Genomic DNA, 461,373 nt, shown 5'->3' with positions numbered 1-461,373 from the left:
AATGATTTCAATTTAACTCATCCGCTTGTAATTGCAGGACCTTGTAGTGCTGAAACTGAAGAACAAGTATTGAAAATTGCTCATGAATTAAAAGACTCTGACGTAAGTATATTCAGAGCTGGAATCTGGAAACCAAGAACGCGTCCGGGAGGATTTGAAGGTGTTGGAGAAATTGGTTTGAAATGGTTACAAAAAGCTAAAAAAGAAACTGGTTTATTAATGGGAACTGAAGTTGCGACTGCTGCTCATTGTAAATTGGCTTTGGAACATGATATTGATGTTTTATGGGTTGGTGCTCGTACTACAGCAAATCCGTTTGCAGTTCAGGAAATTGCAGATACTCTTAAAGGAACTGATAAAATCGTTTTGATTAAAAACCCTGTTAACCCAGATTTATCTTTGTGGTTAGGTGGTGTTGAACGTTTACATATGGCAGGAATCGAAAAACTAGGTGTAATACACAGAGGATTTTCGACTTACGAAAAAACTAAATACAGAAACATTCCAGAATGGCAGATTGCTATCGAATTACAAAATAAATTTCCTGATTTACCTTTAATCATTGACCCATCTCATATTACTGGAGATCGTAAAATGATTCTTGAAGTAACGCAAGAAGCTTTGGATTTAAATTATGATGGTATGATTATCGAAACTCATACTGATCCTGATAATGCATGGAGTGATGCTGCACAACAAGTTACACCAGATGCTTTGAAACAAATTTTTAAAGATTTGAGAGTAAGAAAGACTGATGATAAGACTGACGAATACAGCCAGAAAATGTCTAAATTAAGAGCTAATATCGACGTTCTTGATGCTAATTTATTAGACTTATTAGGAAAACGTATGAAGGTTGCTGACGAAATTGGTCAGGTGAAAAAAGATGCAAACGTTGCAATTCTTCAAAACAATCGTTGGAACGAAATTCTAGGTAAAATGATCCTGGAAGGAGAGAAAAAAGGATTGTCGGAAGAATTTGTTCTTAAAATGTTTAAAGCAATTCACCAGGAAAGCATTAGTCACCAAGAAAGAATATTGAACGCATAAGTCGTTTTAAATCATATAAGAGGTATAAGTTCGGATAAGGGTTTGTAAGCATTAAACTTAGATGTACTTATACTGCTTAAATGGTTAATAATTCTCGAAAATAGAATCTTCATCACTTTTAATTAAGAGATGGAGATTTTTTGTTTATAGAGATTTACAAAAAAAATGGACTTTGAACTTTTAACGAAAACAATCATTTATCTTTGCAAAGATTTTGGTTTTGAATCTAAAATCTAAAATCAGAATATCTAAAATTAAAAAATGACAGGAACCGTTTACAAATCTACAGGAAGTTGGTACACCGTAAAATCTGAAAAAGGAGATTTTATAGAGTGTAGAATGAAAGGAAAGTTTAGGATTAAGGGTATTAAAAGTACTAATCCTATTGCTGTAGGAGATGTTGTGGATTATGAACTCGAGGAAAGTTCGGATACTGTAACAGGAACGATTCATAATATTCACGAAAGAAAAAATTATATCGTTCGTAAATCGGTGAATTTATCTCACCAGATGCATATTATTGCGTCTAATATTGATTGTGTTTTTTTATTGGTAACTATCAATAATCCTCCAACGACATTTAATTTTATTGACCGTTTCTTGGTTACAGCCGAAGCATATGGAATTGAAACAATATTAATTTTTAATAAAATTGATACTTTTGATGAAGCTACGCTCGACGAGCAATTGTATATGCAGTATGTATATGAGCAAATAGGATATAAATGTTTGCGTGTTTCATCGACAGAAGGAAAAGGTGTTGAGGAATTAAAAGATATGATGATTGGTAAAGTAACGATGTTCTCAGGACATTCTGGAGTTGGTAAATCGACTCTTGTAAATGCAATGGAACCTAGCTTACATCTTAAAACCAAAATGATTTCGACAGCCAGTAAACAAGGACAACATACAACAACATTTGCAGAAATGTTTGATTTGTCTTTTGGTGCTCGTATTATTGATACGCCAGGAATTAAAGGTTTTGGTATTGTCGATATGGAGAAAGAGGAAGTTAGTGGTTATTTCCCTGAGTTTTTTAAATTAAAAGACCAGTGTAAATTTAACAACTGTTTACATAAAGACGAACCTCATTGTGCTATTAAAGCTGCTCTGGAAAGAGATGAAATTGCTTGGTCACGTTATAATAGTTATCTTAAAATCCTAGAAGGAGAAGACGAACATTACCGTACAGATATTCATAATGAAGATCGCGCGGCAAGCGATGAGACGAGGAAATAATTGTGAATTATTAATTGTGAATTGTGAATTATGGCAGAGAATATAATAAAGACAAAGTCATTTAGCTTTGCCCTAAGAATTATTAAATTATTTCAATTCTTAAATCAAGAAAAGAAAGAGTTTATTTTGAGTAAACAATTACTTCGTAGCGGTACATCAATTGGAGCATTAGTTCGAGAATCGGAACAAGCAGAAAGCAAAAAAGATTTTATTCATAAGCTTGCAATAGCTCAAAAAGAAGCTAATGAAACAGATTATTGGTTAGAATTGTTGTTTCAGTCAGATTATTTAAATGAAACTCAATTTAAATCTATAAAATTTGATATTGTAGAAATAAATAAAATTTTAGCTTCTATAATAATAACTACTAAACAAAAAATAGAAGCGAAATGAATTCACAATTAACCATTTATAATTCACAATTACCTTGAGAGTTGTTCTTCAAAGAGTTTCTTCAGCCTCGGTAGTGGTTGATGGTAATAAAGTAGCTGATATCCAAAAAGGGCTACTTGTTTTTGTTGGTATTGAAGATGCCGATACACAGGAAGATATTGACTGGTTGGCTGGAAAAATAACCAAAATCAGAATTTTTGGCGACGAAAATGATGTCATGAACTGTTCTGTTCAGGATATTAAAGGCGAAATTATAGCCGTAAGCCAGTTTACACTTCATGCTGGGACGAAAAAAGGTAATCGTCCGTCTTACATAAAAGCTTCAAAACCAGATGTTGCAATTCCGCTTTATGAAAGTTTTGTGGCAACGCTGGAAAAGGAATTTGGAAATAAAATTCAGACAGGAATTTTTGGTGCTGATATGAAAATCAGTCTATTAAATGATGGTCCTGTAACAATAATAATTGATAGTAAAAATAGAGAGTAAAAAGAACGAACATTTGTTAAATATTTCTAAAAATGATATATATTTGGCGAAATTACTTATAAAATGAAATCGATTTTCTGTTCTCTATTTTTTATTTTGTTTACTTTTTCTTCAACTGCTCAAAAAGGAGAATATTTAGTAAGTACTATTGCTGATAGTCTCAAAGAAAATGCGAATGCCGTAGTGCGTTTCGATCAAACTGATATTACAATTACTTCACAGAGAAGTATGAATATAAAAACGCAACGCGTTGTTACGATTTTAAACGAAAAAGGTTCTAATGCAATAAATGCAGTCGAAGGTTATAGTAAGAACTCATCAGTTAAAAGTATTGAAGCAATTGTTTACGACGCTTTTGGGAAAGAAATAAAAAAAATCAAACGAAAAGATTTTAAAGATCAAAGTGCGGTAGACGGTGGTATACTTATATCAGATAACCGATACCTTTATTTAGAATACACTCCAATTTCGTATCCATATACTATAATTTATAATAGTGAAATAGAGACATCTACTACAGCTTTTATTCCAAGTTGGATGCCTTTGAGTGGATATCACACTAGTGTTGAAAAGATTATTTTGAATGTTAAGTGTCCCGCAAATTTAGGTTTTAGAAAGAAAGAACTTCAGTTTTCTAATTTTAATATCAAAAAAGGAATTGATAGTGATACTGAGCTTACTTATGTTGCGTCTAATATTTTGGCTCAAAAACGCGAAGACTATAGTCCGCCTTTTAATGATTTATATCCAAAAGTAATGATGGGATTAGAATTCTTTAATTTGGAAGGTATAGATGGGAATGCTAAAACGTGGAAAGAATTTGGTAAATGGTGGGATGATAAAATTCTAGTAGGAACTGATGAAATCACTGATGAAACTAAAGTTAAAATGAGGACTTTGGTAGGAAATGAGCAAGATCCAATAAAAAAAGCAAAATTGATTTATAAGTTTCTCCAACAGAAAGCAAGATATGTTGCTATTGCAGAAGGAATTGGTGGTTGGAAACCTATGTTGGCTAGTGATGTTGATCGTGTAGGATATGGTGATTGTAAAGCTTTGACAAATTATACAAAGGCACTATTGAAATCAGTAGGAGTAGAGTCGTATTATACAAAATTGTATGGTGGCTCTAATAAAAAGGATATTAGGTCAGATTTTGTATCTCAACAAGGGAATCATATAATTTTGGCAATTCCTACTGGAGATAAATATATTTGGCTTGAATGTACAAGTCAAGACGATCCTTTTGGGTATCAAGGTACTTTTACAGACGATAGAGATGTATTAATAATTAAACCAGAGGGAGGAGTAATTGCTAGAACAACTATTTATGATGATAAAAATAATACGCAGATAAGTAAAGGGAATTATGCTTTATCCGATGAAGGTAATTTATCTGGAGCAATAGCAATAGTTTCAGGAGGTTCTCAGTACAGTAAAAAAATGGGAGTTGAGAAGATGCCGCCTACAGATAAAGAGGCACATTATAAAAATTATTGGGACAATATTAATAATTTAAAAATTAATAAAACAGTTTTTCTGAACGACAAAGAGAATGTAAAATTTACTGAAGAAGTCCAAATAAACGCTTCTAATTATGGTGTTATTTCAGGAAGTAAAATGATGTTTGTGGTAGATGCTTTTAATCAATATACAGAAAGTATAAAGAGAATTAGAAATCGAAAAAGTCCATTAGAAATACAAAGAGGTTATTTTGATACTGATGAAATAGAAATTAATTTACCAGCAAGTTTTACAATCGAATTTTTACCAGCAAGTTTTGAACTGAAAGGTAAATTTGGAGAATATAAAACTGAGATAATTAAAAAGGAGAATAATAAGTTGCTCTATAAGCGTTCCATGCTTCTAAATAAAGGAAAATATTCGAGTAAAGAATATGATGAGTATCGTCTTTTTATGGAGCAGATTAATAAAAACGATAATGCCAAAATTATACTAACCAAGAACTAAAACCAATGAAATTTAACCAACTAACAATCGTTTTATTTATTGTGCTTTCCTTTTCAAAAATTACAGCACAAGAATTTAAATTAGGGAAAGTATCCATTCCTGAATTACAGGAAAAAGTACATGCCAAAGATACTTCAGCTTCGGCTGCAATTTTATTCAGAAAAGGAACCTCTTATTTTGAATATGATCCGGTTGATGGTTTTGTAATTATAACTGAGGTTGAAAGCCGAATTAAAATCTATAAAAAAGAAGGTTACGAATGGGCGAATCAAGGGGTAAGGTATTACATAGGTGATTCTAATACAAAGGAAAGTGTTTCGTTTTCTGATGCGGTTACTTATAATCTTGTTGATGGAAAAATAGAGAAAACTAAACTTAAAAGTGATGGGACTTTTGATGAGAATTTTAATAAATATTATAATAAGAAAAAGATAACAATGCCTAATGTAAAAGAAGGTTCTGTTATTGAATATAAATATAGAATAAAAGCTTTGACAATTGGTTCCATGAGGGATTGGTATTTTCAAACTTCTATTCCGGTTAACTATTCTGAATTTATAACCCGAATTCCAGAATATTTTGTTTACAATAATAAGCAAAAAGGGTATATTTTCCCTAAAGTTAATAAAGAAACAAGTACTAAGTATATTGTATTCAACAATAAAGAAAGATCAGGAGGAAGAAATTTAGGAACTACTTTTTCTCAGGATAAACTAGAATATCAGGAAGAGAAAACTACTTATACAGCAGAGAATTTGCCTGCGATGAAAGAAGAGGCGTATGTTAATAATATTAATAATTATACCTCATGTCTGGAGCTTGAATTGTCTATGACAAAATACCCTAATCAGCCAATGAAGTTGTTCTCAACTGATTGGAATTCAGTTGTGAAAACAATATATAATTATGAGAGCTTTGGCCCAGAATTAAATAAAACAGGATATTTTGAAGATGATTTAAAAACATTACTTGCAGGCGTAGATGTGCAAGATGATAGAATTAATCTAATATTAAATTTCGTAAAAGCAAGAGTTAAATGGAATGGTTATACTGATTATGGATGTGATAACGGGGTAAAAAAAGCTTATAAAGAAAAAACAGGGAATGTGGCTGATATAAATCTTATGTTAACAGCTATGTTGAGACATTCAGGATTAACTGCAAATCCTGTTTTAGTAAGTACACGTTCTAACGGAATCTCAATATTTCCTAATAGAACTGCTTTTAATTATGTAATTGCGGCTGTTGAAACTCCTAATGGAATTATTTTACTAGATGCTTCAGATAAGTATTCAACCCCAAATATTTTACCATTTAGAGCTTTAAACTGGATGGGTAGATTAATACGTAAAGATGGGACTTCTGAGGAGATTGATTTAATGCCTAAAATAGTATCTGCCAACAATGTGTCTATGATTTATAATGTAGATGCTAGTGGGAATGTGAGCGGAAAAACAAGAAAGCAGTATACAAATTACAATGCCATGATGTTTAGGGATAATATTGGTGATGTGAAAGAAGATGCATATCTTGAAAAATTAGAAAATGATAATAATAAAATTGAGATAAGCGAGTATTCCAGAACAAATGAAAAAGATTTATTATTGCCTGTAATCGAGACCTTTTCGTTTTCGGGTAATAACCTTTGCGAAATAATTGGTGATAAAATTTATATAGATCCAATGTTGTTTCTTACCGATAAGAAGAATCCTTTTACACAAGAGAATCGTGAATATCCTGTAGATTATGGTTTTCCATCTTCTGATAAGTATAGTATTAATATCACTATTCCAGATGGGTTTGCAGTTGAAACTTTGCCAGCTTCAGGAGGATTTGCTATGGAAAATGATTTAGGTTTATTTAAGTTTATTAGTTCTGTAAATGGAAACATCTTACAAGTGGTAATAACGCACCAGATAAATGAGCCAGTAATACTACCAGATGATTACTCAGTTTTAAAAGAGTATTACAAAGGGATGATTGCTAAAGAGAATGAAAAAATAGTTTTAAAAAGAATATAAAAATGGATTTAAAAAATGCCCAACTAGATGTCGATACCTGGATAAAAGAACATGGAGTTCGTTATTTTAATGAATTGACAAATATGGCACAACTTACAGAGGAAGTAGGGGAAGTTGCCAGAATTATTGCGCGTCGTTATGGAGAGCAATCGGAGAAAGAAAGCGATAAGAATAAAGACCTTGGCGAAGAATTAGCCGATGTGGTTTTTGTGGTTTTATGCTTAGCAAATCAAACAGGAATTGATTTGCAGTCTGCATTTGATAAAAAAATGGATTTGAAATCTGTTCGAGATAAAGACCGTCATAAAAACAACGATAAACTAAAATAATGTGATAAGTTAGGGTAAAGCTTTGGAGTATCCTTTTTTTAAAATAAATTTGCAAAAACGCACAAAACAATTACCCTATAATGAATTTACTATTAAAAACATCTCAAGCTAATTTACAAGGACAAATTGCAGTAACTGGCTCAAAAAGCGAAACCAATCGATTATTATTATTGCAAGCATTGTTTCCGAATATTACTTTGGCAAACACATCAAACTCTGATGATAGCGAAGTAATGCAAAAAGCATTAGTTGGTAATGAAGAAATAGTAGATATTCATCATGCAGGAACAGCAATGCGTTTTTTAACGGCCTATTTTGCGGTTAAGGAAGGTAGAGAAGTTGTAATGACGGGTTCTAGCAGAATGCAAGAGCGTCCGATTAAAATTTTGGTAGAAGCTTTAGCTCAGTTAGGAGTAGAGATTTCATATTTAAAAGAAGAAGGATATCCGCCAATTCGCATTAAAGGGAAAAAAATCGCAGCCTCAAAAGTTACCTTGGCTGCCAATGTAAGTAGCCAGTATATTTCGGCATTATTACTTGTGGCTTCTAAATTAGAAAATGGTTTAGAGTTAACATTAGAAGGAGAAATTACTTCTATTCCATATATCAAAATGACTTTGGCTTTGCTTAATGATTTAGAAATTCAAACTAGCTTTGAAGGAAATGTAATCAAAGTATATCCAAAAGCTGAGGTGGTTGCAAAAGAAATGGTTGTTGAATCTGATTGGAGTTCGGCTTCTTATTTTTTTAGTTTAGCAGCACTTGCAGATACAGCTTCGATAACACTTAGTAGTTACAAAGAAAATAGCCTACAAGGAGATTCAGCTTTAATATCACTTTATGAGAAAATGGGTGTTGAGACTACATTTCAGGGAAATAAAATGACTTTGGTTAAGCAGCCAAATTTTAAATTTGAAACAGTAAATTTTGATCTGAACAACACTCCCGACATTGCACAAACTATTGTAGTTACTTGTCTTGGTTTAGGAATAGGTTGTCATTTAACAGGTTTGCACACTCTAAAAATTAAAGAAACAGATAGATTGGAAGCTTTAAGGATTGAGTTAACTAAATTAGGAGCTAATATTTCGGTTACTAATGATAGTTTAACGCTTGTTGCTACAAATGAAATAAATTCTAATGTAAAAATTGCTACTTATAATGATCACCGTATGGCAATGGCATTTGCTCCATTGGCATTAAAAGTGCCAATAATAATCGAAGATGCAGGAGTAGTTTCTAAATCTTATCCAGATTTTTGGAAAGATTTAACAAATTTAGGTTTTGAGACAACAGAAATAGGTGCATAATAATCAATGTTTACGGCTAAAATCAGGAATAAATTTTGAAGTTTGCAATTTTCTAACTAAATAAAAGCCAAAACACTTGACAACGCCTATCTCACAATCGTATATTTGCACTCTAAATAAATAGACTACATGAAATTATCTCATTTTCAATTTAATTTACCAAAAGAACTTTTAGCTGAATTCCCTGCTGAAAACAGAGATGAGTCTCGTTTGATGGTAATTGATCGTAAAAAACAAACTATAGAGCACAAAATGTTCAAAGATGTAATCAATTACTTTGATGATGGTGATGTTCTGATATTAAATAACACTAAAGTTTTCCCTGCTCGTTTGTACGGAAACAAAGAAAAAACTGGAGCAAGAATTGAAGTTTTCTTATTAAGAGAACTAAATTCAGAGCAACGTCTTTGGGATGTTTTGGTAGATCCAGCTCGTAAAATCCGTATCGGAAATAAATTATATTTTGGTGATGACGATTCGTTAGTTGCTGAGGTTATCGACAATACTACTTCTCGTGGTAGAACATTACGTTTTCTTTACGATGGTTCTTACGAAGAATTCAGAAATAAACTAACAGAACTTGGAGAAACTCCAATTCCTAAATATATCAGCAGAGAGGTAACTCCAGAAGATGCTGAAAGATACCAAACGATTTATGCTAAAGAAGAAGGAGCTGTTGCAGCACCAACTGCTGGATTGCATTTCTCGAAACACCTTTTGAAAAAATTAGAAATTAAAGGAGTAAACTTTGCAGAAGTTACACTTCACGTAGGTTTAGGAACTTTTAATCCAGTTGAGGTTGAAGATTTATCAAAACACAAAATGGATTCAGAAGAGTTAATCATTACTGAAGAAGCTTGTGAAATTGTAAATCATGCAAAACAAAACAAGAAGCGTATCTGTGCTGTAGGAACAACTTCAATGCGTGCTATTGAAAGTTCAGTTTCATCACAAAATACATTAAATCCTTTTGAAGGTTGGACGAATAAATTTATTTTCCCTCCTCATGATTTTAGTATTGCAAACTGTATGATTACAAACTTCCATACACCAAAATCAACATTGTTAATGATGATTTCTGCGTTCTGTGGACATGATTTAATGAAAAGAGCATATGAAGAAGCTATAAAAGAAGGATACAAATTCTACTCTTATGGTGATGCAATGCTTATCATCTAAGAAATATAAAATAAGGTTAATTCAAAAATCTCGCTAGTAATAGCGAGATTTTTTTTTTGAAATCTAGTTAACCTGATATACTAGTTTTACGGTAATATTAGCCGTTTTGTTTTTAGAGGTTGTATTAAATGATCCTCCATAAGAAAAGTCTTCAGATGAATTTTGCCCAGTAATTTGGAAAACTCCCATGTCTGATTTTTTTAATTTCCCTAAAGAAGCGTCTGCATTTTCAGCAATGCTTTTGGCTCTGGAACTAGCATCTTTAGTTGCCTCAGCAATCATTTTTATTTTAAGTTCAGCTAGTTTGGTATAATAATACTCAGGAGGATTAGAATAGAATTCGACTCCGGAATTTATTAATTCGCTAGATTGTCTGGAAATTTCCTCAATTTTATTTACTTCTTTAGATTGAATGGTTACACTTTGGGTTAATGTAAATCCCGTAAAAACTTGTTGTTTTGGTGTTCCATTTTCATTGTATGAAGTGTCAAAATCTTTATTGAAGTTTACTGCAGAGAAAACCATTTCTGAAGCTTTGATTCCTTTGCTAGCCAAATAGTTTTTTATTTTCTCTCTATCGCTGTCTAATGATGCATAAGCTTCTTTTAGCGTAAGACTCTTTTTAGAGAATGAACCACTCCAGACAATTAAATCCGAAACAAAATCTTTTTTCCCCAGACCTGTAACACTAATAGTATCATTGCTTTTATTTCTATTTTGGAATGCATTAGAAAACAAATAGGCAGAGATAATCACTGCTAAAGAAATAATAATAACATTTAAATTGTTTTTGAACATGGCATATAATTTTAAATTCAATCAAATATATCGAATTAATTGTGTTCATTTTTAACACAGGCTTATATTTTTCTCCTTTTGTCTTCGTTGTTTTTTTTCTACATTTACCAAACAAAATTCAAACAATGACTTTCGAAAACACACGTGAATTTGCACAAAAACTTGATTCACAAGATATATTGCATAAATACCAAGACGAATTTATTTTTCCTGAAGTAAATAATAAAAAGGTTATTTATTTTACAGGAAATTCTTTGGGATTACAGCCAAAGCGTACAAAATCCTATGTTGATGAAGTAATGGCAGATTGGGCAAATCTTGCTGTTGAAGGGCATTTTTATGCCGAAAAACCTTGGTGGGATTATCAGGAACGTTTTGCCAAACCACTTAGTAAAATTGTTGGTGCTTTGCCAAGCGAAGTTACCGTGATGAATACATTAACGGTTAACCTTCATTTATTGATGGTGTCTTTTTATAGACCAACTGCAACTAGGTATAAGATTATTTGCGAAGAAAAAGCATTTCCTTCAGATCAATATATGTTTCAGAGCCAAGTACATTTTCATGGTTATAAAACAGAAGACGCTATTGTAGAGATCAAACGTCGCGAAGGAGAACACAATATCCGACTAGAAGATGTTTTGGCCAAAATTGAAGAAGTTGGAGATCAATTGGCTCTGGTGTTAATAGGTGGAGTGAATTATTATACAGGACAAGTTTTTGATATGAAAACCATTACTGCGGCTGGACAAAAAGTAGGAGCCAAAGTAGGTTGGGATTTAGCACACGCTGCCGGAAATATAAAGCTAGAGTTGCACGATTGGAATGTCGATTTTGCTGCTTGGTGTAGTTACAAATACATGAACTCAGGACCAGGAAATGCATCTGGTTGTTTTGTACATGAAAAACATCATAACAACCCCGATTTACCTCGTTTTGCTGGTTGGTGGGGACATAATAAGGAACGCCGTTTTAAGATGGAACCTAATTTTGACCCAGTTCATGGAGCAGATGGTTGGCAAATAAGTAATTTACCTGTGCTTTCTTTAGCACCTTACTTAGCATCGGTAGAAATGTTTGATGAAGTAGGAATGGATGCTTTAATTGCAAAAAGAGATAAAATAACAGCTTATCTGGAGTTTATCTTACATGAAATAGATAAAGAAGTAAAAGGTAATTTTGAAGTTATTACTCCAGCAGATCCTAAGGAAAGAGCTTCGCAATTGTCTGTGTTTTTGCATGGAGAAGGACGTAGCTTATTTGATTATTTAATGAAAAATGGAGTTATTACAGATTGGCGCGAACCTAATGTTATTCGTTTAGCTCCAGTTCCTTTGTATTGTTCTTTTGAAGATATGTTTGAGTTTGGACAAATTTTAAAAAGAGGAATTTTAGAATAGTCTAAACGTAAATAAATAAAAATATTTTAAAGTCAGCTAATTCAGATTGTTATGAATTGGCTGACTTTTTTGCGTAGTTTAATTTTGTAACGATCTCTTAAAATTATGTAATTCCAGACAAAAGTTTAGGCTTTACTTTGTTATGTTATAAATACCTAAATTTTACAATCATGAAAACATTATATTTAGTATTATTTTCTTTTGCGATTATCTCGTGTCAGAATCAAGGGAAAATAGATATTCAAAAAGCCAAGCAAGCGAGTATTGACTCTATGAAAGTTGAAATTAATAAACAAAAAGTTATTGATTCAATGAAAACAGAGATGGCAAAAGTTCAAGAAGAAAAAGAGCAAGTTCAAGCTCAAGCAGAATTAGCACCTCAAAAAGTGGTTGTTGTAAATCAGCAAGCGCCAGCTGCTGCCGCGCCAAAGAAAAAAGGATGGAGTTCGACCGCAAAAGGAGCTGTAATAGGTGCTGGAGTTGGAGCAGTTACAGGAGCAATTATCAGTAAGAAAAAAGGCGAAGGAGCAATAATAGGAGGATTAGCAGGTGCTGGTGTTGGTGCAGGAACGGGAGCAATTATAGATGGAAAAAAGAAAAAAGAATAGAGTAGACCGCTATTCTTCGAATAAATGTTAGTTATATTCAAATTAGAAAAACCACCTCAAATTAATTTTAGAGGTGGTTTTTTGCATAATAAAGAAATGTGGTATTATTGTCTTATGATGGAATAGCTATAGCAATAAGCTTAGTTCTATAATCATTAAATTGATTTTGAATTTCTACTTTATCATTCTTAAAATAAGAAGAAGCTGCAAGCAGATTTTCGTAATATGCAATTCCGCTTAAAAGATTGTCTTTAAAAGCTTGTAATTTTTTAGTTTGTGCAGCTGTTATTTCTGCCGAAATATTCTCGATATCTTTCTTAAAATAATCCAGATACATCTTTAATTCTTTTACGAATAAATTCGGACGATTTTTAACGCGTATAACTGACTTGTTTCCGTAAATGTGCTGCACCATATCGTTCAGAGATACTTCTTGATCAAAATAGGCCATATTTGGACCTGGGCATATAACAACACCTTGCGCTTGTCCTTTTATTTTAATATCGTTCTCTATATAAGATGCATTTGCGAGTCCTACACATAAACATGATTTTTCGGTAATAGCAGCTTTTGATCTTTCAAAAGATTCAGGTGAAACAGTATCTTTTATAGTATCTAATTCGGCTAATTTTAAATCTTGGTATTTTTTTGAAGCCGAACAAGTTCCTTTTGGATCATATTCTTTGCTTAACGCCAAAAATTTCTTCGGGCAAGAACTTCCTGCTTTATTATCGTGAATACGTTTTTGTTTCAGGATTTCGTTAGAGGTTCCTCTTAAGGTATTAAAAGGTACGCCTAAAGGAGAAATATGACTTAAATATAAATCCTCTTCTTGGGCTTTTATTAATAAGTTACGAGTAGGCTGATCTACAGATGTCGCTTCTGGAACTAATAAAAAAGGAGTTCCCCAACCTACAGAATCTACACTGTAATTATCTAATAAAAACTCGTGTTCTTCGGCAGTTCCTACACCACCTTGTACGGTAATTTTAAGAGGTAAAGGATTTTCGGGAACTAGAAATTGTTTTTGCTGTAACGCTTTTACCATTAAATCATGAGCAGATTGAATCAATTGATCTTTTTTCTGCTTAAATTCTTCTAAGATAGGACCTAATAATAAACCTTCGGTAGCAAATGCATGTCCGCCACAGTTTAATCCTGATTCTATACGATATTCAGAAACCCAAAGTCCCTTTTTTGCTAAAAAGTTACCTTGAATCATGGCAGATCTAAAATCACTTACTTTTAGTATAATTTTCTTTTTAAGCTCATTATTACTGTTTGGAAAAAAGTCTGGAAAATTCTCAAAGTAACTATATAATCTAGGATTCATTCCGGCAGAAAGAACTAAAGAAGATTCTAGATTACTGTTTGCAAAACCACGAAGAGCTGCATGAGCATCATTAAATTCAATAGGTAATTGTTCGTCTTTGATAAAGTTATCTTTATCAAGTTTTGTCATAATATTTACATCAATTGCTCCTGCAGAAAGATGTGATTCAATATAATTTTGGATGTTTTCTTTAAACGAAATACCATCTTCCATTAAGTTTAAAAAACCTTTTTTTATCTCAGAACCATTAGGCAGCATCGAGATATAGTTTTCCAGCGCTTGTTTGCTCTCAGATAATTCGGTTTTAAAATTTTCAAATTTTTGTTTTACGATTTTATCTACTAAGTTTAAGTAGGTTGTAATACGTTTGGCTCTGTAATCGTGAATTTTTTGGCTTATTTCCTGATAAGAAGAATTGAATTTTTCAGAATAAAAAGCGGTCATCTTTTCAATTAACTCATCATCTGCAATCGAGATTACCGATGAAATACCATATTTAGCTACTCGAATCGGGCTGTCAATAGTATAAGCGAGTCCCATTACAGGGATATGAAAAGAGTGTATGGGGTTTTTTGTCATTTGAGATTATTATAAGATTTAATAAATGACAAATGTTGTAAAATCATTTTATAAAAAAACTGATATATATCATGTTTATAGCGGATTAAGTTTGTTTTTTGGTGTGATTAAATTAAAATTTTCTTAAAAGATTCAGCTATACTTCTCCATAAAAAATTATAAAAAGACTTTTCCTGAATTCGTTCTAATTCTATTTCAGTTTTTTTAGCTTCATTATCAGAGTCTTTTTTAAGGATTAAATTAGCTAAAGAAGTTTTTAATTTTGCTTCTTTTTCAGGATCTTTCTTTTTGTATAAAGTAACTTTTAAGTCCTTGTATTTTAAGCTTGCATTTCCTGTAGCCTTTTTGTCATTTCCAGTAATATCAAAATGGTAATCATCAAAAGTTCCTTTAAACGAAGTATTAGTATATGGTTTTGTGAAAGCATACATGGCCTGAACATCAAATTTGGCAATACTCCCTTTTATACGGAAACCATCGTTTTTGTCTAGCACATTTAATGTCCAATGTACTTTTAAAGGAGAGTTTTTCATAAAAAGGCAATTGATTTTAATATCTAAATCGGGTGCTTTTTTTAATCCAAAACCACTCTGCAGATTTGTAGCGTTTAAGTTAAAACGACTGAAAGTTAATATCGCAGGTCCTTTCTGGAAATTGATTTCTTCTTCATATACTAATTTTGAATTTCGGATAGAAAGTGTGTCAATTTTTAGTGGAAACGGAATTTTTCGGAGTAATGCATTATACAATGGTTTTTTGCTTAAATCATCTGCGGGTATTTTATTTCGATAGATATTTGCATCTAAATCATCAAAAACAATAGAATTTGCATTAAAGAAAAACACATCATTTTTAAATCCCCAATTCATCGAATTGATATTTATATCTGTTGCCTTTACGGTAAAAAGATCTTTTTCTTTAGCTAATTTTTGTACAAATTGATGGCGAGAATACAAAGGGATATAACTGAAGTTTTTTACTTTTAAAGAATGATTATTAGTTGTTATTTGCGACGCATTAATGGTGTAAAAGGGGTTTGGCTTGTAATATATACTATCACAATTTAGGGCGTATTTTTGATACGAAAAAGGGATTTTCTGTTTAAGAATTTCATCATTAATTACAATTCCTTCTAATACAATAGCGATATTTCGAGTGTATAAAATAGGCTTATTTGTTTTGGTAGACATGATGTCTAAACTTGCTTCATTGAGATAAATATTAGAAACAACAATAATTTTCTGGAAAGGTTCAATTACTTGTGTACGAATACTATTGCTGTTGTCAATTGCATTTTCATCTTTTTTATACAAGATTACTCGTGCATGATCTATGGTGATACTTTTTGCACGTAACGCATCATTAAATACAAGATTCCAGATGCTGAAATCATTTATGGCAACTGTTTTTATTTTAGAATAAATCCCAATTTTAGTAGTATCGTTTTTTGGTGCATTTTTAGGATTAATAACAATATTAGATGCATAAATATCTGCTGCCCAAAGATCGATTTTTATTGTTTCGTATGTAATTTGATACGGCGTTTTATTATTGTCCTGAATGATTTTTGGGAGTTGTTTTTTTACCCAAAAATTTAGCCCAGTATTTATTAAAAACAAAAGGGCTAAAAACGAAATGATTCCTATGATTATTTTTTTATTTAAAGACATTTAGTGCATATTTTATTTTAAATATATAAATTTAAAGACTTAAAAGGAATAACTTTTGGATACAATTGTGATTTTGATAATAATACATTTCATTAAAATATTTATTTATACAATTTAGAAACATGAAAAAAATCAAAAAAATACTGCTTGTTTTGTTCTTGATACTTGTTGTTTTAGGAATCGGTTTATGTACTTATATTTTTCATTTAAAACCGAAATATGAAGGAGAAGTAAAACTGAAAAACATTCAAAAAGAGACAACGGTATATTTTGATGATTTTGGAGTGCCACATATTTATGCAAATTCACAAAAAGAAGCCATGACAGTTTTGGGTTATGTACATGCTCAGGATCGTTTGTGGCAAATGGAGTTGATGCGTCGTATTGCATCTGGGAGATTGTCGGAAATTTTTGGTTCGGTAATGCTAAAGAATGATAAGTTTTTTTCGGGATTAGGAATAGAAGAAGCTTCGGCGAAAGCAATTGCGCAATTGGATAAAAATAGCCCGAGTTATCAATTAACGATGGCTTATCTGGACGGAATTAATCAATATTTGGAAGAAGGTGTTACGCCAATAGAATTTCAGTTGGTTGGAGTGAAAAAAGAAAAATTCACGATAAAAGATGTTTATAATATTTTTGGGTATATGTCTTTCAGTTTTGCAATGGCACAAAAGACAGATCCTTTAATGACTGATATTCGTAATAAATACGGAAATGAATATTTAAAAGATTTTGGTTTAAATGGCGAATTTAATACGACTCAGATAAGAAATGCAAAAGAGAATCCAGAAGAATTTGCAGTGATTTCAAAATCTGTTGCTTCGCTTCTTGAAAAATCTCCAATTCCTCCTTTTATAGGAAGTAATAGTTGGGTAGTTTCACCTAAGAAAACGAAAAACGGAAAGGTTATTTTTGCTAATGATCCGCATATCGGATTTTCGCAACCAGGAACTTGGTATGAGGCACATTTGATAACTCCGGATTTTGAATTATATGGTTGTTATCTTGCTGGAACGCCATATCCTTTATTAGGTCATAATCGTGATTATGCATACGGATTAACAATGTTCGAAAATGATGATATCGATTTTTATCAAGAAGAAAATAAATCGGGAGATGCTAATGAATATAAAACGCCAAATGGTTTTGAAAAATACGAAACCAGAAAGAAGGTTATAAAGGTTAAAGATTCATCGGATGTTATTGTAGATGTAAAAATAAGCCGTCATGGTCCTGTTATGAATGGCTTAATCGAAGATTTAAAGAATAGTAATAAACCTATTGCAATGTCTTGGGTTTATACGCAACAGCCTATAAAAATTCTAGATGCTGTTTATGGACTTTCGCATGCAAAGAATAAAAATGATTTTAAGAAAGCGGTTTCACTTGTTGCTGCTCCGGGCTTAAATGTAATGTATGGTGATGCAAAAGGTAATGTAGGATGGTGGGCAACCGGAACTTTATACAAGCATAATAAAGGAGTAAATCCTAATTTTATTCTGGATGGGTCAAGTGGTAAAGATGATATTGCCGAATATTTGGATTTCTCCAAAAATCCATCGGCAGAAAATCCAAAATGGGGTTATGTATATTCGGCCAATAATCAGCCAGAAGCTATCGATGGGTTTTTATATCCTGGATATTATTTGCCAGAAGATCGTGCTAAAAGAATTACGCAATTGCTTGATGCAAAATCTGATTGGGATAAAGAAGCGATTAGTAAAATGATTTTTGATAATACATCTCCAGTTGCTCCAACGGTGGTTCAGAATTTACTTTTGAATGTGAAAAATGAATCACTTACGGCAAATGAAAAACAAGCATTATCTATTCTTAAGGATTGGAAGGGAACTAATAATCTGGAAGATGTTGCGCCTACGATTTACAATAAATGGGTGTATGCGTATTTAAAAAACACTTTTGAAGATGAATTGAGAGAGGGAAATTTTAAAAATTTATTAGAAACACATCTTGTAAAACAAATTATAGCGAAACAAATACAAAACGAAAATTCGGTTTGGTGGGACAATATATTGACCAAAAATGTAAAAGAAACTAAGAAAGATATTTTAACAAAATCATTTCATGAAGCAATTACGGGACTTGAGAAGCAATTAGGGAATACGGTTCAAGACTGGAAATGGGAGAAAGTACATACTGTAGAGTATCATCATCCTTTAGGGCAAGTGGCTGCTTTAAGAGGAATCTTTAATGCTGGACCTTTTGCGGTTTCTGGCTCAACTGAAGTAATCAATAATCAGTTTTTTGATTTTACTGATAAAGGAGTTTATAATGTAAAAGGCGGACCATCGACAAGAAGGATTATTGACTTCTCGGATATAGAAAATAGTTGGAGTATTTTGCCAACAGGACAATCTGGGAATCCATTTAGTAAACATTATAAGGATCAAGCCGAGCTTTATAATGCAGGAAAGTTCCGAAAAATGAAATTAAATAAGGAGGAGATTGTTAAAACTTCGACTAAACTGGTTTTTAAACCAAGATAGAAAATGGAAGGTTTTATATCTGGATTTATTTCATTATCTAACTGATTGCGTGAAGGATTGAAGTGAAAATCCTTTTTTGAGGAACGAAAAAAAGATTGTAGCGAAAAGCCTGACCCGACCTTTTTGGGAGGGGCACGCCCAAATATTTCTTTGATTTATAGCCTATTCTATAGATTATATACTTATTTTTACGAGCGTATAATCACATTTTTTTTTGATGCAAACTCCACTTAAAATTGCTATTGTAGGTTCTGGATTGGTTGGCTCATTGTTGGCAATTTATCTTAAAAAGGAAGGTCATGAAGTTCATGTTTATGATCGAAGCCCAGATATTCGTAAAATTAATTTTTCGGGACGATCGATAAATTTGGCAATGTCTAATCGTGGCTGGAAAGCACTAGATGGCGTTGGTGTAGGAGATGCTGTTCGAGAAATTGCTATTCCGATGGATAAGCGAGCCATACATTTAGTTGATAAACTTAATTTTCAGAATTACGGACAAGAAGGCGAAAGTATTTATTCGATTTCAAGAGGAACCTTAAACCGTAAAATGATTGATTTGGCAGAAAATGCCGGAGCCGATTTTTTCTTTGAGCAAAAGATATGGGATGTAACTTTAAGCGATGCTACATTACATATTGGTGATACGGAAAGAGGGGAGTGGGAAGAGAAAAAATACGATATGGTTTTTGGAGCCGATGGTGCTTTTTCTAGAATTCGTCATCGTATGCAACGCCAAAGCATGTTTAATTATTCGCAGGAATTCTTGAATATGGGATATAAGGAATTAAATATTCCGGCAAATCCTAATGCGACACATAAACTAGATAAAAACTCATTTCATATTTGGCCACGTGGGGAATATATGCTTATTGCATTGCCTAACTTGGATGGTAGTTTTACGTGTACTTTGTTTATGCCTTTTGAAGGAGAAAACTCTTTTGATTCGCTAACAGATAGAAAACAGGTTGAAGACTTTTTTGAGAAAAACTTCCCGGATTCTATTGAGGTTATACCAAAATTAGCCGAAGATTTCTTTAATAATCCTACAAGTACATTGGTAACTATGAAATGTTTTCCTTGGACTTATAGCGATAAGATTGCTTTAATTGGCGATGCGTGTCATGCTATTGTTCCTTTTTATGGACAAGGGATGAATGCTGGTTTTGAAGATATCACGGTTTTATATGAGATGATTCTTAAATATGGAGATGATTGGAAAAAGATTTTCTCTGAGTATGAAATTTCTCGTAAACCAAATGCGGATGCAATTGCAGAACTTTCGTATCGCAATTTTATGGAAATGAGTACGAAAACGGCAGATGAAAAATTCTTGTTGCAAAAAAAGATAGAAAAAGCTTTTTCGGATAAACATCCAGATAAATGGATTCCGCTTTATAGTCGTGTTACTTTTAGTGATCGCCCTTATGCCGAAGCATTGGCAATAGGAGATTTTCAGAATACGATTATGGAAGAGGTTTTAAGAATGGAAAATATAGAAGCTATTTGGGATAGTCCAGTTGTCGAAAATAAAATCCTTGATTTATTAAAATAAGATATAGTTAGATATATAAATGAAGAAACCCTTTTAATATAACATTAAAAGGGTTTCTTTATTTTTAGAATTTACTTCTTGAACATTTTTGATAAAACGCCAAATACGCCTCTTATAAAGGTAGCGCTGGTTACTACTTTTAGTACTGATTTACCAACTACGCTTGCAGTACTTGGTTCATTACTCGTTTTCTGAGAAGTTTTCTCTTCTTGTCGAGAAGAAGCTTCTTGTTCTGCATCGCTAATTTTTTTGGTTAATATTTCGTAAGCACTTTCTCTGTCGATTACCTCGCTATATTTTTTAACCAATTTTGATTTCTGGTTGATTTCCTGAATTTCACTTTCTGTTAATACATCCATTCTACTCATTGGTGCTCGCATCATAGTGGCTACTAATGGTGTTGGAACTCCTTTTTCATTTAAGGCTGTAACCAGAGCTTCTCCTATACCTAAACTCGTAAGCAGCTCATCTGTCTTGTAATATTTAGATGTAGGGTAGTTGTCGGCAGTTTTCTTGATGGCTTGCCTGTCATTTGCTGTAAAAGCTCTTAAAGCATGCTGAATCTTTAAACCTAACTGTGCTAAAACTCCACTTGGTACATCCATTGGGTTTTGAGTTACAAAATAAACTCCAACACCTTTTGAACGAATAAGCTTTACAATAGTTTCAATTTGCTCTAGCAATACTTTACTAGCTTCGTTGAAAATTAAGTGCGCTTCGTCTATAAAAATGACTAATTCAGGTTGGTCAACATCTCCCTTTTCGGGCATTTGTTGGTATATTTCGGCAAGTAAACTCAACATAAAAGTCGAGAATAATTTAGGTTTATCCTGAATATCCGTTAAACGAATGATATTTACGTATCCTTTACCGTTTTCGTCGATGCGCATTAAGTCATCAATTTCGAATGATAATTCACCAAAAAAGATATCTGCTCCTTGTTGTTCCAGTTCGATTATTTTTCGGAGAATTGTTCCAGTTGTGGCTGTAGATATCTTGCCATAACTGGCTGCGATTTCATCTTTTCCTTCTTCGGTAATATAATTAATGACCTTTTTGATGTCCTTTAAATCTAATAAAGGCATTTTATTATCGTCACAATATTTAAAAATTACCGAAATAACACCCGATTGAGTATCATTTAAACCTAATATTCTAGAGAATAAAACAGGTCCAAATTCTGAAACTGTAGCACGTAATCTAACTCCGCTTTGTTCAGAAAGAGACATTAATTCTACAGGAAATTGGGATATATTATAAGGTATATCGATTTTTGCATGACGTTCGGTAATAAAAGACTTTTCTTCTCCTTCTTTGGCAATACCACTAAAATCTCCCTTAATATCCATCATTAAAACAGGGATTCCTGCTAATGAAAGTTGCTCGGATAGTACCTGAATCGTCTTAGTTTTTCCAGTTCCAGTCGCTCCAGCTATTAATCCGTGACGGTTTAATGTTTTTAATGGGATTTTTACGTGTGCATTTAGAGGTTCCCCATCGAAAATTGCTCCACCAAGAATAATACTTTCCCCTTTGGTTTGATAACCGTCATTTATACTTTGAATAAATTCGTCTTTTTGGCTCATATTTATGTAACATTAATTCAGTTGCAAGGTATAGATTTTTTCTTAAAACGTTTAATTTAGCTATGTTAGCGTAAAAAAAAACTAATTTTGTTAAAAATAATAATAAAAAATATTTTCTTAACACATTATGAAGATTTTGAGAGATTGCATTGCTTTTTACTAAATCGTTGTAAATTTTATCATAAATAATTATTTTTTTACTTCGATTTTATTTAAAATACAATTAATTCAATTAGATATTTTTTGTTTTAAGGTTAAATTAATTGGAATTAAATTGAAAAAAGTTTTTTTATTTAAACTAAAAATATAAATTTGCTGCACTACAAGTTTATTATAACTAAAAAATAAAAATTATTTAAAACTATTAAAATTAAAAAAAATGGCAAACGTTAAAGTTAAAAAGGAAAGTACTTCAAATGGCGGAGGAATGGTGTCAGGATTGATTATTGCAGCATGTATTTTTGTGGGTTGGTGTATTTGGAATTTCCTAATGGGTTCTCCATCGAATTTTGAAGGTGGTACAGTTGAAGGGCACCCGTTGAATATATTAGGTATGGTTTACCATGGAGGTATTATCGTTCCTGTTTTGTTAGGTATGTTATTAATGGTTATCGTATTTTCTATTGAAAGATTTACAGTTATCTCTAAAGCTGCTGGAAAAGCAAACTTAGATAAATTCATGAAAAGTGTACAAGGAAGCATTAAAGAAGGAAACATTGATGCAGCTATCGCTTCTTGTGACAAACAACAAGGTTCAGTTGCAAATGCAATTAAATCAGCTTTAATTAAATATCAAGAAGTTAAAAAAGAAGGTTTCAACAGTGAAGAAGCTTCTGAAACTATCCACAAAGAAATCGAAGAGATTACTTCATTAGAAATGCCAATGTTAGAGAAAAACATGACAATCATTTCTTCATTAGTATCTTTAGGTACATTAGGAGGATTGTTAGGAACAGTATCTGGTATGATTAAAGCATTTAGCGCGTTAGCTTCTACAGGTTCTCCTGACCAAGCTGCACTTGCAAATGGTATTTCTGAGGCACTTGTAAATACTGCAACTGGTATTAGTACTTCTATCTTTGCTATTATTGCTTACAACTTCTTTACATCTAAAATTGATGATTTAACTTATTCTATTGACGAAGCAGGTACTACAATCGTAAATACTTACAGACACTTTAGAGGAAGTTTAAAACAATAAATAATTTTTTAGCATGATTATTGTGCTAAATTTAAAATAAAAGATAATGGCAAAAATAAAAATGAAAAAAAAGTCAACGTCTACGGACATGACTGCCATGTGTGATGTTGCATTTCTTTTGTTGACATTCTTTATTTTGACTGCTACTGCAAAAGTGCCTGAGGCACTTCCTGTAGACACGCCTTCATCTACTGTACAAACTAAATTACCTGAAACGGATTTAGCTACACTTACAATAGGAAAAGGAAAAGTATTTTTTGATTTAAAAGGAAGAGAAGTTCGTAAAAGAACTTTGGAGCTAATGGGTGAGAAATACGGTGTTGCTTTTTCTGACAATGATAAAACTGAATTTGCTCTAATGGAAGGATTTGGAGTTCCAATTACAAGTTTAAAGCAAATCATTGACATGAAAGCGGCTGATAGAAGTAAAGCTGATCAACCTGGTATTCCTAAAGATTCTTTAGATAATCAGTTAAAAGAATGGATTTACAATGCGCGTATTGCAAATATTGAAATTGCTGATAAAGAATTACAATTTGCGATAAAAGGTGATGCTAAAGAAGAGTATCCTGCGATTCATAAAGTAATGGACATCTTGCAAGATCAAAAAATCAATACCTTTAGCTTAGTTACTGGTTTGAGAGGAAAAGACTTTTAATTAAAAAACATACACTAAAATGGCTGAATTAAATACCGACGGCGGTGGAGGCGGAAAAGGTGGTAAAGTAAGAAGTAAAAAGCAAAACTCAAAAGTAGATTTAACTGCGATGGTAGATTTGGCTTTCTTACTAATCACATTCTTTATGCTTACCACAACGTTGTCAAAGCCTCAATCGATGAACTTGGGGTTGCCAGATAAAGAGAAGGATCCTAATGAAAAGAATGATATTAAAGTAGATGAAAATCGTACAATGACTTTATTATTAGGCCCAGATAATAAATTAACTTATTATATGGGATTGTTAGCAACTCCTATCGCTGGACCTAAAGATATTGCTTATGGGAAAGACGGAATCCGTAAAGAATTAGTAAGCAGAAAAAAATCTGTTTTAGAATATTCTGCTGGAATTGGGAAACCAAAAAACGGAATTATCGTAATTATAAAACCTACGAAAAAATCTAGTTACCGTAATTTGGTTGATATCTTGGACGAAATGGCTATTACTGGCGTAGAAACCTATGCAATCGTTAATGAGTTTTCGCCAGAGGAAACAAAATTGGTAGAGAAAAAATAAGAGCAATCTTATCTTTTAACACCCTAATAATCAAGAAAAATGAAATTAGATATTATAAAAAACCAGTGGCTTGATATCGTATTCGAAGGGCGTAATAAGATATATGGTGCATATGAGTTAAGAAAATCTAACACAAAAACTACGGTAAGAGCACTTATCGTTGGGTCAGTTATTTTTTCAATTGCTGTTGCTGCGCCAGTTATTGCAAGCCTTTTGCCAGATTCTAAAGCAGATGAGGCAAGTAAGGATATTAAGATTACCACTGTAAAATTACCACCTAAAAAAGAGGAGGTAAAACCAAACCTTCCGCCTCCACCACCTCCACCTCCAAAAGTGGATCAAGTGAAGTTCGTGAAGCCAGTTGTAGCAAAAGCTGATGAAGTAACTGAAGAGCCACCAAAATTAGTGGAGCTTAAAGAGAAAAAAATTGGTGCTGAAACTATTAAAGGAGATCCTGATGCAGTATTAACTGTTGAGCCAGTAGGTACAGGAACAGCTGCAGTAGTTGAAGAAGATACACAAATTTACAACACAGCAGGTATCGAAGTAAAACCTGAATTCCCTGGAGGGATTGAAAAATTCTACAAATTTGTAGGTAATAACTATAAAACTCCAGAAGAAGAAGGATTGAAAGGTAAAGTATATGTTACTTTCGTAGTTGAAAAAGATGGATCGTTAACAGACATTAAAGTTTTAAGAGATATTGGTTATGGAACAGGAACCGAAGCTATTAGAGTTTTAAAGAAATGTCCAAAATGGAATCCAGGTGAGCAAAATGGTAAAAAAGTTAGGGTATTATACTCTCTTCCTATTACTATTCAATCTGCAGACTAATGTTGAAGAAACTGCTTGATAATATTAAGAAGAAATCGCTAAAAGAGCGATTTCTTCTTGTTTTAGGAATGTTCTTCTTTCTAATGTATTTTGTAATAGGTTTAGTAATTATTTTTTGGAAAGCTTTACCAATTGCAATGGAATTTAAATATAGAGTTGCTTTTGGTATATTATTAATCGTATATTCGTTTATAAGATTTGTGAGGTTTTTTAATTCAAACACTGATTAGTTATGCTAAAGAATAGTAAAGTTTTGTTTTTAGTATTGTTTGGTTTATTGTTTATTACTTGTAATCAGAAAGATAAAAGTAAAGTAGACAAAGAATCAATACTAAAAGGATCTATGGATATTACTGTAGATGAAACGTTGGTTCCTATTGTTGAGGATCAGGTGCTTATTTTTGAAAGCACTTATGATGCAAAAATTGCTATAAAGCCAAAATCAGAAGCGGAACTTATTAATGATTTACTAAATCAAAAAGCTACTGTTGCTTTTACAGCAAGAGATTTGACAAAAGAAGAGAGAGAAGTTTTTAATAAAAAGAAAATTGCCCCTAGAGTAACGCCAGTTGCTACAGATGCAATTGCATTTATTTCAAACAAAGACAATAATGATACTTTAATTGCGTTGAAAACAGTGATTAATTTAATGCAAGGTAAACCCGAAGCAAGTATCAAAGGATTAGTTTTTGATAATCCAAACTCTAGTACAGTGCGCTATTTAAAAACTTTGGCAGGAACTAAAGATATTCCTAAAGAAGGAGTTTTTTCATTTAAAACAAATGAAGAAGTAATTAAATTTGTATCTGAGAATAAAGGAATGGTAGGAGTTGTAGGAGTAAATTGGTTGTCACAACCATCTCCTAAAATGAAAGATTTTGTTGCTAAAGTTAATGTATTGAGCGTAAAAGGTCTTACTAGTGATAAATTTGTTGCTCCAACTCAAAACAATATAGCAGAGGGTACTTATCCTTTGGCACGTGATTTGTATATTATCAATTGTCAAGGATACTCAGGATTAGGTATTGGGTTTGCTTCTTTTGTAGGAGGCGATATTGGACAAAGAATAGTTTTAAAATCTGGATTGTTACCAATACGTGTTCCTGGAAGAAAACTCAATGTTAGAAGTGAAATTATTAACGAAAAAGAATAAATTAATTACAACAGAGATGAATAAATTTAAAATTTTTAGTGTTGCGTTAATGGCTACAGCTGCTGGAACTTATGCACAAGACATAAGTCAAGCTAAAAAAGCTATCGATGCAGAGCAATTTGAAAAAGCAAAATCAGTTTTACAATCAATTATAAAAGCAAAACCAACTGATGGTGAAGCTCCATTTATATTGGGTAATATTTATTTAAGTCAACAAGTTGCTGACTCTGCAAAAATATATTACCTTAATAGTACAGCTGCATCTAGCCGTGCTAATCTTGGTTATATTGGTTTAGGTCAATTAGATTTAGATAATAAAAATACAACTGCAGCTCAGGCTAATTTTGCTTCAGCTATAAAGCCAATGAAAAGAAAAGATGTAGAGGAATTTATCTATATCGGTAAAGCATACATGAATTCTGTTAATCCAGATTACAAAAGTGCTATAACTTCTTTAAATCGTGCGGTAGCAGTAGATCCACAAAATGCTCAAGTACTTTTAGCACTTGGAGATGCATATTATGGAGACAATAATCAAAACGAAGCTTACAAATCATATCGTAATGCATTCCAAGCAGATCCAACATTGTTGAGAGCAAAAATGCAACTAGGAGTATTATTAAAAGGAGCTAAATCTTACGATGAAGCTATTAAATCTTTTAATGAAGTTATTGCATTAGATCCTAATTATGGTCCTGTTTACAGAGAATTAGCTGAAACATATTACAAATGGGGAAGAAACAAGCCTTCTAAGTCAGAAGAGAATATGCAAAAAGCTATTACTAGCTATGAAAAATATTTAACGCTTACGGATTATTCTATACATTCAAGAATGCGTCATGCAGACTTTTTAATTCTTGTAAAAGATTATAAAGCTTTAGAAGTTGAGGCAAACAAAATGATCGAATTGGATAAAGTAAACCCTAGAATCTTCAGATATTTAGGATATGCTGCATATGAAAATGGTAATGTAGATGTTGCTATCAAATCATTAGAGGATTATGTAAAAAATCCTAAAAATAAAATTATTGCAAAAGATTATTTGTATTTAGGTTTTGCTAAAATCAAAAAAGGAACAAATGCTGAAGGTACTTCAGTTGATCCAGCTGCATTCGAAGCAGGTTTGGTAGAGATTAGAAAAGCTATTGCAATGGAGCCTTTAGCGGTTCAGGATTTAGGTGATCTTGGAAAAGTATTGTTTGGTAAAAAATTATACAAAGAATCAGGAGCACTTTTTGAATTTGGTACAAAAGTTCCTGAGTCTGCAACTTATTTAGATGATAATATTTATTATGGTTTGTCTATCTACTATGATAACAACAAAGCTAATACTAAGCCAGATGCAATTGCTTTACAAAAAGCAGATGCTGCATTTGTAAATGTAATTACAGCTTCACCAACTTATCAAGAGGCTTACCTTTATAGAGCAAGAACAAACAGATTGCTTGAGAATGATGAGGCAATGACTAAAAACTACGAAGATTATATTGCAAAATCTACTGAAAAAGGAGCTGAAGAAATTGCTAAACCAGCAGTTAAAGCTAAATTCGTAGAGGCTTACAATAACATCGCAGCAAGTTATGCAAATACAGATAAAGCGAAAGCAATTGAGTATTTCAACAAAACTTTAGCATTGGATCCTACTAATGCTTATGCTACGCAATCTTTGAATACTTTAAAATAATATAAAGATTCTTAATATTTTAAAACCGATAGTTCTTTGAATTATCGGTTTTTTTATTGTTCCATTTTTTATTGACTATCTTTGCACTTTAAAATTTAGTAATGTTATCAAAAGAAATACAATTAGAAGTAAATAAAGGTGCAATGTTACCCTTAATGGAAGAGTTTTACACGATTCAGGGAGAAGGATTTCATACAGGTACAGCAGCTTATTTTATCCGTATTGGAGGGTGTGATGTAGGTTGTCATTGGTGTGATGTTAAAGAAAGTTGGAATGCAGAATTGCATCCGCCTACAAGTGTTGATTTAATTGTAAATAATGCAAGTAAATATGCTGATACAGTTGTTGTTACAGGTGGAGAGCCATTAACATGGGATATGACTGTACTTACGACAGAATTAAAAAATAAAAATCTAAAAGTCCATATCGAAACCTCAGGAGCTTATCCGCTTACAGGAACGTGGGATTGGATTTGTCTTTCTCCAAAAAAGAATAAATTGCCAACGCAAACAGTTTATGATAATGCACATGAATTAAAAGTAATTATTTACAATAAGCATGATTTTATCTTTGCCGAAGAACAAGCAGAACTAGTAAACGGAAAAGCAATATTGTTTCTTCAGCCGGAATGGAGTAAAAAAGAAGAAATGACTCCTCTTATTGTAGAGTATGTCATGAATAATCCGAAATGGAGAGTATCACTTCAAACACATAAATATTTGAATATTCCTTAATCAAGGATATTTATATGTTACAAAAACAAAAGCCTCTTCATGCATGAAGAGGCTTTTGTTTTTATCGCTAATTATGTATGATAACCAATATGTATAAATAGTATACAAGCTGTGTAAAATGTTTTCATTTTGAGTTTAGCTAGGAAAACAAATATAATTACCATCCCTTGCGTTTCTTCAGAGCTGTAATGTGAGCTAAATGATGATTACCGTGCCAGGCATACGTTCCTATCATTTGCTTGATAGAAACTATAGAATTATTTTCGGGGTGAATAAAAGTTTTTTCAAGTTCTGCTTGAGATAAGCTTTTCATGATGTATCCTAAACGAAAATGCAAACCATCCAATAAAGACAAAGTGGGTTGTATAGGCATTGTCAAATTATCAGGTAATTCAGCCCAAAGGTCCTCGTGGTAAGCCTTTATTATTGGTTTGTCCTCAGTCAAAGCCCATTTTATTCGTATAAAACAATTCATATGGCTTTCGGCGCAATGATGAATGAGTTGTCTTACCGTCCAACCTTCCGGTCGATAAGGAGTGTCAAGTTGTTCGTCGGATAAACTAATCACTTCTTTTTTTAGTCTTTCGGGGAAAGAAGAGATTTCTTCAATTTTATTTAAAATATAATCAGGAGAATAATTTTCAGGAGTTATAAATTTTCCGATAGGATATTTTAATTTTTCTAAATCTAAATTTTCCATGTTATGTGTTTTGTTTTTTAAACAGAAAGTTTGGCTAGATAATCATAATGTTCGCCTTCTAGAACAAGTTCACATTTAAAACCATTAGCGACAGCTGCATTTTGGAGTGTATTGTAATCTAAGTATAACCAGTCAAAAGCAGATTCTTTATCGCCTTTATAAGATATATTAAAAACGAGTTCGCCATAATACTCAGTATCCGATGGAATCCATTTCCCTCCATCTTCATCTTCGTCAAACATATATATAATGTCCGAACTATCCAGTAAGATTTGTCCACCAGGATTTAGAAGAGACTTTAGCTTTGATAAAAATTTATTGCAATTTTGAAGTTTTCCAAAAATGCCAACACCATTCATTAATAATATAATTGTATCGTATTTTTCGCCATCTAGAGTTAGTATATCTTGTGTTTTGGCATTTTTTACACCACGGAGATTACAGGTTTCAATGGCTTTTTCTGAAATATCTATAGCGGTTACGTCTAAATTTCTTTCGTTTTGTAAATACAAACTATGACTTCCTGCTCCACAACCTACGTCAAGTATTTTTCCTTTGGCAAGTTCTAATGCTTTTTGCTCCAGTTTAGGCATTTCTTTAAAAGAGCGAAACAAATAAGCAACGCTCATTTCGTCAGCTTCAGAAATAGTGGTTTCGGTAATTAAATCCTCAGGCGAATTGTTGGTCTGGAAATCTAGCATTGCTTTCCCAAAAAGGTCTTTCATTGTATTTTAGTTCAAAGTTTAAGGTTTCGAGTTTAAAGTTGTTTAATTTTGCAAATCAACTTTAAAAATTAAACTTGAAAGAAATTTTAAACAACTTAAATAAGTTAGCCAAAGATAAGCATATCGAAAACAAAAAGTATTTCGATAAGCTTAAAAAGAAACAACCTAAGAATTTAGATTATGTAATGCAAGAATTACATGACGCAGAATTCAAAAAAACAGATTGCCTAAAATGTGCTAACTGTTGTAAAACGACAGGCCCCTTATTTACAGATGCCGATATCGAGCGTATCTCAAAACATTTGCGACAAAAGCCGCAACAGTTCATCGAGCAATACTTGCGTATAGATGAAGATAAAGATTATGTTCTGCAAAGTGTTCCGTGTACATTCCTGGATAATGAAAATTATTGCATGATTTACGATGTACGCCCAAAAGCCTGCCGTGAGTTCCCGCATACAGATCGTAAAAAATTCCAGCAAATTTCTGATTTAACGCTTAAAAACGTCGCAATGTGTCCAGCGGCATTTAATATTGTCGAGGCAATGAAAAAGCGTTTGCCTTTATAAGAGGCTATTTAGGCTTAAATATTTCGTAATTGTTTTTACGAGTAATTTATGTTTGTTTATTAAACCGTATTTTTGAACTTATTATAAGACAACCCTATCAATTTTGAATCTAGAATATTTTATAGCCAAAAGACTTATCACTGCAAAGGATTATAAAAGCAGTATATCAGCACCAATTATAAAAATTGCAATCTCGGCTATTGCAATCGGAATAATAATGATGTTGGTTTCAGTAGCAACCGGAATTGGATTGCAACAAAAAATCCGCGAAAAAGTCTCCGCTTTTAATGGTCAGGTAATTATTTCTAATTACGATAATAACCAATCCGAGGTAACGTTAAGTCCAATTTCCAAAAAGCAAGACTTTTATCCTAAGTTTACTTCTGTTCCAGAGGTAAGTCATATTCAGGCAATAGCCAGTAAAGCAGGAATAATAAGAACTGAAACAGCTTTCGAAGGAATTATATTCAAAGGAGTTGGTGCCGATTATGATTGGAATAATATAAAAGAGTATTTAGTCGACGGCAGGCTTCCGGATTATTCCAAAGCAATTAATCAAGAAGTGTTATTATCGAGATTTCTTGCAGATAGATTAAATCTAAAAGTAGGAGATGAGTTTAATACCTTCTTTATAAAAGAAGATCAGAATAAATTACCAAATGTTCGCCGATTCAAAATTGCAGGAATCTTCAATTCAGGATTTCAGGATTTCGATGCTACCTATATAATAGGAGATATTCGCCATATACAACGTATTAATAAATGGGCTCCAAACGAAGTTGGGGCATTTGAGGTTTTCTTAAAAGACTTTGATAATATAAAAACGACAGGAGACGAAATCTATCAGCAAACATCATCAACGCTAGATACTAAAACCATAATCGAAAAATACAGTTATATATTTGATTGGTTGCAACTCTTCGATTTTAATATTATAGTTATTCTTGCTATCATGATCATTGTAGCAACAATAAATATGGTAGTAGCACTATTGGTGTTAATACTAGAACGCACACAAATGATCGGAATCCTAAAAGCATTAGGAGCTAATAATTGGGTCATTCGTAAAATCTTCCTTTATAATGCACTTTACCTTATATTAAGAGGGTTGTTCTGGGGGAATCTTATTGGGATTTCGCTATTGTTGATACAGCAGCATTTTGGAGTGATTCAGCTTAATCCAGAAAACTACTATGTTAACCAAGCGCCGGTTTATCTCAACTGGGGATATGTATTGTTAGTAAATCTGCTTACGGTATCAGTTTGTTTCTTGGTGTTGTTGATTCCTTCCTATATAATAACGAAGATTTCTCCAGTTAAAGCAATACGATTCGAATAGTTTCAGGAGCTATTTCCTGCTATCCGCTACAATCTTGTCCTTTTTAAAGGAAAAAGGCCAAGGATTTCCGCTACTATCAGGGCTAGGGGCGACAAAACATAACAAAAACCCCATAAGAACGACAATAAAAGAGACTTTGCGCCTTTGCGCGAAACCTAGCGAAATCCAGTAAAAACAAGGAAAACCTAGAGGAAGAGTTCGAAAAAGACAGAGATAAAGAAAAAACAATACCTGTAAACACACTGTTATCAGACTGTTAAAAAATAAACAAAAAATACTCTCTAAAAAGTATTGTTTAACTGAATAAAGGTGGTAGTTTTGCACCCGCAACAACGACAAACGTTCCTTTAAATACTGACAAGCAAGACGAATCAAATTAGAAATAAAATTCTAAAAAAAAGATTTAGAAAAGCTTGTGAGAATGGAAAACGGATGTTACATTTGCACCCCGCAAAACAACGGAAAGTTCCTTGAAAGATTGATAAGAAAGAAGAAAACGGAAACGAAAATTTTCCAAAAAAAACTTCACAAATTTCTTGCCAGTTAGAAAAGACTTTTCTACTTTTGCACCCGCTTTGAGAAACAAGCGATATTAAAAAAGAAGAACACGTTCCTAGACATATTGAATTGACAGCCGTTTTAAGAGAGATCTTAGAACAACAAAATAAGAGTAATAGAATCGATAGATTTGAATAAAACCGATAGAATCATTAGTCGAATATAATATTAAAATATACGATGAAGAGTTTGATCCTGGCTCAGGATGAACGCTAGCGGCAGGCTTAACACATGCAAGTCGAGGGGTATACTTCTTCGGGAGTAGAGACCGGCGCACGGGTGCGTAACGCGTATGCAATCTACCTTTTACAGAGGGATAGCCCAGAGAAATTTGGATTAATACCTCATAGTATAATAGCTCGGCATCGAGCAATTATTAAAGTCACAACGGTAAAAGATGAGCATGCGTCCCATTAGCTAGTTGGTAAGGTAACGGCTTACCAAGGCTACGATGGGTAGGGGTCCTGAGAGGGAGATCCCCCACACTGGTACTGAGACACGGACCAGACTCCTACGGGAGGCAGCAGTGAGGAATATTGGACAATGGGCGCAAGCCTGATCCAGCCATGCCGCGTGCAGGATGACGGTCCTATGGATTGTAAACTGCTTTTGTACAGGAAGAAACAGTTCTACGTGTAGAACCTTGACGGTACTGTAAGAATAAGGATCGGCTAACTCCGTGCCAGCAGCCGCGGTAATACGGAGGATCCAAGCGTTATCCGGAATCATTGGGTTTAAAGGGTCCGTAGGCGGTTTAATAAGTCAGTGGTGAAAGCCCATCGCTCAACGGTGGAACGGCCATTGATACTGTTAAACTTGAATTATTAGGAAGTAACTAGAATATGTAGTGTAGCGGTGAAATGCTTAGAGATTACATGGAATACCAATTGCGAAGGCAGGTTACTACTAATTGATTGACGCTGATGGACGAAAGCGTGGGTAGCGAACAGGATTAGATACCCTGGTAGTCCACGCCGTAAACGATGGATACTAGCTGTTGGGAGCAATTTCAGTGGCTAAGCGAAAGTGATAAGTATCCCACCTGGGGAGTACGTTCGCAAGAATGAAACTCAAAGGAATTGACGGGGGCCCGCACAAGCGGTGGAGCATGTGGTTTAATTCGATGATACGCGAGGAACCTTACCAAGGCTTAAATGTAGATTGACCGGTTTGGAAACAGATCTTTCGCAAGACAATTTACAAGGTGCTGCATGGTTGTCGTCAGCTCGTGCCGTGAGGTGTCAGGTTAAGTCCTATAACGAGCGCAACCCCTGTTGTTAGTTGCCAGCGAGTCATGTCGGGAACTCTAACAAGACTGCCAGTGCAAACTGTGAGGAAGGTGGGGATGACGTCAAATCATCACGGCCCTTACGCCTTGGGCTACACACGTGCTACAATGGCCGGTACAGAGAGCAGCCACTGGGCGACCAGGAGCGAATCTATAAAACCGGTCACAGTTCGGATCGGAGTCTGCAACTCGACTCCGTGAAGCTGGAATCGCTAGTAATCGGATATCAGCCATGATCCGGTGAATACGTTCCCGGGCCTTGTACACACCGCCCGTCAAGCCATGGAAGCTGGGGGTGCCTGAAGTCGGTGACCGCAAGGAGCTGCCTAGGGTAAAACTGGTAACTAGGGCTAAGTCGTAACAAGGTAGCCGTACCGGAAGGTGCGGCTGGAACACCTCCTTTCTAGAGCCCTATATGTTAGCACTTGTGCACGTTAGGGAAAGAAGACGAAATGACCTATAGGTTAAATTGAAGATTATATTACTCTGCTGTTAGTTCAAATAATACAATTAAGTAAAACAGAGTCTCGTAGCTCAGCTGGTTAGAGTACTACACTGATAATGTAGGGGTCGGCAGTTCGAGTCTGCCCGGGACTACTTTTTAAAAAGTAATTGACAATTAATAATTGACAATTTCTAATTAGAAAGACTGTAAACTTAAAAAAAAGGAAATTCTAGAAGTTGGAATTCACCAAAAGAAATTAGATAAGAATTAAGAAGTCTAAAATCTGAATTCTACAATCTAAGATTGAAAAATGGGGGATTAGCTCAGCTGGCTAGAGCGCCTGCCTTGCACGCAGGAGGTCAACGGTTCGACTCCGTTATTCTCCACAAAAAGCTATAAGCCGTAGGCTATAAGCTTAATGCCTAAAGCGTAAAGCCTAAAGCATAATAAAGTTCATTGACATATTGAGATAAGAAAATAATAAAAAGTAGAAAGCATTTTTTATTGAAAGTAGTGATACAGACGATAAAGAAAACGGTCTTGATTTATCAAGACTGGTACAATAAGCAAAATAAGGGCGTATGGGGGATGCCTTGGCTCTCAGAGGCGATGAAAGGCGTGATAAGCTGCGAAAAGTTACGGGGATCGGCACACACGACTTGATCCGTAAATACCTGAATGGGGCAACCCACTATGTTGAAGACATAGTACACCGATAGGTGGGCAAACCCGCTGAACTGAAACATCTAAGTAGGCGGAGGAGAAGAAAACAAAAGTGATTCCGTAAGTAGTGGCGAGCGAACGCGGATTAGCCCAAACCAATGTTGTTACGGCAATGTTGGGGTTGTAGGACCACGACATTTCTTGCACAAAGAATTAGAATCTACTGGAAAGTAGAACCATAGAGGGTGATAGTCCCGTATAGGTAATGAGTGTAAAGGATAGTGGTATCCTGAGTAGGGCGGGGCACGTGAAACCCTGTCTGAATTTGGCGGGACCATCCGCTAAGGCTAAATACTCCTGAGAGACCGATAGTGAACCAGTACCGTGAGGGAAAGGTGAAAAGAACCGTGAATAACGGAGTGAAATAGATCCTGAAACCATACGCTTACAAGCGGTCGGAGCCCTTTCGTGGGGTGACGGCGTGCCTTTTGCATAATGAGCCTACGAGTTAACGTTGCTGGCAAGGATAAGTGGTTAAGCCACGGATCCGTAGCGAAAGCGAGTCTGAATAGGGCGCTTTAGTCAGTAGTGTTAGACGCGAAACCGTGTGATCTACCCATGGGCAGGTTGAAGCTGTGGTAACACACAGTGGAGGACCGAACCGGTTGACGTTGAAAAGTCTTCGGATGACCTGTGGGTAGGGGTGAAAGGCCAATCAAACTCGGAAATAGCTCGTACTCCCCGAAATGCATTTAGGTGCAGCGTTGTGCATAAAGTTATATAGAGGTAGAGCTACTGATTGGATGCGGGGGCTTCACCGCCTACCAATTCCTGACAAACTCCGAATGCTATATAATGTTTCACAACAGTGAGGGCTTGGGTGCTAAGGTCCAAGTCCGAGAGGGAAAGAACCCAGACCATCAGCTAAGGTCCCCAAATATATGTTAAGTTGAAAGAACGAGGTTTGTCTGCCCAGACAGCTAGGATGTTGGCTTGGAAGCAGCCATTCATTTAAAGAGTGCGTAACAGCTCACTAGTCGAGCGGACGAGCATGGATAATAATCGGGCATAAACATATTACCGAAGCTATGGATTTTGACTTAGGTCAAAGTGGTAGGGGAGCATTCTAACAGGGTTGAAGGTGTGTCGTAAGGCATGCTGGACTGGTTAGAAAAGAAAATGTAGGCATAAGTAACGATAATGCGGGCGAGAAACCCGCACACCGAAAGACTAAGGTTTCCACAGCTATGCTAATCAGCTGTGGGTTAGTCGGGACCTAAGGCGAACCCGAAAGGGACAGTCGATGGACCACGGGTTAATATTCCCGTACTACTTATTACTGTGATGGGGTGACGGAGTGATGAAAGCGCCGCGAACTGACGGAATAGTTCGTTGAAGTACCTACCTATAAGCTGCGCAGGCAAATCCACGCGGCTTGGGGAAATACGATAGTACTCGGAGACTTCGGTCAAAGAGATAGTGCGCCTAAGGGCTTCCAAGAAAAACCTCTAAACTTCAGGTAATAAGTACCCGTACCGCAAACCGACACAGGTAGTCGAGGAGAGAATCCTAAGGTGCTCGAGAGATTCATGGCTAAGGAATTAGGCAAAATAGACCTGTAACTTCGGGAGAAAGGTCGCCAGCAGCAATGCTGGCCGCAGTGAAGAGGTCCAGGCGACTGTTTATCAAAAACACAGGGCTCTGCAAAATCGTAAGATGAAGTATAGGGCCTGACACCTGCCCGGTGCTGGAAGGTTAAGAGGAGATGTTATCTTCGGAGAAGCATTGAATTGAAGCCCCAGTAAACGGCGGCCGTAACTATAACGGTCCTAAGGTAGCGAAATTCCTTGTCGGGTAAGTTCCGACCTGCACGAATGGTGTAACGATCTGGACACTGTCTCAGCCATGAGCTCGGTGAAATTGTAGTAGCGGTGAAGATGCCGCTTACCCGCAGTGGGACGAAAAGACCCTGTGCACCTTTACTATAGCTTAGTATTGACCTTGGATAAATGATGTGTAGGATAGGTTGGAGACTGTGAAGTGGCGTCGCTAGGCGTTGTGGAGTCATTGTTGAAATACAACCCTTTGTTTATCTGAGGCCTAACCCCGCGATTGCGGGGGACATTGCTTGGTGGGTAGTTTGACTGGGGTGGTCGCCTCCAAAAGAGTAACGGAGGCTTCTAAAGGTTCCCTCAGTACGCTTGGTAACCGTGCGTAGAGTGCAATGGCATAAGGGAGCTTGACTGAGAGACATACAGGTCGATCAGGTACGAAAGTAGAGCATAGTGATCCGGTGGTTCCGCATGGAAGGGCCATCGCTCAAAGGATAAAAGGTACGCCGGGGATAACAGGCTGATCTCCCCCAAGAGCTCATATCGACGGGGGGGTTTGGCACCTCGATGTCGGCTCGTCACATCCTGGGGCTGGAGAAGGTCCCAAGGGTTGGGCTGTTCGCCCATTAAAGTGGCACGCGAGCTGGGTTCAGAACGTCGTGAGACAGTTCGGTCTCTATCTACTGTGGGCGCAAGAAATTTGAGTGGATCTGATTCTAGTACGAGAGGACCGAATTGGACAAACCTCTAGTGTATCTGTTGTTCCGCCAGGAGCACCGCAGAGTAGCTACGTTTGGAAGGGATAAGCGCTGAAAGCATATAAGCGCGAAACCCACCACAAGATGAGATTTCTTTTAAGGATCGTGGGAGATGACCACGTTGATAGGCTATAGATGTAAAGGCAGTAATGTCATAGTCGAGTAGTACTAATAATCCGTAAGCTTATGTACGCTTTTCCCCACGCTTCGGCGTGGGGGAGAAACTTTCTAAAAATACTTTTTTCTTTATCTCAGTGTGTTAAGATATTGTTTAATTGATAATTAACAATTTATAATTGATAATTAATAATTAAAAGTTACCTCAAGTAACAACGACCTTAAGGTGGTTATTGCGGCGGGGCTCACCTCTTCCCATCCCGAACAGAGTAGTTAAGCCCGCCTGCGCAGATGGTACTGCAGTTATGTGGGAGAGTATGTCGTCGCCTTTCTTTTAAATCCTCATCAAGTAATTGATGGGGATTTTTTTTTGGATTTAATTCAAATAAAATATATACAGAAATGACTGCTTTGTGAAAAGGTTGTTTCGCAAAGTTTCGCAAAAGAAAACACAAAGGTTCGCAAAGTTTAATCAATAGCTTTGCGAACCTTTGTGTTTTTTCTCTTTCCTTCCTCTGCGGTTAAAATGGATCAATTAGTAGCTTGACAATCTAAAAAAGCTTTGTGTTAGTGTCTTGTGGAGATCCTTCGTTCCTCAGGGTGACAAGGCTGTGGTTGTTTTAATAGCAAAATAAGCGCAAAGGTTCGTAAAGTTTAATCAATAGCTTTGTTAACCTTTGTGTTTTTTCTCTTTCCTTACTTTGCGGTTAAAACCTGAAGTATTGTTTATGCTAAAAGAGCTTAGTGTCTAGCACCTTCGCAATAAACTATCTTAAGCTTTTTATAAATAAAAATCTTTGTGATACTCTGTATAAACTTTGTGAAGCTTCGCGGTATAATTTTAGCGCGTTTATGGAGCGGAATCGTTTGTGAATAACATCTAACAGGTCTAAGTGATAAAAGTGTTTTTAAAATGTATATAATGAAGTGTTATTTTGTGTCCAGGCATAAAAAAACCTGCTCGATTGAGCAGGTTTGGTAACATTGATAAAGTTTAGATTAATCTTCGGTATCTTGAGTTTCTTCTAAATCATCCGATTTTCGTCCTATTTTTATTTTAGGATTGTCTTTGTTTCCTGTTATTATTAACGGAACTCCTAAAATTCCTAAAGGAGGTAAGCCTAATCTCATTTTTATGTTTAATTTTCCATCTAAACTAGTTGTTCCTTCTATTCTTGGTCTAAAACCTGCAAATTTAAATTTGAATCGTTCTAGGGTAATTATATTGTTCTTAATACTACTCTTGATATCTACTTTCGAAATTTCAGGATTTTTTATTCCCTCATGACTCGTTGTTTTGCTTACTGCATTAAACATTTTCATACCATATAATTTGATGTCTTTTACAGAGACAACTCCTTCACCTACTAACGAAGGATAAACAGGTTCCATATTAGCATTAAGCCTTCCTTTTAATTTATAATCTAAAGAAACTGTTCCTTGTGCTTTTTCTGCTGCACTAGCCATTTTTCTAAATATCTCAATTTCATTATAAGCCTTTTTAACGTCAAAATCTGTTGCTTTGATAGTATAGTCGAATAGAGCTTTTTTCATCGTTAGAGCTTGGTATGTTGCGTCCATGGTTACTTCGCAGCCTATCAAATTAAAACCTGTATTCTGCATGGTTAAAATGCCCTTATTCATCTTGAGGTTACCTTTGGCATTATTTAAGGCAAGTTTATTAAAGTTTACCTTCTGTGCATTTGCCTGAAATTGTAAATTAAAATTCTTTGGAATTATAATTACACCAGTTTGTACTACTTCAGTTTTTGGAGTTTCAGAACTTGTATTTGATGTTGTTGCCGTACTATTTGTTTCAATAGTAGTTGTCGACATAAATTCATCGGCATTAATGTATCTTGAATTTATGACAAAAGAACCTTTTAAAACACCCGTTTTGGTTGTAGCAAAATTGATAACATTTTGTAAATAACCATTCATTTTAAAATCTGATTGACCGTATGTTGACAAAAAGTTTTTGAAGAACATTTTGTCTTGGTTTATTTTAAAAATACCTTCTTTAATAATGAACTTCTTAGGTAGGTATTCAGAAACTATTCCGATGTTTTTAATTTCTAGAGTTCCTTTATTGTGGAGTTTACTATAATTTCCTTTTTCGGCATCGCTTTGTTTTCCTTTTAAAACTAAATCTGCTTTAATAGAACCATCTAAATCTAGCCCTTTTTGAGAAAACACTCTATATATTTTACTTATGTCTAGCTCACCTTTGGCTTTAACATCATAAGTAAGGTCATCAAAATTATATAAGTCAGCATCTATATAAAAAGGTTTCCCCTCAAATGTTATTTGTGCAGGTGATAATTTTACTTTTAAATCATCAAAAGTTCCTTTCTGATTTTTAATCTCAGAAACAATTGTTATGTCTGTTATTGGGTTTGGATAATATTTTGTTTTTAAATATCCATTTTTGAAATTAATAGTTCCAGAAGTTACGGGAAAGAGTTTGTTTTTTAAATCAAAAATCCCTTTTGCTTTAATATCTCCAATAAGATTTCCTTTTAACTCAATATCAGGTATTCCAAATGCCTGAGTTAGTTTCTCTAAATCTATCTGACTGCTTAAATCTATATTCAAGTCTGGAGTGTCAACTCCTTTTACATAGAATTTAGATTTTAAATAATCTTTATTAATATTCAAAGCTAAATTCTTTCCGTCAACAATTAATAGATCTGGATTTAATGAAGGTAGTTTTGTATTTATATCCAGATTCAAATTTGAAATAGGGAATGAACTTTTATTATAGTTTACATATCCATCATTTATTTTTAAATCTAAGTTTAAATCTGGCGCTATATTTTGAGAAGCAATGTATTTTCCTTTTAGCGTAAGCAATAAATTGGTGTTTCCTTTTAAATCAGTTTTTGATAACCAAGTGATAAATTTTGGAGGAAATGCTGTAAATACATCATGTAATTGGCTATTATTCGATTTTATTACAAAATCAATATTATAACCATCTTTTAAAAAGTCAAATTTCCCTTTAAAATCAACGATTAGCTGATTTATTTTTAAGTTATTTTGTTCGAAAAAGAATGATAAAGAGTTTACATTTACTTTAGTAATTAAATCGGCATCAACCTTTTTATTCATTAAGTATGGTTCATTCTCATATAAAATATTAAGTTTTTCGATTTTAGCTTTTGAATATAAATCGAAAATATCTTTGCTTAAATCTCCTTTTCCAGAATAATTAAAACCAAAAACATCTAGATGTACATTGGTTGATTTATCATCATAAATAATTTTGCTATTTAAGATTTCAATTTTTTCTAACTTTAAAGAAGTATCGCTGCTGTCTGTTGCTTTTTCAGCTTCGACAGATGACGATTTGTAAACGTTATAATTTGCCTCACCATTTTTATTAACTTTTACATTGATAAATGAATCTGATAAGTAAATTTGATCGATACTTACCGTTTTGCCAAATATTAAACTGCTAATATTTATTCCAAAGGAAACCTCTTTTGCCGTAACAAAATTCTCTTTCTGGAATGGAGCAGATCCATTTAATTTTAAATCGTTTAAAGTTAAAGTTAATGATGGGAAATGGTGAAAGAAGGAAATGTTAGCATCTGAATAATTTAATTCAGCATTAAGTTTTTTGTTTGCTGTTTTCTTTATCTCTTCTTTTATCTTGTCCGAAAAAACATAAGGCGTTATAAAAAGTAGCGCTAAAATAACGACTAGCACTATTCCAATATATTTTACTATTCTATATAAAATGGATTTTATATTCCCTTTTGCCATAAGTATAATTATTAGTTGTTTTTATCCGTGTACAGTTTCGCTTTTTCCATAATTGGTAATGATAGAACCTTCATATTCAATCCATTCTTTCCAACGTTTGTCAATGTCTATATTATCTGTATATTTTCGGGCAAATCCTAAAAAAGTAGTATAATGTCCTGCTTCCGAAATCATTAAATCACGATAAAATGTTGCCAATTCTTGGTCTTTTATGTTTTCTGAAAGGACTTTAAAGCGTTCACAACTTCTAGCTTCAATCATAGCCGAAAATAATAAGCGGTCACAAAGAGCATCTTTTCTACTGCCATCTTTTTTCATGAATTTAAAAAGCTCATTTACATAGTGGTCTTTTCTTTCGCGACCAAGTGTCAAACCTCTTTTCTTGATAATGTCATGCACCATTTGTAAATGCTCTAACTCTTCTCTGGCAATAATTAGCATTTCTGTTACTAATTCCTCTAATTCTGAATTGTATGTTACTAAACTAATTGCGTTTGAAGCCGCTTTTTGCTCACACCACGCATGGTCGGTAAGAATTTCTTCGATATTCGATTCGACTATGTTTACCCAACGTGGGTCTGTAGCTAATTTTAATCCTAACATGATATTTGATTTATAACCTACAAAATTAGTGTTTTATTCCCGATTTTTGGGTTTAATGATGATATTGCCGCTTAAATAGTATTATTTTGTAGTAGAAATAAAATAGGATATGAGTGAGCTTAAAAAGCTTTTAATAATTGGTTTTGTATGGCCTGAGCCTAATTCATCGGCTGCAGGGGGAAGAATGATGCAATTGATTTCAATTTTTCAAGAACAAGGATTTGAAATTACATTTGCTAGCCCAGCTTTGGATAGTGACTTCATGATAGATTTGCGGGCATTAGGAATCGAAAAGAAATCGATTGCTTTAAATTGTTCTAGTTTTGACGATTTTATAAAAGAACTGAGTCCATCTATTGTTTTGTTTGATCGGTTTATGATTGAAGAGCAGTTTGGTTGGCGTGTGGCTGAAAATTGTCCTGATACATTACGTATTTTAGATACTGAGGATTTGCACTGTTTGCGCCAAGCTCGTCAAAAAGCATTCAAAGAAAATAGAAATTTTATAGTTAGCGATTTATTTTCAGAAGAAGTAGCAAAGAGGGAAATAGCGAGTATTTTGCGTTGTGATTTGTCGTTGATAATTTCTGAGTTTGAGATAGAATTGTTAGAATCGGTATTTAAAATTGATACCGCTTTATTGTATTATTTGCCCTTTTTATTAAATCCAATTTCTGAAGGTGTATTAAAAGAATTACCTTCTTTTGAAGAAAGGACTGATTTTATTTTTATCGGTAATTTTTTGCATGAACCTAATTGGAACACCGTTCAATATTTGAAAGAAGTAATTTGGCCTTTGGTAAAAAAACAATTACCAGATGCTGTTTTAAATATATATGGAGCATACCCTTCACAAAAAGTTTTACAATTGCATCATCCTAAATCTGGTTTTTATATTATGGGGCGAGCTGTTGATGCTCAGGAAGTAGTGCAGAAATCACGAATAGTATTAGCTCCAATACGTTTTGGTGCAGGTCTAAAAGGGAAACTGGTTGAAGCAATGCAATCCGGAACACCAAGTGTAACCACAACAATAGGAGCGGAAGCGATGAATGGTGATTTACAGTGGAATGGTTTTATTATTGATGAAACAGAAGGTTTTGTAAAAGCAGCTGTCGAATTATATCAAAATAAGAATCTTTGGAACGAGGCTCAAATTAAAGGAGTTGAAATTATTAATACGCGTTATTTGAAAGATAATTTTGCGACCAATTTTATGGAAATGATTTTCTATTTGCAATCTAATTTGCAATCGCATCGTAATAAAAATTTTATAGGGAGTATGTTGCAATTTCATACTATGAGAAGTACAAAATATATGTCTAAATGGATTGAGGCAAAAAGTAAAAATTAAGCCTCCATTTTTCCAAAACCTACTGTCTCTCTATAAATTTGAGGCGAAACATCAGCATTGGTTTTAAAAAATCGACTAAAGTAATGTTCATCTTCATAACCTAATTCATATGCAATTTCTTTGACTGTTTTGTTGGTCATGTACAATTCTCTTTTGGCTTCGATTATTATTCTTTCGGCAATTAAATCGGTTAATGTTTTATTGAAGTAAGTCTTAGATAATTTCGCCAGTGCTTTTGGGGAGATATTAAGTAATTCGGCATAATTTCCTGCTGAATGTTTGGTTTTAAAATTCAGTTCAATGGCATCTTTCAGATTCTGAAGAATAAATGGTTCTTTAGAGTTAGGAACTGATTTCATTTTTTCTAATTGGTCATTTTTTAATCGGGAAGCAGTAATTAAAAATATTTTTAAATAGGAAATCAATAATTCATATTGTGCTAATTCAGCATTTTGAATTTCGGTTTTCATTTGTTCTAAAACCATTGTAAAAGTTGCTGCAGCCTGTTCTGTAATTATTGTAAAAGGTGGTTGATAAACATTGTTGAATAAAATACCATTACAAGAAACTTCTTTTTGGTGCATGTGAATACAATAGAAATCTGGATGAAAATGAATTGCGATTCCTTCAATTGGCTCACTTACGCAGAGCATAAAAGGTTGATAAGGAGAAAAGGCAAGGAGTGAATTTTCTTCAAAATGATGTTCGGCAAAATCAGCTTTTACTTTCCCTTTTCCTTTGGTTACCCAAATTAATGAGAAATAATTATTGCGTTGCAAATGGTCAAAATGACTATTGTTATCAAAAGGGAGTAACTTAAAAGCTAAATTACCATTTTGTGGATTAATTAGAGTGAAGACATTCTGACTGCTCATGATTTCTTTTGTTTTTTGAAAATATAAAGATAGCTATGAAAATAATTCACAACTATCTTTATAAAGTGTTTTTGCTTGAATTGGTTTTATTAATTTAAACTTGATATTGCTGGAAAATCAATTTCTGTATTTGCAGTATTGTTAAAGTAGTTTGTTAAAACATTTAAAGCTACATGTCCAACTGTTTCAGCAATTTCAGCATCAGTAACACCAGCATTTTTTGCTTTGTTTACATCTTCGTCATTAACTAAGCCATTTTTACTAATTAATTTTTTAGCAAATTGTAAAACGGCTTCGATTTTTGCGTCGGTTGAGTTTCCTGTTCTTGCTGCTTGCAAAACAGCTGGATCCGTTTTTACCAGTTTTTCTCCAATAAAGGTATGGGCTGCTAAGCAGTAATCACATGAATTACTTTCGGAAACTGCTAAAGCAATTAATTCTCCTGTTTTTGTTCCTAATTTTCCGTGGCTTAGCGCGCCGCTTAAATTTAAATATCCTTCAAGAACTGCTGGAGAATTTCCCATTGTTCTCATCATATTCGGAACAACTCCTAACTTTGCCTGTACAGCGTTGAATAAATCTTTAGTTTTTCCTGTTACTTCTTCTGGGTTTAATGCTCTTAATCGTGTCATCTTATTTAATTTTTAAGTTATTTATTTGTTGTTGTCTTTAGACATTACAAAGGTGCTACGATTACAGATTTTAGAACATGGAGGATTTACGCTATGTGATGGACAATTTTCCCTGAGGAGTTTTTTTAGGAGCTAATCCCGCTATTCGTTACAATCTTTTGCTTTTTAAAGAAAAAAGCAAAAGGATTTCCACTTCTATCGGGGCTAGGGTAATTGTTTTCATAAGAATGTTTTTCGTTTATTAGGTCAGGAATGACAAATAAGAATAAAAAAATCCCCGATTACAAGGTGTAACTGGGGATTTTTTGCTTTACAGTTTTCAGTCGCAGTCTTCGGTCAGATTGTAAGCTGAAAACTGTGACTGCGACTGTAAACTGAATACTATTTTAAAACACCTTCAACAGCTTGAACGGTTGTTGCGTGATAACCAGATTTAGCTTTGTCAAAAATTTGTTTTGCCCAAACTTTTCCTTCCGGAGTTTTTGCCATTTCTTTATAAAGCATCATTACTGATCCGGTTCTGCTGCTTGAAATCAAAAATTGTTCAATCGCAGGATTAGCAGCCGTGTATTTATAGCGAATCGATGGAATAAACCATTGACGTTTGATAACGAAATTACCCCCTTTTGTAAAGTTGAATTCACTATCAAGCGCTTCCATTTCTTTTGCAGTGATGTCCGTTGGTAGATTATCTATAAAATGCTGTTTTTCTGCAGTTGTTGTAATTTTTTTATTTAATCCTTTAACTCCGGTTTCTCTCCAGCTTTTTTGGATTTTATCAATTGCATCAAAATCAGCAGAACTTACTGGAGTAATATTTGATGGAATTCCAGGTTTGTAAATCCAATCTTCGGCTTTTATTTTATCAGCAAGTGCTTTGTCTCCTTTTATAAGGTTTTCATTGTAGTATTTGATGAAATCATCTGTTGTAATAGATTTAAAAGCGTGTGCATCAAAATAGTTTTTAATGAAAACGTCAAATTTTTCACGTCCAACGGCATTTTCAATAACTCTTAAAAAAGCATATCCTTTTACATAAGGAATCATGCTGATTCCGTCATCAGGATTTCTTCCTGTAAGGCTTACTTTTAATCTTGTATCGGGATTTGTGTCTCCATATTCAGCTACATTATCAACTAATTCTTTACGGATGATAACATTTTGCATCTCAAATTCTTTTTCGCCAAAGATTGCTTCGCCAATTCTATGTTCTACATAAGTGGTGAAACCTTCGTTTAACCAAATGTCATCCCATGTTGCATTGGTAACTAAGTTTCCGCTCCAGCTATGTCCTAATTCATGCGCTAATAAACTAGTTAATGAACGGTCTCCAGCGATAACACCTGGAGTTAGGAAAGTTAAATTAGGATTTTCCATTCCTCCATAAGGGAAACTTGGTGGTAAAACTAATACATCATAACGTCCCCAACGGTAAGGGCCGTAAAGTTTTTCGGCAGCAACTACCATTTTTCCAAGCTCGGCAAATTCCCAAGCTGATTTTTTTAGCATTGATGGTTCTGCGTAAACACCTGTTCTATCATCGATTGATTGAAATTCGATGTCTCCAACTGCAATTGCCATTAAATAAGATGGTATTGCTTTGTCTTGTTTAAAAGTATAAACTCCAGTATCGTTTTTCTTTTGTGGGTTAACAGCGCTCATTACGGCCATTAAGTCTTTAGGAACAGTAACTTTTGCATTATAAGTAAATCGAATTGATGGAGAGTCTTGACACGGAATCCAGGTACGAGACCAAACACTTTCTCCTTGAGAGAATAGGAATGGTTTCTTTTTGTCTGCTGTTTGTGCAGGGGTAAGCCATTGTAAAGCTACAGCATCTTTACTAGTGCTGTAGTAAATATTTACTTTGGTTGTATTTGGTTCAATTGTAATATGAAGAGGTTTTCCGTGGAATTCAACTTCTTTACCTAGCTTAAATTTGGTTTCTTTTTCATCATCACCCAGAGTTACTTTAGTGATGTTAAGGGTGTTTTCATCAAAGATTATTTCGTTGCCTTTGCTAATGTTGTCAATTTTCCAAGATGCTCTTCCTGTAATGGATTGTGTCTCAAAATCAACTTTAATGTCAAGGTCTAAGTGTTTTACAACAGCAAGTTCAGGTTTAGAATAACTGTGTTCATCTGTAACAACAGCTACTTTTTCGGTTTGTTCCTTTTTCTGACAGGCAATTACGGTCAGGAATAAAGTGGCAAGGATTAGTTTTTTCATTTTATGAAGAATTGAATTAGTGAAGGGAAATTAAACAAAAAATCCCGTTTTGAATAAACAAAACGGGATTTTATTATAAATAACCATCTTCCGTCCCGAAGTTTCGGGATTGGGATGCTCAGGCTGACATTAAAATTATGCCAACATTGTAACTGGGCTTTCGATGTATTGTTTTAATGTTTGTAAAAATTGAGCTCCAGTTGCACCGTCAATTGTTCTGTGGTCACACGCTAATGATAACATCATTGTGTTTCCTACTACAATCTGACCGTTTTTAACTACTGGTTTCTCTACAATTGCACCTACAGAAAGGATGGCAGAGTTTGGTTGGTTTATGATAGAATTAAATTCTGTAATACCAAACATTCCAAGGTTTGATACTGTAAAAGTACTTCCTTCCATTTCTTGTGGTCCAAGTTTTTTGTTTTTAGCTCTTCCAGCAAGATCTCTCACGCTAGCGCCAATTTGAGATAAACTCATAGCATCTGTAAATTTCAATACAGGAACTACTAATCCATCTTCAACAGCTACAGCAACACCAATATTTACATGGTGGTTGATGATGATAGCATCTTCTTTCCACTGTGAATTAATTTTTGGGTGTTTTTTCAATGCCAAAGCACAAGCTTTGATCACCATATCGTTAAAAGATACTTTTGTATCTGGAACACTATTTATTGTAGCTCTAGATGTCATTGCTTCATCCATGCTTACTTCGATCACTAAGTTATAGTGAGGAGCTGTAAACAATGATTCGGCTAAACGTTTAGCAATGATTTTTCGCATTTGCGAGTTTTTGATCTCTTCTGTGAAAACTTCACCAGCAGGAACAAAAACTTTTGGTGCAGCAGCAGTAACTTCAGGAGTTTTAGCAGCAGGTGCAGTTGCAGCTGGTTGTGTAGCTGTTGCAGCAGCAGCAGCAGGTGTAAAGTTTTCGATATCGCTTTTTACGATACGTCCGTTTTCACCAGATCCTTTTACTTGAGATAATTGGATTCCTTTATCTGAAGCAATTTTCTTTGCTAAAGGTGAAGCTAAAATTCTTTTTCCGTCGCTAACTACTTCAACAGTTTCTGTTGTTTCTTGCGCAGGAGCTGCTTTAGTTTCTTCTGTTGCTTTTGCAGGAGCACCACCAGCAGTATAGTTTTCGGCAATACCAGAAATATCAGTTCCAGCAGGTCCGATGATAGCTAATAAACTATCAACAGGAGCTGTGTTTCCTTCTTGAATACCAATGTATAATAATGTTCCTTCATTGAAAGACTCAAATTCCATTGTTGCTTTGTCAGTTTCGATTTCAGCAAGAATATCACCTTCAGCAACAGCATCACCAACTTTTTTAAGCCAAGTTGCAACTGTACCTTCAGTCATAGTATCACTTAATCTAGGCATAGTTACTACAACAACACCTTTTGGCAATTCAGTTGCAGCTTTTGCAGGAGCAGGTGCTTCTGTTTTTGCTTCTGGAGTTGCAGCTTCAGCTTTCGGAGCTGCAGCAGGAGCATCTCCTCCAGCGATTAATGCCGTAACATCTTCGCCTTCGTTTCCTATAATTGCTAATAATGAATCAACAGGAGCAGTTTCTCCAGCAGGTATTCCTATATATAAAAGAGTTCCTTCATTGAAGGACTCAAATTCCATTGTTGCTTTGTCAGTTTCAATTTCAGCAAGGATATCTCCTTCGCTAATTTTGTCTCCTACTTTTTTTAGCCAAGTTGCTACCGTTCCTTCCGTCATAGTATCGCTCAAACGAGGCATTGTTACTTTTATCGCCATGATTTATAGTTTATGAGGTGTAAATGGATAGTCTTCTTGTGCGTATACTACATCGTAAAGTTGTTGTAATTCCGGATATGGAGATTCTTCAGCAAATTTCACACACTCTTCAACCAAGTCTTTTACTCTTTGGTCAATTTCTTCAATTTCTTCTTCAGTAGCAAATTTTTGATCTTTTATTACATCAAGAACTTGTGTAATTGGGTCAATCTTTTTGTATTCTTCTACTTCTTCTTTAGAACGATATAATTGTGCATCAGACATTGAGTGTCCTCTGTAACGGTATGTTTTCATTTCTAGGAATGTTGGACCATCACCACGACGAGCTCTTTCAACAGCTTCGTACATAGCCTCGGCAACTTTCACTGGATTCATTCCGTCAACTGGTCCACAAGGCATTTCGTAACCTAAACCAAGTTTCCAGATATCAGTATGATTTGCGGTTCTCTCTACAGAAGTTCCCATTGCATATCCATTATTTTCAACAATAAATACAACCGGAAGTTTCCATAACATAGCCATATTAAAAGCTTCGTGTAAAGAACCTTGTCTTGCTGCACCATCACCAAAATAGGTCATAGTTACACCACCTGTTTCAAAATATTTATCTGCAAAAGCTAAACCAGCTCCTACAGGAATTTGTCCACCTACAATTCCGTGACCTCCGTAAAAACGGTGTTCTTTTGAGAAAATGTGCATAGATCCACCCATTCCTTTAGATGTTCCTGTTGCTTTTCCTAAAAGTTCAGCCATTACACGTTTTGGGTCCACACCCATACCAATTGGTTGTACGTGGTTTCTGTATGCAGTTATCATTTTATCTTTTGTCAAATCCATGACATGCAATGCACCAGCTAGTACAGCTTCTTGACCATTGTATAGGTGAAGAAAACCTCTTACTTTCTGTTGGATGTACAATGCTGCTAGTTTGTCTTCAAACTTTCTCCAAAGTAGCATGTCTTCATACCACTTTAAATATACCTCTTTTGTAACTTCTTTCATCTGAATTCTTTCTTTTGCTAAAGTGTTTCTGTTATCAATTGTTGCCTATAACGCAAAATAGTTTCCTCCCACAAATTTGCGCCCGAAGGGTCGGGATGCAAAAATAAGACATTCCTACTAAGAAGTAAAATTTAAAAGCTAATTTTTGGTTTTTTTTACAAGAACTTTTTATCAAACATGAATGGAAGTAAATTTTTCAGGGATGCCGATTGATAAATTACACCTATTTCTCCCATGAAATAAATTTCGATAGGGGTCTCTTGTTTTATTTCATATTCTGCAATTGATTGTCTGCAAGATCCACAAGGAGGGATTGGAGCTTTTGTTTGATTCGTATCTGAAGCTGCTGTAATGGCAATTTTTAAAATTTTGGCATCAGGATAAATTGCTCCTGCATGAAAAATTGCTACTCGTTCTGCACAAAGTCCCGATGGATAAGCTGCGTTTTCTTGATTAGAACCTAAAACAATTTGGCCATTATCTAAAAGTAATGCAGCTCCAACTCTAAATTTAGAATAAGGGGCGTATGCTTTTTTGCGAATAGCGATTGCTTCGTTCATTAAGTCTTGAGTGTCTTTTGAAAGTTCTTCGATAGATTCAAAAACAGAAAATTGCGTTGTAATAGATATTTCTTTCATTATGTATTTAGGAAAAAAAATCCAAATTTCACGAAAGTGAAATTTGGATTGTTATAATTGTGAATTTTATTTATTAATATACTTCGTATTTGTCGCCAAAGTTAAAGGTTAGTGAGAAACGAAGTGTGTTTTCTAATGGATTTTTTACGTTTGAAGTAGAGAATAAATACGAAACATCTACTTTTACTACATTGTACTTGAAACCTGCTCCTAAAGAAAAGAATTTTCTAGCTCCTTTTTCTGGGCTTTCATGAAAATATCCTAATCGGAATGCAAATGCATCTTGGTACATATATTCGGCACCAATGCTATAAGTAATTTCTTTTAACTCTTCGCTAAAACCACCTGGAGCATCACCAAAAGATTGGAAAATTCCAGATACCCAACCTATTGATCGGTAGTCTTCATTGTTTTGCATTCTTTCTTGCAGAGTAACTGTGCCATCGCCATCTAAATCTGGATCCTGAGGTGTAGGAACTAATAATTTGCTAAATTCTACGCCTACTGCTAGTTTGTTGTAATCGTCTAGGATAAAATCAAATCCTCCACCTACTTTTAAATTAGCTGGTAGGAAGTTAGCATTGAGTTCATCACTATCATATTTCATCTTAGGTCCTAAATTCTGAATATTAAAACCACCTCTCCATCTTCCGTTAAAGCTGTTATAAGCAATTTCTTCAGATTGATAAAAACCAGCTACATCTACTGCAAATGAACTTGCAGGTTTAGCATCTACATCTTCAGTAGCGATTTTTAGGTTAGAACGAATGTATCTTCCAGCTACTGCCATCGAGAATTTTTCGCTTAGCTTTAAAGAGTAAGATCCGTCAAGAGCTAGTTCGTTTGGAGATACTACTACAGGGATTTCTTCTTGTTCGCCGGTTCTTCTTAATTCGATATCACCAAAACCAAAATAACGGAAACTCGCTGCAAATGCATTTCGGTCGTTTATTTTGTTATAATAGGTTATTTGTCCTAAAGAGACATCATTTACCAAATCGGTAAGATACGGAGTGTAACTAACAGAAAACCCTTGTTTGTCTTCGGAGAAGGCGTATTTTGCGGGATTCCATTGTTGAGAGAATGCATCTACAGATGTGGCGACACCTTGGTCGGCCATACCTGCTGCTCTAGCGTCGGCAGCTACTAATAAAAAAGGTACTGCAGTTGTAATAGTTCTTTCTTGTGCCTTTGCTAATGAAACGACAAAAAGGCAAATTAAAATGAGGGTAGGTTTTTTCATCTAGGTTTTAAAATAGTAAACAAATATAATATTTAATTAAAGTATGACAAGTTTTTCAATTTTTTCTGCTTTTTTATTTGTTGTGTTCGACTTTACAGTTAGTTTATAAATATAAACACCTTTGCCAATTCGATCGCCAAAATCGTCTCTTCCATTCCAAGTTATGTCCCGAGATAAAAAACCTTCGGTAGTAATAATTTGATTTTTTGTCCAAACAACCTTTCCGGTAATTGTCATTACTTGTACTTGAACTTCTAAGGGTTCATAAGGTTTGTTGTGTGAAAACCAAAACTCAGTATAGGTTGTGAACGGATTCGGATAATTTAAAACATGCGTTAATGTTATTGAATCATCACCTGAAACAATAAATTGAATTTCGGTTGTAACGGGGTTGTTGTATACATCCCATGCTGTAACCGAAACGGTGTGCAATCCTACTGCTAAATTACGGAATGGAAAACGTAATGTTCCATGCGTGTAATCGTCTAACTTGGTTTGATAATAATCGTTTAATATATAAGGATTACTAACGTCTCCGTCTAAAATTGCAACTATGTCATGTCCTATTCCACTTGCGGTATTTATCCCGTTTTCATCTTCAAGATTTGCAAGTAAAAAAGGAGATTCATTTGTAACCCCTCCTGATACAAATGTTTCATCGTTCATATATAACTGCACTTTTGGACTATTATTGTCTTGAGGTGCATTTTCGTTTATTCCACCTATTTTTATTGTTGTGTCGTAACCCGTTTGGTTCTCAAGAAGTTGTTGTTTTTTGGCGTAAAAGCTAATTCTTCCGTTCCCTACAGGGATTCGGATGTCTCTTGGTACTACAAAACTAAACTCAAATAAACCATTGGTTACTGATGCACTTCCTCTAAAAATAGTTTCTCCCAAAGTGTTAAATTGCATTGAGGGACTAAAGCCATCATTATTGAGTGTCGAAGATATAATTAATTTATCAAATATCGCAGTAGTTAATTCACCATTATAGTTTGTTAATAAATTATTGTTTTCATCTGTTATTTCTCCCGATAATTTAATTTTTGACAGCGATTTTAAATCGTCAATAGGTTGAGAGATAACAACATCATTTACTTTGGTTAGTTTTACTTTTGGTTTTGGGATAGCAAGCATTAAAGCTGGATCACCTATATATACAATAACATTACTAGAAGAGCTTGGATTGCTGTTTTTGGATAGTCGCAATGATTCGGAAATGGTTGTGTATTGGTTGGATCCGTATGACAATAAGTTTTTTGATAAAATGTCATTGAAGTTTTCGGCACTAAATTGTCCGATGGATCTTATGGTTGTAAGCATAGCGATAGCGCCTCCCTTAGGATTCCAATATGTATATTCACCGGCAGTAGGTCTTGTTGGATCATCAAATCTTGAGAACTCGCAGGTTATGGTTATAAATAAAGGATACTTGTATTGATTGTTTAGATTTTGACCATCAGCTTTGCTCCAAATACGTTCACCTGCTAATCCATCTTCACCGCCATGTCCTAGATAGTTAAAAACGAGCGCTCCTTTTTCGAAAGCATCAAATAAGTCAGTTCGTGCTTTGGGATATCTTGATCCTCCTGCCGAGGCTTCTTGTGTATAGGAATCTAGGAGGATTTTATCAATATTGAAAAAAGGTTTTTCGGTGCCTATAACATCGGCTAATTTATTTTGTCGGCTTTGTAATGTAGCATCCGAAGCTTTATCGGAATCATCTGCAACTAGTACGAAGTTATTTTTCCAGTTTCCGTAAGATTTAATGTCATGGTATTCTAGTACTTTATTAACCATTTCGTCAGCTTGTTTAGTGTCATTAACAAGCATTCTTCCTACTGCGAGATCTATTCCTCCAAAAAAAGAAACTACATTGCCTTCGTCATTATCCATTAATCCATAAAAATCATCAGATGCAAATGAAGCTTCTCCTGTACTATTACTTCTTAAGGAGTAATATATAGGTACAATGTTTCCGTTATTATTGATTCTGTTTTTATAATCGAAAGAAGCATCTCCAAAAAGATTAACGTATTTAATTCTTTTATCAGGAGTAGAGGCATTGTCATATATGTATTTAATGCAGTTTCTGATGGCGGCTATATCTTGTTTTCCAGATGAGAATTCCTGGTAGATAGATTCAGTTGAAATTACTTTTACGCTTAAGTTAGAATGAGATCTGTGGAAGGATGCTAGTCTTTCGGCTTGATTCATTAAAAAAGAGGGAGCGATAATTACATAATCAATGTCTTGAAAAGCGCCTTGATTGTTTTTTAAAAGTGTTCCTTTTAAGTTCTGGTTAGGAATTTTGGTTTTGTTATCTTTAAAAGGAATGTAGTAGTCGGAAGGATCGAGGGCTACATATTTTCTTATTTCTCCTAATTGTGCTTTAAAACTTATTGTGTTTTGATTAGAGTTTTCAATAGTGCTTACATTATATATGTCAGTGATGTCCCAAATTTGAGCAATGCTGCTTGAGTTTGTGATATCGTAACTGGCAATTCCGATGCTTGAACTAGCTAAGTCGTATTGAAAAAGAAATTGTTTTCCGTAGCCTTGTAGTTTTCGTTTAGCAATTAATTTAATTTGATCTAAATATCCCTTTGATCCGGGAACACCACTATTATTGTAGTTGAGTTTTATTTTAATGTTTTCGGCTCCTGTAAATGTTTTGTTGGAAGGTAATGAGTCGGTATAAAATTTAATTTCTGAATTGGGTGTTATTGCGGGAAAATTTGTAGTAGCTATATCTTGTCCGTTTGCAGCAACTTTAAAAGACGTGTTTGTGTATGAAGCAGAAGCTGTCTTGACTTGTATTTTTACAGGAACCGAAGTGTCGATATTCGGAAAGCTAAACTCAAACTCTTGTTCGTTGTCGATTTCAAAAGATTCTCCATACCATTCTCTACCAAGATGTGTTATGTTTATCAGGTCTTTTTCATGATATTGATGGTCATCAAATGTTGAGAGGTTTATAGTGCTGCTTCCTGATGGTGGTTGCATTTGGGTGATTCTTTTTCCGTCACCTCCCTGAGTCGTTATATAATAGTATGATCTGTTATCGTATAAGTTACTATAGGTTCTGCTTTCATCGTTCCAAGTGTCGACTCCTTCGGCATAAAATAAGATGTAGTCGTCATTATCAAAACTTCCGTCATTTTCGCCAATGATCTGAATTGCATTTTCTGTTAAGTCATTAGGATAATAAGATGAGTTGGATAAAGGGAGCATTTTACCACCATTTCCGAATATTTTTATCTTTTTTGGGTTGACTTTTGTCAAATCTGAGTTTAAATTTTGCAAGAAGCTTTTGGAGATTTTATATACACCAGATTTTTCAATGTAAAATCGATACCAATCTCCAGATGATAAAACAGAATTGGTGATGTTTGCATTCTTTCTGGTTAATGATGCTCTTGAGGTAGTATTGTTTTGAGAATTGGTTATTATATTATAGGTAAAAGATTTTACTTTTTTGTATCCTGTTCCGTTATTGATTATTGGTGATAGGGTTAGTAAAGCTTGATTGATTCCTCTCGCAGAAGAGATTTTTAACGTTTCATTAATAGTTTTTGGGATGTTTTTTAATGTTAAATCACCCAGCTCATTTTCAGAAATTGTTTCGTAAACAATATTAGATAATTGGACGGTGCTGTTCTCAGAATAATTGAATTGCGTAAGGTTTAAAGCGTAAAAAATTGTCTTTGTGTCGGAGTTTAAGTGGTAGCTATTACCCGAAAACAGGGGGGCATTGACTTTAAACTCTCCAAAATACATGTCTTTTTTATCGAGCCAATTTATAATAACGTCATCTTTCGTCTGCGCGAAAGAGCTGATATATAGTAAGATAAAACAGGTTAATAAGGTCTTTTTCATTGCGCGCTTTAACAAAAATGATATAGTTGTATTATACCAAGTAAAAATATAGTATTTAGTGTTATAGTAAATAATAAAAAGTATATTTTTGCGTTCAAGTTATGTGAGATGATTTTACAAGAATCAGGTACATGAAATTTTTATAATTGTTTTATAATTGATGTTGCGAATTAATTTTAATTATTATATTGCAGCACCTAAATTATTACCTACTAAAGAGTATGAAAGTAAACAAAATTATGGCCTTACAGTTAATGTTATCTATGACATTGGTTCTGGGAATGGCTAGCTGTAGTAAAAAATCTAGTTCGAGTGCATCAAGAGCTACGGGTTGGGACGTTAATAGTATTAATGGAACGGCACAAAATGTTTCTAACAAAAAACAACAAGCAGGACCTGGATTAGTTTTTGTAGAAGGAGGAACGTTTACCATGGGTAAGGTTCAGGATGATGTAATGCATGATTGGAACAATACTCCAACGCAACAACACGTACAGTCTTTTTATATGGATGAGACTGAGGTGACTAACATGATGTACTTAGAATACCTTGAGTGGTTGAAAAAAGTATTTCCACCAACAGAAGAAAATTACAAACATATATATGAAGGAGCTTCGCCAGATACTTTAGTTTGGAGAAATCGTTTAGGTTATAATGAAACTATGACCAATAACTACTTAAGACATCCTGCATATGCTAACTACCCTGTAGTAGGTGTGAACTGGATTCAAGCAGTTGAGTTTAGTAAATGGAGAACTAACCGTGTAAACGAAGCAGTTCTTGAAAAAAATGGATACCTTAAAAAAGGTGCTAAAACAGATGATGTTAATGCTGAAAGCAACTTTAATACTGAAACATATTTAATCGCTCCTACATCTACATTTGGAGGAAACGAAGAAATTGTTTTAAAAGAAGGTAAAAAAGTAAGAAGAACTAAAAAAGGAGATGCTGCTGAAGAGCCTAAAAATGTTTATGCACAGCGTTCTTCTGGAATTATCTTACCAGAATATAGATTACCAACTGAGGCAGAGTGGGAATACGCTGCTGCTGCAGATGTTGGACAAAGAGAATACAACATTTATAAAGGACAAAAGAAATACCCTTGGTCTGGAGATTATACTCGTTCTGGAAAAAGAGCAACAAGAGGTGATCAATTGGCTAACTTTAAACAAGGTAATGGAGATTACGGAGGTATAGCTGGATGGTCTGATGACGGTGCAGATATTACAAATGAAGTGAAAAAATATCCTGCAAACGATTTTGGATTGTATGATATGGCTGGAAACGTAGCCGAATGGGTTGCCGATGTTTACAGACCTCTTATCGATAATGAAGCAAATGACTTTAACTACTTTAGAGGTAACTTGTATGCTAAGAATAAAATTGGTAAAGACGGTAAAGTAGAAATCGTTACTAAAGAAACTATCAAATATGATACTTTAAGCAATGGTAAAATTGTAGCAAGAAATTTCCCTGGAGATATTGCACAAGTTCCTGTTGACGAGCAAGAGACTTATTTGAGACAAAACTTCTCTACAAGTGATAATATCAATTATAGAGATGGAGATAAGCAATCATCTAAATATTATGATTTCGGAGCTTCAGAAGAAGAGCAAACTGCTGCTGATAAAGCAAAACAAGCAATGTACAATTCTCCTAAGCATAATGTTACCACAGATAGTTTAGGTAACATGGTTAGAAAATATGATAAGTCTAGCAAAAGAACAACTTTAGTAAATGATAATGTTAGAGTTTACAAAGGAGGTTCTTGGAGAGATAGAGCATATTGGTTAGATCCAGCTCAAAGAAGATATTTTCCTCAAGATATGGCAACTGATTACATTGGTTTCAGATGTGCAATGTCAAGAGTAGGACCTAAATCTGAAAAAAGAAAATCACCTAGAAATTAAGAAATTTAATAATAGTAATAAAAGCCCTTTGATTAGGGCTTTTATTGTTTTAAATCTGTTTTAAAATGGATATTGCTCACATTCATAATTTGTTTTTACAATGCCAGTCAGTTTCGACAGATACTCGTAAAATTGAATTAAATTCAATGTTTTTTGCTATAAAAGGAGATAATTTTGATGCAAATACATTCGCAGAAGAGGCTTTGCAAAAAGGAGCGTTATTTGTAGTTATCGATAATGCATCTTACTTTATTGATCAAAGAACTATTTTGGTTGAAAACAGTTTGATTGCATTACAAGAATTAGCAAAATTTCACCGTGCTTATTTACAATTGCCTATTATTGCTTTAACAGGAAGTAATGGGAAAACGACAACCAAGGAGCTGATTAATGTTGTGCTTTCTAAAAAGTACAATACTAAAGCAACTGTTGGAAATTTAAACAATCATATTGGTGTTCCTTTAACGCTATTGACGTTTACTAAAGAAACTGAAATAGGAATTGTAGAAATGGGAGCTAATCATAAAAAAGAAATAGAGTTTTTATGCGAATTAGCTCAACCGGATTTTGGATATGTGACGAACTTTGGAAAAGCACATCTTGAAGGTTTTGGAGGAATTTTGGGAGTTATAGAAGGGAAAAGTGAATTGTATACTTATCTTTCTGCTCATGATAAAGTTGCGTTTGTTAATCTGGATGATTCTATTCAGGTAGAAAAAACAAGTGCGATAAAGAAATTTTCATTCGGATATAAAAATACTAGTGGTGATGTTGTTATAAGCACCATTACAGCAAATCCTTTTGTGGTTTTAGGTTTTGGCAATGAAACTATTACTTCGCATTTAATTGGACTGTATAATGCCAATAACATAAGTGCAGCACTGGCAATAGGAAAGTATTTTAAGATAGAAGATTCTGCTATAAAAGAGGCTTTAGAGAGTTATATACCCGAGAATAATCGTTCGCAATTATTAGTAAAGGGAACTAACGAAATTATTTTGGATGCATACAATGCAAACCCAAGTAGTATGGCTGTTGCAATCGAGAATTTCATTCAATTAGAGAAGCAAAATAAAGTCATGATTTTTGGGGATATGTTTGAGCTTGGTTCAGAAAGTGATCAAGAACATAAGTTTATTGTAACATCACTTTTGAATGAGAATAAAACAAATTGTTATTTCATAGGACCTTCTTTCTTTAAGCATAAAGCTGATAAAGAGAATTTCCATTTCTTTGATTCGTTTGATGCTTTTGCTACTTATTTAGGAACTATAGCTTTTAATGAGCAAACAATACTTATTAAAGGGTCTAGAGGTATGGCTCTAGAAAGAGTTTTAAATTTTATTTAAAAAATATCTTTAAACTATAACAAAAAACCATCCGATGTATCGGATGGTTTTTTGTTTAAATACTCATTAAGAATCCTATAAGGTTTTCTTTTTTGTTCAATTCTAGTTTTTTTCTTAATCTATAACGAGCAAGTTCAACTCCTCCATTTGAGATGTTCATGATTTCTGCAATTTCTTTAGTCGACATATTCATCAATAAATAAGTTGCTAAATCTAGTTCTCTAGGCGAAATTTTAGGATATTTTTCTTTTAAGCGTTTCAGGAATTCAAAATGGACATTCTTTATATGCTTTTCTAAATCTTTCCAGCTCTTATCTGTATTTACTTCTTTAACGATACTTTTGTTGAGTTTGTTGAATTGAAATTTAGTAGACTCGTCAAATGTTTCAATGTCAATTTCTTTCAGTTTATGTATAATTCCGTTTAGGATTTTGTTCTTTTTTACTACTTGCAAAGAATTATTAACTAGTTCTTTGTCTTTTGTAAGTATTTTTATTTGTAGTTTGTCATTTTTTAGTTTTTCAATTTCCTTTTCTAATTGATATTGTTCTTGCCTTATTTTAGATTCTTTTTCTAAGTAAAGTCTTCGTTGTTCGATTGTCTCGTAATATTTATTTTTTCTAATCTTCATTTTTATGCGATAGGAGATAGAGTAAATAGCAACCAATACAAGCATAAAATAAAATATATAAGCAAGAATGTGCCTGTACCAAGGTGGTGAAATGGTAAATGGGATGACATCAACCTCAGATTGTATCCCGTAACTATTTCTCACTTTAACTCTCATTTTGTAATTGCCTTCTCTTAAATTGGTATATTCCTTTACTGAAATTGTTGACCAATTGCTCCATTTTTCATCAAAAGGATCTAATTGATAAGAGTATTCTACATTTTCAAGATTCTCATAAGTAGGAGATGAGAAAGTGAATTTTACATGATTTGAAGCATATGGAATTAGATATTTTTCCGAAATTTTCTTCTGATTTCCGAATGTCAAGGTATCATTCGTAAAAGTAAAAGTTCGAATGAATACGTTTGGTTTGGTTACAATGTTATTTATTAATTGAGAATCATAATGTGCCAGACCATCTGTTAATCCGATAAAAATATTTTGAGGATCAATAGTGTTAACCGAAAGATAGTTGGTTACTAAGTTTCCTGTTAAGTTTGAAAATGGGGCAACGACATTTTTGTAATTTCCATCTGGGGATTTAACTAGTTCTCCCAAAGATTCATTAAATACGTACCAAAGATTTCCTTTTGAATCTTCATAAAGAGAATTTATTACGGGTATATCTTTAAAAACGGCAGTCATTTTTTTATCCTTATAGAAAACTTCTTGTTCTTTAGAATATTTATAAAAATGGTTATTTGTTTGGAAATAAACGCTGTTATTTATTTTTTGAATACTTCCAATGCCTTTCTCTTTTGATAAATTGTGAATTATTTTTATTGATTTGAATTTTTTTAAATCATCAGATAATTTCATTTGATATAAAAATTCATCTTTTTTTAACCATAAATAGTCATTGTCTAGCTCGAATAAAATAGAAGATTTATTAAATCCTGCAATTTGATTTCTAAACTGTAAACCATTTGCAGTTTTTTCAAACAATGCAAATCCATTATAGTTTGATCCTACTACAAAATTTGGATGGTTTGGGACTGTTCTAAAACCGAAATAACCATTCTTGTCCAATAGTTTTACAGCCTTATTTCCTTTTATAATTATTGCGCCTCTATTGTTGGCACATATTAATTCATTACCAATAACCTGAATATTCCATGTTTGTGTATTTGTTCCTTCTACAAGCGAGAAAGCCCCTTCTTTAAAAGCAGTATTCCAAGCATGGTAAAAAACACCTTGATTTGTTGCTACATATAAATACCCATCATGAATTACAGAAGCATATACGGTACTAATATCATAACTAAAACCAAAGTATGTAAATGGGGAACTTTCATTGATAAATGCAATACCATTATCCAGCCCAAGCCAAAGATTGTTTTTGCTATCTATAAAGGAAGTAAGTACAGTATTGTTTTGTAAGCCTTTTTTGCGGTCTATGTGCTGAATAATTTTTCCGTTTAGGTCGGATATGATAATTCCATTTAAAACAGAATTTAAGACGATGAATTTATCTTTGATGGAAACACCTCCTAATGAACTATTTTTTTTGATAAAAGCATTGGCTTCAGTGTTCCAAGGAGTCAGTGTTTGATTGCTATAGATAAAAAGTCCATTTTCTAAAGTTGCTACCAAGAGTTCATTGTTAGGCATTTTAAACATTGCCCAGACCTCTGTGTTGTTTAATGTTGTAGTACCTTTTAAAGGATATAGTTTTCCGTCTTTATATATTAGTATTCCTAATGAATTGTCTTGAACATAGATAGTGTTGTCAATTTGAAAAGAAAACTGAAAACGTTTGGGAGCTTCTATTGTTTTAAGTTTATTGTCTTTAAAAATATAAATTCTGGCAAAAGATTGAAAAATTACTTCGTCTTTAACAATATGTATTCTCCATACAAAATCTAATTCTTGAGCACTTTTTGATTTGATGAGTTTTGATAAAGAGGTATATTTTAATTTTCCTTTAGAGTCGGCATCAAAATAGCCGAGTTCTTTATAGCCACCTACATATATTCTGTGAGAATTATCAACTTTTACTGTTCGTACTGATGTTGAGTTGGGTAAGAGGTACTTGGTCCAGGAAGATCCATCAAATTGTATAAGACCACTATTGTTGGCAAAATATAAATTTCCATTCTCATCTTGATCAATACTCCAGTTTTGAGTTGCTCCTTTGTATTCTGCCCGTTTATAGTTTCGGATGTCAGGAACACCGATATTTTTAACTTGTGCTGATAATAGGATCGAAAAGAATAAAAAACAAACGGTTATGATGTTAAATCTTGTAAAATTCATAATTACATTATAATAGGCTCAACGATTTACTTAGCTTTTACGTGGCTTTAAAATCCTTAAAATATTAGACTTAATATTGATTTGGTTTAGAAAATTTACCTTATAAAAGCTAAAATAATCGATTTATATTGAATGTAGTGTTTATTTTAATTTTATATTTTTTTTAAATACCATAATTTAATTTTTAAAATAATGAAAATCAGTTAATTATATTTTTTTTGATGTGTTTTTGACTAGTGTTAATTTTGATTTTGATGTGTTTTTGTAGTGATTATTAATTGCGTATTCTTAAAAAAACTTATTATTATTGTTCCGAATTACTAATTAATTAACCAAAATTTTTAGAAAAATGAAATTAACAAAATTACTTATTTTTTGTTTTTCATCTATTCTATTCTCAGTTTATGCTCAAGCGCAAGACGTTACAGTAAACGGAATAGTTAATGATGAAAGTGGTATGCCAGTACCAGGAGCATCTGTTTTAATAAAAGGAACGGGGAAAGGGACATCTTCTGACTTTGATGGGAAGTTTCAACTTCAGGCACCTTCTAATGGTGTTTTAACAATTACGTTTATAGGTTATGGAACTATTAATGAACCAATAAATGGTAGAAATAAAATAGTTATACAATTACGTCCAGAATCACAAACGTTAAATGAGGTTGTTGTTGTAGGATATGGTACTCAAAAGAAAAGTGTAGTTACAGGAGCAATTTCTAAAGTAAAATCTTCGGATATCGAAAATTTACCGATATCCAGAGTTGAACAAACTTTACAAGGAAGGGTTTCTGGAGTTACTGTTGCTGCGAGTTCTGGACAACCAGGTTCCGCATCTACGATTCGTGTGCGTGGTATAACTACTCTGGGAAACAATGACCCATTATGGGTTGTAGATGGAGTAGTGGTTGATGCTGGTGGTATTGGGTATTTAAACCAGTCAGATATTGCTTCTATCGAGGTATTAAAAGATGCGGCTTCTCAAGCAATTTACGGAGCAAGAGCTGCAGCTGGGGTAATTATTGTTACTACCAAAAAAGGGAAATCAGGAAAAATGAGTGTTAGCTATAATGGCTATACAGGTTTTTCTTCGGCAGCAAGAAAACTAGATCTTTTAAATGCGACTGAATATGCTACTTTAAGAAATGAGAAGTATGCAAACGGATATGCTAAAAAATCTCCAACAGATACTTTTGCATTGCCTTTTCAAGATCCTAATGCATTAGGTGCAGGTACAGATTGGCAATCGGTTATTTTTAATGATAGTGCAGCACGTATTGGTCAAGAGTTAAGTTTATCAGGAGGAAATGATGTATCTACTTTTTATGCCTCTTTTGGTCTTTTGGATCAGGAGGGTATTGTAACAACAGATATTTCTAATTATAACAGAAAAAATATTCGTTTAAACTCTACTCACAAAATATCTAAGTGGGTAACTTTTGGTCAGACATTAGGTTTTTCCAGAGAGAAAACGATGGGGATAGGAAACACAAATAGTGAGTTTGGAGGACCATTAAGTTCTGCAATAAATTTAGATCCGATTACTCCTGCTATCGTAACAGACCCAGGGATGGCTGCATTGCCACCATATTCTGTGGGAATTGATGGTAAAGGTAAAGGAATCTTAAGAGATCCTTACGGAAATCCATACGGTGTTTCGACTATGGTTACACAAGAAATGTCTAATCCATTGGCTTATACTCAAACTAGATTAGGAAATTACAACTGGTCAGATAACTTTGTTGGAAATGCTTACTTAGAAATTGAGCCAATAAAAGGATTAAAATTCAGAACTACATTAGGAGGTAAACTTGCTTATTGGGGTGTTGAAAGCTTTACACCAGTTGCATATTTAAACTCAACTAATATGACACAAGTAAATAACCTTTATAGAGAAACAAATAAAGGTTTTGGATGGAATATCGAGAATACTGCTTCTTATACAAAAAGTATAGGTGATCATAATTTTAGCGTATTAGTAGGTCAGGGAGCTTATGTAGATAACAGAAATAGTGGTACAAAAATTACGTATACTAATTTACCAGTAGATAATCATGATGATGCCTCTTTTAATTTTGACCTTCCAAAAGATCAAATAAATGCTACAGCAACTACAGGAAATGAGCACAGAGTAACTTCTTTATTCTCTAGATTAACTTATGATTTTAAAGAAAAATATTTAGTTACAGGTATCATTCGTAGAGATGGATCTTCAAGATTTGGAGCAAATAATAAATACGGAACTTTCCCTTCATTCTCATTAGGATGGGTTCCATCAAAAGAAGCATTTTGGGTTGAAAACAAAGTAGTAAACCAATTGAAATTTAGAGGTGGTTACGGTGTAACTGGTAATGATAATATTGGAGATTTTAAATATCTGGCAACTGTAGGAGATGGTCGTAACTATACTATAGGGACATCTGGATCTGTAACTATTGGTAACAGCCCGAATGCACCTTCAAATCCAGATTTAAAATGGGAAGAAACGAGCCAGACAAATATTGGTTTAGATGCTACTATTTTTTCTGATTTCAGTTTATCTGTAGACTGGTATATTAAAAAAACTACAGGAATCCTTCAGGAAATTATGTTACCAGGTTATGTTGGTTCAGGAAATCCAACTGGAAACGTTGCTGATATGCAAAATAAAGGTGTCGATTTAGAATTAGGATACCGTAAAAAATTAGGACAGGTTAATATGTCTTTAAGTGCAAACGTATCTTATCTGGAAAATGAAGTAACATATTTAGGACGTGGAGTTGATTTTCTTGCAACAGGAGAGCAATTTAAAGCGATGACTTATGATATTACAAGAACTCAAGTTGGGCAGCCTTATGGATCTTTCTACGGATTTAAGACAGCAGGAATTTTCCAAAACCAAAATGAGATTAATGCTTATAAAAATGCTGCAGGAGGATTAATTCAACCAGATGCTAAACCCGGAGATTTCCGTTGGCAAGACATTAATGGAGATGGTCAAATTAATTCAGATGACAGAACAAATATTGGTAGCCCAATACCAAAATACACTTTTGGATTTACGGTAAATCTAGATTATAAAAATTTCGATTTAATGATTTTTACGCAAGGAGCTGCCGGAAATAAAATTTTCCAGGGATTACGTAGGTTAGATATTGAAAACTCTAATTACCAAACCACTGCTTTAAGTCGTTGGACGGGAGAAGGTACATCTAATACGTACCCAAGATTAACATCTGATGATACCAACAAAAACTTTAATAACCCTTCTGATTTTTATCTTGAAAAAGGAGATTACGTAAGAATAAAAACAATTCAGATAGGATATTCATTGCCAGTTAAGACTATAGGACAAATTGGTTTAGAAAAAACCAGAGTTTATTTAACAGGAGAGAACTTATTGACTTTTACTAAGTATACTGGATATGATCCTGAAATTGGAGCAAATAGCGCTACAGGAAATGTTATGGGTATAGATAGAGGTATTTATCCTCAAGCCAGAACTATAATGTTGGGAGTTAATTTACAATTTTAATAAAAACGAGAATCATGAAACTAAAAAATATAAAATATTCACTTGTTGTTTGCGGAGTACTTTTTACTGTCCTGTCATGCGGTGAGGATTTTTTAACTGTAGAACCAAAAGGAACTGTTCTAGAGGATAAATATTACCAAAATGAAAGCCAGGCTTATGCAGGATTAGTAGCTGTTTATGATATACTTGGTAAGCAGTCTAAAGGATTTGAAAACATGATCTGTATGCTAAATGCAGGTTCAGATGATTTTAATGCAGCTGGTGGTGGTGCTACAGATGGTGCCGGAATACATGCATTTGGAGATTATTCACTTAGCCAATCAACAATCCCAGGTAGTTTTTGGGGAGATTTTTATCAAGGAATTTTTAGAGCAAACGTATTGCTTGAAAAGTTACCAGCGGTACCTATGGATGAAGCTAAAAAAGCAAGATTTGCAGCTGAAACAAAAGCGTTACGTGCTTATTATTATTTTGAATTGGTTCGTACTTTCAGAAATATCCCATTGATATTAGAGCCATTAAAAACACCAGATATTTTTAATGTAGTTCAAGCGACACCAGAAGCGGTATACGCACAGATTGAAAAAGATTTGAAAGAATCACTTCCTGGATTACCTGTTATAATTACAAATAAGGGAGATGAAGCAGGACGTTTATCTCAGGGTGCAGCAAAGGCATTGTTAGGAAAAGTTTATTTATACGAAGGGAAAAATGCATTATCAGCAGCAGAATTTGCTGATGTAAATGGTACTCCGGGTGGTACAAGTATGTACGGATATAAATTGGTAGCTGATTTTGCAGATTTATGGAAGATAAGCAACAAGTTTAATTCAGAAGCAATTATCGAAATTGTACATACTGATAAAAGTAATGCCGATTGGGGCTTTTGGGGTGGAGGAAAAGATGAAGGAAACTCTGTTTGTATTATGGTAGGACCTAGAGGATACAATAGATCAGAAAATTCTACAGCACCAGATTATGTTTCGGGATGGAGTTTTAGTACTGTAAGACAAAGTTTATATGATGTGCTAAAAGGAGATCCTCGTTTTGATGCTACCATTCTTGATATGAAAGCATTGAAAGCTGCTAAACAAGCAGATTGGGCTCCTAATTATGATGATACAGGTTATTTCCTTAAAAAATTCATGCCATTAAATTCCGATACATCTACAGGTAGTGGATCAACAGCTTTAAATTACAAACAAGATGTTTACGCGATTCGTTTAGCAGATACATATTTAATGGAAGCCGAAGCATTAGGTGGTACAGGAACAAGAGCGCAAGCTTTACTAGATGCTGTAAGAGCACGTGTAGGTTTAGGATCAACTCCGGTTTCTTTGGATGCAATTGCGTTAGAAAGAAGAAAAGAATTAGCTGGAGAAGGACATCGTTGGTTCGATTTAGTAAGAACAGGAAAAGCTGCTGTTGCATTGGCATCTAAAGGATTCCAAGCAGGTAAAAATGAAATTTGGCCAATTCCTTTTAAAGAATTAGAGAATACTAAAATTGTTCAGAACCCTAATTATAACGATTAAATAAAGATCATATGAATTTAAATATAATTTTTAAAAAGACTATATACCTAATGTTTGTTTTAGGAACACTAACAAGTTGTGAACCTGATGCACCAGGAGCTGGCAACGGATTAACTGTTGCAAGTGTAGATCCTTCATTTACAATTACCCCAGTAGAAGGAAAGAATAATACATATTTATTAGTATCAGGTACAGACAATGTGCTGAATTCTTACTGGAAAGTAGGCAAGGCAGAGTTTTATGGAAAAATGAATTTGGAGATTTTTTTGCCAGATAAAGGAACGTATAAAGTAGTGCATACTGCTGTAGGCCGTGGAGGAACTACTGATTTTGCTACCAAAGAAATTATTATTGCTGCAAATGATCCTGACAGAGGAAATTTAGTTAAAGGAACCAGTTTCTTAGATGCTGCTGACCAGGCACAATGGACCAACTTGCACCTTAATACTAACGGATTAGCCGCATGGACTTTCACTCCGGGATTTGCAACTATAAACGCAAGTGGAAACACCTCTAATCAGGAAGGAATTTATCAGGAAATAGATGTTGTAGCAGGTAAAGAATATATAATAGATATGCAGGTATCTGCAAAAAGCGGATCTCCAGATTTTTGGTTTGAAGTATATGCTGGAAAAACAGTTCCAACTTCTGGAGTTGTGTATACAGACAACAAAGTTATGGGATTAAGCTCTGAAGACGGTTGCGGGAAAGGAGCATTTGATGGAAAACTATCTGCTGTAGGATGTGTAAAAAATAGTGCTACAGACAAAGTAGGTAATGTTGTAAAGTTTGCAGAAACGGGTAAAGTCTATTTAGTAATAAGAGCTGGTGGTAACGGATTTACTCCAACTGGAATAACAATTACAGAAGTAGAGTTTAGAGGAAAATAATTAAGAATTGAGTTAAATAAGTTTAAGTTAGGTTGTAGAATAGCCCATATTCTTTATGACTATGGGCTATTTTTAAACTACTTAGACACTAAAGGTATGTTTTATTGACATTGAAAATGTTGTTAGAATTTGCACATTAAAAATTAAATAATGAAAAAAAACAGCTATAAGATTCTTTGCTTATTATTTACGTTGACCGCTTTTTCGCAGCAGCAAAAAAACAAGCAAGAGTTTACCACAAATGGAAAAAAAATTGCAGTTTATACAACAGCAGATAATTCAAAATTAAGAATAACACCAACAGATAATCTAGTTTTTTCGGCATCGAAACAACCATTAGAAACTGAAATATCGGTTTTTGTACAACCTAAAAAAACCTTTCAAACCTTTATGGGAATTGGGGGAGCAATTACAGATGCAAGTGCAGAGGTTTTTGCCAAATTATCAAAAGAAAAGCAAGCAGAATTTTTAAAAGCGTACTACGATACCAAAACAGGAATAGGCTATTCATTGCTAAGAACCACAATACACAGTTCTGATTTTAGCAGTGGAAGCTATACTTATATCGAAGAAGGAGATAAAGATTTAAAAACTTTTAATATTGATCATGACAGGCAATATCGCATACCAATGATTAAAGAAGCGATGAAAACCGCTAATAATAATCTGGTATTATATGTCGCTCCCTGGAGTCCGCCAGCATTTATGAAAAGTAATAAAGACATGCTAAAAGGTGGTACACTATTACCAGAATACAATCAGGCTTGGGCAGATTATTATGTAAAATTTATAAAAGCGTACGAAAAAGAAGGAATGCCTATTTGGGGAACATCGGTTCAGAACGAACCAATGGCAACGCAAACATGGGAATCTTGCATTTACTCTGCAGAAGCAGAAAGAGATTTTATAAAAAACTTCCTGGGGCCAACAATGAAAAAAGCAGGCTTGGGAGATAAAAAAATTATTGCTTGGGATCATAATCGTGATTTAATGAACCAAAGAGCCAATGTAATTTATTCTGACCCAGAAGCTTCAAAATATGTTTGGGGAATGGGGTTTCATTGGTACGAAACATGGACAGGTGGAGCGCCTATGTTTGATAATGTAAAACAAGTGTACCAAGCCTATCCAGATAAAAAATTAATGTTTACCGAAGGTTGTATCGAAAAATTTGACGCAGCTAAGTATCAATTTTGGCCAAATGCCGAAAGATATGGAATTTCTATGATTAATGATTTTAATAACGGTACGGTTGCCTGGACAGATTGGAATGTGTTGTTAGATCAAAATGGTGGGCCAAATCATGTGGGGAATTTTTGTTTTTCGCCAATTCATGCCGACACCAATACGGGAGAATTAATCTATACACCATCGTATTATTATATCGGGCATTTCTCAAAATTTATTCGCCCGAATGCAAAAAGAGTAAGTACAGCAGTTAGCAGAAGCTCTTTGTTAAGTACATCATTTCTTAATACCGATGGTAAAATGATTACAGTTGTAATGAACCAAACCGATTTAAGTGTGACTTATAATTTAATTATAGCATCAGAGAAAACGGTTGTTACAATACCAGCTCGCGCCATTCAAACTTTAGTCTATTAATTATAATAAAAGCCAAGAGTTAAATATGTTCAGTCATTTTTAATTCTTGGTTTTATTTAAAACAAACTATTTAGATGAACAACACTATAAAACTGATAAAAAATATTTCACCAATACTGATAACGGTTTTTACATTAAGCTGTTCATCATCAAATGTCATAGACAAAAAATCAAAAAACGAACACAATCAAAATCATCAAAAAATTGAAATCTTTACAACAGCCGAGAATACAAATTTTAAATTATCCAAAACAGCTAATTTAATTCTCGCTTCTGCAAATGAGAATTCAAACAATGCAATCTCAATTACAGTAAATCCTCAAAAAACAGATCAAACCTTTTTAGGGATTGGAGGTGCTATTACAGATGCAAGTGCCGAGGTTTTTGCAAAATTAAGTACTAAGAAACAACAAGAATTTCTTAATGCTTATTATAATAAAGACAAAGGAATAGGCTATTCATTAGTAAGAACAACAATTCATAGTTCCGATTTTAGTAGTGGTAGTTATACTTATATACAAGAAGGAGATAAAGATTTAAAAACCTTTAGCGTTGAGCATGATCGTAAATATCGTATTCCGTTATTAAAAAAAGCTATTGCTACGGCAGGAGGAAAATTAACACTTTTTGCCAGTCCGTGGAGTCCTCCGGCATTTATGAAAAGTAATAATAACATGCTAAGAGGAGGTACATTACTACCAGAATATGCGCAATCATGGGCTAATTATTATGTGAAATTTATTCGGGAATACGAAAAAGAAGGTATTCCTATTTGGGGATTGTCTATTCAAAATGAACCAATGGCAAGCCAGAGTTGGGAATCTTGTATTTATAGTCCAGAAGCCGAAAGAGATTTTTTAAGAGATTATCTAGGACCAACAATGACAAAAGAAGGATTAGAATCTAAAAATATTATAATCTGGGATCATAACCGTGGTGAAATGTTAGAGCAAAGAGCTCGCCTTGTTTTTTCAGATCCCGAAGTTTCTAAATATGCTTGGGGAATAGGATTCCATTGGTATGAAACTTGGGCAGGAGGACCGCCTAAATTTGAATCCGTTGGTGCGGTACATGCTGCTTACCCAAATAAAAACTTATTATTTACCGAAGGTTGCAATGAAAAATTCGACGCTACAAAATATCAGTTTTGGGGAAATGCAGAACGATACGGAATTAATATGATTAATGATTTTAATAACGGAACAGTAGGCTGGACAGATTGGAATATCCTTTTGGATCAAAACGGAGGTCCAAATCACGTAGGTAATTTTTGCTTTGCCCCAATTCATGCTAATACAAATACTGATGAATTAATATACACACCGATGTATTATTATATAGGACACTTTTCAAAATTCATTCGCCCTAATGCCAAAAGAATCATAACTCAAGTAAGTACAGATGCTTTATTGAGTACATCATTTATTAATACAGATGGAAAAATTGCAACCGTAGTAATGAACAAAAGTGATAAAGAGATAACATATAATTTAATACTTGCATCCGAGAAAAAGACAATTACGATTCTGTCACATGCCATGCAAACTTTGGTTTATTAAGAAATTATAAAAAGAAATAAAATGAAACAGTATTTAAGTAAGATTATAAAGGTTGCATTTTTTGCTGCACTAGTCGTATTGCAGGTAAAATGCTCTTCATCTAGCGATACTGTCGATCCAGCTCCAAAACCACCAGTAAAACCAGATCCGCCCACTGCTGTTACTAATGATGTAGATTTTTGGTTAACCAAAGGGGATCAGACAGTATTGCTTACCAAACAAAATGGAGTTCTTGGGTTTAATACCACAGTAAATTCATATACAAATATTGAAGTAAACGAAGCCCAAAAATACCAAACCATCGATGGATTTGGATATACCTTAACAGGCGGAAGTGCACAGGTAATTAACCAATTATCAGTTCAGAAAAAAAATGATTTATTGCAGGGATTATTTGGCTCGACCGAAACTTCTATTTCAATAAATTATATAAGAATAAGTATCGGAGCATCCGATTTAAACGAGAAAGCATTTACTTATAATGATTTACCAAAAGGCGAAACCGATCTTGATTTGGCTAAGTTTAGTTTAGACCTTGATAAAAACGGAGTAATTGCACTTTTAAAAGAAATTCTGGCAATTAATCCAAACATTAAGATATTGGCAACGCCTTGGTCAGCACCACTTTGGATGAAAGATAAAGATAGTTTTGTTGGCGGAAGCTTACAAACTCAATATTATGATGTGTATGCAAAATACTTTGTAAAATACATTCAGCAAATGAAAAATGAAGGAATAATAATAGATGCCATTACTCCTCAAAATGAACCCTTACACGGCGGTAATAATCCGAGTATGGTAATGAGCGCTTTACAACAAACAAATTTTATCAAAAACAATTTAGGGCCAGCATTTAAAGCAGCTAATCTTACAACCAAGATCATTGCTTACGATCACAATTGCGATAATACACAATATGCTATGGCGATTTTAGGAGATCCTATTGCAAGTCCTTTTGTAGATGGATCGGCATTTCATTTATATGCGGGAAATATCAATGCACTTTCGACAGTATATAATGCTTTTCCAAATAAAAATCTGTATTTCACTGAGCAATTTACTTCTTCGACAGGAGATTTTAAAGACGATTTAAAGTGGCATCTTAAAAATGTAATTATTGGTTCAATGCGCAATTGGAGCAAGAATGCATTAGAGTGGAACTTGGCTAATAATGGTTCTTTTGAGCCACATACACAAGGAGGTTGTAATACTTGTAAAGGCGCATTAACTGTAAATTCTAGCAGCAGTTTTAATCGTAACGTAGCGTATTATATTATTGCTCACGCTTCCAAATTTGTTCCTGTAGGTTCCATAAGAATTTCTAGTAATATAAGTGGGAATTTGCAAAATGTAGCTTTTATAACCCCAACAGGTAAAAAAGTATTGATAGTAGAAAATGATGGAGATACAAGCGAGATATTCAATATAAAATTTAATGGTAAGTGGGTTACAACCTCATTAGATGGAGGCTCTGTAGGAACTTATACTTGGAAATAATAAACAAATAAGATTTAATCTAGGACTTATATAATAAAATAGATATATGAGAAAAATAGTTTTGCCATTACTAGTATTGTTTTCATTGACCTCTTTTGGACAAGGTTTTTTGCACCAAAGCGGACAAAATATTGTAGATGGAAAAGGTAAAAATATAGTATTAAGAGGATTAGGATTAGGAGGATGGATGGTTCAGGAAGGATACATGATTCAGACCGAACCATTTGCAAGTCCACAATATGTTATAAAACAAAAAATAACAGATTTAATCGGAACCGAAAAAACCGAAAAGTTTTATGAGGCATATAGAGCCAACGGAATAACCAAAAGAGATGTTGACTCATTGGCAGCTTGGGGATTTAACTCCATTCGTTTACCAATGCATTATAATTTATACACACCGCCAATAGAAGCAGAAAAAAACGGTGAAATTACTTGGATAGAAGAAGGTTTTACAATGACCGACAACTTGCTAAAATGGTGTGCAGAGAATAAAATATATCTTATTTTGGATCTTCATGCTGCGCCAGGAGGACAAGGAAAAGATGCCGCAATCTCTGATTATGATGATACAAAACCATCAGTTTGGGAAAGCGAAACCAATCGTAAAAAAATGACTGAATTATGGAAAAAATTAGCGTTGCGTTATAAAGACAATCCATGGATTGGGGCTTATGATATTATAAATGAACCCAATTGGAATTTTACAGGAACAAATAAAAATGGTTGCGATGAAAATTCGAATGCGCCTTTGCGTGAGCTTTTGGTTTCTATTACAAAAGCAATTCGCGAAGTCGATAAAAACCACATGATTATTATCGAAGGAAATTGTTGGGGAAATAATTACAACGGAATGTTTCCGCTATGGGATGATAATATGGCAATGAGTTTTCATAAATATTGGAATTACAATACCACAGCATCAATCCAGAAAATGCTAGATTATAGAAAACAATATAATGTACCAATTTGGATGGGAGAAGGAGGAGAAAACTCTAATGTTTGGTTTAAAGATGCTATTTCATTATTCGAAACAAATAATATCGGTTGGGCATTTTGGCCAATGAAAAAAATCGAAAATATTGCAGGAATTGCTTCAGTTACCAAAACACCCGAATACGAAAAGTTGCGTTTATACTGGAAAGATGGAGGCGAAAAACCAAGCCCAGATTTTGCAGAAAAAGCATTGATGCAATTAGCCGAGAATTTTAAGTTAGAGAATACCACAATAAAGGCAGACGTACTTGACGCAATGTTTCGTCAAGTACGTACAAATGAAACAAAAAGTTATAAAAAACGAGTTTTGCCTGGTAAAATATTTGCAACCGAATATGATTTAGGAACAAACGGATTCGCATATTCTGATAAAGATTTTGTGAATTATCGTGTAGAAACAGGAACATTCGAAGAATGGAACAAGGGGAAAACAATGCGAAATGACGGAGTTGATATTCTGCCATGCAAAGACGATTCTTCAAATGGATATCAGGTATCATTTATCGAAAATACCGAGTGGTTACAATTTACTGCAACAAGCAAATCGGCAGCAACGTATGATGTAGCCATTAGATACTCAAGCGAAAAAGAAGAAGGAAAATTACATCTGGAAAACGAAACAGGAAAAATCTCAGATACAATTACCCTTCCAGCAACAGGAAATGATACAACTTGGAGAACAATTATACTCTCGGGCGTAAAGCTGAAAAAAGGAGAAAATAAAATTAAAGGCGTTTTTGATAAAGGAGGATTTAATTTGAATTACCTGGATTTTACAACTACAAAGAAGTAAGTTGTTAAAAAAACGTAAAGTAAAACCTATGATAGTGTTTGTAATTAATATTTTGTTAGATTAGTTTTCTCCATTAAAAGCTTCAGATAAAATGGGAGCTTTAATGGATTAAAACCTTTAATTATGAAAAAAATAAACCAACTAATCGCCCTTGTAATGTTTTTGTCTTTTAATGGAATTTATGGACAAAATTTAAAAATCATGACGTATAATATCCGTTTAGATATTGCTTCAGATGGGGAAAATGCATGGCCAAACCGTAAAGATTTTTTTACATCACAAATACAATTTTATGCCCCGGATATTTTTGGCGTACAAGAAGCAATGCCCAATCAAGTTAATGATATTGCAGCGGCATTACCAAGTTATAATCATATAGGTATTGCTCGCGAAGGAGAAGGAAAAGGAGAATCATCTTCTATATTTTATAAAAAAGATAGATTCTCAGTACAACAAGCCAATACTTTCTGGCTCTCACAAACCCCAGATGTAATATCAAAAGGATGGGATGCAGCTTATAATAGAGTTTGTACGTATGCACTTTTTAAGGACCTAAAAACTAAAAAAACATTTTGGGTTTTTAATACACATCTCGACCACATTGGCGAAGAAGCAAGAACCAAAGGACTTGAACTAATTCTTTCTAAAATAGCAGCAGTAAATACCAAAGGATATCCAGTATTCCTTATGGGAGATTTTAATTCGGAACCTAGTGAAGAACGCATCATTTCTTTGAAAAAAATAATGAATGATACTCGTGAAATTTCAGAAGAAAAACCATTTGGCCCATCTGGAACCTTTAATGAATTTAAGCATGACAAACCAGTCACGCTATTACTAGATTATATTTTTATTTCTAAAAACAGCAATCTAAAAATAAAAAAACATGCAGTTTTAAGTGATTCAATAGATTTAAAATACCCATCGGATCATTTTCCTGTTTTAATTGAGATTAACTAAACCATGAAAAAAATAAACAATACAATGCAAATTTTGATTTTGCTACCACTTATTGCAATGCAAATAAAGTGCGGCACAACAAAAAATGCGACTACAACTATAACATCCAAAACAGATAAAGTGGAATATTGGGTTACCAAAAGTGACCAATCGGTAAAGCTTCAAAAACAAACTGAAGCATTAGTTTTTACTACAGCAACAAATACAAACCCAACAATAGAAATAGATGCTTCGAAGAAATTTCAGACTATAGATGGTTTTGGATTTTCATTAACAGGAGGAAGTGCAGAAGCCATTAATAAATTAGAGAAATCAAAAAAAGCAGCATTATTACAAGAACTATTTGGCTCAAAAGATAATTCGGTAGGAATTAGTTACCTCCGTATTAGTATCGGAGCATCAGATCTTAATGCTGAGGTATTCTCTTATGATGATATGCCAGCAGGAAAAACCGATTTAAAGCTAGAACATTTTAATCTAGGTCCAGATGCAACAACGCTAGTTCCGCTTTTAAAAGAAATTATTGCCATAAATCCTAGTATTAAAATCATGGGATCGCCTTGGTCACCACCAGTTTGGATGAAAGATAACGGAAGTACAAAAGGAGGAAGTTTGCAACCACAGTATTACGAAGTATATGCTAATTATTTTGTAAAATACATTCAGAAAATGAAAGAAGAAGGGATTATAATTGACGCTATAACCCCTCAAAATGAACCTTTGCATCCCGGAAATAACCCAAGTTTATTAATGCTTGCAGAACAACAAGCAGCTTTTATCGGGAATCATTTAGGTCCCGCTTTCGCGAAAGCAAAAATCAAAACCAAAATTGTTACTTACGACCATAATTGCAACAAACCCGAATATCCCTTAACAATTTTAAATGATCTAAAAGCATTACCATTTGTAGATGGTTCGGCTTTTCATTTATACGAAGGAGATATTAGTGCACTATCAACAGTTCATGACGCATATCCAAACAAGAATGTTTATTTTACAGAACAATATACAGGATCAGGCAGCAGTTTTGAGACAGATTTAAAATGGAATGTAAAAAATGTTGTAATAGGTTCTATGCGTAATTGGAGCAAGAACGCACTTTCTTGGGGCTTAGCCAATGATGAATTTTATAAACCATTTACACCAGGCGGATGCAGTACCTGCAAAGGCGCTTTGATGATTGATAAAGATGGAGTAATTAAGAGAGAAGTAGGATATTATATTATTGCACACGCATCCAAATTTGTACCCGAAGGTTCTGTACGAATTGCTAGTAATGTAAGTGGTAATATATATAATGTAGCTTTTAAAACTCCAAAAGGGAATATTGTTCTAATAGTTGAAAATGATGGCGAAACAGTCGAAACATTTAACATTAAATACAATCAAAAACAAATAGCAACTTCATTAGACGCAGGTTCGGTGGCAACTTACGTTTGGTAGAAAAATCAATACCAATTTAATATTTATTTCATGAAAAGAATTACCACATTAACTTGTTTGATGATTTCGTTTTTTGCGATAGCACAACAGCAAACAATAGATCAGAAAGTAGATGCGTTGTTAAAAAAAATGACGCTTGAGGAAAAAATAGGACAGCTTAACCAGTATACAGGTAACAATGCTGCAACAGGACCTATTACAATAAACCCAAACAAACAAGCCGAAATTAAAGATGGTTTAGTGGGGTCAATGCTTAATGTAGTTGGAACAAAATACACCCGACAATATCAGGAATTGGCAATGCAATCGCGTCTTAAAATACCATTGTTGTACGGTCAGGATGTAATACATGGTTTTAAAACCACATTTCCGATTCCGTTAGGAGAAGCAGCAAGTTGGGATTTGGCAGCGATAGAACTTTCGGCTAGAGTTGCTGCGACCGAAGCTGCTGCAAGCGGAATTCATTGGACATTTGCCCCAATGGTCGATATTGGTCGTGACCCACGTTGGGGGCGTGTAATGGAAGGAGCAGGAGAAGATACCTATTTAGGTTCAAGAATAGCTTATGCCAGAGTAAAAGGATTTCAAGGAGATAAACTAGGAAATCTAAATTCAGTAATGGCATGCGTAAAACATTTTGCTGCTTATGGAGCTGCAATTGGAGGTAGAGATTATAACTCAGTAGATATGAGCGAAAGAATGTTGTGGGAAACCTATTTGCCACCTTTCAAAGCCGCGCTAGATGCTGGAGCAGCTACATTTATGAATTCATTTAATGACATTAACGGAATTCCAGCAACAGGAAATGCGCATTTACAAAGAGATATTTTAAAAGGAAAATGGAACTTTCAAGGATTTGTAGTTTCAGATTGGGGATCAATAGGAGAAATGGTAGCACATGGCTATTCTAAAGATCTTAAAGAAGCTGCATTAGCTGCAATCACTGCCGGTAGTGATATGGATATGGAAAGTAATGCATACAGATATAACTTGGCAGCATTGATAAAAGAAAACAAAGTTTCGATAGACTTAGTTGATGATGCAGTAAAAAGAATTTTGCGCAAGAAATTTGAGTTAGGATTATTTGAAGATCCATACAAATACTCTAATCCAGATAGAGAGAAAAAAGAATTAAATAATCCGGAACACCGTAAAGCAGCTCGTGAAGTTGCAGCAAAAAGTATCGTTTTATTAAAGAACGATAATGCAATTTTACCACTTTCTAAAAGCACAAAAACAATTGCGTTTATAGGACCAATGGTAAAAGAATACAAAGCCAATATGGGTTTCTGGGCAGTTGAATTACCAGAAGTCGACTATAACAAATGGGTGGTTTCTCAATGGGACGGATTACAAAATAAAATAGGGAAGAATACCAAATTATTATATGCCAAAGGTTGTGAAGTAGAAGGCGATAACAAAGATGGTTTTGCAGAGGCAATCGCAACAGCAAAACAAGCCGATGTAGTAATCTTGAGTATTGGAGAAAGACATGATATGAGCGGTGAGGCCAAAAGCCGAAGCAATATTAACATACCAGGAGTTCAGGAAGAATTAGTAAAAGCGATTCAGGCAACAGGAAAACCAGTTGTAGTTTTGGTTAATGCCGGAAGACCACTTGTTTTTAATTGGACGGCCGATAATGTACCAGCTATTCTTTATACTTGGTGGTTAGGTAGCGAAGCAGGAAATGCTATTGCAGATGTTTTATTTGGAGATTATAATCCGTCAGGAAAATTACCAATGACATTTCCACGAGAAGTGGGACAAATTCCTATTTACTACAACCATTATAGTACAGGAAGACCAGCACAAGATGACAATGCAAAAGGATATGTTTCTGCTTATACAGATCTAAAAACTAGTCCTAAATTCCCTTTTGGATTCGGATTAAGCTATACTAAATTCGATTATTCCGATTTAAAATTATCTACAACTAAAATGAAAAGCAATGAGAAAATTCAAGTTTCTTTTCAGTTAAAAAATGCTGGAAAAGTAGAAGGAGAAGAAGTGGTACAATTGTATTTAAAAGATAAATTTGGATCAGTTGTAAGACCAGTTTTAGAACTTAGAGATTTTCAGAAAGTGAAATTAAATGCAGGAGAAACTAAAACGATTCAGTTTACAATAGATAATGAAAAATTATCTTTCTATAATGACAAGATAGAGTGGGGTTCAGAACCAGGCGATTTTGAATTGATGATAGGATCATCTTCGGCAGATATTCGTGTAAAATCTGATTTTGAATTAGTGAAATAATAACAGCAATTTTAAAATAAAAAAACGGGCAAAATATATATTTTGCCCGTTTTTTTATTTTAAAGTATTCATAAAATCCATAACTCCAATTCCTTTATAGGATTCGTTTATGGCTTGTTCGTAAGCATCTTTTTTTGCTTTTTTGTCTTTTGAATCAACATTACTCAAAAGTTGATCGGAAATTTTTTCCTGCTTAATGCTATATTTTAACGATTCCTCTAAAAGGTCGTTTTTTGATACTAATCCGAAAGAAGAACATATTTTTCTAATAAGCTTCTTGTTCAGTTTTTCTAGAGTTGGGATGCTCATAATACAATTAGTTATGTTTTCAATTAATTATATGACTGCCTTTTTATTTTTTTGTTACAGAACAGTAATTTTTTTAACTGGACATTAATGCCTTATAATTAGCTTATTAATTGTTTTTTTGAAGAAAAATAACAAGCGTAGCATTAAATGTGTTATTATGACGCAATGTACTTATTTTTTTTAAGTCGTTTTATATTTGATTGTAAATTTGACATTAATTTATGATTTTTTAAAGCATAAAAAATCTGTGCTATAGCCTGCTTTAATTGCAAAAACGATGTTAGAAAATAAGATTGATTTTCTTTTATTGAAAATAAGCTAAATTGCACATTTATTTTATGTCGGATAAAATTTGAACAAATAATAAATGCATGATAAATACCACTATATATACTCATGAAGACTATCAGCCAGGACTTTCTATAGATTGTGTGATTTTTGGATTTCATGATAATCAGCTAAAAGTTTTGCTAATTAAAACCCCGTATGAAAATAAATGGTCATTACCCGGCGGATTTGTCCCTATAAATGAAGATATAGATGATGCAGCAGTAAGAGTACTTAAAATCAGGACAGGAGTAGAAGGTATTTTTTTGAGACAATTTGCTACTTTTGGTAAAGTAAAAAGAAACGACAAGCATTTTGGTAATGCAATTTTAGACCATCTAAAAATTCCCAGAGAGGCAGGGAAATGGCTTTCACAACGATTTGTAACCGTAGGATATTATGCCTTGGTCGATTTCTTGCAAACCGTTCCACAACAAAATAAAAAAGAAGAATTAATAGAATGGGTCGATCACAAAGAAGTTCCAGAATTAATCTTGGATCACAAAGAAATTCTAGATAAAGCATTGATTACACTCCGAAATGAGTTAAATTTAATACCAGTAGGATATAATTTGTTGCCTGAAAAATTTACGATTCCGGAGCTTCAAAAATTATATGAAACGATTTTGGATAGAAAACTCGATAGAAGAAACTTTCTCCGAAAAATAACCAATATCGGAATCTTGAATAAGCTCGACGAAAAGAAAAGTAATGTAGCGCACAAAGCTCCAAATTTATATACTTTTGATAAAGATAAATATGATGAGATTCTTAAAAATGGACTAAATCAAGGTTGGTAAAAATTAGAGTTTAACTTTAAAATAAGCTATCATGGTATCGATTGAAACATTTAGAAAGTTAGCTTTATCATTCTCAGAAGTAACCGAAGAGCCACACTTTGAAAAGACTTCTTTTCGGGTGAAGAAGAAAATATTTGCAACACTCGATGTAAATAAAAACCAAGGAGTATTGAAGTTTAATGAAATCGAACAATCTGTTTTTTGCGCTTCAAGTGAAAAATTCTTTTATCCCGTACCTAATAAATGGGGACAACAAGGCTGGACAATTGTAGATCTTGCCAAAGTTCCAGAGCCAATGCTACAAGATGCATTGTCAGTTTCCTATAATAATGTTTTACCCAAGAAGCATTAATAACCAATTATTATATTTGCAAAAAATAGCTATATGATAGGTGCTGAAAATTGGAATATAATTGTCGTTCCGTACAATCCTAATTGGGCGGATGAATTTAAAAAAATCGAAAGAGAATTACTCGTTGTTTTAAAAGATGAGGTATTATCAATTGAACATGTAGGTAGTACATCTGTAGAAGGTTTACACGCAAAACCGATTATAGATATAGATATTGTAATCGAAAACGATAGGTTTCTGATTGTAAAACAGAAACTAAAAGAGATAGGTTATGAACATGTAGGTAATTTAGGTATTGATGGCCGAGATGCCTTTAGCTATAAAAATAAGGAACACCTTATGGAGCATCATTTATATGTATGCAACAAAGAGTCGAATGAGTTAAAACGCCATGTCACTTTTCGGAATTACCTACGCACACATGCAGACGAAAGGGACAGATATAGCCAGATAAAAATAGAAATGGCCGAAAAATTCCCTCACGATATAGATAATTATCTTTTAGGAAAAGAATCAGTAATATTAGATATCTACAAAAAATGTGGGTTATAATTTAGTATCATGAGATTAAGAATTTATGCTTAATACAAAAACCAATCCTTGATTCACATACTTAATGAATCTTAATCTCTTAATGGTTTAAAAAATTACTCGACTATAGTTCTAAAAGTCAGGTTTACTCTAGGTTTAGATGTTGTTTTAGTTGGCGGTAATCGATGTAACCAATGGGTTTGTGTAGTATCTTTCATGACCAATAAACTACCATGTTCTAAGATTAAAGAAACGGTTTCTTTAGTTTCTTTATGTTTAAAGGCAAACTTTCGTTCCGCTCCAAAACTTACCGAAGCAATAGCACCATTCTTTTTCAAATCTTTTTCGGCATCGCTGTGCCACGCCATTCCTTCGTCGCCAGAATGATATAAATTAAGCAAACAAGAATTAAAGGTTTCTCCGGTTTTTTCTTCGATAACCTTTTTTAATTCTAATAATTCATTAGTCCACGGAAGTGCCTTTTTTGTAGTGTTAGAGTAGGTATATTCAAAAGGGGAATCGCCATACCAAGCCACTTTACGTTTTGTAATTATTAATTTCCCAAAGATAATTGCTTCGTCATTTCTCCATTCGATAGTATTGAGTAATATATCTCGATAATGATTTGAATTTTCTCTGGAAAATAGTTTACCATAATAATTTACAGTTCCGTCTTTAGGTAATAAATTGGTCGTTTCGTCTATTTCGGGATTAAATAAGTCCATCTTTCCAGTTTTTATATTCAGCTTTCATACAATGACCACAGGGTCTAAAGCCATTTTGTTGAGCTTCATCTTCGGATAAAAAGAAAACCCGATTTTCATGTTTCATTCTTTTACCAGAAGAACATTTTAAAGTTCCGTAAATTTTTAGCTTTCGGTTTCCACCAAAGCAAATTTCTGCATTTTTAATTTTATTCCGGAGATCTGAATCGGAAATTTCATTGTGTTGAATCATTTCTTTTATACGTTTTTTTTACCGTAGAGACGTACCATAGTGCGTCTAGGCAAAGATTACCCTATTTTTTGCCACAGATTAAAAGGATTAGAATGATTTATAAATCTGCCATATCTGCTAAATCTGCGTGAAAAAATTATGTATTATATTTTACCGCAATTTTTATCCTGTAGAGACGCACCGCAGTGCGTCTAACATCACGTAATTAATCTATGAGGACAATCTTTGTGTAGACGCACTGCGGTGCGTCTCTACAGACATGCTGTATGTTAAAACCTTTGTGCCTCAGTACCTTTGTACCTTAACTCAACGCATCATGAAAAATAATCCCCAGCGTATGTCGTTCGCCAGAATGAATCTCACTAACACCATGTTTCATATTAACGCGGTAATAACCTTTAGAACCTTTTACGGGTCTGAAATTGGTGGTAAAAACTAGAATATCACCTTTTTTTGGTTTCAGAACAATGGCTTTCGATTGTGCCTTGGGAGTCTGTTGTGTTAATACAAATTCGCCACCAGTAAAATCTTCATCGGGTTCGTTTAAGAAAAGCACGATTTGAATCGGAAAATAAACATCGCCATATAAATCCTGATGTAAGGTATTAAAACCGCTTTTGCCATATTTTAAAATTAAAACAGTTGCTTTTAATTGATTATTGGCGTGACATTGTTCGAGTAATTTTTCATGAGATTCAGGAAAAACTGTATTTATATTTAATACTTTCATCCATGAATTTGCAATTGGAGCAAGTTTAGGATAAATAGCTGTTCGAATTGTCTGGATTAAATCTGGCAATGGATAATTAAAATATTTGTATTCGCCTAAACCAAATCGATAACGTTCCATAACGACCGTTTTTCGGTATAAATTAGGATTTGAATAGTCAAATTTTAAATCTTCACATTGATCGTTATTAAGCACATTCGGAATTATTGCAAATCCATTTTCGTGCATAGATTCGGTGATGCTTTCCCAATTAAGAGAAGCAATTTTTGATTGTATATTTTGCATGGTAATTTTAGATGTTATTGAATTTATCATGAAGAATCATTCACATACAGTATATCTGTAGAGACGCACCGCAGTGCGTTTACGCAAAGATTGTCCTATTTTTTACCACAGATTAAAAGATTAAAATGATTTATAAATCTGCCATATCTGCTAAATCTGCGTGAAAAAAAATGTATTATATTTTAGCACAATTTTTATCCAGTAGAGACGCACCGCAGTGCGTCTACGCAAAGATTATCGTCATAGATTGTAAATTGAAATACGGAACGTTAGACGTACTACGGTGCGTCTCTACAGATGTACGTTGTGTAGCTTTATACTGCAGGATTTACCTGTACGCCTTCCCAACCGATAATGGCAGTTTTTCGGGTATTTCCCCACATATATCCGCCAAAAGTTCCAGAAGCTTGAATCACACGATGACAAGGAATAAGAAAAGCTACAGGATTACTGCCAATCGCAGTTCCTACTGCACGCGAAGCATTAGGCTTTTCTATTTGTTGTGCGATAGAGCCGTAGGTGGAGAGTTGTCCCATTGGAATTTTTAGTAGCGTTTCCCAGACTTTCAATTGGAAATCGGTTCCTTTTAAATGCAGTTTTATTTCTGATAATTTACTCCAATCATTCTGAAAAATAAACAACGCATTTTGTTGTACCAAATCTAGTTTTCGGGAGAATGTTGCATTTGGGAATTTGTGTTGTAAATTTTCAAAACCAGTTTCTTCATTTTCGGCGAAAGCCATAAAACAAACGCCTTTACTAGTCGAAGCAACAATAATATTCCCAAACGGACTTTCGGCAAAACTGAAATTAATTTCCAGGTTTTTACCTCCGTTTTTATATTCGGCTGGCGTCATTCCCTCGATGTTTACAAATAAGTCATGAAGGCGACTTGTACCCGAAAGACCAGTATCGAAAGCGGCATCAGATAAAGTTGCCTGATTGTTTTCTTTGAGGATTTTTTTGGCGTGTTCGACACTAATATATTGCAAGAATTTCTTCGGACTTGTTCCTGCCCATTCGGTAAATAAACGCTGAAAGTGAAACGGACTTAAATGCACTTTTTCGGCAACCTCATCTAAGTTGGGTTGTTCCTTAAAGTTAGCTTTGATATGATCTATTGCATCAGCAATGCGATTATAATTAATGTTTTCCTGTGTATTCATTTCGTTCAATTTTATAATACAAATATCGACAGGATTCTTCAGTCATAAAATCCGAAACTTGCTGTGTTTTTTTTAACCGCAAAGTGCGCTAAGGTTTTACGTAAAGAACGCGATGTTTTTTACTTGCAAAGCCGCAAAGTTTTAATTTTAAAATTCGTGTCAATCTTTGTCGATGTACTTTATGGTCCTTCGACTTCGCTCAGGATGACAATATTGCGAAAAGAAACTTTGCGACTTTGCGAGATTATAAAGTTCACGATAAATCTTTTTCCATTTTGTAATTAATCAGTTCTACGCCTAATCTTATATTTCGTTGTTCGGCTTTTACTATAAAGCCTTTCTTTTCGAAGAATGGTTTTGCTGTTATACTTATGTCAGATGTTATGGTTTTTTGTCCCAAAGCGTCAGGATATTTTTTAGCTTCAAGTTCTAATTCAGTTAAGATTCTATCAGCGATTCCTTGTCGTTGATACTCTTTATGAATGTAAAAGAAGTCGATGTAATTTCCATCTTTTAAAGTTCCAAAACCAGTAATTTTATTTTGGATAATAGCTAATAAAACAAATTGTGTATTAATAACTTCAATCCAGCGTTCGGTATTATCAACTCCCGAAATCCAAACATCAATTTGGACTGGATTATAATCGTCTTTGCAAACATGTTTTATAGTTTCGATATACAATTCTTGCAATTCTTGTAAATCGGAAATAGTAGCTTTTCGGAAGTTCATTGTATTTGTAATTATATGATAAAGAAATTCAATTTATAGTAAAATGTACTTTGTTTTATTTTGATTTCCTTCAATTTTAAAAATCTTAAGTTCCACTCCTTTTTTTAAATCCCTACTTGCTGTAGCAGATGATATTTCTTTAAAAACATTCATATAATCTTTTCTTGTAAATTCACGAACTCCTAGCATCGAAAAGTAATCCAGGCGGTCTATATCTCTTATTGTTCTATTGTTGTAGTTTAATAAATTCTCCAACGATGTATTTATGACCCCAAGCATATACTCAATAAAGTGAGTTGATTTTCCAGTATTGTCGCTTGTTTCAAGTGATTTGTAATATTCTTTTTGGGTCTGGCTAATTAAAGTTTCAAAAGGCAAAAATTCAAAAACGGGATATTCATTCATTAAAATTAAGGTTTGCCATAATCTTCCCATTCTACCATTTCCATCTAAAAAAGGATGAATGAACTCCATTTCATAATGAAAAACACAACTTTTTATTAGAGTTAATTCATCTTTATCTTTTAAATAATCAAATAAATCATTCATTAAATGAGGAACATTGCCATGTGGCGGGGCAACATGTGTAACTTTTGAACCTTTTACTATTCCAACACCTTGTTTTCGATATTTTCCAAAATCAGGAATTAAACCTTTCATCAATGCAGAGTGTGCATTTAAAAAGCTTTTAGATGATGTTGATTTGTACTGATCTAATTTTTCATATACCTTAATGGCATTAAGAACTTCAAGGATATCTTTTTCAGGACCAATGACACGTTTGTTTTCTATTAAAGCTGTAATTTGTTCTTCTGTCAAAGAGTTTCCTTCAATTTGTAAAGAAGAATGAATTGTTTTTATTCTGTTTTGTTTTCTTAACTGAGGAGATTGCTTGTCTAAATTGACGGCGTTTAGTGCTCCAATTTTTTCAGAAATAGAACTGATAAGTTTTAATATAATTGGAGTAATGTCATATGGAGGCTTCATGATAGTATCATTTGATACTATCAAAAGTACTATTTTTTAATCTAATGTGTTGTAGTTTTAGAAAAAACATTGATAACAACAACACCTATTATAATTAATGCCAATCCTATTATTGCAGGTAAATCGGGAGTTTGTTTAAAAAATACTGCCCCGATAATAGTAATTAATACAATCCCAACTCCAGACCAAATAGCATAGGCAACACCAACAGGAATTGTTCTTATAGCAAAGCTAAGGAAGTAAAATGCACCCGCATATCCTATAAAAGTTATTATGCTTGGAATAAGTTGAGTAAACTGTTCTGATTTTTTTAATGCTGAAGTTGCAATGATTTCAAATATAATGGCAATTCCTAAAAATAAAAAGTTTTTCATAATTCACGTTTTTACAAAGTTAATCTTTGTGTTTTAGTGAAAAGAAGAATTTGTTGAATATTGTTTTATTTCATTCAAATCTATTTTTTGGATGAGATTTTCAGAAATTGGATCATAATAGCGATAGGGAATACTAGGCCCTAACCCACGAAAAGGTCCATCCTTATGATTTAAAAAAGCCGAATATCTTCCGCAGCACTCTAATGTTATGTAGCTAAAATTTGAATCACAACTATTAACCTGAACATTAATCCATTGTGGGACTTTACCATTTCGCCATAAATAATCAATTACAGTCGATTTTGTAGCAGGATTAATCGAGCTTGATTCATCGATTTTATCATCAGGATAAATTTCTTCATCATTTTCTAATTCATTTCCATCATACGAACAATTAGTTTTAATTATGAATTTACAATCGTGTGGTAATTTGTTTATTACCATTTCCTGTGTAAAATCTATAAGTCCGTCAAGGGCTTTTTCTAAATTGATTTTAAAATCTTCTTTTGTCATAATTTATTTGCTGAGAAGGATGTTGAAAATCCAATAATCTAAAAACTATTTAAGTTTCCCTTAACGTATAGAAACACTTATTAATTGATATCCATTTTCGGTTCTCAGGAAATCAAAATGATCCTGCGTGGAATCTTTTTTATCACGGTGATTAATAATAATACTCTTCATTGGATATTTCCAGTCTTTGGATTCATTACAATTATTAAAATACTGATTGTATTTGTCTGCTTCGTAGATAAATTGATTTAGGCCATCTGTCGTAACAAAGTAATCACAAGTAGGCTTGTTAAGTTCTAGCAATTTATCTTTTATGAGTTTGTAGTTTTTATTAATGAACTTAGTTTTTGGTTCATTTATCCAGCCAACTGGTTCTTTCCAATAGAAAAATTCTTCATAGGAATGTTTTAGTAAATTCTCTTTGGATAAATCTGTGAGTAAATTATTTTTTAGCCACAATTTAAATTCTTTATCATAATTTATAAATGAATAGTATTGTCCATCAACACCAAGGAAATTTTCTCTTATCGGGTCTAAGCTTGGTTCTTTTGATTTTTGCAAAGAATAAAAATTTAGCTCATCATTAGATACAAAATTCTCGATAAGGATTTTGTTATTGGTATCAATAAGATAATCCTTTCCACCAGCCCAACTAAAATGATTGCAACCTCCACCATGATTATCATTTACTTTTTCGGCGCCTTTTAATGCTATAATCATTCCGTTTGTAACTTTGGTTAGGCTGCTATATTCGGCAGGAATTACAATTTTGCCATCACCATTAAACACCCCCATTTTATCAGTTTTTGGGTCTCGAAATCTGATAAAACCTTCGTTTTCGCAATCAGGACCATTGTCGAATATATACAAACTATCTCGACCAACTATTTTTCCAGTCTTTGTTAGATAATAGTTTTTCCAACTTTCATTTTCTTCTTCGGAAACAACAATAATATCATCAAATTTATTGGCAATTGTCATTCCCATAAATTTAGGTTCGATTTTTATAATGCCGTTTTTATCTTTATATCCGGTATGCGTCGTGTCTTTATCCCAGAATGCAGTCCATGTATCATTATTTTGTGCAAATGACATACAGTTTATAAGGAGAAATATATAGAAGAAGAAAATGTGTTTCATTGCTGTTTATCTATTTAAAATCGTATTCGTAATTTATTTCTTTTAAATCTTCTTCTAGTAATTCCCAATCTTCAATTTCGTCTACAATAGACAAAACCATTTCTTTGGTCAGGATTTTACCTTGATAAATTTCGGTTACAATTTTTAATGGAATTCCAGTTTCTTTATAAGATTCATCAAAATACTCGCTTGCCCAATCGATATATGTTTGCGGATTTCCATCAAAAATAGTTAGTAATTCTGCTGAGTTGTCATTATAATCTTCAATCGTTCCAACTTCCCAATTCTCGGTTTCGTTTGTCCACAAACAAAATGTTGTTCCAAAGGATGCAACAGGCTCACCAAAAATAAAGTCATTATAAATCTCAGGAAGGTTTTTAGTCAAATCACTTTTCTCGTTATGCTGATATTCGTGTGCAAAACCATTTATTACGCAATGATTTTCGAGAAAAAGAATATTCATTAAATCTCCAGATCCGTCTCTCATTTCGAAAAATTCTTCGCCTTCTCCCCATTTAGAGTTGTAGGAGTAATATCGATATTCCCATTCTTGGCAAATAATAGCGTCCAGAACTGAAATTGCTTTGCAGATATTCTGGAGTGAATTTTTATTAGGTAATAATTTAAAGTCTTTTGTAGAAATCATGTTTGTTTATATTTTATCAGTTCCGAACTGTATTTCTTTGGCTTCGTCATAACAATCGGAGCATAATATTTTGAAATCGGCTAAATTTTCAAATGCTTCATTCCACTCTTCGCCGTTATCGAGTAGCCATTGCTCACATGATCCACACCAGGCAATTTGCGGAAGATCTTCTTCGGCTTCGGAATAAAAAAAGCCAACTTTTTCTTTTTTGTCTATTGCCATTGCAAGATGAATACAGGCAAAAGACATATCTTTTGAACCATGTAGTTCACATATAACTTTTTCAATCATATTTTTAATCGTAATTAATCTAATCGGGTTTATTTACATTATAGATAGTTGAGGTTTTAAAATATTCAAGATCATTACGTTGATATGATTAACTAATTCTTGATTTGATTTTAAAACATTTTCTTTATCCCAATAATGTTTTATAGCTAATATATAAATATAATCTAGGAGTTACTTCCTGTATGTAAAAAGAATGGTCTTAAATTAATTTGATGATTTTGTTTGCGTGAGGGATAGGAGGTAGCTACTAAAAGCCCTCCCGATAGCTATCCGGAAGCCGACAGCGTTAAAGAAAATACCCAATGAACGTAATGCTTATTGGGTATTTTTTTTAATGGTGGCACGCCCAAATTATAAATTTTAGATTTATGAGTTTAGATTTAAAAAAGAAACCCGATTTTTCTTAAGGATTTAGTGATAATCCGACACTAAAAAACAATCTTACTTTGTCAATATTATTTATCCAGGAAGTATCAAAATGGATTGGACCCAAAATGGATTGATAGGAAATCGCGGCACCTCCAGATATTACAAGGCTAGGGTCGAAGCCATCATCCCATTTTCCTTTTGGACTAAATGCCTTATTAATGTATTTATCAAAAGATTCAAACCCAACAGTTGCGATATTAAAATGGGGTGTTAGATAGATTTTTCCCATAAGATTTATTTGAGAAGCAATTTTTAAGCCCATATATTGTGAAACATTGAGTTCATCTTCATGTAGGCCAGGAAATGAAAAACGATTACTACCAGAACTTGGTATAATTCCTCCTAAGAAATATTTTGAAGCATAACCAAAATCTGAATATGAAATTTGATCGTCTTTAAGTTTATCCTCAAAAATAAAATAAGAATCAAACCCAATGATTCCTGTAATTTTCTTTCTTATAAGAGCTCTCTTTTCAAAGCTGAAACCAAATTTTGTATATCCATTGGTTGCGCCAGATATGCTTGTTTGATCTGGGTCGTTAAAAGAGGTGTAGACATCTGTTAACAATGAGCGGGTTACATTTGCTTTTATAATTGTTCCATTTTCGGCAAAGAAAACTTTATCCATATTATTGTAGGCATAATGCATGTTTAATTCTATACTGTTTAAGGAGTAATCGGTGATGTCGATTGAGTTAGGATTGTATTCTCTGTCGTATTTTGGTTTTAAATTGGCATATTGATAGTGTAAACCATAGCCAAAATAACTTTTTAATGAATTTAAATTTCTGTTAATCTCATTATTAAATTCAAAATAATTATAAAGTACATTATCTGAAGCTTTGCCATCAAAATAAATTTCTTGCCTTAAAAAGGCTCCATAAAGTTCAGATGACCACCACCAGTCTCTGTTTTTTCCGAAATTTTTCTGAAAATTGATTCTTGCTTTTGGCTGCTCTGCAATATCCACTGTTACAAGAAGACGAGATGCTCTGGCAAGAACATTTCTTGCAGTGTAATTAAAAATGATTCCAACGCCTCGGTAAGTATCGTAATGTACGGATGTGTTGAGTTGGTTTTTGGCGCGTTCATGTCCAAATAGAGTAACTCCTAGTTTGTCGCCATCTTTGATGAAATAACTGTATGTAATTTCATCAAAAAGATTGGTACCCATGGCTCTGTTAATGCCTGCTATTAAATCTTTGGTGGTATATTTTGTATTTGTTTTAAGATTTATTCTTCCTAATACCAAAGCAAGGTTTTCGGGACTAATTTTTTTGTAAACAATAGTGTCAAGAACAAATTCTGGAGGCATGTTTGGTAATTCGTGAATTCGTTGTGTGTATCCTTTTAATTTTTCGGATAATGCAATTAAAGCTGGAAGATTTTCTGCTGTTGCTATTTTACCATCTTTGTAGATTTCATCACTATCTGCAAAATCAGCGGTAGAAAAACGTAAGTTTGGTAAATGATCGACTAAGATCGTACAGAGTTTTCGGTTTGCTGGATTCTTAATATTACTCGGGAACATACTGGTTTGTGTCAATATAGTCACAAGATTGTTCAGTTTGTCTATTGGCTCCAATCCACCACCTACATCACTACCAATAATAATATCGGCACCCATTTGTTTGGCAACATCTGTAGGGAAATTATTCATTACACCACCATCAACTAATACTGTTTTTTCATATGCCATAGGCTTAAAAATAGCTGGCAGTGACATACTGGCTCTCATGGCATAAGCAAGATTACCTTTGCTTAGAATAACTTCTTTTCCTTCGGATAAATCGGTAGCCATGGCTCTAAACGGTATTGGCAGACTGTCAAAATTTTTAACATTATATACAGGATAGGTCAATTCAGCAAGGTATTCTCTTAAATTTTGATCATTTAACAGAGAGCCAACGCTGTTTAGTTTTTTATCTTTAATTCCTATTCCAACTAAATAGCGCTGAAATTCTCTTTTTTCCTCTACACTTACAGATCTTAGCGACTGGCCTCCGCCAAGTAATTTATCCCAATTAATGTTTTTGGTTAATTTTTCGATACTATCGCCAGAATATCCCATGGCGTATAAACCTCCTATAACGCTTCCCATACTATTCCCTACAATAAGATCGGGAACGATGTGTAGAGAATCTAGTTTTTGTAAAAGCGGAATATGCGCAATTCCTTTTGCTCCGCCACCACTTAAGACTAAAACGACTTTAGGTTTCTTTTCCTGAGAAAAAATAATTTGCGGGAGAATAAGTAAAAATAAGAAGATGATTAAAAAAGTTGTTTTTTTCAAGTTTGTACTATTTAAGTATTTGAGAAATAGATTCTTATTTTAATTATTAAAAGTAAGTAGATATTTATAAACGTGCAATTTTTTGAGTGAAATGTTTTTTATGCCTGGTTGGGTGAGATTTTGATAAATTGTAGAGATAAATTATTGTAACTTAAAATATTGAAAGTGAGAATTACCGCATATCATCTCAGAAACTCCATTTTCTGTTTCAAAACCAATAAAATAAGCATTTAAAATCCCTGAATTTTCATCAATAGAATATCGCCAAACTTCTTTATTTTTATACACAAATTCTGTAAAGTTAGAATCATAGTCGATGTAAGTTGCAATTTCTGCTTTTTTACAAAAAATCACTGGCTCAGTTTTTATGAAACACCATTCTTTCGATTTTTTGTAAAGCTCAAAAAATAATATTTCATTGGAATTAATTGTTAACATTTCTCCAATCAAACCATTTTCATCGGGCATAACCCAATTTGAATCGGTGCTAATTTTTTTCCAATTTCCAGATATGTTTTTCAACAAATTTTCTCTGACGATTGATTTTAAGGAATCGTATTTTTTATATGCAATTTGTCCTAGTTCGTTGTCGGGAATAATATGATGGGCAAAAAAAAATAATTGGATTGCTTTTTCATTTTGCCCTTTTTGTAAAAAAGATTCTCCTAAATCAAATCTGTCTTTTTGAAATTCATATTTAGAATTGCCTTGGGCGGTTAATTCAATAGACACAATTAAAAAAATAATGATAAAAATATAATTTTTCATGTTTTTTAGATTGTTACAATAATACAAAAACCCTCACATTTCTGCAAGGGTTCTAATATTCAGTTAATTTTAAAAATCTATCCCGAAGCTTCGGGTCTATAATCTTAAATCTAAAATTAATCTAGTATCTGTAGTATTCTGGTTTGAATGGACCTTCAACTGGAACACCAATATAAGCAGCTTGATCGTCACGTAAAGTTTCCAATTCAACTCCTAATTTAGCTAAGTGCAAAGCAGCAACTTTTTCATCTAAATGTTTTGGTAACATGTAAACGTCATTGTTGTAAGCAGCACTGTTTTTCCATAATTCGATTTGTGCCAAAGTTTGGTTTGTAAATGAGTTACTCATTACAAAACTTGGGTGACCTGTAGCACAACCAAGGTTTACTAAACGACCTTCAGCAAGAATGATGATATCTTTTCCAGCGATAGTATATTTGTCAACCTGAGGTTTGATTTCGATTTTAGATGCACCGTGGTTTTTGTTCAACCAAGCCATATCAATTTCGTTATCAAAGTGTCCGATGTTACAAACAACAGTTTTGTCTTTCATTTGCTCGAAGTGCTCTCCAAGAACGATATCTTTATTTCCAGTAGTTGTAATGATGATATCAGCATTAGCAATTACAGTGTTTAGTTTTTTAACTTCATAACCGTCCATTGCAGCTTGTAAAGCACAAATTGGGTCAATTTCAGTAACTGTTACAATAGATCCTGCACCTCTAAAAGAAGCAGCAGTTCCTTTTCCAACATCACCGTATCCACAAACGATAACTCTTTTTCCAGCTAACATTAAGTCAGTTGCACGACGTACAGCATCTACAGCAGATTCTTTACAACCGTATTTGTTATCAAATTTAGATTTAGTAACAGAGTCATTTACGTTAATTGCAGGCATTGGCAAAGTTCCGGCTTTTACTCTTTCGTAAAGTCTGTGTACACCAGTTGTAGTTTCTTCAGACAAACCTTTAATTCCAGCAACCAATTCAGGGTAACGGTCAATAACCATATTAGTTAAATCTCCACCGTCATCAAGAATCATGTTCAATGGTTTTCTGTCTTCACCAAAGAATAAAGTTTGCTCGATACACCAGTCAAAATCCTCTTCGTTAAGACCTTTCCAAGCATAAACCTGAATTCCAGCAGCAGCAATAGCAGCAGCAGCCTGATCTTGAGTAGAGAAAATGTTACAAGAACTCCAAGTAACTTCAGCACCAAGAGCAATTAAAGTTTCGATTAAAACTGCAGTCTGGATAGTCATGTGTAAACATCCTGCAATACGAGAACCTGCAAGAGGTTGTTCGTCTTTATATTCAGCACGAAGCGCCATTAAACCTGGCATTTCAGCTTCAGCTAGTTCAATTTCTTTTCTTCCCCAAGCCGCTAGAGAGATGTCTTTTACTTTGAAAGCCACAAAAGGCATAGTTGTAGTACTCATTTATAGTATATTTGTAATTGTAAAATTTTTTGCAAATTTACGGAATAACTTTATAATTTAACTAATTTCTAAAAGATTTGTGAAATGTTTAATCACTTAATCTTTTGAACATTAGCTGAATAATTTAAATACCCATCAAAGTATAGTAAGAGTGAGAAGCTAATCCCGCTATTCGCTATATCTTTTTCCATGCAAAAAAAGCATGAAAAAAGGATGCCGCTACTATCGGGGCTAAAAACATTAGATATTACGAGTTTATACAAACTCCTAATTTTTTAAAATATAGTAAAAGAGTAAATTATAATGTTTGGTTTCAGGGTATTTTCGACAGAAGCAAAATTTATAATTCATAATTTATAATTCACAATTAAAACAAATGCCTTTACATCAAACAATACAGTTTAACCCAACAACACAAATTTTAATTTGGAAGATAACCGAGTCTTTCGAAGAGTTGCTTGATAAAGTAGTTTTAAAAGAAAAAACACAACTTCGTTTAAACGGAATGAAATCCGATTTGCATAAACGAGGATTCTTAAGTGTACGTATGCTTATGCAAGAAGCAGGTTTTACCGATCTAGATTTGCATTATGACCAATTCGGAAAACCGTATTTAAGTTGCCACAATCATATATCAATTACACATTCGCATAATTTTTCGGCAATAATTATTAGCGAAGAAACCGTAGGAATCGATATCGAACTCCAACGCGAAAAAATCTTAAGAATTGCTGATAAATTTGTAGATAGAGAATTCGATTATTTAAATTCCGATGCATTAGAAGAATACATAAAAAAACTCACCGTGATTTGGGGAGCAAAAGAAGCCATCTTCAAAATCCGAAACGAAAAAGGAATCAGTTTTAAAGATCATATTAGAGTAAATTCCTTTTCGTTAGAAGAAAGTAAAACATTGGCAAGCCTACATTTTGATGATTTGGTAAAAGACTTTGTAGTGTACTATGAAGAAATAGAAAACTTTACTTTAGTCTACGCGTTGGAGAAATAGTGTTCAGTTTTTTAGCAATTAGTATTCAGTGGCAGTTTTAGTTTCAGTGAAAAAAGTCTCAGTAATCAGTAAAGCTCAATACAATAATCAGCCAAAAAATCTGCGTGCTAAAAAAATAGTCACAGTATTTAGTTTCAGTAATAACTCTTAGCGTTTCTTTGTGTTTTTTGCGAACCTTTGTGTAATAATCCTCATAATAACAAGCTAAGCTTTCGAGCGGTTTTCAAACATACTCAAATAAAGAAACGTACTCATTTTTCTAGCTCTTCGTTTAAGAGTATCTACATTTTCCCCTTCGTAGAGTTCATCTAGCGTTTCAAACCACACATTTAGCCAGATTCCGAACTCATGCGATGAAATCTGATGGTTAAAATAATCATCAACTTTATTGTGCGCTTCAATAGGATTGCCTTTATATTTTTTGACAGCGAATAAATTGGTTTCCCAAAAATCAGTTAGTTTCTCCAGGTGTTCATCCCAATCTTTAATCATATCATTAAAATAAAAGCCAATCTCAGTATTGGCTCTTATTTTTGTATAGAAAGTGTTTACCAGAAGCGATATATCTTCTCTGTTTTCTATTTGTTTTTTCATAACTAAATGTTGTTTGTAATAATAAACAAGATACTAAAAAAGATGCTTGTTATAATTAGGTTAAAAACCGTTTTATGGCTCATTTGTGCCAGGATAGAAGTATTAGCAATGATATTAGCAAAAACAATTATTGCAAGCTGAATCATTTGTGTTACCGATGTTCCATTAGCCAGAACAAACATTGCTGCAGCTGCACCAAGACAGCTTTGTCCAATAATTGCCATAGTTGCAGAGCCAATGTAACTTTTATTAAAATTTTCGAATGTTGAGTTATAAAGTGTCATGATATATAATTTTAGAGTAACAAAGTTACGGTCCACATATATCTCACATTTATGACTCAAATCATAAAGCAAAAACTATCGGTACACTTTCCGGTTTATAATTTTTAATTCGCCTTTCTTCTCTAAGGATTTTATAGCACGTATTACGGTTTCAACCCGAAGTCCAGATAAATCACCAATTTGTTGTCGCGTAAAATTGATGAGGTGTCCATTTGCATCTTTCTTAAAATTAAAATTTGCAATAGCATAGTCAATCAATCGTAATACACGATGTTCGGGTTCATGAGTAGATATTTCGGCAGCCATTACCGATTTGTAATACAATCGTTGTGCTAAGTTTTCGATAATTTTAATACTTATTGCAGGGTTTTCATTTAATAATTTCATGAAACTTTCCTTAGGAACACAAAGTATTTCGGCATCTTCTACAATAACAGCACTAGCAGGATACTTTTGATTTAAGAATAAAGGAGGTTCTCCAAATGATTGACCTTTATAGAAAATTCCCTGAATAAATTCCCGACCATCATCATTATAATTATTCATTTTTACTTCGCCCGAAAGAATCTGATAATAGTACGCAGGCAACTTACCTTCTTTAAAAACAACAGTTGTTTTTGTGAATTTTTTCTGTATTGCGTCGTATTTTTCTAGTAATTCAATAGCAATCATAGGTTTGTTCCTTTCGTTAGTTAAAGCGAATACACAAATATAATTGATTCGAAATAGTTCTCTTGCATAAAAAAACTTTTACTTTTACGCTCGCTATGGGACAAAAATTACAAAACATATATAAAGAAATACGTTTGGCCAAAGTTGAGAATCGAAAATTACTTGCGATTCTTTTGGATCCAGATAAAATTACTTGGCAAAACCTTGATAGCTTATTGCAAAAAATTAATCAATCGCCAGCAACACATATTTTTGTAGGAGGTAGTTTGGTCGAAAGTACTGTTTTGGAAGATTTAGTTTTTCAGTTAAAATTAAAAACTAATTTGCCAGTTATGATTTTTCCTGGAGACCCATCGCAAATTTCACCACAAGCAGATGCAATTCTATTTTTATCATTATTGTCGGGTAGAAATCCAGATTATTTAATCGAATATCAGGTTCAGGCAGCGCCAATCTTAAAAAAAATGAATCTGGAGATTATTTCAACAGGATATATTTTAATTGAAAGCGGCAATGAAACTGCGGTTGCACGAGTAAGCAAAACAAAACCATTAGATAGAACAAATCTTGATTTGGCATTAGCAACAGCTCTGGCAGGCGAAATGTTAGGGAATAAATTAATTTACTTAGAAGCAGGAAGTGGGGCAAAGCAAGCTGTTCCGTTAGAAATGATTCAGCTGATTTCTCAAAATGTAAATATTCCAGTAATTGTTGGCGGTGGAATTGTAGCTTTGTCACAAATTCAGAAAGTATATGAAATGGGAGCAGACCTTGTGGTTATAGGAACAGCTTTTGAAAACGATATTCATTTTTTTGAATCCTAAAATTCAATTTAAGTAATAAAACAGACAAGCTCAATGATTGATTTTTTTCTTAATGCGTATAAAAATGTTCCGCTTTGGCATATTGGCTTGGAATTTCTTGTTTTTGTGTTTGGAATTTTAAGTGTTTGGTTTGCCAAAAAAGAAAATATTTGGGTATATCCTACAGGATTAATAGCCACAGTAATTTCGGTTTATTTGCTTTATATAGCAGGTTATTTAGGCGATATGATGATTAATGGATACTTCTCGATTATGAGTATTTACGGTTGGTACAACTGGGCAAAAGGAGCAAATCAAGAAGATACCTTGCCAATTACACGTACAAATATTAAGGAAAAATTAACAGGTATTATCTTGTTTTTTATTACAATTGTTGTAGTTTTCGGCATTTATAAATTTTTCGATTATGAGTTACATAAAGATAATTATATTGATATTCTTGCCTCAGGCATATTCTTTACAGGAATGTGGTATATGGCAAAGAAAAAGATAGAAAATTGGACTCTCTGGATTATCGGTGATATTATTGTAGTGCCTTTATATGCTTATCGTGGGTTAGGAATGTTATCATTCCAATATTTAATTTTTACAATTTTGGCTATTTCAGCTTATTTAGAATGGAAGAAAATCTTAAACAACAAGATACAAGAATATTAAAATTTGCTTTGTTCGGTCCGGAGAGTACTGGTAAAACAACTTTAGCCAAGCAACTTGCCTCGTATTATGAAACGGAGTGGGTTCCTGAGTTTGCACGTGATTATCTTCAGGAAAGATGGGAAGAGAATCAGCATATTTGTGTTGAAGAAGATATGATGCCAATTGCTTATGGACAAACAAAATTAGAAAACGAAAAATTAGCTTTAGCAAATAAGTATTTATTTTGCGATACCAATCTTATGGTAACCAAGGTATTCTCAGAGATGTACTATGGTTTTTGTAATCCATTATTAAATGAAGCTGCACTAGAACACGAATACGATTTGTTTTTCCTTACCGATATAGATGTTCCTTGGGAAAAAGATGATATTCGGGATAGTCCAAAAGAACGAGAAAGTGTTTTCTCCGTTTTTAAAGAAACAGTAATCAATACCCAAAAACCGTATATAACCCTATCAGGAAATAAAAAATCACGCTTGGCCAAAGCAATAGAAATAATTAATGATTTGACGATTGCTAAAGAATTAGGTTTTTCTTCGGCCGATTTTGTACAAATTTACGAGCACGGAATTCCTTTTGAAAAAATTAAAAAGCAATTAACGATTTTTAAAAACGGAATAGGCAAAAGTATTTTAATAAGCCCAGCGACAGTTTTAAACGGGATTTTGAATTTATCAGAGGCTGATTTTGAAACAAAAGCGGCTATGTTTGATGCTAATAAATCGAATTTAAAATTAAAAAAATTCGTTCCGGCTTCTGGGGCAGCAAGCAGAATGTTTAAATTCTTGAATGCATTTCTAAATGATTTTAATATCGAAAAGGAAAGCATTAATGCCTATATCAACAGAAAAAAAGAAAGCCAATTATCTCTTTTTATTATAGGGATGGATAAGTTTCCTTTTTTTGAAGCTGTAGATAAAAAATTAAGGGAAGTATATTCTGATTTTGATTCTTTGAACACAGATTATAAAAATTATTATTTTATAAAAATGTTATTGGCTTCGGATTGTTTTGATTTTGCAAATAAACCAAAAGCGGTCTTGCCTTTTCATCAATATAAAACTCATATTGCAAATCCTATCGAGGAACATTTGCATGAATGTGCTTATTATGCCAGTTCAAATTCTGTTTCTAATTTGCATTTTACAGTTTCAGAAATTCATCAGAGTCAATTTGAAGAGTGTGTTGCTGCTGTTAAAACAAAAATTGAGAAAGAGTCAGGGACAAAAATTGGTATCAGTTATTCTTATCAAAATAAAAGTACCGATTCAATTACAGTCGATTTAGAAAATCAACCAGTAAGAACGGATGATGGACAATTGGTTTTTAGACCAGGCGGACATGGTGCTTTAATAGAAAATTTAAATAATCTGGATGCTGATGTTATTTTTATCAAGAACATCGATAATGTAATCCAGAATCATATAGAGAAAATTGCTTTGTATAAAAAAGCATTAGCAGGTATTTTAATAGAATTGCAAAATAAAGTTTTTGGTTACCTAAATGATATTGAAAATCAACAAATAACTGAAGGAAAAATCGCTGAGGTAGTTTTGTTTTTAAAACAAAATCTAAATATAGAAGTAGCTATTGAAAAACTCACTTTTGAAAATAAAATAAATCGAATAAAAGAAGTTTTGGATAGGCCAATTCGCGTATGCGGAATGGTGAAAAATGAAGGGGAACCAGGAGGAGGGCCATTTTGGGTTCAGGACGAAGAGGGAGTAATTTCGCTTCAGATTGTAGAAGCTTCTCAGGTAGATTTAGCAGACAAAAACCAAGCAGCTATTTTAGCAAATGCAACTCATTTTAATCCAGTTGATCTAGTTTGTGGGATTAAAAATTATAAAAGCGAAAAGTTTGATTTAACAAAATTTATAAATCATAATGCAGGTTTTATAGTCGAAAAAAGTGCTGGCAAAAATACTGTAAAAGGATATGAATTACCAGGATTATGGAATGGTGCAATGGCAAAATGGTTAACCGTTTTTGTTGCAGTACCGATAATTACTTTTAATCCTGTAAAAACGGTAAACGATTTATTAAAACCAGCACATCAACCACAATAATGGAAATAGAAAAGATTGTTACAGAACTAACCTATAAAGCTGTTCGTAGTAGTGGTGCTGGCGGACAGAATGTAAACAAAGTATCCTCGAAGGTTGTTTTGAGCTTTGATTTGCGAAATTCGCAAGCTTTATCTGAAGAAGAGAAAATACTTTTGGAAATAAAATTAGCAACAAGATTGACATTAGATACAATTTTAATCTTGAATTGTGATGAAGATAGAAGTCAGCTAAAAAACAAAAGTATCGTAACAAAACGATTTTTGGAATTGATTAAAAACGCTTTAATAATCCAGAAACCTCGAAAAGCGACTAAGATTCCAAAATCAGTAATTCGTAAACGTATCAAGGATAAAAAGAACATTTCGGAGATTAAGCAATCTCGAAAGAAACCAAATTTAGAATAAAATTCCAAAAATTAAATTCCAAATTCTAATAAAGATGACAGTAAAAACGAGTTTTTGGAATTTGGAATTTAATTTTTGGAATTTGTTTTTTAACACTACATTTGCACTGTCTCAAAGGGGTGCTCTAAATAACGAGCTGAGATCATACCCAAAGAACCTGAGCGAGTAATGTCGCTAAGGGAAAAAACGACAAGTCATAGCGTGCACACTATATTTTGTCGTGAAACATTTATTAATTTAACAAAAAGAATAATTCCCCCTTTTATTCGTAATTTTTTTACGGATGAAAATATTTTTTAAAGGTACTGAGGTACTAAGTTGCAAAGGTTCAAAGTTGAAAAACTATAAGCCATCTCTCTTTTTTCTATTCTCTTTTTTCTATTCTCTTTCTTCTTTTGCGCAAGTACAAGATACTACCAAAGTAAATCAATTAGATAATGTGTTGGTTTCGGCAGTACGTGTTACTACGAAAACCCCTGTAAGTTTTAGTAATTTAACTAAAAAAGACATTAAATTCAGAAATTTAGGTCAGGATATTCCAGTTCTTATGAATTATATGCCATCGGTTGTTACGACTTCGGATGCTGGAAACGGAGTAGGTTATTCAGGAATACGCGTACGAGGTAGTGATGCTACGAGAGTAAATGTTACCATAAACGGAATCCCGTATAATGATGCCGAGAGCCAAGGAACATTTTGGGTAAATATGCCTGATTTTGCTTCTTCTGTAGAGAGTTTGCAGTTGCAAAGAGGTGTTGGTACCTCAACAAACGGTTCGAGCGCTTTTGGAGCAAGTTTAAATTTATTAACCGATAGTTATGCTACAAAGGCTACGGGAGAAATTGCTACTTCATTTGGTTCATTCAATACATTAAAAAACACAGTTAAGTTTAGTACAGGTTTATTAAATGACCATTTTGAAATTGCAGGACGTTTATCGACTATAAAATCAGATGGATATATAGATAGAGCAAGCACAGATTTAAAATCCTATTTCTTGCAAGGAGCGTATGTAGGTAAAACGACTTTAATTAAAGCTTTGGTTTTCGGTGGAACCGAAAAAACGTACCAAGCTTGGAACGGAATTGATGCAGAAACTCTAAATACAGACAGAACCTATAACTCTGCTGGAAAGTTTAAAGATGCATTAGGAAATACTCGTTTTTATGATAATGAAACCGATAATTATAATCAAAACCATTATCAGTTACATTGGAGTGAATTTGTGTCCGAAAAATGGAGTACAAACCTTGCAGCACATTATACAAAAGGAAAAGGGTATTATGAAAATTATAAATATGATGAACCCGTTGAAGGTTATGGTGGGATTGAGCCTACTAAATTAGTATATAATGATTTAGGAGAATTAGTTCCGGGAACAGATTTAATTCGCCAAAAATGGTTGGATAATGATTTTTATGGAACTACATTTTCTGCAAAATATGTTACAGAAAAATTAGATGTAATTTTAGGTGGAGGTTGGAATAGATATGAAGGCGATCATTTTGGTAAAGTCATTTGGGCAAGAAATGCTTCTCAAACAGAACTTGGAGATCATTATTATGATGATCATTCGGTTAAAACAGACGGGAACATTTTTGCGAAAGCAAATTATCAATTAACTGATAAATTTAGTTTTTATGGTGATTTACAATATAGAAGCGTACAGTATAAAGCCAATAGCAAAGAAACTGGTTTGGTTGATGATAATTTTAATTTCTTTAATCCAAAAGCAGGATTGAATTACGAAATCAACTTAAAAAACACCTTGTATTTCTCTTATGCAAGAGCCAATCGTGAGCCAAATAGAACAGATTACGAAGGAGGAAATGTAAAACCAGAGAAACTAAATGATTTCGAATTAGGATGGAGGTATAATTCAGAGAAAGTACAATTGACTTCAAATGTGTATTATATGGCATACAAAGATCAATTGATTTTAACAGGAAGGTTAGATGATGTTGGTGCTTCAATTCGTGCTAATACCGAAAAAAGCTACCGTTTAGGGCTAGAAGTAGATGCTACGATTGCCTTGTCGGAGAAGTTTATAATAAGACCTAATTTTACATTAAGTAGTAACAAAAATGTTGATTTGGCTGTAGATGGGGAGTATTATGGAACTACAAGTATTGCCTATTCTCCAGAAGTAATAGTAGGGAACATTATTGTTTATAAACCAATCGAAGGGTTATATGTTTCGCTATTGCAAAAGTATGTTGGAGAACAATTCATGAATAATATAGAATTGCCAGCTGCAAAACTAGCAGATTATTTTACAAACGATTTGAATATTGCTTACGAGATAAAACCAAAATCTATATTTAAATCGATTACTATAACTGGTTTAGTAAATAATATTCTGGATAAAAAATATGTTTCAAACGGAGCTATGTGGGATATCTATCCGTCTTATTATCCACAAGCAGGAATTAATTTCTTAGCTGGATTAACGCTCAAGTTTTAAATCGACTTAGTTTTATATTTAAAAAGCCTGAAAGTTTAAACTTTCAGGCTTTTTGTTTTTTAGTTATATATACGTAATGTACTTCCGGCTACATCTACACGATATTGTTTCATAGGATACTCTTTATCCCCTAGTCCTGTAAATAAACTATAAACGCTTTTGTCACAAGAACAAACAGCATTTATGCCATCGATAGTCATGGCTACACAACTTGATATCGCTTCATTAGGACAAGCAGCATCAAAAACATTATATGAGGTTTCGCCAACTTTCATTACAATTAAACCTTTTGCTCCATAGTTAGGAATATATACAGGGTTGCTTATAAATTTAAGATTTGAATAGGCAGGCAAATTCGTATCAATGGTAAGATTTACCGAATAATTTGGAATATTAGGATTTTTACTTCTGTCACGACTATCACTACAAGACATGAGCAGAACAACAAACAGGGATAAAAGCCAGAATTTTTTCATTATTATAAAAAGAATTAGTGAAACAAAATTAATTTAATTAGATTTGAAATCTATATGATTAACATATAATTATGTACTATTAAAAATAATAGTATCTTTGTAATAAGAAATCCCGTCCCGATGGGATTTTTTCTATTTATATAAACGATGAAGTTATGAGTAAAGTATCTTATTATACAGCAGAAGGATTAAAAAAATTAAAAGATGAATTGGAGCACTTAAAAAGTGTAATGCGTCCAAAGGCATCTCAAGATATAGCCGAAGCAAGAGATAAAGGTGATTTATCTGAAAACGCCGAATATGATGCAGCCAAAGAAGCACAAGGCCTACTTGAAATGCGAATTTCTAAGATGGAAGAAGTGTATTCGAATGCAAGATTAATAGATGAATCGCAATTAGATGTTTCTAAAGCGTTGGTGCTTTCTAATGTAAAAATTAAAAATCAAAGCAACGGTATGGAAATGAAATATACGCTTGTTGCAGAAAGTGAAGCAGATTTAAAAACCGGAAAAATATCAGTTACTTCTCCAATAGGAAAAGGGTTACTTGGAAAATCAGTTGGTGAAGTTGCAGAAATCACAGTGCCAAACGGAGTTTTGAAATTTGAAATTCTTGAAATTACAAGAGACTAAATTTTTAGTTTAACTGTTTAATCGTTAAATCGGTTAAACGATTAACCAAATAAACGAATAAACAATGTCAATATTTACCAAAATAGTAAACGGAGAAATTCCAAGTTATAAAATTACCGAAGATGATAATTTTTTGGCGTTTCTGGATGTAAATCCAAATGCCAAAGGACACACGCTTTGCATCCCGAAGAAAGAAATCGATAAGATTTTTGATATGGATGATGAATTATATCTAGGATTAATGCAGTTTTCTAAAAAAGTTGCAATTGCTCTGGAGAAAACAGTTCCATGTAAAAGAGTAGGAATGGCAGTAGTAGGACTTGAAGTTCCTCATGCACACGTACACTTGATTCCGCTTAACGAAATGGATGAAATGCGTTTCCATAATAAAGTATCACTTAGTAAAGAAGAATTTGAGGCTTTGGCCAAAAGTATTCAGGCTAATTTATAAGTCTTAAATAAGTATCTTTTAAATAAAATAAAACCACAAATTCAATTCATGAGTTTGTGGTTTTTTATTTTTATGATGGAGAATTTATTTTGTAATTAAGTTGGATGATTGTTCCCTTTCCTATTTCAGATTGTAAAACCCTTATCTTTCCGCTATGATACTCCTCGACAATTCTTTTTGTTAATGAAAGACCTAATCCCCAACCTCTTTTTTTGGTTGTAAAACCAGGTTCGAATATGGTTTTAAATTGTTTTTTAGGAATCCCGATTCCAGTGTCCGAAACATTTATTTTTACTAAGTTTCCGTCTTGCTCAATTTTCAATGACAAATTGCCTTTTCCTTTCATAGCATCAATGGCATTTTTTACCAAATTCTCAATAGTCCAACTATGAAGAATAGGATTAATCATAACCATAATTGGATTCTCAGGCGTCTGGCAAGAAAAATTTACTTGTTTAGAGAAACGAGATTGTAAATAATCATAGGTATTTACTGTTTCCTGTACAATATCTTTATTTTCAAGAACTGGAGTAGATCCTATTTTCGAGAAACGATCAGTAATAGTTTGTAAACGCTCAATATCTTTCTCAATCTCTAAAGTAATTGATTGGTCAATATTTTCAGTCTTTAAAAACTCGACCCAACCAATCAGAGATGATAATGGAGTTCCTATTTGATGAGCTGTTTCTTTTGCCATTCCTGCCCAAAGCTTATTTTGGGTAGCCATTTTGGTACTTCTGTAAAAGTTATAAACCAAGCCTCCAAACAAAAAGATAATCAATAATAAAGCAATTGGATAATACTTAAGTTTATTTAATAATTCGGAGTTACCATAATATAGTTCCTGATGTTTTCCAGGAGCATACTCAATTACAATTGCCTCATTCTCCCGTTTTAGTTTGTTTAAAAAAGAACTAGCCTTTTGTTTATCTTTTATAACGGTTTCATCAATATTTACTGCACTTATAATACTGTCCTTCTCAGTTAAAATAATAGGAATCGAAGTGTTGTTGCTAAATATTTGTAATGGTAATTCGACATCGGTATTTTCATCAGCATTAATCAATGTTTTTTGAGCATTAGCCCAAAGATTCATTTTTAAGCGTTCCTCATTTTTAAAAATCTGAAAAAAGGTATAAGTGTTCCAAAGAATTAAGGAAATAATCAAAAAGGAAGCACAAATAATGATCCATCGGGTTGTATTTCTTCTTTCTGAAAAAAACATAAATTAAATTTTGAGGTATAAATATAACGAAATAAACATAGTATATATTTTGTACGGGTACAAAGATTTTTATTTTTAAAATGAATAGACTTCTTTCGAAACTTAAACGATTTATGTACTTTTGTTGTCTTCTAAAAATGATTAGAAAAATAAAAGTATGATTAGTATTGATCCAAAGGAAATTCCGACCGCAAAAGTGCAAGGTTATTTACAAAGTGCAGTTGGACCAAGGCCTATTGCTTTTGCAAGTACTATAGATAAAGACGGAAATCCGAATTTATCGCCATTTAGTTTCTTCAATGTTTTTAGCGCTAACCCGCCAATTTTAGTTTTTTCACCCTCTCGAAGAGTACGTGACAATTCTATAAAACATACTTTGATAAATGCCGAAGCTACACGTGAAGTTGTTATTAACGTGGTTAATTATGATATTGTACAACAAACATCGCTTGCTAGTACAGAATATGCCGATGGTGTAAACGAATTTATAAAATCGGGATTAACACAAATCCCATCGGATATTGTAAAACCGTATAGAGTAAAAGAGTCGCCAGTACAGTTTGAATGTAAAGTAACTCAAATTATTCCGTTAGGGACAGAAGGAGGAGCAGGGAATCTTATTCTTTGTGAAGTGGTAAAAATTCATATTCACGAAGCAATTTTGGATGAGAATGGAGCAATCGATCAACATAAAATAGACTTGGTTTCCCGCTTAGGAAGTAATTGGTATTCAAGATCGAATCAAGGACTTTTTGAAGTCGAAAAACCACTTACAACTCTAGGAGTAGGAGTAGATGCGATACCTGATTATGTAAAGGAAAGTCCTGTTTTTGACGGGAATGATTTAGGTAAATTAGGGAATATTGAAGCCTTGCCTACAACAGAAGAAGTTAGTATATTTGTGAAAGAAAACTTTTCTGTGAAGGGAGTATTGAGCTCAGATGATGATGTAAAAGTGCATCAAAAAGCTAAAAAGTATCTTGATGAAAACGATGTAATATCGGCTTGGAAAGTACTTTTGGCTAAGAAAATAAAAAAATAAATAACAATTAAATAAAAACGGAGATGGAAGTTACAGGAAAAGTAAAAGTTGTTAATCCAGAACAACAAGTTAGTGCATCATTCAAAAAAAGAGAACTTGTAGTTACTACAGAAGAGCAATATCCTCAACACATCATGATCGAATTTACTCAAGATAAATGCGATTTGTTGAGTAGCTATAAAACAGGAGATCCAGTAAAAGTTTCAATTAACTTAAGAGGAAGAGAATGGGTTAATCCACAAGGAGAAACTAAATACTTTAATAGTATCCAAGGATGGAGAATCGAAAGATTAGATACAGCTGCTCCAGCTCAAACTCCACCAATGCCTGCTGCAGAAGCTTTTGCTCCAGCAACAAACTTAAATGAAGACGAACCAGACGATTTACCATTTTAATCAATAGGTTTTGATTTTATAATAAACAAACCCGGCAATTTTTCAAATTTGTCGGGTTTTATATTTTACTTAAAAATGTATCATTTATCCGAAGTTTTATTTTTTCCGCCAGTTTCAGAAGCCAATTATGATGGTATTTTGGCAATTGGAGGTGATTTATCTCCAGAACGATTACAGCTAGCTTATCGAAGCGGAATTTTTCCATGGTTTAATGAAGGAGAACCAATATTATGGTGGTCGCCAAATCCTAGAATGGTTTTGTTTTTAGATGAATTGATTGTGACTAAAAGCATGCGCAATATTCTTAATCGAAACATCTTTAAAGTTACTTTCAACCAGAATTTTAGAGATGTAATTTCAAATTGCCAAAAGATAAAACGTGATGGACAAAATGGAACATGGATTTCTAATAACATGATTGAATCCTATTGTAAACTTCATGAGATGGGTTTTGCAAAATCGGTTGAGGTATGGGAGAATGATGTATTGGTAGGCGGTTTATATGGGGTAGATTTAGGACATGTTTTTTGTGGAGAAAGTATGTTCTCTAAAGTGTCTAATGCATCCAAAGTTGCTTTTATAGCTTTAGTAAATAAATTAAAAAATGAGAATTATAAACTCTTAGATTGTCAGGTTTATAATCCACACCTGGAAAGTTTAGGATGTCGGGAAATTGAACGTGATGTTTTTATGCAAATTTTAAATAATGATGAGTACTAGTTACATTGTAAAAGAACTTTATATCTATCCTATCAAAAGTTTGGCAGGAATTAGTTGTAAAAGCGCTAGGGCAGAAGAAATGGGGTTTGAAAATGACCGCAGATGGATGCTTGTTGATGAATTTAATCAATTTATTACTCAAAGAGAATATCCTTTTTTAAGTCAGTTCTATCCACAAATTTCGGATGGAAAAATGACAATAACATATCTAGATAAAAAACATGAGTTTTTTATTGATGAAAATTTAGGAACACCTATTTCTTCGATGGTATGGGATGATAAAAGCGAAGTTGTTGAGGTAAATAAAACAACTTCTGAATGGTTTACTGCTCAGTTAGGATTTACTTGTAAACTAGTCAGAATTATTAATAGCGGAGATAGAAAACATACAAATTCAAAACTAGATACCACATTTAATGTTAGTCTTGCCGATGGTTATCCGTACTTATTAATCGGAAGCGAAAGTCTAGATAATTTAAATGAAAAACTCCAAGAGAAAATAACTGTTTTAAGGTTCAGACCCAATATTGTAATTAGTACAGCAGTTGCACACGAAGAAGATACTTTTGAAGCTTTTCAGATTGGAAATGGCAAATTCAAAAATATAAAACCTTGCGGAAGATGTATTATGGTAAATAATGATCCTAGTAAAGGTGTTGTGAAAAAAGAACCGTTAAAAACATTAAGTAAGTACCGTAAAGTTGATAATTCAGTTTTCTTTGGTACAAATTTAGTGTGTCTGGAAAATGCTATTATTAATGTTGGTGATGCTATTGTTTTCTAAAAATTCAGTTTAGTAAAGTTCCAGTTTATCGTGTCAAAAAGAACCAATTCATTTTTTAATGTAGGTAAATCCAGAATTAGTTTTAATGTTTCGTGTGCCATCATTGTGCCGATTATTCCAGGTAATGTTCCAAGGACACCGTTGAGGTTACAATTAGGCACATCTTTAGGATCGGGCATTTCAGGGAATAAATCGTGTAAGTTTTTACTACCATTATGATTAAAAACAGCTACTTGTCCTTCAAATTTTAGAATACTTCCGTATACTAATGTTTTGTTTAAATTCACACAAGTGTCATTAACGAGATATCGTGTTTTAAAATTATCCGAACCATCTACCACAATATCAAAATCCTGAATAATTTGAGATGCATTTTCTGGAGTTAATTTTTCTTCAAAAGCGATAACAGTAATTAATGGATTTAGTTTTTCGACTACAGTTTTAGCAGTCAGAGTTTTGGCTTGACCAACAGTTTCTTCGGTATATAAAATCTGACGATGTAGATTATGAATTTCTATAATGTCAAAATCTATGATACCAATAGTTCCCACTCCGGCAGTTGCTAGATATTGCAAAATAGGGCAACCCAAGCCACCTGCACCGATAACCAATACTTTTGCTTGTTTTATTTTTTCTTGCCCAATATCACCAATTTCAGGCAACATCATTTGGCGGTTATAACGTAAAAAATCTTGGATAATGCTCATTTTTTGTGTTTAAAGTGAAGAGGTGAAATGTGAAATGAAATTAAGATTCGAGAGTATCTGGTTTAATGACTTTAAGATATTTGACTATATGTTCTATCCCAATCTTTCCAAACTGGCTCATAACCTGATTCTTTGATGATTTTAGCGATTTCCTGAGCCGAACGTTCATCGCTAATCTCGAATTGCTCTAATGATTGTGGATCAACGACATATCCGCCCGGGTTTGTTTTTGAACCTGCACTCATACTCGTCGTTCCAATCGGAATAATATTATTTCTGAATTTTTCATTTTCACGTGTCGATATAGAAATTTCCAAATCTTCATTCCATAATCGATACGCACAAATAAGTTGCGTTAAATCTTTATCATCCATAATAAAATTGGGTTCGATAATTTCTTCGGCAGGACGTAATCTGGGAAAAGAAACGGAATACTTAGTTTGCCAATATTTTTTCTGGAGATAATCGATATGCAAAGCATTAAAAAAACTATCGGTGCGCCAATCTTCCAATCCTAAAAGAACTCCTAATCCGATTTTGTGAATGCCTGCTGTTCCAATTCTGTCAGGAGTTTCAAGTCTAAAATCGAAATTTGATTTTTTGCCTTTTGTATGGTACTTTTTATAAACTTCCTGATGATACGTTTCTTGATAGACCAAAACGGAGTAAACTCCAGCTTCATGAAGTTTTTCATATTCTTCAGTAGAAAGCGGTTGAACTTCAACCGAAATAACCGAAAAATGCTCTCTTATTTGAGTAATTGCATTCAGGAAATAATTAATATTTACAGTATAATTTGCTTCGCCAGTTACCAATAAAATATGATCGAATCCAACATTTTTTAAAGCTTCAACTTCCAGTTTAATCTCAGGGTCTGAAAGTGTTTTTCGTTTGATTTTATTGTCCAAGCTAAAACCACAATAGGTACAAATGTTCTGGCATTCGTTACTTAAATAAAGTGGCGCGTACATTTGGATTGTTTTCCCAAAACGTTTCTTAGTAAGTTCATGGCATTCTTGCGCCATTTGCTCTAAATAAGGCAAAGCTGCTGGTGAGATAAGTGCCAGAAAATCATCAAGATTTCGTTTGTTTTTGGTCAATGCACGTTCTACTTCCTGTGGGGAGGTTTGGTATATTTTGGATTGGATGGTATTCCAATCGTATTGATTAAAAACAGATTTGAATGTGTTCATTTGAATTTTGTTTGTTTCACGCAGATTTTATAGATTTAAGCAGATTAAATTTTGTTTACTACTCGATGTATATTATCTAGAATATTTTCACAATTAAAATTGACTAATAATCCCAGTTTTTTATTGGTTAATTTTAGATAAGTGTTTAATTGTTTAAAATGAATGGATTTCAATTCTTCAACAGATTTTAATTCAATAATTACTTTGTCTTCAACTAATAAATCCAATCGAAAAGTGATGTCTAATTCTGTATTATCATATTTAACGGGTAAATTAATTTGTTTAGCGATTTTTAATCCATCTTTATTTAATTGATAATATAAAGCACTTTCGTAAATAGATTCTAATAATCCCGGACCTAGAGTGTTGTATACTGTAAAAATAGCTCCTCTTACTTTGTATGAAATTTCATTTTCTGACATAATATTAATTTTATTTTTAAATCAAATTTAATGAAAAATCTTACTTTTTTGGTAAAATGTTTTTCTCGCAGATTTGGCAGATTGAGCAGATTATTTTTTGGACTTTTTAATTCAAATGCATCTGCTTAATCTGCCAAATCTGCGAGAGATTAAAAATTAATCATATAAAAAAGAAGTCAATGGGCTCGAAGCTACAGCTTGATTATATTGTTTTCCTAGTTTAGCCTCAAATGCTTTTCGACCAGCAATTACAGCTTCTCTAAAAGCTTCGGCCATTAACTCTGGATTTCCGGCTACAGCAATCGCAGTATTAACTAAAACAGCATCAGCACCTAATTCCATTGCTTTTGCAGCGTCTGATGGGGCTCCGATTCCAGCATCTATAATTACAGGAACGTTGCTTTGCTCGATAATAATTTCTAGAAAATCGATAGTTTTTAATCCTTTATTACTGCCAATAGGAGAGCCCAGAGGCATTACTGCGGCTGTCCCTGCATCTTCCAATCGCTTGCATAAAACGGGGTCTGCATGTATATAAGGCAGAATAATAAAACCTAGTTTAGCCAATTCTTCGGTAGCTTTTAAAGTTTCGATAGCATCGGGCATTAAGTATTTTGGATCAGGATGAATTTCGAGTTTTAGCCAATTGGTTTCAAGTGCTTCACGTGCTAATTGCGCTGCAAATATTGCTTCTTTTGCATTTCTTGCTCCCGATGTATTAGGTAATAAATTTATTCTCGGATGTTTTAAGTGTGATAAAATAGCATCGGTTTCAGTCTCTAAGTCGATACGTTTTAAAGCAACCGTAACCAATTCGCTCCCCGAAGACAAAATGGCTTTTTCCATTTCCAGATTCGAACCAAATTTTCCTGTTCCCAAAAACAAGCGGGATTCAAGTAATTTATCGCCTATTTTAAATGATGACGTTTGCATATAATTTTTCGTTAAGTTGTGTAATGAGTTTTCCTTTTTCGGGACTTTTGGTAATTATTCCAGAAACAGCAATTCCATGAACTCCAGTTTCTATTAATTGATCAACGTTTTCTAATGTGATTCCGCCAATAGCATAAATAGGAATTTTGAGATTGTTGGATTTGATTTTTTGTATGATTTCATGATATCCATCTAAGCCTAGAATCGGACTTAACTTTTCTTTGGTTTCTGTGAACTGAAATGGACCAAGACCAATATAATCACAACCATTTTTTATGTGATTGGTGATATCTTCGAATGTATTGGCTGTTCCGCCAATAATTTTTGTATTGCCTAATATGGCTCGTGCTTCGTCTATTTTTGTGTCCGAAAGTCCTAGATGTACACCATCGGCAGCAATTTGTTGAGCCAGATAAACATTGTCATTGATGATGAAATTGGCTAGATATTCTTCACATAAAAACTTTACAGCTTCTGCTAAAGCGAAAGAATTCTTTGCTGTTTGATTTTTAAATCGCATTTGTACCCAATCACAGCCATTATCTAACGCCTGATGAATATTGTACAATTGTGCCTCGATTGTATTTCCTTGTGAGATGTATTGTAGTTTATTATACATAGTGATAGCCGATTAAGGTTGAAGTTGAATTCAAGTATTTTTCAATATAATTTTTGGCATTTATACAGGCTGATTTTAAATCTTGACCTAAAGCTAAATTAGCAGCAATAGCTGATGATAATACACAACCTGAACCATGTTTTGCGTAACATTTGGTGTTATTTGGCGAAAGCACGAAAACTTCATTTTGAGTATATAAATAATCAGTTCCAATTGCTTTGTTATTATGTCCGCCTTTTAATAAAATAGTCGTTGGAATTTGTTTGTTTAATTGACTTGCGTCAAAATTGAAATCAGGAAATAGCTTTTTTACTTCATTATAATTTGGTGTAATCAAATCAATTTTAGAAAGTATCTCGATTAAATCTGATTTGTTTTCGATGGTAATAAAATCAAATTCGGTTGTAGATTTTAAAACTGTATCCCAGACTATTTGAGTTTTAGGAGAAAGTTCTTTTATATTAAAAACAATTTCTTTTAGGTAATGAAGAGAAGGCACAATCCCGATTTTCACCACCTTTATGTCATAATTTTCAAAAAGTGTTTTTATGGAACGTAACACAAAATCAAGAGATGTCCATTCTATTTGAAAGAATTCTTTTTCTGTCTGAATTGTATTTCCTGTATTTATGGCAAGTCCAGATACATGATGTTGTTCAAAAGTTTTGCAATCTGCCAAAACTCCAGCACCACCAGATGGGTCAAAACCAGCTATTGTAAGGACGAAAGGACGATTTTCTGACATGATTTAAAATTTTTAATTGGATTTTCTGCATTCCAAATACTACCTAATAAAGCAACATTATCAAAACCAGTTGCGAGTGTTTGTTCTATGTTTTCTGAATTAATTCCTCCCAAAGCAATTAGTTTAGTTTTGATATTAGTTCTGTTTTTTATGGCTTCAAACAAATCTGTTTTAGGGAGATAATTCTCCTTAGAAATACTTGGGTAAACCGGACTCAAAAAAGCATATTCAAATTCTGGAGCTAATGAATTAAAATCTGAAATTGAATGTGTTGATGTTGATAAAATTAGATTTGTAAACTTTGGAAGGAACTCCAGATTCTTTTTTCTTTTTTCTTCTGTAAAATGAATTCGGTTAATCTTAAAGTTTTCTATCGATTCATGATGACTATGTAATACCAATCGAGATCGGAATTCGGGACTTATCTGTTCGACAAACGAAATCATTTCCTTTAGCGAATAATCTGGTTTTCGTACATGAAACAATTGTAATCCTTCCTCAAAAAGAGAATGGATTACATTGATTTCATTTGCTATAGTAGTTGGATTTGATAGAACTATCATAATCTTTCTTCTTTCCTCTATTTCTTGACTTTCTTTTCTCTTGCTTCTTTATTCTGAAATTAAATATAAATCTCTTTCCCTTGCTCAATAAACTCTTCTGATTTCTCTTGCATTCCTTTTTCGGCTGCAGCCACATCACGTATCTCCTGTGATATTTTCATGGAGCAGAATTTTGGACCGCACATCGAACAGAAATGAGCGATTTTGGCACCTTCGGCAGGAAGTGTTTCATCGTGGAATTCTCTTGCTGTGTCTGGATCTAGTGATAAATTAAATTGATCTTCCCAACGGAATTCGAAACGGGCTTTGCTTAATGCATTGTCACGATATTGTGCTCCGGGATGTCCTTTGGCTAAATCGGCAGCATGAGCTGAGATTTTATAAGTGATAACTCCATCTTTTACATCTTTTTTATTAGGTAAACCAAGATGCTCTTTTGGGGTAACATAACAAAGCATTGCGCAACCGTACCAACCAATCATTGCAGCTCCAATTGCGGATGTAATGTGGTCGTAACCCGGTGCAATATCTGTAGTTAATGGTCCAAGAGTATAAAACGGAGCTTCGTTACAATGCTCTAATTGCTTGTCCATGTTTTCTTTTATCATGTGCATTGGCACGTGACCAGGACCTTCTATAAATACTTGAACATCGTGTTTCCAAGCAATTTTGGCTAATTCTCCAAGAGTTTCCAGTTCGGCAAATTGTGCAGCATCATTGGCATCGGCAATAGAACCTGGGCGTAAACCATCGCCTAGAGAAAATGCTATATCATATTGTTTCATGATTTCGCAGATTTCTTCAAAATGAGTATATAAGAAGTTTTCCTTATGATGAAACAAACACCACTTTGCCATTATAGATCCACCACGAGATACAATTCCTGTAACACGTTCGGCAGTAAGATGAATGTAACGCAATAAAACACCAGCATGAATAGTGAAATAAGAAACTCCTTGTTCGGCTTGCTCGATAAGTGTATCGCGGAAAACTTCCCAAGTTAAATCTTCGGCGATTCCTTTTACTTTTTCTAAAGCCTGATAAATAGGTACTGTCCCGATTGGCACTGGCGAATTACGAATAATCCATTCTCTGGTTTCGTGAATATTTTTTCCTGTAGATAAATCCATTATGGTATCTGCTCCCCAGCGACAAGCCCAAACAGCTTTTTCAACTTCTTCTTCGATGGTCGATGTTACAGCGCTATTACCAATATTAGCATTTATTTTTACTAAGAAATTGCGTCCTACAATCATAGGCTCACTTTCGGGATGGTTAATGTTGTTCGGAATAATGGCACGACCAATTGCTACTTCACTACGCACAAATTCTGGGGTTATCTTACTTTTTGGAGTATTAGCACCAAAACTATGTCCAGCATGTTGACATTGCATGGCTTTAGTTTGCTCATTTAATAACTCAATACGTTGGTTTTCACGAATCGCAATATATTCCATTTCGGGAGTAATAATTCCTTGTTTCGCGTAATAAAGTTGTGTTACGTTTGCGCCTTTTTTTGCACGCTTTGGTTGATGTAAATATTCGAAACGTAAATGATTTAAATTCTCGTCGTTTAATCGCATTTGTCCGTAATCAGAACTTATTTCGTCAAGGATTTCTACATCATTTCGACCTAAAATCCATTCTTCTCTTAAACGAGGCAATCCTTTTCGGATGTCTATTTCGATATTTGGATCTGTATATGGACCCGATGTGTCGTAAATAGTTACGGAAGGATTTTTTTCGATACCACCATTAGAAAGTCTGGTGTCGCTAAGTATTACCTCGCGCATGGCTACTTTTATAGGATGTATTTCTCCGTTAACATATACTTTATTAGAGTTAGGGAAAGGAGTTCTGGATATTTTTTCTTCGTTAGTCATATTTTTTTTATTGAAAGATTGAAATATTGAAGGATTAAAAAATCAAGAGCAAAACTTTTGAAATAAGTTTGTAGCTGCAATTTTTAAATCTTTAAATTTTTGAATAATTAAATTAATTTATCCTCCCTGCGTAGCAGAAATAATTAAAATATCGTCGGTTTCGTTTAGGATATGAGTATTCCAGATAGGTTTTGGAATAACGGTGTTGTTTATGGCAACGGCAATGCCATTTTGTTTGTTGGGAATTTCGAGATCGAGCAATGCCTGAACGCTAAGAGATTCAGCATTGAATTGTTTGGTTTGTTGGTTGATTTTTAGTTCCATTCCTCTAGAATTTAGTATATAGTTATACTTTAGGAATGGCTACAATGGCATATAGATATGCACGGAAGTCATCTTACTTTTCCCTACGCTAGTATGAACTAGATCAGGTTCAGAGGGTAAAATCTCAGCCTACTTTATTGTAGACACCCCTAAAGTGTGAAGCAAATGTAATAATTTTTTGTTTAAACGTTTAATGTTTAACGTTTAAAGTTGAAGAACAGTTTTTGTAGTTTAAAAAAAGCTACAAAAATATTTTTTGAACCATTAAGAAATATAAGAGGAATTAAGTTTTTCTGAAACTGAAAACTGTGACTGCAAACTGTAACTATGACTGCAAACTATTTTTTTCTTGTCCAGCAATCTTCAATATGATCATTGACCATTCCTGTGGCTTGCATTTGGGCGTAAATAACGGTTGAGCCAACAAATTTAAATCCTCTCTTTTTTAAATCTTTACTAATAGCGTCAGAAAGTGGAGTAGTGGCGGGGACATCTTTTAAGGTTTTTGGATTGTTAATGATGGGTTTTCCATCAGTAAATTTCCAGATGTAATCGGAAAAACTTCCAAATTCCTCTTGTATTTTTATAAATGCCTGTGCGTTGCTAACTGCCGAACGTATTTTTAATTTGTTTCGGATTATTCCTGTGTCTTGCAGTAGTGATTCGATTTTATCTTCGGAATATTGTGCGATTTTTTTGTAATCAAAATTGTCAAAAGCAGTTCTAAAATTTTCTCTTTTGTTTAAAATAGTAATCCAACTTAATCCTGCCTGAAAGGTTTCGAGAGTTAAAAATTCAAATAATGACGCATCGTCGTAAACAGGAATACCCCATTCTTCGTCATGGTATTTTTTATATAAATCACTTGCCGAACACCAGCCACATCTTATTGGTTCCATTTTTTAATTATATTTTTTTAAATATTGAAATTTGTGAAACTGTTTCCTTTTCAGTTTTAGTTAAAATTCTAATTTTTAATGTGCTTTTGTTTAGTACTATAATTTCTGAGTTTGCAGGTTCTGATTCTATGATATGCTCAGAGTCTTGTATATATTTTATAAGAGAAAGAGTGGATTCATTTTTTATGTATTTTCCATTGTTTTCGATAGTATAGCATTCTTCTTTGTGTTTACTAAACAGTATGATTTTATATGTTCCGTCAGATAGGAATTCTATATAATCTTTACCGCATTCTGTTACATTGACACGGTCTGTAAAAATCTCGTGATCAATGGGGCCAATTCCGTATTGTAAAATTTCCCATTTACCGACAATTGAAGCGTTGTCATCGTTATCACTATCGCTACTACATGATGAAATTGATAATCCCAGTACTGTTACAAATAAGAATAGAATGTAGTTTTTTTTCATTTTAGTTTTGGTTTTAAAGAATAAATTAACAAGCAGTTTTTGTATGTTAATATTGATTGTAATAAAGTTGAGTTATATAATTACTTTCCAATTTTCCAATGGTAACCTTTTACTGAAGGAATATAGGCAGAGGTTCCAATGATGATTAAGTCGTTATAAATTCGCTTATTGTATTTTATCCCGATAGCTTTCCCTGAAGTATACATTTTGTTTGCTTCAAATTTAATTTTCATTCGAGCATCAGCAAATTTAGCATCCGAAATTTTCTCAATAAACCAAGTAGAATTCCATTTGATATCGATTTCATCTTCAGCAGTTTTAGTTATGCTTTTTATTAGTTTAACTCCTTCTTTTGGGATATTATGGTCTTCAATTAATTCTTTTTGGGTTAGTGTTTCTCCTGTTTTACATACAGAAAGTAATTTTTTAAAATAGGTAAAACCTTTAAGTTTTTCAGTTTCTAAGTTTTCTATCCTTATGCTATCTTTTATAACAGAACCTTCTTCAGTAATAGTTTCATTATTTTTTGTTTTGTTAGGCGTGAATATAGTTTTTGTAATGGAATCTTTAGCCGAAGCTATGGTTTCTATTGTACTTTTTGAGATGTCTTTTATTTTTTCGGAAACAGTTGTTGTTGACTCTAATAATTGATCTCTGTCATTTTTATTACAACTAGACAAGCAGCATAAAATTAAAATCAATAAAAATATATTGTGATGTTTCATGCGGTATGGTTGTTTTTCTTTTCTTCGGAATTATCTTCTTCCAGATATTTTTTAATCAAATGATGACCAGCATATATCAGTGGAGTTAATACTATTGCCAAAGTAAGTTTGAATGTATAGCCAGTTAATGCTGATGATATAAAAGTATCGAAATTTATTTTTCCAGGTAACCAAAAAGCAATTCCTAAAACAATAAAAGAGTCAAATAGTTGAGAAATTACTGTTGAACCTGTTGTTCTAAGCCATATTTTATTTTCTCCTGTTCTTCTTTTAAAAAACCAAAACATCCATACATCTATCAGTTGAGATGCCATAAATGCAATAATGCTACCTACAATAATCCACATACTTTGTCCGAAAACAGCTTGAAATTGTTCGTCATTTACAGGGCTAATGCCTTTTGCTGCAGGAATTACGATTGACATAAATAATATTAGAAAAGCATAAGCGATTAAACATGCTGTTATAAAAGAAAGTTTTTTAACTCCTTTTTCTCCAAAATACTCATTAATCAAGTCGGTTGTTAAAAAAACAATAGGCCAAGGTAGGATTCCGATACTCATTACAAATGGACCAATTTGGATTAATTTTCCCCCAATTAGCTCTGCTACAACTGCATTGGTAATAAAAATTCCGGCGAGGATAACAAAAACAATTTCTTTCTTGGTTTTAAACATAGATAAATTTTAATATGCCAAATTTAAGATATTATTCGGAGTATTTATTTTTATAAAAAAACATTGTTGAGATGTATTTAAGATGTGGCTTTTTTCTTCGTTAGCTATTCTAATTATTGGCTATATTTGGGAATTGCATTTATTTTATAAAATATTAAATAACGTACATGAAAAAAATTGTCACTATTCTAATTATGGCCACATCTTTAACTTCTGTTCAGGCACAAACAAATTCACAAAATCCATTATTGCAAAAATGGACTGGTCCTTATGGTGGTGTACCTGCTTTTACAGAGTATAAAATAGCCGATTTTAAGCCCGCTTTTGATGTTGCTATCAAACAAAAAAGTAATGAGATTGATGCTATTGCTAATAATACAAAACCTGCTACTTTTGATAATACAATTGCCGAATTGGAACGTTCTGGTAAAACGTTGTCGAGAATTATGACGGCTTATGGAATTTATTCTTCAAATATTAGTACTCCTGAATTTGCATTGATACAAAAAGATATTGAGCCATTACTTGCTGCTCAATCTACTGAGTTTTATCAAAACAGAAAACTATTTGGCAGAATAGAAAAGTTATATAATTCTCCAGATAAAAAGAAACTAACAGGAGAACAACAAAGACTTATTTGGGTTTATTATATGGAGTTTAATAAACAAGGGGCAAATTTAAGTGATGCCGATAAAGCTAAAGTTGGAGAAATCAATAAGCAATTATCAACGTTATTTTCTAAGTTTAGCCAGAATTTATTAGCAGAAGAGAATAACCAATATGTTGCTTTGGTAACCGATGCAGATTTTGATGGTTTGCCTGACGGAATAAAAAAAGCTGCTATGGCCGATGCTAAAGAAAGAAAACTTTCGGCATTGGGTTGTATTGCTAATACACGTTCTTTTGTAGAGCCTTTTTTAACTTTTTCTACCAATAGAGCGTTGAGAGAAAAAGTTTGGAGAATGTTTATTAATAGAGGAGATAACGGAGATGAATATGATAATAAATCGACTTTGGTTGAAATTTTACAGCTTCGTGCTGCTAAAGCAAAACTTTTAGGTTATCCTACTTTTGCTCATTGGAATTTAACTAACAGAATGGCTAAAACTCCTGAAAGAGCGATGGCTTTAATGGAAGCTGTTTGGGAGCCAGCTGTAAATCAGGTTCATAAAGATGTTGCTGATATGCAAAAGATCGTTGTTGCCGAAGGAGGGAAGTTTCAGATTGAACCTTGGGATTATCGTTATTATGCTGAAAAAGTTAGAAAAGCAAAATATGACTTAGATCAAAATGTAGTTAAGGAATATCTTCAATTAGAAAAATTACGCGAAGGAATGTTTTGGGTTGCAGGAGAATTATTTGATTTAAAATTTAAACAAATAACTGATGTTCCTGTATATCATCCAGATGTTAGAGTTTGGGAAGTTTCTAATATAAAGACTGGTAAAGTAGTAGGCTTATGGTATTTTGATCCTTACGCCCGTAAAGGAAAACGTTCTGGAGCTTGGATGAATGCATATAGAAAACAACAAAAACTAGACGGAAATGTTCTCACGATAGTTTCTAATAATAGTAATTTTATAAAAGGAAATGACAATGAGTCAGTTTTGATTTCATGGTCAGATGCAACTACTCTATTTCATGAATTCGGACATGCATTACATGGTTTATGTTCAGATGTTACCTATCCTACATTATCAGGAACTGCTGTTGCAAGAGATTATGTAGAGTTTCCATCTCAGATCTTAGAGCGTTGGTTAGAAACTCCTGAGGTATTGAATAAATTTGCTTTAAATTATAAAACAGGAAAGCCTATTCCTAAAGATTTGGTTGAGCGTATTGCAAAAGCAGCAACATTCAACGAAGGATTTTCTACTGTTGAAACAATTTCAAGCTCACTTATCGATATGAAATTACATTTAGCAGGAGATTCTGTTATTGATCCTACAGTTTTTGAGAAAGAAACATTGGCTAAGCTTAATATGCCTAAAGAAATTGTAATGCGTCATCGTATTCCTCAATTTGGGCACATTTTTTCTAGTGATGGATATGCGAGCGGATATTATAGTTATTTATGGGCAGATGTTATCTGTGCCGATGCTTACGAGGCATTTACAGAGGGAAAAGGACCTTATGATAAAGATGTTGCTAAAAGATTACACGATAAGATATTTAGTGTAGGTAATACAACGGATCAGGAGGAAGCTTATAAATCTTTTAGAGGACATAATCCTGAGATTAATGCTTTAATGAAAGCTAGAGGTTTTGAAACTCCAGTTACAAAATCAAACAAATAGTTATAATAAAAAAGAGAGACCGTTAAGTCTCTCTTTTTTTTATATGCGAATCTAGAATATAGATTATCCTAAAGTAACTCTTTTGAAACCTGTAATTTCAACGTTGAATCCTTTAACATAATCACCAACTTTTTTACTATCATCTTTGATGAAGTTTTGATCCAATAAAGCTTTTTCTTGATCTAAAGTAGTGTTGTCAGAGATGAAACGTTGAACTTTTCCTGGAATAATTTTATCCCAAATTTGTTCTGGTTTACCTTCAGCTTTTAATTCAGCTTTAGCATCTTCTTCAGCTTGTTTAATAACTTCTTCAGTTAATTGAGAGAAAGAGATATATTTAGGAACATTTTTTAAAGTTTTTCCTAAACGTTTTGCTTCTTCATTTTCTTTTTCGATTACAGCAATACGAGCAGCAAGTTCAGAAGCAACGAAAGCAGGATCAAAATCTTTGTAAGATAATGTATCAGCTCCCATAGATGCTACTTGCATAGAGATGTCTTTAGTTAAAACTTCAGCATTATCAATTGGTGCAGAAATTGCAGTTAATGCAGCAATTTTGTTAACGTGAACATAAGATCCAACGAAAGCTCCTTCTAAAATTTCAAAACCACCGATTTCGATTTTTTCACCAATAACACCAGTTTGCTCGATTAACTTTTCAGCAACAGTCATTCCGTTGAAATCTGAAGCTAAGAATTCTTCTTTAGAAGAGAAGTTTATTGCTTTTTCAACTAATTCTTTAGCTAAATTTACGAAGTTTTCATTTTTACCTACGAAATCTGTTTCGCAGTTTAAAGTGATGATAGCTCCTTTAGTTTTGTCAGCATTAATAAAAGAAACAGCAGCTCCTTCAGAAGACTCACGGTCAGAACGATTAGCAGCAACTTTTTGACCTTTTTCTCTAAGGTTTTGTATAGCTTTATCGAAATCTCCTTCAGCTTCAACTAAAGCTTTTTTACAGTCCATCATTCCGGCACCTGTAGTTTGTCTTAATTTATTTACGTCTGCAGCAGTAATTGTTGCCATATTGTATGATTTTTTATGAGTTAAAAGTAAAAATTCCAATCTTTAAATCTCAAATTCCAGTTTTATCAAATTATCAACTTAACGTTTCTAATTTTTTATGGGATTTGGAATTTAAAAATTGGAATTTAAATGTTTATTTATTCTTTTGTTTCAGCAGGAGCTTCAACAGCCTCAGCAGCTGGAGTTGCTTCTTCTGTAGCAGGTAACAATGATTCAGCCTCTTTGTCAGAACCTCTGTCAGAAAGACCTTCAACGATTGCAGCTGTAACTAAAGATAAAATTTTATCAATTGATTTAGAAGCATCATCATTTGATGGGATAACATACTCTACTTCTCTAGGATCAGAGTTAGTATCTACCATTGCAAAAACTGGAATGTTTAATTTTTGTGCTTCTTTTATTGCGATATGTTCAGCTTTGATATCTACTACGAACAATGCTGCAGGTAGTCTAGACATGTCTGCGATTGAACCTAAGTTTTTCTCTAATTTAGCACGAAGACGATCTACTTGTAAACGCTCTTTCTTAGAAAGTGTCATGAAAGTACCGTCTTTCTTCATTTTATCAATAGTAGCCATTTTTTTAACAGCTTTACGGATAGTTACGAAGTTAGTTAGCATTCCACCAGGCCATCTTTCAGTGATATAAGGCATGTTTGCAGCTTTTGCTTTATCAGCAACGATGTCTTTAGCTTGTTTTTTGGTAGCAACGAATAATATTTTTCTACCTGATGCAGCGATTTTTTTCAAAGCTTCATTAGCCTCTTCAATTTTTGCTGCAGTTTTATATAGATTGATAATGTGAATACCATTACGCTCCATATAAATGTAAGGAGCCATGTTTGGATCCCATTTTCTAGTCATGTGTCCAAAGTGAACACCTGCTTCTAGTAATTCTTTTACTTCTACTTTGTTTGCCATTTTTGTACTAGTTTACGTTCTGTTGATTAGCAATGCATAAATGGCGATTTTGTCGGCTTTATACATTTAGATGCTAAACTATTTCCTACCTCGATAGGAGAGCAACAACAACTGTGTTTTTTAAATTCAATAATAATTGATATGCCTTGTTCCAAATGAACAAGACAGGTAATATTAACGTTTAGAGAATTGGAATCTCTTACGAGCTTTCTTCTGACCGAATTTCTTACGTTCAACCATTCTTGGATCTCTTGTTAATAAACCTTCTGGTTTCAAGATAGCTCTGTTTTCAGCATTTACTTCACACATAACACGTGCTAATGCCATTCTTACAGCTTCTGCTTGACCAGTTGAACCACCTCCGTAAACGTTTACTTTTACATCAAAGTTGTTTACATTTTCTGTCATAGACATTGGTTGTAAAACTTTGTACTGTAAAGTTGCAGTTGGGAAATAGGTTGCGAATTCTTTTTTGTTTACAGTGATTTTTCCTGTTCCTTCTGAAACATAAACACGTGCAACAGCGGTTTTTCTTCTACCGATTTTGTGAATAACTCCCATTACTTAAGATCGTTTAGGTTAACAGTTCTAGGTTTTTGAGCTCCTTGTTTGTGCTCAGATCCTACAACAACATTTAAATTTCTGAAAAGTTCAGCTCCTAATTTGTTCTTAGGTAACATTCCTTTTACTGCTTTCTCTACTAATAATGCAGGGTTTTTTGCTTGCAATACTTTAGCAGTTAAAGTTCTTTGACCTCCTGGGTAACCTGTATGACGCATGTAAATTTTGTCATCCATTTTTGTACCTGTAAGGTTAATTTTTTCTGAGTTGATAACAATTACGTTATCTCCACAGTCAACGTGCGGTGTGTAACTTGGTTTGTACTTACCTCTTAAGATCATTGCAACCTTTGAAGCAAGACGTCCTAAGTTATGACCTTCAGCGTCAACAACAATCCACTCTTTAGTTACAGTGGCTTTGCTAGCTGAAACTGTTTTGTAGCTTAATGCGTCCATAATATTATTTTAATTAAACATTCCATCCCCAATAAAGGGGTTGCAAAAGTACAATTAATTATTTTAAAACCAAATACCTTAAAAGATTATTTTAACTACTGAAAATCAGGAGATATCTTTTTATTTAAAAGAATAAAAAAACCACCTTTACAATTAAGTAGAGATGGTTTGGATTTTTGCGACTATATTTTGTTACACAATAAACAAATTTGCTATGTCTACAACCTGTTGCGTAGTAAGTGGTTCATCATAGGCTTCTGAGCCTGCAGCGGCTCCAAATAAAGTTGCAGTATTGTATCCTGCCTGTACAGTTAATTCTTCTCCATTATATACTGCTTGAGTCGCAGATGGCATTCCTGCGCCTCTTTCATTTCCGCTTATCCATCCTTTAAGGCCGCGTAATCGTCGTACTTCGGATGCGTGACGTGCTTCTACCGAATGTATTTGCAGTGCAGCTGTTAGTAAATCTGGCGTAGAAATTAAATTTCCTGCCTGACCTTTATAGGCTCTTACTCCTGTATCTTCAAAGGCTTGTGCCAAAGCTAAAAACGTTGGATAATCACCAAATGGGTCAAAAGCGCCACCAACAGTAAAGTCAAAAGTAGGTTTAGGAACAAAGTTTGCACTTGCTGTTCCTCCCAATCCTGCAATTAAAAAATTTACATGGCTTGATTCGTGAGCAGCAATTTGTTGAAAAACTTTTAAATCGCGTCCGCCATTTTCAGATGCTGGAATAACTCCTGAATCTAATGCCATAGCATAAAATTCATTTTCAAGATATTCTAGGGTTAATGCAAATTGTAACGCTCCAATTGGTGTTGCTGGAGTTGCGGTTATATCTTTGGCTAAAGCTTTATTGGCCAATGAAGATAATCCGAATGGAATTGAGGCTATTGCCAAAGTCTTTCCGATATTTCCAAATTGTGTAAAGCTATCTCTTCTTGAGCCCGTGCTTCTCATTGCGCTTTCGTCGGCAAAGGTTTCTATAAATTTTAATATATTCATAATTTCTAGATTTTATGGGTTGTGGTTATGGTAAATATTTTGCTGTGAATGGAGTTGTTATAAATCCTCCTGCAACAGCTAAGATTTTAGATGGATCTTTTGCTACATCTAAACCAGTTGTGGCATTTACCACATCATCGCCCGCAAAATCTTTAGAATTTGGGTTTATTAAACTTCTAATTGCCGCAGCATGCCTTGCTTCTACAGAAACAATTTTCCCTGCCAATACCAAGTAATCTGCACTTTTAATTAGTTTTCCTGCACCATTATATGCAGCAACTCCTGTGTCTTCAAGAGCTTTAGCAGTTGCAAGTACTTCGGAACGACTGTTAAAATTCATAGATCCGTAATTAAATGCCAAGCTAGGAAGTAATTGTGTGCTTGGATTAGGAAGTGCTCCGCTTAAAGCTGCCTTAAAAAAATCTCTGTGAATCACTTCGTGATGATATAAATCAGTAAGAACCTGACGTTCGATATCACTAAAAACACTATTAAAGTTTGATGCATTTACAACCTTAGTGTAAAAGTCGGCTTCTAGTTGTTCTAGGGCATATGCATAGGTTAATACACCGAAATCTCCAGAGCCTAAATCGAAGACACCATTTCTGATTCCAGGTAGTGAAGTGTCGTCAACAGGCATATTTTCATCATCGTCATCGTGATTACATCCTGCCAAAAGTAAGCCAGTGCCAACAATGGTTAAGCCACTGATCTTAAGAAAACTCCTTCTGTTGTTAAGTAAGGGGTTAACTTCATGGATTTTAACTTCGTTTTTCATAATTCAATTTCTTTAAGTGGTTGTTAATAGCAAATTATAATTATATGTAAATAGGTATAAACGAAATTTTTGGATGGGCGGTTTTAGATTTTGGCTTTTTTTTAATTTTTTGTTTAAATTATTTTAAGAAGGAGATGTAATTACTTGAAAATTTAAAGCATGTTTTGACTTGTTTTTGTTTTAATTTCCTTAATTCTACTATATTTGTATTAATTCAATAAAATTATCTTAAATGAAAGCTAAAGCAACTTTAAAACAAATCGCAAAAGAACTTAACGTTTCTGTGTCTACAGTTTCTAAGGCACTTAATGATAGTCCTGAAATTAGTGAGCAAACTAAAATTAAAATTAAAGAGTATGCTAAACTAAAAAACTATAAGCCGAATGTTATTGGTTTGAATTTAAAGAACCGTAAAACAAAAACTATTGGAGTTATTATACCTAATATATTAAACTCATTTTTTGCTAAAGTTTTTAGTGGTATCGAGAAAGTAGCTGATAAAAAGGGATATAATGTTATTACATGTATTTCTAATGAATCTTTGGAGAAAGAAATTCATACGCTTGAAATGTTGAGTAATGGAACTATTGATGGTTTTATATTATCGGTTTCTGAAGAAGCTCAGAAATTACAAGAATACAATCACTTTAAAGAAATTATAAACGACGGAACACCAATTGTAATGTTTGATAGGATTGCAGAAGGTGTAGAGTGTGATAAAGTGGTAGTAGATGATTTTGATTCAGCATTAAATTCAACACAACATTTAATTAATTTAGGATGTAAAAATATAGCCTTGATTTCTTCTGTAGATAATTTAAGTGTTGGAAAATTGAGAGCAGATGGATATCTAAAAGCTTTAAATGACAATAATATTCCTGTAAACGAAAATATCATTCTTCGTACAGATTCTGAAGAGGATATGAAAAGTAAAATAGATGCCATTTTTGATCATAAAATAGATGCTATTTTTGCTTTAGACGAAAATGATTCAGTTGCGGCTTTAAGAGTTAGTTTGAAAAAAGGATATAAAGTTCCAGAAGATATATCGATAATAGGTTTTGCAGACGGGATTTTGGCTTCGAGACGTTTATCACCAAGTTTAACCACAATAAGCCAACACGGAATAGAAATTGGTGAAGTTGCTGCCAAAAGATTAATCTCAAGATTAGAAGAAAAAGAAGGGGAGAGCAGCGATTACGAAACCATAGTAATCAAAACCAAACTGAAAGAAAGAGAATCATCAAGAAAATCTGTCTCGTCCTAAAAAAGCGATACGGATTATTACATAAAAATAATTAATTAAACAGTTGCAAGAACGTTCTTGCAACTGTTTTTTGTTTTATAAGTTCTCATTTGGATTTTATTTTGAGTATGCATTTGATTTGGTGTTAACATGTGATTAGAATAATGTGGTCTTAATTCATTATAAATATTGATAGATTCCTTTATTATTAGGTTTGTGATTTTTCTTTTTTGATGATACTTATCAATCATAAATTCTTGTTTTAAAATTCCATTGATTCTTTCTGCTATTGCATTTTCATAGGGATCCGAGTTTTGAGTCATGCTACATAGTACTTTGTTTTTGATAAGCTCTTTTTGATATTCATTAGCACAATATTGCAAACCTCTATCAGAATGATGGATTAGAGTTAGCGTATTATGCGTTCTTTGTTTAAGAGCCATTTTTAGAGCTTTTAAACTACTTTGAGTATTGAGATTCTCAGCAACATAATATCCCATTATCTTCTTTGAATAAGCATCAGTGATTAAGCTTAAATAACATGGATTGTCTCTTTTTCCGATATAGGTAATATCGGAGACCCAAACTTGTTCAGGACGATTTATTTCAAGATCTAAAATTCGATTTTCATGCTTTCTAAAACGATGATGTGAGTTTGTGGTTATATGATAGCTACGTTTAGGTTGTATTAATAAATGATTAGCTCTAAGTATATCAAAGAATTTATCTCTTCCAATCTTCATTAAATGGAGTTTATCCAATAAAAGATAATATAGTTTTCTAGTACCTATTCTAGGCATTAATCTTCTAAGATCATTAACCATTAAAACAACTTCTTTAGCCTTGTTTTGTTTGATTACTGTTCTTTTAATTTTTCGATAATAAACCTGTCTGTCTATCCCGAACAAATAACAGGTAAATGCTATTGTTTGTGGTTCTCTTTGTCTGAAATGGGCGATTGTTCGGGTACAGAGTTTTTTCGGATATCAATATGATATTCTTTTTCGGCTAAATCAATCATCATATCAAAGAGGATCGCTTTTTTGTCAGCAACAAAAGCCTGTCTTTCTAAGAATGCTTTTTGTTTCTCTAAAAGTTTGACTTGAGCTTCAAGCTCCATAATTTTTTGTTCAGGTGTTTTTGCCATTTTGATTGAGGTTTGGTTCTCCCAATCAAAGTTACCAAATTTCCGAAGCCATTGAACAACTGTCCTTCTACATTGAATACTGTATTTCTTTGTAGCTTCGGTTGCCGTAAGCTTTCCGTGTTCAATTTCTTGAACAACTTGTAATTTAAAAGACATTGAATAGTCTTTTTGTGTTCGCTTTACATAGCGTGATTCTTGAGATGATTCCATAACGATACTTTTTGTGTATCGCTATTTCAGGACTAGACAATCTAAATAATAAAAAAATCCATTAGCCGCAGCTAATGGATTTTTTTTAGTTTATGTTTTTATTAAATGAACGCTCATTATAATTGGCAAAAATTGGTTTAAATTCAATGTATTTTTTTATAATTACATTGTAAATTTCATTTAAGAATTTTTTCCAATTATAATTAATCCCAATATAAAAGGGAGAGCATAAAAAGCTAATATGACATAATTAGTATTTCTCAGATATATTTTATTCTTCTTATTAAGGTTAGAAGCCTCAATTAAAAGTGCAACAATTATTAAAAAAAGGATAAAAAGGGAGATAAAAAAAACTATATATGCTATTCCTATGTTGCCTGAATAATCTACAATCGAGTATAATAGAAAAAATACAAAAAGTGGAATAACTATTCTGATCACGAAGTGAACAATTATGTTGAATAGATCTGAGTCTGTATCTTCTTCTGGTTGAGTATTTTTAATCTCAAAAAGTTTATTTAATTCTTCATTCATGATGATTTTTATTTATTGTTTTTTGTATAATGCTACAAAAAAAGGCAATAATCCGGCATACGCTATAAGCTCTAGAAACCCTATGATTTGTGATAACCGATAGTGTACTTCTGGATCTATTGATATTGATGCAGTAGATTGTATAAACCAAAATAAATTTACTGTTACAAGTATGCAAATTGATATTATTGCTAATAAGGTATTTTTTTTCATTTTTATTTTAGAGAAGGTTAGTCTTATTATTTTATATTTTTTTGCAATGTATGAATTTTCTTGTTCATTATTTTGGTTTTTTAATGAAGAGACTCAATTGAGAAATAAATGTAATAAACATTTTTTTGTTTTTTAATGTGCCTCTAACCAATCTTTACCTAAACCTAATTCTACTTCTAATGGAACAGCCATTATAAATGCATTTTCCATTTCGTGTTTAATCATGGGTTGGATTTTTTCAAGTTCAGAGTTGTGTACATCAAACACAAGCTCATCATGTACTTGAAGCAACATTTTAGATTTCCAATTTTCAGATGTTAGTTTCTTATGAATATTAATCATCGCAATCTTAATAACATCGGCAGCACTTCCTTGTATTGGTGCGTTTACGGCATTTCTTTCGGCTCCACCACGAACAACTGCGTTTTGAGAATTAATATCTTTTAAATAACGACGACGCCCCAGAATAGTTTGTACATAACCATTTTCTCTCGCAAATTCTATTTGTTCCTGAATGTATGATTTTAATCTTGGGTAAGTTTTGTAGTATGCTTCAATCAATGTTGCGCTTTCGCTTCTTGATAATGAAGTTTGGTTGCTTAATCCAAAAGCCGAAACACCATAGATAATACCAAAGTTTACTGTTTTGGCATGGCTACGTTGTTCGCGAGTTACTTCTTCTAATGCTACATTAAATACTTTAGAAGCGGTAGATTTATGAATGTCTTCATGATTCTGGAATGCTTTTATCATATTCTCTTCACCACTTAAAGCAGCAATGATTCGTAATTCTATTTGAGAATAATCGGCAGATATTAAGGTATAATTTTCGTCGCGAGCAATAAAAGCTTTACGTATTTGTCTTCCTCTTTCGGTACGAATTGGGATATTCTGTAAGTTAGGATTGTTTGAACTTAAACGACCAGTTGCAGCTACAGTTTGCATATAATCGGTATGAACCCTTTTAGAAACCGGATCTACTTGTAATGGTAAAGCTTCTACATAAGTATTTTGCAATTTTACAAGAGAACGCCAATCTAGAATTGCAGCAACAATCTCATTGTCTTTGGCTAAATAGCTTAAGATTTCTTCGCCAGTTGCGTATTGACCAGTTTTAGTTTTCTTTTGCTTTGCTCCACCAATTTTTAATTTATCAAATAAGATGTCTCCTAATTGTTTAGGTGATGCAAGGTTGAATTGTTCTCCTGCGATTTCGTAAATTTTAGCTTCTAATGTTTTAATATCCTTACCTAGTTCTTCTGATAATGATTTTAAAAAGTCAACATCAAGCCTGATTCCTTCAGTTTCCATGGCAGCCAAAACACTAACTAACGGAATTTCGATTTCGTCGAATAATTTTTTAGTTCCGGTTTTGTCTAATTCTGTGGTGAATATCTCTTTAAGTTGCAACGTTACATCGGCATCTTCAGCAGCGTATTCCTTTATATCTTCGAGTGCAACATCGCGCATAGATTTTTGATTCTTTCCTTTTTTACCAATTAAATCTTCAATTGATTTTGGAGAATATTTTAAATAAGTTTCTGATAAAATATCCATATTATGACGCATGTCTGGATTAATCAGGTAATGCGCAATCATAGTGTCAAATAATTTTCCTTTTACAGAAACACCATAATTCAATAATATTTTTAAATCATATTTTAAATTCTGCCCAATTTTTTCGATTGCTTCATTCTCAAAAAACGGAATAAATTTTTCAATCAATGCTTTAGCTTCTTCTTGGTTTTCTGGAAACGGAACATAGAATCCTTTTCCTTTTTCGTAAGAAAATGAAATTCCAACCAATTCGGCGTGTAAAGCATCTAATCCTGTAGTTTCGGTATCAAAACAAACCGAAGTTTGGTTTTGTAAATTTTGTAAAAGCAATTTTAAACCTAAATCTCCTTGAATAATTTGATAAGAGTGAGGCGTGTTTTCTAGATTATTGTAAAAAGAAGTTCTTTGCGCTTCTGGATTTTCTTCATCAGTAGTAGCACTTCCAAAAAGATCAAATTGATCATCGTTTTTCGGTTGTGGTTTTTTGTATAGTTTAGCATCAGGAGCAGCTGCAGTAGCTGTTAATCCGCTTCCATCTGCTTTAAAAAGATTGTCAAATTGTTCCGCCATTCTTCTAAATTCCAATTCTTGGAAAATAGCATCCGTTTTTTCGATATCAGGACGAGTTAATTCGTAATCAGATTCGTTAAAAGTTACAGGACAATCTAGTAGGATAGTTGCCAGTGTTTTAGATAGTAAGCCTTTCTCAGCGTTAGCTTCGATATTCTCTTTCATTTTTCCTTTTAGCTTGTCAGTATTTGCTAGAAGGTTTTCCATTGAGCCATATTCTTTCAATAGTTTTTTGGCAGTAACTTCTCCAACTCCTGGAAGCCCCGGGATATTATCGGCAGCATCGCCCATCATACCAAGAAAATCAATTACTTGTTCCGGACGTTCGATTTCAAATTTTGCCAATACTTCTGGAACACCCCAAATTTCTATTCCATTACCCATTCGGGCTGGTTTGTACATAAATATATTCTCAGATACTAATTGTGCAAAATCCTTATCTGGTGTTACCATAAAAACTTTATAGTTTTCTTTTTCGGCTTGCTTTGCAATAGTTCCAATTAAATCATCGGCTTCAAAACCCGCAACTTCTATAATCGGGATATGCATTGCTTTTAATAATTCATGTATATAAGGTACAGCAATTTTTATAGCTTCGGGAGTTACATCACGATTGGCTTTGTACTCAGGGAATATCTCATTACGTAAAGCACTTCCTCCTTTATCAAAAGCTACTGCTAAATGATCTGGTTTTTCTCTTTTTATCACATCCAAAAGTGAGTTCATGAACCCCATAATTGCAGAGGTATCCATTCCTTTGGAGTTAATTCGCGGGTTTTTTATAAAAGCATAATAGCCACGAAAAATTAAAGCGTAAGCATCAAGAAGAAAAAGGCGTTTTTGAGTTGACATAAAAAAAATATTAGTCTGTAAAAATAAACAATTGGGTTTTAAAAACGATTCGGTTCTTGAAAATTTAATCTGGATAAACTCAAATTAGAATTGAAATGTTTTATAGAGATGCTTTTTTTACTATCTGTAGAATCGTACAGCAGTGCGTCTATGGTAATGCTATTGTATTACTTTGTTCGTAAAAGCCCTGTAAGATTGAATATTAAGTATAAATAGTTAATGTCAAGTTAAAATTTTCAGATGACTGTTTTCTTCATTTTGTCTTCATATTACAGATGTAAATTTGGTGTATAAAATAAGAGATAATTAACTTTTAAATATTAGAAATCATGAAATCACAGATTCACGAAAACAAAAAAAACAAACTGCAAAACTTGAGTAAAAATTTAGTAATGTTATTAGTAGCAGTTTTAGGAACAAGTGCAATGGTTAGCGCAGCTACAACTCCGGTTAAAGCAACTCCAACAAAAGAAGTTAAAGCAACCAAACACCCAAAAGCAAAAACAGATAAAAAAACAAAATCTGAGAAAAAAGCAGCTCCAAAAGCAGAACCAATGAAAGCTAAAAAATAGATGTCGTTTTTGTTTTGCTTTAAATGAAGGTTGATAGCGGTAGGCAAAACAAAAAGGATAATTATTGATAAGGCTGATAAAGAAATTTATCAGCCTTTTTTGTTCGTACAGGCGTTAAATTTTTAATAATTAAAAAATTACGTTTTCATTATTTGCTTACTTTTAATTTATAAAATACAGTTTATGAATATTCTTATTGTCGAAGATAATAAAGAGCTTGCCATCGAGGTTAAAGATTTTTTGAGTGATGGTGGTTATGTATGTAAAATTGCTAATACGTGTAATGAAGCATTAGATGAAATTGGCGGAAATGATTACGATGCCATGCTGCTTGATTTAGGTTTGCCAGATGGAGATGGTTTTGATGTTTTAAAAGCAGTTCGAAAAACCAAATCCAAAATTGCAGTAATTGTTATTACCGCTCGTGGAGAATTAGATGACAGGATTGATGGATTGCATCTTGGTGCCGATGATTATCTTACCAAGCCATTTGCGCTAACAGAGTTAAGTGCACGTTTGTTTGCTGTTATTCGTAGAATGCATGGGTATACTTTAAATGATTTAATAATACATGGATTTTCGTTGCAATTACAAGATTACAAAGTAAGTTATGATGGAACGCCGATTAATTTGACCAAGAAAGAATTTGATATTTTTCAATATTTAGTATTGAATAAAAATCGTGTAATTACCAGATTACAATTAACAGAACATATTTGGGGAGATATTCTGGAGATAAATTCAGATTCAAATTTTATTGATGTTCACGTTCGTAACCTTCGAAAAAAATTAGACAAGCACACTACTATTGATTGGTTTGAAACAGTAAGAAATGTTGGATATCGAATTAATACCTAGATAAAGTAATATGAAAATAAAGCATCAATTAGCCATTTTTAATGCACTAACACGATTGTTAGTGATTTTGATTTTGTGGTTAATGCTGCCTATTTTAGTTCAGAATGTGGTTTATAGACACATTAATAATGGACTTATCGAAAAAAAGAAAAAGTTTATTGAGCATTTAAATCAAAATGAAATTGATGATTTTATCGAAAATGCAGATGATTCTACTGAAACTTATTCGCAATTTTCGACTTTACATAGTGAGTTTTTGGTACTATCAAGATTGCCGAAATTACCAAATCTAGAAAAGACCACTTTTGTTAATGAGAATAGGATTATCGAAGGTGAAGAAAATGAGTATAGGATATTACGATATTATTTTACTTACGAAAATATAGGATATCAGTTAGAGATAGGAAGCAGTTTGGCGGAAATAAAAGATCTTACTTTTATTATTAAGCTCTTTATTATTATTGTCTTAGTTGTAATTGTTTTGATAACATTCTTGGCAGATACTTTTTATATAGAGTATTTACTCAAGCCTTTTTATAAAATAATAGATACTAAAATACGTAGAGTAAATGAACCCGAAGCTTTTGATCACACTCCGATTAAAGCGCATTCGGCAGATTTTAGAGAATTAGATTCGGTTTTAAACCAAATGATGGATAGGATAGGAGAGCTATTTAAAAAAGAAAAGCAATTTATATCCAATGTTTCTCATGAACTTTTAACCCCGATTGCGTTATTAAAAAATAAATTCGAGAACTTATTACAAAATGAATCTTTGAATGATAATGCAGTTGATAAAATTGCAGGCTCACTCAGGACATTGGATATGCTGAAGAAAATAATAAATAACTTATTGCTAATTTCCAGAATCGAGAATAATCAATATGCCGCCAATGAAGCTATTGATTTTTATGAAATCGTAAACGGATTGTACGATGATTTACAAGATAGGATTGATGACAAAGGATTGCAGTTCTCTAATAAAATGGAGTATGATTTTAATTTTATGGGTAACAATACACTCATGCATATCCTATTGTATAATCTAGTTACCAATGCAATAAAATATAATAAAGAGAACGGAAGTATTACTATTAGTGATGGGTTTTTAAATCAACATTACTATTTGTCTATTTCTGATTCGGGAATAGGAATGAATGAAACCCAAGTCGAAAAGATATTTAATCGATTTACCCGAATTAGTTCTGATCAGGATGGGCAAGGTTTAGGCTTGGCTATAGCCGATAGTATAGCTTCTTTTCATCATATAGAGATTAAGGTAACCTCGACTCCTAATGAGGGTACTACGTTTTTGTTATTGTTTCCAAATAGCGTCAAAGCCTAATTAAAAGTTAAAATTTTTAGGCAAGGTAAATCTTCATTTAATCTTCATTTAGCAGATATATCTTTGACCTATAAATAATGAAATAATAATAATCATAAAACTAACAATCATGAAAAAAGTATTAATGCTAGCTATAGCAGTTTTAGGAACAACAGCAATGGTAAATGCTCAAACAACTCCAGCTCAAACGACTCCAACAAAAGAAGTGAAAGCTACTAAACATGCTAAAAAGAAAGCAGATAAAAAAGCTGAAGCTACAAAAACTGAAGTAGCTAAACCAGAGGCTGCAAAAGCTAAAAAATAAGGGTTTGATTAATATTCTACTTACTATAAATTAGGGTTAATAATTTATATAAGGGGGTAGGTAGGATAATAGTTTTAGTAGGTGGAAAGCTGGTGAGTAAAATCACCAGCTTTTTTTGTTATTGTTTGCGTTAAAATTTTGATAACAAAAAGTTTTCACATATTCATTCTTTGTTACTTTGCCTAAAAATTTTTTCCAATGGTCATTCGTTTTATAATTATTTGTGCTCTTTTTTTATTTATAGAGTTTTATTCTTTTCAGGCTGTTAGAACATTAATTAAGCTAAGATGGCTCCTGATAAGTTACCAAATAATAAGTTTACTACTTTTTATATTTATAATATATTCCTTTACGCAATTTGACCGTTCTATTGGGCAAACTAAGCAAACCATGTTTACAATGGGGTTGATGTTGGTCGTTTATGTACCAAAAATTGTAATAACATTAGTGCTTTTGGGTGAAGATATTTTTCGTGTAGGAGCTGGATTAGTTAATTATTTTATCGAGAATCCTAACTTAACGAAAGATAGTGTAATTCCTAGCCGAAGAAAATTTGTGAGTCAATTGGCAGTTGGTTTGGCAGCAGTTCCTTTTCTGTCCTTGATTTATGGAATTTTTGAAGGAAAATATAATTTTAAAGTAATCAGGCAAACTGTATTTTTTCCAGATTTACCAGATGCTTTTGATGGATTTACGATTACACAAATATCTGATGTGCATTCGGGAAGCTTTGATAATCCAGAGAAAATAAGCTATGCCGTTGATTTAGTAAATGAACAAAATTCGGATATGATTTTGTTTACAGGAGATATTGTTAATACGCATGCTACCGAAATGCATCCTTGGTTAGAGACTTTTAATAAAATAAAAGATCCTAAATTTGGTAAATATGCGGTTTTAGGAAATCATGATTATGGCGAATATGTTACTTGGCCATCAGAACAAAAGAAAGACGAAAACTTTGAAGCTATAAAAAGCTTATACGGACAAATTGGTTTTCAATTATTATTGAATGAACATACTTACATTCAAAAAGGAGAGGATAAAATCGCTTTGGTAGGTGTTGAAAATTGGGGACATAATTTTAAAAAAGCGGGTGATTTAAATAAAGCTTCGCAAGGTGTTCAACAAGATGATTTTAAGGTGTTAATGAGTCATGATCCTAGTCATTGGGAGTATGAAATAAAAAATCATCCTAAGAATTTTCACCTTACTTTGTCAGGACACACACATGGAATGCAGTTTGGGATTGAAATTCCGGGCTATTTTAAATGGAGCTTGGCACAATATGTGTATAAACAATGGGCTGGCTTGTATGAAAACGCAGGTCGCTATGTATATGTAAATCGTGGTTTTGGATTTCATGCTTATCCAGGACGTGTAGGGATTATGCCCGAAATAACCGTGATTGAACTAAAAAAAGGGAAGGATGTGGCATAATTCGTTAAAAATGCTACATTTGTATATAATAATCTCTTTTTAGTAGATTTAAAAAGATTAAATAGTTGATTTTATGTCAAAATTTGGAGAACTTATAAATGCTCAAGTTCCAGTGTTAATTGATTTTTACACCGATTGGAACGAATCATCTGTGTCAATGCATCCTGTAATAAAAGATGTTGCAGCTGCGCTAGGCGATAAAGCCAAAGTCATTAAAATTGATGTGGATAAAAATCAGGAATTGGCTGATGCACTAAGAATAAAAGGACTACCTACTTTAATGATTTATAAAGAAGGTCAAATGATTTGGAGGCAATCCGGCGAATTGGATGCAAATACTATTATAGGGATTGTACAAGAACAATTCTAATTTCTTCTGGATACTAAACTTGTAGTATTCTTTATATGTTTTATTAAATGACCGTATGTTTAATAAATAACATCAAATATAAAATTGTTTTCCTTTAAATAATCTAATGTTTTTGGTAATGCAAATTTAAGGTTTTGCGATGCTTTAATGCTATCGTGAAAAACAATTACGCTTCCTGATTTTACATTTTTTATTACATTCTGTAAGCACTTTTCTGGAGATATGCTTCGGTCAAAATCTGCGCTTAAAACATCCCACATTATTATTTTATACCCCAATTGGCGTAATTGTGTCGATTGTGATTTGGTGATTTTGCCATAAGGAGGACGAAAAATCTTAGGCTGAAGATTTTCAGTAGAAGATTTCTGGATTTGTTTACCACATAAAAGACTATTGTCTAAATACGTTTTTGTGGTCGTTTTCCAGCCTTTTAAGTGATCATAAGTATGATTTCCTATCGAATGACCTTCGGTGATTACTTTTTTGAAAATTTCGGGGTGTTTTTCGATGTTATTGCCAATGCAAAAGAAAGTGGCTCTGGCATCGCGTTTTTTTAGTTCAGATAAAACCCATTCTGTGATTTCGGGAGTTGGACCGTCATCAAAAGTTAAATAAACCTTATTCTCCTTATTAGGGATGTCCCAATAATAGTTAGAGAAGAATCGTTTTATCAGCTTGTTCGTCTTAATCCAGTAAAAACTCATTTTCTGAAATTTTAGTTTATGTAAAAATAAAAAATGTAGCGGTATTTTTCAATAGCGCTACATTTTTTAATTATTATATTTTTAGAATATTATTTATTCTTTTTCACGACCAAATCGCTCGAAAACATTTACATAAGTATTGAAAATTGCTTTTTGCTTGTTGTAAAAAGGTAAATCTTTGCTTTCTTTCATTACTTGCAATAAGCTTCTGTATCTTTCGATATCAGTAATTATATCAATAGCAAGACTTGTTTGTTCAGATGGGTCTAAATGGCTGTAATAATCTAGATTTTCTTTGTATTTATTTATTAATTTTTCTAGTAAATCATGTGCTTTTGCTTTTTCGCCAACATCATAATATCCTTTAGCAAAAGGCTCAACTAATGAGTAATAACCAAATTTATCTAATGGCATTTTTGTCATAGCTAAATTGATAATATTTTTGGCTTTGTCAATTTTACCTTCAGTAATTAATTGTTTCATTAATCTGGAAAGATTAGTACGATACGTGATACTGTTACGTCTTGTTTCTGGATCATGATAAATTTTATCGCTTTCGCTATTACCCCAATCCCATTTCATTACGATATCATACATTTTATCGGCATCAATTTGCCCCATGTCCATTGGTCCGCCATCTTTATTAGGAACGGTTTTAATTGGTACAAGTTTATACACCATTCCGTCTAATTGTAGATAGTTTTTTAGCCATAAATAATCTTCATCATCAAAAGCACCACCACTAAAATAAATTGGTCTTTTCCAATCGTTATTAGCTAATATATCAAGCATCATCAAACGATTTTTGTATAAAGCACTTCCTTTAATATCAATGTCGATATAAGGAACAATAGAGTCATAATACTTAGGAGCAACTACTTTATTCTTGATAATATTATCCTTGTTTATAGTAAGACGGAGTTTATTAGTTGGGTAAAAGTGAATCGTTTGTCCGTTTTGCATTTCAACTGTTGACTTAGGGTTTTTTATAAAATCAATAAAACCTTTAATGTCCCAACGACTATCTATTTTAGGAATATGCGCTACGTAGTCTAATTTATCACCTACATATTCTTCATGAACAAAAGATATTGGTAATGCATTTGATTCGTATGTTTTTGTTTTCATCTGATCGATATACCAATCGGTCATGAATAGACTTGTATTTACGATTTTAACATCGGTTCTTATTTTCTCTATTTCCTGAGCGTACCATAACGGGAAGGTATCATTATCTCCAATGGTATATAAAATCGCATTAGGATCACATGAGTTTAAATACGCTTTAGCCATTGCTACAGCAGTATATTTATTAGATCTATCATGATCATCCCAGTTTTGAGAAGCCATAAGTATCGGAGCAGCAAGTAAGCTTCCGGCAATAACTATAGGCCCGGCAATTCTTGGTGCTATATATTTCTGCAGGGTTTCATAGAGTGCGTAGACCCCAAATCCTATCCAGATTGCAAATACATAAAAGGATCCTACTAATGCATAATCTCGCTCTCGAGGTTCAAAAGGTCTTTCGTTTAGGTAAATTTTTAATGCTAAACCAGTAAATAAGAATAAAGCTAATAGGACATAGAAACTTTTTAAATCTTTATTTGCATGGTACATTAAACCGATTAAACCAAGGATGAAAGGCAAGAAGAAGTAAACATTTCTTCCTTTATTATTTAATACATCCGATGGTAAATTGTCTTGAGAACCTAAATGAATTGAATCCATAAATTTGATTCCGCTAATCCAGTTTCCATCTAAATTATCATATTTCCCTTGAGTGTCACTTTGGCGACCTACAAAGTTCCACATTAAATATCTCCAGTACATATATCCGAATTGGTATTCGAACATAAAGCTAAAGTTGTCTACAGTTGTTGGTTTTTCAACAATTAAATAATCACCATAACTTCTTAAGAATTTCACATAACCCTCATTATCAATTTGTTTTTGAGCGTATGCTTTTCTGAATTCTGTGATTGTTTTTTCAACCTCATGTCTTAGCTGAGCTGTTGCTTTGTTAAACTCATCTTCAGATAATTGACTTGGGTCGATACCGTATTTTTGCAAATCATCTTCATAAGGATAATTTGGGTTTATCTTAAATGCAGGAGGATTAGTAAAGTTAATGTAGTTTTCTACATGCTCAGTACTCCACATTCTTGGTAAAAAAGCTTTTTGTGCATCGTCAGTATTTTGTACTGCATTTTTATAATTATTGGTAATAATATATTTACCAGTTTTATAGTCTCTTTCGTAATTCGGTTTTTTGTCTAGATAAGGAGTGTTTTTATCTAATCCTGCAAAAACTTCCGTGTATTGAGGTCCGTAAAATAATGGGTTTACACCATATTGCTCACGGTTGTAATACGCTAGTACCTCGGTTGCATCCGAAGGTTTGTTCTCGTTAATTACAGTATTAGCATTTGCTCTGATAGGTAGCATTAACCAAGTAGAGAATCCAATTAAAATGAATAAGATACAAAGAATTATAGTGTTGTAAAAAACAAGTCCTTTTTGTTTTGTGTAACGTAATCCAAAATAAAAGAAAGCGATAAAAGCTAAGGCAACAAATATAGTTCCTGAGTTAAAAGGTAATCCCATTTCGTTAACCATGAAAATCTCGGTTTTACCAAAGAAAGCCATCGTTAAAGGAAGTAATAATATAAAGATAAATAATAAGACAGCTACAACTACTATATTGGCAACAATGAAGTTTTTGATAGTAACTTTTTCGTAGTTTTTAAAGAAATAAAGAAATCCAATTGCCGGAATTGTAAGCAAAGCCATGAAGTGTACTCCAAATGAAAGACCTACAACTAATGAAATAATTAGTAACCATTTATTTCCTCTTGGAGTATTCATGTCTTGTTCCCAACGTAATCCCAGCCAAAAAAGTAAAGCGATTAATAAGGATGCCATAGCATAAACCTCTGCTTCGACAGCATTAAACCAGAAACTATCAGAAAAAGTATAGGCTAGAGCCCCTACAAAAGAACTTCCTAAAATTACAATAGCGTTATTTTGATTTACTTCGGCAAAACGACCAACTAATTTTTTAAGGATAATAGAGGACGACCAGAACATGAATAATATTGTAAAGGCACTTGAAAAAACAGACATCATATTAACCATTAATGCCACATGCTGGTTATCTATTGCAAACATTGCAAAGAAAGCACCCATCATTTGGTATAAAGGGGCACCAGGAGGGTGACCAACTTCAAGCTTAGCTGCTGTAGCGATGTACTCGCCACAATCCCAAAAACTCATGGTAGGTTCGACAGTTAGGGTGTAAGTTATTAAAGCGATTGAAAATGTTAACCAACCAATAATTGTATTCCATTTATTAAAGTTGAATTGTGCCATATTTAGGTATTAAAAATTTGTCCTTATTTTATCTTACAAAGAAAATGTTTTTTTATGTAATCAAACTAGCATTAACAAATTTTTCTAAAAAAGTAATTACAAAAACTAACATGTTGTTTATGAGTAGGTTTTGAGAAACGGCGGAGCTTTGTTCGAAAAAAAATCAATTTTTTTTCAAATTTTTGTTCAAAAAGTTTGCGCAAACTAAAAAAAGCTTTAAATTTGCACTCGCTTAACAGCACTGCTGGTCTATGGTGTAATGGTAACACAACTGTTTTTGGTGCAGTCTTTCAAGGTTCGAGTCCTTGTAGACCAACATAAGAAGCCTCTCAAGCGAGAGGCTTTTTTTATGCAATAAAGTCAGATGTCTTAGGAGATTTTAAAAAAAAAACTTCATGGGGAGATGATGATAAGTTTAAAAAGAGAGATTGCTGTTTGGTAATCTCTCTTTTTGTTTAATTTTTTTTCAATTTGATTTTTTTGTAAAAAGGTTTTGTTGTATGGTGCGATATAAAAAATTTGCACAAACTAAAAAAAGCTTTAAATTTGCACTCGCTTAGCAGCATTGCTGGTCTATGGTGTAATGGTAACACAACTGTTTTTGGTGCAGTCTTTCAAGGTTCGAGTCCTTGTAGACCAACATAAAAAGCCTCTCAATTGAGAGGCTTTTTTTATGGAATAAAGTAAAAGAAAGAAAATCTAATTTTTGAAATTCCAATTCTGGATCATATGCAAAAGCTGGGGATATAAATAAAGCGAATCATAGACTCTACTCTGAAGTTAAAATATGCTTTACTTGTAAATAAAATTGATGAATTGGTCAATATACAAAAGCTTGGCTTTTGATTATACGTCGGATCAACAAGAATTTTTCGCCCTTTTTTACTCGTGTTTTCTAAACGACATAATTTTATTTTGAAAAAAACAGGGATTTATAAAACCGTAAGTTGGTGTTTTACGTATATCAATTATGGCAAAAAAGAAATCAATCCTAAAACCTGAGGGATTACAAAAATAAAGCAGACAATATTCTATACGCTGAAGATAAGAATACGTGTTTTTAAACAAAATTGATTAGAATAAATCAATATGCTAAAATTTCTTCTATGTAATCAACTTCAGATCAATAAGAATTTTTTTTATACTTTTTTAATCGTGTTTCATGACTAATTAATATAGTTTTTATCCCAAATAAATATTTTTTTACATTTAAATAATTGATTGTCAATATTTTATGCATATTTGATCTGATAAAAAATACTGCAGTTCATTTTTGTTTAACTAAATAATAATTATAAAAATTAAAATTATGGACAATTTAAAAAAATTTGAGTTTGAGAAGTTAGATTCTTCTGAAATGAAACAAGTACAAGGGGGAGGTTTGCTGGATGAAGTTGGAAAGCTAATAGTCGTTTTAGAGCCTATTATTGCTCCAATACTAAATGCAGTAGCATAAAGGAACGCATTGAAATTCTTTAAGTCTAAAATTATTAACACAAAAGCTTCTCAATTGAGAAGCTTTTGTGTTAATGGTGATTGTGTTCTTAAATTTTAAAAGTTATTACTGGGCGGATCGCATGATTTACTAAATCTTCGCTAATGCTTCCGTTAAAGAAGTGTGCGAATCCAGTTCTTCCATGTGTGCACATTCCGATTAAATCAGCGTCAACACTATTAGAGAAATTTATAATGCCGTTTTCTATATTGGTGTCGTTGTAAATGTTGGTTGAATAATTATTAAGATTGAATGGCGCGATAAAATCATTCATTATTTTTTCGGCAACATGAGTCGGTTTGAAACTATTTGGAGTGCAAATCATGACTAAATGTAATTTAGAATCGAAGAATTTGGTAAATTCAATCAATTTTTTAAAAGGTTTTTCAGTTTCTTTTGAGAAATCTGAAGCAAAAACAAAATTTGTAGTTTTGAAAGTTTCCATGTGTTTTTTAATGACCAAAACTGGAATTTCAGAATGGCGAACTACTTTTTCAGTATTCGATCCTATAAGTAATTCTTCAAATCCAGAAGAGCCATGTGAGCCCATAACGATTAAGTCGATTTCATGTTCATTACTTACTTTTGCAATTCCTTCAGCTGGTCTGTCGAGTTTTACCATCTCAGTTATTGTAAGTCCGTCTAGGTAGGGTCTCTCGGTGATTTTAGAAAGCATTTCGTTGGCTTTTTTCATAAATAACATGGTCTCAGGGATGCTGATTCCGCCAGTAATTGCATCATTCATTTGGCTAGGTAATTCTAGTGTATGAAGTATGATTATCTCAGAGTTATTTTTTTTAGCGATTTGTGCAGCGGCTTTTAAAGCGTCTTCTGCATGCTCAGAAAAATCGGTAGGAACTAAAATGCGTTTCATAACTTTGTGGTGTTAAATTATGTGAAAAATCATTTATTTTAATGCTTTAATAAAGATAAGAAATATTTTTACAGCAATCAATTTATTTTGATTTATAAAAAAACACTATATTTGCACCGTTATTTATTAAAATCTAAATAATGAGGGGACTAAATGTCCCCTCTTTTTATAAAAGTATGACATTTAAAGAAAAAGTAAACGTATTAATAGCTGAAGGTCTCTTAGAAAAACCATCAATTTTTTTAATAGACTTAACCATTACCGATGCTTTCAAGATAATTGTATCTTTGGATGGAGATAATGGTGTGCTCTTGCAAGACTGTATTGATGTTAGCCGTGCTATTGAGAATAATTTGGACAGAGAAGAACAAGATTTTTCTTTGGAAGTGGCTTCGGTAGGAGTTGGTTCACCATTAAAAATGGTTAGACAATACAAGAAGAACATTGGTAGGACATTGATTGTGAATACTAATGGTGAAAAAATTGAGGCTGAATTAGTTGATGCTAATGAAGATTTCATAATTTTGTCTTGGGAAGCAAGAGAACCTAAGAAAATAGGAAAAGGAAAAGAAACAGTTCAAAAAGAGCAGCAAATACCTTATACAGAAATTAAAGAGGCAATTGTTACAGTAACATTTTAATTAAAGAATTCGCATGGAAAATTTAGCATTAATCGATTCATTCTCAGAGTTTAAAGATGATAAACTTATTGATCGTGTAACGCTTATGGCAATTTTAGAAGATGTATTTAGAAATGCATTGAAGAAAAAATACGGTTCAGATGATAACTTCGATATTATCATAAATCCTGATAAGGGAGATATGGAAATTTGGAGAAGAAGAGTAATCGTTGCCGACGAAGATCTAGATTTTGAAAATGAAGAAATTACTTTGACTGAAGCAAGAAGAATTGAAGCGGATTTTGAAATTGGTGAAGAAGTTTCTGAAGAAGTAAAATTAATTGATTTAGGTAGAAGAGCTATTTTAGCTTTGCGTCAAAACCTTATTTCTAAAATACATGAACACGATAATACAAATCTTTACAAGCAATTTAAAGATATTATTGGAGATATTTATACTGCCGAAGTGCATCATGTTCGCCCAAGAGTTGTAATTTTGGTCGATGATGAAGGAAATGAAATTGTTTTACCAAAAGAAAAACAAATCCCATCTGACTTTTTCCGTAAGGGAGATAACGTTCGTGGTATTATTGAAAGTGTTGAATTAAAAGGGAATAAACCTCAAATTATTATGTCTAGAACTTCTGAGAAGTTTTTAGAGAAATTGTTTGAACAAGAAATTCCTGAAGTTTTTGACGGTTTAATTACAGTTAAAAATGTAGTTAGGATTCCTGGTGAAAAAGCAAAAGTAGCGGTAGATTCTTATGATGACAGAATTGACCCGGTTGGAGCTTGTGTAGGTATGAAGGGATCTCGTATTCACGGAATTGTACGTGAGTTAGGAAACGAAAATATAGATGTTATTAATTATACTAGTAACATTCAATTATATATTACTAGGGCTTTAAGTCCTGCAAAAGTATCTTCAATTAAGATTAATGAAGAAACAAAAAGAGCCGAAGTTTTCTTGAAATTAGAAGAAGTTTCTAAAGCTATCGGTAGAGGTGGTCATAACATTAAACTAGCTGGCCAATTAACAGGTTATGAGCTTGATGTTATTAGAGAAGGTGATGTAGCAAGCGGTGAAGACGATGACGTAGAATTAACTGAGTTCTCTGATGAAATCGAAGATTGGGTTATCGAAGAGTTTGCTAAAATAGGATTAGATACTGCAAAAAGTATTTTAAAACAAGAAGTAGAAGATTTAGTAAGAAGAACAGACCTAGAAGAGGAAACGATTTTAGATGTAATGCGAATACTAAAAGAAGAGTTTGATAGTTAGTCTATCTTTCTCACAACACAACGAATAGGTAATAATAAAAAGGTTTTATGTCTGAAGAGAGAGTAATAAGAATAAACAAGGTTTTAAGGGAATTAAATATTTCATTAGAAAGAGCTGTGGATTATCTAAAAGATAAGGGAATTGCTATTGATGCAAATCCAAACGCAAAAATTTCTAATCAGGAATTTAATATCCTACAAAGCCAATTTGCGGGCGATAAGGGAAATAAGGAGGCTTCTAAAGAAGTTGGTGAGGAAAAGAGAAAAGAGAAAGAAGCATTGCGTGTAGAACGCGAAAAAGAAATTGAAGACAAACGCAAACAAGACGAAGAGCGCCAAAAACAACAAGAGGTTATAAAAGCGAGAGCTGTTGTAACTGGTCCAGTTCAAGTTGGTAAAATTGATTTAAATCCGAAAAAGCCTGCAATTATTCCAAACACTCCTTCAGTAGCAGAGCCAGAAAAAGTTGAAATACCTAAGGAAGTTGTAAAGCAAGAAAAACCTGTTCAAAAAGAGGTAGTTCAACCTGTACAACCACCAGTTCCTGTTGCTGAGAAAAAAGAAGAAAAACCTGTTGTTGAGAAAGTTATTGAGAAAAAAGAGTCTAAGCCAGTTGTAGTTGCTCCAGTAAAGGAACCTGTTGTAAAAGCAGAACCTGTTGCTCCAGTTACGCCTCCTGTTGAAGAATCGATAACAACACAATATCAAAAATTATCTGGTACTACTCTTACTGGTCAAACAATTGATTTATCTCAATTTAATAAGCCTAAAAAGAAGAAAGAAGATCCAAAGATAACTCCTAATAAACCAGGAGCTCCAGGAGCAGCTGCAAATAACGCTAATAAAAATAAGCGTAAAAGAATTGCTCCTAAACCAGGTGCGCCTAGACCGGCAACGCCACCAGGAACACCAAATCCTAATAAGATTACTCCAAATACAGGGGGAGCTGGAGGAGGATTTAATGCTAACAGAAGTGCAAGACCAGGTTTTGTAAAAGGAAACCGTCCTGCAATTGTTGCAAAAGTAGAGCCTACTGAAGAGGAAGTAAAAAACCAAATTAGAGAAACGCTTGAAAAACTACAAGGTAAAGGTGGAAAATCAAAAGCTGCTAAATACCGTAGAGATAAGAGAGACACACACCGTCAGAAATCTGATGATGAGCAAAGAGCTTTAGACGAAGGAAGTAAAACTATTAAAGTTACTGAGTTTGTTACTGTAGGTGAAATTGCAATTATGATGGATGTGCCAATTACTAAAGTTATTGGTACTTGTATGTCACTTGGTATCATGGTTACCATGAACCAGCGTCTTGATGCAGAAACATTAACTATTGTAGCCGATGAATTTGGTTATGAAGTTGAGTTTATTACTGTAGATATCGAAGAAGCTATCGAAGTAGTTGCAGATAAAGAAGAAGATTTAGTTGTAAGAGCGCCAATTGTTACTGTAATGGGTCACGTCGATCACGGTAAAACATCTTTACTGGATTATATCCGTAAAGAAAATGTTATCGCTGGTGAGTCTGGAGGAATTACACAACACATTGGAGCATACGGTGTAACATTGGATAATGGTCAAAAAATCGCATTTTTAGATACACCAGGTCACGAGGCGTTTACCGCGATGCGTGCACGTGGAGCTCAAGTTACCGATATTGCTATTATTGTAATTGCGGCGGATGATGATATCATGCCACAAACAAAAGAGGCGATTTCTCACGCACAAGCTGCAGGGGTACCAATTATATTTGCTATAAATAAAGTTGATAAGCCAAATGCTAACCCTGAGAAAATTAAAGAAAGATTGGCAAGTATGAATTTACTTGTAGAAGATTGGGGAGGAAAAATCCAATCGCATGATATTTCTGCAAAAACAGGATTAGGTGTTAAAGACTTATTAGAAAAAGTATTATTAGAGGCTGAGATTTTAGATTTAAAATCAAACCCTAATAAAGCAGCACAGGGAACTGTTGTTGAGGCTTTCTTAGATAAAGGAAAAGGATATGTTTCGACTATCTTAGTACAACACGGAACGCTTAAAATTGGAGATTATATGCTAGCTGGAAAACATCATGGTAAAATTAAAGCCATGCATGATGAAAGAGGGCATACAGTTCTAGAAGCTGGTCCGTCAACTCCAGTATCTGTTTTAGGTTTAGATGGTGCGGCAACTGCAGGTGATAAGTTTAATGTATTTGAAGATGAAAAAGAAGCAAAACAAATTGCGTCTAAACGTTCTCAATTAATGCGTGAACAATCTGTACGTACACAAAGACATATTACATTAGACGAAATTGGTCGTCGTATTGCCCTTGGTCAATTTAAAGAATTGAACGTGATTCTTAAAGGTGACGTGGATGGTTCTGTTGAAGCATTATCTGATTCGTTCTCTAAATTGTCTACTGAAGAAATTCAAATTAATATTATCCATAAAGGAGTTGGAGCGATTACTGAAACTGACGTTATGTTGGCTTCTGCATCAGATGCGATTATTATCGGATTTAATGTTCGTCCAGCAGGAAATGCAAGACAGTTAGCAGATAAAGAAGAAATCGATATCCGTTACTACTCTATTATTTATGCTGCTATCGATGACTTAAAAGATGCAATGGAAGGAATGTTAGCTCCTGAAATGAAAGAGGAAATTCTTGGAACTGCAGAAATTAGAGAGATATTCAAAATTTCTAAAGTTGGATCTATTGCAGGATGTATGGTGATGGATGGTAAAATTGCAAGAAACTCTAAAATCAGAATTATTAGAGAAGGTGTTGTAGTATTTACTGGAGAGTTATTGGCATTGAAGCGTTTCAAAGACGATGTTAAAGAAGTTTCTAAAGGATACGATTGTGGTATTCAAATTAAGAACTTCAATGATATCGAAGAGCGTGATGTGATCGAGGCTTACCATGAAGTAGCAATCAAAAAGAAATTGAAATAGAATTTTATATTTTCAAAAAAAAATCCCGACTTGTCGGGATTTTTTTGTTATGTGCTAGAATTTCTTTTTACCAAAAGAATAAGATACGGTTAAAGAAGGTCCGTTATATCCCCATTTTAAATAACCTTGTGCTCTGTTTTTTTCTGCATCTACAGTGAAGTTTAGTCCTGTATAACCTAAAGCGAGATCTAAGTTCTTTACGACTTCATACATGAGGGAGAAATTGTAACTAATGATTTTTCCGTCTATGTTATCTATTTTTACTGAAAGATAACTAAGATTACCATTGAGAGCCAATCTGTCTGTAAAAGCATATCCACCCCATATTCCTATATCTGGTAAAGGAGCAGTAAACCCAAAGCTATCTTCATAGCCAATACTTGCGGTATTTCCTTCGAAGTTGATACCGACATCACTTTTTAGAACGTGTACTCCAAGCATTAAGCCTAATTCATATTTCGGACTAGTAAGAAATGCATAGCCATATGAAATCATATAGATATTCGTATCAAAAAAGGCTGTAATGTCTGAATTAACGGTATAGGTATGATCTTTAAATTCGATATCTCTTTGTAGTGTATGATGAGAATCACGATTTAGGTTAAAGTAACTGAGGTCTAATCTTGATCTACGAGATATTCGCCATTGTAAATTAGCTAAGAAAGTAGTTGTTGATTCGCGGAAGCCTAAATCATCTTCAAAATCTATTGTTGTTCCAAAAGTATGATTTTGATTTCCTACTTCAACCTTAGTGTTGTTTATGGGAAAAAAAATACCAGCAGTGACCTTAAAGCGCTTAACAAACCATGGCGGAGTAGGTTTTTGTTTTTTGAAGGAATTGAAATCATTAATGGATCCTTCTTCTATTGTTAAATCTTGAGGGTCTAGACTATAAAGAGAGCTGTTAAAAGGCTCATTTGGCAGACTAGCGACTTCTTCTTGTGAACATGCTAGAATTGGCAGTAATAACATTCCAAATAACAGTGCGCTTGTTGAAAAAACTTTTGATTTCATGATTATGTTTTTTTAAGATGTTGGCTTAGTTGTATTAGGTAAAAGTTAATTATGTGAATGTGACTACAAAATTCAGTAGTTTATTGATATAAAACGTAAATATTAAGAATGGATAGGTTGCAAATTAGAATATGAAACAGAAAGATGAAATATGTTTAGATGCGACAAAAGTATTATTCCGTCCTTTATATAAGTGTTACTTGTTATTTGTACTCTAAATTACAAGAGTATTGGTAATCTAATGTGTTTTGTTTTATATGGTATAAATTAAAAAGGGTTAAGGAATTTTTATCATGAAAATGCTTTTGTTGTGTTAAAGGAGCTTTCCTGGTGTAAATGTTTTTAATCAAGTTTTTTATGAGGTTTAAAATATTTCATATTATTAAGGGATTAACGTCTTTTAAAGTTAATCCAAAAAATGTTGCTTACAATTTTACAAATGTTGAGCAGCTAAGAGAAGTTATGCCAGGTTTGTTACAGGGGTATTTGTCTGAGGAAGAAATGCCAAATAGTTTAATGTTGTTACCGCCACCTCCAGAATATACTTCTGCGTCTTTTTCTATTGATTTAGAATATGCAAAAAGAGCAGCTGAATCTTATGATGATATGCGATTCATGCAAGCTAAAAAGGATGCTAATCTCTCTTTTCCCGCAGCGGCAAAATCTTTTGAATCAACTTTAGGGATTGAAATTAGTGAAGAAAAGACGCCTAAGCTTTATATACTTATGCGTAGAATAATGACAGATGCAGGTTTGTCAACCTATGCGGCTAAAAATCATTATAACAGAGAGCGTCCATTTGTGATGAATAATGTCAAAACTTGTACTCCGGAGCAAGAGGAAGTTCTCCGTAAAGTTGGTTCATTTCCTTCTGGTCATACTGCTGTGGGGTGGGCGTGGGCATTAGTATTTAGAGAAATTTTCCCTGAGAATGAAAAAATGATTTTGGAACGAGGGTATGATTTTGGCGAAAGCCGTATTATTTGTCATGCGCATTGGTATAGCGATGTAGAAATGGGTAGGGTGATGGGTAAGGTAACTGTTGATAGGCTTAGAGATAATGCAGATTTTCAAAAAGATTTGGCTGCGGCTAAAAAAGAAGTGAGGCAATACAAGAGTAATATACTTTAAGAATGGAGTTTGTTTTTAATGGGAGAAAATAATAATTGTACCTAAGAATTGGGGGAGAATGAGGATGGTTGGTATTTGGAAATAATGAGCTTAAAGTAAAGGTTGTATTGATTAAGAATTTTATATTTTTAAGTTTATCTATTTGAATATGTGTGATTTGGGTAGTTTTTTAGAGCTATTTGGTAAAATAAAACCGCCTTTAGTTAAGGCTAATAAAAAAGACAAAATCCATTCAAGTTGAATGGATTTTGTCTTTTTCTTATGTGTTAAAATGATGATTTTATTTGCCTGGTTTGATAAGAAATACATTTTTATATCTCTTTTTTATGTCGGCTAAATTTCTCTCAGCTTCAATTTTACTTTTAAAATTTCCAACCATAACTTTATAGTTTGGGGTGTTGAAAATTATTGTTCCATCGATGTTTTTGAACTCTTGTTTGAAGTCAATCAGTGTTTTTTTTGCTTCTTCACTCTTGCCGCTAAAAATCTGGATTTTGTAACTGTCGTTAACGCTAATTGACGGGTTAATTTTACGTTTTTCATTCAATAATTGCTCGAATTTGGGGTCTTGGTTTAGTGCAATGTTTTGATCTTGTGCGTTAATGTTATATGCCAAAACTAGTAGTAATGATGTGTAAAGTGTTTTCCTTCTAGGGGTTAAAATTCTCATAATGTGATGGTTTTTATGCAAAAATAGTATTTAATATATAAATGGATATTAGAAAAATTATTTAGAATTGATATAAATTGGTATTTAAGACTATTTTAAGGTTTTGAGAATAGTTCTTAAATTGTATTTTTGTGCAAGTTTTAAAAGAAGGTATTCTTTTTTGTGTAATTCGTATACAGAAAAAACCGTACCAAATTTTAGTAGATAATCATTATACAATATGGAAAAGGTGGGTAACCATAATTCGATCTCAAGGAAATTATTTTTAAGCTTAGGGCTAACGTTAATTTTCTCGCTAACTTCATTTGCACAAGATGCTGCTGCTCCAGCAGCGCCTGATGCTGCTGCTACTGTAGCAACTCAGGGAGGTGATCCGGTAAAGGGTAAAGAACTTTTTAATGCAAATTGTGCTGCATGTCATAAACTAGATGGGAAATCGACAGGTCCTGAATTAAGAGGCGTGTCGGCAAAACATGATAAAGCTTGGTTGTACAAGTGGATTCATAATAGCTCTGATTTGATTAAATCAGGTGACCCAGTTGCTGTGAAACTTTTCGCAGATCACAACAAAGCAGTGATGACTCCATTTCCTCAATTATCAACAGGAGATATAGATAACATTATTGCTTATACTTCGGAGCCTAAGGCTGAGCCTAAAACTCCAACAGCAACTGCTGCTGTTCCTGGTACAGGAGGTGAAAGTGGGGCTATTTCTAACAGCGTAATCCTAGGGGCACTTGCTCTGGTAATGGGTATGTTAGTAGTGATGCTTTACTTAGTAAATAATGTATTAAGAAAAGTTGCGAAAGCAAATGGAATCGATGTTGCTCCAAAAGAGCCAAGAGTTTCATTATGGAAAGCGTTTGCTAGAAATCAATTTTTGGTTTTAGTTGCTTCTATATTCTTGTTATTGGCAAGTGGTTATTTTGTGTATGCTTACTTAATGCAAGTAGGTGTAGATCAGAATTATGAGCCAATTCAGCCAATTCACTATTCTCACAAAATTCACGCAGGAGATAACGAGATCAATTGTAAGTATTGTCACTCTGCTGCTCGTGTAAGTAAAACTGCAGGTATTCCTTCTTTGAATGTTTGTATGAACTGTCATAAAAACATATCAGAGGTTGCTGAATCTACTGCTACTCCTGAGTACAGTAAAGCATTCTATGATGAGCAAATCCAAAAATTGTATAATGCAGTTGGATGGGATAAAGCTACTCAAACATATACAGGAAAAACACAACCAGTAAAATGGGTTCGTATTCATAATTTACCTGATTTTGTATACTTTAATCACTCACAACACGTTTCGGTTGCTGGTATCGAATGTCAAACTTGTCACGGTCCAGTACAAGAGTATGAAATCATGAAACAGTATTCTAAATTAACAATGGGATGGTGTATTGATTGCCATAGAAAAACTGATGTTAAGATGGAAGGAAACGAGTATTATGCTAAAATACATGAAGAACTTTCTAAAAAATACGGTGTAGAGAAATTAACTGCAGCGCAAATGGGAGGTTTAGAGTGTGGTAAATGCCACTATTAATCAAATTATTAAGATTTTAATATTTATATACAATGTCATCAAACAAAAAATACTGGAAAAGTGTTGAAGAGCTAGACGAAAATAGTTCTATTGTTGAGGCGCTTAGAAATAACGAATTTGTTGAAGAAATTCCTACTGATGAATTTTTAGGAAATGCAGATGCATTAGCATCGTCTTCAACTTCACGTCGTGACTTTTTAAAGTACGTTGGGTTTAGTACTGCAGCAGTTACGCTTGCAGCTTGCGAAGGCCCTGTTCACAAATCGATACCTTATGTACTGCAACCAGAACAAATCATACCAGGTGTAGCTGATTATTATGCAACAACTGTTTTTGATGGTTTCGATTTTGCTAATCTTTTAGTAAAAACACGTGAAGGGCGTCCTATTAAAATTGACAATAACACAATTTCAGGAGCGAAATTTTCAGCCAATGCTAGAATCCATGCGTCTATATTATCATTATATGATAGTATGCGTTTGAAAGAACCTAAATTGGAAGGAAAAAATTCAACTTGGTCTGCTGTTGATTTAAAAATTAAATCTAGTATTGCTGAGGCGAATGCTAAAGGTGGTCAAATTGTATTATTAACAAATACTTTGGCAAGTCCATCTACTGAAAAATTAATTGCTGAGTTTATAGCTAAAAACCCTAATGCAAAACATGTTGTTTATGATGCGGTATCGTCATCATCTGCTCTGGATGCATTTGAAACGGTTTATGGTGAAAGAGCTTTAGTTAATTACGATTTCTCAAAAGCTTCACTTATCGTTTCGGTAGGAGCTGACTTCTTGGGAGATTGGCAAGGAGGAGGGTATGACTCAGGTTATGCACAAGGACGTATTCCTAGAAATGGAAAAATGTCTCGTCACTTCCAATTAGAAGCAAATATGACTTTGTCTGGTGCTGCTGCTGATAAGCGTTTACCTATGTCGACTGCAAATCAAAAACAAGCATTAGTTCATATATATAATGTTGTAACAGGTTCTTCTGTAGCTGTTAATTTAGACAGTCAGTTTAAAGCAGAAGTAACTAAAGCGGCTCAACAATTAAAAGCTGCTGGTTCAAAGGGAGTATTAGTATCAGGAATTCAAGATAAAAATGCTCAGTTATTAGTTTTAGCTATCAACCAAGCGTTGATAAGTGAAGCTTTTACAACTTCTGAAACAAGACAAATCAGAAAAGGATCTGATGCTAAAGTAGCACAATTAATTAATGATATGAAAGCAGGTAGCGTTCATACATTACTTATGAGTGGAGTTAATCCAATTTATACATTAGCAGATAGCGAATCTTTCGCTGCAGGACTGAAAAAAGTAAAAACATCTGTTGCTTTCTCTTTAAAACAAGATGAAACTGCTGAGCTTGCAACAATTGCTGCTCCAGTTCCTCATTACTTAGAGGCTTGGAACGATGTATCTATTACAAAAGGAACTTATGGTCTTACTCAACCGACTATTCGTCCTATATTTGATACAAAACAATTTCAAGATGTTTTGTTATCTCTAACAGGAAATTCTGGAACATTCTACGATTATATCAAAGCAAATGCTTCTGGAATAATTGTAGGTTCTACTTGGAATAAAGTTTTACACGATGGTATTTTTATTGGAACAGCTTCGGCACTTTCTGCAGGTTCTGTTGATTATAGTGCTGCTGCAAATGCAGTATCACAATCTAAAGCTTCTGGTGATTTCGAATTAGTATTATATACTAAAACAGGAATGGGAGATGGACAACAAGCAAACAACCCTTGGTTGCAAGAGTTTCCAGATCCAATCACTAGAGTTTCTTGGGATAATTATGTAACTGTTTCTAATGCTGATGCTAAGAAGTTACAAATGTCTAATGAAATTGTTGCTAATGGAGGTTTAAACGGAAGTTATGCTACTATTACAACAGCTGATGGAGTAAAATTAGAAAACGTACCAGTAATTGTTCAACCAGGACAAGCGGTAGGTACTATTGGTTTAGCTTTAGGTTATGGACGTAAAGCTGCTCTAAAAGAAGAAATGATTGTAGGTTTAAATGCTTACTCTTTATATAAAGGTTTTAATGATGTACAATCTGTTAAGCTTGCAAAAGCTAGTGGAGAGCATGAGTTTGCTTGTGTTCAAGGTCAAAAAACTTTAATGGGAAGAGGAGATATTATAAAAGAAACTTCTCTTGAGATATTTAATACTAAAGATGCTGAATTTTGGAATGAACAACCAAAAGTATCTTTAGATCACAATGAAGTAGCAGCTACATCTGTCGATTTATGGGATTCATTTGATCGTTCTACAGGACATCACTTTAATCTTTCAATTGATTTAAATGCTTGTACAGGATGTGGGGCTTGTGTTATTGCTTGTCACGCTGAAAATAATGTACCAGTTGTAGGTAAAGACGAGGTAAGAAGAAGTCGTGATATGCACTGGTTGCGTATCGATAGATATTACTCTTCTGAAAGTACTTTTGCTGGAGACAACGAAAGAAAAGAAAATATAGCAGGATTGTCAAGTTCATTGTCTACATTTAACGAAATGGAAAAAGCTGGAGATAATCCACAAGTTTCTTTCCAGCCGGTTATGTGTCAACATTGTAATCATGCACCTTGTGAAACTGTTTGTCCAGTTGCTGCAACTTCACATGGTCGTCAAGGACAAAACCAAATGGCTTATAACAGATGTGTTGGTACTCGTTACTGTGCAAACAACTGTCCATATAAAGTACGTCGTTTTAACTGGTTCTTGTATAACAAAAACAGTGAATTCGATTATCACATGAATGATGATTTAGGTCGTATGGTATTGAATCCAGACGTAAACGTTCGTTCTCGTGGAGTTATGGAAAAATGTTCTATGTGTATTCAAATGACACAAGCTACAATATTAAATGCTAAGAAAGAGGGTAGAGCTATCGTTGATGGAGAATTCCAAACAGCTTGTTCTAATGCTTGTTCTTCTGGTGCTATGGTATTTGGAGATGTAAATGATACAGAAAGCAAAGTTACTAAACTAGCTGCTGATGATAGAATGTATCACTTATTAGAGCATGTAGGAACAAAACCTAATGTGATTTATCACGTTAAAGTTAGAAATACTTAGTACAAAAAATTATTAATTAAGAAACAATATAAAGGATTATGTCGTCTCACTACGAAGCACCCATTAGAAAACCTTTAGTTATAGGTGATAAATCTTATCACGATGTAACTGTAGATGTAGCTGCACCTGTTGAAGGTAAAGCAAATAAACATTGGTGGATTGTATTTACAATCGCATTAACAGCTTTCCTTTGGGGATTAGGCTGTATAATTTACACCGTATCTACAGGTATCGGAACATGGGGATTAAATAAAACAGTTGGTTGGGCTTGGGATATCACAAACTTTGTTTGGTGGGTAGGTATTGGTCACGCCGGAACTTTGATTTCTGCAGTATTATTACTTTTCCGTCAACGTTGGAGAATGGCGATTAACCGTTCTGCCGAAGCAATGACAATTTTCTCTGTTGTACAAGCAGGTTTATTTCCAATTATTCACATGGGACGTCCATGGTTAGCATACTGGGTATTACCTATACCGAATCAATTTGGTTCATTATGGGTAAACTTTAACTCACCATTACTTTGGGACGTTTTTGCAATCTCTACGTATCTTTCAGTATCATTAGTTTTCTGGTGGACTGGTTTACTACCTGATTTTGCGATGCTACGTGATAGAGCAATTACTCCTTTTAATAAAAGAGTTTATTCTATCTTGAGTTTTGGATGGAGCGGTAGAGCAAAAGACTGGCAACGTTTTGAAGAAGTATCTTTAGTACTTGCAGGTTTAGCTACTCCACTTGTACTTTCTGTACATACAATTGTATCTATGGACTTTGCTACATCTGTAATTCCAGGATGGCATACTACAATTTTCCCTCCTTACTTCGTTGCAGGAGCGGTTTTCTCTGGATTCGCAATGGTAAACACCTTGTTGATCATTATGAGAAAAGTTTCTAATCTTGAAGCTTATATTACAGTTCAACATATCGAATTAATGAATATCGTAATCATGATTACGGGTTCTATTGTAGGTGTTGCTTATATTACTGAGTTATTTGTAGCTTGGTATTCAGGAGTAGAATACGAACAATATGCATTCTTAAACAGAGCTACTGGACCTTACTGGTGGGCATATTGGTCAATGATGACATGTAACGTTTTTTCTCCACAGTTCATGTGGTTCAAAAAATTAAGAACGAGTATCATGTTCTCATTTATAATTTCAATTGTTGTAAACATTGGAATGTGGTTTGAAAGATTCGTAATTATTGTTACTTCTTTACATAGAGATTACCTTCCATCTTCTTGGACAATGTTCTCACCAACATTTGTTGATATTGGAATTTTCATCGGAACAATTGGATTCTTCTTCGTATTGTTTTTACTTTACTCTAGAACATTCCCAGTTATTGCTCAGGCAGAGGTGAAAACTATTTTGAAAGGAACAGGAGATAATTACATTAGAGAAAGAGCAAATAAAGATTCACACCATGAGTAATAAAGTAATATACGCCATTTATAATGACGATGATATTTTGATGGATGCTGTAAAGAAAACTAGAGCTGCACATCATCATATTGAAGAAGTATTTACTCCATTTCCGGTACACGGATTGGATAAAGCAATGGGCTTAGCGCCAACAAGATTAGCAATATGTTCTTTTATATACGGATGTATTGGTATAACAGTTGCGACTACGATGATGAGTTATATTATGATTCACGACTGGCCTCAAGATATTGGTGGAAAACCAAGTTTCAGTTTCATTCAAAACATGCCTGCATTCGTGCCGATTATGTTTGAAATGACTGTGTTTTTCGCAGCTCACTTAATGGTAATCACTTTTTATATGAGAAGTAGATTATGGCCATTCAAAGAAGCAGAAAATCCTGATGTAAGAACAACAGATGATCATTTCCTAATGGAAATCGCTGTTAATGATAATGAAGAGGAATTAGTTTCTTTTTTCCAAAACACGGGAGCTGTAGAAGTTAAAGTAATAGAAAAGAATTAATTGTAGCTATGAAAAGTATATATAAAATAACACTTTTAGTTGGTATAACTATTTTAGTTTCATCTTGCCACAATAATTCGGCACCAAACTATCAGTACTTCCCTAATATGTATGAATCTTTAGCGTATGAACCATATGCAGAGGCTAATATTTTTAAAGGAGGAAAGGAAGGACAACTTCCAGTAAAAGGAACTATTAACAGAGGTTTTGAACCTTATGAATATGAGAATTCTACAGCAGGTTATGAATTAGCAAAAGCTAATTTGAAATCACCTTTAGATTCTTTAGATAGAAATTCAGAAAAAGGAAAAGAACTTTTTGAAATCTATTGTATGAGTTGTCATGGTGCAACTGGAAATGGAAAAGGTAAATTGGTAGAAAGAGAAAAATTTCTTGGAGTTCCTAGTTATAAAGACAGGGTAATTACTGAAGGAAGTATTTTTCATGTTGAGACTTACGGATTAAATGCAATGGGTTCTCATGCAAATCAATTAAGTACTCACGAACGTTGGTTAGTTGCTGACTATGTTCTAAAACTAAAAAGCCAATTATAATAATTGTTGAACAAACTGATCGTATTAGATATGTATACATTTTCAAGTAAATTAAAAACTTTTTCTTTCATCTTAATGGCTGTAGGTCTTTTGGGTATTGGGTACGGTTTTTTAAATGCACCTAAAGATATTCAAGAAGTTGAAAAAATACTAGCTGCTGAGTCTCATGGTGGTCATGGAGAAGCGACTCATGAAACTGCTGAGCCAGCTCATGATGCACATGATGAAGGAAAAAAAGAACACGCTCAAGTTGGTGCTGCAGATGAGCATACAAAACATTTAAACCATGTTTTACACCAATTGCAAAATAAACCATGGTCAGCATTATATGTTGCTTGTATTTTCTTTTTGCTACTTTCTATGGGAGTTCTTGCATTTTACGCTATTCAACAAGTTGCGCAAGCAGGATGGTCTCCGGTATTGTTTAGAGTTATGCAAGGTATAACTGCTTACTTACCTGTAGGTTCTGTAATATTTTTTATAATTTTAGTATTTTGTGGACTGCACTTCAACCATATGTTTGTATGGTTAGGAGATGGAGTAACAGATCCTAAAAGCCCAAATTACGATGCAATCATTGCTAATAAAGCAGGATATTTAAATTTTCCTTTTTGGATTATTAGAGCTGCAATATTCTTGATTGGATGGAATTTGTATAACTACTATACTAGACAAAGATGTCTTGCACAAGACGAAGCTAAAGATGATTTGAATTACAAAAAGAATTTCAAAATGACTGCTGGATTCTTAGTATTCTTCATCGTTTCTGAGTCTATTATGTCTTGGGATTGGATTATGTCTATCGATCCACACTGGTACAGTACATTGTTTGGATGGTATGTGTTTGCTAGTTTCTTTGTAAGTGGTATCACTACAATTGCATTAGTGACTGTATACTTGAAATCTAAAGGATATTTAGAGCATGTAAATACAAGCCATATTCATGACCTTGCTAAATTTATGTTTGGTATTAGTGTTTTCTGGACTTATTTATGGTTCTCACAATTCATGTTGATTTGGTATGCAAATATCCCTGAAGAGGTAACTTATTTTGTTACAAGAATTCAACTTTATAACCTTCCTTTCTTTGGAGCTGTTGTTATGAATTTTCTTTTCCCATTGTTGATTTTAATCAATACTGATTTCAAGAGAATTAGCTGGGTAATTGTTATGGCTGGAATTGTAATTTTATTAGGACATTATCTTGATTTCTTCAATATGATTATGCCTGGTACAGTAGGTGATAGATGGTTTATTGGTGTTTCAGAAATTGCATCAGTACTTTTCTTCTTAGGTTTATTTATTTTTGTAGTTTTCACTGCATTAACTAAAGCTCCTTTGTTACCAAAAAGAAATCCATTTATAGAAGAAAGTAAACATTTTCATTATTAATATTTAAAGAAATAAACAGATGACAAGTTTGTTGGTAATTATAGTTTTAGTTTTATTAGCTGTAGCATTATGGCAATTGACCAAGATATTTGATCTTACTCAGGTAGGAGCAAAATCGGACGATTCTCAGGTTGCATCTGATAATGATAATAATGTTCAAGGGTATTTAATGTTCGGATTTTTAGCATTCATTTATATTTTTACAATATATGGATTGTTAAAATGGGGACCATTAGTATTACACACACCAGCTTCTGAGCATGGTAGTTTGGTTGATAGCCTTATGAACATTACTTGGGTTTTGATTTTTGTAGTTCAATTTATAACTCAAGGATTACTTTATTATTTTTCTTTTAAATATAAAGGAGAAAAAGATAAGAAAGCATTATATTTTGCTGATAATAATAGATTAGAGGCACTTTGGAGTGTTATTCCAGCAGTTGTTTTGGCAGGATTAATTCTTTATGGATTATATGCTTGGAATAATATTATGTTTGTTGACAAAGATGAAGATACAGTTGTTATCGAATTATATGCTCAACAATTTAAATGGACTGCAAGATATGCTGGACCTGATAATGTTTTAGGTAAAGCTAACGTAAGATTAATCGAAGGTGTAAATACTTTAGGAGTTGATATGTCTGATCCATATGCACAAGATGATATTGTGGTTTCAGAATTACATATACCAAAAGGAAAGAAAGTACATTTCAAGATGCGTTCTCAAGACGTATTACACTCAGCTTACATGCCTCACTTCAGAGCGCAAATGAACTGTGTTCCTGGTATGGTTACAGAATTTGCTTTCACGCCAGTTTACACAACTGCAGAATATAGAGACTTAGAATACATGGTAAAGAAAGTTGCTCATATTAATGAACTGCGTTCTAAGAAAAGTGTTGAACTAGTTGCAAAAGGAGAAACAGCTCTTGACCCTTATACTTTTGATTATTTATTACTTTGTAATAAAATTTGTGGAACATCTCACTACAACATGCAAATGAAAATAGTTGTTGATACACCAGAAGAGTATAAAAAATGGTTAAGCGAAAAAGCTACATTAGCTCAGGATATTAAAGCAGCAGTTGCTCCAGCTCCAGCAGAAGGTGCAGCAGGAAGCACTGATACTACCAAAGTTGATACTACTGCTAAAGTAGAAGCTCCTAAAGTAGCTATGAAATAATATTTATTTAAGAAATTTAAAGTATACATATATGTCAGCAGAAGGTCACGATCACGGACAAGATCACGAACACGAACACCACCATAAAGAGACATTCATTACTAAATATATCTTTAGTATTGATCACAAAATGATTGCCAAACAATACCTTATAACAGGTATTATTATGGGGGTAATTGGTATTGCAATGTCCTTGCTTTTTAGAATGCAATTAGCATGGCCTGAAGAGTCTTTTAAAATATTTAATGTTTTATTAGGAGATAAATTTGCACCAGATGGAGTAATGACTAATGATGTTTATCTTGCATTAGTTACCATACACGGAACCATCATGGTATTTTTTGTATTAACGGCTGGTTTGAGTGGTACTTTTAGTAACTTATTGATTCCGCTTCAAATTGGTGCAAGAGATATGGCCTCTGGATTCATGAATATGATTTCATACTGGTTATTTTTCTTATCAGCAGTTATAATGTTAAGTTCTTTATTTGTTGAAGCTGGACCTGCTTCATCTGGTTGGACAATTTATCCTCCATTAAGTGCTTTACCACAAGCGATTCCTGGTTCAGGAACAGGTATGACATTATGGTTAGTTTCTATGGCAATCTTTATTGCTTCATCATTGATGGGTTCATTAAACTACATCGTAACTGTTATTAATTTAAGAACAAAAGGTATGTCTATGACAAGATTACCTTTAACTATATGGACATTCTTCGTAACTGCTGTTATTGGAGTTATTTCATTCCCAGTATTATTATCTGCTGCATTATTATTGATTTTTGACAGAAGTTTTGGTACTTCTTTCTTCTTATCTGATATTTATATTGCTGGAGAAGTTTTACATTACCAAGGAGGTTCACCAGTTTTATTCGAACACTTATTTTGGTTCTTAGGACACCCTGAAGTTTACATTGTAATCTTACCAGCGATGGGACTTGTTTCAGAAATTATGGCTACGAATTCTCGTAAACCAATTTTCGGATACAGAGCGATGATTATGTCAGTTTTAGCAATTGCATTCCTTTCAACAATCGTTTGGGGACACCACATGTTCGTTTCTGGAATGAATCCATTTTTAGGATCTGTATTTACATTTACAACATTATTGATTGCAATTCCTTCTGCTGTAAAAGCATTTAACTGGATTACAACTTTATGGAAAGGTAACTTACAATTTAATCCTGCAATGTTGTTCTCTATAGGAATGGTTTCTACTTTCATCACTGGAGGTTTAACAGGGATCATCTTAGGAGATAGTACTTTAGACATTAACGTTCACGATACATACTTTGTAATTGCTCACTTTCACTTAGTAATGGGTATCTCTGCACTTTACGGAATGTTTGCTGGTATTTACCACTGGTTCCCTAAAATGTATGGTAGAATGTTAAACAAAAACTTAGGATATATTCACTTTTGGGTAACTGCAGTTTGTGCTTACGGAGTATTCTTCCCAATGCACTTTATCGGATTAGCAGGTTTACCAAGACGTTACTATACTAATACAAACTTCCCGTTATTTGATGACTTACAAAACGTAAACGTTTTAATAACTGTGTTTGCTTTAGTTGGAGGAGCTTTCCAATTAGTGTTCTTGTACAATTTCTTTAGTAGTATTTTCTACGGTAAGAAAGCAGTACAAAACCCATGGAAATCTACAACATTAGAGTGGACTACACCAGTTGAGCATATTCACGGTAACTGGCCAGGAGAAATTCCTCACGTTTACCGTTGGCCATATGACTATAGTAATCCAAACTATGACGTTGATTTTGTACCTCAAAACGTACCAATGAAAGAAGGAGAAGAAGTTCTTCATCACTAAAAATATTTAAAACCTCTACTCATAGTAGAGGTTTTTTTTTGACTTCCTTTTTCTTTCTCTATCTTTGCTAAATGAATGAAAATTTAGATCCAACAACGAACCGCTATAACTCTGAAGAGTTTGATCTTGAAAAAAAATTAAGACCGCTTTCTTTTGATGATTTCGCGGGTCAAGATCAGGTTTTAGAAAACCTGAAAGTCTTTGTTGCGGCAGCTAATCAGCGTAACGAAGCATTAGATCATACGCTTTTTCATGGACCTCCCGGACTTGGAAAAACTACTTTGGCAAACATACTTGCTAATGAATTAGAGGTTGGTATAAAGATTACATCAGGGCCAGTTCTGGATAAACCTGGTGACTTAGCTGGATTACTTACTAATCTCGAAGAAAGAGATGTACTATTTATAGATGAAATCCATCGTTTGAGTCCTATTGTCGAAGAGTACTTATATTCGGCAATGGAAGATTTTAAGATAGATATCATGATAGAGTCTGGGCCTAATGCAAGAACAGTTCAGATTAATTTAAATCCATTTACCTTAATCGGAGCAACAACACGTTCAGGTTTGTTAACAGCACCTATGCGTGCTCGTTTTGGTATCTCGTCACGATTACAATATTATACTACAGAGCTTTTAACTTCAATTGTAGAAAGAAGTGCTTCGATATTAAAAATGCCAATTTCTTTAGATGCTGCAATCGAGATTGCAGGCCGTAGTCGTGGAACGCCTCGTATCGCAAATGCATTATTGCGTCGTGTTCGTGACTTTGCACAAATTAAAGGAAACGGAACTATCGATTTGGCTATTGCACAATATGCACTAAAGGCATTAAATGTCGATGCACATGGTTTGGATGAGATGGATAACAAAATCCTTCTTACCATTATTAGTAAATTTAAAGGAGGGCCAGTTGGATTGTCTACATTGGCAACAGCAGTTTCCGAAAGTAGCGAAACCATCGAAGAAGTATATGAGCCATTCCTAATTCAGGAAGGTTTTATTATGAGAACTCCACGAGGACGTGAAGTTACCGACAAAGCATACAAACATTTAGGTAGAATAAATACCAATATTCAAGGCGGATTATTTTAATTTTTTTGAAGCTATTTCCTGCTGTCCGCTATATCTTTTTCTGGCTAAAAAGCCAAAAAAAGGATGTCGCTCCCATCAGGGCTAAAACCGTTTCATATTAAATTTACATTGATAAATTCAAAAAGCACATATTCACAATTTATTAAATCCGAAGCCAAAAGGCTTGGGTTCTTATCTTGTGGAATTTCTAAAGCAGGATTCTTGGAACAAGAAGCCCCAAGGTTAGAAAATTGGCTTAATAAAAACCATAATGGTCAAATGGCCTATATGGAAAATCATTTTGATAAGCGGTTAGATCCTACTTTATTAGTTGATGATGCCAAAAGTGTAGTGTCGTTATTACTTAATTATTACCCTTCCGAAACTCAGGAAAATGATAGCTTTAAGATATCGAAGTACGCATATGGACAAGATTATCATTTTGTAATTAAAGAAAAACTCAAAGAATTACTTTTTTCCATTCAAGAGCAAATAGGCGATGTTTCTGGTCGCGTATTTGTTGACTCTGCTCCAGTTTTGGATAAAGCTTGGGCTGCCAAAAGTGGTTTAGGCTGGATAGGTAAAAACAGCAATTTAATTACACAAAAAGTAGGCTCTTTTTACTTCATTGCCGAACTTATTCTTGATTTAGACTTAGAATATGATTATGCCACTACAGATCATTGTGGTTCATGTACTGCTTGTATCGATGCTTGTCCAACACAGGCAATTGTTGCTCCTTATGTAGTTGATGGGAGTAAGTGTATTTCCTATTTTACAATTGAACTCAAAGAAAATATTCCACAAGAAATGAAAGGGAAATTTGATGATTGGGCATTTGGTTGCGATACCTGTCAAGATGTTTGTCCTTGGAATCGATTTTCTAAAGCACATTCAGAACCACTGTTTAATCCTAACCCAGATGTTATGTCAATGTCGAAAAAAGAGTGGTTAGAGATTACTGAAGAAACCTTTCGAGTGATATTTAAAAACTCCCCTTTAAAAAGAACAAAATTTGATGGTTTAAAACGAAATATCAATTTCTTGAAATAGCCTTTTTATTTTGGATAATTTGTTAATTAGGGGTAGATGTTCTGTTTTAATTGTTAATAAAATTATTTTTTAAAGTAAAATTTGCAATAAAATTGAGTATAAGTTACTCGTAAAAGTATAAAATACGCAACCCTACGTTGCGTATTTTTTTATTCTATTATTTGAACTTTAATAAGTTATGAATTTTTGCGTTGAAGTTAGTGCGCGAAATGACTTTTATTGTTGTTATAAAAACTTTTAGTTGCTAAATTGTTAATTTTTTTCTCGATAAAATCTACATTTATTCGAAAAAAAGAGTACTTCAACGATAAAACAGGTAGTTCGACGAGTTATCTAGTTATTATTTTACCCTTTATATACTTTCGCCCCACCAAACTACCTATTTCTATAATCTTAAAGACGAATTTGAGTCGAAGCTAATTTATTTATGGCCCTTATTTTATTTTTCTTTTATAAAATTTTGAAAGATCTTTTCCTTAGATCTTCGGTACAACAATCCCTCTTATTTAATTTATTTTTTTCGAATTCCTTCATTGGGTTTTCGAACAATTATAGTATTACCCAAAACAAAACTGTTTATGCAAAATTGTACTCTTAAAATGCTTAATTTTTTTAGGCTAACTTCTTTTATTGTATTTTTTTTATTCTCAACTAGTCTGTTTTCACAAATTTGTGGAACACCTGGTGGAGATGGTCCTGTTACAGTATCAAGTTCTGTAAATACGTATTATCCTGTTGATGGTAATATCACCTTGAATAAAGGAGCTCAATCTATATTATTAGGAGCCGTACCAACAATGGATGCTCATAAAAATAATTTTGGAACAACTCAAATTTCTGCAGGGGATTTGATTTTGATTATCCAAATGCAGGATGCTATTATTGATTTTAGGAATGATGCTAATTATGGTTCAGGAACTTCAAGTAGTGGCCCGGATAAATTAGGAGGTACAGGATTCACAGCTATTGGTAATACAGGTATTTTCGAATATGTTATTGCAACAAATGATGTTTCATTAAAGGGAGGAAATCTTACGTTTAAAGGTACCGGTCCAAATGGAGGTACTTTTAATAGTTTTTTTAATGCGGATGCAACACCTACGAGAGGGAAGAGAACATTTCAAATTGTTAGAGTACCACAATACTCTAATTTAAAGCTAACTTCTAAGATAACGACACCACCATTTAATGGTATTGCAGGTGGAGTTATTGCTTTTAATGTTTCTGGAACATTTGATTTTAATGGATTTTCTATTGATGGAACAGCAAGAGGGTTTAGAGGAGGATATAGTCCTATAGCTTTTTCAGGTGTAAATGATGCGACTTCTTATGTTGGTGATGCTTCAAAAACTTATATTTCAGGGAAAGGAGAAGGAATCGCAGGAACGCCTAGATATATGTGGGATGGTTATAACCAGGTAGATAATAAAGTTGAAGGTATGCCAGCAGGTTCTTCAGGTAGAGGAGCTCCTGCCAATGCTGGTGGTGGTGGTAATGACCACAACACCGGTGGCGGTGGCGGTGGTAATGGTGGTTTTGGTGGTTTAGGTGGTTACGGTTGGCAAGGAATTGGAGGACAAACTTGGCCAACTTATACTGGGGGAGGAAGACCTGGTTTTAGATCCTACCTAGATGCTACACCAGAATTAACAAGACTTATAATGGGAGGTGGCGGTGGCGCTGGAGATGCTAATAATGCTATCGATGGTGTAAAAGGAGGTGTCGGAGGAGCTATTGTACTTATTAATGCAGGAACAGTTCAAGGTAATGGGTTAATTGAAGTTAATGGAGGAAATGGTGCTCCGGGTGCATATGGTGGTACACCAGATGGAGCTGGAGGAGCTGGAGCTGGAGGGACAGTATTGTTGAATATTTCTAATACCAGTACTGGAGATATTACAATTAATGCAAAAGGAGGAAATGGAGGGAATACAGAAAATGATACTAAAAACGAGCACGGACCAGGTGGTGGTGGTGGTGGTGGAATCATTAGACATAATCTTGAGGGGACTGTAAAAATTACTACCAATGTAACTGGTGGTTTGGCAGGTAAAACTAATAAAGGAAGTGGAACTGGTTCTAATGTCCATGGTGCTAATGAGGGAGTAAATGGACATGTATCGACTTTTATCTCTAAAGATCTACCGCCAAATTTACAAGTTAACTCAAATTGTTTTCCTATTCTGGATACCAAAGTAAAATCGTTACCTAAAGCATCAGCTTGTAATTCGATTGGAGAGAAGGTTTCTTATGAAATACAAATAAAAAATACAGGGGTAGGAAATGCTGCCGGGGTCGATTTAGACTTTTATTTTCCAACAGGTATCGAATTTGATTCTGCTACGGCAACATATTCAGCAGATACTACTGGTCCTTCTGGTGCTTTAAGTAATACAGTTACATCTAAGAATAATCCTGTGTTTGGAGGGTTTAATATTGCTCAAAATGGAGTGGTTACGATAATCTTGGTTGGGAAAGTTATAGCGCCTATTGCTGCTGGTACATATAGTTCTAATGCACAAGCTTTATACTTTGATCCTACACGTACAACTGCCAATCCTACTAGAAAAATTACGGCAGCTGTAAACGCGTATGGTACAACTATAAATAAAAAATATGAAGGAGTTAACCAAATCGATGTGCCGGGAACGAACTTTAAAGGCGATGGCGCAACTGTAACAGAAGATGATATAAAAATATTTGCTTTGCCAGATGTTCCTACAGCTGAAGTGGTACAATCAACTTGTGATACACCAACAGGAACAATAACGGTAAAAACTCCTGCAAATGGTGAAGGAATAAGTTATACATTAAAAGGAACTAATCCTGTAACAGCACCAGTAATTAATACAACAGGAATCTTTTCGGGCTTAGTACCAAATAACTATGTAGTAACAACTACAAACGAAAATGGATGTACTTCGCTTCCTACTAATAGCATAACTATTAATGCAGTTGCTGGAGCACCAACAACTACAGGAGTATCTACTTGTCAAGGTACAAGTGGAATATTAAAAGCTACTTCTACATGTTCTGGTACAATACAATGGTATACATCGGCTTCGGGTGGGACTGCAGTAGGCTCAGGAGCATCTTTCGATCCAAATACAGTTAAAGGCTTAATAGATATAAATAAGGCAGGAACTACAGTTTTTTATGCAGCTTGTGGTAGTGGCACAGGTTGTCGAACTGCTACTAATTTTGTTATTAATGCAATACCAACAATTACAGGAACAACACCTGCTGGACGATGTGATACTGGAGAAGTGATTTTAGGAGCTACTGCCTCTTCAGGAACAATTAATTGGTATGCTGCAGCAACTGGTGGTGCGTCATTAGGAACAGGTACAAGTTTTACAACACCAAGCTTAACAACTACTACAACTTATTATGTTGATGCAACCGATAACGGATGTGCTACAGCAACAAGGACTGCAGTTAAAGCATCGATAAATACTAGGCCAACAATAAATTCAACTACAGAAGCCTCTAGCTGTGGTATGGCAGCATTAATACTAAAGGCAACTGCATCAACAGGAGCTGATACTATCAGATGGTATGCGGATCCGGTAAGTGAACAGGTATTAGGAACAGGAGCAGAATTTATTACTCCAAACTTATCAACTACGACTACTTATTATGTAGGTGCTACTACAACCGAAGGTTGTACTACAACATCGAGAATTGCGGTTGCAGCAGTTATAAATGATGCCTCAACAATTGTGCTTACCAGCGGTACACAAAATCCGGTAGTTTGTACAGGAACAGCAATTCCAACTACGGTTTATACTTTTGGAGGAAGCGCAAAAAATGCCATAGTAACAAATTTGCCAACAGAGTTAAAGTCCGTTGTCGATTTAACAGCAAGAACAGTAACTATTTCAGGAACTCCAGCGGCAAATGCTAATTATACGATAACAACAGTTGGACATACAATGCCATGTCCAGCAGCTACAATAAATGGAGTAGTAACGATGAATGCATCGATTCCAAAACCAACATTAACTACATTAACACAACCAACTTGTACGACTGCTACGGGAAGTTTTGAGATTACTAATTATAATCCAACGTATACTTATACGGTATCGCCGTCAACAGGAGTTAACCGAAATGGAGCTACAGTAACAGCACCAGTAGGAAGTTATACTGTAAAAGCTACCTCTGGAACTTGCGCATCTGTAGAATCGGTTGCTGCAGTAATTAATGCACAACCAGCTACACCGGATATGCCAGCAGTAAGCGCTGTAACACAACCAACGTGTGCAACAGCTACAGGAAGTTTTACAATTACGAATTACGACCCAACTTATACTTATACAATCACACCGTCAACAGGAGTTAACCGAAATGGAGCTATAGTAACAGTACCAGCAGGAAGTTATACTGTAAAAGCAACATTAGGGACTTGCATATCAGCTGAATCAGTTGCTGCAGTAATTAATGCACAACCAGCTACACCGGATATACCAGCAGTTAGCGCTGTAACACAACCAACGTGTGCAACAGCTACAGGAAGTTTTACAATTACGAATTATGACTCGACTTATACCTATACAATCACGCCGTCGGCAAATGTTGTTCGAAATGGAGCTGCAATAACAGCGCCAGCAGGAAGTTATACTGTAAAAGCGACATTAGGGACTTGCATATCAGCTGAATCAGTTGCTGCAGTAATTAATGCACAACCAGCTACGCCAGCTATGCCAACGGCTACAGAGCAAAATTTTTGCTTTGTAGATGCTAAAAAAATTAAAGATTTAATTGCTACAGGATCAGGTATTCAATGGTATAATGCTCTGACGGGTGGTATTTTGTATAAAGAGACTGACTTATTGGAATCAAATACATATTATGCTAGTCAAACAACTAATGGATGTGAGAGTGAAAGAATCGCAGTAAAAGTTATTGTAACAGAAACTCCTATTGCAGGAACGTTATCAGGAAATCAAAATATTTGTATAACAGAAAATACTGCTTTTTCATTATCAGGAGGTACTGCTGGAGGAAGATGGAGTAGTAGTAATACGGCAGTAGCTACAGTAAATGCATCAACAGGAGCAATTGCTGGAGTTGGAACTGGGGTAGCAACAATTAAGTATACAGTAACTGGAACTGGAGGTTGTGATGATGCTACTGCAGAAAGAGTTGTAACTGTTAGCTCTTTGCCTACAGCGACAATAACAGGAACATTAGAAGCTTGTTTAACTACTACACTAACAGCGGTTACCAATGCGGTTTCTCCTAGTTATGTTTGGTACAAAGATAATTCAGTTATTAATGGGGAGACAGCTTCGACATTAGTTGTAACCTCAAATGGAGATTATAAAGTAAAAATCATAAGTGGTTCTACTTTTTGTGAAGAAACTTCTACTGCTTCGACAATAGTTGTAGCTGATACAGAAAAACCAGTTATCACATGTCCAGCAACTATTAGCCAAGTTGCAGATGCTAACAAATGTGGAGCAACCGTTTCTATTGTAAATCCAACAGCAACTGATAATTGTTCGACAACATTCACTTTTGCAGGAGTTCGTTCAGACAGTAAATCATTGACAGATTTATATCCTGTGGGAACAACAAAAATAGTTTGGACAGCTACCGATGCTTCAGGAAATACCTCATTATCATGTGAGCAAACAGTTACTATTACTGATGCAGAAAAACCAGAAAAACCAGTTTTAGCAGATGTTGTAGCACAATGTTCAGCAATTGTACCAGTTCCAACCACAACAGATAATTGTAAAGGAACAATAACAGGAACAACAGCAGATCCACTTACTTATACAACGCAAGGGACTTATACAATTACTTGGAGTTTTGCTGACGGAAATGGAAACATAGAAAGCGCAATTCAGAACGTAATAATAAAAGACACCCAAGAACCAGTTATCACGTGTCCAGCAACTATTAACCAAGTTGCAGATGCTAACAAATGTGGCGCAACTGTTTCTATTGTAGATCCAACGGCAACCGATAATTGTTCAACAACATTCACCTTTGCAGGAGTTCGTTCAGACAGTAAATCATTGACAGATTTATATCCTGTGGGAACAACAAAAATAGTTTGGACAGCGACCGATGCTTCAGGAAATACCTCATTATCATGTGAGCAAACGATCACTATTGCCGATGCAGAAAAGCCAGTTAAACCAGTTTTAGCAGATGTTGTAGCACAATGTTCAGCAACAGTACCAGTTCCAAGCACAACAGATAATTGTAAAGGAACAATAACAGGAACAACAGCAGATCCGCTTACTTATACAGCGCAAGGGACTTATATAATTACTTGGAGTTTTGATGACGGAAATGGAAACATAGAAAGTGCAATTCAGAACGTAATAATAAAAGATACAGAAAAACCAGTTGTCACGTGTCCAGCAACTATTAACCAAGTTGCCGATACCAACAAATGTGGCGCAACTGTTTCTATTGTAAATCCAACAGCAACCGATAATTGTTCGACAACATTCACCTTTGCAGGAGTTCGTTCAGACAGTAAATCATTGACAGATTTATATCCTGTGGGAACAACAAAAATAGTTTGGACAGCTACCGATGCTTCAGGAAATACCTCATTATCATGTGAGCAAACGATCACTATTGCCGATGCAGAAAAGCCAGTTAAACCAGTTTTAGCAGATGTTATAGCACAATGTTCAGCAACAGTACCAGTTCCAAGCACAACAGATAATTGTAAAGGAACAATAACAGGAACAACAGCAGATCCGCTTACTTATACAGCACAAGGGACTTATACAATTACTTGGAGTTTTGATGACGGAAATGGAAACATAGAAAGTGCAATTCAGAACGTAATAATAAAAGATACAGAAAAGCCAGTTATCACATGTCCAACAGCTATTAACAAAAACGCTGATACAGGACAATGTGGAGCAACTGTTTCTATTGTAAATCCAACAGCTACCGATAATTGTTCGACAACATTCACCTTTGCAGGAGTTCGTTCAGACAGTAAATCATTGACAGATTTATATCCGGTAGGCACAACAAAAATAGTTTGGACAGCTACCGATGCTTCAGGAAATACCTCATTATCATGTGAGCAAACAGTTACTATTACTGATGCAGAAAAGCCAGTTAAACCAGTTTTAGCAGATGTTATAGCACAATGTTCAGCAACAGTACCAGTTCCAAGCACAACAGATAATTGTAAAGGAACAATAACAGGAACAACAGCAGATCCGCTTACTTATACAGCACAAGGGACTTATACAATTACTTGGAGTTTTGATGACGGAAATGGAAACATAGAAAGTGCAATTCAGAACGTAATAATAAAAGATACAGAAAAGCCAGTTATCACATGTCCAACAGCTATTAACAAAAACGCTGATACAGGACAATGTGGAGCAACTGTTTCTATTGTAAATCCAACAGCTACCGATAATTGTTCGACAACATTCACCTTTGCAGGAGTTCGTTCAGACAGTAAATCATTGACAGATTTATATCCGGTAGGCACAACAAAAATAGTTTGGACAGCTACCGATGCTTCAGGAAATACCTCATTATCATGTGAGCAAACAGTTACTATTACTGATGCAGAAAAGCCAGTTAAACCAGTTTTAGCAGATGTTATAGCACAATGTTCAGCAACAGTACCAGTTCCAAGCACAACAGATAATTGTAAAGGAACAATAACAGGAACAACAGCAGATCCGCTTACTTATACAGCACAAGGGACTTATACAATTACTTGGAGTTTTGATGACGGAAATGGAAACATAGAAAGTGCAATTCAGAACGTAATAATAAAAGATACAGAAAAACCAGTTATCACGTGTCCAACAGCCATTAGCCAAGTTGCTGATGCTAACAAATGTGGCGCAACCGTTTCTATTGTAAATCCAACAGCAACCGATAATTGTTCAACAACATTCACCTTTTCAGGAGTTCGTTCAGACAGTAAATCATTAACAGATTTATATCCGGTAGGAACAACAAAAATAGTTTGGACAGCGACCGATGCTTCAGGAAATACCTCATTATCATGTGAGCAAACGATCACTATTGCCGATGCAGAAAAACCAGAAAAACCAGTTTTAGCAGATGTTATAGCACAATGTTCAGCAACAGTACCAGTTCCAAGCACAACAGATAATTGTAAAGGAACAATAATAGGAACAACACCAGATCCACTTACTTATACAGCACAAGGGACTTATACAATTACTTGGAGTTTTGATGACGGAAATGGAAACATAGAAAGCACAATTCAGAACGTAATAATAAAAGATGCAGAAAAACCAGTTAAACCAGTTTTAGCAGATGTTGTAGCACAATGTTCAGCAATTGTACCAGTTCCAACCACAACAGATAATTGTAAAGGAACAATAACAGGAACAACAGCAGATCCACTTACTTATACAACGCAAGGGACTTATACAATTACTTGGAGTTTTGATGACGGAAATGGAAACATAGAAAGTGCAATTCAGAACGTAATAATAAAAGATACAGAAAAGCCAGTTATCACGTGTCCAGCAACTATTAACCAAGTTGCCGATACCAACAAATGTGGCGCAACTGTTTCTATTGTAAATCCAACAGCAACCGATAATTGTTCAACAACATTCACCTTTACAGGAGTTCGTTCAGACAGTAAATCATTGACAGATTTATATCCAGTAGGAGCGACAACAATAGTATGGACAGCTACTGATGCTTCAGGTAATATCTCGGCATCATGTGAGCAAATCATCACTATTACCGATATTGAAAAACCAGTTATCACATGTCCAGCAGCTATTAATCAAGTTGCCGATGCTAACAAATGTGGTGCAACAGTATCTATTGTAAATCCAACAGCAACCGATAATTGCTCAACAACCTTCACCTTCACAGGAGTTCGTTCAGACAGTAAATTAGTAACAGATTTATATCCAGTAGGAGCGACAACAATAGTATGGACAGCTACTGATGCTTCAGGTAATATCTCGGCATCATGTGAGCAAATCATCACTATTACCGATACCGAAAAGCCAGTTATCACTTGTCCAGCAGCCATCAGTCAAGTTGCCGATGCAGGAGTATGTGGCGCAATAGTATCTATTGTAAATCCAACAGCAACCGATAATTGCTCAACAACCTTCACCTTCACAGGAGTTCGTTCAGACAGTAAATTAGTAACAGATTTATATCCTGTGGGAACAACAAAAATAGTTTGGACAGCTACCGATGCTTCAGGAAATATCTCAGCATCATGTGAGCAAACGATCACTATTACCGATACCGAAAAACCAGTTATCACTTGTCCAGCAGCCATCAGTCAAGTTGCCGATGCAGGAGTATGTGGCGCAATAGTAGCTATTGTAAACCCAACAGCAACTGATAATTGTTCCACAACCTTCACCTTTACAGGAGTTCGTTCAGACAGTAAATTAGTAACAGATTTATATCCGGTAGGAGCAACAACAATAGTATGGACAGCAACGGACGCTTCAGGTAATATCTCGGTATCATGTGAGCAAATCATCACTATTACCGATACTGAAAAACCAGTTATTAGTTGCTCAACAGCGGTTATAGCTAATACAGACACAGGTTCATGTACAGCAACAATTGTTCTAAGTTTACCAACTGTTTCTGATAATTGTGGAATTGCTTCAGTAACGAATGACGCTCCTGTGGTATTCCCAATCGGAATTACAACTGTAACTTGGACAGTTACTGATAATAATGGTAATATTTCTACTTGTACACAAATGGTCACTGTGTTTGGTCCGATTAAATCTAACGATGATTTAGGGGTTTCAATAAATAGTTATGTAGGAGGTATTGCAGTTTCAAACGTTTTGAATAATGATTTATTGAATTGTGTTAGTGTGGTATCAAATCAAGTAAAAATTACTTTAGCAAGTACGTTACCATCTGGAGTAAATTTTGATACAACTACTGGTGAAGTAAGTGTAAATCCACATACGCCATCTGGAACTTATACATTTGATTATACTATTTGTGATCTTTCAAATATTACAAATTGTAGTACATCTACAGTTAAAATAACTATAGATAATCCATTAATCGAAGCTATCACAGAAACTACGTCTCCAATTAATGGAAACACAGGAGGCAAAACTCCACCATTAACATCAAACGATAAATTAAACGGAGTAGATGTAGTTATCGGAACCAACCCAGGCGAAGTAAAACTAACGCCAGTAACAGTACCAACAGGACTCACACTAAATCCTGACGGAACGGTAACCGTATCTCCAAATACACCAGCAGGAAACTACGATGTAACCTACAAAATATGCGAAGTAACCAATCCTGCAAATTGTGCAGAAGTAACCTCAGTAATTGTAGTAGGAGCAGCGATTATAGACGCAGCAGATGACAACGTACTCTTTGCAGACGGAATAAACGGAACACTAGAAGCAATCAATGTATTAGACAATGATAAATTAAACGGAAGCAGAATAAACAACCCAGCCGTTGTAACCATAAAAAGCCTAACCGTATTATCAGGAATCACATTAAACGAAGACGGAACAATAGATGTAGCGCCAAATACACCAGGAGGTACCTATACACTAAACTACCAAATTTGTGATGCCATAAACAAAACAAATTGCGTAAGTGCCAAAGTGACCATTTTTGTAGCCGTACCATCGATAGCCGTAATAAAAACAGCCACATTCAATGACGAAAACAAAAGCGGTTATGCCAATGCGGGAGAAACGATCACCTATACCTTCAAGATAACCAATACCGGAAACACCCCGCTGACAAACGTAACAGTTAGCGACCCACTTCCAGGACTAGTTATGACAGGAAGCCCAATCACATTAGGCGTAAATGAAACCGACGAACACACCTTTATAGGCGTATATGTAATCAAACAATCCGACATCAATGCCGGAAAAATAAGCAACCAGGCCACCGCATTTGGAACCAGTGCCAACGGAATCACAGTAGAAGACAAATCCGATTACACCAGCAATGTAGATGACAATCCAACAGTATCCCCAATAGAAGGCTGCGTAATAAAAGTCTTCAATGCCATCTCACCAAACGGAGATTCTATGAACGAGAGATTCTACATCCAAGGGCTAGAATGTTATCCAGAGAATACCGTAGAGATATACAACCGATGGGGAGTTTTAGTATTCGAACGCGAACACTACAACAACGAAGAGCGCGCCTTTAGAGGAATGTCCGAAGGACGCACCACCGTAAAACAATCCGATGGACTGCCAGTAGGAACATACTACTACGTACTAAAATACAAAGACAGCGAGTCCAATGCCCACCAGGAAGCAGGATATTTATACATCAATAAATAAAAGTAAAAAACAAATAGAAACGGCTTAGCCCTAAAAAGCTAAGCCATTCTTAAAAGAAAAATAAATGAGAAAATTAGTAATCGTTTTTATGTTTTTTTCCGCAGTAAGCCATGCACAACAAGATGCCCAGTTTACACAATACATGTACAATACCATCAATATAAACCCAGCCTATGCCGGCTCCAGAGGAGCCATGAGCATCTTTGGACTATACCGTACCCAATGGGTAGGACTCGATGGAGCACCCGAAACCAGTAGTTTCTCCCTAAACACCCCGTTAAACAATAGCAACCTGGGACTCGGAGTATCCCTGGTAAACGATAAAATAGGACCAACAAACGAAAACACATTCTCGGCCGATTTATCCTATACCATACCCACATCCGAAACCTTCAAGCTATCCTTCGGGATCAAAGCCACCGCCAACCTGTTCAATTTAGACATCGGTAAACTAAACCCAGAACAACAAGGCGACCCACAATTTCAAGACCTAAACAGCAAATTCACCCCCAATATAGGAGCAGGAGTATACTGGCATTCCGATAAAGCCTACATCGGATTATCCGTACCCAATTTTATCGAAACTAACAGATACAACGATAATGATATCGCCATCTTCAAAGACAAAATCAACTACTACCTAATAGCCGGATACGTATTCGATCTAGACCCCTATATCAAATTCAAACCAGCCGTACTGACCAAAATGGTCGAAGGTTCCCCACTACAAGTCGACCTGTCAGCCAACTTCATGTTCAATGACAAATTTGTAGCAGGAGTAGCCTACAGATGGAGTGCAGCCCTAAGCGCCATGGTAGGATTCCAGGTAAGCGACGGATTATATCTAGGCTACGCCTACGACCGCGAAACCACCCGCCTGAACAACTACAACTCAGGTTCCCACGAGATATTCCTGCGATTCGAATTCTTTAATAATTACAGCCGAATAACCTCACCAAGATTCTTCTAAAACCATCAAAGATGAAAAAAAACTATATAGCCATCACCTTCACCCTCCTTTTAATACTGATAACACTAAACGGAAGAGCACAAAGCGCAAGCCAGCACAAAGCCGATAAAGACTATAACCAATACGCCTATATCGATGCCATTGCCACCTACGAAAGAGTAGCCGAAAAAGGATACAAAGACCAGGAAATGTTCCAAAGACTAGGTAACGCCTACTACTTTAATGGCGAACTAACCAAAGCCGCCAAATGGTATCAGGCCCTTTTTGAAATGAACCCAGAACAAGAACCCGAGTACTACTACCGCTACGCACAAACCCTAAAAGCCACAGGAGATTATGCCAAAGCAGATAAAACCCTCGATACCTTCAACAAAAAAAAGGCAGCCGACAAAAGAGGAGAACTATTCGAAAACAATAAAAACTACCTCGAGCAAATAAAAGCCAACTCAGGGCGATACGAAATAGCCGACGCAAAAATCAACTCCACCCAAACCGATTACGGAAGCGCCTATTACGACAACAAACTCGTATTTGCATCCGCCAGAGATACCGGAGGCATAGCCAAAAAAACATTCAAATGGACCAATAAATCCTTTACCAACCTATACACCGCCGAAATAAAAGCCGATGGAACACTAGGAACACCAGAACGATTTCAAAAGAACATCAATTCCAAATTCAATGAATCCACCCCCGTTTTCACCAAAGACGGAAAAACAATGTACTTTACAAGAAACAACTACCTGGAAGGAAAAAGAGGCAAAGACAACCAAAAAATCACCCTGTTAAAACTCTATAAAGCAGAACAAATCGATGGTAAATGGACCAACGTAAGCGAACTACCATTTAATAGCGACCAGTACAGCACCGCACATCCCGCACTAAGCAATGACGAAAAAAAACTATACTTCGCCTCCGATATGCCAGGAACCCTGGGCCAATCCGATTTGTATAGCGTAACAATAAACAGCGACAAAAGCTTTGGAAAACCAGAAAACCTAGGAAAGACAATCAATACCGAAGGCAGAGAAACCTTCCCATTTATAGCAAACGACAACCAGCTATATTTTGCCAGCGACGGACGACCAGGACTAGGCGGACTCGATGTATACGTTACCAAAATCAATGATAACAACAACGATAACACCTTTACAACAGTACAAAACGTAGGCGCACCAATAAATAGCAAGCAAGACGACTTTGCATTTATCATCGATAGTGAAACCCAAAAAGGATACTTTACCTCCAATCGAGAAGGAGGAAACGGCAACGATGATATTTACAAACTAACCCAAACCAGAAAACTAAACTGCGAGCAAACCCTAAAAGGAATAGTAAGCGACAAAGAAACCAACGCCATACTAGAGAACGCCAAAGTAACCCTGCTCGACGAGCAATTTAAAACAATAGGCGAGGTTACAACAGTAGCAAACGGAACATACAGCTTTAAGGTAGATTGCAACAAAACCTATCATGTAAGAGTAGCCAAAGAAGATTATGAAACGATAGAAACTCCAGTAATCATAAAAGAACAATCAGGAGAAACAAACCTAAATATAAAATTAGAAAAACGCATCAAGCCAATCACAGTAGGAACCGATTTAGCCAAAACGCTAAACATACCTATCATCTATTTTGATTTAGATAAATCCATCATCCGCAAAGATGCCGCCTTCGAACTAGAGAAAATCCTGGCGGTAATGCAGCAATACCCAAAGATGAAAATCGATATCCGCTCCCATACCGATAGTCGTCAAACAGCAAAATACAACCTGGCATTATCAGACAGAAGAGCCAAATCAACCCAACAATGGTTGATAAAAAACGGCATTAAATCTAATCGATTAACCGCCAAAGGATATGGCGAGAGTCAGTTAGTAAACCACTGTTCCGATGGAGTTCCTTGCACCGAAGCAGAACACCAATTGAACAGAAGAAGTGAATTTATCATCATCTCGATGGAATAATATTCAGTACATCTAAATAATAAATACCATATTTAAAAGCAATGCTCTTTTTGAAATTTCAGAAAGGGCATTGTTTGTTTTGTATTCAGATGGTTGGTGTTGAGTAAATATTTACTAAATGTGTTATAAAAATAAATAAAACTCTTTGTTTTTCTGGTTTTGACAGCTAATTGAATAATTTTTTAAGTTAAAAAGATAAAATAATGTTATTCGTAACTTGTTTTTTTTTAAATTTATAGTTCTTAAAAATATCAGATATGACTGTTAATCAAATACTAAGCACGAAAGGAAAAGAAGTTTATTCAGTACTTTCATCGACTACCGTTTACGAGGCTTTAAAAGTAATGGGAGAAAAAAACATTGGTGCCATCTTAGTAATAGATGGAACAGAGCTAAAAGGTATATTGTCAGAAAGAGATTATGCACGAAAAATTGTCTTAAAGGATAAATCTTCAAAAGAGACATTTGTTCATGAAATCATGGAAAGCAATGTGATTACAATAAGTTTGTCTGATAATTTAGACTCCTGTATGGAGTTAATGAGTAGTAAAAGAATTAGACATTTGCCTGTTGTAGATAATGGTATTGTGGTAGGAATTATTTCTATAAGTGACGTTGTGAAATCAATAATAGAAATTCAAAAGGACACTATTAATCACTTAAATTCCTATATATCACAATAGAATATGGTGTGAAAGAATAGCAAAAAATAGCCTAATTAATTTCAGGTTATTTTTTTTGGATTAAAAATAAAGCTGGTTTTTTGAAAAAAGAGTAATATAAAAGAATAAAAGAATAATATAAAAGCTTCCTTTTTAAGCCAAGTCTTATATCTTTGTAAGCTAGAATAAAATCTAAAAACAATGAATAAAGATAGTAAAAGAAGCGAGGCGTTATTGTACCATTCAAAGCCTACTCCAGGTAAGATTCAAGTAGTTCCAACCAAAAAATATGCAACCCAAAGAGATTTATCTTTGGCATATTCACCAGGTGTTGCCGAACCATGTTTAGAAATTGCAAGAGATGTAAACGAAGTATATAAATACACTGCAAAAGGGAATCTTGTTGCTGTAATCACTAATGGAACCGCGGTTTTAGGCTTAGGAGATATTGGTCCTGAAGCATCAAAACCAGTAATGGAAGGGAAAGGATTGTTATTTAAAATATTTTCTGATATCGATGTTTTTGATATTGAAATTGGAACAAAAGATATTGAAGAATTCATTCAAACCGTAAAGAATATTGCTCCAACTTTTGGAGGTATTAACTTAGAAGATATTAAGGCACCAGAATCTTTTGAAATAGAAAGAAGATTGGTAGAAGAGCTTAATATTCCGGTAATGCATGATGATCAACACGGAACTGCAATTATATCTTCGGCAGCTTTGATAAATGCTTTAGAGTTAGCAGATAAAAAAGCAGAAGATGTAAAAATGGTAGTTTCAGGCGCAGGATCTGCTGCTTTGGCTTGTGCTGATTTGTATGTTTTATTAGGAGTAAAAATTGAGAATATCTTAATGTATAACAGTAAAGGGCTTTTAACTAAAAATAACCCTGCATTATCTGCTTTACAATTAAAATATGCTAAAGATATTGAACCAATTGGTTTAGAAGAAGCTTTAAAAGGAGCGGATATATTTTTAGGATTATCATCAGGAGATATCATGACAGCTGATATGTTATTGGGAATGGCTGAAAATCCAATCGTTTTTGCAATGGCAAATCCTGATCCGGAAATCAATTATAACCTAGCTATTACAACTCGTAAGGATGTTATTATGGCTACGGGGCGTTCTGATTATCCTAACCAAGTAAATAATGTATTAGGATTTCCTTATATTTTTAGAGGAGCTCTTGATGTAAGAGCGACTAAAATTAACGAAGCAATGAAAATGGCTGCTGTTAGAGCGTTAGCTTCATTAGCAAAAGAGTCAGTTCCAGAGCAAGTAAATGTTGCTTACGGAGCGACTAAATTAGGATTCGGAAGAGAATATATAATTCCAAAACCTTTCGACCCAAGATTAATTACTGTAGTTGCACCGGCAGTAGCCAAAGCAGCAATGGAGTCTGGAGTAGCTTTAAATCCAATAACTGATTGGGAAAAGTATGAAGAAGAACTTTTGGCTCGTTTAGGAAATGACAATAAAATGGTTCGTTTGATTACAAACAGAGCAAAAATGGATCCAAAAAGAATCGTTTTTGCCGAAGCAGACCATTTAAATGTATTAAAAGCGGCCCAAATTGTATATGAAGAAGGTATTGGTTTTCCAATCTTATTAGGAAATAAAGAAATCATTCTAGAGCTTAAAGCTGAATTAGGATTTGATGCAGATGTTGAGATTATTGATCCTAAAACGAAAGATCAAGAAGAAAGAAGAAACCAATTTGCATCTTCTTACTGGTCAACAAGAGAGAGACGTGGAATATCTTTGCTAGATGCTCAAAAATTAATGCGCGAAAGAAACTATTTTGCTGCAATGATGGTTAATGAAGGAGAGGCAGATGCATTGGTAACAGGTCATTCTAGAAGTTATCCATCGGTTGTAAAACCAATGTTACAGCTTATAGAGAAAGCACCTGGTGCTTCACTTGTAGCTACGGCAAACATGATGATGACGAATCGTGGGCCAATGTTCTTATCAGATACTGCGATTAATATCAATCCATCAGCAGATGATTTGGCTAAAATAGCTGTTATGACAGCTAAAACAGCTAAAATGTTTGGAGTAGAGCCTGTAATTGCAATGGTTTCATATTCTAATTTTGGTTCTTCGACAAATCCAGGAGCTGCCAAAGTGAGAGAAGCAGTAGCTTACTTGCATAAAAATCATCCTGAATTAGTTATTGACGGAGAAATTCAAGCTGATTTTGCTTTGAACCCAGAAATGCTACAAGAAAAATTTCCTTTTTCTAAATTAGCAGGAAAGAAAGTTAATACACTTATTTTCCCTAACTTAGAATCGGCAAATATTACTTATAAATTATTGAAAGAATTGAATAAAGTAGATTCAATAGGACCAATAATGTTAGGTATGGGTAAACCAGTACATATTTTCCAATTAGGGGCAAGTGTAGAAGAAATGGTTAATATGGCAGCTATTGCTGTTATTGATGCTCAGGAAAAAGAAATTAAAAAGAATAATTTGATTAAATAATTTCAGGTAAAAAAGTATTGTTTAAAAATTGTGGTATTTTTACTTCAAATTTTACTATATTTGGCGCTGTTAACATTATATTATGATTGCACATTTGCAAGGAAAATTAGTTGAAAAGACGCCTACCGAAGTTGTTATCGATTGTGGTGGAGTAGGATATCATGTAAATATATCTTTACACACTTATTCGTTAATACCAAATAGTGATTTTATAAAATTGTATACGCATCTTCAAATAAAAGAAGATGCGCATACATTATTTGGTTTTATAGAAAAATCCGAAAGAGAAATCTTCAGGATGTTGTTATCGGTATCTGGAATTGGAGCTAATATTGCCAGAACAATGTTATCTTCATTAGATCCGAAACAAATTATTAATGCAATAGCATCGGGAGATGTGGGTGTAATTCAGTCAATAAAAGGAATTGGGAACAAAACTGCCCAACGAGTTATCCTTGATTTGAAAGAAAAAATTGTTAAATTGTACGATTTAGATGAAGTTTCAATGCTTCAAAACAATACAAACAGAGATGAAGCGTTATCTGCTTTAGAAGTTTTAGGATTTGTCAGAAAAACATCTGAAAAAGTGGTTGAAAAAATCATAAAAGAAGATCCTGAGGCGACTGTTGAGTCAATAATTAAGAAGGCTTTAAAAAGTTTATAAAAAAAAACGTACTTTAAAACACACGGACTATATGCATAAAATTTGTATTTTTTTGCTGGTTTTATTTTGTGGGTTTGTATCGGAAGCTCAGGTAAAACAGGAAGCTCAAGATACAACTAAAACAGGGTATTCTGTTGGTAAAATACAAATAAAAGATCCACAAAGTATTCTTTCCGCATATACTTACGACCCTATTACAGATCGCTATATCTATACTAATAGCGTAGATGATTTTTCGATTAATTATCCTATTATTTTAACGCCAGAAGAATACGAAGCTTTAATATTAAAAGAGTCTAGAAGAGATTATTTTAAGAAAAAAGCAGATGCTATTGATGGTAAAAAAGACGGAAGTGAATTAGCCAAAAAAGATTTACTACCTAGATATTATATTAGATCTGGACTTTTCGAATCTATTTTTGGAAGTAATACCATCGATGTAAAACCAACTGGTTCTGTCGAAATAGATTTAGGAGTTCGTTATACCAAACAAGACAATCCTTCCTTTTCTCCTAGAAACAGATCAAATCTTTCTTTTGATTTTGATCAGCGTATCAGTATGAGTTTACAAGGGAAAGTAGGTACTCGATTAAATGTAAATGCTAATTATGATACACAATCAACATTTGCATTCCAAAATTTAATAAAATTAGAATACACACCATCAGAAGACGATATCATTCAGAAAATTGAGGTTGGTAACGTAAGTATGCCGCTTAATAGTACTTTAATAAGAGGAGCACAAAGTTTATTTGGGGTAAAAGCTCAATTACAATTTGGTAAAACTACAATTACGGGAGTTTTCTCAGAGCAAAAATCTCAAAGTAAAAGTGTAGTAGCCGAAGGTGGAGGTACAGTTCAGGATTTTGATTTGTATGCTTTAAATTATGATAATGACAGGCACTTCTTTTTATCTCAATACTTTAGAGGTAAATATGATTCCTCTTTAAGAAAATACCCTTTTATAGATAGTAGAGTTCAAATAACAAGATTAGAAGTTTGGATTACTAATAAACAAAATAGAGTAAGTACTACAAATAACAATTTAAGAAACGTTATAGCACTTCAGGATTTAGGTGAGGCACAATTATCAGGAGTTCCAGATAGTGAAGTTGTGGTGCTTAATCCTTCAGCGGGAATGTTTCTTAATCCAATAAATTCACCAGCGAATAATAGTAATAATAAATATGATCCAAAATTAATAGCAGGTGGAACAGGTTATTTGAATAGTAATATTCGTGAAATTGTTACTTCAAGCTCAGGATTTAATGGTATTACAGTAAGTGAAGGACAGGATTATTCGAAATTAGAAAATGCAAGAAAATTAAATTCTAATGAATATACTTTTAATCCACAATTAGGATATTTATCGTTACAACAACGATTGGCAAATGACGAGGTTCTGGCAGTTGCCTACGAATATACAATGGGAGATCAGGTATTCCAAGTAGGGGAATTTGGTAATGATGGTGTAGATGGTACAGTAGTAACAGGTAACAATCCTTCAAATCAAGCAATCATAACGCAAAGTTTGATTTTGAAAATGCTTAAAAGCAATTTAACAAATGTTAAGAATCCGGTTTGGAATTTGATGATGAAAAATATCTATCAAATCCCTGGAGCATATCAAATAAAACAAGAAGACTTCAGGTTTAATATTTTATATACAGATCCGTCTCCTATAAATTATATCACGCCAGTTTCAGGGACACCATTTCCTCCAAATCCTACACCAGATAATAAAGTAGAAGAAACACCTTTGCTTAAAGTGTTTAATTTGGATAAATTAAACTACAATAATGACCCACAAACGGGTGGTGATGGTTTTTTTGATTTCTTACCGGGATTAACAATGGATGCTCAAAATGGTAGAATTATATTTACAACTAAAGAGCCTTTTGGAGAATTGTTATTCTCTAAATTATCAAATAGTACAGGAGAAGACTATCGTAATACAAGTACTTATAATGCAAATCAAAGCAAGTATGTATTCCGTAATATGTATGCTAGTACACAATCTGCAGCTTTACAGGATAGTGATAAAAATAAATTCTTATTAAGAGGTAAATATAAATCAACAGGAGGTGACGGAATTCCTATTGGAGCTTTTAACGTTCCTCAAGGTTCTGTAGTTGTTACTGCTGGAGGACGTGTTTTGGTTGAGGGAATTGATTATAGTGTAAACTATCAATTAGGAAGAGTTCAGATTTTGGATCCTTCGCTTCAGGCATCAAATACACCAATAGAGATTTCATTAGAGAATAATTCTATTTTCGGACAACAAACCCGAAGATTTATGGGAATAGATGTACAACATAAAATTTCTGAGAATTTTACTGTTGGAGGTACTTTTTTACAAATGACAGAGAAACCGTTTACACAAAAATCGAGTTATGGACAGGAATCTGTAAATAATATGATTTATGGTTTTAATACAAATTTCTCTACCGAGATTCCTTTCTTTACCCGATTAGTAAATAAATTACCATTTATAGATACGGATGTTCCTTCTAATCTTTCGTTAAGAGGAGAAATAGCCTTCTTAAAACCTGGTACTCCAAAAGCAGATAATTTTGAAGGAGAATCAACTATTTACGTAGATGATTTTGAAGGGTCGCAATCAACAATAGATATGCGTTCGGCATATGCATGGAGTCTTGCATCTACGCCAGAGGAGAATGCTGTAAGTACCTATAATTTTAATGCCAAAGCCAATGATATGAGTTATGGTTTTAAAAGAGCAAAACTAGCATGGTACACAATTGATCCAGTTTTTTATTCTTCTAAACCATCAGGGATAAGTAATGATGATTTATCATTAAACTCGACCCGTAGAATTTATAGTGATGAGTTGTATCCATTAACTGATATTGCACAAGGACAATCGCAAGTAGTAAACACATTGGATTTAACTTACTACCCATCAGAAAGAGGACCTTATAATAATAATTTAAATTATGCCACAAACCCAAAAGATAATTTTGGAGGGATAATGCGTGCTTTGAGCTCAACCGATTTTGAACAAGGAAATGTCGAATATATTCAGTTTTGGGTATTAGATCCATTTGTGGGAGCAGGAGAAACGGATCAAACCAATACAGGTAAGGTTTACTTTAACTTAGGAGAGATTTCAGAAGATATTTTGAAAGATGGAAGAAAACAATATGAAAATGGTTTAGGACCAGGTCAGATTGTGGTTAATCCTCAGCCTATGTGGGGAGATGTTCCAGCATCGCAATCTTTAATTTACGCATTTGACAACGATAGTGGTAATAGAGCCAATCAGGATGTAGGTCTTGATGGTTTACCAGATGCTAGAGAAGGGGCAGTTTATAATAATTTTGCCTCAACAAATGACCCAGCTGCAGATAATTATACCTATTACTTAAATGCTGATGGTGGTGTTTTAGATCGTTACAAGAATTATAACGGTGTTGAAGGAAACTCGAATGTAAATATAAACGATGCAAATAGAGCTTCGACAACACTTCCTGATGTTGAGGATATCAACAGAGATAATACCATGAATACGATTAATGCTTATTATGAGTATAGCATCGATATTAAGCCAAATATGGAAATAGGGCAAAATTATATTACAGATATAAAAAATACCCAAGTGACTATGGTAAATGGAGTAGTAACTGCTGCTAGATGGATTCAGTTTAAAATTCCAGTTTCGCAACCTCAAAATACAATTGGTAATATATCAGATTTTAGATCAATCCGTTTCATGAGAATGTTTATGACAGGATTTGAAAGTGATGTTACAGTTCGTTTTGGAGCATTAGATTTGGTAAGAGGAGAGTGGAGAAGATATACAAATACATTAGATCCTGCTGATGTTAATGTAGAAGATGATAATACGACTTTCGATGTTTCTGCTGTAAATATTGAAGAAAATAGTACTAGATGTCCAGTAAATTATGTTTCTCCTCCAGGAGTAGCGCGTGAGCAATTATATAATAATAATACAATTATTAATCAAAACGAACAGGCATTAGCATTACGAGTTGCTGGAAATGGATTGCAACCAAAAGATTCCAGAGCTGTATTTAAAAACGTAAGTGTTGATATGCGTCAATACAACAGATTAAAAATGTTTTTGCATGCTGAATCATTACCAAATGAACAGGTGTTGCAAAATGGACAAATGGTAGGTTTTATCCGTTTTGGAAATGACTTTACTCAGAATTTCTATCAAATAGAAATTCCTTTAAAAGTTACTATTCCAGTTTCTACGTCAGGTTCAGATTGTTCTCCTTTAAGCCCAGAAGTTGTTTGGCCAGAAGAAAATAATATTGATTTGGCATTGTCATTATTGACACAAATGAAAATTGAGGCGATGAAAATTGACCCAAATACACTTCCTCTTGATGGAATTTATTATCCGGATGATGATATAACCAAGCCAGATGGTGATGGAGATAGTACTTTGCGATTAGGGATAAAAGGAAATCCGAACTTTGGATTGGTTAGGAATTTAATGGTTGGTGTGAAGAATACAGAAACACATCAGGATATTAAAGGAGAAGTTTGGTTTAATGAATTGCGTCTTGCCGAGATGGACAATAAAGGAGGTATGGCCGCAATCTTAAATTTAGATACTAATTTTGCCGATTTTGCTACGGTTTCTGCAACAGGTAGAAAAAGTACTATAGGATTTGGATCTCTGGAACAAGGACCGAATGAAAGAAGTAGAGAAGATATACAGCAATACAATATCGTAACTAATTTGAATTTAGGTAAGTTATTACCGCCTAAATGGGGAATTAATTTACCATTTAATTACGCTGTTGGGGAAGAAGTAATTACGCCAGAATATGATCCGTTTAATGAAGATATTAAATTGAAACAGTTATTGGATGTAACGACAGATGCTGCCGAAAGAGATAATATAAAAAACCGTGCAATTGATTATACAAAGCGTAGAAGCATCAACTTTATTGGAGTTAGAAAAGATAGAGCGCCAGAGCAAAAACAACACGTTTATGACCCTGAAAACTTTACATTCTCGCAATCATATAATGAAGTGCAACGTCATGATTATGAAATTGCGAGTTACCGAGATCAACAGTCTAGTACAACTGTAAATTATGCATACAGCTTTCAGCCAAAGACAATTGAACCGCTTAAGAAAAATAAATTCTTTAAGAAGAGTGACTATTGGAAATTGTTAAGCGATTTTAATTTTAATTATTTGCCATCTAATATCTCGTTTAATACTAATATTATAAGACAATATAATCGTCAGGAATTTAGACAAGTAGAAAATGTTGAAGGTATTGGATTGGATCCAATGTATAGAAGAAACTTTGCTTTTAATTATCAGTATGGTTTTAATTTTAATCTTACGAAATCATTAAAAATAAATTATACAGCATCATCTAATAATATAGTTAAAAATTATATGAATGCAGATAATGAGCCAATTGAGAACTTTAGTATTTGGGATAGCTATTGGGACATGGGTACGCCAAATCAGCATATGCAACAATTGATTTTAAATTACGAAATTCCATTATATAAGATTCCTGTATTAGGATTCTTAAAAGCAAATTATTCTTATACGGGTGATTATAGCTGGCAACGTACTTCAGAGGCATTGTCTAGTTATGAGGATGGAAGTGGTAATTTTTATGATTTAGGGAATACAGTTCAGAATGCAAATTCGAATACATTTACGGCGACCATGAATATGAATACGCTTTATAAGTATTTGGGGCTTAATAATAAGGGAGGTGCAAAAGTTCCTAAGGCTAAACCAACTGTACCAAAACCAGGAGAGAAAGTAGTAAATACAAACCAACCATTGGTTGTAAATAGTGCATTTCATGATGGTTTAATGGGGGTACTAACAAGTATAAAAAATATTCAGGTAAACTATACTATTAACAGTGGAACTGTTTTGCCAGGGTATACACCAAGCGTTGGATTCTTAGGTTCATCTCGACCATCTTTAGGTTTTATTTTTGGAAGTCAGGATGATGTACGTTATGAAGCAGCTAAAAATGGTTGGTTAACAAACTATCAGGATTTTAACCAGAACTTCTCGCAAGTAACAAACAAGATGTTTAAAGCTACTGCGAATATCGATTTATTACCAGATTTAAAAATTGATTTGAGTGCAGATCGTGCTTATTCAGCAAATTTCTCTGAACAATATGATGTTGATGAAACTGGATTGTATCATGCGAGATCGCCATACAATTATGGTATTTTTTCAATCTCGACGATTTTAATAAAAACGTCATTTGCTACAAGCGATGAAAATTCATCATCGGCATTTGATGATTTTAGAAGTAATCGTTTAATAATTGCAAATCGTTTGGCAGAGGGCTACTATGGTTCAGGAGTTGAAATTCCAAGATATGGAGATGCAAATAATCCTATTCCAACTAACCCAACAGATCCTAAATATCCTTTGAGGAATATTTATATGTCAAATGAGGGATATCCAATAGGATATACAAAAAGTAATCAGGCAGTTTTACTTCCTTCGTTTTTGGCAGCCTATTCAGGAGGTGATGCATCAAAAAGCTCGACGGGTATTTTTAGAAACTTTCCACTTCCAAACTGGAGTATAAAGTACAATGGATTGATGCGTTATAAGTACTTTAAAGATAAATTTAAGCGTTTCTCTTTACAGCATAATTATAGAGCATCTTATACGATTAACCAATATCGTTCTAATTTTAAATATGATCAACATCCAGGAGAAAAAGATCCAGATACTGAGAATTTCTATAATTCGACAATTATGTCTAATGTCAATTTAGTAGAGCAATTTAGTCCGCTTATTAGAATGGATTTTGAGTTGAAAAGTTCGTTGAAAGTACTTACTGAAATTAAAAAAGACAGAGCATTGTCGATGAGTTTTGATAACAATCTATTGACCGAAGTTAAAGGGATGGAGTATATAATAGGTTTAGGATATCGTATTAAAGATGTGATTTTTTCATCGACATTGGCTGATAGTCCTACAGGAGTTATAAAAAGTGATATTAATATAAAAGGAGATTTGTCATATCGAAATAACAAGACCATGGTGCGTTATCTAGATTATGATAATAACCAACTTGCTGCAGGACAGAATATTTGGTCTGTAAAAATTACCGCAGATTATTCATTTAGCAAGAATCTAACGGCAATTTTTTATTATGATCATTCATTTTCTAAAGCAGTTATTTCGACCACGTATCCTTTAACGAATATTCGATCAGGATTTACAATTAGATATAATTTTGGAAATTAAATTTCAGATTCTAAAGTGGATTTGATTAGAAGATTGTTACATTTGCCCTATTAAAATTCAATTATCAATTATCAATAAGTATTTATTATGAATATACCAACAAGTTTAAAGTACACAAAGGATCACGAATGGGTTAGCATTGAAGGTGACGTTGCAACAGTAGGAATTACTCATTTTGCTCAAAAAGAATTAGGAGACATTGTTTATGTTGAAGTAGAAACTTTAGATCAAACGCTTGATAAAGACGAAGTTTTTGGAACAGTTGAAGCTGTAAAAACAGTTTCGGATTTATTTTTGCCATTATCAGGAGAGATTATTGCTTTTAATGACAGTTTAGAAAGTGCTCCAGAAACAGTAAATTCAGATCCTTACGGAGCTGGATGGATGATTAAAATTAAAATTTCTAACACATCAGAATTAGATTCTCTATTATCTGATGAAGCTTATAAAGAATTAATAGGTGCTTAAACAAATATTTTTTTTATGTTTGGCTTTATTGTGGACAGGGATTATCGTTTTTCTTTGTTTAACAGAGTCAAGTAATATCCCAACAATAAAAATTCCTTACATAGATAAATTAGTTCATTTTTGTTTTCATTTTGGTTTTACAATACTATGGTTTTTGTTTTTTAAAAAACAATTTAATAGCATAGATAATTATAAGCCGTTACTTGTTTCTTTTGTTTTTTCGATTTTTTTCGGACTTGCAATAGAGATTTTGCAAAGTAGATATACTTTAACAAGAAGTGCCGACATGATGGATTTTTTAGCGAATGCAATAGGAGCAACATCAGCAATAATAGCGGTGCTACTATTTAATAAGCTAATCTCTAAAATAGTAAATTAATAAATCCCACTTCGGTGGGATTTTTTGTTTTTAATATTTTTGGTAATGTAATATTTATGTTAGTGATTGTACTTTGTTTAAGCTTAATTAAAAGTAACGGTTTATACCAAACTTATCTCAATATAAAATGTATTTTTGCCAACCAGGATTTAATACAATTAATTTATTATACCCATGAATATTAGACAATACTTAGATTCAACATATTTAAAAACTGCTGAGCAAGCTAATTTGACTGAAGCAGAAAATACACAGATAGTTAAAGATGCAATTGAAGAGGCTATAACTGAGCGTTTCAAATTGATAATGATTCGTCCGGATAAAGTTAGTTTGGCGAAAGAAATGATCTCGAAGGCAGAATCAAATCTCTTGATAGGTACTGTGATCGATTTTCCTGAAGGGAAATCAAATTTAGAAGCAAAGCTTGCGGAAGCAAATGTAGCAATACAAAACGGAGCTGATGATTTAGATTTTGTATGTAATTATGAAGCTTTTAAAAATGGGGAAATTGATTTAGTAAAAAATGAGATTTTGCAATGTACACGTTTGGGATTGACCAATAAAAAAGTTGTGAAATGGATTATAGAAGTCGCAGCACTTAACGATACCGAAATTATACAGCTGTCGGCATTAATAAAAAACATAATCATTCAAAATTTTGATGAAAATGATTATTTTTCTGTTTTTGTAAAATCATCAACTGGCTTTTATAAAACAGAAAATAATTTGCCAAATGGAGCAACAGTTCCAACAATTATAATGATGCTTGAAAATGCTTCGCCGCTTCCTATAAAAGCTGCTGGTGGGGTAAGGTCATATAATGAGGCTGTCGAAATGATTAATCTTGGAGTGAAGCGTATAGGAACTTCAAATGCCAAAGCAATTGCAAACGGAGAAACTTCACAAAACCAGTATTAAATTCACAACCAAAACCACCGTATGAACAAAGGTTTTTTGACTTTTATTATAGCATTTTACTCTTTAATGGCTGCTTCTCAAGAAGCAAATAATTTAACTGTTAAGTCTAGTTTTACTTCTGAAGAATTTCCAATTTTTCCAACTTGTGAGAATTTAAAATCAAAAGCTTTAGAAAATTGTTTCTATAGCGAGGTTCAGGATTTTGTATTTAAAAATTTTCAGATTCCTTCAAATTTAAAACAGAACAATTATAAAGGTGATGTAAAAGTCCTTTTTGAAGTGGACAGAAATGGAGAATTTAAGGTTATATATGTTAATGCTAATAATGATGAATTAGTTCAGGAAACAAAACGTGTTTTTGCTACATTTCCTAAAATTAAGCCGTCTACTTATGATGGAAAGCCAACGTATTCTAAATATACGATAGTAATTAATATACCATTAAAAACGACAGGGCAAATTTCTGAGGAAGCGATAGCAGCGTCAAAGATCATTAAACCTGATACTGCACCTATGACAGAATTGGATAGTATTGTTTATAAAAAATATACAAATCCAGAGTTTGAAAGTAATTTAAATATTCCTTTTTCTCATAGTTATTACGCCCAATTTGATGGGGCTTTAAATAAAGTGGGGAGTAATAATCACACAGCTTCAAAGCCATATACGTATGCAGAAGTTTCAAAATATTATAATCTTAAAGCGGTGAATGAATCGCTTAAAAAGAATGTTTCTGGTTGGTGGGGGCGTAAACTTTGGAATGAAAGTTTAGTCGAAATAGAAGGAGAGGGATATTGGTTTACATTAAACGCTATTGTAGATTTACAAGTAGGTAAGGATACAAAAAGTGATATTTCTTATACTTATGTAAATACAAGAGCACTTAATTTTAGAGGTGGTCTAGGTAAGCATCTTAATTTTACTACGACAGTTTTTGAAAGTCAGGGAAGATTTGCAGATTATTATAATAGTTATGCTGAATCGATAAAGCCTTCGGGTGGAAATCCTGCTGTAATTCCTGGAATTGGAATTGCTAAAGCTTTTAAAACTGATGGCTATGATTTTCCTTCTGCGGAAGCAAATTTGACTTATAAGCCAGGTAAAATTTTTGATTTTCAATTGGGTTACGGAAGAAATTTTATAGGAGATGGATATCGTTCTTTATTAGAGAGTGATGGAGCAAGTCCGTATCCGTATTTTAAAATGAATACTACTTTTTGGAAAATAAAGTATACCAATACTTATATGTTTCTTAAAGATGTTAGACCCGATGCAACAGTCGATAAAACTTATGCCAGTAAATATATGGCAAACCATTATTTAAGTTTAAATGTTACAAATAGATTAAACTTAGGTTTCTTTGAGTCAGTAATCTGGACCAATAGTAATGACCGAGGTTTTGATATGGCTTTTGCTAATCCGATTATTTTTTACAGATCGGTTGAGTTTGCTTCTTCTTCTAGAAGCGGTAATGCTTTACTTGGTTTAACTGCAAAGTATAAATGGAATAATCAAATTAATTTGTATGGACAATTTCTTCTGGATGAATTTTCAGTCGGTGATATGGGAAGTGGAGAAAAAAGCTGGAAGAATAAATTTGGATATCAGTTAGGAGCTAAGTATTATAATGCATTTCATGTGCCTAATTTATTGATGCAATTAGAGTATAATCATGTGCGCCCGTATGTGTATTCTCATAGCGCTGTTATAACAAATTATGGTCATAATAATCAAAGTATTGGGCATCAATGGGGAGGTAATTTTAGCGAATTTATAGCTATTGCTCGTTATCATAAAGGAAGGTATTTTGCAGATGCAAAAATTACGGTTGGAACCAGAGGTTTGGATTTTGATACTGCGGAAGATTCATTTAATTATGGATCGGATATTTATAAGAGTTATGATGTAAAAAGACCTTATAATACAGGTGTAGAAGTTGGGCAAGGGAATAAAACATCGGTTTTTATTACCGACATTCAGGCGGGTTATTTAGTTAATCCAGCTACAAACTTAAAATTCTTTGGGAGTTTAATTTATAGAAACTTTGATCCGACTAAAGATACTGCGGCAAATTTTAAGCAAAGTACAACATGGTTTACTTTAGGATTAAGAGCAGATGTCTTTAATTGGTATTTTGATTATTAAAATATTTAGTAAGATTTTTTGCAGATGATTCGGTTTTATCGTGAAATTGAAGCATGTTTAGTGCTTTCTATTGAAAAAATGTAATTTTATCGTCCTAAATTCTGCAATCTAATTTGTACATTTGCACCAGTTTTGAAAAAACCAAAATAACAACGCATTGGACGCAACACAAAATACACTTTCACTCAAATCTATTTTTAATGATTTCAAAGAAATCACAAAAGCAGGACTCGCCGTAAGTGTTTTGTTCTCTTCGATAGCTGGTTACCTACTTGGTTTTGATGATCAACATCCATTTCAATGGTCGGTACTTTTAGTTTTAGCAATTGGAGGATATTGTATGGTAGGAGCTTCAAATGCTTATAACCAAGTTATCGAGAAAGACCTTGATGCTTTAATGGACAGAACAAAGAATCGTCCAGTTCCTTCAGGAAGAATGTCGCCTAAAGTTGCTTTGCTTGTAGCGTCTTTACTTACAATTATTGGATTAACTTTACTTTATACAATCAATCCTAAAACAGCAATGTTTGGTGCGATTTCAATTTTTTTATATACCAGTGTTTATACACCATTAAAAACAGTGACTTCTTTGTCTGTTTTTGTAGGTGCTTTTCCAGGAGCGATACCATTTATGTTAGGGTGGGTTGCAGCTACAGGAGATTTTGGTATTGAAGCAGGAACATTATTTCTAATTCAGTTTTTTTGGCAATTTCCTCATTTTTGGGCTATTGGTTGGTTCTTGTATGAGGATTACGAAAAAGCAGGGTTTTTTATGCTTCCAACAGGAAAGAAAGACAAAGGAACTGCATTACAGGTTATATTATATACGATTTGGCTTATTATAGCATCGCTTTTGCCATCTTTAGGATATACAGGTAAATTGTTTATTACGCCAATAGCGGCAATTTTAGTGTTCTTATTAGGGCTTTGGATGTTGTTTTATGCAGTTCGTCTGTATAAATTAAGAACGGCTAAAGCAGCTAGAACATTGATGCTGGTAAGTGTTTCTTATATTACCTTGTTGCAGTTGATTTTTGTATTTGATAAATTTTTAAGATAGTTATGGAAATGACAATGACAAAAGATGAAGATAGAGCAAGAAGCGCTAAGTCATCTAAATTGATTTTATTGTTCGCAATGGTTAGTATGACCATGATGTTTGCTGGGCTTACCAGTGCCTTTGTGGTTAGTAAGTCAAGAACCGACTGGTTGAAGGACTTTCAGCTGCCTTCAGCGTTTTATTATAGTACTTTAGTGATTATTGGTTGTAGTGTTACTTTTTATTTAGCTAAAAGAGCTATTCAAAAAGACAATAGAAAAGCGACAACTAACTTACTTTTGACTACTTTAGCATTAGGAATTTTATTTGTGGTTTTACAGTTTGCAGGATTTGAACAAATCGTTGCAGATGGCTATTATTTTACAGGAGCGGAGAGTTCTATAACGACTACTTTTCTTTATGTTGTAACGGTTACACACTTGTTTCACCTAGCTGGAGGGATTATTTCTCTTTTAGTTATTATTTATAATCATTTTAAACAGAAATACAATTCGACTCAAACTCTTGGAATAGAACTAGGTGCAATGTACTGGCACTTTCTTGATTTCTTGTGGGTCTATTTATTTTTATTTTTATATTTCTTTAAATAAGAAAAAAACGTAAATTTGGGAACTTTTTAACGAATATCTTTTATGGAAGCGACAGTTACTACTGCAAATAACGAAGAAAAAACTTGGGGAGGCGGCAATGAGCCATTAGGAGCAAGTTATGGTAAAATGATGATGTGGTTTTTTATCGTATCGGATGCCTTAACGTTCTCTGGATTTCTTGCGGCTTATGGTTTTTCTAGATTTAAATTTATTGAAACTTGGCCATTGGCTGATGAAGTGTTTACTCACTTCCCTTTTATGCATGGTGTTCCTGCACCTATGTATTATGTCGCATTAATGACATTTATTTTGATTTTTTCATCTGTAACAATGGTTTTGGCTGTTGATGCAGGACATCAAATGAAAAAAAGCAAAGTTGCAGTATATATGTTTTTAACTATTATTGGAGGTTTGATTTTCGTTGGGTCACAAGCTTGGGAATGGAAAAATTTTATCAAAGGTGAATACGGAGCTGTTGAAACAAAAGGAGGAAGTTTACTTCAGTTTGTTGATAAAGACGGGAAACGTGTTGCTCTTGCAGATTTTGCAGTAAAATTACCAGAAGGTAGAGAAGCATTAACTAGAGACAAAGGAAAATGGTTTATGAGCGATGCAGAAACATTGCCAACATATTCTGTTGCCGAAGTTCAAGCTGGTTTTAAAGCACATCCTGAATTGTTAGTAAGAACAGAAGTCCTTACTAAGGAAAAGAAAAAAACTGTTCTTTCTAGAGAAGAGTCTGAATTGAGATTAAGTCAGGCACATTACGTTGTAGAAGGTGCTAATTTGGTTAGAAACGAATACGGAAATAAATTATTTGCTGATTTCTTTTTCTTTATTACAGGTTTCCACGGATTTCACGTAATCTCTGGGATTATCATCAATATCATTATCTTTTTTAATGTATTGTTAGGTACTTACGAAAAAAGAAAGAGCTACGAAATGGTAGAGAAAGTTGGTTTATACTGGCACTTTGTCGATTTAGTTTGGGTATTTGTATTCACGGTTTTCTACTTAGTTTAATTTTAGATCTATATTATTATGTCACACGAATATGTATCACATACAAAAAGAATCTGGTTCGTTTTTGCACTACTATCAGCTGTAACAACAGTAGAGGTTATTTTAGGAATCTACAAGCCAGGAGTATTAGAGTTTAATCATTTTATAGGTTTAAATTTATTGAATTGGATATTTTATATCTTAACAATATATAAAGCTTATTATATAGTATGGGCATTTATGCACATGGAAGGTGAAAAAAGCAGCCTAAGATGGTCTGTAGTTTCAACGGTTATTTTCCTAGTTTTATATTTATTGTTTATTCTTTTAACTGAAGGACATTATATTTATGGGGTTTTTAAAGATTCTACTATTAAATGGAATTTTTAACATGATATTAATTCAAAAAGAGGGTACGCATTGCGTACCTTTTTTTATTTTTGTACTTTAAATTTTTCCCTTCTATAATGAAAAAAAATATAGTCCTTTTCGTTCTCTTCGTTCTGCCTATAGTTGCTTATCTCTTTTTTGCTTCTGGCGTGAATGGTTTTACTACTTTGCCTGTTATAACACCTAAAGTTGCCGACTTAGGAAACTGGGAATCCTTGAGAGGTGAAAAAGTAAGTCTGGATAACAAAATAACAATACTCGGTTTTTCTGGAACTGAGATTTTAAAAAATCGTGGAAATTATTTTAATTTAAACGAAAAAATTTACCAACGCTATCACACTTTTCAAGATTTACAATTTGTTGTAATTTGTCCTTTGGGAACTGAAGAAGATACTCGTAAAGTAGTAGATGCTTTAGCTGCTTTTACAGACGTATCACAATGGCATTTTGTTTTTGCTTCACCAGACGAAATCAATACGTATTATAATCAATTGCATTTAGTTGGAAAACTAGATCAGCATCTAGGTACGCCTAATGTCTTTATTGTTGATAAGGGACGTAATTTAAGAGGTAGAAAAGAAAAGAAAGATTACAAGGAAGGATATAATACTTTTCATCCATCTGAACTAAGTAACGAAATGCTCGATGATTTTAAGATAATCCTTTACGAGTATCGTGCGGCCCTTAAGAAGAATCATAATGCAACCAAACAACTTTAAAATTATATTGCCATGTTTAAAAACAAATCATATATCGGAATCTCATTTATAATATTGATTTTTGGTATTTATGCTATTCCTAAAATTATCGATAGAGTAAAAAATGATACTGTTGTAAAAGGGAGTCGTTTGGATAGTGTTAATTCAAAAGATGCCAAGGATGATGGGAAATTAGTAAAAATTGGACCAGCTCCTAAATTTGAATTAACAAATCAGGATAACGTTAAAATTTCAAATGAAACGTATAAAGGAAAAGTATATGTTTTAGAGTTTTTCTTTACAACGTGTCCTTCTATTTGTCCTAAGATGAATTTGAGTATGTTAGAAATTGAGAAAAAGTTTTTTGGGAATCCTAACTTCGGAATTGTATCTATAACTATTGACCCTGCTCATGATACGCCTCAAGTATTAAAAGATCATGCTAAAATGCTTGGAGTTAAATCTTCTAATTGGAATTTTTTGACAGGAGATAAAAATGTTATCATGGATTTATCTAATAAAGGATTTAATCTATATGCTGGTGCAAATAGTAAAGTAAGCGGAGGATTTGAACATTCTGGTTTATTTGCTTTGATTGATAAAAATGGTAATATTCGTTGTCGTAAAGATGATTTTGGAAATCCAATTCTTTATTATGACGGATTAAATAAAAAAGGAGTTAGAGATATACAACAAGATATAAATATATTATTAGAAGAGTAAGATGGAGGATAATTCATTAGAAAAAAAATACAATAAGTACATCATACTTGTTTCAATCGTAATTCCAGTTGTAGTTGCTATTTTATTTGGAGTTAAACTTAAAGATTTTGGATATAATGTTGAGCCGCTTTCTTTCTTGCCGCCTATTTATGCTACAATAAATGGTATTACAGCATTAGTTTTGATTATTGCTGTAATGGCTATCAAAAAAGGAAATCGCAAGCTTCACGAACGCTTAATGACTACGGCAATTGCACTTTCGTTAGCGTTTCTGGTAATGTATATTGCATATCATATGACATCAGATTCTACCAAATTCGGCGGAGAAGGTGCAATTCGATATGTATATTTCTTTATTCTGATCTCACATATTTTATTATCTATTGCAATTGTTCCATTGGTTTTAATAACGTATGTTCGTGCAATCGCAAATACATTTGACAAGCACAGAAAAATTGCAAGAATCACATACCCGCTTTGGTTATATGTTGCTATTACCGGAGTAATTGTTTATTTAATGATTTCCCCTTATTATGTTTAATATAAATACAAACAACAAGAAACAAGGTGTTTCTAGACTAGCAAAGATTAGTTTCTTGTTGGTTATTTTTTTCTTTAATTTATCTGTCAATGCACAATGCGCAATGTGTCGCGCTGCTCTGGGCGGAGATGAAAATACTAAGCAAGCCGAAGCAGTAAATGATGGAATTGTTTACCTTATGGTAGTTCCGTATTTGCTTGTTGCAGTAATTGGTTACTTGATCTATAGAATGTATCAGTCTAAAAAGAAGAACGCGTAAACTAGGATTTATTTCAAACCATTTACAGAAACATTCACAGTTCCGTTAACTTTTATAAAAGCAATAATGGCTTGATTTGTTAATTCTACTTTTTGGAATTCTATGTCTTCCATTTTTCCATTTACATAAACACCAGGCATAGGCGAATAGTTCTTAAGATAATTAAGCATACTTTGTTTTCCTTCTTCTAAATTAGGTTGAATAGAATAACGACAACTTTCTTTCATTTTGTTTAAAATAAAGCCTTGTAATAGCCAGTTGGCAGTACGAGTTAGTCTGCTTTTTGTATCAAGAACATAGTCTAGTTGGTCAAAATAAAGTTCCTTAGTTTGCGGGTTGTATTTAGGGAAACCATTTAGATATAAAGTTCCATTTACGGCTCCTAGGACATCTAAGGCAATAATCATCTTTCCGTCTTTGTGCCAGATTTCAACATTCTTAACAGTTATTTTTTTGCTTCCAGTACCAAACTCTTGCCCTGCAAAATTTTTAGTCATAATTTTAGATGCATCTTTGTAACTAGAAACTGCAGCGATATTAGCTGTAATTTGTTTTGGGATTTTAGATACTGGTTTTAAAACTATTTTAGAAGCACTAAATTTGGTTTCAGGTTGTTTACCAATTATAGTCTCCATATTACATTTCATTCCCATTTCTAGTAAAAAAGAATCATTTTTTAGCTTAGCGTCAGAAGAATATATTTCGATAGGTACAATTCTTAGCCAGCTGTCATATTCTTGATTCATCTGGAATGGAGTACATATTTTTTCTAAGGCAGCCAAAACATTTGGTTTAAAGTCCATTGACTTTTCTATTGCAGCATCGATACTTTTTTCTAATTTTGATTTGAAAATAGAAATGGCTGGATTTATAAGATAAGTTACAGGCATATTCTTTCCAAAAACACTCATAGTTGGGCTCTCATTCCAATCTAATGATTTTAATTCGGTTTTAGTGTTCAATTTCCAATTGGTCAGCCCCACTGAGCTAACTAATGTAATTACTCCATTTAAATTAAATTCTCTGGTATCGTATAGCTCTACGCCTAATTGTTTGGTTCCTATTCTATATTTTACAAGTGCTTTTAAAGGTAGAATAGTTTTGATTTTCTTATCAGGATTGGCTGGATCATTCTCAATTCTTATAGGAGCCAATTTCCATATTTTGATTTCGATATCGTCATCTTCAATATTATTGTCTTCGTAAATTAAACCAGTAAGTAAAGTATTAGTTTGGTTTTCAATGTCTTTTAGTTTTACGGTAATAGGCAAGTTTATGAATGAAGGAGTGTTGTCGTATATCAATGGGCTAGCATCATCGGGCTCAGGCTTTAATGTTGCTAATTTTTGAGAAGAAGAACAGCTAGTTATAAAAGTGATAACTATTGAGAGGGCTAGAAACGATATTAATTTCTTCATTATATTTTTTTTAAGATGCAAAATTAAGAAAACAAATATATTTTAAGATTAAAGTGTAACATTTTGATAGAGATTTAGTCTTATTAGTGTAATAGGTTAAAACTATTAACATTTCGTTATATTGAATTACTTGGCAAAATAAGTATTATTGTTTTAAAATTAACAAACCATGATTGAAATTAAAGACTTACATAAATCCTATAAAATGGGAAAATCTGAATTACATGTGTTGAAAGGAATTAATTTCAATATTAAAGAAGGAGAGTTGGTTGCTATAATGGGGTCATCTGGTTCGGGAAAATCAACATTGCTAAATATTTTAGGAATATTAGATGAAGCCGATTCGGGAGAATATATTCTGGATAATGTGCCAATTAAAAATCTTAATGAAACAATTGCATCTAGATACAGAAATAAATTTTTAGGTTTTGTTTTTCAATCCTTTAATTTAATTAATTATAAAACGGCATTAGATAATGTTGCTATGCCACTATATTATCAGGGTATAAAAAGAAAAGAACGTTATGAAATTGCCTTGGCTTATTTAAAAAAAGTTGGTTTGGATTCGCATTCACACCATTTACCAAGCGAACTTTCGGGAGGGCAAAAACAGCGTGTGGCAATAGCCAGAGCATTGGCTTCAAACCCAAAAGTATTATTGGCAGATGAGCCAACCGGAGCTTTGGATACAAAAACATCATATGAAGTAATGGAACTGATTCAGGGAATCAATGATGAAGGAAAAACAATTTTGATTGTAACACACGAGCCAGATATTGCAGCAATGTGTAAAAGGAATGTAGTCTTGAAAGATGGACTAATTATCGATGATAAATACGTAGAACAAGTAAGAGCATCAGCTTATGTTTAATATTGAGCGTTGGCAGGAAATATTTGAAGCAATTTCCAAAAACAAATTAAGAACCTTTCTTACAGGGATTTCTGTTGCTTCAGGAATTTTTATATTGGTTATTCTTCTAGGTGCAGGTAAAGGACTTCAGAACGGAATCGAAAAACAATTCGAACGTGATGCTGCAGGTATTATAGAGGTTTGGACAGGTGTTACTACAAAACAATATAAAGGACTAAACCCAGGAAGACAAATTCAGTTTAGAAATAGCGATTATTCACAATCAGTTCAAAAATTTGAAAATCAGTTGGATAAACGAGCTTCAACATATAATTTTTGGGGTGCGAGTGTAACTTATGGGAAAGAATCTTCAAGTTATCAGTTTAGAGGTGTAGATCCTGATTATTTAGGAATCGAAAATGCTACCATTGTAATGGGAAGATTTATAAATAGCAAAGATTTGGCTAATTATGAAAAAGTCGCAGTAATTGGGATGAAAATAAAAACAGACTTATTTAAGGATAAAAACCCGCTTGGAGAACAAATTTCTATAAATAAAATCAATTTTAAAGTTGTTGGAGTTTTTACTGATCCGGCTGGAGAAAGAGAGGAAACCAGAGTTTATTTGCCAATGACTACAACTCAAAGAGCTTATGGAATTGGTGACAAAGTAAGTAATTTGTTTTTTACATTAAACAAAAAAGCTTCATATGAAGAAGCATTGGCAGAATCTGAAAAATTTACTGCGGATTTAAAGCAACTTTTAAAGACTAAAAATGTTGTAGCTCCAGATGATGATAATGGTATTGGGGTTTACAACTCGGTTAAAGATGCAAAACAAGTTTATGACTTGAATCTTTATATCAGACTGTTTTTTTGGTGGGTAGGGATTTGTACTATAATAGCAGGTGTTGTGGGAGTTAGTAATATTATGTTAATTATAGTAAAAGAAAGAACGAAAGAAATTGGGATAAGAAAAGCACTTGGAGCTTCGCCAATATCGATAGTTGGAATGATATTACATGAGTCTATTTTTATCACTACAATTGCAGGTTTTATTGGTTTATTGGCAAGTTTATTATTACTGGAAGTAGTAGGGCCAATGATAAAAAGTGAATTCTTTTTAAATCCAGAAGTTGATTTTAATGTGGCGTTGACCACTTTAGTTTTGCTCGTATTTGCGGGAGCAATGGCTGGTTTTTTTCCAGCATACAGAGCAGCAAAAATAAGACCTATTGTAGCACTTAGAGACGAATAATTATGTTTGATAGAGATAATTGGGAAGAGATTTTAGAAGCTTTAACGGCTAATGTGTTTAGAACAGTGCTTACCGCTTTTGGTGTGTTTTGGGGAATATTCATTTTAGTAATCTTACTCGCAGCAGGAAATGGTTTAGAGAATGGTGTTAAAAAAGGATTTGATGGTATTGCAACAAATACCATGTTTATGTGGAGTCAAACTACATCAAAACCCTACAAGGGATTGCCTAAAACACGACGTTATGATTTTAAAAATAGTGATGTCGCAGCTTTAAAAGAAGCTTTGCCAGACTTATTATATGTGTCTCCTCGTAACCAATTAGGAGATTCTAATGATGGTGTTAATAATGTTGTTCGAGGTACTAAAACTTCGGCTTTTACTATTTTTGGTGATTATCCGGAGCTTATTAAACAACAGCCTATGGATATTATAAAAGGGCGTTTTATAAACCAACAAGATATTAAAGAAAATAGAAAAATTGCCGTTATCGGAAAAGGAGTTATAAGCGGACTTTATGGAAAAGCCGAAGAAGTTATAGGAACATACATTAAGGTGAATGGTGTAAATTTTATGGTTGTAGGAGTTTATCATTCTAAAAATCAAAATAATGGAAACGCTGAAGCGGAACAAAAAAATATATTTGTGCCATTTACTACCTTTCAGCAAGCCTTTAATTACGGAGATAAAGTAGGATGGATGGCGCTTACCGCAAATGATAAAGCTTCTATAACTGATTTAAAGCCAAAGATCATAGAAATAATAAAAGAAAGGCATTCTATTAATCCTATTGATGATAGAGCAGTTGGGAATTTCGATTTGTTTGAACGATTTAATCAAGTGCAAGGATTGTTTACAATCTTAACATTCATTGCTTATTTTGTAGGTACCTTAGTTTTAATTTCTGGAGTTATCGGAATTTCTAATATTATGCTTATAGTGGTAAAAGAGAGAACCAAAGAAATAGGAATTCGTAGAGCATTGGGGGCAACACCTGGAGCTATTCGCAGACAAATACTTTCGGAATCTATATTCTTAACTATTATATCTGGAATGTTAGGTATTGCTGTTGCAACTGGGGTTATTGCAATTCTTAATATGGTATTGGCTTCGATGCCTCAAGAAGGAGAAACGATGTTTGCGAATCCAACGGTAGATTTAAGAGTTGTTTTTGTGGCATTATTAATATTAGTAGGGTCAGGTTTGCTGGCAGGATTTATTCCGGCACAAACTGCAATAAATGTAAAGCCAGTAGATGCTTTGCGAGCAGAATAAATTATCAATCAATAAAATAATCGATTAAACAAAAAACAAAATGAAAAAAGGAGTAACCATAACCGTTTTAATTTTTATCGCAGTAGTTTTCTTCGGGGCTTTGTATTACTTGTATGCAAAAAATCAAGAGTCGCCAATTGTTTATCAAACAGAAAAAGCTGAGATAAAAACGATAGTTAAAAATACAATTGCGACAGGGAATATTCAGCCTGATGAAGAGGTACTTATCAAACCTAATATTTCGGGAATTATCGAAGCTGTTTATATAAAAGCAGGAGAGACTATAAAAGCAGGAGACATGATTGCTAAGATTAAAGTTGTTGCAAATGTTTCGAATGTAAGTAACACTCAAAATCAAGTTCAGACAGCTAAGATTGCATTAGATAATCAAGAAAAATTATATCAAAGACAAAAAACATTGTTTGATAAAGGGGTAATTTCTGCAAATGATTTTGATGCTGCACAAGTGGCTTACAAACAAGCAAAACAAACTTATTTATCTTCTAAACAAAGTTTTGATATTGTAAAAACAGGAACTACATCTGGATTAGGAAATTATGCTAATACTTTAATTCGTTCAACAGTAACGGGAATGGTACTAGATGTACCTGTAAAAGTAGGTAATCAGGTTATCGAAAGTAATAACTTTAACGAAGGAACTACAATTGCGAGTGTGGCAGATGTGGGAAGAATGATTTTTGTTGGAAAAATTGATGAATCTGAAGTTGGAAAAATCAAAGAAAAAATGCCAATTGAAATTACCGTTGGAGCGATAGAAAACAAAAAATTTGATGCAATTTTACGTTATATTGCGCCAAAAGGAGTGGTAGAAAATGGAGCAATTCAGTTTCAAATAAAAGGGTCACTTGAAAATAGAGATGATACATTTATTAGAGCAGGTTTAAGTGCAAATGCATCGATTATACTAGATAAAGCAGAAAAAGTTTTGGCTATAAAAGAATCATTGGTACAATTTGATAAAAAAACTCAAAAGCCATATGTTGAAGTAGAAACTGCACCACAAAAATTCCAAAGAAAAGACCTTGTTTTAGGTGTTAGTGATGGAATTTATGTTCAGGTGAAAAGTGGTATTACAGCTACAGATAAAATAAAAATTTGGAATCAAGGCTTGATAAAAGAAGAAGAGAAAAAATAAGTAGCAGTTAGAAAAAAAGAATTTTTGGTTTTTAAAGAATGTTAAATTTGTATAGTATCTTTGCTATGCTTTGATTCAAAGTTTATGAAAAATAATAAATATATTTATTTTGTTTTTGTCTTGCTATTTGGAGCGTCAATTCAGGCGCAATCTAAAAAATGGACGTTAGAAGAATGCGTAAAGTATGCATTGGATAACAATATTTCGATTAAACAATCGGAATTAGATACCAGAAGTGCTACTATTGATAAAAAATCTGCCATAGGAAATTATTTGCCTACGGTAAATGCCAATGCTTCACACTCCTGGAACGTTGGTTTAAATCAGAATATTACAACGGGATTACTTGAAAATCAAACCACACAATACTCTTCTGTTGGAGCAAGTGTAGGAGTTGATATTTATAAAGGATTACAAAATCAGAATACATTACGAAAAGCTAATTTATCTATTGTAGCATCAAAATATCAATTGCAAAAAATGCAAGAAGATATTTCGCTTAATGTAGCAAATGCATTTTTGCAAGTACTTTTTAATAAAGAAAATTTAAAAGTACAACAAGAACAACTTGCAATTAGTGAGAAACAATATACACGTTCAGACGAATTGGTAAAAGCAGGAACAATCCCAAGAGGAGATTTATTAGATATTAAAGCTACTGTTGCAACTGGTAAACAAAATGTTATCATTGCAGAGAATACGTTGCTAATTTCTAAATTAAGTTTGGCACAGTTGTTACAACTAAAACAATTTGAAGATTTTGATGTTGTTGACGATACCAATATAAATGATGGAAATTCTATTTTGTCACAGTCGGCAAGTACAATTTATGAAAAAGCAAAAGAAGAAAGAACAGATTTAAAAATTGCTAAAACGAATCTGGAAATTGCAGAGAAAAATGTATCTATTGCCAGAGGTGCTTATCAGCCTACTTTAAGTGCATTTTATAACTTTAATACCAGAGCAAGTTACTCAGATATTGTTACAGGGGCAGTTCCAGATGCAAATAATCCTACCAAGCAAATTGGTTTTGTACAAGGGACAAATCAAAGTGTATTGCAAAATAATTTTTCGCCAGTTTTAGGAAATGCAGCGCCAATTTTGGATCAGTTTAAAGATAATAAAGGACAGTCATTTGGTTTCCAGCTATCAGTGCCAGTTTTTAATGGTTTCTCTGCAAGAAATAACGTAGAACGTTCAAAAGTAAGTTTAGAGAAATCTAAGATCGAATTAGAACAAAAAAACTTAGATTTACAACGTAATGTTTATACTGCTTTTACAGATGCAAAAGGAGCGTTAAATGCACATGAAGCATCGGTTGTAGCATTAGAGTCAAGACAAGGAGCTTATGATTATGCTAAAGAAAAATTTGCAGTAGGATTAATGAATGCATTTGATTTTAATCAATCACAAACATTACTTACTAATGCACAGTCGGAAGTTATTAGAACGAAGTACGACTATATATTTAAAATTAAAATATTAGAATTCTATTTTGGAATTCCGATTGTTAAAAACTAGTTCATTATGTCAAAAAAAACAATTTATTTCTTATTAGGCGGCGTAATAGTTGTCATTGCAGCATTAGTTTGGTTTAAGAAAGAAGGTGTAATAGGAAATAAAGATGCTGGTACAGAAATAGAAGTTGCAAAAGTAATGGCATCGACTATTGTAGAAACTGTTTCGGCAACAGGAAAAATTCAGCCAGAAATTGAAGTGAAAATTTCATCAGAGGTTTCAGGAGAAATTATTGCGCTAAATGTAAAAGAAGGGCAAGTTGTTAAAAAAGGAGATTTATTGGTAAAAATAAATCCGGATTTATATACATCAAGTTATGATCGTACCGTTTCTAATTTGTCTGGAGCCAAAGCTGGTTTAAGTCAATCAGATGCTTCTTTTAAAGAGGCAAAGGCTAGTTATGAAAGAAATAAAAAGTTATTTGAAAAAGGAATTATTTCCAAGTCAGATTGGGATAAAGCAATAGCTTCTTTTGAAGTTGCCAAAGCAACCAAGCAAAATTCTTATTTTGCTGTACAAAGTGCTTCAGCATCTGTAAATGAAGCTAAAGATAATTTAAGACGTACTACTATTTATGCTCCTGCAGATGGAACAATTTCTGTGCTTAATGTAGAGCTTGGAGAGCGTGTTTTAGGAACCCAACAAATGGCTGGAACTGAAATTTTAAGAGTTGCCAACTTAAACAATATGGAAGTTGAAGTTGATGTAAACGAAAATGATATTGTAAAAATAAAAGTTGGAGACGAAGCAAATGTTGAAGTAGATGCTTATTTAAAAAAGCAATTTAAAGGTATCGTAACAAGTATCTCTAATTCAGCGAGCAGTACATTAACATCTGATCAGGTAACAAACTTTAAAGTTAAAGTAAGAATTTTAAAAGAATCGTATCAGGATTTATTGGAAGGGAAGCCAGAAGTATATTCGCCTTTTAGACCAGGAATGACAGCAACAGTTGATATTATAACAAACACAAAAAAGAATGTGTTGGCGGTGCCAATAAGTGCCGTAGTTGTAAAATCTGATACTACAGCAGTAAAAGAAATTAAAGTTGAAGACCCAAATGATAAAAAAGTAGCTCCTAAAAATGACAAAAAATTCGAATGTGTTTTTGTGAAAGAGGGAGATAAAGCTAAAATTAGAATTATCAAGACAGGAATTCAAGACGATACAAACATCGAAGTAATGTCTGGACTGAAACCAGGAGACGTGGTAATTACAGGACCATACACAACAGTTTCGAAAGATTTGAATTCAGGAGATAAGGTTAGCCTTAAATCCGATAAAGAGAAAAAATAATAATGACAAGACAATCTAGTTCTATAGTAGAATTAGATTGTTTTTTGTTTCCATAAAATATAAAATTAGTTTGGCTTACATTCTTAATATTGAAACCGCTACAAAGAACTGTTCTGTTGCTTTAGCAAAAGAAGGAAAAATTATTCTGCACAAAGAAATCTCTGAAGAAGGCTATTCTCACGCCGAAAGATTACATGTTTTTATCGAAGAATGTATTCAGGAAGCAGGAATTACTTATAAGGATTTATCTGCAATTGCAGTTAGTCAGGGACCTGGATCTTACACAGGATTACGTATAGGTGTTTCGGCTGCAAAAGGGTTATGTTTTGCATTGAATATCCCATTAATAGCTGTAGATACATTACAAACATTAGCTTCTCAGGCAAATGTTACAAATGGCTTAATTGTTCCGATGCTAGATGCTAGACGAATGGAAGTGTATAGTGCTGTGTTTAACTCAAAGTTAGAAAAGCAAAGAGAAATTTTGGCTGAAATTATTACCGAAAACTCTTTTGAAGAATATACCGAAACGATTTATTTTGTTGGAGATTGTGCCGAAAAATGTAAACCAGTTTTAACAAAAGAAAATTTCATTTTTCTAGAAGATGTTAAGTACCCATCGGCAAAAGAAATGAGTACCATAAGTTTTGATAAATTCAAAATAAACGACATTGTAGATGTCGCTTATTTTGAACCTTACTATTTGAAAGATTTTATGGTTACAACTCCCAAAAAGCAATAAAAACTATTTTATTTTTGAAGTGTATAAGGCTGAACAGAAATTCCTGCTTCGTCTAAAGCAATTTTGCAATTCTCTAAAGTTTGAGAAATAACAGTTCCGAAATTTTCATTTTTTGCCCAAGGGCGCACTGCAAATTCTACAGAACTAGTTGTTAAGTTTTTTACGAAAACTTCTGGCGCAGGATTCTTAAGCACATTAGGATTGTCTACTAATATTTTTTCAAGAATATCTTTAGCCTTTTTAATATCAGCATCATAAGCAATTGCAAATGTTAAGTCGGCTCTGCGTTGTCCTTGCATAGAATAATTAATAATTGTGCCATTAGATAAAGCTCCATTTGGTACAAATACAGTTTGATTGTTTGCGGTAAGCAACTTAGTTACAAAAATTTGTATTTCAGAAACGGTTGCGATAACACCTTGTGCTTCAATTGTATCACCAACTTTAAAAGGTTTAAAAACAATAATAAGCATGCCTCCTGCGAAATTAGAAAGAGAACCTTGTAGTGACAAACCTACTGCAAGACCCATGGCACCAAGAATAGCAACAAATGAAGATGTTTCAATCCCTAGTTTAGAGATAAATGATACAAATAGTAATATTCGTAATGCCCACAATAAAATATCCGCAAGGAATTTAGATAAGGTAGGGTCGAGGTTACGTTTTACCATTATTCGACGCATTACTCTATTTACAACACGAATAATGTAGAGTCCTACAAATAAAATAAGAAAAGCTGAAATTAGTTTTGGAGAATAATCAACTAATATTTTTATAAATTGATTAACGTACTCACTAATTTGTTCTGGATTTAGATTCATTTTTTTTAATATAAAAAAACCTTCTCATAGAGAAGGTTTGAATTAGTTTGACAAAGATAAAAATTAATTATTTTATTAATTAAAAATCGAGATCATCTTTAACTATTTATTTAATGCTTTATCCGAAGCTTCATCGGCTGCGTCAGTTGCATCGGCAGCAAGTGATTTTGTTTCTTCTGTAACAGTTTCAGCTGTTGTTGAAGCAGTTTCTTTAACAGAATCAACTGCTTTTTCGATAGCATCCGAAGCTTTTCCAGCATATTCGCTCACGGTATCTTTTGCTTGATTTACATAATCTTCAGCGCTGTCTAGTATTGGGGCAGAAACTTCTTTAACCTTTTCGAAAGTTTCTCCAGCAAATGTTTCCGCTTTTTCAAGATATGGAGCCGATGCTTCTTTAACCTTGCCTATGGTTTCTTCGGCAAATGTTTCGGCTTTTTCAAGATAAGGAGCAGCAGCTTCTTTTGCTTGTTCAAATGTACTTTCGGCTTGGTCTGCTAATTCTGTAGCAGACTCCTTGGCAGTGCCGAACAAATTCTTAAAAAATGTTGATAATCCCATAATAGTTCTTGTTGATTAATTTAGATTACAATATTAATCTTTTTTTTAAGAAATATATTATTTGCGGAGTAATAATTTATTGATAATAAGTAGTTTGTGTTTTTGGTTTCGTTTTTTTACGACAATAAAAAAGCGCTCCGATTGAAGCGCTTTTTTTAAATTTTTTATAGAAATGAGGGTTATGCATTTACAGCTTCTACTTTTATGTTATCGTCATTTAGCATACTTTTTAGCATATTTTCGATACCACTTTTAAGTGTAAACGTTGATGACGGACAACCGCTACAAGCTCCTTGTAAAATCACTTTTACAGTTTTATCCGTTTCATTATAAGAATCAAAAGCAATATTTCCACCATCGGCAGCTACCGCAGGTTTTACATACTCTTCTAATATATTGATAATTTGTTGTGATGTTGTATCCAGTTTATCAAAAGCTTCATCTTTAGTAACATCATTTTTAGTTGCTACTTCTATTAGACTTTCGTCTAAAACTGTTCCTCCGTTTTCAATATATTGTTTAATGAAAGTTCTTAGCTCAAGAGTAATTTCTTGCCAATCATTAATCTCATATTTAGTTACCGAAATATAATTTTCATCTATAAAAATCTCTTTTACATAAGGAAATTTAAATAATTCTTGTGCTAATGGAGAAGATGCAGTTTGGTCAATATTTTTGTATTCTATTGCATTTTTAGTCAACATTCTGCTTACTACAAATTTTAGGGCTGCAGGATTAGGAGTCGATTCACCATAAACAGTTATTGGCTGCTTTTTAGGTTTATTTTCGTCAATACTTATTATTACTCCACCATCGTTTACAAAAGCTTCGATTTGTTCAGCTACAGCATCTTTTACATCATCCCATTCAACAATGCTATATCTTTCGATAGCAATAAAATTACCTGAGATATATACAGTTTTTACAAATGGTAAATGAAAAAGTTTTTGAGCTAATGGAGAGTTTTTAGCTTCATCAATATTTTTAAATTCAAAGCTCTCATTCTTAGTTATAAAGTCAGGAAATTCGAATTTTAGTATAGTAGGATTTTGTGTTTCTTTTATAGTGAGTTTTGTCATGATTTAGTAATTTTTTACAAATTTACTAAAGTTATTTTCTACTAATAGTTATATTTGATATTTAATATGAAAATAGCGTATTATTTCCTCAATCTTAGGAATTTTTACCATATTTTAATACTAAAATAAAATTTTAACACCTACTTTAATAAACCTGCCCCCAATGTATAGTAAAATTAAATATTCAGTTTTTCTATTATTTATATTTTCTTATTCATACTCTCAAGAAGGGATTCCTGTTTATTCAGATTATTTATCGGATAATTATTATTTGATACATCCTTCGATGGCTGGTGCGGCAAATTGTGCAAAACTTAGATTAACAGCGCGTAAGCAATGGTTTGGTCAAGATGATGCGCCAACATTGCAAACATTAAGTTTTAATGGTCGAATTGGAGATAGTAGGTCAGGAGCTGGAATTATAGTTTTTAATGATAAAAATGGTTATCATTCTCAAAAAGGAGTTAAACTTACTTATGCATATCATATTCTTTTTTCTAGAGATGAGATTGATTTAAATCAGCTTTCATTTGGTATGAATGTAGGTGTAATTCAGAATCAATTAGACGAAACAGCTTTTGAAGCATTTGATCCAATTGTTGTTGGAGATATTCAAAAGGATACTTATTTTAATGTAGATTTTGGAGCATCATATAACTATCTTAACTTTTATGCCCATGCTACAGTTCAAGGAGCTGTTGAATCCAGACGAGAAATATATACAGAATTTGAAAGTGATAATCTGAGAAAATATCTTTTGAGTGCAGGATATGTCTTTGGAAATAAAAAGAAATTATTGTGGGAACCTTCAGTTCTTTTTCAATTATTTGATAAAACAAAAGAGAAGTTAGTCGATTTTAATCTGAAAGCATATAAGAATATGGATTTTGGTAGTCTTTGGGCTGGATTATCATATAGAAGAAGTTTTGATGGAGCTCAATATTATAATGGTTCCGGAATATCTACTCAAAAATTACAATACATAACTCCTATCTTAGGGGTTAATTATAAAAACTTCATGTTTGCTTATACATATTCGCAAGTTACGGGTAATGTAAAGTTTGATAACGGCGCATACCATCAAATTACTTTGGGACTTAACTTATTCTGTAAGCGTGAACGATATGATTGCGATTGTCCAGCAATAAACTAATTATAATTCATTTTAAAAATAAATTTCATGTTGATAAAATCTGTAAACGGAAAAACACCTAATATTCCAGAGGATTGTTATGTAGCCGAAAATGCAACGATTGTAGGAGATGTTTCTTTTGGAGATTCATGCAGCGTTTGGTTTAATGCTGTGATTAGAGGTGATGTAAATTTTATTAAAATCGGGAATAAAGTAAATATTCAGGATGGTGCTGTTATTCATTGTACGTATCAAAAGCATCCAACGATTATAGGAAATAATGTTTCTATAGGGCATAATGCAATTGTACATGGTTGTACGATACATGATAATGTATTAATAGGAATGGGAGCAATCGTAATGGATAATTGCGTTGTCGAGAGCAATGCTATTGTGGCTGCTGGCGCTGTAGTAACACAAAATACAGTTGTAACCTCTGGTAGTATTTATGCTGGAGTTCCTGCAAAGAAAGTAAAAGATATAGACCAATCTGATTTTGCTGGCGAAATAGAACGTATTTCTAATAATTACGTAATGTATTCCAGCTGGTTTAAAGAAGAGTAGAGGTAGTTACAAATTTATTTTTTCGAAGAAAGCATTTTTATAGCTTTCGCTGATAGGAATTCTTTTATCTCCAATCAAAGCTTTATTTTTTTGAATTGATTTTACGTGTTTGATATTAATAATGTACGATCGGTGAATTCTGGAAAAACCTTTATTCGAAAGTAAATTTTCAAGCTTTATAAGGCTTATTAATGTTAAGGTGTACTTATTGTCTGTAGTATAAATTTTTACATAATCTTTTAATCCTTCGATAAATAAAATATCCGAAAAGTTTAGTTTTACATTCTCATATTCGGCTCTTACAAACATGAAATCATGGTTAATTTCGGGAGCCGAAATAGGATTTACACTTGCAGGAATATGCAACGGATTAAATAATTGTTGTGCTCTTACAACCGATTTTAAAAAACGATGAAACGGAATTGGTTTTACTAAATAATCTACAGCACCAAGATTAAATCCTTCAACAGCATAATCAGAATAAGCTGTTGTAAAAATGACTAAAGGTTTCTTTTCGATGGCATTTAAAAAATCTATTCCTGAAAAATGAGGCATTTCAATATCCAGAAATATCAAATCAATACTCGTTTGATTTATAATAGAAATAGCATCAATTGCGTTATTGAAAGTACTTACTAACTCTAAAGAATCGACTTTACTCACAAAATCCTTAAGTAACTCGACTGCCAGAGGTTCATCATCTATAATTACACATTTCATTTGTCGTCTTTTTTAGATAAATTTATGATGCGAAAATATAACTTGACCACTAAAGACAAGTTAAAATTAGATTTTCAATAGTTAATTTCCTGTTATAGTTTATTGCTATCTAGACCATTATTAACTTAATCTTAAGTGATAGCAGTTTGTATTTCGTCTAGTTTTAAGTTGAGATGTACGTTATAAAATTTCTTTGTTTCGGTTATTTTAAGTTCGTGTGCATCTGGATAAAGAAGGTTTAGGCGACTTTGAATATTAGTTAATCCAATTCCAGAATTTTCAGGGTCTTTTTTATAGTTTTCTACTTTGTTTTCTACCCGAAAATCCAAGCTGTTTTGTCCGATAACTATTCTAATTTTTACAAAAGCAGCTCCTTTATAATCTGTTCCATATTTAAAAGCATTCTCTACAAATGAGATTAACAATAATGGTTCTATAAATTTGTTTTTGGGTTCACCATGTACATTAATAGTAATGTTCTCGATGTTGTTTAGTCTTAATTTTTGTAACTCAATGTAATTCTGAATGTAGTTTATCTCTTTCTCGAGAGCTACCGTTTTATTGTCAGTCTCATACAACATATAGCGCATCAATTCAGACAATGTTACGATTGCATCTGGAACTAAATCTGATTTTTTATGTGCTAGAGAATAAATACTATTTAATGAATTGAACAAAAAATGAGGATTTGTCTGTTTTCGCAAATAAATCAACTCAGTAGTTGTACGATGTGTCTCGGCTATTAATTTATTTTGTTGGTTATTATAAAACTCTGATAATGTCTTAATAATGGCACTTATAGTTACTATTAAAATATAAAAAAACGAAGGAGCTATTTTAAAAAACAAGGGCTGAGTAACCATTGTAGTTCTAAATTTAATATTTTTAAAATGCACAGGAGGTCCTTCACTAGGAACTGTTTTCATCGGAGGCATTCTTCTAGCCAGTTGTATATCGGGTATGAAATAACTATCCCGAATGATTATAAAAGTGACAATTAGAGCTATAATAAATACGGAATAGAGCCAGTACTTTTTTTGTAAAAGCAACGCTGGAACTAAATAGAAATAGTTTAGATAAAATAATATAATTCCAGTAATCCATTGTACATAAAAATCAGGCGTTATCTGGAACGGGCTTTCGTAAAATTGAATCAATGAGGTTAGGATAAAGAAAGTCCATATAACACTATGAAATAGTATTTTGTTAGAACTAGTATTCTTGATTATTTCGACGTTCATTTAGATAGTTATATCTAATAAAATTAAATCTTTTTTTGTTACCGTTGGTGATAAATTAGCTTCAAGCTTTTTCACTACCAAATTCCCAGTTTTTAAGGCTTCTTTTTCGGTAGTAAAGCTCTTGTTATTATCAATAACAGGAATTATGGTTTGCTTGATTATGATTTTTTCATCATTAGCAATTGTGTATCCCCAACCAGTAGCGGTTTTTATAGATTCTACATGATATTTCTCTTTTTTATTGCAAGCTACAAGTAATAAAATAGTAATTACTGCAATGATTTTTGAGACCGAAGAATAAGAATTCTTCTGGATTTTTGCCCAGAAGAATCGATTTTTGATATTAATTGTCATCATCATTTTGTTCTTCCAGAGGTTTAAATTCCCATGCATCATCATAATAAGACGAACCAGATCTTCCTAATAAAACAAACCCTCTATCATTAATAGCGAAACCAACTGCGTCAGTTCTTGAAGCGCCTTCTAGCGAGGTTCTTTCTTGCCATAAATCAGTAATTGGGTTGTATTCCCAGATTGTTTTTGAGCCTTCTCCACAAACAATATATCCTAAACCATTCATAGTAAAACTAGAGGAATTTGAGCGCATTATTGAGTATGTTTCATGGTCATCTTCGCTATCGTCGAGATTTCTTTTTTTAGTCCAAAGATCAGTGCTTGGATCAAACTGCCAGAAATCATTTTGATTCGAACCGCTATTTACTCCAGTTCCTAAATATGCTTTGTTATTAATTACAAAAACGGTTGCATTTCTTCTTTTGTTTCCACTAAAACCATTTACTTGAGTCCAGGTATTAGAGTTTTGATTGTACTGGTAAAAATCTTTTAGATAATTACCATCGTAACCTGTGCCGAAATAGGCCTTTCCGCCAACTTGAAATCCTACTGCCGAATAACGTGCCGTACCTGTAAATTCTGCTTTTTGTTCCCAAACATTCGTTGCGGGGTTGTATTCATAAAAGTCTTTTAATTTATTAGTACCATCATAACCAAGACCAATGTAGCCTTTTCCGTTTAACTCAAAAGCAGATGCAGAGCTTCTTGCAACTCCTGGAAATTGTGCTTTTTGCTCCCAATAATCTCCTATAGAATTGTACACCCAAAGATCTTTTAGATACTCATCTCCAGTATATCCTGTTGCCACATAGGCATATGCTCCAATTACAAAACTTGCAGCACTAGATCTTGCAGGGCCATCAAAAGCAGATTTTTTGATCCAGTTTCCCATTAATTCGTCATCGGAATTATCATTACTACAGCCTACAAAAGAGAGACTCGTAATAAATGTTGCGAATAATATTCCTTTTTTTAAACTATTCATAATGTATTATATTTATTAGTGTTTGTATTTTATACCAATGTTAAGAATGTAGCTGTTGCCGATATTAAAATCATAAACGTTATCGTTATCATGATTTGATAATTGGTATTTTTTATTAAAATCATACCCGGCTTTAAAATTCACAAACCAATTTCCATCCATGTTTCTCTCATACTCTAATGCAGTAGTAATTTGAGATAAACTCGCTTTTGTGGCTGTATTACCATCTAAATATTTAGTGTTATCCAGATTAAAAAAATCTCCATTAAAACTATTTGTCAGCCTAAATACATTTCGCTCATTGTTAGAATATGTTATTGCTGAATTAGGAAAACCAATAGTCATTGTAGCAGCTTCATTTATTTTATGATAAAAAGAAAATGTTGGAGTTATTTTGGGTAATCCTAAGGCATTAGTTCTTTTTACTCCAATATTTATAGTGTTGTTTTTATCAATAATCTTATTAATCTCTAATCCTCCTAAAACCGATAAATCTGAAAAATTAAGGTTTTCCTGAAAATTTAATATTGGTTCTATTTCTAGGTTTAACGTTGTTTTTTGTGTTAATAGATGAGTAACTACTAATGTGTTTTTAATACTGTTATATGGATTATAATTGTACTTAAAATCATAGTTTTCTATGTCATACTTAACTCCGATATTTTTGTATTGTAATGTATTTGTAATCTTGTTTTTGGTATCAATGTTTTTATAAGCCGAAATTCCGATGCTTGTTTCGTTTAATGTGATTTTATCTGCAGGTTCTGTCTTTATGTTCAAATCCACGCTATAGCCATTTTGAGCATAAATTGTAAACATCGGAACCATAATAAGTAAGGATAGTAAAGTTTTTATTTTCATTATTTATTTATTGGTTCAAAAGTAGTTATGATATTATTTTTAAAAAAAGAAGATATATATATCGGCACTTCCAATAGACTAAATGGCAAATTTTGGTGTCGAATGATGTATTTGTTAGCGCTTAGTGCTTATAGATTGTTTTGTTCTATTTATAGATACAAAAGTCTAGACTGTATATGTTATGATGTTCTCTAGAAAAGTGCATTTTATATTTGTTCAAAAAATATTTATGTACAAGTTATTGTTACCGTTGTTTCTGGGAGTTTTTATGACTTCCTGTAATTCGGATAGAGATGCCGGAGAATTTGTAGTTGGGTCGGATTATTTATCGATAGGGAATAAAGTAATTTTAATCGATACCTTGACTGTTGATATGTCTACTATCAATTTTGATTCATTGGTTACATCTAGTCAAAAAAGGATTTTGGTAGGGAACTATGTAGATCCTATTTTTGGGAAGGTAAAATCGGATAGTTACCTCCAATTAATTGCAAATAATTATAACTTAAATACAGGGGGTTCAGATACGAATTTGCCAAATTATGTATTTGATTCCATTGCAATGGTTCTGAGATATGATAACTATTTTTTTGGAGATACAACCCAAACTCAGACATTCGATATTCATCGATTAACTCAAAAAGTAAAGCCAAATAAGGAGGATAAAAATTTCTACAATAATTCGACTCTAACTTATGCTCCTGAAAGTTTGGGGATGATTTCATATAAACCTCGACCAACTGAAAAAGACTCTATTAATATAAGAATGAGTGATGTTTTTGGTTCAGAGCTCTTTCAGAAATTAAAGAAAAAGGAAGTTACCAATTTTGATGAATTTACAGAATACTTAAAAGGAATGGTTCTTACATCATCTACTGCAAATTCATCGAGTGTCATCGGGTTTAATCAAGCAACAAGTTTAGTGCGGCTTTATTACTCAATATATCAAGGGCAATCTGAAACTTCTCTAATAAAAGATTTCTCTATTCTGGATGCTTCCAAGCAGTTTAATAATATCTCATTAGACAGGACAGGTACACTTATTGAAAACTTGCCAGTTTCTTCAAGTAAATTGCCAAGTTCCCAAACGGAGAATAAGGGCTTTATTCAGTCAGGAACAGGAATTGCTTGTAGAATTGATTTTCCAGGTATAAAGAAACTTAAATATATAGCCGAAAAAGGAGCAATTGTAGACGCTCAATTGATAATAAAACCAGTTGCCAATTCTTATTCTAAGATATATCCACTGGCTGATTCATTACGTGTGTATGTAGGAGATAATTTAAACAGAATTAGTGGTACGCTTAATAATTCGTCGGGCGCGGCCATGTATGCCTTATTAAATAAAGCTAGTGATGAGTTTAATGAAAATGTAGCATACAAAATTGCGATAGGAGGTTTTTTACAAAAAGAAATGTTGAAACAGTCTGATCTGAAATCCTCATTAATCATTACACTGCCTAATATAAATAAAGCAGTTAATCGACTTGTTTTGGGAAATCAGAAATTACAAAGCAATAAAATGGAATTGAAAATTTATTACATCACTTATTAAATGAAAAATAAAATAGCGTTTGCAAGTTTACTAGTTTTAATGTCGTTGACATCGTTTTCTCAAAGTATTTCTAGTTCTCCATATTCACTTTACGGATTGGGTAGTTTATATGATTCAGATTTTGGGTCAATTCCTTCTATTGGCTCTTCGGGAATTGCATTACCATCTAATGAATTTATTAATAATCTTAATCCAGCTTCATTAGGATTTATGTATCAAAACCATTTTTTGTTTGATGTTGGAGGTAAATTTATCGAAACCACATATCAAAATAATTCAAAATCCGAGAATCGTAATAATGCTCAGTTTTCTCATATTGCATTTGCTTTTCCAGTTACACAAAAGTCGGCCTTTAGTGTAGCTCTACGACCTTATTCGAGTGGAGCATTTAAAATTTCAAATTTAAAAATTCCGATAGAAAATAGTCAGGATAAGTATAATTTAGATGTAACAGGAACTGGAGGTTTAAATGATTTTGATTTCTCGTATGCCTACAAAATCAATAAAAAACTGTCTTTGGGACTTTCTGCGGCTGTACTTTTTGGTAGCACTACAGATGATAGGTATTATACGGTAATGAACTCTATTACTAACATTAACAAAAAAACTAATTACAACGGACTAAGACCAACTCTTGGAGTTCAATATCAAATAGATTCTACATTAACAATTGGCTCAACTTTTAAATCACCATCAAGAATAAAAGCTTCTAAAGTACAAAGTGTAACAATAGTAGGAGATTCGGGCACGATAGCCACAGATTCTGATACGGCTTCAGACGTTGATGATTTTTATTTGCCTACAGAAATTGGAGTAGGGCTTAGCAAGGTTTTTAAAAATAATTTGACCATGTCTTTTGATTATGAAAAGAGCCTTTGGAATGACACTAAGCAATCAGAATTGTATGGAGATTTTGTAAATCAAGACCGATTTGCATTCGGAGTTTCTTATAAGAGTAAAAAGAATGCTCGTAAATACGTAGATCGTATTGGGTATGGAACGGGAATAAATTATGATACTGGTTATCTGGAAGTCGACAATCAGAGGGTTAAAAACGTGTCTTTTTCGCTTGGATTAACGCTTCCTTTAGAGAGCAACTCTTTTTCTACTTTAAATATTTCGTACTCTTACGGACAAAAAGGGAAAATTGGCGATGGGCTTATAAAAGAAAATTACCATAAAATATCTCTCAATTTATCATTGGATGGTTTATGGTTTGTTAAGAGAAAAATTGATTAATAGTTAAAAATCTTTCTCATCAACTTTGTATTTATTCTCTAGGATATCCGATAAAACTTTTGGATTACCATTAGTATAAAATATTGGTTCATCTACAGAGCCATTATTAAATCCTGTTTTTTCGCGTAATATATTTTGCGTTTGTTTTGCAACAGCTTCTCCTGAATCTATAATATGAATGTGTTCGGGTAATATTTTTTTTATCTGAGGTATTAAATATGGATAATGACTACATCCTAATACCAAATAATCAATATTCGCCTCAATCATTGGTCTGAGGTAAGATTCAAGAAGTTGAGCCATCTCAGGAGAATTTAAATCTCCATTTTCAATTAATTGTACTAAACCATGACCTACTTGTTCAATAATTTTGGTGTCTTGATACATTTCGGTTGCCTTATTAAAAAGCTCACTGTTTAAAGTACCTTGAGTAGCCAGGATTCCAATAGTCTGCGTTTTTGAATTTGTCGCAGCTGGTTTTATAGCAGGTTCTATTCCTATAAATGGAACAGTGTATTGTTCTCTTAATTCTTTAATAGCATTTGTAGTTGCGGTATTGCATGCAACAACAATTAGTTTACATCCCATATCTAGTAAAAAATCTACATTTTTTTTACTTAAGTCCACTATTTCCTGTTTGGTCTTTTGACCATAAGGAGCATTTTTAGTATCTGCTAAATAGATTGTTTTTTCGTTAGGAAGTAACTGATGAATTGCAGTCCAAATAGAAGTGCCACCAATGCCTGAATCGAAAACGCCTATGGGATTATTGTTTGTCATGAAAACAAAGTTAAGTATTTTTTGGAATCAAAAAAAAGCCTTTAACTAGGATTTTTGAGTGGAATAAAATTAATTTTTATGTATAAAAAAAAACTGCTCGAACCATTTTATTGGCGAGCAGTTTTTTATTTTTTATAAGACAGTTTTTTAGAAACCTAAGTCTTTTTTTACATCAGCAGTTACGTTTGGACCGTCAGCTAACAAAAGAGTAGAACCATCTAAAACATATTGGTATCCTTTTGCTTTTCCAACTTTTTGGATAGAAGCTCTCACTTTTTCCATTAATGGTTTAACGATATCAGATTCTTTTTGTTGTAATTCTTTTTGAGCGTTATCTCTAAAGTCTACAATTCTTTTTTGCATGTCTTGAACTTCTTTAGAACGTTCTCCGTTAACTGCATCAGTAACTGTAGCTGATTCAGCTTCGTATTTTTTTAATTTTGCTTGGTATTCTTCTACCATTTTTTTGTAATCTGCATCATATGTACCGCTTAATTTCTCAAGTTGTTTTTGTGCGTCTATCATTGCTGGCATTTTAGACATAATTTCGCTTACATCAACGTGAGCTACTTTTGCTTGAGCATTCATTTGGTTTGCTCCTAAAACTAGTATTGCAGCAATTAGTAAAGTTTTGATTTGTTTCATCATCATTTTAAAATATTAATTAATTATTGGTCGTATTTCCTTGTTTTTCTTTGTCCTCTTTAGCCTTTTGCTCTCTTGCTTTTTTGGCAGCTTCTCTTTCTTCTAAAATCTTATTTCTTCTTTCTTCTAAAGCTTTTTTGCGTTCGTCATACAGTTTTTGTCTGTCATCAACCATTTTCTGTTTGTCTTCGGCTAATCTTTGTTTGTCTTTAGCTTCATCTGTTGCAGCTGTTTTTGCTGCTTCTGTTGTAGGAGTCGCAGTTGTTGAAACACCTTCTTTTTTTACTGTTTCAGAAACCGTGCCATTTTTTTTAGCTTCTCTTGCGTCTCTAATTGCTTTTTTATTCTCTTCGTATACTCTTATTTTTTCTTCCTGAGCTGCTTTCCTGTCTTCCAGTATTTTATCTCTTGCAGCTTTTCTTTCATCTAAGACTTTTTGTCTTTCTTGTAAAGCTGGACTTTCATCGATTGCAGCTTCTTTATTCTCTTTCGCTTCTTCTATAGCGAGTTGTTTTTTCGTAAGCTGTTCTCTTTTGTCCGTTCTGGTAATAACTCGTAAAACCTGATCGCTAACATCGTATCGCTTTGCTGCAAAAAGCATCGTTAAATCAGATGATCTATCAAAGATAAAATCATATTTTTTAGCTTCAGCAATATCTTGAACGGCAGTAAAAACTTGATCTTGTATTGGTTTTGCCAACGACGATTTTTGTCTAATTAAATCACCATTAACACCAAATCGTTGTTGTTGATAATTTAACATTTCAGTTTCAAGAAACTTAATCTCTGTTTCTCTTTCGTCAATTAGCTCATTCGTTAATAAAGCTTTTTCGGCTTTCAAAGCATCTTTAAGTTTATTGATATCTAATTTCTTAGTCTCAATTTCTTGCTTCCACTTTTCTGCTTTTTGCTCTAGTTGTGTTTGAGCCTCTTTATAGTCAGGGACATTTTGTAAAATATACTCCATGTCGATGTACCCTATTTTTGTCGATTTGGTTTGTGCCTGACTTGTAATTCCTACAATCAGGGCCAAAAATATAAATAAAAATTGTTTTCTCATAACATTAATTTATTTGAAATTTTTAACCAATACGATTAAAATTGTTGTCCAATAATAAAGTGTGTGCGTAAACCGCTTGGTTTTGTTTGTCCTGGCAATGCATCAAATCCGTAACCAAAGTCAATTCCTAATAATCCAAATGCAGGCATAAATACACGTAAACCAGCACCAGCAGAACGGTATAAATCAAATGGATTATAATCTCTAAAGGTTGGATAAGATGAACCCGCTTCTGCAAATGTAAGCACATAAATTGATGCCGATTGCTTCAGTGTTATTGGGTAACGTAATTCCATAGAGAATTTATTATATATCGTTGCTCCAATTTGTTCACCATATCTAGGATTGGTTCTGTCTTCAATTATAGGTGTTAATGAGTTATTTTCGTAACCTCTTAACGCTACTGTTTCTCTACCATCCATAGAGTAATTAGCCATTCCATCACCTCCCATATAGAATCTTTCAAAAGGAACTACACCTCTAGCTTGGTCATAAGCTCCTAAGAAACCAAATTCAGTTAGCGTTCGGAGTACTAATTTACCATAAATTTTCGTGTACCAGTCAGCTTTGAACTTAATTTTGTAGTATTCTAGCCAATTAAATTTCTTTTGATCCACTTTTCCTTGGTCTGTAGCGGCAAGAGTATAGTCGCTAACCTTGTTTCCGTTTGCATCAATATAGTCACCTATTTGTACAATGTTATTGTTTGCATCAGGAACATTTGATCTATCAACAGTGTTTTGTAATTTGTATTCTTTTTCGTTTCCTAAGTTAGCATAGTCTATTCCGTTGAACAAAGAGTAAGGCGGAGTTACTTTTGCCGAAATACTAAATTCAGAACCGTATGTTGGGAATATTGGGTTAACCCCTTTATTACTTCTTGTTAGTCCAATAGTATATGCTAAGTTTCTTGATGTTCCATTACCGAAAGTAAATAATCCAGTGTTGTAATTATGTAAATCGTAATGTTGGTAACTAATCGATTGTGATAGTACAAAGAAATCATCTGGTACAGATAATCTTTTGGCTTTACCAACAGATAACGTCAAGATGTTAAAACTCTTACTCTTATCTACTTTTTGTGTAACATAGTTATTTAAAAACTGTGTACTGTAAGATATCGATGTACTAAATTGTACTGGTTTTTTTCCTCCAAACCAAGGCTCAGAAAACGATACACTATAAGTCTGGAAATAAGTACTTCCTTGTAAACGAAGGGCTACTTTTTGTCCATCACCCATTGGTAGTGGTTTGTAAGCGCTTTTGTTAAATAAATTTCTAGCAGAGAAGTTGTTAAATGAAAGTCCTAAGGTTCCAATAAAACCTCCGCCACCGTAACCTCCTTGAAGTTCTATCTGGCTAGATCCTTTTTCTACTAGATGATATTCAATATCTACAGTTCCTGCAGCAGCATCAACATTTTTGAATTTTGGGTCGATTGCTTCAGGATCAAAGAATCCTAATTGTCCAATCTCACGAATAGTTCTTACTAATAAGTCTTTGCTGTATTTTTCACCTGGCTTAGTTCTTAGTTCACGGTAAATTACTTTATCGTTTGTTTTGTCGTTACCTACAACTGAGATTTTATTAAAATATGCAATTGGACCTTCAGTAACTCTAATTTCAAAATCAATGGTATCATTTACGGTTTTTACCTCTACAGCATTAATGTTAGAAAATAAATACCCATTGTTTTGGTATAAATTGGTGATGTCTTCTGCATCAGGTTTCGTCTTATCGGCAATCCTTTTTTCTAAAAGTACGCCATTATAAGTTTCTCCTTTTTTAATACCTAAATAACGATTTAATTGTTGGTCAGAGTAAACGGTATTTCCTAAGAATTTGATATCACCAAAGTAGTATTTGTTACCTTCTTCAATATCTACTTTTATTGCTAATGTATTTTTCTTTTTATCGTACGTAATAGAGTCATGCAATATCCTTGCATCTCTATATCCTTTTTCTTTGTAGTTAGCGATAACTTTATCTAAATCAGCTTTGTATTTGTCTTTAATGAATTTTGAAGCTTTAAAAATACGGATAGGATTTTTTTGCTTGGTGTCTTTCATTGCACCGCGTAAAGACGCATCAGATAATGCTTTATTGCCTTCAAATTCGATTTTGCTAATTTTTACCTTATCACCTTTATCTACACGCACCAGCATGTTCACTTGGTTTGTTGAGGTTGTATCGGCAGTAGTAGTAATAGTTACTTTTGTATTAAAGTAACCTTCTTTTTTGTATTTATTTTCAATATAATTCTTGGTTGTCGTAATTAAATTTTCGTTTACAATTTTGTTTTTTGTTAAACTGTTGTCTTTAATTAATGCTTCGACTTTACCTTTCTTAATACCAACAAATTTTACTTCGTTTAATTTAGGAAGCTCTACAATGTCTAAGTCTAGATATATACTATCGTTTTCTATCCTATTTACATAGAATGAAATTTCATCGAAAAGACCAAGCTTTCCCAGTTTTTTGATGGCTCCACTTATTTCTTCTCCAGGAACTGTTATTTCCTGCCCTTTCTGTAGGCCAGAAAAGGTAACAACTGTTTGTTCATTGAAACTTATTTTACCAATTACAGATACGTCGGCAAGAATATATTTTTTCCCTTGGTCAAAAGGAATTCTTTCTTGCGCTTTTATTTGTGAAAAACTACCAAAAACCAATAGGGTAAGTACTATTTTTATTCTTTTTTGTAACACTAAAAAATCATTTAATTTGTTCACTTGTTTTTCCAAATCTACGTTCTCTTTTTTGATAACTAATGATAGCCTCATATAAATCCTTTTCTTTAAAGTCTGGCCATAAGACATTAGTAAAATATAATTCTGCATAGGCAATTTGCCACAACAAAAAGTTACTTATTCTATGTTCTCCACTTGTTCGTATTAATAAATCTACATCTGGTAAATTTTGCGTGTAAAGATGCTCATTTATAATTGAATCGTCAATAGCGTCTATTGAAATTATATTATTTTTAACTTTATTACTGATGATTCTAACAGCGTTTACAAGTTCTTCTCTAGAACCGTAACTCAAAGCTAATGTGAGCGTAAGCCTTGTGTTATTTTTTGTTTTATCAATAACATCCAAAAGTTCTTTTTGAGCAGATTGAGGTAACTTTTCTAAGTTTCCAATTGCATTAAGTTTGATGTCGTTTTTTTGTAATGTACCAAGTTCTTTCTTTAATGAGTTTATAAGTATCTTCATTAAAGTTTCGATCTCTAACTTAGGTCTGTTCCAGTTTTCTGTAGAAAAGGCGTATAAAGTTAAATATTCGATTCCTAGCTTGGCGCAAGATTCAATGGTTTCTTTTACTGATTTTGTTCCGTTTTCATGACCAAAAGCTCTTAGGAAACCTTGTTGTTTTGCCCAGCGTCCATTTCCATCCATAATAATGGCTAAATGTCGTGGTAAGTTTGTTTTATCTAATGTGTCTAAATTCATTTTTTTTAATAAGGGCAATAGCAAGGTTTGTTTCCAAAGGTATACGTTAAAGTTACTCCCGAGAAAACATACCAGTCATTATTATTTAAGTTTCCAAAACGTAATGATTTTAAATTATCATTATCTGGATTACTACCATCAAGGTTGTCTGTAAAGGTATATCGCGCTCCAACCTCTAATCCTAAGATAAAATTAGTGGTTAAATTTGTTTTTACACCTAATATCATAGGAATTGCAAATGAACCTGAATTCTTTTCTTTTTCTGTTTCCCCCGATTGAATGTATAACTGTTCGTATCTAAAATAGTTAATTCCTGAAAACACATACGGAGTAACCTTTCTTTTGGAATCATGTAAATTGAAGTCAAAAAAATTGAATTCAAGTCCCGCAGAAAGTTCTCGGATTGTGTTATCAAAACGATATCCTCTTTGTTTTCGACCACCTTCTTTTGAATCTGAATCATTTCCAGTGATTGTTGATTGTGTGTACGAAAAGCGATATGCATGTCTCGGACTTTGATTCCATCGGTACAATACGCCAAAGGCAAGCTTTTCTGGCGCAATATACGTCGTGCTTCCCACATCTCCAACATAGTTACTACCTCCTAAAAAAACACCTACCTCATGTATCTGAGCGTTCATGCTTACAAAGGAGAAGAAACATAACAATAAATTAAAAATTTTGTTCATTTAATTAAAAATTGCGTGCAAATATAATAATTATCAATACGAATCAATGCTGATTAAGTTAAATCTGTCTTTTTTTGAATTAAAGATGAAATATCTCAACAATTACTGGATATTCGATACTTGCAAAACGAGAAAAAAACTACAAAAGTATGTCGTATGTTTAAAAAGAACTTAATTTCTTTTGTCTTCGCCCCAAAGTAGTTTGTTACGTAAGGTCTTCAAAAAGGTTTCTCCAGGGATTTCGACCATATTTATTTTAAAATCTGTTTTCTTTATGGTTAAAATAGACTCGTTTTTAACCGATGCTATTCTTGAATCTAAAGAAATAAGATAATGATCCTCTCTTCCTGATACTCGAAGTTTAATTTCGGTATTATCTGGAATTATAAGCGGTCTGGCTGTTAAATTATGGGGTGCAATAGGCGTAATTACAAGACTGTTTACATCTGGAGTTAATATTGGGCCACCACAACTTAGTGAATATCCTGTTGAACCTGTTGGTGTTGATATAATTAATCCGTCTGCCCAATAAGAATTTAAGTATTCACCATTTAAATAAGTGTCTACTGTTATCATCGAAGTAGTGTCTTTTCTGCTTACTGTTACCTCATTCATTGCAAAATTAAGTTCTTCGATAGCTTCATTTCTTGGCTCAGTTGTTAAACTTAATAAAGTTCTTTCGGATACAGTGTATTTTTTGTCAATTACAAATTGCATAAAAGCAGCTATGTTTTCTTTTTGTACAGTAGCAAGAAATCCTAATCGTCCTGCATTAATTCCTAAAATAGGAACTCCAGAATTACGAATTAAGGTTGCTGCTCTTAAAATAGTTCCATCACCACCAATGCTTATAAGCATTTCAAAGCTACTGTCTAATTCTGTATGAGATGAAAAAGTTTTGTATTCTTTTTCGATTATCTTTTTTTCGTGAAGCATCTTCAGGAAATTGGCTTCGATAACCATTTCGACATTATTAGAAGTAAAAAAAACAAATATGTCTTTAATAATTGGGTCTGTACTATTTAGATAGTATTGTCCGTAGATAGCTACTTTCATTTGTTGCGTGGTCTTTATTGTCTTATCGTAAACGATTTTAGGTCTAATTTCTTTGTGCAAATTTCTATTAAGTGATCTTGATTAGGGTCTAAATAAAAATTTAAATTATTGTAGACTAAGATATAGCTGTCAATCGCATAGTCAAAACCTCCATGAGATAAATCATCAATTAATTCGTAATCCGGTTTTCCGTGATACTTAATTATATTTTCTCGATTAAAATTAATTATTGGCTCAATATATTTTTTTGTTAATGTAAAATTCGAAATTTTTTGATCTTTAACACTGCAAGAAAGTCCGCCAGCAAAATGTATGTATCCGTTTAGTGTTTTGAGTTTTTCTAGTCTTTCTTTAAATGTAAGATTTGAATTTTCAAAATTATAACCTTCAATGCTAGGGTCATTAATGTAAATTTCGATGATTTCAAAAATGTCAATAGTACTGTAATGATTTCCTAGTTTTATAAAGTCAATTTCTAATTCTTCAACCGAAATTTCATTTTGCACTAGTTTTGTTAGTTGGCTATTGTCAAATGCTATCATCCCGCTTTTTTCTATAGCTATATATTAAGGTACTTGTCTAAATAATCAGAGCGTTCCTTTAAATTATTGATATATGTGTCTTCTTGGTGTTCTGATATAATTTCGTAATTGTATCTTCGGAAGGTTTGAATAATTTCATTCATCGCTCCTAAACTAATTTTAATGGTTATCTGAACACTATCTGCACTAGCATCAGAAACAAATATACCTAAAAGCCTGCCGTTGTTACTTTCTACAATTTGAGTAATCTCACTCATAGAGTAATCCAGAAGCCCTTTTTTTACAATTATAATTCCTCCTGGTTCTTTTAAAAAAGGGGTTTCGTGAAAAAACTTAATGATATCGGTTATTTCATAAAAACCAAGATAGGTGTTGTTTTCGTCTAAAACAGGAATTAAATTGGTGTGGTTTTTAGCAAAAACTTCCAATACATCTAGCCAGATCATATTACTTCGAGCAAAAAAATGTTCGAGAGTATATTTATAATCAATTACTTTCTTGTCGCTATCAAAGGTTTCAATATCGTCGGATGCGATACTACCAATGTAAACACCATCTTCCAGAACTGGAAAATGAGAGAAACTCAAATCGGCAAAGAAATCCTGAACCGAAGCTATGGTTTCCTGACTATTGATTGCTCTAAAGTCATTGGTAATATAATTTGTAATGTCTGTCATAAATTAATCAGCAATATTTGATGCAAAATAATCAAAAAATAGCAAAAACTCCTAAGTTTTACTTTGTATTTTTGTCGTAACAAATATAGTGTTACTAGAATTAATATCCATTTATATGACAAAGTTAAGTGTAAATATCAATAAAATTGCAACGTTGCGTAACGCGCGAGGAGGAAATGTACCTGATTTATTAAAAGTTGCTACCGATATTCAGAAGTTTGGAGGAGAAGGAATCACAATACATCCTCGTCCAGATGAACGTCATATCCGTTATCAGGATGCGCGTGATTTAAAAGCGATTGTATATACCGAATATAATATTGAAGGGAATCCTCAACATAATTTTATCGATTTGGTTTTAGAATGTAAGCCAACACAGGTAACATTAGTTCCTGATGCTATTGGAGCAATTACATCTTCTGCAGGTTGGGATACTATAAAAAATCAATCATATTTAACAGAGGTTATTCAGGAATTTCAGTGTAACGGAATCAGAACGTCGATTTTTGTTGACCCAGTTTTAGAAATTATTGAAGGAGCTAAGAAAACAGGAACGGATAGAATTGAATTATATACCGAAGCTTTTGCACATCAATACAGTTTAGGTAATAACAATGGAATAGACCCATATGTTGCTGCTGCAAAACTGGCAAACGAACTTAATTTAGGGATTAATGCAGGCCATGATTTAAGTTTGGATAATATTGAGTTTTTTAAACAAAATATCCCAGGTTTATTAGAAGTTTCTATTGGACATGCTTTGATTTCTGAAGCTATTTATCTTGGTTTAGATAATGTAGTTAATATGTACTTACGTAAACTAAAATAACATAGTAATTAAAACAATTATAACCTGATGTAATTGGGTTATAATTGTTTACTTTCGCACTTTTCTTATTAAAATTAAGTGTTGAGACTAATTATTTTATTTTGTTTACTCTGTTTTTCTAACCTATTTTCACAATCTAAAGCTATAATAGCAGGAACCGTGAAAACATTAGAAAATGAAAGCCTAATTGGAGTAAACATTTCTTTTCAAATTAATAATAAATACTACTATTCTGTAAGTGATACTTTGGGTCACTTTACCCAAAATCTTCCACTTGGATTAGTTAAACTTACCGTTAATCATTTAGGATATCTGGAAAAATCTATCAGTTTTGATTGTAAGAGTGATACAATAATCGCTATTGAGTTAAAAGAAGATATTTCTCTTTTAAAAGAAGTTGTGATCGCTAATGATAAAAAAAAGGCCATTACAAATCTTTCTGGCGGTAAATTGTCTTTTAGTCCTAAAGAACTATCTACGGTTCCAACTGTTTTGGGAACAACCGATATCGTTAAGATTTTACAGCTGACACCCGGAGTGCAGAATTCTGGTGACGCAAATGGATATTTGTATGTAAGAGGAGGAGATCCGGGGCATAACTCTATGTTATATGATGGAACGCCCATTTATGGAATGTCACATTTATTAGGTGTTTTTCCGTTTTATAATACAGATCATATACAAGAAGTTGAATTTGATAAATCAAGTTCTAATTCAAAATATGGAGGGCGCTTAAGCTCGACAACTTTATTAATTCCTAATAAAACAATCCCTTCAAAATTTACAGTTCAAGGAAATGTTGGTTTGCTGGCATCACAAATTACATTAGGTATTCCGATTAGCGAAAAAACCGGAATTACTATCTCAGGAAGAAAAACGTATATCGACGAAATAATTGCTCCGCTGGTTAGTTTAAATTCTAAGGATGAAGATGTTCAGGATATGAAATACGGGTTTTCGGACGCTAACTTAACTTTTGTTACCGAGATTTCTAAAAACAACTTATTAACTGTTTCGGCTTTTACAAGTGCTGACAAATTACGAATAAATGACTCTAATCTGGCTTTGGATGCGAGTTTAAAATGGAGTAATTTTAATATATCGCCTACTTTAGTTTCTAAGTTATCTTCTGATGTAACAATGTCTAATGCTATTTATTATACACGATATACAAACGAGTTAGATATGGAGCAATCGACGATACAAATGGGAATTTCATCATTTGTAGAAGATTTTGGATTTACCAATTCGGTTGATTATTCGATAAAAGGAATTCCTTTTGAATCAGGTTTACAATATGTTCATCATAATTTGCAGCCACAAAAAATTGAGATAGAAAATTTAAGCACTGCGAATAATGCCAATCAAAACAATCTAATTAAAGCTAATGAACTGGCGGTTTTTACAACAGCAAAACCAAAGTTATTAGATAATTTAATTGCAGAATTAGGTTTAAGAATTAACTATTATAATTCGGGATCAAAATCGTATTTGCATTTTCAACCACGTGCTGTTCTTAATTATTATATGAATAAGAATCTCTCGTTTTATGCTTCTTATAATAGACAAAATCAATATTTAAATTTAATAACAACTTCGAGTGTAGGGATTCCTACTGATTTTTGGGTTGCGAGTACCGATGGAATTCCTGCACAATCTTCAAACGAATTTGCTTTAGGTTCAAATCAAACAATTTCGAAAAGTTTTAGTTCTTCGTTTGGGGCATTTTATCGCTCGATGAAGCATTTGCTTGAATATCCTTATGGAGTTACACAGTTCAATCAAATTTCGACACTAAAAAATGATTTGTTAGAAGGGAATGGAAAAGCATACGGATTAGAGTTTATGCTCAAAAAAAGTAGTGGTAAGTTTAAAGGATGGATAAGTTATACCTTGAGTTGGTCTGATAGAAATTTTGATAAGCTTAATAATGGGAATACTTATTATGCAAAATATGACAGACGCCATAATTTGGCATTGGTAGGAACGTATGATTTAAGCACAAAATGGAATTTTGGAGTTACTCAAATTTTTAGTTCAGGTAATCGTTTTACAATGCCAACATCTTGGTACTTTATAAATAATAATCCGGTAAAGGAATATTCTGAGTATAATAATGCACAAATGCCAAATTATATTCGAACAGATTTTTCGGTTAATTATTATTTTACAAAAACGGCTAGAAAAGAAAGTGCTCTTAATTTTTCTGTATATAATACATTTAGTGTCGAGAATCCTGTTTATGTGGTGTTAAGTGTGATTATGAATGAAGATAAAAATAGTGTAATTGTTAAGCCAGAGAAAAAGGTTTTGTATCGAATACTTCCTTCTATAAGTTGGAGATTTAAATTTTAGACGATGAAAAAGTGTGTTTTATTTCTTTTGATGATTGTAGTGTGTAGTTGTAATAGCGATACTTTTAGTGACGGAATTAAATTAGAATCGAAACTAGCCGTTGAAGGATGGATTGAAGAAGGAGATGGCGCTCGAGTAATATTATCGAGGACGATACCAATAAACGATGTTATTGATTCGACCAATGTTCTGGATCACGTAATACGTTCGGCCAAGATAACAGTATCGGATGGAGAAACCACAGAGGTTTTAAGAGTTAAGAGTGATGATGACAGAGTTCCGCCATTTGTATATTTTGGTAGTGAGATAATTGGGCAAGCAGGGAAGACCTATACATTAAAGGTTGAATATTTAAATAGAGTATTAGAAGCTACTACAAGTATTCCGAAAACAGTACCAATAATAAGTGCAACATACGAGAAGAAGAATGTAAGTGATACTACAGGATATGCTTTTATAAAGTTTGATGATCCTGTAAACGAAAAGAATTATTATCAAATTGCTACAAAAATAGATAAGAAAGAACCAATTTTTGTTCCTGCTTTTTATGGGAATCTGGATGATGAAAAATTTGAAACTCATTCTGTTTCTATGCAAATAAACAGAGGGATTTTACTTTTTCCTAAAACTAAGTTTACGCCTTATTTTACCGACGGCGATTTAATTTTTGTAAAACTAAGAACGATGAACAAAGAGGCATTTGATTTCTGGAACAGCTGGCAAAACGAAATAGTAAACAGTAAAAACCCTATTTATCCCTCAAATACAAGTTTAAAATCGAATATAAAAGGAGGAGTAGGTATTTGGGCTGGTTACGGGCAAAGTACCGTTCAGGTTAAAACGGTTTCAAAAAAATAAAGCCGATTTGAATTGTTTTCAAATCGGCTTTAGATTAATTATTTTAAAGGTAAATTATCTTTTAAAACTTCCTAAAAATTTATCGAAGTCCGCTTTTATATTTTCAAATCCTTTAGAGAAATAAACACTCATTTCTACTTGAGTATTGTCATTGAATTTTAAATAAGATACTTCTTCATACTCTTGGTTGATTATTGTTTCCCCTGTTCCATTCCATGACCAATATCCTCCATCAGGATAATATTCAAGGTTGGTCTGAATTACCCAAACAGGTAATATAGTAGTGAAGCTATCTCCCTTTTCTGAACGTTGGATAATATCAGCAATCTTAGTTCCGTCTTTTTTAGATACTAAAATCAGTTTCGTATTTTTATTATAATTATTCACATTACCTTCAGAATACTTTTGACGGTATGTATTTCTTGCTGTATAATATGCTTTGTAATCAGTGCTAAGCTTATTATAGGCACCAGGATACTCAGGATAAACTACACTTTTTTCCAAAGCTTCATCATCTTTTGCTTCTCCTTCGTTATCTGTATTGGCAACAATAATAAAATTATCCATTATTTTTGCTAATCCATTCGCTTTACCTCTGTATTGCGCAAGTGGTTCTTCTTTTAATAAACCATCAATATCTGCAGTACTTCCTGCAGTAAATTCTACTAAGTTTTTTCCGTTATATGTAAATGAACCCTTACCAGTGTTGTCGGTAGCTTTTTTGTTGCCACTAACTTCAAGAGTATATCCGTCGTTTAATACCATTTTGTAGCTAGCTTGGTCTGGAACTACGCTTCCGTTAGAGTATTTTGCATTAGTTACAAAAGTCGCTGCCTGATTACCACCAATTGTTAAAATTGCATCTGCAGATGTAGGTAAAAAGAAGTAATCATTTATTGTTGGAGTTTGAATCATTTCTTCTTTTATTGGGTCATATGACCAGCTTCCGTAAGTATCTGTAAACGCTACTTTTATGTCAGAAGAAACGCTTTTGGCAGAAAATATTGCGTTGTTTTCTGTTCCATTTGCTTTAGCAGGGAAAACAAATTTTAACTCTGTACTAGAAGCTACTTTAGTCCAAATTTTGTCAGTGTTGTTCCAAGTATAAATACCGTAAACATCAGCTACTTTTAAGATGTCTTCTACTTCATTACCATTTTTTCCTCCAAAAATATCAGCTGGGCTAAGACTTAGTAAATTTCCTAAATTTTGGATAGCTTCGATTGCACCAGAAGTTTTCGTTTTCTCCATTTGTACAAGCATGTCATTTGCTTCAACCTCAAGTTTTACTTTTTGGTCAGCAGGAGCTAAGGCAGAGTAAGGTAATTTGCTAATTCTTGCAATTTGTTCTTGTAATGTTTCTTCTTTTGTAATAGGATCTGGATCGGTAATAGTTTCGTCGTCATTACTTGAACACGAAATAGTAAGCTGCGAAAGAATTACAGAGGCTAAAAATAATTTTTTAATCATGGTAAAGGGTTTAAGTTAAGGGTATGTATTTTGTCAAATCTATTAATGATTGACTTGGTAGAATTTATTTATTAAAAGAAATAAATTTCATGCAAAATTACTCTTATATAACGATGTCACAATACCTGATTTTAGTGATTTTCGCTAGGTTAAATTAGTTTTTTACCTTTGTAATATGATTTAGTCAATTAAAAATAAAATTATATTAAATGTTATACTCAAAAATAGAAGGCGAAGGCAAGCCGTTATTGATTCTTCATGGATTTCTAGGGATGTCTGATAATTGGAAAACGTTAGGGACACAATTTGCTGCCGATGGTTTTCAGGTTCATATTTTAGATTTGCGTAACCACGGGCGCAGTTTTCATTCGGATGTATTTACTTATGAGGCGATGGTGCAAGATGTTTTAGAATATTGTCAAGCCAACAATTTAGATAAAGTCGATATCATAGGGCATTCGATGGGAGGTAAAACGGCTATGTTTTTTGCAGCAACACATCCTGAAAAAGTAAATAAATTAATTGTTGCCGATATTGCTCCTAAATATTATCCGCAACATCATCAGGATATTTTGGCAGGATTAAATGCAGTCGATTTTTCGGTAAAACCAAGTCGTAATGATGTCGAAGCTATTTTGGCAGAGTATATATCTGATTTTGGAACAAGACAATTCTTAATGAAAAATTTGTATTGGCTCGAGCCGGGACAATTAGCATTTCGATTTAATTTACCAGTTTTTAATACAAACTTAGAGGCTATTGGTAAAGAATTAGATGCTAATTTAGTTTTTAATAACCCTACATTGTTTATTAGAGGAGGAGCTTCGAGATATATTTTAGATTCGGATTTTGAGAATATCAAACAACATTTTCCAAATTCTAACATCGAGACAATTCCTAACGTTGGACATTGGCTACATGCCGAAAATCCTAAGATGTTTTACGAACTATCCATTGAGTTTTTGAAGAAATAATTATTCTTTTGATGAAAATTTTATTACTTTTAAATGAATTTTAAAACGAAAAAATATGAAATTACTACTCAGAATATTGATTACCGCAGGTTTAGTATTGCTAATTGCTCATTTTATGCCAGGCGTTCACGTAGCTAGTTTTACTATTGCTTTAATTGTTGCTGTGGTATTAGGATTGCTTAACGTTTTTATAAAACCACTGTTGGTATTGTTCACATTACCAGTTACTTTACTTACATTTGGGTTGTTTTTATTAGTTATCAATGCGCTAATTATTTTGCTGTGTACTAAAATTGTTGGCGGGTTTACAGTCGACTCATTTTGGACAGCATTAATTTTTAGTATCGTACTATCTATACTACAGTCGATTACATATAAAGTGTTAGGAGAGGATAAATAAATGAGTAATAAGAAAGTGTATTAAAAAGCACTTCTTATCAATATATTAAAAAGCTTGGTTGGGTTGCAAAAATTTTATAATTTTGCAACCCAATTTTATTATGTAAATTAAAGAAGAAGATGGATATTAAAAGAGTCGCAATAAACGCAGTAAATGAGACAATTGTATTGAACGTTGTTCATATGGATTACAAAGGTCAAGTAGCAAAAAGAATAAACGAAAAAATGCCATTGGCAACTGTAAAAGGTTTTAGAAAAGGTCAGGTACCAAAAGACCTTGTTGAAAAACAATACGGGAAATCTATTAAACAAGAAGAAGTTAAAAAAGTAGTTGATTTGGCTTTGGAGCGTTATATTCAATCTGAAAGATTAAATCTTCTTGGAACTCCACTTGCTAAAGAAAACGAAAATTTTGATTGGGATGCTGAAGAATTAGTATTCGAATACGAAATTGGTTTAGTACCAAACTTTGAAATTAATCTTGAAGCTAAAAATGATATCGTAAAATATATCGTTACTGCAGATGATAAATTAATTGATGGTCAAGTAGAGCGTATCCAAAAACAATTTGGAAAAGCAATTCCTCAAGACGTAGTTGTAGCAGATTCTGATATTACAGGAACTTTTACAAACGAAGAAAAAGGAATCAACAATACTACAACAATTTCACTTTCTATCTTTAAAGACAAAAAAACTGCTGATAAATTCATCGGGAAAAAAGTTGGAGATGTTGTAACTGTAAACACTAAAGGTTTATTTGAAGACGATCACCAATTAATGGATTACTTAAAAGTAAGTCATGATGATGTTCACGGTCTTGAAGTAGATGTTAATTTTACTATCGAGGCTATCAACGGTGCAGAATTGGCAGAATTAAACCAAGAATTGTTTGATAAACTTTTTGGTGAAGGTAAAGTAGCTTCATTAGAAGATTTAAAAGCAAAAATTAAAGAAGATGCAGAGCTTCAATTTGCACAACAAGCAGATCAAAAATTATTATTAGATGTTCAGGATTTCTTAATCGAGAGCACTAAATTTGAATTGCCAGCTGAATTCCTTAAAAAATGGTTGCAAACTGTAGGAGAGAAAAAATTATCTCCAGAAGAAGCAGAAGTTGAATACACAAGATCTGAAAAAGGATTGCGTTTTCAATTAATTGAAGGAAAAGCAATGGCTCAAAGTAATATCCAAATTACATTTGAAGACCTGAAAGCATTTACAACAAACGCTATCAAACAACAAATGGCTCAATTTGGACAAACAAATCCAACTGACGAAGAAGTTCAGGCAATTGTTGCAAGAGTATTATCTAACCAAGAAGAAGTAAAAAGACTTTCTGAGCAAGTTGTTGCAGAGAAGTTATTGGTATTGTTTAAAGAAAAAGCAAACCCAACAACTAAAGAAGTAACTTACGAAGAATTTATTGCAGCTTCTTACGGAGAATAATTTCTAAAAAAAATAAGTATATTTGAGCGTCAAAAGAATATTTTTCTTTGACGCTCTCTTTTTTTAGATTTCAAATTTAAAATAAGACATATTGGCATTGTTTATAAAGAGGTATGACCTTTGATGAAATAAAATATACAATATAGTAACGTACAACTTAGAACAAAAAAATATGAACTACGGTAAAGAATTTAAAAAATTTGCTACAAAGCACCAAGGAGTGAATGCTATGTATTACGATAAAATCGTAAGTGCAATGAATCCAACTAATATGACTCCATATATTATCGAAGAACGTCAGTTGAATATTTCACAGTTAGACGTTTTTTCAAGATTAATGATGGATAGAATCATTTTCCTGGGAACAGGAATTGATGATCAAATTGCAAATATCGTTCAGGCACAATTGTTATTTTTAGAAAGTGCAGATGCGTCTAAAGATATTCAGATTTACCTAAACTCTCCAGGAGGAAGCGTTTATGCAGGATTAGGAATTTATGACACAATGCAATACATCAAGCCAGATGTAGCTACAATTTGTACAGGAATGGCTGCTTCTATGGGAGCTGTTTTATTATGTGCAGGAGCTGCAGGAAAACGTTCGGCTTTACCACATTCAAGAGTAATGATTCACCAACCATCAGGAGGAGCTCAAGGAGTTGCTACCGATATGGAAATCAATTTACGTGAAATGTTGAAACTGAAAGATGAGTTATACAATATCATTTCTCAACATTCAGGACAAACTTTTGATAAAGTACATAAAGATAGTGAGCGCGATTACTGGATGATTGCTGATGAAGCTAAAGAGTACGGAATGATTGATGAAGTTTTGAGAAGAGGATAAATTTTTAAAGGTTCAAAGTTGCAAAGGCACTAAGTTACAAAGTGCATTATTTTGTGAATTTGAAGATGAAAATTTAGGTTAAATAAAATCAGTTTACAGTTTTACAGTCGCAGTTTTCAAAACTGAGAACTGAGAACTGATACTGAAAACTAAATATAGATGGCAAAAGTAGTATTAGAGTGTTCGTTTTGTGGGAGAAAAAAGCCAGAGACCAATTTATTAATTGCTGGTATAAATGCACATATTTGTGATAAGTGTATCGAACAAGCACACGGAATTGTTTTAGAAGAATTAAAATCAAGCGGAAGCGCTAAACTAGTTGGTGATTTAATATTAAAGAAACCAAAAGAAATTAGAGCATTCTTAGATCAATATGTAATAGGTCAGGATCAAACCAAAAAAGTAATGTCTGTTGCGGTTTACAATCACTACAAACGTTTAATGCAACAACAGTTGGATGACGAAGTAGAGATAGAAAAAAGTAATATCATTATGGTTGGTCAAACAGGAACAGGAAAAACATTAGTGGCAAAAACCATTGCAAAAATGTTAGATGTTCCTTTGGCAATTGTTGATGCTACCGTTTTAACCGAAGCAGGATATGTTGGAGAAGACGTAGAGAGTATTTTGACACGTTTGCTTCAAGCTGCCGATTATGATGTGGCTAAAGCCGAAAGAGGAATCGTTTTTATTGATGAAATAGATAAAATTGCTCGTAAGAGCGATAATCCATCAATAACACGTGATGTTTCGGGCGAAGGAGTTCAACAAGCATTATTGAAACTTTTAGAAGGAACAGTTGTAAACGTACCACCAAAAGGAGGACGTAAGCACCCAGACCAGAAATTTGTTGAGGTAAACACACAAAACATTTTGTTTATAGCTGGAGGAGCTTTTGATGGAGTAGAACGTATTATTTCAAAACGTTTAAACCGTCAGGCAGTTGGTTATAGTACATCAAAAAATGTGGATAATATCGACAAAGACAATTTATTGCAATACATCATTCCAAAAGATATAAAAGACTTTGGATTGATTCCTGAAATCATTGGTCGTTTACCAGTTTTAACGCATATGGATCCTTTAGATAGAGAAACATTGCGTGCAATTCTTACTCAGCCTAAAAATGCATTAATTAAACAATATCAAAAATTGTTTTTAATGGATGAGGTAGAGTTTACAATTACCGATGAAGCTTTAGATTTTATTGTTGATAAAGCTTTAGAGTATAAATTAGGAGCACGTGGATTGCGTTCGTTATGCGAAGCAATCTTAACCGATGCGATGTATGATTTACCAAGTTCAGATGTTAAAACATTAGAAATTGATCAAGATTACGCTAAAGAAACATTGAATAAAAATTTATTGAAACGATTAGAAATCGCTTCGTAATGTTTTAAAATAAATTTGTCAAAGTCTAAGACCCAGACAAAGATTAAAAATTAAAAATCCCGGCATTGCTGGGATTTTTTTTTATCTCACTCTAAACTTCTCCCGATATTCTATCGGTTTCATTCCGACCATTTTATAAAATACTTTTCTAAAAGATTTAGGGTCATTGTAGCCAGTTTTTTCGATAATCTCCGATATGGAAAGCTGTGTTTGCTCGAGATACTTCTTCGAACTTTCTACACGAATGTTCTGCAAATACTCTATAGGAGGAATTCCAACTACTTGTTTAAATCTTCGAGTCATATTACGGTTACTAGTTGGGATATCTTTAGTGACCTCTTCCAGTTTTTCTATTGTACTGTATTCGTTTTCTATCTTGTGCTGTAATTGGGCAACAAGAGTATCATTGTGTAAATGATTAGGTCTAAAAGTGCTAAAATAACTTTGTTTGTGACGGTTTAAATCAATAGCAAATATCTTGGCAATTTGTACAGCAACTTCATTTCCGCAATATTTCTGAACTAAAAGAATCAGTAAATGAAAAGACGAAGTAGATCCGCCACTTGTATAAAGCGTTCCATCTGCGGTAAGTGTTTCTTCGGGTTTTAAATTGACTAATGGAAAGGATTGATTAAAAGCACTACAAGCATCAACATGAGTTGTTGCCAGCTTTTCATCTAATAATCCCGAAGCACCAAGCAAGAAAGCACCAGTACAGAAACTAGCTATTTCTGCTCCGAGTAAATGTTGTTTTTTTAGCCAAGGAATAAAATGACTGTTTTTTGCAATCATACCCCTCATATCATCCGTGGTAAATGCAGGAATTAAAACCAATCCCAGTTTTTCTTCAGACGATTGGATAGAATTAACGGTATAATTAAATAATTTTTCTTGCTCCATTTGTTCAGATGATTGAAAAACGAATATTTCAAATGGTTTTTCACCTTCAGGATGCAATTTATTAGCAGTTTCAAAAACTTCAAGAATAGCTGCAATACTCAATAATTTATAGTCATGCGGAACGATTAACCCAACTTTTTTGCTCATTATTTCTCTTTTTTAATGAAAATGACTTATACAAAAATAGTTTTTTTGTCTTAAATGACCCCAAAAATGACTTTTATTGTGGTCTAAAGGCTAGACGATTACTTTAAATTTGCTTTAAATAATTTGTAAATTTATATAAAAATGAAAACAGAAATTTTCTTAAATCTTCCAGTAAAAGATTTAAATCGCAGTATGGCTTTTTTTACAGCATTAGGTTTTACATTCAATTTAAATTTCACAGATGATAAAGCAGCTTGTTTAGAAATCGGAGAAAATATATATGCCATGCTTTTGGCAGAAGAGTTTTTTAAAACTTTTACTAAAAAACAAATTTGTAATACAGCAACAACAACCGAAATCTTAATGGCGTTATCTGTTGATAGCCGGGAAAAAGTAGATGAAATAATTACAGCAGTAGTAAAAGCTGGCGGAACCGAATATATGGAAGCTAAAGATTACGGCTGGATGTATCAAAAAGCTTTTTTAGATATAGACGGACACCATTGGGAAATATTTTTCATGGATGAAAGTCAAGCACCAAAAAAATAAAAATCAATTTATAAAGTATAATTTTAATCAATTGAATATGATAACAGTTCAAAGTACAATAAAAGCTCCAATAGCAAAAGTTTGGGAAATATGGACAACACCAAAACATATACAAGAATGGAATAATGCTTCCCCAGATTGGCATACGCCATATGCCGAAAATGATTTAAAAACAGGAGGTAAATTTAAATCGACAATGGCAGCCAGAGACGGAAGTATGAGTTTTGATTTTGAAGGAGAATATACCTTGGTAAAAGAAAATGAAGCTATTAAATACGCAATGGCCGATGGAAGAAAGGTTGAAATTAGTTTTAAAGAAACATCAAACGGAGTAGAAGTAATAGAAAGTTTTGATCCTGAAACACAAAATCCAGAAAACTTCCAACAACAAGGATGGCAAGCAATTTTAGATAATTTCAAAAGTTATGTAGAGAGTAATTAAAGGAAGGTTCAAAGGCGCAAAGGTTCAGAGAGGCAAAGGTTCTAAGGGTTATCTAAAATATGGTTTAAAAATAATAACTTAAAATATTAAAAATGACAAGACAAATATGGCTTAATCTGCCAGTAAAAGATGTAGCAAAATCGAAAGCCTTTTTCTCAAAAATTGGATTTTCATTTAATGAAGAACACGACACACCAAATTCAACTTGCATGCTTGTTGGCGATGGTAAATTTGTAATAATGCTTTTTGAAGAGAATATTTTTACAGACTTCTCTCAAAATAAATTAACAGATACAAAAGCAAGCTCAGAGGTTTTAATTTCTATAGATGCCGAAAGTAAAGAAGAAGTAGATTCACTTGCTCAAAAAGTTCAGGAAGCTGGAGGAAATGTTTTTGCAGCTCCTGCAGAAAGTCGTGATTGGATGTATGGTTGTGCTTTTGCAGATTTAGATGGACACCGTTGGAATTCTTTATTTATGGATTTTAGCAAATTACCAAAATAAAATCTCATGGAAACTTTAGAGTTTGTAATCAGAATTAAAGCTCCTGTCGAAACAATCTGGTCAGTTTTATGGGAGGACGAAACCTACAAAAAATGGACAAGTGTTTTTTGCGAAGGTTCACACACTATAAGTGATTGGAATGAAGGCGATAAAATACATTTCATGTCGCCTAACGGAGAAGGAATGTATAGTGTTATCGAAACTAAAATTCCAAATGAATATATGGCTTTTAAGCATTTGGGTGAAATAAAAGACTTTAAAGAATTACCCATCGATGAAGCAACAAAAAAGTGGAGTGGAGCAATGGAAACCTATCGATTGACCGAAGAAGATGGCTTTACAGTTCTCGAAGCTAAAGTTGATACGCTCGAGAAATATATAGATTATTTTAAAGAAGTTTTTCCGAAAGGATTAGAAATGGTAAAAGAATTATCAGAAGAAAAATAATAAAAATACTAACAATAAAAATAAAATATCATGGCAGCAGTAAATCCCTATTTAATATTTAATGGAAATTGCGAAGAAGCATTTCTATTTTATAAATCAGTTTTTGGAGGTGAATTTGCATTTATTGGAAAATTCAAAGATATGCCTGCAGACGAGAATTGTTCTCAAGTATCAAAAGATAGTGAAGAAGCAGAAAAAATTATGCACGTTAGTTTACCAATTGGACAAACTATTTTAATGGGAAGCGATAGTACCGAACAATCAGGAAAGGTAACTTTTGGAGGGAATTTTTCGGTTTCAATTAATGTAGAAAGTGCGCAAGATGGTGACAGAATCTTTAACGGACTCTCAGCAGGAGGAAATCCATTTATGCCAATGGGTAAAACTTTTTGGGGAGCTTATTTCGGAATGTTTACCGATAAATTTGGAGTAAACTGGATGGTGAATTTTGATGAAAATATGCCAAGTAGCTAAATTAAATTATTACCTCGAGGTAATAAATTCAGGAGATTATTTAGAATAATTTTAGAACAAGACTTGCTTGTTTTTTCAGTTGTTCTAAATAATCTTTTTTTATTAAAAATTACTTCTATACAAGTTGTTTTAAGTATTAGAACAGAACATTAAATTATTTAAATAAATCATATCGATTTGTGTTTTTTCTTTACAAGAAAACAAAGCATATTCTTTTTTATCAACAATAGATTGCCGATTTTTGTCACTTCTAAATCAATAAAGATAAAATGACAACAGAAGATAAAGAGATTATTTTATTAAAAGTTTCAGGTCATGATAAACCAGGAGTTACAGCAGGATTAACAGCAGTATTGGCAACTTACGATGCCGTTATTCTAGACATAGGTCAAGCCGATATTCATGATACACTTTCTCTGGGGATTTTGTTCGAAATCCAAGCTGGCTCAACCTCAGGACCAGTTCTAAAAGATTTGTTGTTTAAAGCTTATGAATTAGAAGTTAAGGTAAAGTTTATCCCAATCTCTATCGAAGATTACGAAAAGTGGGTAAAAACACAATCTAAGCAACGTTATATTGTTAATATTCTAGGAGAGGAATTAGCTGCTTCACAGTTGGCAGCAGTAGCCAAATTATTATCTGATCAAAATCTGAATATCGTTTCTATAATAAGATTAACTGGTAGAACATCGGTAGTCGAAAAAGAAGAATATCCTCGCTCATGCATACAATTATCATTAACAGGAGATGTAGTAGATAAGATTGCCATGACGGCAAGTTTTATGGAAATTTCCAGAACCCTAAATGTAGATATCTCATTTCAGGAAGATAATATTTATAGAAGAAACCGACGTTTAGTTTGTTTCGATATGGATTCAACATTAATCCAAACCGAAGTAATTGACGAATTGGCTGAGCTTAATGGAGTAGGAGAGCAAGTAAGAGCAATTACAGAATCGGCTATGAATGGCGAGATAGATTTTAATGAAAGCTTCAAGCAACGCATGGCATTGTTAGAAGGTTTGAGTGAAGACGTTTTGCAATCCGTTGCCGAAAAATTACCAATCACCAAAGGAGCACATCGCTTAATGAAAGCCCTAAAATATTACGGATATAAAACCGCTATATTATCAGGGGGATTCACCTATTTTGGAGATTATTTGCAAAAAGAATTAGGTATAGATTATGTTCATGCCAACCGATTAGAGATTAAAGACGGTAAATTAACCGGTAAATATTTAGGCGAAATTGTAGATGGCCAAAAGAAAGCCGAATATTTAAGAGCCATCGCCGAAAAAGAAGGAATCCACATTAATCAAACCATAGCAGTAGGAGATGGAGCCAACGACTTACCAATGCTAAATTTAGCAGGTCTGGGAATCGCCTTTCATGCAAAACCAACCGTAAAAGAAAGTGCATCAACTTCTATTTCCAGTCTAGGACTCGATGGAGTTTTGTACCTATTAGGATACCATGACCGCTATATCGATATGATTGTTTAGATTGTTTACAATAATGTTATCCTGAGCGGAGTCGAAGGCTTATGAGTAGGAATGGGCTTCGACTCCGCTCAGGATGACAAAAAAAACAAACCTTAGTTTTAATTTAAGCTGAGGTTTTTTTATGGGCATGCCCCGCAGAAAAAGCGGGTCGGGCTATACATGATTGTGTTCACGAGCGAGACGCTCGCGATAGCTGTGAGGATAATTATGGTTTAGTTTCTATTTCAAAGTTTTTGTTATACCTAATTGTACCTTCATTCTCATTTATTTCTGGCATATTAAGTTCAATCAACTTCTGTAATATGTCTTTTAAGAAATCATTGTATTTGTTTTCTGTCCATTGAATCCACAAGTATCCAGGGAAGTTGTCAGTTTCAAATAAACTTAATTCAACGGCAATGTGATGAATAGCTATATCTATATCCGTCCATTTATTTAGTTTCTCTTTTAAATTCATTTTAAATTTTATCTTTGAACTATAATTTGTCCAGTTAAAAAAAATGAATGCCAAGTTGCAAACGATAAAACGAATTTGTCAGTTTGTGATTGATTTTTATTGTGGTTAAAACTTGTGTTCATTTCAATTTTATAAAGTTGATTTGAATTTGTTAATTTAGTTTTCCAGCATTCAATAATTTTATATGCTACTTCTCTTGGTTGTAAATCTTTGTTAATGAGTTTACATTTTATCAACATCATGCACTCTAAATTTCCAGTCATTTCAAATTCAATGTTTTTAATTATTTCTGTTTCGATTAACCAATTTTCAAGGTCCATGCGAAATTTAAGGAAATCAGTAGCATCAGAATATGGCTCAATACTTTTATCAAGTGATTTTAGAAAGGTAGAGCCATCCCAGTAATTAAAGTCTGGTCTTATTATACGGGTAATTTTTCCTTTACCAACTATTTTTGCACCATCTCTGGTTTCAAATTCCTGTCCAACAAAAAATTGACCAATATGAAAGTCAATACTTAATGTTTGTAAATAAACTTTAACGGTCTCACCTAGATTACAAGTTTCTTTGTCTATGAATTGTTGTGGAGCATCCCAGTCTTTTCCGTTATAGTAGAATTGACCACGATATCCATTGTTAACAGCAGTTTTGCGTCCTCCTTCTTGTTCAGTTAAGTAGTAAATCTCGGCTTCAAGTTGAGGTTCTCTAAGTTCGTATTTATTGATGTTGCTCATCACATCCCTTTCAACTGCTCCAAATAATCCCTTTGATTCGAAAGTCTCGGAATTTTATGTTGTCCGCCTAATTTGTCTTTTTCTTTTAACCAATCGTAAAATAAATTTTCTCTGGCAACATTAATCACCAAAGGATTTAGTGTCATATTATTGTAACGTTTGGCTTCGTAATCGGAGTTTAGAGATTGTAAGGTTTCGTCAAGAGCTTTTTGAAATTGCGAAATATCAGCAGGTTTTTTCTTAAACTCAATCATCCATTCGTGTGCACCTTTTTCTTTGTCTTGCATAAATATTGGAGCTACAGTATAATCTATAACTTCAGTATTTGTTAACTGGCACGCTTTGGCGATAGCTTGATCGGTATTTTCGACCATAAGTTCTTCACCAAAAACATTAATATGATGTTTGGTTCTTCCTGTAACACGAATTCTATAAGGATCTAATGAAGTAAAACGAACCGTATCACCAATTAAATAACGCCATAAGCCTGAATTGGTAGTAATTACGATTGCATAATTTTTATTCAATTCGACATCAGCCAATCGGATAACTTTTTGCTCTGGTTTCCCAAAAGTCTCCATCGGGATAAATTCATAGAAGATTCCGTAATCCAGCATTAGCAATAAATCACTGGAATTATTTAAATCCTGAATGGCAAAGAAACCTTCAGAAGCATTGTATATTTCGTAGTATTTAAAATCTTTTTTAGGTAATATGTTTTTGTATTGTTCTCTGTAAGGAGAAAAACTTACACCTCCATGAAAGTAGACTTCCAGATTTGGCCAGATTTCAAATAAATTTCCTTTTCCAGAATCTTCCAGAACACGATTCATTAAAACCAACATCCATGAAGGAACACCAGCAAAACTGGTTACATTTTCATTTTTAGTTTCATTTATAATAGCAGCAATTTTGGTTTCCCATTCGCTCATAAGCGAAGTTTTATTGCTAGGTGTGCTACTAAATTCTGCCCAAATAGGCATATTCTCAATTAGGATAGCCGATAAATCTCCGAAGAAAGTATTGTTGTTTTCATAAATCTGAGAACTTCCGCCTAAGCGAAGACTTTTGCCCAGAAACAATTCCGAATCTTCATTATTATTCAAATACAAACACAATAAATCCTTACTTCCTTTATAATGACAATCCTCCAGAGCTTCATTACTTACAGGGATAAATTTGCTTTTAGCATTTGTAGTTCCGCTAGATTTTGCAAACCATTTTATCGGAGTCTCCCAAAAAACATTTTGCTCACCTTGACGGGTGCGTTCAATTAAAGGTTGTAATTCTTCGTAAGTTGCAATAGGTAATCTTTCAGAAAAAGTTTTGTATGAGTTTATCGAAGCAAAATCATATTGTTTTCCAACAATGGTATTTTCGGCAGCCAGTAATAAATTATGAAGGAGTTCTTCCTGAACTTCATTTGGATATTTAAGAAAAAGTTCTATTTGATGAATTCTTTGTTTAAGAACCCAAGAGGCAAATGAATTGATTATTGATAGAGGCATGGAGAAATCTTAGATTTTAATTTTTAGATTGTTGTCCCGATCCCGAAACGTCGGGACGGGATTAGATTTTAAATTTCAGATAGTACAATGGGTGTAAAATCAAGAAATTTAAAATTTGAATATCGACGCACAAATATTAACTTTGTCGTTGTATCAAAAATAGTGTTTTTTTATAAATGACAATTCTATTTATGGCAAAGATTCCACTTCAAAAATGGAGTTTTAACAGTATCGAGATTTAAATTCTTATGAACGAATCTAAAATCTAAAATCAACTTCCGATAGCTTCGGGACTAAAAATTAAAATCTAATGCAATATCAGGGCGTACTTACAAAGATGCAAACCGAAATGGGGAATCCAATTCAATATTATTTGGTTTTCGAGGACAGTTTTATCAACGTTAATCAATTATTGAATAAAGAAATTGAGATCAGTTTTGTAGGCTTTCAATGTTTGAATTGTGGTAAGAAGAAAAAAATATTCCGTCAGGGATTTTGCTATGATTGTTTTTACTCAAGTCCAGCTGTTGGAGATTGGATTATGAAACCAGAATTAAGTACGGCACATTTAGGAATTCAGGATCGTGATTTAGTATATGAAGAAAAAGTACAATTACAACCGCATATTGTGTATCTGGCTTTATCTAGCGAAGTAAAAGTAGGAGTGACCAGAAAGACACAAGTGCCTACACGTTGGATAGATCAGGGAGCGACACAAGCCTTATCGATTGTAGAAGTTCCGAATCGTTACTTAGCAGGAATTACCGAGGTAGCGTTAAAGAATCATTATGCTGATAAAACAAATTGGAGAAAAATGCTTCAGAATAATATCGAAGCTGTTGATTTGATTCTTGAAAAATCTAAAGTAGAAAGTTTGATTCCTGACGAAGTTCGCGAATATTTTTATCCAGAGAAAAATGATTTGTACGAACTGCATTATCCTGTTCTTGAATATCCAAAAAAAGTAGCAAGTTTAAGTCTGGATAAAACACCAACTTTTCAAGGAAAACTTACTGGAATAAAAGGACAGTATTTATTGTTTGAAGACGGAACAGTTTTTAATATCCGTGGATCCGAAGGATATGTAGTGACAATAAATGTATAATTCTAAAATTGATATTTAACACATAGAAACATAGATTTAAAATTTAAAGAATTTCTAGAAAATCATGATTTTTTCACATAATGCTATGTGGTTTATTTTGAGTGAAACGTCTTTTTTATACTTCGAAAGTTAAGCTATGTTTTTATGTGTTGGAATAATTGAGATTAATGGGTAATCATTAGCTTCTTATTGTCGATTCCCTTTCTATAATGAGTGTTGGGAGTTCGATAGTTTGATGAATAACAGGAAGATGTTCTTTAATTTGAGCAATCTCATTTATTAATATAGCAGCTGCACGTTGACCAATATCATAACCAGGTTGGTCAATCGTGGTAAGCTTTGGCGAAATTACGGTAGACATAAACCAATTGCTAAAACCAAAAACGGCAATTTGCTCCGGAATCTTAATATGCATATCGTTGAGGTATTTTATAATACCAATAGCTACCAAATCGGTGATGGCAAAAACGGCATCAACATCTTTGTGTTCCTCAACTAGTTTTTGAGCATTGGCATAACCATCTTCAAAATCGGAGTTGTGATCACATAAATAAACCAGCGTAGGGTCGTAAGGAATATTATGATCTTCGAGTGCTTTTTTATATCCAAGAAAACGGTCAATAGAATTTTGTGGAGTATAAGAACCTCTAAAATGAGCAATTTTTTTATATCCCTTATTTATCAGATACGTTACTGCATCATAAGCAGCTTTTCGGTCATTGATAATCACTTTTGAGCAATCGACCAATTTGGCTATTTTATCAAATAAAACTACAGGAGTATTCTTTTTTATAGCATCGTTTATGTGAGAGAAATCATCAGTTTCATTTGATAGCGAAATCAGAATTCCATCAACTCTTTTTTGCTGCAACAAAGCAATCTGCTTTTTTTCAAGTTCATACTTTTCATTAGATTGCAAAATAATTACAAGATAACCTCTGTTTTCGGCCTCGTCTATAATTCCGTTTAAAACACTCGAAAAGAAATGATGCACCATAGTAGGAATAACAACACCAAGAGTCTTGGTTTCGTTAGTTCTAAGGTTTACCGCATTGGCATTGGGTTTGTAATTCATCGTTTCTACCATTTCAAGAACCCTTGCTCTGGTATTTTCGCTAATATCAGTGTACCCTTTTAACGCTTTTGAAACTGTAGTAACAGAAATTCCTAAAGCGGCAGCAATGTCTATAAGTCTGGTATCATTCATTGAATAAATGTAATAAAACTAATTGATAATTAATTAAATTTAATGAATCGAAAACGTTTTCGGTTAAATCGAAAACGTTTTCGGCGAAATTCTTCATTGATATAAATAAATAGGCAATAGTTTTACCCTAACTAATAACCTAACCAAATAATAAATCATGAAAAAGTTTAATTCTAGCTCAATAATGTCGTTCTGGATGTTATTGCTATTTATTCTTCCAGCAATGGTTTTTTCGCAAGAAAAAAGCAGTATTTCTGGACAAGTATTCGATGAAAACGGACAAACAGCACCGGGAGCAAATGTTGTTATTCAAGGCACTTCACAAGGAGTGAGCACAGATGTAGATGGAGGATATACATTCCCGAATCTTATTGCAGGAAGTTACATTATTCTTGTTACAAACGTAGGATATAAATCAACGCAAAAGAGCATTACAATTAAGGACGGAGAAAATTCAAAAGCCGATTTTCATTTAGAGGCCGAATCACAAAGTTTGAAAGAAGTAGTCGTTACAGGATCATCAAACCCAAGGTCAAAACTAGAATCGAGTATTGCAATTACGACTTTAGGAGCAAAAGCAATCGAGAGCAGAGCGCCAATAAGTACAGCAGATATTCTCCAGACTATTCCGGGATTTGTTGTAGAAACATCGGGAGGAGAAGTAGGAAATAACCTTTTTGCAAGAGGAATTCCATCGGCAGGAGCATATGAATATGTGCAAATACAGGAAGATGGTTTAGCCGTTTTTGAAGATGGAGCTTTGCAATTTGCAAATGCAGATAACTGGTACAGACTTGACGAAACAGTAAGCAAAATGGAAGCAGTTCGAGGAGGTTCAGCATCGATTTTTGCATCGAATGCACCAGGAGGAATTGTCAATTTTATTTCGAAAACAGGACAAAATGAGTTTCAGGGAAAAGCAAAACTTACTGTTGGAGATTATGGATTGTTTCGTACCGATCTTAATTTAGGAGGAGCATTGGTTAAAGATAAATTGTTTTTTAATGTAGGAGGATTTTATAGAGCCGATGACGGAATAAGAAAAACAGGTTTTACCGCAAACAAAGGAGGACAAGTAAAAATGAACCTGACCTATAAGTTTGATGACGGAGGATATTTGAGATTAAACTACAAAAAACTAGATGACAGGAATACATTCTATTTACCAATTCCATTAAAAAGCAATAATGGAAAAGTAGAAGGAGTAGCTGGATTTAATCCAAATTATGGAACGTTAACTTCTGCCAACTTTTCTCATTTAAGCGTACCACAATATGGAGGAGGAACTTTTAATGCCGATTTAGAAGATGGAGTTCACCCAGTTGTAGATGCTATTGGTGCTGAATTTAAAAAGAAAGTAGCTGATAAAGTTACCCTAAAAAACGCATTCAGAAATACTAAAATAGACTTGAATTACAATGCAATTTATAGTAGCGGTGGACCATGGACACAAGATGGTTATGCAACAGATGTGCAAAAATTAGCTCCAGCAAACACAGGAGATTTAAGTTATACTTACGTAGATAATAATACAGCATTAGATCCAAATGCATTAATAATGAGAGCAGATCATTGGTACATTCACAAACAAATGGAAAATTTTGCTAATAACCTGTCTTTTAATTTCGATTTAAAACCTGTTAATCTTACTGTTGGGTATTATTACTCTAACTGGAAATCGAAACAATACTGGAACTGGAGTAACTATCTGGTAGATGTTACCGATAATCCAAGATTAGTAAATGTAAATAATACGGCAAGCGGAATTGCACATACTTGGAACGGAATAGAAAGAATTACCTGGCTTGAAAGAGATGCCGAAACAAAAGGAAAATTAAATGATTTTTATGTTGATGCCGAAATCCAAGCTACAGATAACCTAACGTTTAATGCTGGCGTGAGATACGATAAAAATGTATATTCAGGATATAGAGATAATGCACGTTTTGGTGCTGAGAATCTAGGAGTTCTAGATAATAATACAGCCGATGACGCGGTAACTACAATACAAGGAAATCCTTATACATACTGGAAATATGATGTAAGTGAGTTTTCATATACAGCAGCAGGGAATTATAAGTTTAATGAAAACATGGCATCTTACATAAGATATAGTCACGGTTTTAGATCACCAATAGAAGAGTCATTTTATGACAATGCTAAAGATTTGAGTAAACTAGAAAATACGTTTGTAAACCAATTAGAGTTGGGGTATAAATATGCTAATTCATTCCTTTCGGTAAATGCTAATTTGTTTCACATGAATTTAAAAAATGTTGCCTTTACAGATATATTGGCAGACGGAACATCTGAAAATAAATTCGCCGATGTAAACAATTTAGGTTTAGAAGTAGAAACTAATTTAAGATATAGTATTGCAAGATTGAACTTTAATTTTACAGTTCAAAATCCAGAGTATGATAATTTTACAGGACAAAATGCCGATGGAAGTACGTTTAATTTTAACGGAAACACAGCTCGTAGAATCCCTAAATTCTTTTGTGTAATAAGACCAGAAGTTGATATAACTAAAAGATTATCAGGATATGTTCAGTATTCTTATTTTGATAAAAAATATACAAATCAGGATAACGAACAAGTTTTACCAGCTTTTAAAGAAGTTGGAGCAGGTTTAAGCTACGTAGTCAACAATTTAAGATTTGCTGTTGATGGAACTAATTTATTCAATGAAATTGGTTTGACAGAAGGAAATCCAAGACAATCAACATCAGATACAGATGTGTTTTTGGCAAGACCTATTTTAGGACGTGCTTTCAGATTTTCTGTAGCAATCAACTTTTAGCTTATATATTAATTAGTTCAGCCAAATGCTGTTTTAATAACGGCATTTGGTTTTTTGTTACATTCGTTAGTAAATCAATATGTTAAGATGAAAAAAGCAGGAATAACAGCAGTATTATATCTCAATTACTTTGTATTTGCAATATTACTAAACAGCGTTGGGATAGTAATTTTAAAAGCGCAAAAAAATTATGGCGTAAATGAATTACAAGCTAGTATTCTAGAAGCTTTTAAGGATTTGCCTATTGCAATTGTATCGTTTTTAATAGCTTCATTTTTACCAAGAATAGGCTATAAAAAAGCAATGCTTATCGGGTTAGGATTGGTAACTTTTGCCTGTATTGCCATGTATTATGGCAACTCTTTTAATTATGCTAAATTGCTTTTTGCAACCGTAGGAGTTTCTTTTGCTTTGATAAAAGTATCCGTTTATTCGCTTATTGGTACAGTAACCAATAATCAGAAAGAGCACAACGCTTTGATGAGTAGTGTCGAAGGTGTTTTTATGATAGGAATTGCGCTGGCATATTTTTTATTTCCAGCATTTAATAATGATACTAATCCCGATTCCTGGCTTAATGTGTATTGGTTTTTGGCTTTATTGACATTACTATCATTTGGCTTTTTATTCTTTATAAAAATAGAAAAACCTGTAGAAATCCCGGGAGCTAATCTTGCCGATGATTTTGTACAAATGATAAAACTAATGGCAAAATCATTAGTTATAGTTTTTGTAGTAAGTGCTTTTTTATTCGTAATGATTGAGCAGGGAATCATGTCTTGGTTGCCAACGTTTAATGATAAAGTACTTCACCTATCAGAGAATAATAGTATAATGATGGCAAGTATTCTGGCTATTTCATTGGCAATAGGAAGAATCTTGGCGGGAGAAATCACCAAAAAAATAAACTGGATCTGGGTATTGAGTTTCTGTATTATATGCGCTATGCTCATTGTGATTTTTGTATTACCAAAAGCAGTAGGACTAGAGGTAAAAACGATTCATTCCTTTAGTGAAATTCCATTAATAGGTTTTGCATTTCCGCTCGTAGGGTTATTTATTGCACCTATTTATCCGTTGCTCAATTCGGTTATATTAAGTGCTTTGCCTAAAAAGTTACATAGCTCCATGACCGGATTAATTGTAGTGTTTTCTGCATTGGGAGGAACAATAGGTTCAAGGATAATAGGATGGTTATTCCAAAATCAAGGACCACAAAATGCATTTTATTACACATTGATTCCGATGTCATTATTATTGGTCTCATTCTTTATATTAAAAAAAATAACTACTAAAAATGAAATTTAAACTAAACATAAATCAGACGCTTCAGAGATTATTAGCACAAGAAGACACGGATGGTGATAAAAAAATTACGATTGACGATAATGGGCCCAAAAGTTTTTTATTGGAAGACGAAAATGGAAATTCTCTAAATGTTGAAGGAACTTATTATTTATCTAATTTATTACAGGAATTGGCATTGGCTAAAAAAAGCAATTCAGAATTTGCAGAAATAGATAGTGCCGAAATAATAGAGAATCCTGTAAACCGTATTTCTAGAAAAATAAAAGATTTATATTGGAATGGATTAACGAGAACTATCGATGCAAAAGGCGTTGCAAAAATTGTAGAAGATGAAAAGATAGAAAATGCAATTTCTTATTTGTATGTTCCTGCAACAGATGCTGTAGCTTTTGAGTATTTTAAAAATTTAGAAGCATCCATTCCGAAGTTAAAAGTGGTTCAGCTAGCCGAAGATATTTCATCAGAATATGTCTTGACGTTAAATAAAAAACCTGGGATTTTGGCTTTGGCATTGCAACAAGATAATAAGGAGATAAAAGGTATTCCGTTTGTAGTTCCGGGAGGCAGGTTTAACGAAATGTATGGTTGGGATAGCTACTTTATTGCTATTGGACTTTTGCTAGATAATAAACCAGAACTTGCGGTAGGGATTGCCGAGAATTTTAAATATCAAATAGATCATTATGGCAAGATTCTTAATGCCAATAGAAGTTATTATTTAACGAGAACACAACCACCGTTATATACTTCTTTAATTGTTGCGATTACAAAAAAATCTAAGCCAGAAAAAGACTGGATTACAAGACATCTTCATACTGCAATAAAAGAATATCAAACCGTTTGGATGCAAGAAGGGAAGAGGCTTACGCCAAATGGACTAAACCGATATAAAGCAGAAGGAATTGGACTTCCGTTTGAAGTTGAGGTAGGACATTTTGATGATGTTCTGGAAAAATACGCGTTGTTATATAATTTGCCATTAAGAGAATTTGAAAAGAAATATCTTGATAGAGAAATTATCGATGCAAGTCTGGATGCTTATTTTGTTCACGATCGCAGCATGCGAGAAAGTGGTCATGATACAACCAATCGATTTGTAAATGTTTGTGCCGACTTAAACACGATAGATCTTAATAGTTTACTTTATAAATATGAAACGGATATTGTTTTCCTGATTGAAACAGAGTTTGATAATCAATTTAAAGATGAGAAACACACAACATATTCTAGTGAATATTGGAAAGAAAAAGCAGCTTTAAGAAAAGATAAAATTAATGAATTGCTTTGGGATAAGAATGCAGGGATTTATTACGATTATAATTTTATAAAAAATGAACCACATCCATTTGATGCAGCAGCAACATTTTATCCGCTTTGGGCAAAATTATGCAGCAAAGAGCAAGCAGAAATTTTAGTAAAAAAGGTGTTGCCTAAATTTAAATTAAAAGGAGGAATCGCAGGAAGTACCAAAGAGGCAATTGATGATCTTGATGTAAACTCGCCACAACGACAATGGGATTACCCTTTTGGGTGGGCGCCACATCAAATGTTTTTATGGGAAGGATTACTAAACTATAATTATATAGATGAAGCTCAGGAAATGATTTATCGATGGTTATGGCTTATTACTCGCAATGCGGTAGATTATAACGGAACTATTCCTGAGAAATTTAATTTAGAAACCAGTTCCCTTAAAATATTTGCCGAATACGGGAATGTAGGTACAGCATTCGATTATATTACCGAAGAAGGTTTCGGTTGGATGAATGCTTCATATCAGCTTGGATTGAGTATTTTAAAAACAGAACTACAAGCTGAATTAGATAAACTAACAGATCCTGATACATTGTTTTAGAACAAATAAAAAAGAGGCTGTCCGAAAAGTAATTTTCAGATAGTCTCTTTGTTTATTGAGATAATGCCTATTTTTTTAAATTATTGATGAAGAAAGCCCCAGCGGGACGTTATATTTATAGTAATTTTAATTGTAATCAAAAGAAACCCCATCGAGGTGACATATATAGCAATCTAGAGGAAAATCAAAATATCGCTACGCTGTAGCAATTATCTATCATATCTTCTGAAAATTTCAAAAAAATAAAAGAGCCTAAGAATTAATATTCTTAGGCTCTTTTTTAATGTAATAATGAAATTTTATGGAGTCGTTGCTGGCTCTTCTTTTTTCTTTTTCTTAAACAAACCGTTTAATAAATCACTCGCTTTATTCGTTACTTCTTGAGTAGTTTTTTCTTTACTTGCTGCACCCGCTTTTGTAGTATCTTTTGATTTGGTGTTTTTATTAATCAAATCAGTTAAAGCATTTGTACCTTGTTTTGTGAGCTTATCTTTTTGCTGATTTACCAATTGAGTGGTTAAACTCGTAACGGCACTTTTCATATCAGTAGAAACTTTCGGGTTAGAAAAATTCCCAGTCAATAATGCGTTAATCGGAATGTTTTGCAATTTAGCAGCATCGGCAGGAGACATTTTAGCAATAAAAGCATTTGCCTCAGATCCAAGATATTTTGCAGGAACATCTAATTTGATATTATAGTTCATCGTTTGGTCAAAACCATGAGTTCCGCCAACAGTGATTTTAATATCTTGATATTTAATGTCAAATGGTTTTACATTTACTTTTCCATTGTCAAAAGTTAGGGCTGCTTTAATATCATTCAAATTCACTTTGTTCATATCAATGAATTTAATATTTGAAGTTAAAGCATTTAATACAGTTGAATTTTTAGAGTTTATAGTAGTTGAAAGTAATTGTCCTAATAAATCTCCTGAAATCGAATTTAAGTCGGGAGTTAATTCCTTCGCATCTAAATTTCCGTTAAGTTTAATAGTCGAATTTAATTTACCATTGATGATTCCTGCTATAGGAGCAATTTTTTTCATCATATCTAGTTGCGTAAAAGTCTGCGCAATATCAACCTGATTGAAACCTAAATTCATATCAAAAGTTGGTACTTTCGCTTTTGTAGAAACAGTTCCGTTTACCCCAATTGTACCTCCAAAAATAGATGTTTTAAAGTTTTCTAAAGTTGCTTTTTCGTCCTTTACAATTATCTTTCCAGATACATCTTTCAATTTTAAATTATCATATACAACCGTATTTGCTTTAGCAGTTAATGAACAATTTAAGAAAGCCGGAATTTTCATTGCTTCAGCTGGTTTTGCCTTAGCTTTAGTATCAGTTTCTGTTTTAGTTGGAGCAGGTTCTCCTGTAGTCATAAAATCATCAACAACCAATTGGTTTGAACTCATGTTGAAGTTTCCTCTTAACTCTTGTTTCTTAAACATAAAACCGTAGAAGTTTTCAAGAACACCATTAATGCTAATATCACTTTTTCCAGTTGTAGCATCAAATTGTTTTAAGTTAACCGTACTTGGATTAAACTGAACCAATGCAGTACTAATATTCATCGATTTGTTGTTTTCATCTGTATATTTAAAACCAGATAAGCTCATTGTACCCGCATTTTTTATGTTTTGGTATTGACTTTTTTCAACCGAAGCCATATCAAAATTAGTAGTAACATCAGCTTTTAAAATTCCAGCCAATGGTTTGTCCATTTTTATAGGATACGCTTTAGAAAGGTTGGCTAAGTTAATAGTTCCTTTTAAGGCTGCATCTACTATAGGATTTACAGTAATGTTTTTGATATTTGCTTTAGCGTTAAAAACATCCTGATCAATCTTGAACGAAAGTTTATCTAAATTTACATAAGTATCATTTAAAATTCCCGTTTCGTTTATAATCTTAGTATCGATTACAATGTTTTGAACCGATTTTGGTAAGTTCGGATATTTAAAAGAAGCATTGTTGGATGCAATTGCAACATTAAATTTAGGAACTGTAGTGTCAGATAATAATCCTTTAGCAAATCCTGCAACAGTAAAATCTCCTGTAGTTTTTACACCATCTAATCCAGATGCATATGCAGAAGGGATTAAACCTAAGAAGTTTGTAAACGATGAGGTTGGAGTCTTAAACTTCAAATCATATTGTTGACCTTCTTTAACCATTTGGATAAAACCATCAAATTCTAATGGTAATTGATTAATTAAAGCTTTGTTCTCTTTAAAGGTATATTTACTTTTATCTAAATCGATACCTAAAACTGCATCAAGAGTTAATGATACATTTTTCATGTAATTTATCTTGTCCATATCCAAGGATACTTTTGCAGTCGATTTTGTTGTTAAGTCCAATTGCGAAGCTGTGAAATCTCCTTTTCCTTCGTGGTTTAAACTATCGATAACCATTTTAATTTTAGAACCCTGATCAAAATATCTAAAAGTGAAATTTTCGATTTTATACCCTTTTATTTTTAAAGAAAGAGGCTTGCTATCTGTTTTGTCTTCCTTTTTAGAGTTGTCTTTTATAGCAATGTCAAAATTTCCAACACCATTTTTGTCGAATATAATATTCACTAATCCGTTTTTGGTATCAATTCCTTGAATGCTCAAAGGTTCGTCTTTTCCTTTGAAAAGTTCTTTGATGCTCATTTTTAAATTCAACTCACCTAAAGAAATAAGTGTATCTCCTTCAAAAGGAGCTTTGTTTATAATCACTAGTTTTTCGATAGAAACGTTAGCATTCGGGAAGTTTTTAAATAAACTCAAATCGGCATCAACAAAACTAACCTTAGCGTCAACACTCTCATTGATAGCTTCGGATATTTTGGCTTTTATCTGATCTTTAAAAAAATACGGAATGGCAAATAGTGTTGCAATCAGTAAAACAATTACTATTCCTGCGATTTTTAGAATTTTCTTTACATTCATATACTGAGTTATTTGGATTCAATTATTGCAAGCAAATTTTATGCCTGCTTCTTGCAAAAATAGACTTTTATGCGTAATCCTCTTTGTAATTTTTTCATAAAATGGATTTTCCGCATAATTATTTGTGGGATTTATCTGTTTTTTAACTGCAAAAAAAATAGCCTACTGCATATCGAGGGGCGACTATGAGTAAGCTATTCAAAAAAATAAACAGGTTATATTCGTTAAGAACTTTACCTGCGTAAAGTGTCTTAAATACTTGTATAAGTATACTTCTAATATTTTGCTAAAGTAGCTACAACATATACTTACATGTGTTACCGGTAAATTAAACCTGAGTTAACTTTAAGCGGTTTATGTAAAATAAAAAATCCGTTTAAGTTAGACTCAAACGGATTGTAATTATAATGAAGTTGTAATTATTGAATGGTAATTTGAAACGGAATCATGGCTTGAACGCCTTTCTTGTTTTGTAACCTTTTTATTTGTTCAATAATAACATAATTGTCTTCGCCTATTTCTTCTTTAAGGAAAGCTTCTTTAGATTTTGCAAAAGGTAAATTTTGCAACATATCATTAAATTTCTTATCGTATTCTGGATAGTTTTGTGTACTGAAACTTTTTATTTTAGCCAGACTTGCAGCTTCAGCAATAGCATCATTTAAACCACCAATTTTATCTACAAGACCAATTTTTACAGCCTCAGAACCAGACCAAACTCTTCCTTGTGCAATAGCATCTACTTGCTCAAAAGTCATTTTTCTTCCTTCGGCAACATGAGATACAAATGTTTTGTAAATATGTTCAACGCTTTCTAGTGTTACGGCTTTAAAGTTTTCATCCATAGGTACAAACGGACTATATCTGGCTGAGTTTTCGTGAGTTTTTACTTGTTCAGTATTAATTCCTAGTTTAGTTGCTAGAGGAGTAAAGTTTGGTAACACACCAAAAACTCCGATAGAACCTGTTATTGTATTGCTTTCGGCAAATATTTTATTAGCGTTACATGCAATATAATATCCTCCAGATGCAGCATAATTACCCATAGAAACAACTACAGGTTTTACTTTTTTGGTTAATTCTATTTCTCTCCAAATCAAATCAGAAGTTAAAGCACTTCCTCCCGGACTGTCGATTCTTAATACAATTGCTTTCACATCTTCATTTTTGCGAGCTTCTTGCAAAGAACGACGCATAGATCCTTCGCCAATAACGGTAACATCACCTTCGCCACTTTGTATTTCTCCTTGTGCATAAATAATCGCTATTTGGTCGCCAGAAGTGTCTGAACTCATTGCAGTAGTAATAATGTTTTGAGTATAATCAGAAATTGAGATTTTATTATAATCATCATCACCCGTTACTTTTAATGCTTTTTTGATGGCATTATGATATACATCTTCGTAAGCGATAACATCTATAAGACGTTCTGCTTTTGCCATTTCTGGAGTTCTGGCCAAAAGACCATTTGCGATTTCATTTAATCGCGTAACTGGAATGTTTCGGCTTTTAGAAATATCAGCAACTACAGAGCTCCATATTGAGTTTAATAAAGCGCCAGTTTGTTCTCTGTTGGCATCACTCATTTTATTTTCAAGAAATGGTTCAACAGCACTTTTGTATTTTCCATGACGAATTACTTCCATATGGATACCTGATTTATCCTGAAAATCTTTAAAGAACATAATTTCTGATGATAGTCCTTTAAAATCTAAATCTCCAACAGGATTTAAATAAATAGTATTCGCAACGGAGTTTAAATAATATTCTTTTTGCGAATAAGCATTAGAATAAGCCATTACAAATTTTCCTGATTTTTTAAAGCTTTCAAGAGCATTACGTAATTCTTTACTTTGTGCCATTCCTAAAGAAGATACATCATTAAGGATAGAGATTCCTTTTATGTTTTCATCTGTTTTTGCAACTTCTATAGCATTAATAATATCTGTTAAGCCAATGCTTTTTTGCTCTGAAAAAATAGTAACCCAAGGGTCTTTATATTTCCCTGCATAATCATTTTGTATTTTTCTTAAATCGAGCTCAATTACAGAGTCACTTTTTATTGTAACAGCATTACTGTCGCCACCAAAAACTGCGGCTAATAACATTATTCCGAAAAAGGATAGCATGAAAAAAACAAAAATACCGATTACGGTAGCTAGTACATTTCCTAAAAATTTCATAATTACATTTTTTTAATAAGTAGCAAAAAAGCTAAAATGTTACAAATCGCGACTTTATATTTTTTTATTTTGTTATAAGTCGTTACACAAATATATTGCTATTTCTAAAATACTTTTAGTTAATTTGCATCTAATTATGAAATCACAGCATCAGGTCGTTTTATCACTAGGAAGTAACCAGGGAAACAGGTTAGAAAATATCGAAAACTGCATTAATTTGATACATCAGGAAATTGGAACTGTTGTTCAGGTTTCGAGATTATATGAAACACCTGCTTGGGGTTTTGAGAGTGATGCGTTCTATAATTGCGCTTTGGTTTTACACACAAATACATCGGCACAAAAAATATTAAATCAGGTTTTAAAAGTCGAAAAGCAATTAGGGCGTATCCGTTCAGAACAACAAGGATATCAATCCAGGCTTATAGATATAGATGTGATTATTTTTGAAGATGAAGTTATTGATACTGATAAACTTCAAATTCCACATCCTTTGATGCAAAACCGAAATTTTGTTTTATTGCCTATTCAGGATTTAAACTTAAACTGGAAACATCCGATTCTTCAAAAAACAATTCCAGAATTAATTGCAATAACACCCGACGATAGTGTTTGTACGGTTGTTCAGAATCTGAAAAATCCATTACAGGAAATTCCGATGCAGCGATTTAATTATATTGCTTTTGAAGGGAATATTGGTGCAGGAAAAACGACATTAGTTCATAAAATAGCCGACGATTTTAATGCCAAAACAGTATTAGAACGTTTTGCAGATAATCCCTTTTTACCTAAATTCTATAAAGATCAAAACCGATATGCTTTTCCGCTCGAAATGTCTTTTCTTGCAGATCGTTATCAGCAATTATCAGATGATTTAGCTCAGTTTGATTTGTTTAAAGATTTTATCGTAGCCGATTATCATATTTTTAAATCATTGATTTTTGCCAAAATTACACTTGCCGAAGATGAATATCGCTTGTATCGCAACTTGTTTGATATTATCTATAAGGAAATGCCAAAACCAGATTTGTATGTTTATTTGTATCAAAATACAGAGCGGTTACTGCACAATATAAAAAAACGTGGCAGAAGTTACGAGCAAAATATTTCGGCAGATTATCTAGATAAAATCAACAATGGATATTTAGAATATATTAAATCACAACCAGATTTAAATGTTCTGATTATTGATGTTTCAGATCGTGATTTTGTGAAAAGACATGAAGATTATCTTTTTGTTTTGGAAGAAATTAAGAAAAAAATAGGGTAGTTATTCTTTTCTTAACCAACCCAAAATTCGATCATTGCCAATTATCCATTTGCCTTCTTTTTCAATTAAAGAAAAAACTTCTCTCGATTTGCTAAACGGACCTGGATTTTGCTGTATTATTTCAATCTCATTATCAGTAACATTCGAAACAATTGCAACGTGTCCAAATCGGTTAAAGATGGTTCCGCTATAAATTAAAAGATCATCAGCTTTTGGTTTGCTCACACTCGGATTAGTGTATTGTACCAAATCTCTTTTTTCGTTTCTTTGGCCATCTTTAAGATCTGCATTAAAAAAGTCTTTGGCATGACCATAACTATCAGGCATTTTATGATTAAAATGTTCGTAATAATATCTTTTTACAAATTCTACACATTGGTATTTTAAACCAAGATTGTAATTGTCTGTAGTAAGATTTCTATCAGTAACATTATTTACTCCACCATTGTAATATACGCGAACACCATTTAAACTGTCCAGAGGTTGACCTATGGTGTGTTCTGTATTAAAATTAAATTTTTTAAAAGCCCATATTCCTGAGAAAAGAAATATCAATACCCCAATTAAGATATAAGTCCTGCGTTTAAGTTTCATTGTAATAGTAATGTCGTTGTTTTTATTTTGGCCAATTCATTTTTTGGAATAAATCCCAAACAACGATCCCTGCACTTACAGATATATTAAGGGAATGTTTAGTTCCTAATTGCGGAATTTCGATACAACCATCGCAAATGGCAACAGCTTCCTGAGCTACGCCATATACCTCGTTTCCAAAGACCAAAGCGTATTTTTTACCCTTTTCAACTTCAAAATCTTGTAGAAAAATGGCACTTTCTACTTGTTCGATAGCCAGAGTTGTAACGTTTTCTTTTTTTAGATTTTCAATTACTTCCAATACATTTTCATGATGTTCCCAAGTAACAGTTTCGGTTGCTCCAAGTGCCGTTTTATGGATTTCTTTGTTTGGTGGAGTGGCAGTAATACCACATAAGATTATTTTTTCTATCAAAAAAGCATCAGCAGTACGAAAAACAGAACCTATGTTGTGTAAACTACGAATGTCGTCTAATACTAATATAAGAGGTGTTTTGTCTGAATTTTTAAAGTCGGCAATGGTTTTTCTTTCGAGTTCGCTGTTTTCGAGTTTTCTCATAATTGTTTTAAATTCTAGTAATAAAAAAAGCTTCCAAATATTAAGGAAGCTTTTCGTTTATTTTGTGTTGTTTTACGATTTAGCTTTTTGGAGCTTCATCTGCTAAAACTGTACCTTTAATAGTAAGTATTTTAGTTGGCTGTCCGGCTGCATTAGATGTAACTGTTACAGTTTTTGTAAATGCACCAACTCTGTCAGTAGCATATTTTACACCAATAATACCTTTAGCTCCTGGAGCGATAGGCTCTTTTGGAGAAGTTGGTACTGTACAACCACAAGAACCTTGTGTGTTAGTGATGATTAATGGTTTGTTACCGTTGTTAGTAAAAACAAATTCACGTTTTCCATCTGCATTGTGTGCAATTGTACCGTAATCTATAACTTCATTAACGAAAACCATTCCAGCACCATCAACTTTAGCAGCTTTAGCTTTAGCTTGAGCGTTAGATGTAGCAACACTTAACACTGTAAACATTGCAAGTAAAATTATTTTTTTCATTTTTAGTTTTATTTTTTAATTATTAACAAATTTATATAAAATAATGAAAACGAAACTTAAAATTGCCTTAAAAATATTTTAATTTTTTCAGAGATTCTTTATTCGCTTTAAAATTTATAAATTCGCTGTCATAAAATTTCATTTAAAAACATAGTAATTTGGCAGCGAAAGAGAAAGTGGTGAAAGAAACACCCTTAATGAAACAGTACAACGAAATCAAGAGAAAATATCCTGATGCATGTCTGCTTTTTAGAGTTGGCGATTTTTACGAAACCTTTGGGGAAGACGCTATTAGAGCTTCTAAAATTCTAGGGATAACATTAACGAAACGTGGTGCGGGTTCAGAAACCGAAACAGCTTTGGCTGGTTTTCCGCATCATTCTATTAATACATATTTACCAAAATTGGTAAAAGCAGGACTTCGTGTAGCGATTTGTGATCAGCTGGAAGATCCTAAAATGACCAAAACAATCGTAAAAAGAGGAGTAACAGAACTGGTGACTCCGGGAGTTTCTCTTAATGATGAAGTATTACAGTCGAAAACTAATAATTTTTTGGCATCGGTTTATTTTACTAATAAAAATATCGGTGTTTCATTTCTGGATGTTTCTACAGGAGAATTTCTTACTGCGCAAGGAAATGCGGAGTACATAGATAAGTTATTGCAAAATTTTAATCCAAGTGAAGTTTTAGTTCCAAAGCATAATAAGAGTGATTTTAAAGATGCCTTTGGAGAAGATTTTCATAGTTTTTATTTAGAAGATTGGATTTATAAGGAAGATTACGCTTTTGAGATTTTGACGAAACATTTTCAAACCGTTTCCTTAAAAGGTTTTGGAATAGAAGAATTAAAAGAAGGAATCATTGCTTCGGGAGCAATCTTGTATTATTTATCCGAAACACAACATAATAGAGTACAACATATAACTGCAATTCAGCGTATTGCTGAAGATGCTTATGTGTGGATGGATCGTTTTACGATTCGTAATCTGGAATTATATCATAGTTATAATCCAAATGCAGTTACGCTTCTGGATGTTATCGATAGAACGCTTTCGCCAATGGGTGGACGTTTGCTAAAACGATGGCTGGCATTACCTCTTAAAGATAGTAATAAGATAAAAAGTCGTCATGAAGTAGTAGCGTATCTAAAGGAGAATCAAGAAGTATTACACGATATTCAGTATCAAATTAAACAAATATCCGATTTAGAACGTTTGATTTCTAAAATTGCAGCGGGGAAAGTTTCTCCTCGTGAGATTGTTTATTTAAAGGAATCTCTGGATGCTATAATTCCGATAAAAGAACTTGCGCTTAAAAGCCCACAAGAAGCGGTAAAAGTAATAGGAGATAGTTTGCATAGTTGTGAATTATTGCGTGAGAAAATTAAAACGACCTTAAATCAGGAATCAGCACCAGTATCTATTAATAAAGGAAATGCTATTGCAAAGGGGATCAGTGAAGAATTGGATGATTTACGAGCAATATCGACTTCAGGAAAAGAATATTTAGAAGGGATTGAAACCAGAGAATCGCAAAGAACAGGAATTACTTCTTTGAAGATATCATTCAATAATGTTTTTGGATATTATATAGAAGTTCGAAATACGCATAAAGACAAAGTACCTGCAGAATGGATTCGTAAACAAACGTTGGTAAATGCAGAGCGTTATATAACTGAGGAATTAAAAGAATACGAAACTAAAATTCTAGGAGCCGAAGAGAAAATTCATAAAATAGAGTTGGAGCTTTTTGAACAATTAGTTTCTTGGATTACAACATATATCAAGCCCGTGCAAATGAATGCAAGCTTGGTAGCACAATTAGATTGCTTGTGTTCGTTTACGCAACTAGCAGTCGAGAATAAATACGTTTGTCCGGAAATAGATGAATCTTTCGAATTAGAAATTAAAAACGGAAGGCATCCTGTTATCGAAAAACAATTACCAGTTGGAGTACCTTATATCGCTAATGATGTTTTCTTAGATAGAGAAACGCAACAAATAATAATGATTACTGGACCCAACATGTCTGGTAAGTCTGCTATTTTGCGTCAAACAGCTTTAATTGTATTGCTGGCTCAAATGGGGAGTTTTGTTCCTGCGGACAGTGTTAGGATGGGAATGGTTGATAAGATATTTACCAGAGTAGGAGCGTCGGATAATATTTCGATGGGAGAATCGACTTTTATGGTCGAGATGAACGAAACTGCTTCTATCCTGAATAATATCTCAGACAGAAGTTTGGTCTTGTTAGATGAGATAGGAAGAGGAACTAGTACTTATGATGGAATTTCGATTGCGTGGGCAATTGCTGAGTTTTTACATGAGCATCCGTCAAGACCTAAGACTTTATTTGCTACGCATTATCATGAGTTAAATGAAATGACTGATTCGTTACCAAGAATTCAGAATTATAACGTTGCAGTAAAAGAACTAAAAGATACCGTTCTTTTTATCCGAAAACTGGTAAAAGGAGGTAGCGCGCATAGTTTTGGTATTCATGTGGCAAAAATGGCTGGAATGCCTCAAATTGTAATCTTGAAAGCACAGAAGCTTTTAAAGAAATTAGAGAAAGACCATTCAAGTGATGCGTTAAACGGAGTTAAATCAGATAATGACGAGATGCAAATGAGTTTCTTTAATCTGGATGATCCGTTATTAGAAGAGATAAAAGAAGAGATTCTAAATCTTGATATAAATGCGATAACCCCAGTAGAAGCGCTGATGAAGCTTAATGAGATAAAAAGAATGATTACGAGGAAATAATTTCAATTTTTAAAGAATACGTTATCAGAATGTTATGTTTTTTGTGTAATTTTTTTTCAAAAAAGGCTTGTTTAATTCAATAAATGTCCTAAATTTGCACTCGCAATACAGAACAATTCAAGTGTTGTAGTTCTTAAATAAAAATGAAATGCGAAAATAGCTCAGTTGGTAGAGCGCGACCTTGCCAAGGTCGAGGTCGCGGGTTCGAGCCCCGTTTTTCGCTCAACATCACATAATGCTCGGATGGTGAAATTGGTAGACACGCTGGACTTAAAATCCAGTGAACAGCAATGTTCGTGCGGGTTCAAGTCCCGCTCTGAGTACTAAAAACCTCTTCTTTTTGAAGGGGTTTTTTTATTTTACAAAAGTTTGTAATCTTAAAAGTAAACTTAATAATACTTGATTATGAGCTTTGAATAAATCTTCGTTGGTTTTGAGATCAGTAATCTAGAAGTCTGGGGTTTTGTAATCAACAATCTAAAAATTTAAAATATAAATGGGTGCTTTCGTGATAAGTAAGAGGTTTAATGATGAGTATAAATTTGTGTTTACTTCCAGAAAAGGCAAAGTGATATTTACAAGTTTGAGTTACGAGTTGAAGTTTGAGGGTGAAGAGGATATTGAGAAGTTTAAGGCAAATATTGATCAGGCTAGGTTTTTGAAATTTAAAGGTTCTGGTGGTAAGTATTTTTTTAAATTGATGTTGGGTGAGGTTCATTTTGCTACAAGTCGAAAATACACTACGGAATTGCTTTTGCAGAAAGGAGTTAAGGAAATAGTAACTTATGCTGCGAGGTCTGAAACTTTGGATTTTTCATCAAGTGAATCTATTTTTGAAGATGAAGTTGTTGAGGAGGAGATGGAAGATTAGGAAAGAGATAAATTCTAATAAAAAGAAATCCCAAATTCCAATACTGTAAAAGGTTGGGATTTGGGATTTTTTTTTTTTTTTTTTTTGCTTTTTAAATTCTATTGCTTGAATTTGGACCCGAGCGATAGCGAACAGGCGAAGCAATTTTGAAATATTAGAATTTCAAAAAATATAAGCACAAAAAAAAACCATCTCAAGGATGGTTTTAAAAATTTTAGAATCTAGGTTCTAATTATTTTTTTGCAGCTTCAGTTGCAGTTTTAGCAGCATCAGTAGCAGTAGCAGCAGCAGAATCAACTACAACAGCAGCAGAATCAACTACAGCAGCAGCAGAATCAACAACAACAGCAGCAGAATCAACTACAGCAGCAGCGTCGTCAGCAGGAGCAGCGTCAGCTTTTTTACAAGATACAACAGTTAAAACAGCAACAACAGCTAAACTTAAAAATACTTTTTTCATCTTACTTTATTATAAAAGGTTAATTATTAATTCGTGGCAAAGATATAAATTTTTTAATATGTAAAATATTTTTTTATTTTTTTTTTAAAATATTCTTCGTTGCCTACGTTTATCTTATTATCAATTAACGTGCCAAAAACGTTAAAAAGCTTTTAGAGGTAATGAATTAATGTTTAAAGGGGTGTTTTTTAGTAAAAGGCACTCGGCAAGACTAGTAAATACGGTACTTTTTTATTTTTTATTGGATTAATCTCTGTAGAAATGGATTGATATTGGTTGTGAAAATTTGAAATTCTAATTTATTTTATCTGGAAACAGTCGAAAAATTATGATTTGAATAACATGTTTTATGATAATTTAGGGAGAGAGATTAAATAGTACTCATAATTTTATCGGTAGCTCCTTTCTTGTTTTGAACGTAAGACTTGCAAATTAATCCTTTCTTGTTAAGGTGGTTTTTATCTGTAATAAGGCTGTTAAATTCTTTTTTCAGTTCTTCCGTAGTAGTAATAGATATGCAGCCTCCTAATTGTACAAGTTCTGTGGCTTCGGCAAAATGGGAATAATTTGGTCCAATTATAATAGGAAGGCCAAAAGTTGCAGGCTCGAGAATATTATGAACGCCAGGATTTCCGAAACCACCGCCTACATAAGCAATCGTTGCGTAGCTATATATCTTGGTTAGTATTCCAACAGTATCAATTATAAATACATCATAATCTGCTAGGTTCTTGCCTTTTTTTTCAGAAAACAGAATTGTCTTCTTAGTAATAGATTGTTGTAGCGCAGTAATTTGTTCTGGTTTGATGTTATGCGGAGCGATAATAAATTTTACACGCTCTTGGGTAGTATTGATATATTCTGTTAATAAAACTTCGTCCTTGGGCCATGAACTGCCAATAACAATAGTAGTTGTGTTGTTTTTAAACTCAGCAATAAAATCTAAAGTATTGTCACGTTCTAAAATAGCAACAACACGATCAAATCGGGTATCCCCCGAAATAATTACGTTCTTATATCCGATAGATTCGATTTTGTTTTTGGAGCTTTCGTTTTGAACAAAAAAATAAGTAAAGGCATCAAGCGCTTTTTTATAAAAACCACCATACCATTTAAAGAATATCTGATTGTCTCTAAAAATTCCCGAAACTAAATAAGTAGGGATATTGTTTTTCTTTAGTTCATTAAGGTAGTTTAGCCAGAACTCATATTTGATAAAGAATACCATTTCTGGGTGAGCAAGTTTTAGAAATTGCTTAGCATTATATTTAGTGTCCAATGGCAAATAAAGCGTTACATCAGCAACAGTATTATTCTTTCTGACTTCATAACCTGAGGGAGAAAAGAAAGTAACAATGATTTTATGAGAAGGGTATTTTTCTTTTACTTTTTCAATAACGGGTAATCCTTGCTCATATTCGCCTAGAGAAGCAGCGTGAAACCAAATCGTTTTGTCTGAGGGTTTTATCTTTTCTTTAAGGATAGTAAAAACATCTTTTCTTCCGTTTACAAAAAGTCTGATTTTTGGACTAAAAAGGGCTACTATTTTTAATAAAAAGGCTACAACAAAAACGATTAGATTGTATAGAAAAAGCATAGTTAAATATTTGGGGCTAAAATACGTTTCTTTCAATTATTTTCATTGGTTTAAACTCATTAAATAACTATTTTTGTTGCTCGTTTTCGGAAGTATTATTTTGAAGGTCAATAGAAATGTGGCTTTCTTTATTCGGGAACGCAAACTTTAAATTAGAATATCGAAATGAAAAAAATTCAAATGGTTGACTTAAAAAGTCAATATGATAAAATAAAAGTAGCTGTAAATGCTTCAATTCAAGACGTTTTAGATACAAATACATATATTAATGGACCATTAGTTCATGAATTCCAAAAAAATCTTGAAGCCTATTTAGGAGTAAAACATGTTATTCCTTGTGCAAACGGTACAGATGCATTGCAAATCGCAATGATGGGGTTGGATTTAAAACCAGGAGATGAAGTTATTACTGCCGATTTTACTTTTGCAGCAACTGTAGAGGTGATTGCTTTGTTGCAATTAACTCCAGTTTTAGTAGATGTCGAGATGGATAGTATGAACATTTCTATCGATGCAATTAAAAAAGCAATTACTCCAAAAACTAAAGCAATCGTTCCGGTACATTTGTTCGGACGTGCTGCTAATATGGATGCAATTATGGATCTTGCCAAGGAACATAATTTGTATGTAATCGAAGATAATGCACAAGCAATAGGAGCTGATTATGTTTCTAAATCTGGTGCAAAAACCAAAGTAGGAGTTATGGGGCATGTAGCTGCAACTTCTTTCTTTCCATCTAAAAACTTAGGTTGTTATGGAGATGGTGGAGCAATTTTTACAAATGATGATGCTTTGGCACACATTATTCGTGGAATTGTAAATCACGGAATGTATGAGCGTTACCATCATGATGTAGTGGGTGTAAATTCACGTTTAGATAGTATTCAGGCAGGAGTTTTAAATGTAAAACTTCCATTATTAGATGAATATAATAAAGCACGTCGTGAAGCAGCAACAAAGTATAATGCTGCATTAGCAGGTCATGCTAACATTATTACGCCTTCATTTAATGCTAACGAAAATGACCACGTTTTTCATCAGTATACTTTACGAATTATAAATGCAGACAGAAACGGATTGTTGCAACATTTACAGGATAAAGGAATTCCTTGTGCAATTTATTATCCAATTCCGTTGCATTCACAAAAAGCCTATGTTGATGTTCGTTATAAAGAAGAATATTTCCCAGTAACTAATCAATTGGTACAAGAAGTATTGTCGTTGCCAATGCATACTGAGCTTGACGATGAGCAAATTAAATTCATTACCGATAGTGTAATTGAGTTTTTAAAATAAACCAGACTAAATAAATAGCCAAAAAATAACCAAGAAATGAAAGTATTAGTAACAGGGGGATTAGGATTTATCGGTTCGCATACCGTAGTCGAATTGCAAAATGAAGGCTTTGAAGTTGTAATAATTGATAATCTTTCTAATTCTTCAGAAGATGTTTTAAAAGGTATTGTAGCCATTACAGGTAAAACGCCTTTATTCGAAAAATTAGATTTAAGAGAAAAGGCTGCAGTGCAAAACTTCTTTAAGAAATATAATGATGTTACTGGGGTAATTCATTTTGCGGCATCAAAAGCGGTTGGAGAAAGTGTTGAAAATCCACTTTTGTACTACGAAAACAATATTAGTAGCTTGGTGTATCTTTTACAAGAGTTACAGCAAAAACCTGAAGCTAGTTTTATATTTAGTTCTTCTTGTACGGTTTACGGTCAAGCCGAAAAAATGCCAATTACAGAAGATGCTCCTGTGCAACAACCAATATCTCCTTATGGAAATACCAAGAAAATTGGTGAAGAAATTATTAGAGATACTGCAAAAGCAACTAATATCAATGCTATTTTATTGCGTTATTTTAATCCGATTGGAGCACATCCATCAACAGAAATAGGAGAGTTACCGATTGGAGTTCCTCAAAATTTAGTTCCTTTTATTACACAAACCGGAATCGGATTGCGTCAGGAATTATCAGTTTATGGAGATGATTATCCTACAACCGATGGTACTTGTGTTCGTGATTATATTCATGTCGTCGATTTAGCAAAAGCACATGTTGTGGCTCTGCAAAGATTACTGAATAAAAAGAATCTGGATAAAGTAGAGACATTTAATCTGGGTACAGGAAAAGGAAGTTCTGTTCTTGAGGTGATTACAAGCTTTGAAAAGGTAAGTGATAAAAAATTACCATACAAAATTGTAGCGCGAAGAGAAGGTGATATTACCGAGGCCTATGCAAATACAGCAAAAGCTAATGATGTGCTGGGATGGAAAGCTCAATCAACGCTTGATGAAGCGATGAAAAGCGCTTGGAAATGGGAAGAAAAGATAAGAAATAAAGTTTCTTAATTTAAAATAGATAGTATTTTAAAAGTCCCAAATTATAGCATTATAATTTGGGACTTTTTTATTTAAAAGACATAGTATTAGCGATGCAACAAAAGCCAGATTATAAATTATATCTCTGCATGGCAACAGTAGGGATTGTGTGGGGAACAACTTTTTTAGGAATCAGGGTTGCGGTAGAAACAATTCCGCCATGGTTTGTAACTTCTATTCGTCAGGGGTTAGCAGGATTAATAGCGATGACTATTTTACTGTTTAAAAAAGAATTAAAATGGATTGGTTGGGAGAATTTTAAGCACCAATTAATTCCAGCTTTATTAATGATTGTAATTGCAAATGGTTTTACTACAGTTGCGGAACAAACTTTACCGAGTGGGTTAGCATCTATAATGAGTGCTCTATCACCAGTACTTATTTTTATAGGAAGTGTTTTATTCGGATTGCAAAAACCAAGCTTAAAAGGTGTTATAGGAGTAATAATTGGTTTTACAGGAGTTGTTTTTATTTTTAAAGATGGACTTGGTTCATTTTTAGATTCTAATTATCAACACGGACTTATATTTATGAGTTTAGCAATTTTAGGTTGGGCGGCAGGTACAATTTATACAAAGACTCACGCTCATAAATCGAATAATATTACGCTGAATTTATTTTATCAGTTTACTATCGCTACTTTGGTTCAGTTGGTTTTGGCATTTATTTTTTCTCCAAATCCAGATGTGAGTTTATGGAGTACGAGAAGTATTTTTGCAGCTTTGTATTTGTCTGTTTTTGGATCAATACTTGCTTTTTTCTCCTATCATTATGCTTTAAAACGAGTAACGGCTATTCAGGTTTCTATTTTGTCTTACTTTAATACTATAATTGCAGTTTTTTTAGGTTGGTTATTGTTGGACGAAGTAATCACTGTCGATTTTATTATTGCTACGGCACTTATTATATCAGGAGTTTTTATTATCAATTATAAAAAGAAAGAAAAAAAGATTGTATAAAAATCTTGTTTCTAATTAAATAGGAATCCCAAATTATCATCGGGATAGTTTGGGATTTTTTGTTTGGTGTAAAATGTTGTAAATTTGACTGTTAAATAAATTTATCATGAATGCTAAAAAAGAAAACTCCAAAATAAACAAAGTCGAAGAACCTTCGGTTGAATATGAGGTTTCTAAAGCTAAATTTAAGGGGATCGACAAGACTACTTTTGATTTTGATGTAGAGATGAAAAAAGGGTATACGCCCGAAGAGGCAAAAGCAGAATCTATTAAACGAATACGTGAGTGGTGGGGAAAATAAAGCTTGCTTACACATCACATGTAATTAGTTATTTAGATGATTTGGTTCGTGTTTTATATAAAAATGAATATTTTGGTTTTATAGAAACGGCTGAAGAATATGTTTTGAATATTTATGATTTTGTTTCTGGAAATATTAAATCAAGTCAGCATAGAATAACTCCTAAAAGACTACAATCCTTAGGTTCAAATTACATTTTCTATAAAGTAAATAAAAGAACTACATGGTTTATTTTCTTCGAAAAGCAGAATGAAAACTTCTTGATTACGGGAATTTTAAATAATCATTGCGAAGAAGCAAATGTTTTGTAAATCTATTTTTATTGTAAAATTATATAACTGATACTTAACTCAGTGCTAACGTTTGTTGAGTGAAAATGGCATTTATTTGCTAAAAATATAAACTATGAACTCATTTCAAATTTTAAAAAGTACAATTTTCTTAAGTGCTGTAATTTTGTTATTGGCTTGTGATATGAATGATGATAATCAAACGCCCGAAAATGGAAAATATCCAACTTTAACAGGGGCAAATCCTATTGTAGTGGCTCATCGTGGCGCATCGGGTTATTTGCCAGAGCATACAATCGAAGGATATACAAAAGCTATAGAAATGGGTGCCGATTTTATAGAGCCCGATTTAGTAATGACGAAAGATGGGCAACTAGTAGTTCGTCATGAACCAATGTTGTCTGGAACTACAAATGTGTCAGAAATTCCAGCTTTTGCTTCTAAAAAAACTACCAAAAATATTGATGGTGCAATGATTACCGATTGGTTTGTTTCTGATTTTACTTTGGCGGAAATAAAACAATTAAAGGCGAAACAAGCTTTTGCGGAGCGTTCTCAAGCGTATAATAACAAATATTCGATTCCAACATTTGCAGAGGTTATTGCTTTGGCAAAACAGAAATCAGCACAATCAGGACGTGTTATAGGGATTTATCCTGAAACAAAACACCCTTCTTTTCATGAAGCATTAGGTTTAAAAATCACAGATAAATTATTAGAGATGTTAACTGCGGAAGGTTGGAACAGTGCTTCATCTCCAGTTTATATTCAGTCGTTTGAAGTTTCTAATTTGCAATATATCAGAAGTAAATCAACAGTTAAAATTATCCAGTTGTTAAGTTGCTATGATGTGGCTTTAAATGGTGATTTGATTTTTACAGTTCCCGAAGGAGAGATTATTTCTGATGGAAAACCGTATGATTGGCATTTAAAAGGAGATACTAGAGATTACGGATTTTTTAGAACTCAGGAAGGTTTGGATTTTGTTAAAACATATGCAAATGGTATCGGTCCTTGGAAGCCTTTTATTATTCCTTATAAAGGAACAGATGTAAATAAAGATGGAAAGGCTGATGATATAAATGCCGACGGGAAAGTAGATGATGCTGATAAAGAAGCGTTGTCGCCAACAACTTTAATTTCAGATGCGCATAAAAAAGGATTGTTAGTACATGCTTATACGTTTAGAAATGAAGGAAAACGATTGTTGAGTAATTATAAGAATAACCCAACTTTAGAATATCAGGCTTTCTATAAATTAGGATTGGATGGTGTGTTTTCTGATTTTACAGATACAGCCGTTCAGGCGAGATAATTTGCTTTTTGATATGAACTCTAATTCTGCAAGGTGTTTTTTAAGTCTTGTAGGTATGATATAATGTATATTCTAATATCCTAACAGGTTTTTAAAACCTGTTAGGATATTGTAGAGTTGTTATTTCGGATCGAAAGTTTGCGGAATTTTTTGGTTTTCTTTTTCTTTATCAAAAATCCAGGATATAATCCACCATCTTCCTTCGTTATAGTAAAGTTGTATGCTGTTAATGCCTCTTCGTGCAACAGAACCGTTTTTTACTAATCTAGTTTCGTAAGTGCTCCAAACGTGCGCAATATTTCCAAACACACGAACTTCTCTGTTTATTTCATTTTCATAGAAAGCTGTTTTTGCAACCATATCATCCGTTTCTTTGTGAAACTCTTTAAGAGTCATAGTAGTGTGTTGTAGTTTTCCTGCGGCGTTTTCTAATGGAAAAGAATAGATAGCATTTGAATCATGAAGTGAAAGATCACGTTCCCATTGTCTTTTTTCGCCAGCTTCTCCGGAAACGGCTTCGTATGTAGCTTTCATAATTCCATTAATAGTAGCCACATCTTCCTTTAGAGGATATTTTTGTGCATTCGAAATTTGTGTAGTCATAATAATAGTTAATGTGATTTTTAAAATTGCTTTAATCATTACTGAATTGTTTAATGTTCAGGCAAATGAAAACAAAGTATAAAGCACATGAAACTATTTTATACAGTAGTGTGTAAATACTACACATACTGCTTGTTTTTTTATGTAGATGGTTATAGCATAAATTTATCGAGAGCAGTATTTAGACATTCTTTGTAGGTTTTGCCAATGGTGATTTTGTTTCCCTTGGCAATAATATGGTTATCTTCTATGCTGTCGATATTAGTTAAATTGACTATTGATGAATTATGAACTCTCATAAATTCTTTGGGTAATACATCTATTAATTCTTTTAGAGATTTGTAATAGGTGTATTTTGTATTGTCTACAGTTATTATTTGCACATAATTTCCCAAACCAGTAATTACAGCGATAGTATCAAAGTATAATTTAATTATCTTTTTATCTGTTTTTATGAATGTGAATTTTTCAGATGTCATTGTGGTTTTGTGGTTTGTGTGGATTTTCAAAATTACACAAATACTATTGTATTGATGGTGTGGATAATAAAAAAATCCCCACAAACATATGCTTGTGAGGATTCTATTTGTATTGACAATTTTTAGACTGACTACTTAAAACTGTAACTGCGACTTAAAATTATGCATTAGCCGTAACAGCTTCTTTATCAATTTTTCCAATTAATCCAGCTAAAACTTTCCCAGGACCTACTTCTGTAAATAAAGTAGCACCATCGGCAATCATTTGTTGTACAGACTGTGTCCATTTTACAGGAGCTGTAAGCTGAATGATTAAATTCTTTTTTATTTCATTTGCATTAGAAACTGCACTTGCAGTTACGTTTTGATATACTGGACAAATAGGAGTAGAGAAAGTTGTTGCTTCAATCGCAGCAGCTAATTCTTCTCTTGCAGGTTCCATCATTGGAGAGTGAAAAGCTCCACCAACGGGTAATATTAAAGCGCGTTTTGCTCCAGCAGCTTTCATTGCTTCACAAGCTTTTTCAACAGCAGTAGTTTCGCCAGAAATTACTAATTGTCCAGGACAGTTATAGTTTGCAGCAACTACGATTCCGTCTATCGAAGCACAAACTTCTTCCACAACATTATCTGCTAATCCTAAAACTGCAGCCATTGTAGATGGAGTAATTTCGCAAGCTTTTTGCATTGCCAAAGCACGCTGAGAAACTAATTTTAATCCGTCTTCAAAAGACAAAGTACCGTTTGCAACTAGAGCAGAAAATTCTCCTAAAGAGTGACCTGCTACCATTTCTGGTTTAAAATCTTCTCCCAAAGTTTTGGCTAAAATAACCGAATGCAAGAATACAGCAGGCTGAGTTACTTTGGTTTCTTTTAGTTCTTCGGCAGTACCTTCGAACATGATATCTGTGATTCTGAAACCTAATATTTCATTAGCTCTTTCAAATAATTCTTTGGCTAAAGCCGAATTTTCATATAAGTCTTTGCCCATTCCTGTAAATTGTGCGCCTTGACCTGGAAATACGTATGCTTTCATTTCTTTTAATTTAAAAATTTAGTGATTCTAAGATTGAAAAATTAGTTTCAATTGAAAGACAAAAATACTATTTTTTTAGCTTGAATAATTCTTAAACATATAAATCCACAACAATCTCGAAAGTCGGATATTAAAGAAAGAAAAAGCAATAATCACTACGGCAATAATTGGAATGATTCTTAAATCGAAATTTTTTTCAAAGAAAAATTGAGCAATGCAATAAGTAGCAATACCTTGTGCTACAGTTAGTCCATAGCTCATATACATGGCGCCAAAAAAGAAACCAGGTTCTTTCTCGAATTTAAAACCACATTCACTACAAGTTTTGTGCATTTTCGGAAATTTGAATGTGAAAAATATATTTTTCTCATCTAGAACTTTTCCTTTGTGACAATTAGGACATTCATTTCTTAAAACATGGGTGATCATATATGACATAATTGATTCATTTTTTATTATATACAAAGATACCGCGCTGGTTTTCAATTCTGTTTTTATATCTTCGCTTATTATAGCACAATAAAGACATTTATAGCCATGAAAAAGTATCCAATTTATAGCGTTACCAATTTTAGTTGTAATGATACGAGGAGTGATTTTTATGTTAATTCGTTTACCGAACATTTAAAAACACACAGTTTTGTCGAGAAGCCACATCGTCATGATTCCTATTTAATGGTTTTGTTTACGGATGGTTCTGGAATTCATGAGATTGATTTTGATAGATTTGATATAAAAAAAGGAAGTTTGTTTTTGCTTCAGCCAGGGCAAATCCATTTTTGGAGTTTAGCACAAGATATTGAAGGATATGTTGTAATCTTCTCTCAGGAAATGTACAACCTGTATTTTGGTCAAAAAAAAATCAATGATTATGCTTTTTACAGTTCGATAAATAATAAACCTCAAGTTTATTTTGATGCCGATTCTATAAAAGGAATTGCGTCTTATTTTGAGTTGTTAATGCGAGAAAGTAAGCAGAAGAATAAATACCAGTTGGATAAAATGCTTAATCTTTTAGATTCAATTCATATAGAAATTGCAAGGAAATATGATGATTCTGATGTTCATGAAGTACATCCTTATAACATAAAAATAAAGAAATTTGAAGAGCTTTTGGAACTTCATTTTAAGACTAATAAATCGCCTTCATTTTACGCCGAACAATTACATATTACCTTAAAGCATCTGAATAGAATTTGTAATGATATTTTAAAAAAAACTGCGACAGAAGTAATTACAGACCGAGTTGTTTTGGAGATAAAAAGAATGCTAATTGATAAACAACTAGCAGTAAATGAAATTGCAGAAGAAGTTGGGTATGATGATTATTCGTATTTCTCCAGAGTCTTTAAAAAATATACCAACTTATCGCCAACCGAGTTTAGGAATTTGAAGAAGTAGCTTTTTTTGAGAGGTGAGAGAAGCAAGATGTAAGAAGCAAGATGTAAGAAGCAAGATAAGAGAAGTAAGATGTTAGAAGCAAGATGTTAGAAGCAAGATAAGAGAAGTAAGATGTTAGAAGTAAGATGTTAGAAGTAAGATGTTAGAAGTAAGATGTTAGAAGTAAGATGAGATGAGAGATGCGATAAGCTAGATGTAAGGTAAAAACGGTTGTCAGGCTGAGCGTCCCGATCCCGAAACTTCGGGACGGGAGAAGCCCCGCAAACATTCGGTGTTGTTTAGAAAACACAAAAAAACAAAACCCTATACTTCTTTCAAAGCATAGGGTTTTAACCAAATTAAATACTAAAATTTATGTAGGGGTAATTATTGTTTTGCAAATTGCAATTCGATGTTCAAACGAACATCATCGCTTACTAAAACTCCACCTGCTTCTAATGCTGAGTTCCAGTTTAATCCCCAATCTTTACGATTGATTTTTCCTGTAATATTCAAACCAACTTTTGTGTTTCCCCATGGGTCAGTCATGATTCCGCTAAATTCTACCGGAAGTTTAACTTGTTTTTCAACACCTCTGATGTCTAAATTACCAGTAAGTTCATAATTACCATCGTCTATTTTTGTAAAAGCGGTAGATTTAAAAGTCATTTTTGGACTGTTTTCTATATCAAAGAAATCAGCACTTCTTAAATGATTGTCTCTATCTGTGTTTCCAGTATCAATAGATTTGATGTCTGCAGAAAAAGTAATAGCAGCGTTCTCAAAGTTATTCTCATTGCTTGCAATAGTAGCTTCATAGTCATTAAATTTACCTGAAACATTAGTAAACATCATGTGTTTTACTTTAAATCCAATTTCTGAGTGTGTTGGGTCAATTGCCCATTTTGTAGTTGCCATAATTTTTTGTTTTTATTTATTAAATAATAGTTTTATATAATGTTGAATTAATAATTTACTTGCATCGGAATTTCCATTAATAAAAATTCCGTATCGGTATTTGCTGTAATAGTTGCTGTTTTAAAATCTTTGATTCCTATAGCATCACGAGTATTTAATTCTTGTCCGTTGATGGTTACGTTTCCTTTTAAAATAAAAGCATATAAACCGTTTCCTTCTTTTTTAACCGAATATTCTGTTGTGGTTCCAGCGTCAAAACTTCCCATATGAAACCAAGCGTCTTGATGAATCCAAACTCCAGCATCATCAGGATTCGGAGATAATACTTGTTGTAATTTATTATGTCTGTCTTCTGTTTTTAAAGAAATTTGTTGGTAACGAGGAGTTACATTGCGTTTGTTTGGGAACAACCAAATCTGTAATAATTTAGTTTGTTTATCTGCGTTTGGATTAAACTCACTATGTTGAATCCCTGTTCCGGCACTCATTACCTGGATATCTCCATGTTTAATGATTTCGGTATTTCCCATGCTGTCTTTATGAGCTAAATCTCCTTCTAGCGGAATGGTAATAATCTCCATATTATCGTGAGGATGCGTACCAAAACCCATTCCTGCTGCAATAGTATCGTCGTTTAAAACGCGAAGTGCTCCAAATTGTATGCGCTCTGAATCGTAATAGGTTGCGAAACTAAAACTGTGATATGCATTTAACCAACCGTGGTTTGCATTTCCACGAGTTTCGGCTTTGTGTATTACTATATTTTCCATGATTGTTTGTGTTTGTTGTTATTTGATAGGGCAAATTTACAACCAAAGGAAAGGGAGAGCACTTAACCTAGATTAAGAAATGACTTTTTTTGAGGTTCAAAGGTTTTTTTTGAGGTTCAGAGGGACAAAGGGACAAAGAGGCAATCCCGAAGTTTCGGGACTGAGTTGCTGAGGCTCTAAGGTTCTGAGTGATAAAGAAACAAAGACTTATTTTATCGTATAAAACAGATACAAGCTAACCGCAACATTGTCATTCTGAGCGAAATTGAAGGGTCACAAAGTAATATTCCCAATCCTTGCCGAGCTACTTACGTTGGACGGTTTTTTATCCATTCTATGCTTGCAATATTGCTAATCTTTGTCGAGTTTCTCGCGGAGATCTCTCCTTCGTCGAGAAGACAAGATTGTGTGAAAACGAGAAGATAAGATTGTGTGAAAATCTAAGAAGTCTAGTGCTTAAGAAGTCTAGAAATCTAATTTAACTATATTTCGCTATATACTGTTGTACCACTAAATCGGTGTTTTCGTGGCGTTTTTTGTTTTCAAGTTGTGTTGGAGGCGAGGCTCTTTCTAAGCAGTTTTTTACAGCGCAAGTTTCGCAAGTAACACCAACTATTTGTTTTACGACTGGTTTAGCTTCTATAAATTTGAATTTCTTTTTCATGGCTGGAGTAATCAAAATTCCAACCGAAATACTTCGGATGCAGTTTTCTACAAAAGGATCTTTGGTAGCCGATGAAAAAACCAAATATTCGTTTCCGCTATTCTCATAACTCGAAATTTGAGCGTCAAAGAAATGTGCTTTGTTTTGTTTAATCGCTTCGTCAATTGTTTTAATAGAAACCCATCGGCGGCAATAATGCTCATTCATTTCATTGGCATGAGGTTCTTGCTGATTGGTAATATGAAGTTCTTTTTTTATTTGATATGTTCCCGAGCCTATATGATGGGACATTCTCAGGAAGAATAAATTCTTTAAATGAAAATCCTTTGGCAAAAGATTGGTTAATCTCTGGTAAAATGATTCAGGCGAAACATTAAATTTTTCGATTAAAGCAACAAACTCTTCGGGTCTTGGATGCTCTTTGGTTAAGAAAAGATTAATGTCATCTATTAATAATTTTCTAGGTAGTAATAATGCTCCGGCAAAATAGGAAGCGTAAAAATTATGCAAGACCTGATCAAAATTATCAAATTTTATCCAGCTGAAGGTCAGTAATCTGTCGGTTATTTCTAAGTAGTTATAAGCTATTTCTTTGGCTAATATAAAAGCTCTTTGCGGATCATCTATTTCTTTAGAGAGTAATAAAGTTTTGCTTTTAGGAACATAAATAGATCGTAAATCGCCCAAAGCTTCCTGATCTTTAAAGAAGAGTTCTTTAATTGTATAACCGTATTCTTCTTTTAGAATGGCACTTAATTCCAAAGTTGAAATTTGATTCTCAAGATTAATCTGGAATGATTTTGAGAAAGCAACTACTTTATTTTCTAAATCTTCAAAGTAATTTGTGTGTGCTTCTTGGTAGGAACGCAAGGATGCCAAGAAAAAACTTTCCCGACTTAAATTATAGTGTTGTGCAATTTCTATTATAGTACTAATAAAGGCATTGACTTTTGCAGGAGCATTAGCAATAATATCAATCAAATCGTTTTCATGGATTCCAAAAAGCTCTAACGGAATTTCTTTTAAAATACCAGATTTTAAAATTTCACCTATCGGTGCTAAGTTGTTATCTAGTTTCAAAGAAACCATTTGATCGTAACTTATGTCAAGATTTTCGCACAAGAGTAAAATCTTATCAGTCTTCGGATATTTCTTTCCTTTTTCTATTTCGTTCAAATAGGATTTAGAAAGGTTCGTGAGTTTGGCTAAGCCAAATAACGAAAGGTTTTTTTGCGTGCGAACCTGTTTTAATTTAAGTCCGAAAATAAGCTTGATATAGTCTTTTTCAATGTCCATAACTCAAAAATACGCATTATAAAAATAATCGCCAAAAAAATATTTTTAATATTTAGCGAACGTTCGCTTGTTTTGTATTAAACTTTTTTATAACATTGTCGTATAAAATGTATTAGCTATGAAAAACCAATTGGAAATTACAGAGACGGCAATGGAGTTTTTAGCCGAAAAAAACAATTCTTATACTGCTATCTGGACAGATGAAGCAGTAGCTTTTATAACAGAATTGCATCGAAAATTTGATTCTCAACGTAAACTATTACTGTTTCAGAGAGAGCAGAAACAAATTTTATTTGATCAAGGCGTCATGCCAACTTTTCCAGTTGAAACTAAATTAGTCAGAGAAGATAATTGGACAGCAGAATCCATTCCTAAAGATTTATTGGATAGGAGAGTAGAGATTACAGGACCAGTTGATAGAAAAATGATTATCAATGCGCTTAATTCTGGTGCGAAAACATTCATGGCCGATTTTGAAGATAGTACTTCTCCAACATGGGGAAATTTAATGAGTGGACAAGTAAACTTAATCGATGCTGTAAATAAAACTATCAGTTTGACCGATGAGGTTAAAAATAAAACCTATCAGTTAAATGAAAATATCGCGACTTTAATTGTTCGACCTAGAGGAATACATCTTAATGAGAAACATGTTCTGGTAGAAGGTCAGGAAGTTTCGGGATCATTGGTAGATTTTGGTTTGTATGTTTTTCATAATCATAAAAAATTACTTGAAAACGGAACAGCACCTTATTTCTATATTCCAAAATTAGAACATTATCTAGAAGCGCGTTGGTGGAATAATGTTATTGAATTTACTCAGAACTATTTAAGAATTCCTCAAGGAACGATTAAAGTAACTGTTCTTATAGAGACGATAACGGCAAGTTTTCAGTTGGACGAAATTATTTTCGAATTAAAAAATCACATCGTTGGACTTAATTGTGGTCGTTGGGATTATATCTTTTCGTACATAAAAAAATTCCACAAACATCCTTCGTTTTTAGTTCCGGATAGAGATCAGGTAAATATGACTTCTCCTTTTATGAAAGCATATTCTAATTTGGTAATTCAGAGATGTCACAAAAGAGGAATCCACGCAATTGGAGGAATGGCAGCTCAAATTCCGATTAAGAATAATGATGAAGCCAATGCTATCGCTTTCGCGAAAGTAAAAACAGATAAAGAGCGTGAAGTACGTAATGGACATGATGGAACTTGGGTAGCACATCCAGATTTGGTTTCATTAGCAAAAGAGATATTTGATGCAGGAATGCCAACGCCAAATCAGATTCATATAGTAAGGCCACATCTTACAATTACCGAGCAAGATTTGCTTGAAGTGCCAAATGGTACCATAACAGAAGAAGGAGTTCGAAAAAATATTAATGTAGGGGTTTTGTATCTGGCTTCCTGGCTTAACGGACAAGGTGCAGCGGCTATACATAATTTAATGGAAGATGCGGCAACAGCAGAGATTTCGAGATCTCAATTATGGCAATGGTTGTATAACAAAGTGGTTTTGGATAATGGAAAGCAGTTGAATCTTGCCTATTATCACAAATTAGCTTTAGATGAATTCAGTAAAATTAAAAAGGAATTGGGCGAAGAAAACTATGAAAAACGCTGGTTTCCTTTGGCTGAAAAAGTACTAGAAAGGTTGGTTGTAACGCTCGACTTTGAAAACTTTCTTACTATCCCATGTTACAAATATCTATAATGAATTAAAAATTGAGAATTAAAAATTAAAAATCTGCGTTATCTGCTAAATCTGCGTGAAAAAATATTTTTAATTTTTAATTCTCAATTTTTAATTTAATAAAATGCTTTACTAACAACCCAAATAACTATACTATGAAAACAACAGAAGACAGAATTCAGGAATTGATCAACGATTGGTTAACAAACCCAAGATGGGCAGGAGTAGAGCGACCATACACAGCAACAGAGGTGGTTACTTTACAAGGTTCTTACGAAATAGAATATTCTATTGCCAAAATGGGCGCTCAAAAATTATGGAGAAAACTTAAAAGTCAGGATTTTGTAGCAGGATTAGGTGCTTTAACCGGTAATCAGGCGATACAAGAAGTTGATGCAGGTTTAGAAGCTATTTATTTGAGTGGATGGCAAGTCGCTGCAGATGCTAATTTGGCTGGCGAAATGTATCCTGATCAATCTCTTTATCCTGTAAATAGTGTGCCTATGGTGGTTAAGAAAATAAACAATGCTTTATTAAGAGCTGATCAAATTCAGGTTGTTAATGGGGTTCAGGATAAAAAAGATTATTTAGTGCCTATTGTTGCTGATGCCGAAGCTGGTTTTGGAGGAAACTTAAATGCATTCGAATTGATGAAATCTATGATTGAGTCTGGAGCTTCTGGAGTTCATTTTGAAGATCAATTGAGTTCTGCAAAAAAGTGTGGACATCTTGGAGGGAAAGTTTTAGTACCAACTCAGGAAGCTATTAATAAACTGGTAGCAGCAAGACTAGCGGCAGATGTTATGGGAACACCAACTCTTATTGTGGCAAGAACAGATGCTGATGCAGCTAATTTATTAACGAGTGATGTAGATCCTAGAGATGCTCCGTTTATTACTGGCGAAAAAACTAATGAAGGTTTCTTTTATGTAAATAGCGGAATCGATCAAGGGATTGCAAGGGGATTAAGTTATGCGCCTTATGCTGATTTAATCTGGATGGAAACCAGTAATCCGGATTTGGTATATGCTAAAAAGTTTGCTGATGCTATGCGTGAACAATTTCCTGATAAAATGCTAGCTTATAACTGTTCTCCATCATTTAATTGGGCTGCTAAATTATCTGTTGCCGAAATGGAAACGTTTAGAGAAGACTTGGCTGCAATGGGATATAAATTCCAATTTATTACGTTGGCAGGTTTCCACGCTTTAAATACAAGTATGTTTGAATTGTCTAAAGCATATAAAGAAAGAGGAATGGCAGGATATTCTGAATTACAGGAGAAAGAATTTGCTTTACAAAGTAGCGGATTTAGAGCTGTAAAACATCAGGCTTTCGTAGGAACTTCTTATTTTGATGCTGTACAAAATACAGTAACGATAGGTAAATCAACAACTACTGCAATGAAGCATTCTACTGAAGTTGAGCAGTTTTAATTCAATAAAACTAGTTCAATATTAAGAGGATTTTAAAATTTTAACCATTAAGATATTAAGAAAAATTAAGCTTTGGCCTTAATAAAACTTAATGTCTTAATGGTAAAATAAAAACTATTTCTTTAAAAGTCTTGCTTTCATTTTGCTAAAAAACTCGGGTGTAACGCCGATGAAAGAAGCAATTTGTTTTTGAGGTACTTTCTGGATTAGTGTTGGATATTTGGCGCAGAATTTTTCAAAACGTTCTTCGGCAGATAAACTTAGATTATCCATTAAGCGTTGCTGATTGGCAACCAATGAATTCTCGGTTAAAATCCTGAAAAAGCGTTCTAATTTTGGAATATCAAAATACAGTTGTTCTTGGTTTTCTTTGCTAAGAACGACAACTTCGGCATCTTCTACAACTTCAATAAATAGTTGTCCTGGTTTTTGAGTAATAAGGCTATACATATCGCTTATCCACCATCCTTGACAAGAAAAACTCAATACATGTTCTACAATATTGTCATTGATATTAAAACTTCGAATGATTCCTGAGTTTATAAAATAAGATTCTTTACAAACATTTCCTGCGTTTAATAAAATCGTTTTGGCTTTGTAGAAACGGGTTTCAGTTTTGGATAAAAAATGAGCTTGTTCTTCGGGAGTTAGCGAAACATGTTTGGCAATGTTTTCTAGAATTAATTCCATTAGTTGCTTTTTACCAATGTAAACGTAGTTACTTTATAACGGTTGTTTTCTATTTTTCCAGTTACTGCTGCTTTACGGATTGTATTACAAAAACCATCTTTTGCATGTGCATCGCCATGTTCGTCTATAGTAGTTCCATCTACGAAATAAGATTTTCCGTCTATGCGAACAGCTAAATCACAGCTATTTCCTTTCATCCCAAATTGACATTCTCCACAAGCTGTTTCTACAATTTGAGGTTTTTCGGTGGTTTTTTTGTCTTGTGCATTGATTGTGATACTTAAGAATAGAAATGCTAAGAATACTATTTTTTTCATCTTTTATAAAATTACAGTTATTAATTGTGCGGTTTTTTTTGCTCTTTCGACCACTTCTTCAATCGGTGTTTCTAGAATGTCGTTTGATAAAACAACTCCCATACGGCGGTAAGGTCTTGAAGTTGGTTTCCCAAAGATACGGAAGTCGGTTTTAGGTAATGCAGCAACTTTTTCGATTCCGGTATAAGTTGGATTGTTTGATTCTCCAGAGGCTAGAATTACTGCGCTTGCTCCAGCTTTTTCTAAGGTTATTTCGAAAATTGGCAAACTTAAAATAGCACGTAAATGCAATTCAAATTCGTTGAAGTTTTGTGTTCCTGCTAAAGTTACCATTCCGGTATCGTGTGGGCGAGGAGAAAGTTCGGAGAAATAAACTCCCTCGTTGGTTAAGAAAAATTCTACTCCAAAAAGGCCTGCGCCTCCCAAAGCTTCGGTTATTTTCTCGGCCATATCTTGGGCTTCGTATAAGTCTTTATCAGATACTCGGGCGGGTTGCCAACTTTCCTGATAATCGCCACGTTCTTGGCGGTGACCTATTGGTGCACAAAATAAGGTTGGATTATTATTTTGAGTAATTGTTAAAAGTGTAATCTCTGAATCGAAGTTTATAAACGCTTCTACAATTACCTCGATAACATCTCCGCGTGAACCTGCTACAGCATAATCCCAAGCTTTTAGGATGTCATCTTGGGTTTTTATAGTCGATTGCCCTTTTCCTGAAGAAGACATTAAAGGTTTTACAACGCATGGCATTCCTACTTCCTGAACCGCTTTTTGTAGTGCTGAAGCTGAGGTCGCATATTGATATTTGGCAGTTTTAAGTCCTAGTTCTTTGGCTGCTAAATCACGAATGGCTTTACGATTCATGGTGTAGTTTGCCGCTTTCGCAGATGGAACTACTGTAATGCCTTGTTTCTCGTAATCGTAAAATCGCTCGGTACGAATGGCTTCTATCTCTGGAACTATAAAATCGGGTTTGTGTTTGGCTACGATTTTGTCAAGGGCTTCGCCATCGAGCATATTGATTACTTCAAAGCCGTGTGCAACTTGCATTGCCGGAGCATTTTCGTAACTATCTACAGCAATTATGGTTTGTCCGATGCGTTGTGCAGCGATGGTAAATTCTTTGCCTAATTCGCCTGAACCTAGGAGTAGTATTTTCATTTTGGAGTTTTGTGATGTTCTAAACAAAAATAGTCAATTTGATTAAATCTTGTTTGTTCATTACCAATTCAAAAAATCTAATGATCAAATCCTTTAAAAAGTTTACTTTTTTTTATGATTTTATGCATTATGAAAGTAATTAGAATAGAGAAAAACCAAAAGAAAGGAATTGTTGCTTTTTGATAAAAGATTTTTCTTGCCGGAAGGGTTTTGTCTTCTTTTTTTGCCGGATAAGCAAAATCTATCCCTTTTCGATGCCATACATAAAGATGAGTTTTTCCTATTGAATCTGTTACACTTTCTTCATTTCTGGACTTATTGAGTAAAATAATTGTGTTATAATTATCAAGATCTTTAGAGTAACCATCAACTCTGGATTCAGGATCAGGTGCAAAATATGCTAAAGAATCCATCACAATATGTTTCTTTTGATATTTATCGTAGTTAATATAAGTGTCGTTATAATATAGAATAGTACAAATGTCGCCTATAGCAGGAAAGAAACTTATCAAAGCAAAGAAAGTAGAAATGGCGCCTATTAACCGTATCCATCTTCTGTAATATATGTCGTTGCTGCTCAAATTATGAGTTTTTCTGATTAAGTTTTACAATTACTAAACTGCTAATAAAAGTGAATATCATTAATAGAAATGATAAAAATAGTATCATTAGTATTGAAAAAACAATTTGATCATAAATTTGGGAATGTAATACAACAGAAATCCCATTAACAAACTGTCCAATTATATAAAGTATAAAAAGAGCTATTATGATTTTTATGCTTACTGCAAATGAGAATTGTGAGCAAGCTTGAAAATATGTTATTTGGTTTAATGAATGACTTATTTTTTTAGCTGTATTCCAAAATAGAAAAATGATGAATAATGGAAATAGAATTCCCCAGAAAATGGGATTCCAAAAAATACCAAAATCACATATTTTGACACAAAGGTCAATAAAATAACTTTCGGAGAAGATTAGTAACGGAAATATAGCACACACAAAAATTCCAGCAATAATCGAATGTTTTGTTATGCTATTATTTAGTGCCATTTGGGTTTAGTTTTGAGAGTAAAGATAAAAAAATGGAATTTATTCTCGCGGAGATTTTACAGATTCGGCTGATTTAATTGTTTGTTGTGTCGTAATACTGTGTGTAGACGCACTGCGGTGCGTCTCTACAATCTGTATGTGTAAATCTATTGTGTTTTGTATGTGTTTCAATTTGTGTAGAGACGCACCGCAGTGCGTCTACGTAATCTGCATCTATAATCTATTTTTTTGTATGTATTGATTTATCCGCAAAGTTCGCAAAGGTGTACGCGGAGAGAGCAAATTTTTTGATGGGAAGTTAAAATAAGGTTCGCAAAGGTTTCACGCAGATTTTGCAGATCCGGCAGATTTAATTGTTAGCTGTGTCGTAATACTGTGTGTAGACGCACTGCGGTGCGTCTCTACAATTGGAACGTGTAGCTAGATGTGTTTTTTTTTGTGTTTTAATTATTGACAATCAATTTGTGTAGAGACGCACCGCAGTGCGTCTACGTAATCTGCATCTGTAATTTATTTTTTAGGATGTATTGATTTAACCGCAAAGTTCGCAAAGGTTTCACGCAGATTTTTATTTAATCGGTAATTTAATTTTTAGATAAAGAAAGTATACAGTTTGTCATTTCAGAAATGATAAGATTATGGAAATGAAAGTGTAATTGTAAACGTGAAATTTCTTGTTTTACGGTTTGCGTGAGGGATAGGAGCGGATAGCCCACAGCCTGACGAAGGAAGTGCGAGGACTTGTAGCGAATAGCCCGACCCTTGTGGTCACGCCCAAATTTAAAGTCTTTTATGGAGTAATTATTTGTTAATAATTATGGTTATAACTTCTTGTTTGACTAATAAGGAACTTCCTTTAAAGCGATACTATATTTATATATTTGCCGGCTTACAAATAATAATTATAATTTAAAATAATGAAAGTAAAATTTTACTTAATAGTAAGTGCTTTATTAATGTCGGCATTAGTACATTCTCAGTCTGGAGGAATTACATTTAACTTGGGAATGGGAGAGCAAAAAGCTGATGCAATTGTTTTTAAAAAAGACAAACAAAAAATTAGTGGAGTAGTTAAATTTCCTGAGGTTGCTGATAAAAAGGTAAAAATTAAAGTAGGTGATGAAAATGAAAAGTATGCAAGTAAAGACATAGATTCAATTCAGATTTTTGACCAGAATAAAAAACTGACTTATGTTTTTGTATGGACAAAAACAAAAGTGTACAAAAAAAAGGGTACGGAGTTTAAGATTATTGATGAAAGCTGGATATGTAAAATAATTAATGGAAATGTATCTTTATATTTAGGAGGTGAGGAATACGGGATAAAAGAAGTTAAGGTTGAAGATGAAAAGACTAAAGAGAAGATAAAAGAGAATAAAATGAAAGTTGTCTCTAAAGATGTTAATCATTACATGAAAAGGAGTAAGGAAGATTATCCTGTATTGGTTTCTATAAGTTCAAATGCTCTTTCTGCAGGATACAATGCTTTTTTTAGAGAGTATGGAGTTTATTATTTTAGTGATGATTCTGAAATTGCTAAGAAAATAGAAGATAAAGAATATAAGTATTATGATATTGAGGTTGTTGTAAATTTGTATAACAAAAAAAGAGAGCCTAAAATTGAGCCAAAAGTTGAGCCAAAAACTACGAAAACTACAAAACCAAAGACAACTAAAAAAACTACCAAGAAAAAATAAGCAATAAAAAAAGCGATACTTTATTTTAAAAAAGTATCGCTTTTGTGTTTTTAATGAAAGTGGTCTTCTTCGATTTCAAATTCGGCATCTTTCTCCCAAATTTCCATTTCGCAAGGTTTACAGTTGAATTTTAGTTTGTATTCTAGTTCACCTTGTTTTAATACCAATGGTTCTTTTACTTTTACACCCATTATGTCTTTTTGGTGTATTGGGCATTTTTTTAATTCGTATTTGATGCAATATTTAGTAGTCATTACACGAGATTTTCCTGGATCCCATTGTAATTCAAATGCTTTTTCGATTTCGGTTACGCCATGACGTTCGTAGAATTTACGAGCTGTTTTGTTCGAAACGTTGTACATGAAATCCAATTTGGTTTCTGGATACGGATGTGAAGTTTTTACCAATTGGTGTTCTTCACGTTTGTAATTTGCCAAACGAATTTCGGTTAACTGATCGTAAACAGTTCTTCGCATTTCGTTGATTTTAGAAATAGGAAGGAACCAGTTTTGAGTAAACATGACATTAATTTCATCGGCTGTATAAGGTGTAAATCCTGTTTTTGCCAATTGTGTTTTGATGTTTTCTTCGATTGATTCACCAGTTTTGGTTTGTTCTTTAGAATGTTCTAAAGTAACAATACTAACATTTCCGTCTTCGTCGGTTGCTATTAATTCAAAACCTGTTTCGTTTTCTGTAAGTAGTAAAGTGGTGCTTAGTTTACGTACGGCACTATCTTCTCTTTCTACAATTTTGATGAAAGCGGCATCGTTATTACGGTAGATAAAAGTTCCGTCTTTTACTTCTTTTAAAACGTTTGGATAAATTTTACCGTTTTCGGCTTTGTTTACATAGATTCCGTCGGCTTCGTTATTTTCGTTGATGAAGCAAAGTCCGTCACCGTTGTTTAACAATTCGCCATTTTCGATTTCGTAAGCATTTCCAACAGTTCTGATTAATTTACCAATATATTGTCCTTTTGATTTTGGGCTTTCCCAAGATCCAATACTATGATTTCTATCGTTTACAAAATAGTCGGTATAACCACGGTTGAAAGTTCTGTTTAAAGAAGAATCAAAAGTATAGGTACAAGTTCCTGATGAAGCTTTAGTGTATTTATCATTTCCTTCACCTTCTAAGAAACTATCTAATTTTTGACGTAAAAAGGACACGTTGTTTTTAACATAAACAACATCTTTTAGTCGTCCTTCGATTTTAAAAGAAACGATTCCTGCTTCAATTAAATTCGGAATTTGGTCTGAAATATCTAAATCTTTAATCGACAGTAAGTGACTGTTTTTGATTAAAGTTTCTCCGTTTCCGTCAATCAAGTTATAAGGTAAACGACAGTTTTGAGCGCAAGAACCACGATTGGCGCTGCGTTCTCCGTTTGCCACACTCATATAACAGTTTCCACTGAAAGAAACACATAAAGCTCCGGTTACGAAAAACTCTAGTTCAACATCTGCTTCGTCGTAAATCGTTTTAATTTGATGCAAATTCAATTCACGGGCCAAAACCACACGTTTTATTCCGGCATCTTTTAGGAACTTAATTTTATCAGCATCACGATTATTAGCTTGTGTACTGGCATGTAGTACAATAGGAGGTAACTCCATCTCCATGATTGCCATATCCTGAATAATTAGTGCATCTACACCAATATCGTATAATTCATAAATCATTTGACGACACGTTTCTAGTTCGTTGTCGTACAAAATGGTATTCATTACCACAAAAACCTGAGCATTAAATAAGTGAGCATATTTTACTAATGCAGCCACATCTTCTAGTGAATTGTTGGCATTAGAACGTGCTCCAAATTGTGGTGCACCAATATAAACTGCATCGGCTCCACTATTTATAGCTGCCATTCCTCCGATTAAATCTTTAGCAGGAGCTAATATTTCGATTTTTTTCTTCATCGAGTTGATGATAAATTATTTATTTCTAAAACTTTATGCTTTTTGGCTTTCGCCTAAAAAAGTTTGCAAAGTTCTTATAAATTATTTGAGTTTGCTAATACTGAAGTGACTTTTTTTTAAATAGTTAGATAATATGGAATGATGATATTTAAGGTTTTTAATTTATTTATTTGATTCATAAGTAAGTTGTACTACCCCAGATTTGAAAGTATTGGTTTTAATAAGTTTTAGCTCTACTCGTTCTTTTAAGTCTTCAAACAATGGTTTTCCGCTTCCTAAGGCTATTGGATGGACTGATATTCGGTATGTATCAACAAGACCTAATTGGATAAATGTCTTAATAAGACTTGCTCCACCATACAGCCATATATCTTTTTCGCCATGTTTTTTTATTTCGGTTACCTTATTAATGATATCAGTATTTATGAAAGTGGCTCTGTCATCATGTATATTCTGACTCGAAAAAACAAATTTTTCTTTTGAATGTACTGCTTGCCATAGTTTTTGTTCTGCTGAACTGGTGCTTGTGTCTGGTTGATAATTTCCCCACATATCATAACTTACTCTACCGTAAAAAATAGTATCTATGGTTGATAAAAAACCATCAAAGTCCATATCATCATCCATGATGCACCAATCAACTTCTCCGTTTGGACCTTCAATAAATCCATCTAAGGTTACGGCTAAATCTAGAATTACTTTTTTCATTTGTAAAATATTTAATGTTTGACTTGCTTTGGTTTTCGGATATAAAAATATCGTTTTCAACTTATATAAAATAAAAAAACTACTCGGTTTATTAACTAAGTAGTTTTTGTTTTTGAAAATATTTTTATTGATTTGAGGAGATTGAGTTTTGAATTATCTCCAAATCAATTGAAATGAGTGTTCTTTTTGCATTACCAATTCACGGGAAAAGTATATCCTGCTGTAAATGCACCGAAACCTTGTTCACCTGATAGATTTCCGTAAAAGGTAACTCCAATTTCTATGTTGTTTTTCGGACCCAATGCAAGTCCTAAGCTAATTGGAATATGTGGAACTACACCGCTTTTTTTCTCATTGACTTGATTAGTGTAGGTTTCAAATGAACCGATAGAAGCGCCAATACCAGCTTCAATAAATGGTGCAACCCAAGGAATTGGTGCGCAAAGACGAACTTTTGCTCCTAGTAAAAATGCATTAGTTTCTACTTTGTAGCCTTGTGGGTTTTTAACGGCATCTTCGCTAGTTGAGGTAAAAATAACGCCAGCATAAGGTCTTACGCTAAACCATTTGGTAACTCCTATTATATATTCTCCTTGGGCAAAAAAACCAGTGCCATCTATGATTTCCGGGTTTTCTTCTTCGTAATTTGAAGTGCTAGATCCATAGCCTATTGAGACTTTGATAAAATTTCCTTCTGTTTGGGCTTTTGCCAGATTAGATGAAATTATTGTAAAAATAATAATGATAAAGATTTTCCGAAATACAGAATTCATAATTAGGTGGTTATTTGGTTTGTAATGTTTTATAATAAAGATTATATTCTTCATATTGTTGTTTTATAGGAATCTCATATTTGTTTAAATGCTATAAAACGGTTTTTATTTGCGGGCTAAAAATACTAATAATATAATCTAAAAAGTAATGTTTGTTTGGTGAGTAATAATACAAGGGTGTAAGGAACTTGGTTTCGTGTATTTAATATCAGCATGCAGACAGGAGTAGTAATAGAAAACAAAGTTCATTATGTTTTTCATTTTTTAAATTCTATCCTGTTTTAATTATAGCTCACGGTTTCAACCGTGTGATGCGGATTGCGATAATACATTGTGCTCCAACGGTTGAAACCGTTGGCTATGTTTACAATATGTTATTTGTGCTTGCAATCTGTTGTTTATTAGTAAAGTTGATAGTGATTAGTTTTTGGGTTAGGGATAGGAGCGATATCTTTTATTTTTCTTTAAAAAATAAAAGATATAGTCGGATAGCCCGACCGGAGGAAACCCCATAAAAAAAAACAGCTTAAAGTATAAAGTGATGAAACTTTAAACCTTAAGCCGTTTTAATAAACTTATTTTATGTTGTTATGCAGCCAAAGCTTCTTTGATTCTGCGTAATGCTTCTTTTAGGATATCGTCGCTTGTTGCGTAAGAGAAACGGATACAATTTGGATTTCCGAATGCGTCTCCTGTTACTGTTGCAACATTTGCTTCGCCAAGAAGATACATAGATAAATCATTAGCATCTTTGATGTGTGTTCCTTTTAATGTTTTTCCGAAGAAAGAAGATACGTCAGGGAATACGTAAAAAGCTCCTTCTGGAACGTTGATTTTTACTCCTGGAATTTCTTTTAATAATCCAACTACTAAATCTCTACGTGTGTGGAAAGCCTGTACCATGTGGTTTAATACACTTGGGTCAGCATCTACAGCTGTAATTGTAGCACGTTGTGCCACAGAATTTGCTCCAGATGTTACTTGTCCTTGAATTTTTGTACACGCTTTTGCGATGAATTCTGGAGCTCCAATATAACCAACTCTGTATCCTGTCATGGCAAATGCTTTTGCAACTCCGTTTACAGTGATTGTTTTTTCTAACATTCCCGGAATTGAACCGATACTGCAGAATGTTCCTGAGAAATTAATGTGCTCATAAATTTCGTCGGCAACTACGTATATATTTGGATGTTTTTCTAACACTTTTGCAAGTGCAGTTAACTCTTCTCTGCTGTAAACTGAACCTGAAGGGTTACAAGGAGAACTGAACCACATCATTTTTGTTTTTGGTGTAATTGCAGCTTCTAATTGTGCTGGTGTAATCTTGAAATCTGTATCTACCGATGTTGGAACTTCTACTGGAACTCCTCCTGAAAGTTTTACGATTTCGAAATAAGAAACCCAGTATGGTGCTGGTAAAATAACCTCGTCACCTTCGTTTAACATTACTTGTGCAATGTTATATAATGATTGTTTTGCTCCTGTAGAAACTACAATTTGAGTTGGTTTGTAGTCTAATCCGTTATCTCTTTTGAATTTTCTGCAAATTGCTTCTCTCAATTCTAAATAACCTTCTACTGGAGAATATGTACTGTAATTTTCGTCGACTGCTTTTTTAACTGCTTCTTTAATAAAGTCTGGCGTGTTAAAATCAGGTTCACCTAAACTTAAACTGATAATGTCTTTTCCTTGTGCTTTTAGTTCGCGTGCCAAAGCTGCCATTGCTAGAGTTTGTGATGTCGCAAGGTTGTTGATTCTGTCTGAAAGAATATGGTTCATTATAAAATTTTTGAATGTCCTTAATTTCAACTTTAATTAAGGATGGTTAATTATTAATAGATTTTTTTTAGTTTAAACTGATAGTCCAGGTTTCATCCCTAATTCACGTAAATGTTTGAAGTGAGCAATAATTGCACTTCCCATTGTTTTGTATTCGTAATATGGTAAATCGCATTCTTTTGCAGTTTCTTTCACGATTTTTGCAATTTTACCATAATGAATGTGACTTATATTTGGGAAAATATGGTGTTCGATTTGGTGATTTAATCCTCCAGTGTACCAGTTTACAATTGCGCTTTTTGGAGCAAAATTAGTTGTAGTAAATAATTGGTGAATAGCCCACGTATTGTCCATTTCTCCTAATTCGTTTGGAGAAGGGTTTGTAGTTTCTTCAACAACGTGTGCCAACTGAAATACAACACTTAGGATTAATCCGGCTGTGTAGTGCATTACGAAGAATCCGATTAGTACTTTCCACCATGTAATCCCAATTACGATTGGTAAAACAATCCAGATTGAAACATAAATAACTTTTGTTATAATAAGTGTTGTCCAAAGAATCTTTGGGCTTTTTGGCTCACCATAAGATAATTTTCTTTTTAGGTAGTTTCGCATTTGCTTAAAATCGGTTGTAATTGCCCAATTAAATGTCAATAAACCATATAAGAATACAGAATAATAATGCTGAAAACGGTGAAAACTATGCCATTCTGCATGTTTTGTAAAACGAATAATTCTTCCTGCATCCAGATCTTCATCATGTCCAGGAATATTAGTATAAGTATGGTGTAAAACATTATGTTGTACTTGCCAGTTATAAACGTTTCCTGCAAGAACATAAATAGTTCCTCCCATGAATTTGTTAATCCAGTTTTTGGTCGAATAAGAACCATGATTTCCATCGTGCATTACGTTCATTCCAACACCTGCCATCCCGATACCAATTACGATTGATAAAAGTAACATTACCCAAAAAGGCATATTAAGTGTAAGGATTAAAAAATATGGTGTTAAAAAAACAGCAAAAAGAATAACGGCTTTTAAGTGTAACTTCCAGTTTCCGGTTTTCTGAATATTATTCTCTTTGAAGTAATTGTTTACTCGAGAGTTAAGTGTTCTGAAAAACTTCAGATTGTCTTGCTTTGCAAATATAGGAGCAGTCTTATTCATAATTAATTTAAATAGTTTTCAAAGGTAATTATTATAAATTTTCAATTTGCAAAATTGAGTTAAATATTTCAATCGTAAAGTAGTACTTTTGTTAAAAATTTAAAGCAATGGACGAGATATTGAAATATTTTCCTGATTTGACCGATCTTCAAATCGAACAATTTCAAAAATTAGACTTTTTATACCACGATTGGAATGAAAAAATCAATGTAATTTCTAGAAAAGACATTGATTCCTTATATACAAAACATATTTTACATTCGTTAGGGATTGCAAAAATCATGAAATTTGAACCTGGAGCAACAGTTTTAGATGTTGGAACTGGAGGTGGTTTTCCTGGAATTCCTCTAGCGATTCTTTTTCCTGAAACACGATTTTATTTAATTGATGTAATTGCCAAAAAAATAAAAGTGGTTCAAGGTGTTGTTGATGCATTAGAATTAAAGAATGTGAAGGCTGAACAAAAGCGTGCTGAATTGGTTAAAGGAGATTTTGATTTTATTGTAAGTCGTGCCGTAACCAATATGCCGGATTTTGTTTCGTGGGTGAAAGAAAAAATTAAGAAACAACACAAGCATACTCTAAAAAACGGAATCCTATATCTTAAAGGAGGAGATTTAGCAGAGGAACTAAAAGATTTCCCTAAAGCTACGTTGTATGATTTAGCAGAAATATTTGATGATGAATTTTTTGAAACTAAAAAAGTGGTTCATCTTCCTTTGAAGTTTACAGTTTAAAACATATCGAATACAATTTATAAAACCCTGTCTGGATTAGATGGGGTTTTTGCTTTTTAGATTGGTATGGTTTGTTGCTCTATTGGCTGGATGTGAATACAAGAAAGAAGTAAGAATTTACTTCGTCTGTTCGACTTTCAGTCTCGAGTCACGAATTTGCTCAAATTTTAATGAGATTAACGTTGTTTGTGGAATTAATTTCACAAACAAATTAGTGATAATTAGTGAAATTAGTGTTCAAGATTGTTTAAATCGATAGTATCATAACAGAAAGATAATTTTGTTACTAAGTGTATTTTTTTATCTTTGAAATACTTACAAAAACAAAGTAATGATGGATAGAAGGAAGTTTTTTAGAAATGGCTCTTTATTTACAATTGGAGCTGCTGTAATGAATCCTTTTCAGGGTTCTGCAAATATTTTAGATTTAGAATCGGTTAACAAAAATAAAAAAGCTAAAAATATTATTCTTTTAGTTAGTGACGGAATGAGCACAGGAACTCTAAATATGACTGATTTGTTCCTGAACAGAAAAACAGGAAAAGGTTCTAATTGGATTCAGTTATATAAAGACAATCGGGTTTCTAGAGCCTTGATGGATACGGCTTCGGCTAGTTCTATAGTAACCGATTCGTCGGCTGCAAGTTCTTCTTGGGGTGGTGGTTTTAGAGTAAATAATGGGGTGCTTAATGTAAGTCCTCAAGGTGAGCCACATTTACCTATTTGGCAAAAGTTCAAGAAATCGGGTAAGATGGCTGGTTGTGTAACTACTGTTCCTATTACTCATGCAACTCCCGCTGGGTTTTGTGTAAATAGTAAAAGCCGAAATGCTCAGGATGATATTGCCGAACAATATCTAGATCTTGGTTTTGATGTTATGATGGGTGGAGGTTCAAACTATTTTAACTCTGGGGTAAGAAAAGATAAAAAGGATATGTATGCTGCTTTTAAAGCAAAAGGATATCAGGTGGTAAAAACGCGTTCTGAGATGGATGCAGCTTCTAATTCTCAGCCTATTTTAGGTGTGTTTTCAGAAGATGGACTTCCTTATTATGTAGATAGAAACAGTGATGATAATTTAAAACAAACAGTTCCAAGCCTTGGTGAGATGGCTCAGAAAGCTATTGATAGAATGAAAGGTCATAAAAACGGTTTTGTTTTACAAATAGAAAGCGGAAAAGTGGATTGGGCTGCACACGGAAATGATATTGCGGGTTTAATTAATGACCAAATTGAGTTTGACGAAGCAGTAAAAGTTGCCATAGATTTTGCCGAGAAAGACAAAGAAACTTTAGTGATAATTACAACTGACCACGGTAACGCAAATCCTGGGATTATTTATGGTAAATACGCTAATGAGAATTTTGATAGCATCCAGAAATATACCCAGACTAACGAGTGGGTTTTAAATCAGATAAAACCTGATTCTTCGGTTGCACAAGTAAAAGAAATTATCGAAAAAGCTAATGGACATTCGGTTTCGGATGAAGATGCCAAAACGGTTTTGAGTTATTATGATGGTTTGCATAAGGAAGACGGATTGTACAACTACAAGAAATTGCCTTATAAAGCTTTTGCCGAAATGCAAGGAAAAATAAATTCTGTAGGTTGGATTAGTATGGATCACTCTGCCGATTATGTAGAGCTGGCAATGTTCGGTCCCGGAAGTGAACTTTTAAAGCCTTTTGTAAAAAATACCGATTTACATTATTTGATGTTGCAGGCTGCAGAAGTAGAGAATAAATTTTAGTTTACTTCATAAAAAAAATAAACCCCACAAGATTCAGAATCATCTGAAGTTTGTGGGGTTTTACTATTTGATAGTTTTTAAATACATTAGCCAGTTTTCTTTATAACTACTACCTATTGGGATTTCGATTGCGTTTATTTCGACTTCGTTTTTAGAATAAGCTGTTAGTTTTTTTGTCTGAATGATAAAAGAACGATGAACCCGAACAAAATTTGAATCTAATAATTTCTCGAAAGCTGAAATGTTCTGTTTAAGATGATGCGATTTTCCGTTTTCTAAATGTATAGTGATATAATCTTTTAGACTTTCGATGTATAAGATTTCTTCAAAAATTATTTTGATATTTCTATTCCCGCTTGATACGAAAATATGATTTTCGGCAACTGCTTTTTCTTCTTTTTTGGGTGTTTGTAATTGTTTGAATTTTTCTATCGAAACAAAAAAACGATCAAACGTAATTGGTTTTAAAAGGTAATCTATAACATTGAGTTCATATCCTTCGATAGCATATTCGCGATAAGCGGTTGTGAAAATTACCTTAGGAGGATTCTTTAATTTTTTTAAAAAATCATTTCCTTTTAATAAAGGCATTTCGATATCCAGAAATAGTAAATCGACTGTATTTGTTTCTAAAAAAGTATATGCTTTTAATGCATTTTCAAATGAATCGACTAGTTCAAAATTGTCAAAATTACCTAGATGAGATGCAATTAACTCTCTAGCCAATGGTTCATCGTCGACGATAATGCATTTATATTTCATTTGAAAATTTTATATTTAATAGATGCAATTTTAATCTTTTTTGAGGTTTGTTTGCAATCTAATCTTGTTATTTTGTAGTTTCTTTTGCTATACGTTCTAAAACTTCTATCGCATTTTTATTCTCAGGATTTAGTTCTATAGATTTTTTATACATTGTAATAGCTTCGTCCTTTTTATTGATTTTTAGTAAAGCCTCACCATAACTATCATATGTATTTGCACTTTTTGGATTTAAAAGCATATTTAACTTAAAAACTTCGGCTGCCTTTTCATTTTCATTTTTGCGTAATAATTCATATCCCCAATTGTTTAAATCGTCTTCGGAATTATTGTATGCCAATTGCTCTTTTTTATCCTCATTAAAAGCTTGAATTGTGTATTGTAAAGCGCGTTCTTGAATTTCAGTTTGTTGTTTAGAGCCATTTGCATACATTTTGGCAATTGTGGTAATTACCAATGGCGGATTGTCCATCCAAATAGCATGACCACAACCAGAAGCTGTAATGCTGGTAACGTTAGGGTTATTTTCGACATATTTTTTATGACTATTTTTCCATCGTTCGATTTCTTCTGGTGTTTTATAGAAAGGTATTCCGTTAATAAAATCAACTACGGGAATGTTTTGAGGAATAGACAACTTGCTCATTATTTTTACAGTTTCGGCAATAGTTGCCGACATATAATAAATGCCTTTATTGTTTTTTTTCCATTGTGGTATAAGTTTATCCTGTGTAGCAAGAACTTTTTCAATGTAACCATCTTCAAAATAGCTATGGTTAACATCAATTAATACAACCCCTTTAACAAGTTTAGGATGTCTGGTAGCATAGAGGGTTGATAGATAACCTCCGTAAGAATGTGAAACCAATATGATTTCTTTATCGTATCCCAGTTTTTTTAAGCCAATTTCTAAATCTTCAATATTACTTATGATTCCGTGTTTGGAATCATCGGTTTGTAAAGTATCAATTGTACTTGTACCAAAACCAGCTCTGTCATAAGTTATTAAAGTAGCGTTTGTAATCTCGGAAATTGGTTTTAAAATCGAATTCCAAACCGAGCCATCATTCCCACCACCAGCATCAAAAAGAATGGGAGTTCCTTTGCCTTTTACGATCTTAAAATGAATCTTGTGATTGCCAACATTGACTAAAGTATCAATTGTTTTAGATTGGCTATTTGCGGTGATAAAGCAGAAAATAGATAAAAGACTAATTAAGTGATGTTTTTTCATAAAATTTGAAATGATTAGTTTTGATAGTAAATTGATTTTTTGGAATTTATAGATAAAGAGAAAGTTGAACCTTATAAAGGGTTTGCGTTTCTTCCATTTCTAATTGATGTTTTTTTGGATATAATAGATCTAATTGTTTTCGGACATTTTCTAATCCAATTTTTGATTTATCCGAAATTGTTAAAATGCCATTTTGAGGTTTTGTATTCTCAATGCCAAAAATGATTTGTCCTTTTTTGCTCTCTAAATTTAGTTTGATAGTAGCTTTTTTGGTTTCGTTAATTACGCCGTGTTTAAAAGCATTTTCTATAAAAGTCAATATAATAAGAGGTGAAATTTTGTTGCTTTCCTGAATGTCTTTGGTAAACGAAATATCCAATCTGTTTTCGCTATAGCGAAGTTTTTCTAAAGCAATGTAATTCTCAATTAAGGCAATTTCTTTTTCGATAGAAACATAATCTTCATTGCAGCGGTATAATACAAAGTCCAGAATTTCGGATAGTTTCGCAATTACTTCGGGTGCTTTGTCATCTTTTTTAAGGGTCAATGTGTATAAATTATTCAGCGTATTAAAAAGGAAATGGGGATTTAATTGATTCTTCAATACTTTTAATTCCATCGATTTTTTCTCTTCTTCCAGTTTTAAAAGACGTTGTTGTTTGCGATTAAAACTAATAAAACCCAATATGATAATTGGATAAGTGATAAAAGAAAACTCTCTGAATATTAATTTAAATGAAGTTAATCTTTCGGGAACAGACATTTTGTGCCCAAGCCAATCATCAAAGAAACCAGGAAATTTAGGTTCTAGATAATAGTATTTAAAAATCATTAGAAAAGCAAAAACAAGATAAAGCCAGCTTAAAGCTGAAAATATAAAAAGCAAGTATTTTTTTTTGTTCAGAGTTTGAGGAATTATCCAATAAATTAATCCGTAAGCGGCGATTGCCTGAGCAATAACTTTCCAGGTATAAACAAAAGTAAAGTCATAAGAACTAGTATCATTAGACTTGCCAGAGATGTATAATAACAAAAAGGAAATCCAATAGATACAATGAAATAGAATTCTTTTTAGGTCGATGTTTTTTAAAAAACTCATTATAACGGTTTAAGAGGGACAAGATAATAAAATATCGAAGTATGCTTTGTTCGTAGGGTTAAATAAAGACTTTTTGCTCCTAAAAATAGCATTTGGGCATACGAATGCATTATTCTTTTTAAATAGATTATTTGAATGCTAAAGTTGTGTTTTTGATTGCGCATAAAATAGGGAATTGACTCTAAAGCTATATTCGCTTTAAATATATAAATCATGATAAAACTGATTCTTCTATTCGCATTATTTTTAGTAAATGAACTAAAAAGTATTCTGTATTAAACGATCAAAAAATAATTAAACCTAAACAAAATGAAGACAACGATTAAAAGCGTAATTGGTATTCTGATTTTCATGAATACCGTAAATTTATTTTCGCAAGAGAGCAAACAAGAAATTACTTATAGTGAAGTTTCAAAAACAATTAAACCAACTTTGTTTGCCGATTTAGGCGAAACTTGCCAAACTCCCGACGGAATGGCTTTGGACAAAAAAGGGAATCTTTATTTGTCAATCACTAATCCAGTTACGTTTGAAAAGCACGGAAGTAAGATTCTAACATTTGATGAAAATGATAAACCCGTAACTTGGTTTGATAAATTACCCGTACATCCCATAACGAAGAAAGTACATCCTATGGGAATGGAATTTGGCCCTGACGGAAATCTGTATTTAATGGATAATCAGTTTTTTACGGATAACGAAAATTTTTCCAGATTGATAAGAGTTGTAGTCGAAAATGGTAAACCTAAATATGCCGAGGTTTTGGCAGAAGGTTTCAACTTTGGCGAAGCTGTAAGGTGGTATAAAAATCGAGTTTATATAACTGATGCTCTTTTTGAGAATAGACGAGAAAGTGGGATTTATACTTTTTCATTGGAGGAATTAAATAAAGGCAAAATAATTTTGGATAAGAATACGAAACCGAATTATTTAGTAACAACATTTACTCTTAAGCCTGAAGTAACAAAAAGAACTATTGGAATTGACGGTATTGCTTTTGATAAAAAAGGAAATTTATATGCAGGAAATTTTGGAGATGGTGTGATAACAAAACTGGAATTAACAAAAGATGGTAAGCTAAAATCTAAGAAAGTAGTTTTTGACTCGGATAAATTAAAATGTTGTGATGGTTTTTTTTACGATGAGAAAAGGAATTCTATTTTTATTGCCAGTTATGACTATAATAGCGTTCATCAATTGGATTTAAATACGAATACAATTCATTTAATTTGGGAAAATGGTAATGCTGATGGTTCTGACGGACAATTAGATAATCCTTGTGAAACGATAATTTATAAAGGGAAATTATTGGTTGTAAACTACGATACTTTTAAAGGGGAGAAGAATACTGAGATAGATTCTTTTCATACTATTTCTAGTTTTGAATTAGCAAAATAGACTTAATTCATAACAAAAAAGAATCCCCACGAGTTTTAAAAACATTTTAAACTTGTGGGGATTTCTCTAAAAATATATTGAATTAACTAGCCTCTTTTGGGAAACATAAAAAAGGATTTGTTTCGTAGTTTAAACTCGCAACAAAATCTTTAATGGCAGTTTCCGAAGATTTTGCACTGTATTTATAAAAAGGATCAAAGAAAAAATCACGGCTGATTAGTGGTTCTGCCGATGGATTATAAACTTCTTCATCTGTAGCTTTTATATTGGCATACGTATATTGACAAGGAAAGATATGTTTAAGTTCTTTTAAAGTATTTTTAAGCCATTTATTAAATATTTTTTTCTTTGGAGAAATGTGGCGTGCAAGTAATGCTAAACCTACGATTTCACTTTGAAGATAATAAGATCCTTTTCTGCGTAGTACATCTACCATTCTTACATTCATAAGAGCAACCCATAAAGGACCATCTATAGGACCAGTTGCAGGAGCATCCATATTAAGATCAAAAACTAGGGGTTTGGTATACTCAGGATTTGATATAGAGCACCAAAGAGCTTCGATGCGCAGTTTCATTTCTTGAGATGATTCGGTATGGCTTTTATAACGCCAGTATATCCATTCAAGTAATGCAGCCGTTAATCCTAAAGAAGCCTTGTAACTAATACTTTCTAAAGCATTTTCTAGTTTATTATGATTCTCTGCCGGATCAATAAGTTTCTCCATGATTTTTTCATTCCACTTAAAATCAATTACGTGACCAACACTTTTTGCTTCACGGATTATTTCAGGTACTTTCTCTAAACTTTTCATAAGTCATTTTAATTTAATTCCATATTTATGTGCGAACATCCTATTCTTTTCCTATGAGTTTATTTACTAGGTTAAGAAAGTTCAAATTTACGTGTGCGCTTATTTTTTTTATGTCAGGAAAGGTTTTAAAAGTAACATTATAAGGTTTTTGGAAAGGGTATGTTTTTGATAACCAACTGCGTACGAAAACGATTACAAATAATCATTAGGTAAGATGTTTTCATCTTTTATAAAAGTAAAAACCCACAAGATTCAAATAGTTTTGAAACCTGTGGGTTTTAATCGTTTTTAAACTTTAGAGATTATTCTCCTAAAAACGGATATCTGTAATCTTCTGGAGTTACAAATGTTTCTTTTATTGTTCTTGGAGATGCCCAACGCAATAAGTTTAATGCAGAACCTGCTTTATCATTTGTTCCAGATGCTCTTGCACCACCAAATGGTTGCATTCCTACAACAGCTCCTGTTGGTTTATCATTAATATAGAAGTTACCTGCAGCATTTTGTAATTTTGTTGTAGCTACTTCGATAGCATAACGATCTTGACTAAATACAGCACCAGTAAGAGCATATTCAGAAGTAGTATCAACTAATTCTAAAGTCTCTTCCCATTTTGCATCTTCATATACATATATAGTAATAACTGGTCCGAATAATTCGGTTTCCATTGTAGTATATTTTGGATTTGTAGTTACAATAACTGTAGGCTCAATAAAGTACCCAACAGATTTATCGTAGTTTCCACCAACGATTATTTCAGCATCAGCATCTTTTTTAGCTTGATCAATAAAACTAGCTAATTTATCAAAAGATCCTTCGTGAATAACTGCAGTAATAAAGTTACCAAAATCTTCTGGTGAACCCATTTTCATAGATTTCACATCAGTGATTATTTGCTCTTTTACAGCTGGCCATAAACTTTGTGGAATATATGCTCTTGAAGCAGCAGAACATTTTTGTCCTTGAAATTCAAATGCACCACGTACAATTCCTGTAGATACTTGCTTAGCATTAGCACTTGGATGTGCAATGATAAAATCTTTACCACCAGTTTCTCCTACGATTCTTGGGTAAGTTTTGTAGTTGTGAATGTTTGCACCAATTTTAGCCCAAATATCTTTAAATACATGAGTTGAACCTGTAAAGTGTACTCCAGCAAAATCACGACTTGCCAATACAGTATCAGTAATCATTAATGCATCACCAAAAACTACATTGATAACACCGTCTGGAACTCCAGCTTCTTTAAAAACTTCGATGATAATTTGAGTAGAGAATACTTGGCTATCACTTGGTTTCCAGATAACAACATTCCCCATCATTGCGGCACTTGCAGGAAGATTTGCAGCAATAGCAGTAAAGTTAAAAGGAGTAATTGCATATACAAAACCTTCTAAAGGTCTGTACTCAAGACGATTCCATGTTGTAGAATCTGATTTTGGTTGGTCTGCGTAAATTTGAGTCATGAACTCAACATTGTAACGTAAGAAGTCAATCAATTCACAAGAAGCATCAATCTCAGCTTGGTGAATGTTTTTTGATTGTCCAATCATTGTAGCTGCGTTTATTCTGGCTCTGTAAGGACCAGCAATAAGTTCAGCAGCTTTTAAGAAAATAGCAGCACGTTGTTCCCATGCCATATTTGCCCATGCATCTTTTGCTTCAAGCGCATTAGCAATCGCTTTTTCTATATGTTTTTTTTCGGCTAGGTGGTAAGTTCCTACTACATGTTTGTGGTCATGAGGAGCCGTGATGTTTCTTGTGTTCCCAGTTTTAATTTCTTCACTTCCAATGTATAACGGAACATCAATTTTAGAGTTCCACATTGTAGTATAAGCTGCTTGTACTGCTGCTTTTTCTGGTGAGTTTGGCGCATATCCTTTTACGGGTTCGTTTACCGCTTTAGGTACATGAAAAAATCCTTTTAGCATATTGTTTAGAATTAGATAATTAGACAAATTAACAGTTGGATAATTCATTTTATACGAATTATCTAACGCTGTACAAAAGTACGAAGGTTAAACTAATAATTTGATAATTTTAGTATAAGATAACTATAAAAAATTTCTATAGAAAAGAGATTAGTTTAATGCAAATGGGGCACACATTCTAAATGTAGGAACAATAACTTTGAAAATTTTTGTAGTAGTAAAATTAACCATGTTAAAATATCCTTTCATTGCACCGTAAGGAGATGACAATAAACAGCCAGAACTATAGGTATGAAATTCGCCAGGTTTTAAAACTGGTTTTTTTCCAATTACGCCTTCGCCATCTACTATTTCGATATCGTTTAATGAATCAAAAATTTCCCAATGACGAGAAGTAAGTTGTACAGAATCTTTGCTATGATTCTCTATAGTAACCACATAGCTAAAGGCAAAGTGAATCTTGTAGTTCTTGAAGTAGGTACCTTCAAAACTAGTTAAAACGGATATTTTTATGCCTCTTGTTATTTGAGAAACCATACTAAAGTGGTATATATGTGCGTAATAGAAGCAAATTTACAAAAAAAAATGATTCAAAAAAACCATTTCTAAAATGTTTTTAATTGATGATGTTCAGGGAGTTTGCATATCCTTTACCAATTACACGATCATAACGGTCTCTATTCTCTCGATAATAAACCAATATAGTGTATTCATTTTCGGTTTGGAAAAAATTACCATCGATTGCATTCTCATAATCAATTGCTCCTTTTTTATCGGCTATCTGATATTGGTAATTAGTAAATCCTTGCTTTATCATTATGGCTTTTTCGTATACGCCTTTCTCAGTATTATAATCCATTTTATTCTCGGGAGTTAAACCGTAATTGTTGAACATTCCGTTAATGTATATGTCTTTATTGAGTCTGAAGGCCGGTGCCGAAAGTGAGAAGTAAACCCAGGCATAGTCAGCTTCGACTTCATTGTTTGTTGCATTCATGTTTTTTACAACAAAGTTTCCATTTATATCCTGATAGTTTGTGTAAGGAAAGTTTCCTCTGGCGCTATTGGTGTATAAATAAGAATTATAAATGTCTTTGCTAGAATCTACTCTTCCTACGTTGTTACCAGCGTTACGAATGTCTTTATTTTCAAAATATAAAAATTCATTTCCAGCCCAGAATTGGGTTTCATTATTGTATTTATATATTAAATCATTTCCAATTGTGTATTGTGGTGGAACGTTTTTAATTCCAGTATTAAAGTTCCCATTTTGTATTAAAAACACTTTTACACTTTGTAATGGAGTCTGAAAAAGAAAAGAGTTAGATTTTATAGCAAAATCCAAATTATGCTTGTATTCGATATCGCTTACTGTTCGGCTTCTTCTTACCTGAGCGGGAACAGTAACTAAGTTTTCATATACAATGAACTTTCTGGAAAAGATAACTTCTTTATCTTCATTTAGAATCTTAATAATATAATTACCTGTAATCAATAATTGGGTATATTGATTTGGGAAAGATACTTTATAGTGTGAATATATCTGTAAGGTGTTAAATGAATTGGTATAATTGGTGATTCTCTGACCGTCAAATCCTTGTAAATAATCAGTTTTTGGAATATCAGACGGAATCCAATTGTAATCGCAATGTGTAATTTCGTAATAATAATCAGCTTCATTACCAAATAAATCATCAAACTGGAGTTGAAAACTATTTCCTAATTCAAATATCGGAACAACATTTTGTCCACCTTGTTCAAACGAAACTGTTTTGATATTATATGGTGGAGTGATTTCTGATTGTACTTGGGCTGTAGCTGAAGTAAAAACAAGAATAAAAATTAATTTTCGGAAGAATGAATTTGGCATAATATATTATGTTGCAAGATTGTAAATATAACAATTTTATATAACGAAAAATGTACCAATTTATTAGGAACCTAATATATACTCCAAATTAACTTCGATTTCATCGTTAACAAAGCTTTCTTCTAAAAGCGAATCAGATAATAGTTTTTTGTTTTCTTGCAGTTTAATTATTTTTTCTTCAACCGTATTTTTCGAAATAAACCTTACAACGTTTACTTTGTTTAATTGCCCAATTCGGTGCGCTCGTCCAACTCCTTGTTTTTCTGCAAAAGGATTCCACCATGGATCTAAAAATAAAACATAAGATGCTTTGGTGATATTTAAACCAACGCCACCTGCTTTAAGCGAAATAAAAAATAACAATGGATTTTCGTTTTCCTGAAATAAATTTACTTGTTGCTCTCTTTTCTTGGCAGGAGTATCACCTGTAATCTCACAAAAAGCTATTTTGTTTTCTTTACACCAAGTCGTGTAGAAACTCAAATTAGTAACAAATGAACTAAAAATGATGGTTTTTTGTTTCTCTTTTACTAAAGTTTCCAGGTAATTAGTGACCGCAATATATTTTCCGGAATCAATCTCTGATTCCTGATCTACCATTTTTGGGTGATTGCTCAGTTGTCTTAACTTCATCAAAGTATTGATAATGCTAATTTTGTCTGGGCCGGATCCATCAGTTTTTAGTAAAAAATTACGAGCTTTTGATTTCTCTTTTTCATATAATTTTTCCTGTTCAGGATCCATATCGCAATAATAAATCTGCTCTGTTAATTCTGGTAAATCCTTTAAAACCTGCTCTTTGGTTCTTCTTAATATATAAGGCTGAATAAGATTTTTTAGTTCTGCTAAACTATCTTCATCTTGCTTTTTCTCAATTGGAATTTTAAAATTTTCGGCAAAGAAATTATAACTGCCCAAAATATCCGGATTTATAAATTGCATTTGCGACCATAAATCGTCCAAAGAGTTTTCGATAGGCGTACCACTTAAAGCTATTTTATGTTCCGTGTTTATTTTAGTAATAGCTTTGAAAATTTTAGAATTTTTATTTTTAATGTATTGACTTTCGTCCAAAATTAAATAACGGAAATTGTATTTTTCTAAAATTGAAATATCGCGATGAATGATGCTGTAACTGGTAAAAATTAAATCTGATGATTCTAATCTACTCGCTAATAATTTTCTGTCGTTACCAACATACTGCATTTTCGAAAAATGTGGTGTAAATTTCCCCGCTTCGTTGTACCAGTTAAAAACCAATGAAGAAGGCAAAACAATCAATGTTTTTAAAGGTTCCCTTTCAATAATGGTTTCATTTTGAAATAAATCAAAATTCGTGGTTTTGGTTGTAAATCCTAACTGTTCTTGTACGGCAACCAATACGGCCAAGGTTTGTAAAGTCTTACCAAGTCCCATATCATCAGCCAGACAAGCACCTAAATTGGAGTTAAAATGACTCAAAAGCCATTTTACACCATCAATTTGATACGGTCTTAAAGTCGCTTTTAGTAAATCAGAAGATACATATTCAGCTTTTAGAATTGGATTTACATCGTCTTTGATTTCTGGAATAGCATCTAATGCGGCAAAATTACTTTTGCGTAAAAGCAGATTCCCATTTTCTGTTTTTGCCAGTTTTGCCAGTGAACTATATTTACTGAGCCATTCTAAAGGAATCAAAAAATAGTTTCCGTCAGGCAATAAAAAGAGTCTTTCTTTGCTTTTTATGTTTGGAATAATTTCGCTGAAATTGATTGTATAGTCTCCAATCGAAATGATTATCTTAATGTCAAACCAATCTTCTTTAGTTTCTCCTTTTGAAAATAAAACGGTATGATTTTCTGTAATGATTGCTTTGCTTTCCAGTTGCAAATTTTGGATTGTAAAACCTAAATTTTCTAACTCTTCTTTACGATTAATAACCAATTGAATATTGGTATAAGGATCTGGAGTTTCTGTATCTGAATTCCAGCCAAACAAATCGTTTTTAATTTTTATAAAACCAATTTCCAGCAATTTGTTTGTATATAAATCTTCATCAGAGCTTCGTTTAAACTGAATTATTTTTGGTTCATTGGCAACACTAAAATCAACAAACGTATGTGTTTTTTTAGTTTTACTAGCGTCAAATGAATATCCGTTATAATCGAAATGAAGGTTGAGATAATAACAGTTTTTAAAGAAATCATAAACAGATTGAATCGTACAGGAGATAATTTTATCACGAAGTTCAATTTCAAAACCAGTTGCTTCAATGTCAGTTTTTTTAGCTATTTCGGGAATGAAATTTTTAAAATAATCATCAACTAATCTTGAAGGTATTTCGATTGATTTTTTCTTTAAAAAAGGCGTAAGTTTTTTAGAATTCAACTCTTTTAACTGTCCTAGTTTTTTATTGATAATTAACCAACCTGGCGCATCCAGCAGTATATCGATACTACTATTCATGGGTAGAAATGTAGTTTCGTTTTCTTTTAACGATAGTGTATATGTAATTCCTTCTGCGTGTTTGTCAAATTGAATTTGAGGTTCAAAATCGAGAGGATTAGTACTAACTCGTGTACGATAAAAATCCTTTTCAATTCCCATGTTAATAGATAACGGAAATTGTTCTTTTACAATTAGTGTGTAAAAGGAACTTAAATGTAGTTGTAGATGCTGGCGAATTGCAAAATCAATTTTGGAATCTTTTTGCAGATCAGTAATTGTTTTTGCCGATTTGATTTTTGCGCTAAATTTCTTGAAAATAAATTCAGGCTTTAAAGATTCACAAGCCGTCAGTATTTTTTTTGCATTGGGATCTAAATTTTCGAAAACAATTCCAAAACCTTCAAGAACGTCTGCGGTTGCTTTTTTGTTTAAATATTTAATGTCATCATCAATAGCATCTTCTACGATATAAGCAGTTGGGATATAGGTATTCAGATTTTTTTCAAAACTGATGTCAAAACAAAATTGAAATGATTTCGAAGGTTCCAAGATTAAGGGTTTGGTTTGGTTGTGATTTGGGGAGTTGTCTAATTCAAAAAAAAACTAAAAAGTAACGCTGATAAAACGGATTGCTAAAGCAAAACGCAGATAAAAACGGATTTTTTGTTTTAGTTATTAATTCGAATCAAAAATTTAAATAAAAAAATATTATTCCATTGATAAACCTAACAGGTTTTTAAAACCTGTTAGGTTTCGAATGATTATCATATTTTATGATTCAGTCTGATTGTATTATTGCTCAACAGCTTTTAAATGAACTCATATCACTTATATGGTTCGAAAAAGCGTTTAGTTTTCCTGTTTAAAACAAAGTGGGATAATTTCTCCTTTGGCCAAACAATATTTCTCTACCAGTTCCGGAGCTATTTTGTTGGTGTAATCTTCTTCGATTACTATAAAGCCAATGCTTCTTAATTTATCAAAATAATCACGACCGTAAATACGTACGTGGTCATATTGTCCAAATATTTTAGCACGTTCTTTTTGGTCGGTAATAGTATCATCGGCAAAAGTAACTTCTCTTGATAAATCTTGTGGGATTTGCAAAATAGCCATTCCGCCAGGTTTTAAAACGCGAAATAATTCCTGCATAGCTTTTGTGTCATCAGGAATATGTTCTAAAACGTGATTGCATAAAATAACATCATATTCGTTATCCTTAAAAGGCAAATTACAGATGTCTGCTTTTACATCTGCTAAAGGAGAGAATAAATCAGTAGTTGTATAGTCAAGGTTTTTTTGCTTGCGGAATAGTTTGTAAAAAGCTTGTTCCGGAGCAAAGTGTAATACTTTTTTTGGTGCTGTAAAAAAATCAGTCTGATCATTAAGGTATAACCATAACAAGCGGTGTCTTTCTAAAGAAAGTGTGCTTGGTGATAATACATTGTTACGTTGAGTTCCATAACCATAAGGCAAAAACATTTTGAAACTTTTACCATCGATAGGATCAGTAAATTTATCTCCTTTTAATGTAAAGGCTAAAATAGGACGCGCCACATAACTCAAACGAATTAATAATGGACGTGGAATGGTGTTAAGTACTAGTTTAAAAAGTTTCTTCATGGGTTGGTTTCGCAGAGTTTCACAAAGCTAGCACAGAGCTTCACTAAGTGTTTATAAATCTTTTGATATTGTTTTTTAAAATTTTTGAATCAAAGTTAATGAGCAATCCTAAAGGATAATTTCCAAGTTTTAGATAAGTAAGTATTTGTGCAAAATGTACATCTGTAAAAGCTTCGACAGTTTTTAATTCAATAACAATTTTATTTTCTATCAGCAAATCGATTCTATATCCATGATCTAACTTTATATCTTTATAGATAATGGGTAGAGCTTTCTGTTTTTCAACAATTAAACCAGAGTTCACAATTTCGTAATACAAACATTCTTGATAAGCCGATTCTAATAAACCAGGTCCAAGTTGTTTGTGAACTTCAATTGCAAGTCCAATTATTTTATATGTAAGTGCATCTAATTTTTCACGAGATTCAGTGTTTTCTTCATACATTTCAATAGGCTTATAATAAAAAATTTAGTGAGTCTTGGTGTATATCTCTGTGAATCTCCGTGGAATAACTACAGTACTAATGGCACTTTTCTAAATTCATCCTCTTCATTACTTTCGATTCCTAGTGCTTTATAGATGTACTGGAAAGTTGATAAGATTTCTGGTTTACCATCGATTAAAGCTACATCGTGTTCAAAGTGAGCACTAGCTTTACCGTCGGCAGTTGTAATTGTCCAGCCGTCTTTATGTTGTTTTATGTTACGAGTTCCAAGGTTAATCATTGGCTCAATGGCAACAACCATTCCTTCAACAAAAAGTTTTCCTCTACCTTTTTTGCCATAGTTAGGCATTTCAGGATCTTCGTGCATTTTTTGTCCAAGTCCATGACCTACTAGTTCGCGAACAACACCATATCCATGTGCTTCGGTATATTTTTGTATTGCGTTTCCAACATCTTCTACGCGGTTTCCAGCTTTAAATTCGCGGATTCCAACATATAAAGATTCTTTGGTAACTTGTAATAGTTTTTTAACTTCTGGAGCAACTTCTCCAATTTCAAAGCTATAAGCATGATCTCCGTGATACCCATTTTTGTATGCACCACAATCTACCGAGATAACATCACCACTTTTTAGAGGTGTATTATTCGGGATACCGTGAACAACTTGCGAGTTTGGACTCATACAAAGTGAGTTCGGGAAGTCGTACAAACCTAAGAAGCTTGGTACTGCACCGTGATCACGAATAAATTCTTCGGCTAGTTTGTCAAGATATAATGTGGTGACTCCTTCTTTTATTTCAGAAGCAATCATTCCTAATGTTTTAGATACGATTAAGGCACTTTCGCGCATTAATTCTATTTCTTCACGTGATTTTACAATAATCATAATTTCGGATTTTCAGTTGGCAAAAGTACAATTTTAATATTATTTTTTTTAAATAGCTTTTGTATTTAATTATAACAATAATAATTAGGTCAAATAGCTATGATAAATATATAGAAAGTTTGTAAAATTATCTTGTTAAAATGAAAACAGTTGTAGAAACAATTGAATAAATTAGCTTATTAATTAACTCGTTACATTATGAAAAGTAGTAATAACCAAGAAGGCATAAGCAAAGCGGCTGGTTTGATTAAGATGAAGAGATTTGCTTTGGGAGTATTGGGTGTAGCTGTAGTTCTTTTTTTAATAGCAATTTATTTTAAAATAGGTTGGCTAAAAGCTTTTAGCGAGGCGGCTATGGTGGGGGGAATTGCAGATTGGTTTGCTATAGTGGCTTTATTCAGGCATCCTCTGGGATTGCCAATTCCGCATACAGCTTTAATTCCTAATAATAAAGATGCTATTGGGCAAAATCTCGGCACTTTTGTTTCTGATGAGTTTTTAATCAAAGAGAAATTAGAAGTAAAAATCGAGCAATTTAATTTTGCCGAAAAGGCTGCAAGCTGGCTATCTGAAAAAAGCAATGCAAATACAATAGCTTTATTAATTATTGAAGATATTATACCAGGGATTTTAAAAACAATTGTAGATGAAGATGTTCAGAAGTTTATTCAGGCCAAATTTGAAACCAAATTAAGAGAAATAAATTTTGGAGAATGGATTGCGGTAGGGTTGGAGTCTTTAACTAAAAGCGAAAAACAAGAGCAGTTAATTACTAATGTTTTAAAGATCCTTACAGAAGAATTGCAGAATAACAGAGATGTGATTCGCGAAAAAGTAAATAAATCAACGCCTTGGTACACGCTTGGTGTGGCCGATAAAAAAATTGCAGACGGTATTTTTAACGGACTTTATGAATTTATCGATGAGGCAAAACATTCTAACAGCAGTATCAGAAGAAAAATAAATGCCTATGTCCTTGATTTTATTACGGAATTAAATAGTTCGCCAGAGCTTCAGCAAAAAGTAAATGATTTAGTGATAGAGTTTGCTCATAAAAGTGAAGTGAAAGAGTATATCAATGATATTTGGAGTCAGATAAAAGTTGCGATTTCTGCCGATTTAGAAAAGAAAGATGATTCTAAGATAAAAAATAAAATCATCAGCATGATTCAGAATTTTGGAGTCAGTATAAAAGAGGATGAAGTTATGTTGAGTAAAATCAATAATTTTATAAAAATAGATTTGCTAGGAATCCTTTTGAAGAATAAGCAAATGATTGGAGATTTAATTGCTTCATCGGTAAAGAGTTGGGATAAGGAAGAAATCTCTAATAAGTTAGAATTAGAAATCGGGAAAGATCTCCAGTTTATCCGAATTAACGGAACTGTAGTAGGTGGGTTTGTAGGTCTTTTTATTTATTTTATTGAGCATATTATCACCTAGAAAAACGGTTGTTTTCAAAAAACGAAAAAGAGACAAATTCTAAAACGTATCTCTTGTCTGAAATATTTTTAACTTCCTTTTTTAATTCTATCGTATAGATACAAATATGGTAAATAAATTTCGAACACGAATTTCACTAATTTGCACAAATTTTAATGGCTAAATTAGTTTGTGAAATTAATTTCACAAACTAATTCGTGTCAATTTGTGAAATTCGTGTTTACTTTTTATACTTATGTCCAGACGGTAGGTTTTTAATCAGGGTTTGCCATAATTTTAAAAAGTTCCGAATTAGAAATATAAAATCTGTTTTCTAAGGCAATAGCAGCAAGTTTAGCACTTACTAAATTATTCTCTCGAGTATTAATTAAGAATAAAGAGCTTTCTCCAAACGAAAATAAACGTTCTTCGGAGTTGAGCATTGTAACATTGTTTTCGACCAAATCTTTCGCCAGTTTCTTTTGTTTTAAGAGAGAGGTGATTTCTGTTTTTTGCGCGCTTATTTTATTGGTTAATTGTATTTTTTCTAAAGCCAAAGCAAATTCATTCTCCTGAAGTTTATATTTCGCTAGTTTTAAGCTCCCTCGTTCCTTTCTTAAAAATAAAGGAAAATAAAATTCCAATCCTATTTTGTAATCTTCAAAACGATAATTATCAATGTAACCTGGTTCTGATAAATAGGAGTAACCCACATTTATTTTGGGTAACAGCATATTTTCTTTTAGCTTTTTTTCTACATTCAAAATCTCTATTTTGTTTTGTAACGCATTTATTTTCGGGTGAGTTTCTAAGCTAAAATCGTTTTGTAATAAATCGTTGGTTTTTAAAGTTTCTTGCAATGAGTTTTCTAGCTCAGTTTCAGGAATAAGACTATCCGACATCTCCAACGGAATATTATTTTCTAACCAAAGAAAATTAGATAGTTCTAGTTTTGATTTAGCCAGTTTTAGTTTAGAATCCTCAAGGCTTAATTCTCTGTTTTTTAAACTAATTCCAGCTTCAATACTATCAATTGCAGGTTTGTCTCCTTGACTTATTAAGGCTTTGATTCCTGTTAGGCGTATTTGCGCATTATTATTGTACGTTTCGTAAAGCTTCATTTCGTCAAAATTCTTCTTCCAGTTAAAATAAGCAATCGAAGCATCGTATAATACTGCTATGGCTTGAAGTTTTCTTTCGGATTCGCTTAGTTTTATCTGAATTTTTGCTTTTCGAACATCCGCCATTCTTTGATTAATGAATAGCCCTTGCCCAATAGGTACACTAATTCCAAAAGAAGTTAATCCTTTATTAGGAGTTGTGTTTTCGGGATTAAGATAAACACCTTCGTTATTATCGAACCCTGCTTTTAACTCAATTCCGTACCAAGTCGGAATTTTAAAACTGCTGTTTAAAATGGAGTAGTATTCTTTGTCTTTAAATTGTTTTTGACTAAAATCGACTTCAATTTTTGGATCAAAACCACCTCGAGCCATCATTAAATTGGCTTGGGCTTTGCTTACTTCCAAATTAGCATTTTTAACCAAAGGATGGTATTTTTTTACATATCCAAGAAATTCATTATAACTGAATTCCTTAGCAATTGGTTCTTGACCAAAAACGGTAAAACCAATAAAGAGAAAGGCAATAAGTATTGGTTTCATTATTTCTTTTCTTTTGTAGTTTTTGTATCGCTCTTATAGTAATTAGGAGGGAATCCGTTAAGAGTTCTCCAAATCTCAAACCAAATTGGTACAGTATCTAACAATGCAATTGTTTGTGCACCAGAACCAACACTAAGTTGTTTAGGCCATTTAGCTTCGGATGGGTCTGGGGCAATCAGGATTCTGTATTTACCATTGTCGCTAATAAAATTCTCTATAGCTACAACTTGTCCTCCAAATGTTCCGTAAGATATATCAGGCCAGCCCGAAAATACTATCGTAGGCCAACCATCAAACCAAACACGTACTTTTTCTCCTTTTTTTATCAAAGGCAAATCAATAGGATTTATAAAGGTTTCGACCGCAATATCATATTCAGATGGCATTATGGTTACTATCGGAGTTCCCTCTTTTATAGTTTCTCCAATACCTGCTAGTAATGCTCTGTTAATGTAACCATTTTGAGCTGCTTTGATGTAATACATGCCATTACGCACACTATAATTTACATATTGATTTTCTAGTTTATTAACTTGTGCTTCAGTATCAAATTTATTACTCAAGGTTGTATATTGATCACTTTTTGCTTTAGCTGCTTTTTCAGAATATTCGGCAGTGATTCTGTTAATCTCTACTTTAGCATTTATGTATTCATTTTTGCTGGTTAGATATTTATTTTCTTGAGTTATAATTTTAGCATCAACATCTTGTAATTTTAAGCGTTTTTCCTCAACATCGGTCATCGGTTTTAAACCTTCTTTGTTTAGTTGCAAGGCACGATTATATTGTGTGTTTGCAATTTTTAGCTGCGTTTTAACTGCAACAAGATCTATGCTGTCGCTTTTTATTTTTAAAAGCGATTGTTTTACTTTATTTCTTGCTTGCTCTAATTTTAATTTCTTCTCGTTTTCTATAAATTCTATTTGCTTAGAAAGTGTATTTACTTTTTCTCCATAGGATTCTAGAGATTGCTTTTTAGCATCAACTTGGTTTTTAGTGTTTTCTACTAAATTTGGATCCATGTAGTCTTCTTTTATCTCAGAAATAAACATGATTGTATCTCCTTTTTTTACAAAATCCCCTTCTTGTACATACCATTTCTCAATTCGACCCGAAATAATACTCTGGATAGATTGTGGTCTTTGGTTGGGCTTTAAGGTCGTTACAGATCCTGAACCAGAAATATTCTGAGTCCAAGGTAAGAAAAGCGATATTATTACGAAGATTGCGGTGCCTATTATTATTTTATTCAGGATTTTATAATGAGGCCTATTGCTTAGGTCTTTTATAGTTTTATACTTGTCAAGAGGCTGTAACTTTGTTTTATTGTCGGAAATGTTTAGCATGGCGTATTGTTTTTTTGATCAAGTATAATAAGGCCGTTTTGCATGGTTATTTTTCGCGTAGATTTTGTTTTCCAATACGGATTTTTAGAGGAAACAATAATGGTCCATTTATTCTTGTTGGAAGTTATAAAATCAATAATTTCATTAGCAATTTCATCATCCATAGTATCCGTCGGATCCTCATAAAAAAGGATTTTTGGTTTATGAATAATACTTCTTGCTAATAAGATTTTTTGAGCATTAGAGGAAGATAATTGTCTTCCTTCCGGGTAAATATGTGTGTCTAAACCTTTTGGTAATAATTTAATAAATGGGCTAAGTTGAACTCCATCTACGGCCCACTTTAAATCCTCAGAGCTTATCGATGGGTCATTAAAAGTAATGTTTTCTAAAATGGTTCCTTCAAACGGGGTTTCATTATGAATAATACTGCCTATTTGTGAGCGATATTGTTTTAGGTTTATTTTCTTAAAGGTGTCATCATTGATATAAAAAGCACCAGAACTTTGTTTAAGTACGCCCGATAGTAACCTGATAAGAGTAGTTTTTCCGGAGCCATTTTGACCATCAATTACTATTTTTTCTCCCTGATTTATTTTAAGGGTAATAGAATCCAACGCATTCTTCTGGGAATCTGGAAACTTTACACTTAAACCTTCTGTTTCTAAAGTGATGTTATTATAGCAACGGTCATTTTGTGAATCTGAATTTTCTTCTAATTCTAAATCCGTTACTTGTCCTATTTTTTCAACAGAAGTTAAAACGTCATAAAAACTTTCGAGTCCCAGGATGATTTTCTCAACAGAGTTAATAACTAATAAGATTATAATTTCTGCAGCAACAAACTGTCCAATGTTCATTTCCTGACTTAATACTAAATATCCTCCAATAGATAGTAAACTAGCAGTTATAATGATTTTAAAAAGAATCAATTGTGTAAATTGTCTTTTGATAACGCTAAAATGTTTTTCGCGATACGTAAGATAACCACTTACTATTGAGTTGTTTTTTTGAAGTGCAAAATCATAATTAAGTTCATTCCTGAAACTATAATTATTACGCGCCATTTCTTGTAACCAGCTTGCAACTTTATACTTGAATTTCGATTCTTTTAAACTAGTTTCTAAACCTGATTTGTACGAAAATTTAAAAATGAAGTATAAAAGAAGAAATAATAAGAGTCCAAATACTATAAAATAGGGATGGTATAAGGACAGTAGGATAATTCCAAAAGTGATTTGGAGTAAGGCTGCCGAAAAATCAGTTAATAATTTTGAAGTTCCTTTTTGGATGGTCATGGTATCAAAAAAACGATTTGTTAATTCTGGGGGATACGTACCATACAATTCGGATTGTTTTATTTTAGGTAAACGAGCTGCAAATTCAAATGAAGCACGAACAAATATTTTTTGTTGCAAGTTTTCGGTAATTCGCAATTGCATAAAAGATAAAATACCAACAAGCGCAACTCCGGCAACAACTAAGATGATAAGAACAATCCAGGATGCACTTACCCTGCCAGATTGTATAAAAGTAATAATGGCTTGGATTCCTAACGGAAGCGATAAACTTATTAATCCTGCAAAAATAGCATAGAAAAAGATTTGATAAATGTCTTTTTTATCTAGCTCAAGTAAATTGTAAAATCGTTTTATTGGAGTCATAATTGGTTGTTTTTAGCGCAAAACGTTTTCTGCAAGATTTAAATAAAATTGAGTAGTTGTAACGGTTTCATTGCAATCTGTGATTGTTTTTAAATGATCTGTCAGGAAATGTTGGTGTAAACTTCCTTCTACAATAGTCGATACTAGAGATTTTGCAAAAGGGTAGTCCGGATTTACTTCTTTTACAATAGAAACAATCCGATTAATAACTCTTTTGTATATTAAAAAAAAGCCTTCTTTGTTTTCCTGATCAACCTCTTTAGTATGGAATGTTTTAGTGAATTCTGCAATTATAATTTTATTTAAAATCGCTTCATTAATATGTTCTGTAGAGGCATCATCGGTAACTTTTTCGGTAACAATGGTAATGGCTTTATTAAGTTTTTCTTTTTTATCTATGATGTTAGTAGTAGAGAAAACCAGTTTATATTCCATCCAGCTCCAGTACCAAGAAGATAAATAGACTAATAATTTGTGTTTGTTTTCAAAATAACGATAAATCGAACTTTCGTTAGATCCTATTTCTACGCCTAATTTTTTAAATGTAAAATTATCAAACCCAATTGCATCGATGAGAAGAATACTTTGTTCAATAATTTTTTTTCCTAAGGCAGATGTTTCCGGATCCTTTACATAGATCTTTTCATTGACTTGGATTTTTAAATTTGATAGTATAGTCTCCATAAAAGTTATTTTAAATGCAAATATAATAGTATTACTTTCAGATTTGAGTATTTAACTTTTATTTGTGCAAAAAAAAGCTGTTCTTAAATCAAGAACAGCTTTTTTTAAAAATAGTTTTCAGTTTCAGTCGTAGTACCAGTTTTCAGTGATGATTGCAACTGAATACTGTTACTGTAAGCTAAAACGAATGTTTTTACAACAATGAATGACAAGTCATTGCGGCAGGTTGTGGAATCCCCATTAACTCAAGAATAGTAGGAGCAATGTCACCGAGAACACCATCGTGTATTGTTTTTAATTCTTTGTCAACCAAAATAATCGGCACAGGATTAGTTGTGTGTGCTGTATTAGGACTTCCGTCAGGATTAATCATAGTTTCGCAATTTCCGTGATCGGCAATTACAATTGTAGTATAATCATTTGCAAGAGCAGCTTCGATAACTTCTTTTACACAAGCATCAACAGCTTCACAAGCTAATATTGCAGCGCTCATAATTCCTGTATGTCCTACCATGTCTCCATTGGCAAAATTTAAACATACAAAATCTACTTCACCTTTATTTAATTCAGGCACTAATGCATCTTTTAATTCAAATGCACTCATTTCTGGTTGTAAATCGTAAGTTGCTACTTTTGGAGAATTTCTTAAGATTCTGCTTTCACCCTCAAAAGGAACTTCTCTTCCGCCAGAAAAGAAAAAAGTTACGTGTGGGTATTTTTCCGTTTCGGCAATACGAATTTGTTTTTTATTAGCTTTCTCTAAAACTTCACCTAATGTTTCGGTAATGTTGTCTTTGTTGTAAACAACTTTTACGTTTAGGTATGTTTCGTCGTAATTAGTAAGCGTTACATAATACAATTTTAGTTTATGCATGTTTTGCTCGTGAAAATCTTCTTGCGAAAGAGCTTCAGTAAGTTCACGACCTCTATCGGTTCTAAAATTGAAGAAAATAACAACATCTTCTTCTTCGATAGTTGCTAATGGTTTATCATTTGCGTCAACCATAATGATTGGAGCGATAAATTCATCAGTAATGTTATTTTTGTAGCTTTCTTTAATAGAAGCTACGGCATCTTTTGAGTGTGTGCCCAATCCGTTTACTATTAAATCGTAAGCTAGTTTTACACGTTCCCAACGTTTGTCACGATCCATTGCATAATAACGACCTATAACAGATGCTATTTTTACTGGAGTATTTGCAATATGGTTTTCTAAATCTTGTATGTAAGTTGCTCCAGATTTAGGATCAACATCACGACCATCGGTAAAGGCATGAACAAATACTTTGTCCAAACCGTATTCTTGAGTAGCATCAATTAATCCTCGTAGGTGAGAAGTGTGTGAGTGAACACCACCATCAGAAACAAGACCTAAAAAATGTACTTTTTTATTGTTTTCTTTTGCATAAGTAAACGCATCTACAAGTACTTGCTCTTTGGCTAAAGTATTGTGAGCTACAGCAAGGTTTATTTTTGCTAAATCCTGGTAAACGATTCTTCCCGCACCAAGGTTCATGTGTCCAACTTCACTATTTCCCATTTGCCCTTCTGGTAAACCTACATTTAAACCATCGGTACGAAGTTGTGCGCTTGGGTAGTTTTTGTAAAGGCTATTTATAAATGGAACATTTGCATTGTCTATTGCAGATACTTTAGGGTCAGGAGATTTTCCCCAACCATCTAAAATCATAAGGATTACTTTTTTGTTCATCAGAATTTATTTTGCACAAAGATAAGCCATTTGTAAAATGTTTAAGAAAGACTTAGATACAATTATGCTTTATAAAGGGAACGGTATAAAAAAATAATAATTTAATTATAGAAGGTGTAATTTTTTAAAATAAATGCAGATTAGGTTTTGTTTTTGATGCCATTATAGTCAATGAAATGGTGAATGCTTACCGATAAAATATGGTTTAATATATTCCTGAATAAGTAAGTTGTTTATGTTATTAAAGAATAAAGTATTTGAGATAATCAGGAAGTGCTTAAAAAAGTCTATTTACTTTAAAATGATGTAATTAATTAGTGTAGCTAAATGTGGTATAATTGATTAATTTGGTTTTCTAATATGTAGGTTTTGGCTTATAGTTTACTGTGTTTCAATAAGTTTTGTTATAATTTCATTAAGAGAATACAATAAATATTAGGTTGTATTCGTTAAAAAATGATTAAAAAGTACTTCGTTTCTACTGTAAAATTTTGGGAGCTACATATTTTTTATATATTTGCGAACCACGAAACAAATTATAACCTAAACGCATTCAATGATTTATAAGATTTGTCCCATATTGTTAATGTTGTTTTTGTCATTTACCACGGATACAAAAACAACTACAGAAGTTAAAAAAGTTGAAAAGAAAAATATCGCTAGTACAGTAACTGCAAGCTTAGATTTAAGAATCAAAGCGGTTTATAGTACACTTAATGCAAATAATTTTGATTTACCTGAACTTAAGAGTTTTACAGAGGCTTTAAAAGGTTTTTATTTATTAAAGGAAAAAGGACTTATTCAAAAAGATCTTTTGACTTTAGTCGATTTTAGTTTGTCTTCTAATCTGAAACGTCTTTGGGTTATTGATCTTTCTACCAATACCGTATTGTTCCAATCTCTGGTTGCTCACGGAAGAAATACAGGTGAGGAATTTGCATCAGATTTTTCAAATACAAATTCTTCCTATAAAAGTAGTCTTGGTTTTTATGCAACAGGTGAGGTGTATAGAGGAAAACACGGAATCTCGTTACGTTTAGATGGTTTAGAAAGAGGAGTTAATGATAATGCGCGCGAAAGAGCAGTAGTAATTCATGGAGCCGATTATGTTTCGGAATCATTTATTAGAAACAATAAAAGGTTAGGTCGTAGCCAAGGTTGTCCTGCTATTCCTGTAGAATTAACTAATGCAATTATCGAAGCAATAAAAGATAAATCGTGTTTATATATCTATCATCCATCAAGAACTTTTACGATGGAAGAAAAGCTAATTTCTTAACTTAGCATATAAATCGGTGTCTAAATTGTAGATGTCATTTCTAAATTGTAAAGAATTGTCTTCGCTCCATGCGGTCCAATACCATTGATACATAGCGTATTTTTTGGCAATTCTTACATTGGTAGTTTTTTTAGTAACTATAAGAGAATCTATTTTTTCTTTCGACCAGTTATTAGAGTCCAATATATGTTGTGCTAATTCCAAAGGATTTTCGACACGAACACAACCAGAACTTAAAGAACGATTGTTTCTTCCGAATAAGTTACGGTGATTGGTATCATGTAAATAGACGCTATGGTTATTTGGAAACAAGATTTTCATTAATCCTAATGAGTTGCTACTTCCGGGACTTTGTACATAGCGATAACTACCAGGGGAATTTTCATTCCAGTCACTAGGTTCTACAACAGAGTTGTCTTTACTGTAAATCGTAATGTTTTTATTTTTTAAATAATTTCGATTACGTTTCATTGCAGGAACAATATCTTCTTTTAATATAGTAGGCGGAACAGTCCATGTTGGGTTAAAGACAACAGTTTTAAGAGTTGAGGTTAGAATAGGTGTTTTTCGGCTATTAGTACCCACAACAATTTTTCGAACAACAGTAGTGTCTTTGTTTTCAACAACGTGTAGGCTGTAATCAGGAATGTTTATTATAAAATAATTTTCGGCAAGCGTATCTGCAAACCATCTCCAGCGCTCAATGTTGCTGATAATTTGATGTTTTCGTCTGATTTTAGAAAAATTCAAAGCATTAACAGTTCCTTTACCAATAACACCATCGGCAGCTAAGCCATGACGAGTTTGGAATTTTTTAATAGCTTCAAATGTCTTATTGTCGTAAGTAGATGTTAAACTGTCCCTTCCTGTTAAATCTTTCCAGTATAAAAGGCGTTTTTTAATTGTAATCATTGCGTTATTAGTGTCGTGCAACGTTACTTTATCTTCAACTTCGATGGTTTTAATGTTGTCGTCTGGAAATTCATTTAGTAATTCTAGTGCTTTTAGTAACCTTTTATAGGTATATGTTTTTGGCTGACTTTTTTCGATAGCAAGCGTTAAATCATTATCATTAAAAGCTTTTATAAGAATGGTGTTTACATTAAAAGGTTTGTCATTTAAATCCCAATCATTATATAGTTTTTTAGGATTCAGTTTTCCTTTATGTAAATGCGTTAAGTATTTCTGAAAATTATAAGTAAGCAAAACGTCATATAGAGCCAGGTCGGTATCGTTTAACTTACTTATTTTACTTTCAAAATTTTCTATTCTTTTTATGCTATAATCGTTTGGTTCTAAACCAAGAGATTCAGATTTTTTTAATTCATCAATAATAAAGGTTCTTTTTTCAAGATTTCCCCAAACGGTTTCATTATGAGATGCGATGTAAAATTTTTTAAGATCTTCACTTTTAAAAGAGCCTATCACCGATGTGTCCAACTGAATTTTTCGTTCATCAGTTTGAACAATTGCAGGAAGAGGTTCCGCTTTTTTTACAGGAATTGCTTTTTCTTCTTTTTTGCAACTTATAAAGATTGATAGTAATATTAAAAAGTAAAGTTTATTCATTTTAAAGTTTTTTATACATTAACAGGTGTTTCCCAACATCTTTTATTTCAAAAATTGCACCAGTCTTTTGGTAGCCCATTTTTTCATAAAATCCAACAGCTTCGGTTCTGGCGTTAAACCATATTAGTTTACAATTATTGTTAATACAATATTCTTCACAGTAAATAACCAAAGCTTCCCCCAATCCTTTTTTTCTAAAATCGTCCAAAACGGCCATTCCTCGAATCTGCGATTGGAAATTTTCCGCAAAGGTAATATTAGAATTTCGAAATAGCGAAATAATTCCTACTAAATTTTTATCTTCAAATAAACCAAAGTGATGCGTTGTAGGTAAATCATCACCATCAAAGTGGCAGCTTTCTATAGGTTTTCCTTTTCGTAGAACAGGATTGCGTACTAAATAAGTTTCTTGGGCAGATATTTCTTGTATGTTTGACATAATTTTTAAAGAATAGTAAAGTTATAACTTTTTAGTTTTAAATATATTAAAGAATTTGTTTAAGATTTTTTGAAATTTTTGTAAAAAAAACTTGTTTTTAACTGGAGTTATTATCTATATTTGCACCACAGTAATGCGAAAGTAGCTCAGTTGGTAGAGCTCCAGCCTTCCAAGCTGGTTGTCGCGAGTTCGAGCCTCGTCTTTCGCTCTAAAGAAACCGAAATTGCAAATGTTTCGGTTTCTTTTAAAAAGAAAAAAATTTTTGATTTTTATTTTTTAGAATGATTTAATTTTTTTATATTTGCACCCTGTTAATGCGAAAGTAGCTCAGTTGGTAGAGCTCCAGCCTTCCAAGCTGGTTGTCGCGAGTTCGAGCCTCGTCTTTCGCTCTTTAAAAAGCCGAAACTTAATAGTTTCGGCTTTTTTATTGCACATAACTCAAATCTGTTTGAGGTTCTAATTCTTCAGGCTCTTGATTTTGTCTAAAAAGACGAGCAGATAAATCCCCTTTCAAAATAATTTGATCTCCTTTTACGTCTAACCAGCTTCCTTCACGCAATCCTAAGACAGGAAGTGTATTAAAAGCATGGAATTCTTTTATTCTTGTTTCGCGAGTTTCGCCCATATGTTTAGACTGAGAATCTGGATCTAAATAATGAGGGTTTAAGTTAAACGGAATTAATCCTAAAGTCTGGAAACTTGGCGGGTAGATAATTGGCATATCATTAGTAGTTTGCATTGATAGTCCGCAAATGTTGCTTCCTGCGCTAGTTCCTAAATAAGGAGTTCCGTTTTTAACAGCTTCAGCAAGAACCGTCATAATGTTGTTTTTGTATAGTTGTGTTACCAACAAAAAAGTATTTCCGCCACCAGTAAAAATTCCTTCGGCATTGTTAATGGCTGTTCTAGCATCTTCAAATTCGTGAATTCCTTTTACTTTAATGTTTATTTTTTCAAAAGCTTGAGAAACAGTATTAGTGTATTGTTCATGCGAAATTCCTCCAGGTCTTGCAAAAGGGATAAAAAGAAGTGTTTTGCAGTTCTTAAAGTGCACTTGCAATTCGGGTAATAAATAATCTAAATAGCTGCCACCGTGAAGGGTAGAGGTGCTGGCAATAATGATATTTTTCATGGATTTTGTAATGTTTTTTTGTTAAGTTAAAGATATTAAATAGTGCGTTTTAAAGCCGTAAAATAAAGGTTTAATTAACATATTTTTACCAAGTTGTTAATATTAAATTTAGATGACATTAAGATACTTTTACAGCTTATCCTTATAATGTTTTGATGAACAAGGTAGTATGTGTGTTTTTTATTTTCCTGGCTAATAATCTTTTGGCTCAAGTTGCTGTTTCTCCTGTTTTAAAAGGAAAAATAGATGCTAATACAATGGATTTGGAGGGGATTTATGTGGTTAATTTAAGAACAGAAGCTTCTGTAGTTACAGATAAGGAAGGTTCTTTTTCGATACCAGTCCAAACAGGCGATACGCTTATTTTTTCGTCGGTACAGCTTAAAGAACGTCGAATTGTTTTGACAGACGAAGATTTAGCATCGGCAAAATTTGTGGTAAAATTGGAAACACTAGTGAATCAGTTGCGAGAAGTTATTATAAAAAGATACGATAATATTAATGCAGTTGCCTTAGGGATAATTCCTGCGGGGCAACGTTCTTACACAACTGCAGAGCGTAGATTAAAAGGAGGAACTGATCTGGATGCTTCAGTAGGATTAGGAGGTTCAGTTGGTCTGGATCCTATAATAAATATGTTTTCAGGCAGGTCAAAAATGCTTAAAAAAGAACTTGCTGTAGAGAAAAAAGAAATCTTCATGAAGCTTTTGGAGAATATGTTTGATACAGATCACTTCGTACGAAAGCTTAGTATTCCGTTGGATTATGTAAAGGGATTTGAATATTTTGCAGTAGAAAATGAAAGTTTTACAAAGATTTTAAGCTCTAAAAACAAAACGACTACCGAATTCTTGCTAGGAGAACTAGCAGAGAAGTACAAAGAAATAATAGCACGTGAAAATAATTAATACCTTACTTTTATTTATTGTATCTTTATTCTTTCAAATTGGTTTTGGGCAAACTGTTGTTACAAAAGAAATTTCCGGAAGAATTACCGCCGACTCAAGTTCGGTCGAAGCTATAACAATAGTCAATAATACCACTCAGGAAACTACTATTTCGGATAATAAAGGACAGTTTTCTATCGTTATCAAAGAAGGAGATGTGTTGGTTTTTTCGGCAGTAAATCTAGAACCACTCCGAAAAAGAATTACAGCTAATGATTTGAAATTAGACTTGTTACTGGTAAAAATGGTTCCCAAAAACATAGAGCTAAAAGAGGTTGTTATAAATGAATTTTCAAACATAAATGCCGAAAATTTAGGAATCATACCTTATGGACAAAAGAAATACACACCAGCAGAACGAAAATTATATACAGCCAAGTCTACTATGACAGATGCGCTCTTAAATAAGATATCTGGTCGGACCGCTATGCTGAAAAAAGAAGTAGCAGTAGAGAAAAAAGAGATGTTGTATTCAAAAATTGAATATCTTTTCGAAGAGAATTATTATACTGATAGATTAAAGATTCCGCTAGAGCATATAAAAGGGTTCCAGTTGTATTGCATAGATGATCCAGAGTTTGTAACTTCGTTGAATGCCAAAAACAAAACAATGAGTATGTTTTTAATAACAGGTTTGGCGCAAAAATATTTAACAATTATCGAAAATGAGAAATAAAATTGGAATATTGATCTTGAGTTTATTTTGTCAGTTGTGTATCGCACAAACTGGAACAAGAATGTCTTTACATGGAAGAGTAGTAAATGACTCGGTTGCCCTGGAAAGTGGTTATGTTTTGAATGTTAATACAAAAACAAGAACCTTTATTTCTTCAAACGGATTGTTTGATATATTGGCGAAACCAAAAGATACTTTGTTGTTTTCGAGTTTGGCTTTTCAAACAAGAAAAATGGTGCTGACAGAAAAGGAGTTTGCTGAACGCCTTTTAGTAGTGCGATTAGGGCTTAAAAACAATCAGTTAAAAGAAGTGGTTATTCCAAAAGGATTAAAAGTAAAATCACTGGATAAGAATACCCAGAAATATGTTGATATGCAATTTGAGGATGATAAACAGTCAACCCCAGAAAACAGTGTTTCTTATTCAGATCAAACCATAAAATACGGTACAGATTTCGTGAGGATATTTAAAGATGTTAAAAAGCTCTTGAATAAATCAGGCGAAAAAGAAGTTCCTGTAGACGATGTAGCTTTTACGCAATATGTAAGAGCAAATTTCAGTCCGTCATTCTTTGCTAAAACTTTAGAATTACAAGATGATGAGATTGATTTGTTCCTGATGTATTCTTCTAATGATCCTGTTTCAAAACAATATCTAAAACCAGAAGATAGATTTCAGTTAATGGATTTTTTAATTAATAAAAGTAAAGAATTCAAAAAAGTGAATGATATTAAAAAATGAGAAAAATTGTAGCTTACTCTTTAATAGGGTTATTGTTTCTATCATTATCATCATTTGCTTTTCATAAATTTTATGTTGGGGTATATCAAATAAATTATGCTCCCGAAAAAAAAATGCTTCAAATTACATCTCGAATTTTTATCGATGATCTGAATAATGGAGTGGAAAAAAAATATAAAATCAAGTCCAACATCGGCACAGAGAAAGAAACTGAAGCTGATGTTGCCCTTTTGAAAAAATATCTTGCTGAAAATTTTACTATTAAAGTAAATGGTCAGTCACGACCAATCACGTTTTTATCGAAAGAAGTTGAATCAAATGATGTTTTGGTTTGTTATTCCAGAATAAAAGATGTTGATAAAATTAAAAGCTTAGAAATTTCGAATACAATTTTGGTAGACTGGAATACCGAGCAACAAAATATTACACATGTTTCGGTATTAGGGAGCAAAAAGAGTGTGCTTTTTACAGAATCTTCAAGGAAAGAATTGTTAAAGTATGAATAAATGGAGATGAATATTTTTTTAATTGTTATTTTCACACCCTGACAAAAACTCCAAAAAACCAGTTTATGAGAAGAATATCATTTTTATTGTTTTTTCCTGCAATCATGTTTGCGCAGGAAAAAAATACCACACCAATAAAGCAACAAGGGAAGTACGATACTAATAAATTTAGTCAAATGTATGATTTATTGGCTACTCCCAATATGTTTCGTACAGCATCTGGAGCGCCAGGACCAGCATATTATCAGCAACAAGCCGATTATAAAATTGATGTTGAGTTAGATGATAAAAACGCAAAATTAAGCGGGTCAGAAACAATTACATATTCTAATAATTCTCCAGATAATCTAGAGTATTTATGGTTGCAACTAGATCAAAATCAAGCTAAAAAAAATACACAAACTACATTAGCCGAGAGTGATAAAATTAATCAAGTTTTAGCAGTTGAAGGTTTTTCGAACAAATACTTAAAAGACGGACTTGAGCGAGGTTTTAATATTGAGTCTGTAAAAGATGCAACGGGAAATCCGATGTCTTATACAATTAATGAAACCATGATGAGAATTAATTTACCTGCGCCTTTAAAAGCTGGTGAAAAAATTTCATTTTCTATTAAATGGTGGTATAACATTAATAATTACAGAAAAGATGGAGGCCGTTCAGGATATGAATTTTTTGAAAAAGACAAAAATAGATTATATGTAATTGCGCAATTCTATCCAAGAATGGCAGTTTATAATGATGTAGAAGGATGGCAGAACATGCAGTTTTGGGGAGGTGGAGAATTTGCTTTACCATTCGGAAATTTTGATGTTAATATTACCGTTCCTGCAGATCACGTAATGGAAGCTACAGGAGAATTAACAAACAGAAGTGAAGTGTTTACTCCAGAACAAGTAAAAAGATACGAGCTTGCTCAAAAATCATATGATAAGCCAGTTGTAATTGTTACACAAGAAGAAGCAGAGGCAACAGAAAAAGGATTTTCTGAAAAGAAAAAAACATGGAAATTTAGTGCTAAAAACGTACGTGATTTCGGGATTGCAACATCAAGAAAATTCATTTATGATGCAATGGCAGTAAAGCTTGGAGGTAAAACAGTTATGGCGGCTTCAGTATATCCAAAAGAAGCAAACCCACTTTGGGGAGAAACGTCAACAATAACAGTTGCACATACATTAAAAAGTTATTCATCACACACATTTGATTATCCTTACCCAAAAGCAGTTTCAGTTTCGGCAGAAGATCAAGGGATGGAATATCCAATGATTTGTTGGAATTTTGGTCGTCCTGATGAAAATGGAGTGACGAGCAAAGAAATAAAAAACGGAATGATTGGTGTCGTAATACACGAAGTAGGGCATAACTTTTTCCCTATGATTGTAAATTCCGATGAGCGCCAATGGAGCTGGATGGATGAAGGGTTGAACTCATTTTTAGAGTACTTGGCAGAGCAGGAGTTAGATCCTAATTTCCCGTCAAGACGTGGTCCTGCAAAAAACATTGTTCCTTATATGAGTGGAGATCAAAAGTTTTTAGAACCAATTATGTCAAACTCAGAGACGATTCACCAATTTGGTAATAATGCTTACGGAAAACCAGCTACAGGTCTTAATATTTTAAGAGAAGTAGTTATGGGAAGAGAATTGTTTGACTATGCTTTTAAAACATACGCAAACAGATGGAAATTTAAGCACCCAACACCGGAAGATTTCTTTAGAACGATGGAAGATGCTTCGGCAGTCGATCTAGATTGGTTTTTTAGAGGGTGGTTTTACTCAACAGATTTTGTAGATATCGGAATTAAAGATGTAAAGCAATATTATGTTAGCGAAACTGCTACAGCAGAGCTAAAAGATACTAAGATTAGAAAAGGACGTTTTGGTTTTGAAAAAGGACCTTTTGTATATTTAATTGCAAGCGATAACAAAGAATTAAAAGGATCTGATAAAAAAGCCTTAAAGGTTGATGATGTAAAATTATTATCAGATTATGTTGCGCAAACATTTAATGCAGAAGAAAAAGCAAATTTAAAATCACCTAAATATTTTTACGAAGTAGAGTTTGAAAAGCCGGGAGGAATGATCATGCCTATTCTTGTAGAGATTACTTATGAGGACGGAAGTAAAGAAGAATTTAAATATCCAGCACAAATCTGGAGAAAAAATAATGATACAGCCAAAAAAGTATATGCAACAGAGAAAGCTATAAAAAGCATTCAAATTGACCCAAAATTACTTACTGCAGATATTGACGTAACTAATAATGCATGGCCAAAAGTAGAGGTAAAATCAAAATTTGATTAAGCATAAAAAGATAAGAGACTCGCAAGGGTCTCTTTTTTTAAGTAAATTTTAAAACAGTAGGCTACAAAATTTAATATCTTTGTGGCACATAAAATAAAAAAGATATGTTTGGTATAGGAGGAGGAGAATTAGTTTTTATACTATTTGTAGTACTTATGCTTTTTGGTTCAGATAAAGTACCAGAAATTGCTCGTACTATGGGGAAAGCAATGGCGCAACTTAAAAATGCGACCAATGACATTAAAAGCGAAATTCAAAAAGGCGCAGAAGCTAACGGTTTTGATGCGAAATCATTAGACAACATAACAGGCAATATTAATTCTGAAATAGAAAAAGCCAAAACTAATTTGTTAGGAGATGCTACAACGCAATTCGAAAAAACAAAAGAAGACATTGATACAATTACAGGCCCAATAAAACGTCAGATATAATGCTTGAAAAATTACAAGAACTCGATACTAATTTATTTGTTTATCTTAACGGTTTTGGTTCCGAAACTTACGACAAACTTTGGCTCGTAATTACGAATCAGGTAAATTGGATTCCACTTTTTTTGTTATTATTTTATTTCATTTATAAAAAATTAGGAACAAAACAAACCTTGTATCTATTACTTTTTATAGCAATTTTAATAACCTGTACAGACCAATTAACAAATTTGGTTAAAAATAATGTACAGCGTTTAAGACCTTGTAATAACCCCGATATTAATTCGTTTATTCGAATTGTACAAGTTCGCTCATCATTCAGCTTTTTCTCAGGACATGCTGCTAATACAATGGCAGTAGCTACATTTTTATACTTGTTGCTTAATAAACATTTTAAATATTTTGGACTCCTGTTTTTATGGCCATTAGTTTTTGCTTATAGCCGTATTTATTTAGGATTGCACTATCCGTTGGATATCCTTTGCGGATATTTAGCAGGAGCAACAATGGGATTCTTGCTGTTTAAAATATACCAAAAAGTAAGAGCAAGGTACTTTCCAGTTTAAATTTTAGGAGCTTTTTCCAGCTGTACACTCTATCTTTTCCTGGCTAAAGGAGCCAGAAAAAGGATGCCGTTTCCATCTGGGCTAGAATTGTGTTTAAAAATTTAAAAGCTTTGATTAATTAAGCTTTGTTTTTTCGCTCCATTCCAATCCATTTGGTAATTCCAGATTACTAAATTCGATATGAATAACGCGTCTTCTCTCGTTATTAGTAGTCTTGTTAGAAGCATGAAAAAGCAATGGTTTCATAATCATTATACCACCTTTTTCGATTTCGCAAATTGTTTCCGTTTCATTCTTCAAGTCCATGTTTTCGACTCTCAAAATTCCTTTAGAATGAGAATTGTTAATCACTTTTAAAGCACCATTGTCTTTAGTAGTTTTGTCGATATGGATTCTTATTGTAAAATTATTTTCGAGAACCTCTTTGGGAGGTTGTACTGCAAATTGATTTTGTTTGGTAGTCCAATTTTCAAAATTTTCTATATCTAATTTTTTATCTACCGAAATAGTTAAATCTTGATGATAAGCAACAAACCAATTTGATTTTTCGGGTTTGTCAAAATATATTGATTTCGTTATAAAATAATTCTCCCCAAAGTTAGATTTGATAATATCCTTTAAGTTCTGATTAAAGATATAATCTAATGTCTCAGGGATTTCTTTGTGGAATTGTCTAATAGCAAATAAATCTTCAGATTTTCTAAAGGTTGTTTTATCCGTTTTGTTCTCAGTAACGTTTTCAATTATTGAAATCAATTTTTTAATTTCGTTTTCATCATAAACATTATCAATAATTGCAAAACCTTCCGAGTTTATTTCATTGCTGTAATTCATTTATTGCTGTTTTTTTCTGAATTACCTCTAGCTAAAGTAGAAGGTAATTGAGTCTTTGTTTAATAAAAAACTTAGAATCTTAGTGCTTCAATAACTTAGTAACTTTCTTAAAGTACTCGACTTACAGTTAGACCATCACGAATAGGTAATAAAACAGTTTCTACCCTTGGATCGTTCTTTAAGAGTAAGTTGTATTCTAAAAGTATTTTTGTGCTAATATCGTTTGGTTGTAATGGTTCTAAAACTTTACCACTCCATAAAACATTATCAGATAAAATGATACCTCCTTTATTCATTTTAGGAACAATCATTTCGTAATAATTAAGGTAGTTTTCTTTATCAGCATCGATAAAAACCAAATCAAATTTTACATCAATCGTAGGGATAATAGTTGTTGCTTCGCCCAAATGTTGGAAAATTTGTTTTCCCCAAGGCGATTGGTCAAAATATTTTCGTTGAAAATCTATTAATTCTTCTTTAATATCGATGGTATGTAATTGCCCGTTTTCTTGCATGCCTTCGCATAAACATAAAGCAGCATAACCAGTATAAGTACCAATTTCGAGGATGTTTACAGGACGTATTAACTTAGATAACATACTTAAAACACGCCCCTGAAAATGCCCACTTAGCATACGTGGTAATAATATTTTTTGGTAAGTTTCTTTGTTTAAACGTGCTAGTAATTCAGGTTCTCTTTCTGAGTGTTGTTCGATATAATCCTCTAAGTCTTGTGATATAAAATGCATGATGAGTAAAGTCTAAATTTTTGAAACACAAAAATACAAAAATATCTACTACACTTTTTAGCATAAAAAACCATTCGTCGTGACGAATGGTTTTAATTTTCATGACAATGAAAATTATTTTTTTAAAGCATCATTAACTTCTTTGGCTGTTTTTACAGTTCCGTCCTTTGCAGCTTTTGCAGCATTTTCTACTTTTTTAGCTCCTTTTTCTGTAGCGTCTTTTACATCTTCAGCAGCTTTTTTAGTAGCATCTTTCACATCTTTGGCAGCATCTTCAACTTTAGTTACGGCTGTATCTTTTACTTCTTTAATGTCAGTAGTTAATGAGTCTACTTTGTTTCCAAGCGTTAATTCATCTTCAGTAGGTTTTGGCTCTTCTTTTTTACATGACTGAACAGCTAAACTTAATAAGGCAACTAATGCTAAACTTAAAATTTGTTTTTTCATAATGAATTAATTTTTTTAGGTTGATAAAATTTAACGTTTATAGAGCTGAAAAATAAAGATACACATTTTAAAATGATTGCGCGCTTTGTAATATTATTTTCCCTTTGAGAGAAAAACAATTCTCGTGCCAAGTTTTATATTCGGAAAGATTTAGGAAAAAGTTTTTTAAAATCAAAAAGGTACCCATATAGAGTACCTTAAAAAAAACATGATAATATTTTAAAAAGAAATGATGAGTTTTTCCACTCACTTAGTTTTTGTACAAACTAAAATTAATAACAATATCATCTTTTACTTTAATTAAACCAGCCATTTTTACGGGTGGCGCTAATTCAATATCTGAGAACTTTAAATTAAGTGATCCTTCGATTTTTTTATCAGTGGTATATAATATGAAATCTTTGTATTTCAGGGTTTTATTTGTGATGTAAAAAGCCAGTGTGCATTTGTAATTTTTGCCACTAGGTTTTATGTCTGTAATATACACAATACTGTTAGGGAAGGTTTTTATCTTTACAGTTCCTTGTAAATCTTTTGTCATTATTTTGTTTCCGCAATCAAAATTTGACATCTTGATTTCAGTATTAAATGCATTTTTTTTTGTTGAATTTAAATAAATGGTATCTTTTTTAGGGAAGATATTGGAGCAATTGTAATTGCCGACAGTTGATACTCCTGTAATTTCTATTTTTATTTTATTTATTATTAAAACAGTATCATCTGTTAAAAAAGTGGGTTTAGCACTTCCCAAGGAAAGAAAAATGACTAAACCCAAAATTAAAATTAGAAATCTATTTTTCATTTTATTTAGAATGAAATTGTTGCTTCAAACATTAGTCCTTCAAATTTTCCTCCGTAAAAGTCATTTGGCATTGAAACTCCGCCTACATTTCCAAATTGTTGGTAGTTTTTGTAGTTCTGTTGCACGTATGAAAGTTTTGCTAAAATGTTTTTAGTCATAAACCAACCTGCAGCAGCTTCAAATCTATTTACTTGTACAGCATCAGCATCAGAGTTACGTAGTTTTCCGTCGACTAAATTGTATTTAGCACCAACATATAGATTTTCATGATTTCCAAAACGATAAACTATATCTCCAACATATTGATTGACATTACGAGTATCATCTGTTCCTTTATAGTCACCTCCTGAAGCAAATTCTAAAGTACCGAAGAATTCAAATCCTTTATATTTTATAAACGGGTTAATCATGTAAGAAGTGGCCCAGTTTCCGAATCCAGGATTAAATCTACCAGTGTCTTTATTACTCTCTGAATCTAAAATATTTGAACTTGGGTAACCTATCGTTCCAGCGTGTGTCATTACGCTATAAAAACGACTTCCTGCTCTATCAGAACTATATAAGTTTCCGCTAGAATTTGCTGTATGATAGTAAGATCCGGTAAGTCTGATTCTTAAATCACTGTCAATTTGTTTGTCCCAACCTAATTTAGCTAAGATTGTAGGGCTAATGGTTGTATTTTGATCCGGAGCAAGTTCTGTAGCTGTTCCTGGAATAACTTCTTGTACGTTTTGATTTAATTTAGAGTTTGTTACTCCAATCATACTTACAAAACCGCTTCTGTTATAGTATATTTCAGCTCCCATTTCGGTAGTAAAAGCATCCATGATATTGTTTCCAATAAAAGGGTTTGTTATCGTATAAGCATTGTTACTTCTTCTAAAATGCGCATCTCCATAGTTGTTTTCCATTTGACCTATTTTGATGGTGGTATATTTCATAACATCTTCAAGAAGCCCTTTTTTAATGAAATCTAATTTGTCAATTTGCAAGTATCCACCTTGTACCCAGGTTTCATGATGGTGTCTGGAAGCAAGATATATGTCTAAGTTTACACGTACCCCATCTGCTAATTGTGCACCTATTGTCATATTAGCATTTGGTAAATTAAAGTCGTTAGTTAGATTGTTTAATCTGTATTCGGCATTCGCTCCGGTTAAGTTTCTTTGGTCATTGAACGAATTCAAGGCCTGAAATTGCAAGGCAAATGCACCGCCCAGATCAACACTAATACCTTTGTAAGCAGCAGTATCTTTTTTGACATCAAATACATTGATGGCCCTCTGGTCACGAGGAATTTGATTTTGCATATGTCCAAAACTTAGCTGTGCATTTGCAGCAATTGTGCTTGCTAATGCTATAAATAGTAGATAGATTTTTTTCATGATTATTATAAATTAAAGTTTAAATTGAATTTTATGGTTAAGTTTTCTCCAGTTTTAATTGTTCCTAATAATGCAGTTGGAGATTTCATTCCAAATTCAGTAAAAGTGATTTTGTTGCTGCCTTGTAAGGATACCACATCTTTGGTAACTGTAGTTTTTACTTGTGTTTTTATTACTTTGCTTACTCCGGCTATGGTGTAAGTTCCGGTAAGTTCCCATGTAGTTTCATTAATCTTTTCGGCAGATTTTAAAACATATTTAATGTTTTTGAATTTGTCTGTTTTTAAAGTTTTGTACGCCACCTTATCCATGCTAGTTTTCTCGCTTTTAATGCTCTCTGCGGGTAGGCTAATATCAATACTGTTGATGCTAACTAATTTTGAATCTGCGATAGTGAAATTAGCTGTTCCTGTTTTTGAGTCAGATTTCATTTCCCAATCATGCATTGTAGATGTTCCAGATACAGAGTAACTAGTTTTTGCGTCTAGTGTGTAGTTTTTTTGAGCATTTGATAACAATACGATTCCGAAGAAAAGTACTGTTGAAAGGAATAATTTGTTTTTTGGTAATTTCATTTTCTGTGTATTAAATTGTTATCAAAAAATTTGATTTGTAGCTTTTAAATTATATTTATCAGCAACTAATCGTGGTATTTGTTTGAGTCAAATTTATTACTCATAAAGAGCTTTTTAGATGATATAAATCATTGTTAAAATTTTATTAAAGCCCTATCTATAGCTACAACGATGTAGTATAATCGATGTTTTTTAGGGTAAGAAATTACATGGTTTTTTACGGATATAATTGCCTTTATTTTAGATTCTATTATCGGTTTGAGATTATATATGATAGTCGATTAAAAATGAGCAAATACTTTAGTAACTTTGCAGCATGCAAATGGAGAAAAAAGACATACGAGCCTTATCAAAAGAGGAATTGCGCGATTTTTTTGTCGCTAATAATGACAAAGCTTTTCGCGGAAATCAAGTTTACGAGTGGTTATGGAGTAAAGGAGCACATAGTTTTGATGATATGACCAATGTTGCTAAGGCAACACGTTCTATGCTCGAAGATAATTTTGTTATCAATCATATTAAGGTTGATACAATGCAACGCAGCAGCGATGGTACAGTAAAGAATGCTGTACGCTTACATGACGGGTTAGTTGTAGAGTCGGTTTTAATACCAACCCAAACTAGAACTACGGCTTGTGTATCTAGCCAGGTAGGTTGTAGCTTAGATTGTAATTTTTGCGCAACAGCGAGATTAAAAAGAATGCGAAATCTAGAACCTGCAGAGATTTATGATCAGGTAATAGCTATAGATAAAGAAAGTCGTTTGTATTATAATCATCCGCTATCGAATATTGTTTTTATGGGAATGGGAGAACCACTCATGAATTATAACAATGTTATGAAAGCAATTGATATGATTACCTCTACAGAAGGATTAGGGATGTCACCAAAACGTATTATGGTATCGACATCGGGAATTCCTAAGATGATTAAAAAAATGGCCGATGATGATGTTAAATTCAAATTGGCGGTTTCATTACACTCGGCAATCGATGAAATCCGTTCTCGAATTATGCCTTTTAGTAAAAACTTTCCTTTGGCAGATTTACGAGAATCATTAGAATATTGGTATAGAAAGACCAAATGCAAAGTTTCATACGAATACGTAGTTTGGAAAGGAATTAACGATGATAAAGCATCGATTGATGCCTTGGTAAAGTTTTGTAAATACATACCATGTAAAGTCAATCTTATTGAATATAATCCAATCGATGATGGAGAGTTTCAGCAAGCTTCAGAAGAATCGATTAATGCGTACATAAAAGCATTAGAAAACATAGGGGTTGTGGTAAAAGTACGCCGAAGCAGAGGAAAAGATATTGATGCTGCTTGTGGGCAATTGGCCAATAAAGAAGCAGAAGTTTAGAATTACTTTAGTATAAAAATAAAAAAGCATTAAAAACGAGATTACCACTTGTTTTTAATGCTTTTCTCTTTATAAATCAGCTTATTTTTTTAAATGAATTTCTTCCGAAACTCCATCTCTTGTAACAACAGCAAGGTCATCACAATCACCATTCCCAAAATCAATTAAAGCCTTAGCTTCATTTTTAGTAATAGAAATAGAACCTTTTACAGGGAAAGGTTTTTTGCATGCCATAGAGAATTCTAGAGGAAGTATAATTTCGGTCGAAATTTTATCACCATTAGGGAACGTAGTTTCTCCAGTACCGGTGATGATAAAAGTATTATCGTCCCAATTAAACCAAGTGTCGAAACCAGCAATCATTTCCTTTATTAAAGTACCAGTTCGTTTGTAAATTTTCCCATCTTCAAATGTAATTGTCATGTCGATTGCCGAAGTAGATACAGGGTGAACAGTTGCTAATAAAGCAGTTGCTTTTTGTGTTAAGCTTATGCTTTTGCTACCTTGCATTTTATTACCATTGTGGTAAAAGTTCTCAAAACTGTATGTGATTGTATGTTCAGAGCTTGAGAAATCATTTGTAAACGAAATGGTAATTTTTCCTTTCAATGTATTTCCGTTAGATAAGGTACAACCTTCAGTGCCAAAATCGATAGTTCTTGTCCATGTATTGTCTGTTAATACAGTTGTAATGACGGCGCATTCTGGTAAAAAGCTTTTAATAACTCCAGTTGCTTTTCGGGAACTGTTTTGTTGTGCGCCAAATTGGTCTTCTGCAATATTTGAAACATCATCAATCGATGCATCAATTTTTGAGTTTGTAGCTATTTCATCGTTTGAAATAGTTTTAGATGAAACATCTTGTCTTGTTTCATCTGAATTACAACTAATGAAAAACGAAAAAGTTGCAATGGCTCCCAATAATAAAATCTTTGTTTTCATAATAAGTAATTTAGATTTCTTGTAATTAATGAATTAAATTAGAGTGGAGATTATATTGTAGATTTTGAGTTAATGCTATTTTATAAAGGGGAAATAAAATAGTAACGACACAATTAGACTATGCTAATAATGAGCTTTCGAGTAAATAAGGTTTACTTGAATGTGAATAGTGTATAAAAAGTTACAAATGTTGATATACTTCTATAAAATAGACAACGTTTTTTTATTTAAAATAGTATATTTGGAATCGAAATGAATATTACCTCACAAATAAAGCAGCCCATTTTTAACGAAATGGAACTTTTTGAAAAAAAGTTCCATGAATCGATGACTTCAAAGGTGGCTTTGCTTAACAGAATTACCTATTATATCGTAAATCGAAAAGGAAAACAAATGCGACCTATGTTTGTTTTCTTGACAGCAAAAATGGTTTCAGAAGGAATCGTGAACGAACGTACTTATCGAGGAGCATCGGTTATAGAGTTAATTCATACTGCTACTTTGGTTCATGATGATGTTGTAGATGATAGTAACCGTCGTCGTGGTTTTTTCTCTATCAATGCACTTTGGAAAAATAAAATAGCTGTTCTGGTTGGAGATTATTTACTATCAAAAGGATTGTTACTTTCTATAGATAACGGTGATTTTGATTTACTTAAAATAATATCTGTTGCTGTACGCGAAATGAGCGAAGGCGAATTACTTCAGATAGAAAAAGCAAGAAGACTAGATATTACCGAGGATGTTTATTATGAAATTATCCGAAAAAAGACAGCGACACTTATTGCTGCTTGTTGTGCACTTGGCGCAAAATCGGTTATAGAAGATGAAGTTCAGGTAGAGAACATGCGTAAATTTGGAGAGCTTATAGGAATGGCTTTTCAGATAAAGGATGATTTATTCGATTATAGCGAAGAAGCTATAGGTAAACCTACCGGAATAGATATTAAAGAGCAAAAAATGACTTTGCCTTTAATTCATGTTCTAAATAACTGTACCTCTAAAGAAAAAAGCTGGCTTATTAATTCTATCAAAAACCATAATAAAGACAAAAAGCGTGTAAAAGAAGTTATTGCTTTTGTAAAAGATAATAATGGTTTGGCTTACGCCGAAAATAAAATGGTAGAATTTCAGCAAGAAGCACTCTCACTACTCAATAATTATTCAGATTCAGAATTCAAAGCAGCCTTGACTTTGATGGTGAACTACGTTATCGAAAGAAAAAAGTAAGGATTAAATTTTATTTTTTCTTTGTTTTCTTTTTCGATGGAAGTGAAAATTCTTGTGCTGGTACCGTTATATATTCGACTATATTTATTCTTGATCCCAGATTTAAATTAATTTCCTGAATTTGGCAATCGCTAAGATCGATTTTTTCAATTTTGAATTTCCCATAAGATCTTTTTGAAAATAATATGGAGTAAACACCTCTTTCAATATTAATATCGAAAAGCCCGTCATCATTTGTTTCATAAAAGCTTGTGATTTTAGAAGATAAATTTGTCAAAGATATCTCTACGCTTTCAACGCTGCGTAATTGACGATCAAAAGTTTTACCTTTAATTTTAGCCAAACCAGTATTCGAATATCCAATGCTTTTATTCTCCACTTTTATTGAATCTGCTTTTTCTTCTTTAGAAAAGCCAGTGATTGCTTTATTCTCATTTTGAGAAAAAAGTAATACTGAAAAAAGACAAAAAATTGAGCTTAATATTATTTTCATTGTAATTTGGTTTCTTGCTAAAATAGGAAATATAATCTATTCAGAAATTAACTAAGTATATGCGGACCAGGAAATAGAGGTTGGTCTGAAATACTTACTATCTTTAATTCTCCTTAAGTTTGTATCAAATAAAAAATAATTAGAAAATTAACTAAATAAAAAAAAAACAGGTTTATTTGTTTGTAAATCAGTATTTTATTTGTTTTTTTTTGGAATTTGTAATTTATTTTTTGATTTTTTTTCAACCCAGATGCAACCATTTCGAAATGACAATCGTCTATGCTAATAGAAGACCATTGCAAAACCAAAAACCGAAAGCTTATTAATGAAAATTATTCATTTACATCAAGAAGAAACCGAAATTATAAAGTTGGCTGTCGAAAATAATCGGCAAGCACAACAGCAAATATACAGTCGGTTTTCACCAAAGATGTTAAGTGTTTGCCGACAGTATATTAAAGACATTCAACTAGCAGAAGATGTAATGATAACATCATTTATGAAAGTCTTTGTAAACCTTAATAAATTTGAAAATAAAGGAAGTTTTGAAGGATGGATTCGAAGGATAATGGTAAACGAATGCATCTCATATCTCCGGGTTCAAAAAAAAGTAAAATTTATAGAAGACGAAAATTATACCGAAGAGAGTTTTAATGGTATCGAAAGCCAATTATCTACAGATCAAATTCAGTTTTTAATAGATAGCTTACCAGATGGTTATAAGATGGTTTTTAACCTTTATGCTATCGAAGGATATAAGCACAATGAAATTGCAACGATGCTGGGGATTAATGAAGGAACGTCAAAGTCACAATTATCACATGCTCGCAAAATGCTGCAAAAGCAAATTATTATATTAAAAAAACATGAAAATGGAACCGAATAAATTAGAAAAAGAGTTTCGTGAAAAACTAAATGAAAGAGAAATCAACCCTAGCAATAATGCTTGGGATAGATTAGATGCGATGCTGAATGTTGCCGAAGAAACTAAGCCAAAACGAAAATATACCTGGATGTATGTTGCGGCAGGGTTTATCGGTTTCTTATTGATAAGCACGATTTATTTTAGTCAAAGAGAGGCTCCAGTTAATAACCTGAATGATACAGTAGTTGTTAAAGAAGAAGTAAAAGATTCAGTCGCTAAACCAAATAAGATAGAAGATAAAATAATCTTAAAATCTTTAAATACAGATGCAGTTGTAATAAAAGAGACAAAGAAAAATATTGAAGAAAAAAAGGATAAAGTAAATCAAAATAAAATAAATCTAAATCAAGTAACGGAGCGTTCAATCATCAAAGAAACCAATAACGAGAATTGGAAAAACAATCAAAAAACAGAATCAAAAATTAATCAAACAACAATCGCAGACAATTCAAAAAATGCAACTGTAGATCAATTACTGACTTCGGCAGAAAAAACTTTAGTAATGGGGAAAACAGATCAGCAAAAAGCTAAAGTTAAGGTAAATGCTAATGAGTTGCTTTCTCAAGTCGATGGGGAGTTAGAACTTTCATTTAGAGAAAAAGTAATTAATAAAGTCAATAAAAATTACCAAACTGTAAAAGTAGCTTTGGGAAACAGAAATGCTGAAGAATAACTATTGCAATAATCAAAATTAAAATCATCATCAATCAAAAAATCAATCAATTTTTAAAAAAATCACCATGAGAAATTTTACCATTTATTTAGTCCTCTTCCTATTTTTATTTGTTAGTAAAATGATAGGGCAAGAGACATTTGAATCCAGAGCAAAATCTATTGCAAACAAAATCGAAAAAATAACCAAAGATGAAAAAGCTGCTCTGAAAGAAGAAGTAGAAGTTGTAAATGTTCAACTTTCTGAAGGGAAAATAACCAGAGAAGAAGCTGATAAAAAGAAAAAACAATTAGCGGAAGCAAGAGCGATTATAATAGAAGAGAAAATTACGGTTGTACAAAATGAATTAAATGATTTAGTACAACAAAAAGTAGATGGAAAAATAAAAGAAAGAGATTCTGTAAAAAAGTATATGATTAGGCTTTGCAAAGGATGTGGAAAAGGAAAAGATTCGATTTACAGAGAAAAGAGAACTACTTCGCAATTTGTGTTTGCAGCAGGAATAAATAATTTAGTAACCGATGGAAGTTTAAAAAACTCCGATTACAAATTTATGGGATCGCATTTTTACGAATGGGGATTTACATTTAATTCCAGGATTTTAAAAGATCATAATTTGCTTCATGCTAAATACGGATTGTCATTAATGTATAATAATATTAGACCTACAGAGAACCGTAATTTTGTGGTAGATGGAGATAAGACCGTTCTGGAAGTTAATCCTGTAAATCTAGATGAATCCCGTTTTAGAAATGTTTATTTAGTTATACCAGCGCACTTAGAGTTTGATTTTTCGGGAAGTAAACGAGATAGTAATGGAGGTACTTATTTTAGAACTCACAGAAGTTTTCGTTTTGGGCTTGGAGGATATGCGGGGATTAATGTTAAGTCCAAACAAATTCTGAAATATGATCAAGATGATATAAAAGAAAAAGTAATATCAAAAGGCGATTATAATGTAAATAATTTCATTTACGGAGTAAGTGGTTATATGGGATATAGAGATATAAGTTTGTATTTAAAATATGACCTTAACCCTTTGTTTGCTGACAATGATATAAAACAAAACAATGTTTCATTAGGATTACGTTTAGATTTGAATTAAAAAAGGTAGGTTAGTTTTATAGTAATGAAGCACTTCGAGAGAAGTGCTTTTTTTGTTTCATATAATTCAAAATATGAAGTTTGATTTGTGTAATTTTGCAAGCTTCAATCTTTAAAAAAGTAATACGTTTTGATTTCACAAAATACCATAAATACCGTTTTTGAAACTGCTCGAGTAGAGGAGGTAATTGGCGATTTTGTACATTTAAAACGAGCAGGAAGTAACTTTAAAGGATTGAGCCCATTCTCGGATGAGCGCTCGCCATCGTTTATGGTATCGCCTGCAAAAGGTATCTGGAAAGATTTTAGTTCTGGAAAAGGAGGGAACTCAGTTGCTTTCTTGATAGAGCATGAACATTTTACTTACCCAGAAGCCATTCGATATTTAGCAAGAAAATATAATATCGAAATTGAAGAAACGGAACAAACAGATGCTGAAAAAGCGATTACAGATGTTCGCGAAAGCATGTATCTTGTTTCTGAGTTTGCCAAAAAGTATTTTCATAATGTACTTTTAAATACAGATGAAGGTCAGGCAATAGGGCTTTCATATTTTAAAGAAAGAGGGTTTACAAACGAAACAATTAAAAAATTCGAACTAGGATATTCTCCTGAAACTTGGGATGCTTTAACTAAAGAAGCACTCGGTCAGGGATATAAACTTGAATTTCTTGAAAGTACAGGGTTAACAATTCCTAGAGATGACCGTCCGTTTGATCGATTTAAAGGACGTGTTATGTTCCCAATACAAAGTATGTCGGGACGTGTACTTGGTTTTGGAGGACGTATTTTAACCAATGATAAAAAAGCCGCAAAATATTTAAATTCACCAGAGAGTGATATTTACCATAAGAGTAAAGTGTTGTATGGTATTTTTCAGGCCAAACAAGCTATTGCTAAACAAAACAATTGTTTTTTAGTTGAGGGTTATACTGATGTAATTCAGTTTAATCAAGCAGGGATAGAAAATGTAGTTGCATCTTCTGGAACGGCATTAACACCAGATCAGATTAGACTGGTAAATAGATTGACAAAAAACATCACCGTACTTTTTGATGGTGATGCTGCGGGATTACGAGCGTCTATTCGAGGAATCGATTTGATTCTGGAAGAAGGTATGAACGTAAGAGTATGTACTTTCCCTGATGGTGATGACCCGGATAGTTTTGCCAGAAAAACTTCGTATGATGATTTAGTCGCATACTTAGAAAATAATGCTAAAGACTTTATTCAGTTTAAGGCTTCGTTATTAATGAATGAAGCAAAAAATGATCCTATAAAGAAAGCCGATTTGATTCGGGATATGGTTACGAGTATTTCTAAAATTCCAGATAGAATTCAGCGTGAAGTTTACGTTCAGGAATGTGCCAGAATTATGGATATTTCTGAGCAGGTACTTGTGAGTACTTTAGCGCAGTTGATTCAAAAAGATATTACAGAAGTTGGTAAAAAGCAAAAGCAGGAGCAAAAACCTTTTGAAGTTTATAGAAACCAAAAACCAAAACAAACAGGGTATTCAGGAGGAGATCCAGAAGATCCAAGAAACGGACCACCTGATGATTATCCAGGTGAGCCAGGATATCCAGTAGAACAGCAAGCAGAAAAAATTGATATTTTATATCATTTAGAACGTAAAGTAATTGAAATTTTATTGCTTTATGGAGATAAAACAGAACTGTTTGAAGATGTTTTCCTGAGAAGTAATGGAGAAGGAGAAATAGAAACTGTTACCGAAAAGAAAGAATACAAAGTTTTTCAGCGAATTTATTTGAGTTTGCAGGAAGATGAGGTAGAGCTTTCTAATAATTTGTTTCGAGATATTTTTACAGACTTAATTGCATTCTATCATCAGAATGAAAAATTTAGTTTAGAACAATATTTAATGCGTTTACAACCTGAATTTGCTCAGGAAGTAACAGATATTCTAATGGAAGATGAAAAAGTTACACTTCATGATTGGGAGGGACAAAATATTTTTGCAAAAGAAAAATCAGAATCTATAAGTCAATACGTAACCGAGACAATTTTGTCTATGCGTTGGTTTTTGGTCGATAAAATAATTGAAGAATTAAAAAGCTCCATAATATCAGACCCTAAGGAAGATAATATGGAGCTCTTGTTAATGGTGGTAGATTACTCTAAATTAATTAATTCGTTTTCGAGAAAACTTGGGAGGGTAATGTCCCGTTATCATAATTAAATAATCTCTAGTGTTTTGGCTTTATTAACCAAATCTACTAAATTGGTAACGTTTAATTTTGTTAGTAATCTTAGTTTATAAGTACTAATTGTTTTTTCGTTAAGATTTAGAATTTTAGAAATTTCGTTGTTTTTCTTACCATCGCTTAAGTAACGTAATACCTCAATTTCTCTGTTAGAAAGTTTTCGATACAAACGTTCGCTTTTGCTTTGTTTTGCGATCAATGCCATGTTTTTACGTACAGTTTCATTGATGATAATTTTTCCTTCGTGTACTTTGATAATCGAAATCCCCAGAGTTTCTAATTTTTCTGTTTTGTGAATGTATCCCGAAACACCAGCTTTTATGGCATTTGGAGCATACATTTGTTCAGAAAGATTACTGAAGATGATGATTTTTGTTTTTGGAAAGTTTTTCAGAATCGACTTAACTTCAAAAATACTGGCAAGACCTTCTAATTCTAAATCTAAAATTAGAATGTCGATGTCCTTAGTTTGAAGAATGTCTTTTACCATCGTAAAGTTACCTACATTTGCAACAATTGAAATGTCATCATGGTCTTTAAAATACGACTTAACGCCAAAGTGCGTCACAGGGTGGTTGTCTGCTAAACATACTTTAATCATAGTTTTACCTTTTTAAGAATTGTTCATTTTTTTTTGGAACTGTAAAATTAATAAATAAATTCTGTAATTTATTGCAAATCAGTATAAAAATGATTATTTTAACTTTTTAGGTATCGAGCACACAGGTATAGGATTCATTTTGTGTTGATTGGCTGTGTTTAATTTCTTGTATATTTCGAAAACAATTTTTTCTCTTCCTACAAAGTCAGCAGCCGATTTTCCTAGCTCATCGGCTAACATTGCCGCTTCTAATTCGTCATAACTTGCACCCAATTGGTCCTCATCTGTTCTATTATCTCCAAATAAACCATCGGTTGGGGCAGCTGTTAAAATTGTGTTAGGAATTTCAAGAAATTGCCCTAAAGTATACACGTCAGATTTCATTAAATCGGCAATTGGACTCAAATCTACGCCACCATCACCGTATTTTGTATAAAAACCTACTCCAAAATCTTCAACTTTGTTTCCTGTTCCAGCAACCAATAATCCGTAAATTCCAGCTAAATAATACAAACTTGTCATGCGTAAACGAGCACGAGTGTTGGCAAGCGATAAATTTACTTTTGCAATATCGGCATCATGAGGAGTTGAGGCTTTAAAAGCTTCAAAAGTACTTGTTAAGTCAGTTTCGATATTAGAGACATTTGGGAATCGTTTTTTTAGTTGCTCGATGTGTTCTCGTCCTCTGGAAACTTGATTTGGAGCTTGATGAATTGGCATTTCTACGCATAAAACCTTTAATCCTGTTTGAGCGCATAATGTTGAGGTTACAGCTGAGTCGACACCACCAGAAATTCCTATAATAAAACCATTCACTTTAGCATTGTTAGCATAATCTTTTAACCACTCTACAATGTAGGTATTTACTTTTTCTGTTTGAATAGTGCTTTTTTTAGCCATAATAGTTTAAGTTTTAAAATGCAGGAATGTATATTTGCACAATTATATTTAAGTAGTCTTTACTTAGATAATTTTGCAACACAAACTTAATTAAAATAAAATGAAAATATATCGGTTTGCTATCGCTCTATCTGTCTTTTTTTTGTCCTGTGACCAAAAAAGCAAAATTGAAAAAGCGGTAGAAGAAATTCCTGTTGATATTAAAGTAGAACGCTTTGATAAAGTGTTTTTTGAGACCCAGCCAAAAGATTTGGGTAAAGTAAAAAAAGAATACCCGTATTTTTTTCCTGCAGGAAATGATGATGCGGTTTGGATAGAGAAAATGCAGAATCCGCTTTGGAGAGAATTGTATACCGAAGTTCAGAAAAAGTATGGAGATTTTGAGCCAGTTCGAAAAGAGTTTAATACTTTATTCCAACATATAGAGTACTATTTTCCTAAAACTAAAACGCCAAAGGTTATTACTATAATATCTGAGATGGATTATAATAATAAAGCAATTTATGCCGATAGTCTAGTTGTTGTAGCGCTAGAGTTGTATTTAGGAAAAGAACATAAGTTTTATCAATTTCCGAATTATATAAAAGAGAATTTTGAAGAGAAACAAATTATGCCAGATGTGGTTTCTAGTTTTTCGATGAAGAAAATCTCACCAGTTACCGATAAGAATTTAATTAGCAAAATGGTATATTATGGAAAGCAATTGTATTTAAAAGATTTGCTTTTGCCAGATTATACCGATGCAGATAAGATAGGATACACACCAGAACAAATAAAATGGTGTGAAGAGAATGAAGGATATATGTGGCGTTATTTTATAGAGAAAGAAATGTTGTATAGTGATGATGCAAAACTTACAACACGATTTATAAATACAGCACCATTTTCTAAATTTTACCTAGAAATAGATAACGAATCTCCAGGACGCGTTGGAACCTGGATTGGTTGGCAGATTGTACGTTCATACATGAAAAACAATGATGTGTCGATAGAACAATTATTAAAAACTAACGCAAAAGAAATTTTTGAAAAGTCAAAATATAAACCTAAGAAGTAATGTCAGATAATAAACAACAAACCTCAGAAATTAAATTCCTTATAGAATTAGACGAAAATCGTGTGCCAGAAAAATTAAAATGGTCGGCAAAAGATGGTGGAGTTGAAGCTCAGGATGCTAAAGCAATTATGCTTTCTATCTGGGATAGTAAGGTACAGGAAACAATGCGTATTGATTTATGGACTAAAGATATGCCTGTAGATGAAATGAAAATTTTCTTTCACCAGACTTTAGTAGCTATGGCAGATACTTTTAAACGTGCTACAGACGATGAAAAAATGTCGGATACAATGAAAGATTTCTGTGATTATTTTGCTGAAAAGCTAGAATTGAAAAAATCGTAATTGATTACAAAATAGAAAATCCCATTCGTCGCGGCGAATGGGATTTTTTTATTTAACAGAGGCTTTGTTTAGATTCTTAAATATTCGTTTTAAAGACCCAACCATTAATTTGTCTGAGCTTCTATAGAATGTTATATTGTCTATAAGTTTATCTGACTTTTCTGTTTCCCACATAGATTTAGTTTCCTTTTTGTGAGCTGTACCTACCACTTTTTGAGAGAAAATAATTTCCTGTAAGTTTAAGTCATATACTTCTAGAGTAACAGCACTTTCGTTTTTGCCCAAATCATTTTCGTCTTGATAAAGTTCGACGGAAGAGAAGTCGCTTTTGTTTTTTGTGGAAACAATATTAATAAAGAAATCAAAACCAGTTCCGTCTTTAAGTTCTTTTAATTTTGTTTTGTTGGGATCTAAATGAATTTTTCTGGTAATTAGTAATCCATTTACGTCATTGATATAAGATATTCGTTCGCCTAAATTTTTCTTGAAATAGTCTAGAGTTTCAGCGGTTAATTTGTCTCTAGAGTTTTTTGGACAATCTAATTCGTTTAGTAACCATTTTCCAGATGTAAAGTCAACGCCAGTTTTTGGTCCAGGCATAGTAACATACGATGATGATTCGCATGATGAAAATATAAACAGAAAAATGAGTGGTATAAACTTTAAGCTTTTCATAACTATATATTGATTGGTTTCAAATGTAGTTTAAAAAAATATTTTTTTAAAGATTTTAACTACAAAATAAAAAATCCCAAAACCGATTAAGTTTTGGGATTTTTTATTTTATCTGAAAAGGATATTTTAAAACTGACTGTTGTTTTTGAATACCTCTTGGTTTACTTCGTCAATGTATTTTAAAACATCATCTTTACCAGTAGCTTCTGTTGCCGATGTTACAAAATAATGAGGCATTTCGGCCCAGTTATTTGCAAACATTTTCTTTTTGTAAGCTGCGATATGAGAATCGATTTTTACTTTACTAATTTTATCTGCTTTGGTGAAAATGATACAAAACGGAATTTCACTTTCTCCCATGTACGACATAAATTCAATGTCGATGGTTTGAGCTTCGTGACGAATATCGATTAATACGAAAGCGCAAACTAATTGTTCGCGAGTTTCAAAATAATCAGTAATGAACTGTTGGAAAACAGATTTTGTTTTTTTAGAAACTTTAGCATAACCATATCCTGGTAAATCGACAAGGAACCAATTGTTATTAATCAGGAAATGATTTATCAATTGTGTTTTTCCAGGGCGACCAGAAGTTTTTGCTAAGTTTTTATGATTGGTCAACATGTTGATCAAAGAAGACTTTCCTACGTTTGATCTTCCTATAAAAGCATATTCTGGCAAGAAGTCCTTAGGACATTTGCTTACATCAGAATTACTAATTATAAATTCGGCGGTATTTATTTTCATATCTATACTATTTCTAAAACCTCCTCAAATTCGAAAGCGTTTATTATAAACTGGTTTTTTGCAACCACTCTTCAAGAATTTTGTTAAACTCTTCTGGATGTTCCATCATAGCAGCATGTCCACATTTGTCTATCCAATATAAAGAAGAGTTAGGAAGTAATTTGTTAAACTCTTCGGCTACGTCCGGTGGAGTTACTTTGTCGTTTTTACCCCAAATGATACAAGTTTCAACTTGCATTTTAGGTAAATCTTTTGCCATGTTATGGCGAATAGCGCTTTTTGCTATAGTAAGCGTTTTTATTAATTTTATTCGATCGTTTACCGAAGCGTAAACTTCATCGATAAGTTCGGGAGTTGCAATTTTTGGGTCATAAAATACATCTTCGGCTTTTCTTCTTATGTATTCGTAATCTCCTCTTTTAGGGTAACTGTCGCCCATTGCACTTTCGTAAAGACCAGAACTTCCTGTTATAACAAGTCCAATTACTTTTTCCGGGTATAATTTGGTGTGATATAAAGCAATATGTCCACCTAATGAATTCCCTAATAAGATGACTTTATCAAAACCTTTGAAGGTGATAAAGTCTTTAACATATTTGGCAAAACTTTTTACGTTGGTTTTTAGTATGCTTTGTGTGTATATCGGTAAGTCAGGTATTACTATTTTATATCCTCTATTTGAAAAATATTCGGCTACGGCATCGAAGTTACTAAGTCCTCCCATGAGTCCATGTAAAATAACAATAGGTGTCCCTTCTCCAGCTTCATAATAGCTGTATCTGCCTTCTTTTTTGTAATGTTTATCCATCTAACTAAATACCGATTTCAATTTGGACAAATATAGGGTTTAATACATAAATATGGATTTTTGAAAACATTTTTTAACTAGATAATTTTAGTAGAAGAAATAAAAGGCTAAAAATCAGTTGCTAGTTGTTTTAATTTTTTTCTTTTTTCTAAAGAAAATTAGCAAAAACAGATTGGAATTTTATGACAATATCATTTCATTTTTTGTTATGTAGAACCATTCTTACAAACTATTTTAAAATGGCTAACGATCTGACTCTGCATAATTTAAGGCTTTTGGGATAAAAGTGGTTAAACTTATCAACAAAGTGGTATATAGTGGTAAATTGTGGTAATATTTTTTATATTTTTGCTGTGTAACATAACCATACATTTTTTTGAACACAATTGTCGGGACATATGAGTGTAAAGTCGATGCAAAAGGGAGGCTGCTAATGCCAGCTCCTTTAAAAAAGCAGTTGGCGACCTCTCTTCAAAACGGATTTGTTTTGAAGCGTTCCGTTTTTCAGACCTGTCTGGAATTGTATCCAATGGAAGAATGGGATTTGATGATGCAGAAAATTAATAAACTGAATCGTTTTGTAAAGAAAAACAATGATTTTATCAGAAGGTTTACCGCTGGAGTTAAGATTGTTGAGATTGATGCATTAGGACGTTTATTGGTTCCGAAAGATTTAATGACATTTTCTGGTATTTCAAAAGACGTGGTGTTTTCATCTGCGGTAAATATTGTTGAAATATGGGATAAAGAGTTATACGAAAAATCAATTAGCGGCGAAGATATGGATTTTGCAGATTTAGCCGAAGAAGTAATGGGAAATATAAATGACGACGACAATGGAATATCATAATCCGGTTTTGCTTCATCCGACAGTAGATGGCTTAAATATTAAGCCCGACGGCATTTATGTAGATGTGACGTTTGGTGGTGGGGGACATTCAAAAGAGATTTTAAACAGGCTAGGGCCAAACGGAAAATTATTTGCTTTTGATCAAGATGAAGATGCTTTGGCAAATGCTTTGCCTGACGAAAGGTTTACTTTGATAAATGAGAATTTTAGATTTATAAAAAGGTTCTTGCGTTTTCATGGTGTAAGAGGAGTAGATGGAATTTTGGCAGACTTAGGTGTTTCATCACACCAGTTTGATGTTGCCGAAAGAGGTTTTTCTACTCGTTTTGATGCTGATTTGGATATGAGAATGAGTCAGAAGAATGATTTGAACGCATATCGTGTGGTAAATGAATACGACGAGCAGGATTTACGCCGAGTTTTTCTGGATTATGGAGAATTGAAAAATGCACCAGTTTTGTCAAGAACAATTGTAGAGGCGAGAGAGCACAGACCAATCAAAACTACAGACGAATTAAAAGAAGTTTTGGCGAAATATTTACCAGAAAGAGTTAAAAATAAAATATTAGCTCAGATTTATCAAGCTATTCGTATTGAGGTAAATCAGGAAATGGATGTGTTGAAAGAGTTCATCGAGCAATCGTTGGAGATTTTAAACCCAGGCGGAAGATTAAGTGTTATTTCTTATCACTCATTAGAAGACAGATTGGTAAAGCGTTTTATTAAAAACGGAATGTTTGAGGGAGAGCCAGAACGTGATTTTTATGGAAACTTCACCGTTCCATTTAAGACTATCGGAAAGCTAATAGTTCCAGATGATGCAGAGATTAAAATTAATAATAGGGCTAGAAGTGCAAAGCTAAGAATAGCTGAAAAAATATAGTACTATAATAAGGTATAATGAAACACGGAGTATTTGACATATTAAAAGCAAGATTTCTTATAAATGATGACGCTATTAAAAATTGGCGTTTTATCGTTTTTATCATTTTGCTAGCAATAATAATGATTGCAAATACACAACGATACGAACAAAAGGTTTTTGAAATTGCAAAATTGAATAATGAAGTAAAGGAATTGCGATCGGAGTTTGTAGACAGACGTTCGGAATTGATGAAATTAAAGATGGAATCGACAGTATCGGAAAAAATGCTTGCTAAAGAAATTTATCCATCAACAGTTCCGCCAATTAAGATTGAAGTGAAGAAAGAAAAAGAAAAAAGCTTTTTTAAACGCATATGGCAGTAGACGATAAAAATATATCCTACAGAATTTATCTGGTAGCAGTTTTCATCTTTTTGATGGCAATTGGTATTGTCGTAAAGTTAACCAACATTCAGTGGGTTGAGGGGGATTATTACAGGAAATTAGCCAAGCAACGTACTGTGAAAAACTTCGTTATTCCTGCAAATAAAGGGAATATTTATTCTGCCGATGGAAGTCTTTTGGCAACCTCTATTCCTAATTACGAAATTAGATTTGATGCTGTTACACCAAAAACTGAAGTATTCGAGAAAAATGTAAAATTGCTTTCGGATTCTTTGTCTTTTGTTTTAGGAAGACCAAGTGGTTATTATCAAAATGAATTAAGAAAGGCAAGAGCCAATAAAAACAGATATTTTTTGATAGCTCGAAAATTGAGTTATACAGATTATATGAAAATAAAAGGGTTCCCATTATTTAATTTGGGAGCTTATAAAGGTGGGATTATCGTAGAGCAAGAAACGGTAAGAGAGCATCCTATCGGGAAAATTGCCGAACGTACTATTGGTTATGACAAAGGTGGTGTGAACGGAGAATCGATGGGTAAAGGAATCGAATGGGCTTTTAGAAAATACCTGAATGGAAAGGATGGTAAAATTCTAAAACAAAAAATTGCAAAAGGGCAGTGGAAACCTATTCGTGATGTAAACGAGGTAGACCCTCAAGATGGTTACGATGTAATATCGACAATAGATGTTTTTATTCAGGATATTGCGCATCATGCATTGTTAAAACAAGTAGAAGATTACCAAGCAGATCATGGTTGTGTGGTAGTAATGGAAACAGAAACCGGACATGTTAAAGCAATTTCTAATTTAGGAAGAGCAGATGATGGTTCTTATTATGAAACAACAAATTATGCTATAGCCGAATCTCATGAGCCGGGATCAACTTTTAAACTAGTTGATTTAATGGCAATTTTAGAAGATAAAGTAGCGGATACCAGTACTGTTTATGACACTAATGGCGGAACAATAAAGTATTATGGTCGTTCTGTTAATGATTCGCATAGAGGGGGGTATGGTAAAGTTTCATTAGCTAGAGGGTTTGAACTTTCGTCAAATACAGTAATGGCTCAGGCAGTTTATGATAATTATAAGAGTAACCCATCCAAATTTGTAAATCATATTAACGGATACGGATTAAATAAAAGATTGGGATTGCCTTTTGAAGGAGAAGGAAGACCATATATTCCACAACCAGGAGACAAGCATTGGTCGGGAGTTTCATTGCCATGGATGGCTTTTGGATATGGAGTTTCGGTAACGCCATTGCAAACGTTGACTTATTATAATTCGGTTGCAAATAATGGAGTAATGGTTAAGCCACAATTTGTTTCGGAGATAAAAGAATGGAATAGAACGATTAAGAAATTTGATGTCGAAGTTTTAAATCCTAAAGTGTGTTCGCAAGAAACAGTTAAGAAGCTAAAAGCTGTTTTGGCAAACGTGGTTAAAAAAGGAACTGGGTCTAAGTTGTATTCGAAAGATTTTTCGATGGCAGGAAAAACAGGAACGGTTAAGGTGAATTACGGAAAAGGTGACAAAGGAAATTTTTATTATGCTTCTTCGTTTGTAGGATATTTTCCAGCAGATCATCCTAAATATTCTTGTATTGTAGTCGTTCATAAACCAAATACATCTAAGAATAATTATTACGGAGCCGATGTTGCAGGGCCTGTTTTTAAAAGAATAGCACAAAAGATATTTACAGATGCACCATCTGCAAATACGATTAAAAAAATAGACGGTAAGATATCAAAACAAGAGAACAATTATAACGCATATTATACCCAGGTACAAAAGAAACAGTCTATTCCAGATGTAAAAGGAATGGCGGGAATGGATGCAATTGCTTTGCTTGAAAATTTAGGTCTTAAAGTAAAAGTTAACGGAATAGGAAAAGTGAAAAATCAATCACTTCAGGCAGGGCAGAATATAGCCAAAAACACAATTATAGTATTAGAATTATCGTGAATATATTAAAAGACATATTATACAAAGTAGCTATTGAATCGGTAACGGGTTCAACAGATATTGCTATTCATAAAATAGATTTCGATTCTAGAAAAATAGAAGCGAATGATGTTTTTGTTGCTATTAGAGGATCACTTTCTGATGGACATGATTATATCCAAAAAGCAATTGAGCTTGGTGCAACGGCTATTATTTGCGATACATTACCGGAGGCTTTAGCAAAAGAAGTTACTTATATTAAGGTTAAAGATACCAATTCGGCTTTGGCTTTTATGGCAGCTAATTATTTTGATAACCCATCAGAAAAAATAAAATTAGTAGGTATTACAGGAACAAACGGAAAAACTACGATTGCTTCATTGTTGTATCAATTATTTAAAAAAGCTGGATTTAAAGTAGGTTTGTTATCTACAGTAAAAATATTAGTTGATGAGACGGAGTATAAAGCAACTCATACAACACCAGATTCTATTACAATCAATCATTATTTAAACGAAATGATTGAAGCTGGAGTAACGTATTGTTTTATGGAAGTGAGTTCACACGGAATTCATCAAAAACGTACTGAAGCATTGCATTTTGTAGGTGGGATTTTTACAAATTTATCACATGATCATTTAGATTATCATCCAACTTTTGCAGAATATAGAGATGTGAAAAAGTCGTTTTTTGATTCATTACCAAAAACAGCATTTGCATTATCAAATATCGATGATAAAAATGGGCCTGTAATGTTGCAAAACACAGTTGCTAAAAAACGCACCTATGCTTTAAAATCGTATGCGGATTATAAAGCGCAAATTTTAGAAAACCAATTATCAGGATTGTTATTAAAAATTAATGATAATGAGGTTTGGGTAAAATTAATAGGAACATTTAATGCTTATAATTTATTAGCTATCTACGGAACAGCGATTGAATTAGGGATTGATAGCCTTGAGGCTTTACGATTATTATCGGATTTAGAAAGTGTTTCTGGACGTTTTCAGTTCATCGTATCAGATTCTAATATCACAGCGATTGTAGATTATGCACACACACCGGATGCGTTAGAAAACGTATTGAAAACCATAAATGATATTCGTACTAAAAACGAGCAATTAATTACGGTTGTAGGTTGTGGAGGAAACAGAGATAAAACCAAGCGTCCGATTATGGCACAAATTGGTTCAGAACTAAGTGATAAAGCAATATTTACATCGGACAACCCTAGAAATGAAGATCCAGAAACTATAATTAGTGAAATGGAAAAAGGTGTTGAACCTCAAAATTATAAAAAAACATTGGCAATTACAGATCGAAAACAAGCTATAAAAACAGCTTGTCAACTAGCTCAGCCTAACGATATTATTTTAATAGCAGGTAAAGGACACGAAACGTACCAAGAAGTAAATGGAGTACGTCATGATTTTGATGACATGAAGATAGTTAAGGAAATTTTAGCACAACTAAACAAATAAAACCAGATATATGCTATACTATTTATTTGAATATTTAGACAAAACATTAGATGTGCCAGGAACAGGAGTTTTTCAGTACATCACATTTAGATCAGCTTTAGCTTTCTTGCTTTCGTTGCTTTTATCAACAATCTACGGAAAGAGAATTATCAATTTCCTTAGGAATCAACAAGTAGGGGAAACTGTTCGTGAGCTTGGACTTGCTGGTCAAAATGAAAAAGCTGGTACACCAACAATGGGAGGTTTAATTATCATATTTGCTACCCTTGTACCTGTTTTGTTATTTGCTAAACTGCATAATATTTATATCGTATTACTAATTGTGACCACGCTTTGGATGGGAGTAATTGGTTTTGTGGATGATTATATTAAGATTTTCAAAAAAGATAAACAAGGACTTAAAGGAATTTTTAAAGTTATTGGTCAGGTAGGTTTAGGTTTAATTGTAGGATCAGTGCTTTATTTTAGCCCAAATGTTACGGTAAGAACCGATACTGGTAATAGCGATATTTATAGAGTACAATCAACAACAAGTGTTATAGTTCCTGCATTAATCGAAGAGAAATCGACTGTTACAACTATTCCTTTCTTTAAAAATAATGAATTTGATTACGCCGAATTATTGGCTTGGACAGGCGAAGGATATGAAAAATGGGCTTGGTTAATTTTTATCCCAGTTGTAATTTTTATTATCACAGCAGTTTCTAATGGAGCTAATTTAACCGATGGAATAGATGGTCTTGCAGCGGGAACCTCGGCAGTGTCCGTACTTGCGCTCGGGATATTTACGTTTCTTTCCGGGAATATTATTTTCTCGAATTACCTCAATATAATGTATATCCCCAATTCGGGAGAAATGACCGTTTTTATATCCGCCTTCGTAGGTGCATTAATTGGTTTTCTATGGTATAATTCATATCCCGCATCTGTTTTTATGGGAGATACAGGAAGTTTAACAATAGGAGGAATCATAGCTGTTTTGGCAATTGCGGTTCGTAAAGAAATGCTGATTGTTTTGTTCTGTGGTATTTTCTTGGCCGAAAGTGCCTCGGTAATTATCCAGGTGGCTTATTTTAAATATACAAAAAAGCGTTTTGGCGAAGGACGAAGGATTTTCCTGATGTCGCCATTGCATCATCATTACCAGAAAAAAGGGTATCATGAAAGTAAAATTGTAACCCGTTTTTGGATTGTTGCAATCATGTTAGCCATATTGTCTATCGTAACATTAAAACTAAGATAATATGAGGTTAGTTGTTTTAGGTGGTGGAGAAAGCGGTGTTGGTACTGCTATTCTTGGAAAAAAGAAAGGATATGATGTTTTTGTTTCCGATTACGGAAAGATAAACGAGAGTTATAAAGAAGTTCTTATCATTAACGGAATTGCCTGGGAAGAAGGAAAGCATACCGAAGAATTGATTTTGAATGCCGATGTCGTCATGAAAAGTCCTGGTATTCCTGAAAAATCACCTATAGTTAAGAAGCTTATAGAAAAAGGAATTAAAGTAATCTCCGAAATTGAGTTTGCAAAACCTTTTACTGAAGCCTTAACAGTTGGAATTACCGGAAGTAATGGTAAGACAACAACAACAATGTTAACCTATCATTTGCTAAAGTCGGCAGGATTAAACGTAGGATTGGGAGGTAATATCGGAAAGAGTTTTGCATGGCAGGTAGCCGAAAACAAATTTGATTTTTACGTGCTTGAGCTAAGCAGTTTTCAATTGGACGGGATTATAGATTACAGGCCAGATATTGCGATTATAACCAATATTAGTCCAGATCATTTAGACAGATATGATTATAAGTATGAAAATTATATTAACTCGAAGTTTCGGGTAACGATGAATCAGACAGAAAGTGATTATCTTATTTATGATGGCGATGATGAAGCATCAGCCGAATGGCTTAAAAATAACACGACAAAAGCAAAACTAATTCCTTTTTCATTGACAGAAGAATTCAATGAAGGAGCATTTATAAAAAACAACAAAATGGAAATCAAGATTAACCAAGAAGAGTTTACAATGGATACTGAGTACATTGCTTTAGAAGGAAAACATAATTTGAAAAACGCAATGGCAGCAAGTTCAGTAGCTAAGTTGATGCAAATCAGAAACGCAACAATTCGTGAGAGTTTATCTAATTTTCAAGGCGTTGAACACCGCTTAGAAAAAGTTCTGAAAATTCAGAATGTACAATATATTAATGATTCAAAAGCAACAAATGTAAACGCTACATTCTTTGCTTTGGATAGTATGAATGCTCCAACAGTTTGGATTGTTGGTGGTGTTGATAAAGGAAATGATTATAACGAATTAATGTCATTGGTTCGTGAGAAAGTAAAAGCTATTATTTGTCTTGGAGTTGATAACCGAAAAATTATCGATGCTTTTGGAAATGTAGTTGATATTATGGTTGAAGTTAATAATATGAACGATGCTGTAAAAACAGCACAACGCTTAACCGAAAAAGGTGATGCAGTATTATTGTCTCCAGCTTGTGCAAGTTTCGATTTATTCGAAAACTACGAAGACAGAGGGAAGCAATTTAAGCAGGCGGTTCACAACCTATAAAAAAGTTTAAGGTTTAATGTTTAAGGTTGAGCAACTTTGAACATTAAACAAAAATAACTTTAAACAATATTGAAGATGAAAGAACTAGTAAACAAATTAAAAGGAGATAGAGTAATATGGTCATTCGTGGCTTTATTGGCTTTGTTTTCGTTTATGCCTGTTTTTAGTGCGAGTAGTAATTTGGCCTATTTAGGTCATGGAACAGGAAATACATTGGGTTATTTGGTAAAACATTTGGCTCATATTTGTATTGGTTTTTTAATTATTTACTGGGTACACAAAGTACCGTACCATTATTTTAGAGCAATTTCTAAAGTTGCCTTGCCAGTAGTTTGGCTTTTGTTAGCCTATACACTTTTAAAAGGAACTGTTATTGCTGGTGCAAATGCGAGTCGATGGATTCAGGTTCCGTTTATCGGGATTACGTTTCAGACCTCTACATTAGCATCGATGGTGTTGTTTATTTTTGTGGCACGTTATTTATCGAAAACAAGAGATGAAGATGAACCTTTTCAGACCTCGTTGATACAGCTTTGGATGCCGGTTTTTGTTACGCTGATGCTTATTTTGCCAGCAAATTTCTCGACAACAGCGCTTATCTTTTCGATGGTATTAATGCTTACGTTTATTGGTAAGTATCCTTTAAAATATATAGGATTAATTATAGGTTCGGGAGTTGTAATGTTTTTGTTCTTTCTTCTTTTAGCTAAAGCGTTTCCTGAATCCCGCTTTTTTAGCAGGGTAGGAACATGGGGAAGCCGAATCGAGAATTTTACGACTGATAAACCAGATGAAGATGATTATCAGATAGAGAAAGCAAAAATTGCAATTGCATCTGGAAAATTAGGAGGTTTAGGACCGGGGAAAAGTGTTCAGAAGAACTTTTTACCACAATCATCTTCCGATTTTATTTATGCAATTATTGTAGAAGAATATGGTTTAATAGGGGGATTAACAATCTTGTGTTTGTATTTATTACTGATGTTCCGATTTGTAATCGCATCGCATAAAGCCAATACATTATTCGGGAAATTAGTCGTCGTCGGGCTCGGATTTCCTATGATATTTCAGGCGATGATTAATATGGCTGTTGCGGTCGAATTATTGCCGGTAACAGGACAAACGTTGCCACTTATTAGTAGTGGAGGTAGTTCGATTTGGATGACATGTTTTGCACTTGGAATCATTATTAGCGTTACTAAAAAAGACGAAGAAATTGAAGAAGAGCTGAAAGAAAAGGAAAAAAGAGAAGAAGCGCTTAAGAAATTAATCGATAAACAATTAGAAGAAGAGAATGAAGTAGGGAGTGATCAAGAAGTAGCAGCAGCATATTCTATAGAAGACAATGCAAAGAATCCAATGGAAGCTGTTATGAGGTAGTTAGAGTAAAAAGAGAATATAATAATTTTTAAAATGTAGTAACATTTAAAAATATGACAAAATATAAATTCATATTAAGCGGTGGTGGAACAGGAGGACATATTTATCCTGCAATCGCAATTGCGAATGAATTAAAATTACAATATCCTGATGCTGAATTTCTTTTTGTTGGTGCAAAAGACAAAATGGAAATGCAGAAAGTACCACAAGCAGGATATGAAATAAAAGGTCTTTGGATTGCTGGGTTACAACGAAAATTAACTTTACAGAATGCCATGTTTCCTTTTAAGTTAATGAGTAGTTTATTGCAATCAAGAAAAATAATAAAAGCATTTAAACCAAATGTAGTTATCGGTACAGGAGGTTTTGCGAGCGGGCCATTATTAAAAATGGCAGGTTCGGCAGGAATTCCAACAGTTATCCAAGAACAAAACTCATTTCCGGGAATTACAAATAAGTTGCTTAGCAAAAAAGCGAATGCAATTTGTGTAGCTTATAAAAACTTAGAGCGTTTTTTTCCTGCAGATAAAATTGTTTTAACTGGTAATCCTGTTCGTCAGGATTTAATTGATATTGATAGCAAAAGAGACGAAGCAATTGCATTTTACAATTTAGATGCAAATAAAAAAACATTGTTGGTTCTTGGCGGAAGTCTTGGTGCTCGAAGAGTGAATCAATTAATAGAAAAAGAATTGCCAAATATGCTTTCGCAAAATGTTCAGGTAATCTGGCAATGTGGGAAATTATATTTTGAAGATTATAAAAAATACAATCAGCCAAATGTAAAAGTGGTTGATTTTATAGAGCGAATGGATTTTGTTTATGCAGCTGCCGATGTAATTATTTCAAGAGCAGGAGCATCATCAGTTTCGGAATTATGTATAGTTGGAAAGCCAGTTATTTTTATTCCGTCACCGAATGTTGCCGAAGATCATCAAACAAAAAACGCACAAGCTATTGTAGATCAGAAGGGTGCGATTTTGTTAAAAGAATCTGAGTTAAATAGCGAGTTTAGCATTGTTTTTGAAGCGTTGTTGAAGGATGAAGAGAAGCAAAAACAGCTTAGAGAGAATATAAAAAGATTGGCAATGCCAGGTGCAACAAAAGCGATTGTTGCAGAAATTATAAAGTTGATTAAGTAAAAAAATAGTCATAAAGTTGAGGGTCTAAGTTTCAAAGCTTAGTGCCTAAAGCTTAAAGCAAAAAAGAAATGAATTTAAACCAAATACAGAACGTCTATTTTATAGGAATTGGAGGCATCGGAATGAGTGCTCTGGCTCGTTATTTCAAGAACATTGGAAAACAAGTTTCAGGTTACGACAAGACACCTTCAATGCTTACAAGTGAACTTATCGAAAGTGGGATTAATATTCATTTTGAAGATAATATCAGTTTAATTCCAAGTGATTATTTTGTAGAAAATACACTAGTAATTATAACGCCAGCAGTTCCAACTAAACATTCGGAGTGGAATTACTTTTTAGAAAGAAATTATCAGGTTAAGAAAAGAGCTGAAGTTTTAGGAATCATTACTCAGGGTACTTTTAGTTTTGCTGTAGCAGGAACACATGGTAAAACAACAACATCTAGTATTTTAGGACATATTCTTTACGAAAGTGGAGCTGATGTTACTGCTTTTGTAGGTGGAATTGTTGAGAATTATAATTCGAACTTAATAGGAAACGGAAAAACGGTTACTGTTGTCGAAGCTGATGAATTTGATCGTTCGTTCTTGCATTTACACCCAAATATTGCTTGTATCACATCTATGGATGCGGATCATTTGGATATTTACGGAACAAGTGAAGCTATTGAAGAGTCTTTTGTAGAATTTGCTTCAAAAGTTGAAGATAAAAACAATCTTTTTATAACCAAAGAATTGCCTCTGGAGGGAGTTCAATGTGCTATAAATGAAGATGCTCCGTTTAAAGCGTTTAATGTAAGAATTGCTAAAGGGAGCTATATTTTTGATGTACAAACACCATCAGAAACAATTAAAGATTTACATTTTGGTTTGCCAGGAAAGCATAATTTAATGAATGCGTTAATGGCTATTGCAATGGCAAAAACATACGGAACATCAACCAATGCAATTGCAAAAGCTTTGGCTTCATTTAAAGGAATAAGAAGACGTTTTTCTTATCAGATAAAAACAAATAATCTGGTTTATATAGATGATTACGCACATCATCCGACAGAGATAAATGCAGTTAATCAAGCGGTTAGAGAATTGTATCCGGGACAAAAAGTACTGGCTATATTTCAGCCACATTTATTTAGCAGAACAAGAGATTTTGTCGATGGTTTTGCCAAAAGTTTATCAGCATTTGATGAAGTGATTTTATTAGATATTTATCCAGCAAGAGAATTGCCGATGGAAGGAATTACATCGCAATGGTTAATGGATAAAATGAGTAATTCTAACAGGAAAATAGTTGCTAAAAATGATTTATTAGCATCAATTAAGGCTAGCGATGCAACCATAATTGTGACTATTGGAGCGGGTGATTTAGGAGAATTAGTACCGTCAATTAAAAACATTTTAAATGAAACTAATTAATTGGATAAATCTTCGTTTGGTACTCATGTTCGGAGTCGTTATTGTTTTATTTTCGTTTACTTCTCATAGAAATGGAGAGCGAAAATTGAAGAAATCGACTGTTGTTTTTGTAGGGGAAAACGCTATTTTTGTTAAGCCGGAGGCGGTTAATAAATTGTTAATAGAAAATGAAAAAGATGCTTCTAGCATTAAAAAAGAAGGGTTAGATTTGAATAAGATAGAGAAAGCCCTTAATACGCAAGAGATGATTGAAAAATCAGATGTATTTGTGAGTATTGATGGTATTCTAAAAGCAGTAGTAAAACAGAAGACGCCGATAGCCCGCATTATGAACGGGAATGAGTCGTTTTATATTGATTACGAGGGTAGTAAAATGCCTTTGTCGGATAATTTTACAGCTAGAGTTCCTCTTGTTTCGGGGAACTTAAATGAGAAAAATAACGAAGAATTAGCTATATTATTCCGCATGATTTTTGACGATGCATTTTTGAAAAAAAATATCATTGCGATTCAAATTATGCCTAATGGTAGCTTAAAAATGCTTAACAGAAATTTTAATTACGAGATAGATTTTGGCAGAACAATAAATGTTGAGCGAAAATTTAATAATTATAAAGCCTTTTTTCAAAAGGCAGTTTTGGATAGCTCGTTATACAAATACAAAAGGATAGATCTTAGGTTTACGGAACAAGTAGTTTGCACAAAATAATAGATAATGGGAAAAGATAATATTGCAGTAGGTCTAGATATTGGTACAACCAAAATTGTTGCCATGATAGGTAAGAAGAATGAATATGGTAAGCTTGAGATCCTGGGAATAGGGAAATCAAAAAGCTTAGGTGTTGCGAGAGGTGTTGTAAACAATATTACTCAAACAATACAATCTATTCAGCAAGCGATACATGAAGCGGAGAATAATTCGGGTTACAAGATTAAAGATGTAGTTGTAGGTATAGCAGGACAGCATATTCGCAGTATCCAGCATACAGACTACATTAGCAGAACCAATCCTGAAGAGGTTATTGGCGAGAATGACATCCAGCTTTTAATAGACCAGGTTAATAAACTTGCGATGTTACCAGGTGAAGAAATAATTCACGTTTTACCACAGGAATTTAAAATTGATGGACAATCGGAGATTAAAGAACCGATTGGAATGTACGGAGGAAGATTAGAATCTAGTTTTCACGTTGTAGTTGGACAAGCTTCATCTATAAGAAACGTTGGAAGATGTATCCAGAGTTCAGGAATTGAATTATCGGGCTTAACATTAGAGCCATTGGCTTCTGCAGATGCAGTATTGAGTCAGGAAGAAAAAGAAGCAGGAGTAGCACTTATCGATATCGGTGGCGGTACAACAGATTTAGCGATTTTTAAAGACGGAATCATTCGTCATACGGCTGTAATTCCTTTTGGAGGAAATGTAATTACAGATGATATAAAAGAAGGTTGTTCGATTATTGAGAAACAAGCCGAATTATTGAAAATTAAATTTGGATCTGCATGGCCAGGTGAAAACAAAGACAATGAAATTGTTTCGATTCCGGGATTAAGAGGAAGAGAGCCAAAAGAAATTTCTTTGAAGAATTTATCAAAAATAATCCACGCTCGTGTAGTCGAAATCGTAGATCAGGTTTTTACAGAAGTAAAAGCTTATGGACATGAAGATCCTCGTAAAAAATTAATTGCAGGAATTGTTCTTACAGGTGGTGGAGCTCAACTAAAACACATTAAGCAATTAGTAGAGTACATTACAGGAATGGATACCAGAATTGGTTACCCAAATGAGCATTTGGCAGGAAATTCTAACGAAGAAATCTCAAGTCCGTTATACGCTACAGCTGTTGGTTTAGTAATGAACAGCATTGAAAATAGAACTCAAAGTGCCGTAAGATTGGACGTTATAGAACAACCAAAGGCACCAGTACATAGAGCTCCGGTACAACAGCAACACTATGAGGTTGAAGAATCTTATGTAGAAACTGTTGAAGAAGTGAAGAAAGTAGTTAAGGAAGAATCGACTGAAACAAAAATAAGAAGATCCTTTTTTGACCGCTATGTCGATAAAATCAAAGATTTTTTAGACAACGCTGAATAAGCGATTTGAAATAATACAAGAATTAATATTTAATATCAAAAAACCAAAAATATGATGGGCAACTCAGAATTTGGAAGCATTTCATTTGATTTACCAAAGAATCAATCAAATGTAATAAAAGTTATCGGTGTAGGAGGTGGAGGTAGTAATGCCATAAACCATATGTTTAAACAAGGAATTAAAGGAGTAGATTTTATCGTTTGTAATACAGATTCACAAGCGCTACAAAATAGTTCCGTGCCTAATAAAATTCAGTTAGGGGTTAACTTGACAGAAGGTTTAGGAGCAGGTGCCAATCCAGATGTAGGACAGCAGTCGGCTATTGAAAGTATTGCAGACATCGAGAAGATGTTGGATCGCAATACCAAGATGGTATTTATTACTGCAGGAATGGGTGGAGGTACCGGTACAGGTGCTGCGCCAGTAATTGCACAATTATCCAAGGAAAGAGAGATTCTTACAGTTGGAATCGTTACTATTCCGTTTCTTTTTGAAGGTAAAGTACGTCAGGAGCAAGCGCTTTTGGGTATCGAAAAGTTACGTAAACAAGTCGATTCATTAATTGTAATTAATAATAATAAGTTAAGAGAAGTTTACGGAAATCTTGGTTTTAAAGCAGGATTCTCTAAAGCTGATGAAGTTTTGGCAACAGCCTCAAGAGGTATTGCTGAAGTTATTACGCATCACTATACTCAGAATATCGATTTACGTGACGCTAAAACAGTATTGTCTAATAGTGGAACTGCTATAATGGGATCATCTACTGCATCTGGAGAAAACAGAGCAAAAGATGCTATTATTTCGGCATTAGATTCTCCATTGTTAAATGACAATAAAATTACGGGAGCTAAAAACGTATTGTTGCTTATCGTTTCAGGTTCTAACGAGATTACACTTGATGAAATTGGAGAGATCAATGATCATATCCAGGTAGAAGCAGGTTTTAACGCTAATATCATTATGGGGGTTGGTGAAGACGAAACTCTTGGTGATGCTATTGCTGTTACAATTATTGCGACTGGTTTTGATGTTGAACAACAAAATGAAATCGTAAATACAGAACCTAAAAAAATTATCCATACGCTAGAAGATGAGCAAAGAAGTGTTCATAATTTAACGAATAAAACAGTTACTTCTTTTGATTTGAATGCTGAAACCCCTTCAACACCAAAACCAGAAGAAAAAATAGTTTTTGAATTGATTGATGATACTCCTGCACCTACAGCAGTTGCACCGATTGTTCAAACTCCAGTGATTAACGAAGATGAATTAGTTGTAATGTCTGAATTTATTAAAAATTTAGATGTGACTTTTGAAATCGTTTCTCCAATTACAGATATTGATTTTACTATTTCAGCTCCTGAAGTTGCCCCTGTAAGAGCTGTTCAACATAGAATCGTAGAAAAAGAAGAGCAAACTACTTTTTCTTTTGACTTGCCTCTTTTTAGAACTGAGCCAGAAGTTAAAGCTCCGCCAGTAGTAGAAGATACAAGAGTTTTATTTGAATTATCAAATGAAACACGTGATATTAAAGTAAATCAGCCAGTTCAGTTTGTTCCAGTTACAGAACTTTCGGATAAAGGTATTATCAAATATTCTTTGGAAGAGTATATGGAGCTTGAAAATGATTTTACTTCATCTAAACCTGTTGAAAAGGTAATTGAAGAAGTTATTCCAGAAGAGCTTAATATTACAGTTCACCAAAGAGCGGTTGCTCCTGAAACTAATTTTTCTGCAGAGGTATCTCCGATGGAATTAACTATCGAAGAAACATTACGTTTGAGAGCTGACGAAAGAAGAAAGAAATTAAAAGAGTTTAATTATAAGTTCCATAATAACGTTTCTAGAGTTGAAGAACTTGAGAAAGAGCCAGCCTATAAAAGATTAGGTATTGATCTTTCTAACAGTTCACAGAACAACACAAATTCTAGAATCTCTGTAGGAACAGATAGTAATAATGATTTACAGTTGCGTTCTAACAATTCATTTTTGCACGACAACGTAGATTAATACGATAAAATCAAAATGAGGTAACCCGAAAATTGAATTTAATTTTCGGGTTATTTTTTTTATCTTCGCACAGAATTAGAAATTTGACTTCTTTCATAGACTTTTAAAGTGAATTTTATTATCAGTTCGAGTCCTTCGGCTTTGTTCAGGATAAATAAGGAGAGAACAAATTTTAAATAAATATATAAATCTATAAGCCTGGCTTATAAAAAAATAAAACTGAGATGAGTTTACAAACATTAATCATGGACGAAATTAAAACCGCCATGAGAGCAAAAGATACTGTTGCATTAGAAGCTTTAAGAGCAATTAAATCAGAAATGTTATTGGCCGCTACAGCTACAGGATCTAAAGAAGAATTAACGGAAGATGATGAAATTAAATTACTTCAGAGACTAGTTAAAACTCGTAAAGAGAGCGCTAGAATTTTTACAGAGCAAAATCGTCCAGATTTAGCTGAGCCAGAATTAGCTCAGATTGCTGTAATCGAGAAATTCTTGCCTGCACAATTAAGCGAAGAAGAAGTAGAGGCAGTTATTGCAAAAATCATTGCGGAAACTGGAGCTTCTGGAATTGCTTCAATGGGTAAAGTAATGGGATTAGCATCTGCTCAATTGGGTGGAACTGCTGAAGGAAAAACCATTTCGACTATTGTGAAGAAATTATTAGTATAAAAATCCAAAAAATAAATTCCAAACTTAAAATTGGAATTTGGAATTTAAAAAATTGAATTTTAAATATTTTGACCGCGTAGTTCAACTGGATAGAATATCAGATTTCGACTCTGAGGGTTGTAGGTTCGAACCCTACCGTGGTCACAAGAAAATTAAAAAGCCTGTAAAATCAATATTTTACAGGCTTTTTATGGTTTGAAAAATTCCGTCAAGTTTTTACTTTTTTGTAAGTTCAAGGTTCATAAGCCTTTTTTGATTCAAATCCCGTCAAGGATTTAAATTCTCAAATTTATCCTTTATGGATTAAAGTTAATTCTTATATTCGTTTCAGGTTTTTTGTTTGTGGAACCATTGGTTTTAATAAAGTTTTTATTGCGATAAATTTTAGCTTTCTAATTTTTTTGGGCTTAAAACCCTCAGTTTTTAGTTCAAAAATGTAATTTAATAAAGATTGTTCTATTCTTTGCAGACAACGAAATGATAACAAGAAAAATTAAAGATTAGAAAAATGAAAATAATAAAGCAAATTACTTTTATCTCTTTTTTGTTAGTACTATTAAGCTGTACAAAATCTCGTGGATACGAAACAATTGATGAATTGTATATAGCTAGTTTTAAAGCCATTAAATCCAAAGACAAAAAGGGAATCACTGAGTTTGTTTCGGATATGATACCAGATAAAAACACGGCCAAATATATGGAAAGCAATGAATGTGTGTATAGAGGATTTCCACGTGTAATGAAAGAACATCCATATGTCATTGATAGTGCAATTGTTGAATTCACAGATTATTATATGAATCTCGCATCATCGCTTGAAAAACGATATGGAAATTTGGATAATTTGAGATTCATTGGTTTTGAAAGAGCTATTTCACCTGAGCCATTAAATGAATCGGAATGCGAATGTGAAGATATTTTGTTTGAAGAACCATGGGGGATTTTTGTTTCGGAAAACAATAAAGATACTCTCCGATTTAATATTGGTGAAGTACTAAAAGTGGATGGAAAATGGAAAGTATTTACAGAGCCTAAAATTTAGTAAACAAAGATAAATCTGAACGATCTATGCATTTTTAGCCTCTTAATCACTAACTTGTTTCTTTTTTATTATAGTAATAAATTGAAGTTTGTATTGTGTTAATTGCCCAAATATGAAGTCAGAAATTTAAACAAAAGAATGAAAAACATTTATACTGCACTTCTTATTTCAATTTTATTTTCTTTCTTAAAATGTAATGCTCAAAATCATAGTTCGTTAATTAGTGAATACCGTCATGTCAGCGGCAAACATGTTATAAAAGTTAATTATGAGTATGATAATAAGAATAGATTAATAAAGGAAATTTCGAATAGTTATGATATAAATGAGCTAAGAGAATTGAAAAATCTAAATGAAGCTGAAGCACAAATAGTAAGTTATGATTATTATCAGGACAGTATAGTTAATAATCGAAATGGTGTTTGGTGTAAGATCGTTTTAAACGAGAGCAATCTATTTGAAAAAGAGGTTACTGTTAATGAGTTTTCCAAAACAAAGGCACTCACAAACCGTTTGATAAATACGTATAATACAGATGGCTTTTTAATAAAAAAAGTAATCTTCAATGATTATATAACGTATAACTCTTCCTCGACATACGAGTATGAATACTTGAACGGGAATTTGGCAAAGGAGACTACAACTAACCGAAGTGTGAACCCAGATGGAGCAGTATGGGAAAATTCCGGTGTTCTCGAGTATGAGTATTTTGACGACAAACTCAATTCATTAACCAATAGTAATTTTGGCAAGGCATATTTAGGGAAATCAAGTAAAAATTTAGTTAAAAAACTAAAAAATAATAACGGTTATGTCGCCTATTATGAATATGAATTTGATCAGAAGGGAAATGTGACCAAAAGAACTTTTATCAGAATTGCAGATGGGGTAAAAATGGATGAAGAACATTATAAATATTATTAACTATAATTAAGTCTGCATATCTGCATACGAGTAAGTATTAAAATCTTCCAGCTGTCGTTCTCTATACTCGTATACCTATGCGTTAACTAAAAATATAGACAAATTTAAGTGATATTTTCGGTAAGAAATTCATTTAAAATTCTCAAATCTTCATATAAACGGTTCGAATTCTGTACCGTCAAGGTCACAAAAAAGGTAAAATACATAATGTATTTTACCTTTTTTTTTGAATATATGAATTATCACATGTTCTCTTTATGAGTCTTAATTGGTAATCATTGGAACTCAAAGCTTATCATTTTTACCTCTTTTATTCAATTTTAGAATCTACTTTGCGCTATCTATTTGATTAGATTATCATTGAAGTGCAATATTTGAGCATTTTTTATTTTTTAAAGATTATACTTGTTTATATTTTTAAAATAACACAAGATTTCTTATAAATATCTTTATTTGTCAGTTTAAAAACTTTTGAAAGTAAAAACAGATCTTAATTACTGCAATATTTGAATAATATAATAGCGCTAACTCTCATGGTTGGCTAACTCGCCAACTTATAATTGCAATAATTTTACAATCAGGATATTATGTTTTTGGGGTTGTTTTTTTGTAAAATTCCTACTTGCTTAAAGTGTTTTTTGAGAATTTTAAAATTAATGTTTAGTGAGTTATGTGCGATTGTTTTTAAAGAGTTGTATTGGTCTTTAAAATTAACAAAAAGAGTGATAAATAAATGAATTTAAAAAATTAAAAAGATGAAATAGAAAATTAGCAAAAATGAATAAAAACTTAAAAAAAAACGAACAGAAATAAAATAAAAATGAACAAAAATTTACTTATAGTATTAGCCATTCTTTTATTTAATATAGGATATGGCCAAGATCTAAAAACATGGACAGGAGCCCAGAGCACTGCATGGGATGATGATGCAAATTGGGCGCCTGAAGGAATGCCGACATTTGACAATGATATATTAATATCAAACGGACCTAATGTGCTATATCAGCCGATAATATCTATCCCAGGAATTACTTGCGGTACTCTTACGTTGCAAAATTCAACTCCAGGTAGTATTGTTGTTTTGACAGTTAAGGGGTTAGGTGGATTGACTACTGCATCAATAATTATGAATAGTAGCGTAGCTACCAGCAAGTGTAGTTTAAATATCGGCTCAACTGTAACTGTAAAAGGTGATGTTAAAATGAATGGAACTGCGCTTCAAAATGATGTGACTTTTTCCGGAGATGGAAATTTACTAATTGGAGGAATGATGACTGGAGGTTCTTTAAATACTGGTACTGTATCAGATCAAAAAGGAACTGTAACTTATAATGGTACAACAACACGATCTGTTGGTGCATATAGTTATCATAATCTAACGCTTTCTGGTAGTGGTGTAAGAACAATTGGTTCTGGAGTAATTGTAAATGGTACGCTAACTATGACTGGTTCTGCTACAGCTTCTGCTGCGCCAGTTTATGGTGATAATGCAGCTTTAAGGTACAATAGTGTATCGAATCAGACAGTTGGACCGGAGTGGGTTACTCCCTTTGTTTCGAAAGGTGGGGTTCAGATTTCTACTATTGCTCCAAAAGTAGTCACTATAGGTGATAATTTAGAGAAGAAATTTGATAAAGGAGTGTCGCTTATCATAGATTCAGAAGCTTCATTAGTAGTTGGTAACAACAGTAATATGTATTTTGCGGGTAATTTTATGAACAGCGAAGGGTCATTAATAACTGATGGATATGTTTATTTGACAGGTACAAGTAATCAAAATATTGGTGGTTTTGTATCTACAAAGGGAGTTGTTATGAGCAAAACTGCTGGAACAGCTACTTTTACAGCTAATGTTAAGGCAGAAGAATTAACAATTGACGGTATAGGTGGGGCACTTAATCTTGGAAAAAATTTGACTCATACATTTACTAAATGGATTAGAACCCAAGGAACATTAAACGGAGGTTCAAGTATTTTAAAAATTTCAGGAGATGTTGTAGGTAACGGAAGTAATTTTGTACCAGGAACTGGTACTGTAGAATTTAATGGAGAAGCTCAAAATTTAGGATCAGGATCCATAACTTATAATAATTTGGTATTATCAGGAACTGGAGTTAAAACATTTGGTGCTAAAACTACAATAAATGATACTTTTTCTATAGCGACTGGAGTAGTTGCTGATCTTACAGCTGGTTTCGTGCATACAGCTAAAAGTATAAAACTTGGTGGCAATGCAGGATCTGGTGGATCATGGGGAAGCTCACTTTCAAACGCAGTGAATAAAAATAATGTTTATTTTACTTCTAATAGTGGTATCGTAAATGTTGGACCAACAATAGTAGTAAGTACAAATAGCTTACCAGCATTAACGACAATTTATGGCACACCATCAGTATCAAAAAACTTTGATATAACAGGTATCGCAATGCTTGAAGGAATTGTAGTTACGCCATCTTCAGAGTTTGAAGTAAGTACAGATGGAATTACTTTTGCTAATACACTTACTCTTGGAGCGACTGGTAATATTGCGCAATCAAAGATTTATGTTCGATTAAAAGCGACAACTGCAGCAGGAAGTTATTCTTCTGGAAATATTGCTTTAACGAGTAATGGTACAACTACGGTAAATATACCAATAGCGACAAGTACTGTAGATAAAGCAGAATTAACTATCAAAGCAGAGAACAAGGAAAAAGCTTATGGATCAGACAATCCAGTTTTAACAGTAAGTTATGATGGATTTGTAAATGGAGAGACTGTAGCGATTTTAATTAAACTACCTACAATTACAACTACGGCAGTTAAAGGAAGTGTAGCAGGAACAACTTATCCAATCACTGCTACTGGAGCAGAGGCATTGAATTATAAGTTTAAATATGAGCCGATAAATGGATCATTAACTATTACTCCTGTAGCTTTAACTATTACAACAAATGATAATAGTAAAGTTTACGGATCTCAGAATCCAGTTTTAACAGTAAGTTATGATGGTTTTGTGCCTGGTGAAACTGAAGCGAATTTAACCGCAAAGCCTACAATTGCTACTACAGCAGTTACAGGAAGCCCAGTAGGAAAATATGAAATTACAGCTACTGGAGCGGCTTCATCAAATTATAAAATTATATATGTTAATAAAGGATCATTAACTATTACTCCTGCGGCTTTAACTATTACAACAAATGATAATAGTAAAGTTTACGGATCTCAGAATCCAGTTTTAACAGTAAGTTATGATGGTTTTGTGCCTGGTGAAACTGAAGCGAATTTAACCGCAAAGCCTACAATTGCTACTACAGCAGTTACAGGAAGCCCCGTAGGAAAATATGAAATTACAGCTACTGGAGCGGCTTCATTAAATTATAAAATTACATATGTTAATAAAGGATCATTGACTATTACTCCTGCGGCTTTAACTATTACAACAAATGATAATAGTAAAGTTTACGGATCTCAGAATCCAGTTTTAACAGTAAGTTATGTTGGTTTTGTAAATGAAGATACTGAAGCAAGTTTGGCTCCATCAGCTAAAATTGTAACTAGTGCACTTATAGGAAGTGGAGTAGGAACTTATCCAATCATAGCTAGTGAAGCAGTTTCATCAAACTATACCATTACTTATGATAACAAAGGATTATTAACTGTTACTCCTGCTGAGCTAAAAATCACAGCAGATAATAAAGAAAAAGAGCATGGTATTGATAATCCAGTTTTAACAGCAACTTATGTTGGGTTTGTAAATGGAGATACTGTTACAAGTTTAAGTATGCCAGTGACAATTGTTACGCAGGCAGTTAAAGATAGTTCAGTAGGAAAATATGACATCACTGTTAGTGGAGCAAAATCAACAAATTATGATATTACTTTCGTTTCTGGTACTTTAGAAGTGACTAAATCTACTAATGCAGGTTTAACAGATTTAGCTATTAGTGAAGGTAAGTTAAGTCCGGATTTTGCAGAAGGAACTAAAGATTATACAGCTACAGTACCAAATGATGTTAAAACTATTACAGTTACACCAACTACAGCAGACACTGAAGCAAAAGTAACAGTAAATGGAGTAGAAGTGCCTAGTAGAACTCCTAGCGGAGAAATTACTTTACAAGTAGGTGAAAATAAGATTACCACTATAATAACAGCTCAAGATGGAACTATTAATACTTATACTGTAATTGTTACAAGAGAGCCTTCTAGTAATGCAGGTATGACAGATTTAGCTATTAGCGAAGGTACTTTAAGCCCAGTATTTGCAGAGGTAACTAAAGATTATACAGCTACAGTAAAAAACGATGTTAAAGATATTACAGTTACACCTTTTACTTCTGATAGTACTGCAACAATAACAGTAAACGGAAAAGAAGTAGCTAATGGAACTGCTAGTGGAAACATTCTTTTAGAAGTTGGTAAAAATGAGATTACTACTATAATTACAGCACAGGATGGAAAAACACAAGAAACATATACTGTTGTTGTTACAAGAGAGCCTTCTAGTGATGCAGGTTTAGCTGATATTACGGTTAGTGAAGGAACTTTAAGTCCTGTTTTTAATACAGACACTAAAGGATATACAGTTGATGTGCCAAATGGAACTAACTCAATCATAGTTACACCTACACCAAGAGATCCAGATGCCAAAGTTGAAATGATAGTTGATGGAAAAACGATTACTGATAACGCAGCTCCAATCGATTTAAAAGTTGGTGATAATGAAGTTACAGTAGTTATGACTGCTCCTGACGGAACACAAGAAACATATACTGTTGTTGTTACAAGAGAGCCTTCTAGTGATGCAGGTTTAGCTGATATTACGGTTAGTGAAGGAACTTTAAGTCCTGTTTTTAATACAGATACTAAAGGATATACAGTTGATGTGCCAAATGGAACTAACTCAATCATAGTTACACCTACACCAAGAGATCCGGATGCCAAAGTTGAAATGATAGTTGATGGAAAAACGATTACTGATAACGCAGCTCCAATCGATTTAAAAGTTGGTGATAATGAAGTTACAGTAGTTATGACTGCTCCTGACGGAACACAAGAAACATATACTGTTGTTGTTACAAGAGAGCCTTCTAATGATGCAGGTTTAGCTGATATTACGGTTAGTGAAGGAACTTTAAGTCCTATTTTTAATACAGACACTAAAGGATATACAGTTGATGTACCAAATGGAACTAACTCAATCATAGTTACACCTACACCAAAAGATCCGGATGCCAAAGTTGAAATGATAGTTGATGGAAAAACGATTACTGATAACGCAGCTCCAATCGATTTAAAAGTTGGTGATAACGAAGTTACAGTAGTGGTTACTGCTCCTGACGGTACACAAGAAACATATACTGTTGTTGTTACAAGAGAAGATGCTAATGTTAAGCCTTCTGATAATGCTGGTTTATCTGATATTGTTGTAAGTGATGGGACATTAAGTCCTGCTTTTAATACAGATACAAAAGATTATAGTGTAGATGTACCAAATGAAACTGACTCAATTGTAATTACACCTAAATCAATCGATCCGGATGCAAAGGTTGAAATGATTGTTGACGGAAAAACGATTACAGATCCAACAGCTCCAATCGATTTAAAAGTTGGTGATAACGAAGTTACAGTAGTGGTTACTGCTCCTGACGGTACACAAGAAACTTACACTGTAATTGTTACAAGAGAAGATGCTAATGATAAGCCTTCTGATAATGCTGGTTTATCTGATATTGTTGTAAGTGATGGGACATTAAGTCCTGCTTTTAATACAGATACAAAAGATTATAGTGTAGATGTACCAAATGAAACTGACTCAATTGTAATTACACCTAAATCAATCGATCCGGATGCAAAGGTTGAAATGATTGTTGACGGAAAAACGATTACAGATGCTACAGCTCCAATCGATTTAAAAGTTGGTGATAACGAAGTTACAGTAGTGGTTACAGCGCCAGATGGTACACAAGAAACATATATTGTTATTGTAAATAGAGCAGATGCTGTACCACAAGAAATTATACCAACAAACATTGTTACTCCAAACGGAGATGGTAAAAATGATTTTTGGATAGTTCCAGGTCTTGATAAATATCCAAACAATTCGGTTAAAGTTTTTGATAGAGCAGCAAGATTAGTGTATTCTAAAAATAATTATAACAATGAGTGGGATGGTACTTATAAAGGATCTCCACTTAATGAGGATACTTATTACTATTTAATTGATCTAGGAAATGGTTCACCTAAAATGAAAGGGTTCATTTCAATTATTAGAGATAACAATTAAGAATAAAATAAATAAGAATAGTAAAAATGGTTAGAAGATAGCCACACAGAAATGAATACAATGAAAATAAAATCAATGAGAGCAATCTATATACAGGTAATTATGTTCCTGATTATATTAGGGACAAACTCCGCAAATGCGCAGTTAACAGAATTCGAGTCTATGTATTTTCAAAACCAATATTTAAACAACCCTGCAATGGCAGGGTTAGATAAAGGGATGAAGTTTAATGTAGGTTACCAAAGACAATGGGATGAAGTTCCGGGAAATCCGATATTAATGAATGCTACTTTCGAATACAATTCCGGAAACAGAACTGGACTAGGGTTAAATGTTAATAGCGACAGAGCAGGTTTAATCAATAGGACAAGGATAATGGGAACTTATGCTTATCATTTACCAACAGGAGTTGACCAAAAGATACATTTCGGCTTGTCTGCGGGTGCAAAATTTTCTGCTATAGATTATAATAAAGTGGAAGGAAGTCTGGATGATGTTGCACTACAGAACTATAACGAGGGTGCCATTTTTGATGGAGATTTGGGTATTGCTTATACTAGCAAATTATTAACAGTTCAGGCATCATTGCCAAAACTTCATAATCTTTTCTATGAAAATGATAATGGTATTAAAAATTATGCAGATCGTTCTACTTTTTATTCGGCTATAAGTTACAAGATATTACTATCAAATGGAGATGAAAACTTAAATGTTGAGCCATTGTTAGCTTATAGAGGTGTTAAAGGGCACAAAGATATTTTGGATATGGGTGGAAGGTTTAATTTTCCAGATTATAAAATAAACATTTCTGCGTTTTACCATACTAATAAAACTGTTTCTACAGCATTTGGAATTTCGCTTGATGATTTGGGTGTTTTCCTGGCTTACTCTAAATATTTTGGAGCATTGGGTGCTTATGCAAACAATACTTTTGAATGTGGACTTAGTTATAAAATGTAATAAAAGAGTTTGTTAGAATTCAAATAAGAAGCTCCGCTCCTTACACGATTTTTTTATAAAAAAGAGTTTTATTTTAGGAACGAATTTGAAAATGAATTGGTTATGACTGTTGAGTAATTTAGAGGTGCCTGATGTTTTTTGGATTTAAAAATGGAAAGCTAATGCTAGAGTAAGTTTTGGTATTTTTAATCATGTTTCATAAACTTAGGGAATCAAATGCTTTTCTTTTCAGACCTCTGTCAAGTTTCACAAAATCTGGAAATCTCTAAGTAAAAGGCTCTAATTTTGTATCAAGATTGTTCATAAAAAAAGGTAAAATACATAATGTATTTTACCTTTTTTTTTATTTCTATAATTACGAAGTCAGTGTTAAAAGAAATATGTAATCATGTTCAAAAGTTGAATATGAAGTGAATATAGTTCCTCTTTAAAATTGTTTTATTCGTATATTCAACGTTCACGTATAAAATCAGAGTATCTTTACCCATGATTGCGATAAAGAATATGCAGATGATTGATCATCTCTCCTTTTCATAACTTCAAATTCTAGTTTCAAGTCATAATAACAAAGTTCCCAAATACACATTAACTTATTGCTAATTCCATTCCTTTTAGGTTTTTTATTAGTTTTTCGCATTCAACCTTAATTAGCTATAATATATGACATTGATCTCCAAAGAAAAATTTTCTGAAGCTGCTGGCCTTTCTAAAATTCCTATCCCGGGATTATCCTCTTATTTAATGAAAGTAATGAAAATTAACAATTTAAATACTGTTGTAAAAGAAGCAGGTAATCTTGAGGGTGCAGATTTTGCTAATTATGTTTTAATGAAAATTGGTGTAAAAGTCCAATATGATGCTACCGAATTACTAAATATTCCTCGTGAGGGAGCTTTTATTGTTGTTGCAAATCATCCTTATGGAGGTATCGAATCATTAGCTTTATTAAGTACAATTGCAAAAATACGTCCTGATACAATGTATATGGGGAATTTTTTATTAAAGGAAATACCAAATCTTGAAAAATGCATTATCGCAGTAAATCCATTTGAAAATCTGCAAAATTCTGCGAGTATCACGGGATTAAAAATGACGCTAAAAGCTTTATCAGAAGGTATTCCTGTTGCAATATTTCCTGCTGGAGAAGTTTCATCTTATAATTTTAAGACAAGTGAAATCACAGATCCGGAGTGGCATCCTGTGGTTGGGAAAATTATCTGTAAAGCAGATGTTCCTATTCTGCCTATATATTTTCATGGAAATAATGGTTTTTTCTTCAGTATGTTAAAATCAATTCACCCTATGTTGCAAACTTCAAAACTGATTTCGGAACTTTTTAATAAACAAGGTCATGCTCTAAAGATGACTATCGGAGAAGTTATTTTTTTAACCAGGGTTAAAGGTAAAGTTTCTGATCCTCTAATGTTGAAAAATCTTAGAAGCAAGTTGTATGCTCTCAAAAATCAGTTACATAATTAAGAGATTAAAGCTTATTTAGCGCTTGTAATAAATTTTAAAAATTAAATACTTTCTTTTCATACCTCTGACAAGTTGCTTAAAGCCCGAAAATATTCAAGTAAAAGGTTTAAATTTTGAACCGAGGAGTTTATAAAATAAAAAACCTATTTCGTAATGAAATAGTTTTTTTTATGTCTTTGAAATTTCATTTGTTAGTAGAAACAACTCTGGAATCAGTTAAGAAATTGTTCCAAACAGTTAAAGGAATTATGTACGATGTTTGATAACTTGTATCAAAAATAAATGCTTTATCTTTTACTTTTAAAGTATCAACATCAAACCTTTTTAGTCTTTTTTGCTGCTTATATAAATCGATTCTATAATGAGTTTTAGGACAGCAGCAGTAGCCTTCATTTTTTGTTGAATCAAATAAAGAATCAAATGTATTTATTTTCTTTTTATCAAGTATTCTGTCTAATCCAACAAGTTTTGTTGTGTCCTGCCGAGTATCGTCTTTAATTTTATAGAGAGAAATTTCTATTCTATCCATTTCATTTCGTAGCTTTTTGAAATAATTTTTGTGATAGTCTAAAACTAAGTGCTTTTGGTCTTTAACGTCTTGTTCTATCTTTGGTTTTACAACTTCATTTTTTTTATTGCAACTACTACAAAGTATTACAATCCCAATAATAATCAGCTTTTCAAGTTTAATCATATCTACAATCAATGTGTTACAGATGTATTTTTTGTTTCAAGTAGTAGCTATCTTTAGATGTAATAAAATAGTTTCTGTATCTCTATCAAATAGAGATACAGTTATTAGCTCATTTCTGTCATTACTAATATATAACTATTTTTATTAGATCAATTACCTACTAAAGCAGATCTTGGTAAAAGGTAATGTTACGCACATTAACAGGATCCCAGCCTCCGTTGGAAATACGATGCAATTCGATATAATAAATTCCTTCGTACAGATAAACATCACCTAATTGCTTGATTTGATAGTTCATGAAACTACTGTCAGTTGTTGTAAACGGATAAATAATACTTGAAATTTCTTTTATCACCAATTGAAATTTACCGGAAATACCCGCCAGTTCACATTGCCAGTGATAAATGCCTGCCTCGTTCACTTTCACTCTCCAAGCCGCATAAGCAGCTGGATTTGTCCATCCGGCAATGCTGTAATAAGGTGGATTTCCTATCCCAATACCGCTTCCGTGCAATATGGCATTTTGTCCGGCAACAACAAGGGTTCTGTCTGCATTTTGATTGATAATAGGAGTTCTATCAATTTGGGGATGAATCGAAATTTGACGCACATTTACAGGATCCCATCCTCCGCCCGAAATACGGTGCAGTTCGATGTTATAAATACCAACCGGTAAATTAATTGTTCCAATGGATAAGACTTGATAATTCTCAAAACCTCTTGTTGTAATTGTAAATGGATAAGGTCCTTGATCTACTCCATTTACTTTTAGCACAAACTGTCCCGAATAGCCTGATACAACTGCATCTAAAATGAAATTTCCGGATTGAATAACTTCAACGTGCCAAGTGGCAAAGTTAGCATCATTAACCCATGTCCCAAGTTCATATAGCGGTGCATTTTGAATGCTTAATCCAGGAGCAACAGCATCGATTGGATTCAAATTGAGTGTACCATCATTGAATTGTTTAACAAAAGTGAAAAGAATATCCACAATTCTTGACATTTCTAAGACAATGGTTGTACTGATATTATCCAAAGGAGCTGCAGGTACCGAAATAGTATATCCGGAAAACCCATCATTGGGAGTTATATCCAATGCTGTTTTGTGAATATCTGCAAGGAAATACGCTTTTACAACACTTCCATCAGGCAGATCAGGAACATTTAATTTTTCATTCAGAGGCCAATAATCTGCAAATACATGCAGGTATAAGTATTGTGTTCCGTCGATAATTTTGCTGGTAGCTCGTCCCCAAAGTAATTGTGTAGTATAAGGACTGGATTGGGTTTTATCGATAGCCATTTTATTTATACTCATCCAGTAGGCAAATCCATTAAGTCTGTCGATTGCTTCGGGCGGAAATGTCCCATCTGCCTCCGGACCTACATTGAGAAGAAAATTACCTCCTTTACTAACAATATCAATCAGCTTTTGAATTAAATCTTTTTCGGTTTTCCAACGCGGATCATAAGCATCATAACCCCAATTGTCATTCATTGTCATACAAGTTTCCCAATCTGTTCCATCTCCATTTGGCGGCATAGTAGGAATACTTTGTTCAGGAGTATTAAAATCTGCTGTCAAACCATCTTCCATTCGGTTATTGAATATCAAACGATCTGATCCGGGAATGTTTTTAATTGCTTTCATCATTCGATACCGGAATTCGGGTGTACTGGAGCCTCCCATATCCCACCAAATCAGGTCAATATTATAGTCATTAATCATGGTTTGAATATGAGGAACCACAATAGTATCAGTATATTGTGCCTTTTCCAGATAGGAAGCCTCATGATCGGGTGTTGTATTCTGAGGAATCCATCCCATTCCTCCCGGATTCATCCAGTCCAGACATTGAGAATAATAAAATCCTATTTTCAATCCTGCTGCATGAGCCTCAGTCACCAAGTCTTTTAAAACATCGGCTGCAATATTGGTTTCATCTTCAATATTATATCCAACATGATGAGTGTGCATCAAAGCCAAACCTTCATGGTGTTTGGCGGTAACGACAATATATTTCATACCGGCCTCCTTTGCCATTCTTACCCATTCTGAAGCATTGAAGTTTTGTGCCGTAAAATTTTGCTGCCAGCGTGTTTTGTATTCGTTTCTCGGAATCTGGGCTGCAAACATAATCCATTCGGCATATTGGCCGGGTTTGTAAGGCTCACCTGTAGCGGGATCGATTTTAATAGTTCCATCCAGATTAATCCATTCCGGGCGATAAGTTGAATAATAATCCTGCATCCAATAATCAGGTCCAATTCCCGAACCTGATTTTATTAAAGTTGGTCCTGTATAGTGTCCCGCCAGTCCGGAGTAGCCTCCCCAATGCAAAAAAAGTCCAAAACTTGCTTCACGCCACCAGGCCATTCGTTGATCTTTATGCTCTTTTGTCTCAAGAGTCGTTACATAAAGGGTGTTACTCATCTTAGTTAAAATATCCAGATTGTCATCCCTGCCCCTTACCGCGAAACAGTAAATATCAAATGAATTCAAATTATGTATAGTTATTGTGTTAGCAGTAACATTTTGATAAAAAACACCTTCTTTAAATACATCGTATGAAGTTACTGCTGGAATTGCATCCCACGACAAAGAAATAGAATTAGTCTTTACATCAGTTGCTTTTAATTCTTTAGGATTGTTATTGTAGAAAGGATTAATATCGATCTCTGTATCGCTAAAAATTAACTCATCAATATAAACAACATCTCCAATTGCAGCATTAGCCGTATAATCAGGCTGAATACCAAACACAGAAATATTTTTTACTTTGTTCGTTAATAAATCAAACACTGCTACGCCCCATTCGTTTTGTTTATCCAATGGGCTTTGAGATAAGAATTCATTGTTTCCTCCGTCTGAAATATTAACTCTGATCTGAGAATTCGGATTATTGCGATAATACTTCATGTACAAATACTTATACTCAGAAACGGGTACATTTGGAGTACAGAAAAATCCTGCCCATATAACAGAATTTCCAATACGTTCAAATTTCAGTACCTTATTGCTTATGTTCGATCCTGTTTTGTCCGGATTGTCTACCACCGTAATCCGCATATCGGCTACAGGATTAACTTTTATTTGATTTGTAAAGTTGATCTTTCCGTTTTCAAAATTATCAAATACAAGTGGTTCTCTAATTATTGGATGCGGATAAAAATCCGGCTTAAAACTCAGCTTACCTAAAGCTGTTTGAATTTCAGGAGCCGACATAAAATAATCCCATAGCAAACCTGTACGGTAATTTTCGATCATACAAATAATCGGACCTTGGTCGATAGCCAAATAATAAATATCGTTCCAATTGACGGTTTCATTAAAAGCGTCTACAAATCCTGCTTTCTCGTTCCAGATCTTTGTTCCCAGCTTCTCGTAAAAATATCTCAGGGCGGCTAATGATTCTTTGGGCGTATAAGGCATTGCCGAGAGAGCTGCTGTTGGAGCGATCACACCTTTGTCATTTCCCGGGCAATGAGCAGTGTAAGTGATATTTCCATCACAAGCTGTCAAACCCCAGGCTTTGTTTTCGCCATATCCTTTATAAGCCAGCGGATTTTCTTCGCAATACGCCCTGTTTATCAATGTATGAGCCTGATTTTGCTGAAAATAATTTACATCATTAATACTATCTCTCAAATTTTTCGGGTTAAACCCTAAAAATGAATAATGAGAGAAAAATAAAGGTCCGCCTTTTAAACTTGAGTCGCCAATAGGAAGGGTAATATTATAAAATTTTTTATTCTTAGTATGATAAGTACCACCAGATGACCAACCGTTTTTCCATAAACTGGGGTCTATGGCATGAGTTGGTGAAGCAACAGCCAAGATATAAGAAATCATACACTCATTCCAGCCGATAATACCCAGCCCCTTCACATTTTGCAGCTCATTATTACAATGCCAGTACAACTTGTTTGATTCAAATCGAAAATAATCCCAATCTACATTGTTCCAAAGTACATTGATCTTAACAACCAGACTCTGTTCTGTCAAAATTGGCTGGTTGAAATATTGGCGTGCAGTAATCAAACCCTGCATTAGAAAAGAGGTCTCGACCAGATCACCTCCATTATCATTTTTACTAAACGGAATGGTTTCACCTGTACTTCCATTAATCCAATGGGCAAAAACCCCTTTATAATTTGTTGCCGAGTTAGTTAAGAAATTAACAATTTTATCAATACGCTGGCATCCTTGTTCTCTGGTAATAAATCCCCTCTCGATGCCTACCAAAATAGCCATCAATCCAAATCCAGAGCCCCCTGAGGTAACAGTGGGTCCGGGTCCTCCCGAAACAGGAAGACGCTCATATGCCATTCCTGAATTTGCATCTGCATGATCCCAAAAGTATTTAAATGTGTATCGTTGCGTTATAGTAAGCAACTCTTCATCCGTAAGCGTAGGTGTTAATGGAGTAGATTCTCTCATAAGATTAATTAGATTATTAAGTAAATATTAGGGAAAGGGGCGTGGTATTGATATTTTAAACAACTCATATATCCTGTTGTAGATAATACTGCCAATAACAAACTTTGAGAGTCTGTCGGAAATGAGGCTTTGGATGTTTTGTTGTTTTATGTAATTGAAAATCAATGCTATACGAATATATTAATTATTATTGAATAACACAACACGAAAAAATATTATTTATTTAATTTATTCTCCAATGATAAATTTATCTTTAAATCGTTTTCTTTTTTTATTTCAAGAACTTGTTCTAATAAATCTATTATCGTTAATTAAAAGTATGTCTTATCTTATCATAAATAAAACTACAGACAAATTCGCTATTATCTGCTTTTCTATAAGTTCGTGTATGATTAAGTTGTTGATTACGAGTTATGTATATTCTTTGTGGAATAGATGAAGTATTAACTTGGGAAGATTAATTTTAAAAAATAAAATTTATGAAAGCTAATGAAAAAGTAAAATGATATATAGAAAATTATTAATGCTAATCTTTTCGGTGCTTATAATTAGCTGTAAAGACAATTGTAAAAACATTGAGAATATATGTTTCTCAACAGACATAGAGAAAATGACGGAATCTAAGCAAATATGTGATGCTGATGTGTCGTCTGGTAAATGGGGATTGAATTTAAAACTAGAATATGATGATAGTAATTTTTCATTATTTGGATTTGATGAAAAAATAAAAATTCTTTCTGACAAAAAAAGAAATATTATACTATGTATTAAGACCAATGAAGCTTATAATTTTGGTGTGGGTTATAATCCTAATGAAAAAATTATGTACGGTATATATGAAATTATTTTTTTAGACAAAGATTTGTTACCTCTGTATTCTATGGGAGAATATGGTTCTTATAAATATGAAGATGATTTAAAAAATAAGGAGATAAAATATTATTTGATTAATAAAGATGAAACATTTTTTCTCAATCTTGATTATAATAATGTTTTAGATATGTATGATAAGTTAAAGAAAAGTCCAATTAAAAGTGATGGAGGAGGGATCAGTCCTTATTATAAAAAGCCTTATTCTTGGGAAATACCATGATGTAAAAGAAAAAAAATATGAAACAAAGGATTCTAAAAGGCACTTTATTGAGCTTTGTCGTTATAATATTTTTGATAGGGGAATATTTATTTTATAATGTTAAGATTAAATCTTCTAATTGGTATAAAGAAAAAGTTTGGAACGAACGTATTAAAGAAACAAATTTAAAGCCTATTTAAGTTTTTAAAACTAAGGAATAAATGAAAAGATATTTTATTGTACTGCTGTTAATTTTAATGAATCTAGTCATCATTTTTTATATTGACTATAAGATAAATTTACCCGATTTAGATTATTATCATGGGAAAGACGGAGGGATAATTGTACGATTTCAAGTAACTATTGTTATGAGTGTTATCTATTTTTTTATCATGAGTAAAAAGAATAAAATTATATATGCTATTTATGGATTTATTATCGGAATAGTATCAATGGTCATTTGTTATTTGGCTCTAGCGGAGTTTACAAAATGGAGTGATATCTTTTATCAAATAGTAGCAACCATAGTTTTTATGTCGGCATTTCATTTGATTGAAAAAAGGGGTGAAGTTTATAAGGATAGAAGTAAGGTGATTGATATTGAATAATTTAAAGAAATAATTTAAGATAATGGAGAATAATACAATACTAGAAAATATTGATTTAATTCAATTTGTTTCAAAAAGACCAGCAATGTTTTCAATTGATAATGTAGAATCTTTCTTTATCTTTTTTAAAGGATATTCAATTGGTAAAAGTGATTCCGTAGTTCACGATTTTTTTGACTCTTTTAGAGATTTTATTCATGAAAAATATGCTGAGGATGGGTTAAAAGATATTGATCCTGAAAGAATTATTAGACTTTATAGTGCTAATGATGGTCACTCTTTAGAACTTTTAAGGATTTTGATAGAAGAATTTATGGAGAGATAATATATTATAAAACAATAAAAAATTAAAGAGAATAATTAATGAAAATCATAATTAATATTGCGTTGGTATTGTTTTACATTTAATATTATAAAATTCTTTTTAGATTATCACATTTCATAAAAATTACTTTAAAATCAATAAAATTTAAATACATGGTTGCCAAAACACATATAAAATTAATTTTTTCAATCTATGGTGATGTATTTAATTCAAATGAATTTACTGAACTTGTCGGAATATCACCGACAGCTTGCTGGAACAAAGGAGATTTAATAAAAAATAACAAGAAAGAAAAGAAAAGAATAGAGTCAGCTTGGGAGTATTCTATTAACAATATTGACACTATATACTTTGAAGAAATATCAGACGAATATGTTAAGTTATTTATTGATAAAGTTGATAAAATACTAGTATTTAGAGAAAATAATAAATTGACAATAAAGTTTGATATTGTATTAGAAATAGTAAAAGATAATGGAGTTGTGATGTCTTTTAATAGAAATTTCTTAGCGATAGTAAATAAGTTAGACGCCGAAATTGAGGTAGATACTTATATTTTGGATTAGGGATAATATATGATACATGAACGATGTGTGCATTCAATGCAAAAAAAATAAAATGTTTTCTATGTCATTAGGGCTTACAAACCAGATAAGTATAAAATATATTTTCGTTATTGTTTTCTTTTTAAATGCTTGTGCGAATAAGAATGAGTGTCAATGTTTAGAAGGTGATGAAGACTTGATTATACAGAAGTATTCTGCTAAAAAAGAAAATGTTCAAATCTGCTATGTTAATCAAGGCACATTTGGAAGAGTTATAGATTTAAAAATATGTGATAAAAATAGTAATTTATTGATAGAAAAGATTACGTTAAGAGGGGAAGATTACCGTCCTACTATTGATAGTATTATAAATTCTACCGTATATGTTCATTATTCATACCCAAGAAATGAGATGGAAAATAAGATAGAAATACTAAAATTTGAGGATGTTGTTTTGGGAGATGCATTACTTGATAAAAAGAAGCTAAAATATAAATATGTTTTTCATAATAGAAAACAGAAGTAATTTAAAATTAAAACAAAGAGAATAACTAATGAAAATCATAATTAATATTGCGTTGGTATTGCTTTACATCTTACTTGTGTTTTTTGCCGTAATTTGGTTTCTTGCCCATGGTTCAGGTCACAAAATACCACTCGAAACAGATTTAAGTATAGCAGGATCTATAGTATTAGATATTCTAGTAATAGTAGTTTTGAGATTTGCTAAAAAACGGATAACAAAAGAGGAATAGGTTTAATGATTTTGTATTCAGTTAACCAATGAAATACACCAACTGGAATTCATGAAAACAATTAAAAATATGAAGAATTTATATGTAATTATTTTGTTAGGAATTATAACAGGTTGTTCTTCTAAAATTGATGAAAATCAAATAATAGGAAAGTACGAAATAGATAAATTTGTAATAAGAGATTCATTAGTTAAAGTTAAAGAATATAGATTGTTATTATTAAATCCAGACAAAACTTTTGAGCTAAAGAATTATGATAAAAAAGAAAATTCTAAAGGTACTTGGAAAGCTGAAAAAACTATGAATGATGACGGAATTATCATAGCGTTTAGTTTCTTAAATCGAAAAATAGAAGGAAAATTAAATGGTAGCGGTAACATAATTACTTTTAATTATCCAAATGATTTGTACTTAGGAAAGTATAGTCATTTACTATATGTAAAATTAAATAAGTAGGAATAGGTTAGGGGTTTATAATCCCCAAATCCCTAAACACAGACTTCGTGATATCTTTTCGGCAAGGACCGAAATTAGTACTATTTAGCTTTCTGTCTTGTATAAGGCGTGTTGCAAAAAAGTAAACCCCACTTTTATTTTCGATGTAGCCAACCCACCAACCCGTATTGATTTCATTTTCTCTAGTCCAGCCAGTTTTGGAGTGAATAGTATATTCTGGATTTTGTTCGGTTATCATTACCTTTTTTACTATTTCGATGTTTCGCTTAGAAAAAGGAAGGTTTCCTTCGTAGAATTTTTTGAGAAATTCCACCTGATTGATTGGCGAAATTCCAAAAGCACCAAAATTCCAAAAGTCAGCATCTGTTTGTGAGAGGTCAAGATTACCGTAATGACAAAGGGATAAATATTTTTTGTAATTGGCTTTGCCAATTTTTTTAGCTAATTCTATAAACACCCAACCTGCCGAAACTTCAAAAGCTTCTTTTACTGTTATATCGTGGTAAATAGTAGGGCGATAATCATATTTTATAGTATCGGTACTTCCGGGCCATTTCACTATCTCATTCTCACTAGCAATAGTTTCTGTTTCTAATGCAATAAGCAGATTAATAATTTTAAATGTCGATGCTGGTAATGTTTCCTTTTTTGTATTGATAGTGTCGGATAAAATCCATTTATGATTGTTATTGTCATAAATTGCAATCGAGCCTTCGACATTACAATTATCAAAATATTTTTTAAAATCCTCACGTATTAAAACTTTATCGCTACTTGATGTAATTGAGGAATTGTCTTTTTTCTTGTTCGATGAACAGGAGAAAAGAAGTCCGATAAATAACAATCCAAATAACAATCGTTTCAATTTCATTTTGGTGTTTTAAAATGTATTCTTGACTATATTTTTAGCCACAGATTAAAATGATTTTATAGATTTCTGTATGAAAAGGATTGCCACGAAGTGCACTAATTTTTTATGTCAATTGAACATAGTGAATGTTCTGATTCGTTAAAATTCGTGCACTTCGTGGCAATCCAAGAAAACAAAAAACTAAAAAAACTTTACTATATGTTTTATACTTTAAAAATCAGTTTCTTTTTATAGAAAACCCAAAGTATAAGTGACCAAAAAATGGCGTATGATATTGCATAAGCTAATGATGCATTCAATGGGTTTTCAAAACAAGGCGTAATTCCAAATTTGTAAATCAAGGCTTGAAGATTGATTTCTTCTGTAGCTATATCTGGACTATGAACTTTAATAGAACTCAAAACTCTAGGGATTATTCCAGAGAAGTAAAAAACAATCATTGGATTTACTCCCCAAATTAAAAATAGTTTAGTCCATTTTTTATAGTTTGCTACATCTATTATATAGTATAATATGGTTAAGCATATTGTAGCTATACCAGCGGTATATAAAACATAAGAACTTGACCAGAGTGATTTGTTTATTGGGAATATTATGTTCCAAAGCATACCGATAACTAAGAGTACAATTCCTGAGATTGCTAATTTTTTTAGAATTTCGGTTTTTGTAATCTGTAAGTTTAATATTTGTCCTATGTACATTCCGAGAATTCCTGTGCCAATAGCTGGTAAAGTACTTAAAATTCCTTCTGGATCCCAAGTTTTAGAGAAACTCCATAAGTGCCCGTTTAAAAGTAAATCGTCTAACCAAGCAGCCAGATTGGTTCCTTTATCAAAATTGGCAGCACCAAATCCGGGAACGGGAACAAAAGCCATCAAAATCCAGTACCCCAATAAAATTGAAGCCGTAACGAGAAGTTGCGTTTTTAAATTTGTTTTTAGATATAAAAGTGAAGTGAAGAAATATACAATTCCGATACGTTGTAAAACACCAGGGATTCTTACGTCTTCAAAGGCTTCTATTTTGCTATATGCTAAGAATAATAATAACGCAAAGATTCCAAAAACGAGGTATGTTTTAATTTTTAAAGTAAAGTTTCCTAAAAGGGCATAGGCTACAGCAAATGTTATACTTAATCTAAGAAGTAACAAAGGGATTCCTTCTAGTCCAAACAATTGAATTCGGCTGAAATAGTTTAAAGATAATCCTAAGCAGAATATACGTAACGAACGAACCAAGATTTTATTAAAAACACCTGAATCAAGATGTTTTGTAGGCATTGCAAACGGGATTGCTGTTCCCATTATAAAAATGAAAAAAGGAAAAACTAAATCGGTAGGAGTACAGCCGTGCCATTCTGCATGTTCTAAAGGCGGATATATAGAAGCCCAGCTTCCTGGGTTATTAACAATAGTCATTAATAAAATCGTAAATCCTCTAAATACATCTAGTGAAATTAAACGTTCTTTTGTCATTGGTTTAGTTTATTTTTTGGTTTCATTAATTATATAAAAGCGTAAACTTTTAATAGTTCTTTATTTTAACTAGGAAAAGAAATTTTACCCATTGATACAGACGGAATTCCTTTGCGTGTTCCAAAATCTGAAGTTCCACCAGAAACAGTTTCGTTTGCTAAAATGGCAAATAATATGGCTTCTTTTGCATCTCCTGAAATTCCTAAAACATCGGTATTTAAAAAAGTACAAGGCAATAGTTCTTTTAGCCAACTTACTAATAATGGATTATGTGCGCCTCCGCCTGACATATAAATCGTAAAACTTTCAACAGGATATGTTGTGTTGTTTATAGCTGTATGTATAGCATTGGCTATAGTTTCGGCACTAAATCGGGTTAGGGTTGCCAATAAATCTTCAACAGAAATATCGTTTGTATTGCTTTGGGTTTGAGCTTTTCTAACATATTCTATATTAAAAAGTTCTGGACCTGTAGTCTTCGGGAAAGATCCAAGGAAGAACTCATCGGCTTTTAAAGCTTCTAAAAGTGAATTGTTTACTTTGCCTTGTTTTGCGATTTCGGCATCTTTATCATAGGCTTTATCAGGAAACGAAAGTCTGGTAAAAGCATCGATTAGTGTATTTCCTGTTCCTGTATCGGTAACAAAAACTTCTTCGGGATTACTGCTTGATGGCAAATAGGTAAAATTTGCAATTCCGCCCATATTAAGCATAATACGATTTTCTCCTTTTTTTCCAAAGAGGAAATAATCGCCATAAACGGCAAGTGGTGCTCCTTCTCCTCCTGCAGCAAGATGCTTTTGACGAAAGTCTGACAGTGTTATAATTCCAGTTTTTACAGCAATATGGTCTCCGTCGCCAATTTGTAAAGTAGCGTTTGGGAATTTTTCTTGTTGGTGTAAAATCTTAGGTGCATGAAAAACAGTTTGACCATGCGAGGCTACCAAATCTACTTTATCGGTTGGAACTCCCCAACGTTCTAAACATTCCAAAATCATGTTGGCATGAAGAACCCCAATCCATTCATTTAATAAAACCAGTTTCTGAAAATCAATGGTTTGTTTAGCAAATACGGTTCTGATTTCTGATTTTATTTCTTCAGAATAATCAATGGTATCGAATTGTACTAATTGAACTTCGGTGTTTTCACCAGAACCAGAGATTTCGCATAGAGCCACATCAAGACCATCCAAAGAAGTACCAGACATTAATCCGATAATAGTTCGGGAAGGTTTTTGAGCAATTTTATACAGTGATTCCAGATTTGTGTTCATGATTTTTGTTTTTAAAAGTTCATTTTAATATCCTTTTTAAACCATGTAAGTAATGTAAGTTCATTTAAGCTGTATTTTGAGGAGACTCTAATATGAACTTATATTTCTTATATGGTTAAATTTAATACAGGTTTTATTTAACCTTTGATTGATATAAATAGAACTGTTTTTTATTTTATAATAGCGTCCTGAATTATTTGCTGAATATCTTCTCGGATTTTTCCTCTAGCTAATTTATTCTCATCATTAATAACTTCGGGATAGGTTCTATTGGATAAAAATACATAAACAATTTCTGTTTCTGGATCAACCCAAGCTATGTTTCCAGTAAATCCGGTATGTCCAAAACTAGATGGAGAAACGCAGGCACACGTAGGACCTTTTTCGTTTATTCTTTTATCAAAACCTAAACCTCTTTGTACTCCTTTGTCAGCGTAATAACAAGTATTAAAGGCATCAAATGTTTGTTTGGAGAAATATTGTTTATTACCATAATTTCCTTTTTGTAAAAATAGCTGCATCATTTTAGCAACATCCATAGCGTTGGAGAAAATTCCAGCATGACCGGCAACTCCGCCTTCCATCGCTGCTGCCATGTCGTGTACATATCCCTGAATAACTTGGTGTCTGAAATAATTATCAATTTCGGTAGGAGCAATGTTACTTCTATCAAATTTGTCTAAAGGATTGTAAAGCGTATTGTTCATTCCGAGTGTGTTGTAGAAATTTTGCTGACTCAGTACTTCTAATTTCTTATGCGTTTTTCTTTCTAAATATTCTTTCAGGATAATAAAGGTAAAATCGCTATATCTGTATTCTTTTTTTAAGGATAAAGGACTATCGGCAATGATTTTCATGATGGTGTCATGATAGTCATTTCTAATAAAAAGATTGTCTGCAACTTTTGTAGAAAAATCAGATTCGGCTACTCTGCGATAGTATTTAGCCGAAGGTTTCCCTTCGCTATCCAGCGTTGCTTTATAAAACGGAATCCAAGCCTGAAGCCCTGCATAATGAGTTAGTAAATCCTTGAAGCTGATATTTTCTTTATTTGTTTTCGCGAAAAGCGGTACCATATCTTTTAATTTGGTATCCAGGTTTACTTTTTCATTATCATACAATTGCATTACGTTAGGCAATGTCGAAATCATTTTTGAAATCGAAGCAACATCGTATAAATCTGAGTTTGTAACTTTTCGGGTATTATCATAGGTTTGACTACCGTATGATTTCTGGAAAATAACACTTCCTTTTCTAGCTACAAGTACTTGCATTCCCGGAGTCATTTTTCCATCAATTGCTTTTTGTGCGACAGCATCAATTTTAGATAAAATAAGCGGATTCATGCCTACATTTTCTGGCTTTGTAAAACCCAAACGATTTATTTTTTCGGTAGTTAAACCATCATTTACATTAAAAGATGAATTGATAGACACAGGTAGTTTTCCTTTGGCAGGGATGGCTCCAAATAATAATTCTGCCGAAACTATCTGGCTGATATCTGAGTTTTGATAAGAAACTACTAATCCTTCAATATCATCAAAATTAGTGATTGGCAATAGTGAATAGGGTTTTGTGAAAATATCCAAAATCACTTTGTTGTGTTTTGCAATTTCTTGTAACCAAATCAGTTCAGTATCTGTGAAATTTTGTTTTTCCCAAGTTTTATTTACTTTGTGAAAACCAATAATAACAAGGTCGTATTTTTTTAATTCTTTATTTAAGCTATCTATGTTCGTGTTGGCAACTTCGGTAACTTCTGTGTATTTTTTTAAAGTAGTAACAAAATCACTGTTAACATCTTCTCCTAGTTTTACATACGCTATCTTTTGTTCTAAATCTTTGATAGGAAGTATTTCCTTTTCATTTTTTAAAACGGTAATAGCGTTTTCGTATAATTTATAGTGCAAAGCATCATTTTGCGGCGGATTAAGCTCGTCGTATATGTTTGCCATATCGATAGGTTTGTATTTGTTTAATCCTGCTTTAAATTTATAATGCAATATTTTTTTTACCGAATGTGCCAAACGTTCCTCGGTAATAACACCTTCGTTATAGGCAACTTCAAGTTTCTGGAATGCTACAGGAACATTTTCTGAACAAAGCAAAATGTCATTTCCTGCAAGTAGTACGGCAATTTCCAGATCCCCAGGACCTTTAAAATTACTTGCGCCTTTCATCGCTAAACCGTCTGTAAAAATTAAACCTTCAAAGCCTAATTCTTTTTGAAGCAGATTAGTTACTACATTATAAGAAGCTGAAGATGGAAGATTTGGTGTTGGTTCCAGACTTGGAATATTAAGATGTGCAACCATAACCGATACTAAACCTTCATCAAAGATTCGTTTGTACGGATATAATTCGATTAATTCAAGTCTGTCTTTTGAGAAATTAACCAAAGGCAATGCATGATGAGAATCTGTTGAGGTGTCTCCATGTCCAGGGAAGTGTTTTCCGGTACTAAAAACACCTTGACTTTGTACCCCTTTCATTAAGGCAATGGCTTTGTCGCTTACATTAACTTTGTCTTCGCCAAATGAACGGTTTCCGATAATAGGATTTTTAGGATTGGTGTTGATGTCAAGAACTGGAGCGAAATTAAAATGGATTCCGATTCGTTTGTTTTCATTGGCCATGTTTCTTCCAACATTTTCAATTAAACTTAAATCCTGAATTGCTCCTAAAGTCATATTCCAAGGATAACGATAAGTTGAGTCTAATCGCATACCCAATCCCCATTCGGCATCAATCCCTACAAACAAAGGAATTTTTGCTTTAGATTGGTACTGGTTGGTTAATTTAGCCTGACGAACAGGACCTCCTTGAAAAAATATAACTCCGCCTACTTTATAATCTTGAACTAATTTATTGATTTGATTGGTATGAACAGAATCTTTATTAGAATAGGCCGAAATCATAAATAGTTGACCTATTTTTTCCTGAACCGACATTTTATTGTAAATACTATCAACCCAAGCAGTTTCTCTGTCTGAATCTTTAAAGAATGTTTTCTTTTCAGATTTATTTGGGGCAACATAAACTACTGTATCTGCTGGGGAGGTATCATTTTTTGAATCTGTAACTGTATTGTTTTTTCTGGAAACGCCACAATTGGTGATTAAAAATAAAAATGTGGCACAAAGGCTAATTTTTATAAAGTAATCTTTCATATCATTATTTTTTGGCAATTGAAAGCTAAGCTTATTTAAAAGCGTTCAATTGATTAGTTAATTAGTTTTGTTTAAAGAGGTTTTAAAAACTTATTTTTTCGCTACTGCGTGAGCTTGTCAGGAATAATCCTAAGTAAGTTATTAAACCATTTAGCACGATTAATTCATTATCAAATACATATCCTGCAAACAATACTTTTGAATTTTCATTTATTAAATACGTGAAGAAAGGAGATAATAAACAGATAAATGGAACGAGTTTATCATTTACATTTCTTGATTTCTGGAACAATCCAAATGCATATAATCCTAATAATGGACCATAAGTGTAGGATGCAACCTTAAATATCATCCCAACTACTGAACTATCATTGATGGAATTAAAAATGATTATTACGAAGAAAATCAATGCCGAGAAACTAATATGAACCAAGTGTCTTGTGCGTACTGAGTTTGTCTTATTGCTATTTTCGGCTTTGTCCATGCCTAAGAAATCGACACAAAAAGAAGTCGTTAATGCTGTTAATGCTGAATCTGTCGTAGCAAATGTTGCAGCAATAATCCCTAATAAGAATACTATTGCCGGAATTGTGGCTAAATGATTTAAGGCTATTTCTGGGAAAAGTAAATCGGTTCTTGGTTTGCCTGTAATTAAATCGGTTGGAATTGCAATTCCGTTTTTGTTAGCATAAATGTATAGTAAAGCTCCAACACTTAAAAAGAAGATATTGATTATAACGAAGATTCCTGTAAAAGTAAACATGTTTTTTTGCGCTTCTCCAATGTTTTTACAGCTCAGGTTTTTTTGCATTAAATCTTGATCAAGTCCTGTCATTGCTATAGTAACAAACATTCCTCCTAATATTTGTTTTATAAAATGAAATTTGCTTCCTAGAAAATCATCAAAGAAAAATATTTTAGAGTAATTACTATTTTTAACTTCTTCAAAAGCACCAATAGCACTTAAATCCATACGATCACAAATAAAATAGATGGTAAGAAAAACTGAGGTAACTAAGAAAAACGTTTGTAACGTATCTGTTATAATAATGGTTTTTAGTCCACCTCTATACGTGTAAGAAAAAATAAGAATTAAGGACATTAATACGGTAAAAGCGAAAGGAATACCATAAAAATCGAATACAAAACGCTGTAATACAATTACCACTAAGTATAGTCTGAATGCTGAGCTAACGGTTCTACTAATCAGGAAAATAGAAGCTGCAGTCTTGTAGCTGTAAAACCCCATTCGTTGTTCTATATATCCATAAATAGAGGTTAAGTTCATTCGGTAATAAAGCGGCAATAATAACTTTGTAATTATTATAAATCCGATTGCATTACCCAATACAAACTGAAAATATTTGAATTGTTCACCACTCGCAGCACCAACTTCTCCAGGAACAGAGATAAAAGTTACTCCGGAAAGAGCAGTTCCTATCATCCCAAAAGCAACTAAATACCATTTTGAGTTTTTATTGGCTGTAAAAAAAGCATCATTTCCATCATCCTTTCGGCTCACTCTATGCGAGATATAGAATAGTGTTCCGAAATAAATGATAATAAGAAGAAGGATAGTACTTGGTGTCATTTTATCTTTTGTGGTTTAGTATTTTATAAATTTACTTGTTGGGCGTAATTAATTTTTAACACATAGAAACATAGATTTTGTAATCTTAAAAAAGGCGTTTCACTTGTTTAAAACACACAGAGTTTGCTATGTGAAAGAAATGTATTTCTCTTCGTATTTTTTTACACATAAAATCTATGTTTCTATGTGTTAAATAAAATTTTCATGAGTTATATCCAACGTGTATAAATCTATAAAAGATTTTGATTAGTTTGGTTATTAAATTTCCAGATCTTTATTTTCTGCCAATAAAACGGCTCTTACACTTTTGTGTTTTTTTAATAATTCTGAAGCTAGTTTCTCATCAATATGAAGTTCTTCTACAATCATTTCTACACCTCTTTGTACTAGTTTTTTGTTAGACAATTGCATGTCTATCATTTTGTTACCGTAAATTCTTCCTAGTTTAATCATAACAGATGTTGAAATCATGTTTAAGACTAGTTTTTGAGATGTTCCTGCTTTCATTCTTGTACTACCTGTAAGGAATTCTGGCCCTACAATTAGCTCTATAGGGTGGTCAGCTTCTTTAGAGATAAGACTTGCGCTATTACAAGAAATACTACCTGTAATGATATTATTTTCTCTTGCTTTTTTTAATCCTCCAATAACATAAGGAGTGTTTCCTGAAGCTGCGATTCCTAAAACAACATCTAAACTCGAAATATCGTAGGCAGATAAATCTCTCCAGGCTTGATCAATATCATCTTCGGCATTTTCTACTGCTTTTCTAATAGCCGAATCTCCTCCTGCAATGATACCAATAATCCAATTGTCTGGAACTCCAAAAGTAGGAGGACACTCAGAAGCATCAAGAATACCGATTCTTCCAGATGTACCTGCGCCTATATAAAATAGTCTTCCGCCAAGTTTCATTTTAGAAACGATAGCATCTACTAATTTCTCAATAGTAGGGATTTGTTTTTCGACAATCTCGGCTACTTTTTTATCTTCATTATTTATATTGGTAAGCAACTCATTTGTGCTCATTTTATCTAAGTTAGAGTAAAGTGATTCACGTTCTGTATCGGGATTTATTTTTGCCATTTTATTTTGTTTTTAGCTAATTTTTTTAATTTTTTAATTTTGTTTGGAACATATTTTATGATTGGGCATCATAAAAAACAGTCCAGAATTTATTTGACAATAAATAAGGGTATGATTTAATAGATTAGGTATTTTGTGCGCATTTTTTTAAATGCTTCTAAATCCTTTTGCCAGGTCTTTCTAATTTTATCTTCAGAAATTCCGCTTTCAATTTGCTGTTGCAATTTTTTTGTTCCAGCAAGTTTTGTAAAAAAAGGATTGAAGAATTTAGTTTTATCACTAGTGTTTTGGTATGCTTTAATCAACCATTTTAATTCTAAACGTGTTAGTTTAGGATATGATGTTAAATCCTCACCAAAGCATTCTTTCCCATTATAAAGCGGGTCTTTGGCTCCAAAATTTGGTTTAGGAGTAAAGCTAAAATTAGTTTTTGTTAAAAAAGGAGAACCATAAATCTGGAATTGTTTCTCGGTTCCACGCCCCATACTTACATTAGTTCCTTCAAAAAGACACAAACTAGCGTATAAGTTTATAGATTGATCATTTGGTAAGTTTGGCGATGGTTTTACAAGCAAGCTATATTCCATTTTTCGGTTATAATCAACACAAGGAATAACGGTTAGCTTACATTGTACTTCATTTTTAAGCCATTTTTCGCCATTAATCATTTGAGCATATTCGCCGATAGTCATCCCGTGAAGTAGTGGGATAGGGTGCATACCCACAAAACTTGTAAATTCTTTTTCTAAAAGTGGCCCATCGACAATACCTCCATTAGGATTTGGTCTGTCAAGAATAATAAGCGGAATCCCGTTTTCTGCGCAAGCTTCCATTACATAATGTAAAGAAGAAATATAGGTGTAAAAACGTGCTCCAACATCTTGTAAATCAAATATCATAACATCGATTCCTGCTAATTGTGCTGTTTTTGGTTTTTTATTATCTCCGTAAAGAGAGATGATTGATAGTCCGGTTTTTGGATCTTTTCCGTCTACAACATGTTCGCCAGCATCTGCAGTTCCTCTAAACCCATGCTCGGGAGCAAAAATGGTTTGAACAGCAATTTTTTTCTCTAATAAAAAATCTACCAGGTGAGTTTTGTTAGTCAAAATCCCTGTTTGATTGGTAACGATTCCTACTTTTTTATCTTTTAATAAGGGTAGGTATTTTTCATAATTATCGGCTCCGGTTTTAATTGCCGGTGCATTTAATTCCTGAGTGTTGTTTTTTGTAATTGTTTGTAATGAACTGGAATATGATGTTGTGTAAAACATTGATGCTACAATAAGAACACATTTAGCTATGAATTTTATCATTTTAAATTACAGTTTAATAGTTAGAAGGCAGAAATTGACTAAATAAAGTTAGATTATTATTTGATTGATATTCTGTATTTTTTTTGATTGTTGTTGTGTGGTTTATTGTAGTAGCGTTTATCTGAGTTTATCAGACTAGGATTTTATTTTCGTCGGTTTATTAATCGATGTCTTCGTTGTACGAAATAATAATTTTAAAATACTACCTCTGGAGTTTTCCATGACCAGAGGTAGTTTATTATTTTGTTAGTATTCAGTTTTTGAGATTCTGAATTACCAACCTGGGTTTTGTTTTAATTCTACCCCTTGAGCTTTGTACAAATCGATATCGTTTGTTGGGATATTCATTAAATAATGTTTGGCTTCAAAGGTTCTTGCATTTGCTGGGTATAATTTAATATATCCGTTACCATCTACTATAACTTGTGTTCCAACAGGTGTACCTATTCTTGCTCCAAGATTTACATCTGTATTTTTTGAAGTATCAAGGTAATCTCCTTTTTTCCAACGGTAAATATCCATTTGTCTAAGCGTTGTCCAGCTCATAAATTCAATTTGACGCTCACGACGTACTTCCCATATAAGAGGGCTAACAGAACCTGAGATTTGCTCTAAAGTAGCCGTTCTTCTTGGGTCATTAATTTGTATTCCTCCAGCAGAAGCATTAGTCCCGTCTGTAGTTAAAGGCGCAATTCCTGCACGGGCACGTACTTTATTGATAGACATATCAAGATCAGTATTTGTAGCAGTACCAAGTTCTGCGCAAGCTTCGGCATAATTTAAATATACTTCGCTTAAAGTAAATACAGGGGCATCAGTATAATTACGTCCTCCTGTAGTAACATCTGGGCCTGTTGTTGCTGGATTGTTGTATAATTCAAACACATATCCAGACATTGAAACTAATGTAGCAGCGCTAAAAGGTTTTCCTTTATATCCGTAACTAGTAGGATTTACAGTTTTACCAAAACGAGGATCTCTATTAGCAAACGTTTTTGTAATATCAGTATCACCAGTATACTGGCTGTTTCCTGCTTGTTGTATAGGTAATCCATTTGTAGTTACATAACTATCGGCAGCCCATTTTGTTAAACCATATTGTATAGTTGATGTGTTGGTATAGTTTTGAAGAGAATGCATTAATACGTTTGATAAATAACGTTTTGTAAGTATTACTTCTGTATTACCAGCTAATTCAACAGAGTTGTAAAGGGATTTCCAATCTGAGTTTAATTTATAACCACCATTGTTCATTACGGCAAGAGATGCTGCTTTGGCTTTGTTAAGATAAGCGCTTCCGTCTTGACCTAAATGGTATTTTCTGTACGTTCCTTCGTAGATACAAATGTTACTTAAAGCAGCATAAGCAGTATATTTATTTACAGTAGTATTTTTATCATCTACCGGAAGTAATAAGTCTATAGCTTCTTCCATATCTTTAATTGCTCTGTCGATAACTTCTGCTCTTGGCATTGCAGGCGAGTATACTGCAGCATCACTTTGGGCTAAAAATTTATCAGTATACGGAACATTCCCCATTTTTTGTACTAAACGGAAATATGTATAGGCTCTGAAAAATTTAGCTACACCTAAATAATGATTCTTTTTTACCTCTGCCATAGGAACGCCAGGTACTTTTTCTATCATTAAATTACAACGACGAATCAGTGTGTAAAATTCATCCCAGGAATACTTATTGGTAGTACTTGCTGTAACAGGCATTTGAAAAAAAGTATAAGCTGCCAGGTTATCATCTACTTTAGAGTCGGTGCCATGGAAATAGAAAGAAGAAACTCCAATTGTTGTCCCGTTGCCGTAACCAAAAAAAGTATCATAATTAAGCCATGAAAATGTTTTTACGTTGTCTTCAGATTGCCAGAAGTTCTCGTTTGTAAATTTATCTGCAGGCTCATCTGTCAGGTAGTCCGAACAACCAACGGCGCTCATTGCCATTATAGTTGCTGCAAACATCAGCTGTAATTTGGATTTTATAATTGATTTTTTCATTTTAAAATTTTTGAATTGTTAGTATTAGAAAGATAGCTCAACACCAAAAGACCATGTTTTGGTAAAAGGATAAGCTCTTCCCCAGAAGATTTCCGATTCGTCAAGTTCAGGATCTACAGGAAGACGGCTATCTGCCCAAGTCACTAAGTTTTCACCCGAAGCATATATTCTTAATTTTTCTAACCCTGCTTTTTTGATGAATTCTTTTGGTAAAGAATAACCAAGAGTAACATTTTTAAGACGTAAATAAGACATATTAAGTAAGTATCTTGTTTGAGTTACGAAGTTATTCATACCTTCAGTACTACCTCCAAAAGCTGTCGATTCGCTACCATAATAAGGATTTGGCCAGTAAGCTCCTGTATTTTCTGGTGTCCAATAGTCTGATTGGTTTGCATACATTTGTTGAGGTGCACGATAGAAAGGTAAAACAGCATCTGAGGCAGCCCAATAATCACGTTTAGCAACCCCTTGGAAGAAACCAGAAATGTCAAGACCACGATATTTTCCACCTAAAGTTACTCCGTATTTGTAACGAGGAGTTGTATTTCCAATTTTGCTTAAATCTCCATGATCGTCTGCAGTTCCAGCTCCACGTGATATAACACCATCACCATTTGTATCTACATAATGTACGTCTCCAGGTCCGTATTTAAAACTACCAAGCATAGTTTTAGAATAGTCAACACCATTTACCGTTTTACCGTTATTGGTAAACACGTCATTAGATTGTAAAAGTCTGTCACTCGTTAAACCCCAGATTTGACCAATTTCATATCCGTCATAATAAGTAGTTAATAATTTAGAGCTATTATTCCATTTAGTAACTACCGATTTGTAATCAGATAAAGCAACATCTACAAAAACTGAAGCACTCTCGCTTAATTGTTTATTAAAGTTTAAAGATAGTTCCCATCCTCTTGTTCTCATGTTCCCTGAGTTTGTTTTAGCTGCATCCTGACCAAAAGAACCTGGAAGCGTTATACCAGGGGCAAGCATTCCTTTTGTATCACGTTGGTACCAATCAAACGAAGCACCAAGCATATCAAATATTCTCACATCTATACCTATGTCTTTTGTATATACTTTTTCCCAAGTTAATGCTGGGTCAACGTTAGTTGGCAAATCTGTAGAAGGAGGTAATACGGCTCCACCATTTATCCACGAAGGATTTTTAGTTTTCATGATAGATAAGAAAGCATTGTTACCAATGTTTTGATTTCCTATAGATCCCATAGAAGCACGTAATTTAAGGTCATTTAACCATCCGCGTGTACCTTCCATAAAACTCTCATTAATAATTTTGTATCCTATAGATGCCGAAGGGAAGAATCCCCATTGTTGGTCTGTAGGGAATTTAGAAGAACCATCATAACGAGCATTTAATTCTAATAAGTAAATTCCGTTATAGTCATAATTTACACGACCAAAGAAACCTGCGATTGAATAAGCTGTTACATCTGGGTTCAAATCAGTATTTGTAGCTCCAGAAACAAATTGTTCTCCTACAGCAAGATTAAATTCTGGTTTTGTTTTGTCCAGAAGTGTGTTTCTTCTTGCATACGTACGAGAAAAATCTTGCCACTCTGAGTTAAAACCTCCTAAGAATTTTAAATTATGTTTGTTAAATTGCTTTTTATAGTTCGCATAAATATTAACAACATTTGTTCTTGTTTCTGCTTTTGATTGTGCTACAAAATCATTTCCTGCTTCAAGAGTTGCAGGTGTAGCTGTTTGTATTGTTGTAGCGTCGTATGGCATAGATGACCAGCTATCCCAAGCCTGAAATTTACCTCCGTTTTGTTTTCTGGAGTAATAATCAGTAACACTGCTTATCTCAGTAATTATATTAAGATCTTTTATAACTTCGGCTGTAAATTTTGCACTTAACCTGTTATTGTATTGATCATTTTCGTTCATAGACGCATTAGATAAATACCCTCCGGCAGTACGGAAATTATATCCTCTATAGGTTCCGAAGTTTGGAGTATATTGTCCCCAACGAAGTGCATAACCAAAATAACCTCCATATTTTGTATCATCAGTACCAGAACCACCATAATAGTTAAATGGCTGATCGTAAGTACTGCGAATAGTCATTACTTTGAAATCTCCTGTAAGCCAATCCGTTAATTTTGTAGTAAATCCTAAATTGATATTTGTTCTCTTTCTAGTTTCCTGATTTACTCTTAACATACCTTGTTGGTCTGTAATTGCAAACGAAGCAAAGAAGGAACTTTTATCTCCCAGATTACCTTGAGCAGAGAAATTATGAGAAGTTTGAAGCGCATTTTTTGCATACATTTCTTTATTAGCATCCCAAACTCTATAGAAATAAGGCGTACCATTTTTAATTTCCCAATCTTCACCATAAACCATTTCATTGCTAGTACGATTGTTTGCATATTTCTCTTTCCAGGTTTTAATTCCGGCAAGTAAAGTGTTGTAATTTGCTCCAAAAAATTCTGGTGTAGAACCATCAGTACGCGTTCCTGCAGCAATTAGTCCAGGAATTTCGTCTGTAGGGTCTAAGAATTGTAATGTAGAAATCGGATTGGTAAAAGCAGTGTTTCCGCTATAAGAAAATCTAACTTTTCCTTCTCCTGTTTTTCCTCCTTTTGTAGTAATAAGTACTACCCCAAAAGCGGCACGAGCACCATAGATAGAAGCCGAAGCTGCATCTTTAAGTACTGTCATCGTTGCTACATCATTAGGGTTGATAAGAGATAAATCTGTAGGAACTCCATCAACCAATATTAAAGGATCGTCAGAGCCGTTAACATTCACAGTTCCAGATCCACGTATGTTTATTTTTGCCATACGATTAATATTCCCTGAGTTAAAACTAACATTTACACCAGGCGTAGTACCCTGTAATGCCTTGCTTATATCAGTTAAAGGTCTGCTGCCAATAGTTTTAGCAACATCTATAGACGCAACAGCACCAGTTACGTTGGTTTTTTTCTGAGAAGAAAACCCTACGACAACTACTTCGTCTAATTTTGAAGCGGTTTCAGAAAGATCAACATTAACCTTTTGTTGTCCCTCTATTTTTACCACCTTAGTTTCAAAACCCATGTAGCTAAAGCTAAGGCTTTCTCCTGGTGATATTGCGATACTGTAGTTACCATCAAAATCAGTAGAGCTACCTTTTGCAGTTCCCTGAATAAGGACACTCACTCCAGGAATAGGAATCCCATCCGCTTTGTTTTTTACAGTTCCGGTTATTGTTTTTGTTTGCCCAAATGTTACTTGAATGAACAAAACCAACAATGAAATAAGGAATAATTTTTTCATGATAATTTGGTTTTTTTAATGGTTGTTGAGCAAATATATTTATTTATTGCATATAAATGCGGTATTTTATATTTATTTTCAAAAATTAACTAAAATAACGCAAAACAATGCAGTTTTTACGTAGTAATACCCTATAAGGTCTATAGGAGATTCAAAATACGCAAACTATTGCATATACTAAGGAGTCCTCAGCTTTTGAATTGAATTATTTGATATATTTGCCCTGAATTTTTAATTTTTAAAAAATGCTGAAAGCCGAAAGACATAAATACATAATGACTAAACTCCTTGAAGAACAAAAGGTTGTTACGACGGATTTGGCTTTAGCTCTAGATCTGTCAGAAGATACTATAAGGAGAGATTTGAATGAATTAGACAGTAAGAATCTTCTTGAGAAAGTTTATGGAGGTGCTATACAGCCTACAGAAAAATCTGTTGATGTTTTTGATATTGTCATATCGGCAGAAGAAGAAAAGAAAAAAATTGTCACAAAAGCGTTGTCATTATTGCATGATGGACAGGTTATTATAATGAGCGGAGGTAGCACCAATCTTGTGTTTGCGAAGCTAATTCCTTCCGATTTAAAGGCTACAATCTATACTTATAGCTTACCAATAGCGATGCAATTATCACAGCATCCTAATATAGATTTAATATTTATAGGTGGAAAAATGCAGAAAAACGCAATGGTTACTATCGGTATGGATGTAATCCAGGTTTTGTCTAAGATTAAAGCCGATATCTGTTTTATTGGAGCCAGTAGTATTAATGTAAAACAAGGATTAACAGAGATAGGGTATGAAGTGTCTATTGTTAAAAAAGCAATGATAGAGTCTTCTGACAGAGTAGTTTCGATGTTTTCTTCGAATAAATTAAATACTAAAATGCCACATGTTGTTTGCGAACTTAGCCAGCTAGATACGATTGTTACAAACCTTGATCCAGAAGATCCAATGCTGGAAGAATATAGAAAATCAGGAGTTTTTGTGTTGTAATTTGAGATTCAATCAGTAATTTCTGCGTTATTTTACGGTATTTTAATTTAATTTTGTTAAATAACGCAAAATAATGTATTCGTTTTGTTTTTTGTATATATTTGTTAAACTAATTTTTTAACTAAGAGATATATTATGAAAACCAATACTTCTTTGGCTTACGACATACCTGGCAAATTTGAAGAAACCCGATTTGAGAAAAATCATAATGTGATTTTTGACAATTCAATTGTAGGTTCAAAAGCAGTTGCTCAGGAAATAGCCGAATTAATACGTTCAAAACAAGCCAAGAATAAAACTTGTGTACTTGGTCTGGCAACAGGCTCATCACCTATAAAAGTATACGAAGAGTTAGTTCGAATGCACAAAGAAGATGGTCTTAGTTTTTATAATGTAGTTACTTTTAATCTGGATGAATATTATCCAATGACAAAAGAGAACCGTCAGAGCTATCATTATTTTATGCATCAGTATCTCTTTAATCATATTGATATAAAACCAGAAAATGTAAATGTTCCAGACGGAACTGTTGTTCTAGAAGAACTTAATCAATATTGTGTTGATTATGAAATGAAAATAAAAGAAGCCGGAGGGCTTGATTTTCAGCTTCTGGGAATTGGTCGTACAGGACATGTAGGATTTAATGAGCCAGGATCACACATTAATTCAGGAACCAGAATTATAACCCTAGATCATATTACCAGAGTCGATGCTTCATCAGACTTTAATGGTATCGATAATGTTCCTAAAAGAGCAATCACAATGGGAGTTTCTACGATTCTTAGATCTAAAAGAATTGTTTTGATGGCTTGGGGACAAAATAAAGCCGAAATTATTAAGAGAACCATTCAAGGAGATATAAGCTCAGAAGTTCCAGCTACATTCTTGCAAAATCATTCTAATGCTACTTTTGTATTAGATCAGTCTTCAGCATCTGCATTAACACGATTTGAAACCCCTTGGTTAGTAGGCGGATGTACCTGGACACAAGAATTAAAAAGCAAAGCAATCGTTTGGCTTTGTAGAGAAACCAAACAATCTATATTAAAACTTACCGACAGAGATTATAATAATAATGGTATGTCAGATCTTTTGGCACAAGAAGGTTCTGCTTACGATTTGAATATTAATATGTTCAATGTTTTGCAGCATACTATCACGGGGTGGCCAGGAGGTAAACCAAATACAGATGATTCACATCGCCCTGAGAGAGCCAATCCGGCTAAGAAAAGAGTAATCCTTTTTAGTCCACATCCAGATGATGATGTTATCTCGATGGGAGGAACATTTTCTAAATTAATAAAACAAGGACATGATGTACATGTAGTATATCAAACTTCCGGAAATATTGCTGTTACAGATGATGAGGCATTAAAGTTTGCCGAAGTATGTAGCGATTTTGTTGGAAAAGAGATCGAAGGAGTTAATTTTTCATCAGTTATTAATTTCCTAAATAATAAGACAGAAAATCAAATTGATTCTTTGGAAGTTCGAAAATTAAAAGGACTTATAAGAAGACGTGAGTCGTACGCAGCCACAAGATATATTGGTTTAAAAGATGAAAACACTCATTTCCTTGATCTTCCTTTTTATGAAACAGGTCAAGTAAAGAAAAATCCGTTAGGTACTGAAGATATTGCTATCGTTAAGGATATTATTGCCAAAATAAAACCACATCAAGTATTTGCAGCAGGAGATTTAGCAGACCCACACGGGACGCATGAAGTATGTTTGAATGCGATATTTGCAGCAATGAAAGAATTAAAGTCAGAACTTTATATGAATGATTGCTGGTTATGGTTATATAGAGGAGCTTGGCATGAATGGGATATTCACGAAATAGATATGGCAGTACCATTAAGCCCATCAGAAGTATTATTGAAACGTCATGCAATTTTATACCATCAATCTCAGAAAGACAGAGTAATGTTTCAAGGAAATGACTCAAGAGAATTTTGGGTTAGAGCCGAAGATCGTAATAAAAACACAGCCATTTTATATGATGAATTAGGATTGGCTGAATATGAAGCAATCGAAGCGTTTAAACGTTTTGATTACTAATAATTTGTGTTAGTTTAATAAATTATAATATAGATTTCCAACAAAGGATTATAATCCTGCAAGATTTTGTACCGCAGACCTGACGTTTTTTAAAAGAAGTTAGGTCTAATCTTGCTAACTTGCAAAGTGAAAAAACACTTTGAAATACAATAATAAAATAATAGCAATATCATATTAAATGTCTGATACTCTTCAACTACAGCAATTATCCGATTCATTAGAAGGAACTCTTTTTTATGACGAGCTTCATAAAAAATTATATGCCACTGATGCATCTGCTTATAGAATTATACCACAAGCAGTAGCAGTTCCAAAAACAGAAGAAGATATTGTTAAAATTATTCGCTTTGCAGCAAAAAATAAAATTTCAATAACGCCCAGAACGGCAGGAACTTCTTTGGCGGGGCAAACTGTAGGAAACGGAATAATTGTAGATGTATCTAAACATTTTACTAAGATTGTTGCTTTTGATGCTGCTAAGAAAACCATAACAGTTCAGCCCGGAGTAATTCGCGATGAGCTGAATTTGTATTTAAAACCACACGGATTATTTTTCGGACCTAATACTTCGACCACAAATCGATGTATGATTGGCGGAATGGTAGGAAATAATTCATCGGGAACAACATCAATACGTTATGGAGTAACCCGTGATAAAATAGTTGAGATAAAAGCTGTTTTAAGCGACGGAAGCATTGTTGTATTTAAGGAAATGACTTCGGAGGAATTTATAGAAAAGACAAAAGGAGATTCGCTGGAAAGTAAAATCTACAAAGCGATTTATGAAGAACTTTCGAATAAAGAAAACCAGGAAGAAATTGTAAAAGAATTTCCAAAACCTGAAATTCATAGAAGAAATACAGGATATGCCATTGATTTATTATTAAAATCAGACTTGTTTTCGGGTACAGAAAACACAATAAATCTAGGAAAGTTACTTTGCGGAAGTGAAGGAACTCTGGCATTTACCACAGAAATCACACTGAAAGTAGATGATTTACCACCAACAAATAATGTTATGGTTGTGGCACATTTCCATACCATTCAGGAAAGTTTAGAGGCCGTAGTTACTGCAATGAAACATCATTTGTACACTTGCGAAATGATGGATGATACAATATTAGATTGTACTAAAACCAATAGGGAACAAGCTAAAAACAGGTTTTTTATCGTGGGAGAACCAAAGGCAGTTATTATGCTCGAAGTAGGATCACACGATAGTATGGAAGATGCCGAACGACAAGCAGATGCTTTAATTAAAGATCTTGAAGAAAATAATTTTGGGTATGCTTTGCCTAAAATTTATGGAACCGATATTGATAAAATAAATGACTTACGAAAAGCAGGACTTGGACTTTTAGGAAGTATTGTTGGTGATGATAAAGCTGCCGATTCTATAGAAGATACAGCGGTTGAACTAAGTGATTTACCTAATTATATAGCAGATTTTTCTGCCATGATGCAAAGACATGGGCAAAGTGCTATTTATTACGCACATGCAGGAGCGGGAGAAATTCACTTGCGTCCAGTTTTAAATTTAAAAACAAAAGAAGGATTACACCAATTTAGAAACATTGCTACCGAAGTGGCTATTTTGGTAAAAAAATATAGAGGTTCACTAAGTGGAGAACACGGTGACGGAATTGTTCGTGGAGAGTTTTTGCCATTTATGATAGGCGAGAAGAATTACGAATTATTAAAAAGAATTAAAAGTGCTTTTGATCCGCATACAATTCTGAATGTTGGAAAAATTGTGAACGCTTTTAAAATGGACGAAAATCTGCGGGTAGAATCAGGAAGAGTAGAACCAGATATTAAAACAATTCAGGATTTCTCGGACAGTATGGGGATTTTGCGTGCAGCCGAGAAATGTAACGGTTCAGGCGATTGCAGAAAGTTACCTTCGGCTGGAGGAACTTTATGCCCTAGTTATCGAGCTACGAGAAATGAAAAAGATACGACTCGTGCTAGAGCCAATGCGTTAAGAGAATACCTAACCCATTCGGAGAAAGACAATAAATTCGACCACGAAGAATTATATAAAGTATTTGAGTTGTGTGTGAGCTGTAAAGCCTGCGCAAGCGAATGCCCAAGTAATGTAGATGTAGCGACTTTAAAATCGGAGTTTTTATATCAATACCAAAAAGCAAACGGATTTTCTGTTCGAAATAAAATATTTGCTTTCAATTCTAAACTTAACAAGCTAGGAAGCATTGCGCCTTCCATGACAAATTTTGTTGCCAATTTGGGCTTTGTTAAAAAAAGTATGGGAATTGCTTCTCAAAGACAAGTTCCATTATTAGCACCAACAACTTTTAGAAAGTGGTACGAAAAAAATAAAAAATCAACAGTAAATAGTCCTTTTGTAAATGGAGCAGTATATCTTTTTTGTGATGAGTTTACCAATTATTATGATGTTCCAGTTGGGATAGATGCCTATGAATTGCTGACAGGACTAGGCTATGAAGTAATAATTGTAGACCACGAAGAAAGCGGAAGAGCATTTATATCCAAAGGATTCTTAGAAGAAGCACAAGAAATAGCTAATAAAAACGTAGGTATTTTTAAAGATTTAATTTCAGAAAATATACCCCTGATAGGAATCGAACCATCTGCAATATTGACTTTTAGAGACGAATACATTCGATTGGCAAAAGACAAAGAAAGTGCCGAGAAATTATCGAAAAATACATTTACAGTCGAAGAGTTCTTTAAGAGAGAAATTGCTGCAGGAAAAATTCATTCTGGACAATTTTCGGATGTAGAGAAAACAATAAAAATTCACGGACACTGTCATCAAAAATCATTAAGTACTGTCGAAGCTTCTTTCGCAATGCTAAATGTCCCTAAAAATAGTTCAGTTACTATTTATAATTCAGGTTGTTGTGGTATGGCGGGTTCATTTGGATATGAAAAAGAGCATTACGAAATAAGTATGCAAATGGGTGAGGATACTTTGTTCCCGAAAATCCGTTCAACCGAAGCAACAACTGCAATTGCAGCTGCAGGAACGAGTTGCCGTCACCAGATTTTTGACGGAACCAATAGAAAAGCAATGCACCCAGTGACGATTTTGAGGGATTGTTTGAAGTAAATTTCTCGAATCTAAATTTTATATTTTTTTGAGTTTTATTAAAGAAATAAAATTGTAACAAAAAAAAGTTAACCATGTAAGTGATGTAAGAAAATATAAGCATGACTAATCAGCATAAAACTTAAATGGACTTATATCACTTACATGGTTAAAATAGTTTTATTTAATTGTGTGTTACCTTTTAGCTCAAGCTTTAAAGTCAGTGAAATAAGAACTTAAAAGAAAGAAAGTTAATCATTTAACCCGTTATATTTTTTTGTCAAAATGTATCAGAAATAAAAAATCTCATACATTTTGAAGAAAAGTTATTGCCTCTTTTTAACCAAAATAAACCATAATTCTATGAAAAAAACAATTTACACATTACTCTTAGTATTTCTATTTTTTTCTGCCAAAGCAGCTAAGATTGACACGATACAAGTGTTTAGCACTTCGATGAATAAAAACATAAAGACGTGTGTAATCGTTCCTGATAATTATAAAAAAAGCAAGAAAAAATTCCCAGTAGTTTATCTACTTCATGGGTATAGCGGTAATTATGCAACTTGGGTAAAAAGTTTTAAAGAGGTTGGAGAACAGGTTGATAAATATGGTTTTATAGTAATTGGTGTTGATGGGAATTATTCAAGCTGGTATTTTGATAGTCCAATAGATTCCACATTTAAATATGAAACTTATGTTGTAAATGAGTTAGTTCCCTTTATAGATAAAAATTACAAAACGATTGCAAGTCGTGAAGGCAGAGCTATATCAGGTCTTAGTATGGGCGGACACGGAGCATTGTATCTCTCGTTTAAGCATCAGGATGTTTTTGGAGCAGCTGGGAGTATGAGTGGAGGAGTAGATTTTCGTCCGTTTCCTGAAAAGTGGGATATAAAAAAACGTTTAGGTTCTATAACTGAATTCCCTGAAAATTGGGAGAAAAACACAGTAGTAAATATGCTTGGATTAGTAGAAAACAATAATCTAAAACTTATTATCGATTGTGGAGTAGATGATTTTTTTATTGATGTAAATAGAGAACTTCACACAAAGATGCTTGCCCAAAAAATTAACCATGATTATATAGAACGTCCAGGAAAACATAATATTGAATATTGGGAGAACTCCTTAAAATTTCAATTGCTGTTTTTCTATAATTTTTTTAATAATTGAGAGAGGTTCAAAGGGACAGAGTAACAAAGGTTCAAAGGTTTTCTGTAGACGCACAGTGTAGAGACGCACCGCAGTGCGTCTAACACAACGATTGCACATAATATAGGAACATACCGTAGTGCATATAAGACAATATTAATCTGTTGAGTGTATTATGGAAATTTAATTTTACACATAGAAACATAGATTTTATGTGTAAAAAAGAATATAAAAAGAAATATATTTCTTTCACATAGCTAGCTATGTGCATTTAAAATAAGTGAAACGCCTTTTATGAGAGTCAAAAGTCTATGTTTCTATGTGTTAAAATGATTAAAGCCAACAGATTAAGGTAATAATTACAACCAATAGATTTATAATTGTTTTATGAAACATTCATTTTCCATAATATTATTGATTTTTATAATTGCATCAGGGTTTTCTCAAAAGGCAGAAAAATCAGGAAATATCAAGTTTGTGCAACTTACAGATTTGCATGTTTCTGTGGGAAACGAAAATGATTTTTTGCTACAAGATATTATAAAAGAAATCAATAATTCGGATAATGAATTTGTTGTAGTAACAGGAGATTTAACGAATCGTGGTGCAGACGATGAACTAAAACAAGTGCATTCTATTCTGGCTAAATTGAAAATTCCGTATTATGTAATTTCTGGAAATCACGAAACTAATTGGAGTGAAAGTGCAGGTTTGACTTATAAAAAAATATGGGGTAATGATCGATTTGTTTTTTCAAAAGGCGATTATCTTTTTATCGGATTTCCGTGTGGTCCTTATATGAAAATGGGTGATGGTTTTGTAAAGCATGAAGACGTTCTTTGGCTTGACCAAACACTAAAAGACAGTCTTAAAAATAGCAATAAAAAAGTATTGAACTTTGCGCATTATCCATTAGATAATAGTGTGAGTAATTATAAAGAAGTACTTTCTGTTTTAGAAAAATACCCTACAGTTGTTAGTTTTTGTGGTCACGGACACACCTTAAAAAAATATGATTTCTCGGGTTTAAGCGGAATAATGGGAGCGTCGATTACCTCTCGCGACGGAAAAACAAGAAGCTACAACGAGGTTGTAATCAATAATGATAGTATTAGTGTTTATCAGAAAATGATAGACAAACCAGGTGTTTTTAATTTCTCAGTTCCAACAAAACCTTCAAAAATTGAAATTCCAAAAGATAATCTAAAAACTAATTTCCCACCATTTGTAAAAGACATTGCATCAATTTATAGTGTTCCTTGTTTTGATAAAAGAAGCCTCTATTTTACCAATTCTATTGGCGAGATACAATCGGTTAATTTGAAAAACAAAACGCTGAATTGGAAAATAGAAACAGGAAATGCTATTTATTTCTCCCCAATTATTGCAAAAAATAATCTTGTTATTGGTACAATAGAAGGAAATCTGTTAGGATTTAATACAGAATCTGGCAAACAAAAATGGAAGATTCCTGTAGGAGGAGTTTTGGTAGGTTCGCCAATTGTCGAAAATAATAAAATTTATACAGCAAGCTCTACAGCGTTTATATGCATTGATGTCGTTAGTGGTCAGGTAATCTGGAAGAATAATTTACCACAATCGTATTCGCAAGGAACACCATTGATCCAAGGAGATAAGATTATTTTTGGAGCATGGGATGCCAATGTGTATTGCTTAAATAAAAACACAGGAGCACTCATTTGGCGATGGAATAACGGGAATACGAATCAGCTTTTGTATTCAGCTGGAAATGTAAATGTAGTGTCATCAAAAAGTAGGCTTTACTTTGTTACACCAGAACGTTTTTTGACCATTTTAGATATCGAAACAGGTAAAACCCTTTTTAGAACCTCTAAATGGAAAGTCAGAGAATCGATGGGAAAAAGTCAAGACGGAAAATGGTTCTATGCAAAAACGATGAATGGAGAATTGTTAAGATTACCATTAAGCGATAATCTAGAATTGACAGAAGAAAATCTGATTAGTCAAAGTAAGATTTTAGATTTAAAACTAGGGTACGAGCATAATCCAGCACCAATAGTAGAAAACAATAATAAAATATATATCGGAAGCCGAAAAGGAGAAGTCGTTATTGTTGATGCAGAGAAATTTGAGATTATAAAACAAATCAATTTAGGAAGCTCGAGCGTAAACGGATTTTCAGTTGATGATCAGGGAAAAGTTTGGACATCACTTATAGAAGGTGGGGTTTATTTGTTAGAGTAAGTTTATGTTGTAAAGGTTTTCGCCTCGAATTACACAAATTGAATCTGCTAAATCTGCCAAATCTGCGAGAGAAACAATAAAAGATTATATAGATTAAATGAAAACTTTGCGAACCTTGCGTAAATCTTTGTGAGCTTTGCGGTTAAAGTTTCAACACGAATACAAAACCAAAATAACTAACCAAAAATAGAATTTATGAAAATCTTAAAAATTTTAATTCTAGTGCTGTTGTTTCAAACCAATCTTTTTGGACAACAACCAGCAAAAAGAGAAATGCGGGCAGCTTGGATTTCTACTGTAGATAATATCGATTGGCCTTCAAAACCAGGTTTATCAGACAAGGCGATGAAAGCCGAAATGATAACAATTCTGGATAATTTACGGTCGTATAATCTGAACACCGTAATTTTTCAAATTCGTCCTACGGCAGATGCCTATTACAAATCGACAAAAGAACCAGCATCACATTGGATAACAGGAACACAAGGAGTTACTCCCGGTTTTGACCCATTGCAATTAATGATTGACGAAGCAGGAAAAAGAGGAATGAGCGTGCATGTCTGGCTAAATCCGTATCGTGTACAAAAAGATACGGCTAAGAATGTGCTAGCAAAAACGCATTTATATTTTAAGAAACCAGAGCTATTCCTTACTTACGGAAATACAAGATATTTTAATCCCGGTTACAAAGAAACCAGAGATTTTGTAGCCTCGGTAGTGGGCGAAATAGTTCGGAATTATGATATTCAGGCGATACATATGGACGATTATTTTTATCCATATAGAATTGCTGGACAAGAATTTCCTGATCAGGTTGCATTTGCCAAAGAACCTCGTCAGTTTAAAGACAAAGACGATTGGAGAAGGGACAATGTCGATTTGATAATCAAACAAATACGAGATACTATAATTGCAAATAAACCAGAGGTCGAATTCGGAATTTCACCTTTTGGAGTATGGCGAAATATTGCCAAAGATTCAGAAGGATCAAACACTGTGGCAGGAGCTACAAATTATGATGATTTGTATGCCAATGTTTTAAAATGGCAAAAAGAAAACTGGATAGATTATGTAACACCTCAAATATACTGGCACATTGGTTTTGACAGAGCTAATTTTGAAGTTTTGGCAAAATGGTGGGCAAAACATAAATACGGGGCAAATGTATATGTAGGTCACGGAGTTTATAAGCTTTCGAAAACAGCAAATGAAGTAGAGTGGAGAAGTCCAGACCAGATTGTGAAGCAAATAGAAATGGTTCGGTCTCTGCCTTTACTAGATGGCTCCATGTATTTTACAGCAAATAATTTTCTAAAAAAAGGAGATACACTTAGAAAGCCTCTTATAGAAAAACAATATAAATATATTGCATTAACACCCGAAGCAAACAGAATTACAAGAATAACACCACAGCCGCCAATAAATGCTACGATTGCTAAAAGCGGAGATAAAGGACTGCTTACCTGGAAGGCTGGATTGAACAATAAAAAATATGTGATTTATAGATTTGCTAAAGGAAAAATAACCGATTTCTCTAATCCTGAGAATATTTACTATGTAACCACAGCCACAAAATTAGAAGTGCCAAATGCTAATTTTGAAAAATACATTTATGCCATTACCGCTTTGAGTACCACACAAACGGAAAGTATTCCGATACAATTTTAACAAAACAAAAAACCAGAAAAGATGAAAAAAAGTATGCTACTAATCGCAGTTTTCCTGAGTTCCCTGAATGTATTACAGGCTCAGAAACTCGATATAATTCCGCAACCAGTAAAAATAGAACAGAAAGAAGGAACATTTGTAATTCCTTCATCAGTACAAATTGTTGTAGACAAAAAGTTGCAAAAAAGTGCCCATTATATAGGGAGTGATTTTTTTGCAACTACAGGAATTAAACCGATTGTTTCTATTGGAAAAGGAAATAAAAAAGATGGAATATCATTTTTAGTAGATGAAAAACTAAATCTTCCTAATGATGGTTACGAATTGAGCGTAACTAAAAAAGGAGTGGTTATAAAAGGAAAATCTTCAAATGGAGTCCTAAACGGACTTCAAAGCTTATTACAAATTTGCTCTGCCAAAGAGGTAAAAAAAGGAACAATTCCGTTTGTGAAAATAGAAGATTATCCTCGTTTTGAATGGCGCGGAATGATGCTTGATTGTTCAAGACAGTTTTTTGATAAGCAAACGGTTAAGAATTATATCGACTGGTTAGCAGCACACAAAATGAATGTTTTTCATTGGCATCTTACCGATGATAACGGTTGGAGAGCCGAGATTAAATCAATGCCAGATTTAACTTTAAAAGGAGCCTGGAGAGGACCAGGAGAAGTATTGTTGCCATCTTATGGTTCAGGAAACAAACGTTACGGCGGTTATTATACCCAAGCTGATATGAAAGAAGTTGTGGCTTATGCAGCAGCTCGTGGAATCTCAATCATGCCCGAAATCGAAATTCCGGGACATTCTCGCGCTGTAACGGCAGCATATCCAGAAATAGGATGTGTTACGACACAGGAAACAAAAAGTGTTCAGGGAGAAGTAAAAAATGTATGGTGTGTGGGACGTGAAGAAAACTATCAAATTTTAGATTCTATAATTAGAGAGGTTTCAGAAATGTTTCCTTTTGAATATATTCATGTTGCAGGAGATGAGGTAAACAGAGCCAATTGGGAACATTGCCCAAAATGTAAAGCGCTGATGGAAAAAGAAGGATATACAGATACTTTCCAACTTCAGAATTATTTCTTTAGGCGTGTTGAAAAAATCGTAGAAAAATACAATAGAAAAACAGCTGGCTGGAATGAAATTTTAAAAGGAGGAGAAATAAATCCAAACACTTTAATTAGTGCCTGGCAGGGAATAAGCTACGGAATTGAATCGGCTAAAAAAGGATATGAAACTGTTATGATGCCAGGACAATTTACCTATTTTGACATGGCACAGTCCGAAAATGAACGTGGTCATCGTTGGGCAGCAATTACAGATACAAAAAGAGCTTATTCGTTTGAGCCAATTCCAGACAACGATTTAACACCCGAACAACAAAAATTGATAAAAGGAGTTCAAGGTGCTTTGTGGAGTGAATATCTTGACCGTCCGACACGATTTGTAGAATACCAAAGTTACCCAAGAATTAGTGCTTTGTCGGAAATTGGATGGTCTAAAAAAGAAGATAAAAACTGGGATAATTTTTATGGAAGATTAACCAATAGCCATTTGCAACGTTTGGCTAATATGGGAATTGCTTTTAGAGATTTTCCGCCAACGGCAATTTATAAAAGCGGAACTATTACAGTAACACCACCTTATGAAGGAGCTGTTGTACGTTATGATGCGCAAGGAAACGAACCTACGAGACAATCCCCTTTATATACTGGACCAATCCAGACTAAGAATTACGAGCAATACCTGTTCCGTAGCTTCTTTAATGAAGATTCAGCAAGTCCTGCGGTAAAAGTTGAGAAATTGCCAGTTGCAAATTGGAATACATCAAAAGTTGAGGTTTTAAATATTTCAGAGAATATTACGGAGCATGTTGATAAAAGCGGGATTTGGTATTTAACTTTTAATCCAACTACAGATGAGGCTAGTAATGGAGTTATTAAATTGGTTTCACTTTATGAAAATGATAAATTAATCCAAAGCTATTCAGAAGAAAAAACGTTGAAATCCAAACCTCGTTTGCGATTTGTGATTGATAATTATAATGATAAAAACACTTATCGTTTAGACTTTACTGTAGATAATAAAGAAGCTACAGCATCTTCAGCTATGGTAAAAATCAATTGTTCACCTTATCTGGAACCAGAGGTAAAAGTTACCTCATCAATGGCTGAAAATCCTAAATTTCCAATTTCAAGATTAGAAGATTATAATGAAGAGACTTATTTGCGTACCGATGTTCCGTGTGTGAGTGGTGACTGGATTTTATACACTTTTACCAATCCTGTTGTTTCTTCAAAAATTGATGTGCTGACAGGAATTCCACATCACCCAAGATTTATTGTAAATGATGGTTATGTTGAATATTCGTATAACGGAGTTGATTTTGAAAAAGGAGACATTTTTGATTATGGGAATGCTTCCATCTACCCAAAGAAACCTGTAAAAGCAGTTAGAATAATGATCACAGGAACCAACAACGAGCCTCTTATGGCAGGTCAGGACTTGAGAGTTAATCCATAAAGAACATGAAGAAAATAAGAGTTAAAATCGTACTTGTTTTTTTGATTCTTCTAGAGATTAGTTGCCATTCTCTAAAGAGTTCAATAAAATCTTTCGATACAAAGCAAAATGAAGTTTACATCGATTCGATGATGAATAATGCGCTCGAAAAAGGGTTTTTCCCTGGAGCACAAATTATTGTAGGTAGTAAAGATTCTGTTTTCATTTTGAAAAATTATGGATACCACGATTATTCAAAAAAAGAGTTAGTAAAAACAGACGACGTGTACGATTTAGCTTCTATGTCTAAAGTTTTAGGAGCAACCCTCGTTGCCATGCGTTTGGTTGGAGAAAACAGAATGAATTTAGATGATAAGTTGGGAGAAGTAGTTCCTATGTATAAAAACACAGCTATTGCCGATTTAACCCTTTTTGAGTTACTTACACATACTACAGGATTAACGCCCAGTATTACTTTTTATCAAAGTATGTTATCTACGCCAGATGGATCACCTTTGTTAAGCAAAGAAAAGTCTGGGAACTATCCTGATTTATTTGATACGATGTATGTAAACAAGAATATTGTTTATGATGCAAATTATCTCTCTTTCGAGCCAAAGGATAATTATGTGCAAGTCTATAAAAATATGTGGATAAATCCTGAGTTTTATAAATCGGTTTATGCAAAAATTGCTGTGGCCAATACCAATCCTCGTGGTAAGTATTTGTACAGCGATTTAAACCTGATCCTTGTACAACAAATGATGGAGACAAATACAGGTAAAAAATTAGATCAACTGGCGAATAAAATTTATGCTGAATTAGGAATCTCAAAAATTGGATATAATCCTTTAAAATGGACTTCGGAGCAAAATGTAATGCCAACCGAAATTGATAATTTTTTCAGAAAAGATACCATCAAAGGTTATGTACATGATGAAGCTGCGGCTATTTTAGGTGGAGTTTCCGGGAATGCAGGTTTGTTTGCCAATGCACAATCGATCTCGGTAATTTGCCAGATGTTGCTTAACAATGGGAAGTATCAAGGTAAGCAAATTCTAAAAGCAAAGGTGGTTGCAGCATTTACTAATTCACCTCTTGCCAAAGAAGGAATTTATCGTGGACTTGGTTTTGATAAACGAAAACCTGATGCATTTTATTGCAAAAATGATTTTGGACATACGGGTTTTACAGGAACATTTTTCTTTTTGAATCCCGATAATAATAGGTTCTTAATTATTCTTACCAATCGTGTAAACCCTACAAGAACTAATAGATTAATGTATAAAGATGATTTTTGCCCGAAGATTTGGAAACAAATAAATGAGTGAAAAAAGTTAGCCACAGATTAAAAATGATTTTTGTTTTGTTGACGCTAAGTTTTTCACGCAGATTTTACAGATTTAAGCAGATCAACACAGATTATAAAATTTAAATCTGCCAGAATCTGCAAAATCTGCGAGAAACAATTTATTATAATGTAAATGTCCTAAATCTGCAGAATCTGCGAGAAACAAAAATTAGTGGCAAAAAACAATCTGTGTTAATCGGCTTAAATCTGCTAAATCTGAGTGAAACAATTTATGCTAATTCGTGCAATTAGTGAAAAACAAATAAACCCTATGAAAAAACTAACCATAATATGCGTATTAATTACAACCGTTTCTTTTGCGCAAAAAATAAAAACAGGAGCAGAAAATTATACTGAATATTTACCTTTACTAAAAGGGAAAACTATTGGTATTGTAACCAATCAAACAGGAATTATTGATAAGAAAACCCATCTGGTTGATTTTTTGGTTGAAAAGAAAGTAAAGATAAAAACCATTTTTGCACCAGAACATGGTTTTCGTGGTACTGCCGATGCTGGCGAACACGTATCTGATGAAATCGATACCAAAACAGGATTGTCGATTGCTTCCCTTTACGGGAAAAATAACAAACCAAATGCTGAGCAATTAAAAGGAATTGACATCATGGTTTTTGATTTGCAAGATGTAGGAACACGATTATATACGTATGTTTCTACAATGCATAGAATAATGGAAGCATGTGCCGAGAATAATATTCCGTTAATTGTATTAGATCGCCCGAATCCGAATATTGGTATTGTAGATGGTCCTGTTTTGGATATTGCGTTTCAAAGCGGAATTGGAATGCACCGAACTCCTTTGCTCCACGGAATGACTTTAGGCGAAGAAGCTAAAATGATTAATGGAGAAAAATGGCTTAAAGACGGAATTCAATGTAAATTGACCGTTATTCCGTGTCTGAATTATAATAGAACCATGAGTTATAGTCTGCCAGTACGACCTTCTCCTAATTTACCTAACGATCAATCGATTAATTTATATGTTAGTTTATGCCTTTTTGAAGGAACTAATATAAGTATGGGACGTGGAACGGAGAAACAATTCCAGATATATGGTTCTCCTTATTTACCAAAAAGCAATTTTGCATTTACTCCAAAACCAAATTTTGGAGATAAAGACCCTTTATATAATGATGTAGAATGTAATGGGGAGGATTTGTCGGCAATTCCTAGAATTAATAAACTAGAAATTAAATGGCTGATCAAAGCATACCAAACAACTGCAGATAAGTCTAAATTCTTCGATAAAAGAAAATTCTCTATACGAGCTGGAAATGAAAAATTGCAACAACAAATAGAAGCTGGAATCTCCGAAGAAGAAATTAGAAATAGTTGGAAAGATGGTTTGCGAGACTTTAAAAAAATGAGAGCGCAGTATCTGATTTACAAATAAAAATAATAAATAGAAAGACATAGCCCTAACAAGATTTTAAAACTTGTTAGGGCTTTTTTTATTATGAAAAGAAAGTAACGCAGATAAAACGGATTTTTACACCTAAACAAAGCCTTTGAACCTTTGTCTCTCAGCACCTTTGCGCCTCAACACCTTATCCACTTAAATGGTACTGTAAGAAAAACAACATTTTTTGTAACAAAATGATAATTATAACTTATTGATATATAGCGTGTTAAAAACTTGATTAAAATTTAAATTTTTTCGATGTACTGCATGAAAATATGAGAAATATTTTAATTATATGCAGAAATATTTTGTTAATTTTATCATTAAGTTTTTTAAATACCTGTAGTTCAGTTACTTATGAATTATGTGTTTCTTGATAAAAAATGCATTGATAACATTTTAATCAAATGGAATTTCTTTTTAATACCACCTTCTTATAAATACCCTTTACCCCAAATAATTAACTGATTTTTTTCATTATTAAAACCTACTATTATGAAATTAAAATTATTTTTATTACTCGTCTTTATTAGTTCTTATTCGTGGTCCCAAGCAGGATCGACGAAAACGTACACCAACAATGGGACATTTCCTGTCCCTGCTGGTGTAACTAGTGTCATTGTTCAGGCATGGGGCGGTGGCGGATCTGGCGGTGGAGCCAGTGGTGCCCCATTGCTTTTAGGAAGAGGTGCTGCCGGAGGAGGAGGAGGAGCTTACGCAAGTGCTCCAATTACAGTTACTCCCGGAGCAACGCTAAATGTAGTAGTTGCTAGTCAAACCGCTGGTACCAGCGGAGCTGGTGCTGCAGGAGGGAACTCTACTATTACAGGTTTTGAATCGTCTATTTTAGCAGCAGGTGGTTCAGGTGGAGACGCCAATAATGCAGGAGGTTCTCCTTTAGGAGGGACAGGAGGAACAATTGCAGCTTCGACAGGTTCTAGTAAGTTTGCAGGTGTAAACGGAGGCAATGGTAACTCATGGAATCTTTTAGGATTATTGCTTTCGTCTGGTGCTGGAGGTGCCGGAGCAAATTCAGGAGGAGCCGGAGGAGGAGCTGTTTCGGGTTTACTCTTAAGTAATGCACCCGGAATTGCAGGTTCACCAGCTGGTGGAGGAGGTAGTGGTGCCATAAATTCAGCATTGGGTGTTGCACAAATTGGGGGTGCAGGCGCAGCAGGAAAAGTGATTATTTCTTATTCTTGTCCTAATTATAGTATTACATCTACAACTGCTGCAAGCATTTGTGCTTCTAGTGGTACAACATCTACAATAACAGTAACAGGTAGTGCTACGTCATTGCCTATTGGTAATTATGCGGTTACTTACAACAGAAGTAGTCCAAGTGGGACAGGATTAACAGCAAATCTAACAGTTAGTACAGCAGGAACAGGAACTTTTACAGCAGTAGGATTAACTACTGCAGGATCAAGCATCATAACAGTCACTAAACTTGATTCAGAAACGTGCTCATCTACTATTACAACAAATAATACGGCTACTGTAATAGTATCCCCACCAACAGTTGGCGGAACAGTAAATGGCGGAACTACTATTAATGCAGGAAGTACAAGCGGTTTATTGACTTTATCAGGTCATACAGGATCTGTTGTTAAGTGGCAGTCATCTGTGAGTCCGTTTACGGCCTGGGTTGATATTGCAAACACGAATACAACTTATACTTCAGGAACATTAACTGCAACTACACAATTTAGAGCAGTTGTTCAGAGTGGTGCTTGTGTAGCAGCAAATTCTGCTGCAACAACGGTTACAGTAGTGCCTTTACCCACTATAACGGGATTAGCTGCAAATAGTGTATGTACGAGTGATGATGCACAAAGTACAGCTCTAAGTTACAGTGCAACAACGGGAGCTCCAATTACCTATAGTATAGTTTGGAATTCTTCTCCTGCAAATAGCTTTGCAGCTGTTACAGATGAAGTGTTGCCATCTAGTCCAATTACGATTGCAGTTCCTGCCGAAGCTGCCGCCGGAACTTATACCGGAACATTAACGGTAAAAAATGCAAGCGGTGGTATAAGTACAGGTTCAGTTTTTACTGTAACTATAAATGAAACTCCTACAATTATATCAGATGGAGTACTTTCTCTAATTTGTGCAAACGGCAATTCACAAACATCAACTTTATTTTATGTTGCTTCTTTTGGTAATCCAACAAGTTATGCCCTTGATTGGAATAACGCAGCAAATGCAGCTTTGTTAGCGGATATCCCTGATACTTCATATAATTTTGCTTCAAGTGGAGGAATCCCAATTCAAATACCTGCAAATGCTTTACCGGGAACCTATAACGGATCATTTATAGTGAAAAGTGGATCTTGCAGTTCTGCATCTACGGTAACGATAACAATAATTGGGCAAGCTATTGGTGGAACAGTAACTGGCGGAACAACAATTAATTCCGGAGAGACAAGTGGTTTGCTGACTTTATCAGGTCATACAGGATCTGTTGTTAAGTGGCAGTCATCAGTAAGTCCGTTTACGGCTTGGGTTGATATTGACAATACAAATACAACTTACACTTCAGGAGTACTAACAGAAACTACACAATTTAGAGCAGTTGTACGAACAGGATTTTGTCCGGTTGTAAATTCTGCTGCAACAACTGTAACGGTAGAGGCTTTACCTACTATAACAGCGTCAGCTTCGGCTGGATCTCGATGTTCAATTGTGGGTGCGCAAAATACACCGTTAAGTTATAGTGAAACAACGGGATCTCCAATTAGTTATAGTATTGTTTGGGATTCTTCTCCAGCAAATAGTTTTGCAGCAGTTACAGATGCAGCATTACCGTCTAGTCCAATTACGATTGCAGTTCCTGCCGGAACAGCTGTGGGAACTTATACGGGAACATTGACTGTAAAAAATGCAAATGGTGGTGTTAGTACGGGTTCAATTTTTACTGTAACTATAAATGAAATTCCTAAAATTACATCAACTCGAATATTCTCTGCGATTTGTGCAGGCTCGCAAATATCAGATTTAGCTTATAGTGCTACTACTGGAAGTCCTACAAGCTATGCAGTTAATTGGGATAACGAAGCAAATGCAGCTTTCTTAGTAGATATTCCTGATACTCCACATCTTTTTACTTCAACTCCTAATACATTTCAAATCGAAGTATCAGCAAATGCTTTACCAGGAACCTATCAAGGATCATTGATATTAAAAAATGGATCTTGCGGTTCTGTATATCCCGTGTCTATAACAATATATCCGCCAACAGTTGGTGGAACAGTAACTGGCGGAACAACAATTACTTATGGAAACACAAGTGGTTTACTGACTTTATCCGGTCATACAGGATCGGTTGTTAACTGGCAGTCATCTGTAAATCCGTTTACGACATGGGTTGATATCGCAAATACAAATACTACGTACACTTCAGGCGTATTAACAGAAACTACACAGTTTAGAGCTGTTGTACAAAGTGGGGATTGTGCAGTAGTAAATTCTGTGGCAACAACTGTAACAGTAGAGGATTTACCTACTATAACCATATCAGACGGAACCTTTCCTATTTGTCCAGCTGATGAAGAGCGAATAACAAATTTATATTATAGTGAAACAACGGGTTCTCCAGTTACTTATAGTATTGTTTGGGATTCTTCTCCAGCAAATAGTTTTGCAGCAGTTACTGATGCAGCATTACCTGAAAGCCGTATCGATATTCATGTTCCTGCGGGAACTGTTGGAGGATCTTATACGGGAACATTGACTGTGAAAAATGCAAGTGGCGTAGTTAGTACAGGCTCATCTTTTACTGTGCCTATAAATGAAAAACCTACAATTACAACAAATGGAACAATTTCTCCAGTTTTTACAAGTACGAACTCGCAAACTGCATCATTAACATATACTGCAGTTACAGGAGATCCTATAGGATATTATATTGAGTGGGACGTTTTTTCAGGTAATAGTCCAATGCAAAATCAAGGTACAACTTCATTCACTTTTGCTCCCGGCGGAGGTGTAATAAATACAATTGAAGTATCTCCTAATGTTCCGCCTGGAACCTATATTGGAAGTTTGGTTATTTACAATGGAACTTGTATCTCAGCAGCTCAGGAAGTATCAATAGTAATTAACCCTGAAGCACCCACTATAACAGCAGCAGAATCAACAAATGCTGTTTGTTCAAGAGTTTCTGCGCAAGGAGCAGCATTAAGTTATAGTGCAACAACAGGATCTCCTGTCTCTTATAGTATTGTTTGGGATTCTTCTCCAACAAATAGTTTTGCAGCCGTTACAGATGCAGCATTACCTGCCAGTCCAATTAAGATTAATGTGCCTGGGGGAACTGCTGAGGGAACTTATACCGGAACATTGACTGTTAAAAATGCGAGTGGTGTTAGTAGTGCAGGCTCACTTTTTACAGTAACTGTAAATCCACTTCCTACAATTACAACAAATGGAGAAATTACACCAGTTTTTACAAGTACCAGTTCGCAAACAACATCATTAGCATATACTGCAGTTACAGGAAACCCTACAGAGTATTCTGTTAAATGGAATGTTATTTCCACTAACAGTCCAATACAAAACCAAGGTTTAACTCCATTCACTGCAGCTCCAGGCGGAGGCGTGATAAATACAATTGAAATATCTCCAAATGTCCCGTCAGGAACCTACGTTGGACTACTGACTATTTATAGCGGAACTTGTAAAACGGATCTAGCAGTAACAATACAAGTGAATGATGTAGTACTACCACCAACAATAACAGCAGCAGAATCAACAAATGCTGTTTGTTCAAGAGTTTCTGCGCAAGGAGCAGCATTAAGTTATAGTGCAACAACAGGATCTCCTGTCTCTTATAGTATTGTTTGGGATTCTTCTCCAATAAATAGTTTTGCAGCCGTTACAGATGCAGCATTACCTGCCAGTCCAATTAAGATTAATGTGCCTGGGGGAACTGCTGAGGGAACTTATACCGGAACATTGACTGTTAAAAATGCGAGTGGTGTTAGTAGTGCAGGCTCACTTTTTACAGTAACTGTAAACTCACTTCCTACAATTACAACAAACGGAGAAATTACACCAGTTTTTACAAGTACCAGCTCGCAAACAGCATCATTAGCATATACTGCAATTACAGGAAACCCTACAGAGTATTCTATTAATTGGAAAATTTTTTCAAGTAATAGCCCAATGCAAAATCAAGATTTAACTGCATTCACTTCTGCTCCGGGCGGAGGTGTAATAAATACAATTCAAGTATCTCCAAATGTTCCGCCGGGAACCTATATTGGAAGAATGGATATTTATAGCGGATCTTGTATGGTATCTCAGGGAGTATCATTAGTAGTTAATGCTGTAGCATCACCAACAATAACAGTAGCAGAATCAACAAATGCTGTTTGTTCAAGAGTTTCTGCGCAAGGAGCAGCGTTAAGTTATAGTGCAACAACAGGATCTCCTGTCTCTTATAGTATTGTTTGGGATTCTTCTCCTGTAAATAGTTTTGCAGCCGTTACAGATGCAGCATTACCTGCCAGTCCAATTAAGATTAATGTGCCTGGGGGAACTGCTGGGGGAACTTATATCGGAACATTGACTGTTAAAAATGCGAGTGGTATAAGCAGTAGTCCATATTCTATATCTGTGACTGTTAATGAAACGCCAGCCGTTGCAACTACAATTGAACCAGAAACATCTTCATCTAAGGGAAGTATTCTTTTCGAAGATTTACCTGAAGGTGATTGGACTATATCATATAATTCAGGATCAGTAGTTTATGAATCAGATCTATCTTCTTTATTAATTCAAAATCTATCATCTGGCACTTATACTTTTATAATAACGTCAGCTCAAGGTTGTGTGCAGGAATTAACACTTGGTATTCCTTTCGTATTTGGTCGTGCAGTTGCTTCAAAAGATTCTGCATCGGCAAACAATACAATTTCTGTAGCTACTTTAAACAAAGTGATAAGTGTTAATGCGTTTGATCAGAATATTAATCAGGTATTTATTTACGATGTTTCGGGTAATTTACTCTACGAGAAAGGTGGGATAGGAAATCCTAAATTGAGTATCGATAATTTAAAATCTGCTAATCAAGTTCTGGTGGTTAAAGTTGTCTTAGATAACAATCAGACCAAAATTAAAAAAGTGATTTATTAAATTGAATAAAGATTGTGTTTTTAAAAACCATTCCGTTTTGCGGAATGGTTTTTTGTTTTTTAATAGATTCTAAACTGTTGAGGTTTAAAGGTGCTAAGTTGTAAAGGTTCAAAGGTGCTGAGGTTCAAAGGTGCAAAGTTGCAAAGGGACAAAGGGACAAAGACTTGATCACAACATAACCCCAATCTTGTCATTCCGAAGAATTGAGGAATCTCCGCGAATGGCTCCGCAATTTAAGAAAAACTTTATGTTAGTTACTTGTGGGGCTTCGACTCCGCTCAGCCTGACATTCGCAAACCTAACTTTTACACTTTTGTCTCCCAGTTTCAAAGGGACAAAGGCGCTGAGGTTCTGAGCTACAAAGGGACAAAGACTAAGGCAATTTTGCGGTTAATTTTTTAGCTACAAATTTCACGAATTTAAACTTTTAAAATCCGTTTTTATCTGTGTTTTCGCTTTAGCGAATCTGTCTTATCCGCGTTCCTTTTCAGCGACAGATTATCCCAACACTTCGGTATTGTGAGCTTTTTGGTTAATTTTTTCTACCACAAATTGCACAAATTTTCACAAATTTAAACTTTTAAAATCCGTTTTTATCCGTGTTTTCGCTTTAGCGAATCTGTTTTATCTGCGTTCCTTTTCAATCACAGACTTAAAAAAAAGCTCCGAAATTAAATTTCAGAGCTTTTAGAATGGTATTATATAATTATATTTTTATTTGTCTATTCTAAGGAAATTTCCAAGAGTGTCAAAAATTAAATCTGTATCATTAGAAAGTTCTACTTCAGTATATGTTTTTTCATTATCAATAGATGTTATGAATAAACCTGGATAAGTGGTTGTAACATATGTATTGATTTTTGCAGGAATTAAAGCAACAGGTATAGCTTTACTACCTCCGTCTATTTCTGTCCAGTTTCCATTTACATCAAAATCAATTTCAAAATTGTTTGAAAGCGAAACAGCATAAACAGTACCGTTTGCATCTGGTTTATTTTGTTTTTCTACCAATCTAATTGTTGCATTTGGAAAATGTGTGCTAATTAATGTTTTTGCTGTTTGTGGTAAGTCAGCTGGATTAACAACAACTTCATTATGATTATCTCCATCATGATCTATTCTAACAAAATCTCCTTGTGTAGTAAAAACTAAATCTAGATCATTAGATAATTCTACGTCGTATTTAGTTTTTTCGTTTTCGATTTGTACGATAAACAAACCAGGATAATTTGCAGCAACATAAGCATTAATTTTCTCTGGAATTAAAGCAGTAGGTATTGCTTGATTACCTCCATCTATTTCAGTCCAGTTTCCGTTAGCATCAAAATCTATTTCGAAACCATTTGCAAGCGAAACATCATAAATAGTTCCATTTAAACTAGGTGTATTTAATTTTACTGTTGATTTATATACAGGACTAGGAAAATAGGTTTCGGTAAATGTTTTTGCTGTAGCAGGAAGATTAGTTGGCTCGATTACAGTTTTATCCACTGCGACAAGACCGTCATTACTATCGCAAGAGGTTGTTGAAAGCAAAATTGATAAAATTGTAAAACTTGTTAAAAATGTTTTTTTCATGGTAGTAGTATTAAATTGTTATTTTATTATACAGCAATATTATAACCTGAACCTGGAAACATTTAGGAATATTCTTATTTTTTTGCAAAAGAGATAGTAAGGGAGATTAATCTTTATTGACGATATGTTTTTAAAAAGATTATAGTGATTTATAACGGTTTAATGATTTGTGTAGATTCGTGAAATTTGAGGCGAAAAAATTAACCGAAAAGTTTTAGGAAAAGGTTCTAAGGCGCTGAGATGCAAATGCGCAAAGGTTTCTCTGAATGTGCTGAAAAATTCCTTTTTATTCTTTTACCCCGATAGCTATTCTGAATGGGTAAATTTTTTCTCACGCAGATTTTAAAAAAATTTAAGCCGATGAGCGCAGATTTATTTATTACTATTTTTTTAAATTAAATCTGCTTAAATCTGTCGGATCTGCGTGAAAAAAATTATTTTAATCAGTGGCTAAAGAAAGGTACTGAGTTACAAAGGTTCAAAGGTTTCCTATCGATACGCTTAAAAATTTGTGTAAATTCGTGTAATTTGTGGCAGAAAAATTTTAAAATCTCCAGCAAAAAAAGCCCCGAGATAAAATTTCGGAGCTTTTAGAGTATGATGCAGTTTTGTTTTTATTTATCTATTCGAAGAAAATTTCCTTCAAGATCAAAAACTAGTTCCAGATTATTAGAAAGTTCTATTTCTATAAACGTTTTTTCGTTATCGATTGATGTTACAAATTGATCAGGATAATTTGTAGTTACATAAGTATTGATTTTTGTAGGAATCAAAGCAACCGGAATTGCCTGATGATTTCCATCTATATCAATCCAATTTCCTTTAGCATCAAAATCAATGTCGAAATTATTACTTAGTAAAACATCATAAATTGACCCATCGGCATCAGGAATATTTTGTCTAGTTATAAGCTTATAAGTAGCATCAGGAAAATATGTAGTAACAAATGCAGTTGCCGGTTGAGGTAAATCGGTGGCACTAATTATTGTTTCATGATCATTATCATCATCGCTGTCACAAGATGTTGCCGAGAATAAAAGTGTTAAGGCTATAAAGCCAGATAAGATTATTTTTTTCATGATTGTTGTATTTAATGTTAATTATCAATTCTTATAAAATTGCCTTTAGAGTTAAACTCTAATTCAAGACCGTTACTTAAATTTACTTCATATCCCCAAGTTCCTTTGTCAATTTTGGTTATTGTCGTATTTGCAAAATTAGTAGTAACGTGAGATGTTATTTTTTTAGGAATTATACTACTTGGAATTGCTTGGTGATTACCATCTACTTCTTCCCAATTTCCTTTTCCGTCAAATTCTATTTCTATATAATTTGTAAACTGAACTTTGTAATCTTTAGAGAAGGTTTCTTTATCCTCAATAATATTAACAGGTTCTTGTCCTGGAAAATGAGTTTTTAAAAAAGTCTGAGCATTTGCAGGTAAAGCATTTTTTGTAATTACTGTTTTTTGTGCATTTGCAGAAAGTCCAAATGCTAATCCTGCTATTAGGCATGTAGCCAAGTTTAATTTAGTTTTCATAATTGATGTTTTTAATTCTGGTACAAGTGTATAACCAGAATTTGGAAACAATTAGGAAAATAAATAAAAGACTACTTTTTTGGGAAAATAATTTTGAATTGATGATTTCCGGTGAACAAATATTCGATAGTAATTGAGTAATTATTTATAATAGATTTTACGATAGACAAACCTAAACCGGTAGATTCATTGGTTGTGGTATGGCGATAGAATCTGCCAAAAATAGCTTCAGGATTTAATGGAGAATTATTACCACTATTCGAAATGATGATATCATTCTTGTTTATTACAAAATTTACAAAACCATCAGGATGATTATGTATCAAAGCATTTTTTAATAAATTACTAATTAATGCAATGGCTAATCCTTTGTTCATCATAAAAAACAAAGTATCATTTTCGGTTACCGTGATTTTTATTTTTTTGAATTCAGCTAAGTCTGCATAATCCTCTGTTAATACTAATATGAGTTTATTAAAGTTGACGCTTTCTTCTTCAGAATATTGTTGATTTTCTATTTTGGATAACATCAATAACGATTTATTCAATCTTGTTAATCGAGTCAGTGTATCTGTTATTTTACCTATCTCCATCATTTGTTCATCAGAAAGTGTACTATTCTCGGCAAATAATTCGAGTTTGTTAATGCTAATCGCCAGAGGAGTTTGTAATTCGTGTGAAGCATTTTCTATAAATTGTTTCTGACTAGAATAAATTGTTTCATTACGATTTAGCATTTTCTCTACTTCTTTTGCCAAAACATTAAACTCATCAATAGGAGAATTTATAGGTTTTAATCGGCTGCCAGTTCCTAATTTAATTTCTTTAAGATTTTCTAAAATGATATGAAACGATTTCCAGATTCTTTTTAATAACAAATGGTTTACCGCCAATATGCTAATAACAAGCATAACATACAAACCTATTAAAGCGAGAAATAGATCTTCGAGTAATTCATCTTCTTCTACAATTGATGCTTTTATAATTAATTCATGAGGATTACCTTTATCATCATTAAAAATGGTTTTTAATGTTCTGATAGGCTCGTTATCGTTATCATATTCCATGAATTCCTTAGAGGTAGAAAATTCGTCTTTTTGAGAATAATGACCTTTGGGAAGTGGCTTTATGGTAAACTTATTGATGCCGAATTCGGGAGAATTTAATAGTTTTTTGTCGGCAAAAGTATGTCGGATAATAATGATTTTAGAGTTTTTTAAATCATCATCAATATTATCATGCACTTCATCTAAAATCAGCATATAAAAAATCCCAGCCCAAATTGGGATTACAATAAGTAGCGTAAGTGCGAGATAGCGAAGTGTATAGTTTTGTAATTTCATTAATTCATTTTATATCCAATTCCGTAAACAGCCTGAATATCAATTTCGGCATCACTGTCTTTTAGTTTTTTGCGTAAATTTTTAATCTGTGAATATACAAAATCCAGATTGTCTGCCTGATCTGTATGGTCGCCCCAAACATATTCGGCTATTGCAGTTTTATTAATTAATCGGTTTGGGTTTATTATAAAATAGTAAAGTAAATCAAATTCTTTTCTGTTTAAGATTAGTTCTTTATTGTCTATAGAAACTGTTCGTTGTTCTGGGCAAAGCGTTACGTTTTTCCAAACAATTAAATTGTCTCCATTGTGATTGTTTCTCCGAAGTGCCGATTTAATTCGGGCATGTAATTCTGATAAATGAAAAGGCTTACTTAAATAATCATCGGCACCTAAGTCTAGCCCTTTTACTTTATCATCAACAGCATCTTTTGCCGATATAATAATAACTGCACTTTGTTTCTTTTGATTTTTTATTTCCCTCAGTAAGTCCAAACCATTTCCATTAGGAAGCATAATATCGATTAATATGCAATCATAATCGTATGCGCCTAGTTTGTCTAGTCCAGAAATATAATCATGTGCGGTTTCGACAATATATTTCTCTTTTTCGAGTGATTGTTGCACGACTTCACGTAAACCAGCTTCATCTTCTATTATTAAAATTTTCATGTTACCTGTTTTATGTAATTCAAATGTATGAATACGAATTCAAAATAAAACTTGGTTTCTGGAAACATTTAGGAATTAATGGAATTTACATTAAATAATTTATTTAAAAAGGCTAAATACAAAAATGATGTATCTAGCCTTTTTTATAATTGGTTATTTTTTTAATATCAAATTGTTGTGATTTTAGAGCTTAATTATCTTCGACCTCTAAAACCTCCGCCACCACCTAATCTATTTCCGCCACCTCTTTGAATGTTTTGAAAATCTCGTGTTTGAGTTTCTCCGCGTTGTCTGGCAAAATCCGAATGATTTAGCCCTTGTATGGTATTATCATGACCTGGTTCACCAAGAGATCTGTCTGGCGAGCCAAGCGTTTGGTTCGGTTTCTGTATGTTATTGCGTTCAGTTTCTCCTCCAAGAGATCTGTTAGGAGAGTTAGTCGTTTGGTTTGGTTTCTGAACGTTTTCACGCTGGATTTTATCTCCATTATGTTGTGTAGAACCTAGCGTACCAGCTTTAGACCATCCGCCGTTGCCATTATTATAATGACTCCAGTTACCGTTATTGTCTTTTTTATAAACGTGTCCATCATGTCCGGCATAAAGATTATTGTTGGTGTGTACAGTAGTTCCTCCGCCTCTATGGTGTGTGATTACGCCCTCTTTACCACCAGAAGTTTGATAACCAACTACTGTTCCTTGTCTTGTCGTTACGTGACCAGATTGTACCCATTGGCGACCATTGGACGCTGCAGAATGTCCCCATTGTGCATACGCATTATGACCCTGTTCTGTTCTTCCATAATTTCCTGTCCAAGGGTTGTAACCACCAGCTGCGGTGCGCCCGCCATACCAACCTTGTACACTAGCTGAACGACCATATCTTCCCGTTGCAGGATTGTACCAAGCTGCTGTTCCTACAGATCCGTATGGGCCATATGCAGCTCTTCCTGCTGCCCAACCTCCCGACCACGGATTATAAACTGCTCCAACACCATAAGTACATGGCCACGGGCGATATACAGGATAAATTCCGGGACCATAATAAAGATATGGAGGATAGTAAAATCCAGTTCCATAAGTAAGTACAGATCCTATTACTGCACCTACAATAAAAGCTCCAAAATAACCTGCTGTCGTACTACTTTCTACAGTTGTATCTGTAACATTTGTTTGGGTTACATAGGTAACATTATATACAGGAGAGCTAGGCGGAATAGAATAGATTTCTTTAGGTACAGAATCGGTTACTTTCCAAGGGCCATTAGGAGTTGTAGACATAAACCATACTGCCTGAAAACACAGATAATATAAATCTCCAACCTTTATTACTTTTTCTTGTGTGTTGCTCGCGTATTGAAGCGATGTACCCTGAATAGGTTTAAACTGTGGAGTTCCGTCGTAAGTAACTTTAGCTTTTGCTTCGGCATCGGCTTTTTTTACAATAGCAGTTGTAGGAACTTGTGATAGCATTACTGCATCCGATGCTTCTTGTGTTCCAGGAACAGAAGCTAATACATTTGCTCGAGGAGAATCTTTAGGGATTTTTGCAAAATCGGCAGGTAACTTATCAGTCGCATAGCTCCATGGACCAGTGAGTTCTTTAGAGCGAAACCATCTGCCCGATAATAATACATAATATTGCCCGTCACCTTCATCTGCAAAAATATCATTATCAGTATTCTCAATATATATTAATTTAGTTCCGGGTATTTTAACAAATTTGGGAGTTCCGTTTATAGCGATAAGTTCAGCTGGTTTATCACTAAAGAAAACTTGCAAAGAGGTATTGTTTGCTGGTGGAGGAATCATTTTTTTTACTTCATCAAAGTTTTGTCCTGATGGTAAATTGCTCATTTCTTTAGGTAAACTGGTCGTCTTTTCCCATTTGCCTTTTAAATCTGTAGCAGTTAACCAAACATTTTCGACTAACAGATAGTATTTCTTAGCCGATTTATCAAAAAATAAATCCCAATTTGTATTTACAACATAACTCAGATTTGTTTTTTCAATCGGAACTAAAACTGGATCTCCTTGAACCATCAATAATATCGAAGGACTTGTACTATAAAAAATAGGAGGGGGGTCATTTTTAACCGCTATACCTTTAGGTGGAGTTTTGGTTTTACTTAAATCTGCCATTACACGATCTATAGAAATAGGATCTCCTCCTTTAGGAATTAATTCTTTAAATAGTTTTTCCATTTGTGGAACTAATTTTTCATCCAGAGCAGGAAATCTGATATCGGTAACTTCTACATTTCTAAAAAATACACTTCTGGCATCTTTATCTACCAAGGTTCCAGCTTTTAGAGAAGCTACACCCAGAACCTCTTTGCCATCTTTTGGAGTTAAGGCAAATGCAATTCGTGCAGTTATTTCTTTAAAATCTTTCCAGTCATCTACCTGTGGTTGGTAATAAACTAATTTGGCATCATTGTTTGTTACTTCGCGTGGCCAACCATTATCGATTGTTTTTGTAGAATCTGAAGCAGAAGGATTTTCTGCTTGAGCTTTTTTATCTTCTTTGTCTTTTTTACAAGAAAAAGAAATCAAGAGAAAACTAAAGGCTATTGCAATTAAAAATGTCTTTTTCATAATTTTAGAATATATATCATAAAATTAAGGGGACATGAATTACAAGCCTAATATTTAATAGTTTAGTCTGTTTCAGATTTTAAAATGATACAAAAAAAATCAACTATTTAAAGTTTGCGAATTGTTTTAAAATTAAACTGTAAAATTGACTCTCTTTTTATTAATAGATTATCTTTCTATTAAAATGCACTCAACATTTTGACGAATGGTCGTATTTCATTGACGTAATTCCTAGATTTGTGATTAAAATCAATTCATTATGTACTATTTTTATATACTTATAAACTCTTGTTAAATAAGTTTTTTTGAAATAATAAGGGGTATTAATTTTCGTTCTAAAAACACAATGAAATCATATTTTTCTTTTTTACTCCTTTTTGCTTTTCCTCTTTTTTGCAATGCGCAAATCGATACGACTTACATTAAACCTTTTGAGAATAAACTTTCGCTAAGGACATATATGTCAATGAAACTTATTTCGATGGAAAAAGAAGTAGATGGAAAGGTTAAAAATTTCATGCCCAATAACCCTATGAGCTTAGGCTTTGGAGTGTCTATAAATAACACAATAATTAATTTGAGTTATGGATATGGTTTGAACTTTATGAAAGATAAAGAAAAGGGAAGAACTAAAGCATTAGATTTTCAAATTCATAATTATGGTCGAAAGTTTATAATTGACCTTTTTGTACAAAAATATCATGGATTTTATACTGCTGATAATAATGATAAAAACATACAATTATATCCAGATTTAAATATTCAGCAATATGGTGCGTTTGGACAATATGTATTTAATAATAAAAAGTTCTCTTATAAAGCAGCTTTCAATCAGAACGAAAAGCAATTAAAATCGGCAGGGAGTTTTTTATTAGGAGGTGGAGTTTATTTTACAAAAATAGATTCAGATAGTTCTTTTGTGCATAAGGACAAGAATTCCTTGCGTAATTTTCAGTTTGGAGTAAGTGGAGGATATGCCTATACCTGGGCAATAAATAAAAGATGGTTTGCTAGTGGCTCTGTAACAGTAGGCGCTAATTTTGGTACGGAAAGAATAGATGACTTTGGAAAAAAAAAGATAGAAATATATCCCACATTCTTCCCAAGAACGGCTATAGGGTATAACAAGGAGAAATGGTCTCTCGGATTATCGTATGTCAATAATCTGATTTTCTCTTCATTTTCAGATAATAATGATACGGGTAACGTAGGACTGTCTTCGGGAAATTTTCAAATTGCTTATATATGGAGACTTGATTCAAACCCTTTTCGGGGAAAGAAAAAGGCAAAGTAAGTATTACGAGAGTATCTATTCCCTTCTATGTTTGAAGTACTGATTTGATTACATTCACTGCATTAACAATTCAATACAATTATTTTAACCATATAAATGATTTAAGCAGATATAAGCTTGACTAACAAATTAGCATTTAGCTTAAATGAACTTACATCATTTATATAGTTAACTTTTTGGTTGCAATCTTTTAATTAGTATTTAATGTTTTCACGTTTAAGCAAAATGATTTGGGTAATTATTTCCCCTTAATAAGGTATTTTGCTATAGCCTCGTAAGCTGGTAAAGAATAGGGATCATTAGCTGAGTTTGCAGCAACTGGGTTAGAAGCAAAACGCACAATAACCATATCCGCTTTTGGGTCAATATAAATAAGTTGCCCATGTACGCCACGAGCACAAAATGCACCATTATCGTTATTAGTTATCCACCACATATTTCGGTAGCTCCATCCTTTTAACAGCGTATAGTTTGCTTTTGCAAATGCTTTTTTGTTTCCGCCCTTTTTTATGTCATCAATTGCCGATTTTGGGATAATTTGTTCTCCGTTAGCCTTACCATTATCTAAGATTAACTGTCCAAAACGTGCCATATCTCTTAAACCTAGGTTATAACCTCCACCAGCAAATGGAGTACCTGCAGCATCTACAGAGTAATAACCATCCTGTTCTGTTCCTAGTTTCTTCCATATTTTTTCGGATAAAACTTCGGCAACAGTTTTTCCTGTAACTCTGGCAATAATCCATCCCAAAACATCGGAGTTTACTGTTTTATAGCCAAAGGTATCTCCATGAGTTCCTTTTTTCTTAACTGTTGGCAAGTATTCATAATAGGTTTTAGGCCCATTATAATCTTTAGGCTTTGGTAGCGGATTACCTGCTGCCGAAAATTTCCATATTTCGGCATTAGGATCAGCATAATCCTCACTAAACTGTAAAGCGGTAGTCATATCCATTACTTGCCTTACAGTTGCATCCCCAAAAGCTGAATTTTGAAGTTCTGGAATATATTCTGACACTAGTTTGGTAGGATCTATAAGACCTTCTTCGACCAACATAATCCCAAGTGTTCCCGTAAAAGATTTTGTTACAGACATGGCAGCATGTTGTCCATCGGTGGTTAATGCTCCAAGATATTTTTCATATACAACCTTTCCGTGGTGCATGATAATAACACCATCGGCATAGGTTTTTTGCAACGATTCTTCCCAGGAAATTGTTTTTTTCTCGTTTAGAGGTTTGAATTTAATTTGATCAATGTCACTTTTAATATTTGCTTCTAATGGAGTTGAATTTCCTAAACCACGAGAAACATTTACTGTTGGCATAAATTGGCGCATATGTGCTACGCTCCATCTTAGTGCTGGAAATTGAAAAAAACTGCCATCATCAAAACGTACAAGACGGTCAGCAGGTGGCGGAGAACCTACCATCCAGCCCATTTTTATAGGATCACTCTGTTCAGCATTTAGATATTTGGTTTTCTCTTGAGCATTACCAATGTTACTTGATAATAATATTGAACAGGAAAATAATACACTGGAATAAAAATAGGTTTGTTTCATATTGTCTTAATTGATTAGCTAATGGGTAATAGAAAATAGAATGTAGAATGAATTATTTTTCAGCTTGTTTTTGGATGTGGTTTTACTGAAAAAATAAGAATTTACGCTAAGTTAAGAACTTAATTTTGAAATGTTAAAATTTAAAGAAATATAATTTATCTAAAATGGAAATGTGATTATTATTAGAAAGGAGTTTTTACTGATGAAAAGTCTTCTTTTTGTGCTAGAATTAATAAGATTAAAAGGATTTTTTTCACGCAGATTCGACAGATTTAAGCAGATTTAATTTAAAAAATCAGGCATAAATAAATCTGCGTTCATCGGCTCAAATCTTTTAAAATCTGCGTGAGAAAAAAAATAATCACTCCAGATAGCTATCGGAATAAAAGGATAAAAGGAATTTCAGCGGATCTACAGAAAACCTTTGTGCTTTTGTACCTAAGAATCTAAAAGGATTTTTTTCACGCAGATTCGACAGATTTAAGCAGATTTAATTTAAAAAATTAGGCATAAATAAATCTGCGTTCATCGGCTCAAATCTTTTAAAATCTGCGTGAGAAAAAATTTAATCACTCCATATAGCTATCGGAATAAAAGGATAAAAGGAATTTCAGTGGATCTACAGAATTAGTTTCTTAGTGTCTTTTTAGAAGAATTAAAAAAATAAAAACTCATCAATGCTAAAATCCAGACTCCAAAACCTCCGTACAAGAGGATTAAGTCAAAACCATGTGCAAGCGCTTCGTGTACAATTCGACCTGATGCATCTAATGAAGTTAGTTCAGGAAAATCTTGATTGAGAGAAGAAAAGTTTCCTGCTGCTATTTTCTCTGCTAATGAACGTAATGTTTCTGGATTTAGAGATTTAGAAAAGGCAGTTGATAAATGAGAAAAGATTCCTTCGACTAGTATAAAACCCATTAATGCAATATTTATAGACAATGAAATCATTCGTGCGCTCATGTCTATTCCCGAAGCCATTCCTGCTCGATTACTCGATACAGAACTAGTTGTAGTATTGGTTACAGGTGTGTTAGTTAAGCCTAAGCCAATACCTGCCAAAAGAGAACCAGGAAGCATGGTGAGCCAACTAGGATTTTCTGCTACGGTACCATATCTCATGATGATAAAGCCTAATCCTAGTATAAACAATCCCAAAGGAATTACTACTCCTGAACGATAGCGAACTGAAAGATATTCTGCCAACGGAGGTATAATTAGAGTAGGTAGGGTATAGGCAAGTAATGAGAGTCCTACTGTTACAACATCGTAACCCAAGCAACTTTGAAAATAAATAGGTAAGTAAATTATAAACGGCCAAAAACTAAAATTCATACCGATTGAGCCAAAGATAGCGCCAGAGAAATTACGAATTTTAAATACCGAGAAATCAAACATGGGATGAGGGTTTGTTTTTTCGACCTTTATAAAAAGTATTAAACTTATCAACGCAATAAGGATACTTGCTAGGGCAATAGGGCTAGAGAAACCTAAATCTGGTCCTTGTGTAATAAAATAAGTAAGCCCAAAAATGGATATAGACAAGGTGAGCATTCCCCAAATGTCTAGTTTTTTGGCTTGAGGATCTTTGGATTCATTTACATTACTATAAACAAGAATAGCAGCTATAATAGCTATTGGAACATGTATTAAGAATACCCATTCCCAAGATAATAAAGCTGTGATTGAACCACCAATAATAGGCCCGAATCCTAACCCGACTCCAAGGATTATTCCCCAGATGCTAAAAGCCCTGCTGCGTTCTTTTCCTTCTTGAAATTGATAGGATAAAGTAGCTACTTGGCATATAAGCATTGCACCGCCACTTACTCCCTGAAAGAATCGGCTTATGATTAATACAGTTACATTTTGTGCCAAACCACAGATTAGGGATGAAATACCAAATAGAATTAAAGTGATGATAAGAATGCGTTTTCGACCATATCTATCGGCTAAGGTTCCAGCAGCCATAAGAACTGCAGTGCAACCAATTGTATAAATATTCATTATCCATTGCATATCCCGAAGGTTGGCGCTCAAGACTTTTTCGAGAGTTGGGAGAATTACAGGAACACTCGAAATTTCTAGTGAGAACATTAATGTGGCTAGACAAATGGCGATTAAGGCAATTGTGTTTTTGGTGAGTTTAAATTTTTGCGTCATTTTTAAGTTTTTATATTTAGCAAAAATAAACTGAGTATGACTGATATTTCGGTACAATTTTATGATAAAGAGGTATCTTTGCAAGATGAGAAAAGAAAATATGCACCAATCTGTCGAGGTAATTTATAAGAAGGTTAATGAATGCCCTATCGGAAATTCACAATTCAGCTTTTTCCAGATGGTTTATGTTATTTCAGGAAATGGATTTCTTCATATTAACGGAAATTGTATCTCTTATCAAGCGGGTAATTTAATGTTGCTTACGCCAAATGATTATCATACGTTTGATATCGTTACAACTACAGAGTTTTTATTGGTTAAACTTAATAGTGAATATGTAAGAGATTATAAGTCGAAAAGTATCGATCATATTGAATGTATATTGCATTATGCAACTCATTTATCAGGCTGTATTTTAAATCGTAAAGAAGATGAATTTCTTGTTAAGTCTATTGCAGAATCTTTGATACATAGTATTGATAACAAAGATATTTATGATGAAGATTTAATTATTCATTACGTAAATGCATTGATTGTAATTGCTGCAAGAAATATTGCTAAAATAAAACCAGTTGGGATAAAGGAGAATGCTGATAAAAGAATTTTGGAAATCATTAATTACATTCAATCTAATATTTTGTGTCCTCAAAAATTGAAAGCTTCTGCAATAGCAGAGAAATTTGATATATCGGATACGTATTTGGGGAGTTATTTCAAGAATCATTGTGGAGAAACGATTCAGTCTTTTATCTCAAATTATAAAATTAGATTGATAGAGCACCGATTAAGTTTTAGTGATATGCGAATTAATGAGATTGTAGATGAATTTGGTTTTTCTGACGAAAGTCATCTGAATAAATTCTTTAAGAAGCACAGAAACATTAGTTTAACGGGATATCGAAAAGCTAAAGTTTTGTTGAGCTAAGAATGGTTTTGGTACAATGGTTTTGGTACAATTATTTTAACACATAGAAACATAGATTTTATATTCTTAAAAAAGGCGTTTCACTTATTTAAAAGGCACAGAGTTGGCTATGTGAAAGGAATGTATTTCTTTTTGTGTTCTTTATAACATATAGTATCTATGTTTCTATGTGGTAAATAAAACAACGATAGCGTGGAAATTCTTTACATTTTTACAATGAACATAAAAAAAGCCGAAGAGATACTTCGGCTTTTGTATTTTTATTTACTTCTAAAGAAATTAAAAAGAAGTCAATGCTTTTAAATCGGCGATTGTAGCTGTTGGGTTTTCGGCTTTAAAAACGAAACTTCCTGCTACTAGAACGTCTGCTCCAGCTTCAACTAATTGTTTTGCATTTTTATTAGTTACACCACCATCAATTTCTATAATTGTAGATGCATTTTTTTTGGTAATTAAATCTTTTAGTTTTTTAACTTTTGCGTATGTATTCTCGATAAATGATTGTCCGCCAAAACCAGGATTTACACTCATGATACAAACCAAATCGATGTCGTTTATAACATCTTCTAGTAAATCTATGTTTGTATGTGGATTAATTGCTACTCCAGCTTTCATTCCTTCTGCTTTAATCGCTTGTAAGGTTCTATGAAGATGTGTACAAGCTTCATAATGTACGCTTAATATATTAGCGCCTAAGTCGGCAAAAGTTTTAATATATCTATCTGGATCAACTATCATTAAGTGAACATCGATAGTTTTTTTTGCATGTTTGTTAATTGCTTCTAAAACGGGCATTCCGAAAGAAATGTTTGGAACAAAAACGCCATCCATGATGTCTATATGAAACCAATCGGCTTGACTGTTGTTAATCATCTCGATGTCACGTTGTAAGTTTGCAAAATCGGCAGCAAGAACAGACGGTGCAATAAGTGTATTTTTCATTGTGTAGTTGTGTGTTGTGTTATTTTTTGCAAAGGTAATTTTTTTAACCGCAAAGTTCGTAAGGATTTATGTAAAGTTCATTAGGGTATTTTATGCTGTTTTTTTAACCGCAAAGGGCACAAGGATTTACGCAAAGTTCACAAAGCTTTGTGTTCTTTGCGTTTAAAATTCAATATAAGACATGAAAACCTTCGACTACTAAAATGGTTTTGCGTGAGGGATTGAGCAATTGTTTGAGCTCTTTTTTAAATGATGTAACGTAGTGGAATGATTTAAAAAAAGCGAGTGCGAAAGCCTGACCTGTAGTTTTTACGGAAGGGCACGCCCAATTATAGGATGAAATAGTTGATGGTATAAAAAAATAAAACTCCGGTAATCAGCCGGAGTTTCAATCATCAATCAAAAAACGAACAGTCAATCAAACTGTTGTTTGCTGTTTAGTCGAAAGTCAAATGTCTTAAAGCCTAAAGGGACTTTTGGACTTTATGAACTTTCTAACTTTAAGACTAATATTAGCCTAAATAAGTTTTAAGAATTTTACTTCTTGAAGTATGTTTTAATCTACGGATTGCTTTTTCTTTAATCTGACGTACACGCTCACGAGTTAGGTCGAAAGTTTCTCCAATTTCTTCTAGTGTCATTGGGTGTTGGTCTCCAAGACCAAAATATAAACGAACTACATCTGCCTCTCTTGGAGTTAATGTTTCTAATGAACGTTCGATTTCTGTACGTAATGATTCGTGAATTAACTCTCTGTCAGGATTTGGAGATTCACCAGAACGTAATACATCGTAAAGGTTTGAATCTTCTCCTTCTACAAGAGGTGCATCCATCGATAGGTGACGACCAGAGTTTTTCATTGACTCTTTTACGTCATTTACTGTCATGTCTAGTTCCTTAGCAATTTCTTCAGCAGATGGCGGACGCTCATTAGATTGCTCTAATAAGGCATACATCTTGTTGATTTTATTGATAGAACCAATTTTATTTAAAGGTAAACGAACGATACGTGATTGTTCTGCTAATGCTTGAAGAATCGATTGACGAATCCACCAAACTGCGTATGATATAAATTTGAAACCACGTGTTTCATCAAAACGTTGTGCTGCTTTGATCAAACCTAAATTTCCTTCGTTTATTAAATCGGGAAGTGTTAACCCTTGATTTTGATATTGTTTTGCCACCGAAACCACAAAACGTAAGTTGGCTTTTGTTAATTTTTCTAATGCTCTTTGATCACCAGCTTTAATTTTTTGTGCTAACTCTACTTCTTCGTCAGCGGTAATTAGGTCAACTTTTCCAATTTCTTGTAAATATTTGTCTAATGAAGCAGTCTCACGATTGGTTACCTGCTTGGTGATTTTAAGTTGTCTCATGTTTTTGTCTCCTCAATTTTTAAGTGTACAAATGGTTATACGTATGAAGTTGCAAAAAAGTTACAAAAATTTAAAAATAATTATTTTACTTCGAAAGTTTCTCTCAATGATACAGGGATTCCTTCCTGTGTAAACCCTTCTAAATTGATCTCATATTCTCCAGATACATCAGAAGTAAAAAAGGAAATTGTGTTCTCTTTGTTTTCCAGCGTTAAGTCTGGTTGCCAAAGTAATTGGTATCTATAATCAGGTATTCTATTGTATTTATCACCATCAGTATAATCTTGTTTGAAATAGATAGTTTTATTTAAAGGTCTTTGAATTTCAGATTTCAAAAAATAGTTCCCAGTTTCTTTACTTACATAATCATTTCTTTTTGTAGTAAAACTTATGATCCCATTAAATGCTTTTGGACCATAAAAATAAACTCCTGGGACAACACTTATTTTGTATATATTTTCTGTTTTGTAATCAAATAATTCGTTGACATTCTGGATTAATAATCCGTCGACTAATACTAATGTTGGCTCAGAAAAATATTTTAAATCATAGTTTATATCTCTCACATTAAGGCTGTATTTTTTATCTTCTTCACGATAATAAACTTCTTTTACCACTTCAGTTATTGTTTCTTTTAAACTCGGAAAACTTGTGTAGTCCCCAAGTATATACTCTTTCTGTAATGGATTAAAAAATGATACAGCTTTACTATTGGCTTCTACACTATCTTTTTTTATGGAGTAATATGCGTTTTCTATTTGGTTTGCAATTGATCTTTCTTCAATACTATTTTTATAATCTGAAGTAAGATTTAACTCATCTGTAAATTTTAACTCTGATAAAGTGTATGGTTTGGTTTTATCAATTTCTATGGTGTAATCATTTTTGTCATCTCCTATTACCTGAGCTACAACATTAGTGTAGTTGGGGTTTTTATCTAAAATAAAATTGAATTTACCATTTTGATTAGTCTTAACGATTTTAAAACCAAAATCAGTTCCCGGTATAGATAATGCTACACTTTTGTCGCTTATTTGTTTTGAATCTTTACTATTTGTAATTGTACCAGATATTATTTCTCCTCTAAGTTCTGGTATAAATAAGATTGTATCATTTATTGTATTTGCCCATTTATTATTTGAATTATACTTTACAAATTCATAAGAATTTAAAGGTTTTTTAGAAGGTAAGTTATCAATCTTTTTTATCGAAAGAGAATAGTTTCCTTTACCGCTAATAGCGTTTAAGGATTTAATTTTAAGTGAAAGTTGTTCTCTTTTTATTGCACTTATCTTATTTAATTCTATCACAAAAGTTTGGTCTTTAGTAGGAGATAAGGCTAAATCTGATTTAGTTTCAGAAACTTTTGTTTCGTTTTTTTGAGAGTTGGAATCTTTGATTGAATTGCTTTTTACGCTCTTTATATAGGGATTTATTATTACAAGATCAATTTCTGATACTTTAGAATCTTTTTTGTTTAACATCCAATTTGTATACGCGATAAGCTTATAGTTACCAGTGTTAATAGTTGTCGGTATAAAGAAATCACCCTGTCCCTTTCCGTTATCTAAATAGATTTTATTCATGAAAATAAGATTATTTTCACTGTCAATAAGTTCTACATGAGCAATTTTGCTGATGCTGCTTAATTTATTATTTTCTGGGTTTACAGCATATAATTTGCAATGCAACGTTTCTCCAGTAATTAGAGTAGAGGTGCTTAAGTGAACAAATATATTTTCGCTAGTTGATCTGCTTATAAATCCATTTTTATTTAATGAACTATTTTGCGCTGTAGCTAATGTATTAATTACTATTAGCATAGCTATGCTTATTGATTTTTTTAGTCTATCCAAAATAAAGGTTTAATGTTAGATGAAATTTTAGTACAATCTGTACAAGCTGCGGTAATAAATACAAACGAATCTTTATCGGTTCCATAATATAAGACATCCAATCCGGGGCCATTAACAATCGAAAGTATTTTTTCGCCTCTACAAGATCTATCTTCTGTTTGTCCCCAACAGTTTTTATATGACTCGTAAGCACATTCGGAGGGATATGGAGGATATGGTTCATCTATAAAGATATCTCTATAACTAAAAAATATTCTTTTTGATGAAATTGATGATACTTCAAAAAATCCAATTATTTTTTCACTAGAATTATCATTAGATTTTAAATTTCCATAGTTAAATCCTGGCTGAACTTGTGAAAAGATGCTCTCGGAAGTAGACAAGCTCTTTAATGTTTTGTAATAGGTATAGGATTCTAAATTCTGAACATATTGGCGAACTATAATACTATATCGTTCCTTAATAATAGGGTCTTTGGCACTTATAAAACGTATTGGTAAATTAATGCGATCTTCGCTCGATCCCACAGTATTCATTAAAAGTAAATCATCAGATTTTTTTGTGGTAAAACAAATTCGGGATTCTCCTTCTCTGGGTACAACAATGAAATCTGGACGACCATTTGTTGTAAATGGAGCTAACACAAGTTTATAGGGCGTCCAGCTTTGCGCTACGACCTTATATGTTTCATCATATTCATATCTGTAAAACTTTGTTTTTGCATTTGGATCATAGCTGCTCACAACTATTTGTACTCCTTTTTTTCCATCTTTAGTTTCAATCTTTGGTTCTACCTGAATTTCATTAACAGGGGTTAAAGACTGAACAGATGAAGAGTATGATTTTCCTTCTTTTGTCGTAATGTTTAATTGATATGTTTTTCCTGGAATTGCCTGAAATTCATTGTTCGAAACATATAGGCCTGATGTTTTTTCTAGACTAAAGGAATAGGAATTATTATCATTATCGGTTACAAAAACAGTAGCACCTTCTTCTGTAGTTGGGCCACTCTCCTCGAAACGATAAGATCTGGAGATTTTTATCTCTTGTTTTTTATATTCATTTGTAATATTTGCTTGTACAACAAGAATATTTTCGAACGTACTGGTTTTAAAGGCATACTGCTCCGTACAACTACTTATAGTAAAGCAAAAGAGTATAAAAAATAATGTATTATACAAGTACCTAATATGTTGGCTTCTTAATTTCATTTGCTTTGACTGTTGAAATTTAATATTATGTGTTTTAATCTCATTTTTATTTAATGAGTTATTTTGTGAGATAACAGTCTATGATTTGCTATCCATTTTTGAATGCATTATTTAATCTATCCAAAATAAAGGCCTGATGTTTGATGAAATTTTGGTGCAATCTCCACAAGGTGCGGTTGTAAATATAAAGTTTTCTTTGTCAGTTCCGTAATATACTTCTTCCGTTCCAGATCCAGCAACTAAAGAAAATATTTTTGGACCTCTACATGTTATTTGAGGGTCCCAACAGTTTCTGTATATACTAGTTTCGCATTTGAAATAATATGGGGGATATTGATCGTCTATAAAGAGGTCTCTAAAATTAAAGAAAATTCTTTTTGATGAAATTGATGATACTTCAAAGAAGCCAATTATTTTTTCACTAGGATCATCATTTGATTTTAAATTACCGTAGTTAAATCCAGGCTGAACTTGTGAGAAGATACTTTTGTTAGTTGACAAACTTTTTAATGTTTTATAATATGCATAAGATTCTAAATTCTGCACATACTGGCGTACAATAATACTGTATCGTTCGTTAAGAATAGGATTTTTGATCTCTATAAAACGTATCGGATAATTAATTCGATCTTCGCTTAAACCTACAGTATTTAGTAAAAATAAATCATCAGATTTTTTTGTAGTATAACATATTCTGGCCTCTTCTGTTCTGGGAACAACCAAAAAATCAGGATGACCATTTGTTGTATATGGAGCTACAATAAGCTTAACAGGTTTCCAGTTTGGTGCTATTACCTTATATGTTTCATCATATTCGTATCTGTAAAATTTTGTTTTTGCATCTGGATCATAGCTACTCACAACTATTTGCACTCCTTTTTCTCCATTGATAGTTGCTACCTTTGGTTCTACCTGAATTTCGCTTACAGGTGTTAAAGACTGAACTGATGAAGAGTATGATTTTCCTTCTTTTGTGATAACGTTTAATTGATATGTTTTTTCCGGAACTGCCTTAAATTCGCTATTTGAAACATATAAACCTGATATTTTTTCAAAGCCAAATTGATAGCTATTATTATCATTATCGGTTACATACACAGTAGCACCTTCTTCGTTAGTTGGTCCATTTTCTTCAAAACGATAAGATCTGGAAATTTTTATTTCTTGCTTTTTATATTCATTTGTAATGTTTGCCTGAATAACAAGTATATTTTCGAATGTACTCGTTTTAAAGGCATACTGTTCCGTACAACTACTTATAGTAAGACAAAGAAGTATAAAAACAAATGACTTGTATAAGTATCTAATCTGTAGGATTCTTAGTTTCATTTGTTAAAATTTAATATTATAAGTTATTGTAGGAATAGGAACAGAAAAAATGGAGGTTTTGTATGCTTTAATTTCTCCATTTGCTGTTACAAAAAAGATAGAATATGGATTATTTCTTCCTAATACATTATAGATAGATATGTTCCAGAAACTGTGTGTTAATTTCTTAATTTTATGATTTCCTTCTATATTAAATCCAATATCTAATCGATAATAGTCTGGTATTCTATATTTATTTCGGTCACTATATACAGTATATTCCATCCCATTGTACATATAGCTTCCAATAGGGTAGGTAATTGGTCTTCCTGATTGATATACAAAATTACTTGATACGCTATATCTCTTCGTGAACTTATAATTTAATACAGCACTTATCTCATGAGGTTTATCAAAATTTGTTGGAAAATAATCTCCGTTGTTTACTTTTTCCTCATTAAACTGAGTGTCCAATTTTATAAAAGTACGGGAATAAGTATATCCTAACCAACCATTAAGTTTTCCTGCATTTTTTTTAAGTAACAATTCAATTCCATAAGCTTTCCCTTCACCTTGTAATAATTGTGTTTCTGTGTTTTTGTTTAAGACTAAATCGGCTCCAACTTTATAATCTAGTAAATTGTTAGATTTTTTATAATACCCCTCCAAACTAAGTTCAATATTATCATTATCAAGATTTTTGTAAAAACCTAATGAGAATTGTTGAGCATCTTGTGGAGCAATGTGTAAGCCAGATAACTTCCATGCATCTGTAGGCGATTGAGTCGTATTATTGGTTAATAGGTGAATGTATTGGTACGTTTTGTCATAGCTTGCTTTTACAGAGAAATCATCAGTAAATAAATAACGTACTGCTAGTCTGGGTTCAAATCCACCATAAGTTTTAATCACTTCATTTTTTTTGTAATATTGAGTACCAACAACGGTATTATCATTAACAGGAGTATTATCTCCGTAAACTCTTTGTGTTGATTCTCCTAATGCCGAATATGTTGAATAACGCAGCCCCATACTAACTAATATTTTTTCGCTTAGATTATAATTGTCCGAAATGTAAACGGCAGATTCTACTGCTTTTTCGTCAGCTATAGTTATTGGAATTAATGTAGAGTTGGGATTTTTTGGGTTGAGATATCCAGGTTCTACATTATACAGTTTGCTTGAAACTCCATAATTAAAAGCGTGCTTATTATTTGGTGTATAATTACCATTTAATATAACTTGAGTTTCATTTAATTTATAACCGTAATCAAAAGAATTCATTCCTCCATTATCATAGTCGATATTAAATTTGTACTCGCTATTTGTAAAAATTAAGTCAGCTTTACTTTTGTTGTTAAATGCATGGTTCCATTTTAATGAAATTAGGGCATTACTATATTTATAAACAGAATCTGAAGAGATACTAAAACGATCTTTGCTATAATACAAGGTAGATTCAATAGTATTGTTGGTATTTATTTTATGGTTGTATTTTAAGATACCATCAAAAAATGCTGCTTGGCTATTATTTAAAGATTCATTATCTATTTTTTTCAAAATCCACTCAGAATAAGTAGCTCTTACACCAACTAACAAGCTAGATTTATTTTTTATAACAGGAGTTCCTATAGAAAGATTACTTGTTACAGATCCAATTCCTCCTTCTCCAGAAAATTTTTCCGGATTACCATTTTTTGTTGTAATGTCAAAAACAGACGATAGTCTGCCTCCGAATCGAGCAGGAATACTTCCTTTATAAATATCTACTTTACTGGTAGTATAAGGATTGACTGCAGAGAAAAATCCTAAAAAATGAGATGTATTATATAAAACGGCATTATCTAAAAGGATAAGATTTTGATCATCTTTACCTCCTCTAACATTGAAACCAGCAGAACCTTCTCCAGTAGTTTTTATTCCGGGTAAAGTTGTAGCTACTCTAAAAATGTCTCTCTCTCCAAGAACTAGAGGAACATTCTTTATTCCTTCTACATCTATAGTAGAAACTCCAGCAATGACATTCTTTACGTTTTTATTTGCGTCTTTCTTTATGATAACTTCATCTAATTCATTTATGTTCTCATAAAGAGTTACGTCTAGTTTTCCATTGCCATAAATCATGACAGTCTCCGTATTTTTTTTGTGACTGATTGACTCTATTTCAATATAATTAAGACCATAGGGAACTTCAATAGTGTAGTATCCTTCATTATTGGTAACTGTGCTTGTGTTTTTATCACGTATTCTAATCGTAACGTTAGAAAGAGGTTTTTTTGTTTTTTCATTTTTTATAAAACCAGAAAGAGTATATGATTTTAATTCTCCTCCCTTTTTTTCTTTACCAATGTAAGTTATGCCAGAATTAATATTGTTGTGTATTATTGTATCATATTGTTGATGAAATATTGGTTTTGCAGAGTCTTTATTCTCAGTTTTATCTATTTGTGGAGTTGATGAAGACCCAAAATAATCGTTGGGTAGCGAATTGTGAATGATGCTATTTTTTGTTAGAATTATTTTTTTGTCAGAAATAAAATAATTCAGATTAGTCTTCTCAAAAAGATTATCTAATATATCTTCAACCGAACTATTTACATAATTTTTATTAATTAAGACGGCATCAACAGTATTAAGCCAATTTGTATCAAAATAAAATTTATAATCTGTGGTTTTTTCAATTTTCTCTAATGCAGTTTTTAAATCAACGTTATTAAATTCAATGGATATTTTATCTCCTTTTTCTTGACTAAATGATAACGCATGAAAAGTTAATAAAAATAGGGTTAGTATAATTTTTCTCATTTTTTAATTGAATACATTAGTTAGAGGGAGTACTGTTGATTTCTTTTATTAGATTTTCAATGAAAATTTTCTTATCCGATTCCTCTAACTGAGAATAGTTATTGTAATAATTTTTTATTTTACTTTTAGACTCGGGAAATATTTTGATAATATCACTTTTGGAACTTATTTTATAATAGTTGCCTTTGTGTTTTAGGATAAAATCATTCTTCTCAATAAATTCATCAAATGTATTTTGGTTAGCTACATCAGAAATTCTTTTATTATCAATAATCTTTCCTCTGTTTTTATGATGTTTAATATAAAGAACATCATCTTGAGAATAAACAATTTCTTGATAATAACCATTCATGTAGTCTGGACATGTAGGATTGTTGTAGTTTACATTAATAAAATTCTTATTATTAATGCTAAAACTAGCTGTTTTTTCTTTTATGACATTAATTCCTAGGTAGTCAAATTCGCCAGTGGCTTTTAAGACCAGAACATCATTGTTAACATCGTATTTAAGATCAAGGTTATTATAGTCTTGACCTTCATAGTTAAGATTTCCAATACTAAAGTTATTTGAAAAATAATAACTATGGCTGTTATCTATTGTTCTGTAATAGTTCACATGGCGTGAGCCATTGTATATTGCTAAATTTTCTTTACCTATGGCTTTATCAAACAAATTATATATAGAAGTTTCTTTGTTTGTTTGTGAATGTAAAGCATTAATGCTTATGATAACGCCTAGTAATAGTAATGTTAGTTTGTTTTGGGAATTTTTCAACTGTATCTTTTGATATAAAGTTAATTTCTTGCTTAATTTCAAAAGTATTAAAAAAATGTTATAAATATCACGTAAATGTGTTAAATAGTAATATAATAGCTATTGCAAAAAATAAAAAAATCAATTATTCCTTTAAAACAATAGGTCTACCTGAGAATTTATTTTTTCGACATAATAATCTATTTTTCGATTGGCTCGATTGTAGAATGAATTTTGCTCTTTGATTCCCGAAGCGCCCAAAGACTTTGAGTTGATAATTTGCTGCTTAAAGAATTGATGTACGTTTTTGCAACTGTCTACATTATCAGTAATAAAATAACCGAGTAAGGTATAAGGAACAAACATGGTTAGTTTTTCTTCGGTTTCTATGAGCATATTATTGTTTAATAATATTAACTCGTTGTAGTATATAGTGAAATTAGAATTTGGTTTATTGCCTTTTTCCTGAATAGAATTAATGATTCTTTTTAAGTCTTTACAAAGTGCATTTGCATTTTTTAGGTTAAGTAAACCGGCTTCATAAAAATATAAAATTTGCTGTAGACTACTGTTTATCGTAGTGTCATTCCATATCTCATTTACAATAGCATTTTCATAAACATTTTTCAATTTTTGCATGTATTCTGTAAAGGATTCTTCGATTACAAAATTTTCAAAAGTAACTTTCTTCTGTTTAGTATTTAAAAGATTTAGCCATACAAAAGCTTTGAATTTTGATAAAATTGTACCATCCATAAAATAGAATAACGGAATATCCTTGGCGGAATAAAAAAGAGTAGTTTTTGGATTTTTGGTTAAAAATTCAATTTGTTCTGCTGAAGTTTTGAAATACTGAAGCATATCTTTTAATGTCTCTATTTCAATTGTTTTTTCAACAATAACTTTTTCTTTTTTTGAAAATAAATTATCTAACGAAATATTAAAATGATCTGCAAGTTTGATGGTTTCGTCTATCGAAAATTTACTTTTTTTGGATATTCTTCGGTGCGATGCATCATAGCTAATCTCTAAAACAGAGGCGACCTCATCTATTAAAGAGGCTGACTTAGAAACTTTACTTCGAATTGCTTTTAGAAATGATTCTTGATATTTCATAATTTGCGATAATCACAAATATAAGAAATAGTTTTATTGTTTTAAGCAAATTTATATGTGATTATTGCAATAGGTTTGTCCTGAAATTTTAAAATAATGATTTATGAAAACATCAATTTTGGTATCCTTATTATTTGGTTTTGGAGGAATATATGCTCAGGATACAATTGGAATTCAGGCTATTGATTCTGTTGCGCAGCACTCGAAAATTTTTAGTCTATCTCCAATTTCTAAAAAAGTAGATCAAGTAAATGGGCTTGTGTTTGGTCTTGGACATATTAATAATAAAAATATAGAGCGTCAAACGATTAATGGGATAAATATAGAAGCAAACCCGGCGCCTGCCGCTGGAGTATTATATGCTTTTATGATGTTAATGCATATTGATGATGTAATAAAGAACAATAAAATAAAAGTTATAAAAAATTCTGAAGAAGATTATAAAATTAGGAATGTAAATTATACTCCTGATTTAAAATTGAATGGCTTAAATCTTAGTTCAGGTTGCTTTTTTACAACAACAAGCATGAATGGCTTAAATATTTCGGCAGGAAACAAGTTCAACGATTTTAATGGATTTTCAGTTACTATTTTGGGAACTATTGCTGATAATCAGAACGGATTGTCAATAGGTGTTTATAATGCTAATAATGATTTAATTGGTTCGACAATTGGAGTTTATAATCAATCGTATGAGTTGAAGGGATTGCATTTGGGAGTTTTTAATCAGGCACAAATTAATAGAGGATTACAGATTGGTGTTTTTAATAAATCAAATTCTAAAGGTTTTCAATTAGGACTTTGGAATATAAATAATAAAAGGTCAATGCCTTTTTTAAATTGGTAAAATCATGAAAAAACTTTTTATAATATTAGTTTGTATAATTTCTCAATCTGTATTCTCTCAAAATGAATCTCAAGATTCGTATGATGATTATGAAAGAATTTATGTTGAGGCTGGTTTTGTTCAACCAATCGGGAAACTTTCTGATAAGTTTGATTTATCGCCCTCATTTGGTTTTTGGTTTAGAAATAAAATAAATCGGGAAGATTTTATAGATTTTGGATTTAATTTTTTTATACCAAAAAAAACAGTAGAACCTAATTTTGAATATCGAGATTCTATTGTAAATTACAAATCCAGTCATTTTGCAATAAACATCGGAACACGTTTTGCAAAAGTTGTTCCTTTATCTATGCGAAAAAAAGATTTTAATTTGGAATGGAATTCAGGAATTGGTTTGGCTTTAAATTTTTATAAAGCGCCAGACGAATTAGATTTTGAAGATGGAGAGCATACAAAAGAAGTTTTGACTACATTTTACCTGTCGCAAGGAATTAAGCTCAATTATAAAAATATTGGATTACAATGTCATTATCAATGGTCTCCTTATGGATTGTTTAATGATAAGGTTGAGAAAGATTTTGGATCACAGAGTTTAATGTTCGGAATTGTTTATCGACAATAGCTAAAAACGAAAAACCCCAATTCAACTAAATGAATTGGGGTTTTCTATGAATAAACCTTTAGTAAACTAAGATCTGATTACTCTTTTTTCTCCTCACGTGGAGGTCTTGGAAGAAGTGCTTTTCTTGACACTTTTTCTTTTCTTGTTTTAGGATCAAGTCCAAGGTATTTAACTTGAAAAACGTCTCCCATGTTAACTACATCAGTAACATTTTCAGTGCGTTCCCAAGCTAGCTCAGATACGTGAAGTAAAACTTCATTTCCTGGTGCAGCAGTATATTCTACTACAGCTCCAAAATCAAGCATTTTAATTACTTTAACTTCGTAAGCTTCGCCCATTTGAGGTTTGAAAGTAATAGATTGAATTTTAGCTAAAACAGCTTCAATTCCTGCAGGATCTGTACCTAAGATTTCGATAACACCTTGCTCATCAACTTCGTTGATTACAATAGTTGTTCCAGTAGCTTTTTGTAATTCTTGAATTACTTTTCCTCCAGGTCCAATTAATGCTCCAATAAAGTTTCCAGGAATAGTTCTAGTGATGATTTTTGGAGAATGCGCTTTAACGTCTGCTCTTGGAGCAGCAATAGTTTCAGTTAGTTTTCCTAAAATGTGTAAACGTCCTTCACGTGCTTGCCCTAAAGCTTGCTCCATGATGTCATAACGTAAACCATCAATTTTAATATCCATCTGGCAAGCTGTAATACCGTCAGCAGTTCCAGTTACTTTAAAGTCCATGTCTCCTAAGTGATCTTCATCACCTAAAATGTCAGACAATACAGCAAATTTATCACCGTCAGTAATTAATCCCATAGCAATCCCAGAAACTGGTTTTACCATTTGAACTCCAGCATCCATCAAAGCCATTGTTCCAGCACAAACTGTAGCCATAGAAGAAGAACCGTTAGATTCTAAAACCTCAGATACAATACGGATAGTGTAAGGACAATCAGCAGGGATCATGTTTTTTAAAGCTCTTTGAGCTAAGTTACCGTGACCAACTTCTCTTCTTGAAGTTCCTCTTAGAGGTTTTGCTTCACCAGTCGAGAAAGGAGGGAAGTTATAGTGTAAGTAGAATTTCTCTTCACCTTGTTCAGATGGAGAATCAATTTGGTTAGCTTCTCTAGAAGTTCCTAAAGTTACTGTAGCCAATGCTTGAGTTTCTCCACGTGTAAATAAAGAAGAACCGTGAACTCTTGGTAAATAATCAATTTCACACCAGATTGGTCTGATATCTGTTGTTTTTCTACCATCTAAACGAACACCTAATTCTAATACTACGTTACGAACAGCTTCTTTGTTTGTTTTGTAGAAATATTTAGAAACTAAATCTCCATCAGCAGCTAATTCTTCTTCAGTAAATAAAGCTTTTACTTCTTCTTTTACTTCAGCAAATGCAGCAGTTCTTTCGTGTTTAGCCGAACCAACTTTTGCAATAGCATAAATTTTATCGTATGCTGCAGCTTTTACTTTTTTGTAAATTTCTTCGTTTTCTTTCTCACCTTCGTAAGTACGAATTTCTTTTTTACCAAAAGCAGCTTGCAAACGTAATTGTGCTTGGATTTGAACTTTAATAGCTTCGTGAGCAAATTTAATTGCTTCTACCATTTCAGCTTCTGAAATTTCTTTCATCTCTCCTTCAACCATCGCAACTGAGTCCATAGAAGCTCCAATCATCATGTCGATGTCAGATTTTGCTAAGTCTTCTCTACTTGGGTTAATTACAAATTTTCCGTCAATACGTGCAACACGTACTTCAGAAATTAAGTTGTAAAAAGGAATGTCTGAAACTGCTAATGCTGCAGATGCAGCTAAACCAGCTAAAGCATCAGGCATAACAGTTTCGTCATGAGACATTAATTGAATCATAACTTGTGTTTCAGCATGGTAATCATCTGGGAAAAGCGGACGTAAAACACGGTCAACTAATCTCATCGTTAATACCTCGCTATCGCTTGGACGAGCTTCTCTCTTAAAGAAACCTCCTGGGAAACGACCAGCTGCTGCAAATTTTTCGCGATAATCTACCGTTAATGGTAAAAAATCAACATTTGGGTTAGCGCTACGTGCAGATACTGCTGTTGCAAGTATCATCGTATCGCCCATTCTTACTACTACAGAACCATCAGCTTGTTTAGCTAAACGTCCTGTCTCGATTGTGATGCTTCTGCCATCACCTAAATCGATTTTTTCTACAAATAATTGTGGAATCATAAATTTTTCCTTATTGGTTATACAATGGGTTTTAGTTGTGTTGTAGTTGTTGTTGTGCGTAGTTAATGCCTAAAACCCAATGAAAAACCAAACTTTTTTTCTTTGTTTGTGTAAAAACAAAAAGAGGCACTCTCGCACCTCTTTTTTATATTGATTATTTTCTGATATTCAATACTTTGATAATCTCACGATATCTGTTGATTTCTTTTTTCTTCAAGTAATCTAACAAAGCTCTTCTTTTACCTACTAGAAGTACAAGTGAACGCTCAGTGTTATAATCGTGACGATTTTTTTTCAAGTGTTCAGTTAAGTGTGAAATTCTGTAAGTGAACAATGCGATTTGACCTTCAGCTTTTCCAGTGTTTGTAACATCACCGTGTTGTGCAAAAATCTCTTCCTTTTTTTCTTTAGTTAAATACATTCCAATATTATTTAATGATTTTTATGTATGTCATACAACTTTTGTAAGACGGGTGCAAAAATAGTACTTTTTTCTCTAAAAATAAATTTTATTGAGTATTTTTTCTAATTGTTATAGGTAATGTGTACAGAACTCTTATCGGAATTCCTCTTTTAGTCCCTGGATTCCAATTTTTAGCGTGTTTAATCACGCTAATTGCGTTTTCGTCTAATCCGTAACCAATTCCTTTTAGGATTCGAGGTTCAACTAATTTTCCTTCTTTGTCTACTATAAAGGATAAATATATTTTTCCCGAAACTTTATTTCTAGCTTCATTAGGGATGTACATTGCTTTTGCAACATAACTATAAAAAGAATTAATTCCTTTTTTAGGTGCTGGAGCTTGAAATATAATAGTGTATGGATGTTCAATGTTTAAAGAGTCAGTACTTACTCCCGAAATTAATTTACCATTTTCATAGTTCTCGACAAAAGTATATTTGCTTTTTTTACTTTTCCCTTTCCAGGTTCCATCAGGGAATCCATTTTTTACTTTTCCGCTTTCTTCATTTCCATTGTCGTCGATATCTTCATAATCGCCATTTCCTTCCGATACTTTTTGTTCTTTTTGAAGATTCCAATAGTTGTTAATTTTAAACTCAACAATTTTTTCTTTGTTTTCGAAATATTCGATTTCAGATTTTAAATTTCCGTTATTGTACCAATTGTATTCTTTTCCAGTTTTTTTTCCATCAGAATAGCTAACAGACGTTTCTCTGTTTCCATTTTCATAATAATAAACAGATTGTCCATCTTTTCTTATTATGTCTCTATCAGATGAAGTACTAATCATCTTTATAGCTTTCGATTTATAGAAATCCTTAAAAATATAAGCTTTTTTATCCGAATAATATTCTTCAATAAGTCTTACATATTTGTGGTTTTCTTCAGAGGTTTCTGCCCACATAGAATCTAAGTAAACTAATTTGCTTACTGGTGTTGGAGCTTGAGCTAATAGTTTTGTAGTTACTAATAAGAATAGTGCAATCGTAAAATAATAATAGGAAAGACCAGATTTCATTTGTATTTGGTTTTTAAGAATAAAAAACAAATATAATAGTATTTTTAATACAATTTAGCAACTTCTTGATTAACAAATTCCAAAAATTTCTCATCAGCTTCGGTAAACGGATCTAGAACGTGACTATCAATATCAATTTGACCAATATTTATTCCGTCAACAAATAAAGGAACCACGATTTCAGATTTTACAGTAAAGCTACAAGCAATATAATTGTCTTGAGCAGCTACATCTGGAACTACAAAATTCTCGCTAGAAACAGCAACTTGTCCACAAATTCCTTTCCCAAATGGAATTACAGTATGATCAGTTTCAGCTCCTACATACGGTCCTAAATGCAATGTTTTATTTTCGTGATTGGCAAAATAAAATCCAACCCAGTTATAATAGTCAACATTGTCGCTTAATAATTGACAAATGTTTAATAGTTTTTCGTCTCTAGACTGATTTGTATCTGCTACAATTGCAGTTATTTTTGGTTGTAATTCCTGAAAAGTCATCTTATTTAGTTTTTATACAAAAGTATTTAAAGCCAAATTCAAAAAATACATAAATTTGTTAAAAATTTCTCTTGAAAAAATATTTAATCCAGTACAAGCCTTTTCTTCTTTTTATAGGTACATTTTTTGGGACTTATATTCTATTGACATTAGTTTATCAATTCTATTTGGGTAGTTTTGAGAATGATAAAATAGATAGAATAACAAAATTAGTAGGCAATCATACCGAGTGGTTATTGCAATTATTTAATAATGATGCTAGGGTTGATGAAATTCCCTCAGAGCCATATTTACAGATATTCTACAATCGGGAAGTAGTTGCTGTAATTGTTGAAGGTTGTAATGCGATTAGCGTGATTATTTTGTTTGTCGCTTTTATAGTCGCTTTTTCGGGTAAATTAAAGCCGACATTGTTTTATATTCTAGGAGGAAGTCTTTTTATTTATATTCTTAATATTTGCCGAATCGCTTCATTAGCAGGATTGTTATATTATTTTCCAGAGAAAACACATCTTTTGCATGGTGTGCTTTTTCCATTGGTTATTTATGGAGTAGTTTTTATTTTGTGGATTATTTGGGTAAGTAAATTTTCAAAATATGCTAAATAATATTCTTCAAAATAAATCAAGAATTTTTCTCTTAATTGTGTTTGTGTTTCTTCTGGCAGGCATAAGAGCATACGAAAATCAATTATTTTATGATCCTTTTCTCGTTTATTTTGAGAGAGATTATAAAGAACTTCCTCTGCCTCAATTCAATTCGATTCAATTGTTCTTGGGATTGTTATTTAGATATTTCTTAAATACGATTATATCATTAGGAATAATTTATGTTATTTTTAGAGAAACAGAACTGGTTAAGTTTGCTTCGGTTTTATATGTTCTGTTTTTTCTTATCCTCATTATTGCTTTCTATTGTATTATTTATTTTTATGGCAACCATAATAATTTGATTCTTTTTTATGTACGTCGTTTTTTAATTCAACCTATTCTTATACTGTTGTTTATTCCTGGATTTTATTATCAAAAAATAAATAAATAGCCCTTTTTTTGTACCTTTATTAGTCGATTTGTATTTGTTTAATTTTCAAATCAAAAAATAAATGAGAGTTGTAAAAAAATCAGGAGATACTGTTGTTTTTGATAGAAAGAAACTAGAGAAATCTCTTTTGAATTCTGGTGCAAATCAATCAGTTGTTCAGGATGTTTTACAAATGATAGAGAAAGAAATGTACGAGGGGATTTCGACTAAGAGAATCTATAAGATGGCTTTTAAGTTGTTACGAAAAATATCCCATTCGCATGCGGCACGTTATAACCTAAAAGAAGCCATTCAGTTATTAGGACCTGCTGGTTTTTACTTCGAAAAATATATAGCCAGACTTTTCTCTAAAGAAAATTATGAAACAAAGACTAATTTGACTTTGCAAGGCAAATGTGTTACTCATGAAATAGATGTCCTGATAAAAAAGAATGATGTTATTGCAATGGTAGAATGTAAGTTTCATATGGGAAAAGAAGCATCTACAGATGTAAAAGTACCAATGTATATTCTATCCCGATTTAATGATATTAAAGAAAGGAGACATCCTGTTTTTACAGACAAAGATGTTATCTCAGAGTGTTGGATAGTTACCAATAATCGATTTACATTGGATGCGATGACTTTTGGAGCGTGTTCAGGATTAAATTTATTAAGTTGGGATTATCCTGCAAATAATAACTTGAGAACAAAGAATGAGAATAATAATCTATATCCTATAACTTGTTTAACCACACTTGCTTTGGCCGAAAAGGATAAATTATTGGCTTTGGATGTGATTTTGGTTAAAGAATTGTTGAATAACCGCAGTTGTTTAGAAGAAATTGGATTGAGTTCTCAAAGAATAAAAAGTGTTACAAAAGAAGCCTCAGAACTGTGTAGGTATTCTTGAGAGTATTGCTTTTTGTTGTCGGTGTAATTTAAATTCAAATAAAATGAAAGTCAAATTCATTGGAGGTGCGGGAACAGTAACAGGTTCCAAAACGTTGATTGAGAGTAATGGGGTTAGAATTTTAATTGATTGTGGGCAGTTTCAGGGGATAAAACCTTTACGGGAACTCAACTGGGAACCTTTGCCTATTTTACCTTCAACTATAGATTTTGTGTTGCTTACACATGGACATTTAGATCATTGTGGTTGGTTGCCGAGATTGGTATACCAGGGATTTAAAGGGAAAATATATTGTTCTGGCCCTACAAAAGAAATAGCCAAGCTTATCCTTCTGGATAGTGCTAAGATTCAGGAAGAAGAAGCTAATAAAGCTAACGAAGAGCAATATTCTAAACATGAAATAGCAGAACCACTTTATACAGTGGAACAAGCCAGGAAAGTCTTCCCGCTTTTTAGAGTGGTAACAGTAAATGAACCATTTCTTTTAGAAGCAGATATTTCGGCATTTTTTTTTACTGCGGGACATATTATGGGAGCTTGTAGCATTGCATTAACGGTTGAGAAAAAAACACTAGTTTTTTCGGGAGATATCGGTCGTGATAATGATGTACTGTTATATCCTCCAGAAAAACCTAAAATTGCTGATTATATATTTTTAGAAAGTACCTACGGAAACCGATTGCATCCAGATACCGATGCTAAAGATGAACTGGAAAAATACATTAATGCGACATTTCAGAAAAAGGGAACAGTTATCATTCCTAGTTTTGCCGTAGAGCGAGCACAAAGTGTAATGTATTTGTTGTGGCAGCTTAAGAAAGAAGGTAGGATCCCGAATATTCCTTATATTATTGATACACCAATGGGAATTAGTGCCTTAGAAATCTTTATGAATAATAGAGAATGGCATAAATTAACGATGGAAGAATGTACAGGTATGGCCAAAATGTTTTCTCTAGTTTCGGATTATCAGGAAACGATGGATATAATTTATAATAAAAGTACAAAGGTTATTATTGCTGCAAGCGGAATGGCAACAGGAGGAAGGGTTCTAAATTATTTTGAACATTATATCGGATTGCGTGAAACAACGGTAATTATTGTTGGTTATCAAGCCGAAGGAACTCGTGGTAGAAAGTTATTAGAAGGTGATAATGAAATTAAAATTAGAGGTAAATATTTTCCAGTTAAAGCTAAGATTTTAGAAATAGCGGGACTTTCTGCTCATGGCGATCAGGATGATTTGCTCCTTTGGCTTTCGGCATTAGAAAATAAGCCCAAAAAAGTTTTTCTGGTTCATGGAGAAAATGTTCCTGCAGATGCGCTTCGTATAAAAATTAAAGAGAAATACGGTTTTAATTGTTCTATTCCTTTAATGGGGCAGGAGTTTGACTTGTAAAAGGTACTTTTTGAAATTTTTAACAAGAATTTGATTTTAAGAATTGATTATAATGCTAATTTTGCAGACGATATGAATATAAAAAAATGCACTAGTTTATTTTTAGCATTTCTACTATTGGTTTGCAATGTAGGACTAGCTTTTGATGTGCATTATTGTGGCGACAAATTAGCTTCAATTTCATTAAATAAAACTGTAGAAGCTCCACCAACAAAGACATGTTGTGGAATTACTTCCGAAAAAAAATCATCTTGTTGTAAAGACAAAGTAGTTCATTTTGAGAAAAAGTCAGATACAGCTACGATTAAAACATTCTTGTTTCAGTTTGATTTTCCTTTTACACTACAAGAATTTAAAACTGTTGCGTTTTTCTCTATTCCGAGTTTTAAAAACAAACAGATAATTGCATATTATAGCGATGCTCATGCACCTCCGCTATTTAAACTCTATCACCAATATATATTTTACGCCTGATTTTAATGTTTTTTAAAGTCAAATCATTCAGTATGGTTTGAATCTACTTTTTTTAAACATTAAAATTATTCTCATGAAAAAAAATATAGCACTTTTTGCTATGCTTTTGTTTTGTATTCCTGTTTTTGCACAAGAAAAATTGGAAGAAGTTAAGATTACTAAAAAGCAAAAAGGAATTAAAAAATCATATACACTTACAGGAAATACTTCGCTTATAACAAGTAAAGAATTGCTTAAAGCAGCTTGTTGTAATCTTGCCGAAAGTTTTGAAACTAATCCATCTATTGATGTTAACTTTTCGGATGCATTAACGGGAACGAAGCAAATTAAAATGTTGGGGCTTACGAGTCCATATTTAATGATTACTGAAGAGAATGTTCCATCAGTTCGTGGAGCTTCTCAAGCCTATGGAATGTCATTTACACCAGGAACTTGGGTCGAAAGTATTCAGATAACCAAAGGAGCTGGGAGTGTTGTAAATGGTTACGAAAGTATTTCAGGACAAATAAACACAGAGTTGTTAAAGCCGATGAATGATATCCCGTTCTTCTTGAATGCTTATGGCTCTACCGATTCACGATTTGAATTAAATACGCATTTTACTAAGCAACTTTCGGATAAATGGGCAACAAGTTTGTTGGTTCATGGTAATGCGCGTGTTGCAAAAACCGATATGAATGATGATGG

At 33.2% G+C, this 461,373-nt stretch carries 376 protein-coding genes, 9 tRNA genes, 3 rRNA genes and 1 riboswitch (2 of these 389 cut by a window edge); of the genes, 212 read left to right on the top strand and 176 right to left on the bottom strand.

The annotated features are described in order from the left end of the window. The 9 genes from ACJ6WR_RS08060 to queA form a co-directional block, all read left to right on the top strand. On the top strand, window positions 1–1,050 hold the 3' portion of the coding sequence (locus tag ACJ6WR_RS08060) for a bifunctional 3-deoxy-7-phosphoheptulonate synthase/chorismate mutase type II (protein WP_039112909.1). Its footprint begins 33 nt before the window's first position; 1,050 of the gene's 1,083 nt are visible here — the last part of the coding sequence; its start codon lies off the left edge, out of view; its stop codon occupies window positions 1,048–1,050. A gap of 261 nt (window positions 1,051–1,311) precedes the next feature. After that, a complete protein-coding gene (gene rsgA / locus ACJ6WR_RS08055; RefSeq protein WP_039112910.1) occupies window positions 1,312–2,289 on the top strand; it encodes a ribosome small subunit-dependent GTPase A in 978 nt (325 codons plus the stop codon). Between the two features lie 30 nt (window positions 2,290–2,319). Continuing rightward, complete coding sequence (locus ACJ6WR_RS08050; RefSeq protein WP_039112911.1) at window positions 2,320–2,682, top strand: four helix bundle protein; 363 nt, start codon at window positions 2,320–2,322, stop codon at window positions 2,680–2,682. Window positions 2,683–2,716: 34 nt separating this feature from the next. After that, on the top strand, window positions 2,717–3,169 hold the full coding sequence (gene dtd / locus ACJ6WR_RS08045; protein ID WP_409417540.1) for a D-aminoacyl-tRNA deacylase: 453 nt from the start codon (window positions 2,717–2,719) through the stop codon (window positions 3,167–3,169). Between the two features lie 63 nt (window positions 3,170–3,232). Further along, window positions 3,233–5,140 carry a DUF3857 domain-containing protein gene (locus ACJ6WR_RS08040; protein ID WP_409417539.1) on the top strand — a complete coding sequence of 636 codons (1,908 nt, stop codon included), beginning with the start codon at window positions 3,233–3,235 and terminating at the stop codon, window positions 5,138–5,140. A gap of 5 nt (window positions 5,141–5,145) precedes the next feature. Next, window positions 5,146–7,161 (top strand): transglutaminase, encoded by a 2,016-nt coding sequence (locus tag ACJ6WR_RS08035; protein WP_409417538.1) that lies wholly within the window; start codon window positions 5,146–5,148, stop codon window positions 7,159–7,161. Window positions 7,162–7,163: 2 nt separating this feature from the next. Continuing rightward, entirely contained in the window at window positions 7,164–7,490 is a 327-nt protein-coding gene (locus ACJ6WR_RS08030; RefSeq protein WP_039112916.1) for a nucleotide pyrophosphohydrolase, read from the top strand. A gap of 80 nt (window positions 7,491–7,570) precedes the next feature. Further along, a complete protein-coding gene (gene aroA / locus ACJ6WR_RS08025) occupies window positions 7,571–8,800 on the top strand; it encodes a 3-phosphoshikimate 1-carboxyvinyltransferase (protein ID WP_409417537.1) in 1,230 nt (409 codons plus the stop codon). A 129-nt stretch (window positions 8,801–8,929) separates the two neighbouring features. Further along, the gene (gene queA, locus ACJ6WR_RS08020) at window positions 8,930–9,979 is read left to right on the top strand and encodes a tRNA preQ1(34) S-adenosylmethionine ribosyltransferase-isomerase QueA (protein WP_039112918.1); all 1,050 of its coding nucleotides are present in this window, start codon (window positions 8,930–8,932) and stop codon (window positions 9,977–9,979) included. Window positions 9,980–10,042: 63 nt separating this feature from the next. Here queA and ACJ6WR_RS08015 read toward each other — a convergent pair whose 3' ends face one another. Then, the gene (locus ACJ6WR_RS08015; RefSeq protein WP_039117854.1) at window positions 10,043–10,777 is read right to left on the bottom strand and encodes an SIMPL domain-containing protein; all 735 of its coding nucleotides are present in this window, start codon (window positions 10,775–10,777) and stop codon (window positions 10,043–10,045) included. Window positions 10,778–10,902: 125 nt separating this feature from the next. Between ACJ6WR_RS08015 and kynU the strand changes: the two genes are divergently transcribed. Both kynU and ACJ6WR_RS08005 read left to right on the top strand, forming a co-directional pair. After that, window positions 10,903–12,177: a kynureninase gene (gene kynU / locus ACJ6WR_RS08010; protein ID WP_409417536.1), complete on the top strand. Its 1,275-nt coding sequence runs from the start codon at window positions 10,903–10,905 to the stop codon at window positions 12,175–12,177. 170 nt (window positions 12,178–12,347) lie between these two features. After that, window positions 12,348–12,785 carry a glycine zipper family protein gene (locus ACJ6WR_RS08005; RefSeq protein WP_039112921.1) on the top strand — a complete coding sequence of 146 codons (438 nt, stop codon included), beginning with the start codon at window positions 12,348–12,350 and terminating at the stop codon, window positions 12,783–12,785. Between the two features lie 112 nt (window positions 12,786–12,897). Here ACJ6WR_RS08005 and ACJ6WR_RS08000 read toward each other — a convergent pair whose 3' ends face one another. Then, window positions 12,898–14,697: a hypothetical protein gene (locus ACJ6WR_RS08000; protein ID WP_409417535.1), complete on the bottom strand. Its 1,800-nt coding sequence runs from the start codon at window positions 14,695–14,697 to the stop codon at window positions 12,898–12,900. A gap of 107 nt (window positions 14,698–14,804) precedes the next feature. Further along, window positions 14,805–16,367 carry a hypothetical protein gene (locus tag ACJ6WR_RS07995; protein ID WP_409417534.1) on the bottom strand — a complete coding sequence of 521 codons (1,563 nt, stop codon included), beginning with the start codon at window positions 16,365–16,367 and terminating at the stop codon, window positions 14,805–14,807. Window positions 16,368–16,489: 122 nt separating this feature from the next. Here ACJ6WR_RS07995 and ACJ6WR_RS07990 point away from each other — a divergent pair, with 122 nt between their 5' ends. Both ACJ6WR_RS07990 and ACJ6WR_RS07985 read left to right on the top strand, forming a co-directional pair. Then, window positions 16,490–18,877, top strand: a complete 2,388-nt coding sequence (locus ACJ6WR_RS07990) for a penicillin acylase family protein (protein ID WP_409417533.1) — start codon at window positions 16,490–16,492, stop codon at window positions 18,875–18,877. A gap of 217 nt (window positions 18,878–19,094) precedes the next feature. Continuing rightward, a complete protein-coding gene (locus tag ACJ6WR_RS07985; protein WP_039112925.1) occupies window positions 19,095–20,432 on the top strand; it encodes an FAD-dependent oxidoreductase in 1,338 nt (445 codons plus the stop codon). Window positions 20,433–20,503: 71 nt separating this feature from the next. On the opposite strand, the gene ACJ6WR_RS07980 is transcribed toward ACJ6WR_RS07985, so the two are convergent. After that, window positions 20,504–22,018, bottom strand: a complete 1,515-nt coding sequence (locus tag ACJ6WR_RS07980; RefSeq protein WP_039112926.1) for a helicase HerA-like domain-containing protein — start codon at window positions 22,016–22,018, stop codon at window positions 20,504–20,506. A 379-nt stretch (window positions 22,019–22,397) separates the two neighbouring features. On the opposite strand from ACJ6WR_RS07980, the gene ACJ6WR_RS07975 reads away from it, so the two are divergent. From ACJ6WR_RS07975 to ACJ6WR_RS07945, 7 genes are all read left to right on the top strand, one after another. Further along, the gene (locus ACJ6WR_RS07975) at window positions 22,398–23,219 is read left to right on the top strand and encodes a MotA/TolQ/ExbB proton channel family protein (RefSeq protein ID WP_035617242.1); all 822 of its coding nucleotides are present in this window, start codon (window positions 22,398–22,400) and stop codon (window positions 23,217–23,219) included. A gap of 46 nt (window positions 23,220–23,265) precedes the next feature. Continuing rightward, complete coding sequence (locus ACJ6WR_RS07970; RefSeq protein WP_039112927.1) at window positions 23,266–23,877, top strand: ExbD/TolR family protein; 612 nt, start codon at window positions 23,266–23,268, stop codon at window positions 23,875–23,877. Between the two features lie 19 nt (window positions 23,878–23,896). After that, a complete protein-coding gene (locus ACJ6WR_RS07965) occupies window positions 23,897–24,454 on the top strand; it encodes a biopolymer transporter ExbD (RefSeq protein ID WP_039112928.1) in 558 nt (185 codons plus the stop codon). A 39-nt stretch (window positions 24,455–24,493) separates the two neighbouring features. Further along, a complete protein-coding gene (locus ACJ6WR_RS07960; protein WP_035617235.1) occupies window positions 24,494–25,288 on the top strand; it encodes an energy transducer TonB in 795 nt (264 codons plus the stop codon). Between the two features lie 232 nt (window positions 25,289–25,520). After that, entirely contained in the window at window positions 25,521–26,441 is a 921-nt protein-coding gene (locus ACJ6WR_RS07955) for a PstS family phosphate ABC transporter substrate-binding protein (RefSeq protein ID WP_039112930.1), read from the top strand. A gap of 16 nt (window positions 26,442–26,457) precedes the next feature. Further along, window positions 26,458–28,125, top strand: coding sequence for a tetratricopeptide repeat protein (locus ACJ6WR_RS07950; RefSeq protein ID WP_086895449.1), 1,668 nt, complete (start codon window positions 26,458–26,460; stop codon window positions 28,123–28,125). A gap of 101 nt (window positions 28,126–28,226) precedes the next feature. Then, window positions 28,227–28,859, top strand: coding sequence for a 7-carboxy-7-deazaguanine synthase QueE (locus tag ACJ6WR_RS07945; protein WP_039112931.1), 633 nt, complete (start codon window positions 28,227–28,229; stop codon window positions 28,857–28,859). Window positions 28,860–29,016: 157 nt separating this feature from the next. Here the strand turns inward: ACJ6WR_RS07945 and ACJ6WR_RS07940 are convergent, their stop codons facing one another. Together ACJ6WR_RS07940 and ACJ6WR_RS07935 are read right to left on the bottom strand one after the other, a co-directional pair. Beyond that, window positions 29,017–29,559: a YfiT family bacillithiol transferase gene (locus ACJ6WR_RS07940; RefSeq protein WP_409417532.1), complete on the bottom strand. Its 543-nt coding sequence runs from the start codon at window positions 29,557–29,559 to the stop codon at window positions 29,017–29,019. A 17-nt stretch (window positions 29,560–29,576) separates the two neighbouring features. Then, window positions 29,577–30,284 (bottom strand): class I SAM-dependent methyltransferase, encoded by a 708-nt coding sequence (locus ACJ6WR_RS07935; RefSeq protein WP_039117849.1) that lies wholly within the window; start codon window positions 30,282–30,284, stop codon window positions 29,577–29,579. 74 nt (window positions 30,285–30,358) lie between these two features. Between ACJ6WR_RS07935 and ACJ6WR_RS07930 the strand changes: the two genes are divergently transcribed. The 7 genes from ACJ6WR_RS07930 (at window position 30,359) to rrf (ending at window position 38,185) form a co-directional block, all read left to right on the top strand. Continuing rightward, window positions 30,359–30,853 carry a YkgJ family cysteine cluster protein gene (locus tag ACJ6WR_RS07930; protein WP_039112934.1) on the top strand — a complete coding sequence of 165 codons (495 nt, stop codon included), beginning with the start codon at window positions 30,359–30,361 and terminating at the stop codon, window positions 30,851–30,853. 103 nt (window positions 30,854–30,956) lie between these two features. Next, window positions 30,957–32,192, top strand: coding sequence for an ABC transporter permease (locus ACJ6WR_RS07925; protein ID WP_039117848.1), 1,236 nt, complete (start codon window positions 30,957–30,959; stop codon window positions 32,190–32,192). A 735-nt stretch (window positions 32,193–32,927) separates the two neighbouring features. Beyond that, window positions 32,928–34,441: ribosomal RNA gene (locus ACJ6WR_RS07920) — 16S ribosomal RNA — on the top strand. 120 nt (window positions 34,442–34,561) lie between these two features. Beyond that, window positions 34,562–34,635 (top strand) — tRNA-Ile (locus tag ACJ6WR_RS07915). Window positions 34,636–34,795: 160 nt separating this feature from the next. Beyond that, window positions 34,796–34,869, top strand: a tRNA-Ala gene (locus tag ACJ6WR_RS07910). Window positions 34,870–35,043: 174 nt separating this feature from the next. After that, window positions 35,044–37,928, top strand: a 23S ribosomal RNA gene (locus ACJ6WR_RS07905). Between the two features lie 147 nt (window positions 37,929–38,075). After that, a 5S ribosomal RNA gene (rrf, locus tag ACJ6WR_RS07900) occupies window positions 38,076–38,185 on the top strand. The 16S, 23S and 5S rRNA genes sit together here with 2 tRNA genes alongside, the layout of an rRNA operon. A 667-nt stretch (window positions 38,186–38,852) precedes the next feature. Here rrf and ACJ6WR_RS07895 read toward each other — a convergent pair. Both ACJ6WR_RS07895 and ACJ6WR_RS07890 read right to left on the bottom strand, forming a co-directional pair. Then, the gene (locus ACJ6WR_RS07895; RefSeq protein ID WP_409417531.1) at window positions 38,853–41,621 is read right to left on the bottom strand and encodes an AsmA-like C-terminal region-containing protein; all 2,769 of its coding nucleotides are present in this window, start codon (window positions 41,619–41,621) and stop codon (window positions 38,853–38,855) included. A gap of 21 nt (window positions 41,622–41,642) precedes the next feature. Further along, window positions 41,643–42,224: a tRNA-(ms[2]io[6]A)-hydroxylase gene (locus ACJ6WR_RS07890; RefSeq protein ID WP_039111801.1), complete on the bottom strand. Its 582-nt coding sequence runs from the start codon at window positions 42,222–42,224 to the stop codon at window positions 41,643–41,645. Window positions 42,225–42,333: 109 nt separating this feature from the next. Between ACJ6WR_RS07890 and ACJ6WR_RS07885 the strand changes: the two genes are divergently transcribed. Further along, window positions 42,334–43,578: a glycosyltransferase family 4 protein gene (locus tag ACJ6WR_RS07885; RefSeq protein ID WP_409417530.1), complete on the top strand. Its 1,245-nt coding sequence runs from the start codon at window positions 42,334–42,336 to the stop codon at window positions 43,576–43,578. On the opposite strand, the gene ACJ6WR_RS07880 is transcribed toward ACJ6WR_RS07885, so the two are convergent. From ACJ6WR_RS07880 to porU, 8 genes are all read right to left on the bottom strand, one after another. Beyond that, on the bottom strand, window positions 43,575–44,453 hold the full coding sequence (locus tag ACJ6WR_RS07880) for a helix-turn-helix domain-containing protein (RefSeq protein ID WP_039111803.1): 879 nt from the start codon (window positions 44,451–44,453) through the stop codon (window positions 43,575–43,577). The genes ACJ6WR_RS07885 and ACJ6WR_RS07880 overlap by 4 nt on opposite strands. Before the next feature lie 89 nt (window positions 44,454–44,542). Continuing rightward, window positions 44,543–45,085: a carboxymuconolactone decarboxylase family protein gene (locus ACJ6WR_RS07875; protein WP_409417529.1), complete on the bottom strand. Its 543-nt coding sequence runs from the start codon at window positions 45,083–45,085 to the stop codon at window positions 44,543–44,545. Window positions 45,086–45,466: 381 nt separating this feature from the next. Beyond that, on the bottom strand, window positions 45,467–47,314 hold the full coding sequence (locus tag ACJ6WR_RS07870; RefSeq protein WP_409417528.1) for a leukotriene A4 hydrolase C-terminal domain-containing protein: 1,848 nt from the start codon (window positions 47,312–47,314) through the stop codon (window positions 45,467–45,469). Between the two features lie 135 nt (window positions 47,315–47,449). Further along, window positions 47,450–49,090, bottom strand: a complete 1,641-nt coding sequence (locus ACJ6WR_RS07865) for a 2-oxo acid dehydrogenase subunit E2 (protein WP_409417527.1) — start codon at window positions 49,088–49,090, stop codon at window positions 47,450–47,452. Between the two features lie 3 nt (window positions 49,091–49,093). Beyond that, window positions 49,094–50,092, bottom strand: coding sequence for a pyruvate dehydrogenase (acetyl-transferring) E1 component subunit alpha (gene pdhA, locus ACJ6WR_RS07860; protein ID WP_035623790.1), 999 nt, complete (start codon window positions 50,090–50,092; stop codon window positions 49,094–49,096). Between the two features lie 155 nt (window positions 50,093–50,247). Next, window positions 50,248–50,730, bottom strand: coding sequence for a cytidine deaminase (gene cdd, locus ACJ6WR_RS07855; protein WP_039120156.1), 483 nt, complete (start codon window positions 50,728–50,730; stop codon window positions 50,248–50,250). A 73-nt stretch (window positions 50,731–50,803) separates the two neighbouring features. Further along, a complete protein-coding gene (gene porV / locus ACJ6WR_RS07850; protein ID WP_039120158.1) occupies window positions 50,804–51,973 on the bottom strand; it encodes a type IX secretion system outer membrane channel protein PorV in 1,170 nt (389 codons plus the stop codon). A gap of 36 nt (window positions 51,974–52,009) precedes the next feature. Next, entirely contained in the window at window positions 52,010–55,852 is a 3,843-nt protein-coding gene (porU, locus tag ACJ6WR_RS07845) for a type IX secretion system sortase PorU (protein WP_409417526.1), read from the bottom strand. A 221-nt stretch (window positions 55,853–56,073) separates the two neighbouring features. Between porU and gldJ the strand changes: the two genes are divergently transcribed. Next, entirely contained in the window at window positions 56,074–57,762 is a 1,689-nt protein-coding gene (gene gldJ / locus ACJ6WR_RS07840; RefSeq protein ID WP_039111810.1) for a gliding motility lipoprotein GldJ, read from the top strand. A 65-nt stretch (window positions 57,763–57,827) separates the two neighbouring features. Further along, window positions 57,828–59,111: a UDP-N-acetylmuramoyl-tripeptide--D-alanyl-D-alanine ligase gene (gene murF / locus ACJ6WR_RS07835; protein ID WP_409417525.1), complete on the top strand. Its 1,284-nt coding sequence runs from the start codon at window positions 57,828–57,830 to the stop codon at window positions 59,109–59,111. A gap of 55 nt (window positions 59,112–59,166) precedes the next feature. Here murF and ACJ6WR_RS07830 read toward each other — a convergent pair whose 3' ends face one another. Then, the gene (locus ACJ6WR_RS07830; RefSeq protein WP_409417524.1) at window positions 59,167–62,037 is read right to left on the bottom strand and encodes a triple tyrosine motif-containing protein; all 2,871 of its coding nucleotides are present in this window, start codon (window positions 62,035–62,037) and stop codon (window positions 59,167–59,169) included. A 349-nt stretch (window positions 62,038–62,386) separates the two neighbouring features. On the opposite strand from ACJ6WR_RS07830, the gene ACJ6WR_RS07825 reads away from it, so the two are divergent. From ACJ6WR_RS07825 to bglX, 10 genes are all read left to right on the top strand, one after another. Continuing rightward, window positions 62,387–65,548, top strand: coding sequence for a SusC/RagA family TonB-linked outer membrane protein (locus tag ACJ6WR_RS07825; RefSeq protein ID WP_409417523.1), 3,162 nt, complete (start codon window positions 62,387–62,389; stop codon window positions 65,546–65,548). Window positions 65,549–65,562: 14 nt separating this feature from the next. Next, entirely contained in the window at window positions 65,563–67,083 is a 1,521-nt protein-coding gene (locus tag ACJ6WR_RS07820; RefSeq protein ID WP_409417522.1) for a RagB/SusD family nutrient uptake outer membrane protein, read from the top strand. Between the two features lie 11 nt (window positions 67,084–67,094). Continuing rightward, window positions 67,095–67,973: a hypothetical protein gene (locus ACJ6WR_RS07815; protein WP_123912129.1), complete on the top strand. Its 879-nt coding sequence runs from the start codon at window positions 67,095–67,097 to the stop codon at window positions 67,971–67,973. A gap of 150 nt (window positions 67,974–68,123) precedes the next feature. Next, window positions 68,124–69,578, top strand: coding sequence for a glycoside hydrolase family 30 beta sandwich domain-containing protein (locus tag ACJ6WR_RS07810; protein WP_039120168.1), 1,455 nt, complete (start codon window positions 68,124–68,126; stop codon window positions 69,576–69,578). A gap of 74 nt (window positions 69,579–69,652) precedes the next feature. Further along, window positions 69,653–71,137: a glycoside hydrolase family 30 protein gene (locus tag ACJ6WR_RS07805; protein ID WP_409417521.1), complete on the top strand. Its 1,485-nt coding sequence runs from the start codon at window positions 69,653–69,655 to the stop codon at window positions 71,135–71,137. Between the two features lie 21 nt (window positions 71,138–71,158). Next, window positions 71,159–72,634 carry a glycoside hydrolase family 30 protein gene (locus tag ACJ6WR_RS07800; RefSeq protein ID WP_409417520.1) on the top strand — a complete coding sequence of 492 codons (1,476 nt, stop codon included), beginning with the start codon at window positions 71,159–71,161 and terminating at the stop codon, window positions 72,632–72,634. 46 nt (window positions 72,635–72,680) lie between these two features. Continuing rightward, window positions 72,681–74,423, top strand: a complete 1,743-nt coding sequence (locus tag ACJ6WR_RS07795; RefSeq protein WP_409417519.1) for a cellulase family glycosylhydrolase — start codon at window positions 72,681–72,683, stop codon at window positions 74,421–74,423. 123 nt (window positions 74,424–74,546) lie between these two features. Continuing rightward, a complete protein-coding gene (locus ACJ6WR_RS07790; RefSeq protein ID WP_409417518.1) occupies window positions 74,547–75,383 on the top strand; it encodes an endonuclease/exonuclease/phosphatase family protein in 837 nt (278 codons plus the stop codon). A gap of 3 nt (window positions 75,384–75,386) precedes the next feature. Then, complete coding sequence (locus ACJ6WR_RS07785) at window positions 75,387–76,826, top strand: glycoside hydrolase family 30 protein (protein WP_409417517.1); 1,440 nt, start codon at window positions 75,387–75,389, stop codon at window positions 76,824–76,826. Window positions 76,827–76,856: 30 nt separating this feature from the next. After that, entirely contained in the window at window positions 76,857–79,085 is a 2,229-nt protein-coding gene (bglX, locus tag ACJ6WR_RS07780; protein ID WP_409417516.1) for a beta-glucosidase BglX, read from the top strand. A gap of 54 nt (window positions 79,086–79,139) precedes the next feature. Here the strand turns inward: bglX and ACJ6WR_RS07775 are convergent, their stop codons facing one another. Beyond that, window positions 79,140–79,394, bottom strand: coding sequence for a hypothetical protein (locus ACJ6WR_RS07775; protein WP_039111822.1), 255 nt, complete (start codon window positions 79,392–79,394; stop codon window positions 79,140–79,142). A gap of 371 nt (window positions 79,395–79,765) precedes the next feature. Between ACJ6WR_RS07775 and ACJ6WR_RS07770 the strand changes: the two genes are divergently transcribed. The 3 genes from ACJ6WR_RS07770 to ACJ6WR_RS07760 are packed head-to-tail and all read left to right on the top strand — an operon-like array spanning window position 79,766 to window position 81,425. Further along, window positions 79,766–80,521: an NUDIX hydrolase gene (locus tag ACJ6WR_RS07770; RefSeq protein WP_409417515.1), complete on the top strand. Its 756-nt coding sequence runs from the start codon at window positions 79,766–79,768 to the stop codon at window positions 80,519–80,521. Between the two features lie 31 nt (window positions 80,522–80,552). Next, entirely contained in the window at window positions 80,553–80,873 is a 321-nt protein-coding gene (locus tag ACJ6WR_RS07765; RefSeq protein WP_409417514.1) for an MmcQ/YjbR family DNA-binding protein, read from the top strand. A 33-nt stretch (window positions 80,874–80,906) separates the two neighbouring features. Beyond that, a complete protein-coding gene (locus ACJ6WR_RS07760; RefSeq protein WP_409417513.1) occupies window positions 80,907–81,425 on the top strand; it encodes a GrpB family protein in 519 nt (172 codons plus the stop codon). Window positions 81,426–81,520: 95 nt separating this feature from the next. Here the strand turns inward: ACJ6WR_RS07760 and ACJ6WR_RS07755 are convergent, their stop codons facing one another. From ACJ6WR_RS07755 to ahcY, 14 genes are all read right to left on the bottom strand, one after another. Beyond that, the gene (locus ACJ6WR_RS07755; protein ID WP_086896400.1) at window positions 81,521–82,129 is read right to left on the bottom strand and encodes an alpha-ketoglutarate-dependent dioxygenase AlkB family protein; all 609 of its coding nucleotides are present in this window, start codon (window positions 82,127–82,129) and stop codon (window positions 81,521–81,523) included. After that, window positions 82,116–82,361 carry an Ada metal-binding domain-containing protein gene (locus ACJ6WR_RS07750; RefSeq protein ID WP_409417512.1) on the bottom strand — a complete coding sequence of 82 codons (246 nt, stop codon included), beginning with the start codon at window positions 82,359–82,361 and terminating at the stop codon, window positions 82,116–82,118. Before ACJ6WR_RS07750 ends, ACJ6WR_RS07755 begins: the two co-directional genes overlap by 14 nt. A gap of 301 nt (window positions 82,362–82,662) precedes the next feature. After that, a complete protein-coding gene (locus ACJ6WR_RS07745; RefSeq protein WP_409417924.1) occupies window positions 82,663–83,376 on the bottom strand; it encodes a 2OG-Fe(II) oxygenase in 714 nt (237 codons plus the stop codon). 314 nt (window positions 83,377–83,690) lie between these two features. Further along, window positions 83,691–84,542, bottom strand: coding sequence for a methylated-DNA--[protein]-cysteine S-methyltransferase (locus ACJ6WR_RS07740; RefSeq protein ID WP_409417511.1), 852 nt, complete (start codon window positions 84,540–84,542; stop codon window positions 83,691–83,693). A 253-nt stretch (window positions 84,543–84,795) separates the two neighbouring features. Then, window positions 84,796–85,272 carry a GNAT family N-acetyltransferase gene (locus tag ACJ6WR_RS07735; protein ID WP_409417510.1) on the bottom strand — a complete coding sequence of 159 codons (477 nt, stop codon included), beginning with the start codon at window positions 85,270–85,272 and terminating at the stop codon, window positions 84,796–84,798. Window positions 85,273–85,305: 33 nt separating this feature from the next. Then, window positions 85,306–86,259 (bottom strand): Fic family protein, encoded by a 954-nt coding sequence (locus tag ACJ6WR_RS07730; protein ID WP_409417509.1) that lies wholly within the window; start codon window positions 86,257–86,259, stop codon window positions 85,306–85,308. A gap of 41 nt (window positions 86,260–86,300) precedes the next feature. Further along, window positions 86,301–86,633 (bottom strand): DMT family transporter, encoded by a 333-nt coding sequence (locus ACJ6WR_RS07725; protein ID WP_086894842.1) that lies wholly within the window; start codon window positions 86,631–86,633, stop codon window positions 86,301–86,303. Window positions 86,634–86,666: 33 nt separating this feature from the next. Then, complete coding sequence (locus tag ACJ6WR_RS07720) at window positions 86,667–87,146, bottom strand: hypothetical protein (RefSeq protein ID WP_409417508.1); 480 nt, start codon at window positions 87,144–87,146, stop codon at window positions 86,667–86,669. A gap of 60 nt (window positions 87,147–87,206) precedes the next feature. Then, on the bottom strand, window positions 87,207–88,241 hold the full coding sequence (locus tag ACJ6WR_RS07715; protein WP_409417507.1) for a hypothetical protein: 1,035 nt from the start codon (window positions 88,239–88,241) through the stop codon (window positions 87,207–87,209). Window positions 88,242–88,296: 55 nt separating this feature from the next. Then, window positions 88,297–88,932, bottom strand: coding sequence for a hypothetical protein (locus ACJ6WR_RS07710; RefSeq protein ID WP_409417506.1), 636 nt, complete (start codon window positions 88,930–88,932; stop codon window positions 88,297–88,299). A gap of 6 nt (window positions 88,933–88,938) precedes the next feature. Beyond that, window positions 88,939–89,223 carry a hypothetical protein gene (locus tag ACJ6WR_RS07705; RefSeq protein ID WP_323491490.1) on the bottom strand — a complete coding sequence of 95 codons (285 nt, stop codon included), beginning with the start codon at window positions 89,221–89,223 and terminating at the stop codon, window positions 88,939–88,941. Between the two features lie 403 nt (window positions 89,224–89,626). Next, window positions 89,627–91,945: a patatin-like phospholipase family protein gene (locus tag ACJ6WR_RS07700; protein ID WP_409417505.1), complete on the bottom strand. Its 2,319-nt coding sequence runs from the start codon at window positions 91,943–91,945 to the stop codon at window positions 89,627–89,629. 141 nt (window positions 91,946–92,086) lie between these two features. Then, a complete protein-coding gene (locus ACJ6WR_RS07695) occupies window positions 92,087–92,713 on the bottom strand; it encodes a hypothetical protein (protein ID WP_039111836.1) in 627 nt (208 codons plus the stop codon). A gap of 121 nt (window positions 92,714–92,834) precedes the next feature. Beyond that, window positions 92,835–94,151 carry an adenosylhomocysteinase gene (ahcY, locus tag ACJ6WR_RS07690; RefSeq protein WP_039111837.1) on the bottom strand — a complete coding sequence of 439 codons (1,317 nt, stop codon included), beginning with the start codon at window positions 94,149–94,151 and terminating at the stop codon, window positions 92,835–92,837. 376 nt (window positions 94,152–94,527) lie between these two features. On the opposite strand from ahcY, the gene ACJ6WR_RS07685 reads away from it, so the two are divergent. Next, entirely contained in the window at window positions 94,528–95,160 is a 633-nt protein-coding gene (locus tag ACJ6WR_RS07685; protein ID WP_409417504.1) for a 4'-phosphopantetheinyl transferase family protein, read from the top strand. Window positions 95,161–95,364: 204 nt separating this feature from the next. On the opposite strand, the gene ACJ6WR_RS07680 is transcribed toward ACJ6WR_RS07685, so the two are convergent. From ACJ6WR_RS07680 to ACJ6WR_RS07670, 3 genes are all read right to left on the bottom strand, one after another. After that, window positions 95,365–95,754, bottom strand: a complete 390-nt coding sequence (locus tag ACJ6WR_RS07680; RefSeq protein WP_409417503.1) for a group III truncated hemoglobin — start codon at window positions 95,752–95,754, stop codon at window positions 95,365–95,367. Between the two features lie 2 nt (window positions 95,755–95,756). Continuing rightward, window positions 95,757–96,038 carry a hypothetical protein gene (locus ACJ6WR_RS07675; RefSeq protein ID WP_409417502.1) on the bottom strand — a complete coding sequence of 94 codons (282 nt, stop codon included), beginning with the start codon at window positions 96,036–96,038 and terminating at the stop codon, window positions 95,757–95,759. 75 nt (window positions 96,039–96,113) lie between these two features. Beyond that, window positions 96,114–96,710 carry a Crp/Fnr family transcriptional regulator gene (locus ACJ6WR_RS07670; protein WP_409417501.1) on the bottom strand — a complete coding sequence of 199 codons (597 nt, stop codon included), beginning with the start codon at window positions 96,708–96,710 and terminating at the stop codon, window positions 96,114–96,116. A gap of 95 nt (window positions 96,711–96,805) precedes the next feature. Between ACJ6WR_RS07670 and ACJ6WR_RS07665 the strand changes: the two genes are divergently transcribed. From ACJ6WR_RS07665 to ACJ6WR_RS07645, 5 genes are all read left to right on the top strand, one after another. Continuing rightward, window positions 96,806–97,534, top strand: a complete 729-nt coding sequence (locus tag ACJ6WR_RS07665; protein WP_039111842.1) for a geranylgeranylglyceryl/heptaprenylglyceryl phosphate synthase — start codon at window positions 96,806–96,808, stop codon at window positions 97,532–97,534. 33 nt (window positions 97,535–97,567) lie between these two features. Further along, window positions 97,568–98,191 (top strand): nicotinamide riboside transporter PnuC, encoded by a 624-nt coding sequence (pnuC, locus tag ACJ6WR_RS07660; protein WP_409417500.1) that lies wholly within the window; start codon window positions 97,568–97,570, stop codon window positions 98,189–98,191. Further along, entirely contained in the window at window positions 98,152–100,260 is a 2,109-nt protein-coding gene (locus ACJ6WR_RS07655; protein WP_409417499.1) for a DUF4301 family protein, read from the top strand. The genes pnuC and ACJ6WR_RS07655 overlap by 40 nt, the downstream gene beginning before the upstream one ends. Next, the gene (gene arfB, locus ACJ6WR_RS07650; RefSeq protein ID WP_409417498.1) at window positions 100,260–100,664 is read left to right on the top strand and encodes an alternative ribosome rescue aminoacyl-tRNA hydrolase ArfB; all 405 of its coding nucleotides are present in this window, start codon (window positions 100,260–100,262) and stop codon (window positions 100,662–100,664) included. Before ACJ6WR_RS07655 ends, arfB begins: the two co-directional genes overlap by 1 nt. 283 nt (window positions 100,665–100,947) lie before the next feature. After that, window positions 100,948–103,128 (top strand): TonB-dependent receptor, encoded by a 2,181-nt coding sequence (locus ACJ6WR_RS07645; RefSeq protein ID WP_409417497.1) that lies wholly within the window; start codon window positions 100,948–100,950, stop codon window positions 103,126–103,128. A gap of 59 nt (window positions 103,129–103,187) precedes the next feature. Here the strand turns inward: ACJ6WR_RS07645 and ACJ6WR_RS07640 are convergent, their stop codons facing one another. Continuing rightward, on the bottom strand, window positions 103,188–103,604 hold the full coding sequence (locus tag ACJ6WR_RS07640) for a hypothetical protein (protein ID WP_086894860.1): 417 nt from the start codon (window positions 103,602–103,604) through the stop codon (window positions 103,188–103,190). A 155-nt stretch (window positions 103,605–103,759) separates the two neighbouring features. Here ACJ6WR_RS07640 and greA point away from each other — a divergent pair, with 155 nt between their 5' ends. Then, the gene (gene greA / locus ACJ6WR_RS07635) at window positions 103,760–104,236 is read left to right on the top strand and encodes a transcription elongation factor GreA (protein ID WP_039111852.1); all 477 of its coding nucleotides are present in this window, start codon (window positions 103,760–103,762) and stop codon (window positions 104,234–104,236) included. A 64-nt stretch (window positions 104,237–104,300) separates the two neighbouring features. Beyond that, window positions 104,301–104,687 (top strand): HIT family protein, encoded by a 387-nt coding sequence (locus ACJ6WR_RS07630; RefSeq protein ID WP_039111853.1) that lies wholly within the window; start codon window positions 104,301–104,303, stop codon window positions 104,685–104,687. A 70-nt stretch (window positions 104,688–104,757) separates the two neighbouring features. Here the strand turns inward: ACJ6WR_RS07630 and ACJ6WR_RS07625 are convergent, their stop codons facing one another. Next, entirely contained in the window at window positions 104,758–105,912 is a 1,155-nt protein-coding gene (locus ACJ6WR_RS07625; protein WP_086894861.1) for a sensor histidine kinase, read from the bottom strand. Window positions 105,913–106,069: 157 nt separating this feature from the next. Between ACJ6WR_RS07625 and ACJ6WR_RS07620 the strand changes: the two genes are divergently transcribed. The 4 genes from ACJ6WR_RS07620 to ACJ6WR_RS07605 all read left to right on the top strand — a co-directional run bounded on the left by ACJ6WR_RS07620 (window position 106,070) and on the right by ACJ6WR_RS07605 (window position 108,853). After that, complete coding sequence (locus ACJ6WR_RS07620) at window positions 106,070–106,954, top strand: flavin reductase family protein (protein ID WP_039111855.1); 885 nt, start codon at window positions 106,070–106,072, stop codon at window positions 106,952–106,954. Window positions 106,955–106,977: 23 nt separating this feature from the next. After that, window positions 106,978–107,349, top strand: coding sequence for a DUF3127 domain-containing protein (locus ACJ6WR_RS07615; RefSeq protein ID WP_039111856.1), 372 nt, complete (start codon window positions 106,978–106,980; stop codon window positions 107,347–107,349). Window positions 107,350–107,424: 75 nt separating this feature from the next. Further along, the gene (aat, locus tag ACJ6WR_RS07610) at window positions 107,425–108,069 is read left to right on the top strand and encodes a leucyl/phenylalanyl-tRNA--protein transferase (RefSeq protein ID WP_409417496.1); all 645 of its coding nucleotides are present in this window, start codon (window positions 107,425–107,427) and stop codon (window positions 108,067–108,069) included. After that, window positions 108,056–108,853 (top strand): MOSC domain-containing protein, encoded by a 798-nt coding sequence (locus ACJ6WR_RS07605; RefSeq protein ID WP_409417495.1) that lies wholly within the window; start codon window positions 108,056–108,058, stop codon window positions 108,851–108,853. The genes aat and ACJ6WR_RS07605 overlap by 14 nt, the downstream gene beginning before the upstream one ends. Here the strand turns inward: ACJ6WR_RS07605 and ACJ6WR_RS07600 are convergent. From ACJ6WR_RS07600 to ACJ6WR_RS07540, 13 genes are all read right to left on the bottom strand, one after another. Beyond that, window positions 108,850–109,560: a HesA/MoeB/ThiF family protein gene (locus ACJ6WR_RS07600; RefSeq protein WP_409417494.1), complete on the bottom strand. Its 711-nt coding sequence runs from the start codon at window positions 109,558–109,560 to the stop codon at window positions 108,850–108,852. The genes ACJ6WR_RS07605 and ACJ6WR_RS07600 overlap by 4 nt on opposite strands. Window positions 109,561–109,631: 71 nt before the next feature. Further along, the gene (gene thiH / locus ACJ6WR_RS07595) at window positions 109,632–110,753 is read right to left on the bottom strand and encodes a 2-iminoacetate synthase ThiH (RefSeq protein WP_409417493.1); all 1,122 of its coding nucleotides are present in this window, start codon (window positions 110,751–110,753) and stop codon (window positions 109,632–109,634) included. Between the two features lie 44 nt (window positions 110,754–110,797). Next, a complete protein-coding gene (locus ACJ6WR_RS07590) occupies window positions 110,798–111,175 on the bottom strand; it encodes a GxxExxY protein (protein ID WP_409417492.1) in 378 nt (125 codons plus the stop codon). Between the two features lie 156 nt (window positions 111,176–111,331). Continuing rightward, window positions 111,332–112,108 (bottom strand): thiazole synthase, encoded by a 777-nt coding sequence (locus ACJ6WR_RS07585; RefSeq protein ID WP_409417491.1) that lies wholly within the window; start codon window positions 112,106–112,108, stop codon window positions 111,332–111,334. Beyond that, a complete protein-coding gene (locus ACJ6WR_RS07580) occupies window positions 112,089–112,727 on the bottom strand; it encodes a thiamine phosphate synthase (protein WP_409417490.1) in 639 nt (212 codons plus the stop codon). The genes ACJ6WR_RS07585 and ACJ6WR_RS07580 overlap by 20 nt, the downstream gene beginning before the upstream one ends. Continuing rightward, entirely contained in the window at window positions 112,720–113,472 is a 753-nt protein-coding gene (locus tag ACJ6WR_RS07575; RefSeq protein WP_409417489.1) for a hydroxymethylpyrimidine/phosphomethylpyrimidine kinase, read from the bottom strand. The genes ACJ6WR_RS07580 and ACJ6WR_RS07575 overlap by 8 nt, the downstream gene beginning before the upstream one ends. Further along, window positions 113,439–114,035, bottom strand: coding sequence for a thiamine phosphate synthase (locus ACJ6WR_RS07570; protein ID WP_409417488.1), 597 nt, complete (start codon window positions 114,033–114,035; stop codon window positions 113,439–113,441). Before ACJ6WR_RS07570 ends, ACJ6WR_RS07575 begins: the two co-directional genes overlap by 34 nt. 59 nt (window positions 114,036–114,094) lie before the next feature. After that, window positions 114,095–115,918 carry a phosphomethylpyrimidine synthase ThiC gene (gene thiC / locus ACJ6WR_RS07565; RefSeq protein WP_409417487.1) on the bottom strand — a complete coding sequence of 608 codons (1,824 nt, stop codon included), beginning with the start codon at window positions 115,916–115,918 and terminating at the stop codon, window positions 114,095–114,097. 117 nt (window positions 115,919–116,035) lie between these two features. Then, on the bottom strand, window positions 116,036–116,242 hold the full coding sequence (gene thiS / locus ACJ6WR_RS07560; protein ID WP_039111866.1) for a sulfur carrier protein ThiS: 207 nt from the start codon (window positions 116,240–116,242) through the stop codon (window positions 116,036–116,038). A 63-nt stretch (window positions 116,243–116,305) separates the two neighbouring features. After that, window positions 116,306–116,403, bottom strand: a riboswitch (TPP riboswitch). A 177-nt stretch (window positions 116,404–116,580) separates the two neighbouring features. Continuing rightward, complete coding sequence (locus ACJ6WR_RS07555) at window positions 116,581–117,141, bottom strand: DNA-3-methyladenine glycosylase I (protein ID WP_039117506.1); 561 nt, start codon at window positions 117,139–117,141, stop codon at window positions 116,581–116,583. Between the two features lie 7 nt (window positions 117,142–117,148). Continuing rightward, window positions 117,149–117,613 carry a lipocalin family protein gene (locus ACJ6WR_RS07550; protein ID WP_409417486.1) on the bottom strand — a complete coding sequence of 155 codons (465 nt, stop codon included), beginning with the start codon at window positions 117,611–117,613 and terminating at the stop codon, window positions 117,149–117,151. Window positions 117,614–117,693: 80 nt separating this feature from the next. Next, on the bottom strand, window positions 117,694–118,338 hold the full coding sequence (locus ACJ6WR_RS07545; RefSeq protein WP_409417485.1) for a hypothetical protein: 645 nt from the start codon (window positions 118,336–118,338) through the stop codon (window positions 117,694–117,696). Then, a complete protein-coding gene (locus tag ACJ6WR_RS07540; protein WP_039111870.1) occupies window positions 118,335–119,015 on the bottom strand; it encodes a queuosine precursor transporter in 681 nt (226 codons plus the stop codon). The genes ACJ6WR_RS07545 and ACJ6WR_RS07540 overlap by 4 nt, the downstream gene beginning before the upstream one ends. Before the next feature lie 167 nt (window positions 119,016–119,182). Here ACJ6WR_RS07540 and ACJ6WR_RS07535 point away from each other — a divergent pair, with 167 nt between their 5' ends. Next, window positions 119,183–121,312 carry a M3 family metallopeptidase gene (locus ACJ6WR_RS07535; RefSeq protein ID WP_409417484.1) on the top strand — a complete coding sequence of 710 codons (2,130 nt, stop codon included), beginning with the start codon at window positions 119,183–119,185 and terminating at the stop codon, window positions 121,310–121,312. 63 nt (window positions 121,313–121,375) lie between these two features. Here ACJ6WR_RS07535 and tsf read toward each other — a convergent pair whose 3' ends face one another. From tsf to ACJ6WR_RS07505, 6 genes are all read right to left on the bottom strand, one after another. Beyond that, window positions 121,376–122,338: a translation elongation factor Ts gene (gene tsf / locus ACJ6WR_RS07530; protein ID WP_039111871.1), complete on the bottom strand. Its 963-nt coding sequence runs from the start codon at window positions 122,336–122,338 to the stop codon at window positions 121,376–121,378. Window positions 122,339–122,475: 137 nt separating this feature from the next. Beyond that, on the bottom strand, window positions 122,476–123,258 hold the full coding sequence (gene rpsB / locus ACJ6WR_RS07525) for a 30S ribosomal protein S2 (RefSeq protein WP_039111872.1): 783 nt from the start codon (window positions 123,256–123,258) through the stop codon (window positions 122,476–122,478). A gap of 174 nt (window positions 123,259–123,432) precedes the next feature. Continuing rightward, window positions 123,433–123,819: a 30S ribosomal protein S9 gene (rpsI, locus tag ACJ6WR_RS07520; protein WP_007808909.1), complete on the bottom strand. Its 387-nt coding sequence runs from the start codon at window positions 123,817–123,819 to the stop codon at window positions 123,433–123,435. Next, window positions 123,819–124,274 carry a 50S ribosomal protein L13 gene (rplM, locus tag ACJ6WR_RS07515; RefSeq protein WP_039111873.1) on the bottom strand — a complete coding sequence of 152 codons (456 nt, stop codon included), beginning with the start codon at window positions 124,272–124,274 and terminating at the stop codon, window positions 123,819–123,821. The genes rpsI and rplM overlap by 1 nt, the downstream gene beginning before the upstream one ends. A 192-nt stretch (window positions 124,275–124,466) precedes the next feature. Next, a complete protein-coding gene (locus tag ACJ6WR_RS07510) occupies window positions 124,467–125,279 on the bottom strand; it encodes a ferritin-like domain-containing protein (RefSeq protein WP_039111874.1) in 813 nt (270 codons plus the stop codon). Between the two features lie 25 nt (window positions 125,280–125,304). Continuing rightward, window positions 125,305–126,057 (bottom strand): ferritin-like domain-containing protein, encoded by a 753-nt coding sequence (locus ACJ6WR_RS07505; RefSeq protein WP_409417483.1) that lies wholly within the window; start codon window positions 126,055–126,057, stop codon window positions 125,305–125,307. A 232-nt stretch (window positions 126,058–126,289) separates the two neighbouring features. On the opposite strand from ACJ6WR_RS07505, the gene ACJ6WR_RS07500 reads away from it, so the two are divergent. Continuing rightward, window positions 126,290–127,324 carry a LacI family DNA-binding transcriptional regulator gene (locus ACJ6WR_RS07500; protein ID WP_409417482.1) on the top strand — a complete coding sequence of 345 codons (1,035 nt, stop codon included), beginning with the start codon at window positions 126,290–126,292 and terminating at the stop codon, window positions 127,322–127,324. A 35-nt stretch (window positions 127,325–127,359) separates the two neighbouring features. On the opposite strand, the gene ACJ6WR_RS07495 is transcribed toward ACJ6WR_RS07500, so the two are convergent. The 5 genes from ACJ6WR_RS07495 to polA all read right to left on the bottom strand — a co-directional run bounded on the left by ACJ6WR_RS07495 (window position 127,360) and on the right by polA (window position 132,386). Continuing rightward, entirely contained in the window at window positions 127,360–128,211 is an 852-nt protein-coding gene (locus ACJ6WR_RS07495) for an IS3 family transposase (protein ID WP_409415691.1), read from the bottom strand. A gap of 14 nt (window positions 128,212–128,225) precedes the next feature. Beyond that, on the bottom strand, window positions 128,226–128,660 hold the full coding sequence (locus ACJ6WR_RS07490) for a transposase (protein ID WP_409415690.1): 435 nt from the start codon (window positions 128,658–128,660) through the stop codon (window positions 128,226–128,228). Window positions 128,661–128,840: 180 nt separating this feature from the next. Beyond that, window positions 128,841–129,194: a hypothetical protein gene (locus tag ACJ6WR_RS07485; RefSeq protein ID WP_409417481.1), complete on the bottom strand. Its 354-nt coding sequence runs from the start codon at window positions 129,192–129,194 to the stop codon at window positions 128,841–128,843. Window positions 129,195–129,206: 12 nt separating this feature from the next. Continuing rightward, the gene (locus tag ACJ6WR_RS07480) at window positions 129,207–129,407 is read right to left on the bottom strand and encodes a hypothetical protein (RefSeq protein WP_409417480.1); all 201 of its coding nucleotides are present in this window, start codon (window positions 129,405–129,407) and stop codon (window positions 129,207–129,209) included. A 132-nt stretch (window positions 129,408–129,539) separates the two neighbouring features. Next, window positions 129,540–132,386 carry a DNA polymerase I gene (gene polA, locus ACJ6WR_RS07475; protein ID WP_086894874.1) on the bottom strand — a complete coding sequence of 949 codons (2,847 nt, stop codon included), beginning with the start codon at window positions 132,384–132,386 and terminating at the stop codon, window positions 129,540–129,542. Window positions 132,387–132,715: 329 nt separating this feature from the next. Between polA and ACJ6WR_RS07470 the strand changes: the two genes are divergently transcribed. The 6 genes from ACJ6WR_RS07470 (at window position 132,716) to ACJ6WR_RS07445 (ending at window position 137,275) form a co-directional block, all read left to right on the top strand. Beyond that, entirely contained in the window at window positions 132,716–132,958 is a 243-nt protein-coding gene (locus ACJ6WR_RS07470; protein ID WP_409417479.1) for a hypothetical protein, read from the top strand. Window positions 132,959–133,141: 183 nt separating this feature from the next. After that, window positions 133,142–133,816 (top strand): response regulator transcription factor, encoded by a 675-nt coding sequence (locus ACJ6WR_RS07465; RefSeq protein WP_086894875.1) that lies wholly within the window; start codon window positions 133,142–133,144, stop codon window positions 133,814–133,816. Window positions 133,817–133,826: 10 nt separating this feature from the next. After that, complete coding sequence (locus ACJ6WR_RS07460) at window positions 133,827–135,161, top strand: sensor histidine kinase (RefSeq protein WP_409417478.1); 1,335 nt, start codon at window positions 133,827–133,829, stop codon at window positions 135,159–135,161. Window positions 135,162–135,270: 109 nt separating this feature from the next. Next, complete coding sequence (locus ACJ6WR_RS07455) at window positions 135,271–135,465, top strand: hypothetical protein (RefSeq protein ID WP_039117514.1); 195 nt, start codon at window positions 135,271–135,273, stop codon at window positions 135,463–135,465. 198 nt (window positions 135,466–135,663) lie between these two features. Beyond that, window positions 135,664–136,905, top strand: a complete 1,242-nt coding sequence (locus ACJ6WR_RS07450) for a metallophosphoesterase (protein ID WP_409417477.1) — start codon at window positions 135,664–135,666, stop codon at window positions 136,903–136,905. A gap of 73 nt (window positions 136,906–136,978) precedes the next feature. Continuing rightward, entirely contained in the window at window positions 136,979–137,275 is a 297-nt protein-coding gene (locus tag ACJ6WR_RS07445) for a co-chaperone YbbN (protein WP_035623602.1), read from the top strand. 59 nt (window positions 137,276–137,334) lie between these two features. Here ACJ6WR_RS07445 and ACJ6WR_RS07440 read toward each other — a convergent pair whose 3' ends face one another. Together ACJ6WR_RS07440 and ACJ6WR_RS07435 are read right to left on the bottom strand one after the other, a co-directional pair. Beyond that, window positions 137,335–137,979, bottom strand: coding sequence for a polysaccharide deacetylase family protein (locus ACJ6WR_RS07440; protein WP_039111883.1), 645 nt, complete (start codon window positions 137,977–137,979; stop codon window positions 137,335–137,337). 93 nt (window positions 137,980–138,072) lie between these two features. Continuing rightward, complete coding sequence (locus ACJ6WR_RS07435) at window positions 138,073–141,348, bottom strand: DUF2723 domain-containing protein (RefSeq protein ID WP_409417476.1); 3,276 nt, start codon at window positions 141,346–141,348, stop codon at window positions 138,073–138,075. A 245-nt stretch (window positions 141,349–141,593) separates the two neighbouring features. On the opposite strand from ACJ6WR_RS07435, the gene ACJ6WR_RS07430 reads away from it, so the two are divergent. The 3 genes from ACJ6WR_RS07430 to ACJ6WR_RS07420 all read left to right on the top strand — a co-directional run bounded on the left by ACJ6WR_RS07430 (window position 141,594) and on the right by ACJ6WR_RS07420 (window position 142,804). Next, window positions 141,594–141,664: transfer RNA gene (locus ACJ6WR_RS07430), tRNA-Gln, on the top strand. Window positions 141,665–141,917: 253 nt separating this feature from the next. Continuing rightward, window positions 141,918–141,988: transfer RNA gene (locus tag ACJ6WR_RS07425), tRNA-Gln, on the top strand. Window positions 141,989–142,657: 669 nt separating this feature from the next. Then, on the top strand, window positions 142,658–142,804 hold the full coding sequence (locus tag ACJ6WR_RS07420; protein WP_409417475.1) for a hypothetical protein: 147 nt from the start codon (window positions 142,658–142,660) through the stop codon (window positions 142,802–142,804). 88 nt (window positions 142,805–142,892) lie between these two features. On the opposite strand, the gene ACJ6WR_RS07415 is transcribed toward ACJ6WR_RS07420, so the two are convergent. Then, window positions 142,893–143,717, bottom strand: coding sequence for a universal stress protein (locus tag ACJ6WR_RS07415; RefSeq protein WP_086894881.1), 825 nt, complete (start codon window positions 143,715–143,717; stop codon window positions 142,893–142,895). A gap of 176 nt (window positions 143,718–143,893) precedes the next feature. Here ACJ6WR_RS07415 and rimP point away from each other — a divergent pair, with 176 nt between their 5' ends. Genes rimP through infB form a run of 3 tightly spaced genes read left to right on the top strand, consistent with a single transcriptional unit; the run spans window position 143,894 to window position 148,555 of the window. Further along, the gene (rimP, locus tag ACJ6WR_RS07410; protein WP_035623815.1) at window positions 143,894–144,358 is read left to right on the top strand and encodes a ribosome assembly cofactor RimP; all 465 of its coding nucleotides are present in this window, start codon (window positions 143,894–143,896) and stop codon (window positions 144,356–144,358) included. A 13-nt stretch (window positions 144,359–144,371) separates the two neighbouring features. Further along, window positions 144,372–145,619, top strand: a complete 1,248-nt coding sequence (gene nusA / locus ACJ6WR_RS07405; protein WP_035623592.1) for a transcription termination factor NusA — start codon at window positions 144,372–144,374, stop codon at window positions 145,617–145,619. Between the two features lie 47 nt (window positions 145,620–145,666). Beyond that, the gene (infB, locus tag ACJ6WR_RS07400) at window positions 145,667–148,555 is read left to right on the top strand and encodes a translation initiation factor IF-2 (protein WP_409417474.1); all 2,889 of its coding nucleotides are present in this window, start codon (window positions 145,667–145,669) and stop codon (window positions 148,553–148,555) included. Between the two features lie 54 nt (window positions 148,556–148,609). Here infB and ACJ6WR_RS07395 read toward each other — a convergent pair whose 3' ends face one another. Further along, on the bottom strand, window positions 148,610–149,527 hold the full coding sequence (locus ACJ6WR_RS07395; protein WP_409417473.1) for a hypothetical protein: 918 nt from the start codon (window positions 149,525–149,527) through the stop codon (window positions 148,610–148,612). Window positions 149,528–149,926: 399 nt separating this feature from the next. Between ACJ6WR_RS07395 and ACJ6WR_RS07390 the strand changes: the two genes are divergently transcribed. After that, the gene (locus ACJ6WR_RS07390; protein WP_409417472.1) at window positions 149,927–150,700 is read left to right on the top strand and encodes an acid phosphatase; all 774 of its coding nucleotides are present in this window, start codon (window positions 149,927–149,929) and stop codon (window positions 150,698–150,700) included. A 280-nt stretch (window positions 150,701–150,980) separates the two neighbouring features. Here ACJ6WR_RS07390 and ACJ6WR_RS07385 read toward each other — a convergent pair whose 3' ends face one another. Continuing rightward, window positions 150,981–151,370, bottom strand: coding sequence for an SPOR domain-containing protein (locus ACJ6WR_RS07385; protein WP_039111889.1), 390 nt, complete (start codon window positions 151,368–151,370; stop codon window positions 150,981–150,983). Window positions 151,371–151,590: 220 nt separating this feature from the next. Here ACJ6WR_RS07385 and ACJ6WR_RS07380 point away from each other — a divergent pair, with 220 nt between their 5' ends. From ACJ6WR_RS07380 to ACJ6WR_RS07240, 29 genes are all read left to right on the top strand, one after another. Further along, window positions 151,591–152,919 (top strand): cytochrome c3 family protein, encoded by a 1,329-nt coding sequence (locus ACJ6WR_RS07380; protein WP_409417471.1) that lies wholly within the window; start codon window positions 151,591–151,593, stop codon window positions 152,917–152,919. A gap of 32 nt (window positions 152,920–152,951) precedes the next feature. Further along, window positions 152,952–156,008 carry a TAT-variant-translocated molybdopterin oxidoreductase gene (locus ACJ6WR_RS07375; protein WP_409417470.1) on the top strand — a complete coding sequence of 1,019 codons (3,057 nt, stop codon included), beginning with the start codon at window positions 152,952–152,954 and terminating at the stop codon, window positions 156,006–156,008. A 38-nt stretch (window positions 156,009–156,046) separates the two neighbouring features. Then, window positions 156,047–157,447, top strand: coding sequence for an NrfD/PsrC family molybdoenzyme membrane anchor subunit (gene nrfD / locus ACJ6WR_RS07370; RefSeq protein ID WP_039111892.1), 1,401 nt, complete (start codon window positions 156,047–156,049; stop codon window positions 157,445–157,447). Next, window positions 157,440–157,964, top strand: coding sequence for a DUF3341 domain-containing protein (locus ACJ6WR_RS07365; protein WP_039111893.1), 525 nt, complete (start codon window positions 157,440–157,442; stop codon window positions 157,962–157,964). Before nrfD ends, ACJ6WR_RS07365 begins: the two co-directional genes overlap by 8 nt. Window positions 157,965–157,972: 8 nt before the next feature. After that, the gene (locus tag ACJ6WR_RS07360) at window positions 157,973–158,518 is read left to right on the top strand and encodes a c-type cytochrome (protein WP_039119291.1); all 546 of its coding nucleotides are present in this window, start codon (window positions 157,973–157,975) and stop codon (window positions 158,516–158,518) included. 30 nt (window positions 158,519–158,548) lie between these two features. Beyond that, the gene (locus ACJ6WR_RS07355; RefSeq protein ID WP_409417469.1) at window positions 158,549–159,910 is read left to right on the top strand and encodes a quinol:cytochrome C oxidoreductase; all 1,362 of its coding nucleotides are present in this window, start codon (window positions 158,549–158,551) and stop codon (window positions 159,908–159,910) included. A gap of 19 nt (window positions 159,911–159,929) precedes the next feature. Next, window positions 159,930–161,093: a cytochrome c oxidase subunit II gene (locus tag ACJ6WR_RS07350; protein ID WP_039111896.1), complete on the top strand. Its 1,164-nt coding sequence runs from the start codon at window positions 159,930–159,932 to the stop codon at window positions 161,091–161,093. A 31-nt stretch (window positions 161,094–161,124) separates the two neighbouring features. After that, entirely contained in the window at window positions 161,125–162,921 is a 1,797-nt protein-coding gene (locus ACJ6WR_RS07345) for a cbb3-type cytochrome c oxidase subunit I (protein WP_039111897.1), read from the top strand. Window positions 162,922–162,992: 71 nt separating this feature from the next. Next, the gene (gene ruvB / locus ACJ6WR_RS07340; RefSeq protein WP_039111898.1) at window positions 162,993–164,015 is read left to right on the top strand and encodes a Holliday junction branch migration DNA helicase RuvB; all 1,023 of its coding nucleotides are present in this window, start codon (window positions 162,993–162,995) and stop codon (window positions 164,013–164,015) included. Window positions 164,016–164,123: 108 nt separating this feature from the next. Continuing rightward, entirely contained in the window at window positions 164,124–165,047 is a 924-nt protein-coding gene (gene queG / locus ACJ6WR_RS07335) for a tRNA epoxyqueuosine(34) reductase QueG (RefSeq protein WP_409417923.1), read from the top strand. Between the two features lie 578 nt (window positions 165,048–165,625). Further along, window positions 165,626–176,359 carry an HYR domain-containing protein gene (locus tag ACJ6WR_RS07330; RefSeq protein ID WP_409417468.1) on the top strand — a complete coding sequence of 3,578 codons (10,734 nt, stop codon included), beginning with the start codon at window positions 165,626–165,628 and terminating at the stop codon, window positions 176,357–176,359. Window positions 176,360–176,423: 64 nt separating this feature from the next. Further along, window positions 176,424–177,329, top strand: a complete 906-nt coding sequence (locus tag ACJ6WR_RS07325) for a type IX secretion system membrane protein PorP/SprF (protein ID WP_409416421.1) — start codon at window positions 176,424–176,426, stop codon at window positions 177,327–177,329. A gap of 11 nt (window positions 177,330–177,340) precedes the next feature. Then, window positions 177,341–179,296 carry an OmpA family protein gene (locus ACJ6WR_RS07320; RefSeq protein WP_409417467.1) on the top strand — a complete coding sequence of 652 codons (1,956 nt, stop codon included), beginning with the start codon at window positions 177,341–177,343 and terminating at the stop codon, window positions 179,294–179,296. Between the two features lie 257 nt (window positions 179,297–179,553). Next, the gene (locus ACJ6WR_RS07315) at window positions 179,554–179,979 is read left to right on the top strand and encodes a CBS domain-containing protein (protein WP_039114892.1); all 426 of its coding nucleotides are present in this window, start codon (window positions 179,554–179,556) and stop codon (window positions 179,977–179,979) included. A gap of 180 nt (window positions 179,980–180,159) precedes the next feature. Next, complete coding sequence (locus ACJ6WR_RS07310; RefSeq protein WP_039114890.1) at window positions 180,160–182,451, top strand: NADP-dependent malic enzyme; 2,292 nt, start codon at window positions 180,160–180,162, stop codon at window positions 182,449–182,451. An 82-nt stretch (window positions 182,452–182,533) separates the two neighbouring features. Beyond that, window positions 182,534–183,115 (top strand): Holliday junction branch migration protein RuvA, encoded by a 582-nt coding sequence (ruvA, locus tag ACJ6WR_RS07305; protein WP_035617819.1) that lies wholly within the window; start codon window positions 182,534–182,536, stop codon window positions 183,113–183,115. Window positions 183,116–183,146: 31 nt separating this feature from the next. Continuing rightward, on the top strand, window positions 183,147–190,370 hold the full coding sequence (sprA, locus tag ACJ6WR_RS07300) for a cell surface protein SprA (protein WP_409417466.1): 7,224 nt from the start codon (window positions 183,147–183,149) through the stop codon (window positions 190,368–190,370). A gap of 87 nt (window positions 190,371–190,457) precedes the next feature. Beyond that, window positions 190,458–190,838 (top strand): glycine cleavage system protein GcvH, encoded by a 381-nt coding sequence (gene gcvH / locus ACJ6WR_RS07295; protein WP_039114886.1) that lies wholly within the window; start codon window positions 190,458–190,460, stop codon window positions 190,836–190,838. Then, a complete protein-coding gene (locus tag ACJ6WR_RS07290; protein WP_240474753.1) occupies window positions 190,831–191,217 on the top strand; it encodes a VanZ family protein in 387 nt (128 codons plus the stop codon). Before gcvH ends, ACJ6WR_RS07290 begins: the two co-directional genes overlap by 8 nt. A gap of 174 nt (window positions 191,218–191,391) precedes the next feature. After that, a complete protein-coding gene (deoC, locus tag ACJ6WR_RS07285) occupies window positions 191,392–192,135 on the top strand; it encodes a deoxyribose-phosphate aldolase (RefSeq protein WP_039114884.1) in 744 nt (247 codons plus the stop codon). Between the two features lie 21 nt (window positions 192,136–192,156). Continuing rightward, on the top strand, window positions 192,157–194,280 hold the full coding sequence (locus tag ACJ6WR_RS07280; protein ID WP_409417465.1) for an energy transducer TonB: 2,124 nt from the start codon (window positions 192,157–192,159) through the stop codon (window positions 194,278–194,280). Window positions 194,281–194,437: 157 nt separating this feature from the next. Next, entirely contained in the window at window positions 194,438–195,340 is a 903-nt protein-coding gene (gene cyoE / locus ACJ6WR_RS07275; protein WP_409417464.1) for a heme o synthase, read from the top strand. 2 nt (window positions 195,341–195,342) lie between these two features. Then, on the top strand, window positions 195,343–195,930 hold the full coding sequence (locus ACJ6WR_RS07270) for a heme-copper oxidase subunit III (RefSeq protein WP_039114879.1): 588 nt from the start codon (window positions 195,343–195,345) through the stop codon (window positions 195,928–195,930). Between the two features lie 42 nt (window positions 195,931–195,972). Next, a complete protein-coding gene (locus ACJ6WR_RS07265; protein WP_039114878.1) occupies window positions 195,973–196,953 on the top strand; it encodes a cytochrome c oxidase subunit 3 in 981 nt (326 codons plus the stop codon). An 18-nt stretch (window positions 196,954–196,971) separates the two neighbouring features. Next, window positions 196,972–197,322 (top strand): cytochrome C oxidase subunit IV family protein, encoded by a 351-nt coding sequence (locus tag ACJ6WR_RS07260; protein WP_039114877.1) that lies wholly within the window; start codon window positions 196,972–196,974, stop codon window positions 197,320–197,322. A gap of 77 nt (window positions 197,323–197,399) precedes the next feature. Beyond that, the gene (locus tag ACJ6WR_RS07255) at window positions 197,400–198,041 is read left to right on the top strand and encodes a hypothetical protein (protein WP_039114876.1); all 642 of its coding nucleotides are present in this window, start codon (window positions 197,400–197,402) and stop codon (window positions 198,039–198,041) included. A gap of 12 nt (window positions 198,042–198,053) precedes the next feature. Beyond that, window positions 198,054–198,743 (top strand): SCO family protein, encoded by a 690-nt coding sequence (locus ACJ6WR_RS07250; RefSeq protein WP_409417463.1) that lies wholly within the window; start codon window positions 198,054–198,056, stop codon window positions 198,741–198,743. A 1-nt stretch (window position 198,744) separates the two neighbouring features. Further along, window positions 198,745–199,284: a DUF420 domain-containing protein gene (locus tag ACJ6WR_RS07245; protein ID WP_086894632.1), complete on the top strand. Its 540-nt coding sequence runs from the start codon at window positions 198,745–198,747 to the stop codon at window positions 199,282–199,284. Beyond that, a complete protein-coding gene (locus ACJ6WR_RS07240; RefSeq protein ID WP_323488660.1) occupies window positions 199,277–199,543 on the top strand; it encodes a hypothetical protein in 267 nt (88 codons plus the stop codon). The genes ACJ6WR_RS07245 and ACJ6WR_RS07240 overlap by 8 nt, the downstream gene beginning before the upstream one ends. 8 nt (window positions 199,544–199,551) lie before the next feature. On the opposite strand, the gene ACJ6WR_RS07235 is transcribed toward ACJ6WR_RS07240, so the two are convergent. Next, window positions 199,552–200,961 (bottom strand): DUF4403 family protein, encoded by a 1,410-nt coding sequence (locus tag ACJ6WR_RS07235; protein WP_323488661.1) that lies wholly within the window; start codon window positions 200,959–200,961, stop codon window positions 199,552–199,554. Window positions 200,962–201,130: 169 nt separating this feature from the next. On the opposite strand from ACJ6WR_RS07235, the gene ACJ6WR_RS07230 reads away from it, so the two are divergent. The 7 genes from ACJ6WR_RS07230 (at window position 201,131) to tsaB (ending at window position 209,055) form a co-directional block, all read left to right on the top strand. Then, complete coding sequence (locus ACJ6WR_RS07230) at window positions 201,131–201,832, top strand: ABC transporter ATP-binding protein (RefSeq protein WP_035617842.1); 702 nt, start codon at window positions 201,131–201,133, stop codon at window positions 201,830–201,832. Then, window positions 201,825–203,069 carry an ABC transporter permease gene (locus ACJ6WR_RS07225; RefSeq protein WP_039118370.1) on the top strand — a complete coding sequence of 415 codons (1,245 nt, stop codon included), beginning with the start codon at window positions 201,825–201,827 and terminating at the stop codon, window positions 203,067–203,069. Before ACJ6WR_RS07230 ends, ACJ6WR_RS07225 begins: the two co-directional genes overlap by 8 nt. A 2-nt stretch (window positions 203,070–203,071) precedes the next feature. Beyond that, window positions 203,072–204,343 carry an ABC transporter permease gene (locus ACJ6WR_RS07220; protein WP_409417462.1) on the top strand — a complete coding sequence of 424 codons (1,272 nt, stop codon included), beginning with the start codon at window positions 203,072–203,074 and terminating at the stop codon, window positions 204,341–204,343. Between the two features lie 40 nt (window positions 204,344–204,383). Beyond that, on the top strand, window positions 204,384–205,499 hold the full coding sequence (locus tag ACJ6WR_RS07215; RefSeq protein ID WP_039114865.1) for an efflux RND transporter periplasmic adaptor subunit: 1,116 nt from the start codon (window positions 204,384–204,386) through the stop codon (window positions 205,497–205,499). A gap of 84 nt (window positions 205,500–205,583) precedes the next feature. Further along, entirely contained in the window at window positions 205,584–207,020 is a 1,437-nt protein-coding gene (locus tag ACJ6WR_RS07210; RefSeq protein ID WP_039114863.1) for a TolC family protein, read from the top strand. 6 nt (window positions 207,021–207,026) lie between these two features. Then, window positions 207,027–208,313: an efflux RND transporter periplasmic adaptor subunit gene (locus ACJ6WR_RS07205; protein ID WP_409417461.1), complete on the top strand. Its 1,287-nt coding sequence runs from the start codon at window positions 207,027–207,029 to the stop codon at window positions 208,311–208,313. Window positions 208,314–208,383: 70 nt separating this feature from the next. Further along, window positions 208,384–209,055, top strand: coding sequence for a tRNA (adenosine(37)-N6)-threonylcarbamoyltransferase complex dimerization subunit type 1 TsaB (gene tsaB / locus ACJ6WR_RS07200; protein ID WP_409417460.1), 672 nt, complete (start codon window positions 208,384–208,386; stop codon window positions 209,053–209,055). A gap of 8 nt (window positions 209,056–209,063) precedes the next feature. Here the strand turns inward: tsaB and ACJ6WR_RS07195 are convergent, their stop codons facing one another. From ACJ6WR_RS07195 to ACJ6WR_RS07185, 3 genes are all read right to left on the bottom strand, one after another. Further along, window positions 209,064–209,876, bottom strand: coding sequence for a mechanosensitive ion channel family protein (locus tag ACJ6WR_RS07195; protein WP_409417459.1), 813 nt, complete (start codon window positions 209,874–209,876; stop codon window positions 209,064–209,066). Between the two features lie 102 nt (window positions 209,877–209,978). Next, window positions 209,979–210,437: a YtxH domain-containing protein gene (locus ACJ6WR_RS07190; RefSeq protein WP_323488663.1), complete on the bottom strand. Its 459-nt coding sequence runs from the start codon at window positions 210,435–210,437 to the stop codon at window positions 209,979–209,981. 179 nt (window positions 210,438–210,616) lie between these two features. Beyond that, window positions 210,617–211,516: a NifU family protein gene (locus tag ACJ6WR_RS07185; RefSeq protein WP_086894638.1), complete on the bottom strand. Its 900-nt coding sequence runs from the start codon at window positions 211,514–211,516 to the stop codon at window positions 210,617–210,619. A 163-nt stretch (window positions 211,517–211,679) separates the two neighbouring features. On the opposite strand from ACJ6WR_RS07185, the gene ACJ6WR_RS07180 reads away from it, so the two are divergent. Together ACJ6WR_RS07180 and ACJ6WR_RS07175 are read left to right on the top strand one after the other, a co-directional pair. Beyond that, a complete protein-coding gene (locus tag ACJ6WR_RS07180; RefSeq protein ID WP_039118374.1) occupies window positions 211,680–212,669 on the top strand; it encodes a type IX secretion system membrane protein PorP/SprF in 990 nt (329 codons plus the stop codon). Between the two features lie 27 nt (window positions 212,670–212,696). Beyond that, complete coding sequence (locus ACJ6WR_RS07175) at window positions 212,697–213,212, top strand: gamma carbonic anhydrase family protein (protein WP_039114849.1); 516 nt, start codon at window positions 212,697–212,699, stop codon at window positions 213,210–213,212. A gap of 6 nt (window positions 213,213–213,218) precedes the next feature. Here ACJ6WR_RS07175 and ACJ6WR_RS07170 read toward each other — a convergent pair whose 3' ends face one another. From ACJ6WR_RS07170 to ACJ6WR_RS07150, 5 genes are all read right to left on the bottom strand, one after another. Beyond that, complete coding sequence (locus tag ACJ6WR_RS07170) at window positions 213,219–213,932, bottom strand: LytR/AlgR family response regulator transcription factor (protein WP_039114847.1); 714 nt, start codon at window positions 213,930–213,932, stop codon at window positions 213,219–213,221. 131 nt (window positions 213,933–214,063) lie between these two features. Then, entirely contained in the window at window positions 214,064–215,173 is a 1,110-nt protein-coding gene (locus ACJ6WR_RS07165; protein WP_409417458.1) for a sensor histidine kinase, read from the bottom strand. Further along, entirely contained in the window at window positions 215,174–215,533 is a 360-nt protein-coding gene (locus ACJ6WR_RS07160; protein ID WP_240474752.1) for a DUF4907 domain-containing protein, read from the bottom strand. It abuts the gene before it with no gap. After that, on the bottom strand, window positions 215,517–216,512 hold the full coding sequence (locus ACJ6WR_RS07155) for a Kelch repeat-containing protein (RefSeq protein WP_409417457.1): 996 nt from the start codon (window positions 216,510–216,512) through the stop codon (window positions 215,517–215,519). Before ACJ6WR_RS07155 ends, ACJ6WR_RS07160 begins: the two co-directional genes overlap by 17 nt. Before the next feature lie 15 nt (window positions 216,513–216,527). Then, window positions 216,528–217,373: a DUF6268 family outer membrane beta-barrel protein gene (locus ACJ6WR_RS07150; RefSeq protein WP_409417456.1), complete on the bottom strand. Its 846-nt coding sequence runs from the start codon at window positions 217,371–217,373 to the stop codon at window positions 216,528–216,530. Window positions 217,374–217,602: 229 nt separating this feature from the next. Here ACJ6WR_RS07150 and ACJ6WR_RS07145 point away from each other — a divergent pair, with 229 nt between their 5' ends. Continuing rightward, the gene (locus tag ACJ6WR_RS07145) at window positions 217,603–218,928 is read left to right on the top strand and encodes a DUF4270 family protein (RefSeq protein WP_409417455.1); all 1,326 of its coding nucleotides are present in this window, start codon (window positions 217,603–217,605) and stop codon (window positions 218,926–218,928) included. Further along, window positions 218,929–220,167 carry an OmpP1/FadL family transporter gene (locus ACJ6WR_RS07140; RefSeq protein ID WP_409417454.1) on the top strand — a complete coding sequence of 413 codons (1,239 nt, stop codon included), beginning with the start codon at window positions 218,929–218,931 and terminating at the stop codon, window positions 220,165–220,167. 3 nt (window positions 220,168–220,170) lie between these two features. On the opposite strand, the gene murI is transcribed toward ACJ6WR_RS07140, so the two are convergent. The 9 genes from murI to ACJ6WR_RS07095 all read right to left on the bottom strand — a co-directional run bounded on the left by murI (window position 220,171) and on the right by ACJ6WR_RS07095 (window position 229,069). Then, entirely contained in the window at window positions 220,171–220,947 is a 777-nt protein-coding gene (murI, locus tag ACJ6WR_RS07135) for a glutamate racemase (RefSeq protein WP_409417453.1), read from the bottom strand. 147 nt (window positions 220,948–221,094) lie between these two features. Further along, window positions 221,095–221,592, bottom strand: a complete 498-nt coding sequence (locus ACJ6WR_RS07130) for an OmpH family outer membrane protein (RefSeq protein WP_035617878.1) — start codon at window positions 221,590–221,592, stop codon at window positions 221,095–221,097. 19 nt (window positions 221,593–221,611) lie between these two features. Beyond that, a complete protein-coding gene (locus ACJ6WR_RS07125; RefSeq protein WP_039114835.1) occupies window positions 221,612–222,652 on the bottom strand; it encodes an OmpH family outer membrane protein in 1,041 nt (346 codons plus the stop codon). 35 nt (window positions 222,653–222,687) lie between these two features. Beyond that, the gene (bamA, locus tag ACJ6WR_RS07120; RefSeq protein ID WP_409417452.1) at window positions 222,688–225,435 is read right to left on the bottom strand and encodes an outer membrane protein assembly factor BamA; all 2,748 of its coding nucleotides are present in this window, start codon (window positions 225,433–225,435) and stop codon (window positions 222,688–222,690) included. Next, window positions 225,368–226,105 carry an isoprenyl transferase gene (locus ACJ6WR_RS07115; RefSeq protein ID WP_409417451.1) on the bottom strand — a complete coding sequence of 246 codons (738 nt, stop codon included), beginning with the start codon at window positions 226,103–226,105 and terminating at the stop codon, window positions 225,368–225,370. Before ACJ6WR_RS07115 ends, bamA begins: the two co-directional genes overlap by 68 nt. Before the next feature lie 5 nt (window positions 226,106–226,110). Next, window positions 226,111–226,794, bottom strand: coding sequence for a DUF6089 family protein (locus tag ACJ6WR_RS07110; protein WP_039114829.1), 684 nt, complete (start codon window positions 226,792–226,794; stop codon window positions 226,111–226,113). A gap of 171 nt (window positions 226,795–226,965) precedes the next feature. Further along, entirely contained in the window at window positions 226,966–227,850 is an 885-nt protein-coding gene (locus ACJ6WR_RS07105) for an NAD kinase (protein WP_409417450.1), read from the bottom strand. Window positions 227,851–227,864: 14 nt separating this feature from the next. Then, window positions 227,865–228,392 (bottom strand): hypothetical protein, encoded by a 528-nt coding sequence (locus ACJ6WR_RS07100; protein WP_409417449.1) that lies wholly within the window; start codon window positions 228,390–228,392, stop codon window positions 227,865–227,867. A gap of 17 nt (window positions 228,393–228,409) precedes the next feature. Continuing rightward, complete coding sequence (locus tag ACJ6WR_RS07095; RefSeq protein ID WP_039114823.1) at window positions 228,410–229,069, bottom strand: CBS domain-containing protein; 660 nt, start codon at window positions 229,067–229,069, stop codon at window positions 228,410–228,412. 115 nt (window positions 229,070–229,184) lie between these two features. Between ACJ6WR_RS07095 and ACJ6WR_RS07090 the strand changes: the two genes are divergently transcribed. The 3 genes from ACJ6WR_RS07090 to ACJ6WR_RS07080 all read left to right on the top strand — a co-directional run bounded on the left by ACJ6WR_RS07090 (window position 229,185) and on the right by ACJ6WR_RS07080 (window position 233,111). Continuing rightward, window positions 229,185–229,898 carry a pyridoxine 5'-phosphate synthase gene (locus tag ACJ6WR_RS07090; RefSeq protein ID WP_409417448.1) on the top strand — a complete coding sequence of 238 codons (714 nt, stop codon included), beginning with the start codon at window positions 229,185–229,187 and terminating at the stop codon, window positions 229,896–229,898. Between the two features lie 159 nt (window positions 229,899–230,057). Then, entirely contained in the window at window positions 230,058–232,253 is a 2,196-nt protein-coding gene (locus ACJ6WR_RS07085; RefSeq protein ID WP_409417447.1) for a TonB-dependent receptor domain-containing protein, read from the top strand. A gap of 3 nt (window positions 232,254–232,256) precedes the next feature. After that, entirely contained in the window at window positions 232,257–233,111 is an 855-nt protein-coding gene (locus ACJ6WR_RS07080) for a DUF4249 domain-containing protein (RefSeq protein WP_409417446.1), read from the top strand. A 54-nt stretch (window positions 233,112–233,165) separates the two neighbouring features. On the opposite strand, the gene ACJ6WR_RS07075 is transcribed toward ACJ6WR_RS07080, so the two are convergent. Next, window positions 233,166–234,581 carry a hypothetical protein gene (locus ACJ6WR_RS07075; RefSeq protein ID WP_409417445.1) on the bottom strand — a complete coding sequence of 472 codons (1,416 nt, stop codon included), beginning with the start codon at window positions 234,579–234,581 and terminating at the stop codon, window positions 233,166–233,168. A gap of 209 nt (window positions 234,582–234,790) precedes the next feature. Between ACJ6WR_RS07075 and ACJ6WR_RS07070 the strand changes: the two genes are divergently transcribed. The 5 genes from ACJ6WR_RS07070 (at window position 234,791) to clpX (ending at window position 239,639) form a co-directional block, all read left to right on the top strand. Next, entirely contained in the window at window positions 234,791–235,555 is a 765-nt protein-coding gene (locus tag ACJ6WR_RS07070) for an alpha/beta fold hydrolase (protein ID WP_409417444.1), read from the top strand. A gap of 55 nt (window positions 235,556–235,610) precedes the next feature. Then, entirely contained in the window at window positions 235,611–235,955 is a 345-nt protein-coding gene (locus ACJ6WR_RS07065) for a phage holin family protein (protein WP_086895011.1), read from the top strand. 119 nt (window positions 235,956–236,074) lie between these two features. Beyond that, window positions 236,075–237,400, top strand: coding sequence for a trigger factor (locus ACJ6WR_RS07060; protein ID WP_039114815.1), 1,326 nt, complete (start codon window positions 236,075–236,077; stop codon window positions 237,398–237,400). Between the two features lie 172 nt (window positions 237,401–237,572). Next, window positions 237,573–238,247 carry an ATP-dependent Clp endopeptidase proteolytic subunit ClpP gene (clpP, locus tag ACJ6WR_RS07055; RefSeq protein WP_039114814.1) on the top strand — a complete coding sequence of 225 codons (675 nt, stop codon included), beginning with the start codon at window positions 237,573–237,575 and terminating at the stop codon, window positions 238,245–238,247. Window positions 238,248–238,406: 159 nt separating this feature from the next. Beyond that, window positions 238,407–239,639, top strand: a complete 1,233-nt coding sequence (gene clpX / locus ACJ6WR_RS07050; protein ID WP_039114812.1) for an ATP-dependent Clp protease ATP-binding subunit ClpX — start codon at window positions 238,407–238,409, stop codon at window positions 239,637–239,639. 81 nt (window positions 239,640–239,720) lie between these two features. On the opposite strand, the gene ACJ6WR_RS07045 is transcribed toward clpX, so the two are convergent. Next, window positions 239,721–240,686, bottom strand: coding sequence for a GlxA family transcriptional regulator (locus tag ACJ6WR_RS07045; protein WP_409417443.1), 966 nt, complete (start codon window positions 240,684–240,686; stop codon window positions 239,721–239,723). Window positions 240,687–240,827: 141 nt separating this feature from the next. Here ACJ6WR_RS07045 and ACJ6WR_RS07040 point away from each other — a divergent pair, with 141 nt between their 5' ends. The 6 genes from ACJ6WR_RS07040 (at window position 240,828) to serB (ending at window position 244,603) form a co-directional block, all read left to right on the top strand. Beyond that, the gene (locus ACJ6WR_RS07040; protein ID WP_409417442.1) at window positions 240,828–241,235 is read left to right on the top strand and encodes a VOC family protein; all 408 of its coding nucleotides are present in this window, start codon (window positions 240,828–240,830) and stop codon (window positions 241,233–241,235) included. Window positions 241,236–241,272: 37 nt separating this feature from the next. Then, window positions 241,273–241,677, top strand: a complete 405-nt coding sequence (locus ACJ6WR_RS07035; protein ID WP_409417441.1) for an SRPBCC family protein — start codon at window positions 241,273–241,275, stop codon at window positions 241,675–241,677. A gap of 92 nt (window positions 241,678–241,769) precedes the next feature. Next, complete coding sequence (locus ACJ6WR_RS07030) at window positions 241,770–242,180, top strand: VOC family protein (RefSeq protein WP_409417440.1); 411 nt, start codon at window positions 241,770–241,772, stop codon at window positions 242,178–242,180. 6 nt (window positions 242,181–242,186) lie between these two features. Then, window positions 242,187–242,627: an SRPBCC domain-containing protein gene (locus ACJ6WR_RS07025; protein ID WP_409417439.1), complete on the top strand. Its 441-nt coding sequence runs from the start codon at window positions 242,187–242,189 to the stop codon at window positions 242,625–242,627. Between the two features lie 30 nt (window positions 242,628–242,657). Beyond that, window positions 242,658–243,101 carry a VOC family protein gene (locus tag ACJ6WR_RS07020; RefSeq protein ID WP_409417438.1) on the top strand — a complete coding sequence of 148 codons (444 nt, stop codon included), beginning with the start codon at window positions 242,658–242,660 and terminating at the stop codon, window positions 243,099–243,101. A gap of 269 nt (window positions 243,102–243,370) precedes the next feature. Then, entirely contained in the window at window positions 243,371–244,603 is a 1,233-nt protein-coding gene (serB, locus tag ACJ6WR_RS07015) for a phosphoserine phosphatase SerB (protein WP_039114802.1), read from the top strand. Window positions 244,604–244,808: 205 nt separating this feature from the next. Here the strand turns inward: serB and ACJ6WR_RS07010 are convergent, their stop codons facing one another. The 3 genes from ACJ6WR_RS07010 to ACJ6WR_RS07000 are packed head-to-tail and all read right to left on the bottom strand — an operon-like array spanning window position 244,809 to window position 247,302. Continuing rightward, a complete protein-coding gene (locus tag ACJ6WR_RS07010; RefSeq protein WP_409417437.1) occupies window positions 244,809–245,060 on the bottom strand; it encodes a hypothetical protein in 252 nt (83 codons plus the stop codon). 8 nt (window positions 245,061–245,068) lie between these two features. Beyond that, a complete protein-coding gene (locus ACJ6WR_RS07005; protein ID WP_409417436.1) occupies window positions 245,069–245,794 on the bottom strand; it encodes a hypothetical protein in 726 nt (241 codons plus the stop codon). Further along, window positions 245,794–247,302, bottom strand: coding sequence for a GH3 auxin-responsive promoter family protein (locus ACJ6WR_RS07000; protein ID WP_039114800.1), 1,509 nt, complete (start codon window positions 247,300–247,302; stop codon window positions 245,794–245,796). The genes ACJ6WR_RS07005 and ACJ6WR_RS07000 overlap by 1 nt, the downstream gene beginning before the upstream one ends. A gap of 310 nt (window positions 247,303–247,612) precedes the next feature. On the opposite strand from ACJ6WR_RS07000, the gene ACJ6WR_RS06995 reads away from it, so the two are divergent. After that, the gene (locus ACJ6WR_RS06995; RefSeq protein WP_409417435.1) at window positions 247,613–248,407 is read left to right on the top strand and encodes a DUF2797 domain-containing protein; all 795 of its coding nucleotides are present in this window, start codon (window positions 247,613–247,615) and stop codon (window positions 248,405–248,407) included. A gap of 178 nt (window positions 248,408–248,585) precedes the next feature. On the opposite strand, the gene ACJ6WR_RS06990 is transcribed toward ACJ6WR_RS06995, so the two are convergent. Beyond that, window positions 248,586–249,614, bottom strand: coding sequence for a LacI family DNA-binding transcriptional regulator (locus tag ACJ6WR_RS06990; protein WP_409417434.1), 1,029 nt, complete (start codon window positions 249,612–249,614; stop codon window positions 248,586–248,588). A gap of 157 nt (window positions 249,615–249,771) precedes the next feature. Between ACJ6WR_RS06990 and ACJ6WR_RS06985 the strand changes: the two genes are divergently transcribed. The 3 genes from ACJ6WR_RS06985 (at window position 249,772) to ACJ6WR_RS06975 (ending at window position 255,580) form a co-directional block, all read left to right on the top strand. Further along, window positions 249,772–252,417, top strand: coding sequence for a TonB-dependent receptor (locus ACJ6WR_RS06985; RefSeq protein WP_409417433.1), 2,646 nt, complete (start codon window positions 249,772–249,774; stop codon window positions 252,415–252,417). Window positions 252,418–252,504: 87 nt separating this feature from the next. Further along, a complete protein-coding gene (locus ACJ6WR_RS06980; protein WP_039114794.1) occupies window positions 252,505–253,725 on the top strand; it encodes a sugar MFS transporter in 1,221 nt (406 codons plus the stop codon). Next, complete coding sequence (locus tag ACJ6WR_RS06975) at window positions 253,715–255,580, top strand: trehalase family glycosidase (protein WP_409417432.1); 1,866 nt, start codon at window positions 253,715–253,717, stop codon at window positions 255,578–255,580. The genes ACJ6WR_RS06980 and ACJ6WR_RS06975 overlap by 11 nt, the downstream gene beginning before the upstream one ends. Window positions 255,581–255,879: 299 nt before the next feature. Here ACJ6WR_RS06975 and ACJ6WR_RS06970 read toward each other — a convergent pair whose 3' ends face one another. Together ACJ6WR_RS06970 and sppA are read right to left on the bottom strand one after the other, a co-directional pair. Further along, on the bottom strand, window positions 255,880–258,519 hold the full coding sequence (locus tag ACJ6WR_RS06970; RefSeq protein ID WP_409417431.1) for an AsmA-like C-terminal region-containing protein: 2,640 nt from the start codon (window positions 258,517–258,519) through the stop codon (window positions 255,880–255,882). A 419-nt stretch (window positions 258,520–258,938) separates the two neighbouring features. Next, window positions 258,939–260,702, bottom strand: coding sequence for a signal peptide peptidase SppA (sppA, locus tag ACJ6WR_RS06965; protein ID WP_039114790.1), 1,764 nt, complete (start codon window positions 260,700–260,702; stop codon window positions 258,939–258,941). A gap of 136 nt (window positions 260,703–260,838) precedes the next feature. Between sppA and folK the strand changes: the two genes are divergently transcribed. Then, window positions 260,839–261,972: a 2-amino-4-hydroxy-6-hydroxymethyldihydropteridine diphosphokinase gene (gene folK / locus ACJ6WR_RS06960; RefSeq protein ID WP_039114789.1), complete on the top strand. Its 1,134-nt coding sequence runs from the start codon at window positions 260,839–260,841 to the stop codon at window positions 261,970–261,972. On the opposite strand, the gene ACJ6WR_RS06955 is transcribed toward folK, so the two are convergent. The 3 genes from ACJ6WR_RS06955 to ACJ6WR_RS06945 all read right to left on the bottom strand — a co-directional run bounded on the left by ACJ6WR_RS06955 (window position 261,973) and on the right by ACJ6WR_RS06945 (window position 263,624). Next, window positions 261,973–262,566, bottom strand: a complete 594-nt coding sequence (locus tag ACJ6WR_RS06955) for a CHAP domain-containing protein (protein WP_409417430.1) — start codon at window positions 262,564–262,566, stop codon at window positions 261,973–261,975. It lies immediately after the preceding gene. Between the two features lie 22 nt (window positions 262,567–262,588). Next, window positions 262,589–263,125 carry an RNA methyltransferase gene (locus ACJ6WR_RS06950; RefSeq protein WP_039114787.1) on the bottom strand — a complete coding sequence of 179 codons (537 nt, stop codon included), beginning with the start codon at window positions 263,123–263,125 and terminating at the stop codon, window positions 262,589–262,591. A 79-nt stretch (window positions 263,126–263,204) separates the two neighbouring features. Then, window positions 263,205–263,624 (bottom strand): DUF1573 domain-containing protein, encoded by a 420-nt coding sequence (locus tag ACJ6WR_RS06945; protein ID WP_039114786.1) that lies wholly within the window; start codon window positions 263,622–263,624, stop codon window positions 263,205–263,207. A gap of 158 nt (window positions 263,625–263,782) precedes the next feature. On the opposite strand from ACJ6WR_RS06945, the gene mutS reads away from it, so the two are divergent. From mutS to ACJ6WR_RS06925, 4 genes are all read left to right on the top strand, one after another. Continuing rightward, complete coding sequence (mutS, locus tag ACJ6WR_RS06940; protein WP_409417429.1) at window positions 263,783–266,392, top strand: DNA mismatch repair protein MutS; 2,610 nt, start codon at window positions 263,783–263,785, stop codon at window positions 266,390–266,392. Window positions 266,393–266,542: 150 nt separating this feature from the next. Next, window positions 266,543–266,615 (top strand) — tRNA-Gly (locus tag ACJ6WR_RS06935). Window positions 266,616–266,629: 14 nt separating this feature from the next. Beyond that, window positions 266,630–266,715, top strand: a tRNA-Leu gene (locus tag ACJ6WR_RS06930). Window positions 266,716–266,888: 173 nt separating this feature from the next. Beyond that, entirely contained in the window at window positions 266,889–267,263 is a 375-nt protein-coding gene (locus ACJ6WR_RS06925; protein WP_039118511.1) for a hypothetical protein, read from the top strand. A gap of 232 nt (window positions 267,264–267,495) precedes the next feature. Here the strand turns inward: ACJ6WR_RS06925 and ACJ6WR_RS06920 are convergent, their stop codons facing one another. Together ACJ6WR_RS06920 and ACJ6WR_RS06915 are read right to left on the bottom strand one after the other, a co-directional pair. Then, entirely contained in the window at window positions 267,496–267,723 is a 228-nt protein-coding gene (locus tag ACJ6WR_RS06920; RefSeq protein WP_035617948.1) for a hypothetical protein, read from the bottom strand. A 370-nt stretch (window positions 267,724–268,093) separates the two neighbouring features. Then, window positions 268,094–269,320 carry a 3-deoxy-D-manno-octulosonic acid transferase gene (locus ACJ6WR_RS06915; protein ID WP_409417428.1) on the bottom strand — a complete coding sequence of 409 codons (1,227 nt, stop codon included), beginning with the start codon at window positions 269,318–269,320 and terminating at the stop codon, window positions 268,094–268,096. 165 nt (window positions 269,321–269,485) lie between these two features. Here ACJ6WR_RS06915 and ACJ6WR_RS06910 point away from each other — a divergent pair, with 165 nt between their 5' ends. The 6 genes from ACJ6WR_RS06910 to ACJ6WR_RS06885 all read left to right on the top strand — a co-directional run bounded on the left by ACJ6WR_RS06910 (window position 269,486) and on the right by ACJ6WR_RS06885 (window position 274,570). Then, window positions 269,486–270,616 carry a DegT/DnrJ/EryC1/StrS aminotransferase family protein gene (locus tag ACJ6WR_RS06910; protein WP_039118508.1) on the top strand — a complete coding sequence of 377 codons (1,131 nt, stop codon included), beginning with the start codon at window positions 269,486–269,488 and terminating at the stop codon, window positions 270,614–270,616. Between the two features lie 36 nt (window positions 270,617–270,652). After that, entirely contained in the window at window positions 270,653–271,675 is a 1,023-nt protein-coding gene (gene galE, locus ACJ6WR_RS06905) for a UDP-glucose 4-epimerase GalE (protein WP_409417427.1), read from the top strand. A gap of 83 nt (window positions 271,676–271,758) precedes the next feature. Then, window positions 271,759–272,664 carry a DMT family transporter gene (locus tag ACJ6WR_RS06900; RefSeq protein ID WP_039118506.1) on the top strand — a complete coding sequence of 302 codons (906 nt, stop codon included), beginning with the start codon at window positions 271,759–271,761 and terminating at the stop codon, window positions 272,662–272,664. 106 nt (window positions 272,665–272,770) lie between these two features. Further along, window positions 272,771–272,965 (top strand): hypothetical protein, encoded by a 195-nt coding sequence (locus tag ACJ6WR_RS06895; RefSeq protein ID WP_409417426.1) that lies wholly within the window; start codon window positions 272,771–272,773, stop codon window positions 272,963–272,965. Continuing rightward, entirely contained in the window at window positions 272,953–273,276 is a 324-nt protein-coding gene (locus tag ACJ6WR_RS06890; protein WP_409417425.1) for a hypothetical protein, read from the top strand. The genes ACJ6WR_RS06895 and ACJ6WR_RS06890 overlap by 13 nt, the downstream gene beginning before the upstream one ends. Before the next feature lie 94 nt (window positions 273,277–273,370). Further along, entirely contained in the window at window positions 273,371–274,570 is a 1,200-nt protein-coding gene (locus tag ACJ6WR_RS06885; protein WP_039114776.1) for a glycerophosphodiester phosphodiesterase, read from the top strand. Between the two features lie 120 nt (window positions 274,571–274,690). Here ACJ6WR_RS06885 and ACJ6WR_RS06880 read toward each other — a convergent pair whose 3' ends face one another. The 4 genes from ACJ6WR_RS06880 to ACJ6WR_RS06865 form a co-directional block, all read right to left on the bottom strand. Next, entirely contained in the window at window positions 274,691–275,212 is a 522-nt protein-coding gene (locus tag ACJ6WR_RS06880; RefSeq protein ID WP_409417424.1) for a hypothetical protein, read from the bottom strand. Window positions 275,213–275,325: 113 nt separating this feature from the next. Further along, entirely contained in the window at window positions 275,326–275,652 is a 327-nt protein-coding gene (locus tag ACJ6WR_RS06875; protein WP_323488700.1) for a LytTR family DNA-binding domain-containing protein, read from the bottom strand. A 160-nt stretch (window positions 275,653–275,812) separates the two neighbouring features. Next, window positions 275,813–276,688, bottom strand: coding sequence for an ACP S-malonyltransferase (gene fabD / locus ACJ6WR_RS06870; protein ID WP_409417423.1), 876 nt, complete (start codon window positions 276,686–276,688; stop codon window positions 275,813–275,815). A gap of 75 nt (window positions 276,689–276,763) precedes the next feature. Then, window positions 276,764–277,126 (bottom strand): DUF983 domain-containing protein, encoded by a 363-nt coding sequence (locus ACJ6WR_RS06865; RefSeq protein ID WP_039114773.1) that lies wholly within the window; start codon window positions 277,124–277,126, stop codon window positions 276,764–276,766. A 99-nt stretch (window positions 277,127–277,225) separates the two neighbouring features. Between ACJ6WR_RS06865 and ACJ6WR_RS06860 the strand changes: the two genes are divergently transcribed. Continuing rightward, window positions 277,226–278,089, top strand: coding sequence for an AraC family transcriptional regulator (locus ACJ6WR_RS06860; protein WP_409417422.1), 864 nt, complete (start codon window positions 277,226–277,228; stop codon window positions 278,087–278,089). Between the two features lie 366 nt (window positions 278,090–278,455). Here the strand turns inward: ACJ6WR_RS06860 and ACJ6WR_RS06855 are convergent, their stop codons facing one another. From ACJ6WR_RS06855 to ACJ6WR_RS06845, 3 genes are all read right to left on the bottom strand, one after another. Further along, window positions 278,456–278,986 (bottom strand): YceI family protein, encoded by a 531-nt coding sequence (locus ACJ6WR_RS06855; RefSeq protein ID WP_039118501.1) that lies wholly within the window; start codon window positions 278,984–278,986, stop codon window positions 278,456–278,458. 47 nt (window positions 278,987–279,033) lie between these two features. Then, window positions 279,034–279,756: a pirin family protein gene (locus ACJ6WR_RS06850; protein WP_409417421.1), complete on the bottom strand. Its 723-nt coding sequence runs from the start codon at window positions 279,754–279,756 to the stop codon at window positions 279,034–279,036. Window positions 279,757–280,234: 478 nt separating this feature from the next. After that, window positions 280,235–281,716: a helix-turn-helix domain-containing protein gene (locus tag ACJ6WR_RS06845; protein WP_039114767.1), complete on the bottom strand. Its 1,482-nt coding sequence runs from the start codon at window positions 281,714–281,716 to the stop codon at window positions 280,235–280,237. Window positions 281,717–281,834: 118 nt separating this feature from the next. On the opposite strand from ACJ6WR_RS06845, the gene aceB reads away from it, so the two are divergent. Continuing rightward, complete coding sequence (gene aceB, locus ACJ6WR_RS06840) at window positions 281,835–283,436, top strand: malate synthase A (protein WP_409417420.1); 1,602 nt, start codon at window positions 281,835–281,837, stop codon at window positions 283,434–283,436. Window positions 283,437–283,570: 134 nt separating this feature from the next. After that, a complete protein-coding gene (gene aceA, locus ACJ6WR_RS06835) occupies window positions 283,571–284,851 on the top strand; it encodes an isocitrate lyase (RefSeq protein ID WP_409417419.1) in 1,281 nt (426 codons plus the stop codon). A 114-nt stretch (window positions 284,852–284,965) separates the two neighbouring features. Here the strand turns inward: aceA and ACJ6WR_RS06830 are convergent, their stop codons facing one another. From ACJ6WR_RS06830 to ACJ6WR_RS06815, 4 genes are read right to left on the bottom strand one after another with little or no spacing between them, the layout of a single operon-like run. Further along, window positions 284,966–285,541, bottom strand: a complete 576-nt coding sequence (locus ACJ6WR_RS06830) for a Crp/Fnr family transcriptional regulator (RefSeq protein ID WP_039114761.1) — start codon at window positions 285,539–285,541, stop codon at window positions 284,966–284,968. Continuing rightward, window positions 285,541–285,858, bottom strand: a complete 318-nt coding sequence (locus tag ACJ6WR_RS06825; protein ID WP_409417418.1) for a DUF6370 family protein — start codon at window positions 285,856–285,858, stop codon at window positions 285,541–285,543. The genes ACJ6WR_RS06830 and ACJ6WR_RS06825 overlap by 1 nt, the downstream gene beginning before the upstream one ends. A 3-nt stretch (window positions 285,859–285,861) precedes the next feature. Beyond that, on the bottom strand, window positions 285,862–287,049 hold the full coding sequence (gene purT, locus ACJ6WR_RS06820; RefSeq protein ID WP_409417417.1) for a formate-dependent phosphoribosylglycinamide formyltransferase: 1,188 nt from the start codon (window positions 287,047–287,049) through the stop codon (window positions 285,862–285,864). 50 nt (window positions 287,050–287,099) lie between these two features. Beyond that, window positions 287,100–287,603, bottom strand: coding sequence for a hypothetical protein (locus tag ACJ6WR_RS06815; RefSeq protein ID WP_409417416.1), 504 nt, complete (start codon window positions 287,601–287,603; stop codon window positions 287,100–287,102). 1,389 nt (window positions 287,604–288,992) lie between these two features. Here ACJ6WR_RS06815 and ACJ6WR_RS06810 point away from each other — a divergent pair. Beyond that, window positions 288,993–289,772: a hypothetical protein gene (locus ACJ6WR_RS06810; protein WP_409417415.1), complete on the top strand. Its 780-nt coding sequence runs from the start codon at window positions 288,993–288,995 to the stop codon at window positions 289,770–289,772. A gap of 50 nt (window positions 289,773–289,822) precedes the next feature. On the opposite strand, the gene ACJ6WR_RS06805 is transcribed toward ACJ6WR_RS06810, so the two are convergent. From ACJ6WR_RS06805 to ACJ6WR_RS06785, 5 genes are all read right to left on the bottom strand, one after another. Further along, on the bottom strand, window positions 289,823–291,697 hold the full coding sequence (locus tag ACJ6WR_RS06805) for a peptidase U32 family protein (RefSeq protein WP_409417414.1): 1,875 nt from the start codon (window positions 291,695–291,697) through the stop codon (window positions 289,823–289,825). A gap of 162 nt (window positions 291,698–291,859) precedes the next feature. Beyond that, entirely contained in the window at window positions 291,860–292,405 is a 546-nt protein-coding gene (locus ACJ6WR_RS06800; RefSeq protein ID WP_409417413.1) for a dihydrofolate reductase family protein, read from the bottom strand. A 191-nt stretch (window positions 292,406–292,596) separates the two neighbouring features. After that, the gene (locus tag ACJ6WR_RS06795; protein WP_409417412.1) at window positions 292,597–293,232 is read right to left on the bottom strand and encodes a hypothetical protein; all 636 of its coding nucleotides are present in this window, start codon (window positions 293,230–293,232) and stop codon (window positions 292,597–292,599) included. Between the two features lie 534 nt (window positions 293,233–293,766). Then, entirely contained in the window at window positions 293,767–294,957 is a 1,191-nt protein-coding gene (locus tag ACJ6WR_RS06790) for a pyridoxal phosphate-dependent aminotransferase (protein ID WP_039116426.1), read from the bottom strand. A 72-nt stretch (window positions 294,958–295,029) separates the two neighbouring features. Next, entirely contained in the window at window positions 295,030–296,127 is a 1,098-nt protein-coding gene (locus ACJ6WR_RS06785; RefSeq protein ID WP_086893505.1) for a fatty acid desaturase family protein, read from the bottom strand. 107 nt (window positions 296,128–296,234) lie between these two features. Between ACJ6WR_RS06785 and rsmG the strand changes: the two genes are divergently transcribed. Together rsmG and ACJ6WR_RS06775 are read left to right on the top strand one after the other, a co-directional pair. Next, window positions 296,235–296,864: a 16S rRNA (guanine(527)-N(7))-methyltransferase RsmG gene (rsmG, locus tag ACJ6WR_RS06780; RefSeq protein ID WP_035618001.1), complete on the top strand. Its 630-nt coding sequence runs from the start codon at window positions 296,235–296,237 to the stop codon at window positions 296,862–296,864. A gap of 334 nt (window positions 296,865–297,198) precedes the next feature. Then, window positions 297,199–298,614 carry an alkaline phosphatase gene (locus tag ACJ6WR_RS06775; RefSeq protein WP_409417922.1) on the top strand — a complete coding sequence of 472 codons (1,416 nt, stop codon included), beginning with the start codon at window positions 297,199–297,201 and terminating at the stop codon, window positions 298,612–298,614. Between the two features lie 63 nt (window positions 298,615–298,677). Here ACJ6WR_RS06775 and ACJ6WR_RS06770 read toward each other — a convergent pair whose 3' ends face one another. From ACJ6WR_RS06770 to ACJ6WR_RS06760, 3 genes are all read right to left on the bottom strand, one after another. After that, on the bottom strand, window positions 298,678–299,376 hold the full coding sequence (locus ACJ6WR_RS06770) for a LytR/AlgR family response regulator transcription factor (RefSeq protein ID WP_409417411.1): 699 nt from the start codon (window positions 299,374–299,376) through the stop codon (window positions 298,678–298,680). A gap of 67 nt (window positions 299,377–299,443) precedes the next feature. After that, a complete protein-coding gene (locus ACJ6WR_RS06765) occupies window positions 299,444–300,610 on the bottom strand; it encodes an alpha/beta fold hydrolase (RefSeq protein WP_409417410.1) in 1,167 nt (388 codons plus the stop codon). 46 nt (window positions 300,611–300,656) lie between these two features. Further along, window positions 300,657–301,709, bottom strand: coding sequence for a sensor histidine kinase (locus ACJ6WR_RS06760; RefSeq protein WP_409417409.1), 1,053 nt, complete (start codon window positions 301,707–301,709; stop codon window positions 300,657–300,659). 309 nt (window positions 301,710–302,018) lie between these two features. On the opposite strand from ACJ6WR_RS06760, the gene ACJ6WR_RS06755 reads away from it, so the two are divergent. Then, complete coding sequence (locus ACJ6WR_RS06755; protein ID WP_409417408.1) at window positions 302,019–303,107, top strand: hypothetical protein; 1,089 nt, start codon at window positions 302,019–302,021, stop codon at window positions 303,105–303,107. Window positions 303,108–303,189: 82 nt separating this feature from the next. On the opposite strand, the gene ACJ6WR_RS06750 is transcribed toward ACJ6WR_RS06755, so the two are convergent. The 8 genes from ACJ6WR_RS06750 to map form a co-directional block, all read right to left on the bottom strand. Then, entirely contained in the window at window positions 303,190–303,921 is a 732-nt protein-coding gene (locus ACJ6WR_RS06750) for a hypothetical protein (protein ID WP_409417407.1), read from the bottom strand. Between the two features lie 302 nt (window positions 303,922–304,223). Then, window positions 304,224–305,852 (bottom strand): L-glutamate gamma-semialdehyde dehydrogenase, encoded by a 1,629-nt coding sequence (gene pruA / locus ACJ6WR_RS06745; protein ID WP_039116430.1) that lies wholly within the window; start codon window positions 305,850–305,852, stop codon window positions 304,224–304,226. 150 nt (window positions 305,853–306,002) lie between these two features. After that, window positions 306,003–306,389, bottom strand: a complete 387-nt coding sequence (gene apaG, locus ACJ6WR_RS06740) for a Co2+/Mg2+ efflux protein ApaG (RefSeq protein ID WP_035618015.1) — start codon at window positions 306,387–306,389, stop codon at window positions 306,003–306,005. Window positions 306,390–306,468: 79 nt separating this feature from the next. Then, on the bottom strand, window positions 306,469–307,722 hold the full coding sequence (locus ACJ6WR_RS06735; protein ID WP_409417406.1) for a DUF5103 domain-containing protein: 1,254 nt from the start codon (window positions 307,720–307,722) through the stop codon (window positions 306,469–306,471). Window positions 307,723–307,785: 63 nt separating this feature from the next. Continuing rightward, window positions 307,786–310,701, bottom strand: a complete 2,916-nt coding sequence (locus ACJ6WR_RS06730) for a DEAD/DEAH box helicase (RefSeq protein ID WP_409417405.1) — start codon at window positions 310,699–310,701, stop codon at window positions 307,786–307,788. Between the two features lie 300 nt (window positions 310,702–311,001). Continuing rightward, complete coding sequence (locus tag ACJ6WR_RS06725; protein WP_035618021.1) at window positions 311,002–311,775, bottom strand: class I SAM-dependent methyltransferase; 774 nt, start codon at window positions 311,773–311,775, stop codon at window positions 311,002–311,004. Between the two features lie 43 nt (window positions 311,776–311,818). Beyond that, complete coding sequence (locus tag ACJ6WR_RS06720) at window positions 311,819–312,220, bottom strand: GxxExxY protein (protein ID WP_409417404.1); 402 nt, start codon at window positions 312,218–312,220, stop codon at window positions 311,819–311,821. 68 nt (window positions 312,221–312,288) lie between these two features. Further along, entirely contained in the window at window positions 312,289–313,107 is an 819-nt protein-coding gene (gene map, locus ACJ6WR_RS06715; RefSeq protein WP_039118482.1) for a type I methionyl aminopeptidase, read from the bottom strand. A gap of 198 nt (window positions 313,108–313,305) precedes the next feature. Here map and ACJ6WR_RS06710 point away from each other — a divergent pair, with 198 nt between their 5' ends. Next, on the top strand, window positions 313,306–314,550 hold the full coding sequence (locus tag ACJ6WR_RS06710; protein ID WP_409417403.1) for a DUF445 domain-containing protein: 1,245 nt from the start codon (window positions 313,306–313,308) through the stop codon (window positions 314,548–314,550). A gap of 254 nt (window positions 314,551–314,804) precedes the next feature. Here the strand turns inward: ACJ6WR_RS06710 and ACJ6WR_RS06705 are convergent, their stop codons facing one another. From ACJ6WR_RS06705 to gpmI, 5 genes are all read right to left on the bottom strand, one after another. After that, on the bottom strand, window positions 314,805–316,193 hold the full coding sequence (locus ACJ6WR_RS06705) for a TolC family protein (RefSeq protein ID WP_409417402.1): 1,389 nt from the start codon (window positions 316,191–316,193) through the stop codon (window positions 314,805–314,807). Next, window positions 316,193–317,539: an HlyD family secretion protein gene (locus tag ACJ6WR_RS06700; RefSeq protein WP_409417401.1), complete on the bottom strand. Its 1,347-nt coding sequence runs from the start codon at window positions 317,537–317,539 to the stop codon at window positions 316,193–316,195. Before ACJ6WR_RS06700 ends, ACJ6WR_RS06705 begins: the two co-directional genes overlap by 1 nt. Beyond that, window positions 317,533–319,203: a peptidase domain-containing ABC transporter gene (locus tag ACJ6WR_RS06695; RefSeq protein WP_409417400.1), complete on the bottom strand. Its 1,671-nt coding sequence runs from the start codon at window positions 319,201–319,203 to the stop codon at window positions 317,533–317,535. Before ACJ6WR_RS06695 ends, ACJ6WR_RS06700 begins: the two co-directional genes overlap by 7 nt. A gap of 12 nt (window positions 319,204–319,215) precedes the next feature. Then, window positions 319,216–319,887, bottom strand: a complete 672-nt coding sequence (locus ACJ6WR_RS06690) for a TetR/AcrR family transcriptional regulator (RefSeq protein WP_039116411.1) — start codon at window positions 319,885–319,887, stop codon at window positions 319,216–319,218. Window positions 319,888–320,080: 193 nt separating this feature from the next. Next, on the bottom strand, window positions 320,081–321,598 hold the full coding sequence (gpmI, locus tag ACJ6WR_RS06685; RefSeq protein WP_039118476.1) for a 2,3-bisphosphoglycerate-independent phosphoglycerate mutase: 1,518 nt from the start codon (window positions 321,596–321,598) through the stop codon (window positions 320,081–320,083). A 556-nt stretch (window positions 321,599–322,154) separates the two neighbouring features. Between gpmI and ACJ6WR_RS06680 the strand changes: the two genes are divergently transcribed. Beyond that, window positions 322,155–322,877, top strand: a complete 723-nt coding sequence (locus tag ACJ6WR_RS06680) for a murein L,D-transpeptidase catalytic domain family protein (RefSeq protein WP_039116409.1) — start codon at window positions 322,155–322,157, stop codon at window positions 322,875–322,877. Here ACJ6WR_RS06680 and ACJ6WR_RS06675 read toward each other — a convergent pair. After that, the gene (locus ACJ6WR_RS06675; RefSeq protein WP_039116408.1) at window positions 322,866–324,446 is read right to left on the bottom strand and encodes a murein L,D-transpeptidase; all 1,581 of its coding nucleotides are present in this window, start codon (window positions 324,444–324,446) and stop codon (window positions 322,866–322,868) included. The two genes, ACJ6WR_RS06680 and ACJ6WR_RS06675, sit on opposite strands and share 12 nt — an antisense overlap. Before the next feature lies 1 nt (window position 324,447). Further along, complete coding sequence (locus ACJ6WR_RS06670) at window positions 324,448–324,885, bottom strand: GNAT family N-acetyltransferase (protein ID WP_086893519.1); 438 nt, start codon at window positions 324,883–324,885, stop codon at window positions 324,448–324,450. A gap of 135 nt (window positions 324,886–325,020) precedes the next feature. On the opposite strand from ACJ6WR_RS06670, the gene ACJ6WR_RS06665 reads away from it, so the two are divergent. Both ACJ6WR_RS06665 and ACJ6WR_RS06660 read left to right on the top strand, forming a co-directional pair. Beyond that, window positions 325,021–325,093, top strand: a tRNA-Gly gene (locus tag ACJ6WR_RS06665). Window positions 325,094–325,201: 108 nt separating this feature from the next. After that, window positions 325,202–325,274: transfer RNA gene (locus tag ACJ6WR_RS06660), tRNA-Gly, on the top strand. A 35-nt stretch (window positions 325,275–325,309) separates the two neighbouring features. Here the strand turns inward: ACJ6WR_RS06660 and pepE are convergent. After that, complete coding sequence (pepE, locus tag ACJ6WR_RS06655; RefSeq protein ID WP_409417399.1) at window positions 325,310–326,017, bottom strand: dipeptidase PepE; 708 nt, start codon at window positions 326,015–326,017, stop codon at window positions 325,310–325,312. A 155-nt stretch (window positions 326,018–326,172) separates the two neighbouring features. Here pepE and ACJ6WR_RS06650 point away from each other — a divergent pair, with 155 nt between their 5' ends. The 7 genes from ACJ6WR_RS06650 (at window position 326,173) to ACJ6WR_RS06620 (ending at window position 332,188) form a co-directional block, all read left to right on the top strand. Beyond that, window positions 326,173–326,925, top strand: a complete 753-nt coding sequence (locus tag ACJ6WR_RS06650; protein ID WP_409417398.1) for a hypothetical protein — start codon at window positions 326,173–326,175, stop codon at window positions 326,923–326,925. Next, window positions 326,912–327,640 carry a carboxypeptidase-like regulatory domain-containing protein gene (locus tag ACJ6WR_RS06645; RefSeq protein WP_409417397.1) on the top strand — a complete coding sequence of 243 codons (729 nt, stop codon included), beginning with the start codon at window positions 326,912–326,914 and terminating at the stop codon, window positions 327,638–327,640. The genes ACJ6WR_RS06650 and ACJ6WR_RS06645 overlap by 14 nt, the downstream gene beginning before the upstream one ends. Then, window positions 327,630–328,382 (top strand): hypothetical protein, encoded by a 753-nt coding sequence (locus ACJ6WR_RS06640; protein ID WP_039114447.1) that lies wholly within the window; start codon window positions 327,630–327,632, stop codon window positions 328,380–328,382. Before ACJ6WR_RS06645 ends, ACJ6WR_RS06640 begins: the two co-directional genes overlap by 11 nt. Next, on the top strand, window positions 328,379–328,888 hold the full coding sequence (locus ACJ6WR_RS06635) for a DUF6702 family protein (protein WP_039114448.1): 510 nt from the start codon (window positions 328,379–328,381) through the stop codon (window positions 328,886–328,888). Before ACJ6WR_RS06640 ends, ACJ6WR_RS06635 begins: the two co-directional genes overlap by 4 nt. A 65-nt stretch (window positions 328,889–328,953) precedes the next feature. Beyond that, complete coding sequence (locus ACJ6WR_RS06630) at window positions 328,954–331,194, top strand: M1 family metallopeptidase (RefSeq protein ID WP_409417396.1); 2,241 nt, start codon at window positions 328,954–328,956, stop codon at window positions 331,192–331,194. Window positions 331,195–331,298: 104 nt separating this feature from the next. Beyond that, window positions 331,299–331,625, top strand: a complete 327-nt coding sequence (locus ACJ6WR_RS06625) for a twin-arginine translocase TatA/TatE family subunit (RefSeq protein WP_039114450.1) — start codon at window positions 331,299–331,301, stop codon at window positions 331,623–331,625. Further along, entirely contained in the window at window positions 331,625–332,188 is a 564-nt protein-coding gene (locus ACJ6WR_RS06620; RefSeq protein WP_409417395.1) for a phosphatase PAP2 family protein, read from the top strand. The genes ACJ6WR_RS06625 and ACJ6WR_RS06620 overlap by 1 nt, the downstream gene beginning before the upstream one ends. Before the next feature lie 114 nt (window positions 332,189–332,302). Here ACJ6WR_RS06620 and ACJ6WR_RS06615 read toward each other — a convergent pair whose 3' ends face one another. From ACJ6WR_RS06615 to ACJ6WR_RS06590, 6 genes are all read right to left on the bottom strand, one after another. After that, window positions 332,303–333,022 (bottom strand): phytanoyl-CoA dioxygenase family protein, encoded by a 720-nt coding sequence (locus ACJ6WR_RS06615; RefSeq protein ID WP_039114452.1) that lies wholly within the window; start codon window positions 333,020–333,022, stop codon window positions 332,303–332,305. A 107-nt stretch (window positions 333,023–333,129) separates the two neighbouring features. Then, window positions 333,130–333,771, bottom strand: coding sequence for an O-methyltransferase (locus tag ACJ6WR_RS06610; protein WP_039114454.1), 642 nt, complete (start codon window positions 333,769–333,771; stop codon window positions 333,130–333,132). A 114-nt stretch (window positions 333,772–333,885) separates the two neighbouring features. Then, complete coding sequence (locus ACJ6WR_RS06605) at window positions 333,886–334,218, bottom strand: hypothetical protein (RefSeq protein WP_039114456.1); 333 nt, start codon at window positions 334,216–334,218, stop codon at window positions 333,886–333,888. A 250-nt stretch (window positions 334,219–334,468) separates the two neighbouring features. Next, window positions 334,469–335,020 carry a hypothetical protein gene (locus ACJ6WR_RS06600; RefSeq protein ID WP_039114458.1) on the bottom strand — a complete coding sequence of 184 codons (552 nt, stop codon included), beginning with the start codon at window positions 335,018–335,020 and terminating at the stop codon, window positions 334,469–334,471. A 5-nt stretch (window positions 335,021–335,025) separates the two neighbouring features. Beyond that, window positions 335,026–336,405 (bottom strand): hypothetical protein, encoded by a 1,380-nt coding sequence (locus ACJ6WR_RS06595; RefSeq protein WP_409417394.1) that lies wholly within the window; start codon window positions 336,403–336,405, stop codon window positions 335,026–335,028. A gap of 5 nt (window positions 336,406–336,410) precedes the next feature. Beyond that, complete coding sequence (locus ACJ6WR_RS06590; protein ID WP_409417393.1) at window positions 336,411–336,980, bottom strand: YceI family protein; 570 nt, start codon at window positions 336,978–336,980, stop codon at window positions 336,411–336,413. Window positions 336,981–337,296: 316 nt separating this feature from the next. Here ACJ6WR_RS06590 and rlmN point away from each other — a divergent pair, with 316 nt between their 5' ends. Then, a complete protein-coding gene (gene rlmN / locus ACJ6WR_RS06585) occupies window positions 337,297–338,346 on the top strand; it encodes a 23S rRNA (adenine(2503)-C(2))-methyltransferase RlmN (protein WP_323488735.1) in 1,050 nt (349 codons plus the stop codon). 81 nt (window positions 338,347–338,427) lie between these two features. Here rlmN and ACJ6WR_RS06580 read toward each other — a convergent pair whose 3' ends face one another. After that, complete coding sequence (locus ACJ6WR_RS06580) at window positions 338,428–339,288, bottom strand: hypothetical protein (protein ID WP_409417392.1); 861 nt, start codon at window positions 339,286–339,288, stop codon at window positions 338,428–338,430. A 252-nt stretch (window positions 339,289–339,540) separates the two neighbouring features. On the opposite strand from ACJ6WR_RS06580, the gene ACJ6WR_RS06575 reads away from it, so the two are divergent. Further along, complete coding sequence (locus ACJ6WR_RS06575) at window positions 339,541–340,518, top strand: polyprenyl synthetase family protein (protein WP_039114464.1); 978 nt, start codon at window positions 339,541–339,543, stop codon at window positions 340,516–340,518. Window positions 340,519–340,528: 10 nt separating this feature from the next. Here the strand turns inward: ACJ6WR_RS06575 and ACJ6WR_RS06570 are convergent, their stop codons facing one another. Beyond that, window positions 340,529–341,011: a carboxypeptidase-like regulatory domain-containing protein gene (locus ACJ6WR_RS06570; protein WP_409417391.1), complete on the bottom strand. Its 483-nt coding sequence runs from the start codon at window positions 341,009–341,011 to the stop codon at window positions 340,529–340,531. 325 nt (window positions 341,012–341,336) lie between these two features. Between ACJ6WR_RS06570 and ACJ6WR_RS06565 the strand changes: the two genes are divergently transcribed. The 4 genes from ACJ6WR_RS06565 (at window position 341,337) to dnaG (ending at window position 345,913) form a co-directional block, all read left to right on the top strand. Then, window positions 341,337–341,897: an RNA polymerase sigma factor gene (locus ACJ6WR_RS06565; RefSeq protein WP_409417390.1), complete on the top strand. Its 561-nt coding sequence runs from the start codon at window positions 341,337–341,339 to the stop codon at window positions 341,895–341,897. Beyond that, entirely contained in the window at window positions 341,884–342,609 is a 726-nt protein-coding gene (locus ACJ6WR_RS06560; RefSeq protein ID WP_409417389.1) for a hypothetical protein, read from the top strand. The genes ACJ6WR_RS06565 and ACJ6WR_RS06560 overlap by 14 nt, the downstream gene beginning before the upstream one ends. 67 nt (window positions 342,610–342,676) lie before the next feature. Further along, window positions 342,677–343,714 carry a hypothetical protein gene (locus ACJ6WR_RS06555; protein ID WP_039118464.1) on the top strand — a complete coding sequence of 346 codons (1,038 nt, stop codon included), beginning with the start codon at window positions 342,677–342,679 and terminating at the stop codon, window positions 343,712–343,714. A 129-nt stretch (window positions 343,715–343,843) separates the two neighbouring features. Beyond that, window positions 343,844–345,913, top strand: coding sequence for a DNA primase (dnaG, locus tag ACJ6WR_RS06550; protein WP_039114469.1), 2,070 nt, complete (start codon window positions 343,844–343,846; stop codon window positions 345,911–345,913). Here dnaG and ACJ6WR_RS06545 read toward each other — a convergent pair. Continuing rightward, window positions 345,910–346,539, bottom strand: a complete 630-nt coding sequence (locus ACJ6WR_RS06545) for a response regulator transcription factor (RefSeq protein ID WP_035618090.1) — start codon at window positions 346,537–346,539, stop codon at window positions 345,910–345,912. The two genes, dnaG and ACJ6WR_RS06545, sit on opposite strands and share 4 nt — an antisense overlap. A gap of 93 nt (window positions 346,540–346,632) precedes the next feature. Next, window positions 346,633–347,439: an NAD(+) synthase gene (gene nadE, locus ACJ6WR_RS06540; RefSeq protein WP_409417388.1), complete on the bottom strand. Its 807-nt coding sequence runs from the start codon at window positions 347,437–347,439 to the stop codon at window positions 346,633–346,635. 100 nt (window positions 347,440–347,539) lie between these two features. On the opposite strand from nadE, the gene gldB reads away from it, so the two are divergent. Then, window positions 347,540–348,496, top strand: a complete 957-nt coding sequence (gene gldB, locus ACJ6WR_RS06535) for a gliding motility lipoprotein GldB (protein WP_039114472.1) — start codon at window positions 347,540–347,542, stop codon at window positions 348,494–348,496. Continuing rightward, window positions 348,496–348,840 (top strand): gliding motility protein GldC, encoded by a 345-nt coding sequence (gldC, locus tag ACJ6WR_RS06530; RefSeq protein WP_039114473.1) that lies wholly within the window; start codon window positions 348,496–348,498, stop codon window positions 348,838–348,840. Before gldB ends, gldC begins: the two co-directional genes overlap by 1 nt. A 48-nt stretch (window positions 348,841–348,888) precedes the next feature. Here gldC and ACJ6WR_RS06525 read toward each other — a convergent pair whose 3' ends face one another. The 3 genes from ACJ6WR_RS06525 to ACJ6WR_RS06515 all read right to left on the bottom strand — a co-directional run bounded on the left by ACJ6WR_RS06525 (window position 348,889) and on the right by ACJ6WR_RS06515 (window position 351,070). Next, window positions 348,889–349,515: a hypothetical protein gene (locus ACJ6WR_RS06525; RefSeq protein ID WP_409417387.1), complete on the bottom strand. Its 627-nt coding sequence runs from the start codon at window positions 349,513–349,515 to the stop codon at window positions 348,889–348,891. A 126-nt stretch (window positions 349,516–349,641) separates the two neighbouring features. Next, a complete protein-coding gene (gene yihA, locus ACJ6WR_RS06520; RefSeq protein WP_039114475.1) occupies window positions 349,642–350,262 on the bottom strand; it encodes a ribosome biogenesis GTP-binding protein YihA/YsxC in 621 nt (206 codons plus the stop codon). 43 nt (window positions 350,263–350,305) lie between these two features. Beyond that, the gene (locus ACJ6WR_RS06515; protein ID WP_409417386.1) at window positions 350,306–351,070 is read right to left on the bottom strand and encodes an alpha/beta fold hydrolase; all 765 of its coding nucleotides are present in this window, start codon (window positions 351,068–351,070) and stop codon (window positions 350,306–350,308) included. Between the two features lie 376 nt (window positions 351,071–351,446). Between ACJ6WR_RS06515 and ACJ6WR_RS06510 the strand changes: the two genes are divergently transcribed. The 20 genes from ACJ6WR_RS06510 (at window position 351,447) to ACJ6WR_RS06415 (ending at window position 378,590) form a co-directional block, all read left to right on the top strand. Then, on the top strand, window positions 351,447–351,920 hold the full coding sequence (locus tag ACJ6WR_RS06510) for a division/cell wall cluster transcriptional repressor MraZ (RefSeq protein WP_035627611.1): 474 nt from the start codon (window positions 351,447–351,449) through the stop codon (window positions 351,918–351,920). Beyond that, a complete protein-coding gene (gene rsmH, locus ACJ6WR_RS06505) occupies window positions 351,895–352,803 on the top strand; it encodes a 16S rRNA (cytosine(1402)-N(4))-methyltransferase RsmH (RefSeq protein ID WP_409417385.1) in 909 nt (302 codons plus the stop codon). The genes ACJ6WR_RS06510 and rsmH overlap by 26 nt, the downstream gene beginning before the upstream one ends. Before the next feature lie 17 nt (window positions 352,804–352,820). Continuing rightward, complete coding sequence (locus tag ACJ6WR_RS06500) at window positions 352,821–353,168, top strand: FtsL-like putative cell division protein (RefSeq protein ID WP_039114480.1); 348 nt, start codon at window positions 352,821–352,823, stop codon at window positions 353,166–353,168. Continuing rightward, window positions 353,159–355,159, top strand: a complete 2,001-nt coding sequence (locus tag ACJ6WR_RS06495) for a penicillin-binding protein (protein ID WP_409417384.1) — start codon at window positions 353,159–353,161, stop codon at window positions 355,157–355,159. Before ACJ6WR_RS06500 ends, ACJ6WR_RS06495 begins: the two co-directional genes overlap by 10 nt. Beyond that, window positions 355,156–356,619: a UDP-N-acetylmuramoyl-L-alanyl-D-glutamate--2,6-diaminopimelate ligase gene (locus tag ACJ6WR_RS06490; RefSeq protein WP_323488745.1), complete on the top strand. Its 1,464-nt coding sequence runs from the start codon at window positions 355,156–355,158 to the stop codon at window positions 356,617–356,619. The genes ACJ6WR_RS06495 and ACJ6WR_RS06490 overlap by 4 nt, the downstream gene beginning before the upstream one ends. A 10-nt stretch (window positions 356,620–356,629) precedes the next feature. Further along, window positions 356,630–357,862: a phospho-N-acetylmuramoyl-pentapeptide-transferase gene (mraY, locus tag ACJ6WR_RS06485; RefSeq protein ID WP_039114483.1), complete on the top strand. Its 1,233-nt coding sequence runs from the start codon at window positions 356,630–356,632 to the stop codon at window positions 357,860–357,862. A 1-nt stretch (window position 357,863) separates the two neighbouring features. Beyond that, entirely contained in the window at window positions 357,864–359,195 is a 1,332-nt protein-coding gene (murD, locus tag ACJ6WR_RS06480; RefSeq protein ID WP_039114485.1) for a UDP-N-acetylmuramoyl-L-alanine--D-glutamate ligase, read from the top strand. A gap of 75 nt (window positions 359,196–359,270) precedes the next feature. Next, window positions 359,271–360,575: an FtsW/RodA/SpoVE family cell cycle protein gene (locus ACJ6WR_RS06475; RefSeq protein ID WP_039114486.1), complete on the top strand. Its 1,305-nt coding sequence runs from the start codon at window positions 359,271–359,273 to the stop codon at window positions 360,573–360,575. A 53-nt stretch (window positions 360,576–360,628) separates the two neighbouring features. Then, a complete protein-coding gene (gene murG / locus ACJ6WR_RS06470; RefSeq protein WP_039114487.1) occupies window positions 360,629–361,717 on the top strand; it encodes an undecaprenyldiphospho-muramoylpentapeptide beta-N-acetylglucosaminyltransferase in 1,089 nt (362 codons plus the stop codon). A gap of 68 nt (window positions 361,718–361,785) precedes the next feature. Further along, a complete protein-coding gene (gene murC / locus ACJ6WR_RS06465; protein WP_039114489.1) occupies window positions 361,786–363,135 on the top strand; it encodes a UDP-N-acetylmuramate--L-alanine ligase in 1,350 nt (449 codons plus the stop codon). Continuing rightward, window positions 363,122–363,844: a cell division protein FtsQ/DivIB gene (locus ACJ6WR_RS06460; RefSeq protein ID WP_039118456.1), complete on the top strand. Its 723-nt coding sequence runs from the start codon at window positions 363,122–363,124 to the stop codon at window positions 363,842–363,844. The genes murC and ACJ6WR_RS06460 overlap by 14 nt, the downstream gene beginning before the upstream one ends. A gap of 6 nt (window positions 363,845–363,850) precedes the next feature. Next, window positions 363,851–365,233 carry a cell division protein FtsA gene (ftsA, locus tag ACJ6WR_RS06455; RefSeq protein ID WP_039118455.1) on the top strand — a complete coding sequence of 461 codons (1,383 nt, stop codon included), beginning with the start codon at window positions 363,851–363,853 and terminating at the stop codon, window positions 365,231–365,233. 51 nt (window positions 365,234–365,284) lie between these two features. After that, on the top strand, window positions 365,285–367,243 hold the full coding sequence (gene ftsZ, locus ACJ6WR_RS06450; RefSeq protein WP_039114493.1) for a cell division protein FtsZ: 1,959 nt from the start codon (window positions 365,285–365,287) through the stop codon (window positions 367,241–367,243). A gap of 224 nt (window positions 367,244–367,467) precedes the next feature. Next, a complete protein-coding gene (locus tag ACJ6WR_RS06445; protein ID WP_039114496.1) occupies window positions 367,468–367,917 on the top strand; it encodes a GatB/YqeY domain-containing protein in 450 nt (149 codons plus the stop codon). A gap of 70 nt (window positions 367,918–367,987) precedes the next feature. After that, window positions 367,988–368,061, top strand: a tRNA-Arg gene (locus tag ACJ6WR_RS06440). Window positions 368,062–368,425: 364 nt separating this feature from the next. Continuing rightward, window positions 368,426–368,959 (top strand): hypothetical protein, encoded by a 534-nt coding sequence (locus ACJ6WR_RS06435; RefSeq protein ID WP_086893536.1) that lies wholly within the window; start codon window positions 368,426–368,428, stop codon window positions 368,957–368,959. A gap of 138 nt (window positions 368,960–369,097) precedes the next feature. Then, window positions 369,098–369,883: a hypothetical protein gene (locus ACJ6WR_RS06430; RefSeq protein ID WP_086893537.1), complete on the top strand. Its 786-nt coding sequence runs from the start codon at window positions 369,098–369,100 to the stop codon at window positions 369,881–369,883. Window positions 369,884–370,703: 820 nt separating this feature from the next. Then, window positions 370,704–376,151 carry a cadherin-like beta sandwich domain-containing protein gene (locus ACJ6WR_RS06425; protein ID WP_409417383.1) on the top strand — a complete coding sequence of 1,816 codons (5,448 nt, stop codon included), beginning with the start codon at window positions 370,704–370,706 and terminating at the stop codon, window positions 376,149–376,151. Between the two features lie 75 nt (window positions 376,152–376,226). Then, window positions 376,227–377,111 (top strand): PorP/SprF family type IX secretion system membrane protein, encoded by an 885-nt coding sequence (locus ACJ6WR_RS06420; protein ID WP_409417382.1) that lies wholly within the window; start codon window positions 376,227–376,229, stop codon window positions 377,109–377,111. Window positions 377,112–377,771: 660 nt separating this feature from the next. After that, on the top strand, window positions 377,772–378,590 hold the full coding sequence (locus ACJ6WR_RS06415; protein ID WP_052250148.1) for a hypothetical protein: 819 nt from the start codon (window positions 377,772–377,774) through the stop codon (window positions 378,588–378,590). 184 nt (window positions 378,591–378,774) lie between these two features. Here the strand turns inward: ACJ6WR_RS06415 and ACJ6WR_RS06410 are convergent, their stop codons facing one another. Both ACJ6WR_RS06410 and ACJ6WR_RS06405 read right to left on the bottom strand, forming a co-directional pair. After that, entirely contained in the window at window positions 378,775–379,284 is a 510-nt protein-coding gene (locus ACJ6WR_RS06410) for a hypothetical protein (RefSeq protein WP_409417381.1), read from the bottom strand. A gap of 160 nt (window positions 379,285–379,444) precedes the next feature. Continuing rightward, on the bottom strand, window positions 379,445–383,728 hold the full coding sequence (locus ACJ6WR_RS06405; protein ID WP_409417380.1) for an alpha-L-fucosidase: 4,284 nt from the start codon (window positions 383,726–383,728) through the stop codon (window positions 379,445–379,447). Window positions 383,729–384,338: 610 nt separating this feature from the next. On the opposite strand from ACJ6WR_RS06405, the gene ACJ6WR_RS06400 reads away from it, so the two are divergent. From ACJ6WR_RS06400 to ACJ6WR_RS06370, 7 genes are all read left to right on the top strand, one after another. After that, window positions 384,339–384,821: a hypothetical protein gene (locus ACJ6WR_RS06400; RefSeq protein ID WP_409417379.1), complete on the top strand. Its 483-nt coding sequence runs from the start codon at window positions 384,339–384,341 to the stop codon at window positions 384,819–384,821. A gap of 236 nt (window positions 384,822–385,057) precedes the next feature. Next, window positions 385,058–385,408: a hypothetical protein gene (locus tag ACJ6WR_RS06395; RefSeq protein ID WP_409417378.1), complete on the top strand. Its 351-nt coding sequence runs from the start codon at window positions 385,058–385,060 to the stop codon at window positions 385,406–385,408. Between the two features lie 22 nt (window positions 385,409–385,430). Continuing rightward, on the top strand, window positions 385,431–385,733 hold the full coding sequence (locus ACJ6WR_RS06390; protein ID WP_409417377.1) for a hypothetical protein: 303 nt from the start codon (window positions 385,431–385,433) through the stop codon (window positions 385,731–385,733). 152 nt (window positions 385,734–385,885) lie between these two features. Further along, a complete protein-coding gene (locus ACJ6WR_RS06385) occupies window positions 385,886–386,299 on the top strand; it encodes a DUF4279 domain-containing protein (RefSeq protein WP_409417376.1) in 414 nt (137 codons plus the stop codon). A gap of 61 nt (window positions 386,300–386,360) precedes the next feature. Then, window positions 386,361–386,804: a hypothetical protein gene (locus ACJ6WR_RS06380; protein ID WP_409417375.1), complete on the top strand. Its 444-nt coding sequence runs from the start codon at window positions 386,361–386,363 to the stop codon at window positions 386,802–386,804. Between the two features lie 28 nt (window positions 386,805–386,832). After that, a complete protein-coding gene (locus ACJ6WR_RS06375; protein ID WP_039119806.1) occupies window positions 386,833–387,033 on the top strand; it encodes a hypothetical protein in 201 nt (66 codons plus the stop codon). Window positions 387,034–387,102: 69 nt separating this feature from the next. Beyond that, complete coding sequence (locus tag ACJ6WR_RS06370) at window positions 387,103–387,489, top strand: hypothetical protein (RefSeq protein ID WP_323488756.1); 387 nt, start codon at window positions 387,103–387,105, stop codon at window positions 387,487–387,489. Between the two features lie 7 nt (window positions 387,490–387,496). Here the strand turns inward: ACJ6WR_RS06370 and ACJ6WR_RS06365 are convergent, their stop codons facing one another. From ACJ6WR_RS06365 to ACJ6WR_RS06325, 9 genes are all read right to left on the bottom strand, one after another. Then, window positions 387,497–388,360 carry a penicillin-binding transpeptidase domain-containing protein gene (locus ACJ6WR_RS06365; protein ID WP_409417374.1) on the bottom strand — a complete coding sequence of 288 codons (864 nt, stop codon included), beginning with the start codon at window positions 388,358–388,360 and terminating at the stop codon, window positions 387,497–387,499. A 203-nt stretch (window positions 388,361–388,563) separates the two neighbouring features. Further along, window positions 388,564–389,835, bottom strand: coding sequence for an acyltransferase family protein (locus ACJ6WR_RS06360; protein WP_409417373.1), 1,272 nt, complete (start codon window positions 389,833–389,835; stop codon window positions 388,564–388,566). 65 nt (window positions 389,836–389,900) lie between these two features. After that, window positions 389,901–391,109: an anhydro-N-acetylmuramic acid kinase gene (locus ACJ6WR_RS06355; RefSeq protein WP_409417372.1), complete on the bottom strand. Its 1,209-nt coding sequence runs from the start codon at window positions 391,107–391,109 to the stop codon at window positions 389,901–389,903. Window positions 391,110–391,279: 170 nt separating this feature from the next. After that, a complete protein-coding gene (locus ACJ6WR_RS06350) occupies window positions 391,280–394,279 on the bottom strand; it encodes a glycoside hydrolase family 3 N-terminal domain-containing protein (protein ID WP_409417371.1) in 3,000 nt (999 codons plus the stop codon). An 82-nt stretch (window positions 394,280–394,361) separates the two neighbouring features. Further along, on the bottom strand, window positions 394,362–395,870 hold the full coding sequence (locus ACJ6WR_RS06345) for a sodium:solute symporter (protein ID WP_409417370.1): 1,509 nt from the start codon (window positions 395,868–395,870) through the stop codon (window positions 394,362–394,364). Between the two features lie 258 nt (window positions 395,871–396,128). After that, entirely contained in the window at window positions 396,129–396,956 is an 828-nt protein-coding gene (gene murQ, locus ACJ6WR_RS06340; protein ID WP_039119813.1) for an N-acetylmuramic acid 6-phosphate etherase, read from the bottom strand. Window positions 396,957–397,072: 116 nt separating this feature from the next. Next, on the bottom strand, window positions 397,073–398,272 hold the full coding sequence (locus ACJ6WR_RS06335; protein ID WP_409417369.1) for an exo-beta-N-acetylmuramidase NamZ domain-containing protein: 1,200 nt from the start codon (window positions 398,270–398,272) through the stop codon (window positions 397,073–397,075). A 273-nt stretch (window positions 398,273–398,545) separates the two neighbouring features. Continuing rightward, window positions 398,546–400,279 (bottom strand): RagB/SusD family nutrient uptake outer membrane protein, encoded by a 1,734-nt coding sequence (locus ACJ6WR_RS06330; protein WP_409417368.1) that lies wholly within the window; start codon window positions 400,277–400,279, stop codon window positions 398,546–398,548. 24 nt (window positions 400,280–400,303) lie between these two features. Next, window positions 400,304–403,576 carry a SusC/RagA family TonB-linked outer membrane protein gene (locus ACJ6WR_RS06325; protein WP_409417367.1) on the bottom strand — a complete coding sequence of 1,091 codons (3,273 nt, stop codon included), beginning with the start codon at window positions 403,574–403,576 and terminating at the stop codon, window positions 400,304–400,306. A 245-nt stretch (window positions 403,577–403,821) separates the two neighbouring features. Here ACJ6WR_RS06325 and ACJ6WR_RS06320 point away from each other — a divergent pair, with 245 nt between their 5' ends. The 10 genes from ACJ6WR_RS06320 (at window position 403,822) to ACJ6WR_RS06275 (ending at window position 426,174) form a co-directional block, all read left to right on the top strand. Next, window positions 403,822–404,571 carry a DeoR/GlpR family DNA-binding transcription regulator gene (locus ACJ6WR_RS06320; RefSeq protein WP_409417366.1) on the top strand — a complete coding sequence of 250 codons (750 nt, stop codon included), beginning with the start codon at window positions 403,822–403,824 and terminating at the stop codon, window positions 404,569–404,571. 135 nt (window positions 404,572–404,706) lie between these two features. Continuing rightward, window positions 404,707–406,632, top strand: a complete 1,926-nt coding sequence (nagB, locus tag ACJ6WR_RS06315; protein WP_409417365.1) for a glucosamine-6-phosphate deaminase — start codon at window positions 404,707–404,709, stop codon at window positions 406,630–406,632. A 178-nt stretch (window positions 406,633–406,810) separates the two neighbouring features. Then, window positions 406,811–409,726 carry an FAD-binding and (Fe-S)-binding domain-containing protein gene (locus tag ACJ6WR_RS06310; protein ID WP_409417364.1) on the top strand — a complete coding sequence of 972 codons (2,916 nt, stop codon included), beginning with the start codon at window positions 406,811–406,813 and terminating at the stop codon, window positions 409,724–409,726. Window positions 409,727–410,068: 342 nt separating this feature from the next. After that, a complete protein-coding gene (locus ACJ6WR_RS06305; protein ID WP_409417363.1) occupies window positions 410,069–410,881 on the top strand; it encodes an alpha/beta hydrolase in 813 nt (270 codons plus the stop codon). 366 nt (window positions 410,882–411,247) lie between these two features. After that, on the top strand, window positions 411,248–413,086 hold the full coding sequence (locus tag ACJ6WR_RS06300; RefSeq protein WP_409417362.1) for a PQQ-binding-like beta-propeller repeat protein: 1,839 nt from the start codon (window positions 411,248–411,250) through the stop codon (window positions 413,084–413,086). A gap of 195 nt (window positions 413,087–413,281) precedes the next feature. Further along, entirely contained in the window at window positions 413,282–414,754 is a 1,473-nt protein-coding gene (locus tag ACJ6WR_RS06295) for a glycoside hydrolase family 10 protein (RefSeq protein WP_409417361.1), read from the top strand. 21 nt (window positions 414,755–414,775) lie between these two features. Then, a complete protein-coding gene (locus ACJ6WR_RS06290; RefSeq protein ID WP_409417360.1) occupies window positions 414,776–417,280 on the top strand; it encodes a beta-N-acetylhexosaminidase in 2,505 nt (834 codons plus the stop codon). 5 nt (window positions 417,281–417,285) lie between these two features. Next, the gene (locus ACJ6WR_RS06285; RefSeq protein WP_409417359.1) at window positions 417,286–418,590 is read left to right on the top strand and encodes a serine hydrolase domain-containing protein; all 1,305 of its coding nucleotides are present in this window, start codon (window positions 417,286–417,288) and stop codon (window positions 418,588–418,590) included. Between the two features lie 291 nt (window positions 418,591–418,881). Then, entirely contained in the window at window positions 418,882–420,024 is a 1,143-nt protein-coding gene (locus ACJ6WR_RS06280; protein ID WP_409417358.1) for an exo-beta-N-acetylmuramidase NamZ domain-containing protein, read from the top strand. A 504-nt stretch (window positions 420,025–420,528) separates the two neighbouring features. Continuing rightward, complete coding sequence (locus ACJ6WR_RS06275) at window positions 420,529–426,174, top strand: T9SS sorting signal type C domain-containing protein (protein ID WP_409417357.1); 5,646 nt, start codon at window positions 420,529–420,531, stop codon at window positions 426,172–426,174. Between the two features lie 714 nt (window positions 426,175–426,888). Here ACJ6WR_RS06275 and ACJ6WR_RS06270 read toward each other — a convergent pair. The 6 genes from ACJ6WR_RS06270 to ACJ6WR_RS06245 form a co-directional block, all read right to left on the bottom strand. Then, the gene (locus ACJ6WR_RS06270; RefSeq protein WP_409417356.1) at window positions 426,889–427,752 is read right to left on the bottom strand and encodes a PepSY-like domain-containing protein; all 864 of its coding nucleotides are present in this window, start codon (window positions 427,750–427,752) and stop codon (window positions 426,889–426,891) included. 614 nt (window positions 427,753–428,366) lie between these two features. After that, window positions 428,367–428,831 carry a PepSY-like domain-containing protein gene (locus tag ACJ6WR_RS06265; protein ID WP_409417355.1) on the bottom strand — a complete coding sequence of 155 codons (465 nt, stop codon included), beginning with the start codon at window positions 428,829–428,831 and terminating at the stop codon, window positions 428,367–428,369. Between the two features lie 17 nt (window positions 428,832–428,848). Continuing rightward, window positions 428,849–429,292 carry a PepSY-like domain-containing protein gene (locus ACJ6WR_RS06260; RefSeq protein WP_409417354.1) on the bottom strand — a complete coding sequence of 148 codons (444 nt, stop codon included), beginning with the start codon at window positions 429,290–429,292 and terminating at the stop codon, window positions 428,849–428,851. 71 nt (window positions 429,293–429,363) lie between these two features. Continuing rightward, window positions 429,364–430,635: a sensor histidine kinase gene (locus tag ACJ6WR_RS06255; protein ID WP_409417353.1), complete on the bottom strand. Its 1,272-nt coding sequence runs from the start codon at window positions 430,633–430,635 to the stop codon at window positions 429,364–429,366. Continuing rightward, a complete protein-coding gene (locus ACJ6WR_RS06250) occupies window positions 430,635–431,306 on the bottom strand; it encodes a response regulator transcription factor (RefSeq protein WP_086895097.1) in 672 nt (223 codons plus the stop codon). The genes ACJ6WR_RS06255 and ACJ6WR_RS06250 overlap by 1 nt, the downstream gene beginning before the upstream one ends. Before the next feature lie 194 nt (window positions 431,307–431,500). Further along, entirely contained in the window at window positions 431,501–433,903 is a 2,403-nt protein-coding gene (locus ACJ6WR_RS06245; RefSeq protein ID WP_409417352.1) for a hypothetical protein, read from the bottom strand. Between the two features lie 346 nt (window positions 433,904–434,249). On the opposite strand from ACJ6WR_RS06245, the gene ACJ6WR_RS06240 reads away from it, so the two are divergent. Next, on the top strand, window positions 434,250–435,197 hold the full coding sequence (locus ACJ6WR_RS06240) for a DUF4421 family protein (RefSeq protein ID WP_409417351.1): 948 nt from the start codon (window positions 434,250–434,252) through the stop codon (window positions 435,195–435,197). Between the two features lie 238 nt (window positions 435,198–435,435). On the opposite strand, the gene ACJ6WR_RS06235 is transcribed toward ACJ6WR_RS06240, so the two are convergent. Both ACJ6WR_RS06235 and ACJ6WR_RS06230 read right to left on the bottom strand, forming a co-directional pair. Beyond that, window positions 435,436–436,761, bottom strand: a complete 1,326-nt coding sequence (locus tag ACJ6WR_RS06235) for a serine hydrolase domain-containing protein (protein ID WP_409417350.1) — start codon at window positions 436,759–436,761, stop codon at window positions 435,436–435,438. Between the two features lie 627 nt (window positions 436,762–437,388). After that, window positions 437,389–438,924 (bottom strand): MFS transporter, encoded by a 1,536-nt coding sequence (locus tag ACJ6WR_RS06230; RefSeq protein ID WP_409417349.1) that lies wholly within the window; start codon window positions 438,922–438,924, stop codon window positions 437,389–437,391. Between the two features lie 85 nt (window positions 438,925–439,009). Here ACJ6WR_RS06230 and ACJ6WR_RS06225 point away from each other — a divergent pair, with 85 nt between their 5' ends. Then, window positions 439,010–439,849 (top strand): AraC family transcriptional regulator, encoded by an 840-nt coding sequence (locus ACJ6WR_RS06225; RefSeq protein WP_039111522.1) that lies wholly within the window; start codon window positions 439,010–439,012, stop codon window positions 439,847–439,849. A 279-nt stretch (window positions 439,850–440,128) separates the two neighbouring features. Here ACJ6WR_RS06225 and rpe read toward each other — a convergent pair whose 3' ends face one another. The 8 genes from rpe to ACJ6WR_RS06185 all read right to left on the bottom strand — a co-directional run bounded on the left by rpe (window position 440,129) and on the right by ACJ6WR_RS06185 (window position 451,217). Beyond that, complete coding sequence (rpe, locus tag ACJ6WR_RS06220) at window positions 440,129–440,791, bottom strand: ribulose-phosphate 3-epimerase (protein WP_323488781.1); 663 nt, start codon at window positions 440,789–440,791, stop codon at window positions 440,129–440,131. A gap of 512 nt (window positions 440,792–441,303) precedes the next feature. After that, entirely contained in the window at window positions 441,304–442,167 is an 864-nt protein-coding gene (locus tag ACJ6WR_RS06215; RefSeq protein ID WP_026707723.1) for an RNA polymerase sigma factor RpoD/SigA, read from the bottom strand. An 80-nt stretch (window positions 442,168–442,247) separates the two neighbouring features. Then, on the bottom strand, window positions 442,248–443,990 hold the full coding sequence (locus ACJ6WR_RS06210; RefSeq protein ID WP_409417348.1) for a hypothetical protein: 1,743 nt from the start codon (window positions 443,988–443,990) through the stop codon (window positions 442,248–442,250). Between the two features lie 20 nt (window positions 443,991–444,010). Next, window positions 444,011–445,234, bottom strand: coding sequence for a DUF4249 domain-containing protein (locus ACJ6WR_RS06205; protein WP_409417347.1), 1,224 nt, complete (start codon window positions 445,232–445,234; stop codon window positions 444,011–444,013). 111 nt (window positions 445,235–445,345) lie between these two features. Further along, the gene (locus tag ACJ6WR_RS06200) at window positions 445,346–446,563 is read right to left on the bottom strand and encodes a DUF4249 domain-containing protein (RefSeq protein WP_409417346.1); all 1,218 of its coding nucleotides are present in this window, start codon (window positions 446,561–446,563) and stop codon (window positions 445,346–445,348) included. A gap of 3 nt (window positions 446,564–446,566) precedes the next feature. Further along, a complete protein-coding gene (locus ACJ6WR_RS06195; protein WP_409417345.1) occupies window positions 446,567–449,347 on the bottom strand; it encodes a TonB-dependent receptor domain-containing protein in 2,781 nt (926 codons plus the stop codon). A gap of 16 nt (window positions 449,348–449,363) precedes the next feature. Further along, window positions 449,364–450,122 (bottom strand): hypothetical protein, encoded by a 759-nt coding sequence (locus tag ACJ6WR_RS06190; protein WP_409417344.1) that lies wholly within the window; start codon window positions 450,120–450,122, stop codon window positions 449,364–449,366. Between the two features lie 132 nt (window positions 450,123–450,254). Further along, entirely contained in the window at window positions 450,255–451,217 is a 963-nt protein-coding gene (locus tag ACJ6WR_RS06185; protein ID WP_409417343.1) for a hypothetical protein, read from the bottom strand. 103 nt (window positions 451,218–451,320) lie between these two features. Between ACJ6WR_RS06185 and ACJ6WR_RS06180 the strand changes: the two genes are divergently transcribed. After that, window positions 451,321–452,064 (top strand): LA_2272 family surface repeat-containing protein, encoded by a 744-nt coding sequence (locus tag ACJ6WR_RS06180; RefSeq protein WP_409417342.1) that lies wholly within the window; start codon window positions 451,321–451,323, stop codon window positions 452,062–452,064. Window positions 452,065–452,068: 4 nt separating this feature from the next. Then, complete coding sequence (locus ACJ6WR_RS06175) at window positions 452,069–452,686, top strand: hypothetical protein (RefSeq protein WP_409417341.1); 618 nt, start codon at window positions 452,069–452,071, stop codon at window positions 452,684–452,686. Between the two features lie 77 nt (window positions 452,687–452,763). On the opposite strand, the gene ACJ6WR_RS06170 is transcribed toward ACJ6WR_RS06175, so the two are convergent. The 4 genes from ACJ6WR_RS06170 to ACJ6WR_RS06155 form a co-directional block, all read right to left on the bottom strand. Continuing rightward, complete coding sequence (locus ACJ6WR_RS06170) at window positions 452,764–454,899, bottom strand: polyribonucleotide nucleotidyltransferase (protein WP_039111514.1); 2,136 nt, start codon at window positions 454,897–454,899, stop codon at window positions 452,764–452,766. A gap of 154 nt (window positions 454,900–455,053) precedes the next feature. Further along, a complete protein-coding gene (gene rpsO / locus ACJ6WR_RS06165; RefSeq protein ID WP_039111513.1) occupies window positions 455,054–455,320 on the bottom strand; it encodes a 30S ribosomal protein S15 in 267 nt (88 codons plus the stop codon). Window positions 455,321–455,408: 88 nt separating this feature from the next. Continuing rightward, window positions 455,409–456,380, bottom strand: coding sequence for an energy transducer TonB (locus tag ACJ6WR_RS06160; protein WP_409417340.1), 972 nt, complete (start codon window positions 456,378–456,380; stop codon window positions 455,409–455,411). 44 nt (window positions 456,381–456,424) lie between these two features. After that, window positions 456,425–456,880, bottom strand: a complete 456-nt coding sequence (locus ACJ6WR_RS06155; RefSeq protein ID WP_409417339.1) for a GAF domain-containing protein — start codon at window positions 456,878–456,880, stop codon at window positions 456,425–456,427. Between the two features lie 71 nt (window positions 456,881–456,951). On the opposite strand from ACJ6WR_RS06155, the gene xrtF reads away from it, so the two are divergent. The 6 genes from xrtF to ACJ6WR_RS06125 all read left to right on the top strand — a co-directional run. Beyond that, complete coding sequence (gene xrtF, locus ACJ6WR_RS06150) at window positions 456,952–457,488, top strand: exosortase family protein XrtF (RefSeq protein ID WP_409417338.1); 537 nt, start codon at window positions 456,952–456,954, stop codon at window positions 457,486–457,488. Continuing rightward, on the top strand, window positions 457,478–457,921 hold the full coding sequence (locus ACJ6WR_RS06145; protein ID WP_409417337.1) for an exosortase F system-associated membrane protein: 444 nt from the start codon (window positions 457,478–457,480) through the stop codon (window positions 457,919–457,921). The genes xrtF and ACJ6WR_RS06145 overlap by 11 nt, the downstream gene beginning before the upstream one ends. Before the next feature lie 61 nt (window positions 457,922–457,982). Continuing rightward, window positions 457,983–458,813 (top strand): ATP cone domain-containing protein, encoded by an 831-nt coding sequence (locus ACJ6WR_RS06140; protein ID WP_039111508.1) that lies wholly within the window; start codon window positions 457,983–457,985, stop codon window positions 458,811–458,813. Window positions 458,814–458,856: 43 nt separating this feature from the next. Continuing rightward, a complete protein-coding gene (locus ACJ6WR_RS06135) occupies window positions 458,857–460,212 on the top strand; it encodes an MBL fold metallo-hydrolase (RefSeq protein ID WP_409417336.1) in 1,356 nt (451 codons plus the stop codon). Between the two features lie 72 nt (window positions 460,213–460,284). Continuing rightward, on the top strand, window positions 460,285–460,686 hold the full coding sequence (locus ACJ6WR_RS06130) for an HYC_CC_PP family protein (RefSeq protein WP_039111605.1): 402 nt from the start codon (window positions 460,285–460,287) through the stop codon (window positions 460,684–460,686). A gap of 73 nt (window positions 460,687–460,759) precedes the next feature. Continuing rightward, on the top strand, window positions 460,760–461,373 hold the 5' portion of the coding sequence (locus tag ACJ6WR_RS06125; protein ID WP_409417335.1) for a TonB-dependent receptor plug domain-containing protein. It continues 1,393 nt past the right edge of the window; only the first 614 of its 2,007 coding nucleotides appear in the window; the start codon lies at window positions 460,760–460,762; the stop codon falls past the right edge of the window.

This window comes from Flavobacterium sp. PS2, assembly GCF_046250155.1.
Taxonomy (GTDB): Bacteria; Bacteroidota; Bacteroidia; order Flavobacteriales; family Flavobacteriaceae; genus Flavobacterium.
The sequence above is the reverse complement of the archived record's forward strand: the minus strand, read 5'-3'. Positions and strand labels throughout refer to the sequence as shown.

Bases quoted from the DNA above. Each gene is read 5' to 3' on its own strand.
- rsgA (WP_039112910.1), top strand. From the start codon at position 1,312: ATGACAGGAACCGTTTACAAATCTACAGGAAGTTGGTACACCGTAAAA.
- ACJ6WR_RS08050 (WP_039112911.1), top strand. From the start codon at position 2,320: ATGGCAGAGAATATAATAAAGACAAAGTCATTTAGCTTTGCCCTAAGA.
- ACJ6WR_RS08040 (WP_409417539.1), top strand. From the start codon at position 3,233: ATGAAATCGATTTTCTGTTCTCTATTTTTTATTTTGTTTACTTTTTCT.
- ACJ6WR_RS08035 (WP_409417538.1), top strand. From the start codon at position 5,146: ATGAAATTTAACCAACTAACAATCGTTTTATTTATTGTGCTTTCCTTT.
- ACJ6WR_RS08030 (WP_039112916.1), top strand. From the start codon at position 7,164: ATGGATTTAAAAAATGCCCAACTAGATGTCGATACCTGGATAAAAGAA.
- aroA (WP_409417537.1), top strand. From the start codon at position 7,571: ATGAATTTACTATTAAAAACATCTCAAGCTAATTTACAAGGACAAATT.
- queA (WP_039112918.1), top strand. From the start codon at position 8,930: ATGAAATTATCTCATTTTCAATTTAATTTACCAAAAGAACTTTTAGCT.
- ACJ6WR_RS08015 (WP_039117854.1), bottom strand. From the start codon at position 10,777: ATGTTCAAAAACAATTTAAATGTTATTATTATTTCTTTAGCAGTGATT.
- kynU (WP_409417536.1), top strand. From the start codon at position 10,903: ATGACTTTCGAAAACACACGTGAATTTGCACAAAAACTTGATTCACAA.
- ACJ6WR_RS08005 (WP_039112921.1), top strand. From the start codon at position 12,348: ATGAAAACATTATATTTAGTATTATTTTCTTTTGCGATTATCTCGTGT.
- ACJ6WR_RS08000 (WP_409417535.1), bottom strand. From the start codon at position 14,697: ATGACAAAAAACCCCATACACTCTTTTCATATCCCTGTAATGGGACTC.
- ACJ6WR_RS07995 (WP_409417534.1), bottom strand. From the start codon at position 16,367: ATGTCTTTAAATAAAAAAATAATCATAGGAATCATTTCGTTTTTAGCC.
- ACJ6WR_RS07990 (WP_409417533.1), top strand. From the start codon at position 16,490: ATGAAAAAAATCAAAAAAATACTGCTTGTTTTGTTCTTGATACTTGTT.
- ACJ6WR_RS07985 (WP_039112925.1), top strand. From the start codon at position 19,095: ATGCAAACTCCACTTAAAATTGCTATTGTAGGTTCTGGATTGGTTGGC.
- ACJ6WR_RS07980 (WP_039112926.1), bottom strand. From the start codon at position 22,018: ATGAGCCAAAAAGACGAATTTATTCAAAGTATAAATGACGGTTATCAA.
- ACJ6WR_RS07975 (WP_035617242.1), top strand. From the start codon at position 22,398: ATGGCAAACGTTAAAGTTAAAAAGGAAAGTACTTCAAATGGCGGAGGA.
- ACJ6WR_RS07970 (WP_039112927.1), top strand. From the start codon at position 23,266: ATGGCAAAAATAAAAATGAAAAAAAAGTCAACGTCTACGGACATGACT.
- ACJ6WR_RS07965 (WP_039112928.1), top strand. From the start codon at position 23,897: ATGGCTGAATTAAATACCGACGGCGGTGGAGGCGGAAAAGGTGGTAAA.
- ACJ6WR_RS07960 (WP_035617235.1), top strand. From the start codon at position 24,494: ATGAAATTAGATATTATAAAAAACCAGTGGCTTGATATCGTATTCGAA.
- ACJ6WR_RS07955 (WP_039112930.1), top strand. From the start codon at position 25,521: ATGCTAAAGAATAGTAAAGTTTTGTTTTTAGTATTGTTTGGTTTATTG.
- ACJ6WR_RS07950 (WP_086895449.1), top strand. From the start codon at position 26,458: ATGAATAAATTTAAAATTTTTAGTGTTGCGTTAATGGCTACAGCTGCT.
- ACJ6WR_RS07945 (WP_039112931.1), top strand. From the start codon at position 28,227: ATGTTATCAAAAGAAATACAATTAGAAGTAAATAAAGGTGCAATGTTA.
- ACJ6WR_RS07940 (WP_409417532.1), bottom strand. From the start codon at position 29,559: ATGGAAAATTTAGATTTAGAAAAATTAAAATATCCTATCGGAAAATTT.
- ACJ6WR_RS07935 (WP_039117849.1), bottom strand. From the start codon at position 30,284: ATGAAAGACCTTTTTGGGAAAGCAATGCTAGATTTCCAGACCAACAAT.
- ACJ6WR_RS07895 (WP_409417531.1), bottom strand. From the start codon at position 41,621: ATGGCAAAAGGGAATATAAAATCCATTTTATATAGAATAGTAAAATAT.
- ACJ6WR_RS07890 (WP_039111801.1), bottom strand. From the start codon at position 42,224: ATGTTAGGATTAAAATTAGCTACAGACCCACGTTGGGTAAACATAGTC.
- ACJ6WR_RS07885 (WP_409417530.1), top strand. From the start codon at position 42,334: ATGAGTGAGCTTAAAAAGCTTTTAATAATTGGTTTTGTATGGCCTGAG.
- ACJ6WR_RS07880 (WP_039111803.1), bottom strand. From the start codon at position 44,453: ATGAGCAGTCAGAATGTCTTCACTCTAATTAATCCACAAAATGGTAAT.
- ACJ6WR_RS07875 (WP_409417529.1), bottom strand. From the start codon at position 45,085: ATGACACGATTAAGAGCATTAAACCCAGAAGAAGTAACAGGAAAAACT.
- ACJ6WR_RS07870 (WP_409417528.1), bottom strand. From the start codon at position 47,314: ATGAAAAAACTAATCCTTGCCACTTTATTCCTGACCGTAATTGCCTGT.
- ACJ6WR_RS07865 (WP_409417527.1), bottom strand. From the start codon at position 49,090: ATGGCGATAAAAGTAACAATGCCTCGTTTGAGCGATACTATGACGGAA.
- pdhA (WP_035623790.1), bottom strand. From the start codon at position 50,092: ATGAAAGAAGTTACAAAAGAGGTATATTTAAAGTGGTATGAAGACATG.
- cdd (WP_039120156.1), bottom strand. From the start codon at position 50,730: ATGAAAGAAATATCTATTACAACGCAATTTTCTGTTTTTGAATCTATC.
- porV (WP_039120158.1), bottom strand. From the start codon at position 51,973: ATGAAAAAACCTACCCTCATTTTAATTTGCCTTTTTGTCGTTTCATTA.
- porU (WP_409417526.1), bottom strand. From the start codon at position 55,852: ATGAAAAAGACCTTATTAACCTGTTTTATCTTACTATATATCAGCTCT.
- gldJ (WP_039111810.1), top strand. From the start codon at position 56,074: ATGAAAGTAAACAAAATTATGGCCTTACAGTTAATGTTATCTATGACA.
- murF (WP_409417525.1), top strand. From the start codon at position 57,828: ATGGATATTGCTCACATTCATAATTTGTTTTTACAATGCCAGTCAGTT.
- ACJ6WR_RS07830 (WP_409417524.1), bottom strand. From the start codon at position 62,037: ATGAATTTTACAAGATTTAACATCATAACCGTTTGTTTTTTATTCTTT.
- ACJ6WR_RS07825 (WP_409417523.1), top strand. From the start codon at position 62,387: ATGAAATTAACAAAATTACTTATTTTTTGTTTTTCATCTATTCTATTC.
- ACJ6WR_RS07820 (WP_409417522.1), top strand. From the start codon at position 65,563: ATGAAACTAAAAAATATAAAATATTCACTTGTTGTTTGCGGAGTACTT.
- ACJ6WR_RS07815 (WP_123912129.1), top strand. From the start codon at position 67,095: ATGAATTTAAATATAATTTTTAAAAAGACTATATACCTAATGTTTGTT.
- ACJ6WR_RS07810 (WP_039120168.1), top strand. From the start codon at position 68,124: ATGAAAAAAAACAGCTATAAGATTCTTTGCTTATTATTTACGTTGACC.
- ACJ6WR_RS07805 (WP_409417521.1), top strand. From the start codon at position 69,653: ATGAACAACACTATAAAACTGATAAAAAATATTTCACCAATACTGATA.
- ACJ6WR_RS07800 (WP_409417520.1), top strand. From the start codon at position 71,159: ATGAAACAGTATTTAAGTAAGATTATAAAGGTTGCATTTTTTGCTGCA.
- ACJ6WR_RS07795 (WP_409417519.1), top strand. From the start codon at position 72,681: ATGAGAAAAATAGTTTTGCCATTACTAGTATTGTTTTCATTGACCTCT.
- ACJ6WR_RS07790 (WP_409417518.1), top strand. From the start codon at position 74,547: ATGAAAAAAATAAACCAACTAATCGCCCTTGTAATGTTTTTGTCTTTT.
- ACJ6WR_RS07785 (WP_409417517.1), top strand. From the start codon at position 75,387: ATGAAAAAAATAAACAATACAATGCAAATTTTGATTTTGCTACCACTT.
- bglX (WP_409417516.1), top strand. From the start codon at position 76,857: ATGAAAAGAATTACCACATTAACTTGTTTGATGATTTCGTTTTTTGCG.
- ACJ6WR_RS07775 (WP_039111822.1), bottom strand. From the start codon at position 79,394: ATGAGCATCCCAACTCTAGAAAAACTGAACAAGAAGCTTATTAGAAAA.
- ACJ6WR_RS07770 (WP_409417515.1), top strand. From the start codon at position 79,766: ATGATAAATACCACTATATATACTCATGAAGACTATCAGCCAGGACTT.
- ACJ6WR_RS07765 (WP_409417514.1), top strand. From the start codon at position 80,553: ATGGTATCGATTGAAACATTTAGAAAGTTAGCTTTATCATTCTCAGAA.
- ACJ6WR_RS07760 (WP_409417513.1), top strand. From the start codon at position 80,907: ATGATAGGTGCTGAAAATTGGAATATAATTGTCGTTCCGTACAATCCT.
- ACJ6WR_RS07755 (WP_086896400.1), bottom strand. From the start codon at position 82,129: ATGGACTTATTTAATCCCGAAATAGACGAAACGACCAATTTATTACCT.
- ACJ6WR_RS07750 (WP_409417512.1), bottom strand. From the start codon at position 82,361: ATGATTCAACACAATGAAATTTCCGATTCAGATCTCCGGAATAAAATT.
- ACJ6WR_RS07745 (WP_409417924.1), bottom strand. From the start codon at position 83,376: ATGCAAAATATACAATCAAAAATTGCTTCTCTTAATTGGGAAAGCATC.
- ACJ6WR_RS07740 (WP_409417511.1), bottom strand. From the start codon at position 84,542: ATGAATACACAGGAAAACATTAATTATAATCGCATTGCTGATGCAATA.
- ACJ6WR_RS07735 (WP_409417510.1), bottom strand. From the start codon at position 85,272: ATGAACTTCCGAAAAGCTACTATTTCCGATTTACAAGAATTGCAAGAA.
- ACJ6WR_RS07730 (WP_409417509.1), bottom strand. From the start codon at position 86,259: ATGAAGCCTCCATATGACATTACTCCAATTATATTAAAACTTATCAGT.
- ACJ6WR_RS07725 (WP_086894842.1), bottom strand. From the start codon at position 86,633: ATGAAAAACTTTTTATTTTTAGGAATTGCCATTATATTTGAAATCATT.
- ACJ6WR_RS07720 (WP_409417508.1), bottom strand. From the start codon at position 87,146: ATGACAAAAGAAGATTTTAAAATCAATTTAGAAAAAGCCCTTGACGGA.
- ACJ6WR_RS07715 (WP_409417507.1), bottom strand. From the start codon at position 88,241: ATGTCATTTGCACAAAATAATGATACATGGACTGCATTCTGGGATAAA.
- ACJ6WR_RS07710 (WP_409417506.1), bottom strand. From the start codon at position 88,932: ATGATTTCTACAAAAGACTTTAAATTATTACCTAATAAAAATTCACTC.
- ACJ6WR_RS07705 (WP_323491490.1), bottom strand. From the start codon at position 89,223: ATGATTGAAAAAGTTATATGTGAACTACATGGTTCAAAAGATATGTCT.
- ACJ6WR_RS07695 (WP_039111836.1), bottom strand. From the start codon at position 92,713: ATGAAAAATTATATTTTTATCATTATTTTTTTAATTGTGTCTATTGAA.
- ahcY (WP_039111837.1), bottom strand. From the start codon at position 94,151: ATGAGTACTACAACTATGCCTTTTGTGGCTTTCAAAGTAAAAGACATC.
- ACJ6WR_RS07685 (WP_409417504.1), top strand. From the start codon at position 94,528: ATGCCTTTACATCAAACAATACAGTTTAACCCAACAACACAAATTTTA.
- ACJ6WR_RS07680 (WP_409417503.1), bottom strand. From the start codon at position 95,754: ATGAAAAAACAAATAGAAAACAGAGAAGATATATCGCTTCTGGTAAAC.
- ACJ6WR_RS07675 (WP_409417502.1), bottom strand. From the start codon at position 96,038: ATGACACTTTATAACTCAACATTCGAAAATTTTAATAAAAGTTACATT.
- ACJ6WR_RS07670 (WP_409417501.1), bottom strand. From the start codon at position 96,710: ATGATTGCTATTGAATTACTAGAAAAATACGACGCAATACAGAAAAAA.
- ACJ6WR_RS07665 (WP_039111842.1), top strand. From the start codon at position 96,806: ATGGGACAAAAATTACAAAACATATATAAAGAAATACGTTTGGCCAAA.
- pnuC (WP_409417500.1), top strand. From the start codon at position 97,568: ATGATTGATTTTTTTCTTAATGCGTATAAAAATGTTCCGCTTTGGCAT.
- ACJ6WR_RS07655 (WP_409417499.1), top strand. From the start codon at position 98,152: ATGGAAGAAAATCTTAAACAACAAGATACAAGAATATTAAAATTTGCT.
- arfB (WP_409417498.1), top strand. From the start codon at position 100,260: ATGGAAATAGAAAAGATTGTTACAGAACTAACCTATAAAGCTGTTCGT.
- ACJ6WR_RS07645 (WP_409417497.1), top strand. From the start codon at position 100,948: ATGAAAATATTTTTTAAAGGTACTGAGGTACTAAGTTGCAAAGGTTCA.
- ACJ6WR_RS07640 (WP_086894860.1), bottom strand. From the start codon at position 103,604: ATGAAAAAATTCTGGCTTTTATCCCTGTTTGTTGTTCTGCTCATGTCT.
- greA (WP_039111852.1), top strand. From the start codon at position 103,760: ATGAGTAAAGTATCTTATTATACAGCAGAAGGATTAAAAAAATTAAAA.
- ACJ6WR_RS07630 (WP_039111853.1), top strand. From the start codon at position 104,301: ATGTCAATATTTACCAAAATAGTAAACGGAGAAATTCCAAGTTATAAA.
- ACJ6WR_RS07625 (WP_086894861.1), bottom strand. From the start codon at position 105,912: ATGTTTTTTTCAGAAAGAAGAAATACAACCCGATGGATCATTATTTGT.
- ACJ6WR_RS07620 (WP_039111855.1), top strand. From the start codon at position 106,070: ATGATTAGTATTGATCCAAAGGAAATTCCGACCGCAAAAGTGCAAGGT.
- ACJ6WR_RS07615 (WP_039111856.1), top strand. From the start codon at position 106,978: ATGGAAGTTACAGGAAAAGTAAAAGTTGTTAATCCAGAACAACAAGTT.
- aat (WP_409417496.1), top strand. From the start codon at position 107,425: ATGTATCATTTATCCGAAGTTTTATTTTTTCCGCCAGTTTCAGAAGCC.
- ACJ6WR_RS07605 (WP_409417495.1), top strand. From the start codon at position 108,056: ATGATGAGTACTAGTTACATTGTAAAAGAACTTTATATCTATCCTATC.
- ACJ6WR_RS07600 (WP_409417494.1), bottom strand. From the start codon at position 109,560: ATGAGCATTATCCAAGATTTTTTACGTTATAACCGCCAAATGATGTTG.
- thiH (WP_409417493.1), bottom strand. From the start codon at position 110,753: ATGAACACATTCAAATCTGTTTTTAATCAATACGATTGGAATACCATC.
- ACJ6WR_RS07590 (WP_409417492.1), bottom strand. From the start codon at position 111,175: ATGTCAGAAAATGAAATTTCATACAAAGTAAGAGGAGCTATTTTTACA.
- ACJ6WR_RS07585 (WP_409417491.1), bottom strand. From the start codon at position 112,108: ATGCAAACGTCATCATTTAAAATAGGCGATAAATTACTTGAATCCCGC.
- ACJ6WR_RS07580 (WP_409417490.1), bottom strand. From the start codon at position 112,727: ATGTATAATAAACTACAATACATCTCACAAGGAAATACAATCGAGGCA.
- ACJ6WR_RS07575 (WP_409417489.1), bottom strand. From the start codon at position 113,472: ATGTCAGAAAATCGTCCTTTCGTCCTTACAATAGCTGGTTTTGACCCA.
- ACJ6WR_RS07570 (WP_409417488.1), bottom strand. From the start codon at position 114,035: ATGATAGTTCTATCAAATCCAACTACTATAGCAAATGAAATCAATGTA.
- thiC (WP_409417487.1), bottom strand. From the start codon at position 115,918: ATGACTAACGAAGAAAAAATATCCAGAACTCCTTTCCCTAACTCTAAT.
- thiS (WP_039111866.1), bottom strand. From the start codon at position 116,242: ATGGAACTAAAAATCAACCAACAAACCAAACAATTCAATGCTGAATCT.
- ACJ6WR_RS07555 (WP_039117506.1), bottom strand. From the start codon at position 117,141: ATGGAACCAATAAGATGTGGCTGGTGTTCGGCAAGTGATTTATATAAA.
- ACJ6WR_RS07550 (WP_409417486.1), bottom strand. From the start codon at position 117,613: ATGAAAAAAAACTACATTCTATTCTTATTTGTAACAGTACTGGGATTA.
- ACJ6WR_RS07545 (WP_409417485.1), bottom strand. From the start codon at position 118,338: ATGAAACATCACAATATATTTTTATTGATTTTAATTTTATGCTGCTTG.
- ACJ6WR_RS07540 (WP_039111870.1), bottom strand. From the start codon at position 119,015: ATGTTTAAAACCAAGAAAGAAATTGTTTTTGTTATCCTCGCCGGAATT.
- ACJ6WR_RS07535 (WP_409417484.1), top strand. From the start codon at position 119,183: ATGAAAAAAATTGTCACTATTCTAATTATGGCCACATCTTTAACTTCT.
- tsf (WP_039111871.1), bottom strand. From the start codon at position 122,338: ATGGCAACAATTACTGCTGCAGACGTAAATAAATTAAGACAAACTACA.
- rpsB (WP_039111872.1), bottom strand. From the start codon at position 123,258: ATGGCAAACAAAGTAGAAGTAAAAGAATTACTAGAAGCAGGTGTTCAC.
- rpsI (WP_007808909.1), bottom strand. From the start codon at position 123,819: ATGGGAGTTATTCACAAAATCGGTAGAAGAAAAACCGCTGTTGCACGT.
- rplM (WP_039111873.1), bottom strand. From the start codon at position 124,274: ATGGACGCATTAAGCTACAAAACAGTTTCAGCTAGCAAAGCCACTGTA.
- ACJ6WR_RS07510 (WP_039111874.1), bottom strand. From the start codon at position 125,279: ATGAATATATTAAAATTTATAGAAACCTTTGCCGACGAAAGCGCAATG.
- ACJ6WR_RS07505 (WP_409417483.1), bottom strand. From the start codon at position 126,057: ATGAAAAACGAAGTTAAAATCCATGAAGTTAACCCCTTACTTAACAAC.
- ACJ6WR_RS07500 (WP_409417482.1), top strand. From the start codon at position 126,290: ATGAAAGCTAAAGCAACTTTAAAACAAATCGCAAAAGAACTTAACGTT.
- ACJ6WR_RS07490 (WP_409415690.1), bottom strand. From the start codon at position 128,660: ATGGAATCATCTCAAGAATCACGCTATGTAAAGCGAACACAAAAAGAC.
- ACJ6WR_RS07485 (WP_409417481.1), bottom strand. From the start codon at position 129,194: ATGAATGAAGAATTAAATAAACTTTTTGAGATTAAAAATACTCAACCA.
- ACJ6WR_RS07480 (WP_409417480.1), bottom strand. From the start codon at position 129,407: ATGAAAAAAAATACCTTATTAGCAATAATATCAATTTGCATACTTGTA.
- polA (WP_086894874.1), bottom strand. From the start codon at position 132,386: ATGTCAACTCAAAAACGCCTTTTTCTTCTTGATGCTTACGCTTTAATT.
- ACJ6WR_RS07470 (WP_409417479.1), top strand. From the start codon at position 132,716: ATGAAATCACAGATTCACGAAAACAAAAAAAACAAACTGCAAAACTTG.
- ACJ6WR_RS07465 (WP_086894875.1), top strand. From the start codon at position 133,142: ATGAATATTCTTATTGTCGAAGATAATAAAGAGCTTGCCATCGAGGTT.
- ACJ6WR_RS07460 (WP_409417478.1), top strand. From the start codon at position 133,827: ATGAAAATAAAGCATCAATTAGCCATTTTTAATGCACTAACACGATTG.
- ACJ6WR_RS07455 (WP_039117514.1), top strand. From the start codon at position 135,271: ATGAAAAAAGTATTAATGCTAGCTATAGCAGTTTTAGGAACAACAGCA.
- ACJ6WR_RS07450 (WP_409417477.1), top strand. From the start codon at position 135,664: ATGGTCATTCGTTTTATAATTATTTGTGCTCTTTTTTTATTTATAGAG.
- ACJ6WR_RS07445 (WP_035623602.1), top strand. From the start codon at position 136,979: ATGTCAAAATTTGGAGAACTTATAAATGCTCAAGTTCCAGTGTTAATT.
- ACJ6WR_RS07440 (WP_039111883.1), bottom strand. From the start codon at position 137,979: ATGAGTTTTTACTGGATTAAGACGAACAAGCTGATAAAACGATTCTTC.
- ACJ6WR_RS07435 (WP_409417476.1), bottom strand. From the start codon at position 141,348: ATGGCACAATTCAACTTTAATAAATGGAATACAATTATTGGTTGGTTA.
- ACJ6WR_RS07420 (WP_409417475.1), top strand. From the start codon at position 142,658: ATGGACAATTTAAAAAAATTTGAGTTTGAGAAGTTAGATTCTTCTGAA.
- ACJ6WR_RS07415 (WP_086894881.1), bottom strand. From the start codon at position 143,717: ATGAAACGCATTTTAGTTCCTACCGATTTTTCTGAGCATGCAGAAGAC.
- rimP (WP_035623815.1), top strand. From the start codon at position 143,894: ATGACATTTAAAGAAAAAGTAAACGTATTAATAGCTGAAGGTCTCTTA.
- nusA (WP_035623592.1), top strand. From the start codon at position 144,372: ATGGAAAATTTAGCATTAATCGATTCATTCTCAGAGTTTAAAGATGAT.
- infB (WP_409417474.1), top strand. From the start codon at position 145,667: ATGTCTGAAGAGAGAGTAATAAGAATAAACAAGGTTTTAAGGGAATTA.
- ACJ6WR_RS07395 (WP_409417473.1), bottom strand. From the start codon at position 149,527: ATGTTATTACTGCCAATTCTAGCATGTTCACAAGAAGAAGTCGCTAGT.
- ACJ6WR_RS07390 (WP_409417472.1), top strand. From the start codon at position 149,927: ATGAGGTTTAAAATATTTCATATTATTAAGGGATTAACGTCTTTTAAA.
- ACJ6WR_RS07385 (WP_039111889.1), bottom strand. From the start codon at position 151,370: ATGAGAATTTTAACCCCTAGAAGGAAAACACTTTACACATCATTACTA.
- ACJ6WR_RS07380 (WP_409417471.1), top strand. From the start codon at position 151,591: ATGGAAAAGGTGGGTAACCATAATTCGATCTCAAGGAAATTATTTTTA.
- ACJ6WR_RS07375 (WP_409417470.1), top strand. From the start codon at position 152,952: ATGTCATCAAACAAAAAATACTGGAAAAGTGTTGAAGAGCTAGACGAA.
- nrfD (WP_039111892.1), top strand. From the start codon at position 156,047: ATGTCGTCTCACTACGAAGCACCCATTAGAAAACCTTTAGTTATAGGT.
- ACJ6WR_RS07365 (WP_039111893.1), top strand. From the start codon at position 157,440: ATGAGTAATAAAGTAATATACGCCATTTATAATGACGATGATATTTTG.
- ACJ6WR_RS07360 (WP_039119291.1), top strand. From the start codon at position 157,973: ATGAAAAGTATATATAAAATAACACTTTTAGTTGGTATAACTATTTTA.
- ACJ6WR_RS07355 (WP_409417469.1), top strand. From the start codon at position 158,549: ATGTATACATTTTCAAGTAAATTAAAAACTTTTTCTTTCATCTTAATG.
- ACJ6WR_RS07350 (WP_039111896.1), top strand. From the start codon at position 159,930: ATGACAAGTTTGTTGGTAATTATAGTTTTAGTTTTATTAGCTGTAGCA.
- ACJ6WR_RS07345 (WP_039111897.1), top strand. From the start codon at position 161,125: ATGTCAGCAGAAGGTCACGATCACGGACAAGATCACGAACACGAACAC.
- ruvB (WP_039111898.1), top strand. From the start codon at position 162,993: ATGAATGAAAATTTAGATCCAACAACGAACCGCTATAACTCTGAAGAG.
- ACJ6WR_RS07330 (WP_409417468.1), top strand. From the start codon at position 165,626: ATGCAAAATTGTACTCTTAAAATGCTTAATTTTTTTAGGCTAACTTCT.
- ACJ6WR_RS07325 (WP_409416421.1), top strand. From the start codon at position 176,424: ATGAGAAAATTAGTAATCGTTTTTATGTTTTTTTCCGCAGTAAGCCAT.
- ACJ6WR_RS07320 (WP_409417467.1), top strand. From the start codon at position 177,341: ATGAAAAAAAACTATATAGCCATCACCTTCACCCTCCTTTTAATACTG.
- ACJ6WR_RS07315 (WP_039114892.1), top strand. From the start codon at position 179,554: ATGACTGTTAATCAAATACTAAGCACGAAAGGAAAAGAAGTTTATTCA.
- ACJ6WR_RS07310 (WP_039114890.1), top strand. From the start codon at position 180,160: ATGAATAAAGATAGTAAAAGAAGCGAGGCGTTATTGTACCATTCAAAG.
- ruvA (WP_035617819.1), top strand. From the start codon at position 182,534: ATGATTGCACATTTGCAAGGAAAATTAGTTGAAAAGACGCCTACCGAA.
- sprA (WP_409417466.1), top strand. From the start codon at position 183,147: ATGCATAAAATTTGTATTTTTTTGCTGGTTTTATTTTGTGGGTTTGTA.
- gcvH (WP_039114886.1), top strand. From the start codon at position 190,458: ATGAATATACCAACAAGTTTAAAGTACACAAAGGATCACGAATGGGTT.
- deoC (WP_039114884.1), top strand. From the start codon at position 191,392: ATGAATATTAGACAATACTTAGATTCAACATATTTAAAAACTGCTGAG.
- ACJ6WR_RS07280 (WP_409417465.1), top strand. From the start codon at position 192,157: ATGAACAAAGGTTTTTTGACTTTTATTATAGCATTTTACTCTTTAATG.
- ACJ6WR_RS07270 (WP_039114879.1), top strand. From the start codon at position 195,343: ATGGAAATGACAATGACAAAAGATGAAGATAGAGCAAGAAGCGCTAAG.
- ACJ6WR_RS07265 (WP_039114878.1), top strand. From the start codon at position 195,973: ATGGAAGCGACAGTTACTACTGCAAATAACGAAGAAAAAACTTGGGGA.
- ACJ6WR_RS07260 (WP_039114877.1), top strand. From the start codon at position 196,972: ATGTCACACGAATATGTATCACATACAAAAAGAATCTGGTTCGTTTTT.
- ACJ6WR_RS07255 (WP_039114876.1), top strand. From the start codon at position 197,400: ATGAAAAAAAATATAGTCCTTTTCGTTCTCTTCGTTCTGCCTATAGTT.
- ACJ6WR_RS07250 (WP_409417463.1), top strand. From the start codon at position 198,054: ATGTTTAAAAACAAATCATATATCGGAATCTCATTTATAATATTGATT.
- ACJ6WR_RS07245 (WP_086894632.1), top strand. From the start codon at position 198,745: ATGGAGGATAATTCATTAGAAAAAAAATACAATAAGTACATCATACTT.
- ACJ6WR_RS07240 (WP_323488660.1), top strand. From the start codon at position 199,277: ATGTTTAATATAAATACAAACAACAAGAAACAAGGTGTTTCTAGACTA.
- ACJ6WR_RS07235 (WP_323488661.1), bottom strand. From the start codon at position 200,961: ATGAAGAAATTAATATCGTTTCTAGCCCTCTCAATAGTTATCACTTTT.
- ACJ6WR_RS07230 (WP_035617842.1), top strand. From the start codon at position 201,131: ATGATTGAAATTAAAGACTTACATAAATCCTATAAAATGGGAAAATCT.
- ACJ6WR_RS07225 (WP_039118370.1), top strand. From the start codon at position 201,825: ATGTTTAATATTGAGCGTTGGCAGGAAATATTTGAAGCAATTTCCAAA.
- ACJ6WR_RS07220 (WP_409417462.1), top strand. From the start codon at position 203,072: ATGTTTGATAGAGATAATTGGGAAGAGATTTTAGAAGCTTTAACGGCT.
- ACJ6WR_RS07215 (WP_039114865.1), top strand. From the start codon at position 204,384: ATGAAAAAAGGAGTAACCATAACCGTTTTAATTTTTATCGCAGTAGTT.
- ACJ6WR_RS07210 (WP_039114863.1), top strand. From the start codon at position 205,584: ATGAAAAATAATAAATATATTTATTTTGTTTTTGTCTTGCTATTTGGA.
- ACJ6WR_RS07205 (WP_409417461.1), top strand. From the start codon at position 207,027: ATGTCAAAAAAAACAATTTATTTCTTATTAGGCGGCGTAATAGTTGTC.
- ACJ6WR_RS07195 (WP_409417459.1), bottom strand. From the start codon at position 209,876: ATGAATCTAAATCCAGAACAAATTAGTGAGTACGTTAATCAATTTATA.
- ACJ6WR_RS07190 (WP_323488663.1), bottom strand. From the start codon at position 210,437: ATGGGATTATCAACATTTTTTAAGAATTTGTTCGGCACTGCCAAGGAG.
- ACJ6WR_RS07185 (WP_086894638.1), bottom strand. From the start codon at position 211,516: ATGACAAAACTCACTATAAAAGAAACACAAAATCCTACTATACTAAAA.
- ACJ6WR_RS07180 (WP_039118374.1), top strand. From the start codon at position 211,680: ATGTATAGTAAAATTAAATATTCAGTTTTTCTATTATTTATATTTTCT.
- ACJ6WR_RS07175 (WP_039114849.1), top strand. From the start codon at position 212,697: ATGTTGATAAAATCTGTAAACGGAAAAACACCTAATATTCCAGAGGAT.
- ACJ6WR_RS07170 (WP_039114847.1), bottom strand. From the start codon at position 213,932: ATGAAATGTGTAATTATAGATGATGAACCTCTGGCAGTCGAGTTACTT.
- ACJ6WR_RS07165 (WP_409417458.1), bottom strand. From the start codon at position 215,173: ATGAACGTCGAAATAATCAAGAATACTAGTTCTAACAAAATACTATTT.
- ACJ6WR_RS07160 (WP_240474752.1), bottom strand. From the start codon at position 215,533: ATGATGATGACAATTAATATCAAAAATCGATTCTTCTGGGCAAAAATC.
- ACJ6WR_RS07155 (WP_409417457.1), bottom strand. From the start codon at position 216,512: ATGAATAGTTTAAAAAAAGGAATATTATTCGCAACATTTATTACGAGT.
- ACJ6WR_RS07150 (WP_409417456.1), bottom strand. From the start codon at position 217,373: ATGAAAATAAAAACTTTACTATCCTTACTTATTATGGTTCCGATGTTT.
- ACJ6WR_RS07145 (WP_409417455.1), top strand. From the start codon at position 217,603: ATGTACAAGTTATTGTTACCGTTGTTTCTGGGAGTTTTTATGACTTCC.
- ACJ6WR_RS07140 (WP_409417454.1), top strand. From the start codon at position 218,929: ATGAAAAATAAAATAGCGTTTGCAAGTTTACTAGTTTTAATGTCGTTG.
- murI (WP_409417453.1), bottom strand. From the start codon at position 220,947: ATGACAAACAATAATCCCATAGGCGTTTTCGATTCAGGCATTGGTGGC.
- ACJ6WR_RS07130 (WP_035617878.1), bottom strand. From the start codon at position 221,592: ATGAAACAAATCAAAACTTTACTAATTGCTGCAATACTAGTTTTAGGA.
- ACJ6WR_RS07125 (WP_039114835.1), bottom strand. From the start codon at position 222,652: ATGAGAAAACAATTTTTATTTATATTTTTGGCCCTGATTGTAGGAATT.
- bamA (WP_409417452.1), bottom strand. From the start codon at position 225,435: ATGAGGCTATCATTAGTTATCAAAAAAGAGAACGTAGATTTGGAAAAA.
- ACJ6WR_RS07115 (WP_409417451.1), bottom strand. From the start codon at position 226,105: ATGAATTTAGACACATTAGATAAAACAAACTTACCACGACATTTAGCC.
- ACJ6WR_RS07110 (WP_039114829.1), bottom strand. From the start codon at position 226,794: ATGAACAAAATTTTTAATTTATTGTTATGTTTCTTCTCCTTTGTAAGC.
- ACJ6WR_RS07105 (WP_409417450.1), bottom strand. From the start codon at position 227,850: ATGAAAGTAGCTATCTACGGACAATACTATCTAAATAGTACAGACCCA.
- ACJ6WR_RS07100 (WP_409417449.1), bottom strand. From the start codon at position 228,392: ATGATAGCATTTGACAATAGCCAACTAACAAAACTAGTGCAAAATGAA.
- ACJ6WR_RS07095 (WP_039114823.1), bottom strand. From the start codon at position 229,069: ATGACAGACATTACAAATTATATTACCAATGACTTTAGAGCAATCAAT.
- ACJ6WR_RS07090 (WP_409417448.1), top strand. From the start codon at position 229,185: ATGACAAAGTTAAGTGTAAATATCAATAAAATTGCAACGTTGCGTAAC.
- ACJ6WR_RS07080 (WP_409417446.1), top strand. From the start codon at position 232,257: ATGAAAAAGTGTGTTTTATTTCTTTTGATGATTGTAGTGTGTAGTTGT.
- ACJ6WR_RS07075 (WP_409417445.1), bottom strand. From the start codon at position 234,581: ATGATTAAAAAATTATTTTTAGCCTCTGTAATTCTTTCGCAGCTTACT.
- ACJ6WR_RS07070 (WP_409417444.1), top strand. From the start codon at position 234,791: ATGTTATACTCAAAAATAGAAGGCGAAGGCAAGCCGTTATTGATTCTT.
- ACJ6WR_RS07065 (WP_086895011.1), top strand. From the start codon at position 235,611: ATGAAATTACTACTCAGAATATTGATTACCGCAGGTTTAGTATTGCTA.
- ACJ6WR_RS07060 (WP_039114815.1), top strand. From the start codon at position 236,075: ATGGATATTAAAAGAGTCGCAATAAACGCAGTAAATGAGACAATTGTA.
- clpP (WP_039114814.1), top strand. From the start codon at position 237,573: ATGAACTACGGTAAAGAATTTAAAAAATTTGCTACAAAGCACCAAGGA.
- clpX (WP_039114812.1), top strand. From the start codon at position 238,407: ATGGCAAAAGTAGTATTAGAGTGTTCGTTTTGTGGGAGAAAAAAGCCA.
- ACJ6WR_RS07045 (WP_409417443.1), bottom strand. From the start codon at position 240,686: ATGAGCAAAAAAGTTGGGTTAATCGTTCCGCATGACTATAAATTATTG.
- ACJ6WR_RS07040 (WP_409417442.1), top strand. From the start codon at position 240,828: ATGAAAACAGAAATTTTCTTAAATCTTCCAGTAAAAGATTTAAATCGC.
- ACJ6WR_RS07035 (WP_409417441.1), top strand. From the start codon at position 241,273: ATGATAACAGTTCAAAGTACAATAAAAGCTCCAATAGCAAAAGTTTGG.
- ACJ6WR_RS07030 (WP_409417440.1), top strand. From the start codon at position 241,770: ATGACAAGACAAATATGGCTTAATCTGCCAGTAAAAGATGTAGCAAAA.
- ACJ6WR_RS07025 (WP_409417439.1), top strand. From the start codon at position 242,187: ATGGAAACTTTAGAGTTTGTAATCAGAATTAAAGCTCCTGTCGAAACA.
- ACJ6WR_RS07020 (WP_409417438.1), top strand. From the start codon at position 242,658: ATGGCAGCAGTAAATCCCTATTTAATATTTAATGGAAATTGCGAAGAA.
- serB (WP_039114802.1), top strand. From the start codon at position 243,371: ATGACAACAGAAGATAAAGAGATTATTTTATTAAAAGTTTCAGGTCAT.
- ACJ6WR_RS07010 (WP_409417437.1), bottom strand. From the start codon at position 245,060: ATGAATTTAAAAGAGAAACTAAATAAATGGACGGATATAGATATAGCT.
- ACJ6WR_RS07005 (WP_409417436.1), bottom strand. From the start codon at position 245,794: ATGAGCAACATCAATAAATACGAACTTAGAGAACCTCAACTTGAAGCC.
- ACJ6WR_RS07000 (WP_039114800.1), bottom strand. From the start codon at position 247,302: ATGCCTCTATCAATAATCAATTCATTTGCCTCTTGGGTTCTTAAACAA.
- ACJ6WR_RS06995 (WP_409417435.1), top strand. From the start codon at position 247,613: ATGCAATATCAGGGCGTACTTACAAAGATGCAAACCGAAATGGGGAAT.
- ACJ6WR_RS06990 (WP_409417434.1), bottom strand. From the start codon at position 249,614: ATGAATGATACCAGACTTATAGACATTGCTGCCGCTTTAGGAATTTCT.
- ACJ6WR_RS06985 (WP_409417433.1), top strand. From the start codon at position 249,772: ATGAAAAAGTTTAATTCTAGCTCAATAATGTCGTTCTGGATGTTATTG.
- ACJ6WR_RS06980 (WP_039114794.1), top strand. From the start codon at position 252,505: ATGAAAAAAGCAGGAATAACAGCAGTATTATATCTCAATTACTTTGTA.
- ACJ6WR_RS06975 (WP_409417432.1), top strand. From the start codon at position 253,715: ATGAAATTTAAACTAAACATAAATCAGACGCTTCAGAGATTATTAGCA.
- ACJ6WR_RS06970 (WP_409417431.1), bottom strand. From the start codon at position 258,519: ATGAATGTAAAGAAAATTCTAAAAATCGCAGGAATAGTAATTGTTTTA.
- sppA (WP_039114790.1), bottom strand. From the start codon at position 260,702: ATGAAATTTTTAGGAAATGTACTAGCTACCGTAATCGGTATTTTTGTT.
- folK (WP_039114789.1), top strand. From the start codon at position 260,839: ATGAAATCACAGCATCAGGTCGTTTTATCACTAGGAAGTAACCAGGGA.
- ACJ6WR_RS06955 (WP_409417430.1), bottom strand. From the start codon at position 262,566: ATGAAACTTAAACGCAGGACTTATATCTTAATTGGGGTATTGATATTT.
- ACJ6WR_RS06950 (WP_039114787.1), bottom strand. From the start codon at position 263,125: ATGAGAAAACTCGAAAACAGCGAACTCGAAAGAAAAACCATTGCCGAC.
- ACJ6WR_RS06945 (WP_039114786.1), bottom strand. From the start codon at position 263,624: ATGAAAAAAATAATTTTACTTGCAATGTTTACAGTGTTAAGTGTTGCT.
- ACJ6WR_RS06925 (WP_039118511.1), top strand. From the start codon at position 266,889: ATGGGTGCTTTCGTGATAAGTAAGAGGTTTAATGATGAGTATAAATTT.
- ACJ6WR_RS06920 (WP_035617948.1), bottom strand. From the start codon at position 267,723: ATGAAAAAAGTATTTTTAAGTTTAGCTGTTGTTGCTGTTTTAACTGTT.
- ACJ6WR_RS06915 (WP_409417428.1), bottom strand. From the start codon at position 269,320: ATGCTTTTTCTATACAATCTAATCGTTTTTGTTGTAGCCTTTTTATTA.
- ACJ6WR_RS06910 (WP_039118508.1), top strand. From the start codon at position 269,486: ATGAAAAAAATTCAAATGGTTGACTTAAAAAGTCAATATGATAAAATA.
- galE (WP_409417427.1), top strand. From the start codon at position 270,653: ATGAAAGTATTAGTAACAGGGGGATTAGGATTTATCGGTTCGCATACC.
- ACJ6WR_RS06900 (WP_039118506.1), top strand. From the start codon at position 271,759: ATGCAACAAAAGCCAGATTATAAATTATATCTCTGCATGGCAACAGTA.
- ACJ6WR_RS06895 (WP_409417426.1), top strand. From the start codon at position 272,771: ATGAATGCTAAAAAAGAAAACTCCAAAATAAACAAAGTCGAAGAACCT.
- ACJ6WR_RS06885 (WP_039114776.1), top strand. From the start codon at position 273,371: ATGAACTCATTTCAAATTTTAAAAAGTACAATTTTCTTAAGTGCTGTA.
- ACJ6WR_RS06880 (WP_409417424.1), bottom strand. From the start codon at position 275,212: ATGATTAAAGCAATTTTAAAAATCACATTAACTATTATTATGACTACA.
- ACJ6WR_RS06875 (WP_323488700.1), bottom strand. From the start codon at position 275,652: ATGACATCTGAAAAATTCACATTCATAAAAACAGATAAAAAGATAATT.
- fabD (WP_409417423.1), bottom strand. From the start codon at position 276,688: ATGAAAGCATACGTATTTCCAGGTCAAGGCGCACAATTTACAGGAATG.
- ACJ6WR_RS06865 (WP_039114773.1), bottom strand. From the start codon at position 277,126: ATGTCATATATGATCACCCATGTTTTAAGAAATGAATGTCCTAATTGT.
- ACJ6WR_RS06860 (WP_409417422.1), top strand. From the start codon at position 277,226: ATGAAAAAGTATCCAATTTATAGCGTTACCAATTTTAGTTGTAATGAT.
- ACJ6WR_RS06855 (WP_039118501.1), bottom strand. From the start codon at position 278,986: ATGGCAACTACAAAATGGGCAATTGACCCAACACACTCAGAAATTGGA.
- ACJ6WR_RS06850 (WP_409417421.1), bottom strand. From the start codon at position 279,756: ATGGAAAATATAGTAATACACAAAGCCGAAACTCGTGGAAATGCAAAC.
- ACJ6WR_RS06845 (WP_039114767.1), bottom strand. From the start codon at position 281,716: ATGGACATTGAAAAAGACTATATCAAGCTTATTTTCGGACTTAAATTA.
- aceB (WP_409417420.1), top strand. From the start codon at position 281,835: ATGAAAAACCAATTGGAAATTACAGAGACGGCAATGGAGTTTTTAGCC.
- aceA (WP_409417419.1), top strand. From the start codon at position 283,571: ATGAAAACAACAGAAGACAGAATTCAGGAATTGATCAACGATTGGTTA.
- ACJ6WR_RS06830 (WP_039114761.1), bottom strand. From the start codon at position 285,541: ATGGAATTAATTCTAGAAAACATTGCCAAACATGTTTCGCTAACTCCC.
- ACJ6WR_RS06825 (WP_409417418.1), bottom strand. From the start codon at position 285,858: ATGAAAAAAATAGTATTCTTAGCATTTCTATTCTTAAGTATCACAATC.
- ACJ6WR_RS06810 (WP_409417415.1), top strand. From the start codon at position 288,993: ATGAAAGTAAAATTTTACTTAATAGTAAGTGCTTTATTAATGTCGGCA.
- ACJ6WR_RS06805 (WP_409417414.1), bottom strand. From the start codon at position 291,697: ATGAAGAAAAAAATCGAAATATTAGCTCCTGCTAAAGATTTAATCGGA.
- ACJ6WR_RS06800 (WP_409417413.1), bottom strand. From the start codon at position 292,405: ATGAAAAAAGTAATTCTAGATTTAGCCGTAACCTTAGATGGATTTATT.
- ACJ6WR_RS06795 (WP_409417412.1), bottom strand. From the start codon at position 293,232: ATGAAGAATATAATCTTTATTATAAAACATTACAAACCAAATAACCAC.
- ACJ6WR_RS06790 (WP_039116426.1), bottom strand. From the start codon at position 294,957: ATGAACCATATTCTTTCAGACAGAATCAACAACCTTGCGACATCACAA.
- ACJ6WR_RS06785 (WP_086893505.1), bottom strand. From the start codon at position 296,127: ATGAATAAGACTGCTCCTATATTTGCAAAGCAAGACAATCTGAAGTTT.
- rsmG (WP_035618001.1), top strand. From the start codon at position 296,235: ATGGACGAGATATTGAAATATTTTCCTGATTTGACCGATCTTCAAATC.
- ACJ6WR_RS06775 (WP_409417922.1), top strand. From the start codon at position 297,199: ATGGATAGAAGGAAGTTTTTTAGAAATGGCTCTTTATTTACAATTGGA.
- ACJ6WR_RS06770 (WP_409417411.1), bottom strand. From the start codon at position 299,376: ATGAAATATAAATGCATTATCGTCGACGATGAACCATTGGCTAGAGAG.
- ACJ6WR_RS06765 (WP_409417410.1), bottom strand. From the start codon at position 300,610: ATGAAAAAACATCACTTAATTAGTCTTTTATCTATTTTCTGCTTTATC.
- ACJ6WR_RS06760 (WP_409417409.1), bottom strand. From the start codon at position 301,709: ATGAGTTTTTTAAAAAACATCGACCTAAAAAGAATTCTATTTCATTGT.
- ACJ6WR_RS06755 (WP_409417408.1), top strand. From the start codon at position 302,019: ATGAAGACAACGATTAAAAGCGTAATTGGTATTCTGATTTTCATGAAT.
- ACJ6WR_RS06750 (WP_409417407.1), bottom strand. From the start codon at position 303,921: ATGAAAAGTTTAGAGAAAGTACCTGAAATAATCCGTGAAGCAAAAAGT.
- pruA (WP_039116430.1), bottom strand. From the start codon at position 305,852: ATGCTAAAAGGATTTTTTCATGTACCTAAAGCGGTAAACGAACCCGTA.
- apaG (WP_035618015.1), bottom strand. From the start codon at position 306,389: ATGGTTTCTCAAATAACAAGAGGCATAAAAATATCCGTTTTAACTAGT.
- ACJ6WR_RS06735 (WP_409417406.1), bottom strand. From the start codon at position 307,722: ATGCCAAATTCATTCTTCCGAAAATTAATTTTTATTCTTGTTTTTACT.
- ACJ6WR_RS06725 (WP_035618021.1), bottom strand. From the start codon at position 311,775: ATGAAGAAACTTTTTAAACTAGTACTTAACACCATTCCACGTCCATTA.
- ACJ6WR_RS06720 (WP_409417404.1), bottom strand. From the start codon at position 312,220: ATGTATGAAGAAAACACTGAATCTCGTGAAAAATTAGATGCACTTACA.
- map (WP_039118482.1), bottom strand. From the start codon at position 313,107: ATGATTATTGTAAAATCACGTGAAGAAATAGAATTAATGCGCGAAAGT.
- ACJ6WR_RS06710 (WP_409417403.1), top strand. From the start codon at position 313,306: ATGAAAAGTAGTAATAACCAAGAAGGCATAAGCAAAGCGGCTGGTTTG.
- ACJ6WR_RS06705 (WP_409417402.1), bottom strand. From the start codon at position 316,193: ATGAAACCAATACTTATTGCCTTTCTCTTTATTGGTTTTACCGTTTTT.
- ACJ6WR_RS06700 (WP_409417401.1), bottom strand. From the start codon at position 317,539: ATGCTAAACATTTCCGACAATAAAACAAAGTTACAGCCTCTTGACAAG.
- ACJ6WR_RS06695 (WP_409417400.1), bottom strand. From the start codon at position 319,203: ATGACTCCAATAAAACGATTTTACAATTTACTTGAGCTAGATAAAAAA.
- ACJ6WR_RS06690 (WP_039116411.1), bottom strand. From the start codon at position 319,887: ATGGAGACTATACTATCAAATTTAAAAATCCAAGTCAATGAAAAGATC.
- gpmI (WP_039118476.1), bottom strand. From the start codon at position 321,598: ATGAACAAAAAAGTAATCCTTATGATTTTAGATGGTTGGGGAAAATCT.
- ACJ6WR_RS06680 (WP_039116409.1), top strand. From the start codon at position 322,155: ATGATTTATAAGATTTGTCCCATATTGTTAATGTTGTTTTTGTCATTT.
- ACJ6WR_RS06675 (WP_039116408.1), bottom strand. From the start codon at position 324,446: ATGAATAAACTTTACTTTTTAATATTACTATCAATCTTTATAAGTTGC.
- ACJ6WR_RS06670 (WP_086893519.1), bottom strand. From the start codon at position 324,885: ATGTCAAACATACAAGAAATATCTGCCCAAGAAACTTATTTAGTACGC.
- pepE (WP_409417399.1), bottom strand. From the start codon at position 326,017: ATGAAAAATATCATTATTGCCAGCACCTCTACCCTTCACGGTGGCAGC.
- ACJ6WR_RS06650 (WP_409417398.1), top strand. From the start codon at position 326,173: ATGAACAAGGTAGTATGTGTGTTTTTTATTTTCCTGGCTAATAATCTT.
- ACJ6WR_RS06640 (WP_039114447.1), top strand. From the start codon at position 327,630: ATGAGAAATAAAATTGGAATATTGATCTTGAGTTTATTTTGTCAGTTG.
- ACJ6WR_RS06635 (WP_039114448.1), top strand. From the start codon at position 328,379: ATGAGAAAAATTGTAGCTTACTCTTTAATAGGGTTATTGTTTCTATCA.
- ACJ6WR_RS06630 (WP_409417396.1), top strand. From the start codon at position 328,954: ATGAGAAGAATATCATTTTTATTGTTTTTTCCTGCAATCATGTTTGCG.
- ACJ6WR_RS06625 (WP_039114450.1), top strand. From the start codon at position 331,299: ATGTTTGGTATAGGAGGAGGAGAATTAGTTTTTATACTATTTGTAGTA.
- ACJ6WR_RS06620 (WP_409417395.1), top strand. From the start codon at position 331,625: ATGCTTGAAAAATTACAAGAACTCGATACTAATTTATTTGTTTATCTT.
- ACJ6WR_RS06615 (WP_039114452.1), bottom strand. From the start codon at position 333,022: ATGAATTACAGCAATGAAATAAACTCGGAAGGTTTTGCAATTATTGAT.
- ACJ6WR_RS06610 (WP_039114454.1), bottom strand. From the start codon at position 333,771: ATGCATTTTATATCACAAGACTTAGAGGATTATATCGAACAACACTCA.
- ACJ6WR_RS06605 (WP_039114456.1), bottom strand. From the start codon at position 334,218: ATGAAAAAACAAATTTTAAGTTTAGCATTAGTTGCCTTATTAAGTTTA.
- ACJ6WR_RS06600 (WP_039114458.1), bottom strand. From the start codon at position 335,020: ATGAAAAATAGATTTCTAATTTTAATTTTGGGTTTAGTCATTTTTCTT.
- ACJ6WR_RS06595 (WP_409417394.1), bottom strand. From the start codon at position 336,405: ATGAAAAAAATCTATCTACTATTTATAGCATTAGCAAGCACAATTGCT.
- ACJ6WR_RS06590 (WP_409417393.1), bottom strand. From the start codon at position 336,980: ATGAAATTACCAAAAAACAAATTATTCCTTTCAACAGTACTTTTCTTC.
- rlmN (WP_323488735.1), top strand. From the start codon at position 337,297: ATGCAAATGGAGAAAAAAGACATACGAGCCTTATCAAAAGAGGAATTG.
- ACJ6WR_RS06580 (WP_409417392.1), bottom strand. From the start codon at position 339,288: ATGAAAACAAAGATTTTATTATTGGGAGCCATTGCAACTTTTTCGTTT.
- ACJ6WR_RS06575 (WP_039114464.1), top strand. From the start codon at position 339,541: ATGAATATTACCTCACAAATAAAGCAGCCCATTTTTAACGAAATGGAA.
- ACJ6WR_RS06570 (WP_409417391.1), bottom strand. From the start codon at position 341,011: ATGAAAATAATATTAAGCTCAATTTTTTGTCTTTTTTCAGTATTACTT.
- ACJ6WR_RS06565 (WP_409417390.1), top strand. From the start codon at position 341,337: ATGAAAATTATTCATTTACATCAAGAAGAAACCGAAATTATAAAGTTG.
- ACJ6WR_RS06560 (WP_409417389.1), top strand. From the start codon at position 341,884: ATGGAACCGAATAAATTAGAAAAAGAGTTTCGTGAAAAACTAAATGAA.
- ACJ6WR_RS06555 (WP_039118464.1), top strand. From the start codon at position 342,677: ATGAGAAATTTTACCATTTATTTAGTCCTCTTCCTATTTTTATTTGTT.
- ACJ6WR_RS06545 (WP_035618090.1), bottom strand. From the start codon at position 346,539: ATGATTAAAGTATGTTTAGCAGACAACCACCCTGTGACGCACTTTGGC.
- nadE (WP_409417388.1), bottom strand. From the start codon at position 347,439: ATGGCTAAAAAAAGCACTATTCAAACAGAAAAAGTAAATACCTACATT.
- gldB (WP_039114472.1), top strand. From the start codon at position 347,540: ATGAAAATATATCGGTTTGCTATCGCTCTATCTGTCTTTTTTTTGTCC.
- gldC (WP_039114473.1), top strand. From the start codon at position 348,496: ATGTCAGATAATAAACAACAAACCTCAGAAATTAAATTCCTTATAGAA.
- ACJ6WR_RS06525 (WP_409417387.1), bottom strand. From the start codon at position 349,515: ATGAAAAGCTTAAAGTTTATACCACTCATTTTTCTGTTTATATTTTCA.
- yihA (WP_039114475.1), bottom strand. From the start codon at position 350,262: ATGAAAATAAATACCGCCGAATTTATAATTAGTAATTCTGATGTAAGC.
- ACJ6WR_RS06515 (WP_409417386.1), bottom strand. From the start codon at position 351,070: ATGGATAAACATTACAAAAAAGAAGGCAGATACAGCTATTATGAAGCT.
- rsmH (WP_409417385.1), top strand. From the start codon at position 351,895: ATGACGACGACAATGGAATATCATAATCCGGTTTTGCTTCATCCGACA.
- ACJ6WR_RS06500 (WP_039114480.1), top strand. From the start codon at position 352,821: ATGAAACACGGAGTATTTGACATATTAAAAGCAAGATTTCTTATAAAT.
- ACJ6WR_RS06495 (WP_409417384.1), top strand. From the start codon at position 353,159: ATGGCAGTAGACGATAAAAATATATCCTACAGAATTTATCTGGTAGCA.
- mraY (WP_039114483.1), top strand. From the start codon at position 356,630: ATGCTATACTATTTATTTGAATATTTAGACAAAACATTAGATGTGCCA.
- murD (WP_039114485.1), top strand. From the start codon at position 357,864: ATGAGGTTAGTTGTTTTAGGTGGTGGAGAAAGCGGTGTTGGTACTGCT.
- ACJ6WR_RS06475 (WP_039114486.1), top strand. From the start codon at position 359,271: ATGAAAGAACTAGTAAACAAATTAAAAGGAGATAGAGTAATATGGTCA.
- murG (WP_039114487.1), top strand. From the start codon at position 360,629: ATGACAAAATATAAATTCATATTAAGCGGTGGTGGAACAGGAGGACAT.
- murC (WP_039114489.1), top strand. From the start codon at position 361,786: ATGAATTTAAACCAAATACAGAACGTCTATTTTATAGGAATTGGAGGC.
- ACJ6WR_RS06460 (WP_039118456.1), top strand. From the start codon at position 363,122: ATGAAACTAATTAATTGGATAAATCTTCGTTTGGTACTCATGTTCGGA.
- ftsA (WP_039118455.1), top strand. From the start codon at position 363,851: ATGGGAAAAGATAATATTGCAGTAGGTCTAGATATTGGTACAACCAAA.
- ftsZ (WP_039114493.1), top strand. From the start codon at position 365,285: ATGATGGGCAACTCAGAATTTGGAAGCATTTCATTTGATTTACCAAAG.
- ACJ6WR_RS06445 (WP_039114496.1), top strand. From the start codon at position 367,468: ATGAGTTTACAAACATTAATCATGGACGAAATTAAAACCGCCATGAGA.
- ACJ6WR_RS06435 (WP_086893536.1), top strand. From the start codon at position 368,426: ATGAAAATAATAAAGCAAATTACTTTTATCTCTTTTTTGTTAGTACTA.
- ACJ6WR_RS06430 (WP_086893537.1), top strand. From the start codon at position 369,098: ATGAAAAACATTTATACTGCACTTCTTATTTCAATTTTATTTTCTTTC.
- ACJ6WR_RS06425 (WP_409417383.1), top strand. From the start codon at position 370,704: ATGAACAAAAATTTACTTATAGTATTAGCCATTCTTTTATTTAATATA.
- ACJ6WR_RS06420 (WP_409417382.1), top strand. From the start codon at position 376,227: ATGAGAGCAATCTATATACAGGTAATTATGTTCCTGATTATATTAGGG.
- ACJ6WR_RS06415 (WP_052250148.1), top strand. From the start codon at position 377,772: ATGACATTGATCTCCAAAGAAAAATTTTCTGAAGCTGCTGGCCTTTCT.
- ACJ6WR_RS06410 (WP_409417381.1), bottom strand. From the start codon at position 379,284: ATGATTAAACTTGAAAAGCTGATTATTATTGGGATTGTAATACTTTGT.
- ACJ6WR_RS06405 (WP_409417380.1), bottom strand. From the start codon at position 383,728: ATGAGAGAATCTACTCCATTAACACCTACGCTTACGGATGAAGAGTTG.
- ACJ6WR_RS06400 (WP_409417379.1), top strand. From the start codon at position 384,339: ATGACGGAATCTAAGCAAATATGTGATGCTGATGTGTCGTCTGGTAAA.
- ACJ6WR_RS06395 (WP_409417378.1), top strand. From the start codon at position 385,058: ATGAATCTAGTCATCATTTTTTATATTGACTATAAGATAAATTTACCC.
- ACJ6WR_RS06390 (WP_409417377.1), top strand. From the start codon at position 385,431: ATGGAGAATAATACAATACTAGAAAATATTGATTTAATTCAATTTGTT.
- ACJ6WR_RS06385 (WP_409417376.1), top strand. From the start codon at position 385,886: ATGGTTGCCAAAACACATATAAAATTAATTTTTTCAATCTATGGTGAT.
- ACJ6WR_RS06380 (WP_409417375.1), top strand. From the start codon at position 386,361: ATGTCATTAGGGCTTACAAACCAGATAAGTATAAAATATATTTTCGTT.
- ACJ6WR_RS06375 (WP_039119806.1), top strand. From the start codon at position 386,833: ATGAAAATCATAATTAATATTGCGTTGGTATTGCTTTACATCTTACTT.
- ACJ6WR_RS06370 (WP_323488756.1), top strand. From the start codon at position 387,103: ATGAAGAATTTATATGTAATTATTTTGTTAGGAATTATAACAGGTTGT.
- ACJ6WR_RS06365 (WP_409417374.1), bottom strand. From the start codon at position 388,360: ATGAAATTGAAACGATTGTTATTTGGATTGTTATTTATCGGACTTCTT.
- ACJ6WR_RS06360 (WP_409417373.1), bottom strand. From the start codon at position 389,835: ATGACAAAAGAACGTTTAATTTCACTAGATGTATTTAGAGGATTTACG.
- ACJ6WR_RS06355 (WP_409417372.1), bottom strand. From the start codon at position 391,109: ATGAACACAAATCTGGAATCACTGTATAAAATTGCTCAAAAACCTTCC.
- ACJ6WR_RS06350 (WP_409417371.1), bottom strand. From the start codon at position 394,279: ATGAAAGATTACTTTATAAAAATTAGCCTTTGTGCCACATTTTTATTT.
- ACJ6WR_RS06345 (WP_409417370.1), bottom strand. From the start codon at position 395,870: ATGACACCAAGTACTATCCTTCTTCTTATTATCATTTATTTCGGAACA.
- murQ (WP_039119813.1), bottom strand. From the start codon at position 396,956: ATGGCAAAAATAAATCCCGATACAGAACGTGAATCACTTTACTCTAAC.
- ACJ6WR_RS06335 (WP_409417369.1), bottom strand. From the start codon at position 398,272: ATGATAAAATTCATAGCTAAATGTGTTCTTATTGTAGCATCAATGTTT.
- ACJ6WR_RS06330 (WP_409417368.1), bottom strand. From the start codon at position 400,279: ATGAAAAAATCAATTATAAAATCCAAATTACAGCTGATGTTTGCAGCA.
- ACJ6WR_RS06325 (WP_409417367.1), bottom strand. From the start codon at position 403,576: ATGAAAAAATTATTCCTTATTTCATTGTTGGTTTTGTTCATTCAAGTA.
- ACJ6WR_RS06320 (WP_409417366.1), top strand. From the start codon at position 403,822: ATGCTGAAAGCCGAAAGACATAAATACATAATGACTAAACTCCTTGAA.
- nagB (WP_409417365.1), top strand. From the start codon at position 404,707: ATGAAAACCAATACTTCTTTGGCTTACGACATACCTGGCAAATTTGAA.
- ACJ6WR_RS06310 (WP_409417364.1), top strand. From the start codon at position 406,811: ATGTCTGATACTCTTCAACTACAGCAATTATCCGATTCATTAGAAGGA.
- ACJ6WR_RS06305 (WP_409417363.1), top strand. From the start codon at position 410,069: ATGAAAAAAACAATTTACACATTACTCTTAGTATTTCTATTTTTTTCT.
- ACJ6WR_RS06300 (WP_409417362.1), top strand. From the start codon at position 411,248: ATGAAACATTCATTTTCCATAATATTATTGATTTTTATAATTGCATCA.
- ACJ6WR_RS06295 (WP_409417361.1), top strand. From the start codon at position 413,282: ATGAAAATCTTAAAAATTTTAATTCTAGTGCTGTTGTTTCAAACCAAT.
- ACJ6WR_RS06290 (WP_409417360.1), top strand. From the start codon at position 414,776: ATGAAAAAAAGTATGCTACTAATCGCAGTTTTCCTGAGTTCCCTGAAT.
- ACJ6WR_RS06285 (WP_409417359.1), top strand. From the start codon at position 417,286: ATGAAGAAAATAAGAGTTAAAATCGTACTTGTTTTTTTGATTCTTCTA.
- ACJ6WR_RS06280 (WP_409417358.1), top strand. From the start codon at position 418,882: ATGAAAAAACTAACCATAATATGCGTATTAATTACAACCGTTTCTTTT.
- ACJ6WR_RS06275 (WP_409417357.1), top strand. From the start codon at position 420,529: ATGAAATTAAAATTATTTTTATTACTCGTCTTTATTAGTTCTTATTCG.
- ACJ6WR_RS06270 (WP_409417356.1), bottom strand. From the start codon at position 427,752: ATGAAAAAAACATTTTTAACAAGTTTTACAATTTTATCAATTTTGCTT.
- ACJ6WR_RS06265 (WP_409417355.1), bottom strand. From the start codon at position 428,831: ATGAAAAAAATAATCTTATCTGGCTTTATAGCCTTAACACTTTTATTC.
- ACJ6WR_RS06260 (WP_409417354.1), bottom strand. From the start codon at position 429,292: ATGAAAACTAAATTAAACTTGGCTACATGCCTAATAGCAGGATTAGCA.
- ACJ6WR_RS06255 (WP_409417353.1), bottom strand. From the start codon at position 430,635: ATGAAATTACAAAACTATACACTTCGCTATCTCGCACTTACGCTACTT.
- ACJ6WR_RS06250 (WP_086895097.1), bottom strand. From the start codon at position 431,306: ATGAAAATTTTAATAATAGAAGATGAAGCTGGTTTACGTGAAGTCGTG.
- ACJ6WR_RS06245 (WP_409417352.1), bottom strand. From the start codon at position 433,903: ATGAAAAAGACATTTTTAATTGCAATAGCCTTTAGTTTTCTCTTGATT.
- ACJ6WR_RS06240 (WP_409417351.1), top strand. From the start codon at position 434,250: ATGAAATCATATTTTTCTTTTTTACTCCTTTTTGCTTTTCCTCTTTTT.
- ACJ6WR_RS06235 (WP_409417350.1), bottom strand. From the start codon at position 436,761: ATGAAACAAACCTATTTTTATTCCAGTGTATTATTTTCCTGTTCAATA.
- ACJ6WR_RS06230 (WP_409417349.1), bottom strand. From the start codon at position 438,924: ATGACGCAAAAATTTAAACTCACCAAAAACACAATTGCCTTAATCGCC.
- ACJ6WR_RS06225 (WP_039111522.1), top strand. From the start codon at position 439,010: ATGAGAAAAGAAAATATGCACCAATCTGTCGAGGTAATTTATAAGAAG.
- rpe (WP_323488781.1), bottom strand. From the start codon at position 440,791: ATGAAAAATACACTTATTGCACCGTCTGTTCTTGCTGCCGATTTTGCA.
- ACJ6WR_RS06215 (WP_026707723.1), bottom strand. From the start codon at position 442,167: ATGAGACAACTTAAAATCACCAAGCAGGTAACCAATCGTGAGACTGCT.
- ACJ6WR_RS06210 (WP_409417348.1), bottom strand. From the start codon at position 443,990: ATGCTAATAGTAATTAATACATTAGCTACAGCGCAAAATAGTTCATTA.
- ACJ6WR_RS06205 (WP_409417347.1), bottom strand. From the start codon at position 445,234: ATGAAATTAAGAAGCCAACATATTAGGTACTTGTATAATACATTATTT.
- ACJ6WR_RS06200 (WP_409417346.1), bottom strand. From the start codon at position 446,563: ATGAAACTAAGAATCCTACAGATTAGATACTTATACAAGTCATTTGTT.
- ACJ6WR_RS06195 (WP_409417345.1), bottom strand. From the start codon at position 449,347: ATGAGAAAAATTATACTAACCCTATTTTTATTAACTTTTCATGCGTTA.
- ACJ6WR_RS06185 (WP_409417343.1), bottom strand. From the start codon at position 451,217: ATGAAATATCAAGAATCATTTCTAAAAGCAATTCGAAGTAAAGTTTCT.
- ACJ6WR_RS06180 (WP_409417342.1), top strand. From the start codon at position 451,321: ATGAAAACATCAATTTTGGTATCCTTATTATTTGGTTTTGGAGGAATA.
- ACJ6WR_RS06175 (WP_409417341.1), top strand. From the start codon at position 452,069: ATGAAAAAACTTTTTATAATATTAGTTTGTATAATTTCTCAATCTGTA.
- ACJ6WR_RS06170 (WP_039111514.1), bottom strand. From the start codon at position 454,899: ATGATTCCACAATTATTTGTAGAAAAAATCGATTTAGGTGATGGCAGA.
- rpsO (WP_039111513.1), bottom strand. From the start codon at position 455,320: ATGTATTTAACTAAAGAAAAAAAGGAAGAGATTTTTGCACAACACGGT.
- ACJ6WR_RS06160 (WP_409417340.1), bottom strand. From the start codon at position 456,380: ATGAAATCTGGTCTTTCCTATTATTATTTTACGATTGCACTATTCTTA.
- ACJ6WR_RS06155 (WP_409417339.1), bottom strand. From the start codon at position 456,880: ATGACTTTTCAGGAATTACAACCAAAAATAACTGCAATTGTAGCAGAT.
- ACJ6WR_RS06145 (WP_409417337.1), top strand. From the start codon at position 457,478: ATGCTAAATAATATTCTTCAAAATAAATCAAGAATTTTTCTCTTAATT.
- ACJ6WR_RS06140 (WP_039111508.1), top strand. From the start codon at position 457,983: ATGAGAGTTGTAAAAAAATCAGGAGATACTGTTGTTTTTGATAGAAAG.
- ACJ6WR_RS06135 (WP_409417336.1), top strand. From the start codon at position 458,857: ATGAAAGTCAAATTCATTGGAGGTGCGGGAACAGTAACAGGTTCCAAA.
- ACJ6WR_RS06130 (WP_039111605.1), top strand. From the start codon at position 460,285: ATGAATATAAAAAAATGCACTAGTTTATTTTTAGCATTTCTACTATTG.